Genomic DNA, 440,469 nt, shown 5'->3' on the forward strand with positions numbered 1-440,469 from the left:
TGTTCTTGGTTCTTCTCGTTAGGATTTGAAGAATTCTTCTAATTTCTTCATCACGACCAATTACAGGATCTAATTTCCCGTCACGAGCCATCTGATTTAAATTTTTGGCGTATTTGTTCAAGGAATTATAAGTTTCCTCAGCACTCTGTGAGGTAACATTTTCGCCACCTCTTAATTCTTCAATGGCGGCATTCATTCCTTTTTCGGTTACGCCTTGGTCTTTAAGACTTTGAGCGATCCCGCTTTTTGAATTCAGAATAGCCAATAGAAGATGTTCTATTGAAACATATTCATCGCCCATTTTTTTGGCGATGTTTCCAGCTTCAATTACAGTTTTATTAGTTTCCCGCGAAAGCATAATGTCGCCTCCAGAAACCTTTGGAAAGCTTTCAAGTTGTTTATCTAGAATTTGTTTTAATGTAGTAAGATTTACATTTAGTTTTTTTAGGATGAAAGGTGCTACGTTTTCATCCACCTCAAAAATTGCTTTGAGGATGTGTTCGTTTTCAATCTGCTGATGGCCATAACCCTGTGCAATTTGTTGCGCTTGTTGGATGGTCTCTTGGCTTTTTATTGTAAAATTGTTAAAGTTCATATATAAAAAAGTTTTTTGTTTATTGTCTGTGGTTGAGTAATTTCAATTAATGAGCCATAGTAAAATTAAGACATAATGTCTGTCGAAATACTTGATTTAACAGACATTATGACGGTTTTAACAGCTAGCTTTTTATCATTTCTTTTAGACAATTTCCTTCTAAGAACTTGTAGCTTTGAAAAAAAAAATCATGGGATTATTAGATATATTTAAGAACACAAAGGACTTAGCAACAGAAGAAATAGTTGAAATGCCGTGGCACGTTTTAAGTAAAATGGAACAGCTGGATGAAATAGTTGAAGAATCCAAAACGAAACCAGTAGCTATTTTTAAACATTCCACTCGTTGTGGGATTAGCCGTGGAGTTTTAAAGCTGCTTGAGAAAAATTATAATCTTAAAGACGAGCAACTGAAAATTTACTATCTCGATCTTCTTCAAAATAGAGATATTTCAAATGAAATTGCAGCACGCTTTAAAGTGAATCACGAAAGTCCGCAAATGATTGTTATTAAAAATGGGGCAGTGGTGCATCAAGATTCACATCATTCTATTGAGGCTTCGCATTTGGAGAAGTTTGTTTAACTATTTTTCTTAATTTAGCTAAAAATGATTTTATGGGAACTACTGAATTGAAAAGCAATCTTTTAGAAATGATGAACAATATTCAAGATGAACAATTGCTTCAATCTTTATATGATTTTCTTAAAAGCCATAAAATAAGTAAGACTTTACATTTGTGGGATAAACTCTCTAATCTTGAAAAGGAGCAGGTGCTTTTAGCCTATGAAGAGTCTGAAAATGAAAAAAACTTAATTCCAAATAAAGAAATATTCAAGTAATTTCGATGGAAATTTTTTTTACCAAAAGAGCTTCTAAGAACTATAAATCCATTAAAGAATATATTTCTGGGAATTTCGGAATTTTAGTAGCGGATGTCTTTGAAAATAAATTGATTGATTTTTTAGAGCTTTTAAAAGTGCTTTCCTGAAATTGGAAGTATAGAAGTTGTTGAGAAAGAAATTCGGGGGTTTCAGTTCAGTAAACAAACTCGTATCTTTTACCGGATTAAAGGAGATAACATAATCATTTTAACGCTTATTGACGTTCGACAACATCCTGACAAAAAGAAGTTATAATTGCTAGTTGAATTTATTATCCCTCAAAATCACTTTAAACCTTTCTTTTATATCTGTTCCAGCATCAAAAACCATTTGTTCGTTATTTGGAAAAGGGATGAACTGATTGTTTAAATGATTAAGATCTTCGCCATTTAACGCGCGCTTATCGCCACGATAAGTTGCAAACGAATTTTCAAAAACGAATTCCGAAGACAGCGGAAAACTGTTTAGTTGTCTTCCTTTGTTTAAGTCTTTATATACAACGGCACCGCCCACAAACACAGATTTTTGCTGATTTGTAATATAAATCGTGGCTGAAACATCAATATATTTATCAATCTTAATTGGGTTTCCTAAACTATCCTTTACAATATTTCCGCCGCGATCACGTCTATAATCGTAACCATCTTTTATTCGCTGGCTTCTTGTGTATTGTCTATCTGAAATACGTTCAGGCGAAATCTGAATGGTTTGAAAATTTAGGTCAATTCCTAAATCATAATTAATTCCATTCTCTCGTTGAGCGTGATATTCAGTCCAAAAATTGTCTAAACCATACGTGTTGAAATCTAGCAAATCCTGCTCTAACCTGAAAGGAATGAACTGTTCTGTGTGGTTATTCAAGGTTACAAAAACGAAATCCGTTCCTCGGAAATGTGCGTCATCCTTAAGCTGATTTACGTCGCGATAGTTTGGTTGCACTTCATCTAATTCACACAAAACATTAAAAGCGCTTCTATAATCCTGTTTTGAATTTCGTTGTATATAGACCGAGGCTTCTTGGTACAAAGACTTCACATAAGCATCTTTCGCAGCCAATAAATCATTGGAATAATCTGAAAAAACGAAGTTGGCTTTCCGTCCCATTTCCTTGCTATAAAGGGGAAGTAGCGGACGAATCAAGTCTTGACGCGCCTGAAGATCTAGAAAAGTATAATAGATTTCTTTCGCTCCAGCAGGATTGTTTTCTTTTTTTAGAAAAGCGATGTGCCGAGTATCATCATCTTTCGCCTTTAAAAACGCTTCTTCCAATATACGAATGTGCGCGTCGTATTCCTTGGCGTCTTTATCTTTTTGAAGTTTTTTTGTGGCAAGTTCAATTGCTAAATCATAATTCCCTTGCGAAACAAACTTTTGAGTACGTTTCACACTATTGCAAGAAATGCTGAAAAGAGTCGCGAGTAAAAGAATGTAAAAAGCCTTCATAACAAATAGATTTGGTTACGAAGGCTAAAATACAATAGTGATGCCAATTTATGTTGAAATATAATTTTGAATAATGTAGGATTAAAGTTTTGCCACGAATTCACGAATAAAAAGTATAAAAATATTTGTGAATTCGTGGCGAATACTTACATCTTATTGGCTGGAAGTAATTTTGTTCTGCACTCTCCAAATCCAAGCCGTACGTTTTCATTTTTACAAAAACCTTTTAAAATAACGGTATCGTTGTCATTTATGAATTTACGTTCAGAACCATCAGAAAGTTTAATTGGGTTTGCACCGCGCCAAGTAAGTTCTAGCATCGAGCCATAAGAATCTGGAGTTGGGCCTGAAATTGTTCCGCTTCCCATCATATCGCCGCTATTCACATTACAGCCGTTTACAGTATGGTGCGCCAATTGCTGCGCCATATTCCAGTACATATATTTAAAATTTGAAGTAGAAACCTTGCTTTCTTCTCCGTTTTCTGGTTCTATATAAACTTCCAAATTTATATCGTAGCTTTTCTTTCCTTTAGATTGAAGATAAGGTAGTTGCTCCATAATGGGTTTTGGGCCTTCCACTTTAAAAGGTTGAAGCGCGTCCAAAGTTACAATCCAAGGCGAAATTGAAGAAGCAAAATTCTTCGCCAAAAATGGCCCAAGAGGAACATATTCCCACTTCTGAATATCACGTGCACTCCAATCGTTGAAAAGCACCAAACCGAAGATGTATTCTTCTGCTTCATTAACAGGAATTGGTTCTCCCAAAGCGTTCGCGTCTGTTGTTATAAAAGCCATTTCCAACTCAAAATCTACTAATTTTGAAGGACCAAAAACCGGTTCGCTAGCGCCGTCTGGCATTGTTTGTCCCCAAGGTCTGCGAGCGTTGATTCCGCTTGGAATTATAGAAGAACTTCTTCCATGATAACCTACAGGTATGTGAAGCCAGTTTGGCATCAGCGCATTGTCTTCTCCACGGAACATGGTTCCTACATTTGTTGCGTGCTCTTTGCTTGAATAGAAATCTGTATAATCGCCAACCTGAACGGGAAGCTGCATTTCCACTTCATCTAAAGTGAAAAGAATATGTTTTCTATGATCTTTATTTTCTCGAAGTTCCGAGTTTTCTTTATCGAAAATTTCAGCAATTCGGTTTCGCACCAAACGCCACGTTTTTCTTCCATCGCTAATAAAATCGTTGAGTGTATCTTGTAAAAATATATCGTCAGTAAGTTCAATTCCTTTGAAATAACCTAACTGATGCAACGCGCCAAGATCAATGGCGTAATCGCCTATGCGGGTTCCAATGGTAATAATATCATCGCGCGTTAGGAAAACACCGAAAGGGATGTTTTGAATAGGAAAATCAGTGTCTGGAGCAGTTTCGAGCCAGGTTTTTCGTTTAGGATCGTTGGCGGTTATTGGCATTGTAAAAGTCTTTTTGTAAGTGTAAATAAAACTAAATAAAATAACTCATAAATAATGAATTAATAACTAGGATAGTTTTAGGCGCACTAGGGTTTTGTTAGTAAAATTCTTCATCAAATATATATATTTCATGATAGTTACCGAATGTAATTACTATTTTTGGATTTAATTAACTTTCAGGAGGGTTTGTGGTTTGGAGTTTATGGTTTTTAAGCTATAATTCAACAAACAAAAAACTCCGATCTATAAACTTTTTTATGAAACGCGACGAACAAATTTTTGAACTAATAGAAGACGAAAAACAACGCCAACTCAACGGACTGGAGCTGATTGCTTCAGAAAATTTTGTAAGTGAGCAAGTGATGGAAGCTGCCGGTTCGGTTTTAACGAACAAATATGCTGAAGGCTATCCCGGAAAACGCTATTACGGTGGTTGCGAAGTGGTAGATGAGGTAGAACAAATTGCTATTGATAGAGCAAAAGTACTATTTGGAGCCGAATATGCAAACGTACAACCACATAGCGGTTCCCAAGCCAACACTGCCGTTTACGCAGCTTGTTTGAACCCAGGTGATAAATATTTAGGTTTTGACCTTTCACACGGCGGACATTTAACGCACGGCTCGCCCGTAAATTTTTCAGGAAAACTTTACAATCCAGTTTTTTATGGTGTTGAAAGAGAAACAGGCTTAATTGATTACGATAAAGTTGAAGAAATAGCCATCAAAGAAAAACCAAAAATGATTATCGCGGGAGCGTCTGCATATTCCCGTGAGATGGATTACAAACGTTTCCGCGAAATTGCCGATAAAGTTGGTGCAATTTTATTTGCAGATATTGCGCATCCCGCTGGTTTGATTGCCAAAGGAATTATTGGCGATCCAATTCCACATTGCCACATTGTTACTACAACCACACACAAAACCTTACGAGGTCCACGTGGTGGAATGATTTTGATGGGTAAAGATTTTGATAACCCTTTCGGTCAAAAATTAAAAAACGGTAACCTTAAAAAAATGAGCAGTCTTTTGGACAGCGCTATTTTCCCAGGAAACCAAGGTGGTCCTTTGGAGCACATTATTGCTGCAAAAGCAATTGCCTTTGGTGAAGCCCTAACGGACGAATTCCTTCATTATATGGTGCAAGTAAAGAAAAACGCAGCTGTAATGGCACAGCATTTTGTTGAAAAAGGTTATGATATTATTTCTGGTGGAACCGATAACCATATGATGCTTATTGATCTTCGAAACAAAAATATTTCAGGAAAACTAGCTGAAGAAGCTTTAGGCAAAGCAGATATTACCGTAAATAAAAACATGGTGCCTTTTGATGATAAATCTCCTTTCGTAACTAGCGGAATTCGTATAGGAACCGCTGCTGTAACCACTCGTGGTTTGGTTGAAAAGGATATGAAAAAAATAGTGGATTTGATTGATGAAGTAATTTCAAATCACGAAAATGATGATAAATTAGAAAGTATTGCCGAAAAGGTAAATGAAATGATGTCAGGATTGCCATTGTTCAAAATGTAAAAATTAATTCATCCAAATTTTATAAAACCTTCAGTTAACCGCTGAAGGTTTTTTTGTTTTTCAACGCAACCTTTATGATTTAATAAGACTAGAGAGTAAAGACTTTTAAACTTATAATTCATTAAAACCGACCACAATGAAAAAAATATTTCTTCTTTTAGTGCTTTCCGCAGTAATGTTCAGTTGTTCAAAAGATGCAGACGATACGGATTCTGGATTGCAGGATTTTACAGTAACCATTAATGTTGATCCTGATTATCACTTCAGCAAATTTACCAAAAGCTTAACTGCTTTTCTTAGTGATCAAAACGGTACAATTGTAGCCAGCGGTGAACTACAGACAGGACAGACAGTAACATTAAAGTTTGCTGGAGCGCCATCAGCCATATACGATTTAAGTTATATGAAATACGACTTTTTGGATTTTGTGGGAGAGGATTATTTTTCGCTAACTACTTTCTCAGCCATTGAGCAGGGAAATTATACAATTTGTGCTAGACCAATTATAGAAAACTCCAATGACGAAATTTATATAAATATTGAAAATACAGGTTATCCCTGCTTAGTAACTTCAAGTACATCAAGTAGCGGAACATATGGTCCAGAAAATGGAGGGTATTATAACTTCCGAAGTAATTTACAAGATTCCCCCAAAAGTGATTTCTACGTTTCCTTCAAGAGCCCCAATGACCAATTTGATAGATATTTTTGGCAAAGGGATATTCCGGAAGGGACAACCTTCAATTTGGACTACAATACACTGCCAGAAGTTAAAAATATAGTGAGTGTTCAATCTCCTTCTAATACTATATTTAATTATGCACTTGAAGGTTTACCTACTGGGCAGACCAAAAATACATTCCAACCTATTAGGGAAGGTAATTATCCAGGTGGAATAGCTTCACTGTCAATTCCTGTGCCTACGAATATCTTTGATAGTTATTTGTTCCGTATTAGTTTCGGCAATGACAATTTTCAATACTTTAAAGATATACACTCAGCTACAATTCCTACTTTTACTCAAGAACCAAACCTAAGTTTTATGGTTAATAATGAATCTGCATCAACTTTTAATATGACGATTAATGGAGATGCTGCGATGTACAATGTAATTTTCCGCGGATCAGATGCAACCGAAACCGTTTTTATGTCACATGCCATATATGGTGAAGTTGCTTCTGAAGTAACTTTTTCAAAGGAAAATCTACGAATCAATATTCAGCAATCTTATCCAAAACTTTCAAATTTTGAAACATTACTGCTAGGCACAGTTTCATTGACTAATTATAGCACCTTAAGTTCTTATAAAGATATTTTGAAATATAGAATACAGGGGAAAGCTTACGAAATCCCTATAAATGGTTTATATGAAGGAGTGTCAAAGCAATTCGATTAAAGCAGTTTGTTTGATTTTTGATAAAAACCTTCAGTTGAAAAGCTGAAGGTTTTTTGCTTCAGAGCAATTAGCAACCTTTCTATTAATTATCTTTGGGTTGTTAAATAGTTTTGAATTATATGAATATAGAAACCGAAAGACTTCTAATAAGAAAATACACTTTAAAAGACGCGCCTTTTATTTACGAATTGATGAACAGCGAAGGTTGGCTAAAATACATTGGCGATAGAGATATCAAAAACATTGAAGATGCTGAAGCTTATCTGTTGAAAAATTATTTAAGCATTTATGAAACACAGGGTTTCGGACCTTATTTAGTATCATTGAAAGATGAAACCGCCATTGGTTCTACCGGATTTTATAAACGCCCAAACCTTGACGATCCGGATATCGGTTTTGCGTTTTTACCTGAGTTTGCCAATAAAGGATATGCTTTTGAAGCCGCTAGTGCCGTAATGAAATTTGCTTCAGAAGTATTAGGAATTCAAAAAATTGTCGGATTCACTTTGCCTAATAATGAACCGTCCATAAAACTTTTAAAAAAATTAAACCTTTCTGAAGTCGGAATATATACATACGAAGATGGAGAGGAACTTCTGCTTTTTTCAAACTAACTTTCTCTAAATTATTATATAATGAAAACACCTATTTTATTGCTGCACGGTGCTTTAGGAAGCAAAGAGCAATTTGTTTCTTTGCGAGAAAAGCTTTCTTTTGAAAGAGAAGTTTTTAGCTTAGATTTTGAAGGTCACGGAAAATCAAAAAGCGAGACCAATTTTTCAATTGAACTTTTTGCCGAAAACGCAATCAATTTTTTGAGGGAAAATAAAATTTCAAAAATTGATATTTTCGGATATAGTATGGGCGGTTATGTGGCTTTATATCTAGTATTGAAGCACCCGGATTTGGTGGGGAAAATAATTACCTTGGGAACCAAATTTGATTGGACTCCAATGTTCGCTGAATGCGAAATAAAACTGCTAAATCCCGAGATTATGGAAGTTAAAGTTCCTGCATTTGTAGAATCACTCAAGCAACTTCACGGAACTCAAAATTGGAAAAACGTAGTTTTAAAAACCGCTAAAATGATGCGCGATTTAGGAGATAATCCAACATTGAAACAAACCGATTTTTACAAAATAAATAATGAAACCCTGATTTGTCTGGGAGAATTGGATACAATGTCAACTCAAACTGAATCAAAAAATGTAGCCAAATTATTGCCGAACGGATCATTTCAAGAGATTAAAAATTTGAAACATCCCATTGAAATTGCTCCTGTGGATACAATTGTTGCAGTCGTAAATAATTTTATGAATACAAATAACTAAAATAAATTTATTGAAAATGATTACAGAAAAAGACAAACAATTTATAAAACGAGCCATTGAACTTTCTGAAAAAGGAATGAATTCCGAAGCTGGTGGACCTTTCGGGGCAGTAGTAGTAAAAAACGGAGAAATAATTGCCGAAGATTTTAATCAAGTAACCTCAAGCAACGACCCAACGGCGCATGCTGAGGTTGTAGCTATTCGCAAAGCTTGTGAAAAACTGGGTTCTTTTCAATTGGACGATTGTATTATTTACACTTCCTGCGAGCCGTGCCCGATGTGTTTAGGCGCTATTTATTGGGCACGTCCAAAGGCTGTTTATTATGCTTGCACCAAAGAAGACGCAGCGGAAATAGGCTTCGACGACCATTTTATTTATGATGAAATTGATAAAAATATTGAAGATAGAAATGTAAAATTCATCAATCTAGATAGGGAAGAAGGACGAAAAGTCTTTAAAAAGTGGGAAGCTAAAGAAGGAAGAATTGATTACTAAATTTGAAAATTTGAAGATTAAGAAAAATTTGAAAGTAATTGTTTCCGCAGGAATTTTAGCGTTGCTATTTTCCTGCCAGAACAACGAATCAAAACCTCAAAAACTTAAAGCTCTTTGGAAACTGGAGAGTATGAAAGTTCGCGACACCGCCACAAATACGTGGAGCCATTACAAAGACGGGATGGATGGTTATTTGCTTTATGACGGAAATGGCCACGTAGCGCTTCACCTTTATGAGAAAGGATATGAAAACACAGGTTTAAAGTTTCCTAACTTTAATGATACAATTTCTTTGGAAGCTTTAAAGCATATCACGAAATCGTATTATTATATGGGAAATTACAAGGTTTCAGAAAAAGATAGTATCGTTTCCCATTATAAGCTTTCACACTCCAATCCTTCAGAATTTGGATTAACAGCAGAACGAAGATTCTACTTTAACGGCGATACATTGGTAATGCAACCCGTAGAACGAAAAAACGCAAACCTAAAACTGAAATGGTTGAAGGTAGGATAACTTCCTTCAAATTTTCGCAATAAAAAACCCGTCACATTGGACGGGTTTTTCAATTTAGTTTCATTTTTTATCCTTGCGGAAATTCAATGCTTTCGTATGCTCCAGCATCAGGGTGATCCTGTTGAGAATTCCCTCTTTGCGTTCCGTTCAAATCAAAATCAGGGCCAACTCCATTTTTACCTATATTTTCGGCACCTGAAGTTCCTTTTTCAATATTAAAGTTATTCTTTTCAGTATCCTGAAATTTTGGATCAACACTTTGAACTATGCTTGTAAACAAAGCACTATTGGAAAAATCATACAACGGATTATTCGCGAATTCACCATTAGGATCTTCAAAACGTATCAGACTATTTTCGAAGTTAAAGTTGAAAGCTCTTTCATCGCTTTTGAATAATGATAATTCACGACGCTCGTTTCCGTAGATAATACAGTTTTTAAAATCTGCTTTTATTAAATCTGCTGCCAATGCATCTCCCAGCGTATTTTCTATAGAAACGGAAGGGAAGGAGCGGAAGCCTTCATTCCAATAATTCGCAAAAGTACAATGTCTAAAATCATAAATCCCACCCAATTGTATGGCTAAAGAAGATTGACCGCTGTTGTTAACCACCATATTCTCGCCAGTTACTGCGCTATTTATAGCCAATAGACCAATGTTTGAACTGTTATAAATTTGAACATTTTTCAAAGTGAGCTGGCTATTATCAGAAAGAATACCGAAAGTACTATTTTTAATGGTAGTGAAATTCATTACACTGCTAAGGCTGCCTCTTAGCCAAATTGCATACCATTGCCCTGGAGTATCTGAAAATCCAGGTTCTAGACGGTCGCCTTCAAAAATCACTTCGTTTTCCATCACTTCGAGGTCATTACTTTTTTCTCCTTTTGTTATCAATGTTCCATTTTGTTCTACAATAATTCCACTTAAGTTGTGAAAATGTACTCGGGCACCAGCTTCAATAGTGAGGGTTTTGTTGTTTGGAACTGCCGCGAAACCATAGATAACATAAGGTTTTTCATTGGTAAAAGTGAGTTCGTTATCTTCAAGAAAAAATCCTTTTACTAAAAAAGGATTTTCTTCATCTCCAAGATTTAATGTTTCAGTAGTTCCATCAGCAAATTTTTCAGGGAAAAGGAAAACTGCATCTTTAACTAGCGTTACCAATTCTACTTTTTGCTCGTTACCGCCGCCATCAAAGAGAAGTTGGTCGGTATAAAGAAATTCTTTTGGGTTTGTAGGTAGGTTATTAATATCGAAAGTATTTTCAATGAAAATGAAGATGCTGTCCTTCGCCAGAATCTGTACGTTTTCAAAGATTTTTCCAGGCATTCCATCTACGTTTAAACGATAATTGGAAGCTTCACCTTGCGCCAAACGAACGGTGGGAATATTAATGTCCTCATTGCTTCGGTTGTAAACTTTTAAATTATAGGTGCTAGAACCAATGTTTGAAAAAATTGTGTCCAGATAAACCGTATCTCTTGAAAACTCAAGGTTTCCAGTACTGGCAACGGTTTCAAAATCGTTGCGGCAAGAACTCCATAAAATAAGACAACTTAAAATTGCCAATCCATATAAATACCTCATTCAAGTAAAATTTTGGTAAAAATATAACTTTTTATGAAGGTTATTATTGTATTGTGAAGAAGTTTTCAGGAGGCAGTTGCAATAAGCGGTCTGACTAAAAATGCCTACTGCAATTGCTTATTACTTACTTTTTTCTCTTTCCCATTTCATTTTATAAAACATACGACCGTTTTCACTGGCTTGTTTCACTTTTTCACGCCAAGCTTTGTCTTTGTGAGGTTGAGATTCTTCTACGTATTCCCAAGAGATTCCTCCGACGGCTATTTCACCTAAAATAAAATCCCCGTTGTCTAAACTTACGTCAATGGTATTTGAAATATTTGAAACTGTCACTTCTCTTGTTTCAAAACCTACATAACTAAACAACAAAATATCTCCCGGTTTTGTTTTAACTTCATAATTACCGTCAAAATCGGTTTGGGTTCCAATTGTTGTTCCTTTAATAATCACATTTGCACCAGGCAGTGCTAGACCAGTATCGTCAGTTACATTTCCTTTTATGGTTGCTATAATCGAATCTTTTTCTACTTCAGTATTCGATTCAACAGCTATCATGCCAGAAGTAACAAAAGCATGCGTATCCGTTGTAACTACAACCGTACGACTGCCAATTTCTGATTCCATTAAAACATTTTCTATAGCTTTTTTTCGAAGGCGAACTTGCTGTGTTCCGTAATTTTCTTTGATGAAAGTTAGAATTTCTTTATCCAACGTATAAATTTCATACTCACCTTTTTTATTGGTCCAAGTCTGCGCTTCGGTTTCGTTGGAAATGATTTTTACGTTTTTTATCGGATCTCCATTTTCATCTCTCACAATTCCTTTAGTGATAATATACATTCTCAAATTATCAGGATTGCTGAAACGACTAATTCCTAAAGAAATCATCGGTTTTTCTGAAATAGAATCGGTTGAAGATTTTGGGTTATTTGAAAACAATGTCAACGGAAGAAGCATGGATGCAGCGAAAGGAGCAAAACTTTGTCCGCTTTTGCGTTCTAGTTTCACTTCTCGGTTTAGTTGTGATGTTATAACCCTTCCACAGACAGTTTTATTTTTTGAAAGAATTTTAACCAGCTCTTCATCAGTTTTTGTAGTAAAGTCGAAAACTTCTTTGGTGCAAACGCTGCAAAATTTTCCTTTTTCGGTAGAAGTCATTTTTGCCCAGTCTTCGTGGCAAGGCTCTGGAATACGGATGGTGATGGATTTTTTCATGATTTAATGGTTTTTGTTGATTCAAAGGAAGCAATTATCAAACCATGAAAAAACCGCTTTTGAGTAAAGCGGTCGTTTGAGTGAGGGAAAAGTATAAAGTAACAAGTGCCTAAAGTCTGTAAAGTGCCTAAAGTTGGAAATACTTGCGACAACTGAAAACCGACAATTTACAAATGATTACTTCTGAACAACTTCAATCTTAAAAAGCTTATCCCAGTTTTTTCCAGTTATATAAAGAATGTTGGGTTCGCCGTTGTAGGCAATTCCGTTAAGCACGTCTAATTTTGGATGTTGAGTAACTTTATCTTTAAGATCGGTTAAGTCAATCACGCCTTCAACTGCGCCGTTTTTTGGATCAATTATGGCGATGGAACCTTGTTGGTATACATTGGCATATATTTTTCCTTCCACCCATTCCAGTTCATTTACACTATTTATTTTACTAGTGTTGGTGAAAATTTCGATATAATCTTTTTCAGCAAGCGTATTGGAATTTAGGTTCCAAATTCTGTCCGTACCATCACTTTTATAAATGTTGTTTTCGGCATCGTGACACAAGCCCCAACCTTCTTTGCTTTGATTGTAAACAAAAGTTCCAGTTTGTTCCATGGTTTCTAAATTATAGATAAAACCAGTGTTTTCTTTCCAAGTAAGTTGATAAATTTTGTTGTTTAAAATAGTAAGTCCCTCTCCAAAATACTGATCTGCAAGTTTTACCATTTTGAAAATTTCACCAGTTTTATAATCTGTTTTTCGAAGTGTAGATTCCTTGTATTGTCCCGTGCTTTCATATAAAGTATCGTTCTCAAACTCCAAACCTTGGGTGTAGGCATTAATATCGTGAGGATATGTCTCCAAAATTTTATAGGTGTAAAGTTTCGGCTTTATTGAAGACAGAATAGTGAGTTTTTGTGAAGTCTCATATTCTTCACCTTCACTGTATATCTTGGCTTTCAGATTTTTTTCACCAAGTTTTATTCCCGAAAGAGAAATTGAATTTCCAGGAACTTCAATTCTTTCATTGTTCAAAAAGTAAAGAATAGAATCGATTTCAATACCTTTTTTATTGTTTAATGTAACCGTAAGTACATCTTCAGTGGTGTAAGTTTTCTTTGGATTTTTAATTTCCAACGAAAAAGCATTATTTTTTTCATCGGAATTATTTCCGCAGCCTCCCATAAAAAGAAGTAAAAGTGTAGGAACTAAAACGTTATAGATTTTCATAACTAACTATTAATTTATTGCAAGGTATTTATTAAAATTGAAATGTAAAAATACTTGTGAAAAGTGTAAAAACCATTATCTTTGCGGCGGCAAGTCCTACACAACCAGCTCCTGTTGAATCCTCCAGGGCGGGAACGCAGCAAAGGTAAATGGTCGTAGCGGTGTGATGTAGGTAGCTTGCCATTTTTTGTTCCCTGTTCCGAAGTCTCGGAAGCGGGAACAAAAAATGGCAAATTCCAAAAAAGCAAATCCCAAATTCCAAAACTGCAATTCTTTTTTCTATCTTCTTTTTGATTAAACTATTTGGAAAACCCACCGCAGAAATGCACCTTTGCTTTTCAACAACTATTTATGCCAAAAACAGTACTCATTACAGGTGGTTCCTCAGGGATTGGTAAAGCCATTGGCGATTATCTTAATAAAAAGGGATACCAAGTCTTCGGAACTAGCCGGAACCCTGAAAAGATAAAAGATTCCGTTTTTCCACTCCTGAAAATGGACGTTAATGAAAATGACTCCATTAAAGCTGTTATTGCTGAAATTTTAAGCAAAGTTGAAAGTATTGATGTGGTAATAAACAATGCTGGTATTGGCATTACGGGGCCAATTGAAGAAACTCCCGAAAACGAAATTAAAAAAGCCTTTCAAACCAATTTTCACGGTCCTATAAATGTAATAAAAGCTGTTTTGCCACAAATGCGAAAACAGGGTTTTGGGCATATTTTAAATATTACATCCATTGCAGGATATATGGGACTTCCATACCGCGGAATTTACTCGGCTAGTAAAGCTGCTTTGGAGATTACCATTGAAGCCTTGCGCATGGAAACCTTGCAGTTTGGTATAAAAATGACCAATATCGCGCCAGGCGATTTTGCTACAAACATTGCCGCAGGTCGTTATCACGCGCCAGAATTAGAAAACTCTCCCTATAAAAAAGACTACGGAAACACGCTAAAAACAATGAACGAGCACGTAGACAATGGCGGTAATCCATTGGAAATGGCGAAGATAGTTCACAAGATTATTGAAACTGAAAACCCGCGAATTCATTATAAAGTAGGTTCATCATTACAGAAATTTTCGATTGTGTTGAAACGTGTTTTGCCAGATAAGGTTTATGAACGGATGCTTTTGAAGCATTATGGGTTGAAGTAAAACCTATTTTAGTCTATTAAACTATATTTGAAAATATTATTGACAATTCCATATTTAGTGGGATTGGCTTATACTGTGACAAATTTTCACATAGATTTTTTTCGTTGGATAACCATCAATTTAGTTTCTTTTGAATATTAAAACATTGTAGTCAGCACAATATATTTCCCGGCTTTAGTTTATTTAATTTATAGGATTTGGAATTTTAAAAATATTGATAAAAGCACCAAAGGAAATTAGACGGTTCAACTAATTTTTGTGAGTCTAATAACAATGCCTATTTATATATTGAAAAAGGATGATGTGTTCGTAAACCAAAATAATGAAGTCAAAAGTTGAAGTTATTGGTCATTGTTAAATTTTTGTTGAAGTGATTCTTCTTTGCTAACAGATTTTTATGGAAATGTTTAAAATTTATCCCAAAGAAAAATTTCAATTAGAAACGAATTTAAATAAACGTCAAATAATTGAACGATTCGAACAGAACGTTTTAATTAATGACTCTTATATATTTCGGAAACAGTATACTCAAAAGCCAAATAATAAATATGAAGGGATAATCATCGGAAATGAATTCAAAATACAGCATAAACATATTTATGGAGAAAATGGATCGTGGCGCCCTGTTATTTTTGGAATTATTAACGATCACTCTATTGAATTAGAGTTTAGGATTCCAAGTATCAGTTTCTTTATTATTGCGTTGTTTATTTTTTTAAGTATTATCACCTCTATTGTTTCAATATATTTCATTGTAACTGAAAATAGATTTGAGTGGATAATGCTTTTACCATTTGTTTTTCTTTTAATAATTTTTCCAGCTTCTTTAAAAGGATATAAAAAAGAAAGAGTAAAGGCAAAAGCAGATTTGAAGAATTTATTTCAATAAATAATTTTAGAGGTTTTGGGCGGCTTTTTGTAAAATTACCAACTTATCAATCTTTATAAACAACCCTATTCAATCAGCCTTTTCTTCACTATTTTTGCAACTATTAATTTGAAACCACTCCTATGAAATTCTTTATCGATACCGCAAACCTAGACCAAATTCGCGAAGCTCAAGATCTTGGCGTGCTTGATGGCGTTACAACTAATCCATCATTGATGGCAAAGGAAGGCATCACTGGCCGTAACAATATTTTGAAACATTATGTAGACATTTGCAATATTGTTGATGGAGACGTTTCCGCAGAAGTAATTGCAACCGATTTTGAAGGAATGGTAAAAGAAGGTGAGGAACTTGCAGAATTGCATTCGCAAATCGTCGTAAAAATACCAATGATAAAGGAAGGAGTAAAAGCAATGAAATATTTTACAGATCACGGAATTCGGACCAACTGTACGCTTGTTTTTTCCGCAGGTCAGGCATTGTTAGCAGCAAAAGCGGGAGCAACTTATGTTTCGCCATTTATTGGTCGTCTGGACGATATTTCAACCGACGGACTGGAACTTATTGCAGATATTCGATTGATTTATGACAATTTTGGTTTCGAAACCAAAATTCTTGCCGCTTCTATTCGCCACACTATGCACATTATAAATTGTGCAAAAATAGGGGCAGATGTAATGACGGGACCGCTTTCTTCTATTGAAGGTTTACTGAAACATCCATTAACGGATAGTGGTTTAAAGCAGTTTTTGGAAGACTATAAAAAAGGAAATTAAGAAAGTTAAGTGCGAGGTTATCAAGTAAGATCGTGATTATCTATTCAAAAAACCGAGTAGTAGTTGTTCAAAATCTGAGTTGAACATATTCGTTTTTCCATCAAGAATAATTCCTTGTTTATCAACTATAATAACCTTCGTCATAGAATTTAAAACAAGTTTCTCTTCAGCTTCGTTAATGTTTTCAAGCTGAAATTCTGAGTCAGAATGGTAATTGGATTTCTTCACAATTTCAAGCCATTTTTTAAAATGAGTATCGGTATTTATGGCTAAAAAGTCATATTCAGGATACTTTGATTTTAACTCCGCCGCTCGGCTATGTAGGTTTTTGTTCTTTGCTGATGTTCCAGACCAAAAATAAATTACTGAAGGCGCTTTGATTATGTTCTGCAAATCTTTCACAACATTATCCGTATTTACAAGAGCTACATTTGGTATAGTTTGGCCTGCGGTAAGTTTTATAGTTGCGTCATAAAGCATTCCTATCTTTTCAAGATGCTTTTTATCGGTATTCATTTTTGAAAATACTTCAAAATACTGCTCCTCCTCCTTCGCATCTTTTGCATTCAGTAAATAAAAATAAGCGTTATGTTGTAGAAGACTATTTTTGAGAGAATCAAAAGTTACAACACTGTCTATAAACTTGATTTTCTTGAAATTATATTTGAAAGAATAACGATCAATGGAAGCATTTTTATCAAATTTTGTACAAACAACATTATCAAAATATCTATTCATAAAACGATAATATGGATAATAGTAAAGAAGATCATTCCTTTTGAAATTTATATTTTTTCGATAGTCAAAAAAATGTTTGTCAAATTTTTCAGGATTGCTTCTGTTGGCGGCGGCAAATAATTCTTTTTTTGAATAATAGTCGTATTCAATATTGGCTAAGGCTATTTTTTTGAATTTTTCTGATGACTCATTATTTTTATTAAACTCGTCATATTCTTTTAATTTTGAAGCTTTTAAAGAATCGATTTTCTTTTCAAAATCCTTTGATGAAAGTCCATACCATTTTTGCAAATCGCGGTTCTCTATTTCATTTTGCAAATAAAAATCCATTAACAAGTTGTTCTGTTCGCCGCCTCTGCCAGAGTAAGCAAGGGATTCATCAAAATCAACTGTATTTTGGTGAAGTAATAAACTATCACCAGGTTCAATATAAAAAACTTGACTTTCACTATGTTTTAAGTTGTAAAGTCCAGGTTTTATTTTATCGGTTCTAAAATGAAAAAAATTATTTTCATCTAGTTTTACTGTGTCTAAAACCTCATTACCTTTCGAAAAAATAATGTAGTCAAGAGTAGGGTTAATTATTTGACCGCCTATATAGGTAGTTTGCACAAGGTTTTCATCCTTGTTTTTACAAGAGAAAAGTGATACAAATAAAAAGAGAAGAAGTAATTTTTTAAACAATCGGGCTTTCATTAGGATTAGAAAACAAATGTAGCCGAGCTGTTAGCCGCATTGTGTTAAATGGTCGTTAAAAGGATTATTAAAACGTTAATATTTTCGGCTTAACGCTTAATTAGCTACTTTTGCGCAAAATTTAAAAATTTATGCTTTCAGTTTCAAATCTTTCGGTTCAGTTTGGTAAACGTGTGTTGTTCGACGAAGTGAGCACACAGTTCCACACAGGCAATATATATGGAATTATTGGTGCCAATGGCGCAGGTAAATCTACACTATTAAAAATTATTTCGGGCAAACAAGATCCTACTTCTGGCCATGTGCATTTGGAAAAAGGAAAACGTATGTCTGTCTTTGAACAAAATCACAATGAATATGATGATTTCATGGTGCTGGAAACTGTGGTGCGTGGTAATAAAGAGTTATTTGCCATAAAAAGTCAGATTGACAAGCTTTACGAAAATTATACAGATGATAACGCCGAAAAAATAGGCGAACTCCAAGTAACTTTTGAAGAAATGAACGGTTGGAACGCAGATAGCGATGCCGCCGCAATGCTTTCAAACCTTGGGATTGATGAAAGTTTGCATTTTACATTGATGAAGGATCTAGACGGAAAACAAAAGGTACGTGTGCTACTTGCACAAGCGCTTTTCGGAAATCCTGATGTGTTGATTATGGATGAGCCTACCAACGATCTGGATTATGAAACCATTAATTGGTTGGAAAACTTTTTGGCAAATTATGAAAACTGTGTGATCGTAGTTTCTCACGACCGTCACTTTTTAGATTCAGTTTGTACACATATTAGTGATATAGATTTCGGAAAAATAAACCATTATAGTGGTAACTACACTTTTTGGTATGAAAGTAGCCAATTAGCAGCTCGTCAGCGTTCACAACAAAACAAAAAAGCAGAAGAAAAGCGTAAGGAACTTCAAGAGTTCATTATGCGATTTAGCGCCAACGTTGCAAAAAGTAAGCAAGCAACTTCACGAAAAAAGATGCTTGAAAAATTGAACGTAGAAGAAATTCAACCATCAAGCCGTCGCTATCCAGCAATCATATTTGAACGTGAACGTGAAGCTGGCGACCAAATTTTGAATATTGAAAACCTTTCAGCTTCTATTGATGGTGAAGTATTATTCAAAAATGTAGCTATCAATTTAGCTAAGGGAGACAAAGTGGTTATCTACTCCAAAGATTCACGTGCGGCTACTACTTTTTATGAAATATTAAATGGTCACATAAAACCAGATACAGGCTCTTTTCAATGGGGAATCACTACAAATCAAAGTTATTTACCACTTGACAACGAAGAGTTTTTCAAAAATAATTTGTCGTTGGTAGATTGGTTGCGTCAATATGCTAAAACGGAGGAAGAACGCGAAGAAGTTTTCTTGCGTGGTTTTCTTGGGAAAATGCTTTTCAGTGGGGAAGAGGCTTTAAAGAAAAGCAATGTGCTTTCAGGAGGTGAAAAAGTGCGCTGTATGCTTAGCCGAATGATGATGCTTCGCGCAAACGTGCTAATGCTTGATGAACCTACAAACCACTTAGATTTGGAGTCCATTACAGCTTTCAACAATTCTTTGAAAAACTTTAAAGGAACTATTTTGCTAACAACCCACGATCACGAGTTTGCACAAACAGTTGCAACCCGAATAATCGAGCTAACTCCAAACGGAGCAATAGATCGTTATATGACTTTTGATGAGTATATGAGTGATAAGAAAATAAAGGAACTTCGTGATAAGATGTATGCTGTTGAGGCTTAGTGGAGTCGATGAGTTTATGACTTTAGAAGTTTAAAAGAAAGGGTTTAAAAGTTGAAATAATATTCACTTTTAAACCCTTGTTTTGTTTGGAATTTAAAATTTATTTTCTGAACACTGAACACTCATTCCCCAATTTCCACTAAAAACTCATCAATAGTACTTTTTGCTTTTTCCATTTCGTCTTTTCTTATGAAAATCATGGTTTGGTTTGCGATGCTCATTGTGAACCCCGCTTTTAAACTACTGTCGTGATCGTTTCTTTCTATTGGGCTAATGCCAATTTCATTTAAACGTGCTACAAGCCCCTTCGCAATTAAAGTAGGGCCGGTGTAAATTCTTGTTGTTTCAGACATATTATTCTTCTTCTCCTATTTCAAGCAAATAAGCGTCTACTATGGGCTGGGCAACGGCAAGTTCATCTTTGCGAACAAATATACGAACTTGATCGTCAAACTTACTTCCAGAACCAAACATAACCCCGCTTTGTTCATCATCTCGAAGTATAGGGGTAATAGCTGCTTCCTTTAATCTTCCTACAAGCGCCTCGGCCATAATATCGGATCCGGTATATATGCGAACTGTTTCTTCTGTATTTTCAGACATAATTTATAGTGTTAAATGTTTCAATCACTAAAGTACTAACTTATTTTAGACTTCGCCCTTGTAGCGGCTGTGAAAAGTTTCATAAATTTCCAATTTCACCTAAAAAAACCATCCCCGAAAGAGGATGGTTTCAAAATTAATTGTGAAATGAAAGTGAGTATCTATTTTTTGATAACTCTGAAGGTTTTATAATTTCCATCAATCGTTACTTTCATTAAATAAGTACCTGTTTGCATATTGCCCATTTCTAAAGTTGGGATTGGGCTATTGGGTTTGATACTCATAACTTCCTGCCCTAACAAGTTATAAACTGTGATGTTTTCAATATTGTTAACTGCTTTAAGCGATAACGTATTTTGAACTGGGTTTGGGTAATAACTGAAATTTTCAAAAGCAATATCTGCTACGCTTAGTGGAGTACAAGTAACATCTGCCTCCCAACCTGAATAAGGGAATCGATAGTCACTCATAAACACAAAGGTCAATGCACCGCTTGAATGGGTTGAGGTGAATGGGGCTGGAGGAGTCTGCCCGTAATACCCACCTGCTGGAAAATTAGCTGTTGGTCCATTTCCGCTATCAATCAATGGATAAGAAGCGTCTGGTCCGTCGTGAACGTATAACGCATCCCAGCCAAATTCAACATCGAAAGAAGAAAATGATACGGTAATTTTTTCGTTTGAGTTATCTGGAGCTATGATAGTTGTAATGAATTCGTCATTGCCATAATCGCCGGAAGGTCCGCCCGTATCATAATATTTATCCCCACAGGTCAAAGCGATATCTGCTGTTTTAAAAGTAGTTGGTCCTGCCAAGCTGCTTTCTTCACCAGAACCACAGTTTGATAATACATAAAAGTCAAATACTGTAAGTTCCGTTAAACCTGTAACGTTAACAACTGTTGTTCCGTTTGGAGTGGTTCCGGTAGCAACTGGAGTGTCAGTAGTTGGATCTGCACCTGCAGTAAATACAAACCATTCATAACCATTTGCCGCACTAGGAACAGCATCCCAAGAAAGTTCTACGGAATCTTGTGTCATATGGTTAGCAATTAGGTTTAGCGGCTGCATACAGGTTGGAGCTTCACCAACTAAAACATCATCCACATCTATACCTCTTCCAAAATTAGATTTTCCTTCAAAAGCAATGTAATATTCACTGCTTGGTTCAGGAAGGTCTAAGATAACTTGAGTCCAAACTATCGTTTCGGCAGTGTAGTTATCTCCAATTTGGGTCCAGGCACCTGAAGCGCTTGTTTTATAAAATATCCGCAATTCGTCGTTATCAGCAATCCATTTTGTGGTTGCAAAATAGAAAGTTAATTGTGGGTTTGTTAATGAAGTTAAATCCAGAGCTGGAGTTACCAGTTTTGTTTTGTCATCATATGATTCAGATTTTAATTGTGCCATCAACTCTCCTGTTCTGGGAGTAATGGAATTGTCTCCATTTGTAGTTACATACTTCCAATCTACCGAGTCACCAGTTACATATTCATTTGTCCAGCAATCTCTAGTTCCTGAAGTATTTTCAAAAGACTCAGAAAATGGAAAAGTGTCTATTGTGGTTCCGCAAAGCGTACTAAATCCTTTTGGACCTGCTGGAAAAGGAGTTCCTGTTCCACATAAAGGCGTAACGTAATAATCGTAATACGTTGCTGCATCTAAACCTGTAATGTTTTCACCAATAGTACCATCATTGTCAAGAATTACAGTACCGGTTCCAAGAGTGAATCCAGCTGGGCCGTATTCAAGTTCCCACTCGGTTTCAGTGCCTCCAGCGTTCCAATTAATTTTAGCGGAATTTAAAGTAATGTTTGTTGCCGATAAATTTGTAGGTTCAGGACATTCTACTTTTGTGCAAGTTCCTCCAATACTGAAAACAGCGTCAAAACTACCTGGATTTATCATCCAAGGTTCATTTTCATATTTAATCATAGCATAATTACCAATATGATTTGCACTGGTCATGTCAATACCTACAGGATTATTACCATTTGGTGTTGCACTAATTTGTATCCAATAGGTAGCTGGGGTGTTGTTAGCACCATTTGAAAAATCTACAGATGTAGGAAGGTCAAGGATTACTTCCCAAGCGTCAATGCCTTGATATGTTCCAATTAAACTTTGTGAGGTAGGAGTAATGTCTTGGATGGTAGTTCCAATTTGAGTTCCTGGTATTCCATTATTATCTTCATAGAAAACAATACTTGCAGTATTAATACCACCATCAGCCACAAGGTTTGCGGTAATTTTTTCAACCGAAAAATTTATGGTACTCGCTGAAACGATAAAATCATCTGCAATTTTATATCCAGAATCTGGATTGATCACATAAACTCCTTCAAAGTTGTTGCCAGCTTGTGTTTGTCCGCAGCCACTTGCGTCAGCGGTTCTGAATGCTACGGGGCCTGTAGGAGTACTTTCGTCACCAGCGCCACAAATTGCAGTAACATAAAGCTCATAACTTTTATTACTATCTAAGCTAGTAAGATTTTCTTCGGCTGAACCATTTACGGTTACTGTTGTTCCAGTTCCTAATGGAAATCCAGGAGCTCCGTATTCAATTTCCCATTTGGATTCAGTTCCTCCTGCTGTCCAAGCAACATCAACCGAACCGTCTCCAAGAGGTGTTGCAGTTAAATTGGTTACTGGAAGGCAAGACAAAACAACATCTTCTACGGAAAAATCATCAAAATAGATGTAATATCCATCAGTACTACTATTTGGAATGTGTACTGCTATATGTACAATTCCGCTGTATCCGCTTAAATCTATATTAACTTCGTTAGGTCCTGCAGTAGTCACAAGATTACGAGGAAGAATAACGGTTGTAAAGTCTGTCACATCATTTTCAGTGGTAGATAATAATACTTCAAATTCGTCTGGCTGGTTTGCATTTAATAATAATGTATAAAATGTCAACTGTTGGTTTCCATTCAAATTTAATGGAGGCAACATTAAATAATCATCATTGTTTCCGTTGTTAAAGTCTGTGTACATCCCAACGGCCATTGAGCCATTAATGCCAAAACTATCAGATTCAAAAGTGCGAGTATCGTTATTATTATCAACCACAGTCCAGCAATTTGGTATATCTGGATATGAAACTCCTTCAAATTTCTCTGTCCAAGGGAACGAGCTAATAGGGGTGCAAGTAGTTGTAAATTGTTTAGGTCCAGCCCATGAACTAATATCACCACTTCCGCAATCGGCATTCACATAAAAGTCATAAGTGGTATTGGCGCTTAATCCAGTAATTGCTTCACCTAAAATACCGTCTGCGTCATAAACGGATGTGCCGGTACCTTGCGTAAAACCAATAGGTCCATATTCAATGCCCCAATGGGTTGCAGAACCTGGCTCAATCCACTCTAAATAGGCTGAAGTTGCGGTAAGATTTATAGCTTTTAGATTGGTAGGCGCTAAACAAGATGGTCCAGCAGCTACAGTTACATCGTCTATGTCTACACCGCCACCGAAGTTAAATTTACCTTCAAAAGCTATATAATAGTCAGCTGATGGGTTTGGTAGGTTTAGAGTTATTTCGGTCCACGTATTGTGCTCATAGTTATAGTTTTCACCAATTTGTGTCCAAGATCCAGCAGCACTTGTTTTGTAATAAACTTTCAATTCATCTACAACACCTACTTTTATGTTAAGTAGGAAGAAATTAAGTTGTGGATTGTTCACTCCTGTTAAATCTAACTTTGGAGTTACCAACTTTGTGATTGCTCCAAAGTTGGAATGATTAAATTCAACCATTTGAGGACCCGAATGTGGAACTCCACCATAAGGGTTTCCGGTCACAATGTTCCAGTTTTCCGTTTTGTTAACGTATTCATTAGTCCAACCTGCGGGGAAAGTTGGAGAATCAAAATTTTCGCTTAATACCTGCGCATTTCCTTGCCAACTGAAACAGATAATAAACAGGGATAGAATTAGGGTAATTCTTTTCATTAGTTTTTTATGATTTATAATTAGTGAAATTTAATGTGGCAAAGTAGCAGAAAACAAACGCCTATAAAAGAAAAGGTCTCTCGGAATTCGGAATTCCTAAAGAATTTAAGTCTTAAATCGCTGATAATCATTAATTTTAGAATAGCAGAGCATTGTCCTTGTTAATGTAAGAATCTTCGCTAATTAACTAAAAAAATCATGAATTGTGGATGCGGAAAGTGGTATAAGAAAGTTTCTATAATAAATTGAATAATTGATTTTGAAATTAATAATGAAGTATTCAAAATCTATAGCTTCCAACCGACGACAGGAAAAAATGTTCAATTTTTGAAATGAACCATCGATAGATGGTTTTTACTATTGATAAATTCTCTTATCGGCCCGATTCAAAAGAAGAAGATTAGGCATTGTAATATTTACTTTTCCAAATTGCTCCGTTGAAATTTTTTCCTTTTGAAAAACCGTAAAGAATTACCATTCCTCCCATAGCTATAAAAATATAAAAGGCTAAAAATATATATTCACCAATTCCGGGATGAGGAGTGAACCAGCTCATTGGAGTAATGGACGTGAGCATTACGCTCAAAACCGCAACAATAAAAACCAAGTTATCTAGACTTTTATAAGGCCACATCAATAATTTTCGAAGTGGGTGCAAATCAGTACCCCATTTGTGAATTAAATAGAAATAGTCATTTCCCATTGGTGCGAAAAGCAGCGGATCGTCTGCATTTTCAAGTTTCATAAGTTTTGCAGGCGCGATAATTTTGAAGTTTTTCAACGTAATTTGATGTTTATTTTCGAGGTTTCGCACTTCTGAAATTGCTTCATCAGGAAAATCTCCTTTAAAATAATGTGAATCTAAAAACCGTAAACGGTAATTGATGCAAAGTTTTTCAATGTCATCAATACGAAAGATGTGCTGTGTTTCAAGCAAATCAAAATTGAAATAATTTATAATCTCGCTGGATTCTTCGGATAGACTTAAAATAATTACATCGCGCTGTTTTTCGTTTTCTGAAAATATGCGTTGCACTTCTTTCATAACAGACTGCTCACCAACACGTTTAGAACGAAATTTAAGCAGTTGTTTTTCAATATTAGTTCTGGAAAACATAGATGACCATTTTTGGGATATTAAATTTACACAGTACTTAGAAGCAAAGCAACTATTTAACACAGTTTCATGAAAAATTTCTAATAATGCTCTAGCTTTTTCGTTTGAAAGATAATGGCTTCGTATTTGTTATATTTACAATCTTAAAAATAAATTATGCGTTTAAAAAATACAATTCTACTTCTTTTTATGGCTTGTTTGGGAACTACGGTTTCTGCGCAAAAATATCTTTCAACAGGAAAAGCAGAAGTTTCCAAAGAGTGGGAAGGAAACAATTTTACTTCTACAAAAACATTTACTGAGAACATAGCTGAAGCCCCACAATTTACGGTTTTGGCTAAAATATTATTGAATGACCCGCTTCGTCAAAAACTTGAAAGCGAAGAAATGGTAACGATTTTTGCTATGACTAACGCTTCTTTTTCGGAATTACCAAAAAAGAGCAGAGATTCTATTTTAGGAAATACAGCTTTAGTGAATTCGATGGTAAAATACTTAGCAGTTCCTGGTAGAATTGATAGCAACAGTTTGCAGCAAGAAGTAACTAAAAACGGCGGAAGAACTTCAATGAAAACATTAGATGGACAAACGCTGGGCATCCGTGAAACCAATGGAAACTTGCAGTTGGTTGATTCTGAAAACAGAACTGCGACTATAATCGCTTCAGATTTTTATCATAAAAATGGTTTCTTTCATATAGTGAGTGGTTTGATTTTTCCGGCTTCGGAAGAATAGTTTTATAAAAGTTAAATAAACCTTAAAGTCTGGAAATTGCAAAACCGCAGTTTCCAGACTTTCGTTTATAGGTACATAAATATAAAACTAAAAACACATTATTATGAAATCAAAACTTATTACAGCAGCATTATTCTCAATGGCAATTTTGGCCGGAACATCGTCAATTTTTGCACAAGACAAAATGATGAAAAACGAAAAAACAGTAATGGTTGGTGGTGCAGAAATGTATCCAAGCAAAAACATTGTTGAAAACGCAGTAAACTCTAAAGATCACACAACTCTTGTTGCGGCAGTAAAAGCTGGAGATTTAGTAGAAACACTTGCAAGCGACGGGCCATTTACCGTTTTTGCACCAACAAACGCGGCTTTTGAAAAACTTCCAAAAGGAACGGTTGAAACTTTGCTAAAACCAGAGAACAAAAAAACGCTGCAAACCATTCTTACCTATCACGTACTTGCAGGAAAACACAGTGCTGCAGATATTATGAAGGATATTAAAAAAGGAAATGGAAAAGCAACTTACAAAACCGTTAGCGGTGGAACTTTGACAGCAATGATGAAAGGTAAAAAAGTTATGCTTATGGATGAAAAAGGAGGAATGGCAACTGTTACTATTGCAGATGTTAACCAATCCAACGGTGTGATTCACGTTATTGATAGCGTTGTTTTACCTAAATAATATTACCCAAATATAAAGTTTAGTAAAACGAAAACAGTGACCTAAAAGGTCGCTGTTTTTTTATGCATAAATCAGTGGTTCTATCGAAGAATTGCCCCAAAATCAGTTTCAAATTTTTGTTGCAGTTTGTTCATAATCTTATCAATCTGCTTGTCTGTCAAAGTTTTTTCTTCGTCTTGAATAGTGAAACTTAGGGCATAGCTTTTTTTGCCTTCGGGAAGGTTTTCGCCTTTGTAAACATCGAAAAGAGTAACACTTTTTAGAAACTTCCTTTCGGTATTAATTGCTGCATTTCGCAAATCTCCAAAACGTACCGAACTGTCCAGTAATAAAGCAAAATCACGTTGAGCTGCTTGAAACTTTGCAATCGGTTTTAGCTTGAAGTTTTTGGTTGAAATTTGTTTTAGAACCGTATCCCAGTTGAAATCTGCGTAAAATACTTCGGCATCAACGTCTAGTTCTTTTGTTATTTTTTTGTTTACAATTCCAAACTCAACAATGGTTACTTTGTTTCTTATAAAACTGATTCCTTCAGAAAAAATATCACTTTCAATAATATCTTCAGAATAATTATCAAGACCTAAGCGCTCCATCAAAACTGAAACCGTTCCTTTTCCGAAGAAAAAATTGCTCTTGGTGTCTGGTGTTGCCCAATTCCCTTCCGTTTTCATTCCTGTAATCAATAGAGAAAGATGTTTTGTTTCTGCTCTTCCACTAAGAAAGTTGTGATAGGTTTTTCCGAATTCAAATAATTTTAAATCATTATTTTTCCGGTTGCTGTTATATTCAATCACTTCTAAGCCAGAAAAGAGCATAGATTGACGCATTACCGAAAGATCTTGGCTCAACGGATTGAGCATTGTTACATTATAACTTTCTTTAAGGCTTTCACTCAGTTCGCTGTATTTTGGAGAGGTGAGGGAGTTATTCAACATTTCGTTAAACCCAAGACCTGTGAGTTGTAAAGCGATTTTGTTTTGAACGTCATAATCTTCACCAGGCAAAATTGGAGAAATGGAAGCGTTGAGTTTTTGAGTGAATTTAATGTTATTGTAACCGTAAACTCGGAGTATTTCCTCAATCACATCTACATCGCGTGTAACGTCGTTTCGGTAGGCAGGAATGCTCATGCCGAGACCTGTTTCGGTTACGTTGGTTATCTTCATTTCTAGCGAAGTGAGGATGTCTTTGATTGTTTCCTTCGGAATTTCTTCACCTATAAGTGCGTTTGCTTTTTCATAATTGAGAAATACTTGATGATCTTCAATTTTCTTTGGATAAATATCCACCAAGTCGCTTGTTATTTCGCCTCCTGCCACTTGAAGAATCAAAATAGAAGCATAGCGAAGCGCATAATCTGTGATGTTTGGATCAATTCCTCTTTCAAAACGGAAAGAAGCATCGGTGCTCAAACTGTGTCGTTTCGCGGTTTTGCGAATGCTCACAGGATTGAAGTATGCACTTTCTAAGAAAATACTTGTTGTAGTATCAGACACGCCACTGTTAATTCCGCCAAAAACGCCTGCAAAGCACATCGGTTTTTCGGCATCGCAAATCATTAGGTCTTCTTCGTGTAGTTCGCGCTCTACGCCATCTAGAGTTGTAAATTTTGTTCCTGAAGGAAGTGTTTTTACATTTACTGTATTTCCTGCAATTTTAGCAGCATCAAAAGCGTGAAGAGGTTGGCCGAGTTCGTGAAGTACGTAATTAGTAACATCCACAATATTATTTATCGGCGAAAGCCCAATGGATTTCAATCTATTTTGAAGCCAAGCAGGTGAGTCTCCAACTTTTATATTACTGATTGTGATGCCGCAATAACGAGGAGCAAGTTTTTGGTTTTCAACCTTCACAGGAATTTTTAAGGTCCTATTATCAACTCTAAAACTACTTGTTGATGGTGTGTTCAGTTTTGCTGAAATTTCTTTGTGAAGTAAGCCCGCTTTTAAATCGCGAGCAACGCCCCAGTGACTCATTGCGTCTGAACGGTTTGGGGTTAAACCTATTTCAAAAATTTTGTCGTTTTCAATTTTTAAAACTTCGGCTAAAGTGGTTCCTGGTTTTAGTTTTGCGTCTAGAACCATAATGCCTTCGTGCGATTTTCCGATTCCGAGTTCGTCTTCGGCGCAGATCATTCCTTCGCTTACTTCGCCTCTAATTTTTCCCTTATTTATCTGCCAAGGTTTTCCTTCTTCATCATAAAGGGTAGTGCCAACGGTGGCTACAGGAACTTTTTGACCTACGGCTACGTTTGGCGCGCCGCACACTATTTGTATTGGTTCGCCTGTGCCAACGTCAACTTTGGTTACTTTTAGTCGGTCTGCGTTTGTGTGTTGGGTGCATTCTAAAACGTGGCCTACCACGACGCCTTTTAAACCTCCTTTTACGGAAGCAAAATCTTCTATTCCTTCTACTTCAAGACCTAAGTCTGTTAATAGTTCGCCAGTTTTTTCGGCATCCCATGGAAGGTTGATGAATTGTTTTAGCCAGTTGTAGGAAATTGTCATAGGTATAGATTCTTAACAGGGGGCAAAGATAGTATTTCCTTTAAAGTTTTAGTTTGTGAATTTGTGAATTTGTGAGTCTGTTATTTTGTGGTTTTTTGACTTTGTGTGATAATTTTATTTAAAGAAGCATTTCCTAAGAAATAAATAATCACAAAAACCGTGGCGATTGCGGTGACGAAAAAAGTAACGCTTGCTCCGAAATAAAACCAAAGCAATCCCGCCACAACACTTGCAATCATTGCGACGATACTTTGGAAAGCGGTGAAAGTTCCGATTGCAGTTGCTGTGTTTTCGTCCTTCGCCAGATTGGTAATCCACGCTTTGGAAATTCCTTCTGTGGCGGCTCCGAATATTCCGTAGCCAAAGAATAGCGCGATTATTGCGTATAGATTTGTTGTCAAACCCATTCCGAAGTAAACTATACTGAAGATGATTAAGCCGAAGACAAACATTTTTTTGAGACCTATTTTATCTGCGAAGCTTCCTAAAGGATATGCTGTAAGGGCGAAGATTAAATTGTAGAAAATATAGATTCCGATTACCCAAGTGTCGTCCAAGCCAGCATCTTTCGCTTTTAAAAGTAGAAAAACATCGCTGCTGTTGAAAAGGGCGAAGAAAAGCAAGCCAATAACCACTTTTCTGTATTCTGAAGAGCTTTGCTTCCAGTATTTTATAAATGAAAAGAATCCTATTTTCTTCTTGGGCTGCTTGTTAATAACGTTTTTGGAAGCAGTTTCAACTTTTTTGTCTTTCAGAAGAAAAGAAGCTACAACCGCCAAAACGCCAGGAATAAAGGCAATGTAAAAAAGATTGATGTAATCTTTGGGATTAAAATATAGATAAAGTAGTGCAAGGGCAGGACCGAGGACGGCTCCAAGGGTATCCATAGAACGATGAAAGCCGAAAACTTTTCCTTTATTGGCCTTTGTGGTTTCTGCAGAAAGCATGGCATCGCGTGCGCCAGTTCGGATTCCTTTACCTAGACGATCAACGGTTCTAACAAAGAAAATCCATAATGGATATATAAAAAACGCCATCATTGGTTTTGAGAGGGCGCTGAAGGAATAACCAAGCTGTACAAAAGGGGCGCGTTTTGCTTTGCTGTCACTTAACTGGCCAAAGTAGCCTTTACTCAAGCCTGCAACAGCTTCTACTAAACCTTCCAAAACACCTATTAAGAGAATTGAAAAGCCAATGCTTTCCAAATAAATAGGCATTATTGGGTAAAGCATTTCGCTGGCCATGTCTGTAAATAGGCTAACGAGAGAAAGAATCCAAACGGTACGGGTGATGGTTTTCAAAGCTTTTTCTAATTTACCTTGAAAGGTACTTCAATTTATTTTTTTACAACTTTTTTGGTCTCAGTTTGTCCGTTTTCGTCTTTAATTTTCACGAAGTAGATGCCTTCGTTTAAAGTTGAAATATCAACTTGGTTTGTTTTTTCAGAAGTGAAAAGGAGTTGACCGAGGTTGTTGTGTATTGTTATTTCAGCAATTTTGGTTATGGATTTTATATTTAATAGGCCGTCTGTTGGGTTGGGGTAGAGGGTGAAAAGGTTTTTTTCGTTTTCTTCTATGCTTAAAGGGCCGCGGTTTTCGAACCAAATAATTTCATCAGCTGCATAGGCGGATGCAAGGATATCTATTTTGCCATCATTGTTAAAATCATCTGCCATTACGCTACTGGCAGATCTAAAATTGGAGACCAATGTTTGTTGAAAGTTGAAATTTCCCGTGCCGTCGTTAAGGTAATAAATTATTTCATTGCCTCTTGCAGCAGCGCAGATAATGTCTATGTCTCCATCATTGTCTAAATCTTTCGCAAATACATCTGTTGCTCCTTCGGCAGATGAGGTTATAATATGTTCGTTAACAAATGCACCTTGTCCGTCTGCATTTTCATACCAGATAATTTCGTTTGTGCCATAAGAAACAGCAATCACGTCTTTATCGCCGTCATTATCAAAATCGGCAGCATATACAGAATCTAGAACAACAATGTTTTCAGAAATTATTTTTGGAGTGCTAAAATTACCTTGGCCGTCCATATTTTCAAACCAAGCCACAGCGTCTGAATTTTCATAATAACCTGCAATTAAGTCTTTATCCCCATCATTATCAATATCTTCTGCATATAATGTTTCATTAACAAATGGCCCTTCCATAATTATATTTTTTCTGCCGAAAGTGCCTAAACCATCTATATTTTCTTGCCAAACCAATTGTGAACTTCCAACTGTAGAAAAAACATCCAAATCTCCATCGTTATCAACATCAAATAAATAAACAATTGTTGGGTTATCTTCAGAATTTATAATTTGTTCTGTGCCAAATATTGCATTGCCATTAAGATTTTTATACCATACCACCTTACCAAAAGAGGCACTGCTCAGCGTAAAAACATCAATAAAAGTATCTCCATTTATATCCCCTGCGAATATAGATAACGGGTTTTCAATTGAAGCAATTGTTATTAATTCTGAATAGGTACCCTGCCCATCAAGGTTTTCCTGCCAAGCAATTCGATCGTCATTTGTTAAAGCTGAAAGTAAATCCTTATCCCCATCTCCATCTAAATCTACAGAGATAACTTCTCTCGCTCCATTGGCCCCGTTTATTTCAGCCATAACATTTGCTGGGCCAAAGTTACCCAGTCCATTTGTGTTTTTGTACCATGCTATTCTATCTGCTCTATTTGCGGCTATAAGTATATCGAAGCTACCATTTCCATCTATATCTGAAGATAATACGGTTTGCACATCTCTAATTTCACTATCTATAATTTGTATAGTGCCAAAAACGCCCGAACCATTATTTTTGAACCACGAAAGTCCGTCATTGAAACTTCCAGTGACAATATCCAAATCTCCGTCATTATCAAAATCTGAGGTGTATAATGTTTCAGGCCGTGCGTTAGTGCCCATTAGACCTACTATATTTGGAGTGTTATTAAAATTTCCTAAGCCATTGGTGTTTTCAAACCAAATGATTCTATGTCCTTGAATTTTCCACGATGTAGCGGCAATATCCAAATCTCCATCACCATCCACATCAGCCAAAATTGCTGAACGGCAATAGTTAATATCAGTATTTAAACTTTGTTGCTCCACAAAATTTCCCTGTCCATTTGTATTTTTAAACCAAGCCACACGACTGTTATTATATCTACTTCCCGTAAGTATATCCATATCGCCATCGCCATCAATATCACCAGCAACAATATCCAATGGATAATCAAAATTTGTAGAAATTATTTGTTGTGGACCAAAATTGCCTTGACCATTTGTGTTTTCATACCAAGCAATTTTATCATCAAATGCAGATACCGAAAATACGTCCATATCGCCATCGGCGTCTGCATCTGTTGCGTACACTGAATTTGCGCCATCTGCAAGTGAAGAAATAATTTGCCTCGAACCAAAAATTCCTTGACCGTTATTTTGGAACCAGCCAATAGTATCGTCCAACGAAGAGGCGACAAGAATATCTATATCACCATCGCCATCAATATCTACTGCAAAAACCGAAGTAGCCCCTAAAACAGTTTCAGAAATTTTCTTTTGTGGACCAAAATTTCCTTGTCCATCGGTATTTTCATACCAAGCAATTTTATCGTCATTTCCGGAAGCTGAAATCATATCTAAATCTCCATCGCCATCAAGGTCGGCAACGAATACTGAGTTTGCCCCATTGGTGCCGCCTGTATCATCAACCGTTACGTGTGGCTCAAAATCTATTTGTGCATTAATTGAAAAGGAAAAAAGTAGAGTTGCTATAAAAAGAAGTTTTGCTTTCATATTAAATTTTTTTAGCTGAAAAAGTATTTTTTTAATGATATTTTTTTGTTGTTAACATTGCTTAATCACACTGTTTACTGCGACTGCGAACTTCTACTAAAACCCACGCTGCCGCTTTGCTTCAAATATAAGGATTCCGGCCGCTACGGAAACGTTTAGGCTATCTATTTCGCCCTGCATTGGGATAATGATGTTTTGGGTGCTGTTTTTTAGCCATTCCTCTGAAAGTCCTGTGGCTTCGGTCCCTACTACAATTGCGGTGTTTTCTTTAAAATCTATAGTATCATAATTTACAGACGCTTGTAATGCGGCGCAATAGCTATTTAAATTGTGTTCTTTCAAAAATGAAATAATTTCTGAAGTGCTTCCCGTGGCAATTTTATTCGTAAACAAACAACCCACGCTACTGCGGATGATGTTTGGATTGTACATATCTGTCTTCGGATTTGCAATAATTACAGCATCTATGTTTGCAGCATCTGCGGTGCGAAGTAGAGCACCGATGTTACCTGGTTTTTCTGGGGCTTCGGCAATAATAATCAAAAGGTTTTTAGCTTGTGGTTTCAGGTTCTTGATGTTCAGATCTTTTGATTGGGCAATTGCTAAAACGCCTTCTGTGGAACTTCGGTAGGCTAGTTTTTCATAGATTTCTAAATTGATTTCTATGAATTCTGCTTCGTTGTTTGTGAATTTTTTCAGCTGAAAAATTTTTTCTTCAGAAATGATTTTAGGGCAGAAAAGCATGGTTTTCAGCTTGTAACCACCTTTTAAAGCAAGTGAAATTTCGCGAAGCCCTTCAATTACAAAAAGGCTTGTTTTGCGGCGTTCGCGTGATTTTTCCTGTAATAAAACGATTTGTTTTATTAGCGGATTGTGAAAACTGGTGATGGTTTTGTTCATCCCGCAAAGATAGGTTACAGATGCTTATAAGCAGTCCCCAAACTAATACGAAGCCCAAAACTTATGTTTAGGTAGTTTACACCTTTAAAGGTATCTTCTAGTTCTGCGGGAGTATCAATATTCATAAAATCGTGGCGCAATTCTGGAGCAAAATACACGCCTAGATAATTTGTAAAACGGTAATTAATTTCTGGGTTTAGCCAAACGGCGGTAGCGGTATCTTCAAACCTATTGTTTTTATATGAAGACGCACCCACGCCAATACCGATGCTGAGATCAAATTTATCGATGTGTTTTTCGTAACCAGCTACCAATCCTAAAGTATAATTAGTTGTGTCGTAGTAGTTTCCTAGAAGCTCACGATTGGTAACGTTTCCATTAAAAAAACTGAAATAAGGACCAATGTATATTCCTTTATACGTGTCCACTTTAAAAGATAAGCGGGCGCCAAGTTTTAAATCCATTCCATCGTTCACAAAATTATTGCCAAAAGCTAGTGGAAAATAAGTGCCAATTTCTATACTACCTATATTTTTACCAGGTCCTTCTGCTTCTTGTTTTGTTTCGGCTTCAGAGTTTTTTGGCTTTTCTGTTTCTTGTGCAATTGCGGCAGTAGTAATTGCAAGTGTCAAAAAAAGGAGTCTAATATTCAAAGACATAGGTGTTTTCAAGATTTGTTAGTGGTATTGTAATGGTTTGTTCGGGTTCATCGTTCAAAATATATTTTAAGAGTACCGATGTTCCCAATTGGCTATCCAGATTAGTTTGAAAGCTAGTGGAATTAATATCTAACTGATTGTAATATTCTTCATCTATTAAGCAATCTTCAGGATTATTAACGTTAAGATCTATCGCGCAAACAGCGCTTTGGAATTCCAGTTTATAAGCGACCCGATTGTTATCACCAGGAACATTTGTAAATAAAAGATTTAAATGTGCAGCCTCATTAAGTTTTATTTGTCCTAAATTATATGTGGTAGAGGTTTTACGGTTGATAGCGTCATTAAAATATTTTTTTGCTGAATAATTGGGGTTTTCTGTCAATTCATAATTATTATACCCACCACCATAATAATTATAGCCATCAGTTTTCAAATTAACCATAATATTAAGCGGGTTATTGGTTTCAGTTTCTAAAGATGTAAATTGAAATTGACCGTTGGCGTCGCTATAGCTTTCGCCCAAAATTATATAGGAGGACTGGCAGCGCACTGAAATATTCGGCAGCGGATTATTATTGCTATCAACAAGGCTTCCTTTTATTAAAATGCGGCTGTCGTCCTTAATCTCTGGTTCGCATTGGAATGATTGTAGCGTTAAAATAAAGCTTAAAAATAAGAAGGTAAAAAAATATTTTCTTTTCATCTTTATATACTATTTGAGAAATGGGAAGATGGAATGCCCCAATATACATCTTCGGTTGGTTTGCAATTTGTTAATGGGCATTTCATAGCTACGCACTTATATGAAACAAGAATACTAAAAACCCACGTTATTATAAATTTTAAAATGCTAAATTTCGCCAAAGAGATTTAAAAGTATTTTTTTATCTTGCCAAAAAATATTATAGATGAAAAAATTTCTACTCCTCTTTATTTTAAATATATCTTCTGTTTCAGTTTTTGCACAACCTATTGATTTGACGCAACAGTTTAATGGTCAATATGATTTTACTGCTATCGGGAATACACTCAATGAATTTGAAAACCAAAATCCTACTTGTACCATTCTTTCTCAAAGCAGTGCAACGCTAAGTTTAAGTACTGGCCAAACTTTGGTCTCGGCAAAATTATATTGGTCTGGTTCTGCAGTAGGCGACTTTGATGTAAAGTTGAATGGAATTGATGTTTCTGCTGAAAGAACATTTTCACTTGTATATAGTGGAAAACCATATTTTGCAGCAAATGCGGATGTTACAGCAATAGTTGAAACCAATGGGAATGGCAATTACACTTTTTCTGATATGGATATTTCCGGAGGTCTGTTCGCTTATTGTGACGGCGGCACTAATTATGGAGGTTGGTCTATCATCGTTGTTTATGAAGATCCAGCATTATTGTGGAACCAAATTTCTCTATTTGATGGTTTGGAAGCAGTATCTGCGACCAATAATACACTAGATATACATCTTACCAACATTGATGCTAAAAGTGATATTCTAGCCAAAATTGGTTTTTTAGCTTGGGAAGGCGATCAACAAATTGCGAATGGCGAAAGTTTGTTTATTAATAATAGCTTAGTTAGTAATCTACCACTAAATCCATCTAATAACGCGTTTAATGGTACGAACAGTTATACAAACTCGAATACGCTTTACAATATGGATTTGGATTATTATGAGTTAACGGGGCTCATACAACCCGGCGATACCCAAATTGATATTAAACTCACCTCACAACAGGATTTTATAATGGTAAATAACATCATTACCTCTGTAAATTCTGAATTGCCCGATGCAACCATTGCGATTGATGGAGTTACGGTCTCACCACAACTCGACGAGATTTATGCAACATATACCGTTAGCAATGTGAACAGTACAAATGTATTGCCTGCAAATACATCTGTAAGATTTTATGCAGATAATGTGCTGCTTGCGGAAGATTTTACCAATCAAGAAATTCCAATAGGAGGAACGTTAACCAATTTGATTACCATTCCCATTCCCGTTGGCACACCTTCAAATTTTGCGCTTGTAGCCGTAATTGATGGCGATGGAATGATTCCTGAAACTAATGAAGGGAATAATGAATATGTATTTCCAATTGTACTTCAATATATAGATATTGAAGATCCCGCTGCAAATTTGATAGTTTGTGATGATGACAACGATGGTTTTCAAGCTTTTGATCTTTCGATACAGACTCCTTTAATTACGCAGGGCGATCCAAACCTGACAGTAACTTATCACAAAACTCTTACAGATGCTCAGAATGGAGATTTACCAGTAGTTAATCTGTATGTTAACGATCAAAGGTTTTATGATGCACCAATTACAGATTCCCAACTTCCAGGTTTTGGAACCGGTGGAATCTGGGCAAGAGTTAAAAATAGTAGTAATAACGAAATAAGCATCGTTCCTTTTGCTTTGGAAGTACGCGCTACGCCTGTTGGCAACACGCCTGCGCCTTTAAGGGTTTGTGATGATAACAATGATGGCTTTGCACTCTTTAACCTCTCAATAGTAGAGTCAGAGGTTCTTGGAAGTTTAAATCCAGTGGGTTTTGATCTTTATTATTATGAAGATTTTAGTCAAGCCATTGCAGCAGGAGATGTTGCAATGACAAATCCAGATTTTTCACAAGCAATTTCTAGTCCGCTGAACTTTGTGAATACTACAAATCCACAAACAATATATATTTTGTTGGTTGCTAATGCTAGCGGAACTATTCCACCAAACCCGAACAGTAGCCAAGGTTGCTATGATATTGTAGAACTGCAATTGATAGTAAATGATACGCCTCCAATAACCCAACCCATCGATCTGATTATAAACGATGGCGATGGAGATGACTTTGCAATCTTTGATCTTACAGTAAACATTCCAGTAATTTTGGGAAGTTTAAATCCAGCTAATTATGTGGTTTCTTTTTATGAAACCGAAGCAAACGCGCAGAATAATGAATTCGTCATTGCAAATCCCGCAGTATATCAAAACCTTACAAATCCACAATTAATTTATACTCGGGTTGAAAATATAAACTCGGGATGTTTTGAAATAGCTTCCTTTGAAATTGAAGCAGACAAAACTATTTCCGTAGGCTCCTTTGCTTTTGAAGACTTAAGCATTTCACCAAACCCAACTTCTAAAAGTTTTACCGTGCAATCCTCACAATTGGTTTCAGAAACAAGTATTTTAATTTATGACGTTCAAGGAAAACTATTGTTTTCAGAAAAAATGCTTCCGCAGAATGGATTGGTAACGATGAATGTCTCTTCTTTGGAAAACGGAGTTTATTTTTTGAAGATTGCTTCGGAAGGGAATACAGTTGTAAAAAAGCTTTTGAAGAATTAGCTTAAAGCTTTAAAAATCACAAACTTTTTGCGACTAAGATTAATTTGCTGGGGTTAAGCATTTTCGACTTGAATACAATTTGCCCCAACCTTGAAACTATAATTCCTTATTATTAAAGATTTCGGTCACAGGAATATCCAATCCTTGGCAAACCTCGAGCATGTAAATATATGAAGGGTTTATTTTTCCAGCTTCAAGCCGATGGATGGATTGTTGGTCTTTGTTTACTCGAACTGCCAAGTCAAATTGGGTAAGGTTTTTGGACAGCCTTATTTCTTTAACCCTTTTGCCAAGATTAATGAGTTCTATGTCTTTGTCTATCTCCATTGCAGATAACAAAGAGCAGGTTTTATTAAGATTATTTACACAACGGATATGTTGTAAACTATTTTTTATATATTGCGGGAAAAATATTACCTATGAAACTATTCTTACTTTTTTTTACTTTTTTAACTATATCCCATTCAGTGTATGCTCAAATAATTGTTAATGAAAATCCAACCCCTTTAGCGGTTTGTGATAATAATAATGATGGTTTTGAACAGTTCACTCTACATGATAAGGATGAGGAGATCCAAAACGGAAACCCAAGTGTTAGTGTAACTTATCATCGTACACTTTTAGATGCAGAGAATGCGGAAAATGAAATTGTGGATCCTTACATCAACGACATCGCCTATAATGATGTGGTTTATGTAAGAGCTGAAAATTTTGCAGTGTTCGATATGGATTTGCAAGTGCGTTCCTCTCCCATAGCAAACACTCCCGCACCATTGCGTAAATGTGATGATGCAGTTGCTGATGGTTTTACATTTTTTGATCTTACAGTTGCAGCCACAGAGGTTCTTGGAAGTTTAAATCCTTTGGGTTTTGACCTTTATTATTACGAAATTTTAGCAGATGCAACTACCGCTGGAGATTTAGCGATTACGAATCCTGATTTTTCACAGGCAGTCTCCAATCCACAATCTTACTTCAATATTCAAGCTTACGCACAGGATATTTATATTTTGCTTGTAAGTAATGCTAATGGAACCATTCCGCCAAACCCTAATAGTGCCGAAGGTTGTTACGATATTGTTTCGCTACCAATTATTGTTAATCTAACACCTCCAGATTACGGCCCTTTTGGTATGATGTTATGCGATGATGAACTAAATGGAAGCTCCCCAACTGATGGAATTAGTACGTTTGATCTTACCGTAAATAATCTAGTGATTACAGGTGGCGATCCCACACTTATTGTAACTTGGTATCAAACGCTTGCAGATGAACAAAATGAAATCCCAATTTTAAATCCAGAGTCTTATCAAAATATAGCTACTCCGCAAACAGTAATTGGTAGAGTTGAAAACGCATTTGGCTGTAAAACTCTTGTTACTCTTACATTATCTGTATTACCAAACCCAAGCCCCAACACAAATCCAACGCCACTTATAGTCTGTGATGATAACTACGATGGTATTTATGGCAGTTGGGATTTAACGCTTAGAGATACTGAAATTTTAAATGGAGAATTGGACGTATCAATTTATTATTACGTATCAGAAGCAGAAGCACAAGCTGGAGTTCCAGGAACCGAGATCACCATGCCTTACACGAATACAGTTCCATTTAATCAAGTAGTTTATGCACGGGTAACTAATAATGTGCCACCAGCTCTTTTAGGTTGTTATACGCTTGTACAACTTGAACTAATTGTAAAAGAAAGACCTCCAATAACCCAACCCAATAACCTTTTTATAGACGAAGGCGATGGTGATGGTTTTGCGATTTTTGACCTGACTGTGAATATTCCTGTTATGTTGGCGGGTTTAAATCCTTCAGATTATGAAGTTTATTTCTTTGAAAACTTAGCAGATGCCAATAATGGTATAAATCCTATTGTCAATTCTACAACCGATGCAAATACGATTAATCCACAAACAATTTATGTTCGGATAGACACTCTCAACACAGGTTGTTTTGAAATAGCGTCCTTCCTAATACTTACAGATGAAACCGCACCAGACGCAGATGGCGACGGAATAGCCAATGAAGACGAAGACATAAATGGTAATGGCAATCTAAACGACGACGATACAGACGGCGATGGCATCCCCAACTATTTAGATAATGATGACGACGGCGATACAGTACTAACCATTGATGAAACCACCGGAATCGGTGCAGGAGTCGCTCCTTCCTATATTTACATAGATACTGATGGCGACAACGTTGAAAACTATTTAGACAGCGACGATGATGGCGATGGCACTTTAACGAAAGATGAAGATTACAACAATAATGGCACTCCAATTGATGATGATACCAACGGAAATAGCATTCCCGACTTTTTGGATGACGAAGTTTTCATAGGCGTAAATTCTTTCAATTTTAAGGATTTAAGCATTTCACCAAATCCAACTTCTGAAAGCTTTACGATTCAATCCTCACAATTGATTTTAGAAACAACTATTTCGCTTTATGATATTCAAGGAAAAATATTGTTTTCTGAAAAAATGCTTCCGCAGAATGGTAAGTTAACGATAAATGTTTCTTCATTGGAAAACGGAGTTTATTTTGTTAAGATTTCTTCCGAAGGAAATGTTGCGGTTAGAAAAATTATAAAGAATTAAATTATGTTGTTCGGTCATCTGTCATCCAACACCGAGGTCTCAGCATTCAAAGAATCACAAACCTTTCTAAAAAGCTTCCCCAAACTCGGGAAGCTTTTTTACTTTTAAGCAACTAAAAACCATTCTGATGAAAAAACTGATTTTGGCACTAACAGTAATTGCAACACTTTCAGCTTGCAGAAACGACAAAAAGCAAAGTGATGATACTTCCACAGAAGATCGTCGTGTCGAAGCCTTGGAACATGACTCCATAAAAACTTCCGCTGAAGAAGTTACCCAAAAACAAATTGAAAAACCAAAAGAATTTCCTGCTCCGCTACAAGCTGTTTTCTCTGCCCACGGCGGTTTAAAGCAATGGAAAATGATGAACAACCTATGTTTTGAGATGAAAGGAAAAAACGGTGATGAAACTCACACAATTTCGCTGCCAGATCGAAAAAGCAAAATAGAATCTAAAGATTGGTCTATAGGTTATGATGGCAAAGGAGTTTGGCTACTAAAGCACGATTTGGGCTATGAGGGCAACCCAGTATTTTATCATAATTTGATGTTTTATTTCTATGCTATGCCTTTCGTGATTGCAGATCCTGGAACTAATTATACAGCCGTTGAACCAACAGAATTAGATGGAAAAATGTACAATGGTTTTAAAGTTTCTTATAACGACGGAATAGGAGATTCATCAAAAGATGAGTACATTTTGTACTTCGATCAAGAAACCAACAAAATGGCTTGGTTAGCATACACCGTAACTTTTAAGGATCAAAAGAAAAGTGATGATTGGCATTATATAAAATACGACAAATGGCAGGATGTAAACGGACTATTATTGCCAGAAAAACTAAGTTGGTACAAAGTTGAAAACGGAAAACCGAAAGGAAAAGATATGAGTATCAAATTTGATAAAATCACAGCAACAGAAACGATTCTCGATCCATCTGTTTTTGACAAACCTGCGGAAGCGCAATACGTTAAATAGTTCGTGTTGTTAGTTGATAGTTTTTAGAGGGTAGAATCGAGAAGATTTTTTTCCATAAACATCAAATTCACGGATTAACAAACTCACAACTCTTTATCCTCAAAATAATTCACAACCAACGCCACCATATAATCATAACTCATAATACCACGGCTTTGGTTATTTGCCTTCAGAAAATTGTCCCAAAACAATTTTGAAAATGTTTCAAATGGATTTTCGTATCCATCCCAAAAGTCACGCATTTCCTTGTAGCTTTTCAAAATTCCGGGATTTATGGTTTTTACAATTTCAAAATATTCGGCTTCATCATCGCGTGCCACTTCATTTATCAAATAGCGAAGCGTAAAAATATATCCTGCATATTGAATGTAAGGATCCTCGTTGTGAAGCGTTGCCAAAGTTGCAATAAAGTTAGCTTCGTTTTCGGCAGCGTAGCCTATTTGGTGGGCTTCTTCGTGACAAGCCACCACTGGAAATTTATAAGTTTTGATGAGGTTATTAACCTGAGCTTCCCCAGAAAAAGGATTCAAATAACCGCTATAACCCATATAAGTTAGTCCTAAACTCCAACCACTTTTTTTGATGCTTCGTGGAGAATAAGTAAGTTGCGGATATTCCTTTTCAAGATTTTTATAACCGTTTAATGATTTTTTGAACATTTCCTGCTGAGTGTATGGAATGTCAATTTTAATCGAATCTGCATAGCCTAATTTGCGGTGCATTTCGTTACTTTTTTCGATGAAACGCTTGGTTGTTGAGAGCAACTCCTCATAACTATAATCGCTTTTTAGCTGAAGCGATTGATGCAGCGGAAGCCGATAATAATTGAAACCCCAAAGAATATGAAACATAAAATAAATCACAGAAACTGAAGCCGTAATATCTAACAAAACCCGAATTGGCTCAAACCTAAGTCTATAGAAATTTTTATAAATCCACCGTATTGCAACCACCGCAATCAGCAAATAAAACAAATCGCCAACAGAAAACGGAACCCAGCCAAAAAGATAGCGCGATACTTTGGAAAGCGTTGGGTAAAACCCAAAACTGTAATATTTTTCTACAAATTCTGGAAAATGCTTCAGAATTTGAAGTAATATAATTTGTAGAGGAAGCAGTAACGCAATGATTAAAACGGTTCGTCTTTGCATAATTCAAACTTACAAAGTAATTCTTTCCCCACATAATTTTTATAGCGGTTGTAAAACCGTAATTTTGTGGGAATGTGCCAGGAATTCACGAATGTTTTCAAAGTATTTCGAAGAAATACAACAAACAAAAAACATATTTATTCGTGAATCTGTGGCAAATTTTTTTCACACCAAAAACATAAACTATGAACGAAGAAATAAGAAACCTAGAACCCAAAGCCCTTTGGAACAAATTTGCAGACCTAAACGCCGTGCCGCGTCCTTCAAAAAAAGAGGAACGCGTGATTGCTTTTATGAAAGACTTCGGAAAAGGTCTTGGTTTGGAAACGATGGAAGATGAAGTTGGTAACGTAATAATTCGCAAAACCGCAACCAAAGGATTGGAAGACCGAAAAGCTGTGGTTCTTCAAAGCCATTTAGATATGGTTCACCAAAAAAACAACGATACCGATTTCAATTTTGACACACAAGGAATTGAAATGGTAGTTGATGGCGATTGGGTTCGCGCAAAAGGAACCACTTTGGGAGCAGATAATGGTTTGGGCGTTGCCACGATTATGGCAATCCTTGAGAGCAATGAAATTGAACATCCCGCAATCGAAGCTCTTTTTACAATTGATGAAGAAACAGGAATGACGGGAGCCAAAGGCTTGAAAGGTGGTTTGCTGAAAGGCGATATTCTTTTAAATCTCGATACCGAAGAAGATGACGAAATAGGAGTAGGCTGCGCCGGTGGAGTAGACATTACCGCAAAAGGTACCTATAGCGAAACTGAAGCACCGAAAAACTCCAAAACGTTTACTATTAAAGTGAAAGGACTAAACGGCGGTCACAGCGGAATGGACATTATAAAAGGTTTGGGTAACGCCAACAAATTGATGAACCGTTTGCTTTACGCAACTAAGGATTCTATGCAATTGGCAAAACTTGAAGGTGGAAGTCTTCGCAATGCAATTCCGCGTGAAAGCGTTGCGCAAGTTGTAGTTTCTTACGAAGAAAAATTTCAAACTGAATTCGAAAAGATGAAGTCAGTAATTCTTGCTGAATACAAATCTTTAGAACCGAATCTTTCTATTTCTGCTGAAAAATCTGAGGAATCATTTTCAAAAGTGATGGCTAATAGCGATCAAATAATATTCTTAAACACAATGAACGCTGCGCACAACGGGGTTTACAGAATGAGTCCGGATATTGAAGATTTGGTGGAAACTTCAAACAACATTTCCAAAGTAACAGTTGACAAGGGAAATATAAAAATTGAAAATTTAACCCGAAGCTCTGTAGAGTCTTCTAAAGAAGCTTTGGCAAACGCATTAAGTTCTGCTTATGAACTTGCTGGTTACGAAGTGAAACTAGCTGGAGATTACCCAGGCTGGGCACCAAATATGGACAGTGCAATTCTGAAAGTTTTAGATAATCTTTACCAAAAAATGAATGGCGAAAAAGCTAATGTAGCCGCCTGTCACGCTGGTTTGGAATGTGGAATCTTAGGACAGAATTATCCTGAGATGGATATGATTTCCTTTGGTCCAACAATTAAAGGAGCGCACTCTCCTGATGAACGCGCAAGTATTTCTTCTGCTCAAAAGTATTGGGAATTTGTACTTGAAATTTTGAAGAACATTCCGAAGAAATAGACGCAGGAAACAGGAACGCTGCGCTATAGGATACAGGACGGATTAGGTTATGGTTGAAGTTTGGTTCGGTTAATTTTGAATCTGCTAAAAATTGAATAAAAATCTGTCCTAATTTATTTAAGTCCTGATTCTTGATTCAATAAAAAAGAGGAACCAATTTAAAAACTGGTTCCTCTTTTTGTGTTTAAAATACACTTAGAATTATTTCGCTATCTCAACAATTTCAAGGTTGAATATCAATTCAGAATCTGGAGGGATAACTCCTGGAATTCCTCTTTTGCCATAAGCTAAATGTGAAGGAATGAATATAGTTGCCTTGTCGCCAACTTTCATATTCAAAAGACCTTCACGGAATCCTGGGATAAGCTGTGCGTCTTTGCTGTAATCTGTAGGAACTGGTGTGTATTGTCCAGCAGCTTTGCGCATTTCGTCAACCATATCAAATTTTTCTGCGTTAGATAATATGTTTGAATCAAACATATGTCCGTCTGCAAGATAACCAGCGTAGTTCATTAAAATCTTGTCGCCTTCTTTTGGTTGAGGTCCTTCACCTTTTTCATTAAAATAAATCTTAATTCCTGAAGGAAGTGAATCGGCTTTAGCACGTAAAGCATTAAGTTCTGACACTTGTTCAGCGGCTACTTTATTGATGCGTTCTTCTTTTTCTTTCTTTTCTTTTTCAAGTTTGCCCATTTCTTCTGTGAAATAAGGAACTTTAACATCGCCTTTATTGATAATGTTTACCTTTTCAATAATAATTGGCTCTTTTGGTTTGTCGCCAGGTTTTTCGGTTTCAACCATTCCTAGAGAATCTACAATCTCTTGACCTTTTACGATTTCACCAAAAATTGTGTGGCGACCGTCTAACCAAGGAGTTTCTTTTAAGGTAATAAAAAACTGACTTCCGTTTGTTCCAGGACCTGAATTAGCCATTGCTAAAAGACCTTTTTTGTTGAAACGAATAGTGTCATTAATTTCATCAGGAAATGCGTAACCTGGATTTCCAGTACCGTCACCTTTAGGATCACCACCTTGAATCATAAAATCTTTGATTATGCGGTGGAAAGTAAGCCCATCATAAAAATGTTTGCCTTTGTAAAGTGAATCCACCATACCGTTGGTTCCTTCGGCAAGTGCTACGAAGTTTGAAACGGTAAGTGGTGCAGTTTCGTTTTTCAGTTTTGCAATAAATGTTCCTTTGTTAGTCACAAATTCAGCATATACACCATCTTTAAGGTCTGGATATTTTTCCTGACAAGAGGCAAATGCAAGCGTAAGAGATAAAAATAAAAATGATAGTTTTTTCATCGTTTTGTTTAATTAATTTAGTTTGATTGTTCAATTGAATGTAAAGTTACAGTGCTCTGCACCGGAATATTGGTGCCGAGTTTTTCTTCAATACCATAATAGCCATAAGCTTTATAGGAAGGAAAAAGGAAGGTTACTGTCTCGCCTTCTTTCATTAATTTTATGCCTTCGCGAACCCCAGAAATTAGTTCTTGGTTGCTTTTATCTACTTTATAATGTTGCAAACCGTTTTCTTCTTCTGAAAGAATAACGCTGCCGTCTAGATGCTTAATATCGTAAGTAAATTTTACTATATCGCCCAAATCTGGCATTTCGGTAGTGGTAGTATCTTTTGTATTATAGAAATACCAAAAACCATTTTCGGACGAGATATAATCGTGGATTGTGTCTTTGGCTATAATTTTTTGAATGAAATCTTTCTCCTCGTCATAGATTTTTTTGTTTCGGTCTGCAGATTCCGTTATAAAGCTTCCGGAGTTACTTTGCACTGGGCGTCTGGCATCAGGGCTTTTGCAAGAAACAATTAAGGACGAAAAAAGTAAAATATAAACTAGCTTATAAAGCATCGGTGAGTTCATTTTTATAACGTGGCAAGATACTAATAAATTCGTTTATGGTATTGTTAAGGTCTTGTGAACTTTTTCCGCCCGCCGCGTTTATGTGTCCGCCGCCGCTGTAATGGTTTCTCGCAAAATCGTTTACTGAAAAATCACCTTTACTCCTTAAAGAGATTTTTACAATACTTTCCTGTTTGTTTTCTATAAAAATTGCAGCAAAAACAACCCCTTTCACCGATAGTGCATAATTTACAAATCCTTCAGTATCGCCTTTTTTGAAATTGTGGTCGTCCAGTTCTTTTTGAGTCATAGTGATATATGCCGTGTGCATTTCAGGCAGAATTACCAGATTGTTTAAAGCCACGCCCAAAAGTTTCATTCTTTCGGGACTATTGGTGTCATACACTTTTTGATTTATAATAGCGCTTTCGGCTCCGGCCTCAATCAACTTTGCTGCAACCCTGTGTGTTGTTGGGCTAGAGGAGGAGAAGCGGAACGAACCTGTGTCCGTCATAATTCCTGTGTATAGGTTTATCGCTATTTCTTTTGAAAGTTTATCTGCTTCGCCTAAAGCATCCATAAAATGATAAACCATTTCGGAAGTGGAACTCATTTTTACATCGCTATAGGTGGCGACGGCATAATCTGCGGGTTGTTGATGATGGTCAATCATCACGAATTTAGCTGAAGCTGCTTTCAAAACTCCTTCAAAATCGCCAACTCTGTCCAAACTATTAAAATCTAAGGTGAAAATGATATCTGAAGCATTAACTATTTCTGTGCTTTTCTGAACTTCCTTTTCGTAGATACCGATTTCTTCGCATCTAGGCATCCATTTTAAGAAATCTGGGAAATCATTTGGCATAATAACGGTTGCATTATGACCTAAACTTTTCAGAAAAAAGGAAAGTCCTAAACATGAGCCAACTGCGTCGCCATCAGGGTTTTTATGACCTACGATTACAATTTTTTGAGGGGAAGCGAGTAGCTTTTCAACGATTTGAGTGGTTTCCTTATTCATAGGGCGCGAAGATACAACAAAGCCCATTAACCCCAAAAATATTGTAGGCGCGCGATTCATCGCGCGCCCGCGAAATAATGACGTGAAAGGATTAATTTGATTTTCATAATTAAACATTCGGTAAATCCTTGCATTTCATAATCAAATAGTTATTTTTGCCAAAATTTTAAAAAATACGATGAGAACAGACAGAACATTTACTATGTTGAAGCCAGATTCAGTTGAAAAAGGACACATAGGCGCCATTCTTGAAAAAATAAACGCTTCCGGTTTTAGAATCGTAGCGTTAAAACTTACCCACATGACTACACAAGATGCACAAGCATTTTATGCAGTTCACAGTGAGCGCCCATTTTACGGCGAATTGGTAGAATATATGACACGCGGACCAATCGTTGCTGCAATTCTTGAAAAAGAAAATGCAGTTGAAGATTTCCGTACATTAATTGGAGCTACCAACCCAGCAGATGCTGCCGAAGGTACCATCCGTAAATTATACGCAGCTTCTATTGGCGAAAACGCAGTACACGGAAGCGATAGTGATGAAAACGCAGCTATTGAAGGTGCTTTTCATTTTGCTGGTCGCGAAATGTTTTAAGCATTTACGAAATATTTTTAATAGAAAAACGCCTTCCGGATTGGAGGGCGTTTTTTATTTGTTGTAGGCACGCGATTAATCGCGCGCCTACGTTTTGATGGTGTTAATAATTTATCGCAAAACCAATTTCTTAATCAATTCCTTCCCCAATTCCTCATTAAGCAGTTTAACGATTTTATCTTTTCCATAACTCAATTCCTCGCGCAAAACGGATGACGAAAGTTGTATGTATAAAGTTTCACGATCCAATTTAATATCCGTAGTATATTTTGAAATTGCTACTCCCATAACGGCATCCCAAGCTTCTTTGGCATTCACTTTGTCCAGGCCTTTTTCCAGTCGGTTGGTGTCGATGAATTCCTTTAAAGCATCACCAATTGATATGTTTTCTGCGTGTCGTTTTGCCATTGTTCCAAAAAAGTTTAGAAGTTTATGAGTTTAAAAGTTTAGTTTGATTCGTTCCGGTCAGTCATTTGTCACTTTTCACTAAAATCAAATTTTTGAAATTTAGTATATGTATAAATCTTGTTATCTCTGTTTATTACAGTTAATGTGCTGTCTTTTGCTTTGATTACGGTTTCTTTCCATTCGTTAAAAGGTGTTTTGTAATACATCCGTAAACTGTCATTTTCAATTTTTAGCGTGAAGCTTTCCGAGACTCCGTTTGTTGTAAAAGTACCATCAAACTTTGGTGAAACCTTCGTTCGTGCGCCGCTGTCGCCATTCACCTCAATATGATCTATAATTGTATTTATATCAAATTCTTTCTTTTCACCATCAGGCATTTTTACGCTTTTTATTTCCCAATAACCGCTTAGGTTTTGTATTTGTTCTTTGGGGTTTGGTTTTTCGCAGGAAATTGCAAAAAGAAACAATAATGGAATGATTATAAACTTTAACTTCATGATTATTATGAATTGTTTTTTCTCTGTGTCCTCATGTGTCTCCGTGGTAAATTATAAACCACGGAGGCACAGAGAACACAGAGTTATGGGGTTAACGGAAACATTTTATATGTCTGATGCACTTTCTTTATCACTTTCTCAGTCCTTTCGTAATGTGTATCACTAATAAAAAGCTGTCCGAAGTTTTCATTATCAACTAAACTAATTAAATGCTCAACCCGGGTTTCGTCCAATTTATCAAAAATATCATCCAATAGCAAAATAGGATTTGTTTTTGAATGGTTTTTTATGAAATCGAACTGCGCCAATTTTAAAGCGATAAGATACGATTTTTGTTGTCCTTGAGAGCCAAATTTCTTGATTGGATGCCCGTCAATTTCAAAAACTAAATCGTCTTTATGGATTCCAAAGTTTGAGTATTGTGAAAACCGATCTTTTGAAATATTAGTTTGAAGTAGCGTCAACAAATCATTATCCTGCAACTGACTTTCATAAACCAGATTAATGCTCTCCCCGCCGCTGCTGATGGATTTGTATCTATTCAGAAAAATTGGTAGAAATTCTTCCAAAAAGGCAGTTCTTTTTCCGAATATTGAAGTGCCAAAATTGTGAAGTTGCTCATTATATATATCAATCGTGTCTTGGCTGAAGGTATTGTTCGCTACAAAATATTTCAAAAGTGAATTGCGCTGCGTCAGGACTTTGTTGTATTTGATGAGCGTATTTAGATAGTCTGAATCTCGCTGCGAAATCACGCCGTCCACAAATTTTCTACGCGTGTCGCTTCCTTCAATAATCAAATCTCTATCTGCCGGCGAAATGATTACCAATGGCAAAAAGCCAATATGCTCGCTAAATTTTTCGTAAGCCTTTCCGTTTCGTTTTATAATTTTTTTCTGTCCTTTTTTGGCGCTAACTACAATTTTTTCTGGTGTATCTTTTCTTTCATAAGAACCTTCCACAACAAAAAATTCGGCATCGTGCTTTATATTCTGGGTTGTAATTGGATTAAAATAGCTTTTTCCGAAGGAAAGATGATAGATTGCATCCAGCACATTGGTCTTTCCCACACCGTTATTTCCCACAAAACAATTTATTTTTGGGTCGAATTCGAAGGTTTCAGCTTCAAAATTTTTATAGTTGAGTAAGGATAGTTTTTGTAAAATCATAGAAAAAGAGGACATAAGACTTTTAGACTTATGACGTAAGACTAAAAATTTAAAAAATTCAATTCAAAAAGCGTTGTAAAAAGTTGTAAAAATAAGACGTTTCGAATGATTTTGTCCTACGTCTTATGTCCTTTTGTCTTAAGTGAAATACGAATTTGTTTAAACTTCTTCTAACTCTTTCAGTATTGACGGTCTATAAATGAAGAAATGTCGCTTTGCAAATTATTAAAAAATAAGAAATATTTATCCTTTCAAATTCCATTAAAAATTTTATTTTTGCGCCACTATATAATAAAACTATGGCAACGTACAATAAACGCGGAGGCAAACCAAAAAATAAAGCTGAAAAAGAATCTCAGATTGAGGACGGCAGCACAACTGCAGAAGTATTTAACACGCTAGATCAAGGCGCGTCGAGAACTGAGGCTTGGGTTGAAAAAAACCAAAAACCTATTTTAGGTTTTATTATCGTTGTGGCGGTTTGTGTTTTGGGATACTTCGCCTACACACAATATGTTAAAGGTCCAAAAGAAACTGAGGCAATGAACGAAATGTTCCAAGCACAGAACTATTGGGAGCAAGCTTTGACCGCTCCTGCAAAGGATTCACTTTACAATCTTTCACTACAAGGTGGCGAAGGAAAATACGGTTTTATTGATATTATCGATAATTACAGTGGAACAAAAGCGGCAAACCTTGCGCATTATTATGCAGGAATGGCTTACTTGAACACTAACAAATACCAAGATGCAATTGCGCAGTTGGATAAATTCAGCAGTGATGATGATATGTTAGCACCATTAGCAAAAGGCGCAATTGGCGATGCTTTTGTTCAATTGGGGCAAAATGAAGATGCTTTGAAATATTACGAAGAGGCTGCATCAATGCGAACTAACGATTTCACAACACCACGTTTTCTTTTGAAAGCTGGAATTGCAGCAATGTCTTTAAACCAAAATGACAAGGCATTGGCACATTTCAAAAAAATAGCTGACGATTATCCAAAAGCAACCGAAGCTGCAAAAGCTCAAATCTATACAGGTCGAGCGGAAGCAATGAAAAAATAAATGGCTACAGCAAATACAAATTTATCGGCTTACGATAAAAACACAATCCCAAACGCGAAGGACTTTCGGTTTGGGATTGTTGTTTCAGAATGGAATCACGACATAACCGAAGGTATGTTTCAAGGCGCTTTTGATGCTTTGAAAGATTGTGGAGCTATAAATGAAAACATAGTTCGATGGAACGTACCCGGAAGTTTTGAGCTTATTTACGGCTGCAAGCAAATGACCCAAAGCTACGATATGCTTGATGCCGTAATTGCAATAGGAAACGTTATTCAAGGCGAAACAAAACACTTCGACTATGTCTGTGAAGCTGTTGCTCAAGGCATAAAAGACCTTAATGTTCACGGAAACATTCCAGTAATTTTCTGTGTGCTTACAGACAACAACAAACAGCAATCCATAGACCGAAGCGGTGGCAAACACGGCAACAAGGGAACAGAAGCCGCGATCGCAGCAATAAAAATGGCGCAGCTTCGGAAGGATTCAAAGTTTTAGATTCAAGATTCAAGATTCAAAGTTCAAAGTTCAAAGTTCCGAATTCTGATTCACTGCGCACTGCAACTGAACACTAAACACTAAACACTGAACACTTCCTTGGTACAGTATTTGTTCAAAACCTATTCATAATTACTTTAGAAAACACACTATTTTCAGTAACTTTGAAGAACGACAATTATGGGGCTAATAGGCAAAAGAAAAAACAAAAAGTACGGTTATCAACCACGTCATTTTGAATCTGATGGTGAAAGTAGCCCGTTTGCAATGGGACATAAATTTGACCAATTCCGCACCTCTGTTGGCGACAACAAAGGTTTGAAAGGAAAATTTAAAACCGCTTGGACAGATTTAAGGGAATCTTCAGATAAAAACGCGAACCGAAGACTGATTGTTATAATTGCAGTACTTGTTCTACTTTTCTTGTTTATTATTGAATTCGATTTATCTATTTTCTACGCATAAATTTTAATGGCAGACATCATTCAGTTATTACCGGATCACGTTGCAAATCAAATTGCGGCAGGGGAGGTCGTTCAACGGCCTGCTTCGGTGGTAAAGGAATTGTTGGAAAACGCGATTGACGCAAAAGCAACTTCAATTACACTTGTAATTAAAGATGCTGGAAAAACCCTCGTTCAAGTTACTGATAATGGTTCTGGGATGAGCGTTACAGATGCGCGACTTAGTTTTGAGCGGCACGCAACTTCAAAAATAAAATCGGCTGAAGATCTTTTTAATCTTCACACAAAAGGCTTTCGTGGCGAGGCTTTGGCTTCCATCGCAGCAATTGCACACGTTGAGCTGAAAACCAAAACAGAAAATTCTGAAATTGGAACGCATTTAACGATTGAAGGCAGTAAAGTAATCTCTCAAGATCCTGCTGTTGTTCCGAAGGGAACGACAATTTCAGTAAAAAATCTTTTTTACAATATTCCCGCGAGAAGAAATTTTTTAAAAAGCAACCCCGTGGAAACCCGCCATATTATTGACGAATTTCATCGTGTGGCGTTGGCGCATCCGAGTGTAGCTTTTCAAATGCTTCACAATGGGAGTGATGTTTTTAACCTTCCATCTTCAAATTCCCGGCAACGGATTGTAAATATATTCGGAAGTAAAACCAATGAAAAACTGGTTCCCGTAAGTGAAGAAACTGAAATTCTGAAAATAGAAGGCTTCGTCCTAAAACCGGAATTTGGAAAAAAGAGCAGAGGAGAGCAGTTCTTTTTCGTTAATGACCGTTTTATAAAAAGTCCGTATTTGCATCACGCCGTGGCTTCGGCCTTTGAAGGCTTGGTGAAAAGCGATATTCATCCAGGGTATTTTTTGTTTTTGGAAGTAGATACACATTCCATAGACATCAACATTCACCCAACCAAAACTGAAATAAAGTTTGACGACGAGCATTCCATTTATGCAATGCTTCGCGCAACGGTAAAGCATAGTTTGGGACAATTCAATATAGCGCCAGTACTTGATTTTGAAAGAGACAAAGGTTTTGATACGCCTTATGAATACAGTAAAAAACAACCCACTTCGCCTTCAATAGAAGTAGATAGTGATTTTAATCCTTTTAAAGAAAAGTCGAAACAGGGCAATATTAATTTTCCCTTCAAAAGAGAAAATACTACTTCTTGGGAATCTTTATATGTAGGTTTGAAGGATGAAAACACTGTAGTTTCCAACATTGGCGATATTGAATTTGAGAGCGAAGAAGTAACGGGAAGTCTTTTTGAAAGTAATGACGTCGAAACTGGTCAAGTAACATTTCAACTTCAAAATAAATACATTATAAGTCCGTTGAAAAACGGAATGATGATAATTCATCAAAACTTGGCGCACCAACGTATTCTTTACGAAGAATTGTTGAAAAATATTACTGTGAAAGAAGCTGTGAGCCAGCAATTATTGTTTCCGCTGCGACTTCATTTTTCAAAACCAGATGTTGAAATCATTGAAAAAATTCGCGAACAGTTGGAAAACACGGGCTTTGTCTTTTCAGAATTGAAAGACGAAACTATTGAGATTAGCGGTATTCCTGTGCTGATACTAGAAAGTCATGTTGTAAATTTGCTCAGCCAATTGGTTCACGACATAAAAGAAGAAGTGCCTGATAGCGGTTTTAGTCAGAATGATATGCTTGCAAAATCAATGGCGGCTGGAATGGCAATAAGGACGGGAGTATCTTTGAATAAAGAAGAACGCGAACATTTGATAAACCAACTTTTTGCGTGTAAAGAACCAAGCGTGAGTCCAAACAATAAACTGGTCTTCACGACGATGGACTCGATTGATTTGGATAAAAAATTTATGTAAAACAAAGCCTTTATTTAGGCTGAAAAATTAGATTCCCGCCTTCGTGGGAAATTGCAATGGGAAAAATAACCGATACCGTAAAGTTTCTATTAATTCTGAATGTGCTCTTTTTTATAGGCACACAATTTACTGGCGGAATGGCGGACCGTCTTTTTGCATTATACTATTTTGAAAATCCGAATTTTCAGTTCTGGCAGCCATTGACGTCTATGTTTATGCACGCCAATTTTTTCCATATACTTTTTAATATGTATGCACTTTGGGCTTTTGGCTCACCGTTGGAAATGCGTTGGGGGCAGAAAAAGTTTCTTTTCTTTTACTTTTCCGCAGGATTGGGTTCGGCTTTGATTTATAGTTTGGTAAACTATTATTTCTTTCATGCCGGTTTTGATGCAATTGAAGCATTAGGCGGTTCTGCTACTGAGGTTTGGAATATGTTTAATAACACCTTGTCTCCTGGTTCATACAGAGAAATCCCAGGAATTGATCCCGGACTTTTAGAACGGTCATTTTCTGCTTGGAATGTACCGGCATTAGGAGCTTCTGGAGCTATTTATGGAGTGTTGGTGGCTTTTGGAATTATGTTTCCAAATGTAGAATTGATGCTAATTTTTCTGCCAATTCCAATAAAAGCGAAGTATTTTATTCCTGCAATAATATTGTTGGATTTAGTTCTTGGAATTACTGGAGCACCAACTGGAATAGCGCATTTTGCACACCTTGGCGGCGCGCTTTTCGGCTTCATTATGGCTTGGTATTGGAAGAAAAATAGTTTTGACAACCATCGCTGGAACTAACTATGGCAGCTACAAGTCTTTCATATAAATATAAAACGGCCAGCGTTTTGGTCAAGCTCATTATACTTAATGCAGCCGCGTTTTTGGTGGTTAGATTGGGTGCTTTCTTTTTAAGTATAACGCCGTTTAATTTCTCGCGTTGGTTTGTTTTAAGCGACGATTTTGACACACTTCTTTTTCGTCCGTGGACGTTAATTACTTATGGTTTTCTGCATTATGACTTCTTCCACATTTTGTTCAATATGCTTTGGTTATATTGGTTCGGGCAGTTCGTTTTGAACCTTTTTAACGGAAAACGATTGCTAACAGTTTATTTGCTTGGAGCGCTCTTTGGAGGATTGCTTTTTGTATTAGCATATAATCTTTTTCCAGTTTTTGCGGAAAGTAAGGGTTATTTGATAGGTGCTTCGGGAGCAGTTACGGCTATAATGATTTTTATTGCGACTTATACACCAAATACAGAAGTTCGCATTTTCACTTTCACTATAAAACTTTGGCATATTGCTGTGTTCCTTTTTCTTCTGGATTTAATTCGTATTCCAACTTCAGGAAATGCAGGTGGATTGATGGCGCACGTTGGTGGTGGTTTTTTCGGTTATATTTATGCTGTGCAACTTGCCAAAGGAAACGACATTGGTAAATGGTTTGAAAACTTTATGGATTGGATTGCCAATCTTTTTAAGCCACGTAACAAAAAGCCTTTCAAAAAAGTACATCGCACAACACATTCCCCGCAACAACGTTCTAAACCGAAAGACCTAAAATCTGACCATCAGAAAAAGGTGGATGTTATTTTAGACAAAATAGGTAAAAGCGGTTACGAAAGTTTGACGAAAGAGGAAAAAGACTTTTTGTTCAAGGCAGGAAAAGAAGACTAACTAATGCGGAAATCAATCAACAAATTTATTTATTGGGGCAACCTCCTTGTGGCGGTTTTATTGTTGATTTCGTTTATTTTGCCCTATTTACCGCCAAAAACTTTCCCCACACTTTCGTTGCTCAGTTTAGTGGTTTCATTGCTAATTGTCGCTAATCTTGGATTTGCTATTTATTGGGCGGTACAATTGAGACGTAGGTTTTTTATCTCGTTTACGGTTCTTTTTATATCCTATTTTTACTTCAACGTTTTTTATGAAGTTTCTTCTGATGGCGATATTACGAAATATGAAAACACGTTAGATGTGCTTTCATATAACGTTCGTCTTTTTAATGCGTATGAAAAGAATCCAGAAACCGATGCGGCTCAATTAATTTCAGAAATTCTAACCAAGGAAGACCCCGATGTTTTCTGTGTTCAAGAATATTACAAACCCAATAAAGTGGATTTCTCTAATTATCCGTATCAATATATAAACTTCAAATCTAAAAAAGCAAAGCTTGGTCACGCCATTTTTTCGAAATATCCGTTAATTAATACAGGCGGATTCAATTTTGCAGACACCTATAATAACACACTCTATGCAGATATTTTGAAGGGTAACGATACCATTCGTATTTACAGCATTCATTTGAATTCAATCGGCGTCCTTCCGCAGTTCAGCTATTTACAAAATACTGACAATTATAAGCTTAGAAGAAGAATGAGCAATGCCCTAAAAAAGCAACAAGAGCAAGTGGAAGTCATTTTGGAACACAAAAAGAAGACCAACCATCGCGTTATTGTTTGCGGCGATTTCAATAATACGCCGTTTTCATACAGTTACAGAAAACTCAAAGATGATATGAAAGACTCTTTCCGCGAACGTGGCAATGGTTTGGGAACCACTTTTAAGTTTGAAGGTTTCCCGATGCGGATAGATTATATTTTCGCTTCAAAAGGATTAGATATTATCTCTTTTGAGACCATGACGAAAACATTTTCAGACCATTATGCTGTGCGAGCTACTATGGGATGGTAGTTTTAATTAACGATTGATGTCCCGATAGCTGTCGGGAAACGATTGCTGAATTATGAAGTTAAAATTGACTGAGTTTTTTGAAAACGGAAACGATTTTGGTTTCTGAAAATTTTCATTCGTTTTCAAAAAGTACCGAAGCCTCTAAATAACTCAATGCATTAGGGCCTTCATTAAATAACAAGTCCAAAACGGAAAGATTCGGTAAAAACGGATGGTTTGCTTCGTGAACTTGGGTATAGATCTCCGCTTTGAAGTCTGACGTTCTTTTCGCATTAATCAAAAACCGTAGATCTGTTATTTCAGGATTCGTTTCATAAGAAAGGGTTTTTGAAAATTCGATTTCAATCCCAATCATTTCACATAAAGCTTCAAATATTTTTAAGTTGAATTCAATTAAATTCCCAATGGGTTCTTTGAAAAAATGTTCCAAATCGTCTTCGTAATATTCAAAAAAAGGTGAAGTGCGATAGGCGCTTTGAAGGCTTTTCCAATGATGTTCTTGCCACGGAAAATCGTTTTCAACCATCACGTTTTTTGTTTTTTTACGAATCCCCTTTTTATTGTGTTTTATGGGAATGTTCAAAAGTAATTTTCCGTTGCTATGCGCAATAAAAGTACGATTGCGATAGGTTTGCTTTTGATAATTATCTTCAACCTCAAAAACCACTTTATCAGCCTGTGCCACAGCTGCCATCTGTTCAATGGACGGAAAATAGGAGGGATGAAGAAGGATTGTTTTCATTTGAAAAATTACTAACTTCAAAAATAGAAAAGAAATTAGAGAAAAGTACAAAGAATACAGAAACAAGGATTAAATTGAAGAATTTTCAAAACCTGTAACTTGGAACCAGAAACAAGAAACTTGAAACCTTTTCCCTACCTTTGTGTAAACCAAAAAAATTATGCTCATAATTGGCATCGCCGGTGGCACCGGGAGCGGAAAAACTACAGTAGTGGCCCAAATAGTTGCGGAACTTCCTGAAGATGAAGTTTGCGTTATTTCACAGGATTCTTACTATCACGATACCAGCGATTTATCTTTTGAAGATCGCACTAAAATTAATTTTGACCATCCCAAAGCGATTGATTTTGATTTATTGGTAAGTCATTTAAAAGAACTTCGCGCTGGAAATTCCTTTGAACAACCAGTCTATTCCTTCGTGGAGCATAATAGAACAGGCGAAACAATTACAACCTTCCCTAAAAAGGTTATTATTGTAGAAGGGATTTTAATTTTGGCACATCCCGATATTCGGGAAATGTTCGATATAAAAATATTTGTTCACGCAGACAGTGACGAACGCTTAATACGAAGACTGAAGCGCGATATCGCCACTCGCGGTCGTGATTTAGAAGAGGTTCTAAATCGCTACCAAACCACTTTGAAACCGATGCACCAACAATTTATAGAACCAACCAAGGAATTTGCAGACATAATCATTCCTACGAATAGGTACAATACCGTTGCCGTGGACGTGATAAGAAGTATAATTCACCAAAAAATAAGCTATACAGAATCGTGAAATACTCAGAAATAAAAAAGAATAAATGGGTTCGGTTTATAAGCAATAAATATGTGCTTATTGTTGTCTTGTTCGTTGTTTGGATGTTTTTTTTTGATGCCAATTCCTATTTGATACATCACGAATTGGACAATGATATCAATGCTTTGGAAGACAATGCAGAATTTTATCAAATGGAAATAGACCACGATAAAAACTTTATCAAAAAAATGGAGGATAGTAGCGAGATGGAAAAATTTGCTCGGGAAAGATATTATCTGAAAAAGGAAAACGAAGACATTTATATTATTGAAAACGAAGACAGCATCAAAAAAGAAGAAAAGCGATGAGTAAATTTCTATTTGAAGATTTTGATGAAGTTTCCGCAAAACAGTGGAAGCAAAAGATACAATACGACCTAAAAGGAGCTGATTATAATGAAACTTTAGTTTGGAAAAGTCCAGAAGGCGTAAATGTAAAACCATTCTATCACGAAGATGATTTTCCGGAAGATTTCAGCCCAATTCCCGGTCAGCCACAATCTTGGAAAATAGCGCAAGAAATATTTATTGACGATGAAAAAATTGCTAATAACATTGCTATTGACGCTATAAATCGAGGCGCCGAATCAATCATTTTTTCTGCTGCGGAAGATTTTGAACCGAGAACAGTTTTTAAAGATTTTCAGTTTGAAACAGTTTCAATTTACTTCAACTTCACATTTCTTTCCGAAGCATTTTACAGCAAACTCATTAAATTCTTTTCAGATAAAAATGCAACAGTTCATTACAACATAGATTTAATAGGAAACCTCGCTCGCACTGGAAATTGGTTTCATAATCTAAAAAAGGATCACGAAATTCTGGATACTATTTTTCAGAAACATGAATCTGAAAACCTTCTTTCTGTCGATACGGGTTTATACCAAAATGCTGGCGCGAATTCTGTCCAACAATTGGCGTATGCTTTGGCACATGTAAATGAATATTTAAACCACGTATGTCAGCCTGAGCGCAGTCGAAGGCCTGCTGAAGTAATAACTTTCAATCTAGCAACAGGTCCAAACTACTTCTTCGAAATAGCAAAAATCCGTGCCCTAAGAAAATTATACGCAACCTTAGCAAGCGAATACGGAACAACAGAAACTTGCCATATAATTGCAACGCCTTCAAAACGCAACAAAACGCTTTATGATTACAACGTAAACCTATTGCGAAGCACCACAGAATGTATGAGTGCCGTTTTAGGCGGAGCGGACACCGTTTGCAACTTGCCGTATGACGCGCTTTACCACAAAAGCAATGAGTTTGGGGAACGTATTTCCCGAAATCAATTACTGATTTTAAAACACGAAAGTTATTTCGACACTGCAAGCAATCCCGCAGACGGAACTTATTATATTGAGAGCTTGACAGATGAATTAGCAGAAAAAGCACTTCAACTTTTCAAAGAAATTGAAAAAGGTGGCGGATTTCTTCATCAATTAAAGGAAGGATTAATTCAAAAGAAAATTAAAGAAAGCGCTGAAAAGGAACAGCAACTTTTTGACAGCGGCGCACTGAAATTGTTGGGAACAAATTATCACCCCAATAAAAATGATCGAATGAAAGACGATTTAGAACTTTTTCCATTCGTAAAACACAACCCAACCAAAACCCTAATTGCCCCGATTATTGAAAAAAGAATAGCTGAAATCACTGAACAAGAACGCTTAAATCAAGAATCATGAACAATCAAGTATTAGGAACCGTTGTAGGGATCATCTTTGTCGTCCTCGGCTTAGCGCTGCTCACTCGTTACAAAACATTATCAACTCACAAATATTTCCGCATCCTTATTGTGTTTGTATCAATATTGCTAATTTGTTTTGGAATATTTATGGGTTGGGAAAGCATTGAAAAAATATGGATAGGAGAAGTTTAGAACACGTTGAATTGAAAAAGACGGAAGACGGGAGACGGAAGACGGAAGGTGACCCTAACCTTGTTGAAGGGCGACCTGAAACTAGAAATCTGAAACCTGAAACTTTCTTGACTGCTGAAGAAATTTCAATAAAAAGGGAATATTCTGCAAAGGATTTAGAAAATTTAAAACATCTAAACTTCGTTGCTGGAATTGCGCCAAATCTTCGTGGGCCGTATTCTACGATGTATGTTCGGCGTCCGTGGACTATTCGGCAATACGCAGGTTTTTCTACTGCGGAAGATAGCAATGATTTTTATAGAAGAAACCTCGCCGCAGGCCAGAAAGGACTTTCGGTAGCTTTCGATCTTGCTACACACAGAGGTTACGACAGCGACCACGAAAGAGTAGAGGGCGATGTTGGTAAAGCAGGTGTAGCGATTGATAGCGTTGAGGATATGAAAATTCTTTTCGACCAGATTCCGCTCGATAAAATGAGTGTCTCGATGACGATGAACGGCGCCGTGCTTCCCATTATGGCGTTCTATATTGTTGCTGCGGAAGAGCAAGGCGTTTCCCCAAAAGATTTGGAAGGAACTATCCAAAACGATATTCTAAAGGAATTTATGGTGCGGAATACTTACATCTATCCGCCAACACCTTCAATGAAAATAATCAGCGATATTTTTGAATTCGCTTCTAAAAACATGCCTAAGTTCAACAGTATTTCTATCTCTGGCTACCATATGCAGGAAGCGGGAGCCACTGCAGATATTGAACTTGCGTACACTCTTGCCGATGGTTTGGAATACATCCGTAGCGGTATAAAAGCTGGAATGGATATAGATACTTTTGCCCCGCGACTCTCCTTCTTTTGGGGAATTGGGATGAATCACTTTATGGAAATCGCGAAGTTGCGAGCTGCCAGAATGCTTTGGGCTAAGATTGTAAAACAGTTTAACCCAAAAAACGAAAAATCACTTTCGCTACGTACGCATTGTCAAACCAGCGGTTGGAGCCTTACTGAACAAGACCCATTTAATAACGTAGCGCGAACCGTAATCGAAGCTACCGCCGCAGTTTTCGGGGGAACGCAATCTTTACACACAAATGCCTTGGATGAAGCCATAGCGCTGCCCACAGATTTCTCCGCGCGAATAGCAAGAAACACTCAGATTTTTCTTCAAACGGAAACCCAAATCACCAAAACGGTAGATCCGTGGGCGGGAAGTTATTATGTGGAAAGTCTTACCAACGAAATAGCCAACAAAGCTTGGGAACTAATTGAAGAAGTAGAAGAACTAGGCGGAATGACCAAAGCCATTGAGGCTGGAATTCCAAAACTGCGCATCGAGGAAGCTTCCGCAAGAAAGCAAGCGCGTATTGATAGCGGACAGGATATAATCGTGGGCGTAAATAAATACCGCCTCGCAAAAGAAGACCCTTTGCAAATTTTGGATGTGGACAACCAAAAAGTCCGCACCTCGCAGATTGAAAGGCTTAATCACATAAAAGCAACGCGCGACACTAAAAAGGTAGAAAAAGCCCTTGCAGATATTACCAAATGCGCAAAGACAGGTCAAGGAAATTTACTAGCTTTAGCCGTAGAAGCTGCCCGCCACAGGGCAACACTTGGCGAAATCTCTACCGCGATGGAAAAGGAATTCGGCAGGTATAAAGCACAAATTAGATCTTTTAGCGGCGTGTATAGTAAAGAAATTAAGAAAGACGAAAGTTTTGAAAAAGCAAGACAGATGGCAGACAAGTTCGCAGAACTGGAAGGCCGTCGTCCGCGTATTATGATTGCCAAAATGGGGCAAGACGGTCACGATCGTGGTGCAAAAGTAGTAGCCACAGGCTATGCCGATGTAGGTTTTGACGTAGATATTGGCCCATTGTTCCAAACGCCAGCAGAAGCCGCCAAACAAGCCGTAGAAAATGACGTGCACATTCTCGGCGTTTCTTCTTTAGCCGCAGGCCACAAAACTCTCGTTCCACAAGTAATAGAAGCCCTAAAAAAGTACGGCCGCGAAGATATTATGGTTATTGTAGGTGGCGTAATTCCACACCAAGATTATCAATATCTTTTTGATGCTGGTGCAGTTGCCGTTTATGGCCCGGGTACCCGCATTAGCGATGCTGCTATTGAGATGTTGGAGGTTTTGATTGCGGGGGTGGAGTGAAGCATCAAATTAATATACTGATATACTATGGGAAATAGCTTTGATATACTTCTTAATAATGATAATAGAGCCGAAATAAATAATATTATTGGAGCATATTTTTTAGAAGGGGAAGATTTACCGCTTTCATATATTCCTAATACTAATATCATCAATATTATAATTGGTTCCAATAATAGTGGAAAAAGTCGTTTTATGCGATATCTAATGCAATGCAAAAATCTTGTTGGAGTCAAAAGTTTAAAAAAGGTCGGCGAATCAATAACTGAGTACAATTCTATGGTAAATTCATTTAACGAAAACCATATTTCTATCCCCTTGAAAAATTTTCAAAATAGACCCCAGCGTTATTATTCCGGTGGGAAAGATCCAGAAAAAGAGAGACTGACTTTGTTAGCTTCGAACAAATTATCTGAACTTACCTCAGAATATCTAAATCTAAATTCGGAAATTATTGAGAATAGAAGAAGATATGATATATTTAATATTTATGGTGTTAAAGAGCCTTATTTTGATAATTATTCCGATATTAATGAGACTACAATAAAAAGTTTTGGAAACCCTATATGCTATTATATTCCAACCTTAAGAAGTGCACATTCCCTTTTTGAAAAAGATGGTGATTCTTTTTCAAAAATTGAAAAGGATATCTATTTAGAAACAATAAATAAATATTACAACTTTGATAGTAGTGAAGTAAATATATTTACCGGTTTACATTTATATAAAGAGATTTTAAATTCAAGAAATTCAAAACGTTCTATTAGGCAATCTTTTGAAAAATTCGAAAAGTTTATAAGTGAAAATTTTTTTGGTAATAAACAAATTGACATAGTTGCTGAATTTAATAAAGATGAAAGTCTTTCAGGAATTAATCATTCGGAAATTATCAGTGTTCATATAGAAGGAGAAAAAGAAACTAGAAAATTATATGAACTTGGAGATGGGATTCAAGCCATAATTATACTTATGTATAAAATTTTTATGGCTGAGAATGACGCGTTTATTTTTATTGATGAGCCAGAACTTAATTTGCATCCTGGAATGCAAAGATTATTTCTTGATCAAATAAGTTCAAACCAATTTCTAAAAAATAAAAATCTAGTATATTTCATTTCAACTCATTCGAATCATTTTCTTGATTTAACTCTTACTAAGGAACATACCTCAATTTATTCATTCTCTTCAAATTCTCTTGAAGATAATGATAATACATTCTCTATTCGTAATGTAAACGATGGTGATAATTCAATTTTAAAAAATTTAGGAGTAAATAACTCATCTGTTTTTTTAGCAAATTGTGGTATTTGGGTCGAAGGTATTTCAGATAGAAATTACATCAAAGCATTTCTCAAATCATATATAGCATCCTTAGGGAAAAAAATTCACGTATTAAAAGAGGATATAGATTATGCTTTTTTCGAATACGCAGGTTCAAATATTGATCATTATTTATTTGAGGAATTTTCTTCAAGCGACTCCTCCCAAGTAATTTCAGACATAAATGCTTTAGCATTGAACAATCGAATTTTTTTGTTAGCAGATTCTGACAACGCGAAAAAATCATCAAAAAAAGGGATTCGGTTAAATGAATTGGAAGAGATGAAAAGGGAGAATTTTTTCCCTTACGTAATTTGGAATGTTAGAGAAATAGAAAATCTTATGACTAAAGATATTTGGAAAAAAACCCTTATTTCAATTTGTAAAAAAGAGCTTGTAAAGAAATATGAAGAAAAAATTAATGATAAAATTGAAATTGCCATAAATGATATTAATCCTTCTAATTACCAAAAACAGTATATAGGAGAATTTTTAAATGACCTTAATCAAAGACTTGGAAAATTAGATGGTAAAAACATTTTAAATGAATCTGCTTATGAAAAGAAAGTTAAAGGTTTTGGAACCCTAATTAACAAACGTGAGTTGAGCGAATTGATTCTTGAGAAAAATTTTAAATGGGAAGTATTTCAAAAGAATCAAGAAATTGTTAAACTCACCGAAAGTATCTATGAGTTTATTATTTCCAATAAATTATAGTCTCCCCAATACCACAAACATCTGCACGTGTCTATTCCTCCAAAACCCTTTTAAAGTTTAAACCCATAATTTCAAAGACACTATCTTTTTTTCATCATTGGCTTCTCTGGAAAATTTGAGACTTCAATGGAAAGGATTATTTTTAGAAAACCAATTTCGATTTATAATTGGAGTATTTTTGCCGAGATTCGTTACAGCTCATTTGTAAAACTTAGGCTTTCATTTATTAAAATTATAAAACTTATGAAAATACATATTAAGATTACCGATTTAAAAAAGGTCAGCGAGCTGGATTTTTATTGGAAAAATGCTGATTATAAAAACCTTCTTAAAGAATTTGGCTATCCTGATGTGGAAGCTATTGCAGAAAATGAACTTCTGGACTATCTATTTTTGGCTATTTTAGATTATAATCCGGCAGAAGCTGCAGCGGTTATTTTGACCTATAAAATGAGTGATAAATTAAACGAGGGTCAGATTCGAAACTTGGCCAATGAAATGTTATTGGATAAGTTAGCGGAAGAATATCCAGACCCGGCGCTACATTTTGATATATTTAATATAAATCAATTTTTGCGAAAAGCATATAACGGTTCATTTCCAGATACAGAAGCAACCATTATTACCGCAGAAATTCATGGAATCGGTGAGGAAGATGAAATGACAAAGGAGATCCTTATCAAAGGGTTGTCTAATGGATTAAGGGAAAGCAATTTAGTGAAAAGACTTTATGGTGATCAATTAAACGGCAATTTACCATTTGAGGACGCTGGAAAGGTTATTTGGCATTTTAGGAAATTATCTGAAAATGAGGTAGAAATCATTACGTCAAATTATTTGATTGCCAGAGAAGACTTCGGTTTAATGGAGTTTGAGGCGGAGTTAAAATATTTTGAGGAAGATTAAGAAGAAACCGCCGCTAACGCGAGCGTACCGCTCGTGACTACGCAACAATCATTCACATCTCAGAATCCACGACTAATTAAATCTTCCTAAAATATTTCGTTATCTTTAATAGCAATAATTAAAGCAAGCAAAATGGAGATTAAATTCCAAACCAACGAAGAAAGCAACCGTCAGCAAGAAGAAGCCTTCTTAAAAACTCTCAAAATCTGAAAGAGTATGGCGTTTTTTTGAGTTAATGCAGAAAAGCAAAAGTCTTCTTCCTGTTAAAGAAAATCTAGCGAATTCGAAGAACTTCGTTATAAAAATTAAGCTATAAAAGCTTTGCTAATGTATATTTACAAGAGTTTGTAACTATAATACTAACAAATTTACAAACTCACAAACTCACATTAATCCTTTACAATCTTCAAAGTCTCATTCTCCAATCTTACATAATAAACCCCTTTCGCAAAATTTGAAAAATCAATCTGCTTTTCATTTGGCGTAATTTCACCAAATTTTAATAATTGCCCTAATGAAGAATATACTTTAAATGGTGTAGCATTCTGAATATTCACAGTTATAAAGTTTTGTGTTGGGTTCGGAAATACGCTTACTTTAAAGTCATTTTCAGCAATACCAATTAACTCACATTCAAAACTAGATAGAACTTTAGAAGCTGCTGGAGGGTTTACCAAGAGTTCATCAGTTAATAGCGGGCAATAGCAGTTATTTTCATCTACAAATAATTTTAGCCACGACAGTGCAATTTTTCCAACGGCACCATTACCGCCGTTTGGCGTATTGGCTACGGAATGGTTTCCGTTTTTAACTTCAAAAAGTAATTTGTCTGTTGTATTTGGAGTAGCGGCATAATGAAGGTCTGCGTGTTGCGCAGGCGGTGCTGTAGGATCAAATTCACCACTAAAAATTAATACAGGGCTGTCGTGATTTAACGAAGGATTGGGTAACCACGGGCACAAAGCAACCACACCTTTAATTGTGTTGTCTAGAACTGCCGCGCGTTGCGCACCACCGCCGCCCATAGACCAACCACTTACTGCAAATTTATCTACATCCAGCATGTTTTCTAGAGGAGAAGAGCTTCTATTGTTTTCTTGACGCATTGTTTCCAAAGCATCTATGAGCGCTACGGCTCTTTCTTCTGGAAATTCAAAAGGAGAATTAGTTCCAATAATTATGGTTACAATGCCGTGGGATGCGTAAAACGGACCCCATTCTTCAACACTTGAAGGCGCCGCTGTAAAGCCCGGAACAATGGCGATACTCATAAAAGGAGGAGAAGCATTGGTTGGATAATATACGGTAGCATCCTTGTAATTTGGACCATTTCTTAAGCCATCAGCTTCGGTAAGCGTGGCAACGTCATAAGGCCCTGGATTTGTTAAGCTTGCAACCGTTACATCGTCGCATTGCGCGAATAGCGTGTTTGGTGCTATTGAAGTCAGTAAAAAGAAAAGTGCTATTGCGTATAATTTTTTCATATAAATATTTTAAACTTCCATTTGAAGTATGGAAAAGTAAACTTTTTAAAATTCTTAACAAAACATTAAAATCCTAAATCGCTTCCAAAAAAATTGATAGAATAAAAAATTAAAGAGGTTTTAAATATGAAAGCGCAATTTCATTCAGCTTAAAGTAAATATGACTAACAGAAAATTCTCTTGAAATAAATTCTTTAATCTAAATTTTTCCAACGATTCTTTTTGGCTTTCTTAAGTTCTTTATCATCCATCTGTGCTCCAATAAACGGAATACGCGGTGCAAGAAAATAACCAGTTAAACTCGCGAAAAGTATAGGAATAAAGTATGTAAAACCAGTAAGCGTTGCTAGAAGAATGGTAGTACTCATAGGCGTTCGCGTTACGCAAGAGTTAATTGCTGCCATACAACTTACTATAGTTAATGATAAGCTGATAGATGGAAAAATACTGTGAATTAACAAACCAAGCGCAGTTCCGCAGAAAAATAACGGAATGATAAATCCGCCACGCCAGCCGGATGTCACGGTTATAGCGATGGCAATAATTTTAAAAATAAGTACTGCCGCTAAGAATTCCATGGTAAGATCGTCAGTAATTAGATTATTGATCTCAAAATGACTGAAATAGCGTGTTAGTGGAATATAAAAAGCAATAGTTCCCAAGAGCAAACCTCCAATTAGCGTGTGGACAAAAATAGGTGCTTTTAACTTTCCGAATAGATTTTTGAAGAATTTAGTACAGAAAATAAAGCCCCAACCAACAACGGTTGCAATAACTGCGAAAAACACTGCCCAGCCAAAGTCAAAAACAGTTGCCATTTCGTAAGCAGGAAGATCCCAAGCTGGTCCTAGACCTAAATGTACGATAACTGCGAAAACAACATAACTGAAACCACTTGCTACCAATGCGGGAATAATGGCTTGATAATATTCCACGGCGTGTTTGTGATGGAGAATTTCCAAAGAAAAAAGACTTCCGCCAAGCGGAGCGCCAAACAGCGCTGTAAAACCGGAAGCCATTCCTGCAATACTTAAAGACCGCAATTCTTCTCCTTTTAAACGGAAAATCTTGCCCATCCAAGTTCCAGTTGATCCAGTTACTTGCACTAAGGGAGATTCTGGCCCTAAACTTCCGCCAGAAGCAACGCAAAGCAAAGAGGAAAGTATCATGGAAGGATTGTTTTTAGGATCCAGTTTTCCTTTGTTGAAACGAATGTTGTTCACAATCAGTTGCATTTCGCCTGGATCGCCAATAAAATAGATTATCAAGCCTGCTAAGAGCCCACAAATGGCCATTACAGGAATAACGAGCCAACCTTGATATACTGCCAAAAAATCTGTTAGATACATCAACACAACCCAATAGCTACCTGAAATGAGTCCCCCAATAAGTCCAACCGCGGCCCAAAGAATAAACATTCTGCTAAAAACAAAGGGATTGAACCGAATGGGACGATCCAGAATGTCAGTATATTTAACGAGTTTTCTTCTTCTTTTCAGTTTCATTTTGAAGACTTAAAAAAATTATCCGTGAATGGATTGATGTTTACTGAGGCTTTTCATTACTTCGGCTTCAAAGGTAAGAAGTTCGTTCCACTTTTTATCCACTTCTTCTCTATCACCGTATTGGCGGGCAAAACCTAAAAACATCGTGTAATGGTTTGCTTCACTTACCATCAATTTTCTATAGAATTCGGCAAGTTCTTTGTCTTCCAGTTGCTCGCTTAAAAGTCGAAAACGTTCGCAACTTCTGGCTTCAATTAATGCTGCATAAAGCAACCTGTGAACAAGCTGTGTGGTTCTACTTCCGCCTTTTGGAAAGAATTGTATCACTTGCATCACATATTCGTCTTTTCTATCGCGGCCCAAAACCCAGCCATTTTCGAGGATTCTGTCGTGTACCATTTTAAAATGGCTTATTTCTTCTTTTACCAAAGCAATCATTTCCTGAATTAAATCTGTGTATTCCGGAAAACTCACAATCAAAGAAACCGCTGTTGAAGCAGCTTTCTGTTCGCACCAAGCGTGATCCGTAAGAATGTCTTCTATATTTTTTTCAACAATATTCACCCATCGTGGGTCTGTGGGAAGTTTTAAGCCTAACATAAAAATAGTTTGTGGTTTGTGGTTTAAAAGGTTTCAGGTTCTTCGGGAACGATTTATAATTGAGGATTTTTTGATTAACGATTAACGATTAACGATTAACGATTGCTGATTTTGATTTTTGAAATTTGTTTTTTATTTGGAATTTGGTGATTGATATTTGGAATTTTTAAAAGTTATATATCCAAATCAAACTCTTTCCGAAGTTTTTCAATCAACGGATTCATTTCTTTCATTTTTTCAAATTTTTCTCGAGTTGTATAAGCGTACTTTTTTTCAGCGGTTTCGTTTACGGTTATGTCTAAATCTATGTTGTAATTCTGAAGTTTTTCACGTAGAAAACCGAGCAATTCATACTTGGCGCGTTCCACTTCAGTTTTTATAGTATGATTTGGAAATTCAAGATGAATGATGGAACCGTCCAACTTTGGAACGCCCATTGTTAAATGTGAAAGCAGGTTGTATTTTCCGTCGCTTTCAACAGTATTGGTATATTCCGTCCAAGCGGCCTGCATTTCTTCTTCTGAAAAATCTGTAACAGGAAGGTTTTCAGTATCAGGTTGGTTTGCAACCATTTCTTGTTTTATCTCCTGCTTTTTTTGAATGCTTTTAAGCGAAAGGGCAGAAACCTTTTTTGCGTTGCGTTCCGCTAGAATTTGAGGACGCTCAATTACCTTGGTAGCTTCTCGGTTTTCGGTTTTCGTTTCTCCGCTGTCTGTTTTTGGTTGTGTGTTTTCAATGCCAAGTTCTTCGGAAGTTTCGCTTACTTTTTCTACTTCAACTTCAGCTTCAACTTTATTTAAAGATTGAGGTTTAATACTTCCAGCAGAAGTTATCTTTTCTGAAGAATTCTTTTCACTCTTAAAATAGGAGGGAGGAATTACGAAACGTTGGTTGCTATTGGAATTTTTTTTTTCGCCCTGAAAAGTTAGGGAAGCAAGCTGCAGTAAGCAAAGTTCAACTAAAAGCCGTTGGTTTTGACTGTTTTTGTATTTAAGATCGCAAGTGTTTGCAATCTCAATTCCGTCAATCAAAAACTTTGTACTGGTTTTTTGCGATTGCTCAAAATACATTGTTTTTACCTGTTCGCCAACTTCTAAAAGTTCAATTGTTTCTTGGTTTTTGGAAACCAACAGATCGCGGAAGTGGGAGGCAAGCCCCATAATAAAATGATGTCCATCAAAACCTTTTGAAAGTATATCGTTGAATGTAACCAAAACCTGCGGAATGTTATTTTCCAAAATCAAATCCGTAATTTGGAAATACCACGTATAATCCAGCACGTTTAAGTTTTCGGTAACGGCTTCTCGAGTAAGATTTTTTCCAGCGAAACTAACTACTCTATCAAAAATAGAAAGCGCATCACGCAAGGCACCATCTGCTTTTTGGGCGATTATGTGTAATGCGTCATCTTCAGCTTCTATTCCTTCGGCTTTGGCAACTTCGGCCAAATGTTCCTTAATATCACGAACGCCAATTCTTCTAAAATCAAAAATCTGGCAGCGTGAAAGTATAGTTGGAATTATTTTGTGTTTTTCGGTAGTTGCCAAGATGAAAATGGCGTGTTTTGGCGGCTCTTCCAAAGTCTTCAAAAAAGCGTTGAAAGCTGCGGAGGATAACATATGAACCTCGTCAATAATATATACTTTGTAATTTCCTACTTGCGGCGGAATCCGAACTTGGTCTATCAAATTCCGAATATCATCTACGGAATTGTTTGAAGCTGCATCTAGTTCAAAAATATTGAAAGCGAAATCTTCGTCTTCCTTTTCAGTGCCGTCTTGATTTATTTTCTTGGCAAGAATCCGTGCGCAGGTCGTTTTACCAACACCACGTGGTCCTGTAAAAAGCAACGCTTGTGCAAGATGGTTGTTTTCAATGGCGTTTTCCAAAGTATTGGTAATAGCCTGTTGCCCTACAACGTCTTTAAAAACGGCGGGACGATACTTTCGGGCAGATACGATGAAGGGTTCCATTTTTTTAGTGGTCAGTTTTCAGTGTTCAGAAATTAGTTGCTGAAACATTCAATATTGACCGGGAAGCAAATATAAAGATGTACAATGGGTTTTAAAAAAATAGCTGTTCGTATTTTCCCATATTTATTAACATTGGAGTACTTTTGCGCAGCAGGCCGCCTTATCGTCGAGATCCCCGCTTTCGCGAGGATTTAGGAGGAAAGTCCGGACACCATAGGGAAGCATAGCGGCTAACGGCCGTCGTTATTCCTGCGAAGGCAGGAATTTCAGGACAAGTGCAGCAGAAAGTATGTACAGGTAATGCTGTAGTGAAACCAGGTAAACTCTATGCGGTGAAATGCCACGTAAACCTGTGCTTGAGGGTTCCCGCCCGATGCAGGAGGGTAGGCAGATTGAGCGTTTCGGTAACGGAACGCCTAGATAAATGATAAGGATTCGTCTTTGGATGGATACAGAACCCGGCTTATAGGCCTGCTTTTTTATTTTTTTATTGCCGCGAATTCACGAATCATTTTACAGAAATATTCGTGAATCCGTGGTTTTTTATTTTGAACTGAAAAAACTAAAAACATTTCCACCATATTTTCTGGCTTCTTTGAAATTTTCTACTGCTGAAAGATTGTTCTGTTTTGAATGTTCAATAATCAACAAACCTTCTTCGGCTTCTAATAGATTCTTTTCAAAAACAGTTTTTACTATGCCTTCTAGTTGTGAAACATCAAAATCATAAGGAGGGTCGGCGAAGATTACATCAAATGTTCCGGAACATTTTTCTAAGTATTTTGAAACATCAAATTTTATGGTTTTGATGGGGAATTCAAATTCTTCAGAAACCTTGTTTATATATTGTATACAACCGTGATGCTGATCTACTGAAGTAATATTTTGAACGCCACGCGAGGCAAATTCAAAACTAATGTTTCCCGTACCGCTAAAGAGGTCCAAAACCGTAAGTTCTTCAAAATAATAACGCACTCTAAGAATGTTGAAAAGTGCTTCTTTGGCAAAATCGGTAGTTGGACGAACGGGTAAATTCTTGGGTGCTGTTAACCTTCTTCCTTTGTAAGTTCCTGAAATGATACGCATTTACAGTGTGTTTTGAATAATGTAGTGAAGATGACTTTTTTCTTCGGAATCTATCTTTATATTGGAAGCATTTGTTGCTGCAAACTCAATATTCCGAATGTAAGTGTAGGCAATTTTGTAATTATCATCGTCTTTTTCAATTTCGCCACAAAGAATAACCGGAAGATTTTCAGGATTCAGGTTTAGCTGTTCCATACAGAAAAGAGTGTAATAGATGAAATCTTCTGGGGTTTTGTAGGTATAGGTGTTGCAAAGTTGCAATTCGCCATTTTTTAAGACAATACAATCAAAAGTATTTTTCTGAAAGTGTAAATACATTTTCGGAAGTGAATATTTTTCACTTTCTAAAATGGTTTTCAGTAATATGGTTGTGGAATGGTAATAATTGAAGGAACCATATTTTTCAAAGAAAAAATTGTTTATGTTCATAAAAGGAACATAAACCACAACAATGTCTTGATTTTCCAAAACATCGTGTGCCATATAATCATTGGCCAATATTTTTGAATTGAATTTTAGGTATTCGCTGGCCTTAGTTTCATCAAAAACCGTTGCAGGAACAAGACTATAAACGGGAGTTGAATAAACAACCGATACTTCTGAAAAATTTCCGTTTAGAATATTATTCTTGAACATTATGGATTCAATATCCATCAACAATTCCTCAGGTGTGGTGCTGTGGTCCAGAATTTTTTCAATAAAAAAAATAACTTCCTGAGTCTTAGGATTTGTTACCAAAAAAGAAAGCCCGTTCAAAGAAACTTGAACGGACAGTCTGTTTTGTAATGTATTTGGTATGTTATTAATTTCTTGCAGAATCGTAAATTTTTGGCCAGTTTCCAGTAGTGTTAACATCTTCCAATGAACCTACTTTAATGTCTGGACCATTAACGCCATCTACAGATTGTACTTGCAATTCTTGCGCTAAAAGATCTTTATCAAGATCTGACAAAATTACCTTTTTAGAAACTTTCGCTTCAAAAACAGAGTAGGTTGCGTCATTTTTCACAATCTTTCCAGCTTTAAGGTCAAATTTAGCATTAACGCCATCTACTGGTACATTCATCATTGTTTTGTATCTGTCTGTACCTTTGTAAAGTGAATCTTTTACAGGAGTAAAGCCCAAAGTATCAATTAATGATTCTTCAAGAAAATAACCTTCGTTAATTCCAAAAGCCTTGTTTTTAGCGACGTCAGCATAGCTTGTGTCACGTCTTTGAGTAATTGCAAATTTTGCTGTTTCAATAAAGTTAATTAAACTATCCCAGTCACCTGTAAAACTTCCGTTAATCTCTTTGTGAGCAAGTTCTGCAGCTTGAATGTCTTTTAAATTACTAATTACTTTAACGTATCGAGCTTCTTTAACTTTGTTGAACTCTACGGGCCCCATTACTGAGTTCCATAATTTCCAACCTAAGAATACGATGACAATCCAAAGAACAATCTGAATTACTAATTTCATTATAGATATTATTTAAGTGTTGATTTTACCAAAAGGTCTATCGCAAATCTACAATTTTTTTTTGTTCACAAAAGTATATTCCGAAAAAATCATACCTATCTTTAAACCCTCATTGATAATAGATTGATAGTAGTGAATGATGAATGTATCAGAATTTTACAGTTTTTTAAAGAATGATTTCCCCCATAATACAACTCCGAAGCAGGATATTGCACTCCAATTGTTGGCGAAATTTATACTAAGCACGAACAAAAATGAAACCTTTTTACTGAAAGGATATGCCGGAACTGGAAAAACCACGATTGTGGGTTCTTTGGTTAAGAATTTAGCAAAAGTGAAAAAGCGTTCCGTGCTCTTAGCCCCAACAGGGCGGGCGGCGAAGGTAATTAGCAATTATTCAAACAAGCAGGCTTTCACAATTCACAAAAAAATATATTTTCCGAAGAGCGAAAAAGGCTCCGTTTCTTTCAAATTACAAGAAAATAAACATCGCGACACCATTTTTATTGTAGATGAAGCTTCGATGATTCCAGATATCAACCAAGATTCAAAACTTTTTGATAACGGTTCGTTGCTGGACGATTTGATGCAATACGTTTACAGCGGAAATAATTGCAAACTTCTGTTAATTGGTGATTCTGCACAGTTGCCGCCAGTTCATTTAGCTATAAGTCCCGCGCTAGATGCCAGAGTTTTGGAAAACCAATACAATCGTGAAGTGATTCTTCTTGAGTTAGATGAAGTGGTTCGTCAGCAAAAAGACAGCGGAATTCTAGAAAATGCAACAAGAATTAGGGAGGTTTTGGATAATGAATTATATGAAACCTTCAAATTTTCTGGAGATAACTTCCCAGATATCATTCGTCCCGTAGATGGACAGGAAATTATGGATGCCATTAGCGATAACTATTCCCAGTTAGGAAATGAAGACACCGTAATTATTGTACGATCCAACAAAAGAGCGAACTTATATAATCAAAGCATTCGTGAGCGTATTCTTTTTCAGGAATCTGAACTTTCCAGTGGCGATTATTTAATGGTGGTGAAGAATAATTATTTTTGGGTAGATAATACTAGCGAGGCTGGTTTTATTGCCAATGGCGATATTGTAGAGGTTTTGGAAATCTTCGCGTTTAAAGAATTATACGGTTTCCGTTTTGCTGAAGTGAAAATCAGAATGGTTGATTACCCAAATATGAAACCATTGGAAACGGTGCTTCTATTAGATACTTTAACTTCTGAAAGTCCTTCGCTCACTTACGATGAATCCAATAAACTCTATCAAGAAGTGATGAAGGATTACGCTTCGGAAAAATCGAAGTACAAGAAATTTCTTGCCGTTAAGAACAATAAATATTTTAACTCGCTTCAGGTAAAGTTCAGTTACGCCATAACTTGCCATAAAAGTCAAGGCGGACAGTGGAACACTGTTTTCGTTGAACAACCATATCTTCCTAACGGAATTGATAAAGAATACCTGCGTTGGCTATACACAGCAGTTACCCGTGCTCAGGAAAAATTATATTTAATAGGTTTTAAGGATGAATTTTTTGTAGATTAGTCTTTCAAAATTCAAATTTTATTTATAAATTTTCACAAACTCAAATTGGAAACTTTCGATATAATAATCAGCATCTTCCTCGGCATCGGCCTTGCGACAGCCGTTGGCTTTCGTGTGTTTTTACCATTATTAATTTTGAGTTTGGCGGGTTTTTATGACGTAATTCCCTTAAACGAAAGCTGGCAATGGGTTGGAAGCCTTACCGCAGTTATTACAATGGGTGTCGCCACATTAGTAGAGATTTTTGGATATTACATTCCGTGGTTTGATAATTTGCTAGATACAATCGCTTTACCATTAGCAACCTTGGCTGGAACCGCAGTAATGGTTGCGACAGTCACAGATTTAAGCCCAGCTGTTACTTGGACTTTGGCCATAATTGCAGGCGGCGGGACTGCGGCGGCGATTAAAGGAAATACTTCCGCAGCAAGGCTTACGTCCAGCACCACAACAGGAGGATTGGCAAATCCTGTTTTAACCACGGTGGAAACGGGTACCTCAATTGTTATGGCTGTGGCTGCCATTTTTATTCCCATCATCGCTTTTGTATTGGTTCTTTTCCTTTTCTTTATAATTTTTAGGTTTTATAAAAAGCTTCGGAAAAAACGATTGCCAAGAACTTAACTTTCTTATTTTTGAAATCATTTTAAAAACTTTGTCTTGAAAATAATAGCAATGATTCCAGCGCGTTATGGCGCGTCTCGTTTCCCCGGAAAATTAATGCAGGATTTGGGCGGAAAGCCCGTAATTGTGAGAACCTACGAAGCCGCAAAAGCTACAAACCTCTTTGATGAAGTGTATGTAGTTACTGACAGCGACGTGATTTTTCAGGAAATTGAAATGAATGGCGGCAAAGCCATTATGAGCATTAAAGAACACGACTGCGGCAGCGACCGTATAGCCGAAGCCGTTGAAAATATGGACGTGGATATTGTTGTAAACGTTCAAGGCGATGAACCTTTTACAAGCCGTGAAGGTTTGGAAAAAGTGCTTTCCGTTTTCAACGAACCAGATGCTGATAAAATTGATTTGGCTTCGCTAATGACCGAAATCCACGATTGGAAAGAGATAAGCGATCCCAACTGCGTTAAGGTAATTGTTAACAAAGATAATTTTGCACTTTACTTTTCACGTTCGCCAATTCCGTATCCGCGCGATAAAAACGTGGCAATGCAATACTATAAACACAAAGGAATTTACGCTTTTAGAAAACAGGCAATTATGGATTTTTACCGTTTGCCGATGCGTTCTTTGGAAGCGGTGGAAAAAATAGAATGTATCCGTTATCTTGAATACGGAAAAAACATAAAAATGGCGATTTCAAATACGCCAGGTGTAGAAATAGATACGCCAGAAGATCTTGCAAGAGCCAATAAAATATTGAAACAAAATAAGCCCGAGACTGTAAATAATAAGTTTAGAAACTTCCCTATGGTGCCGAAAGTTGTTTTCGGAGAAGGATGTTTTGACCAACTTTCCTCAATTCTTTCTTCTCAGAAAAAGGAAAAAGCGCCTTTCATATTTTTGGTTGACAATGTTTTTGAAGGAAATACTGAATTTACGGATAGAATAAATCTTCGCTTTAATGATAAATTGATTTTTGTTTCAGCAGAAGAAGAGCCAAAAACTTCACAAGTTGATGATTTGGTAAAAGATATTAAAGCAGAATTCACTTATACGCCATCAGGAATTATAGGCATTGGCGGCGGAACTGTGATGGATTTAGCAAAAGCAGTTTCCATAATGCTCATAAACCAAGGAAGTGCCGCAGAATATCAAGGTTGGGATTTGGTTAAACAAAAAGCAGTTTATCACGTTGGCGTTCCAACAATTTCTGGAACTGGCGCGGAAGTTTCACGAACTACGGTATTAACAGGACCCGTTCGTAAATTAGGGATTAACAGTGATTATACACCTTTTGACCAAGTAATTCTTGATCCTGAACTTACTAAAGGAGTTTCCAAAAACCAATGGTTTTTTACGGGTATGGATTGTTTTATTCATTGTGTAGAATCTTTAAACGGAACTTTTCTGAATGCTTTCAGCCAGAGTTATGGCGAAAAAGCATACGATTTATGTATGGAAATTTTCTTAGGAGATTCTCTTTCTGAAGAAGAATCGCGCGCCAAATTGATGATGGCTTCGTGGCACGGCGGAATGAGTATTGCCTATTCGCAAGTAGGTGTAGCGCACGCTATGAGCTACGGACTTGGTTATGTTTTAGGAACAAAGCACGGCGTGGGTAACTGTATTGTTTTTCAGTTTCTGGAAGAATTTTATCCTAAGGATGTAATTCTTTTCAAGAAAATGGTTGAAAAACACGGTGTAGAAATCCCGCAAGGAATTTGTAAAAACCTTTCCGAAGAACAGATGAATACTATGATTACCGTTGCTTTGGGAATGGTTCCGCTGTGGGAAAATGCCTTGGGAGACAATTGGGAAAAAACCATTACACCAGATAAATTACGTAGTTTATATCTAAAAATGTAACAGTATTTTATGGGGCTTGGAAAATTTGTTTTTTATAAAGTAATGGGTTGGAAAATTGTTGGAAGTTTTCATCAAGATACCATAAAAAAAAGTGTGATTATTGTTGTGCCACATACTAGTTGGCACGATTTCTACATTGGCGTCTTTATTCGCTGGACCCTTAATATTCAAATAAACTTTATTGCAAAAAAAGAACTTTTTAAATGGCCATTTGGTTGGTATTTTAAGTGGATGGGTGGCGAATCTATTGACAGAACGCCAGGCCAAAATAAAGTTGAAGCCATTGCCAAAATTTTTGAAAAGAAAAAGGAATTTAGATTATCACTATCACCAGAAGGCACTCGTAAAAAAGTTGAGAGTTTAAAAACGGGATATTATTATATTGCCAAGGCTGCAAATGTGCCAATAATTTGTTGCGCTTTTGATTGGGGTACAAAAACTGTTAGAATTGCCGAACCATATTATCCAACAAACGATTTAGAAGCAGACATTTTAAAGCTGGAGTCCTTTTTTATTGGAGTTGAAGGGAAGGAACCACACTATTCCTACGAAGGGAAAAAAATTATTTGATAAATTGAATAAAAAAAGCCCAAAACTAAAAGTTAAGGGCACTATTTTTTAGTGATTTTGCGAGATGAATTTATCATCAAAAACGAAAAGCCACAAAATTTTTATTCCCCCGAAGACTCCTCCATAGTATGATACACGTTCTGCACGTCGTCATCTTCTTCCAGTCTTTCTAATAGTTTTTCAACATCCGCAGCTTCTTCTTCATTCAATTTTTTGGTTACTTGCGGAATACGTTCAAAGCCTGAAGAAATAATTTCAATATTATTTTCTTCTAAATAAGCCTGTATTGCTCCAAAACTTTCAAATGGCGCATAGATCATTACACCCGGTTCATCTTCATCTTCGTTTCTGAAAATTTCCTCAACGCCGTGGTCTATCAATTCTAATTCCAGCTCTTCTAGATCAAAATCATTATCTTTTACTCTAAAATTGCACGTATGGTCAAACATAAATACAACGGAGCCTGAAGTACCTAAGCTACCATTGCATTTGTTAAAATTCATTCGGACGTTGGCCACGGTTCTTGTATTATTATCGGTCGCGGTTTCAATAAGGACGGCAATTCCGTGTTGAGCGTAGCCTTCAAAAAGAACTTCTTTAAAATCGCCTAAACTTTTGTCACTGGCGCGTTTTATGGCGCGTTCCACGTTTTCTTTAGGCATATTCACCGCCTTCGCGTTTTGGATTACGGCGCGCAATCTGGAGTTGGCATCCGGATCTGGACCGCCCTCTTTTACTGCCATCACAATGTCTTTGCCTATACGCGTAAAAGCTTTGGACATTGCAGACCAACGCTTCATTTTTCTTGCTTTTCTGAATTCAAAAGCTCTTCCCATACTATTATTTTCTATTGTTATTTATTATTGCTTATTCTAAAAAAAGAACGTTCAAATATAAAAAATTCCAAAGTCCGAAACCCTAATTAATTCAAAAATACGAGTCTTAGTTATTTGCTATGTTGAATGAACCAGTTAATAATCAAGTTTGCAAAACATAACAGAATTTGAACTTTTGCAATAAAAATTCATTTTTTCAAGCTTAGGAATCCGAGTATATTTGTATTACTTAGAATTCATCTGAAAAAAAGTTAACCAAACCGCAAAAATGAACGTAATTATTATTGAAGACGAAAAACCATCTGCTCGCTATTTACAGCGTATGTTGGAAAAACAAGGCGTGAACGTTAACCAAATGCTTCACAGCGTGCAGGAAGCTGTGGAATGGTTTAAAAACAACAAACATCCTGATTTGATTTTTCTTGATATTCAATTAAGCGATGGTCTTTCCTTCGAAATTTTTGATGCGGTTGAAGTAAAAAGCGCCATTATTTTTACCACTGCTTTTGATGAATATGCCCTGCAAGCCTTCAAACTAAACAGTATAGACTATCTTTTGAAACCTATTGATGAAGATGAATTGCAGGCCGCAGTAAAAAAATACCAGTCCTTAAAACCGCAAGCCCAAAACGTTCAGTTCAATTTTGAAGATATTAAAAAACTGCTCGTAAACCCTGTGGAACGTGAATACAAAAAACGTTTTACCACAAAAATTGGGCAACATATAAAAATGATTTCTGTAGACGAAATTGAATGTTTTTATTCTGAAAACAAAGGAACGTACGCACGCACCGTTGACGGTCGCGATTATCTTTTAGAAACTACGTTGGAACAACTGGAACAAGAGCTTTCGCCAGAAACATTTTTCCGCATTAGCCGAAAATTCTACATTAATATCAATTCAATAAAAGATATAATTTCTTACACCAATTCGCGTCTTCAGCTAAAATTGAACAGTTATAAAGACCAAGAAGTAATCGTTGCTCGAGAGCGGGTTAAGGATTTTAAACTTTGGTTGGAGTAGAGGGTTCAAAATTTATAATTCAAATTAAATATACAAGGTTGCTGAGTGTTTTGAAAGCCTCAAGATTATTTATTGCTTTCAATATGTATCGAAGCATTTTTCAACTTCAACTTCATTTAATTCTATTATCCTGAAACGAAGAAGGCAAAAGCTTCGGGATGAACTTCACCAACAACGGAAGAAGCACGCTTCCTCCTGGAACTAGGAAGATAGTTAACGACGGAATGGTTTTGCAAACATCCAATAATTGCTCTTTTACTTTTATTTTTTCTTCTGCTGAAAGATCGCGTATTGTGGATTGACCAAGTAGCACAACGAGTTCGCCGCTTTCTTCCAGCTCGCGGGCTAATCGGTCTTTATTACGAATAATTAAAAGTTTTACTGTACTCGCAGATTGTTTGTAAAACTGCTTCACAGGATGCGAATATTCAAAAAGAAGAATTTTTTCGGTATGACTGTTTGAAAAGGTTTCTAAACCAGAAAGACTTTCTTTTAAAACTTTTTCAGAAAAATTAAGTGTTACTACTAGCTGCTGCAAAAACTGTTGTTCAGAATCGTCCAGTTTTAAATCTTCCCAAACGGTGAGGCAACAAAGATCCAGCATATACTTTTTTTCTAAGGAATCTTCGGCTGTGTTTAAATAATTTAAGCTGTCCAAAAAAGTAGCGGCGCCGCCTTCGCTTTCATCAATAATATATTCAGAAGAGGTTTCAAAAAGTTCAAGAAGCAGTTTGTCGTATTTTGATTTTTTCTTTTTGGACTTCATCGTATAAAAACAAGCTGTGAGCACAATAGTTTCCAACTGTCTATAATATACTTTAATAGAATCCGGTTTTTTTTGCCAATACTTGTAGGCCAAAACATCTAGATAGAGTAGGGCATAGGTGAGCAGCGAGATTGTGTTTTTCTTTAAAAGTGAATTGGCGGAACTTAAACGCGCAGACAAAATATGTTCCAGCGAATTAGAAGGACTGGCAGAAAGCGTGAATTTTTGGAAGAAACCAGTTTTTCCTTTTTCTAGTTGTTTATAAAAAGAGAGGATACTATTGATGGCTTCTTCATTAGTGCCACTTTCGTTTTGCTGAAAAAACTGGAACAACAATGCGTGAAATAAATTTATTTTAGTAAGCTCTTCTTTAGTGAGTTTTAAGCTGCCTAAAGATTTTTTGGGCATAGCCGCAACAGACACTCCATAAATAAAACCAGTTTGTTTTAGAGTTTCGTAAAACTTTTGGTCACTTTCAAAGTAGGTAATAAGTTCCTTTCTTTCAAAAAGATTTAAAAATTTTAAAATCCAATCGGCTGCGGAAGGGTTCATCGAATTATTTATTATTATTTTAGTGGCCTGAAATCTCGGTATTTCTTTAGTTAACAAAAGATTAACACAATCTTGAAAACTATGCACCTACATTTAAGCGTAAGCATAATGAACGAGTAAAATTAATTAATAAAAACCAACTTAAAAGATGAAAAAATCAAAAATTTTTGCAGTAATCGGTGGACTGGGCATAGCTGCACTCTCGGTATTTTTAATATCGGCGGATCACATTGATGCACCTGCAGTTGCTGGCACAACGGCAGATATTACAGACTTTTATGCTTTTCAAGGCGAAAACACTAGCAATTTTGTGTTCGCTGCAAACATTCAAGGGCTTTTAGCTCCAGGAACGCCAACAGAACAAGCCGTTTTCGACGAAACTGTATTGATTGAATTCAACATAGATTACAACAATGACCTTAAAGAAGACTTAGTTTTTCAAGCCATTAAACGTGGAGATTCTATGTATTTTTTCGGCCCTTCCGCTCCAGCATTTAGCGGAATAGAAGGTACTAAAAGTACTATTTCTTCGGCTACGCCATATAGTGTAAAAATTTCAACAAAGGACGATATTCAAGTTGCTGAAAAAAATGGTATGAAGTTTTTTGCGGGACCTCGAGAAGATCCATTCTTCTTTGACTTTACACAGTTTAATGCTGTAATTGCTGGAACTGCGACTGGTTTCAATAATCCTGGAAAAGATACTTTTGCAGGCAAAAACGTATTGAGTGTGGTAGTTGAATTTCCAAAATCAATTATTCCTGCTGGAACCACTGGTGTAAATCCATTCGCCCCAGCCACTCCAATATATAATGTATGGGTTGAAGCCAAAAGAAAACAATAATAGCTAATTATAAAAATATAAAAGATGAAATGCCCACTTATAAACTATAAATTCAATGAAGATGCGTATAAGGGCATTCAATCTTCCTAACTATCAAAAATAATATTCAGATGAAAAATTTAAAATATATAACCCTTTTTTCCGCAGTATTCGTTTCGCTATTATTTGTGCAATGTAAAGATGAAGATGACAATGATAATGTAATAATAAATGCCACTTGTGAAGACGGAATTAAAAACGGGCTAGAAACAGATGTAGATTGTGGTGGGCCAGATTGCCTGCCTTGTGCACAAGTTTTGGATTTTAGCGGAACTTATTATCAGGAAGACCAAATGGGGCGCCCTGGAATTAATACAGTTTTTGGAACTGAAGGTTTTAAAGATGCTTTTAACGTTACTGTACCTTCTGAAATGCAAGTGGCATTTCAAACTAGGTTTGAACAAAGATTACTTGCTTTAAATCCAGGTTATACGCTAAACGCTTTGCCAGAAGGTGGTCGTACTGCTGCACAATTCACAACAGTGCTTTCTAACGATGTATTGTGGTTGGCGCAAACTGGTATAACAACTTATTTCAACGGAACTGAAATATTGACTGGTAGAAATTTGAGTGATGACGTGATAGATGTATCCTTACTATTAATCTTTGGTGGCCCTGACGGAACAGAAAATCCTCCGCTTACTAGCGATGGCGTACCAATGAATGATGCACCTTTTTTAGGTTCCTTCCCTTATATGGCTGGACCTTTTTAAACTATAAATTTTTAAGTCAAGAAAGAGAACGTTTTGTTCTCTTTTTTGGTTTAAAACATATTTTATTTGAAAACTCAACCAACTCTAAAATTTTAAAAATGAAGATGATAATAACGATATTGACTGTTACTGTTCTTTTTGGTTGTCAAGAAAAGTCGAAAACAATAACCAACAGCAAAGATTACGATCCTTATTTAATTACAAGTAACACACCTTCCAGCGATCTCTTAAACGAAGAATTTGAATTTTGGCAGAAAGAATTTAATAATGATTCAACCCAGTTGATTGCAATGAGCCGTGTTTCTGGATTACATGCAGCAAAGTTTGGCGGTACAGGTGATATTTCAGAATTGAAAACTTCTGAAAAGCTTATCAAGAAATCACATGAAATCGCAGCTCGTGGTAAAGATTCGTATTTACGCAGTTTGGCACATAATTACGTTTCGCAACACCGCTTTAAGGAAGCTCAGGTTTTGTTAGATAGCGCCTATTCCGCTACCGATAATCGAAAGGCTACGGAAATGATGCTTTTCGACGTTGCAATGGAATTGGGAGAATACGATCGAGCAGACACTCTTTTGGGAAATATAAAGGATCCTAAGGATTTCAATTACTTAATTCGTTTGGCTAAATGGAGCGATCACAACGGGAATCTTGACGCTGCTATAAAATATATGGAGCAAGCCAAACAAATAGCTGAAGAACGAAATAACAAGGGTTTAAAGTTGTGGGTATATAGTAACATCGGCGATTTTTACGGTCACGCCGGAAGACTTCAGGATTCATACAATAGTTATTTGAAGACCTTAGAACTTGAACCAGACAGTCATTACGTAAAAAAACAAATTGCTTGGCTGGTTTATTCTTCAGAAAAAAATACAAAAGAAGCAAACCGTATTCTAGACTCTGTAATGGTAAACCATAAAGCACCAGATTATTATCTTTTGAAAGGACAAATGGCGGAGTTTAATGGGAATACTTCAGAAGCAAATATAGAATATGATAAATTTATAAAAGCCACAGATAATCCTGATTACGGTGGAATGTACAATGCCTATCTGATAGAATTATACGCAAACAGAGAACCACAAAAAGCATTGAAATTGGCCGAAAAGGAAATTACAAACAGAGCTACACCTGAAACCTATCAATTGTTAGCCTTTGCCCAACTTAAATCTGGTGATAAAGCTGCAGCTTTGAAAACAATTGAAGAGCACGTTGCAGGCAAAACTTCAGAACCAAAAGCGCTTTTTCATTTGGCTTTAATTTATAAAGCGAATGGGATGGATGCTAAAGTTAAACCTTTAAAAGAGGAATTGATGGGTGCATTTTATGAGCTTGGCCCAATTAGAGCAAAAGAAATAGAAAATTTATAGACATATGAAAACCAACATGCTACTTTCTTCGTAAGTAGTGTAGAGGTTGGTTATCTATCAAGAAATTGATAGATTATTCGAAAACCGGTCTAACCGGTTTTTCAGAGTTTTTTTGTTAGTTGAAGCGTCCGTCATTTATTGACGGACGCTTTTTTTGTTGCCACGAATTCACGAATGTTTTTAAATTGAATCCGTGTATTTGTGGCTGAACTCCACAAAAAAGCCTGAACATTCGTTCAGGCTCTAATAATCTTATTCTTTGTTCTTTTCTCTTAAATAGTTATCATTCCCAAAGTATATAACTGAGAAAGGGTAGGAGTTTCGCTTCCGCCTTCAGGCTCTAAGGTAATTCCAAAAGCTTCTGGATTCGGGAAGTCTACAAACTTATAGATTCCATCGCCAGCTTCATTATTTGGATCTATCAAACCAACACTTGTTGGAGTGAGTGGTTCCATTTTAAGAGACCATACTTGATAGACCTTTCCGCGAGGCGGAGTTGGTAAACCTTTTATATCTATATACGCTATGTTTTCTTTACTATTTAAATAAACTTTTGCAAAACCTTCAGGAGCGACTGCTTGGTTTCCTGGTAACGTGTATGCTTTGTAATCTTTGGATCTTAAAATTTCAAGAGTGTTATTATTTTCAGCAAGTTGACTTTCAACCGTTGCTTTTTCTTCCTTTAAAGTTGTGTTTTCAATAGTGGTTACTTGCAAAGAATTGTTTACATCATTGTTTTGTTTTAACATCCACATAACTCCACCCATAAACAAGATAGCTGCTGCCCAACCTGTGACGGCTGGCCAATTAAGTGATCTCACTTTAGTATCACCTATATCTTTTACATTCCTGATAGAATTTAAAATGTAAGTCCAAGTCATCGCTTGAACTGGAGGAGCCACTTTTTCTGCTAAAAGTAAAAGTGATTCTTCAATAAGTTCTATTTCGCGTTTCACTTCAGCGTGGGCTGTAATCGCTTTTTCAACTTCAATCGCTTCTTCCGCCGGCAGCGCGCCACAAACGTAAAGCTCTAAATTTCCTGATGCTATGATTTCTTCTGGAGTCATAATTTTTTATTATCCTAAGACCATTACTCGCAAATCGTTAATGCAAGTTCTGTTTCTTGTTTTTAAAGTTCCTAATGGTATTTCTAAAGTTTTAGATGCTTCGGCCTGAGTAAATCCTTTAAAATATAAAAGATCAATGATCTTAATACAAGCAGGTTTTAGGGCATCAACAAACTTTTTTATACCTATACTATTTGTTTTTGTGTTTAAACTATCAGAGGATGATAATATATCTACGAAGTTTGAGGTACTTAGGTTTTTTCTAGAGTTTTTAAATGACTTAGATCGAGTTTCATCTATGGCAGTATTTCGTGCAATATTCAAAAGCCAAGTGAAAAAGCGTCCTTTATCAACAGAGTACGAAGAAGCATTATTCCAGACTTTTATAAAAACATCTTGCAGGAGTTCTTCCGCAGTGTTTTCGTCCAAAACGATACTATAAATAATACCTTGTATAGCTTCGCTGTACATTGTATATAAGCGTGAAAAAGCTTTTTCATCACCATTTTGCATGGCAATAATAAGAGTGTTGGGTTGTTCCATAGAACTTTTTTTGAAGTAAATGTAATAAAACTATTAAGTAATTTTTTTAAAAATTACGTTTATATGCTATATAATGACTTTATTTCGTGTTACCAAAGATGTTAAATTTCTACGGAATATTAAGAAAGTGTTGTGAAAAAACTAAATTTTAATAGCTTTACAAAACATAATCTACTTAAACCCAATATTAATCCAACAAACCAAAAAAAATGAAAAAAGTTACCCAAATTTTCTTTCTCACGGTCATGTGTGTTTTTTCGAGCACACTGATTGCGCAGAATTTTTCAGAACCAATCAACCAACAATTGAGTCGTTTCGTTGAACAAAATGAATTATTACCACAAGATGTTCAATGGCAAATAACAAGTGAAACCGTTAGTAAAGCTAGTGGTATTCAGCATGTTTATTTCAGACAATTACTAAACGAAATAGAAATTTATGGAACAGAATCTAGTATCCATATTATGGCGAATGGTAACGTAATTGCCAATGACAGTAAATTTATAAAAAGCACTGCCGAAAAACTTTCAGGTTCTACAAATCCTGGTCTCACTGCGGCACAAGCTGTTCAAGCTGCCGCTTTACAGTTGGGATATACCATCAATGGTTCACTATCTATTTTGAAAGGAGCCAAAGGCGTTGCCAAAGAAACGTTGCTTAGCGATGGCGGAATTTCTTTAAGCCCAATACCTGCAAGATTGATGTATGCACTTACCGAGACTAACCAACTGGTTTTATGCTGGGATCTTTCAATTGAGGGAAGAACAGATTGGTGGAGTGTAAGAGTGAATGCCACAACAGGTGAGATTGTAAACAGAGCAAACTGGATGGTTAGCTGTGCAACCAATCACGATCATAGTAATGATGTGAAAGAAATGAATTTCAACACAAATTTATATGATATTCCAAATTATAAAGAAATTGTAGCAAATACTCCTGTAGCTTGTACAGAGTGTTATGAAGTTTTTGCGTTGCCACTTGAGAGTCCTTATTATGGTGCAAGAACCATTGAAGTTAATCCAGCCAGTGCAACTGCTTCTCCTTATGGATGGCATGACACCAATGGAGTTGCGGGAGCAGAATATACAACTACTCGTGGAAACAACGTAAACGCTTATGAAGATGGAAACAACTCAGGATACCAACCAAATGCGGGTTCAAATTTAGAATTTACGGGTTATCCTTTCAGTCAGGTTTATTCCAATTCTAATCAATATGAAGATTCAGCGATTACGAATCTTTTCTATATGAATAATGTTTTTCATGACATTTTGTATCAATACGGATTTGATGAGATTAACGGTAATTTTCAACAAAACAACTACGGAAATGGTGGTTCAGGAAATGACTATGTAAATGCAGAAGCTCAAGATGGTTCAGGAACTTGCAATGCTAACTTTGGTACTCCACCAGACGGAGGCAATCCTAGAATGCAAATGTATATTTGTAATGATAAGGATGGTGATTTTGACAATCTTGTTATTCTTCACGAATATGGTCATGGTGTTTCAAACCGTTTAACGGGCGGGCCAAGTGCTTCCAGCTGTCTTCAAAATTCAGAGCAAATGGGTGAAGGATGGAGTGACTTTTTTGGAGTGATTCTTTCAATTGAACCTGGTGATGTGGGTACCGATTCCCGCGCGGTAGGAACTTATCTTTTTGGTCAAGGCCAAGGAGGTGGTGGAATTCGAGATTATCCATATAGTACAGATATATCTGTGAATCCTCAAACTTATGACTTTATTAAAACCGCTGCCGTTCCACATGGTGTAGGCTCTGTTTGGGCTGAAATGCTTTGGGAAGTAACTTGGGCATTGATAGATGAGCACGGTTTTGATACAAATCCTTACAACTTTACAGGTGACGTAAACCAAGATGCCGGTAACATTATGGCTATGGCTTTGGTTATTGAAGGATTAAAACTTCAACCTTGTAGCCCAGGTTTTGTTGATGGTCGTGATGCTATTATGGCTGCAGATCAAGCTATTTATGGCGGTGCAAACGAATGTATTCTTTGGGATGCATTTGCAAAAAGAGGACTAGGTTTCAGTGCAAATCAAGGTTCTTCAGGGAGCAGAAGTGATGGTATACAAGCTTTTGACACTCCTTCACAATTGGCATCATTATCTATACTTGAGGAAGTTTGTGCTTCATCTGACGTGTTAACAGATTTAGGTGGTGGTTCACCAAGTGGTGGAGTTTATAGCGGGCCTGGTGTTACAGACAATGGAAACGGATCTACTTTCACATTTGATCCTGCTGCTGCTGGAGTAGGAGTTCATACTGTTACCTATAATATACAGGCTGGTGCTTGTTCAATTGCTTCTTCTGATACGGATACTATTGAAGTACTTGCTGTTCCTGTTGGACCTACAACTACTGGCGCTAGCGATTTCTGTGTTGGTGATTCTGTAACAGTAACTGCAACCTTAAACGACCCAACAAATGTTATTAGATGGTTTGACGCTCAAACAGGCGGAAATTTCCTTTTTGAAGGAGAGACATATACCTTTATCCCAACAGGATCCACAAATGTTTACGCGCAGGAAAATGCTCCTGGACCGCTATCACAATTGGTTATTTCAGAAATTAATTTACAAACACCAGATAGATTCGAAATCCAAAACGTTGGGGTTGCGAAGGATTATACTGGTTATAAAGTTGCGGTTAGTGATACTCCGTACACTAATATAAACTCAGTGAATACAATTGTAAAAACCCTTGGAAATATTGGAGCCAATTCCGTTGTAGATTGGAACGATGACGGAGGTGCTGGATACTGGGGAAATAATATTTTCTGGAACAACGGTGACGCAGGATGGATTTTAATTATTGATCCTACTGGAGACGTAGTAGATTCCGTATTCTGGAATTATAGTGCTTCACAAATCTCGGCATTTAACGTTACCATTGGAGGTTTTAATGTAACGGCTGCGGACCTTGATTGGACTGGAGTTGGAGCTTCATTACTTTCAGACTGTGGTTCTAATTCTTACAGAAGAAATGATGACACAAATTCAGCTGCAGATTGGTCTGGAACTTGTTTAACTTCAGATTTTGGTACACCTAATAGCGACATTAATCTTGGAGCCTCTGGTTGTCCAGGCGAACGTACTATTGCGGTAGTTACGGCTGAAACTGTAAATCCTGATATAACTTGCCCTGCTAATGTAGTTGTGCAAGTACCTTCTGGAACACAATATACTTTACCAGATTATACAGGTGCTGCAACCGCAACAGACAACTGTAGCCCCGCTCCGGTTATTACTCAAAACCCTGTTGCAGGAACAATGGTTGGCGCTGGTGTTACTACAATGACTATGACAGCTAAAGATGCTGCAGGTAATGAAGACAGCTGTACCTTCACGGTAACGGTAGATGAAGTGATTGGCGTTGGTGAGAATGAATTTTACAATAACATTCTACTATATCCGAACCCAACATCTGGACAAATCACGCTGATGAACAAAACAACAGTGCAACTTGAAAACATTATTATCACAGACGTAAAAGGAAGAACTATTAAAACAATAGATCTTACTGGAGCTGGAGAAGAAACCAATATTTCATTGGATAACTTGGCAACAGGAATGTATTTTGTGAAAATAAATGCTGAAAACGCAAGCGTTGTAAAACGTATCGTGAAGCAATAATTAATCAAATTTTATTTTTTTAAGAACCCGCGTCAAATTATATGGCGCGGGTTTTTTTACACCTAACCTTTTCAATAACTTTGGCGGATGAAAAAAATTTTATGCTTCGCTAGTAGTAATAGCAGTAAATCCATTAATCATCAACTCGTTAGTTTTGCAGCTTCACAAATTGCGGGTCATAACGTTGAAATCATCAAACTAACCGATTATGACTTGCCAATGTTCGGTGAAGATATTGAACGTGAAAAAGGCCATCCTGTAGATCTAAAAATGCTCTATAACAAAATTAAGGAAGCCGATGCGTTAGTTATTTCTGTGAATGAACACAATGGCATGGTTTCAGCATATTTCAAAAACACGATAGATTGGCTTTCAAGAAATGATAGAAATTTCTTAGAAGGAAAAAAAATATTATTGATGAGCACTTCCAACGGAAGGCGTGGCGCAGCTTCCTCTTTGGAATATACAAAAAACGTACTTCCCAGATTTGGGGCAAATATTATTGAGAGCTTCAGCTTTCTTTCTTTTTCTGAAAACTTTTCCGCAGAAACTAAATCCATTTCAAATGAAGTTTTATTGTTGGGTTTTAACGATGTTCTTCAGAATTTTGTTCATCAAATTCAGCAATAATGCGCACTGTAAAGAAATATCCCTTTTCTTTAAATGAAGCCGCAAAAAACCGACTTCTTCTTTGGGCACAACAATTTGAAGAAGTTGTTTGGTTGGACAGTAATACCTATTTGCAAAAGCACCAAACCTTTCAGGCCATCCTTGCTGTAGATGCTTTTACAGCTTTGAAAACTGATACACAAAACGCTTTTGATAAACTGAAAGAATACCAAACCACTACCGCAGATTGGCTTTTCGGCTACCTTTCCTACGATTTAAAAAACGATGTGGAAAAGTTGAAATCTAGCAATTTTGATGGTTTAAACTTTCCCGATCTATACTTTTTTCAACCTAAAAGGTTGTTTCTTTTTTCAGAAGAAAATGTTGAAATCCAATATCTGAATATGGTTTCAGATGAATTGGAAGCAGATTGGAAAACGATTTCTGAATTGATTTTTAAACCCGATGAAGCCGAAACTACTGAAACTACTAGAATAAATGCACGAACCTCAAAGGACAGCTACATTCAAAAAGTAAACGAAACGCTTGAACACATAAAAAGAGGAGATATTTATGAAGCGAATATTTGTCAGGAATTTTATACGGAAGCTTCAGAAATCAATCCGCTAGAAACATTTCTTCAGCTTAATAAAATTTCAAAACCACCATTCTCTGTCTTTTTAAAGTTGAATGAAGTATATGCACTTTCCGCATCTCCAGAAAGATATATTAAAAGAACAGGAAACAGCTTGATTTCACAGCCCATAAAAGGAACGGCCAAACGGTTACAAAATGAAGCGGATGATTTAGAAATGGCGCAACAATTGGCCGAAGATCCTAAGGAACGCAGCGAAAACATAATGATTACAGACTTAGTGCGAAACGACCTCTCACGCATCGCCGAGAAAGGTAGTGTAACCGTTGAAGAACTCTGCGGAATCTATACTTTTGAACAAGTTCACCAAATGATTTCTACAGTTTCCTGCACAGTTCCTCAAAACACTTCAAGTGTTGAAATTTTAAGAAACACCTTCCCAATGGGCAGTATGACGGGTGCTCCAAAAATTTCAGCAATGAAGATTATTGAAGATATTGAAGACGCTAAACGCGGCTTATACAGTGGTGCCATCGGCTATTTTTCACCTTCAGGCGATTTTGATTTCAATGTTGTAATCCGAAGTATTTTGTATAATTCTAAGAAAGAATACATTAGTTTTTCTGTTGGAAGCGCGATCACGATTGATTCAATTCCTGAGAAGGAATACGAAGAATGTTTACTGAAAGCAAAAGCAATGCGCGAAGTGTTAAATTCTTCCTTATAAATTTCAAAAACACTACAATTTATTTTATTAGCGTTTAAGCTAATAAACCTCATTTATTAGTGCTTAAGCTAATAAACCATATTTATTAGTGTTTAAGCTAATAAATTTATATATTTGAATAAAGATTCAACAAATGAATTATTCAGTAATATCTGGAGATATTGTTTCCTCAACCAGTTTGCACAACGCAGACCGTAACATTGTTGAGGAAAGTCTAAAAACCCTGCTTCTAGATTTAAAAAAGCAATTTAATGTTTATGGCCGCATTATAAAAGGTGATTACTTAGAATGCGTAGTTCCCAATGCTGCAGAGGGTTTGCAAGTTGCTTTGGCTATTAAAAGTTTTGTAAAAGTAATTCCCATTGACACCAAAACATACACCAAAGACGATAACCGCATAAAACAGTTCAAAATCCACGGAATACGGCTCGCTATTGGTTATGGTGAACTAAGTCGCTACAATCCCGAAGAAGGAATAATTGATGGTGATGCCATTTATTTTTCCGGTCGCGAAATTAGTGGCGAAACCACCTATAATAAAGAACGAATCGTTATAAAAAACACCTTGTTTTTCGCTTCAAAGGATGAAAGTTTGAATCAAAACTTCTTGCCGTTACTGGCATTGCTGGATGTTTTGTTAAGCAAAGCAACCTCGCGCCAATGTGAAGTTTTATATTTAAAACTGATGAACAACCAAGAAGACGAAATAGCCAAACAACTTGGCATTGGGCAATCTGCCGTAAACCAACATTCCACAAGCGTAGGCTGGAACGCTATTGAAGAAGCGGTTAACTATTTTAAAATAATAATTTCAAAATAGAAGCTATGGATTTAAAGGAATTATTACTGCTCCAATTTATTGCACATCTCTGTTTGGATTATTTTTTCCAGACCAATAAACTTGCAAAACAGAAAAACACAATAGGCTTTAAGAGCTCTTTTTTGTATTGGCACGGCCTGGCGTGTTTTGCATTAGCCTGGATATTTTCGTTGCAGTTGGGCTTTGCTTTAGCAGCTGCAATTATTGCAATTACACATTTCTTAACAGATGGATTTAAACTTAATCTTATAAAAAGCAAATACTTTGGCCGTTATGCCTTTTTTATTGACCAAGCCATTCATCTCATTTTCTTAACAATAGTTGTTGTTTTGTTTGATAAATGGCACGGAATAAGTCCTTCCATTGGAGTTCCTATAAATTTTAAATATTTATTAGTTATCACAGGATATTTGGTATGCCTAAAACCAGCCAATATATTTATAAGAGAAGTTTTTAAAGTTACCCAAATACAAGTATCTAGCGATAACGAAATGCCCAATGCCGGAAAGGTTATTGGCGTTTTGGAACGAATTTTAACGCTTACTTTCATTATAGTTTTACAATATTCAGCAGTTGGATTTTTGATTGCTGCAAAATCAATTTTGCGATACGGAAATAACGAAACTTTAAAGACGGAATACGTATTAATTGGTACAATGCTCAGCTTCGGAATTGCCGTTATTGCTGGAATAATTATTAATTTCTTCTAAAAAACACTAAGGTTGCTCACGAGCTTTAAAAAAAATATTGAAACCAATTTTTCTTTTCTCAAAGGAAAAAAACTACTCATCGCTTGCAGCGGAGGACTGGACAGTGTGGTTTTAACGCATTTATTGAAAAGTCTCAATTTTGAAATCGCTTTAGCGCATTGCAATTTCTCGCTTCGCGGAAAGGAAAGCGACGGTGATGAAATGTTTGTGATTGGTTTGGCGAATAACTTGGAGATTTCAGTATTTGCTGAAACCTTCGACACAAAAAAGTTTGCAAAAGAACATAAAGTTTCAACCCAAATGGCTGCTCGAACACTTCGCTATAACTGGTTTGAGGAAATTTTAAACGATTTTAAGTATGATTATTTATTGACAGCCCATCATTTAGATGACGATTTAGAAACATTTTTCATCAATCTTTCCCGCGGTACAGGTTTAAATGGTTTAACAGGAATTCCGAAAGAAAACAACAAAATCATCAGACCGCTTTTAAACTTTTCAAGAGCAGAAATTTTACAATACGCCGAAAAGAATAACTTAAAATGGCGAGAAGATAGCAGCAATCAAAAAGCAGATTATCTTCGGAATAAGCTGAGGTTGCAAGTTTTGCCGCAATTCAAAGAAACCAACGAGTCGCTTTTGAATAATTTTCAAAAAACACAACGTAATTTACAATCTTCCCAAAATTTGATTGAAGATTATATGGCTTTGGTTTACAATTTAGTGGTTTCTGAAGCTTCGGATTCCTATAAAATTAATGTTCAAAAAATAAAAGAATTACCGCATACTGAAGCCTTACTTTATGAATTGCTGAATGGTTTCGGCTTTACGGAATGGGAGGACGTTTCAAATTTAATGGATGCGCAAACCGGAAAGCAAATTTTTTCAAAAACACATCAACTTCTTAAAAACCGTGATGAATTGGTGCTTACAGAAATTTCAGATGTAAATACTTCCGAAGAATTTTTAGTGTCAAAAGACGGAATTACTTCGCCAATCAACTTAAAAATTGAACCTTCAAAATACATTGGCGAAACCGAGAAGAATTTAATTTACGTGGATTCAGAAAAATTAAACTTTCCTTTAAAACTCAGAAAGTGGAGTAGTGGCGATACTTTTCAGCCTTTCGGAATGAAGGGGAAAAAGAAACTGAGCAAATTCTTCAAAGACGAAAAGATTCCTCTAAATGAAAAGGACAAAATCTGGCTACTTTTAAGTGATGAAAAAATAGTCTGGATAATCGGCCACCGAATGGACGACAGTTTCAAAGTCAACGAAAACACTGAAAAAATATTAAAAATAACTTATTCTAATTAGATCACATAAATAGTTCCAATGAAAGCATTTAAAATAGTATTGATTTTATTATTCGTCAGTTTTGTATCGTTTGCACAGGACGAAAATTTCGTAAAGGAAAACTACAATAAAACGGAAACCACAATCACAATGCGGGATGGCGTGAAACTTTTCACTGTAATTTATTCACCTAAAGACACTTCAAAAAAATATCCAATGCTCTTTCAAAGAACGCCGTATAGTTGCCAGCCTTATGGCGAAGATGAGTTTCGTTCAAAGATATCACCGAATGAATTTTTAATGAAAGAAGGAAACATTGTGGTTTATCAAGACGTTCGTGGTCGCTGGATGAGCGAAGGAGTTTACGATAATATGAGAGCTTATATTCCAAACAAAAAAGGCAAACAATTTGACGAATCCAGCGATACTTATGACAGTATTGATTGGTTAGTAAAAAACGTCCCAAACAACAACGGAAACGTTGGAGTCTGGGGAATCAGTTACCCAGGTTTTTATGCAACTTGCTCGTTGATTGACTCGCATCCAGCACTAAAAGCCGTGTCTCCACAAGCCTGCATTGCCGATTTCTTTTTTGATGATTTTCACCACAACGGCGCATATTTATTGAGTTATTGGCGTGCAACAGCGCTTTTTGGTTATGAAAAAACAGAACCTACAGACAAGCCTTGGTTCAAATTTCCAGAACTAGATTCAAAAGACCAATATCAGTTTTTCTTGGATGCCGGACCATTAAGTAACCTCGATAAATATTACAAGGAAGACAATATTTTCTGGAAGCAACTTAAGGAACATTCCAGCTATGATGAATTTTGGCAAAGCCGCGGAATTATTCAACATTTAAAAGATATAAAACCAGCTGTAATGTTTGTAGGCGGTCTATTTGATGCGGAAGATTTGTACGGTCCCTTCAACAGCTATCAAGCTGTTGAAAAGAGTAGCACCAATTATAACACTATCGTTTATGGTCCGTGGAGTCACGGCGATTGGGCACGTGCGAAGGACCGCCAAGCTATTGGAAATATATATTTTGGCGACAGTATTTCAATAAACTATCAAAAGAATATTGAAACTAAATTTTTCAATCATTTCCTAAAAGATAACGGAAAAGGTGAAAGCAGTTTGCCCGAAGCATATATGTTTGAAACAGGCAAGAATGAATGGAAGTCATACCAACAATGGCCACCAAAAAATACTGAAAACAAAACTTTTTTCCTTCAAAGCGACCAACGTCTAACTGACAAAGCACAAAAAAATATTTCTTTTGAAGAATTTATCAGCGATCCAAAAAAACCAGTTCCTTATTCCGAAGACATTAAAATGGTTTTCACTCCACGCAAATATATGACGGACGATCAGCGTTTTGCCGCTCGTCGCCCAGATGTACTGGTTTTTGAAACTCCAATCCTAACTGAAGACGTATCAATGGCAGGTCCAATTCTAGCTAAATTAAACGTTTCAACCACTGGAACAGATGCAGATTGGATAGTAAAAGTTATAGACGTTTTTCCAGCAGATGCCGAAGATTACCCAGAAACACAGGAATATTTAAAAATGAGCAATTACTTTATGATGGTTAGGAGCGAAGTGATGCGCGGGCGATTCAGAAATAGTTTTAGCAAGCCAGAACCTTTTATTCCAAATGAAAAAACAGTGGTTAACATAAAACTTCAAGATGTAAATCATACTTTTAAGAAGGGGCATAAAATTCAGATTCAAGTTCAAAGTACGTGGTTTCCTTTGATAGACTTGAACCCGCAAACTTTTGTTCCCAACATATTTGAGGCGAAAGCGGAAGATTATAAAAGGCAAACACATAGAGTTTATAATGATTCTTCCATAGAATTTACAATTCTGAAGAAATAAATAGAAATGTTTATAAAACAAGAATCCCGACCATTGGCCGGGATTCTTTAACAAACCTAACTTAGTAAACTTTAAATTGTACTAAAGAATATTTTCTATCCCCACAAAAAATATTGCTTCGTACATTATCCACTAATTCTATGATTCAAATATACGGCGAGAAATTGGTTCCTCATATACGTACTTACACGTATTTTTTTCTGACAAAAATCATTTTGTATTGTAAACAATAATGGTAACTTTCCGTTTATGAAAACACCAAAAAAAATAGCGGTTTTAACCAGCGGAGGGGATGCACCCGGTATGAATGCTGCGATACGGGCGGTTGTTCGTTCTTGCGCATATCACAATCTTGAGTGCGTTGGCGTCTATCGTGGCTTCCAAGGTTTGATTGAAGGCGATTTTAAGGAACTTAACGCACGTACGGTAAAAAATATAATTAATCGCGGAGGCACATTTCTTAAATCTGCGCGTTCCAAAGATTTTTTGACTCTTGAAGGAAGAAAAAAGGCTTTTGAAAACCTTCAAAATGAAAACATAAATGCCTTGGTCGTCATAGGCGGCGACGGTACTTTTGCGGGAGCTTCTGCTTTTGCTGAAGAATTCAACTTTCCTATTGTGGGAATTCCTGGAACTATAGATAATGACATTAATGGAACTGATTATACCATAGGTTACGACACAGCATTAAATACTGTGGTTGAGGCAATTGATAAAATCCGTGACACGGCAAATTCTCACAACCGTCTTTTTTTAGTGGAAGTGATGGGTCGTGATGCTGGCGATATAGCGTTAAATGCTGGAATTGGCGCAGGAGCGGAGGAAATTCTGATTCCAGAACAAAACATGGGGAAAGAGCGTTTGTTGGAATCTTTAAGTCGAAGTAAAAAATCTGGTAAAACTTCAAGTATTGTTGTTGTTTCAGAAGGGGACCAAATAGGAAAGAACATTTTTGAACTCGCAAAATATATTGAAGAAAACCTAAAAGAATACGAAGTTAGAGTTACCGTTCTAGGCCACATTCAACGCGGTGGCGCGCCAAGTTGTTATGATCGCGTGCTTGCAAGCCGTTTAGGGGTTGGTGCCATTGATGCGCTCTTAGGTGGCGAAACAAATGTTATGATAGGCATTGTTCACAATAAGGTAACCTCGGTTCCTTTTTCCGAAGCAATAAAAGGTAACAATGAAATTGATGAAGAATTGATTCGTGTGGCAGATATTATTTCGATTTGACGGATGTTAGATGACAGGTGCTTGATGCATAAAATTTTATAGTATTTGAAATCAAATATTTATTTTGATAATGACCACACTACAATTAATGCTTAACAAATAACGATTAACAAAAAAACATGACAAAAATAGGAATAAACGGTTTCGGTCGAATAGGGCGATTAACCTTCAGAATAGCAGCTCAAAGAAAGGATATAGAAATTGTAGCAGTAAATGATTTGCTAGAAGTAGATCACCTTGCATATTTATTGAAATACGATTCTGTTCACGGAAAATATCCAGGAACGGTCGAGGTTAAGAATGGAAATTTAATTGTTGACGGAAAAAAAATTAGGGTCACTGCTGAAAAAAATCCTGAAAACTTGAAATGGAACGAAGTTGGCGCGACCATAATTATTGACTGTACAGGAATTTTCAAAGAAATCGATACTGCTGAAGCGCACTTAAAGGCTGGCGCGAAAAAAGTAGTTATTTCTGCTCCTTCCAAAACAGCTCCAATGTTTGTGATGGGCGTAAACCACAAAGATGTAAAGGCAACGGACAATATAGTTTCCAATGCGTCTTGCACCACAAATTGCCTTGCGCCATTAGCAAAAATAATTAACGATGAATATGGAATTGTTGAAGCCTTGATGACGACGGTTCATTCTGTAACGGCTTCGCAATCCACAGTAGATCAGCCTTCAAAGAAAAATTATCGCTTAGGAAGAAGTGCTTTGAGCAATATCATTCCAACAACCACAGGCGCAGCCGTTGCTGTAACTAAAGTAATTCCAGAGTTAAAGGGAAAACTTACAGGAATGGCCTTCAGAGTGCCAACCACAGATGTTTCCGTAGTAGATTTAACCGTTCGAACTGAAAAACCAGCGACTTATGAAGAAATAAAAGCACTCTTCAAAAAAGCTTCGGAAACTAACTATAAAGGAATCGTAAACTACACCGAAGCTGAAGTCGTGTCACAAGATTTTGTTTCAGACTCCCATACTTGTACTTTTGACGCAAATGCTGGCATCGCGCTTAATGATAATTTCTTTAAGTTAGTGGCTTGGTATGATAATGAATACGGCTATTCTGCGAAATTGGTGGAACTAGCAGCTCACGTTTCAACACTTTAAAATATGATTTTAATAACCGACGGTGGTTCTACAAAATGTGATTGGGTTTTGCTAGATAATTCTGGTGGAGTCGTCTTTAAAACTGCTACTTCAGGCTTAAATCCTACAGTGGTTCCACGAGAGGATTTATTACTTCGTATTTCTTCAAATGAAGAGTTAAAAAGAGTTTTTGAAAGTGTAGCAATTCTTGATTTTTACGGAGCGGGTTGCGGCACTGTAACACCTAGAGGTATATTGAAGGAAGTTTTAGAGGAATTATTTTTCAAAGCCAAAGTAAATGTTTCCGAAGATTTGAGCGCCGCAGTTTTTGCTGTAACGAACGAGCCCGGAATTGTTTGCATTTTGGGAACGGGAAGCAACAGTTGCTATTTTGACGGAACAGAGATTCACGCGCCAATACCAGCTTTAGGCTACATTTTGATGGATGAAGCCAGCGGAAATTATTTCGGTAAAAGACTGCTTCGCGATTATTATTACCACAGAATGCCTTCAGAAATCGCTTCGGAATTTGAAAGGAAATTCAATTTAGAAGCTGATGATATAAAAGTGAATCTGTACAAGAAACCCAATCCGAATGCTTATTTGGCGTCATTTGCTCAATTCATCTTTACCCAGAAAGAAATAAACCCATACTTTTACAACCTAATTAAAGAAGGCATTTCATCATTTATTGAATGTAGAATTCTTTGTTTTGAAAAGTCGCGCGAAGTTCCAGTTCATTTTATTGGTTCTATTGCACACTTTTCAGAGGAAATAATTAAGGAATGCTTTAAAAATCACAATCTAGAACTTGGAAATATCGTTCAACAACCTATTGATGGATTAATTCAATATTATAAAAATAAAATTACTGGTTCATAAATCAAAAATCTGCAATCTGCAATCACAATGTCATTACCCTCAATAAATCCTACTAAAACCGAAACTTGGAAAGCACTTGAAGAACATTTTCAGAAAATTGAAAACCTTCAAATGCAAGACGTATTTGAAAAGGATTCTGATCGCGCAGAGCGTTTTAAGATTGAATGGCAAGATTTTTATTTAGATTATTCCAAGAACAGAATTACTGATGAAACTATTTCACTTTTATTAAAACTCGCTGAAGAAGTAGAGCTGAAAGAAGCCATAGCCCAACAATTTTCGGGAGAGAAAATTAACGAAACCGAAGACCGAGCCGTGCTTCACACTGCCTTACGTGATTTTGAAAATATGAAACCTGAAGTGAAAACCACACTTCAAAAAATGAAACTTTTTTCTGAAGAAATTATTAGCGGCAATCACAAAGGTTTTACAGGAAAGGGGATTACAGACATAGTGAACATAGGTATAGGCGGCAGTCATTTAGGACCAGAAATGGTTGTGGAAGCACTTCAGTTTTATAAAAATCATTTAAAAATACATTTCATTGCAAATATTGATGGCGATGACGTTTCAGAAAAACTTAAAACTTTAAATCCAGAAACAACACTTTTTATCATTGTTTCTAAAAGCTTCACAACTCAGGAAACTATTGTAAATGCTTCATTTGTTAGGGATTGGTTTTTGAAAAACGCTTCAAAGGCTGATATTGAAAAACATTTTGTGGCTGTTTCAACGAATGAAAAAGGCGCAAAAGATTTCGGTATTTCCGAAGAAAACATTTTTCCGATGCAAGATTGGGTAGGAGGCAGGTTTTCACTTTGGAGTTCCGTTGGGCTTTCTATTTGTTGCGCTGTAGGATTTAAGAATTTTGAAGCAATGCTAAAAGGTGCTTTTGGAATGGATACACATTTCAAAAACGAAGATTTCAGCAAAAACATTCCTATTATATTAGCCTTACTTTCAGTATGGTATAACAATTTTTTTAAAGCAGAAAGTGAAGCGGTTGTTCCATATTCGCAATACTTAAATAAACTTGTTCCTTATCTTCAGCAGGCCATAATGGAAAGCAATGGTAAAAGCATTGACCTAAATGGCGAAAAAATAAACTATCAAACAGGAACGATTGTTTGGGGCAATGTAGGCAGTAATTCGCAACACGCTTATTTTCAACTTTTACATCAAGGAACCAAATTGATTCCGACGGATTTTATTGGTTTTGCTGAACCCTTAGCTGGCAATACGAATAACCATAATGTTTTAATGGCAAACTATCTTGCACAGACAGAAGCTTTATGGGAAGGCACGCACTTTAAAACTGTAGAAAACCCGTTCAAAATTTTTGAAGGAAACAAGCCAACAAATTCACTTTTAATAAAAAGACTGACTCCTAAAAATCTTGGAAGCCTTATAGCGATGTACGAACATAAACTTTTTGTTCAAGGAATTATTTGGAATATTTTTAGCTATGACCAATGGGGAGTGGAGTTGGGGAAAACTGTTGCAAAAGGAACATTGAACGCAATTGAAAAAAATAACCCAGAAAAGATTGAAAACACTTCAACTATAAACCTTTTAAAAAAGGTTTTTGGTAATAAAAAAGATTGAGATAATTCTTTCTTGCCAAATGATAGTAGTGTTTTAACGAATCCCGAATTAACGAATCACGAATCCCATTTTTTTAGTATCTTTCAACTATAAACTCCCCCGTTTATAAAAAATAGATATGCTCACAAAAGTTTATGGAAGCGCCGTTTTTGGTGTAGAAGCAACAACAATTACTGTTGAAGTGAATGTTGATAGTGGCGTTGGCTACCATTTGGTTGGCTTGCCAGATAACGCCATTCGGGAAAGTAATTTCCGCATTGCCGCTGCACTTCAAAACAACGGTTATAAAATTCCGGGTAAGAAACTTATATTAAATATGTCTCCTGCCGATCTTCGGAAGGAAGGCTCTGCGTATGACCTTACTTTGGCAATGGGCGTTCTTGTTGCTACGGAGCAGATTGAAGAAAATAATCCACTTTCAGAATATATAATTATGGGTGAACTTTCCCTAGACGGAAATTTGCAGCCCATTCGTGGTGCATTACCAATTTCACTTAAAGCAAAAGAAGAAGGTTTTAAAGGGTTTATTCTTCCGAAGCAAAACGCAAAAGAAGCCGCGATTGTTGAAGGCATTGAAGTTTATGGAATTGAAAACATAAAAGAAGTAATAGATTTTTTCAATGAAGGTGTGCCGTTAGAGCAAACAATCGTTGATATGGAAGCTGAATTCTACGATCACCTTGAACACCCTGAATTTGACTTTGCCGATGTGAAGGGACAAGAATCCATAAAGCGCTGTATGGAAATTGCAGCAGCCGGCGGTCATAATATAATTTTAATTGGTCCTCCAGGTTCAGGAAAAACAATGCTTGCCAAAAGATTGCCAAGTATTTTACCACCGATGACTTTACAGGAAAGTTTGGAAACTACAAAAATCCATAGCGTGGCCGGACGTACTATGGAAAAGGCTGGAGTAATGACTTCGCGACCTTTTAGAAGTCCGCATCATACTATTAGCGATGTTGCCCTTGTCGGTGGCGGTCAATATCCGCAACCTGGCGAGATAAGTTTAGCGCACAACGGAGTACTATTTTTAGATGAATTGCCTGAATTTAAACGTGGCGTTTTGGAAGTAATGCGACAACCTTTGGAAGATCGCGAAGTTACAATTTCACGAGCAAAATTTACGGTAACGTATCCCTCCAGCTTTATGTTGGTTGCGAGTATGAACCCAAGTCCGAGTGGTTATTTTAACGACCCAGACGCTCCCGTAATGTCTTCGCCAGCAGAAATGCAACGTTATTTAAGTAAAGTTTCTGGACCACTTTTGGATAGAATTGACATTCATATAGAAGTTACTCCAGTTCCTTTTGAAAAATTGAGCGACGAACGAAAAGGAGAATCAAGCATTGTTGTTCGCGAAAGAGTTACAAAAGCCAGAAAATTACAATCTGAACGGTTTGCAGAATCTGATAAAGTACATTATAACGCGCAAATGGGCGTAAAGCAAATCCGCCAATATTGTAAGTTGGAACCATCTTCGCTACAACTTTTAAAAACCGCCATGGAAAAACTGAATCTTTCGGCACGAGCCTATGATAGAATCTTGAAAGTCTCGCGAACTATCGCAGATTTGGAGGCTTCTGAAGATATAACCGGCAATCATATTTCTGAGGCCATTCAGTATCGAAGTTTGGATCGGGATGGTTGGTTTGGATGAAAATATACCATCAATATTTCGAATTCAGTTTTTTAATAAAAATATCGCACTATAATCTTCTTCTAGTATCAATCCGTTAAAGCTTTTCAAGTTATTTTTAATCCTTCAACCAATGAAATTAAAAACGATTAAATACGCTCAATATGAGAAGGATCTTCCCCAAATTGGTAAGCACATAATTGGTCAGACTAACAATGAAAATATAATTGTTTATCAAGCTTTCAATCCCAATATTTCTAAATGGGCAATAGAGAATCAGAAGTTTGGCGGTCCCCACTACAAGTTCACAAGAATGTCTTGGATAAAACCCAATTTTTTATGGATGATGTATCGCGCAGGGTGGGCAATGAAAGAGCATGAACAAAACATATTGGCAATAGAAATTTCAAAAAGTAATTTTGAAATACTACTCTCAGAAGGAGTTCACTCAGCCTTCAATGAGAAAATTTACAAGACACCAGAAAATTGGAAATCGCAAATGGAAAATTCTGAAGTCAGATTACAGTGGGATCCAGACCATGCTCCAAACGGTGAAAAATTAGAACGGAGAGCGATACAAATTGGTCTTAAAGGCAAACTCCTTCAAAAGTTTGCAACTGAATGGATTATTTCAATAGAAGATATAACAGATTTTGTTCGTGAACAAAAACGTAAAATTGATTCTGGTGCTTGGGATGAATTAGAAGTAATTGCAGAGCAAAAAATTTCAATAAATAGTCATGAGTTAGTTCTTAAATTAGATTTTGAAAATTAGAAAACTATTGGTTGCATTACCTACCGCACCATATCTCACTAATGTTTTACAGGTTGGTAAAGAATAAATTTGCGGTCTATTCCACAAATCGCTTCTCAAAAACAGGGAGGATTTAAACTCAAAAAATCAGGTTATTTTCTAAGAAATTATTGTTAAATTCAAACTTTTTTCAATTTTAAAGAGCTTATCGTGTTAAAATATTGATAATACTTTTTTATATTTAAAATTGAGGCTATTCATTTATTCTCTTCTATTAATTAGAAATAAACCATCTACTAAATGAAAAAGGCCCATTTCCAACACTACTTCTCCCACATAAAATCTGAACCTTAGATTTAAAAATACCCAATAGTAGGTATTTGAGGTGTGATTTAGTCATTGTAATTTGGAATCCTTTATATATCATATCTACTCATTTAATTTCTTAATTGAAATATTATTAATAATCCTATTATAAATAACTCTGTAGAAAGAATCAGAATAATTACCAATTCGTTATGAGCGACCTTGATTTTTTAACAAAATAAAATCTAAAATCATGAAATATTCAATAACTATATATTTTTTACTAGTATCTGCCACACCAATATTCTCTCAAGTTAACAACGACGAAGTGGTTTTAGTTGAAGTAAGAGAAATAGTGGAATATAATATCGAAAGTACATATTATGATAATGGTCAATTGAAATCTGAAACAGAATTTGACAAAAATAAAAATGGATTCTTGACGCGATATGATGAAAACGGCCAGGTCTCTGAAAAGTATATTTACAAGAAAGGTCTACCATACACGATATTGGAGTATAGGGATAAAAATGGGAAGGAATTGGACTGGGGTAATTTCAAGAATGGAAATGGATACATGGCAGGGTTTGATAAAGATGGAAATTATTTAGGGACAGTCTTTTTCAAGAATGGAAAGGCGGTGGGTGGATTTTAGAAAATTTATGCCCAGGATTCTAATTTCATAAGTTTTTCAATGAGGAGCGAATTATATTCTCCGAAAGAAATTTTATGTGGTATTTAAACATGAGTTTAAAATCGAGAATAATTTTAACCATATAGGTAATTTGATATACTACCAGTTTCTAATCATGATTTAAATCTAAACAGATTATTGCTTCAACTACAATTATCATATTTATAAAAACATATTATCAAAATTTACTATTAATTATTCATACTAACAAACTAATTTATAGAACATCATGAAATATTTATCAACTATTCTCTTATTACTTTTAATGGCAACTAGCTTATACTCTCAGGTCGAAAAGGAATATTACGACAACGGCAACCTAAAAAAAGAGGGTGCTTGGGATGCTAATGGAAATGCAACAGGCAATTGGAAATTCTACTTAGAAAGTGGGCGAATTAGTTCTGAAATAAGTTATACCGATGGTAATGCTTCTGGAATTGGCAAATTTTATATTGGCGATGATGATGTTAGAGATTATTTTTTACTCAATTACGATACCAAAGAAGAAAAGTTTTATACGAATGGAAAATTAGAGAAATATGGAAAAATTAATGATAAGTACGAAAGAACTGGCGAATGGAAATTTTATAATGAAAATGGATTTCTAGAATTAATAGGAAGTTATAGTAATGATAAGAGAACGGGCGAGTGGAAAATATATGATGAAAGTATTTTTTTAAAATTCAATGGATACTTACAACAAGTTGGAAATTTTAGCAATGATGAAAAAATAGGAGAATGGATTATGTATTTAGATCAAAACAATTATACCATCTATAATCCTGTTTTGTTTACCCAAAAGTTTTATAAATACGGAAAGTTATCCTCAGAAGGAAAGATAGATAAGGATCTTAATTATACAGGTCTATGGAAACAATATCGTGATGATGGAAGTTTACGCGGAGAAGGCAACTATACAAATGGGATGAAAACAGGTGTTTGGAAAGAATATCACGAAAATGGTACACTTGAAAGTATAGGCAATTATACCGAAAGAGGTGGGAATAGAACTGGCGAGTGGAAGGAGTATCACAACAATGGTCAGCTTTGGGAAATAGGAGAATATAACGGTGCCACGGGTTTTAGGGTTGGTTTTTGGAAATATTATCACGACAACGGGCAAATAAGTCACAGTGGTAAATATAACGGTAATACAGGGAACGAAATAAGTGTATGGACATCATCTTATAAAAATGGAGAATTTCATTACCAAAAAATATACGATGATCAAGGTGAATTAAATGAAGAATATATTGTTAAAAATGAAAATGGCACGGTATACCAAAAGTTTGATTACATACACGGTAAATTACAAAATGTGTTAATATACAATGACAAGGAAGGAAATCCGCTCCCAATAGGCACTTTTTCAAATGGTAATGGTACTTTAAATGAATATATAGATGGCACCTTAATCAATAAGGCACACTATGCTGATGGCACCATTCAAGGTGAATATTGTGACATAATATATTATTGGACTGGAGAATATTCCTCGAGATTAAATAGTTGTGCATGGAAGGTGTATGAAAATGAAGATAGCAGTACTGCAGAATTAGAGTTTGCACTAAAATGGGTAGAACGTTCCATTGAACTGGATAAAAATCGTTTTAACACCGGTACTTATGCTTCATTGTTGTATAGAACTGGTAATTACACAAAAGCTTTGTCAATTGCAAAAGAATCAATTGTTTTAGGTGAAAAAGCAGAAGAAGATAATACCTCAACAGAAAATCTGATTGAAAAAATAAAGCGAAAAATGTAAGCTATTATGGATGGTTTATATTTTTCACCTCAAGATTCAGACTAATTGAAAAACTTGGAATTTGCACATAAGGGAGATTTAGCTAAAGTCTGAAACCCGGATTATCAATAACGAATAAAAGGTTTAATCTAAAAATTACTTTCAACATGAGAAATGTACTCATTTTAATATGCCTATTTATAGGTGCTGCCTCAACTTCACAAATAAGGGAGTATAATCCAGATAATATATATAAGAAAGATGGAGAAAAAAATAGTCAAGGTGTCCCCATAGGCGAATGGGAATATTATGGAGCTTTTTCGGACGATAGACCAGCCCAATATTTTAATTATGATACTAGAATATCAAGGGTGTATTTTATTCAAGACATTGCCAGCGGTAAGCCATTAATTCTACAAGAAAAGGGTAAGCTAAATGAAGATTTTGAAAAAACTGGAACTTGGACTTTTTATCATAATTCTAGAGAAGGGGAAATTATAGCTAAAAAAGGAGATTACATAAATGGTTTGGAAAATGGTGAGTGGAAGGAATTTTATCCGAACGGTACATTGCAAAGCACAAGTTATTGGATAAAGGGAACTCCGGTTGGTAAGTGGGAATCATACTTTCCAGATGGAAGCTTACGGAGTATAAAAAATTACGAAAAGGGAGTATCTGTTGGTGAGTGGCAAGAATATTACGAGGACGGAACTATTAAAGAAATCACGAACTACACTGAGGGTATCCGAAATGGAATATTTACGGAAACACAAAAATTTGATGATGTTATTTTAGTAAAGGTGGGTATGTATGTAAATGGTTTTCCAGATGGTGAAATTATTACTTACTACGTCCAAGATGGAAATAAATATGTTTATGAAAGAGTCCTTATAAGGAATAAAAAAATTACTGGCGCTATAAAAAGGTATAATGCAGAAGGGAAGGTAATAGGCTTAATTTCATACAATGATGATAATGATATTACTGAAATGAAAGAATACTTTGATGATGGAACATTAAGAAGATTTTCAACAGCGTTGCCAGATGCTGGAATAGAATCTGTTTGGGAAATATCTGAATATTACCCAAATGGTAATCTTAAAATGAAATTCATTGAAAAGGATTCAAAATACCACAATATAGTTTCTGCAAAGGATCCTAATGGAAATAGCCTAGATTATGGTACTTTAAAGGATGGTAATGGTACACTTTATCAATATTCCGATGAAGGCAAAATTAGCTCAATTACAACTTTAAAATATGGGATACCAAATGGACCATATACTGAATTCGGAACAATCACTTTTAACGATAATACATACCAATATAAAAAGACTGGAACATTTACCAAGGAAGGAAAGGTTGGGGATTTTATTACAACGGTTGAAAAAGATGGAAAAAATATCACAATTCAAACGGCTACCTATTATCAAAATATTGCGATAGACCAAAAAAACTATAACATTGATGGGATGTTGCAGGAGGAACTTCATATTGATACATCCACAGGAATAAAAGAGGAAATCGTTTATTATCCTTCAGGATCTATTAAAACTAAATTACAATTTCAATATCCAGATGTTTTATTAAATGTGCTAATATGCAAAGATCCAAACGGTAAAAATCTGGATTACGGCTCCATTAAAGATGGTTCGGGTGTTTATAAAGAGTATGATATGAGTGGTAAACTTGTAACCACTTATACCTTTAAAGAAGGTAAAGTGGTGTCTCAAAAATAATGGATGCTAAATTATTCCATACACTATTCTAGTTTTATTAGAACGCATTAAAAATGTAAAAAGCAATATATGAAAACTAAAATCTCCTTATTAATTCTGATATTCTGTAGTAGTCTGTCCAGTCCTATTTTTTGTCAAAAAGTAGACTTTATAAATGCTCCGAATAATCCTATTGCCTTTAAATTTAAGAAAGAACATTTTAATCTAAAAGGGCCTGTATTGAGATATATACACGACGTGTTTAATAAAGATGGCTTTTTAATTGAAAGTCTAAATAGAAGAACCACTTACAATTATATAGACGGTAAACTTGTCAGTGATTCTCATGGTTATAAATATAAAGTAAATAGCCTAGGTTATATAACAACTAAAATAGCCACTATGAATATAATAACAAATTATAAATACAATGATAAAGGGCTACTTATCTACGCGGGCAATAAGTATGATTATACAACATATACATACGATTCCAATGATCGATTAATACATTCGGTTGATGGAGGAACCAATATGCCAAATTTTGAAGGGAGAGACTATGGTGCGCACGATAGTTATGTGGTTAATAACGAAACTCTTGAAGTTTTTACTCATTGGACTAAAGATATGACACCGAGAAGAAAGGTATATACAAACGGGCACCTTACATTTTCTGGAATTTCTGGTAATACACATTATAAGCATAAGTTTGACTCTTACGGCAATGTAATTGAGACTATTGAAACAGGAACAGGTAAACCTTACACTCATACGTGGAAAATCGAATATTTTGAAGATTCTGATAATGATGCAACATCAAAAATCGATAAAGCCGATTTGTATGGTACATGGAGAGTGAAAAGATTAGTTTCTAACACCGCTACTATTGAAAATGTAGATAATATTATCGATAAAGAAGAGTATGAACCATTAAGAAAAGCGTTGACAAATGCAAAATTTGAAATAAACGCAAATGGTTCCATTTCGCTGTTCATAGCGCATTATTACTTACAGGATTATTTAATTGATGTGCGCTGGTCGTTTGATGAAGCGAATTCAAAAATTATCATTGTGGATAAACCAGGTGGACCCTTAGAATCTGAAGGGGAATTAGCAGATATTACAGTAGAAAAAAAGGATAATGCAATGATATTTAAAATGCTTAAGGACTTATTCCAGATGTATGTTGAAAAGGAATAGGAGAGGATTTTCAAGATTTTAAAGACAGCATTCCTATAAACTTATAAATTAGAAATTATGAAAAAAATAGCAACGATTATTCTCTTACTAACAACCTCAATAATAACAAGCCAAGAAGTTAGATTAGTAAATTTTGAAGTATCTAGTTGTGAAGAAGAAAGACATATTGAAAAGGAGATATTGTCCAGAAAGCAAGTTAATGACACCTTGGTAATAAAAATTGCTATACTAAGGAATTGCTGCGATAAGGTTTCACAATCAATAAGTTTTAAAAAAGATGCGGACGGACAAAATATTCTCAATCTAGAATATGAACATTATTCCAGTAATCCTTGTATGTGTTTGTGTTATAAGGAATACGAATATACTATAGAAGGTCTAGTTGATACTGATTATTTGGTGTATATAAATGATGAAGAAGTAGAACAATAGTAAAGAAATTTGTTTATTACTCGTTTTTAGTCACTGTATCAATAACCAGACAAACTCTAGCTGCTTTATGAGATTTTTAATCCTACTCCTAATTTTAATAATAACGCTAACAGCCAAGGCACAAAAACTCGTTTTAAACGACGGCCTTCAAGTGCAATATGTACAAGAAGCTATTTTGCCAGTTTCAAATAATGAATATGTTGTTTTAAAAGACAGCGCCGCTTATCTATATAAAACAACTGGCGTTATACCCTACAAAAAACAAAAACTCAGCGATATTTATATATTAAGTAAGGTTGAAAAGAGACTTTACAGTATAGATTTGAAGCCACAATATTTTGACCAAATAGATGAAGAATCGGATGAATTAACCACTTTGGTTACGTATCAATATGAAATAAATTACTCCTCTATAGATAATGTTAAAATTGACGTCTTTATAAACAAGCACGGCTATTTAATTCCGAGAACCACAGTTTCGAAAAGGTTCACCTTCAATGAGAATCTAAATATTGAAGATACCTACACTAAAAGCATCTATCAAGACGATCACGCAGCACTACCTTCAAGTGGTTTAATTGTAGATAAAAACAACATTTTAGCTGTATCTGCTGAAGGCAATCTAACGCTCACAGAAGTAAAAAACAATAAAGTAATTAGAGAAAAGAAATGGACAGATTTTAATGGTTCTATAAGTCTTGTTAGTAGCGTAAAAATTGAAAATTTTGTACGTGTTAATTTTCAACGCTATCAAGAAGGAAATGATTTTTCTGAATCATTTTGGAGCATTATAAACCTAAAGACACAAACTTTTGCAGCTATAAATTTAAAGGACTTCAATACCAATTTAAATAAACTGCAAGAACAAGATGCAGCGCAACTTAATAGCGTTCCATTTTTTTATAAAGCTGAAAACAATAGCAATATCCAATTTTTTGTATTGCCTGATAATAACTTTGTTTGGGTAGATGACGAATCGTACTATTATGGTTCAGATGATTTATCTAAATACGCCACTATGCAAAAAGAAGGGAAAAGTTATAGTCTTCAGGCGCACGCGTATATCTATAATTATGCTTCTCGTATTTTAAGAGCAATTGCACCACAGGAAAAAGATAAAATAAGAGCGTTAGCGGAGACTTATGTTAGAAATAAATATAAAATAGAGTCAGAACGTTGCAAAGACTAAATTAACTCGTTCAAGAAATTTAGCACATAAATATGAAGAACATAAAGGCTTTATAAATCATGCTTTACATAAAATTTGAAATACAAGATTCTTCTAAATACAAGGATTTTCAGAAATTATATAACCATATGGTTATGGTAAGACAGCCCGGTTTTAAGTTTGACGAGGAAGGCCCAAATTTTGATTGGGATACTATGACCGAAGCGGAAATCAATATCGCGATGGTTGAATTAAATACCTTTTTAGATGAACAGGTAGAACCCGAAATATATCGATGTAAAAAACTACTACCAATTTATGTAAACATATTTTTAGAAAATTATTTACGAAGTGATACTGAAAATTTAGAATCGTTTGGTAGTCACGATATATATTCCATATTTAATTATTTAGAATTTGGTTTTGAAGTGGATATGGATAGTCTTGAAAATATGAATGAGCGTTTGGGCATTGTTAAATTTTCCACAGGTAACTATCCTTTTGGTGGTCTGGCTCGATTTATAATGACTTTGGCTGCATATGATTTAAAACCAATAGAATGCTTTGATGGCTTCAACGTATGTAAGTTCAAATGGATTTCTGAGTATAAGTATGAATCAATAATTTCAACACAAACAAAAAACCCATTTCAAACTTTTCAAAAGTGGATTAACAATACTTTCTTTAAAAAATCGCTTCTTGCTCTGGTTTTGTTAATAGCAAACAATGCAATAGCACAAACTAATTCATCGTCTTGTATTTTAAATAATAGAACCAACCAAGCGGAAATTCAAAACCTATTAGTTTTAGAAAATCCAGAATTTCCATCACCAGAAAAAGAGCTTCTATTTTTCTTTTCAGAATCCTATTTCTTTGATCCGCATAATTATTATGGCAGCGTAAAAGATGTTGAAAGTGTTCATACTATTTATGACCCACAACAGAGAATTATAAGTGTCGATACGTCAAATTTTGCATCTCAAAATCATCTTCTTAAAAATGAAAAAATCAGTCGAAAGCCGATAGTAGATCATATTGGAATTGATAGCATTTCAAAAAAAGGACATAAAATCCAATTATTTCATTTTGGCGACTTCCCAGAATATGAATATCAAATATATGAGGTGGAAAAAGAGAGAATCGTCAATGTATTTGAAAGTACCAGTGTGCTTACCTATTCCAAGGATTTAACTTATGATAAGAACAATAATTTAATAAAAATAGTAACAACAGATGATTATAATGATCAGGAAATAGAATTAGCGACTTATAACAGCAATGGGTCGATTAAATCGAAAAAAAATATAACTCATGTTGATGGCACAAGAGTTATAGCTACTAATTATAGTTATAAGAATAACCTTATAATCCAAATAGAAAAACACGAAGCTATCTACTTTTTAGATTTAGAATTAGAAGATAAACATGTAGAAAACATCGATTATTCAAAATATATAAATAGTAATACTTTAATAATTCTTGACGTTGTAAATTTTACTTACAATGAAGATAATCAATTAATTAAAATAGAAGAAAATAAGAAAGATTTTTCTGAAAGTGGAGGGATTAATTATGAAAATTCACAGACTTTTTCATTGAATTATCAACCCAATAAACTTGTTATTAACGCAAGTTTCCCTGAATTAAGAAATTATGAATTCCTTTTTGATGATTTGGGTAATCCACTTCAAATTAACTCGTATGTAGTGGATGAAAATAAATCCTGGTTGCATAAAAGCACTAGATTTAAAATTTTATAAATCGAATAATTAGCTGGCTAGGGATATATTTAATAGAACGAGTAGTTACTAAAACAAGGGTTCGGGTGTATTTGGAAGACACTAAATTAAAAATTTTGATTTGTATTTATCCGAAACGAAAGTGCGTATTTTCTGTACGACCTTTTATTCACAAAATAGTCATCATCCTATGAAGGTATTAGTTGAAAATATAGAAATTCTGCCCCAAATTGTCCAAGTTCCAGTAATGAATTTTGGACAAATGCAAAGGTGGCAAGATTTTGTTGAGCTAAATTATTCGATTGAACTTACAACAGAATTATTTATCGAAAAGATTAGTACTTTTTTTGCTGAATTTAGAGATGCTGAAATAAAAGATGATGATCCATTTGATTTTCCAGAACTTATATCATTTAAAGATGTAGAATGGTCTGACTTGAATGTCCTCATAAAAAAATAAAAAAGATTTAAAAGATTTGATTATTTTTAAAAACTATGAAATCTAAACCGTTAATTATGCGCTATTTAATTTTTCTACTATTCTTCCCTTCAATAGTAATTTCTCAAAGCACCAAGGAATATACCAAAGAAATAAAAGGTTCTGGTTATGCAAATGACGGTTTTTATAATTATGAAGCGAAAATAAAATATCAATTATGGAATCAAGGAATGGGTGATATTGTCTTGAAAATAGGAATAATGGATTATAAAATTACTCGCTTTCGAGAAAAAGATATGGTAGAGATAAACACTTATGACAGTCCTGTAGCAAATCAATTCCCTCTTGTTTTAAAAAATCATCAAGGTGACGTTCGTTTTGATTTATTTATAAAATGGAATGGTGGAAATGGAACGACTGTTGTCAGGTTCACTAATTTAAAAGAAGAAGCAGTAAGACAAGGCGCTTTAGATTTATATTATTTTGACAAAGAGCAAGTCAAAGAAATGGTGGAAAAATTTGAATTAAAAAAGAATAGAGATAACATCGAAGATTTAGATGTTGAAATGAATAGTATTTATATTGATAACAACTATTTTGGAGATTTATCATCAATAACCAATCAATATTATAAATCCAAAAAAAATGAAAATTCTGAAGATAAACTAGAGAATAAAAAAACATACAACAATCATGTAGACAATGAAAGAAAAATTGTTGAAGCATCGTTGAAAGGAGCTGAAGCTAGATATAAAAGAGAACAAGAATTTGCAAGAATAGATGAGGCTAGAAAAGCTAGAGAATTAAAACCGTCAGACATGTATTGGGTGGATAGCCCCGAAAAAAGAACTGCACTGGCAAAAGAGCAAAATGCGGCAGGCATTCAAAACGTTCAAAACTCTGTTCAAAATTTAGCCAATACAATGGAGGCCGCTTTTAAAGAAAATGGCAAAAGAAGAGCCGCTAAAAAACAAGCAGAACGTGAAAACCAATGGAAAATTGAATACGAAGAAGGTATGGCAAATGCTCATCAAGTTGCTCTTGATAAAGTAGCTGCCGATGAAAAAAAAGAATTGGATGAAAGCATTAAAATTGGTGTCGCTAAAGAATTGGACAAAATAATGATCATTCTAACAGAGAAGTATGAAAAGCAAAAAGGAAATAGCTGCACTGATAATAAAGAGATTATTCCAGTATCATTAACAGATGATGATTTCAATAGTAGTTTTGATGAAATTAAAAACATGTTTAAAAATAAATATGGGTTTATAAATTCAGAGCACAAAATAAAAATTCCTTTTATCTATGATTATGCCGACTGTTTTAAAAATGGGTTAGCGTATGTAAGAAGAAACGATTTAGTTGGTTATATAAATTCTTCAGGCCAAGAAGTAATACCTATAAAATACTTGGTGGCAAGTAGTTTAGGTAAAGATGGCTATTGGGTAAGATCTAAGTCTGAAGGTAATTTTCATTTAGGTTTAGATGGTAAAATCATTAGAAAACTAAAAGATGTAATCTATTCTGGTGAGGAATTTTATATTGATAAAAAACTTATTAAATTCCGTAAGGATGAAATAGATTATTACGGCGTGATGGATATTAAAGGCAATGTAATTTTACCCTCAGAATATGAAGAAATTGAATTTGTGGGTGAAGACTATAAAGATGTAAAATTTATCTCTACAACTATAAACAATAAAACTGGTTTGTGTAATTTACAAGGACAACTTATAATACCACATGAATATGATGAATTAGTAGAAATAAGGTCTGAATATATAAGATTTAAAAAAGGAGAAGAACTTATAGATTTCGACCATAATGGAAAAATAAAAACTATTGCTTATGATTGGGTCGAAGAAAATACTGAAAAAAAAATAAAAAAAAACTATCTGCTTTCTTTTGAAAAGGATAATCTTTTTGGTTTAATGCGTGCTAAAGATAGCGTAGAAATAGTTTCGCCAATCTATAGCCAAATAGACCCAATATATACAAATTCAAATAAATATTATAGGGTTCTTTTAAGAAAAAAAATACCTAATAGTGAATGGCTATCAAGAGACTACGGTTTGATAGATAATAATGGAAAACTGGTTTTACCATGTGAATATGGAGACATTAATGGAGGTGATCATAATTCTGCAATTTTTAGAGTTTTAGAAAATGGTAAACTTGGAATTTTAAACAACAATTTTGATGTCATTATTCCATCAGAGTATGAGCAAATAAGGGAATGTTTAAAAAAAACCAGTAAAAATACTTATAAACCAACTGGTTACATTGGGAGAAATGGTGATAATTACACAATTCTAAACCTATCTGGAGAAAAATTAATAGATAGAAGTTTTTTACATGTTTCTGGCTTTTATGATTATGATATGCGCTACCATATTTTTAACGATACTAGCGGTAATTATGGAATACTAGATGAAGATTTTAATTTCTATTTAGATAATATAAAAACAGAATTAGGCTCATATTTTTATGGCTATTACTCTTTTAAATCAAATAATGGAAAATGGGGAACTAAATCTATTTTAGATCACTCAATAATTATACAGCCAACATATGATGAATTTTGGGGTATGACGGACTATATTATTGAGGCAGTAAAGGACGGCAAATTTGGACTTTTGGATAGAAACGGAAAAACTTTACTTCCTTTTAAATACAATAAGCGATTTAAAGCAGTTGAAGAATATCATTCTCAAAATCGCTTTGAAAAAGATTTCCCTAATGCACCATTACCCTATGATAGTAGATTTTAGCCCATTTATTTATGATGCGATTGTAAGATTTTGAATTTAGTTTAAGGCATTTTTGTTTGTTTTGCGATTTAAATTATTCAAAAAACCGCTAACTTCAAATATAAACTATCGTTTGATATAAAACATTTAAACGATTTCATATCAATAAACATTTTAGCTACAAGTGATCCGAAAAATTGCGAAAAGCAATTTCCAATATTTACGTTGAAATAAAAATTCTCTGGATTTTTTACTGTTGCGGATAATAGACTATTAAATCAATTGGAAATTCAATATGGAGGAACAAGCAATCAAAACGTAATATAAAATCCTTCTGATTTCCTACTGTTATGGATAGAGAAATGGTTCGGTGGTAAGTGCTTCAAAAGTGATTATATAGAACGCACATATAACTATGAACTCCCTCGAAGCGATACATTATTAAAGAGCAAAGTTTAGTAATACCTAATTAATCTTGAAACCCAGTTTACCCAAACCTTTAATCTTTATTGGGAAATTTTATTTTTTGAAAAAAAGCAAAGAAATAATATTGTAAGTAGCTCTATCAATTATATAAAACTTCAAACAAAGAAATAAAAGATAGAATGTTAATGGTGTTTATACAGTTAACATATCTGGCAATTGAAAAAAAACATCAAAATTAAAACCACAGTAAGCATTATTGCTTGCTTTATTCTTTTATTCATTAACGTTTAAATCATCCACTACATATAATACAGCAACAGATGTTGCCCTTGTCGGTGGCGGTCAATATCCGCAACCTGGCGAGATAAGTTTAGCGCACAACGGAGTACTATTTTTAGATGAATTGCCTGAATTTAAACGTGGCGTTTTGGAAGTAATGCGACAACCTTTGGAAGATCGCGAAGTTACAATTTCACGAGCAAAATTTACGGTAACGTATCCCTCCAGCTTTATGTTGGTTGCGAGTATGAACCCAAGTCCGGGTGGTTATTTTAACGACCCAGACGCTCCCATAATGTCTTCGCCAGCAGAAATGCAACGTTATTTAAGTAAAGTTTCTGGACCACTTTTGGATAGAATTGACATTCATATAGAAGTTACTCCAGTTCCTTTTGAAAAATTGAGCGACGAACGAAAAGGAGAATCAAGCATTGTTGTTCGCGAAAGAGTTACAAAAGCCAGAAAATTACAATCTGAACGGTTTGCAGAATCTGATAAAGTACATTATAACGCGCAAATGGGCGTAAAGCAAATCCGCCAATATTGTAAGTTGGAACCATCTTCGCTACAACTTTTAAAAACCGCCATGGAAAAATTGAATCTTTCTGCACGAGCTTATGATAGAATTTTAAAGGTATCTAGAACTATTGCAGATTTGGAGGCAGCTCCAGACATTACTGGCAATCATATTTCTGAGGCTATTCAGTATAGGAGTTTGGATCGGGATGGGTGGTTTGGATGAAGAGAGTATTAAAATTATCACCTTGATTTTTTATAAAAAATAAAGCCCTAATAGGTTGGCAGAACCTATTAGGGCTTCAGTAATATATAATTCTAGTCTATTTTAATATGGGTTTAATAGTTAATTTAATTTTGCCAATTAAACTTTTATCAAAATCAGAATCCTTTTTACTGTCTGAATTTGCAATTTTTACTAAAATAACATCTCCTTCTGTTTTAGTACTTCTTATTGCGCTACTTTTTTTTACAGAATCTAAATTCACCATCGAAGGCTTTTGAACTTTCAATTTACTTAAATCTGTATTAAACGGAATATCAATCGAAGTTTTTGCTATGTATTTATTGTCAAGTTTATCATTCTTTAAAGTTGTGGTTATCTTCTTAGAATCAAAAATTAAAGGAATCTCTACTTCAGCAGTTTCAATGGCTAGCTGAATTTTTGTAGTTTCGTTTTCTTGAATATTATCCTGCATAATAGAAGCAAAATCAAAGCTCTTTAAAATCTCGTACTGTATCATTGATATAAAGTTTGATAGTTCCATATCTTATTGGTTTGAGTCGATTGATGGGAACGAACCACTTCTAAAATTAATGGTTACACTTCCTATTATATCTGTTTTCATATTAACTGCGGAAGATGACTTTTCATTAACAACTCGCACTTTTACAGCACTAGAATTATAGTTACCACTTACATTTGCTCTTCCCCATCCCCATCTAGCAGAGGCAGATCCTGAAACACCCCAGTTACTAGCTTTTGATTCAACATCTCGGATATCTGATGATTTTTGATCTGTAGAATCGACATGAAAAACAAGTTTCGTGTGAATCTGACCATCAACAACCTCAACTTTCTGCATTCCCAACTTTAAAATAGTGACTAACATTGAATAACTTTCTTTAGTTGTTTCAGCTAGTTTTTGATATACAAATTTTTGCAAATCAACTTTAGCTATTTTTTCACTATCGATTGACTCTTTCATATCTTTAAATGTTTCGCCGTCTTTGATTTTGACGCCAGTAAATTGTTCATTCAATACATTTATTTGTGTGTCATCAAGTGGAACTTCTGCCGAATCTGTACTTAAACCCAAAACTTCATTAATATAATTGTTAAGTTGCGTATCATTATTGCCAGCAGTTAACATTTCACTATCATTAAAAGTAATACCCGTAACTTCTTTTTGATACTCAATTAATGGTTTTGAAACGGTTTGTACTAACTCTCCGTATGCTTTTAATTGGTCTAATGTAGAATCTGTTATAACTTTATATACATTTCTCACTAAATCTGAAGTGAATTCCACAAAGCCTAAATTTTGAACATCGCCTGCTCTTTTCATTGCTTCTTCTGAACTTGTCATAATTTCTAATATTTAAAATAATGCCTACTCTATTTAATACAGGATTTTCGGCTTCCTCCTTTACAAAAAATTAATCTTTACAAATTGTAAAAGAGAAACATGCCTCAGTTTCTTCCATCTTAGTAATACCGAAGCAAACACCTCTAAGCTTTATTTGATACTTGCCTTCTTTTGCACCTTCATTTATAATAACAAACTCTCTGGAAACACAAGAACAAGGTTCAATGTCACCAAAACAGTACACTCCAATAGGGTGGATTTTCACAGATGGAGTGCCATTAGGTAGCGTAGGCACTGCATTGCCATCTGTGTCTAAAACTTCAATCATAGAGATTTTAAAGTTTGAGAATTTTAAGTTTGTGAAGCAGTTACAAACCGTAATTGTCATTACTTCATAATCTGAAGATTCAATACAATCACAATCACTATCTCCCCATTTTATTGAGATGCAAGGTTCTATTTTAGATAAGTCAGCTTCTTTGCATCTGTCCACACCACAAGCATTACAGATTACTTCTGTTAAAAGTTTAATATATTCTTCCATATTTGGAGTACTGCTGAAATATACTTCTCCGCCAGTATCGTGGCACAAATCCTTATAGTTTTCTAAAATATTTACGTGTAGATTTTGATACGTTAAATGATGTGCAAAAACGGTAACATTATTTGCATTCGCAGATGCAATTGCGGCATTGGTTTCTGCTGTTTCTTGTGCAAAATCGTTTCTCGGACTACTTCCGTCCAGTTCTTCATCACTTATATAAAAAATTGCTCTGCATGCGTCTTTTCTCCACTTAGCGTATTTTGACAAATCTTCAATAGCATTTGCTCCTAATTCGGTACTATAACCAGAAGGAGGTCTATCTCCAGCCAATGGTACAGTTCCGTGTAGTCCTACAATATAATCGCGATGGCTTTGTGTGAAAACAGTTCCAGGCCAAATGCCATCAACCCCTAAAAAAGTGATTTCTAAATCCGGATTGCATGAATTCTTTGCTTCTTCAATTGCAACTGAAACTGCATCGGATATTGCGTTAGCCGATGTACCCATTGAACCACTCGTATCAATCAAAACAATTAAATCTGTTTTGGCTCCACTAGATGTTGAACCTCCATGACCACCACATCCACAACCTTTTTCATCATCATCGCAATGAGATAAAGAGTTTACTTTAGCTGCTGCTAATTCTTCAAGTAGTGCATTGGTTTTTTCTGTCCATTCCTTACAACTTCCTTTATCAAGATCTTTTTTAACCTTAAGTGCTTTTGGAAGCGCAGTTGCTTTTTTACTTTCAACCTTTTTTGCTTGTTTTTTCATAATTCCTAATATTTAAGTTTACCTACTCTATAATACAGTTTTCGGTTACCCTGTTTTGCTTTACAAATATCATAAAGCATTGAGGTTCAATCGATGAGTGATTAACTTAAATAAGCAAGTATATTCAACGGAAATTAAAAGGGTTGTTTAACCCTATCGATTTGAGTTTTTCAACGGGGTAGAAAACTTAGCCCTGTTGCTACATTTGGCAAGAATATAAAGTAACTTTAATAATTAAAACCAAATATTATGAATTCAACAAGAACATTAAAAAGTATAATTGTAGCACTGCTACTGACACTAGGTTATTCACTCTATTATATAAATGGCCTAGAAATAGGCGAAGAAGAAGGGTTATGCCTAGATTATAGCAATCAGCCAATGAGTGAATTAGCAGTGGCACTCGTGCACAAAATGTCAAATAATTATAAAAGCAATCAGCTTAGCGTTATTAATAATGACACTTCTAATAGATTTACAACTACGGCGGGAAAAGGAGATACCAGAGCTATTTGGTTTGATTTAGAAACGTTAAAGGCTTTTTTATATCATTTAGAAATAGAAACCAAGAAGAAAGATGCTTCAATTTCTGGGACAGATTTAGGTGTTCGTATTTATTATGCCAGTTATCCGGATACAACTTCTTGGGGATTGTTTCCAGATTTGGTAGGGCTTTCCGGAAGTGATTATGAAGATCACCATACATTGGTTATGATTCCCACAATACGCAATAAGAACAATGTGGATGTAGATTTTAACCCTCTTGAACAAAGAACTTTTAGTGATGGTTTAGGAGTAATATTAGATTATGAAAACTCGGAAGCATCTAATCCTCAAAAAACGTTTGCTCTGGCTGGTATAAAAAAGTCATCTAGCTCTAATCAAAATACATCACAAAGAACAGGCGCTCAAAATCATGGTAATTTATATCCACCTCTTGGAGAAATAGGTCTTGGATTCTAAATAATAATCATGGAAGAACTTTGGCACACAATAAAACAAATCCTGTTAGTATTTCAATTATTATCGGCACTAACAGGATGTTTTTATTTTTTCAGATTGAAAAATAGTTATTGGAAATGGTTTGCTGTTTATCTGGTAATTATTTCTATTCAAGAGCATGTTTTGACTTATATTCTTCCTGTTCCTGTTAATGTAAACCAATTTTATAATTTATTTTTTGGACTCCCTCTTGAGTTTATATTTCTTTATTGGCTTTATGCAAGTAAATCACTTCGAAAGAAACAACTATTTATTACTTGTTCTATTGTGTATATCGCAACTATTTTAATTACATATTTTTTTCAAGAAACCAACGATGCAATAAGTTTTAGCCTAAATGTTGGTACTTTAATACTTTCTGTTTTAGTAGTTCTTGAGTATAGAAAGCAGATACGGGATGACAGTATTCTTGAATTTCGAAAGAATAAAATGTTCTATATAAATTTTGGAGTAATATTATTTTATTTAGGCTCTCTTCCTTTTCATGTTTTTCAAAAATACTTATATGCTGATTATAAGGTTGTTGTTGAATATTATTATGTATATTTTCTTGCAGCGAATTGTATTATGTATTTACTATTTATAGCTTCGTTTATATGGGGGAAAGAACAATCATAACTATATCATTTATTATTTTCAATATCGTGCTTATTGTTTTTATAAGCGGAATAATCATTTTTGTAAAACAATATAGAGCTAAAAAGAAAGCACATATGTCTGAGATTCTTAATATTGACGAAAGTCACAAAAAACAACTTCTGGAAACAGAAATGGAGATTCAATCTCAAACCATGAAGCACATAGGTAGAGAAATTCACGATAATGTGGGACAAAAATTAACTCTAGCAAGCCTTTATGCACAACAATTGGCTTTTGAAAATAAAGCCCCTCATATAAATCAAAATATTTCAAATATTAGTGATATCATCAACCAGTCCTTATCTGACCTTCGTGAATTGTCGAAATCTTTAACTTCCAATACCATAGATACAGATTCACTTCCTACACTAATAAAAAGGGAATGCGATAGGATAAACGGTTTAAATATAGCTAAAGTTAGCTTTACAAATAAAGACGAAGTAAAAGTAGATAACTACACAATAAAAAGTGTATTATTTAGAATAACACAGGAGTTTATTCAGAATAGCATTAAGCACGCAGCCTGTAAAAATATAAAGGTATCTTTATACAAAGAACAAACAAATCTGTTTTTAAAATTAGAAGATGACGGAATAGGTTTTGACGTTACCAATGTAAAATCAAATGGTATAGGTCTTAAAAACATTGAAAAACGAACAGAATTAATTGGAGGAGTTTTCAAATTAGAAAGTCAACAAAACCAAGGAACAACACTAACTATCCAAATTTTGATAGCATCATGAAACACACCATAGTTATTATTGACGATCACGTTTTAATTGCCAATGCGTTGAGTGGAATTATTTCAAATTTTAACCAATTTGAAGTGATATATACCTGTGAAAACGGACTCGATTTTCAGGAAAAACTAAAGTTGAAAAACGTGCCAGACATAGTATTATTAGATATTAGTATGCCTATTATGGATGGTTTTGAAACTGCGGAATGGATAAAAATAAACCACCCAGATATTTTGGTAATGGTTCTAAGTATGCAAGAGGATGAGCAAAGTCTAATTAAAATGATTAAAAACGGAGCAAAGGGTTATATGCTCAAAAATATCCATCCCACCGACCTAGAAAAAGCATTAAACGGAATAGTTGATAATGGTCATTTTTTTCCAGAATGGGCTAGAAGTACAGTTTTTACAAGCATTAGTGATGATACAATTAATACACAATCAAAAATAAACCTATCGGAACGTGAAGAAGAATTTCTAAGATTCACCGTTACTGAAATGAACTACCGGGAAATTTCTGAAAAAATGTTTTGCAGCCCCAGAACCGTTGAAAATTATAGAGACAGTCTTTTTGAAAAACTAGAGCTTAAATCACGCGTGGGTTTAGCAGTTTATGCGCTTAAGAACGGATATTCTGAATGATAGGTTTTAGAAGACTCGTTTTAACGTATTTTTAAGACCAAAAAACACTTCACATAGTATCTTTAAAACTTCCTAAAAAAAATCAACCCCCTTATGTTTAGAAACACCCTTAAAATGAGCTTGGTATCTTTAGCTGCCGTTGCTCTTTTCGCTATTTCATGCAAAAATGAAAAAACAGTAATTGCAGATGAAAACGCAAAACTCTCCGTTCCATTCGAAAAATATGAACTCGCAAACGGACTAGATGTTATTCTGCATCAAGATAAAAGTGATCCTATTGTTTCCCTTGCCATTCAGTATGGCGTGGGTTCGAACCGTGAAAAAACGGGTCGTACCGGTTTTGCGCACTTGTTTGAGCATATGCTTTTTCAGGAATCTGAAAACGTACCGCAGGATCAATTTTTCAAAACAATTCAAGATGCTGGAGGAACGCTCAATGGAGGAACCTGGAAAGATGGAACTGTATATTATGAAATAGTGCCCAAAAACGCTATGGAAACCGTTATGTGGCTAGAAAGTGACCGAATGGGCTACTTAATAAACACCGTAACCGAAGCTGCTTTTGAAAACCAACAAGAAGTAGTACAAAACGAAAAACGCCAACGTGTAGATAACAATCCTTACGGGCACACAGGCTGGGTGATTGACAAAAATTTATATCCGGAAGGTCACCCTTACAATTGGCAAGTAATTGGCGAATTGGAAGATCTTCAAAGCGCAACGGTGGAAGATGTGAAGGAGTTTTACAATCGTTTTTACGGACCAAACAACGCAACTTTAGTTTTAGCGGGCGATTTTGATACTTCCGAAGCAAAAAAAATGATTGAAAAATATTTCGGTGAAATTAAACGTCGTCAAGAAGTGGAGCCTATGAAACCACAACCCGTAACACTTTCAGAAACAAAAAGACTTTATCACGAAGATAATTTTGCAACCGCACCACAACTAAATATGGTTTGGCCAACGGTTGAACAATATACCGATGATGCCTATGCCTTGGACTTTTTAGGTGAAATTCTGTCACAAGGAAAAAAGGCCGCGTTGTATAAAGTTTTGGTGAAAGAAAAAGATCTTACCGCCAAAACAACCGCCTACAATAGTTCAAATGAATTGGCTGGTGATTTTCAAATTTCAATAACCGCTAATAATGGTGTGGATTTAGATTCAGTTGAAAGTGGAATTAATGAAGCTTTCGCACTTTTCGAAAAAGAAGGCGTTACCGATCGCGATGTTGAACGCATTAAAGCAGGTCTTGAAACTCAATTTTACAATGGCATAAGTAGTGTTTTAGGAAAATCATTTCAACTGGCGAGTTATAATGTTTTTGCAGGGGACCCTGGATTTATAACCCAGGACATAGAAAACATTAAAAAGGTAACAAAGGAAGATGTAATGCGGGTTTATAACAAATACATTAAAGGGAAACCTTATATAATGACGAGCTTCGTTCCAAAAGGTCAACTAAATTTAATTACTGAAAATTCTGAAAAAGCTAAAGTAGTTGAAGAAGAAATTAAAGAAAACGTAACTAAGAAAGTTGAAGAAGCAACTACAGAAATTGTAAAAACACCGTCAAACTTTGATCGTTCAAAACCACCCGTTCAAGGCGTTTCACCAGAATTGTCTGTTCCTAAGGTATGGAATTCAAATCTCGAAAATGGTTTAAAAGTTTCAGGAATTGAGCAAGATGAAATTCCAACGGTAAACTTCAGCCTAGTAATTGAAGGAGGCCATTTATTGGACAGTATGGAAAAGAATGGAGTAGCTAACTTAATGAGCGACATTTTAATGGAAGGTACTGCCACTAAAACGCCAGAAGAGTTAGAAGAAGCCATCGATCTTTTAGGTGCAAGTATCAATATGTACACTACAAACGAATCTATCGTAATCCGTGGAAATACATTAACTAGAAATTTTGACAAGACAATGGATTTGGTAACCGAAATTCTATTACAACCACGGTGGGATGAAGAAGAATTGGGAAGAATAAAAACCAAAACCATCAATGAAATTGAACGTTCAGACGCCAATCCAAACGTAGTTGCAAACCGAGTTTACAACAAAATTCTTTATGGCGCAGAGCATATATTCAGTTATCCAACTTCGGGAACTGTGGAATCTGTGAAAGCCATCACGATGAACGATTTAAAAGAATATTACACCAAGAATTTTTCACCTTCAATAAGCACTTTTCAAGTAGTTGGAAAAATAGACCAAAGCGCAGTGTTGAAAGATTTGAAAGGCTTGGAAAACGGTTGGGCTGCAAAAGAAGTAACCATTCCACAATATCCAATCGCAAACAATCGCGACAAGGCTTCGCTGTATTTTGTAGATATTCCAAACGCCAAACAATCCGTTATTGATATAGGATATATCGCAATGCCAAGAACCGACAAGGATTTCTATCCAGCAGAGGTAATGAATTATAAACTGGGTGGTTCATTTTCGGGAAATGTAAACTTGATTCTTCGTGAGGAAAAAGGATATACTTACGGCGCTCGAACCAATTTCAGCGGAAGCAAAATTCCAGGAACTTTTACGGCTTCTTCAAGTGTTAGAACCAATACAACTGGCGAATCTGTTCAGATTTTTAGAGATGAAATTTCAAAATACAAAGAAGGTATTTCACCTGAAGATCTAGAGTTTACAAAGAATGCACTTATAAAATCGAACGCAAGACGTTTTGAAACTCAAGGTTCACTTTTAGGAATGTTGCAAGAAATAAACCAATATAATCTTCCAGCAGATTATATTGAAAAAGAAGAAGCGACAATCAAAAACATGACTTTGGAGCAGCACAAAGCATTGGCAAACAAATATTTGGACGCGTCAACAATGGCTTATTTAGTGGTTGGTGATGCAGCAACGCAGTATGAACAATTCAAAAAAATGGGTTTTGATGAAGTGAAGCTTTTAGATAAAAATGGCGAAGAAGTAAAGCTTGAAGATGTGAAACTTTAAATAAATCGCTCAAAATCATATAAGTCACTAATTCACGAATAGTTTACAGAAGATTCGTGGATTAGTGGCTTTTTATTTTAACTATCTTTAGCAATATCCTTAGTATTATGCAAAAACTCTCTATTATCATATTAACCGTTTTCTTCGTAATTAGCTGTAAAAACTCGCGAAAAGAAAATTCAGAAATTTCTCAGAAAGAAGAAATTGTTATCCAAACATTTCCACGACCAACTTTTACTTTAGCAGAAGCAGATAAACTAATAGAGCTTCCTTTACATTGCGTGGGTACAGAGTATCCGTACAAACCTGGAGAAACTTTGGAAAGCGAAAACGATTTGGTAGAACCTATTGCCGTGCATCCTATTTTTTACGGCTGCTTTGATTGGCACAGCGCTGTTCATGGCTATTGGTCTATGCTAACTTTACTGAAACAGTTTCCCGAAATGGATAAAGCTGAAGAAGTAAGAAAAATTCTAAAAGATAAAATTACTTCTGAAAACGTGAAGATTGAAGTTGCTTATTTTGAAAAACAAATCAACAAATCTTTTGAACGGACGTATGGTTGGGCTTGGCTTTTAAAACTTTCTGAAGAACTTCATAATTGGGATGATCCGTTGGCTAAAGAACTAGAGCAAAACCTAAAGCCTCTAGCTGATATTATAGTGCTCCGCTACAAAGAATTTCTCCCAAAACTAAACTATCCAATCAGAGTTGGCGAGCACGCAAACACTGCTTTTGGACTCACGTTTGCTTATGATTATGCAAATTCGATCGGCGATTCGGAACTAAAACAATTAATTGAAAAACGTGCCAGAGATTTTTATACGAATGACGAAAACTGCCCAATAACATGGGAACCCAGCGGTTTTGATTTTCTTTCCCCTTGTTTGGAAGAAGTTGATATTATGCGCCGCGTGCTTTCTTCGGAAGAATTTTCAACGTGGATTGCTGCTTTTTTACCACAACTTGCATACGGAAATTATCATTTAAAAGTAGGAGAGGTAAGCGACCGCACCGATGGAAAACTAGTGCATTTGGATGGATTAAATTTTAGCAGGGCTTGGGTTTTTTATGGCTTAGCGAAGCAATATCCAAAATATAAGCATTTGAAAAATCTTGCCAACGAGCATGTGGCATATTCATATCCAAACTTGGTGGGCGATAGTTACGAAGGCGGGCACTGGTTAGGTAGTTTCGCAATTTATACATTAAACACCTTGCACGGAAAATAGGTTACTCAGCATTTAATGGAAGTAACCCTTTTTATTCTAAGTATTTTCCCTGATTCTATGCCTTCTGAAATACTTATTTTAAATGTTTTTGGTACTTTCGTCATTAATTAACCAAAAAATTATTTCAATTATGTCAAAACCAAATAACTGCATCACTGTAGCCGAAGCTAAACAACTACAAGATAATTGGGTAGAAACCCGTGCTGTGGATATTGAAAGCGCGATGGGTGTTCCAGACACTCGCGAATTTTTATTCAGTGTTGCAGAACTGCAGCAATTCTTAGATTATATAAAAGCGGGTTCAGGTATTGGGGCACAACCAGGAGTTCGCGTTTATTTTGCGGCTTATGATAGTAATGTTTCAACCAAAGCAACAGTGTTTTTGGCACCGACAATTGGGGTTACAGTAGGTTCAGAGAATAATTATAATCTTCAACCCTTGAATAGATCTATTAGTGGATGGCCACCCAAAAACTATTAAAATTTGGAACTATCAGATTTTCTGTTTTTTATACTTCCAATATTTATATTGGAAGTATCTGCAGCTTTGGCAGGTTCCCATTATTTAAAAAAAACGATACCGAGGTCGAGAAGCACTAGGCATTTTGTGTATTTCCTTTGGTTTACAGTTTTTGTAGAATTCATAGGGTCTTATGCACCAATAGCCTATTTTTCTGATTATAGGTACTTTACATTTATAAAAGGAACTCCTTTCGAAAATAATTTTTGGTGGTATCAAATATATATACTCGTAAGCTTTTCATTTTTAGTGCTTTATTTTATTTCATTTTTGAAGAATACACTATTGAAACGGCTTTTTGCATTATTGGTAGTAGGATTTATAATTTCTTCAGTAATAATATATATTTATACAGATGGTTTTTTTAAATCTACTTCACAATATGCCTCCATAACAGGGACTTTGCTGCTTTTTTTTAGTGTGATATTGTTTTATTTTGAACTTCTTAAGAGTAATTTATTACTTCAACTTAAAAGATTCCTTCCTTTTTATCTTTCAGTTGGAGTTCTTGCTTTTAATCTATGTGTAACCCCTGTGGAAATTTTTTCAGAATACTTTAATCTTGAGGGAGGGAATAATTTATTTGTTAAATTGCGCGTGAATGTTTTATTGTACGCAAATATATTTATGTATGCCATCTTTATAGTTGGCTTTTTAATATGCTCAAGAAAGAAGAAGTCCTCTTACTAGTTTATTTTATTACCATAATCTTCCTATTGGTAATTTTTGTTATTGTATTTTTCATAGCTTTCCAACGCCGAAAAAATAAATTTCTCAAAGAGCGTTATGAGGCAGAAAGGCGTTATCAAATGGAACTTGCCGATTCGCGTATAGAAATTCAGGAACAAACCCTTAAAAATATTGCTTGGGAATTGCACGATAATGTGGGGCAGCTGCTTTCGGTCGTCAATATACAGTTGAATGTTTTGATGAACGCTGTGCCAGAAAAATTTAATTCGCAAATTTCAGAAACCAAAGGTTTAGTGCAAGATACGGTTCAGGAAATACGCTCCCTTTCTAAAGTATTAAATAATGACGTGGTTCTTAAAAATGGTCTGTTGGAATCCTTGCAAGTGGAACTAGATAGATTTATCCGTTTAAAATACCTTAAAGCTTCATTAAAAATAACTGGCGATATTGTTCCTTTAAATAGCGCCAATGAAATCATCATCTTTAGAATAATTCAGGAATTCCTTTCCAACGTTATCAAACATGCCAAAGCAACAAAATTATGCGTACATTTAGATTATAATGAAAAAACACTGAAAGTAACGATAGAAGATGATGGAGTTGGTTTTGACATTTCGGAAAAAACCGCTAATTCTGGTATGTTAACTATGAGTAAACGCGCAGAACTTTTAAAAGCTGAATTTTCAATAACTTCTAAGATTGGAAAAGGCACCCAATTATTTCTAAAATACCCATATAAAGGCACATAATGAGCATAGAAAAAAGACATACTGTCGCTATTGTTGATGATCATGCGCTTTTTGCAGGTTCGTTGGAAAAGCTTATCAATACTTTTTCAGATTTCAATGTGTTATTTCTTGCAAGGAACGGTAAAGAATTAAAAGAGCGCATTAAGGTTGGAGAAGCTGTGCCCGATATTATTTTGCTGGATATCAATATGCCCATAATGAACGGTTTTGAAACAGCTGATTGGCTATCTAAAAACTATCCGAAAATAAAAATTCTGGCTCTTTCTATGGAAGATGACGAGCATACCGTCTTAAAAATAGTAAGAAAGGGTGCTAAAGGATATCTTCTAAAAGACATTCACCCAGAAATCTTGAATACAGCTTTAAAAGAAGTGGTAGACAAAGGATATTATCATTCTGAAAAAGTTTCTGAAGTCCTGTTGCACGCAATGGGTCCTGATGAAGAGCGAGAACTTTTACAATTCAAGGATAACGAAATGACCTTTATAGAATTGGCTTGTTCTGAAATGACTTATAAAGAAATCGCGGATATTATGCATTTAAGTCCCAAAACTATTGATGGTTACCGTCAGGATTTGTTTAAACGTCTCAAAATTAAAAATAGGGTAGGACTGGTAATTTTCGCTTTAAAAAAAAATTTGATAAAGCTTTAATTGCAAGCATTCCAAACCGCCTCATCTGGTGTGGGAGCCTCAATGGTAATTTCCTCCTTTTGAACCGGATGGATTAATGTTAACTTTTTAGCGTGAAGATGAATGCTGCCATCTGGGTTGCTTCGGTCAAAACCATATTTTAAATCTCCTTTTATGGAGCAGCCAATGGATGAAAGCTGGGAACGAATTTGATGATGTCTTCCGGTTTCAAGAACCACTTCCAATAAAAAATAATTATCTAGTTTTTTCAGAAGTTTATAATGTAGAACAGCGTTTTTGCTGTCAGGAACCTCTTTGATGTGAGCGTAAGACTTGTTTTGTTTTGGGTTTCTTTTTAAAAAATGCGTCAATGTATCTTCTGTTTTGGGAGGCATGTTTTTTACGACTGCCCAATATATTTTTTCGGTTTCCCTTTCAGCAAACATTTTGTTTAAGCGCGCCAATGCTTTTGAAGTTCTTGCAAAAACCACAATTCCGCTAGTAGGACGATCCAAACGATGTACAACACCAAGATAAACTGCTCCGGGTTTATTGTATTTTTCAGCAATATATTCCTTAACAACTTCAGAAAGCGGAGCATCGCCCGTTTTGTCGCCTTGCACAATATCGCCAGGACGTTTGTTTACAACGATTAGATGATTGTCTTCAAACAAAACCTGAAGGTTGTCTTTGGTGCTATGTGTTTTTGGGTTGATGAGTAATTGAGTTTAGGAGTTGATGAGTTGAAAAGTTTATGAGTTTAAGGGTTTAGAAAAAAAGAAGTTAATATTTTTGAATATTGATTTTTCATTTGGAGTTTGATGCTTGTAATTTGAAAATTCCCTTTTTAATACTGCTCGCTATCATTCGGAAAATCGCCACTTTTCACGTCTGCGCTATATTGGCTGAAAGCATTTTTCATTTCCGTATATAAATCTAAATATCTTCGAAGAAAACGTGGGTTGAATTCGTGGGTCATTCCAATCATATCGTGTGTTACCAACACTTGTCCGTCAACACCATTTCCTGCGCCAATTCCTATTACTGGAATACTTATTTTTTCTGCAACTTCTTTTGCAAGTTTAGCAGGAACTTTTTCCAGAACTATAGCGAAACAGCCTGTTTTTTCTAGCAGGATAGCGTCTTCGATTAATTTATCCGCTTCTTCTTCTTCTTTAGCACGAACGGTATAAGTTCCAAATTTATAAATGGATTGTGGCGTTAATCCCAAATGGCCCATCACAGGAATTCCTGCGTTTAGAATTCGTTTTATGGATTCTTTAATTTCGGAGCCGCCTTCCATTTTTACAGCGTGTCCACCACTTTCCTTCATAATTCTGATTGCTGAGCGAAGTGCTTCTTTAGGATCGCTTTGATAGCTTCCGAATGGCAAATCTACCACAACCAAACTTCTTTCAATGGCGCGAACTACTGAAGCTGCATGATAAATCATTTGGTCAAGGGTTATTGGCAAAGTGGTTTCGTGACCGGCCATTACGTTACTGGCAGAGTCTCCTACCAAAATAACATCTATACCGGCGCTGTCCACAATTTTGGCCATTGTAAAATCGTATGCGGTGAGCATAGAGATTTTTTCGCCTTTCTTTTTCATATCAACCAACGTTTTGGTGGTGATACGCTTGTATTCTTTTTTGGCTGTTGACATATTTCTGAAAAATCAATATATTAAAGTGTAAAAGTACTATTTTTGAGTAGTAACCAATTAACTTTTTTAATTATGAAATATACATTGTTGTTTTTTTCAATGTTTATTAGCACTTTAAGCATCTCTCAAGAATCATTGTCTACCGCCAACGGAAAAATAATAGTAGGTATTTTTATGAATGGTTATCAAGCTGGTGATACTTTAAAGATGAAATCTGTAATGCACCCAAATATGACTATGCAGCGTGCGTATTTGAGTGAAGAGCAGGAAAACCTTTTGTTGTATATTAAATCTTCAGATTTGCTTAACTATGCTGCCAATGCAGGAAAAAAACTAGTTTGGGAAGAAAAACTTACGGATTATATTGTTAACAGCGATGGCAATATTGCTCATATCTGGGTTTCCTATGAATATTATAAGGATGGAAAATTCAACCATTGTGGTGCAAATTCTTTTACATTAGTTTATACAGACGAAAGTTGGAAAATTTTAAACATTATAGATTCCATACGTATAGGAAGCTGTAATAAAGAATAAAATTATTTAACAGTCGCTAATATTCACCTGAACCGCTAATCCACCCTCACTGGTCTCTTTATATTTTGAAGTCATATCTTTTGCAGTTTCCCACATAGTTGCAATCACCTTATCGAGCGGAACCTTTGCTTTGCTCGGATCGCTGTCCAAAGCCATTTCACAAGCGTTGATAGCTTTTATTGCACCCATTGCGTTACGTTCAATACATGGAATCTGCACCAAACCGGCAATTGGATCGCAGGTAAGTCCAAGGTGATGCTCCATTGCTATTTCGCTGGCCATAAGGCATTGTTCAGGTGTTCCACCCATCAATTCACAAAGTGCGCCAGCAGCCATTGCAGAAGAAACGCCAATCTCTGCTTGGCAACCACCCATAGCTGCAGAAATAGTGGCTCCTTTTTTGAAAATGCTTCCAATCTCGCCGGATGTTAGTAGGAATTTACGAACATCATCAAAATTGGCATCATGATTTTCTATTACCATATAATACATCATTACGGCTGGAATTACGCCTGCGCTGCCATTGGTGGGCGCGGTTACAACTCTTCCTAACGAAGCATTCACTTCATTCACGGCAAGTGCAAAACACGAAACCCATTTTAAAATTTGACGGAATTTAACTTCGGTATTTCTAATTCCTGCTATCCATTCTTCAGCATTTGCGTATTTACTATCGCCAATGAGATTTTTATTCATCTCATAAGCACGTCGAGTTACGTTTAGTCCGCCAGGCAATATGCCTTCTGTATGTGCGCCAACGTACATGGAATCTAGCATTACATCCCAGATTTTCTTTAATCCGTCGTTTATTTCGGCCTCGCTTCTAAGTGATTTTTCATTTTCGAGGACTATTTCCCAAATGTTTTTTCCTTCGGCTTTGCAATAGGCTAAAAGTTCCGTTCCTTTTTCAATAGGGAAGGGGAATTTTGAAAATTTTTCAAGCTTAACCTTTTTGTTCTTCCGTTCTTCTTTTACAGTGAATCCACCGCCAATAGAGTAAAATGATGATGATTTTTTGGAACCATTGGTTAACGTGGCATGAAAAGTCATTCCATTGGGATGAAATTCTAAAAATTTCCGATTGAAGATGATGTTTTCCTTCGGAATAAAAGGAATTTCACGTTCGTTGTTTAGCTTAATTTTATTTTCAGAAGTAATAAAACCGATTTCCTTTTCTATATCTTCAATAGGAAATGTTACGGGGTCAAACCCCATTAAACCTAACATTATCGCAATATCTGTGGCATGACCTTTTCCTGTGAGCGATAATGAACCATATAGATCTACTGAAATTCCTGCTACTTCATTAAATTGATTTTTCTCTTTCAGTTCCTCAATCCATCGCAAAGCGGCACGCCAAGGTCCTAAAGTGTGCGAACTTGATGGCCCAACGCCAATCGATAACATGTCAAAAACACTGATGCTTTCCATATATATTTCTTTTAAAACAAATATAGCATCTTATTTAATTATGAATGAAGAAATCAGAATTATGAATTTTATTTTTGAACTTTAGAAACAAGAAACAAGAAACAAGAAACAAGCGGATACTATCTTCTCCTATTCGGCAACAACGGCGGCGGAGCTCCGGTAAATGGATTCCAACGACCAATGCTCTTGGCTTCCATCCCTGCGGCACGCATTACTGCTCGGTCGCCATAACGGTCCCGCATCTTGTCCATAGCGTGATATAGGTTTATTATTTTTTCATTATCGTCAAAAAGGTCTATTTGAAATCCGCCTTCCACCAAATGACTGAACCGTACGCCCACCATTCGCACTAAAAGTCTTCGTTGGTACAGTTTTTTGAAAAGTTCCATCACTACAGGAATAATTTTATGATCTGCCGAACTATATGGTATTTTTTGCTGCATAGTATATGTCTGGAAATCTGAATATCTTATTTTGAATGTTACGCAAGCGGTGAGTTTATTGCCACGGCGCAATTGAAAAATCAAGTTTTCTGCCATTGCAATGATAATTCCCTCCAACTTTTTCACATCGGTTGTATCACGATCAAAACTGCGTTCTGTGGAAATGGATTTGCGCTCGGTATATTGCTGAACTGGTGTATTGTCAATACCGTTCGCCTTCTGCCAAATGGTCTGTCCATTTTTTCCAAAAACTTTTGCCATCATTTCCATTGGCATTTCTTGTATAGTTTTTATTTGTTTTATACCGAGATCGCAGAAAGCACGGTAAGTAACTTCGCCCACCATCGGTATTTTATTGACGGGTAAAGGCGAAAGAAACGGTTTTTCAGTTCCTTTTAAAATGTGGATTTGATTGTTGGGTTTCGCTTCGCCCGTTGCTATTTTTGAAACGGTTTTATTAACGGAAAGTCCAAAGGAAATAGGTAATCCGGTTTCTCTAATAATGCGTTGCCGTAATTCTGAAACTAATTTTTCGCAACCGAAAAACTTATCCATTCCCGTTAAGTCGATGTAAAATTCATCTACGGAAGCTTTTTCATAAAGCGGCACACTTTCTTTGATAACATCGGTAACATTATCTGAAAACTTGCTATAAATACCCGCATTTCCGCGAACTACGATTGCTTCGGGACATAATTGTCTGGCCAACTTCATCGGCATTGCAGAGTGGATTCCAAAAGTGCGCGCTTCATAACTGCACGAAGCCACAACCCCGCGATCGCTCGTGCCGCCAATAAGCACAGGTTTTCCAATCAGCTTACTATCTAGCAAGCGTTCGCAAGACACAAAAAATGTATCCAAATCCATGTGTACTATGTTTCTTTTGTCGTTCATTTATTTTTTAAAATTGACTTAGGACGAATAGACATAAGACAAAAAAATGAAATATCCCGAAGGGATTATATATTTATAGCAAAAGATTATTCAAGACGTTTGTGCGACCCCGACGGGGTCGAAACCTTGATTACCTCTTGTTTTCTATAAACATTTGAACCCTTCAGGTTCTATGATTGCTTTTAGTCTTTAGTCTTACGTCCTATAGCGCAGCGGTCTTACGTCTATTTTCAACCGCATATCTCGGATCTTGAATAATCGCCAATCGTTCCATTTTAATAACTTCAATACTTATACAATCAAATTCTTCCATTACTTTTCCGGTAATACTGTAAACTCCTTTTCCTCGGAAGCGATATTGATTGGCCACTGGCGGAAAATGTACTGTATCCACAAAATGACCATCACGATCCACAAAATTTCCGAAATACATATAATCGCCTCTGGAAGTTCTGGTCCTTTTGGTTGTTATCAAATACGCTTCAATCGTTACAATTTTTCCTATAACCTGTGGAAGATGTACCGCGCGCCATTTGTTTTCTGAAGGATTTGTGAGTAAATCGAAAGGACTGCACAGCGGAAAACCCAAGAGTTCCATTTCGTCAAAAGCGTCTTCCAGCGCAGTGTGCGGTAAGGAAGGAGTTTTGTAATCAATCTTTTTAGGTTTAAAAAGTGTGTATACATTTTCTTCAAAACTCACTTTGTTTATTTTCATATAGGCTTCCCAAAGGAGTTCGCGTTTATTTCTTCCAGTGAAGCGAAAAGCATTTATTTTTATAAGAATTGTAACCTGCTCCATCCCAATAGAAATGCGTTCTAAAAAGTCGTCTAAGCTTTCAAAAACACCTTTTTTATTGCGTTCAATAATTATTTTCTGAATAAGTTTTGATTCCAACGATTGCAAAAACCCGAAGCCAATATAAATATCCTTTCCATCGATTATAGTATTTCCAAAACTGCGGTTAATGCAGGGCTGCAAAATATTTCCACCGTGCATTTGCGCTTCGTGAACGTAGAGTTCTACACTATAAAACCCACCGCCATTATTAAGCGTGGCCACCATATATTCCAACGGAAAATAGGCTTTTAGAAAAAGACTTTGGTAACTTTCAACTGCGTAAGAAGCGGAATGACCCTTAGCAAAAGCATAGCCGGCAAAACTTTCAATTTGTCGCCAAACATCTGCGGTGAATGCTTCAGGTTTCCCAGAATTTTTACAATTGCTGAAAAATTGGTCTTTCACCTTTTGAAACTCTTCCCGCGAACGGAACTTGCCGCTCATTCCTCTTCGCAACATATCGGCCTCGCTCAAATCGAGCCCGCCAAAATGGTGCGCCACTTTTATAACATCTTCCTGATACACCATTACACCATAAGTTTCTGGCATAATATCCAGCAAGACGGGATGTGCTTCTTTTCGTTTTTCGGGAAAACGGTAGCGCAAAATGTACTCGCGCATCATTCCACTTTTTGCAACGCCGGGACGGATTACCGAACTGGCGGCCACCAAACCCAAATAATCATCTACTTGCAATTTTCGGAGCAACATTCGCATGGCGGGTGATTCTACATAAAAACAACCAATAGCTTGTGCGTTTCGCAATAAGGTTTTTATTTTTTCATCTTTTTTAAAACGTTTTATATCGTGAATGTCCAAAGGCGGAATTTCGGGATGGTTGTATTTAACGATTTCCACGGCATCCTTTATTTTTCCCAGTCCACGCTGACTTAGAATATCGAATTTATAAAGCCCAATATCTTCAGCAATTACCATATCAAACTGTGTGGTAGCGTAGCCTTTGGGCGGCATAAAAGTGGCAATGTAATGGTGGATTGGTTTTTCTGAAATTAAAATTCCGCCAGCGTGAATGCCCAAATAGTTTGGAAAACCTTGAATGTATTGACTGTAAACAATCACTAATTGCGACAGTTTGTCCAATGTTTCAAAGCTGCAATCTTGGGTAGAAAGTTTGTCAATTTCTTCTTTTGGCAACCCGAAAACTTTTCCCAATTCACGAACGGATGCTTTAAATTTAAAAGTGTTGTAAACAGCGATGAGTGCCGTGTTCTTAAAAGTTTTAAAGATGAAATCGGTAATATCATCACGATCTTGCCACGAAAAATCAATATCAAAATCGGGCGGATTTTTTCGGTATAAATTTATAAAACGTTCAAAATAAAGGTCGAGTTCTACTGGATCTACGTCTGTAATTCGCAGCAAATAAGCAATGATACTGTTTGCACCGCTGCCGCGACCTACGTAGAAATAATTTTTACTGCGAGCGTATTTCAGGATTTTCCAATTGATTAGAAAATAAGAAACAAAGCCTTTTTCTTTTATAATTCCCAATTCCTTTTCCATTCGCACCATTACACGTTCGCCAGGACGTTTGTAACGATAGTTGATTCCGCCGTAAGCTAATTTTTTCAACAATCGAAAATCCAAATCTTCATTGGTAGTATATGATTTTTGGTTGCAAGTGGTTTCTTTTGAAAAGTTGAAAGAAATATTGCAGCGTTTCAAAAGTGCTTCTGTGTTTTTAATGAGTTGTGGAAATTCTTCAAAAGATTTCTTAAGCTTTTCTTCAGAAATAAATATATCGACTTCACTGCTCTGTTCGGAAATCGGCAATTTGCTAAGCAATGTATTATTGTCAATGGCACGAAGCAATCGATGTGTGTTAAAACCTTTTTTATTCTGAAAAGTTACCGTTTGTAGCATGACTAATTTCTCTTGCCTATTTTTCCACGGTGAAAATTTTAATCGGTTGATATCTTCAATTTTTACACCGATGAATTCATTTTCCAAAAGCGTTTCACTTTCAAAAGAAGCAAATGGATAAATCACAAATGTGTTGAGAAGTTGTTTTGCTTTAGAAGGAATTTCAACATTCTCAGTGCTGTTCCGCTGATGAAGAAATTCTGATAGATATTCATTTATATTCTGAAACCCTCCATTGTTTTCTGCCAACAATATGAACTGCTGTTTGGCGCCGTTTCTAAAATCTACTCCTAAGATTGGTTTTACGTTGTAATCGGAAGAAATTCGAACAAATTCCAAGCAAGCAGAGGTAGAATTAATGTCTGTAAGTGCCATGGAAATAGCTCCCTTTTGTTGTCCTAAATTCAGCAAATCACTGATTTTCAAGGTTCCGTAACGAAGACTATAATATGTGTGACAGTTTATAAACACGGCAATGGATTTATTCCAAAATTATGGAATATTTCCAATAAATAAAATTATTGAGAAGTATTTTTAAAGAATTTAATTTGAAAATAGCTGAGGGTTATGAGTAGGAGCGAAGTAGTTAAAAATTAACCTTGTTAAATACAAAAGTTCCGTCTCCATTAATTACTTTATAAACTCCAAATGGTGCGTCTTCATTAACAATTAAAAAACTATCATTTTGTTCAAGATGGTCCAAATAGCTAGTGTTTTCAGTAAGATAAGAAAATAGAACTCTAAACAAATTAACGTTTGTCTTTAAATTAGTATCAAATTTAGGAATTTCATTATTGGGCCATTTTATGGCAAGCGTGGCAGAAAAAATTGAATTAACGAGCGATGTATCTGTGATTTTTTTGGACTGTTCACCTGTATAATCTAGACCCACATAGCCACCGTGATCTGCAACAATCACGACCAACGCATCAGGATCTTTTTTGGTTATCAGACTAATCATTTCGCGTAGCCAAAGATTTGCCTTTTCAAAATCTTTAATATAAAATTTTCTTTCTTCATCCTTACCTTTGGAATGTTGTTCTGTAACAGATATATGGCCAGGCAATATTTTTTCAATAAAGTAAAAATTGGCTTGGTTTCTACTTTCTTCTATAGCCTTTTCCATTTCATCCTGAAGGTCCACCACCATATCAAAACCCCGCGATAAAAAAGAGAGTTCCTTGTAGGAAATGGAGCAGTAATCATAACCCAATTCTGGCCTGTTTACAATAATATATGGCGACTCGATGATTAATGAAGTTTGGTAGTCGTTTCTGTTAAAGATAGAGACAACGGCATTATTGCTGGCAATACTTTTTCGCAAACCGTAAGGTTCTTTTGCGTTGGGTTTGGGGTTTTTGTAATAGTGGTGCTTCATTGCAAACAATGAGCTGTTGGAAGTAATTGTGTTGGAATAATTGCTTCTAAAGTTGGGGTAAATTTTGAAATCATTTTCAGCTAAATAGCTTTCAAATTCACTATTGTCAATATTATAAGGTTCCTTTTTTAAGCTGCTTGAATTGGCATAACCATCCGGTTGAATAATATAAACATTCGGTTTTTTCTTGAATGAAGCTTCTGCAATAGTATCGGGAAGTTGTTTCCATTCCGTAGAAAAATTTATGTGTTTTCCAACATACATAATCAATTGTATTGCAACAATAAATGCTAGTAAATACTCCAGTACAACAGCTTTTTTTAAATGGTTTTTCAGCAAAAAAGCAAACCCGATGTTGAGAATTATAACCAAAAGAATCATTTTCTTCTGCGGTCCCAGAATACTGTATGTCAACAAAGCAGCGAATCCTACTAAATTTGAAAGCGTTAATAGTAGTTTATAGTTTCGCGAAACAAAAGCTATTTTTTTTGAGACAATTTTCAATAAAATATTGATCGCTATTGGAATCAACAGGAAAAAGACGATAAAAAAGAATAACTGACCTTGAGAATCTACTAAAGTGAAATTTGAATAATAATTATAAAGGAAAGGATAAAGACCAGTTGCCAGACCAACTAATATTGGATTTGTTATGAAGGATTCTTTTTTCAAAAAAATAAATTGATTAAACACGAATAACGTTACAATATAACTTTTCTATTCAACATTGCCACAAGTCAGAATTTTCTGCTGACAAATCAATTACTTATTTACTCGGGATATAAATAGAAAGTGAAGCTTATAAATACTAAATAGTAGTTTATTTTGTATATTTATTTGGAATTTTAAAGCTTTGAAAATGAAAAAGATAACCTTATTCGTTCTACTTTTTGCCAATTTCGCTTTGTTTGCGCAAAAATACCAAATTCAGCTTAGACTAGTTGATGGCAATATAGGTTATCCCACTGGAAATTCAAATGCACCTTCCAATGATCCTAGCTTGAATGCTATTTTTGGCACTTATGGAATCACTGGTTATCTTGGAGGAACCAATCCCGTTCCAGATTGGGAGTTTCGCACCCACTTCGTTCTTTGTACTGGATGTGACATAAACGCTCTAAAACAAGCACTTGATAATTATTCAACTGTAGTAGAAAACACCGTTCAAAATGAACCGGGATATATTGCCAATGCTTTATATGTGAAGTTGATAGATCTTGATAATGGTTACAATACAGGAGATGTTACACCTGAAGGAATTGTAATTACGAATAACAGCGTTTTGAATACAATTTTTGTGGATCATACTGTGCTATATTTTGAACCAGCGTTTCCAGGAATACAAAACCCGGAATTGAAAAAAGTATTCCAACTAGGTTGTGATTGTATGGCTGTAGACTTAGGTCCCGTTTTAGAAGCTGAACCGGAAATTATTGAAGATACAGAACGACAAGGCTACGCAGTTTTAGCAGTAGCAGATTCTGAAAAATTGGATTTTCAATTTTATCCAAACCCAGTAGAAAATGCTATAATAATTGATTCTTCAGAGCGTATTACTTCGTTTGAAATTATAAATCCACTTGGGCAATCTATTTTCAAGGGAAATTCAAACGCAAACATCAATAGTTTCTTACCTTCTCTTTCCATAGGAAATTATTTACTGAAAGTTGCAACAGTTTCTGGTAAAATACAAATTGTTCGTTTTATGAAGAAGTAGTTTTTTGAATAAAAAAGGATATTTAAAGCAATAAATTTCAAGAAACCCCAAAATATAAATTCCAAATTCCAAAAATGGCAGATTAGCTATTTGGAATTTGGAATTTTAAAATTTGGCGCTTAACTACTGCCAGCAATATTTTCAATATTAAGTTTCTGACATCATGGCAGTAGTTTCCCGCTGGCACAATCATTGTCTTAAACACTTCGTAAATAAAAAATTCAAAAATAAATAATAACAATAAACAATATATTATGAGTAAAATAATTGGAATCGACTTAGGTACAACCAACTCCTGCGTTGCCGTAATGGAAGGTAGCGAACCAGTAGTTATTCCTAATGCAGAAGGTAAAAGAACAACTCCTTCCGTAATTGCATTTGTGGAAGGCGGCGAAATTAAAGTAGGTGATCCTGCAAAACGTCAGGCTGTAACAAACCCTACTAAAACCATTAGCTCTATAAAGAGATTTATGGGGAACAAATATTCTGAATCTAAAAAAGAAGCAGATTATTCAGCATACAAAGTAGTAAAAGGTGATAACGACACCGCCCGTGTTGATATTGACGGACGTTTGTACACACCACAGGAATTGAGCGCAATGATTCTTCAGAAAATGAAGAAAACTGCTGAAGACTATTTAGGACAAGATGTTACCCGTGCGGTAATTACAGTTCCTGCATATTTTAATGACAGTCAGCGTCACGCAACGAAAGAAGCTGGTGAAATTGCTGGTCTTAAAGTTGAAAGAATTATAAACGAACCAACTGCAGCAGCACTTGCTTACGGTCTTGACAAAAAAGGTACAGACCAAAAAGTAGTGGTTTTTGACTTTGGTGGTGGTACACATGATGTTAGTATCCTTGAATTAGGCGATGGCGTTTTTGAAGTACTTGCTACAGACGGTGATACTCACTTAGGTGGTGATGACGTTGACCAAAAAATAATCAACTGGTTGGCAGACGAATTTAAAGCTGAAGAAGATTTTGATCTTAGAAAAGATCCGATGGCACTTCAACGTTTGAAAGAAGCAGCTGAAAAAGCAAAAATTGAACTTTCTTCTGCAGCACAAACTGAAATTAACCTACCTTATGTTACTGCTACCGCTAGCGGACCAAAACACTTGGTAAAAACGTTAACTCGTGCAAAGTTTGAGCAATTAATTGACGATTTAGTAAAAAGAACAATGAAGCCTTGTGAAACAGCAATGAAAGCTGCTGGTTTGAACAAAAGCGATATAGACGAAGTAATTCTTGTAGGAGGATCAACTCGTATTCCTGCAGTTCAGGAAGCTGTTGAGAAATTCTTCGGAAAAAAACCACACAAAGGTGTAAATCCAGATGAAGTAGTTGCCGTAGGTGCTGCAATTCAGGGAGGTGTATTAACTGGAGATGTGAAAGATGTACTTCTTTTAGATGTAACGCCACTTTCTTTAGGTATTGAAACAATGGGCGGTGTTTTGACCAAATTAATTGAGGCAAACACAACCATTCCTACTAAGAAAAGTCAGGTGTTTTCTACAGCATCAGATAATCAACCAAGTGTTGAAATCCACGTATTGCAAGGAGAACGCCCAATGGCAACAGATAACAAGACAATTGGTCGTTTCCACCTAGATGGAATTCCACCAGCACAGCGAGGTACGCCACAAATTGAAGTAACGTTTGATATTGATGCCAACGGTATCATTAAAGTAAGCGCTACAGATAAGGCTACCAATAAATCGCAAGACATCCGTATTGAAGCTTCTTCTGGATTGACAGATGAAGAAATCAAAAAGATGAAAGCAGATGCAGAAGCAAATGCTGATAGCGACAAAGCAGCGAAAGAAAAAGTAGATAAATTGAACGAAGCTGATGGAATGATCTTCCAAACTGAAAAGCAACTAAAAGAATTTGGCGAAAAATTATCTGATGATAAAAAGAAACCAATTGAAGATGCTTTGGAAGAACTGAAAAAAGCCTATGAAACTAAAGAAGTTGAAACCATTCAACCAGCTTTAGATAAAATTAACGAAGCTTGGAAAGTAGCTTCTGAAGAAATGTACAAAGCCCAAGCCGATGGTCAAGGTGCTCCAACAGGAGAAGCCGAAGCAGGAGCAGAGCAAGGAAGCCAAGACAACGCTGAAAACAGCGATGTTGAGGATGTAGATTTTGAAGAGGTGAAATAAGCTTCTAGATATAGCTAAATGCAAAACCGCAACCTGAGAGGGTTGCGGTTTTTTTGTGGTGCATTTCAAAATAGAAAGACAAATCAAATTGATTATCTTTCGTCAAAATAATAAGATTGTATGGATAATATCTCTACCCTCATCCTCGCTGGAGCACTTATCGTTATTATGCTGGGTATGGGGCTTACCTTGCAAACGGCAGATTTTAAAAGAATATTTCTTTATCCAAAAGCTATTTTTATAGGGTTGACTAATCAAATAATACTATTGCCACTTATTGGTTTGTGTATTACATGGGTTTTCCCAATGCAGCCCGAAATAGCAATAGGGGTTATGGTTTTGGCAGCGTGTCCTGGAGGGCCAACTTCAAATTTAATCTCACATTTGGCAAAGGCAGACTTGGCACTTTCGGTCACACTTACCGCTTTAAGCAGCCTCATCACGATTCTAACAATTCCGTTTATCATTAATTTTGCTTTGGAATATTTTTTAGGTGTTGGACAAGTTGTTGAACTCAATATACTTTCAACAATAGTTCAAATTTTTATAATTGTAGTTATACCTATTTTTATTGGTATGCTAGTACGCAAGTATCGCCCGCATTTTGCGGATGCCATGGCGAAACCAGTACGTATTGCTTCAGGTGCAGTGCTGGGTTTAATTATTGTGGGATTGGTTATTAAGGAAAGAGCAAATTTTATTTCATATTTTGAGCAAGCAGGAATAGCAGCTATAGTACTGAACGTTGTAACCATGATGCTAGGCTATTTTTCGGCAAAACTGTTTGGAATACGAAAAGAGGGCGCACGCTCCATTGCTATTGAATCTGGAATTCAAAATGGCACCTTGGCAATTACAATTGCAGTGGTTTTGCTACATAATGCTGCCTTTGCAATTGTACCAGCAGTTTATAGTTTATTGATGTTTGTTACAGGTGGTTTAGTAATTTATTGGTTTAATAGGGGAGGAAAGTGAGTTTTTAAAATCGCAAAATTAATCCATTAAAGTTACTAAACTCATTTAATTATTCTCTGTATACCTTTTAAAATTATCCAAAATAGCTTGCCAACCTGCACGTTGCATTTCTATTGGATTAGAATTTTCTGCATCAAAAACTGTGGTAACTTTAGTTTTCTCACCGAGATTCTCAAAAGTGGTGGTTACATTTCTGCCATCAGTAATTTTATAACTAATCTTTTTTTGCGGCACTATTTCATCATAAATACCTTCAAAATTAAACCCAAAACTACCGTCTGTGGCTTCCATTCGGGTAAATAACTTTCCGCCAACTTGCAGATCGTTGCTAGCTTTTGGGCAGCACCAATCATAATTTGCGAAATTCCAATTAGTAATATGTTCAGGTTGGTTCCAGTAATCCCAAACTTTTTTGGAGTCTGCGTTTATGGTTTTTTCGACTGTAATTTTGGTGGTGTTCATAATTGTGCTTTTTAAAGGAAAGTGAATTAAATCAAAAATAATAAATATTTCAAAATTGAAAGTTTCAAACGCAATCATTTCAGTTTTAACAAAAAAAGAGCGACCCTAAAAGGGCCGCTCAGTTTAAAAGCTTATTAATTAACCAAATATTAAAGCTTTAGGGTCTTCGGAGTGGGTGGGGACCACTTTGTTCCTTGAACCTGACGGCAATCTAGTAATACTTTCCAAAACTGCAATGCACTTTAACTAATAAATATGTTCTTTGTCGGCTTTTATTTAAAAATTAACATTATCCATTATATTAATAACGCATAACCCTTTTTTTAATCACTATCTACGTGAGGAAAAATTAGAATTTTGGTAATTATGTGGAAACGCTAAAATTTTAAAGCGAAAGAGAAAATTATTTGGAAATTTTCAAAAGAAATTCTCGGTTTACTTCGTGTATGCCCTCAAAAATTTCAATTTTTAAACGTTTTTGGAAGAGATCGCTGCCTTTTAATTCTTCTTCAGTTTTTCTGGCTTCTGTTACGTATTGATCCTTATCTCCGTAAATATAGATGACTTCAGTGGTAGGCTTTAGAAACTCAAAATCTTTTGGTTGTAGTTCTTTCGGAATTCCTCCAGAATGCATAATCAATTTATCACATTGAATTTTTCGGCTGGCAACCCATCTTGCAGCTATGGATACGCCTTGCGAATATCCTAAAACAAAGAGATTCGGAACGGTCGCTGAAATTTCCTTTTCATAAACGGCGTCCACGTAGTTTAATATATTTTTAGTCTCAGCTTCAGTATTTTCACGAGTAAGCCAAGATGCGCCTACGTGTTTAAAAGCTCTATCTTGATAGTATTTTGAAGGTGCTTGTGGGGCGATAATGTAGTTTTCTTCAGTATTTAATTCTGAAAAATACTTTATAAAATATTTGCTTAAATAAGCCATTCCGTGGAAAACTATCCAAACGTTTTTTGTTTTTTCGGTAAAAGTATTAAAGGTAGAATAGGTGTTTGTTGAAGTATAGGAAGCTTCTTTTTCAGTACTCATTTCAGGGACAATTTTGTATTTTTACAAATGTAAACCAATTATAATGAAGTACACAAAAGATGAAATATTGGCGGGTTGTAATAAAATGTGCCAGAATACGCTAATGGAAACGCTTAAGATTGAATTCACAGATGTGGGCGATGATTTTATTGTTGCGCGTATGCCCGTAACTTCTCGGGTACATCAACCAGATGGCGTTCTTCACGGCGGGGCTTCAGTGGCTTTAGCAGAAAGTGTAGGTAGTGCTGGGGCTTTTGTTTTTCTTAATTCAGAAGAAATTATTATCCGCGGACTTGAAATTGCAGCCAACCACGTAAAAAGTGTTCGCGATGGTTATGTGTATGCACACGCCAGTATTATTCATAAAGGCAGAACCACACAGCTTTGGCAGATAAAAATCACCAATGAAGAAGGAGCGCTCGTGTCACTAGTAAAACTCACAACCCTTACTTTACCAATAAAGAATTGATGGACCTTAATTTAATGATCGAAAAAATATCGAACCATTATAACGAAAAATTGCCGTTTGTAGTTTATTCGTTGCCCCAAAGCGGAAGTATTTCAGTGCTTTTGCAAAAAAACGACTCACTTAATACAATTGAAAACCTGGGCGGTAATGGCTTCGTTTTCGCACCTTTTGAGTATAAAGGATTTTCTTACTTTATTGATGAGAACGATTCTGAAAAACATCAATTCGACTTTAAAAGTGAAGCTATTGAATCGATTTCCGTTGCTGTTTCAGAAGATATTTCGGAGCAAAACACTTACATCAAGTTGCTAAGTAAAACAATTGAAACCATAAAAGGAAGTAGAGCAAACAAAATAGTTATTTCCCGTTTTCAGAATTTTCAGCTGAAAGATTTTTCCATCGAAAAACTTATAATTCAGTTGTTTTCGAAAAATCCTACTGCTTTTAGGTATATATGGTATCATCCTAAAACTGGTCTATGGTGCGGGGCTACGCCAGAAACATTGGTGCAGATTGAAAACAAATCTTTCAAAACTATGGCGTTAGCAGGAACGCAGCCATTCACAAATCAAGAGCCAGTTATTTGGGGAGTCAAGGAAGAATATGAACAACAACTGGTTACTGATGCAATAATAAATAGTTTGCAAAGGGTTACTTCCGTTTTAAAGGTTTCAAAAACTTATACACATCGTGCAGGATCTTTATTGCATCTCCGAACAGACATTTCGGGGGTTTTAAGAACAGGAGAAGCTACTTTGGCAAAAATTGCAAAAGCACTTCATCCAACTCCTGCCGTTTGTGGTAGTCCGCAGCAATTTGCTCAGCAATTTATAATCGAAAATGAAGGCTACGACCGTGAATTTTACACTGGGTTTTTGGGTCCAATCCTCGATGATGGAAATACAGCTTCATTAATGGTAAACCTGCGCTGTATGAAGATTGACGATAATCAAGCACGTATTTTTGTGGGCGGCGGTATTACACTAGCCAGTCAGCCTCAGGAAGAATACGAGGAAACAAAGAATAAATTGCAAACAATGCTACAAGTATTACAGCCGATGTTGTAATAATTTTTAAGGGTCTTTGTACCTTTGCGTATCATGAAATTCTCCAATAAAATTCTCGCACAAACGCTTGTTCAACTATGTTTAGACAAGGGTATTGACCACATAGTTATTTCTCCAGGTTCCCGAAATGCGCCACTCACAATTGATTTTGGCGAACACCCAGATTTTAAGTGTTTTAGCATTGTAGATGAGCGTTGTGCTGCTTTTTTTGCAATGGGAATGGCGCAGCAATTAAAAAAACCTGTAGCTGTAGTTTGCACTTCTGGCTCGGCTTTGCTTAATTATTATCCTGCCGTAGCTGAAGCGTTTTATAGCGATATTCCGTTAGTCGTTATTTCAGCAGATAGACCCTTAAATTATATTGATATTGGCGATGGTCAAACCATTCGGCAACAAAACGTTTTTGAAAACCACATTCTTTATGCAGCCAATTGTATTGAAGGAGAAGATTTTCAGATTAAAAATGAAACTGAATTGAATGTTGCATTAAATACTGCAATAGAGCTGAATGGACCTGTTCATATAAACATTCCTTTTTCAGAACCTCTTTATCAAACTACCGAAACACAGCTGGTTTGGCCGCAAAATGTTGCTCCCAGAAAGGCGGACGAAGAATTAGTTGAAGATTTAGCTCCATTCATAAAGTTATGGAATAGTTGTAAAAGAAAGTTGGTTCTTGTAGGAGTTTTAGCACCTAATAGTATACAACAACGCTTTATAGATCAACTTTCCAAAGACGAAAGTGTTTTGGTTTTAACAGAAACTACATCAAACCTTCATGGCGAAAATTTTATTTCAGCAATAGATCAACTAATCAGTCCATTGAACGAGGAGGATTTTAAAAAGCTACAACCTGATATTTTGTTGACGCTTGGCGGAATGGTGGTTTCCAAAAGAATAAAAGCATTTCTTCGGAATTTTCCGCCGAAAGAACATTGGCACGTTGATGCTAAAACAGCGAACGATACTTATTTTGTTCTGAAGCATCATTTCAAAACGCAAGCAAATACTTTTTTTGCTGAATTTCTTCCGAAAACAATAGCTGTAAAAAGCGATTACCAAGATTATTGGCTAGCCATAAATCACAAAAGATTGCAACTTCATCAAGCTTATGAAAGTGAAATTCCATATTCAGACTTTATGGTTTTTTCTGAAGTTTTTAAAAGACTTCCGAAGAATATTCAGCTACAATTAAGCAACAGCGCAACTATTAGATACGCTCAACTTTTTGACATTTCTACTTGTGCTGAAGTATTTTGCAACAGAGGAACTAGCGGTATTGATGGAAGTACAAGTACAGCTATTGGCGCGGCCTACGCTTCAAAACTCCCCACAATTTTTATAACTGGAGACATAAGTTTCTTTTATGACAGTAATGCGCTTTGGAATAATCACATTCCTAAAAACTTCAAAATAATTGTTGTAAATAACGGTGGAGGCGGTATCTTTAGAATACTTCCTGGTGAAAAAGATACAACTCTTTTTGACACTTATTTTGAAACGAAGCATCATTTAACGGCGAAACAGCTTTCAGAAATGTACGGTTTCAAATATCAAACTATTGATGGGGAAGTAGGATTATCAGAAAAATTAGAAGATTTTTTCAGTAATGAAGATAGACCAAGTTTGTTGGAGATATTTACACCTTCAACTGTAAATGATAAAGTGCTTTTAGATTATTTCAAATTTATATTATAAGTAAGTTTTTGACCAATTAATTGCATCAGGAACATTTTGAAATGTTTTAAAAGGTTTTTTGCAGAATTTAGATTCTAGCTCAGAATTCATTTCTGCGAGTTTAGAATAATTGACTACGGCAACTGCCTTTAGAGTGGGAATGTTGTTCAAATATTTGAAATCGACTGGTTCTATAGAATATGAGTTTAAACGATTGGGAATAAGAATCCAAGGATTAGACTTCAAAATTTTTAACCCTTTTAAAAGAATTGAAAAACCCGATTTATAGGAAAGCACAATGCCTTCATTACCTTCAAAAATTACTATGTTTCCATAAAAATAGAGGTTTCCAATATCTGTTTCTAAAATCGTATCTAGCTTAAAATCAGCAGAAAACTTATGTATAGATTTTTCTTCCATATAGATGTGAATGTACGAATTATCTTGCATTCGCAAATAGGTGTTCAGTTTTTTTTTAATAAGAATACAGTACCTTTGCACTTATGATAAAATTGGGCGAATATAATATTTTAGAGATTCTTCGGGAAACTGAACCTGGTCTATATTTGGGAGAGGACGAAGAAAATGTGGTACTTTTGCCACATAGATATAAACCAGAAGAATATGAAATAGGCGATGAGATTTCAGTTTTTATCTACCTAGATAACGAAGAAAGACCGATTGCCACAACGCTCGATCCTTTTCTTCAATTAAATACCTTTGGGTATTTACATTGCAGCGACGTTACGGAATACGGAGCTTTTATGGATTGGGGCTTGGAAAAGCAACTTTTTGTTCCTTTTAAAGAGCAAGCGCGTCCAATGAAAAAGGGCAATTGGTACATCGTCTATCTCTATATTGATGAAAAAACCACGCGTTTGGTGGGTTCTAGTAAAACGAACCACTTTCTTCAAAATGATACCTTGACGGTTGAAGCTTTTCAGGAAGTTGATATTTTGGTTACACATTTAACCGAAAAAGGAGCAAACGTTATAATAAACGGTGTTCACAAAGGACTAATTTATATTGAAGATATTTTTGAAGACATTCGCACAGGCGATAGAATGAAAGCTTTTGTAAAAAATATTCGTCCCGATAATAAAATTGATTTAGTGCTTCAAAAGGTTGGCTACAAAAGCATTGAACCGAACGCTACCTTTATCCGTCAGGAGTTAGAAGCAGCTGGTGGCTTTTTACCGCTTCACGATAAATCTGATCCAGACTCGATTAAAAACTTATTGGGAATGAGCAAAAAAAGCTTCAAAAAAGCAATTGGGACGCTATATAAAGACAAGCAGATTATAATTAAAGAAGACGGGATAGAACTACTGTGAAGGAGTTCCATAAACCCCATAACCAACATAGAAACCGCTGCGTCGAGGACGTTGGTAAAAACCGTAGGAGTAGGGCATAAGTTCTGGTCTTAAATAGCTTCGGGATTCTTTATAGGAAATATTTTTAACAGCCGTAGAACCATCAGCGCTATAACTGCTATTGCCGCCATAAACACCATATTCTTTAGGGTCTAAAGAAATTTTAAGATCAGATTTAACGTAGCCTTCGTGCGTAGCCATCACATCAAGCATACTTACAGCTTCTCTGTAATTTTCTTTGCTTAATTTGAAAGAAGGAAGTTTTTTTGAATATTTCGCAGAAAAATCTGAATTCGAATTTATAGGAGTACTCATCAAACTTTCAATCTCAGGTAGCTTCACGAAATCCAATTTATATTTATTGGTTTCAAAATCCAGCTGAGCCGAAGCGATTAGCGGAAAAATTAGAAGAAGAAATAACAACTTTTTCATCGGGGCAAAGGTAGCAAAATTTGAGCCATAAATAAAAGTGGGAGGTAGGTAATTGGTAATAGGTAAAACTGATCCTTTTCAAGGTTGTAAACGTTGAAAGGATTGTGATATAAAAGCTTTTCTTATTATAAATTCAATTTTTTAGAAGTATCTTTTGGCAACGCATCTTTATGAACAGTAATACTGATGGCTTTTAAACGCATATAAGCTTCACTAAAATATACATAACCGCCATTGGCAACGCGGGTTTCGTCCGTGCCCCAACTGTTTTTTACTTTGTAATATTTTGTGCCATTTTGGTCGCGAAGTAATCCTGTGATATGCATTAAATGATCGTCAGTTGTGTCATAATTTTCAAATTCTTCTTGACGATATGCTTGCGTGATTTTTTTTTCGGGATAGATGCCTTGAAGCGCTTTTACATTATTCTCAGCATATTCAGGGATTATAGCGACACCATCTTTGGATGAAAAAGTACGTTCGCTAACATCGCAATCCAATTCTACAGTGAAACCTTTTTCTAAGGCGTTGTCAAGGGTTGCCATCATTTCGTCTAGCGGTACGTTGTAAAAACTTCCATTGCTCCAGTTATCCGGAATGTTTAGGATAAATTTTGAATAGAAGGGAGCTTGCGTAAAACTGCTAAGCGCTACATAATCTTTTGGCTGAATTTTCGTCATAGCCAAAAAAGATTGTGGCGTATATTGTTTCCCTTCAAAAGTGAAATTTGAAACATTCTTACCTATATATACATCCAAAACTCTTTCAATTGCAGGTTTCCATTTTGGGCTTAATTTTCTTCCAGGATTTTCAATGTATGCTTTCAGCATTGATTCCAAAACTGCAACCATTTCGGCGTGATTGTAGGTGGTTTCACCTGAAAATAATCCGCTAAAAGCTTCTTCGGGAACTAGACCATTTTTTTCGACAGAATTCATCACATCGTGCGCCAAGCCACCTTCGCTGAACTGCGCTTTTCCTTGTCGCATAACGAAGTTTTCAGCTTTAAGAGGATATGTATTTCGCACTTGGTACATTTCACTTAAATCAATTTTCTTTCCTGTTAGTCGAATAATTTCACTTTCTAGAAACGAAGTACTGCTAAAACTCCAGCAAGTTCCTGTAACGCCTTGGCTAATAACTGGTGTTGCTTCAAGGTCTGTAACGGTTGTGAATTTGTATGCTTCTTGAGCGGTTAGGTTTAGAGTGAGAAGAATTCCGAAGGAAAGAAGAAAATGTTTCATTATTGTTTGCAGTTTATGGTTTATGGTTTTCTACGGTTAAACTACAAACCATAAACCATAAACAATTTATATCTTTGAAAACAAAAGTAACAAATATGAATTCACCCAACTGGAAAACAGCTAAAGAATATACAGATATAACCTATAAAAAAGCCGATGGCGTTGCTCGAATTGCTTTCAACCGGCCTGATGTTCGCAATGCTTTTCGCCCAAAAACCACTGCAGAATTGCTGGATGCCTTTCACGATGCGCAGGAAGATATTACGATTGGAGTGGTTTTGCTTTCGGCGGAAGGACCTTCTTCAAAAGATGGCGTTTATAGCTTTTGTAGTGGCGGCGACCAAAAGGCGCGTGGCCACCAAGGTTATGTAGGTGAGGATGGCTATCATAGACTTAATATTCTTGACGTTCAAAGATTAATTCGTTTTATGCCAAAAGCAGTTATCTGCGTCGTTCCAGGCTGGGCAGTTGGTGGTGGACACAGCTTACACGTAGTTTGCGACCTTACATTAGCGAGCAAAGAACACGCAATTTTCAAGCAAACGGATGCAGATGTTACCAGTTTTGACGGTGGCTACGGAAGTGCTTATCTAGCCAAAATGGTAGGGCAGAAGCGCGCTCGTGAAATCTTTTTCCTTGGAAGAAATTACTCTGCACAAGAAGCTTTTGAGATGGGAATGGTAAACGCCGTAATCTCTCACGAGGAACTTGAAAATACTGCATACGAATGGGCGCAGGAAATTCTTGCAAAAAGCCCAACTTCAATAAAAATGCTGAAATTCGCAATGAACCTAACCGATGACGGAATGGTGGGCCAACAAGTTTTTGCTGGTGAAGCTACGCGTCTTGCGTATATGACAGATGAAGCGAAAGAAGGACGTGATGCATTTCTCGAAAAACGAAAACCTAATTTTGATAAGAAGTGGCTGCCTTAAAAAAGTATTCAGTGTTCAGTTGCTGGATGCCTTAAAAAGTGTTCAGTGTTCAGTCGCAGTTTTCAGTTGCTGGATGCCTTAAAAAGTGTTCAGTGTTCAGTCGCAGTTTTCAGTTAAGAATTAAATAAAACAACCAATCAATTATAATGAGTAAAATTTTCAACTTACGCGGTATTTGGTATTCGCTTTCTTCTAATCAGCGTTTTTTTATTAGACGATTATATTATTTTCCTAAAGATACTATGGACGGTATTACGGGAAAACGTCACAAATACGTTCCGCCGCGGGGTTATATTTACACGGGTTCGCCTGCAAGTGCTGAGGATTATTTGAAACAAGGGCAACACCAAGTTCAAATGCTGATGAAATATGCTAATCTTCAACCCGATCATCAAGTTTTGGATATTGGAAGCGGAATAGGCAGAACTGCAATTGCATTGACTGATTTTTTGAAAGAAAACGGAAGCTACGAAGGTTTTGATGTTGTAGAAAGAGGCGTGCAATGGTGCAATACTCGTATTAATAAAGAGCACGCTAACTTCAATTTTAAGTATGTGCCTTTGTTCAATGATCTTTACAATACTGCGACACTTAAAGCTACAGAATTCACTTTTCCTTATGCCGAAAATTCCATAGATGTGGCTTTTTCCTTTTCAGTTTTCACCCATATGCTGATTGAGGAAATTCAGCATTACTTCAATCAAATTTATCGAGTGTTGAAACCTGGTGGCGTTTGTTTTTCTACATTTTTCTTGTATGACGAGACTTCGGAAGCATATATTTCAACTAAAAAGGATTTCAGTTTTCCTGTGAAAAAGGACGGATTTAGATTGATGAACGAAAATGTGAAATCTGGAAATATCGCAATTGATAAAAAGAAACTTTCCAAAATGCTTACTTCTGAAAATTTTGAATTGGTTTCTATTATCGATGGTTTTTGGAAAGACGAAGTGCGAGACACTGCAAAAGCAGAGTATTAGGATATGGTTGTGTTTAGAAAGGTTTAGATTATAAGGTTTTGGAAAATAGTTTTAAATAATATTGCTTAGAAATGAAAAGTTATAAGAAATGGGCTTTCAGAATTTTAATATTTGTAGTGTTATTAAATATTCTCGTCTTTTATTTAATTACCGACTTTACTGGAAATATGTCTGATGAAGGACCTTCTATAACGTTACTGACAATTTTAGGTTTTGTTGTAAATCTATTTTTTATTGGTGGAATAGTGTTAACAATTTTAAGTATCGTAAAAAAGGAGGAAAAGGATTATGAATTTATTTTAAGTGTTGCGGGCTATTCCTTGCTTATTTTGATACCGATAGCTTTATTTTTTATTCCTTAAAAATATTCATTCAAACTAGAATTCCTTTTTTAAAAGGCTCCTGAGTATTATTCTTTGCTGCATTTTTTCAATAATTCCGTATAAGTGGAAATAGTATAATTGAGCAATTCTGTTGAATTTGGCACAACTTTTAGGATGCCTCTCTGTAATGTTTAAAGCTACATGCTTTTTTCAATACAACTATCCGGAATAATTCACAAAATTGCAACACCAACATAACAAGCAATGGCCAACCAAACATTTACAAACGATAGTGCAATGCCCAGGGTGTATAAAAATGGTGAAATCTTTCCTTTTCTATCACTACCTATCGCTTTTTTTAATGCGAATTGATCATCATGGGATTTAATAATTATTGTTTGAAGAATAGTGTACGCAATAGCGCTACATAACAGAACGACTCCATAAGCTGCAACGGGTAAACTAGCTTCGTGATTATCTCCAATCCAAGAAGTTGTAAATGGAATTAACGAAAGTCAAAAAAGCAGATGAAGATTGGCCCAAAGCACTTTACCATTCACTTTTTGGGTAATTTGAAAAAGATGATGGTGGTTGTTCCAATAAACGCCAACATAGATAAAACTTGCTATATAACTTAAAAAAACGGGCGTTTTTGCTAATAGAGAATTAAAGTCAGTTTCTTCAGGAGCTTTAAGTCTAAGACCATTACAGTAATTATAATTGCCAAAATGCCATCACTAAATGCTTCTAACCTACCTGTTTTCATATTAATTTTAAACTAAGTTTTAGTTGTATTTAATAATTCTAATCGAAATTTAATCATTTTAATGATTAGTTCTTTAGGCAAAGGCTTATCCAACGGAAACTGTACCGTACCTTTTCCTGTTTTATTGCCATTTAACTCTGTTTTGAATTTTTCAATCGTTGTTGAATTAGGATAGAAACCAACGTGGTTTTCGTAACCTGCAATCATTATTTGCTGTTCTCTTTTTCCTTCTTCAACCAATGTATATGCGGGAATATTATAGTTGAATAACTCAGTGGTATTTGGTATAACTTCTAGATTACATTCTTTCAATTTGAGCAATGCCTGTTTAGTTTTCTCTGGTTGAGCGTTGAAATATGCTTCAAGAGATTCACATTGGTTAGTTTCGCTCATATTGAAGTGTTTTTTTTATCATTTTGAATTACTTTATGCGCCCATCCCATCGCTTCACTGAGTGTAGGGAATATGGCAAACTCCTTTTTATAAAAAATACTTTCCAGTTCAGCATTACTTTTTTTAATATCGTCATGAGCCACTATGACTATCGCCAGCAGATTGTGAATTTTTGAAGTTCCTAGATAGGTCAATGGATCTACGCCGTATGAAAAATATCTATTGGAAATATAAACCACATTTTTATTAGAAAAATGTAGGTCTATTATATCCCGAAGATCCTGGTTGTGTTCTGGCCTAATTGTAACTCCTTCCCTAATTTGAGTGACTAAGAATTCGTCAAAAATAAAGGCTTCACAATGAGGAAAATTATAATAATGGAACATACTCATAACTTCGGAGGTCTGGTTAGTGCCTTAAAGATATAGAATTTAATTTATTTTAAGCTTCCTTGATTTATTCCTTGCTGGGTTGTGTATTAGCCTTCGGTCAAACACTATGATTTCATCTGTGGCAACAAGACTAAGTTTACTTTCCGAAATAGCATTTGTAGTGACCTTAACTGAATCTGGACCAAAACCTATTTATAAGTGCTTACGATTGATTTTTAAACATAAAACCTTCATTATATTGGCTAGAGGCTCTATCCCAAACGTATATGAACAACATTTAATATACAGAGCTACAGCATGTATATAAAAATACCCAATTTGGAAATTTAATAGATAGATTAACTGCCGAACGTCTTTTTCTTTTAAAGTCAAAACGAGAGCAATCATTATTAATGAAACTGCTGAAGAGCGTAACTTAAAACTCTTTCAGAATCGCAGAGATTTTTATTAATGATATTCCACTAAAATATCTCAATTTCTATATTGAGTTACTCAACTAGCATTAAGCCAAATTTGATGACGTATTATTTGATTTAGTTCATTGTTTGGCTCGGCTATTGCAAGTACCTTTGCAAAAAAAAAACAGCTAATGACAATTTTAATATTTATAGTGATACTTTGGTATGGAGGTTTGTTCTTTCAGACTTTTTTCTTGCATCGCTATGCCGCACACCAATCCTTTACAATGTCCAAAATAACTGAAAAAATCACCTTTGTACTAACGTGGTTTTTTCAAGGATCAAACTATTTAAGCGCCTATGGTTATGGGGTTATGCACAGAATGCACCATGCCTATGCCGATACAGAAGACGATCCGCATTCTCCAAAATATGACGCTAGCGTTTTTTCAATGATGTGGCGAACCAAAAATATTTATGCAGATATAAACCAGAAACGCATTGAAGTAGATGAAAAATTCACTAAAAACGTACCGCAATGGCAGCGTTTTGATAATTTTGCCAGTTCTTCTTTTTCAAGAATTAGTTGGGGTCTTTTGTACTTTGCCTTTTTCCTTTATTTCGCAACGGCTTGGTGGCAATGGTTATTTTTTCCAGTTGCATTATTTATGGCACCAATCCACGGAGTAATCATAAATTGGTACGCTCATATTTATGGATATGTAAATTTTAAGTCCAAAGACACTTCAAAAAACTTATTGCCTTTTGATTTTTTAATGATGGGCGAGGGATATCATAACAATCACCATAAACACGCAAGCCGAGCTAACTTTGGTGGTGTTCGTTGGCACGAGTTGGATATTACTTATAAAATAATGCAGGTATTGCACGCATTCAGAATAATTAAATTAAAGCCCATTACACAAGTTGTGCGTAGGGATGTTTAAAAGCATTTGAGATAATACTAAAATCCGCATTCTGAATTTAAGATTGCGCGTTTTTTTTATCCTGTGTTTAAGTAGAAAGTTTTATAACTGGAAAATCTTTGATTGTAGGTTTTAATCTTTACAATAATTATTTAGCTCAGTTAAATCATTTTCATATTGTGGATATTTGTCTAAAATGTTTAAGCTTAAAGCCTTATCTCTATCCGCACAAGCTTCTTCTTTTAAATCTTTAGCTTTATAGATTAAAGCTCTGGTCTTATAATTTAAAGCTCCATCTGGTTTCAATTCAATTGCAGTATTGGCATCTGCAATTGCATTGTCATAATCTTTCAAAAGAAAATAAACCTGACTTCTATGTTCGTATGAATATGGGTTTGGATTTATAACCATTTCAGCTGTGAAGTCTTTAATTGCTTCTTCATATCTGCCTAATTTTCGATAGGCAAAACCTCGATTTGTTCGTGCTAAATCCATTCCTGGTTTTAAAGAAATTGCTCTTGTAAAATCAAGAATACATACTTCATATTTTAAATCCATTTCACGAACATAACCTCTTTTAAAGTATAATTCTGCATTATCGGGATATAGATTGATTAGAGTGGTGAACTTTTCTTCGGCTTCTTCCCATTGTTCATTTTTGACTAACGCTACAGCCTCATCGAAAATATCATTTGGATCTGTTTGTTTTTGCGCAACGCAAGTGATTGTTATTAAAGAAATTGTGAGGAGTAAGAGGTTTTTCATTTTTTTGATTTTTCTTAGCTTATCAATATTTTAAAATAAACTGATTGTGTCTCAATAAGTTTGTGGAAACGAGCAAGACGCTCACACTAGCGAGGCAATTAAATTATTCTCAAACGCAAATATAACTTTCTTTAATTTGAAGGTGATAACAAAGGTTTCATTTTAAAAAACCAAAAAAGCATCCAAGATAAAAACCAAGATGCTTTTTTAAATGACTAATGAACAATTATTAAATATTCATTAAACATTATTCATTCGAGTACGCATCCGTATGCACATTCTTCACAGCCCGTCCACTAGGATCATTCATATTCTTAAAACTCTCATCCCAATCTAAAGCTACTTGACTACTGCAAGCTACGCTTGGCACACTTGGCACTGTTAAAGCCGCTGCATCACTTGGGAAATGGTCTTCAAAAATAGTTCTATAATAAAACTCTTCTTTGCTGGTAGGGGTTTGTATTGGAAAACGGTATTTTGCGTTCGCAATTTGGTCGTCCGTTACTTTTTTGTTTACCATTTCTTTTAAGGAATCAATCCAGCTGTAGCCCACGCCATCGCTAAATTGTTCTTTTTGTCGCCACGCTACTTCTGCTGGCAGCATATCTCCAAAAGCTTCGCGAAGCACCCATTTTTCCATTGCTTGTTTGTCTTGTGGCGCTTTTTGTCCGGCTAGAATCATTTTATCTTTTGGGTTAAGACGCATGGCTACATCCATAAATTCTTTATCTAAGAAAGGAACACGGCCTTCAATCCCCCAAGAAGCTAAGGACTTGTTGGCGCGAAGACAATCGTACATATGTAGTTTGTCTAATTTACGTACGTTTTCTTCGTGAAAATCTTTTGCTGAAGGTGCTTTATGGAAATATAAATAACCGCCAAAAATTTCGTCGGCTCCTTCGCCTGAAAGCACCATTTTTATACCCATTGCCTTAATGGCACGCGCCAATAAAAACATTGGGGTAGAAGCGCGAATGGTAGTAATATCATAAGTTTCAACGTGATAAATAACATCCTGTAGCGCATCCAATCCTTCTTGAACTGTAAAATTAACTTCGTGGTGCACCGTTCCCAAATGATCTGCAACTTTTCGAGCTGCCGCCAAATCTGGCGAGCCGTCCAAACCTACAGCAAACGAATGTAATCGTGGATACCAAGCGCCTTCGGTATCACCAGATTCTACACGTTTATCCACATATTTTTTGGCTAGGGCAGAGGTGATGGAAGAATCCAATCCACCTGAAAGTAGTACGCCATAAGGTACATCGCTCATTAATTGTCTTTTTACCGCGGCGTCTAATGCTTCGCGTAAATCTTCAATGCTGGTTTCATTTTCTTTAACGGCATCAAATTCCATCCAGTCGCGGGTCCACCATATTTTTAGTTTGCCGTCGCTGCTGTGTAAATAATGTCCAGGAGGAAAAAGTTCAATTTTGGTACAGTATCCTTCCAAAGCCTTTAATTCGCTGGCAACATAAAACGTTCCGTCTTTATCCCAACCCATATAAAGTGGAATAATCCCCATATGGTCGCGGGCGATTAGGTATTCGTTTTTTTCGGCGTCGTATAATGCAAATCCGAAGATTCCGTTAAGCTCGTCCAAAAACGAGGCTCCTTTTTCTTTGTAAAGAGCTAAAATAACTTCGCAATCGCTTTTTGTTTGAAAGTTATATTTCCCTTCAAATTGCTTCCGAAGTTCCATATGATTGTAGATTTCGCCATTGGCAGCCAAAACCAGCTTTTTATCTTCAGAAAACAAAGGTTGTTTCCCAGAAGTAGGATCAACAATTGCGAGACGTTCGTGCGCCATAATAGCCTTCTTATTGCTGAAGATACCACTCCAATCTGGGCCGCGGTGTCTTAGGCATTTTGCCATGGTTAATAATTGTGGCCTTAGTTCTTCTGAGGGCCTTTTAAGATCGAATGCACATACAATTCCACACATAGTTTTGGTTATTTGGGTAGGGGTGACTCGCGAGTCACCCGTACAGCGTTAATTTTTATGTCAATTATTCTTGCTAAGGGGATAAATAAAAAAGCCCGTCAGGCAAAAAACCTGACGGGCGTTATATCGCGACAAGTTTCTGTTACGGCAGCTGGTTATTATTATTATTTAAACCGATGAAAGACATAAACTTGTTTTTTTCTTATTTGAATTGCTAATGTAGTATAAATATCATTTTAAATCCAAATATTCTTTGTGTTTTATTCAAAATTAGGGGGAAATGCCCCTTTGAACCTAACAGAATTATTTCGAGGTATGAAGCAATCTAAGCTGTTAAGTTTAAGCTTTATCTAAACTTTTATAGTCACTTGAATTTCTAAAAATTTTAAAGTGCTTCTGTAATAAATTAGCATCATGACTGTTCTTTTCAGATTTATACCTTTCCACCAAAACTCTACCTATCTTTGCCGAAAATAATTTTATGCCCAATACCTTTTCCGCTTTAGGAATCAATTCTCAGTTACAACAAAGTTTAGCCGAACTAAACATTACTGTACCCACAGACATTCAACAAAAAACAATTCCGATCATCCTTACGCAAACCAAGGATGTTGTGGCTTTGGCAAAAACAGGAAGCGGAAAAACGGCTGCTTTTGGATTGCCACTGGTACAACTTATAGATCCAAAGAACACCAATATAAAGGCGATTATCTTGGCGCCAACGCGGGAATTGGGACAACAAATACACGTAAATCTAGTTTCTTTTACTTCCAATAGCCCTGAAATTTGTATCGCTTCACTTTGCGGCGGGATTCCTATAAAACCGCAGATAGAACGTTTAAAAAACACCACTCATATTGTAGTGGCAACTCCAGGGCGTTTGGTGGATTTAATAAATCGCAACGCCATAGACCTTAAAAATGTTGCCTATTTAATTCTAGACGAAGCAGATGAAATGGTAACCGCTCTTAAAACCGATTTAGACAGTATTATTGCTGAAATTCCAAAAGGAAGAAGAACACTTTTATTTACGGCTACTATGCCAGGAACCATAAAACAATTGGTTCAAAACTATATGAGCAAGCACGTGCTGCACATAGAAGCCGATATGGAAACGATGGGTCATCAAGGCATAGATCATCAATTTATGGTGGTTGAACCTATTGAAAAGTTGGAGGTATTGCTTCACTTTTTAAGTTCTAAGGAAGGAGAACGGGGAATTATTTTCTGTAAAACAAAAGCTGCCGTTAATAAATTAGCAAAGAATCTGGCTATAAATAAATTTTCTTCTGGTGCCATTCACGGAAGTCTTACGCAGCCCATTCGCGACCGAGTGATGGGACAGTTTAGAGATGGACATATTGATATATTAGTCGCCACAGACCTTGCGGCGCGTGGTTTGGACGTAAAAGAGATCAGTTATGTAATTAATTATCACTTGCCAGACACTTATGAAACCTATGTTCACCGAAGCGGTAGAACGGCTAGGGCAGGAGCGGCTGGGCTTTCGGTAACTATACTTCAACAAGAAGAAGTTTTTGAAATTCCTGAGTTTGAAGAAGAATTGGGAATCGTTTTTACTGAAACGAAAAAACCATCTGCTCAAAGTACAGAGGAAAACAATACTTTATTGTGGGCGAAGAAAATCTTTAAAACCAAGCCCAATCGTACCATTTCAGAAGAATTTAAGGACAAGATAAGTACGGTATTCCATCATTTAACCAAAGAAGAGTTGGTAGACAAAATACTCGCACATCAATTGGCACAAACTGCTGTTGCTGCGCCAAAAGCTGAAACAGAGTCAAAACCAACTAAGAAAAAGAAGAAAAAATAATGGCAAACGAAATAAAAGGACAACAGGATATTTTGTCGAAACTTAATATTTCCGCATTAAACCCAATGCAAGTTGAAGCCATTGCTGTGATTGAAAAGACAGCGAATACTATTCTACTTTCACCAACGGGAACAGGTAAGACTTTGGCTTTTCTATTACCTATTCTTAAAAATTTAGATGCTGAAAATCCAGAAGTACAAGCTTTGATAGTAGTTCCCACAAGGGAGCTCGCCATTCAGATTGAACAAGTGGTTCGCGATATGGGTTCTGGTTTTAAAGTGAACGCCGTATATGGGGGAAGAGCCAAAAGCAAGGATAAAATAGAACTGAAGCACACACCGGCTATTTTGATAGGAACGCCAGGAAGGATTTTAGATCATTTTGATGATGATCGATTTTCAAAAACGAGCATCCACACTTTAGTTTTAGATGAATATGACAAGTCTTTAGAGATAGGTTTTGAAGGTGAAATGAGTGAAATATTTAATGCATTGCCTACTGTAAGTAAGCGTATATTAACATCTGCCACACAAGGAGTTGAGATTCCTAGGTTTGTAAAATTGGACAAGCCGAAAGTTCTGGATTATTTATCAGATACTATAGATCCAAAACTCGCTATCAAAACGATAATTTCTCCTGATAAAAATAAGCTTTCAACTTTACTGAAACTTCTTCAATATCTAGGAAACCAGCCTGGAATTATCTTTTGTAACTTTAGAGATAGTATTGAAATGGTGAGCGATTTCTTATATGATAAAAATATGAGTCATACTTGTTTTTCAGGCGGAATGGAGCAGAAAGACAGGGAACGAGCACTTATAAAGTTCAGAAATGGAACTAGCCAGATATTGGTTTCCACAGATCTTGCGGCTAGGGGAATAGATATTCCTGAATTAAAGTTCATTATTCATTATGAACTGCCACATACTTCTGTAGAGTTTACCCACAGAAATGGAAGAACGGCGCGGGTTAACGAAAAAGGAACTGCTTATGTGCTGAAATGGCAAAATCAACTTTTACCAGAGTTTATTGAAAAAACAGAGCCTTTTGAAGTTCCAAAAGCTGCAACCCAAGTTGGAGAATTATGGGAAACACTGTTTATTTCAGGTGGAAGAAAAGATAAAATCTCCAAAGGTGATATTGCAGGACTGTTTATAAAGCAAGGAAATATTACGAATGAACAATTGGGCGCCATTGAATTGAAACAAGATTGCGCGTTTGTTGCTGTGCCGTTAGCGCTTGCAGATCAATTGGTGAGCAAGCTCAACAACAGTCGTCTTAAAAAGAAGAAGGTGCGGATTTATATTCTTTAATGTAGGTTATTTTTCAATAATAAAACGTACTTTCGCGACCGCAAAAATAGCACCCGTATGAAACGCATTACTGAATACAAAAAACTTTTTGGAGTTGAAAAAGAAATAGAATTAAAAGCCTTAAAAACCAGTTACCGCAATTTGGTAAAGGAATGGCATCCAGACAAGTTTCAGGATGGAGATGCGTTACAAGAGGAAGCCGAAGTGAACAGCCGAAGAATTATTGACGGCTACCATTTTCTAGTAAGCATTGCGCCAGAAACCAAAGCTGCAAACCTAGAAGAATACACAGAAACCATAACAAACTCTGGTATTGCCGATTTTCAACATAAAGGAATGCTTTTGGAAATCACCTATTTAGATGGCTTTACTTACGAGTACTTTGGAGTTACAAGGCAAATATATATTAAAATGGTAAATAGCGATAAACTAAACCGTTTTGCAAAACGCAGCATCTATCCAAACTATCTTTACAGAAAATCTAAGCGCACATTAGAATACGCTGAATAGAGTATTTTTCTTTCTTAACATCATGTAAACTGGGCATTTTTATAGTTATTCTATAAATTGCTCAGTTTTTTTATTGATCAAATCTTCTTTAGAATAGATTATCAACAACGGCTTTCTTTTTTCTTCACTGGCTAACTCTGAACTCATCTTGACTTTTTATTTTACCTACGAATTTTACATAGTGCATCCTAATTTTGTCTTTTTTGACTTCTGTAGCTATGGCTATGCAACTAAAAAAAGCCTTCATTAGGGCACAAAAGCCGAAATTCTCGGTTCCAAACAAAAAGTCAAGATGAGTTCACTTATATTTACTTTTCAAAAAAGTAAACTATGAATCCTACTATTCCCAAACCTGCTTTCGATTTCCTTTTAAAACTTAAGAAGAACAACAACCGAGAGTGGATGCAGGAGCATAAAAAAGAGTATTTGGCAAATGAAAAGGCTTTAAAAGAGTTTTACGCAGCTGTTGAAAAAGACTTGAATGTAACCGACGAAATAGCTAAAACCAAAATATTTAGAATAAACCGAGACATTCGTTTCAGCAATGACAAAACGCCGTATAATGTTCATAGAAGCTCTAGTTTCAGTAGAGCAGGAGCGAACCGACGGGGCGGTTACTACTTGCGTTTGGAATCTGGAAACAGCTATATGGCTGGAGGTTTTTTTGATCCAAACCCAGTAGATTTGCTTCGTATTCGTAAGGAGTTTGAAATGGACAGCTCTGAAATTCGTGAGATATTAGCTCAGAAAGATTTCAAAAAAGCCTTCGGGAATTTTAATCAAGAGCGCTCATTAAAAACGGCTCCTAAAGGTTTCAGCAAAGAGGCAGAAAACATAGACTTAATCAGACTGAAAAGCTATTTTGTGAATCATCATTTTACGGACAAGGAAGTCTTCGCTAATGATTTTAAGGACAACTTGATTCATCATTATAAACTGCTTCGTCCATTCTATAACTATATGAGTGATGTTTTGACCACAGATTTGAATGGTGTATTCCTTCTAGAATAGGTGCTTCAAAAATATTGAAAAAAAAAGAGCTTTCCGTTTGGAAAGCTCTTTTGGTTTATTGTTTATGCTATAAACTTTCTATTGCAACTTGAAAGTTACTCTACGTACCAACTGTCTTGCTGGAGAAGAAGATTTGTCTACGCTAGTGTCTTCGCCACCACCTTTAAACGTTAATCTGCTTTCAGATACACCTGAAGCTACTAAAATATCATACACTTGTTTTGCTCTTTTTTCAGAAAGCGTTTGGTTGTATGCAGGATTTCCAAGTTCGTCAGCATAACCAATTAAGTCAGCTTTGGCAGAAGGATTCTGATTCATATACTTTATTAAGTAATTGATAGCTTCCAATGAATACGTTTCCGGCTTAACGCTATTAAACTGAAAATAAACATTTACATAGCCCTCATTCAATAATTCTTTAACTAAAGTTCCTCCACCTTCAACATTAATATTGTCACCAACTTTCATATAACGTTTGTCAAGAGATGATTCAATTTCATCAGGAATACCATTTTTGTTTGTGTCAACAGCAATACCTTTAGTATTTACAGCTACACCAGACATAGTATTTGGTTCTCTGTCTAGATAGTCAGGAACTCCGTCTTGATCAGTATCAATAAGATCAGTTTCGATTTTTGAAACGCGTTCTTCAAGTTCAGACACATCATCATTGTTTTTCTTAGAATACCAATCAGCGTGTTTTTCAGCACCTCCTAAATAAATGCTAATACCAATAGATCCATTTACCATAAATCCATCAACACCTCTTTGAGGATTGTATTGTGTTCCATCCCAAGATTTACTTTGTCTAACATGCCCAATAGCTGAAACGTCTGCAAAAAGAGCTACACTATTAGTTAATTTCACTTGTGGTGTAATACCTCCCATAATATGAACCATATCATCATTATCGGTCAAAGCATTGGGAGAATCAAACTTCATATAAGAATATCCTGCACCACCATGAACTAATAACCCAAGGCTATTCGTCCAATCGCTAAAATCAAGTATGCTTGTTAAGTTTAAAACACCTTCAAGACTACCCCTGTAGTAACTTGTTTTAAAATCAAGACTTGCGTCGTCGCTTTCAATATTATTGTAGCCCAATCCAAGACGAACACCAAATTTTTCATTGAACATGTAACGAACACCTAGTGCTCCTTGTCCAAAACTTGGAGTGTTTACGTAATAACCAGGAGCAAATACTCTTGTAGGTTTATGAACACCTCCAGAAAGTTCAATAGACCAATGGTCATATTCAGTACTGTTATCAGTTTCTGGGGAAGTAGTTGTCTCCTGAGCTAAGAGTATTCCACCGGCAAGCATAAAAATTGAAAATATTAATTTCGTCATAGTTTATTTGTTTTTAATCGATAAAATCGGCTGCAAATATCACCAGACTAATGTTACTGTACAAACTTATAATGTAATTAACAAAACTTTTATAAAGCGTAATTTTTAATGGGTTGCTAACGAGCAACTAACAAATTAGCATTTTCAAAATATAATAAATTATCCTTAATTCTTTCCTTCACAATGTCCATCATTCGCTTGTTTAAGGCCGAAGAATTCTTAATATAGAGCTCAAATTCGTCCAAAGTAAACTGCCCAATGATAATTCCTTTTAATGAATTTCGAAATTTCATATCCTTGTGCACGGCGTTTTCAATATAATCCAATTTCTTTTCGGTATTTAAGTCGTAAAACACATCTTTATGTTTCGAAATATAGTTTTTGAAAACTGCTAACAATAAATTATGCTGAAGCTTCACCACAGGACGCAATGTTTTGTTTTGAAAGTATTCATCTGAAGACATACTGTCGGTGATTTTTGCGGAAGGTATTTCAGGTCTCAATCTAAGCAATACATTATCTCGAATATCCATAATTTCGTTTTTTTTAAAATTATATAATAATTGAAGGTTTATTTAAACCCTTGCAATTAGTTATAAACGTTCTTTTCAACAATGAGAAAGAATGTTGTTATCTTTGGAAAAACTCTTTGCTCTGTGTGGCTTTGTGGGTATTAAAACTACAGAGACACTGAGGGTACAGCGAAAAATAAAGCTATCCTATGAAAATATTTTCTTCAGAACAACTTTACGAAGCAGACAAAATAACCACTGAAAAACAGCAAATCACTTCGGAAGAATTGATGGAACGTGCCGGAACCCAAATATTCCAGTGGCTTCACCAACGCTTGCAAGGCGCTCCAGTGCCCATTCATATTTTTTGCGGTATTGGCGATAATGGCGGTGATGGTTTGGTGGTTGGAAGACTGCTAATTGAGCAAGGCTACAATGTGATTGTTTATGTGGTAAATTGTAGCGATAAGCGTTCTGAAAATTTTCTACACAATTATGATAAGATTAAAAACGTAACCAAGAAGTGGCCAATCTTAATGACGAGTGAAGACGATTTTCCTGAAATAAACCCAGAAGAAATTATAGTAGATGCTATTTTCGGAATTGGTCTAAACCGCTGCCCAGATGGTTGGGTGAAAGAATTAATACAATATATTAATAAACGTAAAGCCTTTAAATTAGCGATTGATATTCCCAGCGGTTTGTATTCAAATTCCCCTTTGGAAGACAAGGAAGCTGTTTTGAGTGCAAACCACACCTTGACCTTTCAAGCTCCTAAACTTTCCTTCTTTTTACCAGAAACAGCTCCATTTGTTTCAAATTTTGATGTTTTGGATATTGGCTTAGATCTAGAATTTCTTCATAAATCGGAACCATTAGCGCATTTAATTTCTAAACCTGAAGCACAACGATTTTACCAGCCTCGTGAAAAATTTGGACATAAAGGAACCTATGGACACGCATTACTAGTTGCCGGAAGTTATGGAAAAATTGGAGCAGCCGTGCTTTCAACCAAAGCTGCTTTTAGAATTGGAGCTGGTCTTGTTACTGCCTTTGTTCCAAAATGTGGCTACCCTATTTTACAGACTGCCATTCCCGAAGCAATGGTAATTACTGATAAAAATGAAGAATATATTTCGTCTATTGAAGTTGATTTTGAACCATCAGCCATTGGAGTTGGTATGGGCCTGGGAAAAAATAAGGCTACGGTAGAAGCTTTGAAAAAACTTTTCACCAACACCGAATCGCCTTTTGTAATTGATGCAGATGCCTTAAACAATATCTCAAAAAATAAGGAATTGTTGAAACTTCTCCCAAAAAATTCAGTTTTAACGCCACATCCTGGGGAACTTAAAGGCTTGATAGGCATATGGAAAAATGATTACGACAAAATTGAAAAGGTAAAGAAATTTTCAAGTAAACACGAAGTTGTTGTAATTATTAAAGGAGCTTACACATTGACGGTTTATGGAGATAAACTATATTTAAACTCTTCCGGAAATCCAGGAATGGCGACTGCGGGCAGTGGTGATGCGCTGACTGGCGTTATTACGGGCCTACTTTCCCAAGGGTACGATCCGTTGTTGGCCTCGGTGTTTGGAGTCTATATACACGGACGAGCTGGCGATATTGCAGCCGGACAAATGGGTTATGAAGCCCTTATGGCGGGAGATATAATCGAATTTTTAGCAGATGCATATATTGATTTGTTTAATAATACTAAGAATGATGAACCTTATGAGAAGTAATTTATCTTTAAAATTTCAATAATAGAAACAACTAATCATTAGTAGTTCATTTCTTTTTTAGGAATAGCCTTCAAAACTGTTTTAATATGTATTTTTGCGAACTGAAATTATCGCGCTGAATCGCTTAAAATGAATTCGGAATCAAGCTAATTTCATATAAAATGTTTGCTGAATGAAAAAAGTATATTTTGATAGTGCGGCTACCACAAGGTTAAGAGATGAAGTGACGGATCGCATTACAGAAGTTTTAAAAACGGAATATGGAAATCCTTCATCCACACATTCTTACGGAAGGTCATCCAAATCAATACTTGAAAACTCCAGAAAAGAAATAGCAAAGCATTTAAACGTCTCAGCAAGTGAGATTATCTTCACTTCGGGTGGTACAGAAGCCGATAATTTAGCACTTACGAGCGCCGTTCGCGATCTTGGCGTTAATAGAATTATATCGAGTCGCATTGAACATCACGCTGTGCTGCATACATTACAATGGCTTCAAAAAGAATACAACATTAAGTTAGATTTTGTGAATTTAAAGGAATGTGGCCAAATAGACATTGGGCATTTGGACCATCTTTTAGCCACATCTTCAGAAAAAACATTAGTGAGCCTAATGCACGTAAACAATGAAGTTGGCAACGTCTTGGATTTAAAGCGAGTTGCACTTCTTTGTAAATTTCACAAAGCACTCTTCCATAGTGATACCGTACAATCCGTTGGACATTTTGAATTGGATTTTAAAGAAATTCCAATAGATTTTGCCGCTGTTTCAGCTCATAAATTTCATGGGCCAAAAGGAACCGGCTTTGCTTTTATTCGAAAAAATTCTGGACTTCGGTCTTTAATTCACGGTGGCGAGCAAGAGCGCGGCATGCGTGCTGGTACGGAATCTGTTTATGCAATCGCTGGAATGGCTGAAGCACTAAATGTTTCCTATAAAAATCTTGAAAAGGAACGAAAATATATTACTGATCTGAAAGGTTATTTTAAAACACAACTTGCAGCAAGTTTTCCAGAGGTTAAATTTAACGGCAGCTGCGGTGATGACGACAATAGTACTTACACACTTTTAAATATTTGTCTGCCTATTTCTTCAGATAAAGCAATGTTGCTTTTGTTTCAGTTGGATTTAAAAGGAATAGCTTGTTCCAAAGGAAGCGCTTGCCAGAGTGGGAGCGTAGGCGGTTCGCACGTTTTGAATGAAATTCTTTCCGACGAAGATTTAAGCAAACCTTCCATTCGTTTTTCTTTTTCCAGTTTCAATACAAAAGAAGAAGTTGATTATGTGGTGGATGTTTTGAAGGAGTTTGTTGGTACCGGGATTGGGTAATTTGTGATTCGGTGCTGAACTGACATTATTTAACCACAAAGCTCTTCAAGTAATTCACACAAAGAACACAAAGTTTTCTCTGTGCGCTTTGTGCCTTCTTTGCGCCCTCTGTGGTTAATATTACAGGATGGTCGCTCTTAATTAAGCTCTAAACTTTTTTTAAAACTTCGCAGTAAGCCTAACGTTAAAAACTCGTGGCGTAAGGTAGTTCGGAATTGAATATTGAACTTTCGTATAAACATCTCTCACAAAAGTATTCGTGATTGAGTTCTGAACATCAAAAATGTTGAATATCTCCGCGCCAATTGAAAGCTCTTTAAAACGCTTCAACCAGCCGCTTTCTCTTAGTTTGGTGTCATCTACAATTACATAGCTTACCCCAAGATCTGCACGTTTATAATCATTCAAACGACTTTGGTATTTGTAAGGATCGGCATAACTCGGAGAACCGCCAGGAAGTCCAGTATTGTAAGTTAAATTAAGATACATTTTAAGAGAAGGAATCACTTTTACATAATCTTGAAAAAGCATTCCAAACTTTAAACGTTGGTCCGTAGGGCGGAAAATGTAGCCACGATCGTCAATATTTTCTTCAGTTTTTAGATATCCAAAACTCAACCAACTTTCGGTTCCGGGAACAAACTCTCCTGCCAATCGCAAATCAAGTCCGTAGGCGTAAGCAACGGCGTTGTTTGTTGCGCGATAACGGATGCGAACGTTTTCTAAGGTATAAGGATTTACATCTGTTAAATGTTTGTAGTACAATTCAGAATTTAACCGAAACTTTCTATCCCACATTTTGAAACTATAATCGTTTCCAAAAACGATATGAATTGATTTCTGAGCTTTAACATCTGGACGAACTGTTCCAGAAGAATCGCGCAATTCCCTATAAAAAGGCGGCTGATGATAAACCCCACCAGAAAGACGGAAAAGCATATCCATTTCCCAGTCTGGTTTTAAAGCAACTTGCGCACGAGGACTGAAAACAGTTTGGGTTGTACTTGTAATATTTTGTCCGCTCACGGTCCAATTGTGTGCTCGAACACCAGCATTTAGCCATAGTTCGCCGCTTCCCAGATTTGTTTTTCTGCTCCATTGTGCATAGCCCGAAATACGGTCAATCTGTACGTCATTAAATGCGCGAACATTAGTGTAAGGCACAATTGGCGAAGTATCTGGATTGTAAGGCTGGTTATTAGGTGGAAATATCGGCGGACGGATTGAAAACCCAGCCGAGTCAATAATTTCATATTCCTGAACGCGATCCCGAATATCCTCGCGAGTATATTTAATGCCGTATTCTATATTATTTTCTTCGATGGAAAGATTTCCTTTATGTTCTACGTTTAAAATTAACGCATCCAAATCGTTACGTGCGTGGGTAAGTTGGCCGCCAATGCCGCGAGTATATTCAACTTCACCTACCTGATCTCCTCCAATTTCAGTATTTACTTCTCCCAAACGATATTCCGCAAGAATATCATAATATTCCTGTTCGGTAGTTTGGTAAAGGGAAGCAATAAATTTTGCAGTATAATTATCAGAAACTACCCAAGTAGATTTCAACGCTCCAAAATAGGTGTTGTACCGATCTTCTTCACGACCTTCATAAAACACAAGAAGGGCGATAGGATCAGTAATTGTTCCGAAGTTGGTTTGTCTCGTTAATGGTCTGTAATTGTATTCGTTTAAGGAAACATTTCCTAAAAAGCTAACTTCAAATTTATTTGTAAACTTATACGTTAAATAGGTTTGAGCATCCGCAAACTTTGGACGATAGTTGGTTTCAGTTTCTTTCGCATTAACGAGTAAGCTGTTGTCGCGGTATCGAATTCCGAGAATTCCAGAAAGACGTCCGTTTTTTGAAATACCTCCCACAGAACCGCTGGCTCCTAATAGACTTGCATCTATAGATGCACCAAATTCCACGGGTTTACGGTAGGTAATATCCAAAACAGAGGAAAGTTTATCGCCATATTTTGCCTGAAAACCTCCTGCCGAAAATTCCACATTACTTGTTAGATCGCTGTTTACAAAACTTAAACCTTCTTGTTGACCGCTTCTTATAAGAAATGGACGATACACTTCAATTTCGTTTACGTAAACTAGGTTTTCATCATAGTTTCCTCCACGAACGGCGTATTGAGTACTTAATTCATCATTTCCATTAACACCTGGAAGGGATTTTAGTAGGTTTTCAACACCAGCGTTTGCACCAACCATTTTACGAATTATTTCTGGTGTAATGGTCGTTACACCTTCCACTCGTTTGTTTTCTCGCCCTGAAATAATTACCTCACTAATTTGCTCAATACTGGTGTTCATAACCGGATTTAGCTCATAATCTTCATTAGGCGAAAGGTTTACGGTAATCTGAATTTTTTTATGGCTAACGTGTGAAAACGAAATAACAACATCTTCATTTGAAGGAATTTCCAGCAAATAGAAGCCGTTAAAATCTGAAATAGTTCCAGAGTCTTTATAAGTTACGTTAGTTCCAGAGACTGGCACGTTGTTTTCGTCGAGAATAATTCCTTTTATAACAGCTTTTTGAGCAAACATAACGGTTGCGAAGCATAAAAAAAGAATTGTGAGCGGTAGTTTTATTGTTTTCAAAAGCAAGGGTTAGGGATGTTTTCTGAAAAATTTTGCTTCAAATGTAGCACTATTTCCCACATTATCTATTACTATAAGTTTGAAATTGTTCTCGGATTCCAAATTTACATTATCATTGAAATTATAGGTTAGAACGTTTTTTTTGTAATCATATTCCATCAAAATGAATTTTCCGTTGATGGTTCCTCTGTAAGAACTGATTCCGCTCAAATCATCAGTTATTTTTACTTGAAGGAAATTTTGATTGCTAATCCATTTTCCATCGGCAAAATTTACAGATTTTATAGTTGGAGCAGTAGTATCTGAAGCAACGGTATAGCTTCCAAAAGTTCTGGTTTTCGCAGTTAATTTATCGCCACTGCGTGAGGTAGAATTATAATAGGGTAGTCCTTTATAGTTTAATCTTCCAATATAAAGCTTGTCTTTATCTTCTTCTTTATAGTTGGAAATATCTGCAGTGATGGATATGTTGCTATGTATTGGTATTACATCTTTGTGAAATTTCAAAACGTCGCCTTCATCTTTTATATCAAGGTAAGTGTCTTCGTATAAACTATTGGCAGGAATATAAATGCTGAATTTGCCTTTGGTTATTGAAGTGGCGTGGTCTGCGTATATATAGTCTTCTGTTTTCTCCACTTTTTTAGGATCCAAAATTCCCATCTTTTTACCGTCCATATTAACGGTAACCAATATTAAATTTCCTTTGAAATCTTCAACTTCAATAGTATAAATTGAAGTGAGACTATCCTTTACGGTTACATACCCATAATCATCTTCCTTTGTAATTATACTCAACGGGTTATTTTCTTCACGGAAAAGTTTTTGAACCATACTCTTATTGGTTTCGTAATAGTTGTAATCCGTATAACGATTTAAATAACGCGTTTCCGAAAAGGAGAATTTATTGAAAAGTACTTCAAATTTTTCGGTGCCATTAAAGTTGGTGTTTATTTTATAAGATCCATTTTTGTTTGAAGCTCCATCCTGCTGATCGTATGTAGTAATACCAAAACCTATCTTGCCATAAGCAGTTAGGCTTTCTGTTTTGTAGGTGCCGTCCTTTAATTTTATCAAACGTATTTTAGTTCGGTTTTGACTTTGATTTATGTGTGCATCTTCGCCAATGGGATAGGCAAAAACAGCGCTTATTATCGGAGCTTTAGAATCTGGTATCTCAATTCCGAAAAGAAGCGGATTCATAGGTCTTTGTGAACCATCTCGAATTTCAAAATGTAAGTGTGGTCCGCCGCTACCGCCAGTATTTCCAGAGTATGCGATTAAATCACCTTTTTTAACTGGTAAAAGTGTTTTGTCTGGAAAAAGTTCAATTTCAAAAGTTTCTTTTGCATATTGGTTTTCTTTTACATACTTTTCAATATCACCAGCATAACTTCGTAGATGGCCATAAACAGTAGTATATCCGTTTGGATGAAGAATATATAAGGCTTTTCCATAACCATAATGCTGTTCCTCTATTCTGCTCACATAGCCATCAGCAGGTGCATAAACGGGAAGGCCCTCGCGTTGCTCTGTTTTAATGTCGAGACCACTGTGAAAATGGTTGGCGCGCATTTCGCCAAAATTGCCCGCAAGCACTAAATTAATATCCAATGGATTAGAAAAATAATCTGTTGGAATGTCGCTCTGTCCGTACGTAAACCCGCTAAAAAGCAGAAGTGCTAATACTAATTTCTTCATAGTGCAAAAATAACAATACGCTAAACAAAAAGGGGGAAGGGAATGATTAAATGTAATGATTTCTCAATATTACAAAAAATAATAGAAAACCGCTTGCTTATTAGGGATGGTATGCTAACTTTGTGAAAGAAGTATTGAACACAGATTTTAATGAGTAATCTTTCAGAAATAGTTGATTCTCTTGAAAATAGGATTGGCAAACTGCTCCAGAGGCACGAAAAGTTGAAAAGCGCTAACGCGGAATTAGAAGAAGAACTCACCATTTTGAAGTCGAAACAGCAACAATTCGAAAATGAAATTGAGGCATGGACCGAAAAATGCAAGTCATTAAAACTGGCAAATTCAATGCTTGGCAGCGAACAGCATAAACGAGAAACAAAACTCAAGATAAACGCTCTAGTTCGGGAAATTGACCAATGCATTACCCAACTTTCCGAATAATAATATAATAATGTCCGAACCATTAAAAATAAAACTATCAATTGCAGACAGAGTTTACCCTCTGAATATCGACCCTTCGCAGGAGGAAGGCTTGAGATTGGCAACGAAAAAGATAGAAGTTATGATTAAAAAGTTCGAGCAAAGTTATGCCGTCCGCGACAAACAGGATGTTTTGGCCATGTGTGCCCTCCAGTTTGCCGCCCAGGTAGAGCAAAAACAAATTGATACATCTAGCGACACGCAGGAAACTGAAGCAAAGCTAAAAGCTTTAAACCAGTTACTGCAGGAGCAGCTATCATAACGTTCTTTAAATTAAATAAGGTTACTGCCTACATTAATACTAATTTTTGGTAAACTCAACACGAATTCTTTAAAAAGGGTGAGTTAAAGTTGTAAAAGCGTGCCGTCTTTGAGCGGATACTTGACCAGCTTGTTAGCCCTAAACATTCATTTTAAGGAGTTTATTCAAAATAAATATATTGATGTAGGCTTTTTTTATATATATAACTCAACTAAAAATGGAAATAATAATAACTGTAATAGGTCTAATCGTTGGTATTGTGATTGGATTTTTTATCGCTAAAATACTGGAGCGCAAGAACGCATCCCAGCTTATTTTAAGAGCTAAAAAAAGCGCATCATCAATGTTAAAAGAAGCAAAATCTGAAGCCGAAACGCTGAAAAAGGATAAAATACTGCAAGCCAAAGAGAAATTTTTAGAGCTAAAAGCAGAACACGAAAAAGTAATCTTAAATCGTGACAAGAAGATTTCAGAAGCTGAAAAACGAACGCGAGACAAGGAATCGCAGGTTTCTAGTGAAATTGCAAAATCCAAGAAACTAAATGATGAATTGGAAGCCAAACAAACCGATTACAAAGAAAGGATTTCAATATTTGAAAAAAAGCAAAGTGAAGTAGATAAACTTCACCGTAGCCAAATTGAACAACTTGAAGTAATAAGCAGTCTTTCCGCAGAAGATGCGAAATCTCAGTTAATGGAAAGCCTAAAGGACGAAGCCAAAACGCAAGCGATGGCATACATTCAGCATTCTGTGGAAGAAGCAAAAATGACCGCCCAACAAGAAGCCAAAAAGATAATTATTAATACCATACAACGTATTGGGACTGAAGAAGCAGTGGAAAACTGTATCTCTGTTTTCAACCTTGAAAGTGATGACGTTAAAGGTAGAATCATTGGGAGGGAAGGACGTAACATTCGCGCTATTGAAGCTGCAACGGGCGTTGAGATAATTGTTGATGATACTCCAGAAGCGATTATTCTTTCTTGTTTTGATTCCGTTAGAAGAGAAATTGCACGTTTGTCATTACACAAATTAGTAACCGATGGCCGTATTCATCCAGCGCGTATTGAAGAAGTGGTTCAAAAGACTACCAAACAAATAGAAGAAGAAATTATTGAAGTTGGTAAAAGAACCGTTATTGATTTAGGTATTCACGGATTACATCCTGAGCTTATTAAAGCCGTTGGACGTATGAAATATCGATCTTCTTACGGTCAAAACTTGTTACATCACTCACGTGAAGTTGCAAGACTTTGTGGCGTAATGGCTGCAGAACTTGGTTTAAACGCCAAACTAGCGAAACGAGCTGGATTACTTCACGATATTGGGAAAGTGCCAGAAACCGAAACCGAACTACCACACGCACTCTTAGGAATGCAATGGGCTGAAAAATATGGCGAAAAACCAGAGGTATGCAATGCCATTGGTGCTCACCACGACGAGATTGAGATGACAGGTTTACTTTCTCCAATAGTTCAGGTTTGTGATGCTATTAGCGGTGCAAGACCAGGAGCAAGACGTCAAGTTTTAGACAGCTACATTCAACGTTTGAAAGATTTGGAGGATATTGCCTTCGGTTTTGGCGGCGTTAATAAAGCATACGCAATTCAAGCCGGACGTGAACTTCGTGTGATGGTTGAAAGTGATAAAGTAAGCGACGAAAAAGCTGCACAACTTTCCTTCGAAATTTCACAAAAAATTCAAACGGATATGACCTATCCAGGACAAGTGAAAGTTACTGTTATTCGTGAAACGAGAGCGGTTAACATTGCGAAGTAATTTAAATTAAAATATTTATTCATAAGAAAGTCGCAAAATTTTTTGCGACTTTTTTATTTTTACTGAACACTGAACACTGAACACTGAAAACTGAAAACAGATTATCTATTCATCATATAGATTCTCGTAACCTTTAGATGGTTCTTCAAAAAACTTGCCGCTTATATACCTATAATTACGATCAAGCTTCGCTATTTTTTTCATATCGCTTTCGGTTAAAGAAACATCTGCCGCCGTAAAATTAGCGATTATATGCTCTTTAGTTGTAGATTTAGGAATAGCTGCGCAACCTCTGTGATTGTGCCATGCAATTAATACTTGAGGCACAATTGCACTGCGGTCTCTGGCAATTTCTTTTAATACATCTATATCCATCATATTAGGCTCGTCCTCGGCTTTCATTGATTTTGAACGGTCACCAGAACCCAGCGGTGAATACGCTGTAACCAAAATATTCTCACTATTGCAGTAATCTAATAAATCTTCTTGCTGAAGTAATGGATGCAATTCTATTTGATTCATTTCGGGTTTGATATTAGCTTCAGATATTAGCTTTTTAAGCTTTTTCTCACTGAAATTGGAAACCCCAATATGTTTTGCATGACCATCATTTTTGGCATTTTCCATTTGCTTCCAAGTTTCAATAATTGGAGCCTCGTCAGGAGTTAAATAATCATCTGGTTTTTTAGGGAAATCCACGCCATTTCTAAATGCTACAGGCCAATGGATTAAATATAGATCCAAATAATCAAGTTTCAATTTTTTAAGGGATTCTTCCAAAGCCGGAATTACCTGTCCTTCCGCGTGGGAATCGTTCCATAATTTCGATGTGATAAAAACGTCTTCTCTAAATATTTTACCTTCCGCAAAAACTTCTGCAAGTGCTTCGCCTATATATTCTTCATTTCCATAAGTTGCGGCGGTGTCAATGTGACGATAACCGGCATATAGAGCATCTTTAATTGCTTTCTTTAGTTCATCGCCAGTTGCTTTCCAAGTTCCTAAACCGATAGTGTGCATCGTATCGCCATTACTAAATTTTAATGTTTTCATAGTTTTTTTATTAGTTTCAATTTGTTCTGAAAATACGAAAGTATGTTTGTTTCCTAAAGTAAAATTGCTGGTTTAGCGTTTATTTAACCTGTTAAAACAAAGTAGATGAATTGATGTATAGATTTAGATTTCAAAAAAAGCAGATTGAATCACAACTCATTGACTTTTAAATTTCTAAAAAAAATACTGCTACTGAAAGCTGCCAACTTATTTCCTTGGGTGGAACCTATTGATTACTTCTGCCAAATGTTTTCTATCAATATGTGTGTAGATTTCAGTGGTCGTGATGCTTTCGTGTCCTAACATTTGCTGAATAGCACGAAGATCTGCTCCATTTTCCAAAAGATGGGTGGCGAAGGAATGACGAAAAGTGTGCGGACTAATAGTTTTTCGGATTCCAGCTTTTTCGGCTAAACGTTTTACGATTGTAAAAATCATTGCTCGCGTTAGTGGTTTCCCTCGCCGGTTCAAGAAAACGGTATCTTTTGCTAATTGGGCTATTTCTTGATGAACGCGGATTTCCTTCCTATAAATATTAATGTATTTTTCGGTGGTTGGGCCAATGGGAACCAAGCGTTGTTTATCGCCTTTACCAGTTACTTTTATAAAACCTTCATCAAAGTAGAGATCAGAAATTTTAAGATTTGTAAGTTCTGAAACTCGGAGGCCACAACCATACAGCGTTTCAAGAATAGCGCGATTGCGTTCGCCTTGTTTTGAGCCCAAATCTATGGCGCTAATTAGTGCGTCTATTTCTTCAACAGCTAAGGTATCCGGTAATTTTCTTCCAAGTTTAGGAGATTCTATTAATTCTAGCGGATTTGTTTTTCGGTAATCTTCAAAAATTAGGTAGTTGAAAAAACCTTTCAACCCAGAAATAACACGGCTTTGCGAACGTGGATTTACTTTTTTTGCAATTTCATAAATGAATTGTTGCAGCGTTTCTTCAGCAATAGAAATGGGAGAAATGTCCATTTCATTATCTTCTAGCCAACGCATCAATTTCTTCACGTCTAAAGAATAGTTTATAATAGAATTCTCTGAAAGTCCGCGTTCCAACCGAAGGTAGTTTTGGTAATCCTTTAAAATTTGAAGCCACTTCATTCTGCTATATTACCAATAAAAACAATAGTTAACAAAAATCTAAAACTATTTTAAGATATAACATTAAAGGTATATTTGCGTTTTAATTAAAACCTCTAAATTTATAATTATGAATAAATTGATTGTAGCAGTTATTGCGTTATTTATTGGAACCACCGCGTTTTCGCAAGAAATTGATCTAGGAATTAAAGGTGGTGTTAACTTTTCAAATATTTCAGATGTTAAGGATCTATCAAGTAAAACAGGCTTTCAAGCTGGTGTCTTTGCTGGTATTAAGTTTACCGATAAGGTCGGTATTCAAGCTGATGTCTTGTATTCTCAACAAGGAGCAGAGTTTGAATATGGTAAATTTGACTTGAACTATATTAACATTCCAGTTGTTTTGAAATATTATGTATTTCAGGGCTTGAATATTCAAGTTGGGCCACAGTTTGGTTTTATCTTGGATGACGATATTTACGTAGATGCTTTTGGAGTCCATTCTTTAGAGCAGAATGCTGAAAAAAGTGATGTTTCTGGAATTGTGGGAGCTGGATATGATTTTCCATTTGGAATTCGACTTGACGCCCGGTATAATATTGGTTTTACTGACGTCTTGAAAGAGGATAAAAGTAAAAACAACGTATTTTCTGTAGCTTTAGGATATTCTTTCCTATAAAAACCTTAATATATTGATTATGAAAGCCGTCTAATTTAGATGGCTTTTTTGTTGCCGAAATTTCTGCAAATATGACTTTTCTCTTAGGAAGAAGTCCTTAATTATTCTTTATTTGCAAAACCTAAACTATATTTTTTGATTATGAATAAATTATTTCTTTTTGTTGCGCTTGCGACGCTGACTTTCACAACAACAACTGCTCAAAGTGAATTTCGAATTGGCTTTAAAGGCGGTGTTAACATCAGTTCTATAGCTGGAGATGATTATTATGGAGCTTTAAATCCACTTGCTGGTTTTCATCTAGGAGGTTTGGTAGAAATTCCATTGGCTGGAAAATTTTCAGTTCAACCTGAACTTTTATACTCTTCTCAAGGATCTAAATACGATACTTTTTTCGGAATTCAGTTGTGGAATAATAAGGAAAAAGTAGTGCTAGATTATATAAACTTACCAATTATGGGAAAATATTACATAATAAAAGGCTTGAGCGTTGAACTTGGCCCGCAAATAGGGATTCTAGTTTCCGCACATAATAAAGGTAGCGATGAAGAAGGTTCTTTCAATATTGATTCAAAGGATAAATATACCGACCTAGATGTAGCAATTGGCGTTAGTGCAAGTTATCGTTTAAACAATGGTATTTTCTTCAGTTTAAGGTATAATAAAGGTCTTATGGATATTTCTGATTATGACTATAAGCCTATTCCTTATGGTGGCGATGGCAGTGGTGATGGCTATCCTAGTTATTCATACAAGAACCAAAATAATGTTTTTCAAATTTCGACAGGATATTCTTTCTAAATAAATTTTAGATACATCACTAAGCAGGGAAAATCTCCCTGCTTTTCTATTGCTTTCAAACTGCTTTTTTATCTTTCCTTTTGAAGACATACTGCAATTTATCTTCATATTTCACATTTTGAATTCTAGCTATTTCAAAGAAATATGTAAAGTCATATTGTATAGCTAAATTCTAACCCAAAGCTGCTAAATACTAATTGCTTATTGTTTTAATCCACTATGAAACATAGGTTTGTAGGATATTAGTCAAGAAAAATTATATTCTTAACTCGCTCTAAAATTATACTTCGGTTACATATGTAATAGTTTCTGTTACATACCTTATAAAAGTGTAGGAGCGGTTCTAGGTATTTTTGAACTGACAATAATGTCGTAACATTTTAAAAACTTAATTAATATGAAAAATCTTTTACTTTTTACAGCAGTATTATTATTTGCGTTTACAACCGCACAATCTCAAGAATTTCGACTGGGTGCCAAAATTGGATTGAACGTTGCATCATTGGGGGGTGATAGCGGCTATTATGGAGGAGGAATTAGTGGAGTGAGTAGTTTTGGCTCCAGACGAAGTTTTCACATTGGAGGTCTTGCAGAAATTCCATTGATGGGAAAATTTGCACTTCAACCAGAAATTCTCTATTCATCTGAAGGCTCAGATTGGAGCTTTGGTACTGGAGATACCGCTTTAAAACTGGACTATATTAGAGTTCCTGTGTTGGCAAAGTATTATATACTTGAAGGTTTAAGCGCTGAAGCTGGACCTGTATTTGGAGTGCTAGTTTCTGTAAACGAAGATAAATATGTAAAAAAAGACAACTATAAATCATTTGACGCTGCTTTTGGAATAGGCGCTTCTTACCGCTTAAATATGGGCGTTTTCTTTAGTTTACGTTACAATAAAGGATTGCTAAACGTAAATGAAGAATATATTGATGATGGAGTTACTTATTCCAATAAAAACCAAAGTAACGTTTTTCAAGTTTCAGCTGGATATACTTTTTAATGAAACAGAAACATCAAGAATTATTAAAGCCGTACAGCAATGTGCGGCTTTTCTTATTATAATTTTTCAGAAAACGGATATACTATCATTGTAAAGTTGAGTAGTGTTTCGTTTATTTGTAATCTTAACATTAAAGTTGAAACAATTGAGAAAACTACTATTTTTTGCCGCTTTTGCATGTATCGTTCAAAATTTCTATGGTCAGGAAGCCGACACAATTCCTAAGAGTACAGGTGGTTTTATAATCAGCGTTGGTCCTTCTTTTCCAATGTCAGATTTTGGTGCTGATAGCGTTGATTATGATTATAACTATCCTTTGGACAATAAAGCTCTTGCCGCAGGAACTGGAATTGCAGTCAATTTCGATTACATTTTACCTTTGTTGAAAAATGGAATAGGAGTATTTATTGGTGCAGGAATCAACTATAACGGGACAAAAGCGGATTACAAAGAAAATTTTGAAAAGGATCATCTGGCTAAATATGAAATTGAAAAGGAGTATATAACTTATCAAAAATACTTCAGTATTCCTGTGTCCACAGGATTAAACTATACCCATAATTTCAATGAAAAGATTGGATTGTTTGGGAATTTTGGTATTGTAGCAAACATTTTGAAAATAACAGATCAAGAAGTAACTTTTAAAGTTGGGGAACAAACCAAGACTTATGATGCTAGGACTACACTCGGCTTGCGTATTGGTGGAGGAATACTTCTTAATAATAAATTCATTTTATCTTTAAATTACATAGATACTGGTAATGCAAAAATAAAATACGAAAGAGATTTTGTTTCTGACAATCCAATCCTTGAAACGCACCATAAATATTCAATCAAATCCAAAATCAGTTATTTAAACTTGACAATTGGGATTAAATTATAACATATACGCATTAAATTTTATTAAGAAAAGGAAAATCTCTGTGGTTTTTCTTTTAAGGTTAATTTGTCCCATTGGGAAGTTTTACCTATTTTTAAAACACTAATCTTAAAAACTCTTTATTATGAAAAAATTTTTACTTTTTACTGCAGTCGCATTATTTGCATTTACAACTGCGCAATCTCAAGAATTTAGAATTGGTTTTAAAGGAGGTGTTAACATTGCTTCCATTGGGGGTGATTATGTTGATGGCTTGGATCCACTTGTTGGTTTTCATTTAGGTGGTTTAGTGGAAATCCCACTAATGGGAAAATTTGCTATTCAACCTGAACTTCTGTATTCTTCACAAGGTGCTAAATACGGAAATTACTTGGGAATTGATTTAGGAGATTATGAAGAAAAATTATTATTGAGTTATATAAATGTTCCTATTATGGCGAAATATTACATTATTGAAGGTTTGAGCGTGGAACTAGGCCCTCAGATTGGTGTTCTTGTTAGCTCAAAATACAAAGGTAAAGATGAAGATGGTGATTTTGAGGTGGATAATAAAGATGCATTTAATTCACTCGACGTTGCAATAGGGATAGGCGCAAGTTATCGTTTGAATAATGGATTATTCTTCAGTTTGAGATTTAATAAAGGAATCACAAAGATAAATCAGGATAGTGAATTTGAATTGTATGATGGTGAAGATCCAATTCCTGGATTCGATTACTCTTATAAACAGCATAACAACGTTTTTCAAGTTTCAGCAGGATATTCCTTCTAAAATCATTGAAAATTATTTTTAAAAGCAGGAGCAATGTTCCTGCTTTTTTTATTTTCTATATTTGCAATCTTCAAAAAAATACAATGAAAACGAAACTACTTTATTTTTTACTTTTTTTATTTTCAACTGTATCAATAGCCCAAACAAAAAAATTTGAAGTTAGCCCTGTGATTGCTGTTGAGTTTCCTTTTGCAAACACTGCAAAGGACAGTGACATAAAATATGACTACACTTTAAGACCTTCTGTAGGTGCGGCATTCAAAATTTCTTTTTCTGAAAAGTTTGCATTACAACCAGAAGCAACTTTGCAGCTTAGGGAGGTTAGAACTATTAGAAAAGAAAATAATGACGCACTTTTTAGAAATTCTGTGGTATATATAGTGATTCCTGTTTACGCGAATTATGCAATTACAGATAATCTTAGCATTCTTGCAGGTCCAAGATTGGGTTTAGATCTTTCTTTTAGTGCATCATACAGCACGGGAACCAACGGATCATCAAGCAGTACCACAGGCGAAAGTCCTGAATTTGCTGGAGTTGTTGGTTTTCAATATACTACACCAATCAAGATTTTTGTAAGTCTAAAAGGAATGTATGCTTTTACAACGCCAGACTATGCAGAAAACGTAAATGAAAGTGCGCTGATGATTGGTGCAGGTTGGTTTTTTTAAATGAAATAATACTTTCAATTTAAAATAATATATTTGAATTATGAAAATAATAATCATCAACGGACCAAACTTAAATCTACTTGGCAGACGGGAAAATAATATCTACGGCAACGAAACATTTAACGACTTTTTTGAAAAGTTGCAGAAGAAATATGCAAACCAAGAAGTTTCCTATTTTCAATCCAACATTGAAGGCGAATTGATAGATAAAATTCAAGAAGTAGGTTATAAATATGATGGTATAATCCTAAACGCCGCCGCATACACACATACTTCCATAGGCATTGCAGACGCTGTTAAAGCTATAGAAACTCCCGTTGTAGAAGTACATATTTCCAACACTTTTTCAAGAGAAACTTTTAGACATAAAAGCTACATTTCTCCAAATGCAAAAGGAGTGATCGTTGGTTTTGGCTTGCAGAGTTATGAATTGGCTTTGCAGAGTTTTTTGACGTAGTTGGTAGTCTTTAGTCGGTAGTTGGTAAAAAGCATGGACATAAAAAAACCGCGACAATTAAGTGCGGTTTTTTCAATTTTATCTCAAATCTCAACTAAAGTCTACCGTCTACCAACTACCGACTAAAGGTGAATAACTTCCCCGTAAGCATCCGCAACGGCTTCCATAACGGCTTCACTCATTGTAGGGTGCGGGTGGATTGTTTTTAGCACTTCGTGACCTGTGGTTTCAAGTTTTCTTCCTAAAACAGCTTCAGCAATCATATCTGTTACGCCAGCACCAATCATATGGCAACCTAACCATTCGCCGTATTTAGCATCGAAAATTACTTTTACAAAGCCATCTTTTTCGCCTGAAGCACTTGCTTTTCCGCTAGCAGAAAAGGGGAACTTTCCAACTTTTAGTTCATAACCAGCTTCTTTGGCTTGCTTTTCAGTCATACCAACGCTTGCAATTTCAGGTGAAGCGTATGTACAACCCGGAATGTTTCCGTAGTCAATTGGTTCAACGTGAACGCCTGCAATTTTTTCAACACAGGTAATTCCTTCGGCGGAAGCAACGTGGGCTAGGGCAGGACCAGGTGTAATATCGCCAATGGCGTAGTAGCCGGGAATATTAGTTTGGTACCAATCGTTTACCATAACTTTGCCTTTATCGGTTACAATACCAACATCTTCAAGGCCAATATTTTCAATGTTTGTGATGATTCCAACTGCGGAAAGAACAACTTCAGCTTCTAAGGTTTCTTCGCCTTTTGCAGTTTTTACGGTAGCTTTCACGAGTTTTCCGGAAGTGTCTAATTTTTCTACGGAAGAATTCGTCATAACTTTAATCCCAGCTTTTTTGAAAGAGCGCTCAAATTGTTTTGAAACATCTTCGTCTTCCAAAGGAACAAGATTTGGTAAAAATTCAACAATAGTAACTTCAGTTCCCATAGAATTGTAGAAATGTGCAAACTCAACGCCAATAGCGCCGCTACCTACAACAATCATACTTTTTGGTTGGGTTTTTAGGCTCATTGCTTCGCGGTAGCCAATCACTTTTTTACCGTCTTGTTTTAGGTTTGGCAATTCGCGAGAACGCGCGCCAGTTGCAATGATTATATGGTCTGCGGAATATTCCTTTCCACCAACATCAACTTTTTTTCCAGGTTTAATTTTTCCGAAGCCATTGATTACGTCAATTTTATTTTTCTTCAACAAAAACTGAACGCCTTTGCTCATTCCTTCAGCAACGCCACGGCTGCGTTCCACAACTTTTCCAAAGTCTTTATCAAAATCTTTTACGATAAGGCCGTAACTATCTGCGTGTTTTAGGTAATCAAAAACCTGTGCGCTCTTTAAAAGTGCTTTTGTGGGAATACATCCCCAGTTTAGACAAACGCCTCCAAGGCTTTCTTTTTCAACAATGGCGGTCTTTAAACCTAATTGTGAAGCCCTTATGGCAGTTACATATCCTCCTGGACCACTTCCTAAAACTATTACGTCGTATTTGCTCATTATTTGTGTTTAAGTTCGATTTTTTTGGAAGTACGAAATTACGAAATACAAAGGGAAAAATTCCAAATAACAAACTCCAAATTCCAAATAAAGTCCAAAAATGAAAATATAAAGCACCAAATAACAAATTCCAAAACCCAAAAAAATTCCAAAAAAAAATAAAAAAAATTCCAAAGGACTACCCTTTGGAATTTGATTTTTGAGATTTGTTATTTATTTGGAATTTGGTGCTTGAAATTTGGAATTTATTGTTTTTGAAAATCCAACGAAAGCGAGTTGATACAAAAACGTTGTCCCGTTTCCGTTGGTCCGTCATTAAAAACGTGACCCAAGTGGCTTCCGCAGTTGGAGCAGAGTATTTCTGTTCGCATCATTCCGTGGGTTGTGTCCTTTATATATTCAACGGCACCTTCAATGGCATCGTCAAAAGAAGGCCAGCCACAGCTGCTTTCAAATTTGCTGTTACTTTCAAAAAGCGGAGTGTGGCAAGCGCCGCAAGCATAAGTTCCATCTTCAAAAGTGAGATTGTATTCTCCTGTTCGGGGAAATTCAGTTCCTTTTTCACGAAGAATATGGTAGCGTTTTTCGCCTAATTCCTCTCGCCATTCGGCTTCAGGTTTGTTTATTGGATATTTATTTTTATTTTCCATTTTCTGGTTTAAAGTTTAGTGCAACTCCATTAATACAGTGTCTTTTTCCTGTGGTTTCTGGTCCGTCGTTAAAAACGTGTCCCAAATGCCCGCCACAAGTTGCGCAATGTTCTTCGGTGCGAGTATAACCCAATTTTCTGTCTGTTGAAAAGGAAACGTTTCCTTCCACAGCTCGGTCAAAACTTGGCCAGCCCGTGCCGCTATCAAACTTGTGTTTACTTTCAAACACAGGAGTGCCACAGCCTGCACAAACGTATGTTCCAGCTTTGTGATTATCATTCAACTCGCTCGTAAAAGCACGTTCGGTGCCTTCGTGACGAAGTACACTGTATGCTTCAGAGGAAAGTTGTGCTTTCCATTCCGCATCGGTTTTAGTTATCTTAAATGTTTCTTGATTTGTGGCTTTACTTTTCTGCGCAGGAGAATTGCAACTGAAAAACAAAGCACTTAAAACAATAATTGAGCTTAAAATTTTCATATTAAAGTTCTATTTTTTCAATTTGAGAGCTGTCTACTTGCATCATTTCAAGCACTTGCTTCATTGAAGGATTGGTTTTTGCAAATTCTGCTGGAACCACTGCAACTCTAAATATTTGATTGTTTGTAACAGTAGGATCGTTCAAAGTAGAAAGATCAAAGTTACCTTCAATTAGCATTTGCACATCTACGAACGTGTTCGTGAAAATGTATTGAAGTATATCTCCGTTGTTGTAAAATATATTCTGTGGTAATGGGCTCCAAACATCTGCAGTTTGTCCTCCACCTATATCTGCCTGACCTTCATAACGATACATTAAAACTACATCACTTTCGTAAACTGTGAAAGGGAAAGCTATATAGGAGCTAGAGAAATTATTTGTATCAGAATTGTATTGAAAATTAACAGTTGTTTCAAAAACCTGCCCCAACAAAGCTGATCCGTCAAGTCCCGGAGGCCCTGGATCACCTTCACAAGAAGTAAATAAAACTGTTGTTGACAGCGCTAAAAAGAGAAGTATGTTTTTCATAATTATAAGTGTTTTAAGGATTAAATTTAATGTGAAGTTTACAAAAGTCGTTCCAAATTTTTTATAGGCTATAAAATTAAAGGCTTCAAACGCATATCGCTATTAAAGAAACATTAAAGTTTGAAGTTTGTGGAACAATTTTTGAAAAACTCAATTTTAGAATAATTTTAATAGTATTCTAAATTATATATATCTAATTTTAACATTTAAACAAAACCATACTTATGAAATTTAAAAAATCATTATCAATATTATTATTAGGAGCAATGGTAGTTGCTTGTAGTACTAACCCTTTTACAGGGAAACAGACGTTGGCGTTAGTTCCAAATTCGCAGATTTTACCTATGGCTTTTCAGCAATATAATCAGTTTTTATCTGAAAATAAAGTTGTAAAAGGAACTGCAGATGCCAATATGGTTAAAAATGTAGGCCAAAAAATTGCAGCAGCTGCAGAAAGATATTTAACAGCCAATGGTTATGCAGGCTACTTAACGGACTATCGTTGGGAGTACAATCTAGTAGATAGCAAAGATGTGAACGCTTGGTGTATGCCCGGAGGAAAAATTGTAGTTTATACAGGTATTTTGCCAATCACCAAAGACGAAGCAGGTTTGGCAGCCGTTATGGGGCACGAGGTTGCTCACGCTCTTGCAAACCACGGACAACAGCGTATGAGTGCTGGACAACTACAGCAGCTTGGCGCAGTTGGAGTTGGAATTGCGACTGCAAATTCAGAAAATGCTCAAATTTTTAATACTGCTTACGGTTTAGGATCGAATTTGGGTGTAATGTTACCTTTCAGTAGAAGTCACGAAACAGAAGCAGACCATATTGGTTTAATTTTAATGGCTATTGCTGGATATGAACCTGCTGTTTCAGCAGAATTATGGGAGCGTATGCAAGCCCAAGAAAACGGTAATGCACCACCAGAAATTTTAAGCACACACCCTTCTAGCGCTACAAGAATTCAAAATATTAGAGCTTGGGCACCAGAAGCAAAAGCAGAAGCTAGAAAATTTGGAGTTACTACTTTTAAGAGATAAAAGAAAATACATAAATTTTCAAAATCCCGCTTCGTGCGGGATTTTTTATTAGATTAGTGGCTTCAAAAACTAAAAGCCTAATATGCCCAACTTACCTAAAGGAAGTAAAAAACTGCTAAATGCGTGGGCTTTTTATGATTGGGCGAATTCTGTTTATAGTTTGGTGATTGCTTCTGCAATCTTTCCTATATATTATCAAGCGCTTTTTAAATCTGCAGATATTACTACAGTTTCCATCTTAGGTGGAAATATTCGTAGCACTCCTTTAATAAGCTATACAACAGCAGCTGCTTTTTTATTAGTTGCAATTATTTCGCCATTGCTTTCTGGTATTGCAGATTATGTGGGCAATAAGAAGAATTTTATGAAATTTTTCTGCTATTTGGGCGCGCTGTCTTGTATGGGACTTTATTTTTTCAGCATTGAGAATATACATATCAGTCTTCTTTTTTACTTTTTTGGACTGATAGGTTTTTGGGGAAGTCTTGTTTTCTATAATTCATATTTGCCAGACGTTGCTTTCCCAAAACAGCAAGACAGATTGAGCGCTAAAGGCTATTCTTTGGGATATATTGGAAGTGTTGTTTTGTTATTATTCAATTTGGGAATGATAATGTTTCCTCAATATTTTGGTTTTGGCGAAGAAGAAGGAGCCAGTATGCAAGCAATGCGATGGTCTTTTGTCTCCGTGGGTGTTTGGTGGATTCTCTTTAGTCAGTATTCTTTTTATTTTCTACCGAAGGGAAACAAAAGCGACAAAAAAGTAAGTGCAAAAATACTATTGAACGGTTTTCGAGAATTGAAAAAAGTTTACAATTCACTTTCAGAAAATATTCAACTTAAAAGATACTTGGGAGCTTTCTTCGTTTATAGTATGGCTGTGCAAACCGTGATGTTAGTTGCAACCTACTTTGCCGAAGAGGAAATTGCTTGGGGCGAGGGTAGTGCGAAATTATTCGGACTTATTGGTAGCATCTTGATTATTCAAATAGTTGCGGTTTTGGGCGCTATTTTAACCTCTCGCGCTTCAGAAAAGTTTGGAAACATTCCTGTTCTAATTGTTATAAATATAATTTGGGTGATAATTTGCGTAGTCGCGTTTTTTATAGAATCGCCAATTCAGTTTTATATAACCGCCGGATTTGTAGGCTTGGTTATGGGTGGTATACAGTCGCTTTCGCGTTCAACCTATTCAAAATTTTTACCTGAGACGAAAGACACCACATCCTATTTCAGCTTCTATGACGTTGCCGAAAAGATTGGGATTGTTATAGGAATGTTGATTTATGGATTTATCGATCAAATAACAGGAAGTATGCGTAACTCTATATTGTTTCTCGTTTTGTTTTTTATTTCGGGCGTATTTTTGTTGTTAAGAGTACCAAGAAATAAAATTCATTAAACAATTTTTGTTTAAGTTTGCGTTTATTACCTATCAAACTACTTTTTTTATGAAGAAAATGTATCTTTTGAAAGGAATGCTTTTAGCATTTATAGCCTTTCAATTTTTTTCCTGTAGCAACGAACCGCTAACGGGAGAATTTCCACAAGAAGAAGATCAGAACAATGCCGAAGAAGGACAATTTATAGCCCAAATTGATGGCCAAGAATTTATAGCAAATTCTGTTGAGGCTACCTTATTTGGCGATGAGAAATTGGTGATTTCAGGCATAAAACCCGGAGGCGAGATTGTAACCCTAGAAGTTTTGGATCCAGGAGTTGGTTCTTTCAACTTAACTCGTGGTTTAACCAATAAAAATGGAGGTCTCTATTTTGATGGTTCAACAAATGAGCTTCCTTATGTTTCAGCAGATGCTTTAGGAGGATTTGGATTAATGAACATTTCAGCTTTAGACGCCACGGCAAAAACGGTGACAGGAACTTTTAGTTTTGTTGGTTTTCGCAACAAACTTGATAGCGATGGAAACCCAATTCTTGACGGAAACGGCAAACCAGTTACTGAAAAAATACAAATTTCAAGTGGCGCATTTAACTCAATACCATATACACTAGAAGATACCGGCGGCGGCGGTGGCGGTGATGACCCTGAAAACGAATTTTTCGCCAAAGTGGACGGCGTAGATTTTATTGCGGATAATATTATAGTTACAGAACCTATGGTAGGTGATGTGCATATGATAAAAATTGAAGCCAAAACTTTAGAAGGACAGCTTATGCGTATTGACGTGCCACGTTCTTTAGGTGTAGGTGCTTTTGATATGGTTCGTATTTCTGATGGAACAAAACTGATTGCGGTTTACAATGCAGGAGCAGGAGCTGAAAATCTTACCTCAGATCCAGGAACAATAACTATTACTGAATTTGATCTTGAAGCAGGAGTCCTTAAAGCTACTTTCAAGTTTACAGGAACAGACCCAATAAATCAATTGCCGGACGTTGTAGAAGTTACAGCTGGAAAATTAACAGCCTATTTTGAAGGCGTTCCTGGAGCAAACAATTCATTTACTGCCAGTGTTGATGGAGCGACATATACTCCAAACGAAATTGTTGTGGAAACTTCTGTTGTAAACCAATTCCCAAGACTTACAATTACTACAACAAAAGGTAAAAAGAGTATGGTTCTTTCATTCCCATTAACGGTTACTGAGGGCACTTATGCTATGGGAACTGAAGTTGTTGATGGCGATGAAGTTGTTGCGACCTACACTCCAGTTGTTGGCACTTCTATCACTTATATTTCAAATCCTGGAAGCTTGGTAATCACTAATTATGACCTTCAGGCTGGTTTAATTGAAGGAACTTTCACCTTTACTGGTAAAGATGGTTCAGGCCAAGATCCAACCATTTATCAAATTACGGCTGGGGAGTTTTTAATTGTGCTTCCGTAATAAATAATATAAAATACAAAAAAGCCGTCTTTGAATTTAACAAAGACGGCTTTTTTGTTTGCAATAAGTCAGTAATTACATTGGTTTTACCTGCCCTGAACCTCTTACGCTAACTTGGTTTGAAGAAGGATTACCGCCATAAAGAATACTTCCCGAACCTTGAATCTCACCGCTCAAACTGTTGTTTACTTGAATGGATGTATCTCCAGAACCTTTGATAGCGATTTGAGCTTTATCTGAAATTAATTCCGCTCCTTCAAAATCGCCACTTCCTCTGGTGCTTACTTCAACAGCGGTTGCTTTTCCTTTTAATTCAATATCGCCAGACCCTCTTATTTCGGCGCTTAGAGTGCCAGTTTCAATAGAAAGTTCAATATCTCCTGAACCTTGTATACTTAAGGCTAAAGACTTAGTTTCAATTTTGTCTTTTCCTTTAATATCTCCAGAACCTCTTAAAACAATTGCTGAAAGTTCTTTAAAGGGAACCGTAATTTTTATCTTTTTTGTATTCTGAAGTGATGTATTATTTTTCATCGTAATAGTCAACGTTTCACCATTAGATTCCACAACTATTCTTTCTTGCACATTGTCTTCGGCAGTTACTGAAATAGTTCCTTCAGTTCCTTTTTCCAGATATACATCCATGGAGCCAGACACGTTAATCTTTTTGTATGGTTGAGTTGTTACCGTTTTTGTTATTACATTTCCGCTTCCAACAATGGAAACGCTTTTATTGTCTTGTGCATTCATTTGAAGACTCACAACAAAGAAAAGTGCCGTTGTTAACGAAATTTGAGCTAGTATTTTCATGTTTTTTTTATTTTAGTTAAAGATACTTATTTCTTTTAAAGACTGAATTTCAATCGCTATGTTACACTTTCCAAAGAAAAAAATAATGGAAAATGGCACAACTCTTGAATTATACTAGAAAAGAGACTGTAAAACGTTTGATGTTCAGCGCTCTTTCATAAATAGATTAAAAACATTTTAAAAATTAGACAATGTGCACTAAATACTAGTGACACAATGTCCTAAAACAATATATGGCCAATTCAAAATTTACTTCAATAGACAAGTTGTCATTTCAGGATATAAACGAAGATGCAGAATTCATACCACTTATGTCTGCTGAAGACGAAGATGCAATGCACAATGAAGAACTTCCAGAAATTCTTCCAATTTTACCGCTTAGAAACACGGTTCTTTTTCCTGGAGTTGTAATCCCGATTACAGCAGGTCGCGACAAATCAATAAAGCTTATAAACGAAACCAATAAAGGCAATAAGGTTATTGGCGTAGTTTCGCAAAAGGACGAAAATGAAGAGGAGCCAGGCATTGGAGATATAAATACCATTGGAACCGTTGCCAAAATTCTCCGTGTTTTAAAAATGCCCGATGGAAATACTACGGTAATCATTCAAGGAAAAAAGCGTTTTGAGGTTGCGGAAGTTTTAACGACCAATCCATACATGACCGCGACTATCCGCGAAGTAGCCGAAGCCCGTCCAGAAAAGGAAAGCGACGAGTTTAAGGCTATAATAGATTCTATTAAGGAAATGGCGCTGCAGATAATTAAACAAAGCCCAAATATTCCTTCGGAAGCGGCTTTTGCCATCAAGAATATTGAAAGTCCTAGCTTTCTTATAAATTTTGTCTCTTCAAACTTAAATATCGAAGTGGAACAAAAACAAGTGCTTCTTGAAATAAATAATTTGAAGGATCGCGCACTGGAAACCCTTAAATATATGAATATGGAAATCCAAAAGCTTTCGCTTCGGAATGATATTCAGAGTAAGGTTCAGAGCGATATCAACCAGCAACAACGCGAGTATTTTCTTCAACAGCAAATGAAAACCATTCAGGAAGAGCTGGGCGGATCTTCTATGGAGGAAGAAATTGAAGAAATGCACGAACGTTCCAAGAAGAAAAAATGGAGCAAGGAAGTTGACAAACATTTTCAGAAGGAACTTTCTAAAATGAAGCGTATGAACCCGCAAGTTGCGGAGTTTAGCATACAAAGAAACTATCTAGAACTCATTTTAGATTTACCATGGGATAAATACAGTAAAGATAAATTCGACTTAAAACGCGCTAGAAAAGTTTTGGATCGCGACCATTATGGACTTGATGACGTTAAAAAACGAATCATAGAATATTTGGCTGTTTTGAAGCTTCGAAACGATATGAAGTCGCCAATACTTTGTCTTTACGGACCTCCAGGAGTTGGAAAAACTTCTTTGGGAAAATCGGTCGCAGAAGCTTTAGGCAGAAAATATGTTCGTATGAGCTTAGGTGGTCTTCGTGATGAAGCCGAAATTCGAGGACACAGAAAAACATATATTGGCGCAATGCCTGGACGAATTGTTCAAAGCATTAAAAAAGCTGGAACCAGCAATCCAGTTTTTGTTTTGGATGAAATTGATAAAATTTCAGCAAGTAATCAAGGCGATCCTTCTTCAGCAATGCTTGAAGTATTGGATCCAGAGCAGAATAATTCATTTTACGACAACTTCTTGGAACTTGGTTATGACCTTTCCAAAGTGATGTTTATTGCTACTTCAAACAGTTTGAGCACCATTCAACCAGCATTGCGCGATAGGATGGAAATCATACACGTAACAGGTTACACCATCGAAGAAAAAGTGGAAATTGCCAAACGTCATTTACTTCCAAAACAGTTGAAAGAACACGGAATGGACAAGGACGCGTTGAAAATTGCCAAACCACAACTAGAAAAAATTGTGGAAGGATATACCCGTGAAAGCGGCGTTCGTGGACTAGAAAAACAGATTGCAAAAATGGTTCGTTATGCAGCCATGAAAATTGCAATGGAAGAAGAATACGAGATAAAGGTAATCAATGAAATTGTTGTTGAAGTTTTGGGCGCTCCAAAAATGGAACGTGATAAATATGAAAATAATGATGTAGCTGGAGTTGTAACAGGTTTAGCGTGGACAAGGGTTGGCGGCGATATTCTTTTTATAGAATCTACACTTTCCAAAGGAAAAGGAACATTAAACATGACCGGAAACCTTGGAAAGGTTATGAAGGAATCTGCCACAATTGCTTTAGAATACATAAAATCCAATGCCGATAAACTTGGGATCAATCCAGACATTTTTGAAAACTATAACGTACATATTCACGTGCCAGAAGGTGCAACTCCAAAAGATGGACCAAGTGCTGGGATAACGATGCTAACTTCGTTGGTTTCGCTTTTCACACAAAGAAAAGTGAAGAAATCCATCGCAATGACTGGAGAAATTACACTTCGTGGAAAAGTATTGCCAGTAGGAGGAATTAAGGAAAAAATACTAGCGGCAAAACGTGCCCGCATCAAGGAAATTTTACTTTGTGAAGACAATAGATCAGATATTCAAGAAATAAAACCTGAGTATTTAAAAGGGTTGACGTTTCATTATGTGAAAGATATGAGCGATGTTCTCGACTTAGCGTTAACTAAGGAAAAGGTGAAAAATGCAAAGAAGCTATAAACCGTAGCTACTTAAAATGATTAATATATAATTGATTAAAACAATTATATATTAATCATTTCTTTCCCTTGCAAAAATAAATTATACTTGCATTCGTTTAGTTTTTAGTTACGGTAACTCGCGTCTATGACCCAAAAGGTTTTTTTAGTTGTTTCACTCCTTTTATCTCAGCTTTTGCTAGCGCAGATAGGAGGCAGGACAACCTATCAATTCCTCAACTTGGTAAACAGTCCAAGAATGGCAGCTTTGGGTGGAAAAGTGGTTACAAACTATGATTATGACCCAACTCAAGGGCTATTCAATCCAGCAAGTATAAATCCAGAAATGGATAACCAACTTTCACTAAACTACACAAACTATATCGGTGACGTAAACTATGGAACCGCAGCATACGCCTATCTTTGGGACCGAAGAACCCAAGTTTTACACATGGGTGCAACCTACGTTAATTACGGAAAATTTGACGGTTATGATGAATTGGGAAACCCAACCAGTAGCTTCAGTGGGGGTGAAGTAGCCATATCATTCGGTCATGCCAGAAATATTGCATTTACGAACTTTCACGTAGGTGTTAATGTGAAACTAATTTCTTCAACATTAGAGAATTATTCTTCCTTTGGAGGTGCTTTGGATATTGGGCTTATGTATGTTTACGAAGATTGGGATCTTCAAATAACAGGTGTTGCAAGAAATATTGGAACGCAATTCACTCCTTATCACGAAGAATACGAACCGCTGCCTTTTGAAATGATTTTCGGAATTTCACAAACGCTTGAAAACATTCCAATTCGTTGGCATTTCACCTTAGAAAATATGCAGCAATGGAACATAGCATTCGCAAACCCCGCTCGTGCTGATACTAATTTAGAAGGAGAAACCACGCAAGAGAAAATAACATTCGTAGATCAAACCTTTAGGCATATGATTGCTGGTATTGAGCTTTTCCCTGAGAGCGGCTTCAATATCCGTTTGGGATATAATTTTAGAAGAGGCGAGGAATTGCGCATTGTTGATAGACGCACATTTGCGGGAATAAGCGCAGGTTTTGCTATTAAATTGAATAAATTGAGGTTGAGCTATTCCTATTCAAAATATAGTTCTGCTGCCACATCCAGCTTTTTTGGACTAAATATTGACTTACAGTAATGCGAAAAATTACAATTGCCATTGACGGATATTCCTCTACAGGAAAAAGTACTGTAGCAAAACAACTCGCTGATTATTTGGGTTATGTTTATGTGGATAGCGGCGCAATGTATCGCGCTGTAACGCTTTATTCAATGCAGAATGGCATCATTTCAAAAGAAAATTTTGATGTCGAAAAATTAAAAGAATCACTTCCTTCAATTCATTTGAAATTTATAAAAGAAGAAGCTTGGAACAAAGCCCACATCTTTTTAAACGGAAAAGATGTGGAAAATGAAATCCGCAATCTTGACGTTTCTGAATTTGTGAGTCCCATTGCAACTATTCACGAAGTACGTGTAAAATTGGTAGCGCAGCAGCAACAATTGGGCTTGGAAAAAGGTGTGGTGATGGATGGCCGCGACATTGGCACCGTAGTTTTCCCGAACGCTGAACTAAAAATCTTTATGAATGCTTCCGCTCCAGAACGCGCTCAAAGACGTTATAAGGAGCTTGTGGAACGTGGCGAAACAGTAAGTTTTAATGATGTTCTCAAAAATATTGAAGATAGAGACCATATTGACACTACAAGAGAAGATTCGCCATTACGAAAAGCCGATGGCGCCATTGAAATTGATAACTCTGATATGAATCTTGACGACCAATTTCATACCGTTCTACAATTGGCAAAAGACCGCATTGCAAGGCGAATTTAAAAAACTCCTTTATCCACACTTCTTTTTCTCTCAAATCTTTTCTATACTTGAACTTTCAAATAAATTTTTAAAAAATGAGCTTTTTTCAAGAGTTTAAAAATTTCGCCATAAAAGGAAACATGATCGATATGGCGGTGGGTATTGTTATTGGTACCGCTTTCAATAATGTTATCAGTACACTGGTCAAAAAAATTGTAATGCCCCCGCTTTCGTTACTTACCGACGGTGTAAACCTTTCAAACAAAAAATATATTCTTCGAACTGCCACAGATTCTGCGGATGAAGTTGCGGTTGGTTATGGTGAATTAATGGAAGTTTTGATTGATTTCTTCATAATCGCTTTCACCATTTTTATGGTAATAAAATTCATTAACAGATTTAAGAAAAAGTCTGAAGACCCTCACGATAAAACAGTAGAAACGCCAAAGAACATTCAGTTGCTCTCCAATATAGAAAAATTGATGGAAGAACAAAATGCGCTTATGAAGAGTAAAAAAAGTTAGGGTTTAACCTTTTTGGCCGTTGCTTTGCTGGTTTTGACCTTTCCTACTTGACTAAACTCGAAAGTATAAGTATCATTTTTAGTTGTAAGAATCTTAATGAGAATAGCATTTTTTTCAGCCTGATTTTTTGGGTTTAATTTTTCCAAAACATATTCGCAATCATTAATCCATCGTATTGAAGAAGTATCGCTTTTGCCATCAAAGTAGTCAACTTCGATAGAATCGTTGCGTATAATGGTCGTTTTGAAGACTTCTGTGCCCGAAAGAGCCTCAAATTCAAAGGTTCCGGTTCTAAAATCGGCGCAATTACGCTCGCTTTCATAACAACTGCTCAAAACAAGAAGGCTCAATAAAAGTAAATAAAAACGCATTTTAAATTTTTATGCGAATTTCCGAAAAATAACCGAAACCGTTCAATTTTGGTAAACATTAAAGCTGCTGTCTTGGTAAAAAATGACAATCTTTTCAATTTCTTTTCCGTTTTTATTCATTTGAATAACTTTCTCCTGCTCAGAATTATTTTTCTGTCTTTCGGAATTTGTAGTTTCTGAAAAAAGATCAGGTGAATTTACTTCACTATTAGGAAATTCTTGCTTCGTTGGAACTTCAACAGGTTTCGATTCCGAAATAATAGGGAAGGAGCCCTTTCCAAAAAGCAGCCAATTTAATTCTACTTCAGGAAATTTCTGAAGCAATTTCAACACAAATTCTAAGCTTGGTTTATTTCTTCCGGATAATAAATGTGAAATAGTTGATCTGTTAAAATCTATTTTTTCGGCAAAAGCAGTAGCCGTAATACCGTAGTAATCTAATATTTTTTCAAGCCTCTTTACAAAATCCGCACTGTTTACCATTGTAACTTTATTAGTTATTGTATAACGGTTACAAATGTAAATTATTTTAGATTATCATAGATGAAATACAATATTTATTTGATTTTTAATTGCTTTATAGCTTTATGTAAAACTATTTATATATCTAATTATTAATTATTTAATATGTGATTATCTAAATTGATAACATTTGTTAATATCGCAGGGATCAAAACTTTCAATTCTGTTTACCATTGTAATCAACTTAATGAGATTTCGGTGTTTACAATTGTAAACTAAGCATTGTTTAACTTTGTAAACTTCAAATTTAAATATGAAAATAGACAGTTGGTATCAAGACCATTTTGAATTTAGATTGAGTGGTAGATACATCACCATGCAGCACATTTATCCATTGTTAGATATGTATAAATTGAATTATGAAATTTCCGTTCCTGGTCTTTCAGAAAATGGTTTAGACATTCCATTAATTAAAATTGGCAGCGGTTCTGAAATCATTCTGGGTTGGTCCCAAATGCACGGAAATGAATCTACAACTACCAAAGCGCTTTTTGATTTTTTAAAGTTTGTTAGTCAGAAGCAACATTTTCAGAAAGAAATTGACCGATTTCTTAATAAATACACCTTTTATGTGTTTCCGATTCTTAATCCAGATGGCGCAAAGCTTTATACACGCGAAAATGCAAACGAGATAGATTTGAATCGCGATGCGAAAAATTTATCTCAAAAGGAAAGCCAATGCCTTCGGAATGCTTTTGAAACACTTAAACCTTCACTCTGCCTCAATCTGCACGACCAACGCTCTATTTACGGTTTTAAGGACGGTAAGCCGGCAACTGTTTCTTTTCTGGCACCAGCGGCGGATAAAGAACGGACTGTGACAGATTCCCGAAAGATTGCAATGAAACACATTGTGAAAATGAATGCTACTCTTCAAAAGTTTATTCCAGAAGAGGTGGGAAGATATGATGATAGTTTCAATGATGCCTGTGTTGGCGATACTTTTCAGAAATCTGGTGTTTCAACTATATTGTTTGAAGCGGGTCATTTTAAGCAAGATTATCAACGCGAAAAAACCCGCGAGTTTATTTTCTATTCCTTACTTTCTTTGTTTGATATTATTGATGAAAATGAGGCCTCAATTAATTATGAGGAGTATTTCGATATTCCCGAAAACCTGAAGAATTACAATGATTTTATCCTTAGAAATGTAAAATTACAGAATCATGAAAAATTGGTTTCTATTGCAATTCAATATGAAGAAGTTTTGAAAAATGATAGAATTGATTTTGAAGCCATAATACAAGAAATTGGAGATTTAAAAGATAGCTTCGGACACTTAGAGAAAAATATTAAGGGAACTGAAATTTTAACAAATTCGCAAGATAATTTAACAGTTGGCGCAAATATTTCAGAAATTATTGATAAATCGAACAATTCGATACTATATTTTCAATAATTTAGTTCTTTAATAAATTAGAACTTTATAAATTTGCAAAAAAAAGATAATTATGCCGAAATTTAAATTAGACGACACAGATCATAAAATTCTCGATTTATTAATCGACAACACACGAATTCCATTTACTGATATTGCGAAACAGTTGGAGATTTCTGCGGGTACAGTTCACGTTCGCGTTAAAAAGATGGAAGAGGCCGGTATCATTACTGGTTCTTCACTTCAAGTTGATTATAAAAAATTGGGATATTCCTTTATCGCTTATGTGGGGATTTTCATTTTTAAAACTTCACAGACCCAATTTGTTTTGGAACGTTTAAGCCACATTCCTTTTGTGACCGTTGCACACGTAACCACTGGAAAGTTCAATATTTTTTGTAAAATTAGAGCAAGCGATACTGCTCACGCGAAGGATATTATTTATCAAATTGATGACATTGAAGGTGTTAGTCGCACCGAGACTATGATTTCTATGGAAGAAAGCATCAATGATAAAAAACGATTATTGCACTCTATTTTTAAAGAAATATAATATTTCACACAACTTTATACTAAAGCCTTTGCCTTCCAGCAAAGGTTTTTTTTATCTTTCGTAAAAAATAATATGAAATCATCAGATCTTGCACCTCTAGAGTACAACCCTTTTTACAAACGGTACATTGACTTGGTAGATAACATTGATTTGTTAGACGCTTTTAAAAATGGAATGTCAAGTACTCAATCTTTTTTTGAAAATATTCCAGAGGATAAATGGAACTTTCAATATGCTCCAAATAAGTGGACTCCTAAAGATATTTTGATGCACATCTCAGATACAGAAAGAGTTTTCGGATATAGAGCATTATATTTTGCGCGTAGCAACAACGCCGAGTTAAAGGGTTTTGATGAAAATATATTTGCTGAAAATGCCTTCGCTAATAACAAAACAGTGGATGAGCTTCTTCAAAATTATTTAGCAGTGCGAAATGCGACTTTGAGTCTTTTCAAAAATTTTAATACAAACCAATTAATGCAAATTGGTCAAGCAAACGGCAGCAATATGTCCACGCGAGCTGCAGGATTTATTATTTGTGGTCATGAAAAACATCATTGTAATATTATAACGGAACGCTATTTATGATGAAATTTTTAAAACTTTTAAAGGAAACCTATTTAAGTTGGGATAAAAACGATCCTTGGGCTAAAAGTGCCATAATTGCATATTACGCACTTTTTTCTTTGCCATCATTACTTATAATTATTGTGCATTTTGCTGGTGTATTTTTTGGAAGAGAAGCCGTACAAGGTAGAATAACTGGCGAAATAAGCGGATTGATTGGCGAAGGAAGCGCAGATTTGATTCAAGCTATGATAATCAATTCGGCGCTCTCTGAGAGCTCCGTATTATTTGTAATATTTGGTGTTGGTATTCTGATTTTCGGTGCTACAGGAGTGTTCTTTCAGCTTCAAAGGGCATTAAATAATATATGGAGCGTGCGTTCAAAGAAAAATAACATAATAGATACTTTAAAACGAAGAGCGGTTTCTTTCGGAATGGTTTTGATTATTGGACTTTTAATGCTCATCTCGCTTGTACTTAGCAGTGCAATTAATGCTTTGAGTGAGTTTTTAGGAAATTATTACAGCGAACTTTCTTCCAATTTAATTGAAGTATTCAATTTTATAATTTCTCAAATTTTTATCACGGCACTGTTTGCAGCTATTTTTACACTGCTTCCAGATGTGAAGATAAAGTGGAAAACCAACCTTATAGGAGCTTTTATGACTTCCTTGCTTTTTTTGGGAGGTAAATATTTAATTGGATTTTACTTTGCCAAATCAGATCCAGCTTCTGTTTACGGAGCGGCTGGAAGTGTAGTTTTAGTTTTGCTGTGGGTTTATTATACCTGTCTTATTTTATTCTTCGGAGCCGAATTTACTGTGAATTGGGCGCTACATAGAAATATAAAAATTGAACCAACTGACAATGCTACACTTTCCTACGAGCTTGAAATGGAAAAGCTTCGCGAATTCAAACGAAAAATTGAAGAGGATAAAAAAAAAGCTCAGACCTTAGAGAATAATTAAAATCCTTATGATTTATTAACAAAGATTAGTAAAAGATTAATATCCTAAGATTGATTAACCAGTTAACGCTTCTTATCTTTAATAAAAATAATTGTTTAATTAAAAATGAAAAAGATTATGGATATGAATAAGAGAATTGCAATTTTAGCTACAGACGGATTTGAAGAATCTGAATTAAAATCGCCTAAAGAAGCGATGGAAAAGGAAGGCTTTACCGTTGACATTATAAGTGAAAAAGAAGGAAAGATTAAGGCTTGGGCTGATGGAAATTGGGGAAAGGAATATTCTGTAACCAATACCATTGAAAACGCAAAGGTCGCAGATTATAATGCTTTGGTTTTGCCAGGAGGAGTTATAAACCCTGATAAATTGAGACGTAATAAACATGCTTTAAAGTTTGTTCAAGATTTTTTCGAACAAAAGAAACCAGTTGCGGCTATTTGCCACGGACCACAAACCCTTATTTCTGCTGGTGTTGTTAAAGGAAGAAAAATGACTTCGTTTAGTTCTATCAAAGATGATTTGATTAATGCTGGAGCAAACTGGGTAGATGAAGAGGTTGTTGTGGACGAAGGTTTTGTAACCAGTAGAAACCCCAACGATTTGCCTGCTTTCAATTCAAAATTGATTGAGGAAATTAAAGAAGGTAAGCACGATCTTCAACACGCGTAAAAGCAATCAGAAATTTTGATAATAAAAAAGAGGCCATAGGCCTCTTTTTTATTTGAAAGGAATTTTTATTCCTCTTCGTCCATTTTCTTTTTTTCTGGAATTTCGCTGATTGGCTCATTAAAGTCTGCTTCCTCATAGTCATCTTCATCAAAGTTGGCCATAGATATTTCTAAACGTGAACTCACTTTTACTAGATAAATAGTGTCGTCTGTTCTTACTTCAACCGCTTCAACGGTTTCATTTTTAGCGTTTTTGAAGGTGATAACATGGTCGTCATCATATCCATCAGGATATTTTTCAACTAATAGGGATAGTATTTCTGGGGTCAACTTTCGGTAATCTACAATAATGCGCTTCATTTAATATTCAATCTTTTGGTTTGTGGTTATAAAACTATTCAAAAATAAAATACTTAAAAATTATTTGATGAAAATTTTCAGAAATTTTTATAATACTCAAAAGCTCTGAATATCAATTTGTTACTCACTACGCAATCAGTTTTATGACGTCCAATGTCTTCCAAAAGGACAAAAAGTACCTTACCATTCCTGTTTTTTTTGTCGAATATCAGCAAGTTTATGATAGCTTCAATATCTTTTTTGCTGAAAGTCTGCTTCGGAAAATGCTTAAACATGCTTTCAGAAATGTCCTGAAGTTTGTTTTCGGGGAATCCATATAAATCCTTTGAAATATAAGTTGCCAAAATAATTCCAGCAGCAACTGATTCTCCGTGAAGAAGGGTTTTTTTATTCGGATTTTCAAGAAAATACGATTCTATAGCGTGGCCTAAAGTATGCCCGTAATTCAACGTTTTCCGCAGATTTTTTTCAAATGGGTCTTTAGCTACAATCGCTTTCTTTATTTCAATGGAATCCCAAATCAAAGTATTGAGTTCAACTTTGTTTTCACGATTAATATTTTTAATGCGTTTCCAATATGCTTCGCTCTGAATAATACCATGTTTCAGCATTTCTGCTAGGCCTGAAGTAATATGTTCTGAAGGTAAAGTTTCTAAAAAAGCGGTATCCAAAATCACCATTTCGGGAAGATTTATCACTCCAATTTGGTTTTTTATATGTCCTAAGTCTACGCCGTTTTTTCCACCAACTGAAGCATCAACCATAGCAAGTAGGGAAGTGGGAACGTTTATAAAACGCAGGCCGCGCTTAAAAGTAGAAGCAACAAATCCTCCTAAGTCAGTAACCACACCGCCGCCAAGATTTATTATCAAACTCGTTCTATCTGCTCCTTTATCTGAAAGTATTTCCCAAACTTTTAAGCAAGTGGAAATATTTTTTTCTATTTCGCCAGCAGGAATAGTGATTATTTCAGGTGATTTTTCAAAATTTATCTTCTTCAAAAAATAGGGCAGGCAGTGCTTATTGGTGTTTTCATCGGCTATAACAAATACTTTTGAAGGTGTTATTTCCGTTATTAAATTCGAAAAAAGTTCCCAAGCTTCCTCGTTGCGATAAATCTGACCTTTTTCAATTAATGCTTTTCCCATGAAATTCTTGATTTTTCTCATATATTCGAAGTTCAAATCTAACTATATTTGTACACTTTATTTTACTTTTTTATGACATCAAATTCTCTTTTCGACAATACTGAAGCTGCTTTTCAATTAAAGAGTGATTCAGAACTTGAACGCGCATACTTTCTTTTCAAAATGATTTCTATGGAACCATTGGTAAAAATTGGTTCGGCAGTAACAAAATTTGCTTTGAATATCAACCTTCCTGTAGAAGGGTTAATTCGTTCCACGGTCTTTGACCATTTTTGCGGCGGCGTGAACGAAAGTGATTGTATGACAACAGTAGATAGGCTTTTTGATGTTGGTGTTTATTCAATTTTGGATTATTCGGTTGAAGGAAAAGAGGAAGATGCACAGTTTAATGCTACTGTAAATAAGGTAATAGAACTTACCGAATTTGCCAGAAATAAGGAAGCGATGCACTTTTCCGTGTTTAAACCCACTGGTTTTGGACGGTTTAAGGTTTGGCAAAAAATTACTGAAAAGGAGCCATTATCTGATGAAGAGAAGGTGTTTTGGCAGAATATAGAAGCTCGTTATGAAAGAGTTTCAAAAACAGCCTACGACAGTGGAATAAGCCTACTTATTGACGGCGAAGAATCCTGGATGCAAGATGCTGCCGATGATTTGTGTGAAAAAATGATGGAGAAATACAACACCGAGCGCGCCATTGTTTTCAACACATTGCAGTGTTATCGTTGGGATAGACTCGATTACTTAAAAAATTTACATCAAAGGGCTAAAGCAAAGGGTTACAAACTTGGTTTTAAAATTGTTCGTGGCGCTTATATGGAAAAAGAAAATGAGCGCGCTTTAGAAAAAGGATATAAAACGCCAATTTGTGAGAGCAAGAAAGCTACAGATGACAATTTTAATGAGATAATGAAATACATCTTGGACAACCTCAATGATATTGAATTATTTATAGGAACTCATAATGAGTCTAGTACATATTTGGCGATGGATTTGATGAAGGAAAAAGGAATTGTAGAAAGTGATAGCCGCGTTTGGTTTGGGCAACTTTATGGCATGAGTGATCACATTACATTCAATCTTGGTTCAGAAGGCTATAATGTTGCAAAGTATATTCCCTTTGGACCAGTCAAAGATGTGATGCCCTATTTAATACGCCGGGCAGAAGAAAATACTTCTGTAGCTGGACAAACTAGCCGAGAACTTACTTTATTGAAAAAAGAGAAAGAGCGGAGGAAACTTTAACTAGGTTTGAGTAAAGAGTGGATGTCTTTATTACAAAATAATTAGTCAGCGATTTTTTTCTTAACTAACAGGAATTTTTATTCTGCTTTTACTTCAGCCGTGGTTACTGTAGCGGTTTCATTACAATTTACAACTCTAATCTTTAGGTTTTTCTCTAAGATTTTCCCTTCAATTACATATTGATTGCAAGAATCCATCTTTATATTACTTTCAGAGAACAATACATTTCCATCCTTTAATAAAATTGCAACAACTGATGTATCCATTTGGTTTTCGCGAAGTACCCTCATAGTTTCTTCAGAAAAAACACGTTCTTTTTTACTTATATTTTTAAGCGTTCTAGATTCTGGACCGTAGGAACAAGAAGTGTTTTTTCCGCTTAAAATAAAAAACAATAATGCTATTCCAAGTAAAAACCCACCAGAAAAATATACAAAACGGTATGCTAACTTCATTATTTGGGATTGGGTATTAGGGATTTGTTTATGAAAATAATTTAGTTTCTCCCCTTTAGGGGTCGGGGTTCAGCACAACGGTTTTCTAAAAAATCAATAAATTAATATCGCTATAAGGCATATCAAACCAGTCTGCAACTGCTTTATTGGTTAAAATTCCGCGGTAAAAATACAAACCATTTTTTAAACCGTTGTCAAAACGTATGGCATTTTCGAGTCCGCCGCTTTCCGCAATTTCTAAAACATAGGGTGTGAAGATATTACTTATTGAAATTGAGGCAGTTTTAGGATAGCGCGCGGGAATATTAGGAACTCCATAATGAATTACATCGTGTTTTATAATTGTTGGATTGTCGTGGCTAGTCATTTCGGTAGTTTCAAAACAGCCGCCCATATCTACGCACACATCTATTATTACAGCGCCTTTTTTCATATTTCGCACCATTTCTTCGGTTACTATAATTGGCGCTCTGTTTTGTCCGCGAACAGCGCCAATTGCCACATCGCAACGCAGCAATGCTTTCATCAAATTTTTAGGTTGTATCGTTGAAGTATATAGAATCCGATTCACATTGGTTTGAATGGTTCGTAACTTCGTAATAGAACTATCAAAAACTTTTACGTTTGCACCCAAACCCAGGGCAGACCGAACGGCAAATTCCCCGACGGTTCCTGCGCCAATAACGACAACTTCGATAGGAGGGACGCCACTTATGTTTCCGAAAAGAAGACCGTTTCCTTTTTTTGCATTGACCATTAATTCAGCAGCGATTAATACTGAGGCGGTTCCGGCTATTTCGCTTAAAGCTTTAACGGCGGGATAACTGTGGTCTTCGTCTTTTATAAATTCGAAAGCGAGGGCTGTAATTTTCTTTTTTGCGAGTTTATCAAAATATGATTTCTGGCGCGTTTTCAGCTGTAAAGCCGAAATGAGAACCGTTTTTGGTTTAATCATATCCAACTCTTCTAAAGTAGGAGGTTCCACTTTTAACACCATTGGACAACCAAATACTTTTTTCGTATCCTCGGTTAACTCAGCTCCAGCTTCGGAATAATCTTTGTCTGAAAACCCAGCTTCATTGCCAGCTCCCTTTTCAATTAAAACCCTGTGGCCGTTGCTCACAATAGCATTAACCGCATCTGGAGTAAGGCAAATTCGTTTCTCTTGAAAATAGGCTTCTTTAGGAATACCGATATGTAATTCGCCTTTTTGTCTGGCTATTTCAAGGGTTTCTTCTTGCGGAAGTAATTGTGCTAAAGTAAATGGGGATTTTGGTTTTGGCATATTGTAAACTTAACCGTTTCAATTTACGGAATAATTTTGATTTTCTTTCAGCAAATTTAGAATGCCAGAATTCTTATATCAATGTGAATTATTTTGTAGATGGGAATGTTTTAGATTAATTGGTGAGTTGTAATATTCTGCTTCCGTCTTTATTTTTTTTAAGTATCAATTTGGTGGTACTTTCTGGCAATAGTGCTTCAATTCTTTCAGGCCATTCTATAAAAACGTAATTTCCGCTATAAAAATAATCTTCTACACCTATGTCATAGGCTTCTTCAATGTGGTTTATTCTATAAAAATCGAAGTGAAATATAGATCCGTCAGTTCCTTCGTATTCATTTACAATAGAAAACGATGGACTTCCAGAAATTTCTTGAATTCCTAGAAGACGAACGAGTTCTGTAATGAGCGTTGTTTTGCCTACACCCATTTCTCCGTAAAGAAGAAAAATGTTTGTAGTTGCAGCCTTTAAAACTTGTTCGGCAACTTTGGAAATTTCGTTTTGGGTATAAGTTAGTTCCATGATAAAAACGGACGAATATAAATAAATTATCAATTCATCCGAAATTATCAGGCAATTCTCTTAAGCTATAAGCGAGTTATTTTGGAGTAAAAACCGAAAAAGGAATAATCATTTCTTCCAAAGAAACCCCGCCGTGCTGGTAGGTATTGCGGAAATAACTCACGTAATGATTATAATTGTTAGGATAAGCAAAGAAGTAATCATCTTTAGCAAAAATGAAGGAACTGCTCATATTTATGGTTGGCAAACCAAGTGTTTTTGGGTTCTTAGCCGCCAAAACTTCCTTGTCTTCATAAGTTAAACTCTTTCCCGTTTTATAGCGAAGATTTAGACTTGTGTTTTTATCGCCAATTACTTTTGAAGGATTTTTCACATTTATAGTTCCGTGATCCGTTGTGATAATTAATTTGAAGCCCAATCTCGCAGCTTGTTGAATAATTTCTAATAAAGGCGAATTTTTAAACCAACTCTGCGTTAAAGAACGATATGATTTATCGTTTGAAGCCAATTCCTTAATAACCTCCATTTCAGTTTTGGAGTGCGAAAGCATATCAACAAAATTATAAACAACCACCGTTAGGTCTTCATCCTTGTGGCTTCTGAAGTTTTCAACAAGTTTTTTTCCCTGCTTTAAACTTGTAATTTTATGATAGCTCCAGTTTAGTTTTAAACCTAATCTTTTCAGTTGAGCCTGAAGAAACTCTTCCTCTTTCATATTTTTTCCACCATCCTCAGTATCATTTAACCAAAGATCTGGATGTAATTTTTCCATGTCGCTTGGCATAAGTCCAGAGAAAATAGCATTTCTCGCGTATTGAGTCGCCGTTGGGAGGATACTACAGAAAAGTTCTTCGGAAGTTTTTTTATAAATATTTGCCACAGTTGGCTCAAAGGCTTTCCACTGGTCAAAACGAAGATTATCAACAACAACAAGCAGAGTAGGAGTGCCTTGCTCTATTTGAGGTTGAATTTTTTCTTTAAAAAGTGTGTGAGACATTGTGGGGGCTTCATTAGGATCTTCAAACCAATCTGCGTAATTTTTATCTATAAACTTACAGAACTGACTGTTAGCCTCTGTTTTTTGCGATTCTAGAATTTCAAACATTCCGGAATCTTCGATGTTTTCTAGCTCCAATTCCCAATAGACCAATTTTGAATAAAGGTCTTTCCATTCCTCAAAACTATTCACCATAGAAAGATCCATTGCAATCTTTCTAAATTCTTGCTGATAATTTGAAGTGGTTTTTTCTGAAACCAATCTACTGTGATCTAGATTTTTCTTTAAACTAAGTAGAATTTGGTGCGGATTTACAGGTTTTATAAGGTAATCTGCAATTTTGGAACCTATGGCTTCTTCCATAATATATTCTTCTTCGCTTTTTGTAATCATCACGACGGGAATTGCGGCTTGTAGTTCCTTAATTTCTGCAAGAGTTTCAAGCCCTGTAAGGCCTGGCATATTTTCATCTAGAAAAACAATGTCGAAATTTTCTTTCTTTATTTCTTCTAATGCTTCAGTCCCACTTTGAGCGGTGGTAACTTTGTAATTTTTCTTTTCAAGAAATATAATGTGTGGTTTTAATAAATCTATTTCATCATCTACCCATAGTACTTTTATGTCGCTCATATATGTATATTTGTCTTTAAACTCCGAAGCTTTTGCGTTGGAGTATCGTTAATTTCAATTTGTGAATAATTCTTGGTGCTTTGAAGAATTTCCTTCAAAAATAGTCTCGAATTGCCTCAAAAGACTACCGAATCTATTAATTTAAAGTTAAAGTTTGAAAACCCTTCCAAAGCTTAAAATCATTAACGATCCCATCTATGGTTTTATTACCATACCCGGCAAACTGGTTTTTGAATTGATGGAGCATAAATACTTCCAAAGGCTGCGTCGCATTTCGCAAATGGGTTTTTCATATATCGTTTATCCGGGTGCGCATCACACGCGTTTTCATCATGCTTTGGGAGCAATGTTTTTAATGCAAAAAGCGGTGCAAGTGCTTCAATCTAAAGGAGTCCAGATTTCTGATAAGGAAGAAGAAGCGCTCTATATTGCCATTCTTTTACACGATATTGGTCACGGACCATTTTCGCACGCGATGGAAAATAGCATTGTTGAAGGTGTAAGCCATGAGCAGATTTCATTGCTTTTCATGGAAGCTCTTAACCGAAAGTTTAACAAGCAATTAACGCTGGCCATAGAAATATTTAAAGCCGAACATCCAAGAAAGTTTTTACATCAGTTGGTTTCTGGACAATTAGATATGGATCGTCTAGATTACTTAAAACGTGACAGTTTTTATACGGGCGTGCCAGAGGGAACTGTAAATTCACAACGATTAATAGCAATGTTGAATGTGAAAAACGACGCATTGGTTGTAGAGGAAAAAGGAATTTATTCTGTTGAAAGCTTCATCGTTGCTCGTAGATTAATGTATTGGCAAGTTTATCTTCACAAAACAGGAATTGTTGCAGAACAGCTTTTAGTTCGTGTTTTGAAGCGCGCAAAACAGTTATCTGCCCAAGGAATTGAACTTCCAGCAAGTAATGGATTACAATTTTTCTTGAAAAATAACATTGGTTTGGATGAATTTTCTGAAGAAGTTCTCAATACTTTTTCCAAACTGGATGATTATGATATTATTTCAGCAATGAAAATGTGGGTGAGTAACGATGATTTTGTGCTGAAGAATCTTTCAAAAATGCTTTTAAATAGAGATTTATTAAAAATAAAGGTGAAATCGGAACCTTTTCCACTTCAAAAGATAAAAGATAAAAGAGTAATTTTAAAGGAAGAATATAATCTTTCTGATGAAGAGGTAGCCTACTTTATTTTCACAGGAAAGATGGAGAACCAAGCGTACAGTATGGAAAAAGACACCATCAACCTTCTCAAGAAAAACGGAAAGATTGTAGATGTTGCCAAGGCAAGTGACCAGCTAAACTTGGAAGCACTTTCAAAATCTGTAGTAAAATACTATATGTGTTATCCAAAAAACAATACGAACAGTTATAGGGGCTAAGTGCTTTTTTTCTATTTTTGCAAGAATGAAAAACATCCACCGCAATTTTGTTCATTTAAAAATCACTAATTTGCGATTGCTTTTTTTATTTAATACGGTTAAAGAAATTCAATTCACCTAATGAAGTTTACAGCAGCGCAAATAGCAGGAATACTGAACGGTACCGTAGAAGGCGACGAAAGCGTAGAAGTTTCGCAACTCGCAAAAATTGAAGAAGGCAATAAAGGAAGTCTAACTTTCTTGGCTAATCCTAAATACACTCATTATATTTACGCGACTCAAGCATCAATAACCATTGTAAACAATGACTTTGTAGCAACAGATAAGTTGTCCACAACCCTTATTCGTGTTGAAAATGCTTACAAAGCTTTTTCGCAACTCTTAGAATATTACAACCAAGTAAAAATGAATAAAACTGGCATTGAAAACCCAGTTTTTATCTCAGAAACCGCCAAATACGGTGAAAATCTTTACTTAGGAGCTTTTTCATATATAGGTGAAAATGTAAAAATTGGGGATAATGTTAAGATTTATCCGAATGTATATATAGGTGATAATGTTACGGTTGGAAACAATTCAATTCTTTTTACAGGTGCCAAAATCTATTCAGAAACTGTAATAGGTGAATCCTGCGTTATAAACAGTAATGTAGTTCTTGGTGCAGATGGTTTTGGATTTACGCCAAACGAAAAAGGCGAGTACCATAAAGTGCCACAAACTGGCAATGTGATTCTAGAGGATAATGTAGACGTTGGCCCAGGAACCACGATTGACCGCGCAACATTAGGCTCTACTTTAATAAAAAAAGGGGTTAAGCTCGATAATCAAATTCAAATAGCCCACAATGTTACCATCGGGGAAAATACAGTAATTGCAGCTCAAACCGGAGTAGCAGGTTCAACCAAAATAGGAAAAAACTGCATCATTGGTGGCCAAGTTGGAATTGCCGGACATATTATTATTGGCGATAACGTAAAAATACAAGCCCAAAGCGGAATAGGCAGAAATTTGAAGGATAATGAAACTTTGCAAGGTTCGCCGGCTTTCGGTTATGGAGATTTTAATAAAAGTTATGTATATTTTAAAAACCTTCCCAAAATAATGGAAAGGTTCAACACTGTTGAAAAAAAGCTCGATCATGAATAAAAGTGTGGTAAAACAACGCACCATTGGGAAAGACATTTCCCTTACAGGAGTAGGATTGCATACCGGCAAGGAAGTAACTTTAACTTTCAAACCTGCGCCCGAAAACCATGGATATACTTTCGTGAGAATTGACCTTGAAGGTCATCCCGTAATTGAAGCAGACGCCCATTATGTTGTAAACACCCAACGAGGCACAAACCTCGAAAAAAACGGTGTTAAAATTCAAACCTCAGAGCACGTTCTAGCAGCTTTAGTCGGTCTTGAAATTGACAATTGTATTATGGAACTCAACGCTTCCGAACCACCAATAATGGACGGTTCCTCAAAGTTTTTTGTGGAAGCTGTTGAAAAAGCTGGGGTAGTGGAGCAAGAGGCTCCAAGAGCAGAATATATCGTGAATGAAGTTATTTCCTTCCTTGATGAAGAAACGGGCAGCGAAATAATTATTATGCCTTCAGAGGAATACCAAGTAACTACTATGGTCGATTTTGGCACAAAAGTACTTGGCACTCAGAATGCTTCACTTAAACATATTTCAGATTTTAAAGATGAAATTGCAAACGCCAGAACTTTCAGCTTTCTTCACGAAATAGAAATGTTGTTGGAACACGGCCTAATTAAAGGTGGCGACCTAAACAATGCCATCGTTTATGTGGACAAACCACTTTCGCCTAGCACTATGGACAAGCTCCGTACTGCTTTCGGAAAAGATACAATTTCAGTAAAACCTAACGGTATATTAGATAACCTAACACTTCACTATCCAAACGAAGCAGCCAGACATAAGCTTTTGGACGTTATTGGCGATTTGGCTTTGGTTGGTACGCGCATTCGCGGAAAAGTGATTGCTAATAAGCCGGGTCATTTTGTAAATACCCAGTTTGCCAAAAAACTTTCAAAAATTATTAAACTTGAAGCTAGAAATAACATTCCAAAATTTGATATAAACCAACCACCTGTAAAGGATGTAAACCAAATTATGGCGATGCTTCCACACAGACCGCCATTTTTGTTGGTTGATAAGATTATGGAAATGACGGAAACTAGCGTTGTCGGGTTGAAAAACGTGACAATGAACGAGCCGTTTTTTGTAGGTCACTTTCCTGGAGCACCGGTAATGCCTGGAGTTTTGATTGTTGAAGCAATGGCGCAAACAGGTGGAATTTTAGCATTAAGTACCGTTCCAGATCCTGAAAACTATCTTACATTTTTTATGAAAATAAACAATGTGAAATTTAAGCAACAAGTAAATCCAGGGGACACATTAATTTTTGTGTTAGAATTGATATCGCCAATACGCCGCGGTATAGTTCATATGCAAGGAAATGCGTATGCTAACGGAAAACTTGTAACAGAAGCCGAACTAATGGCCCAAATGGTAAAAACAAAAAATTTATAACTGAAACTTGTGTTTGTGAAAAATCTGCTTTAAAGAGATACATCAAGCATATACATTTCAGCTATAAAATATAACAAACTATAGAAATGAACCAACCACTTGCATACGTCCATCCGGGCGCAAAAATAGCCAAAAACGTTGTTATTGAGCCTTTTACGACCATTCACAACAATGTTGTTATAGGCGAAGGAACTTGGATAGGTAGCAATGTAACTATAATGGAAGGAGCGCGCATCGGTAAAAATTGCAACATTTTTCCTGGAGCTGTGATTTCTGGAATTCCACAAGATTTAAAATTTAAAGATGAAGACACCACCGTTGAAATTGGCGATGGCACAACAATTCGTGAATACGTTACCATAAACCGTGGGACCGTTGACCGAGGAAAAACTGTAGTGGGTAAAAACTGTTGGATTATGGCATATTGCCACATTGCGCACGATTGTATTGTGGGCGACAACTGTATTTTTTCAAACAACAGCACGCTCGCTGGCCACGTAACAGTTGGCGACCACGTAGTTTTGGCGGGTATGACAGCTGTACATCAGTTTTGTATGATTGGCAATCACGCATTTGTAACGGGTGGATCATTAGTGAGAAAAGACGTTCCGCCGTTTGTAAAAGCTGCCAGAGAGCCACTTAGTTATGTAGGTATCAATTCTATTGGACTGAGAAGAAGAGGTTTCAATCCTCAAAAAATCACTGAAATACAGAATATATACAGACTTCTTTATCAAAAAAATTACAACACTTCCCAAGCTTCAGAAATTATAGAAGCTGAAATGGAAGCTACGCCTGAACGCGACGAAATACTCCAATTCATAAAAAATTCCAAACGTGGAATTATGAAAGGCTATTTCAATTCTAATTAAGGATAGGGTTTATGAGTTTTAAAGTTTAAAAGCTTTCTCATAATAGATAAACAGTAGCATTATTTAAAATTTCACCAATCAACAAATAACGATTAACGATTACCATACAATAATTAATAAATAACAGATAACCACAACAATGGCAACATCATCAGATATTAGAAAAGGACTTTGCATACGTTACAATAATGATATTTATAAAATCATTGAATTCCTTCACGTAAAACCTGGAAAAGGACCAGCGTTTGTTCGCACAAAAATGAAAAGCGTTACCAGTGGAAAAATTTTAGACAACACTTTTTCCGCAGGGCATAAAATTGACGATGTACGCGTTGAAACCCATAAATTTCAGTACTTGTACAGCGAAGGCGATATGTATCATTTTATGAATACGGAAGATTATTCGCAAATTCGTTTAATGAGAGAAATTTTGGACACACCAGAATTAATGAAAGAAGGCGAAGTTGTTACTGTGCTAATTAACACAGAAGATGGTTCTCCACTTTCTGTAGATATGCCAGCACACGTAGTTTTAGAAGTAACATCAACCGAACCTGGCGTAAAAGGGAACACAGCAACAAACGCAACAAAACCAGCGATTGTTGAAACAGGAGCTGAAATAAATGTTCCACTTTTCATAAATGAAGGTGACAAAATTAGGATTGATACCGAAAAAGGTCAGTATCAGGAAAGGATGAAGGAATAAAATTCCAAATAACAAATTCCAAATCCCAAATAAAACAACAAACAATAAACTCCAAACAACAAACAATAATTCGTGAAATTCCCAACTCCCCAAACGCTTGAAAATATTGCTGTCCTAATCGGTTCCGATTACGTTGGCGAAGCTAGTTTTCCTGTTTTTGGGATGAATGAAATTCATGTGGTTCAGTCGGGAGATATTGTTTTTGTTGACCATCCAAAATATTATGATAAAGCATTACAATCGCCAGCGACTGTAATCTTAATCAACAAGGAAGTAGAATGTCCTATTGGGAAGGCGCTGCTGATTTCCGAAGATCCGTTTCGTGATTTCAATAAACTAACTCATTATTTTAAGCCTTTTCAAAGTTCTAACGATTCAATTTCAGAATCTGCTCAAATAGGAGAGGGAACGATTATTCAACCTAACGTTTTTGTTGGAAATAATGTAAAAATAGGTCGCGATTGTTTGATCCATTCCAACGTTTGTATTTATGATAATACAGTTATTGGCAATAATGTAACAATTCACGCCGGAACTGTTTTGGGCAGCGATGCATTCTACTATAAAAACCGTCCTGAAAAATTCGATAAGCTTTTAAGTGGAGGGAATGTAGTGATTGAAGACAATGTAGATCTTGGCGCGCTATGTACTATAGATAAAGGCGTAACCGCTTCAACAACTATTGGCGAAGGCTCTAAGTTGGATAATCAAGTTCAGGTTGGTCACGATACTATTATTGGCAAGCGTTGCTTGATTGCTTCGCAAGTTGGGATTGCTGGTTGCGTTATTATCGAAGATTTCGTAACCATTTGGGGACAAGTAGGTATTACCAGCGGCATCAAAATTGGTGAAAAAGCTGTTATTTCCGCCCAAAGTGGCGTTAGTAAATCGTTGCCAGGTCACAAATCATATTTTGGAACACCTGCGGACGAATTCAGAAAAAAATACAAGGAACTAGCTGCTATTAGGCTCATTCCAGACATTATAGAAAAATTGGACAAAATGCCATGAGTAACAAAGCAAAAGAATTAATTAGAGATTTTTACAGATCAGATATATTAAAGGATGAAACGGTTATGGAACGCTTCTTCCATCCAGATTTGGTATTAATATGGAATAGCCCAATTGGCTTATCTATTATGCACCATGATGAAGTTATAAGCTTCTTTAGTGAAATTAGAAGATCGTATTACGATCTGCGAGTGGAAGTAAGTCATTTACTAGCAGACGGTCCTCACGTAACCATTCGTTACAAATATTATGTCCGCACTATTGAAAATCCTGATGAGGAATTGGGAATAGCCCATTTCATTGCTATTTGGGAAGTGAAAGATGATAAAATCTTTCGTGGATATCAAGTGAGCCAGCCCGTTACTGATAAAGACGACACAACCGAAAGCTATCATAGAGTTAAGGTATAATATCTTTTAAAACCCTTGCCAAAAGCCGTATCTTTGCAAAAATTCTAAAGAAGAAATCACACCATTTCTTTTGAATAATAAATATAAATAAACAACAGAAAATAATTAAAAATGAGCGTTTTAGTAAATAAAAATTCAAAAATAATAGTTCAAGGATTTACTGGAAGTGAAGGAACTTTTCACGCCGAACAAATGATTGAATACGGAACCAATGTAGTAGGAGGGGTTACTCCAGGAAAAGGAGGTCAGAAACATTTGGACAAACCTGTTTTCAATACAGTTTCAGAAGCTGTTGAAAAAACGGGCGCCGATACATCTATTATTTTCGTTCCACCAGCATTTGCTGCAGACGCTATTATGGAAGCCGCAGATGCGGGTATCAAAGTAATTATTACTATTACTGAAGGAATTCCAGTGAAAGATATGATTACCGCTTCAAACTATATAAAAGACAGAGATTGTCGTCTTATTGGCCCAAACTGTCCAGGTGTAATTACTCCAGGAGAAGCGAAAGTTGGTATTATGCCAGGTTTCGTTTTCAAAAAAGGAAAAGTAGGCATCGTTTCAAAATCTGGAACCCTTACCTATGAAGCTGCAGATCAAGTTGTAAAACAAGGTCTTGGCATTACTACAGCTATTGGAATTGGTGGAGATCCAATTATTGGAACTACAACCAAGGAAGCTTTAGAAATGCTTATTATGGATCCAGAAAGTGAAGCCGTTGTAATGATTGGTGAAATTGGAGGTCAGCTAGAAATCGATGCAGCCAAATGGTACAAAAATAGCGGTATCAAAAAACCAGTAATCGGTTTTATAGCTGGTGAAACAGCCCCTGCAGGACGTACAATGGGTCACGCTGGTGCAATTGTTGGCGGAAGTGATGACACTGCGCAAGCAAAGAAAAAAGTAATGCGCGAATGCGGAATCCACGTTGTGGAATCTCCAGCAGAAATCGGAAAGAAAGTTAAAGAAGTTTTAGGTTAAAACTTCAAAATTATACAAATGAAGCTCTGTGAAATTCACAGGGCTTTTTTTATGGAGAACCCGCAAGCTTTTGTTATATTTGACCTATAAGACAAACCTACAGTGTTTTCTATACCTTGTAGGTGTTTATCAACCACCAAACACTAGTTTAACTTATGAAATTACTCGAAGGAAAAACAGCAATAATCACTGGCGGTAGCCGAGGAATTGGAAAAGGAATCGTAGAGATTTTCGCCCAACACGGTGCCAACGTAGCTTTCACATATAGCTCTTCAGCAGAAGCGGCAAATGCCTTGGCGGACGAAGTTTCAAAAACTGGCGTAAAAGCCAAAGCATACCAAAGCGATGCGGCCAATTATGAAGAATCTCAAAAACTCATCGAAGAGGTTTTGAAAGATTTCGGAAGTATTGATATTCTCGTGAATAATGCTGGAATTACAAAAGATAACCTCTTAATGCGTATTTCCGAAGCAGATTTTGATAAAGTAATAGAAGTAAATCTAAAGTCAGTTTTTAATATGACCAAAGCGGTGCAGCGCGCTATGCTAAAGCAACGCAAAGGTTCAATCATCAATATGAGTTCCGTTGTGGGCGTTAAAGGAAACGCTGGCCAAACCAATTATGCAGCCTCAAAAGCTGGTATTATTGGTTTCACAAAATCTGTTGCGTTGGAACTTGGTTCTCGCGATATTCGCTGCAACGCCATCGCTCCCGGCTTCATCGAAACCGAAATGACTGGAAAGTTGGACGAAGCTACCGTTAAAGGTTGGCGAGAGGCTATTCCACTAAAACGTGGCGGAACTCCGGAAGATATCGCAAACGCTTGCGTTTTCTTGGCTAGCGATCTTTCTGCTTATGTTACCGGCCAAGTCTTGAATGTTGATGGGGGAATGCTTACTTAAAAAAGTTTTCAGTATTCAGTTGCAGTGCGCAGTGACTTGAAACCAGAAACTATAAACCAGAAACCACTTTAGTGTCCACAGAAACCATATTTTACATTATCATCGCCGGAGTAATTTCTATCGCTCTGGCGGTTTTTATGTATGGCTATAAGTCAAAACAGAAAGGTTCTTTGCGCTGGGTTTTTGGAATCCTTCGTTTTATAACACTGTTTTCAATTTTACTTTTGATAATTAATCCGAAGTTTAAAAGCGAAACTTATACTATAGAAAAGCCGAAGTTGCCCGTGATTATTGATAATTCAGCTTCAATAGGGGAGTTGGGGCAGAAAGAAAATGTTTCACAACTTCTTCAAAAGCTGAAAGACAACGATAAATTAAATGACAAGTTTGACGTTTCCTATTATTCCTTCGGAAGTGATTTCAAAGAAAATGACTCCTTGTCTTTTGAAGAAAAAAATACGAATATTTCCAAAGCACTTTCATCAGTAAATGAACTTTTCAAAAACCAAACGGCGCCGACAATTCTAATTACTGACGGAAACCAAACCTTGGGGAATGATTACGAATTTTCTTCAGCCACCTTTAAAAATCAAATCTATCCAGTAATTCTGGGTGATTCCATAAAATACACCGACCTAAAAATTGAGCAATTAAACACAAATCGGTACGCTTTCCTAAAAAACCAATTTCCTGTTGAAGTTATTTTGAATTATAGCGGTACAAATCCTGTAAATTCTGAGTTTGTGGTTTCCCAAGGCGCTTCAATAGCTTATCGCGCAAACGTTTCGTTTTCTGAAAATGAATCTTCAAAAACATTAAACTTTACGCTTCCTGCAAATTCTGTTGGACTTCAAAAATACACCGCACAAATACTTCCACTTTTGGATGAAAAGAACAAAACCAACAACAGCAAGCAGTTTGCGGTGGAAGTGATAGATCAAGCCACCAACGTTTTGGTAGTTAGCAAAATTACGCATCCAGATTTGGGAGCTCTCAAAAAAGCAATTACAACCAACGAGCAGCGTACTGTTTCATTCAAAAAACCTTCGGAAGCAGTAACAACGTTGAATGATTACCAACTTGTAATCCTTTATCAGCCCGATAGAAGCTTTGCTTCAGTTTTCACTGAAATTGAAAAGCTGAACAAAAACACTTGGATAATTTCGGGTTTGCAAACGGATTGGTATTTTCTGAATGCTTCACAAGATAATTTCATTAAAGAAGCTTCCAATCAAAGTGAGGATATTCAGGCGGAATTAAATAGCAATTACGGCACTTTTGCTGTGGAAGATATTGGTTTTAATAATTTTCCACCACTTTATACAGAGTTTGGTTCATTGACCATTAGCGTGCCAAACGAGGTAATGCTTGAGCAAACCGTAAATGGTATTGCCAACGGAAATCCGCTACTAGCCACGATGGAAATTAACGGCAAGCGCGATGCAATTTGGGATGGCGAAGGTTTTTGGCGTTGGCGTGCACGCAGCTTTGTGGAAACGGAAAGCTTCCAAGGTTTTGATGATTTCATAGGAAACCTTGTTCAGTATTTGGCTTCAAACAAACGGAGAAGTAGGCTAGAGGTGTCTTCAGAAACGTTTTACTATAATAACAGTCCAATCAAGATTTCGGCGCAGTATTTCGATAAAAATTATGTTTTCGACAATCGCGCATCGCTAAATATCACAGTAAAAAATAGTGAAACTGAAAAGCAAACCGTTTTCCCAATGCTTTTGCGGAACAACTATTATGAGGTAGATTTAAACAGCCTTCCTGCGGGCGAATACAACTTCACGGTTTCCGCAGCAAAAGAGGCGGTTTCTAGCAGTGGAAATTTCACAATTTTAGATTTCAATGTGGAGCAACAATTCCTAAATGCCGATGTGGCAAAACTTCGCCGCGTTGCTCAAAAAACGAATGGAAATGCTTATTTTGCAACACAATCCGAATCTTTAATTAAATCGCTAATTGAAAATACTAACTTCCAAAACATTGAAAGAAGCGAACAAAAAGTAGTACCTTTGATCGATTGGAAATATCTTCTCGCCCTTATCATTCTTGCCCTCGCTGCGGAATGGTTTATCAGAAAATATAACGGACTTATCTAAAATTTAACCCCTAGAAAAATATACAATGGAAAAATTACCCAAACTCACAATACCCGTAATCGTAGGAATCGTTTTGCTTATCATTTTAGTTTCAAAATCTTCTGTAACGATCAATTCCGGACACGCTGGTGTGCTTTATGAAACCTTTGGAAATGGTGTGGTTACAGACGAACCGCCTTTGGGTGAAGGTTTTCATATTATCGCGCCTTGGAACAAAGTTTTTGTTTATGAAATACGGCAACAAGAGCTTAGCGAAAAAATGCAGGTGCTTTCGTCCAATGGACTTGAAATTAAACTAGATGCCTCTGCGTGGTACCAACCAATCCGGAAGGATGTTGCAAAGCTTCATCAAGAAAAAGGCGAAGACTACTTGCAACGTGTTATCCAACCAGCTATAAGAAGTGCAGCAAGGAGTGTTGTGGGACGTTATACACCAGAACAATTATACTCTACAAAGCGTGATGCCATACAAGAGGAAATTTTTGAGGAAACGAAGAAAATCTTGGACGAACAGCATATTCAATTAAACCAAATTTTGGTTCGCGATGTAACCCTTCCGGCAACCATAAAAGATGCAATTGAGCGCAAGCTAAAACAAGAACAGGAATCTTTGGAATATGAATTTAGACTCGTAACCGCAGATAAAGAAGCTCAAAAAGTGCGAATTGAAGCACAAGGAAAAGCAGATGCAAACGCTATTTTAAGCGCGTCACTAACAGATAAAGTTCTTCAGGACAAAGGGATTGATGCTACTTTAGAACTTGCCAAATCACCAAACGCCAAAGTGGTTATAGTTGGTTCTGGCGATAGTGGTTTGCCTTTGATTTTAGGGAATAACTAGTATTCCTTAAGCTTTATGTTCAATGAAACCTTCCTTTTTGGGAGGTTTTTTTGTTTGAAGGAAATCTTTTGGTCTTGATTTATTTTGTTAAATTTGAAGAGGTAAACAGTCTAACTTTTCATATATGTTTGAGATATACGATATTGTTATGTCGTTTGTGTATATGCTTTTAGAAAATAATATAAAATAAAAACTATGAAAACTCCAAAAATAGTCCTACTGTTATTCTTAACAACACTCTTCACAACATCCTGCTCAAAAGACAGTACTCTTACTGAAATAGAACAGGTAGAACAAAGTCAGCATTTTAACTATACCATAGGCGAAGGACCATTCGTGTATTTTGATGATATCGTTTTCAAAGAACTACTATTGAACAATTTTGATATCAATACAAATAAAGACAATGAAATTAGTTTTGAAGAAGCTACATCCTTTAATGGAGCTATAGATGTTTCGTTTAAGAACATTGAAAGCTTAAAGGGAATCGAAAAATTTGTAAATATAACCGCACTGAATTGTGCAAACAATAATATAGACAAACTTAATTTTGCTGCTAATACTAATCTAGAATTCCTAAGCTGTGGCAACAATCCTTTTTCTGAAATAAATTTGAAGCCAAATATCAAATTGAAAAATCTAGATATTAGAACCACTAGTATTTCAACATTAGACCTTTCGGAAAACATAAACCTTATGTCAATTAGAGGAATGTGCAACTATAATTTAAAAACAGTTAACCTAAAAAATAATAATAACACTAAAATTGCAGTATTCTTTTTTGGACATAGTAACTTTAGTTTGGAGTGTGTTCAGGTGGATAATATTAGTTATTCAAATTCGGCTACAAATTGGATAATACCAACAACTGCAGCATATTCATTGAATTGTTTTGATGAAATGCCAGGATAAAACTTAAACCTTCAGCAAAAAAAATTAGCCAACGAGCTTTAGATTTTTCTAAAACTTGCATTTCGGTCTACTGAAACTATTTTCACAACCGTAAACTGCAAAACACCATTTTAGCAGATGTTTCGGTGCAACAAAACACGTCAACACTTTTCAAAATAAACCTTATTAATGTATCTTGCGAGCCCATTAAAAGTGAAAATCATGCAAGACAATAGAATGCTGAATTATATTAAAGATGTATTAGAAAATATGCCAACTGGCTGGCTGAATCTAACAACCCACAAACTTGATATTTATGATGAAGAGTTAGCCAAAACGCAGTTCTTAAATCAGTTTGAAAGCTTATTTAATGATAATAATTCTAAAACATCTTCACTTAATATAATACCTACGGCTTACGATTATATTCGGCTAGGTCATCCATTATCTTGCGTACTGGAATGGGCAATTGCGAACTTAAATAATCTAGAGCCAGAAAATGTAATCAGTTTTTCATCGAAGACGACTCCCGTTTTGGCAATTCTCAGAAAAAATCTTTTAGAAAATAAAAACACCCAAATCCTTTATTCAGGAGACTTACCAGCTTCTTTTGATGCTGAAGTTTTGAAAAAGGTTTACAATTATAATTTCGAATTAAAACAAGTTGAAAAAGGCACAGCAGTTTCTAAGTTCCACGGAAGTACTGTTTACATTTTACACCAAGATGAAATTTCTAAAATTGAACTTAACTCAAACATTGATTTTCATATAAATACTTATGGTCACCTCGGAAGTATTTTAATAGTAAATGGTGAAGAGAATGAAAGCTATGTTTCAGATATTCAACACGTAAGACGAAGAGAAACCATCGCAATGACGCCATCCAATTGTCTTGTTGCCTTAAAGTCGCTAACAGAAAAAACTTCTTTTGATGCGAAGAACGGCAATACAGAGACGAACAAAACCCTTGTTTTAGATTCAATTACGGCCATTACTGGTACACCTACAAAGCCACTCGTTGGCTCCAGCGGACTATCTGTTCAATATGCGATTATGATGGGGCTTATTAACGATGCTCTAGAAAATCACAAAGGAAAACCTATAAAATTTATTGTTCCTCCAAATTGTTACGGAGGCACAAACGATCAAGCAAGACGCGTTGCCGCTTGCATTGATAATGTAGAAGTCGTGGATTTGCCAGTAGATGGAGATAACGAAATGGTTCAAAGTATTGATAGAATTTTAAATGAAATTGCTTCTGAAGATGCCATTCCATATATAATTGCTGAAATCCCAACGAACCCTAGAGTTGAAGTTCCTAACCTTATAGATTTAAAAAATGCTTTAGGTAAAGTACGCAAGACAAGTAAAGGCGAAACTGCTATCGATCCAGTTTTTATTTTAGATCAAACTTTTTGTCCAAACGTCCACTTCTTAGGAGAAGGTGAAATACTTTCAACGGTTAGGACTATTTCGTATGCTAGTGGATCTAAATTTCCAAGTGGTGGGCAGTGTACAGCTGGCTACGTTGTTGGCAATCAGAAAACAGAAAGCTTGATGCAGAAAATTGAAAAGCATTTATTGCTTTGTGATAATGAGGCTACAAGTCTTCAATATGAAATATTAGCAAAACAGATGCCTTCAATGACTCAAAGAATTAAGGATGCTTATAAAAATACACGTGAATTTGTAAATTTCATCCACGAGACTTTACCAAGCGCGAAAATCAATTTTGTTTCAGAAGAATTGGCTGCACAAGGATTCACACCTTCTGTGTTTTCGTTAGATCTTCCCACAAAAGGAAATACAAATGAAGAAAAAGAAACTTATAAAAGAGCCTTGAATTTGAAGTTAATAAATTTAATGATTACTGAAATTCCTAATGAAAGTAAGTTCTGCGTGAGTTACGGTCAGTTAAAAGGCTGTTATTGGACCATTCCTGCAACATCTACACAAGGAACTACCAAAGAAGGCGATAAGGATTATATTGTACGCGCTTCACTTTCACCAAACCTTGATCTTGAACTTCATAAAAAAGTCTTTTTAGATTTTGTTGAGAATATTTAGATGTTTTATTAAACCAATAATATCTGTCTTCTGAAAAGATTTTACAGTCACTAAATCTCAAACTAAGGCTCTAGGGGATAAATCAAATCTCTTAAATAATTCACGTTTTTCGGAACTTTAGACCAAAATTTTGATCAAATTTAATTGCGACATAAACTCTATTTTGATAACTCTTTTAAGTTTTATAAATAATAATTAACAAGCTAAGCGTTTCGATAATAAGTGATTAAAGATGTTGTGGTGAAATAATATATTTATATCTTTACTGGTAACAGCGTATGGTTTTCTCAAACTTATGCTAAACCAGAAAAATTAATTAAATTTTATAGAGCCAATAAAATTTAACAGTTGATGATTCAACAGATTCTTTTTTGATAAATATTTACAATAAAATAGAAATAGCAAATTTCGTATCCCAAATAGCTATATAATAGTTTTGACATTAGTTTAGTATTCTTAATAAGGTTTTTGGAATTCAGGTATTGAGTTCCAAAAATGATTAAAAAACTTGCGTATGAAAAAAGTAATATTAATAGTATCTTCTTTCTTCCTTTTGTGCGTGCAAGCTTTCTATGCTCAATCAGTTTCTCCAGTTGGTGAATGGGTTTCCATAGGCCCCGATCATATTAACCGGGGGCTAGGCTCTAATGGTCGTATCACTTCATTGGCTATTGACCAAACCGATTCTAAAATTATTTATGGTGGAGCAAGAGGTACAGGGCTTTGGAAAACTATTGACGGAGGCGATAATTGGGGCCCATTAACAGACAATTTACCTTCTTTAAATATAGAATGTATAGTCATAGCCAAAACCAATCACAATTTAATTTACATTGTTACTCCGGTAGGCTTATATCAATCAATGAACGCAGGTGCTAGCTGGGTCAGAAAATATACAGGAAACTTAAATGCCGTTAATAATACACTAATTGTCCATCCTTCAGACCCAAATATATTATATATAGCTGCAGAAATTGAAGGGAATTTAGCTAGGCCAGGAGTTTATTATTCAAATGATGCTGGCAACAGTTGGAGTCTGATATTAGATCGTGGTGCAATAAAAAGTTTACTTATTGATCCTTTAAATTCCTCAAAGTTCTACGCTAGTGTTACCAAAAGTAATGATGTAACACAATCCGGTGTTTATGAAGGATTTAAAGACCGAGCTGGTAATCACAACTGGCGAAAACTTTTTGGCTGTTCCAATGGTCGTCTTCCAGTTATTACCGATCCTGCAACAACTATTCAATTGGCAATTTCGGGAGGCCGTAAATATGCAGCTTTTAAAACCAGTACAGACTGGACGATTTACCGCACGGCTGAATTCTCGTGTTCCATTGGCGGCATAATGGAGCAGGAGTGGAAGAAAGGATGGAAAGCAGAAGGTGATATTAATGGAGATCTTGTTTTCAGACGGCTTTGGAATACTATTTATACGGATCCCAATAACCGTGATATTGTTTTTGCATCGGGAACTGATTTATGGGTATCTACCAATGGAGGCGATGACTTTACAAGAATACCTGAAGGGACATCTAAGACGCCGCACGCGGATTATCATGCATATTATTCTGATCCAACAAATTCTAAAATAGTCTATTTCGGAACGGATGGCGGTATTTACCGCTCTAAAAACAGTGGATTGGACGATTGGAAATTTATTGGCAAAGGTATGGCCATCACAGAATTCTATAATATGTCCACTGCTTCAGAACAACCGAATACTATAATTGCTGGTACACAAGATAATGGTATGAGTAAATATACAGGATCCAAGAACTGGAAATTTTTAGTTGGAGGTGACTCTGAATATTCAGAGATTTCTCCAAAGGATAATAATGTTTATTATGAGGGTGGCCAACGTATAAATCAATTAAAAAAGTCCACAAACGCTGGAAGTGACTGGTCAGACGCTGGTTTACAGCTCGGTGATTGCGATATAGCCAATGAGTTCGGTGTAACGAAATATCAGGTGCTTGCCCATCCTGATGATGCATCCATTGTCTATGCAACCTGCAATGGACTGTGGAAAGGAATGCCTTGGCGACAGATATTTAACCCTTCTGGGCAGGATGTTGCGCATATAGCCATTGATAAAAAAACACATACGTTATTTGCAGGCACCTTAACTGGACGGATATATAAATCTACAAACGAGCAGGATTTTGAGGTTCTGTTTAACCACCCCTCTATACGTCCCTCTATTGATATTCAACCTGATCCGCACAATGAGAACAGATTATACTTGGCTTTCAATAGTATTAATGCGGGAAGAGTATACATTGGAAATAAAAGGAACGGACAATATGTGTTTACCGACATTAGTTCTAATTTACCGGATAACATAAGGGTAAATACGATTGCTGTTGATTTAATGCGTGACCGCACAATATTTGCTGGCACGTTAATAGACGGTATCTATAAAGGGGTGATATCCGTGGATGGCACCAGTTGCAATTGGTCCCGATATATAAATGGTCTGCCCAATGGTATTACTGTTACCGATCTAGAAGTGCAGCCAATAACTGGTGTATTGCGGGCAGTTACTTTTGGCAGAGGAGCATATGAAGTCAATACAGATAATCCTATTGGCAGTACGCTTTCCGCGGAAGGTAAAATCAATTTTTTACGATTGCATAATGTTGGTGGCGGATATGGAAGCGGATACGATATGTTAGATGCCGAAGTAATTGTAAAAATAGACTCACAGACTGAAATGAGTTTTGGTATGCAACTCAGAAAAAATGAAAATGAAAAATCAGCCTTAAATATGTATAGAATGCTTCAGAAAGCCTTTCAACAGAATGAAAACATAATGTTGGAGTATGTTAGAAAGAGCATTCACAGCGGTATTATTAAAAGAATAATTAACTAAAATATAAAATTATGAAAAATATAGTTTATGTTTTTGTACTGGTATTAGCGTGTAATAGTACGTTATTTGCCCAACAGGTAGAAGCAACAATAGGTAAAGTAATCCTTCTTCGTTTGAGTGATGTGGGTGACAAATATGGACCGTCTGGAGATAAGATTGATGCGGAAGTAATTATGAAGATTGACTCCAAGCCCGATAATGCGTTTGGTTTTCAGTTGCGAAAAGATTCTAACGAACTAACGCATACCGCCATGTTCGAAATGTTACAATACGCATACGCTAACAATGTAAACGTAAGAATTGAATACACCAGGCTGGCTGGAAAAAAGAACTTTATATTGTTTAGGGTCATATTGCAGAGGTAGATCAGATATTCATTGACTTCCATATAAATATTGAGTATTTTCAATATGTTACTAAAACTTGCCGAAAATCAAGTTTTATTTAGCTAGAAAATCTATAATATCTACAAATCAGTCTTCTGAAAAGACTTAATAATCACCAACCCACAAACAACAGCTACTGCCGATAAGCTGAAAGCCAAAACGTTATTGCTATAAATAAAGTTTCCGATGGCAAATAGCGTACAGTAAACGCCTACAACACCTGCAAAAAACCCAAGAATCTTCATTCCAAAACCTTTGAATTTAGATTCATTTCCAAAGATTAAGCTGTTAAAACTGTTCAGTGTTTCGGCGTCGGAAGGTTTCGTTAAATAGGTTACAGCCACCCAGCCAATTGTAGTTACTACAACACCAATAACTAGTTGCCAATGCCCAGCAATATCAACCATCGGTGTGTCCATTTTTCCATTTATAAAGAAGAAAGCAGCGATAACGAAAGAAATTAGCATTGCAGCAATCTCGCTGTAAGGGTTAATTCTGCTCCAAAACCAACGTAAAATAAACAGTAAACCTGTTCCAGCGCCAATAGATAGCAATAAGTTGAAACCGTCTCGTGCTTCTTCCAAAACGAGTGCCAACAAACCTGCAAAAACCATCATTACAACTGTGGAAATTCTTCCAACGGCAACTTGTTCTTTGTCAGTAGCTTCTTTCCGAAGAAAACGTACATAAAAGTCATTTACTACATAAGAACTTCCCCAGTTTAAGTGTGTAGAAATCGTACTCATAAACGCTGCAATAAGTGATGTAATAACGATTCCTAATAGACCAGCAGGCAAAAATGTAAGCATCGCAGGATAAGACAAATCATTTTTCACAAAAGCTGGATTTAAATCAGGAAAAGCGGCTTGTAAGCTTTCAAGATTTGGAAAAACAATTATTGAAGCCAACCCAATAATAATCCACGGCCAAGGGCGAAGGGCATAATGCGCAATATTGAAAAATAGCGTTGCATAAGTAGCATTTTTTTCATCTTTTGCTGCCAACATTCTTTGTGCAATATAACCACCGCCACCAGGTTCTGCACCAGGATACCAAACGCTCCACCATTGAACAGCCAGCGGAATTATAAGTAGTGGAATTAACAATTCAGGTTTTGAAAAATCTGGGAGCATTGCTGTTTTTGCTGCAACGGCGGGAGTGGAGAGTAGTTTGTCTATTCCGCCGATTTCTGGCATATTTACAATGTAAATAGTTGCCCAAATGCTTCCGATCATCGCAATAATAAATTGCACAAAATCTGTCAATAAAACCCCTTTCAATCCTCCAAAAGCAGAATAAATAACAACAACAGGCGAAGCAATTAATAAAACGTGTACCGCAGATAACCCAAACATTACGTGACCAATTTTAATTGTCGCCAAGCAAACATTTGCCATAATTACGATGTTGAAGAAAATGCCAAGATAGATGGCTCGAAATCCTCTTAAAAATGCTGCGCTTTTTCCGCTGTATCGCAATTCATAAAACTCTAAATCTGTAGTTATTCCGCTTCTTCGCCAAAGTTTCGCGTAAAAAAATACAGTTAGCATTCCCGTTAACAGAAAACTCCACCAAATCCAGTTTCCGAACACGCCGTCTTCACGTATTACGCCTGCAACAAAGTTAGGTGTATCGGCAGCAAACGTAGTAGCTACCATACTTACGCCGAGCAACCACCAAGGCATATTTCTATCAGATAGGAAAAAGGATTTTGAGTCTTTCCCAGATTGTTTTGCGACAACAAGACCTATTACGATGAAAACTATAAAAAATGAAATTATAATTATCCAATCAAGAATTTCTAAATGCATAAGAAATATAGGTTTAATGGTTGTTTACGTTTTCGTTTGTGAAAGTAAAGAAATTGCTTTGAAAATTAATAAAGCGTTAAAGTTTTATATTCACAGTTTTTTGAACATATTTTTTGTTTAGATTTGTCCACAGAATTATGAACAACTTATTTTTACATCATCATCATATTATTTTCCACGCTCCTGCGAGGTAATATGGCTGTTGTATAAATTTCACAATATTCCAAAAACCCGTTTGAGCAATCAAGCGGGTTTTTTTATTCCCTAAACTGAACTAAAACAAATATTTTCAAAATGCAAAAACTAAAAATAGCTATACAAAAATCAGGTCGACTCCACGATGAATCGCTTGCTCTACTTAAGGATTGCGGTATTTATATAGATAATGGCCGCGACCAATTAAAGGCTTCAGCCACTAATTTTCCTTTGGAAATATATTATTTGCGCAATGGCGATATTCCTCAATATCTGAAAGATGGCGTAATAGATTGCGCGATTATTGGTGAAAATCTTTTAGTTGAAAAGGGAGAAGAAATCAATATTGTTGGGCGTTTGGGCTTTTCTAAATGTCGCGTTTCTTTGGCCGTTTCGAAGTTTATGAAGTATAATTCCATCAAAGACCTAAACGGAAAACGCATCGCCACCAGTTACCCTAAAACCACGCAAGATTATTTAGATAAAAACGGAATAAATGCAGAACTCCACATCATTAACGGCAGCGTAGAAATCGCACCAAACATAGGCCTTGCAGACGCTATTTGCGATATTGTGAGCAGCGGAAGTACGCTGTTTAAAAACAATTTGAAGGAAGTAGAAGTTATTATGAAAAGTGAAGCAGTGCTCGCAGTATCTCCAAATATTTCAGATATCGAGAACAACATACTCGAAAAACTTCAATTTAGAATTAAATCTGTTTTGCAAGGTCGCGATTCGCGTTATGTACTTTTGAATGCTCCTAATGACAAAATTGACGACATCATTAAAATTCTTCCGGGAATGAAAAGTCCAACGCTGCTTCCTCTAGCAGAAGAAGGCTGGAGCAGTATTCATTCCGTAGTAAATCGAGATACTTTTTGGGAGGTAATTGAAGAATTGAAAGCAGCTGGAGCAGAAGGAATTCTAGTTTGTCCTATTGAAAAAATGATAGTTTGAGGCTTGAGAAAAGTAAATAAATAGTAAATCTGTCACCCTGAGCGCAGTCGAAGGATTGATTATTAAATTTTGAATTTTAAAAGATGAATAAAATATACAACCCCAAACTCGGGACTTGGTCTGAAATCTTAAAACGGCCAACGCAAACTATAACTGATATAGAAGCGACTGTAAACGAAATATTTTTAGAAATTAAAACCAAAGGAGATACAGCTGTTCAAAAGTACACCCAACTTTTCGATGGAATTACAATTGATAAGTTGTTAGTTTCAAAGGAAGAAATTACTACCGCCGAAAGTGATGTTTCCGGAGAATTAAAGGCAGCTATTCACCAAGCAAAGACAAATATTGAAAAATTCCACGGTGCACAAAAAACTGAAAAATTAACGGTTAAGACTACAGAAGGCGTGCTTTGCTGGCAAGAAAAACGACCCATTCAAAAAGTTGGTTTATACATTCCCGGAGGTTCTGCACCGTTATTTTCAACGGTTTTAATGTTGGCTATTCCAGCAAACATTGCGGGTTGTAAAGAAATTATACTTTGTACACCGCCCGATAAAAACGGTAAGATCAATCCCGCTATACTCTATACGGCAAACTTATGCGGCGTAACAAAAATCTTTAAAATTGGCGGAATACAAGCTATTGCCGCAATGACTTTTGGGACGCAAACAGTACCTTCTGTCTATAAAATTTTTGGTCCGGGAAACCAATTTGTAACTGTTGCAAAGCAAATTGCTACAAAGCACGGCGTGGCAATCGATATGCCTGCCGGTCCATCGGAACTACTTGTTTTTGCAGATGATACGGCAAATGCATCTTTCGTGGCTTCAGATCTTTTATCGCAGGCCGAACACGGCGCAGATAGTCAGGTAATTCTGGTTACAACTTCAGAAAAAATATTGAATGCCGTAGCAATTGAAGTTGAAAAACAACTTGAAGTGTTGCCGCGTAAAACTATTGCCTCCGAAGCGATTAATCATTCAAAATTAATTTTAGTTGAAAGTAATTCTGAAGCTATAAATTTAATTAATGAATATGCTCCCGAACATTTCATAGTTGTTTCCGAAAATGAAGATTTCTTTCTTGAAAATATTGAAAATGCAGGCTCGGTTTTTATAGGAAATTATACTCCCGAAAGCGCTGCCGACTACGCTTCGGGGACGAACCACACCTTACCCACAAACGGATATGCGAAGCAGTATAGCGGAGTGAACTTGGACAGTTTTCTGAAAAGTATGACGTTTCAGAAAATATCTAAAGAAGGAATTCTAAACATCGGAAAAGCAATAGAAATAATGGCTGAAGCTGAAGGATTGCAAGCTCATAAAAACGCTGTTACTTTGAGGTTGAACAGTTTAAAAAGCAAAAGTGATGGATAAAACTAATTTTAACATAAATACTCTCATTCGTCCAAATGTGGCCAAAATGAAGCCATATAGTTCTGCTCGCGATGAATTCAAGGATTTTGACAGTGAAATGATTTTTCTCGATGCCAATGAAAATCCTTTTGAAACTGATGTAAACCGTTATCCCGATCCGCAGCAACGAACATTGAAAAACATAATTTCAATACAGAAAAGCATTCCAGAGAATCAAATTCTCTTAGGAAACGGAAGCGATGAAGTGCTCGACCTAATTTTTAGGGCGTTTTGTGAACCGGCAAGAGATAACGTAATTACACTTCCGCCAACCTATGGAATGTACAGTGTTTTAGCCAATTTGAACAATATTGAAAATAGGGAAGTTCTTCTCGATTTAGATTTTCAACCTGATCTAGATGAAATTTCAAGAACTGAGGATTCGCGCACAAAGCTTCTATTCATCTGCTCTCCAAACAATCCAACGGGAAATTTATTTATTTCCCAACATATTTTATATCTGTTGAAAAACTTTAATGGTTTGGTTGTAATTGATGAAGCCTATACTGATTTCGCTTCAAAGAAAAGCTGGATAGAAAAGTTGAATGATTTTCCGAATTTAATAATTACGCAAACCCTTTCAAAAGCCTATGGAATGGCTGGAATTCGTTTGGGAATTTGTTACGCTTCCGCAGAAATAATTGCAGTTTTAAATAAAATTAAACCGCCGTATAATGTTAATGAGTTAACACAGAAACGAGCAATAGAAAAACTTCAGGATATTGAAAACATTCAAAGTGAAATCACTTCATTAAAAGAAGAAAGAAAGACATTAATTAAAGCTTTAAAGAGGCTTAAATTTATAGAAAAAACATATCCAACGGATTCCAATTTTATCCTATTGAAAGTTGATGATGCCGATAAACGTTACAAGCAATTGCTGGAAAAAGGGATTGTGGTTCGCAACAGAAGTTCACAACCGCTTTGTGAAAATACGCTGCGAATAACCGTCGGCACAGCTTCAGAAAATAAAAAATTAATATCCATTTTAAAAGAATTACAAAAATGAAAAAGCGCGTATTATTTATAGACCGTGACGGCACGATTATAAAAGAAACCGTGGACGAGCAAATTGATGGGTTTGAGAAAATGATTTTTTACCCAAAAGTGTTCACTTATCTCGGAAAAATCGCCAAGGAACTCGATTTTGAATTGGTAATGATTACCAACCAAGATGGTTTGGGGACAGCGTCTTTTCCCGAAGAAACCTTTTGGCCCGTTCACAATTTTATAATGAAAGCTTTTGAAAATGAAGGCGTTATTTTCAAAGAAGTACTTATAGACCGAACATTTCCTCACGAAAAAGCTGAAACCCGCAAACCTGGCACTGCTTTGCTTCAAAAATACTTTTCAGATGAATACGATCTTAAAAATTCGTTCGTAATTGGCGATAGGTTGACGGACATTGAATTAGCCAAAAACCTTGGTTCAAAAGGTATTTTTATAAATGATGAAACATTTTTGGGCACTAATGAAATTTCTTTGAAAGAGGAAGAACTTCAACAATACATTGCTTTGGAGACCAATGATTGGCAAAAAATTTATGAGTTTTTAAAACTGAAACAACGCGTTTCAGAAATTCATAGAAAAACGAATGAAACGGATATTTCCATAAAGTTGAATTTGGATGGAACTGGAAAATCTACCATAAATACTGGCATTGCATTTTTTGATCATATGTTAGATCAATTGGCGCGTCACGGACAAATGGATTTAGAAATTACAGTAAAAGGCGATTTGGAAGTAGACGAGCACCACACTATTGAGGATACCGCAATTGCTTTGGGCGAAGTTTTTAATAATGCGCTTGGCGATAAATTAGGGATGGAACGATATGGTTTCTGTTTGCCTATGGACGACTGTTTGGCGCAGGTTGCCATTGATTTTGGTGGAAGAAATTGGTTGGTTTGGGATACAGATTTTAAACGTGAAATGATTGGAAAAATGCCAACAGAAATGTTTTACCACTTTTTCAAAAGCTTTACCGATGGCGCAAAAGCAAACCTCAACATAAAAGCTGAAGGAACCAACGAGCACCACAAGATTGAAGCTATTTTCAAAGCGTTCGCAAAAGCAATAAAAATGGCTGTAAAGCGCGATGCCGATAAAATGATTTTACCCTCAACTAAAGGCCTACTTTAATGAAGGTAGTAATAATTAATTACGGTGCGGGTAATATTCAAAGTATAAAATTTGCTTTGAAAAGATTGGGCGTAGAAGCTATTTTAAGCGACGATGAAACTGAAATTATGAATGCAGACAAAGTTATTTTTCCAGGTGTAGGCGAAGCGAGCAGTGCAATGCAAAAGCTAAAAGGCTCTGGCTTAGACAAAGTTATCCCAACGCTTAAACAACCAGTTTTAGGAATCTGTTTGGGAATGCAACTACTTTGTAATTCTTCCGAAGAAGGAAAAACAGAGGGTTTGGGAATTTTTGATGTTGATGTTCTGAAATTTTCAACCTCAGTAAAAGTACCTCAAATAGGTTGGAATCAAATTCAAAACTTAAAATCGGAGCTGTTTAAAGATATTTCAGAAAATGAGTTTATGTATTTGGTGCATAGTTTTTACGCGCCATTATGTGAAGAAACAATTGGGACCACTGAATACGGAATTCAGTATTCATCGGCATTACAAAAGGATAATTTCTACGGAGTGCAATTTCACCCAGAAAAAAGCAGTAAAGCTGGTGAACAAGTTTTACAGAATTTTTTAAATCTATAATCTATGAGAATAATTCCAGCAATAGACATTATCGACGGAAAATGCGTTCGTCTTTCCAAAGGTGATTATAGTACAAAAAAGATTTATAATGAAAGTCCGCTGGAAGTTGCAAAACAATTTGAAGCGCACGGAATTCAATATTTGCACTTGGTGGATTTGGATGGCGCAAAGAGCAAACACATTGTAAATCATAAAATTTTGGAGGAAATTGCTTCACAAACCAAATTAAAAATTGATTTTGGAGGCGGTTTAAAAACTGATGAAGATCTAAAAATCGCTTTTGAATGTGGTGCAAACCAAATAACTGGCGGCAGTATAGCCGTTAAAAATCCTGAAACTTTTAAAAGTTGGCTCAAAAAATTCGGAAGTGAAAAAATAATTTTGGGCGCCGATGCCAAAAATGAAATGGTTGCAATAAGCGGTTGGACTGAGAATTCCAATGAGGAATTAATTCCGTTTATACTAAAGTATTTAGAGGAAGGTATTCGTTCTGTAATTTGTACAGACATTAGTAAAGATGGGATGTTGCAAGGGCCTTCTTTTGCTTTATACAAAAAAATAATTACAGAATGTCAGTCTAAGCGCAGTCCAGAATCCACTGAAAATGCAATAAAACTAATAGCTTCCGGTGGAATTTCAACTTTTGAAGAACTCCCAAAACTTGCAAAAATAGGCTGTGAGGGAACAATAATAGGGAAAGCGATTTATGAAAACAGAATTACATTAAAACAACTTGAAAATTATATTATAAATGCTAAGTAAACGAATAATTCCGTGTTTGGATATTAAAAACGGGCGAACCGTAAAAGGAATTAATTTCCTAGACTTACGAGATGCCGGCGATCCTGTGGAACTGGCCAAATTCTATTCTGAAAATGGCGCGGATGAATTGGTTTTTCTTGATATTTCAGCCACCGCGGAGCGCAGAAAAACTTTGGCAGCTTTGGTTTTGAAAGTTGCTGAAACCATCAATATTCCGTTTACAGTTGGGGGTGGAATTTCTTCGGTGGTAGACGTTGAAATACTTCTTAATAACGGAGCCGACAAGGTATCTATAAATTCTGCCGCAGTAAAAAACCCGCAGTTGATTAATGAACTTGCTTCAAAATTTGGCTCTCAGTGTATCGTTGTAGCAATTGATGCAAAACTAATTAAGGGCAAATGGATAGTGCATTTGGTAGGAGGGAAGGTGCCTACAGATTTAGATTTATTTGATTGGGCAAAAGAAGTGGAACAACGAGGTGCAGGTGAAATTCTTTTCACTTCAATGGATCACGACGGGACCAAAAATGGTTTTGCAAATGAAGCCTTAGCAAAACTGTCAACAGGTTTAAATATTCCAATTATCGCTTCGGGTGGCGCAGGAACTATTCAGCATTTTACGGATACTTTTAAAGTTGGAAAAGCAGATGCTGCATTGGCTGCCAGTGTTTTTCACTTTAAGGAAATTACCATTTCAGAATTAAAAAATGAATTACAAACACAGGGAATTCCTGTTAGAATTTAAAATTATGAATATAGATTTTAAAAAATACGAAGACGGATTGGTTCCCGCGATAATTCAAGATTCTATAACAAACAAAGTTTTAATGCTTGGGTATATGGATGAAGAAGCTTTTCTGAAAACGAATGAATCAAAAAAAGTTACTTTTTTCAGCAGAAGCAAACAACGCCTGTGGACAAAAGGTGAGGAAAGCGGTAATTTTTTAAACCTTGTTTCAATAGCGGTAGATTGTGATAGCGATGCACTTTTAATAAAGGTGAATCCCGTTGGTCCTGTTTGCCACAAAGGAACAGACACTTGCTGGAGAGAAAATAATGTTTCAGACTTTGGTTTTCTTTCCTCATTAGAAAATACAATTCAAAATAGAAAGAAGGATATTGAGAATGAAGATTCTTATGTTTCGTCACTTTTTAGAAAAGGAATGAATAAGATTGCGCAAAAAGTAGGAGAGGAGGCTGTAGAAGTTGTGATTGAAGCGAAAGATAACAACGATGCCCTCTTTCTAAATGAAAGCGCCGATTTGTTATTTCATTATTTAATTTTGTTGCAAGCCAAAGGTTTTACGTTGAATGATGTTGAAAAAATTCTTCTGCAACGCCATAATGCAGAATAATCTTTATACCTTTTCCTACCTTTAAGAAATTAAACATCATCCTATGGCTGCTAGAAGAAAAAACAATCAGACCACAAAAATTCAACCCAAAAGAGCTAGGAATCTTTCGCCAGGAACGGTTACCTATACTGGAAAAAAGACTACGACGGTTACAAAACTGGACATAATAGATTATTCCAAGGAACATTACCACCGTTTTGAAACCAATGACATACACGAAGCCTTTAATTATGAGGATTCAACCAATATTACTTGGATAAACGTAAACGGACTGAGCAATACCAATGATATTATTACCCTCGGAAACCATTTTGAACTTCATCCGTTAATTCAGGAAGATATTGTAAGCACCTATCAACGCCCAAAAATTGATGAGTATGAGGAATATCTTTTTATCGTTTTTAAAATGTTGCATTATGATGACGAAAAACTCACAAACGAGCATATAAGCTTGGTGATGGGAAAAGATTACGTTTTAACATTTCAAGAAGCTGAAGGCGATGTTTTTGAAGATTTACGTGAACGATTAGAGCACGGCAAAGGCCGTATTCGTGGGGCGGGAGCAGATTATTTAATGTTTGCCATTCTTGATGCCGTGGTTGATAATTACTTTAGCGTCGTTGAATTTTTAAGTAACAAAGTGGAATTGTTGGAGGATAAACTCTTTGATGATAAAGAAGATACTAACATCACTCAAGAAATTCAAGATCTTAAAAAAGAAATATTAAAAATCCGAAAAGCAGTAATGCCATTGCGTGAGGTTATAAATCGATTAGAAAAAATCGAAAACCCGCTTATAGAGGAACGCACCAACAAATACATTCGCGATCTGTATGATAATATTATCCAAGTAAACGAAAGTGTTGAAATATACCGAGAAATGATTTGGGGTTTGATGGATATGTATATGACGACCATTAGCAACAAGATGAATGAAGTGATGAAAGTCTTGACTATTATGGCTTCCATCTTTATTCCATTAACTTTTCTAGCAGGAATCTACGGGATGAATTTTGACAATATACCGGAACTTCACTATAAAAATAGTTATTTCTATCTGTTGGGCGTAATGGCTTTGGTTTTCTTAGGAATGATTTGGTATTTTAAGAGGAAGAAGTGGCTTTAGGCTTTCTCCCTTCAACACTAATTTATGTTCTATACAGCGCTAAACAATCGATTTAAAGTAAACTGAAATATGAAATTAATGACTGTAGGTGGCGGATGTTTTTGGTGTATTGAAGCTATATTAAACGAAGTTAAAGGTGTAGAAAAAGTAGTTTCTGGATACAGTGGAGGCACGGTGCCGGGAAAACCAACCTATCGTGAAGTATGTTCAGGGTTAACGGGTTGTGCCGAAGTTGTTCAAGTAACTTATGATTCCGATATAATATCTTACGAAGATTTATTGGTCATTTTTATGACCAGCCACGACCCAACATCACTAAACCGACAAGGTGGCGATGCGGGCACCCAATACCGTTCGGTAATTTATTACCACAACGAAACCCAAAATGAAATAGCAGAAACCGTGGCTAAAGAAATGGCGCCGTATTACGAAAATCCTATTGTAACCGAAATCAGTCCGTTACAAATATTTTATGAAGCCGAGAATGATCATCAAGATTATTACGCCAATAATCCGGATGCTGGTTATTGCAGTGCGGTTATTACTCCAAAATTGACAAAACTTCGGAAGATGCATGCCGATAAGCTTAAAAGCATTTCTGCTTAAAAAGGTATTGGGATATTTTAAAAAAATATTCTACACGTGGGTTTCTGAATGGCAAACGCAAGTATGGTATACCGAAGGAGAAAGACAAGTTAACTAGTTCTTAGGCCAGTATGGAATCTACATAATTTAAAAAAATAACGTACATTACATTCAAAACTAAGTAGATGCCATTATTTATGGACTTTCACGACCTTCCTGAGGGTCTCACAGCAAAGCACGTTGCAGAAATGCATCAAGCCGACTTAGATATTGAGCATAAATATAATTGTCGCGGATTGACCTACTGGTGTGACGAGAAAAGACAAACGGCTTTTTGTTTAATAGATGCGCCGGATAAACAGGCAGTTATAGATTTACATCAAAACTCACATGGCGCTATTCCACAACGTATTATTGAAGTGAATGATACCATTGTGGAATCTTTTTTGGGACGTATAGAAGATCCAGAAAAATCAAAAAACACGAGCCTCAATATTATTAACGATCCTGCTTTTAGAACCATCATGGTTGTTAAAATAAAAAACAAAACTTTAAGAGAATCCCAAACAAACACTCTAAAGGCAGCTATTAGAGGCTATACGACTTCTATTAATACCTTGACTTCTCAATATAACGGACGTGTAGTTAAACAAGAAGCGAAAACCTTTTTGATGTCTTTTAAATCTATTACCGATGCTATGAATTGTGGAATAAAAATTCAAGAATCACACAATTGTGTTATTACTCCAGATTTAGCCTTTAAAATAGGAATTAGCGCAGGAATTCCGGTTACTGAAAAGGAAGGTATTTTTGAGGATACCATAAAAACCTCCGATTATTTATGCGACATAGCCAAAGCAGATATTACTATAACAACTGCTGTTAAAGATCTATACGAAGGAGAAAACCAAAATAAGCCATTAGCTGAAAGTAAAATCATTCGTGTTTTGAGTAGTACGGAGGAAGAATTTATAACTCAACTGATGGATTATACCGAAAAAATATGGTCGAATCCAGAAACAGGCGTCAATAATTTTGAAGCGAATTTAGGTTATAGCAAATCTAAATTATACCGGACCATGATGAATTTGGTCAGTAAATCTCCGAATACGTTTCTAAGAGAATATCGTTTAAACAAAGCATTAGAAATATTGGAAAAACAGAATTCTAATATTTCTGAAATTGCTTATCAAGCAGGCTTTAGCAGCCCTGCCTACTTTTCGAAATGTTTCTATAAAAAATATGGAATTCTACCTTCAAATTTTCATAGCTAATAAATAAATTACTGTACTACAAATACTTAGACCTGTAATTCTTCTTGGTCTAAAATTACTTTTATTTGGTCTAAACGTAGAATTATCGAAAATCATTCTATTCTACTTTTGATAATAATAAATATATAACCAAATAAATATAGATGAAAATTTCAGCCAAAGACATCGCTCCTAACATAATCCAAGTCTTTAAATCACAATTAAAGGGGAAACTTATTTTACCGTCAGATACAAATTATAACGAAACCCGTGAAGTGTATAATGCAATGATTGACAAACGTCCAGGGGTAATTGCCACTTGTGAAAATGTGGACGATGTGATAGCTGCTGTAAACTTTGGGAGAGACAACAACCTGTTGGTGGCAATAAGAGGAGGAGGCCATAATGGTGCAGGTTTGGGTTTGTGTAATGACGGTTTGGTAATTGACCTTTCTGGTATAAAGTATGTAGAAGTGGATAAATTGAATAATAACGTTAAAGTTGGAGGCGGTAATATTTGGAATGAAGTAGATAAAGCCACACATGAATTTGGTTTAGCAATACCTTCAGGAATGATTTCTACGACAGGCGTAGGCGGATTAACACTTGGTGGTGGCGTTGGTTATTTAACACGCAAATACGGCCTTACGATAGATAATTTATTAGAAGCAGAAATGGTTTTGGCCGATGGTAGTTTTGTTACCGTAAACGCTACCAAAAACACCGACTTATTTTGGGCAATTCGTGGTGGAGGCGGGAATTTTGGCGTAGTTACTTCTTTTACATTTCAAGCGCATCCTGTAAAAATGCTATTGGGCGGACCTACTTTATGGCCAATTGAAAGAGTAGAAGAAATAATGGCTTGGTATGATAAATTTATCAACGAGGCTCCAGAAGATTTAAACGGGTTTATAACGACCATGGTCATTCCCGAATCCCCATTTCCAGAGCATTTACACAACAAAAAGTTTTGTGGTATTGTTTGGTGCTATCTTGGAGATCCCGAAAAATTTGAAGCGATCTTTAAACCTGTATTAAATCTCAACCCTGTTTTTGCTCATGTTGGCGAAATGCCTTACACAGCCCTACAAACCATGTTTGATGGATTCTTCCCAAAAGGTTTGCAATGGTATTGGAGAGCTGATTTTTTTAACGAGTTAGGCCCAGAAGTAAGGGCTCAGCATTTAAAATTTGGTTCAGCAATACCTACGGCACTTTCCCAAATGCATTTATATCCTATTTCTGGAGCGGCGAGTAGAGTAGGAGCCGAAGAAACACCTTGGGCATATAGAGATGCTAAATATGCAGGAGTGTATTTAGGCGTAGATCCAGATCCTAAAAATGCGATTAAAATTACCGAATGGTGTAAGTCTTATTATGAGGCCTTGCATCCATATTCAGCAGGTGGCGCGTATTCAAATTTTATGATGGAAGAGGGCCAAGATCGAATTAAAGCCAGTTATAAGCATAACTACGAAAGATTGGTCAAGATTAAAAAAACGTATGATCCTGAAAATTTGTTTAGCGTGAATCAGAATATAATACCAGAATAATTCTAATCTTTAAAACTAAAAGCTATGTTCAATAAAGAAATATATTTTATAATAGGAGTCTTAAGCCTTTTAATTCTCTCTTCAGTTTGTAACATTGTATTTGCACAAGTTTTTAGTAATACAGCAGTCTATATACAAAACGTGGAGACGGGGCTAGTGCTCGATGTTCAGGGAAATGTTAAAGAAAATGGAACCAAGGTATGGCCGTTTTCAATAAATTATGGGTTAGCGCAGGTTTTTCAAGTAAGTGCCGCCGATATTCCGGATAGATTTGGCTCAGATGTTTGGCGCATAATGCCTTATGACAAAGGCAATTCTGAATCTGATTTGTATATTTCAGTTAAAGCACCTGCTCCTGTAGTTTTAGCAACACCCACAAATACAACTAATGCCCCAATTCCAGCCCCTCCAGAATTAATAGCTCCTTCAGAAGTTATGAGTTCAGATATACCATCATCTACTAAGAAAACATTAAAAAACCTGGTTTTTACACTCGAAGAAAAACGAGAATTTGAGAATTCAACTTCCCCGTTATTCAATACTACTGAGTTTATTTTAGCACCGTCCTTAAAACAACTATGGAAAATAGTACCTGTAGAAAATGAGCAAAATATATATTTTATTGAAAGCGTACATTTTTCAGAAAAAATGGTAATTGAGCCGCTAGACAGAAGTTCAGGTGGGACGCTGGTGTTGAGTTCATTCACCGGATCGAATCTTCAAAAATGGAAAATTACAAGAACTAAACCAACTACACGTGGTGATCTTAAACTTACTAATTTTAAATGGGAAAGAACCCTTTCCCAAGAACCATGGTATAAGCCTTGGAAATGGCACTACGTCTATAAAATTAAAGGAAAACTGACGTGGAGTATTGACAACTCCTTAAACGTTACAAAACAAACTATTAGAATGACAAATAGTACTCCTATTGATATAGCCCCTAATAGAAGTATTTATGAATTTGATGTGAAAAGCGAAGAATCTTTCAAAACGGATGTTCATTGTTTCGTAGTTGCTGCTGATAGTAAATGGACAACTGACAATAGGTCCTTAAGTGATCCAGCATGCGGTGTGCCGGCGTATTCAGATCCATCAACGACAAGACCACCGGTAGCTGGAGTAGGTAAATTACTTATTCGTAATTGTCATAACGATAAAAAATCTGTCCGTCTTTGGACTTATGATCTTACAGTCAATTCAGGACAATGGAAAGATAATGGAACTTTGGACAGCCAATGGCAAGGCTCGAATTGCGGAAGTGCAGCACCAAAAGAAATTACAATTAAAGATAACCACATCTATTTAATAGCGGCAACAGACTGCGGAAATTCACAACCACCTCTAACCCAATCATCTTGTGATAAACTAGCGCCATATCAATTTCAAGGGAAAGAAAATGGAACATCCCTTACATTTCAAATAGATTGAACTTATTTCAAAGAGATTTGTGAAAATCAAAGCCACATAAAATTTTTTTCGAGTGAATAAGAATATAATATCTAAATAATTAAAATCATGGAAAAGAATAAAAATCACAACGACAAATTTGAAAAGTTAGATAATAAAACTGAACTACTTTGGAAAAAGACTTCGGATGAAGTAACAATCAATAGAAGTGCAGGATCTGGTTCTACATTCAATAAAATATTAGTAGCAGAATCGAAAAGGGAAAAAGAAAGTCCGTTAGTTCCTGCTTTCCAATTATGGTCTGCTGATAGTTTTGCAATTGATGGAAATTATAAACAAGCGATAAAGTTTTACGATAAATCAATTAAAAGCAGTCAATTAAATAGAACTTTTTTGGCTAATCAAGACTTGATCTCAGGTTCATTAATGCATAAGGCTTTTGCACAGAAAATTCTAGGTAATAATTCTGATGCCATCACAACATTTAATACGCTCTTTGATTATAATTCTTCTAAAAAAGAAGCTATGTTGCAAGCTGGAATGCTGGCAGAAAGCACAAATAAACTTGATTTGGCGGTTGACTATTATTCAAAAGTTTCTAATAAAAGAATCTCGTCAAAAACAGATGACCCTGGAGAATTGGCACGGAGGGCTGTGGAAAGACTAAAATTACCAAATTTAAAATATGCGAAATCTGCTATTGAACTAGCTGATATGTTATTCACATTAATAGAAAAAAGAGAGATTGAAACATTGAAAAGTCTTATTAGTAAAACTCATTTTTCGATTGGGACCATTGGCGGTCATACAGTATATGAGGATTTGTCACTTTTGGATACTTTATTTGATGAATTTACACTAAGTAATGTAAAGGTTAAAAAAACAATACTTGGAACAGGAGGTAAGAGATATATACCAACCTCTAACTGGGAAGGCAAATTGTTTAGAGGTGAAGTAACCCTAATGATAACTCAAGCGCCACAGGGGTGGCAATGGACTGGTATTGCACTTCATAATCCTAATGAGTATTGGATTGATAGATGGAAGCCAACAGAAAAACAAACCAATGATCCATTGCCTTTTGAATTGCAAGCTCCATGGCCAAAAGATCAATGTTTTACTGCTGGAGGATTGTGGGAATATGTAATCCAACAAGCATTAGTAGCAGGCGGAGGCTTGATTGGTGGATTTCTTATTGCTGAAGGTCTTTCAGCGAGCAGTTGTTGTGGTTGGGGACCGAGAGGCTATTATTATAATTCCGGTCCAACTCATGACAAACAAGATGCTTTTGCTATTGACTTTACAAGATACAGACGTTTTGTACCATATGATAATGAAAGTGGAGGAACACCCGTATTAGCAGTTAGAGAAGGGGTGGTAAAAGAGGTTTGTGCTGGGGTTAATTCAGGAGATTCATCAACGGCTAACATAGTTAAAATTGAACATTTGGATCCAGATAACCCAGGAGATACCAATAGGTTTACCTCTAAGTATTTACACTTAGAAGGACCGTTTAAAATTCCGGTTTCAGAAGGCATGTCCATAAGAGTAGGAACGCGACTTGGTTTAATGGACGACACAGGAAACTCGGTACTTGACCATCTTCATTTTTCAATTCACGATAGACAGTTGACGTATCCAGGTGTTCCAGAAGGCAGAAGTGTACGACCAACACCTATGAGTGGTCATAACTTAGGAGATTCTGACTCTAATAAATGCGTAAAATCTGATAATATTGAATATAATGGTTCAAACAAAATAATCTATCCATCAAGTTTTGTGGGACAAAATTGGTTGCTAACTCCCGTTGCACTAGCCGCTAATGAAGCACCTTTGAGGTCAATAGAAGAGCAAAAGTGGATGTTAGTACTGTCAGGTGTTGCCAATATTGATATAAAAGGCAATGGATCAAGATGGTTAAGGGAAACAATAAGGTTGGCACCAGACTTAATAGCCGCTATTGACTATGCAATTAATAAATTCAACATTCCAACGCCTGCAGGAAGTTATACCAAAAAATTTCAGGTAGAACAATTGGTTCCTCACGCTACAATGAGTTCAATATACAATAAAAACCATTCTGTGAATTCTGGTTTCGCAGTTGATGAATGGCGACCGCATCCATTCACTAGTGATACCGATGTTTTAACAAATAATCCTATAAATAATATCTTTAGTGGTATTCAAGTAGATGTTGCCGTTTCAGATTCTGATGCCTATTTTTACCGAATTAGTTATCATATAACATTGATAGGAAAGATTCGGTTCGGCCAGCCATTTATTATTGACTGATGAGATTGGAATAAAAGTTTTGTTATAATTCTGCGAAACACTTTATTATGATATATGAACTACAATAAAAGAGATGTTCGAGGAAATTAACCCTCATCTCTCTTATTATTACAATATATCATATTCAAACGAAAAACTTCAATAACAGATGATCAATAAAAGATTAGAGAAGCTGCGTCAAATAATGACTAAATACAATTTTGATGCAATTATTATCCCATCAACAGATCCTCATCAATCTGAATATGTTGCAAAGCATTGGAAAGTAAGGGAATATTTTTCAGGATTTACTGGTTCCGCTGGGGTATTAGTTGTAATGAAAGATGAAACGGCACTTTGGACAGATTCGCGTTATTTTTTACAATTTGAAGATGAATGCAAGGACTATGATGTCAACTTACACAAACAATCCATTCCTCATGCGCCCGAACACGTTCAGTGGTTATGCGATACTTTAGCCGAAAATGCAGTTATAGGACTGGATTTTTTACAGTTTTCCAAAGCTCAAATGGATTATATCAAGGAAGTTTCAGCATCTAAAAATATTCAACTTAAAAACACACCTAATTTAGTAAACGAAATTTGGGCTGATAGACCTGCTTTACCCGCTTTTCCAGTAGATATCCATCCATTAGAATACAGTGGTGAAACAACGGCTTCTAAAATAAAGAAGGTTCAAAATAAGATTTCAACTGCAAAAGCCGACTATTATTTATTTTCGAGCTTAGATGAAATTGCGTGGTTGTTTAACATCCGTTCAAAAGATGTCGATTTTACACCTTTAGTTACCGCTTATGCGCTGGTAGGACTTGAAAACACTGTATTGTTTTGTGATAGCAATAGATTTTCGGCTACGGCTATTGAGACCTTTTCAAAATTAAATATTGAAATTATCGATTATGAATTAGCAATTGCTGAATTGCAGAAACTAGACATCGATAAAAAGATAATCACAGATATTTCTTCTTTAAACTATGCCGTTTATAACGCGGTGCAGAGTAAGTTTTTATTTCAGAATTCAATCGCAAAGGAGTTGAAATCTATTAAAAATGAAACAGAGATTAGCGGTGCCAAAAACTGTATGCTAAAGGATGGGGTTGCGCTTACAAAGTTTTTTATTTGGTTGGAAAACGAACTTCCAACGCGAGAAATTTCAGAATATGAAATTGGTAAAAAGCTAGAAAGCTTTCGAAAGCAACAGGATTTATACGTTGGCGAATCATTTGCAGCAATTGTAGGCTATAAAGGCAATGGCGCTATCATACACTATACGGCTTCAGAAGAACGTGCTGCACTGGTTAAAAATGAAAATATTCTATTGGTAGATAGTGGCGCGCAGTATAAAGATGGTACAACAGATATTACTCGAACTGTTTGGTTGGGCGGAACCCCAACAGCTGAGCTAAAAACAGCCTATACTTCAGTTTTAAAAGGATATATAGCACTGGAGCAATTGCAATTCCCAAAAGGCACTGTGGGGATGCAAATAGATGCTTTTGCGCGGTTTCATTTATGGCAACACGGTTTAAATTATCCGCACGGTACAGGTCACGGTATCGGAAGTTTTGGAATGGTTCACGAGTCACCACAAGGCTTTACCACTAATCCAGCAACTAGTAGTGGAAGAACATCCCATTTGCCAAATCAGTTAACAACTATTGAACCTGGCTGTTATAAAAAAGGTGTTTATGGCATTCGTATTGAAAACATCGTCCTTTCCATAGCTAAACAAGAAACTGAGTTTGGAAATTTTCTAGGTTTCACGCCAATAACGCTATGTGCAATAGATAGACAGCTTATTGATAAATCATTACTGACGGATTCAGAAATAGCGTGGTTTAACTCCTATCATAAAATGGTTTATGACAAACTATCTCCAATGTTGAATTCTGATGAAAAGAAATGGCTACAAAGAATGTGTGAAGAGCTATAAGCCTCAACAAAATTTAACCAAAACTTAACATATAACGCCCCTTTTCGATTTCGTTTTCAATTTCGGTTTCGATTTCAAGCGCCAGCGCCTAATATCTATTTAAGCCAACTGTCAATAATACTATAAATCTCTTTCTGCTCCTTAGCATCAAAGCTTTTTATCCGTGTTTTATGATTTCCTTTCGGTTTTACGAATTTATATAGTTCACGTTTACTTGCATTTTCAGTTAACTCAACAGCTGTCGCACTCCAAGCGTCGTATTCGCCATAGATAAAGAGCATTTTTTCGGCTTTTAAATCTAAGAATGATTTAATACGTTGCATTGGTTTTAAATCGTATGTTTTCGTTATTCCTTCTGGGAAAGCCCAATCAAAAGTATATATTTTATCAGTATGCAGGTATTTTTCAAACGGCATGGTTTCATAGCCATAAATACCTTGTTGTGTTAAGGCTGCCCAGAAATATGGTTGTAGATTTTCTACCGAACTCTCTTCAAAAAAACTATAACCCACAACATCAAATAAATGCTTGTAAATAACTTCAGGTGAGGCTGATGCTTTAGGAATTTCATTTGCATCGGTACCCCATTGCCAGTACGCAAAGGGATATTCTAGTATTGAATACTCCAGCGCTTTCTCTATGCCAAACTCCCAAGTCATTGCTTTTTCTTTGGCCTTAGTTTTTAATATTTCTAGTAAGGCTGCTTTGTTTTCAAAACATAAATCTTGAAAACTTCTAATTTTTGCTCTTTCCTTGGCAGTACCTACATTCTTTAAAAACTCAAAAATTCGTTCATCTTCTCTTGCAAAGTTTAGCGGACCAACGTAACAAACGCAGGCGTCAACATTTTCTGGGAAATAGAGCCGATGCGCCATAACTGTTTGGCAGCCTTTAGATATTCCTGTAGAAATAAATTTTGAATTTGGATATAATGCATTTCTAATGGCAGTGATAATTGTAGCTTGATCTTTAGCCGCATTTTCTACCGTAAGTGTATTCCAATCTATATCCTCTGGACGAGAATTATTAAAATATCGATGCTCTATTGATAGCTGATTTGCATTGTAATGAGTGGCTAATTCGCCAGCTTTTTCAGAACCAATCCCATAACCGCTAAGTTCTACAATTACAGGTTGTTTAGGGTTTTCAAAACCTAAAAATACGCGTTGTTTAAATGTGCCTTTTGTTGAATCGTTATAATCAATAGGCTGTTCAAACCACAGCTCATAGTTTTCATCAAAATGGCTGACAATAGCTCTTTTTTCAATGCTAACAATGTTTTCAATAGCTGCTAGTTTTTCAAAGTTTGAAACTTCTGTGTTAGGGATTACAGCAACTGACGCACTTTTACAACCTACAATTAGGAGTAGGGAAAGTAAAAAATAATAGTAACGAATTGATTTCATAATATATTAGATTTTTGAGAGCTTATTAAAACTAGAAAACTGTTTGCCGCAATTATTTATTCTAATTCTGCACGATTATAAAAGTACACTTGCTTGATTGAACGATAAAGCATTATCTGAAATTAAATCATATTTCTTCATAATGTGTGAAAATTTAAAATTAAAAAAATAAATAGCGAAGACCGCCCCCGCTATTTATTGTATTGAAAGATTTTATAAGGTAATCCTTAATTAATTTTGACAAAAGTTATTAGTCACATTTATGTATGTTAAATTGGATGTAATTAATGTATTAGGATCATTAGGGAATTTATATTGATGAATTGCACAGCGTTGAATATCTTTAAAAGTTACATCGTGTACATTTAAAACAGTATTGTACCACGTTTCAATTGCTCCCTCTTGATCTGGATTACTTGCATATTCTATGGTTGCAAAGCCTATCTCGTTTAAAGCAGAAGGCGTATCAAAATAAATACCTTGCCAGGCACCGAGTACCGCATCTATTCCTGTAAACAAAATTGGGCTTTGAGCGGTGCCAACGGCAACTAAACTAGGTTTTGACCCTGATGCTCCTTCATCAACAACCAAACTTGCGTTCAATCCAAATTTCATTACAACCCCAGGGTTAATTGTTAACTTACCTCCACCTGCAGAGACAACTAAACGTGATAGAATATGATATGGCACACCAAAATCCTTAAAGGTTGCATCTATATTAAGAAACCCATCATTTAAATAAATTGCATTCGTTCCATTACCTTTATAATTTCCGCCAACCATACCGTTCACATAATTAGGCCTTATAATCATAGGTACATTACAATTGGTAATTGTATTGTTTTCTAGGACAAGTTCATCTCCACCATATATCGCATTAAAACCATACGTTTCAGAATTTGAAATGACGCTATTGCGCATAGTAAGATGTGAATTTGACCAAACAATTACAGCTCCTTTATCTCCATTACTATTAAATGCTTTCCCTCCCGCATATTCTATATTTGTAAATTCCATCTTGTTTTTGATGTCGTTAGTCTCAATATAAATTCCGCGCCATGAGCCTGGATTTCTATCTTCTCCCGTAAATAAAACGGGCTCACCTACGATGCCTAAAGCTTGTATTGATCCTGTATTTAGAATTGCTAATCCCGCATCTGTACCAAACTGAATAGTAACTCCTGGTTTTATAATGAGATCTCCATTTATGCCATAAACACAATTAATTATGTAATCTATACCATCATTTCTGTTTTCTAAGGTCAGCGTTTCTCCTGCTGCTACATTTGTTGAGCAATCTATTGTTTCAGTAAGCAATTCTGGTGGGGCCCCGGTATCATCATCGCTACTACAAGATGTAACAAACATAAGTGAGCTTAAAGCTCCTATTAATAAAAATTTATTTTTCATAATTCAATCGTTTTATTGCACCTACTCCGGTTTTAAGTCTTTTTTCGGCTTGTTCAGACTTTTTTTTGAATATTTTATTCAATGATGGCTACTATATTTATTGCCATACCACCCTCCCACAATTGCACAGCTGTCATATTCTCTCCTAATGCATAAAGAAAAATACACTCTTTATATACCCATATTAATTCAGATATTTTTTCTCTTCATTATGATTGAATTAGGGTGCTATTAAAAATAAATGTTTTGATGAATATGTTGAAACAAAATTATGGAAGATATAATCCTATAAATATCACATATGTTTCAAATGGTATAACAGATGTAACATTATAATCATCAAGATTGCTACATAACAAGTTAGCAGAACTAAAAAAAAAATTTAGGAAGCCAGATGAATCCTCATTTTATATTCAATTCTTTAAATGCTATTAAGCTCTATATCATTGATAATAAAGAAGAAAATGTAGTTGACTATTTAAATAAGTTCTCAAAACTGATCGGCAAAATATTAGCATCCACACAAGAGAAACAAATAACACTAACAGAAGAAATAGAAACCATAAAGTTATATATTGGTATTGAAGACATAATTTTTAACAACGAGATAGAAGCCACATTTACAATAGATGAAATGCTGCCTTTAGATACCATAAAAATCCCGTCATTAATTTTACAACCCTTTGCAGAAAATGCTATTTGGCACGGGTTATCATTAAAGAATGATCAAAAAAAACTTCATAGTGCTATTTGTAAAAAGGAAAGCATCTATATAGAAATAAGGATAGAAGACAACGGAATAGGAAGGGAAAAGTCTTCATTAATTAAACAGAGAAAGCTGTACAAAAAAGAATCTATCGGTGTTAATTTAACAAAAGAACGTTTAAGTAACTTTGAGAAAGACTATAAAAACAATTACAGCCTAAAGTTTGAAGATTTATACGATGAAGATAAAAAAGCATCTGGAACTACAGTTGTTTTAGAGATACCATTGCAATAAGGCATGCAATACTGCTATTGATGAAATGTCAGTTTTTTATTCAATAATTTCGTAGTCAATATCTAGTTTTCTCAATGCTCTTAAAGCAGATGCAGTGTCTTTGTCTTCTATTTCAATTTCTACAGCGTCTCCTTCAAGGAGAATACCGGTAAGTTCATTCGACAAGGATTCACTAATATTTGATGAAATAGCTACAATACAGTTGGCTATCGCTCTTCTATCTGGCCGCTGAGCATCACATGACAATAAGTTTAATTTCATAATATCAATTTATTCATGCAAGATACTAAAGTTGAATTTAGTAGAATGTGTGAAATTATAGCTTTCAAAATTATATAAAGTGAGTTTAATTCAGGTTAATACCTGTTTTGTTCATTTTTAAAATAATAAATGAAATTATTAGAGGTAATTAAATTAAATGGCACCATCTTTGCGGACCATTAAATATTAATAAATTAAATTACATTACAATGAGTAAAGGAACAGTAAAATTTTTCAACGACACTAAAGGTTTTGGATTCATCACTGAAGAAGGAGTTGAAAAAGATCACTTTGTACACATTTCTGGATTAATCGATGAGATTAGAGAAGGTGATGAAGTTACATTTGACCTTCAAGAAGGAAACAAAGGATTAAACGCAGTAAACGTAAAAGTTAACTAATTATATATTCTTATATTTCAAACAAAGCCCATCTTAATCGATGGGCTTTTTGTTTGCGGTATATTTAATAGTTTACCCACTCAAGCTCGTGTGCGCCGAAGCTTCAGCGAAGGTGTATAGCGAAGGAGGAATTATTCAAAACTATACCGTTGCTCTACAGTAGAAGATGCATTCAGTAATTGATTGAATATTTTTATGTTATTAAAATCACGTGTTATATCGTCAGATACAGCGATTCCAGAAATTCCTGTTTCTAAAATGGCGGTTATGTCTGCTGTGGTAATTCCGCCATAGCCTATAATTGGCGTACCTGTTTTTAGTACGTCTGTAATAGCAGTATAGCCCATTAAACCTAAAGCTGAAGACGTATTCTCCTTAGTTGCTGATTCCCTAAAAGGTCCTAAACTAATATAGTTTACTTGTTTATCAAGTAAGGCTTCGCATTCATCCATGGTATTTGCTATTCCTCCAATAAACTGCCAACTATATAAACGTTTTCTAGCTTCAGTAGGGAAGGCGTCGTTTTTTCCAAAATGCACCCCATCTGCTTTCACTTCTCTTGCTATTTTATAATTGTCGTTTATAATCAGCCTAGTTTGAAAATGGGAGGTCATTTCTCTAGCCTCACTGGCGAATTTTAAAAGCTTTTTTTCTGAAATCCCTTTTAACCGCAACTGCACTAATTCCGCCCCTGAAGTACAAGCCTTCTGAATATTTTCCAAATGCTCTTTTGGAGAATTGCCTTGAGATATGTAATGTAGTTTAGGTATCATTGTATTTTAAATATTTTCAATATTTCAAAAAATCTGTCATCCACTTTCTGACTTCCGTCTTTTTCTAATCCCTAATCCCTAATCCCAATTACCCAATAGAAACCTTCTTCGAATACTCCATAAAATACCCTTCAAACCTTTTCAATATAGGATGCATTTTTTCTGAATAAAGTACATACTGGCATTTTTGAATACTTTGAGTTATAGACATTATAGCCTTATAGGATGATTGTTGCACTAAAAACTCCGCATCGTCAATACTGAATATCTTTAAATCAGCGATACTTACTCCATTGGTTAAAAAGAGTTTATTCATAGATTTTGGGGTTGATATAAGGATGTCAACACCCATAGCGATTTCAGATTTTTGGACATCGTTGTGCAATTCTTCATAACCAACGTAAACACGCAAGGAATTGTTTTTGGTATAGGCGAGAAAAGTATCGTATAGTTCCATAGCTATTTCCTTATTTTCTACAAGAACTAAGGCTCTTGGAGCGTTGCCAATGGCTCTGTATTTCAATTTTTGTAGCGTTGTAAGGATAAGCGTAGTTGTTTTTCCACTGTCTTTTGGAGCCGTGCAATATACATTGACACCACTTTTTATTATAGGAATACTCTTGCTTTGGAAAGGAGTAGGAGTTGTTATTTCAAACTGCGCTAGTTTTTCTTGTATTTCGGGATGTAGTTTATTGAAGGGCATATTAAATTTTACAGATGAAGTCTTGGTCTATTTTGTGCTAATTAGCACAAAGATACTGCCTACAAACGACATAGGATGGGATGTTGGTTTTTTTTGAAGTCGGTGACTTTCTAGACGAGTTAATTCTCTATCCTAAGTTAATCAACTATTGTAATGATTCAGTTTTCTTTTGCCCAGTGAATAAGTTTTACCATAAAAGTTTATAAAACTGATTTTTGTCACATTCCTGCCCAAGTCCATATTGTATATTTACTATAATTTAAATGAAATCACGAAATGTCAGAATTAGCAGATGATTATTTGGACAATCACTACATCCACCGTAGCAATTGGTTGAGAGCAGCCGTCCTTGGAGCAAATGACGGAATTCTGTCAATTGCGAGTATTGCCATAGGGGTAAGTGCTGCAAGTACTTTAAGGGAGCCCATTATCTTGGCAACAGTAGCTGGATTAGTTGCTGGAGCGTTATCTATGGCTGCGGGAGAATATGTTTCGGTGAGTTCTCAAACGGATGTTGAAAATGCCGACATTGAAAGGGAAAAACTTGAACTGGAGGAGATGCCTGAAATTGAATTGCAACGACTCGCAGAAATTTATGAAAAACGAGGCTTAAAAAAACAAACCGCATTAACCGTAGCCAAGGAACTAACAGAAAAAGATGCCTTGGCCGCGCACGTTCGGGATGAGTTGGGTATAAATGAAATGAGCAAAGCGAACCCCATACAAGCCGCCCTTGCATCAGGAGCAGCCTTTACGGTTGGTGGTGTACTTCCTTTATTGGCAGTATTATTTCTACCATTAAATAACCTAGAATATTATCTATACGGTTCTGCTCTTTTATTCCTAATAATTTTAGGAGGGCTAGCCGCCAAAACTGGAGGTTCCAGTATTAAAAAGGCTGTTATTAGAATCACCTTCTGGGGCACTGTCGCCATGGGATTGACAGCCTTGGTGGGGTATTTGTTCAATGTGAATGTGTAATAAAGGCGACTGAGTTTTGAACAATTATGGAGCTTCAGAAGAGCCCTTTCAGGTCCTGGTGGAGAATATAATTTTTGATCTTATATAGCTGAATTATATTTTTTGAAGAGGCGAGAGTTCATTAAGTTTCACCGGATGCCTATCTGGAGCGCTCAACTTTAAAGTTGATTCATATTCTTTATCAGTTAGTTGAAATTCCAAATAATCAACCCTTTGTCAAAAATTCCGATGAATATTATTGAAGAGTTTTTGAGCTAGTCTTATACATAAAATATCTTGGCTTAGTTTAAAATTATGCTGTTTATGAGACAAATTAGTATTAAATTTTTTATATTTATTACTTATATCACTTAATTGTCTTAATTTTAAATAAGATAAATGTACATAAGACGTATGACTTTATCAATTCTCATGAAATTAAGCATTTCAGTATTATTTTGTTTTAAGTCTATTAGAGGCTTCTGAACCAATAAGCATATTTTTAAATGTCTAATCCCTTAAAAACAGAAAGATGAAAAAAGCCTTAAAAGTAATTTTAGTAATTGTAATTATTGCCTTCATTGCGATTCAGTTTATAAGACCTGTAATAAATTCAGGCGAAGAAAATGTAGCGCACCAAATTACAGCGAACTATCAAGTGCCACAAGAAGTGCAGCAGCTCTTAAAGGTTTCTTGCTATGACTGTCATAGTAACACAACCCAATATCCTTGGTATTCCAAAATCCAACCAGTAGCTTGGATACTTGAAGATCATATATTGGAAGGTAAGGATGAATTGAATTTTTCTACGTTTATGAATTATCCAGTCTGGAGACAATACAAAAAATTTAAGGAAATAGAGAAAGAAGTAAAGGATGGCGAGATGCCACTAACTTCATACACTATTCTTCACCGGGAAGCAATATTGAGTGAAGAACAAAAAATATTGATACAAAATTGGGCAGCCAATACAATGAAAGAAATGGAATCTGAAAATCCGGCAGAGAGTTTGGTAAAACCGAAATAAACTTGTTTTCTATATAATTAATGACTCTTACGTCTTTCATCAAGCTAAATTAAAAACTCTTAACCTCTGCCTTCTTTGCGACTTGGCGGTGAAAAAATAACCGCGGAGGCGCAGAGATCACAAATTAAAAAAGCGTTTTAATCAAGGAAAGTCAGATTGTTCAACGAAAACTGGCTTGGCATTATGATTTCGGCAAGTTCAGGGGGTTAGATCTGATAATTATTGGATACCCTCACCCTCACGTTTTTACACTTACGCTTCCTCTTTAATAACTCCCGAAAGCACCTCCCAAACAGTCTTAGCCAAAATTTTATGCCCTTCAGCAGTAGGGTGAATTCCATCATTCTGGTTTAATTTCTTAACTCCACCAACATCCTTCAGAATAAAAGGAATAAATGCCAAATCATTTTTAGAAGCCAAATCAGAGAAAACCTCCTTGAATTGTGTGGTGTAGTCGGCTCCCATATTTGGGGGCAATTGCATTCCCGCCAAAACAATTTTTGTATTGGGACTTTTTGCTTTTACTGCATCTATGATTGCTTGTAAGTTAGCTTTGGTTTCAGTGATAGCAACACCTCGAAGTCCGTCGTTGGCGCCGAGTTCTAAAATGAAGATGTCGATATCTTGGTTTAAAATCCAATCGATTCTACTTTTGCCACCTGCGGAAGTTTCCCCACTCACTCCAGAGTTTACAACTTGATAATTCAACCCCAATGAATCGATCTTAGTCTGAATAATTCCCGGAAAAGCATCGTTAGTATCATCTAAGCCATAGCCAGCAGTAATACTATCGCCAAAAAATAGAATGGTTTTGCTAGAAGCCTTTTCAGAAGATTCAGTTTCTGTAGTTGCGTTTTCAGTTGCATTTAAAGTAGCTTTTGACTTTGTATCATTTCCGCAGGAAATCAAAACAAAAACGGTCAAGAAATAACAAAACTTTAAGAGGTTTCGATACGTCGAAACAGTTGGATTTAAAAGGCTTTGCGTAATTTTGGGATTCGGCATATTGTCGGAAATTATTATAAAATTTAAATGACAAAGATATTAAAGATTAACGGACTAGAGCGCACTTACAATAGTGGTAACAAGCAATTAACAGTCCTTCACAATGTTTCCTTCGAAGTTGTTAAGGGACAAACATTCTCCATCGTCGGACCATCAGGAAGTGGAAAGACTACCTTATTAGGCTTAGCTGCAGGCTTAGACACTCCCAATGCAGGCTCGGTGGAGCTATGCGGTCACGATCTAAGCACCCTCAACGAAGACGAACGCGCACAACTTCGAAATGAACAAGTAGGTTTCATCTTCCAAGATTTTCAATTACTACCCACTTTAACTGCGCTGGAAAATGTAAGTGTGCCTTTAGAGCTTCAAGGCTCCAAAAATGCAGTTAGCAAAGCAAAAGAATTATTAGAAAAAGTTGGTTTAGGAGACCGTATTCATCATTATCCCTCCCAATTATCAGGTGGCGAGCAGCAACGAGTGGCAGTGGCAAGAGCTTTTTCAAATAATCCTTCTATTTTATTTGCCGATGAACCTACTGGGAATCTAGATGAAGAAACTGGCCAGAAAGTAATACAGTTGCTCTTCAACCTCAATGAGGAAGCTGGAACTACATTGGTAATTATCACCCACGATTTAGATTTGGCTGCAAGAACGCAACAAATTCTAAGACTAAAAGGCGGACAGATTTTAACCAATGAAACAACAGCCGTAGTTTGAACAAGTCACCGTTAAAATCAAAATACAACACCGCTTGGCTTTTCAAAATGGCTTGGCGCGATGCAAAAGCGAGTAGAATGCGATTGATGCTCTTTATGGCTTCCATTATCTTAGGAATTGCCGCAGTAGTTTCCATACAGTTGTTTAGCCAAAACCTTACAGACAATATTCAACGCCATTCAAAATCCTTGATGGGTGCTGATTTTACTATTGACAGTGACGAGCTTCCCAATCCGCGTGCACAAGCAATTATTGACTCTTTGAAGCCCGACGCCTCCGAAATAAACTTTGTTTCCATGGTGGCTTTTCCTAAAAATGATGGCACTAAATTAGTGCGTGTTCGTGGTTTGCAAGGCGAATTTCCTTTTTACGGAAAACTTGATACAGAGCCTGTTGCAGCTGCTATTTCCTATCAAGCTTTAGGTGGTGCTTTGGTGGATGCCACTTTAATGTTGCAATACAATTTGCAAGCTGGTGATTCAATTAAAATAGGTGAAATTACTTTGCCCTTAGCTGGCGCATTAAAGGCTATTCCGGGCAATTCAGCAGTTGCTACTTCGGTGGCACCTTTAGTAATTATCCCTTTTAGGTTTATAGAAGCTACTGAATTATTACAGTTTGGAAGCCGAAAAGAATATCGGTTTTTCTTTAAACAACCCAATACAGATTTGTTGAGGTTGGAAGAAAAGCTCCAACCGATGCTAGAAGCAGAAAATGCAGATTTCGACACCCACACCAGAACTAGTAGCAGATTAGGCAAGCGTTACGATAATGTAGGCTCCTTCTTAAACCTAACCGCTTTTATTGCATTATTGCTTGGATGTGTAGGAATTGCCAGCTCGGTAAACATCTATATCAAAGAAAAAATAAAGGCGATTGCCATCCTAAAATGTCTGGGTGCCTCTAGAAAACAAAGCTTTCTGATTTTCTTAATCCAAATTGCAGGAATAGGAATTTTAGGCGGAATTATTGGGACTGCGATAGGAGTAGGGCTGCAAGAACTTTTCCCTATTGTATTAAAGGAATTTCTACCCTTCGAATTAACAATTAGTATTACCTCACAACCCTTAATTATAGGCGTTTTTCTAGGCTTAGTAATGTCCGTTTTATTTGCTTTACTGCCGTTATTGCGCACTTGGTACGTTTCACCATTGGATGTGCTTCGGGTTAGCGGCGACACCTCAAAACAGTCAAGAAAGGCGAGTTATGTAGCCATTGCCGTGATTGTTTTGTTTTTATATGCCTTTTCCTTTTGGTTGCTAAAAGATTGGTTGTTTGCATTAGCCTTTATAGTCGCAATTATGCTAACCTTCGGGATTCTTTCAGGGATTGCAATTGCTACTATGAAATTGGTTAAGGCCTATTTTCCGAAGGGAGCCGGATTTACTACAAGACAGAGTTTGCTGAATTTATTTCGCCCCAACAATCAAACTATCGTACTTTTGATTGCTATTGGCTTGGGTACATTTTTAATAAGCACCCTATATTTTACTAAGGATATTTTACTGGATAAAGCCGAAATTGGCCAAACCTCCAAAAGTGTAAACCTTATAACTTTAGACGTACAACCAGACCAAGTAGATGAGGTTGCAAACACCTTTAAAGCAAATGACTTGCCGGTTTTAGACAATATTCCGCTGGTTACTATGCGAATGCACAGCATAAAAAATGTGTTGGTAAATACCTTGCGAACCGATACTACCGCCCAAGTAAAATCGTGGCTTTTAAATCACGAATTTAGAACCACCTACCGCGCGAACCTCATAGATTCTGAAGAAATTATAGCAGGCGAGTGGGTGCCTAATCAAAAGACAGACGAGATCATCCAAGTCTCCATCTCAGACAATCTTGCCGAAGATGCCAATGTAAGCCTTGGCGACTCTATTGTTTTTAATGTGCAAGGCGTACTGATGGAAACCGTCATTAAAAGCATCCGAAAAGTAGATTGGGCAAACCTACAACCTAATTTTACAGTCCTTTTCCCCAGTGGCGTCTTGGAAAACGCGCCACAGTTTTATGTGCTAACCACTAATGCCCCAACTGAAGCCAGTTCAGCTAAATTGCAACGGGACTTGGTGAGTAAGTTCCCCAATGTTTCCGTTATAGATTTAAGGCAGATGTTTACGGTAGTAGAAGACATCCTCAACAAGGTATCTTGGATTATTAATTTTATGGCATTTTTCAGCATCCTTACAGGGATTATTGTTTTAATTGGCTCGGTGCGCACCAGTAAATACCAGCGAATAAAAGAAAGTGTTCTCCTGCGAACCTTGGGCGCAAAAAACAAACAGATACTCACCATTACCGCCCTAGAATATCTATTTCTAGGAATTTTAGGCAGTCTTTTGGGAATCCTTTTGGCACTAGTTAGCAGCTTGCTTTTGGCAATATTCGTATTTGAACAACCCTTTACACCTTCTCTAATCCCGTTCTTGGTTTTTCTACCTGGAATCTCTCTTTTGGTTTTGGGAATTGGGTTGAGTAATATTCGGGAGGTTTTGAGGAGTTCGCCTTTGGAGGTTTTGAGGAAGAGTGGGTAGATTGTCATTTGAATTTTAATGACGTATTGAATGTAGGATGCGAGCGAGACGCTTGCGCCAGCAGGGAATGAATATCAGTTGTGGAGTAATAAAGTTATTTGGGAGAAGATCAGTTATGTTCACAATAATCCTGTAGCCGCAGGTTTGGCATATAGAGCTCAAAACTATGTTTATTGCAGTGCTTCGGATTATGCAGATGAAAAGGGTTTATTGGACGATATTGTAGTATTCTGCTATTTTGGAACCTGACTTAACAAAAAAAGGTTGCCCGTTAAGGCAACCTTTTCATCATAATAACAAAACCTTTATTTTAAACTTTTAAACAGTTTTTCAGCAACCAACTTAGATGAAGCTGGGTTTTGACCTGTTATTAGGTTTCCGTCTTGTAGTGCATAAACTGCCCAATCGTCTCCGCTAGAATAAGTAGCTCCGTTTGCTTTTAGCATATCTTCCAGTAATAAAGGCACAACTTCTGTAAGGCCAACAGCTTCTTCTTCAGAATTTGAGAATCCGGTTACTTTTTTACCTTTTACCAAACTTTTACCGTCTGTGTTTTTAACGTCTCTTAAAACCGCCGGGGCGTGGCATACAAAAGCAATTGGTTTTTCTTGAGCATTAAATTTTTCAATCAATGCGATTGAATTGGCATCGTTTACCAAATCCCATAAAGGACCGTGACCCCCTGGATAAAAAACAGCGTCAAAATCGTCTGGATTCATATCTGCCAATACTTTTGTGTTTGCAATTATATGTTGTGCTTCGGTATCTTTATTAAAACGGTCTGTGTCCTCAGTCGCTGCATCAGGGCCGTCGCTACTTGGGTCTATGGGTGCTGCACCACCTTTTGGGGTTGCAACAGTAATTTTAACGCCTTGATCTAATAGACTGTAATATGGGCTTGCAAATTCCTCCACCCAAAAGCCTGTCTTTTTTCCTGTATCTCCTAATTTATCGTGAGATGTTAATACAAATAATACGTTCATTTCTTTTTCTTTTTTTAATGTTGATTTTTCTTCTGAAGCTTTTTCAGAAGAATTTTCCTTAGCGCCCTCATTACAACTAAATGCTGTAATAAGGGTTAGTACTAAGGCTATTGATTTTAATGAGTTCATAGGTTTTATTAATAAGCCATTTTCACAATCTTCTCAACCTTGTCTGGCGATAAGGATTTGTGTTCTCCAATTCCCAACCAGCCACGATCTGTAAAGCGTTGCTTTATGGTTTCGGCGGTGCCTTCGTAATCGTCGGTATAATTGGATAACTTGGTTTCAATACCTAATTCGTGGAAAAAGGCTTCTGTTTTTTCAATAGCGGCGTATGCTTTATCGTCTTTGCTACCTTCGGTTATTTTCCAAACACGCTCTGCGTATTGGGCTAATTTCTCTTTTTTAGCCTCAAAGTTATATTTGTAATGGCTAGGTGTCATAATTGCTAGCGTACGCGCGTGGTCTATGCCGAATAGAGCGGTAAGCTCATGGCCCATCATATGAATAGCCCAATCTCCTGGAACTCCTTGTTGAATCAACCCGTTTAAAGCCATAGTACAACTCCACATAAAATTGGAAGCCGCTTCATAGTCCGTAGGATCTTTGATCACTTTTGGCGCTACTTCGATTAGGGTTTGTAAAATGCTTTCTGCGAAACGGTCTTGTAATAATCCGCCAACTGGATACGTCATATACTGTTCTAAAACGTGGGTAAAAGCATCGGTTATACCGTTTGCCAATTGGCGCTCTGGAATGGAAGTAATTACCTGAGGATCTAAAATAGAAAACTGTGGAAACAATCCTGGACCGCCCATCGCTAGTTTCTCTTTGGTTTCGGCACGAGTAATTACCGCTCCGGAATTCATTTCGGATGCCGTTGCAGGAAGGGTTAATACCGTTCCAAAAGGCAAGCCTTCTTCTATTTTTATATTATCGGTTAAAATATTCCAGGGCGATGCGCCTCCGTACATTGCAGCAGCCGATAAAAACTTGGTGCCGTCAATCACAGAACCGCCACCAACAGCTAATAGAAAGGTGATACTTTCAGTTTTAATAACCTCTAAAGCCTCCATCAACACTGAATATTCTGGGTTTGCAGGGATTCCACCAAACTCGATAACCGTGGCGTCTGCCAAAGCCGTTTTTACTTGGTCGTAAATTCCGTTTTCCATAATACTTCCGCCACCATAAAGGAGGAGGATTTTAGCGTTTTCAGGAATTTCATTTGCTAATTTTTCGATACTGTCCTTTCCAAAAATTATCTTGGTCGGGTTTTTAAATTCAAAATTGTTCATCTTTTATTTACTTATATGTTTTATTAAAGTTTTAATTTCTTTTTCAATAGTTTCGTTACTCTTAAAATGGCTTCAATCAATTATTTACTTTTAAATGATTGGTTAAATATTTATAATTTATAACATTAGGTTTCGACTGCGCTCAACCTGACATCGCTATAACTATTATTTAAATATTGTCGATTAAGTCTTTCAGCGAAGCGGTCTTAAGTCTTTTTTATCGCGTCCCAAGCCGCCTTATAAGCAACTTCAATATGTTCTTCATCCAATTGAAACCCATCTCTTTTATCTGCCATCATCAAAAAAGATAGTGGACTTATAGTATAGGCATACAATATGTAGTTTGAAATTGGTTTTATAATTCCTTCGTTTTTACCGCGCTCCCATAAGTCGAGTAGGGGTTGAAGGTGTTTTATTCCTTCTTGTCTGCTAGGTTCATCAATCATTGGAGTATTATCACATTGCGCTAAAAACATTGCGTTTTCAGAATCTTTAAACTTAAATTCTGCAATGCGTTTCCAGATGGTTTCAAATCCTTTTTCAATAGGCATTTCTTCATTATATGTGGCAAAAGCATATTCAGTATATATTGCCTTAACCTCTATATAGGCTTTGTTTGCCAAGTCTTGTTTATTTTCAAAATAGAGATAGATAGTAGCAGGGGAAACGTTAGCCATTTTGGCAATCTTACTCATTGGCGCAGCGTGGAAACCGTTATTGTTCACTAATTGAATAGTCGCTTTTATTAAGGAGTTCCGCTTATCTATGCTTTTTTGAAGTTTAGCCATATTATTTAATTCTGGCACAAAGATACACAAAAGTGAATGTTCATTCTTTTTTTTTAACAGGGATTTATGGTTAGAAAGGAAATTTGAAACTAAATATTGTCACCGAGGCTAGCCTTAAATACTATAGATATAGGGATGAAGAAGTTTAATAATATAAATTATAATCTATTCGATGAAGTAATTTTAGAATTAATAAATTACTTCAAGCTTATAAATCTATATATTCATCTGAGTTTACTTCGTGCTTAATTTTGGTGTACTTGAAGAGAATCTTATATTTAGCTAACCATTTAATAAAAGTCCAAATACGCTAAGTTCAAATACATTTTATAAAACTTCAAAAACTATAGAATCAAAACAGTTCATTCATCGCGTATTTGAAAATAATCCTTACTAATTCCCAAATATCGATATTATACCCAATCTATGTGCCAATTTGTATAAGCATCTGATAACGCCAAAAAACTAAGATAATAGCCAATAATGAACAATTCATAAGTATATATAATTGTTCTATAATTTATATTATGTAAAATAGAATTTGTCCAGCATTACTAATCTTCACTTTATTATAGATTTCATAAATACAGTTACTCAGTAGCGATTATCGCATACCACAGTATAGGCTCTTCTCCTTCTGTGGTGGACATATAGATTCCGTTGCGGTATAGATCTATATACAAATTTATATCACGACTATCATCAGATAAATAAACAAACCATTCGTCGCGTTTGGTTTCTATAAATCTATATTTTGCATCGTTTTCAACAGATCGTTCCATCCAAACATTGTCGCCTACATTTTCAAAATAGCCGGCAGGTTTCTCGCCATCCTTTGTGTACACTACTTTTTTTAAATTCAACCCATTTATCTCGTTTTGGGAATCACTATTTTTCGTTTGTTGTTGCACAACGGTTTCATTGGAATTGTTTATTTGATCAGTACTACTATCATCAGTAAAATTTAATATCAAGATTATAAAAAGAACAATCGTTATTAAACCTCCAATTAAATAAGGGACTATTTTTTTTGATTTCTTTTGAGGAACTGAATTAATATTTGCTATCGGTGGCTTAAAACTTCCCTTGGGAACCGACTTATTTTCTTCTGCCAATTTTAAGGTCTGCTTCAAATCATTTACCAAGCGTTCAAAACCAGCTTCGTGACCCATAGCCGTAAAATCTACAAACTGCTTCCGTGCCAGTCGCATCGGTACGTCGCATTCCTCTATTTTTATAGGGTTTACGGGTTTGTCTAAGCCTATAGCATACGAAATTTCGTCTTTCACATTTTCCGAAGCAACAGAAGTTTGCGAAAGGATTAATACGATTGCATCTGCTTTTTTAAGTTCAGATTCTATGGTGTCGTCCCAATCTGTTCCTGTGCGTATGTTTTTATCGAACCACACTTCGAATCCTTGTTTTCGTAATGCTTCTACTAATGATGAAACATATTCAGTATCGCGTCTTGAATAACTGATGAAAATCTTCTTTGCTGCCATTGTATTCTTTATTAATAAATTAGTATGATTTTGTTAGTACTTTAATCCATAATATCATAACTTCTTTTAAAGATTGCATCATCACACACATATTTCTCGCCATCAATACCTATCATTAACCAGTCTCCTGCTTTTCCGCTCATCACTCCTTCCATAGTTTCTACTTCGAAGGGTTCATAGATTTGCACACATTTTATAGGAATGGGCTTCTTTACAGCTTTTTTGAAACTCAGCTTAGGAGTTTTGTCTTGAAAGAATTTCTTCATCACTTAAAAATTTATATTGAAATTACGATAAAAAATTAATTTTTAGGAACTTTATGTATTCATCTTCTGGATTGTCTGTTTGCATCAAACTCACATAAGCATTATAGGCATTGGCGTGGATTGAAACCTTTTCGCGCAAATCAGCCATTGCTGCCGCTTTTCCATAATTTTCTTTTGAATTTTCAAAATCGCCTTTATAAAGAAAAATTTCTCCCATCGTAGCTAATTTCCATAGACCTGGAAATGGATCTTTTTCGGTTGCTTGGAAAGCTTTATCCGCAAACGCTGTCATATCTCCTCTTTCTCTTTTCATCAAACTTAGAAAAGCCAGATTGATGGCGTGGTAATATATTTGTGAATAATCTCCTTTGTCTTCTGAAATCTTTAAGGCATCACTGTAATGTTTAAAAGCCATTTTTAAATCTTCCGCTAAAGAGGTCAATAAATATTGACGTTTGTAGCGTCCGCCCATTATTCCCAATAAATTTGAATTGTTTTTTGCAGCTGGGGTCTCATTCAAAATTTGAATAGCCTCCTCTTCCCTACCGGCTGCTTCTAAAGCGTATATTAAACGCTCTAAACCTTTGTTATCAAGTTCTTTAAGCTTGGGAAGAAGTGAATTTATAACTTCATTATATTCCCCCATTGCAATATTAATTTCCTCTATATTAGAAGATTTATTTAAAAAACTTTTGTTGGTTAGCGTATTTAAAAGTAGTTGGTAACTATCGTCATTTTCATTCGTAATCTGTACTATTGAAAAATGGTCACCCTCTATAATTTCGTGATATTTTTTTGGAAAAGGTTCCAAACTTGAACTAATAGGCACATATTCATCTTTAGTAGCCGCAATTGTTTTAAAAGTGAAAGGATAATCAGCTGGAAAAGCTTCATCCCAGCGATTTCGTAAGTTTCGCATATATTGGCTTCCTTCTTTCAGGTCTTTTTCATCATTGCCATAAGTAAAAAAGTTTTGCAGTTCTATTTCAGGAAGGCCATAACTTGGGGTAGCATAGAACATCACGTGACTTATTCTGCCCAAATCATATTCATTCAATTCTAGTAAGGCTTGTTGCACTACAATTCCACCCAAATCGTGCGCTACAACTGCGATACGTTTATATTTTGAAAATTTATTGTTGATTGAAGTAAGCAAAAAACCTGAATTTCTTTCAATATCAGTTGAGCACGCCCAAACACTCTTACCCATTTCTGGCATTACATTACTACTATAACCCAACGGAAACATATCCCAACCGTCTAACCCACCTTTATTGTTAATGAGCAACTTTGGCGCTTGCGAAAAAGTATTTTCAGCATCGCCAGAAAAACCGTGTACAAAGAGAATTACACTATTGGCATTTTCGCTTTCTCTAAATTTTGTAACTAATTCTTTTCTAGATGCTTTTGTGGCCTCTACTAAAGCTTCAATTTCTGCTTCATCTGCGTTTTCATCCATCAATTTTGAAGCAAAACTCAACACAAAATTCTCGGATATCTGAATGTTTGCATACGGGTTTTGTTTTGGGTAAATCTTTTTTACTTTTCTGAATATATAATCTACCGTTTCAAGAATGTAGACAAAAGCGTCTTCACCTTCGTGCTTGTCATCTCCTCTTAAAACTTCAATCATACATTGTGAAAAAAGGCTATTTTCTCCTCCTTCCAAAATAACACTCAATTCTTCTGCACGACAAGCGGAAATTATGATCATACCGCGACCATCATCTAATTTTTGGGCAAGACCATCTGCGTTGGTGTGTTTGGGTTGCAGTCCTGCAACACCTGCCGTCATTCCTGCAGCGTGGCAACAGTCCAAGAAAAAAATTAATCTTTTTGATTTTAATTGTGAGATTTTATATTTTATTTCTTCGGCTTTAATCCAAGTGGTTTTGTATTTTTTTGGTTTATAATCAGACGGGCAGAGATGAAAATACTTTTGATTTTCTGCTTCGGGTTTCTTTTTTGTTTCGTCTTTTATAAAGGTATTGTCGCTATACATTCCACCGTGACCTGAATAAAAGAGTAATACAGAAGAATCTTCATCTGTTCTTTCCAATAAATCATCAAACGCCTTTAGAATGCCTTTGCGGCTTGCTTTTTTGCCTGTAAGAATTTTTACATTCGATTTATAATAACTACCTGTTTCCTTATTGGCTAGGATTTCATTTATTGCTTTCGCATCGTTTATTGTTTCTGGGATATCCTTACCACCTACTCCAATTAACAGCGCATGAGCGTTTTTTAGCTTTGCCATAATTTTTGATTTTGAAAAGAATTTATAGCCTTTGAAAAAAGATCAATTAATTAATAATTTGCCTTAAGACGAAAGGACATAAGACGTATGACTAATTGGGTTTTTTATCAACGTAATATTTAAAATCACATTTTTACGTCTTATGTCTTAAAGTCCTATGTCTGTTTTCAGCATCAATTCATTTTGGAAGGTTCATTCCAATTATTTCCAAAAGTTCATGACTTCTTCAAATTCTTTTGAGTTAATATATTTAGTAAAGTGAGGATCGTTTTTAAAGTATTTCCAATGATACAAATGGCCACTGGCTACGGCTTTTAATAAGTGTTTATAAAGCTCAGGTTTGTTATTTGCTGCGGCATAATATTGGCCCAGCGCGTAATCTACTTCTCCAAACTGATAGGCGGCTCGTAGATTTTCTAAAATATTTAAATTCTTTTTTGCTTCTGAAAGGTTTCCAATTTTAAAATTACTGATAGCCAATTTCGCCAATACATCAATATCCTTAGGCTTTTTAGTATGAACTTCCTTTAAAACTTTTTCTGCTTTTGCAAATTGCTCTTTATAATATAAAGCGTCGGCAAGCATCTTGGAATCAACTATGCCAGATTCAGCATTAGTAATTTTGTTAAAGTATTCTTCGGCTTTTGGAATATCATTTTTTAATAGATATTCTTTTCCTGCTTGTAAGTATAATTCTTGTGTTTCTGCCGGAGTTGCGATTATATTTATTTTTCGAAGGAATTGACTTAAGGCGTCTTCTTTTCCCGAACGTACATAAGCAATAACCAAAGGTCTATTAAGAATTTTTACTTCAGTTTCATTTTGGGCATTTTCAATAATTGAAATTGCTTCTCTGTATTTGCCCAACTCAATATCTGCATATGCCTTTACATAAATACGTGTGGTACAATCTGAACAGTTTTGAAGATTCATGCTGTCCATAGCAACCGTTTTGTATATTGCTTCCACATCTTCTGGGCGGTTTACGTATTGTAACGCCACAACCAATGCTGTTCTATTTGTTTTTAAGTCGAAGGGAGCAATTTCATATTCTTTTAAAATTGATTTGTAAACAGTATGGTTATCGCCTTTCAAAAGCGCTTCATACATATTCAGAAGGTTTAATTGCCGTTTGTTTGTATAGGAATCTGGTTTTATCAATTTAAGAAGAGAATCAGATTTTTTAAATTCCTTTTGATTGTAAAAATGGGCTACACGTAATACTTTCGGCTCAAAATAAGTTGAATCGGCAGTTATGGCCTTGTTTAAAAGGTTGATATATTCCTGATTGTCGTTACTGTATTTAGCCTCGAGCAGAAATTTGTAAGCTTCATATTTTGGAGGCGTTTCCTGAAGCATAAGTCCCTTTTTATCTTCTGTTATAAAATAGCCAGTAATAGATTCATTAAGCTCCTCTATACATTGCAAAGGGTTGCTGGCAGGACATTCTGTGGGTTTGAAAGATATATTGGTTTTATTTGTTTTTCCGTCAATGAGCATTCCCTGAAAAAGAAGGTTTCCATTTTTAAGATAAAAATTACCCGAAATAATTTTGCTGGGTTTTAGGTACTCTTTTACTATTGTGGTCTCATCTTCATCAATTTTTTTTCCTTTTAAAATGGTTTTGTATTCATCTACCAAATCCTGGGTTATCACTTGCGCTACTTGATTTTCGGTAATTCCATGAATAATCCAATCTGAAGCCATTTTACTCACAATGTCATATTTTGGATCGCCAGTATTATTGCCAAATTTTAAGACCGCAATTTTGTCACTCTTTACTATTACGGGAAGTAAATCACTTTTATCTCGCGAAAAGTTCTTATTTACAATTAAAAAAACGGTAATCACGCAAAGCGAGGTGATTATACCTAGTGAGGAAAAGTACATTTTTTTAAAACCGACCTTTTTCTTTTCTTCCTTTTCGTCTAGCTCCTCACCGGGTGTATTTATGGGCGCTAGGCGAAATTTCCAAAGAAAAAAAATGTAGAGTGGAAAACAGAGTAGTAATATTATTATCAGAAAAGTAACTGATTTTTGAGGAAGGCCCAAAGGTTGCCATGTAATTGATAATACCTGCAAAATAACCCACGCAGATACTACATAAATAGACAACATTTTAAAGACTTCCTTTTCGTGGCATTGCTTAAAAAAGGAGTTAAGCTTCATAATACTTGGTAATTGTCGCTAATTTACAGAAAATCATTGAGCCTTAATTTATTTAACTAAGATTAAATAAGATGTTTTTTTAAATTTCACTATCTTTAGTTATTATTAACCAAAAATCTTTCAATTATGCCAACATCAGATGAGGACAAACCAAAAAAGAAACCCGCAACAACTGCGAAACCAAAGCAAAAACCGAAAGCAAAAGTAAAAACGAAACCAAAAGTAAAAACGAAACCAGGAGCAGATATTCAACCAGGTTAATTTGTTTAAACTTGCTAACTAAGAAATTTAAAAATCCCTTATACCAATTGGCATAAGGGATTTTATATTACTTCAATTAAAACAATTTTTTACTTTTTAATTACTTTGAAAGTCCTAACACCTTTTTCGCCAATCACATTTACAAAGTACAAACCAGATGAAAATTCAGACAGATTTATAAGTTTGTTTTCAGTAACTTCAGGATATTGCTTCAAAAGTTTACCTTGGGTGTTATAGATGGCAACACTTTTTGCACCTATAATTCCAGAAATAGTTATGCTACCGCTAGTTGGGTTTGGCGATATTGCGATTTGAGAATCACTGTTTCCATCGATACTTGCAGTAAAGCCAGACATTCTATACATTTTTTCGTTTTGAAGATTAAAAACAAAAATGCTGGTGCCGGACTCGTTTCTCCCTAAAATGGTGAAAACTGCGCTGCTAATGTTGAAAAGACCTGAAGACCAAGTTACACCTTTATCTTGGCTTAACTTTATTCTATAGTCGCTTCCGCACGTCCCTCCTACGGTTGCAAAAGTATATCCTGCAACACTTACAATATCATAAACTTCACAATTTCCATAAAAGGGATTAGGGCTTGGAGTTTGCCAAGTCTGTCCTGTGTCTATACTACTTTGAAGCCCACCCATATTGCTGCCAGTAAATAGCGTATCATCTTCTAAGGCCAAAGGTTTGAAATAAACCCCATTGTTAGGAAGTCCCGACCCGGCCTGACTAAAAGTTAGTCCATTGTCAATGCTCTTAAAAACTTTGTCTTTTGCGGTTAGAAACATTGTATTGTTATATAACTTAAAATTATTTACGCGAATCTGCGGTATTGACGATGACTGCTTAGTAACAAGACCATCTGAGGAATAGTACACTCCATTACTAGATGCACTGAGATAAGAACTTAAAATATTAGGACCTACTTTGTCAATATCAAATACATAAACACTAGTAATTGCAGTTTGAGTCCACGAATTACCGTTATCCGTACTTTTAAAAACTCCTTGTCCGCTAGTGCCAATATACATGTTACCGTCAGCAGCATCCACATAAACACATTGTATTTCAAGGCCCTGCGTAACCCCACTTAACCATGTAAGGTTGGTTAAGGTTGATCCGTTATCAGAAGATTTGAACAGACCTTTGTCTGTACATAGATAGATGTCGTTTCCAAAACCCTCTATTTTAAGCATCCTTTGAACGACTTCCCCATTTACTTGGAGATTGCCTAAATCTTGCCATTCCTGTGCTATTACCGTCGGGATAAAAGAGAACAGGAAAATTGCTAAGCTAATTACTGTAATGTAGTTTTTTGTTTTCATTGTTTGCATCATTTATAAATTGATGTAACAAACTTCAACCATTTACAAAGCAATTTCAATGGGGCATATGCCCTATTATACTGAAAACAAGTTTATTAAAAAAGAGGAGTAATTTAAGTAATTGATAGCGCTATTTTAATTAAGTATATTTCTTGAAGTAATTTCCGCTGCAACGAGTGTTACTTATCCCTTCACATCATAAACAAATGCGCGATATTTCAAAAGAGCTACAAACACAGCCCCACCAAACGCATTTCCGAAAAGTGCGAGGCCTATAAATATAAGATAGCCTGAAATGGTTATTGCTGGAGAACTTATTAGCCCTGCAAATACTTCCACATTACCAACAATACTATGATGAAGCCCTGTAAAAGCCAATACTGCAGTAATCATAAAAATGATGACAATTCTACTCAGTGTGCTTTTTGAAGCTGCAATAAGCCAAGAAAGCAACCCCATTAACCAGCCTGCTAAAACGGCACTTGCAAAAATGATCATCTTGTCGTAATCGGTTACGTGCACTGCTATTTTTTCTATAGTTGAAAGATCAAAAATCTGTAAACGCGGCCCGATCCAAACCAAGAAGAATGCTATGATATAACCGCCAATTAAATTCCCAAAAATTACCAGACCCCAGAGTTTAAGAAGACTTTTTAAGGATCTCTTTTTGTTAAGAACTGGAAGTGTTAATAGCGAAGTTTGTTCGGTAAATAATATAGATTGCCCTAAAATTACCATTATAAAACCCACCGGATATAAAAAGGACATTAATTTAATAATAGTGTCCTCTTCAACTTTATCTTGGAGAAAATAATACAAGGTGCAGATTAATAAATAACTAAACCCAATTTCCAAACCAGCTGTTAAGGAACTCAGCAAAATACTTACAGGATTTTTATCGTATGTTTCCTGACCTTCAACTATTTGTTGTTTCAGTATTTCACCGTGGGATTTTGCCGTGGTCAGTTCAGAAGCTTCAGAATTTTTAAGCTCTTTATCAATGTTTTGTTGCTCTTTAGATTTAGCTTCTTCGTTTTCTAACATCTTTGGATTTTGAGTAAATTTAAAATAAATTATAATCTAAACTCTACTCCTCTTCTGAATTGATTGTTTTTAAAGTTTCGGCAATTTTCTTCTCTTCGGATTTAGATTTCATTGCTTCGTCTTTCTCCATTTTGAGCTCTCCGTCACCTTTTATATTCAGGTTTTCTTTTTCTTCAGCTTTGCCAAAATTGGAGGATTTTCTGTATTCATCTTGAAAATCGGCGTGTTTCTTTTTCTCGGTCATAGTTATATTATTTTTTTGTTTGAAAATTTCCATTAAAGGCGAATTCGTGCTGTTCCTTACGTTCGCGCATTTTTTTGAGTTCTTGCTTTTTTAAATCTTCTGGTAAATCGTCCGGATTACCGCCATAATAACCGAAAGCAACGGCAGTTGTAACGTGATAATCATCAGGAAATTTAAATTCATCTTGAGCTTTTTTAAATTTGACTCCAGCCATTTGGTGGGTTGCAATTCCCATACTATTTGCCTGGTGAATTACATTTCCCATAAAAAGACCTAAATCATGCAATGCGTGAAAGTTTTCCTTGTCATTCTTCTCCATCGTTTTTTTGAAAGCATTAATCCACAACAATTCAGCGTTAGCAGCCCAAATTTGGTTGAAATCGTCCAAGCAATCAAAAATACGGTCGTACATTTTGGTGCCTTTAATTCCCCAAATAACTCGCCATGGCTGAATATTGGAGGCACTCGGAGCCCACCTACCCGCTTCTAATAATATTTTCACTTTCTCTTCAGTAATTGGGGTTTTAGCGAATGCTCTAGGACTCCATCTATTTTTAATGCTTTCTAAAACGGGATGCTCCAAAGGGGTTATTTTATTGACTGTAACAATACTTTCCATAGGGTTCTTTTTATTTTTCTTTTAAATATACTACGTTTGGTTTGCGTTGAAAAGGTTTTTTAAAAGATTTAACGCTAGCTTTCATTATTAACAGTTCTGAATATTATTTTAGCGAAAATTGCACTTATTTTTGTTCAAAATCTTATACAATGCTAGTCTGGGGAATTTTTATTGCGTTTATTATTTTATTTCTTGCTTTAGATTTGGGTGTTTTTAATAGGCAAGCCCACGAAATAAAAGCTAAGGAAGCTGGAATCTGGACTGCTATTTGGGTTACAGTCGCTTTGGGGTTTTCTGGAATTATCTACTGGCTTTTTAACGACGGTCTCATAGCAAATCCCACAGATTTAACGCCAAAGCTTGCTGTAATAAAATATATAACTGGATATTTAATAGAGCTATCTTTAAGCATTGACAATGTCTTTGTGATTGCTGTAATCTTTTCCACCTATGCTATTCCGAAGAAATATCAGCACGAAGTTTTGTTCTGGGGAATTCTGGGAGCCATTATTTTTAGGGCGCTTATGATATTTTTTGGAGTTGCGCTTATTAATAAGTTTGATTGGATAATCTACGTCTTTGGAGCTTTTCTATTATTTACAGCTTTCAAAATGCTTGTTAGTAATGAGGAGGAAATAGATCCAAAGAAATCGCCGGTATATAAATTTCTTAAAAAGTTATTTCCAATATCCTACAAAATGGATGGGGATAAATTTTTTATAAAACGAATGGGCGTTCGTGCCGCCACTCCCCTTTTTGTAGCGCTTATAATTATAGAATTTACCGACATTCTTTTCGCTTTGGATAGTATTCCGGCAGTATTATCTATAACATCAGATCCTTTTATTGTTTTTAGTTCTAATATATTGGCAATTTTAGGATTGAGATCAATGTACTTTTTAATCTCCCGAATGTTGACTAAGTTTCGATTCATCAACTATAGTTTGGTTGTGATTCTTGCTTTTGTAGGTGTAAAGATGATTCTTTCTCACCACGTTGATATTCCCGAATGGCTTTCCCTTGGCATTATTGTAGTTTCCCTGACATCTGGCGTTTTAGCATCCGTCTATATTAAGGAGAGCCCATCAGAAACTACAAATGCCGATTAATATCACAAAATCCTATTAAAAAGTTTGGAATGGATTTTTGCCTATCGTATCTTTAAAATTCATAATCAAAACAACCGAAATATGAATATCAATTTTGAGTACCACGACATCGCTGCGAGCCCCAGATTAGAAGCTTTCGCGGCTGAAAAATTAAACAAACTTGAAAATAAATATGATTTTATAATAAGTGCAGATGTTTATTTTAAAAAGGAAAATTCTAGCAATCCTGAAACTGGAAAGATATGCAACGTGAGGTTGAGCTTACCAGGACCATCTATTTTTGCAGAAACATCTACCGCGTCTCTAGAAGCTTCAGTTGCAAAGGTTGCTGACGAATTGGCGTCGCAATTGCAAAAAAGAAAAGCAAAAATGAAAACTCATTAATAATGAATGAAATGGGCGTAATAGCACGAAACGAGAAACAATTAACTCTTATTTATAGCAGTAACACACGAGTAGGCAGACATACATTGAGCTACCTAGCTGGTACTGATGAAAAATACTTAGCCATAGACTTGGCAAAAACAAAAGTTTCCGACACGCAATGGGCTGAAATTGCAGAGGCTCTTGGAGTGAAAATTGGCGATTTGGTGGATAAACGAGAGTTGGACATCAGTTCTGATAGTACTGCTGAATTCAGCTCTAATGACTGGTTAAAAATTATCCAAAATGATGATACTGTTATCTCAAGACCAATTGTCATAAATGGAAAACGCACCAAACAGATAGATAACCCGCCCGAAATACTGGAATTTTTTCAAGTAGATTCCGCAGGTTTGGAGCAAAGTCCTTCTAACGGCGTAGCTCCCGATATTGAAAGAACTACAGAAAAAGAAAATTTTATAGAGAAAGACGAATAACTAATCGTCTTTCTTTGCTTTTTCCTTCACTATTTCTAGAGGTTGGATTTCTGGTTTCACTTGTTTGTAAACCTGTAATTGTTGATGTGTAAGAATATCTTGCATATCTGCCGTTTCCTCTTGCTGATTTTTGTATAGCTGATCTAGTTTTAATTTACCTGTAAAACCTGCGGCTTCTATTTCTTGTCTTCGAATTAAAAATTCCTCAACTTTTTGTTGAAACAATAGTATTTGATCCCCTGACAAAGCAAGTTCTCGATTATATCGATCTGTGAGTTTTATAGCTTCTTTTTTCGCCTCTAGATTAGATTTCTGAAGAAACGGATCTTGAGAAAAGGCAGTAATACTTATAAATAGCGTTAAAATTGTAAACAGTTTTTTCATGGCTTCTGTGATTAAAGATTCTATTAAAATTATTAAATATAATTCTTGGAATCAACCGTTTTAACTCACTTTAACTGATAAACTCTTTGAAATTAACGGAATGCTAAGAAATCATTTCACAGACTAGTTTTTAACAGTTCACTATGCCGAAGTCTTTTCCTTAATAAGTGAAATTGCATCGTTTACGTTACGTAATTTCTCTAAATCGTCATTTTTGAATTCAACATCAAAAGCGTCTTCAATATCCAAAACGATATCCACAAGATGGGCCGAGTTTATGTTTAGTTCTCGCGTTAAATCACTATCGCGGCTAATTTTGGAGGAGGCTACATCTTCAGGTAAATAACTTTTGATAATTGGCTCTAGTTTTATGTAAATTTCTTCTGAATTCATAAGTTTAATATTTTTTAAAAATAACGCAAGCGTTCACATCTCCAAATCCAAAACTGGCTTTAGCGATTGTATTAATTGGTTTATAAATGGTTTTAGTGGGAATTTTTTCTTCTGAAATTGTATTTAAAATATCTGGATGAATTGGATTGCAATTAATATTTGGAAAAATAAAACCCTGTTGCAATTGAAGCAAAGAAGCTACAATCTCAATACTTCCACTTGCGGCTATACAATGACCAATCATTCCTTTTAAAGAGTTAATGTATGGGAAATCACTTCCGCTTCGTTTTAGAGCCTTGCTCCAGTTTGCTATTTCGTCTGGATCTTTTATGGTGGAAGTAAGGTGACCATTAATATAGTCAATTTCCGAAGCGCTAACGTTAGAGTCTTCAACTGCCATCTCGATACATTTCTGGACAGCTATATTGTTTGGTGCAGTCATGCTTCCATCGCCACGTTGGCCCCCATTATTCAAAGCACCTCCTAAAACTTCTGCATATATTATTGCGCCTCTTTTCTGGGCACTTTCTAGAGACTCTAGTAAATAGGCTCCTCCTCCACTCCCCGGAACAAAGCCACTCGTTACTGCACTCATTGGTCCGGCTACATTTTCTGGAGCATCGTTATATTTATGGGTGGTTACTCTTATGGCGTCAAAACCTCCCCAAATGTATGGTCCGTGATCACTACAACTTCCGCAAAGCATTTGTTTGGCTTGTCCATTTTTGATGCGCTCATAGCCCATTAAAAGAGCTTCGGTGCCAGTAGAGCAAGCAGAAGAATTTGATGTTACCACATTTCCTGCACCAATAAAACCTGAAAGATAGGCACTTACTCCACTAACCATAATTTGGGGAATAGTGTTGCTACTTAGTCTACGAACATTTTTAGAGTGGATTTTCATTAGGCTCTCGTGCATCTTTTCTACGCTGCTAACGCCTGTGCCAAAAATAATTCCTAAATCCCAAAGAGGGTCTTCATCATTTTTTGCTAGTTCTAATTTAGCATCTTTAAAAGCATCCATACCAGCTATAATACCGTATAAAATTCCGCTGCTCATAAAATTCCGAAGTTGTAATTCTGTTAGATATTCACGCTTTTTTTCTTCGGAAATCTGTGGAATGGCCCCCAATTGGCAAGAGAATTTAAGTTCTTCCAAATCAGGACGAAACCGAATACCAGACTCCCCGTTCTTTAATGCTTGGGTGAATTCTGGTATGGTAACTCCAATTGGAGAGCATACACCTAAACCAGTTATAACTACTCTATTTTTCATTTATCAGCTTCTGAAAAAGCGTTCTTTTATATTATTTTTCACTAGTTTTCAATCCCAGCATGCCACTTATAGTTCCTTTGGCAACTAACTCGTTTTTGCTATTTACCATTTTCACTTTACATTTTAATTTATTGAATCTGAAATATTCCTTTTCTGAAATCACTTTCACTTTTTCGCCAGGAAATACGGGAATATAAAAATCTATAACGGAACTGCTCAATGCAATGGCAGGTTTTTCAGAAGAATTTTCTATTTGTAAGAGAAAAATACCCAAACACACTAGCCCAATTTGCGCCATACATTCTGTTAATATGACTCCAGGTGTAACGGGATTGCTTTTGAAATGACCTTGGTAAAAATATTCGTCTTTTTTAAAAATATAATAACCTTCTACTCCTTCTTGTGAAACGGATACTAGCTCGTCTACAAACAAAAATGGAACTTCATAAGGAAGCAAATCAAGAATGTCGTTATATTTCAAAATTGTAAATTATCTAAGGCTCTCTCCACCGTCTGCTTTTATAATGTTTCCATTAATCCAATCTGCTTCTGGACGACAGAGTAAATAAACCACATCGGCAACATATTCCGGTTGCGTAAGACGGTGGAAAGGGTTTCGTTTTTTACTCATTGCAGCAAGTTCTTCACTTCCTGGAATCATAGCAAATGATGCAGTTTTAGTAGTTCCAGCTTGAATGCAATTTGTGGTTATATTTATTGGAGCCAATTCAACAGCCATACTTCTCATCAAAGATTCTAACGTAGATTTCGCCGCAGAAACTGCTGCGTATCCTGGCCACACTTTGGAACTGCCTTCACTTGTAAAAGCAATATTTTTCGCCTTTTTTGAAAACTTTTCACTTTGAACCAAAGCCTGCGTCCATTCATACCAACTGGTTGCCATGGCGTGAAGCGTTATATCCAAATCTTGCTTTTGAAGCACAGCTTCATCTGCACTATGCATAGGCTTTAAACTACCTTTAGCGATACTATGAAGCAATAATTTTATACTGTTTTTGGGTAATTCTGAAATTATCTCGTTTCTAATTTCAGAGTTTAAGGCATCTTGGTTAAACGTTTTTACTGAAACGTCTAAGTTTTTAAGTTGCTCAACTTCTTTTTCGAACTCAGGAATATTACTTCTTCGGTCTCTATGAACAATGCAAATATTCATCCCTTCGGAAGCAAGTTTTTTTGCACTTGCTAAGCCGAGGCCGCTACTGCCGCCTAGGATTAATGCCCATTGCTGTTGAAACTCTATCATAATTTTACCTTTCTAAAAGGAAAGCGCAAAGTTACTCTAAAATTTCAATAACACACGCTGGGCTGAGAACCCTGGACCAAAACTAAGCATCAGACCGTAGCTTCCATTTTTAGGTTTTTTATCCATAAAACGTTCCAGAACAAAAAGGACTGTTGCGCTACTCATATTGCCATACAGTCTGAGCACTTCTTTTGTGTCTGTTATATCTTTGCCCAAACTGCCAAAAAGCTCCTCCACAGTTTCTACAATTTTTCTGCCTCCTGGATGAAAAATAAGATGATCAACGTCTTCGATGGTTAAGTTATTTTTCTCTAAAAAGGGATGAATAATTGCCGGAAAATGTTCTGCAATTTTATCAGGAACCTCTTTATCGAGTATCATCTGAAGTCCAGTGTCTACCAGCTTGAAACCCATCATTCCTGTTGCATCATAAAAATGAAACATTTCCTCGTCAATAATTTCGGGACCTTCATCTTCTTCTCTTGAAGAAAGTAACACGCAAGCCGCGCCATCTCCAAAAATAGCAGTACTTACAATATTTGCCATCGAAAAATCGTCTATTTGAAAAGTGGCGGACGGAGCTTCTATAGCAACTAAAGCTGCACGTTTTCCAGGATTAGCTTTTAAAAAATTGTGGGCATAGATAATTCCTGAAACTCCTGCGGCACAGCCCATTTCAGTTACTGGCAACCGCATCACGTCTTGCCTCATTTTAAGTTCGTTGATTAAATAGGCGTCAACTGAAGGAATCATAATTCCAGTGCAGCTTACGGTTATAATATAATCAAGATCAGTTGGCTTCCATCCAGCTTTATTGAGTGCTTTTTCCAAACACTGCTTCCCCATTTTTTTTATTTCACGGGCGTAAATATCGTTTCTGGAACCAAAACTTGGATTGATAAAAACTTCAATAGGATCCATAATGGAACCCCTTTTGTCTACTCCCGCTCCTTCCATGATTTTTACGACCTTTCGTTTATATCTTTCATCTTGGTCACGCATCCAATTTTTAACGAGATCAATAATCTGAGCAGTATCTCGCATAAATTCTGGTAATTGTGTAGTAACTGTATTTATTTTTACCATTAGTTTGTGTTTTTAGAAATCCATTGATAGCGATACGCCCAACGCCAATGGATTGTGCTTTTTTGATTACTTATTGTTGTTGAAATAGCTTCAAGTTCATTTTTTTTGAACCCTCTAGCTATTGAAACTAAACCGTCGTGTCGCGCAGTTTTAGTCTTCAAAAACAATTTACTAACTATTTTGAATAGGAAAAAGGCTTGTTTGCTTCTTTGTAAATCATTGACTATTAAACCGATTTCGGTCTTTTTTAAAATTGTTTTCAATAAATTTTCAATCTGTTCATTACTGAAATGATGCAAGAACAGTGTACATAATGCAATATCGCAATTTGGTATTAATTCTTCTTCTAAAAAAACGTCAACTTTTTTAAAAGTTAGATTTGGATAATTACTGCTTCTATTTTCGGCGATTTCTAAAATATTTTGGTTAAAATCTATACCAATACATTTGAAGTTGAAATTGTTTTTCTTTCCAAAATCGGTACACTTTCGAAGCAATTCACCATCGCCACAACCAATATCTAAAATGGTCAAAATTTTGTCGTTTGGATGATTTTTCAATAACTCTTTTAATCCATCTATCGTAATACTATTTCCTCCCAACCACTTATTTACGTTTTTTAGATCATCCAAAAGATGTTTCATTTCTTCGCCTTGAAAGTCCAAATCGTCCATTATCTCTGCTTGAATGGATCTATGTTTGTTACTAAATGCTATCATTTTATTGGACTTCCGTGTGTTTTTTCAATTAGTTTTGGTATTAATGAAGGTATTGATTTGGCCATTGAAAACCCTAATTTTGAACTAAGAGGATTCATTAAAATACGTTGAATGAATCTTCCAGTTTTTAATCTACTTCCAAATTCTTTTTGCCAGTGATTTGAATATTCTTTTTCCAAATTATTTCTATCAAAATCACTTTTCTGAAATGCTTTAAGAAACAATTCTGAAAATAGTTGCGCGCTCCTAATAGCCATAGCCATTCCATTGCCACATAGTGGATGTATGAGTCCTGCGCTATCACCAATCATAAAAATATGATTTTCTACAGGTTCTTTTTTCTGAAACGAAATCTGGCTAATAGTCAATGGTTTTTTGAAAACGGGTTTAGCCTTTTTGAAAAATTCATCTAAAAAAGGATTCTTTGAAAGTTCCTTCTTCTGAAAAGTATCAATATCGCCATATTTCTTGAATGATTTAAAAGTGGTTAAATAACAGGCGTTTACGGTGTTGGTTTCGGTTTTACTTAGACCGCAATAACCTCCATTAAAATTGTGTAAGGCAACCGTGTCTTCGTCAAAATCAAAATCATAATGTGTTTTTACAGCTAACCAAGGCGAGGGTTGTTTCATAAACCTTCGATTTAAAAAAAAGTCTATATTAGATCTTTTTCCGAAGGCTCCAATAACAAAATCTGCGTATAAAACATCTTTTCTTTGAGTTGTGACTGTAAATATATTTTCTTTGAAAATTACTTTTTCAACTGTATCAAAAATGATTTCAACTTTATCTTTTATAGCTTCAAATAGTAAATTATCAAAAGCATAACGGCTGATTCCAAATCCGCCGAGCGGTAAATCTGCTTTAAGTGGAAATCCTTTTGAATCGGTTATTTCAAATTTTGATATTCTTTTGGCTCCAATTGAGAATGGATCGATTCCCAATGAGCTTAAATAGGGCAACACTTCATTGCTAATATATTCCCCACAAACTTTATGGTGTGGATATTCATTTTTTTCAATTAAACATATTTTGAGGTTATGATTGGAAAGATGTAACGCCGCCGTAAGCCCCGCCAATCCTCCTCCGATAATTATAACTTCTCTTTTATTATTGTATGCCATTCTTGGTTTAAAGCTAAAAAAAAATCCCGACCAATGAAGAGGTTCGGGATTTTTAAATAATATTTGTTTCTAATTATTCGCCAGCTTGCTGCTTTGCTTCTGTCTTCATTTTTTCATTCGGAACAATAGCAAGATTTACACGTCTGTTTTTAGCACGACCTTCGGCAGTAGTATTATCTGCAACTGGAGCAGTTTCACCGTACCAATTGGTTGTAAAACGTCCAGCGCCCAAACCTTTTGTCTGCACAAAATAGTTTGTAACCGACTGAGCTCTGTTTTTGGAAAGCCTCATATTCATATCATCCGCACCAACACTATCAGTATGACCAACTACAAGTACATCTGTGTCTGGATATTCAACTAACACATTTGAAAGCTTGTCTAAAATAGACTGGGAAGCCGCATTTACGTTGTATTTTGCAGTGTCAAAATATACACCACTGTTTTCGTCAAAAGTAACAACGATTCCGTCATCTACTCTTTCTACTTGAGCTCCGGGGATTTCTTGCTCAATTTTTTGGGCTTGCTTGTCCATTTTGTTTCCAATAAGAACACCAGCGCCACCACCAACAACACCACCGATTACGGCTCCAAGTTCTCCGTTACCACCTTTTCCAACGTTGTTTCCAATAATTGCTCCAAGAATGGCGCCGCCTGTAGCTCCAATTACGGCTCCTTTTTGTTTGTTATTAGCATTTCTAGTTGCTTCGCAGCTTCCTAAACTGATAACAAGTGTTAATGCAAATGCTACTAATGCGGTCTGTTTAAAAAATGTCTTCATAATTATTGTTCGTTTATTTTAGAAAAGTTCATATTTATTTTAAATGGTTTGCCATCTAAACTTACTGTTTGTTCCCAACGCATTGAGGATTCATTTAATTGAGATAGATGTACCCTGAAACCTGTGTTATCTTCAGATTTACCTTTAGCATTTGTAGGTTTAATTATGAAATCATACAAGCCAGAAGCTGGATCTATTTCTACTATTGTAAAAATAAAATTTCGTTCACCTGTTGGGCAATCGGGATTGTCAATATTATAATTAGCGGTATTATTATTAGGGATAAAACGCCAAGTACTTCCTTCAAAACACTCCGCAGAGGTATCATTAAAAAGCTGAACATTAAATTTACCTGAGGAACCATAGCTTACATTGTCTAAAGTCCAATACCCTTTAATAACTTTTCGTGATTCTTGAACGGTTTTGGGTGTTCCGCAAGCGAATGCTGTGACCGCTACTAGGGCCAAAATGAGGATTTTTTTCATAAAAATGATAGTTTGTGTTTAATAAAAAGGTTAGTGATTTTTTTATCTTTTAAATAATCTTGAAAGTAAGGAGATTACTAAAAGAACTATAAAAATGTAAAAAATTATTTTTGCGATATCAGCTGCACCATCTGCGATACCTCCAAATCCAAAAATTGCCGCAACTATTGCGATTACTAGAAAAATAACGATCCAACGTAACATAATATTTATTTTTAATGATTAGTATGGCACTAAATTAAACAACCATTTTAACATTCGGATTGTCTTTATCTAAAGTTTAACAACGAATGTTAAATTATTAGTAAGACAATAAATTTAATAGGATTTCTTTGAATTTTTCTTTAGGAAGATAAGCAGATTCCAAATTTGCTGCAAAAGGTATTGGTGTTTCTAAACTTGCTACTCGTTTAACGGGAGCGTCTAAATGTTCAAAACAATTCTCCATTATCAAAGCTGAAATATCTGAAGCTATTCCGCCGAACAAAGAATCTTCTTGAAGTATAATTACCTTTCCTGTTTTCTTAACTGATTTATATATTGCTTCAATATCCAAAGGAACTAAAGTCCGTAAATCAATTAAATCAGCACTTACTTCAGGATTTTGTTCTAAAGTTTCTAAAGCCCAATGCACTCCTGCTCCATAAGTTATAACGCTAACATCTGTTCCTTCCTTTAGAATGGAAGCTTTCCCTAAAGGTAAAGTGTAATAATCTGTTGGCACATCTTGGCGAATACTTCTATATAAAGCCTTATGCTCAAAGAACATTACTGGGTTTGAATCTTCAATACTTGTTGCCAATAAGCCTTTAGCATCATATGGAAACGCTGGATAAACAACTTTTAAACCTGGAGTATGCGTAAACCAAGCCTCATTAGTTTGACTGTGGAATGGTCCGGCTCCTACTCCTGCACCGCAAGGCATTCGCACCACAACGTCTGCATTTTCACTCCAACGGTAATGACTTTTTGCGAGATAGTTGATGATTGGATTGAAACCAGAAGTAACAAAATCTGCAAATTGCATCTCTACAACAGCTTTATATCCATTGATGGAAAGTCCCATTGCTGCTGAAACAATTGCAGATTCACATATAGGTGTATTGCGAACTCGGTCTTTGCCGAATTGTTCCACAAAGCCTTCGGTTATTTTGAAAACACCGCCGTATTCCGCAACGTCTTGACCCATGATTATAAGGTTGTCATGACGCTCCATGGATTGTTTTAAACCTTGTGAAATAGCATCAATTAAACGAATATTTTCGTTTTCTGAATTTTCTTTAACTTCTTGATATTGAAATTCTTTATAAACATCACTTAACTCATTAGCTACAGTAGATTGTATTTTAGGTTCTGCAAAAGCAATCTCTAAATTATCATCAATTTCATGTTTGAACTCATCTTTAAACTCTTGAATTTTTTCTACTGAAAGAATTCCTTCGGCTAATAAAAAGTCTTCATAATTTAGAAGTGGGTCACGCAAACCCCATTCATCAATCAAATCTGTAGGAACGTATTTTGTTCCGCTCGCTTCTTCGTGACCGCGCATTCTAAAGGTTTTGAACTCCAAAAGAACCGGGCGTGGATTTATACGCATATCTTCCACCAAATCCTTCAACTTAGTATAAACTTCCAAAATATCGTTTCCTTCAATAATGTGAGATTCCATGCCGTAACCTTTGCCTCGATCTGCAATATTTTCGCAATTATACTGCTCGTTTGTTGGCGTTGAAAGCCCATAACCATTGTTCTCAACACAAAAAAGAACAGGAAGCTGCCAGACTGAAGCTACGTTAAGTGCTTCGTGAATATCACCTTCGCTAGTTCCGCCTTCACCTGTAAAAACGGCGCAGACTTTATTATTTTTCTTCAATTTGTTTGCCAGTGCAATTCCATCAGCAACACCAAATTGAGGCCCCAGATGTGAAATCATCCCAACTATATTGAATTCCTGCGTTCCAAAGTGAAAACTTCTATCGCGACCTTTGGTAAAACCGTTCGCTTTACCTTGCCATTGCGAAAACAAACGGTAAAGTGGAATTTCACGCATTGTAAAAACAGCGAGGTTTCGGTGCATCGGAAGGATGTATTCATCTTTGTCCAAAACCGCTGTTATTCCTACGGAAATGGCTTCTTGCCCTATTCCGCTAAACCATTTTGAAACCTTTCCTTGACGTAGAAGAATTAGCATTTTCTCTTCTATCATCCTCGGTTTCAGCATTCCGCGGTATAGTTTCAATAAAGTAGCATCATCAACGTCTTTTCGGTTATAATCGTAGAAAATATGTGGCTTGGTTTCAGGTTTCATCATAAATAATTAGAACAACCAAAATTAGAAAAAAACCGTTATCCGCAAGGATTATTAAAGGAAATTTTATCTAAGGAATAACTTTTGCAATTTGGTATATTTGTAATTACATAATTGACTTAGAACGGTAAGACCTAGGAAATAAGATGTTAAATTCCATAACCATAGATGAATCAAACCCGAAGAACTCTTGAAGAACAAAGAAATGAATTTACAAATGGAAAATTTCTTGCTACACCTTTAGCGGGTTTAATTGCTTGGTTAATTGTCGGAATAGCGGGACTTATCCTACCAATTCAGGCGACCGTTTGGGTATTGTTTATTGCAACAGGCAGCATTGTTTACTTGGGAATATTTATTTCGAAATTTACTGGCGAGAATTTTTTGGACAAGAATAAACCTAAAAATGAATTTGACAAATTGTTCTTTTTTACAGTTGGACAGGCAATTTTAGTATATTCTATTGCTATTCCGTTTTTTTTAATTGACTATACCTCTTTACCATTGACAGTTGGTATATTAACAGGATTAATGTGGTTGCCCTTTTCGTGGATAATTAACCATTGGGTAGGAATTTTCCATTCGCTTGCTAGAACGGTTTTGGTACTTTTACTTTGGTATATGCTTCCTGAATACAGGTTCGTGGCCATACCTTTTGCAATAGTATTGATTTATATAATTACAATTTTTATATTGAAAAGTAGAAAGAAAACAAAATAAAAATTAGATTTGAAAAGATTGATAAACAAGCAGCAGCAGTTGTTATTATCAAACGTTTTTTTAACCTTATATCACAAGTTTTTTGGTCTTAGGTCCAAAATAAGTAATTTAGTTTTTTTGAACAGATAAATTAAAAATCATGAATAATATCCCTAGCGTAGATTTGGCCGATTTCCTTTCGGAAAACCCTAAAAGGAAGCAAAAATTTGTAAATGAAATTGGTTCAGCTTTTGAAGATATAGGCTTCGTTTCGCTTAAAAATCATTTTTTAAGTGATGATTTGGTTGATGAACTTTATAAAGAAGTGAAAAGCTTTTTTGGACTTCCACTTGAAGAGAAGGAAAAGTATGAAATTGAAGGTCTTGGAGGGCAGCGCGGTTATATTTCCTTCGGAAAAGAGCACGCCAAAGGCAAAAAAGAAGGCGATTTAAAGGAGTTTTGGCACTTTGGGCAAGAACCTTCCGCAGATGCAAAACTGACTGAAGAATATCCTAAAAACGTACAAGTAAAAGAGCTTCCGGATTTTAACCACACAGGAATGGAAGCCTACAGAATGCTTGAAAAAACAGGAATTTATGTGCTTCGTGCTTTGGCATTATATATAGGTGTGGATGAATTTTATTTTGACCATTGGGCAAATAACGGGAATAGTATTTTGCGACCAATCCACTACCCTCCTATTACCGAAGAACGAAAAGGCGCAGTACGTGCGGGAGCTCACGGAGATATAAATCTTATAACCTTATTAATGGGTGCTTCTGCTGGAGGCTTACAAGTTTTACGCAAGGACGGCGTTTGGATGGATGCAATTCCGAATGAAGATGAATTAGTTATAAACGTAGGCGATATGTTGGAACGCCACACCAACGATAAACTTCGCTCCACAATTCACAGAGTTGTAAACCCGCCGAAAGAAGAATGGGGCAGTCCACGATATTCAATTCCTTTCTTTATGCACCCTCGCAGTGATATGAAATTGAACTGTATGCCAGAGTGTATAACCAACGAACATCCAAAAGCGTATGAAGATATCACGGCTGGCGAGTTTTTACATCAACGTTTGGTTGAGATTGGACTTATAAAAAAGTAGGGAGTATTCAGTGGCAGTGAGCAGTAAATAATATTTACCACCTCACCCTACGCGCAGTCGAAGGATTGAATTTTAAACATTGAAACATTGAAACATTGAAATCTCTAGAAGACCAATTAAAAAACCTATTTCCCGATCACGAACCAAAAGATATTCCTGAAACTGAGGAAGAAACCACTCTTTGGATGCAGGACGATCCTTTGATTTGTAAATACGAAAAGCGAAAAGGAAAACCAATTACTATTATCGAAGGCTACACTGGCGCCGATTCAGATTTTAAGATTCTTGCTAAAGAAATAAAACAATTGTTAAGCGTTGGCGGGAGCTTTAAGAATGAACAAATCATCATTCAAGGCGATTATCGCGATAAGATTATGTCATTTTTGAAGAGTAAAGGATTTAAAGTTAAGCGAGTTGGAGGGTAAAAATTTTTTTAATGATCAAAATATTCTTTATTGTTATTCTCGTTTTGTCTCAAAATTTATTTGCACAAGATAATTTACTAGTGCCTGTTTATAATGAGTCAAATCAAATAGGCGTTGATAAATTTTGGGCCGAAATATATTCAAACCATCTAATTTCTTTCAAAGAAAACAATCTACAGGATTATAAATGTAATTGCGAAGTGTATCGGTTTTTATGGTTGAGATCTTTCCATAATCCTGTTGCAATAACAATTACTAAAAATAATAAAAAAATAAGTTTGAATTGGAAACGAACCGATGTTGATGGGGACTATGAGACTGGAAGATTAGTTGAAGATAAAACGATAAGTTTAAGTTCAGAAAATTGGGACAAATTTAAAGAATTATTAAAAGCATCAAATTATTGGGAAACCCCATCGATATTAATAGAAGATAATAAAATAGAGGTACTTGACGGAGCTTCTTGGGTTATAGAAGGATTATCTAAAAATAAATACCATATAAGCGAGGTTAATGTAGAAAATATTGGTCGATTTTTAATAAAAAATACAGAAATGAATATTCCTGAAAACGAAATTTATTAATCAAAACCAGAAACCAAGAATCTCAAGCTCCCATTTAGAGGATCGGAGTAAAAACTAGAAACAAGAAACTTGAAACAAGAAACAATAAAACCCAGCGAATTAATCCTAACCCCCGAAGGCAAAATCTATCATTTAGACCTTTCTCCTTCTCAGTTGGCCACAACTATCATAACAGTTGGCGATCCGGGGCGTGTGGCAGAAGTTTCAAAGTATTTTGAGACTATAGAAACGACGGCTGAACACCGTGAATTCAAAACACATACAGGAACCTATAAAGGAAAGCGGATAAGCGTGATTTCAACAGGAATTGGGCCTGATAATATTGACATTGTTTTCAGTGAACTTGACGCTTTGGTAAATTTAGATTTTGAGAAACGACAAGTCAAGAAAAAACTTACGTCATTAGAAATTATTAGAATTGGAACCTCCGGAGGTTTAACAGCCGAAATAGTAGTTGATAGTTTTTTAATAAGTACTATGGGCATTGGTTTAGACAATGTGATGCACTATTATGACAAGACGGATAAATTTTTCAATCGTGATTTTGCTCAATCATTTATTGACCATATGCAATGGAATCCAGATAATTCAGTCCCTTACGCAGTTGAAGCTGATAAAAATTTGCTTAAAAAAATGACTTCAGATAAGACAACTCAAGGCATTACGATAACGAATGTTGGTTTTTACGGACCACAGGGACGTGTTCTTCGCGCAAAGCTGAAGGATGAAAATCTGAATGAAAATTTGATCACTTTCAAATATAAAAAGAAACAAATCACAAACTTAGAGATGGAAACCGCAACGATGTATGCAATGGCGAAATTACTGGGTCATCACGCTATTTCAATGAATGCGATTATCGCTAACCGAGCTACGGGAACGTTTAGTAAAGACGCATCAAAAACCATAGATTCTTTAATTCAATATACTTTGGAAAAAATTGTAGCATGAAAAAATTTATGATTGGCGGTGTGCCAGAACACTTCAACTTGCCTTGGTATATAGCCCTTCGCGATAAAAAATTCAATGAACAAGGCATAGAACTTCGTTGGAAGGATTATCCAGGAGGTACCGGTCAAATGGCGCGTTCATTGCGCAACAAGGAAATTGATATGGCCGTAATTCTTACCGAAGGAATAGTCCGCGATATCATTCAAGGAAACGATAGTAAGATTGTTCAAGTCTTTGTGAAATCGCCTTTATTATGGGGAATTCACGTTGCAACAGCTTCAGATTATAAAGAAGTTAGTGATTTAAAAGGAACAAAAGCTGCCATTAGTCGTTACGGCTCTGGATCACATTTAATGGCTTTTGTAAATGCTGAAAACCTCGCGTGGAATTTAAAAGAGGACTTAGATTTTCACGTAATAAAAGATTTAGATGGCGCTCTGGAAGGACTTCCAATAGGAAATGGCGATTATTTTATGTGGGAAAAATTTATGACAAAACCCCACGTAGATAACGGCACCTTCCGTTTAATTGGTGAATCCCCTACTCCGTGGCCAAGTTTTGTAATTGCGGTTAGAAATGATGTTTTGGAGAATGATCCAGAAAGCATTCAATCAATTCTAAAGGTGATAAATGGTATAACTGAAGACTTCAAAAACTTACTAAATATTGATGAAATAATCTCCAAACGTTACGGTCAAAAAATTGAAGATGTTCGCGAATGGCTGTCATTAACCGAATGGAGCGACCGACAATTAACTTCAAAAGAGCTTGAAAACATTCAGCAAAAACTGTTAGAACTAGATTTAATTGAATCTAAAACGCAAGAAGACAGAATCTTACATAAAATCCAAAAAAAATCTTAAAATTTACGCAACCCGAAAGTAGATCTTGCATCTTGTTTATATAAAAACAATCATCATGACTACATTTTTAATCGTTTTGGGCGCGTTGTTAGTTACCAACTTCTTGTTATTGCAGTTTAGCTGTAATGATGCAACCGAGCCAGACGTACCAGAAGAAGAATAGAAACCACTCCCCGTTTCTATTTTTTATTTAAAATTTTTTATTGAAGTTATAACCTCTTTGATTATAGCAAAATTGCTAAGTCTTTTAGCACTACCAAATTATTTTTTCCTTTCCTTTCGTTATTAAATAGTCATTCGCTGCACTAAATTGTTTTATTCCAAACCAACCTTCTTTATTTTTATTTACACTTAATGGCGACGGATGTATTGTTTCTATAACTTCGTGTTTTGAGCGATCAATTTTTTTCCCCATCTTTTTGGCATAATTTCCCCAAAGCATAAAAACGATTCCTTCTCTTTCATCTGAAAGCTTTTCAATTACAGCATCTGTAAATTTTTCCCAACCTTTGCTTTTATGGCTTCCAGCTTGATGTGCACGAACTGTTAAGGTAGCATTTAATAATAAAACACCTTGGTCTGCCCAACGTTTCAAATTTCCACCTTCTGGAACGGGCGAACCAACATCGGTCCGTATTCCTTCGTAAATATTTTTAAGCGAAGGAGGAATTTTAACACCTTCATTTACAGAAAAACACAGTCCGTGCGCCTGACCAAAATCATGATACGGGTCTTGCCCTATTATCACAACCTTCACTTCATCAAAAGGTGTATGATTAAAAGCTGAAAAAATCTGCTCTTGCGGCGGAAAACAATCTGTTGAATTATATTCTGAACTAACAAATTCCATCAAATTTTTGAAATAAGGTTTTTCAAATTCTTCTGCTAAAATCGCCTTCCATACTGGCTCAATTGTTACCTTCATTATTCTTACTTTTGTGAAAGCAAAAATAAGGGAAGATTTCCACGAATTCACGAATAAAACTACATTCGTGCATTCGTGGCAAAAAACCGAAAGCTCCATTTATGCCAAAAATAGACACAAAAACATTAGAAGACCTTGAATTTCCAAGCGTGCTACGCCAAGTTTCCGAAAACTGCGTTACAGAACCAGGAAGAGAAACGGTGCTTGTAATAATTCCATATCAGGATTTTGATGAAATTGAGCCAGAGCTTCAACGAGTAAAAGAATTTAAAGCTTCATTTGATGGCGATAACCATATTCCGAATCACGGTTTCGATCCTATTTTTAGGGAACTTCGCTTGCTGGAAATTGAAAACAGTACTTTGGAAATCTCTGGTTTTAGAAAAATTCTTTCTATTTCTGAAACGACTCGAATTCTATTAAAATTCTTTAAAAAATTTGAAGAGTTCTATATTCATCTGAATTCTTTTTCGGAAGAAGTGAGTTACACTTCAATCATTTCGGAAGAAATAAACAAACGAGTTGACAAATACGGCGAGATAAAAGATGATGCTTCTACACAACTCGGAACCATTCGCAGACGACTGAATGTTGTTAAAGGAAAAATTAATTCATCATTTACAAAAGCACTTTCGCAATATTCGGCAAGCGATTATTTAGATGAAATTCGTGAATCTGTAGTTGAAAACAGAAGAGTTTTGGCTGTAAAAGCAATGCACCGCAAAAAAGTGAAAGGCGCGGTTTTAGGAAGTTCAAAAACAGGAAGTATCGTTTACATTGAACCACAGGAAACGCTGGAATACGCTAATGAATTGAGCAATTTAATTTACGAAGAAGACGAAGAAATAAAGCGAATTCTAAAAGCAATGACTGAGTTTGTGCGGCCACACACCGAAATTCTTGCGAGTTATCAGGAATATTTAATAGCGATGGACGTGCTTTATGCAAAAGCAAAATATGCGTTGAAAATAAACGGAGTTTTGCCAATTATTTCAAAGGATAAAAAGATTTCTCTTCAAAAGGCATTTCATCCATTGTTGTTGGTTTCAAATAATAAAAGGAAAGATAAAACATTTCCGCAAAGCATAGAATTGGTTCCCGATAAGCGAATAATCGTAATCTCGGGACCAAACGCTGGAGGAAAGAGTATTACACTCAAAACTGTTGGATTACTGCAAGTTATGCTTCAAAGTGGATTATTGATTTCTGCTGAATCTCAAAGCGAAATGTGCTTTTTCAAAAGGATAATGACAGATATTGGCGACAATCAATCTATTGAAAACCACCTCAGCACTTATAGTTATCGCTTAAAAAAGATGAATTATTTTCTAAAAAAGTGCGACAAAAAAACACTTTTTTTGATTGATGAATTTGGAACGGGAAGCGACCCTGAACTAGGTGGTGCTCTGGCTGAAACCTTTTTAGAAGTTTTCTACGAACGTGAAGCTTTCGGTATAATTACAACACATTACACCAATCTAAAATTATTGGCTAATGAATTGCCGCACGCAATCAATGCGAATATGCAGTTCGATAATAAATCACTTGAACCTTTATATCACCTACATTTAGGTGAAGCAGGAAGTAGTTATACTTTTGAAGTTGCCCAGAAAAACGGAATTCCGTACAGTTTAATAAATCGTTCAAAGAAAAAAATTGAACGCGGAAAAGTTCGTTTTGATAAAACTATTGCTAACCTTCAAAAAGAACGAAGCAATCTTCGGAAGACTTCGGAATCCTTAAAAACTGAGGAACAAAAGGCACGAGTTGAAGGAAAACAGTTAGAAGAAGTAAACGCTCGCGCCCAGGAAAAGCTAGAAAGCTACCAAGAATTGTTTGACGCCAACCAAAAGCTAATTAGCTTAGGTAAAAAATTTGATACGCTTTCTGAGAAATTTTTCAACAACAAGCAGAAGAAGCAACTTTTGGATGAGTTAATGCGGCTTGTAATGATTGAAAATAGCAAACGCAAAAAAGTTGCTCCTAAAGTGAAGAAAGCTGTAAAAGTTAAAGAGCAGGAGATTATTAAGGAGGTCGAGCAAAAAGTTGAAGTAATCCGTGAGCGCAAAAAAGAGGAAAAAGAAAAAGCCAAAAAACTACCGCCACCAAAACCGAAAGTAACACTAAAACTTGGCGACAGAGTGCGTATGATAGACGGCAGAGCCATCGGCACAATTGATACCATCGAAAAAAACAAGGCAATCGTGAATTATGGAATTTTCACGACGAACGTTAGTTTGGAGGAATTGGAGAAAGTATAGGAATGAAAATTCGAAAACAAAAAACAAAAAACAAATTCCAAATAATACTCAAATCCCAAAAATTTAAAAAAATCAATGGGTTAATGCTTTATCAATCTTTTAAATTTTGAGATCTGATTTTTGTTTTTTTTATTTGGAATTTGGAATTTGACATTTGGTGCTGCATTAAGATTTCGGAATTTATTTTTTGGTGCTTTTTAGAATGATTTATGTTAGATAATTATAAAATAGTCCTCTTCGACGGCGTTTGCAATCTCTGCAACGGCGCGATTAATTATATTATAAAGCGCGATAAGAATAATGTCTTCAAGTTTGCGGCGCTTCAAAGTGAAATTGGTAAAGAGCTCATTACAAAATTCAACATTGATACTTCAAAAATTGATTCTATCATTCTTATAGATGGCGAAAAACATTACATAAAATCATCTGCTGCGCTTCATATTTCTAAAGCTCTTTCGGGTGCTTACCCCCTACTTTTTGGACTTATGATTGTTCCAAAGTTTATTAGAAATGCAGTTTACGATTACATTGCCCGAAACCGTTACAAATGGTTTGGCAAGAAAGAAAGCTGTATGATCCCCACTGCGGAATTGAAAAGCAAGTTTTTATAAATTTTTACGTCCCAAAATAATTGATACAGTGTTTTCCCTTGCCCAAAAGGGCAAATGGCTCATTCTCGTTATTTTAAAAACGCAGATTATAATAGTTTTGGTTTCAGAATCAATTAAAAACCATCACCATGAAAAATCTTGTACTACTCTTCGTTCTTTTTCCTTTCGTATTGTTCGCAAATGCTGAAAAACCTTCACAATCTAAAATTGAAAAAGTAACTGTTTATTTGGAAGGTGCTTCCATTGAGCGAACTTCTTCAATTAATCTTCTTAAAGGCGAAAATACCTTCGTCTTCAACAATCTTTCGCCAGATATTGATGAAAATAGCATCCAGATTTCAGGATTGGGCGATGCTTCGGTGTTATCAATCGTTTTCAATATAGATTTTTTGGAGAAAAAGGAAGCTTCACAGGAATATCAATCAATAGAAAATCTGTTGAAAACTTTTCAACAGCAAAAAAACCAAATTGAAAATGAAATTGCGGGTTATAATGAAGAGTTGCAATTGCTTCAAAAAAACCAACGCATCAACAGCGACGCTACGAATCTTTCTGTGGAAATGATAAAAGAAATGTCCGCTTACTACCGAAACCGTGTAACCGAAATAAAAAACGCAATCTACAAACAGCAATTATTGTTGGCAGAATTGCACAAGACAATTGCAGACCACCAAAACGAACTTTTAAAATTGGACGATTCCAAAAAGGAACAACGAGGTGAAATAACGTTGAAACTGAATTCCCCAAAACCAGCAAATCTTGTGTTAAAATTTACCTATAACATTAAAAATGCGGGTTGGTTTCCATTGTATGACATTCGCGCTACAAACACCTCCTCGCCTATTAAGTTTTCGTATAAAGCCAATGTTTATCAACAAAGCGGCACAGATTGGGAAAATGTAAACGTCGTACTTTCCACAGGCGACCCGAATACAAATAATATTAAACCAACCTTGTTTCCAAAGTATCTTAATTTCAACAATAAAAGTTATGCCAGCACAACGCCAGTGCGCAGTAAAGGCTATAAATACAACCCAACAATTCGTAAAGTGAGCGGAACAATATATGACAATTCTGGCTTACCATTGCCAGGGGTAAACGTAATTGTTGCAGGAACTTCAAAAGGAACGCAAACTGATTTTGATGGAAATTATACTTTAGACGTTCAAGGCTCTCGCGAACTGACATTTAGTTATGTAGGTTTTGAAGTTGAAACATTGCCAGTTTATGCGAGTGTGATGAATGTTACGTTACAAGTGAATTCTTCAACTTTAGATGAAATTGTGGTAACTGGTTACGGAAGTATAGACAGAGAACTTTCAGGAAAGGCTGCGGGTGTTCAAGTAACTAACGGTAAACCTGGTCAAAGTACTTTTGTTAGAATAAGAGGAATGGGCAGTTTAACAGCATCAAATCAATTGTATATTGTGGATGGCGTTCCTGTAGATGAAAGTGATCTTTCAAGTATTATAAAAGATGTGCGGGTGTTAAAGAATTCTGAAGCAACAAGTCAATATGGTTCTAGAGGTAGAAACGGCGTTGTAGTAATTACAATGAAAAGTGGTGCAGAAATGAATGTTTCAGCAAAAGAAGAAGGTTTAACCACAACCCGTTTCGAAATAAGAGAAAAATACACCATAAAATCCAACGCCGAAATAACCGTGATTGAAGTTGATAATTTTGAATTGCCAGCTATCTTTCAGCATTACGCAGCACCTGAGCTTAACGAAAATGTATTTCTTACCGCAACCATTAAAGACTGGGAAAAGTATGATTTCCTTACTGGCGAAGCAAATATTTATTTTGAAGGAAATTACGCCGGAAAATCATACATAGATCCACAAGCAACCGCAGACAGCCTAAACCTTTCTCTTGGAATGGATCCAAATATTATTGTAAAGCGTGAAAAGCTAGAAAACTTCAAGAGCAAATCCTTTTTGGGCGGAACTCGAATTGTAGATAAAGGCTATAAAATTGAAGTAAAAAACAATAAGAAAACCACAATAAATCTTGTACTTGAAGATAGAATCCCAATTTCAGAAAACAAGGAAATTAAAGTGGAAGACCTAAAAACCGGTACTGCAGAATACAACGACAAAACTGGGATATTACGATGGAAACTTCACCTGCAACCCAATGCTACGGATAAAAAAGATTTTACTTATACTGTGAAGTATCCTAAGTTTAAGAAAGTTTCTTTGTAGGTTTTAATTTTTAAAAGTGAAGCAATTGCTTCACTTTTAAAAATTTAATTAATTATCTGGCCTGCATTGAGAGATCCTTGGGAGCTTACAGCTGGAGGATTCCACATAAAATCTCCATAAGAATTTCCTGTTCCTGTTAGTTGAAGTGAATTACCAATTGGCGTTGTTGTATCAGATTCTTCAACTCCTATATCTATAGATGTCATTCCATTGGCCGTATTATTGGTTGCCATAAAAATTCCTTCATAACTGATAAATTGTATTACTTGACTGTTTGATATTTTTATCAATGCAATCCCATCTGCCGAAGTGGAAGTACCTTCAATACCATTTTGAATATTTGATCGAGTAAAAGAAAGCGCTCCAAATGAATTTGACTCAAAATCTATAATTCCTGAAAGAAGAAAAGAATCATAGGTTTTGCCATCAGTGCCATTATAAAGCAAAATTCTATATTTACTTAAATCTAAACCTGATGGTCCTGCTATTTCAATAAACTCACTTTCGTCAGCACCAACATTATCATAGTGAAATTCATTTATCCAAGGCTCTGTTGGTATTGTATTTAAACAATAAATACTCTCCCAAGCGCTTCCATTCCATATTTGTAAACATCCTAAGCTTTCAACAAAAACTAAAAGACCTACATCTATCGAGGTAGCATTAATAGATTGTCTTGCAGCAAAATTAGGCACTCGTGGAGGCATAAATCCACGATAGGCTCCAGTTGCGTTTGTTTGACTGCTAACCTCCAGCATAGCCACAGAGGAAGGTGTTGTAGTTCCAATTCCAACTTGGCAATAAGAATTTGTTGTAAAAAGTGTAAACGCGATGAAGATGAAGAATAATTTTTTCATAACTATGATGTTTATATAGTTAAGAAAGGCAAGGATTCAGAAATATAGCCTATGCCTATCTTTCTGGGGAGATAATAAATTTAATTAAATTATTAATTTCCACAAAATTTCCTCATCATTTTTTTTCGGGCTAAAAAATTCAGTTAAAATTGCGGAATCGATTTAGAGAAAATTTAGAATAACAGTTATTGAAATTTTTAAGATTCCAAATCAAAAGTCTCAGAAGGGTTTTCCTGTGGTTTATAATTCAGCATTCCTTCTCCTTTAGCTATTATAGTACAAACTGTGGCATCTCCAGTTACATTTACTACGGTTCTAAACATATCCAAAATTCTATCTACTGGAAAGATAATAGCAATCCAAGCAGGATTAAGACCAACGGATTCTAAAACGATAATTAGCATTACCAAACCTGCGCTTGGCACTGCCGCAGAGCCTATAGATGCTAAAGTGGCTGTTAAAACAATCGTTAATTGTTGTCCCATTGTGAGATCGATCATATGTAACTGCGCAAGAAAAACAACTGCTACGGCTTGGTAGAGACAGGTTCCATCCATATTTACGGTTGCTCCAATTGGCAAAACGAAACTGGTTATTTTTTTGTTTACTCCTAGGTTTTCTTCCACGCACTCCATTGTTACTGGTAATGTTGCGGCGCTACTAGAAGTGGAAAACGCAAGCGTTTGTGCGGGAGCCATTGCTTTAAAAAATCCTTTGTAGGGTATTATTTTTACAAATAATTTCATCAATAAAGGATAGATCACAAAAATCATTAACATTAGGCCTAAAAACACTGTTAATGAATACCAACTTAAACCTTTAAAAATTTCATATACTTTACCTATATTATCTCCTGCCATTTTACTTACAACGCCTGCCAACAATGCAAACACGAAAAATGGTGCGGCTTGCATTACCAAATCTACCATCTTCAAAAATACTTCCATGGCGCTATCCATGAAGTCTGTAACAGGTTTTGATTTTTCATTTGGAATCAACAGTAAGCACACTCCAAAAAAGATTCCGAAGAAAATGATTTGAAGCATCAATCCATTGTTTGACAGTGAATTGAAGAAGTTTTCCGGAACAATATCTACCAAAGGCTGTAAAGGTGAAGTTTCTTTGGTTTTTTCTGCAGTCTCCATCTTTTCTGCTACCGAAGCGTCTTTAAGATCTCCTTTTGAAAGATCTGTAATTTTTTGCGCTCGCTCAAAAAATGCAGGGTCCTGCAGATAGTTAATACCATCTTTTGGTGGATGCCCTTCTGACGAGGCCCAAATTTCATAACTTATACGATTATCAATCCTACTCTGTTCATCAATCAGTTTTCCTGGTTTTATAGTGTTTACCATTAAAAGTCCAAGCCCTACTGCAAATAGCGTGGTTAAGAGATAGGCTAAAAGCGTCTTCCCTCCCATTCTTCCTAAACTGGATGGATCGCCAATATTGGCTACTCCAGTAATTATGGAAACCAAAACTAATGGCACTGCAATTAATTTTAAAAGATTAATGAAAATTGTACCGAAAGGGGCAATCCAATCAATGGTAAACTCACTCCATCCTAATTTACTCGAAAGTAGAGCCCAAATAATTCCTAAAACCAATCCTATGATAATTTTCCAGTGTAGTGCGAGTTTTTTCATTTATAGTTTTTAGACGTTAGTGGGTAGACGTTAGTAGTGTGTTTCGTTAATTTTACAATCCTACAATTTAGAAGTTTTATTTAACAACCAAAAATCGGCAATTACTAAAGCGGCCATTGCTTCAACAATTGGTACTGCTCGTGGCACCACACAAGGGTCGTGACGGCCTTTGCCTTCGGCTATTGCTTTGTTTCCGTCACTGTCTATGGTTTCTTGTTTTTGCATGATTGTAGCTACAGGTTTGAAAGCCACTTTAAAATAGATGTCTTCGCCATTGCTTATTCCACCTTGAATTCCGCCGCTATGATTGGTTTTTGTACCTCCGTTTTCATTAAAAGCATCGTTGTGCTCGCTGCCTTTCATTGTAGTTCCAGCAAAACCGCTTCCGTATTCAAAACCTTTTACGGCGTTTATGGAAAGCATAGCTTTGCCAAGTTCTGCGTGAAGTTTGTCGAAAACAGGTTCACCCAGACTAACTGGTACGTTTTGAATAACGCAAGTAACGGTTCCGCCAACAGTATCGCCTTCTTTTCTGATGGATTTTATGAAATCTTCCATTTTTGAAGCCATTTTGGCATCTGGGCAACGGACTGGATTTTTTTCGATTTCTGAAAAATCTACTTCGGAATAATTTTTTTTGAGTTCCATTTCGCCTACGGAAGAAACATAGGCGGTAATTTTAATACTGTTTAGCAATTGTTTTGCAATCGCTCCAGCCACTACTCTACAAGCCGTTTCGCGAGCAGAAGAGCGTCCACCGCCACGATAATCGCGGATTCCGTATTTTTTATCGTAGGTATAATCAGCGTGAGATGGGCGGTAAATATCTTTTATATGACTGTAGTCTTGGCTTTTTTGATTTGTATTTTCAATGATGAAGCCAATAGATGTACCAGTTGTTTTTCCTTCAAATATTCCTGAAAGAAATTTTACTTCGTCTTCTTCTTTTCGTTGTGTAACGATTTCAGACTGACCGGGTTTACGGCGTTGCATTTCAGTTTGTATCGCTTCAAAATTTAAGGAAAGTCCTGCTGGACATCCATCTATAATTCCGCCAATAGCCTCGCCGTGCGATTCGCCAAAGGTGGTTAGTTTAAAGATTTTTCCGAAGGAATTGCCCGCCATAGGTTGGTTTTCAACAAATGTAAACTTTCGGGTTTAATTATTCAAGATTCAAGGTTTAAAATTCAATCCCGATAGCTATCGGGACAAGATTTCGGGATTAAAATTTTAGGGATTTTGATTGAAAAGAACTAGGACTTAAGGGAAACAGAAGTCAAGACTGAAATGAAACAAGACATAAGAGAACCATGATCCAAGGCTTTACCACTCCTAACCAACGTTTTAAATCTAACCCTTCCAGCGGTTTAAACGCTGAAAGGGTTTAGTCCGAATAAATTCATAATTAATAAACCTGCATATCTTCTTGAAGAGGTTTTGTGGAATTTGCCAATGATTTATTTTTAAAACCATTTAACTTCTTATCTATTTCTAATCCTTTTTTCTCTAGTTTATTTATTCTTTTTTCGGTTTTTTGAATCCATTTTATCACTTGAGCCCCGCCGAATAAATGGCTGGTTGGTAAGGGTTCTCCAGTTTCTTTTAGGATCAGACCCACAGGACATTCAACTTTATCTTGAAGTTTTACGAAGCGAGTCAATAAATCTGCGTAAGGCGCAATCAAGGAGCCTACACCTCCTCTAGGTTGCATCCAGCCTACTAAATAAAGTCCTTTGTAGGTGTCGTACATACTGAAACCATACACTTTTACGTGTGCTTTTTCAACCCTGCAAAGTTCTTTAGGTAGAAAAGGGAAATCGGTTTTAAAACCAGTTGCGTAAACAATTGTATCTACATCTTCAATACTTCCATCTTGGAATTCTACTTGCTTTCCTAAAAACTTTTTTACGGCGCCTTTGATGATGGTTCTGCCGTGTTTAACGTGCATTAAGGTTTCAGTATTTACTGTTGGATGGCGGTCAAAAACTTTGGATTCAGGTTTCGGTAAGCCGTATTCTTTGTGACTTCCAATGGTAAGTTTTAACATCACTTTAATTAATCGCTCGCGAACCCAATCTGGTATTGGCGGTACAGTTAATGAAGCCAAAGGTTTTCCCATAAAGGTTTTTGGGAAGATCCAAATACCGCGGCGAACGCTTAAAAATTTTTTTGAACTTACTCGCGCAGATTCTGAAGCAATATCGAACGCAGAATTTCCTGCGCCAATTACTAAAACTCTTTTGTCTTTTAGCTGATCTGATGATTTGTAATCTTTGGAATGAAAAGAATCACCAGTAAATTCACCTTCATATTTTGGAAAATTTTTGCTCCAATGATGACCATTACAAACGATTACTCCTTTGAAAGTTTTGGTTGTATTATCTGAAAAAATTACTTCCCATAAATTATCTTCTATAGGATTAACGTGAATTACTTTTGTATTGAATTGAATAGCTTCCGTTAAATCATAATGAGCTGCGTAGCTTCTATAATATGCCAGCATTTGCCCACTACTTGGAAAATCGGGATAATCTTCAGGCATTTTAAAATCTGGATATTCCATCACTCTTCTAGCAGAAAGTATATGTGCAGATTTGTAAGTGCCGTGATACCAATTGCCACCCACATCATCATCAGCATCTACTTGTTGATAGGGAATTCTTGCTTCTTTGAAAGCTTTTGCAACTGCTAAACCAACAGGTCCTGCGCCAATTATTAAATAATGATTATCGAAACTCTCACTTTTCATATTTTTATACTCTCTGTTATGGGTTTGTTTGATTTTTATCAAGACTCAATATAAAAATCTGAAAAAAATATGTCTTCAGTTTCTTTCGTCCCTTTTCCTGAAAAGTTTGGTAATCTACAAATTTTATTGAGGGGTTATTCAGCTTTATCAAAAAACTTCCATATAAAAATCGCAAATATAGCTCCCAATGTAGGCCCAACAATGTAAATCCAAAGTGAAGTTAAATTTCCAGATAACAAAGCTGGGGCAAAACTTCTTGCTGGATTAAATGAACCTCCTGAAATTGGACCGGCAACCAAAATTATTCCTGTTACAACCAAACCAATCTTTAAGCCAACCATAGACGAAAAATCCTTTTGTGAAGTTATTCCTAAAATAGTAAGCATTAAAAAGAAAGTTAAAATAGTTTCAAGAATAAAGGATTGCATAACTCCGCCAGACGGCAGTGTTGCTCCTAAAGTTAAGTTTTCAGGAAACATGAATTTTAGAAGTGCGCTTGCTACAATTGCACCTAAAACTTGAGCAATTATATAAAAAGAAGCGTCTTTTATTTTAATTACTTTTCCCAATAATAAAGCTATTGTAACCGAAGGATTAATGTGCGATCCAGAAATGCTTCCGAAAATATAAATCATTGCACTAACTATAATTCCAAAAGCAAATGAAATTCCCACTAAACCCAAGCTACCTCCAGATTCTTGATTTACAATTATGGCTCCTGTTCCGCAGAAAACTAAAGCGAAAGTGCCAATGAATTCGGCTGTATATTTTTTTAGGTCGTGATTATTACCCATTGGTTTGCTGACTTTTTTATATGAAAAAGAGGATAACCAAAAACGATTATCCTCTTAGGAAATAAAATACTATGTATTAAAGTGCTGATGCGCCAGCTCCTGCAACTGCGTGGTCATTTTCTACTGAACTACCGCTTACGCCGATTGCTCCAATAATTTCACCGTCTGCATTTTTAACTGGAATTCCTCCTGGGAAAGTAATTAAACCTCCGTTAGAGTGCTCAATGTTGTATAAAGAACCTCCTGGTTGTGATAATTCACCTACAATTCCTGTGTTCATATCAAAGAAACGAGCTGTTTTTGCTTTCTTAATAGAAATGTCAAGAGATCCCAACCAAGCTCCGTCCATACGAACAAATGCTACTAGATTTGCCCCTGCGTCTACAACTGCGATATTCATTTTGGTATCTATAGCTGTCGCTTTTTCTTTTGCTGCGGCTACTAATTTTTCTGCTTGTGCTAATGTAATATTCATGATTTTCTGTTTTAGTTTTGTTTTTAATTATGATGCAAATATACAACCCAGGTTAAGGTTTCCATTTATCAAAACAGGTCAGTGATTTATGAAAAAAGGTCAATTGCTGGAATTGGTTCAAATTTCACCTAAAAAACTATGAAGAAGTCTCGCTCGGACTGAAACCGAATTTGTTTTTGAAGGCAATACTAAAGTTGGAAAGGTTGTTATACCCAAAATCCAAATAGATTTCTGAAGGTTTTAAATGGCCCTGCTCAAGGGTTTCCTTTGCCTTTTGAAGTCGCTTGTCCTGCAACCATTTTCCTGGAGAGGTTTTATATTCTTTGATGAAATTGCGTTTAAAAGTTGATAAACTCATATTACACAGGAAAGCAATTTCCTCCAATTTTAAGTTGGAATGTATTTTACTTTCCACTGTTTTTTTAAAAGCTGAACTTTCATTAATTATTAAGGAGTATAGGTATAGTTCAAAACTTTTGCCGTATTTCTGGATTAAATAAAGCATCAATTCTTCAAATTTTACAGAAAGTAGATTTTCCATAAAAATTGCTGGCGCGTTGCTAATTGTAGACAAAGAGTTTAAATAGGAAGTAATATAATTATCATTTCCTATTATGAAATATGGCACTTCATCCTTCACAACGGTTTTGTTTTCAGTGTGTTTCTCTAAAAATTCTTTTAGCCTTTTTTCTGAAAAGAAGAAGAGTTTGCAGTAGTAATTGGTTTCGGTATCCAATAATTCCGTCCAAAGCCAATTTCCTTTTTTCAACAACAATGATTGGTCTTTATTAACAGCGACGGCTGTTCCTGCGAAGTGAACTTGCTTTTTTCCAACCTGCAAAAAGCTAAACATATTCATCCCCAAATTCACCTTGCTTTTTACTACATCTTGCTTCATTATGAAGTCATAGACGAATAAATCTGGCATTTCCTTAGTATCGTCAAGGTAAATTTGGGGGATGTTTTCTATGGGCATAAGTAGTTTTTTTAAAATCTTGTTTTGGAAAAACAATAGCTAGATATAAACCTCGTTTTTATGAAACTGCTATGAAAATTTCCACTTCTGAATTTTCACCTAGTTGTGATTTTTCATCATAAACTTCGAAATCTGCTGTATAGCTACGGTTTAAGGTTTCATCTTTTGCCCAAATCTCTTGCCAAGTATCTTGAACTGCTTTGGGCATTTCTCCTTTAGCTATGAATTTCAAGTATTCTCCACCCTTAAATTCTCGACCAACGAGGTCTTCTGGAATATCTGTCAATGAATCTACTTTTAGTCCAATCACACAAGTGTATTTTCCTTTATAATTGGATTCATAATCTGTGTAAATTGAATAGATTTCATCGCTCTTTTTATTTGGAATTTTGCCAATTATGTTTTCCGTAAAAAACTTTTCCCAGAGTTTACCTAGATCTTGTGCTGCTTTGCCGCTATCATTGGTTGTTTCTGTTGCAATTTCTATTATTTTAAAAGGTTCAATGTTTTTCATTTAGTTTTTTTTTAAATGGTTTTAAATTTTTTAAGAGCGCATTTCTAAGAATAGTAACCGGATGCAACGCTTTCCGCTTCGTTCCATCTAAAATTTGATGCCTGCAACTCGTACCATTTGCAGCGATAATGATGTCTTCGGAAGATTTACGGATTGCCGGAAAAAGCTTTAACTCCCCTATTTTCATACTTACCTCATAATGCTCCTTTTCATACCCAAAACTCCCGGCCATTCCGCAACAACCCGACGTAATGATGGTTGGTTTGTAGTTTTGGGGAAGATTCAGAATATCAAAAGTCACTTTTTGATTGCTCAAAGATTTTTGATGGCAGTGGGAATGAATCTTAATATGTTTTTCTTCGGAAGTAAACTGCGCTGCGGTAATGTTTCCTTCTTCAATTTCAGCAGCCAAAAATTCTTCAATTAAAAAAGTGTGCTTTGAAATGTTTTCTGCGGAAGATTTATCGTCTGCCAATCGAATATATTCGTCTCGAAATGAAAGAATTGCTGAAGGTTCAATACCAACAAGCGGAGTGTTTGCTGAAACCATTTCCTTTAAGAAAGTAATGTTTTTGTTGGCTTCCGCTTTCGCTTCTTCTAAAAATCCTTTTGAGATTAATGCGCGACCGCTATCCAAAGTATCAATTACAGTCACTTTGTAACCTAATCCTGTTAAAAGTTGAAATGAATCTACCAGAATTTCAGCATCTAAATAATTACTGAATTCATCGACGAATAATAATACATTTTTACTAATTTTCTTATCAGTTGAAATATTTTTATTTAATTGATTTTCATCACTTTGAATAACTTTACTAAAACTCTTAATCGAAATCCTTGGCAACGTTCGATTCGGATGAACGCCACCAATATTCTTAATAATATTTGCGGTGAAACCATTGGAAAAAAACCAATTTGAAAGCTTCGGAAAATTTGAAGCCATTTTATTCAATTTCGTGCTTTTTCCGAAGAGTTTATTTGAGAATGAAACTCCATTAGCTCTATTATATTGATATAAAAATTCCGCTTTGGCAGTGCTAATATCAACATTGCTGGGACATTCACTAGAACATGCTTTGCAGCTTATACAGAGATCAAAAACTTCCTTTAATTCCTTAGAATTGAACTTATTTACATCTTCATTATTCGTTAAAACCTCTCGCAATGCGTTTGCTCTAGCTCGAGTTGTGTCTTTTTCGTTTTTTGTAGCGTGATAGCTAGGACACATAGCGCCGGCAGAATCGGCTGTTTTACGGCAATCGCCGCTACCGTTGCAGCTTTCAGCCAAGCGTAGAATACCTTGATAATCACTGAAATCCATTAGTGTTTCCACTTTGGGTTCCTTTCTATCAACCTCATATCGAAGCGATTCATCCATTTTAAAAGCATCTACAATTTTTCCTGGATTGAAGATGTTTTGAGGATCGAAGGCAGCTTTGATTCGCTTTAAAAGCTCGTAGTTTTTTTCTCCAATCATCAATGGAATAAACTCAGCACGAACTATTCCATCACCGTGTTCGCCTGAGAATGAGCCATTGTATTTTTTACAAAGTATAGCAACATCTGTCGTTATTTTTCTAAAATATTCAACGCCTTCATTTTCCTTCAAGTTAAGTATTGGCCGCAAATGCAACTCACCTGCTCCTGCGTGTGCGTAATAAACCGCTTGTTGGTCATACTTTTTCATTAATGCGGAAAAATCGGAAATATAAGCTGGTAAATCTTCCAAAGCTACGGCTGTGTCTTCAATGCAGGCGACGGCTTTGCGGTCGCCAACCATATTTCCTAAAAGACCCAAACCTGCTTTTCGGAGCTCCAATGCCATTTCAATTTCTTCTCCTTTTAAAACTGGGTTGTGGTAGGAATGCTTTGAAATTTTTAAGGATTCTAATAAAGCTAAAGTTTGTTTTTCTAAATCTTCTTCAGAATTACTCTTTAACTCTAACAATAGCACCGCTTTCGGATTTCCTTTTACGAAAAAACGGTATGGTTCGTAAGTTTTGCTCTTTTTCGTGCAATCCAAAATCGTATCGTCCATCATTTCGCAAGTGTGCAAATTGTGCTGCATTGCGATAACTACATCATTCAAGCAAGCTTCTAACGTTTCGTAATGCGTTGCAACCATCGCAGTATGTTTCGGCGGTAAAGGATCTAATTGAAGGGTAATTTCCGTAGTAAAAGCAAGGGTTCCTTCGCTTCCACAGAGCAGTTTGCATAAATTGATTTCCTCATTAAAATCACTGAAGGTTGAAGTGTTAAGCAAGCTGTCCACAGCATAGCCAGTGTTTCTTCTATGAATTTCAGGTTTGGGAAATTCATTCCAGATCTCTTGTTGGGTTTCTTTAGAAATCAACTCATTATATAGGGTTTTGTATATTTTTCCTTCCAAAGAATCCATTTGAGATTTATATAAAACTGTTTCTCTTGAAAGATTTTCAAAAATGGCTTCACTTCCGTCAGAAAGTATTGTTTTCAGCTTTAAAACTTTATCTCGCGTAACTCCATATTGAATAGAAGTCGTACCGCTACTATTGTTACCAACCATCCCGCCAATCATGCACCGATTGCTGGTGGAAGTATTTGGACCGAAGAAAAGTCCGAATGGTTTTAAATGTGCGTTCAATTCGTCTCTAATAACGCCTGGTTGGACGGTGACTGTCCTATTTACAGTATCTAAAGAGAGTATTTTTGTAAAATGTTTTGAAACATCAACCACAATTCCATCGCCAACACATTGTCCTGCTAATGAAGTTCCTGCCGTTCTGGGTATTAAGGAGCTATTGCTGGTTTCAGCAAATATTACCAATTGCTTAATTCCACGTTCATTTTTAGGATAAGCCACTGCTAGGGGAACTTTTCGGTACACTGAAGCATCAGTTGCATATAACGACGTATTAAGGGAATCTGTGAAAAATTCGCCATTAAATATTTTTTGAAAATCTTGAAGTTGTTTTTTCATAGCCAGTATGTAAATGTAAAAAACTTCCTTAATAAAACTTTGTAAAATCCGGCATTAGCATTGGCATCATCTTAACTAATCCAATTACTTTTTAAACCTAATTTTACACCAAATAACTAAAAGAAAAATTATGAAAAAATCAGTTTTTTTAATCTTGACTATTATTGGCCTTGGATTACAAGCGAACGCTCAAGAAATAGCTAAAAATGCTATTGGAATTCGGCTTAGTGAAAGTGATGGCTTTGGACCTGAAGTAAATTATCAACGCGCATTGGGGGATTCAAACCGATTAGAACTCGGACTGGCTTTTCACAGCAAGCGTAATTGGGATGCCGTAAAACTAACAGGAATCTACCAATGGGTATGGAATATTGATGGAGGTTTCAATTGGTATGCTGGTCCTGGAGTGGGAGCTGGTATTGTGAACTATGATCGTAAATATAAAGATTATCCTAATGACGACCGATATAAGGATTCCGAAGCCTTTGCGTTTTTAACTGGAGATGTTGGGATAGAGTACAGTTTTGATTTTCCACTACTCATTTCCTTTGATTTTAGACCTCAAGCGAATTTAAACTATAGAGATGACGTAACTTTTGACGTTGGTTTAAGTGCTCGCTATCAGTTTTAGAAAATAAAAAATATAAAATTATTATAAGGAATGCCTCTTCTAAAAGGGGCATTTCCCTTTTAAAAAACAGGAAAAATCCTGTTTTCTATCTCCGTAATTTATCGCATTTTTAAAACTTCTTTAAAAATGTATTATTATGGAAAAGAATTATGTAGATATACATTGCCATCCCTCACTGAAACCTTTCAGTAAGAGTTTTAAATACAAGCCTATTAAACAAAACGAGATAGACGCTAATCGGAAAAATTCAATTTGGCATTACAGTCCGCCAAATTTTCTTGAGAAGTTCGTCAACAGGCTAATAACACTCACAAAATTTACGCAAACAGACCTCACAGCCTTAGCGAAAGCCAAAACGAGCGTAGTTGTAGTTGCACTTTATCCTTTTGAAAAGCATTTTTTTGGAAAAGAAGTAATTGGCGTAAAAGGAGTGACGGATGTTTTGGTAAACCTTGCGGCAAGCATCAGCCAATCGCGGATGGATTATATACGCGTCACCACAGATTACTTTGTGGATTTGATGGATGAATATAAGTATTATCAACAACTTCACAATAAAGTTGAAAATATTGATGGAAAGATATACACCTATCGCTTGGTTCGAAGTTTTCAGGATATTGAAAATAATTTAGCACAAGAAACTGATTCCAAAAAAATTATAAATATCATTCTCACCATTGAAGGCGGCCATAGTTTCAATACTGGTATAGATATGAATAAGAACATGGCGAGTCGTACTGAGGTCTTAGATAATATTTTAGAAATTAAATATTGGGACCATCGGCCTATTTTTCTTACGTTAGCGCACCATTTTTACAATGAACTTTGCGGACACGCGCGAAGCATAACCATAGGTGCTATTGAAAAAAACCAAAATAGAGGTTTAAATTCAGGCATTACCGAACTAGGTTATGAAGCCATTGAACTATTACTTAATAATACGGATGGAAAACGAATTCCGATAGATATAAAACACTTAAGTCCCACTTCACGAAAGGAATATTATAATCTTCTTGACACAAAATATGTTACAGAAAAAATTCCGATTGTAGCTAGTCATGCGGCTTGCAATGGAAAGCAATCCATAGTTCAGTGGGATCAAAGTGGTATTAGAGAACATAGTGAATGGTTTTGCGATATTGATATCAATTTTTACGATAGTGAATTGATTCGGATTGCTAAAAGCAATGGAATCTTCGGAATACAGCTGGATGAACGTAGAATTGGTAGTAAAAAAGCCATTTCAGAAAGCAAACAATTTTTGCCGAATAAACGGAAACAACTGCATAAAAAAGCGCTCTTGGTTTGGCATCAAGTGGTTCATATTGCCGAAGTTCTTGACAAAGAAGGACTTTTCTGTTGGGGAATACAAACTATTGGTAGCGATTTTGACGGAATCGTAAACCCAATAAACGGTCTTTGGACTGCTGAAAACATGAAAGATTTGGCAGAAGAAATGTTAAACCACGCCAATGAATATCTTTCAAAAAACCTTATACACTTAAATGATTTCAACAGAATTAATGCACAAACCATTGTGGACCGGGTGATGCATGGGAATGCTATGGAGTTTATTAAAAGGAATTATTAAGAATTAGCACAGCTTTTTCTCAAGTATAGCCTCTTCATATAATTTCTCATACATAGGCACAATTTTCTTCGTATCATAAACCATTGCAGCTTCTATTGCTTGTTTTTTGAATTTAGCCAAAGTTTCATCTGAAGCTAGAATTTTCAAAGCGTTTTCAGCCATTTCATCTACATTGCCTACATCACTTAAGAAACCACTAACATCATGAATGTTAACTTCGGGTAAACCACCTGTATTACTAGAAATTACAGGAACTCCGCAAGCCATTGCTTCCAAAGCTGCGAGACCAAAACTTTCCTTTTCAGAAGGAAGAATGAACAAATCTGAAAAACAAAGAATTTTATCAACCTCGTTGCTATTTCCTAAAAATAAAACCTTGTCTTCAATTCCTTTTGTTACACATAAACGTTCACAATCTTCGCGTTCAGGACCTTCACCAACAATAATTAGTTTTGCTTTAATTTTTTTCTGAATTCGGTCAAAGACTTCAATAACATCCTTTACGCGTTTTACGCTTCGAAGGTTACTAACGTGGGTAATGATGCGTTCATCTTTTTCGGCCATCAAGTCGCGCTGACAATCGGTAAATGGATTTATTTTTTTCGGAATATCGATAAAGTTTGGAACTACGTGGATTTCCTTTCTAATATCAAAAAGATGAAGTGTATCTTCCTTTAAACTTTTTGAAACGGAAGTCACAACATCGCTATTATTAATGCTGAAAGTAACTGCAGGCTTGTAAAAAGGATGATTTCCTACTAAAGTAATATCTGTTCCGTGAAGTGTTGTTACCATTGGAATGAAGATATTTTCTTCCGCTAGCATTTTCTTCGCCATATAACCTGCGTATGCGTGTGGAATTGCGTAATGCACGTGCAATACTTCAATTTTATGAAGCTTCACCATATCTACCAACTTACTAGAAAGCGCAAGTTCATAAGGTTGAAAGTGAAACAACGGATATTCCGGAACTGAAACTTCGTGAAAGTGAATGTTTTTTGAAAGTAATTCCAGTCTAACAGGTTGTTTATAGGTGATGAAATGTACTTCGTGACCGTTCTCGGCAAGAGACAAACCTAACTCGGTTGCCACTACTCCACTTCCGCCGAAGGTTGGGTAACATACTATTGCTATTTTCATATTTTTTTTATTTGATGCAGGACACAGGACTTAAGGGAAACAGGACAGATTGTTATTTAATCTCTATATTTTTAATTTTATCAAAATCCGTCTAGTTTCCTGTAGCGAAGCGGTCTTGTTTCCCTTCAGCCCCTTTTTAATAATCAATCGCCTCATAGATGGCTTCCTGAATTTTGCTTCGTAAATCGCTTTTTATCAACTTTCGGTTTTCTGGATCGGGAAATGTTCGGTTGGATAAAAATACATAAACAACTTCTTCTTCTGGATCTGCCCATCCAAAAGTTCCTGTGAATCCACTATGTCCAAAACTCGTCATAGAAACACAACCGCAGGTTGGTCCTGATGTTCCGAGTTGTGGTTTGTCAAAACCAACACCTCTTCTTACGTTTTTGTCACAATAAAAGCAAGTGTTAAAAAGATCCAAAATCTCTGGATTAAAGTAGCGTTTACCGCCATAAAAACCTTTCCATAAATACATTTGCATTATTTTGGCAACGTCATTGGAATTACTGAACAATCCCGCATGACCACTCACTCCGCCAAGCATCGCTGCCCCTTGGTCGTTCACATATCCTTGAACTTTCTGTTTTCTAAAAACATCGTCTTGTTCTGTAGGTGGAATGTTGTCTATTGAAAATTTATTTAAAGGATGATACAAAGTATAATTGGCGCCCAGGGATTCGTAAAGATTTTCCTGAACTATGATTTCTAGAGGTTTCCCGAATTTCTGTTCTAAATATTTCTTAAGAATATAATAGGGTAAATCGCTGTATTTATACTCTAACCTTGAATTCAAATCACTTTCACGAATGTCTTTGTATATGGTATCTATATAATCGCGACGCATATATAGATTTTTTGCCACTTCAACGTTAAAATCCTTTCCTGGAATATCTGAATAATATTTAGAAGAAACGCCGGTCTTTGCTTCGTTATAAGTATGTCTGTAAAAAGGAATCCACGCTTTAAACCGCGCATAATGCGAAAGCATTTGCTTTAACGTTACGTCTGCTTTATTGGAGTTTTTATACTCTGGAAGCATTTCAGAAAGTTTTGTGTTTAGACTTAATTCTTTCTTGTCCACCAACTGCATGACTAATGGCAACGCAGCTAAAATTTTGGTCATAGATGCTAGATCATAAATTGTAGTATCTGTGATTGCTATTTTTTTATCATATTCGTTGTAACCAAAATTTTTCTGATAAATAATCTTTCCTTTTCGTGCAACCAATACTTGTGCTCCAGGAAACATACCTTCACGAAGTCCACGATTTACGAGGGAATCAATTTTATTCAGTTTATAGCTGTTAACGCCTACACTTTCGGGAGTTCCGTATTGTAGTCTGCGTAAGGATTTTGTTTGTAAAAAAGTGTTTAGCGGGAAATCTTCACCTAAAGAAACTGGCAGTTTTCCTTTTGCCTCACGTGCTCCAAAAATTAATTGTGCCGAGAGTTGTTGCGAAATTTTACTGTTTTGATAAGACATAATGATGCCTTCAAAATTGGCAGTCGTTTTCAAATCTAGCATTGCATACGGTCTTGCAAAAACATCAAGAATTACAGTATTTGTTCGAGCAATTTCATAAAGCCAAACAAGTTCATTTTGAGAGAATTCAAATTTTTTCCAAGGATTTTCATTGCTCTTATGAAAACCGATAATTACATAGTTGTATTCCTTTAGCTTTTGAATGTAATCATCTAAACTGTTTGCTTTTACCCACTCTACGTTGCCGTATTTCTTCAGTTCATTCAAAAAATCTTCCCCAGAATCATCACCAAAGTTAACATAAGCTATCTTTTTCTTTTGAAGATCTTTTATAGGAAGAATGGCACGGTTGTTTTTTAAAACTGTTAGCGCGTTGTCTATTGCTTCTTCATAAAGTGCATCGTCGTTTACGGAGTTTAAATCCTCAAATAAGTATGGAATTTTTACGGGTTGGTAGTGATTTAAACCAACTTTATATTTTGCATAAAGAATTTTCTTTACAGAATAAGCCAAGCGTTTTTCGGTAATTACTTTTTCATTGTATGAATTTATAAGAAATTCCATCGCCTTTGGAACATCCTCAGAAATCAAAAGCACGTCATTCCCAGCTAAGAAAGCGGCAAGTTCTATTTCTCCTGGTTTTTTGAAGTTTGAAGCGCCTTTCATATTAAGGGCGTCCGTAAAAATTAGGCCGTTAAAGCCCATTTCCTTTTTCAAAAGATCAGTTACTATTTTAGTTGAAAGTGATGACGGATAATTCAATTGCGGTTCCAAAGCGGGAACATTTAGATGCGCAACCATCACACTATTTAAGCCTTGAGATATCAGTTTTTTATAAGGGTATAATTCTAAAGTATCTAACCGCTCTCTTGAAAAATCGACTGTGGGCAAGGTTTTATGGCTATCCGTTTCCGTATCGCCATGCCCGGGAAAATGTTTGGCACTGCCCATAATTCCTGCGCTTTGCATTCCTTTCATAAATGCGAGCGCTTTTTCGGTTACGTTGTCGCGGTCTTCTCCGAAGGAACGGTTTCCGATTATTGGGTTTCTTGGATTCGTATTAATGTCTACAACTGGAGCGAAATTTATATGAACTCCCAAGCGTTTGGATTGTTCACCAATGCGTTTACCTATTTTTTCAACTATTTTATTATCTGTGATTGCTCCTAAAGTCATGTTCCACGGAAAAGCGTATGTGGAATCTAGCCGCATCGCCAATCCCCATTCCGCGTCCATCCCAATCATCAACGGAATTTTTGCAAGCGACTGAAACTCGTTGTTTAGCTTGGCTTGTCGCACTGGTCCACCTTTGGAAAAGATAACTCCGCCAAGGTGATAATTCGTAATTAGGTCTTTTATTTTATCGGTATTAGCCTTTGGGTCGCTTGAAAATATATCGGCCATAAAAAGTTGGCCCATTTTCTCTTCCAAAGTCATATTCTCATAGATGCTATCTACCCATTTCCGTTGGTTTTGAAAATCCTTTTTAAGAATCAAAGGGTTATTTTCCTGTGCAAGCGCCGGGAAGTATATAGATATGAGTATACATGCAAGCAAAAAATTCTTCATAGCAACGGAAAAATAATTAGGATAAAAAACGATTGTGCCAGCTTTCTGTGGCGGGAACTTCCCAATTTTCAAGATATTCAGCTTTCGTATTCACGAGATTGTTAAAGACTACCGTATTTTTTGAAACGGACTTTTCCTTCGCCATTTTTCTAAAATCGGCTAAAGGTTTGTAAGCAATATATTCGCCTGAATAGAACGTAACGTTCATTTTATCAAGCAAATCCACATCAAATTTTTCTTGAAGTGATTGAATAAAATGTACGGAAGCATCAATACTACAGCCAGATGCCGAAGCATTTGCTTGATTGAGCCCGATAACGATAAAGCGGTTGTATTTAATTTCTAACCCAGCTTCAAGTTCGGCACCGTGAGCGGTCCACTTTGTTAAGAAATCGTTTGTGAGTTCAGTAATTTCAGCAACTTCGTCGTCGCTTAACTTTCTATTGGCCTGATATACCCATACTCTAGAGTCATCGGGTAAGTTTTCAAAATCTATCAACATTATCTATAAATCTTCTGCATTTGCAATCATTTCTGCAACGTCCATCACTTGCACGTTGTCTTCTGCGTTTTTAGCTTTTACGCCATCGGTCATCATCACCATACAGAACGGACAACCTGTGGCAATTATTTTAGCCGAAGTTTCCATAGCTTGTTCAGTTCGTAATACATTAATATCTTTATCGCCCGCTTCTGGCTCCTTAAACATCTGTGCTCCACCAGCGCCACAACACATTCCGTGTTTTTTGCTGCGTTTCATTTCAACCAATTCCACTTCAAGTTTTTCAAGAAGATTCCTTGGAGCTTCATATTCGCCGTTTGCTCTTCCTAAATAACAAGGATCGTGGAAAGTGATTTTTTTTCCTTTGAATTTTCCGCCCTCCACTTTCAGTTTCCCTTCATCTAATAAAGATTTTAGGAATTGAGTGTGGTGCATTATTTCATATTTACCTCCAAGTTCAGGATATTCGTTTCCTATTGTATTAAAGCAATGTGGACAAGCGGTTACAATTTTCTTTATTCCGTAACCATTTAGCACTTCAATATTGGTCATAGCCTGCATTTGGAAGAGGAATTCATTTCCTGCTCGTTTTGCGGGATCGCCAGTACAGCTTTCTTCAGTTCCTAAAACTGCGAAATCTATGTTTGCTTTGTGAAGTAATTTTACAAAGGCTTTGGTTATTTTTTTTGCACGGTCGTCAAAACTTCCAGCACAGCCTACCCAAAAGAGAACTTCGGGTTGTTTGCCTTGGGCCATATATTCGGCCATTGTTGGGACTTTTAGTGGTTCATTCATGTTTTTAGTTTCTTGTTCCAAGTTTAAAGTTTCAAGTTCGCGATCTTGGAATTTGGGACTTTAAATTTGGAATTTTATATTTAATCTTCAAATACTTCAATTGTCACTTCTTTTTCTACCAAATCGGTGAATTTTCCTTTGTAGCGGGTTGCTTTCACTAAGTGATTGTCTACCCAATGATAATTGCCGCCACGTGGTTTACCCATCAACATGCTGTGGTATTTAAAGCCATGTTCATCGAGCCAAGCTTCTGTTACTTCGCGATGAGCTTCTGTTCGTGATGTGAAAAAGCAAATGATGTGACCTTCGTCATACCATTTGTTCAATGTTTTCAAAGCATCAGGGAATGGCGCGCAAGTTGCCATTCTTTCAGGTTCTTCGTTGGGGATATCTTCAGTAATGGTTCCGTCAATATCTATTAAGTAGTTTTTTATCCCTTCAGAAAGAATTGGACTCACGTGTTCGCCCTTTTCTACTTTATCGTGCAGCATTTTTTCTACTTCTTGTTTTTTCATGTTTTATTTTTTTGCCACGAATTCACGAATTCCTTCGGAATCGTTACATTTCAATTAATTTTCATCTTTCCAATTCAAACGATCCATTTGATTGTAAGGCCAAGGCGCGCCATTATTTTCAATATTTGTCATTGCAACGTTCAATTCTGTTGGAGCGGCCGACTGTTCCATTACTAAATATTGACGCATATCCATAATAATACTCAATGGGTCAATACTTACGGGACAGGCTTCTACACAAGCGTTGCAAGTGGTGCAAGCCCAAAGCTCTTCGCGTGTTATATAATCATCGAGCAACTGTTTTCCGTCTGGTTTGAATTCGCCATGTTTGTCAATGTTCTTGCCTATTTCCTCAAGACGATCGCGAGTATCCATCATTATCTTTCTTGGCGAGAGTTTTTTACCTGTATTATTTGCTGGACATTCGTCCGTACAACGCCCGCATTCTGTACACGTATATGCGTTTAGAAGTTGAATTCTACTTAGATCCATCACATCACTTGCTCCAAATTTTGCCGGAGCTTCGATTGCTCCTTCTGCAGATGCTGCAAAAGGATCTACGTTCGGATCCATCATCATTTTCACTTCTTTGGTAACAGATTCTAGGTTTTTGAATTTTCCTTTAGGCGTAACTTTTCCGAAGTAAACATTTGGGAACGCCAACATAATATGAAGGTGTTTTGAAAAATATAGGTAGTTAAGAAATATTAATATTCCTGTAATATGAAGCCACCAAGCGGTTCGTTCTATTGTATGAACGGTCCCTTCCGAAGCACCGCTAAACCAACCAGCGATATATTGAGAAATTACATTACCGTTATTCATTTCTTGAAAGTGAATATCAGTTGCATTCATTAATAGAAAAAGCGCCATTAAAACCATTTCAAAGTATAGAATGAAATTTCCATCATTTTTGGGCCAACCTTTCATTTCGGGTTTCCAGAAACGTTGCAGTTTTATAATATTTCTTCGCAACCAAAAAATAGTTACTGAAACAAATACCAAAAGCGCTAGTATTTCAAAGGAACCTATCAGGAATCCATAAAGACTTCCTATTGAAGAAAAGATGCGATGTGTGCCAAAAATACCGTCAATGATAATTTCTAGAACTTCTATATTTATAATTATAAATCCTAAATAAACAATTATATGAAGAATACCAGCAACAGGTCTAACAACCATTTTTGATTGCCCAAGAGCTATGCGAAAAACGTTGCCCCATCTTTCACTTGTGTGATTTGAAGCATCTACTTTTTGTCCCAACTTAATGTTGCGAATTACTTTACGGATGTTAAAGGTAAAATAGCCTACACCCGCCAAAAGGACGATGCTGAAGAGTATGTTAGGAAGGTACTGCATGGTTTGGTTTATTCTTCTGGATTGTCTGGCGTTTCGTAATCTTTATTCTTTTTTCCGAAAACCGAAATATGAACGTAACGTTTTGGATTGAGTTTTACGTCTTGTAGAAGTTGTTCCAATTGTCTTGAAGCGCCTTCTAAATTTTCGTAAAGTTTATCGTCTTTTAAAAGTTTTCCGATAGAACCATCTCCATTATCTACGCCAGATACAATTTTATCCATTTTATCCACCACACTTTGAAGATCTGTTACCAGTTTTCCTGTTTCCAGTTGCGCTAAAGAATCTGTTAGCTTGGAAAGATTGTTTGCGGTTTTATCCAGATTGCTAAAAGTATTGTCCAACTTTCCTGTGTTGTTAGAAAGTATATAATTCAAATTTTCAGAAACTCCTGAGAAAGAATTTAATGTATTATTCAGGTTTTCGATAGCTTCTTTTAGGTTTTTTCTTGTTTTTTCATCCACAATGGCATTTACATTTAATAATAGCGTATCTACCGTAGCTAAAGTATTGTTCACTTTTTTCTCTAAGGGGCCAAGTGCTTTAGAAACGGCAGTTAACATTCCGTCTTCCACGTCACCACGAAGGGTGTCGCCGCTTTTGGCTATATTATTTGCATCGTATTCTGGGAAGATTCCTAAATTTTTTCCACCAAGTAGTCCTGAGCTATAAATTCTAACAATACTGTTTTTTGAAAAGTCGAAGTCTTTTTCAACAGTAAACTTCACAACCAATCCACCTTTTGAATTGGCGAAAGAAATATTCTGCACCTTCCCCACTGTTAGACCGTTGATAGTAACTGGAGCTGCTTGCGCCAGACCTTCAACGTTGTCATATTTTACAAAAAATTCACGATTTTTATCGAGTAGATTAGTGCCTTTTAAAAAACTATAGCCAAATATTAATAATAATATGGCGCCAATGGCAAGAATTCCGGTTTTTACTTCTCTGGATAGCCTCAAGTGTGTGATTTTAGATTTTGAACAAATTTAAGTGATAAATATAAAGAAAGCACACTAATTTGCTTTCGACTTTAACACTTCTGGAACATTTACTTTTTTACCTTTTTTAAATGCCACAATGTATGCAGACTGATATCCTTTTTGTTGCACAAAGGTTTTCATTAACTGAATTTTGTTATAGTCAGAGGTTTCGCCATAGTAATATTTGAAAAGTCCATCTTCCTTATCGCGGCTTACGTCTTTGATTCCCTTGAAGTTACTTGGTTTTGGGTCTAGCTTTCTGCTACTGGCGGCCAATTGGACTTTGAAGGTTATTCCTTCATAAATATTTTCCACTGTATTTTCTATGGCCTTTTCTACTTTTTCATTAGTAATAACTGGGTTTTTGAAGTCTTCAGTAGCCAAAGTAATCTGCTTTTTATATAAAAGAATTCCATTTGTAATTTCTTTGGCCAATTCGCTCCTCCCACCAGAAGAATTAACATAGGGTCCTTCAGTATTGTTTGTTAAAAACCCTAACTCCACCAACACACTAGGCATATAGGAACTATGTAATACCCAAAAAGGAGCCGATCGAACACTTCGGTCCTTCCTTTTAAGATTATTAACTATGTTATTTTGAATAAGCCCCGCCAACATAATACTCTGGTCTAAATATTCTTCTTGCATTAATGAAAAACCTATAAATGATTGTGGTGAATTTGGATCAAAACCTGCATATTTTTCGTGGTAATTATCTTCTAGATAGATTACTTCATTCTCTTTCTTTGCAGTTTCAAAATTCTTTCCAGATTTGTCAACTCCCATCACAAAAGTCCCAATTCCCTGTGCTTGTGAGTTGTGCGAATCGCAATGTATAGACACAAATATGTCTGCATCTACTTCATTTGCAATTGGTCCTCTTCTGTATAAATCTATAAAAACGTCAGTTTTACGAGTGTAAACAACTTTTACGTTGTCTTGTGCTTCTAAAAGTTTCCCAACTTGCAAAGTAACATCAAGAACAATGTCTTTTTCATAAAAGCCGTTACCTCTATTGCCTGAATCCTTGCCACCGTGACCAGCATCAAGAACAACAATGAATGGTTTATTGTTTTTTTGCGCTGTAGAAGTATTAAAAGAGAATAAAAAAATACTTAGTATTAATACGAAAGAAGAAATTATTTTCGTTTTCATAAACATTTTAACGATTGATTTTATTGATTATTATTTTTAAAAATGACGGTTTGAATCACGACCGCTTCGCTGCACGACTCACGACAGATTGGTCTTAGTATTAAATTTATAGTTAGAAAAATGAACTATTTTTTTTGTCATGGGTCATTTAAGTTGTGGTTCGTGTTTCATTTTTAATCGTGGTTCGTGTTCCTAGTCAGTGAAAACTTCTTTTTTCCAAAAAGTTCATATAAAAAAACGTACCCGAAAAAATATGTTTATTTTTGAACGTTTCAAATACTGAGCCAAAACTACAAAATAATAGCATCAGCACATTGCGAACCAATAGGCATTACTTAACAATCTTCTTAACATTCCTGCTTTTTTGCAGCGCAGTTTCGCATTCTCAAGACATTCCGCCAAAGAATGAAGCTAACATTCCCAAAACCAGCAAAGAAGACACTCTTACGGTAAACTTAAAACCTATTGTTGATGAAATGAACGAGCAGGCTCAAGATACCGTGAAGACCGATTCCATAAAGCCTCCAAAGGAAACTTTGACTGATGTTGTAGATTATTATGGCGAAGATTATGTGCTTTTAAATAGAAAGGAGAACAGAGTATATATGTACAACAAAGCCTACATTATCTACGGAGATATGCGGATTGATGCAGGTTTGATAATTCTGGACTATAACAAAAACGAAGTTTACGCCAAAGGAATAGACAGCGGAGGCGTTTACAGCCAACGACCAATTTTTGTGCAAGGAGCTAATAGAGTTGAACCGGACTCCATTAGATATAATTTTAATTCTGAAAAAGCACTCGTTTATAACAGCAGAACGGAACAAAACGGCTTTAACGTAATTGCAGAAGTAACCAAAAAAGTGAACGATTCCGTAGTTTATCTTCGGAATGTGAAGTTCACCACTTCAAAAAACATTGACGATCCTGAATATTATTTCTACACCCGAAAGGCGAAGTTTGTTCCGAAGAAAAAAATTGTTACAGGACTTACCAATATGTATATAGCCGATGTGCCAACGCCCATAGGTCTGCCGTTTGCGTATTTTCCCTTGACGGAAGACCGTACTTCTGGTTTCATAATTCCTTCTTTTGGGGAAAATAATAGTCGTGGTTTTTTCTTTCAAAACGGTGGGTATTACTTCGCGATTAATGATTATCTGGATTTTAGTTTGCTGGGCGATTATTACACCAACGGAAGCTATGCACTACGCGGCGAGTCTTCCTATAAATTGAAATATAAATACACTGGAAGTGTAAGCGCCCGTTATGAAAAACTCGTACAAGAAGAACGTGGTTTCCCTGGTTTTGACGAAAGAGCCAATTATAACATCCGCTGGTCGCACAATCAGGATGCCAAAAGCAATCCGAGTTCGCGTTTTTCAGCTTCGGTGAATTTGGGCAGTAGTCAATATTTTAGGGAATCTATCAACCAAGTCAATAATGCCAGTGCTTTGGTTAATAATTTAAGTTCCAATATTTCGTATGCAAAAAGTTTTGAAGGCGATCCACAGGTAAATTTCACACTTGCGGCCACACAAACTTTAAACACGCAAACGCAGGAAATTTCTATGTCGCTACCAAATTTGAACGCTAGTGTTTCGAGGATATATCCCTTTGCTCCTAAGGACGGTGCCAAGAAAGGGATTATTCAAAATATAAATTTTCAGTATGACCTTTCTGCAGAAAATAGAATTAACACTGCCGATTCGCTTTTCTTCAAAAAAGAAATGTTTAACACTGCTCAAATCGGTGCGCAACACAGCATCCCACTTACCACAAACTTTAAAATTTTTAAATTTTTAAGTGCTTCTGCAGGAACCACATATAGAGAAACTTGGCTTTTGAAAACAACCCGCCAACGTTATGACAAAAATGCTTTTGACGGCGAGGGAGGAATTGTAAGAGATACCGTTTCAGGTTTTGAGAGTTACCGAACTTATAACTTCCAAACTAGTTTGGGAACTACGCTTTATGGACTTTTTAACTTCGGAAAAGATAAAAAAATTCAAGCCATTCGTCACGTTGCCAGACCTTCCATCAGTTATAACATAAATCCATCTTTTGATAGGTATTATGACGAATTTATTGTGCCCAGAACCGCGGAGGAGACTGCGGACAGAACCGTGCAATATTCAAGATTTGAAAATACACTCTACGGACCTCCTGGCAAAACATACTCCAGCAACATTGGTCTGTCGCTAAGCAATACGTTTGAAGCTAAAGTGCGTGATCGTGATACCCTTGCCAAAGAACCAAAAAAGGTGATTTTGTTGAATAACCTAAACTTTTCAACTGCATATAATCTTGCTGGAGATTCTTTACAATGGAGTCCATTGCGTTTCACAGGGAGCATTCCTATTGTGAAGAGACTAGATTTCAACTTTAGTGGAACTATGGATCCGTATGCTTTGGACAACAACAATAATAAGATAGATGTTTTCAATATTAATAACGGTGGAAGTCTTTTTAGGCTTACCAATGCCAATGTGAGCGTTAATTATTCCTTTAGCAGCAAAGATTTTGAAGGAGGAAAAAAAGATGTAGACAAGATAGAAAACGAAACCTTTAGAAATGGCGGGCGACCTGATGATCTTTTTGGGGAAGCTACCAATATTTATGACGGTCAGATTTATAATAATGATAGCGCGGAAGAGGACGAGGACAAAACCAATGTGGAATGGTACAATTATAAAATTCCGTGGGATGTTCGTTTTGCATATACCGTGACTTATGGAAATATGCGGCGAGAAAACGAAATTTCCAGTCAATCCTTCATGGTAAGCACCAATATGGAACTGGCACCACGTTGGACGGTTGGTGTTTCATCAGGTTACGATTTTAAGAATAATGGAGTTACTTTAACGCAGTTCCGTTTCCAGCGTGATTTGGAAAGCTGGCAGATGAGTTTTAACTGGACGCCAATTGGCAGTATCAACACGGCTTGGTATTTCTTTATAGGAATAAAATCTTCTATGCTTAGTGATATTAAATATGATAAGCGTCGAGAGAATGATAAGAGGTTGTAGTATAAATTCCAAAAATCAAGCTCCAAATTTCAAATAAATTCCAAAATTTCAAAAACAAAAACTTTAACTCCTAAACTAATCAACTTCTCAACTTCTCAACTCATAAACTTTAAAAAATGAAAACAATAATCACCACTCCAAACGCCCCCGCTCCTATTGGACCATACAATCAGGCTATTCTTAATGGAAATATGCTTTACACTTCTGGGCAAATAGCCATTGACCCTAAAACAGGCAACTTGGTTTTGGATGATATTAAAACCGAAACCAAGCTAGTTATGGAAAACCTTAAATCAATCCTTACCGAGGCTGGAATGACGTTTGAAAATGTTTTGAAAACTAGCATCTTCATTAGCGATATGCACAACTTTGCAGCAATAAATGAAGTGTATGCAACTTACTTTAATGAAGCCACTGCCCCAGCTCGCGAGACTGTAGAAGTTGCAAATCTGCCTAAGTTCGTGAATGTGGAGATCTCTGTAATAGCTTCGCTTTAGCAAGTATTACACGTTTTTCTAGTATTCATAAAAAATACTTCAACCATAAATATTTCACTTTATGGGTTAAATTACTTTTGAATAATTCTAAAATGATTGCATTAAGAAACGTTTAATTAATAGCATAGCTTCCGTATTCCAATAAAAACAAAAACCATTACGGTATAACCTAAAATGAAAGGCAGAATAAGTGCTTTAAGACCTGAAACTAGCATAATAGCAATCAAGAGTAGTTGGAAACCCAAACCAAAGGTAGAAACACTTGTCATTAACCAATTTGGCAACGTTTTTCCTTTAGCCGCATTACTATCCAAAGTGTAAATTATTTTATCGAAAGCACCGTAAAGAAGCTTATACAACCCAAAAAGAATAGTTACATGCTTTTGCTTTTCACCTTCCATGGCTTTCGGAGTTTTGTTTTCAAACACGCGGCTCGTTGTGTCGCCATCAAATTTGTTCCTTAGAATAACATAGTAGTAATTGTAAAGCGTGCCCTGTAACTGCATACCTAGAAATGCGAAAAGACATAGCCAAATACTAATGTCGCCACCATACCATATTGCTATAAATATGAGTGCGTTTAATAAAATGTCTGCCACAGAATCCAAATAACGCCCGGTGAAGGATGGTGTTTTTTTTACGCGCGCTAATTCACCATCTGCGGCATCCAAAATAGATTTTAAAATTAAAAAGAAAGCGGCTAGCCAATACTGTTCTTGAACAATACAATAAATAGCTATGAGACCAGCAATTATGAAACCAATCGTTACATGAATTGGTGTGGCTTTAGTATTCTTTAAAGCGTTTGCGATGATTCTGGCTATTGGTCTTCCATAGTCTGAAAGATCTAAAAATTTATGCGCTTTTGGTAGTTTGGACATGCAATATCATAGCAAGGTTGTTTTGGAATATACCTAAGAAAGCCGCAAAGATATAACTAATGGATATTTTAGGAATTGGTTTGTGGAAGTAATTAATTTAACCATCGCTGATGTGTCGTTTAATATATATTTTGAGATATATCCTTTATGGAAATAAGTGCAGAGATTGGGTTAAATTCAAAAGAAACCGAAAATTCAAAACAGATACCCTATTTTTACAAATGACTCAAGCACCAAAAACAATATGCAGATTAAGAAATATAGACATTGGATTATTATTTACGCAGTATTGGCTGTATTGCTAATCTCCATACATTATTTGTTGGACTTAAATATATTCGACTCTTGGGATGAATATATTCCTTTAATGAAAAAGTTGAGCCTAAGCCTATTTTTGATTGCATTAATCTTTCTGGTAAGCACTATAGTTGGTAGGATTGTAAATTCGCAAAATCAGATTGAGGGAGAAAAGTATAACCTATTACGAATTATCAGATTTTTGGCTATGGTTTGTAGCCTCATTGTGGTTATTTCTTTTTTGTTTCAAAGTTTATATGGCGCGGCTTTAAGTTTTGGATTAATTTCCTTGGTTGTGGGTTTTGCGCTGCAGGCTCCAATTACTTCTTTTATCGCTTGGGTGTATTTAGTTTTTCGAAGATCGTATCTTGTTGGTGATCGTATTCAAATAAAAGGATTTCGAGGTGATGTTGTAGAAATAAGTTATCTAGACACTTCCATTTGGGAATGTAGCGGTGATTATCTAGGCAATGACAGAAGAAGTGGCAGAATAATAAGATTTCCCAATAGCTTGATTTTAAGAGAAGAAGTTATTAATTATTCTGGCCCTGAAGTACCCTTTATATGGAATGAAACGCAGATTCAAGTTGCATATACCAGCGATTTACAATTTGTAGAAGAATGTTTGTTAGAAGCAGCCGTTAGGGACTTTAAGGAACAGCATGCAAATCTTGCAGACCAAGAGCTAGAGGAATGGGAACCAGCTGTTTATTTTAGAATAAACACTTTTGCCTGGATGGAAGCCGTAGTTTCTTATCCTGTTGAACCAAAAGATACTACGGGTCGCAGAAACCGAATCTTAAGATATGCTTTGCCTTTGCTAAACGCAGCGCCAGAAAAGGTTAAATTCCCGGAAGGTTCAATGCGTTAAATTTTTATTGTTTTGTAACGCTCAGTGATCCCACACATTGAAATTTTGAATATTCTTGACTGAAAATTCTACGGTGCTCGTTTATAAAACCTGATGTTTTGAAAAAAACAAAGCAGCTATAAAGCTGCTTTGTAATATAGAGGAGTTAAAAAAGAGAAGTCTTTTTAATAAGCATCAATTTTAATGGGTTTTATTTTAGCTTAACCATTCTACGTTTCCGTTTTCTACATTATAAACTGCTCCTACTATTTTTATTTCGTCGTTATCTTCCATTTCTTTAAGGATAGGGCTGTTTTTTCTGATATCGTTAATAGTATTATGCACATTCCTTTCGCAAACCATAGCCACAAAGTCACTGTTCACGGAAGTCTTTTCACCGTCATAATCTACCAGTGCAACTGCTGGTTTTATTTTTTGAAGCATCGCTGTTATATTACCAAGTTTAACATCATCTACAGCAGCCCTGATGCCGCCACAACTTTGATGACCCAGTACCACAACAACTTTTGCACCAGAAACTTTACAGGCAAATTCCATACTTCCAAGAATATCTACATTAGAAAAATTACAAGCAACCCGGGCTACAAACAGATCACCTATACCTCTATCGAATACTTTTTCTACCGGAACTCTACTGTCAAGGCAAGATAGGATTACAGCCTCAGGATACTGTCCTCCAGCAGTATTTATTACTTGCTTTGATTTGTTTCTTGGCGTTAACTCATTGTTCACAAATCTTGTGTTTCCTTCTTTAAGAGACTGTAATACTCCATCTGGCGTTAGTTCGTCTTGCATTTCTTTAGTCATAACCTCTCCTCCGGTTACTTCGGTTGTTTCTTGGGCCATAACTTCTAGTTCTGCCACATCTTGGTTCTTGTCTGATTTTTGCTCATTCTTGCAGCTGCTAAAGGCAACAAGGGCAATTGCAATTGCTGAAATTTTAATTATTTTGTACATAATTGGTTGATTTTAAAGGTTTAATTTATCGTTTTAGTTTTGATTTTTATTATTTGCTTCTCTTTGAAACTGTGCGTATTGTTTATTTTTGATATTCCCTTATTGCAATATGGCAGGCATCTCTAATACCAAAACCTAGTTCAAAAACACTTTCGTTGCCTGTGGCTGAATCAACTCTAATGAAATTTGATGACATGAGAATGGCTATATCATTGTCTGGATTATATCTTAAAGATGATATATAGCTTAAATGTGCTCCATTATGGCCATAGCCCAAGCCTTCATCAAACACCAAGCCCAAACCATAAACACCATGGCCTCCATCTGCAGGCAACATTTCCTTCATTAACGCTACATTTGAGGCATTGACACCAGCATTTCCTGTTAATAATAACCGCATCCAATTTGTAATATCTTTTGGGGTGGAAACTATATTTCCTTCGGTTACATTTATAGTCATATTATCTTCAGAAGTATCTATTTTATCCTTTCCTCTAATGTATAGATAGGAGTCTATATAAGGAGTTCTCATTTCAACATCGCTACCCTTCCATACGCTATACGTACCCGCTAACCCTAAAGGAATAATAAATCTTTGGTCTATAAATTCACTGTAAGTTTTCCCAGAAATTTCTTCGATTATTTTTCCCAAGATTTTATAACCTGTGTTTGAGTAATAAAAGCCATCACCAGGAACAGTAGTACTTAATTGATGTTCGGCGTTTAGACCAACCAATTCATCAAAAGTAAAAGTGTGTAAATTGTCTTGATCCCGAAATTAGTCTTCATATTTTACTCCTGCGTAGGGAGCGTTTATATTATTTGGCTATCATTGTTTGATATTTCAAAAACACCTGCTCTGTGTTGCAACGGTTGCTTAATGGTTATTTGGTTTCGGTAAGGAATGTTATAGGCCAGTATATTGGGTATATATTCACTTATTAAATCATTTATGTCTAACTCACCATCTTGTTGGAGTAGCATAATTGCGGCGGCAGTAAAAGTTTTAGTTATGCTTGCTATTCTAAAGTGTGAGTCTGGAGTGGGGGCTTAAGCGAAATGTTACTCGAAGCCTGATAAGTGCCCGCTGGGCCAGAAATATAAAGATGAATTCCTCCTTTCTCTATGTCCCATTCGTCATTAAATACAGTATAGACACTATCTGCTACATGTTGAAGTGAAACTTGGAGATCTCTAGAACTATCTCCATCATCATTTTTATTACACGAAATAAAAATGATGCTGACACTAAATGTTAGTAATAATAATATTTTTTTAAAGTTCATAATGTTCAATTCTGATTGTTTTGTATGAATATGATCTAAAGATTTAAAGTGGGTTATAATTAATTAGTGAGTCTCTTTCTATGTTTTAAAAACAACAACATTTAAAAATAGTTTCTCTCTTTTTTTTTAATTTTATCTCACTTTCATTTTTATTGATAATTCAAATACATTAATAAAAATTATTAATTTGATGCATAATTATCAATAATATGCTCAAATAATTTCATATTATTGAAAAATTATCTATTTTTTTGATAAAACAATACGTAGGTCTACGTATTTCTTGATTTATATTTTTTTCGGATGGGTTTAGTGATAGTTTTAGTCTAGCTGGTGTGGACAAATCAAGCAGAAGCCCTTTATGATAAGGTGATTACGTAAATTTTATTATTGAAGTGGAAAAAATATGACTGGAGTTTTCGCATTTTATTCCATGAGTAGATTTTATTTGACAATTTTTTTCAAAAAAGTCAAACTTTAACGATTTTAGAGATGTTAAATTGGTAATTCTAAATTAAAGCAAGCCGTGTTCTGAAGCAAATTTGTAGAGCGCAATGGTATTTCCATCTATTTTGAGTTTTCTAAATATATTGCGACGATGGGTTTGCACGGTAAAACTAGAGAGGAAAAGTTTGCCAGCAATCTCATTAGAGCTATATCCTTTACATACCATTTGTATTACTTCTGCTTCACGTTTGGTAAGGTTGTATTTTTTTAAGAAGTCGTCCATAAAACTAAAATCGTTTAGGTCTTCTTCGGCTTTTACGAAAAAATCAGGGAAAACCTCTTGACCATTTAGCACATCCAAAATACTATTAGCTAAGGTATCCAGATTGTCCGATTTCAAAATGTATCCATTCGCCCCTGCGGTTTTGCATTGTTCCGCAAGTTCCTTTGAAAAGTATGACGTAAGCACCAAAATCTGTAGTTTTAGATTCATGGCACTTATGCCTTCCAATACCTGCAACCCATCTTTACCTGGCATATTTAAGTCTAACAATAACACATCAGCATCTGGCAGAACAGTGGACTGCATTAAAGAGTTGCCGTTCTGATGGGTTTCCATAATGATAAAACAATTGTTTTTTTCTAGCAACTCGGTAATCCCGTTAATGATAAGCGGATGGTCGTCTGCAATTATTACCTTTATTTGAGCTTTGGGGGAAGTGGGGCCTTCGTATGTCAAAATATTTGTTTTTATATAGTTATCGCTAAAATAGTCTGCGCTTAATTGGTTTAATTATCATTATCCTTCTTTTCAATGGGAAGTTCTGCCAAAATAAAAGTGCCTTTGTTGGCGTTGCCGTTAATTTCGATGGTACCATTCAAATATTCAACATTTCTTTTCAGCATTTTTAAACCAATACCGTCTTTTTTTGCATTCGTATCCATTCCTCTTCCATTGTCTTCAATATAAATAGTTACGGATTCTTCCAATTCTACAATCTGCAAAAGTACATGGGTTGCCTGTGCGTGTTTAATAATGTTGTTTATTGCTTCCTGCACAATTCGATAAACGGTCAAGCAAAATTCCTCGCCCCAACTATCTGTATCATCAAGGCCTTCAAATATTTCTTCAACTTTTAGTTTTTGTGAAGTATTTACGGCATTTGCCAAATCGTGAATAGCCGCTTTTAATCCATATTTTTCAAGAGCTACGGGCATTAGGCTATGGCTAATAAGACGAACGCTGTCGCTAATATCCACCAATAGCTTTTGCGTGGTTTCCAGTTTCTGTCCTGCATTGCTTCCCTCATTAAAGACATCTCCCTGAACTTGTTTTAAATTCAATATTGCGATGGAAAGCATAGATCCCGCTTCGTCGTGCAGCTTATTTGCAATTTTCTTACGTTCTTGTTGTTCTGAATCCTTTAAAGACTTTGTTAGATTTAAACGGTGCTGTTGACCCAAATTAGTGATATGGGCCTGATGACGCTCTTTCAACTGCCTTCTGCGCAACCAAAGTGAGAGTGAGATTAATAAGAGTATAAGTACAACGCTTCCACCACCCAAGAGAAGGCGTTGTCTAGCAAGTTGCTCCTCTTCCTTTTGAATTACCATTTCCAAATCCCGCTTTTCCAGGTCATAGGCAGTTTCTGCTTTTAGGGCATTTACCTTTTCGTTTTCAGTAAAAATTGTTTTTTCAAGTTCCAGCTCTTGGGTTTGATAATTGAGTGCTTTTTCAAAGTTTCCTTTCTCTATATATAATTCTTTTAAATAGCCGTAAAGTTCCTTCAAATTTCTGTTGTCTCGACTTTTGCCCTTATATATAGGTTCGGCGGTTAACAGATATTCTTCGGCTTCCTTCCACTTTTCTTGATCCATAGCAGATTTCCCCAAAACGGAGAGCGAATTTGCCGCAGCCAACTCTGCTCCTATCTGTTTCCGCAAATTGTATGCAACTTGCAAGCGTTTGTCAGCTTCTGCATAATTTTTTGTGAGTAAAAGAAAGTTACCATAATTATGGTTTGCAAAGGCAATTCCGCCAGTATCCGAGGCTATTTCAAAATACTGAATCCCTTGTGTGTAAAGAGTATCCACAGCGTCCAATTGTTCTTTTTTAACGTAAACAGTAGCTAGATTAACAAGACTTAATCCTAATGATTTGTAGCTATTGGTCGTCTTGGCCAGCGCAATACTTTTCTTGTAATAAGTAATTGCTTTGTCAGACTCACCACCACTTCGAAATGCAATGCCCAAATTGTTATATACACGCAAAAGCCCCAAAGTATCCTTCATCTTTTCGCAAAGCCTCATAACCTTAAAGTGCACTTCAACTGCCTCATCAAATTTTGAAAGCCGGGAAAGTGTAATTGCATAATTAGTGTACAAAAGCGATAACTGTTTGTCGTCTTTTGCTGTTTCTGAAAATTCAATTGCCTTTTCTATAAGTTCCAAACTTTTCAAATAGTTTCCCTGAGAACCTTCTATAATATTATATCTACTATACAACTCCGCTAAACGATTTGCATCTTGGGGATTGAATTTTTCTTCCAACGAGATTGCCTGCTGTATAAGTTTTTCAGCTTTGTTGAAATTTCCGAAAGTTATAAATTCTCTTCCCAAATTCCCAATCGCTACTGCCCTACCTTTTTTATATGAAATCTTTTCAGCTAATTTTATTGCTATGGAATCATAATGGGAGGCCCGCTTGGGGTCTCCATACATAAAATAAAGGTTTCCATAGGCTATATAACTGTCTGTTTCACCTTTGTTATCTTTGTTTTGGGTGAAAAAAGATAGTGCAGACTCAAGATCTTTAAAACCTTTTTCTCCTTGGTTTTTGCTAAGCAATACCCCGCGTTTTAATTGAAGCTGTGCTTTTTCGGACGGAGATTTTTCATTTTCAATCAGTTGGGAAAGGCTATCAATTTTAGATTGTCCCATACCAACCGTCAATACAGAGCATGCGATTGGTAAAACTAATTTTTTTAGAAGATTGGATAAAAGATCAGAATTTCGAATTGAGGAGTTAATTTGGGTAAAAATCACAGTTAATTTTAGTTCTTTAAATAAATTATTGAGGAATAATAGTTTTTTTAAGAAGATAAATATAGCGAAACCATCATAACACCAAAAACTTAATACTTAAGCGGCAACATAAGTGCTTTGCAAAACTAACCTAAACTACTCTTTGTGAATACAATAGATTTTACAAAAAAAACATAAAATAAATTTTAAAATCTATACTTATAGGTATCTCTGATCCTTTCAATTTCTATAAAGTTGAACGCTATCAATATATGAGTTCATATAAAAAATCCGTTTTGTTAGAGTATAGACTATGTAGTTGAGATAATCCTAAATTAAGTTTACAAGATGCAATCTCTAGTTGTTTCAAGTTGAAGGGAAATCTATATATAGGAGATGATGGTTCAAACTCTTTAAGCCTTTTGAGTTATTATTATAGTGATATGTGTTAAACAGGAATTCTAAGAAATACTACCTTCACAGAACTAACAATTAAAACTAAACAAAATGGGAGACATTTTATGGATTATTGTAGTCTTGCTCGTATTGGGCTGGCTATTCGGTTTTTTTCTATTTCCTGCAATAGGCGGGATTATTCATATTTTACTGGTAATTGCAGTAATAATGATTATTTATAAATTATTGACCGGAAGAAAGGTTTAATCCTTAACCGCTTGATTTTTAAAAAGACTTCTAAATTTATTTTTGGAGGTCTTTTTTATTTTGAAGAGTTTTTTTAGGTGTTTTACCTTCCACTTTCCCCGAAAATCTAGGAAGCGTTATGGAAGTTCGAGTAGTATTTATAAAATAAACACCGGTTAGCAACACTGCTGCTGCGATGATGGATTGGCCAGTAATCTGTTCATTTAAAAAATACCATCCTAAAAATAAAGCGATTATTGGGTTTACGTAAGTTGAAGTTGCAACCTTATCTGGCGAAACGGTTTTTAGTAAAAAATTGAAAGATGTGAAGGCAACAATACTTCCGAAGATTATAAGCAAAACCATACTAAGCTGCACAGGTTGCCCCCAATTAGTTGGCGCAACCCAGTTTTCTCCAAAAAGTAAGCTAGCGACTGCAAGGGTTATACCAGCGGTAAACATTTGGTAACCTGTATTTACGAAGAAATTCTTTGGAAGATCTGCCTTGCCTACAAACAGGCTTCCGTATGCCCAACTGAGCATACAAGCAAAAATCATTATCATTCCTATTAATGTATCATCATTAGTAATAATTTGCTTCTGACCAACAAGTAGAAAAATTCCAACTACCCCTAGTCCTACTCCTACCAATGACATTGGTTTTATTTTTTTCCCCTGTAAAAGCCACATTAAAAACAAAACTACCAACGGTTGTGCCGAAATCTCCAGAGCCGCAAAACCACTATCCACAAATTTAAGCGCCCAAACAATAACGCCATTTCCGAAGGAAAGAAACAGTACTCCAACTATAAAAGCATTTATAAACTGTTTGCGAGTAATGGCAAGACTCTTGCCCATCGCTTTGGAAATAATAAATATCAAAAGTCCAGCGCTGGTAAAACGAATAGAGGCAAGAAAAAACGGTGGCAATTCTGCTACTGCTACTTTGTTGAGCATATAGGTAGAACCCCAAATAACGTAGATGGAGAAAAAAGCGAGAATTATCAATGTAGTGTTCTGAGCTATTTTCATTCAGATAGGTTCGTGATTTTTGAAGCCGTGAAGATAAGTATTTTGACTAGTGCAAATTATTACTGAGTTCGAAAAACCTTTATTATTTCAATTTTAAATAAGTTAGGATTCGTTTAACTTTTTACCACTCTATAGAAATAAAATGGGTTTGCGCTTTTGTTTTTGTTGAAAATTAGGTAGTTAACTAAAATAATATATTGTAAATTAGTAAAAGTTTTTCTCTATCCTCACAATACTTTTAGTCTATTTATTATTGGTTTCTAATAAAATTGATACACTATGGCATTAATCCCGGGATATGAATATGACATTTTCATCAGCTACGTTCATGCTGACAATGAATCTGAAACGTTTGAAGAAGATGGTTGGATAGATCAATTTTATAAGTATCTAGACACCAAACTAAACAAGCACTCTAGAAATATTAAAATTTGGTGGGATTCAAATAACCTTGATCGAAGCGAGGTTTTTGACAATTCCATAGCAGAAGCGATAGACAAATCTGCTATAATGATCTGCCTCTACTCCAGACTCTATCCACAATCTGACTACTGCAAAAAAGAATTAGACCATTTCTACGAAAAAGTTTCCAAGGAAAAAGTTGGAATGACCGTGGGAAACCGCTCCCGGATTATTCCTGTTTTCATGTCCAACATTCCACACACTGATTGGCTAGACAAATTGAGTGGTACCAGTGGTTTCCCTTTCCACGATAATGATGACTACGGTGACCCGCTTAAAAATACCAGCCCCGAATTTGGAGATCAAATGATTCAATTACGAAATGCCTTAGTTCGCATTTTTGATGATTTTTCAAAGGAAACTGCTTCTCTAGTAGAGTTAGCACCTCTTCCTTTAGCTGAAGAAGAGGATAAAAAATTCACAATATTTATGTCCGAAGTGACTGATGCTTTCTTGGATAGACGAGATGGAATTATAGCCGATTTAACTGGTAAAGGATATAAAATTATCAATGGAGACTCTTCTATCAGCGATGCTGAAGTTCATTATAAGCAAACAAAAGATGCTATGGTAAAGGCACAATTTGCAGTTCATATTTTAGGAAAATTTCCTGGAAGAAAAATTCCAGGTGAAACCGACGCTCGTTACATACAAAAACAGACCGAAATAGCTTTGGAATCCGAAATCCCGCAACTGGTTTGGGTTTCAAGAGATCTTGATTTCAATACTATTGAAAATAAGGAATATCAAGATTTTTTAAAAAGCTTGGAAGATGCTACCCTAACTTCAAAAAAATATGAATTCGTCCGTGGTAATGAAGGCGAATTGGCCAAACTCATAGACGACTACTCCACCCAGATACAGGAATTGCAATCACAAAAAAACGCAGAGCACCAAACTATTAAAGGCGCACCCATAAAAGTATTATTGGACACACATACAGATGATTTTAAGCAAGCATTTAACCTTAAAAAAATATTGAATGATTATAATGTAGATTTAATTTTCAATCCAGAAGATGGTGATCCACAGGAAAATATTAAATCATTGTATGCAAACATAGGTGAAGCCAAAAAATTTATCTTCTTATACGGTAATGAAACTCATAAAGATTGGGTAGATATCCGGGTTAAGAACACACTGAAAAAACTAATGGATTTTGATCGTTACGGGCAGGATATTTTCATTTATGCTGCACCGCCAGAAAAGGCATTGGATTCCATTAAAGTAGCTCAAAACCCAATGGTAAAAATTGTGGACAACAGTCATAGTGCCGATCTAAATGGCGAATTGTTAGAAGCTTTTCTTAAAGACCTAAAAGCCGATAAGTTATGAGCGAAAATTCTTTTAATCCCTATGTTGGACTACGCCCTTTTCGAGATGATGAAAATCTTCTGTTTTTTGGAAGAGATGAGCAAACCTTAGAATTATTGCAACGTTTGCACACAAACCGTTTTGTGGCCGTGGTTGGTAGTTCTGGAAGCGGAAAATCTTCCTTGATACGAGCGGGTCTAATCCCTTCACTAAAAGGAGGTTATTTAGTAGAAAATAGTAGTCAATGGCTAATTGCCATTATGAAACCTGGGCAAAACCCGGTTTATAATTTAGCAGAAACCCTTTTACATCAAATAGATCCAAAAATAGAATCTTCCGAAATTCAAGCCTTTGTTAAGCGAATTAAAAAAGAAGGAGTTTCTGCTATTTTGGATATAATAGAACCACTTCGGAAAAACAAAAATTCCAATTTCTTTTTACTTGTAGATCAATTTGAGGAATTATTTCGCTTTTCTTTAAAACAAAAGGATGTTTCCTATCAAACTGAAGCTATTGATTTCGTAAACATAATTTTAAAGCTTTCAGAACAAAAACAAATTCCGTTTTACGTTGTGTTAACAATGCGTTCCGATTTTATAGGAGATTGTGCCCAATTTTTCGGACTTCCTGAAGCTTTAAATAAAAGTCAATACTTAGTGCCCAGATTAAACCGGTTGGAACTCAAAAAAGTGATTGAAGGTCCCGCAAAATTATATGGCGGTGTTTTTGATACCGGTCTTACTTCTCGCGTTATTAATGATTTAGGCCAAGTTAAGGACGAACTTCCTTTGGTTCAACACGCTTTAATGCGCATCTGGGAATATGAAAACACTATAAATAAAAGCGGTAAGCTCGATCTAGAAGACTACAAACAAATTGGAGGTATTGAAAAAGCACTATCAAAACACGCAGACGAGGCAATGAGGGAATTAAAACCTGATGAAGTGCCATTGGCAAAAGCGCTCTTTCAAGCCTTAACAACTATTGATGAAAACGCTAGAAAAATACGAAGACCAGCAAGGTTGAGCGAATTAAAAGAATTGACCCAAGCAAGAGAAGAAAGGCTTTTAGGCGTAATAAATAACTTCATTAAGGACAACCGTTCTTTTTTAGTAATTGACAATATAGGCGATTCTGGTGATAAACTCATAGATATATCGCACGAGAGCTTAATTAGGCATTGGAAGTCCTTAAACAGTTGGGTGGATGAGGAAAGTGAAGCTGCACTACAATACATTCGTCTTTGTGATGCTTATGTGGCAAATAAAGAAAATCGAAAAGATTTATTGTCTGGTAGAGAGTTTGAAATTGCACAGGAATGGTATGAGAAATTTAAACCCAACAAACTCTGGGCATCCCGCTACAACTATAGTTTTGATGAAGGGATGAAATACCTTTCAGACAGCGCCAAGGTTTATAATATCAAGAAACGAAATGCAAGAAGAATAAAACGCATAAAAAAAGGAACCATATATACGTGTATTGCTGGAGCGTTTATTGGCCTTTTCAGCTATTTTCTTTTGAAGCCTAGTATCGAGCAACTAGACTGGAACACAGCCAAATCAGAACAAAGTGTAGCAAGTTTTACGAATTATTTGGAATCCCACCCTAAAGGTAAATATTCAGAAATTGCACAAAATTTTCTTGATTCCGTTGGTATTCAGGAAGTTTGGGATCTCGCGAAAAATGATAACACCGTGAAAGGATATCAAAAATATTTGAATTTTGCAGCTATAGAAAAAGATTCTTTGAACAATATTCTACAGTATTCAAAATATGCAAATGACACATTAACGGCTATTAAAAGAATTGATTCTCTTAAAGATCAAATAGCAACCTCAAATCTAGATCATGAAGCTTGGGTATCGGCAACTGAAAAGAATAGTTTAGGTTCCTATTTAAGATATATTAAAAATGATTCAATTTTGGGCACTCACAACGATGATGCCTATAAAAAAATTCAGGAAATTGGTAAAAATGGATTCCTTTATTGTGGAAGAGTAGTTAATAATAAAATTTCAGATCCAATTTTTAGTATAGTTTATAGAAAAGAAGGTGAGTTTAAAACAAACGGGATACCGCAAGCTAATGATATGGTTTTGGCCAAAAAAAATCGTTATATCTATAAAGATTTAAACGTAAATTACAAATCTGGAAACAGTATTGAAGTTAATAAAATTTATCTTGTTAAAAGTGTCAGTTTGCAAGCCAATGCTGTATTCTTAGAGATTATTTACGAACCCTAAACATACCAATCTTATTGACTTTCTTGAAATTATGGCTCAATGAAATTATAGTAGTACCAAAATCTTAATGAACTGGAAACTGAAGAATGATTATTAAACAGAATGTATTCTAAAACCCCAAATCCCTTTCTATTTCTTCCATCTCAATAATATCTCCAGCTTCTTGAAGTGTTGGTACTACTATCATTTCAAAAGGAACTTCATCAACATCTATTGAATCGTTTACTATAACAAAAGATTGTTTTGCTTTTCGATGAAGGGTTGATGTTTTTAGAAACTGCAATAGATGTGGCAATTCTAAGGAATCGTATTGCAATAGGTTTAAAACCACGTTTTGACCTTTGTATTTTGAAGGAACTTGCCTTTCTATAAATGAGGCAAAGTCTATTATGTCGTCCTTTTCATCTTCAAGGACCACAAAATCTGGGTGATTCTCAATCTTCATGATGTTTTATTTTTGAAGCTAATAAATAGATTACTGCCATCCGGATGGCAACTCCGTTTTGTACTTGTTCTAAAATGATCGATTGTTTGCTGTCTGCTACATCACTAGTAATTTCCACACCACGGTTTATTGGGCCTGGGTGCATTACTACAATTTCTTTATTTAGCGAATCCAGCAACTTTTTGTTTAGGCCGAATTGCTGCGTATATTCTCTAGTTGTTGGAAAATAACTAATGTCCATCCGTTCGTTTTGAACACGAAGCATATTTGCAACATCACACCATTCTAAAGCTTTTACGAGGTTTGGTTCAAATTGAACATTTAATTTTTCTATATATTTTGGAATAAGCGTTTTAGGACCGCACACCTTAACCGTCGCTCCTAGCTTTTGAAGTGCAAAAATGTTTGATAAAGCAACTCGTGAATGAAGAATATCACCAACAATAACAACTTTTTTTCCAGCTACATCTCCAAGTTTTTCACGAATTGAATACGTGTCGAGCAATGCTTGGGTTGGATGTTCGTGCGCACCGTCTCCAGCGTTTATTATACTTGCGTCAACGTGTTTTGAAAGAAATACTCCAGCTCCTGGATTTGGGTGGCGCATCACCACCATATCAACCTTCATTGATAATATGTTGTTTACAGTATCAATAAGCGTTTCGCCTTTGGTTACTGAAGAACTTGAAGATGCAAAATTAATAACGTCTGCTGAAAGACGCTTTTCAGCAAGTTCAAAAGAAAGTTTTGTTCTGGTACTGTTTTCAAAGAAAAGATTGGCAATCGTAATATCGCGAAGCGAAGGAACTTTTTTAATGGGCCGGTTAATAACTTCCTTGAAATGATCTGCCGTTTCGAAGATGAGTTGAATATCGGCTTCGGTGATATATTTTATTCCTAGTAAGTGGTTTACACTCAGTTCCATTTTCGGTTATTGGTTTTCTGTTATTAGTTATCCGCTATCTATTGTCAGTTATTATATAATTAATTCGGTACTTCATAGTTAACATATAACAATTAACTTTTAACGAGATAAACAGCGTCTTCTCCATCATTTTCTTTCCAGCACACTTTTACTTTTTCGCCATTTATAGCATCTACTTGTCTTCCTCTGTAATCTGGCTGGATTGGTAGATGGCGGCTGAAACGTCTGTCTATCAATGTTAGCAATTCAATTTCCAAAGGTCTTCCAAAGGATTGTACAGCTGTTAATGCCGAACGAATACTTCTTCCTGTGAAAAGTACATCATCAATAAAGACAACGTTTTTATCTTCGACTATAAAATTTATATCGGTTTTGTTGGCTTCTAACGGTTTTTCTCCTCTTCGAAAATCGTCACGAAAAAATGTGATGTCCAAATAGCCAAGCTTTATGTTCTTGATTTTGTACTCGGTTTCAAGCAAAGATTTCATTCTTTCCGCTAGAAAGATGCCTCGTGGTTGAATTCCGATCAGTACTGTTTTGGAAAAATCGTCGTGTTTTTCGATTAATTGGCAAGCCAAACGGTTAAGCGCAATGTTTATCTCGGTTGCGTTCAGTAACACTTTTTGGCTCATAGGAAAGTCTGAATTAGATTCAGAAAGCAAAAATACAATTTTTTTAGGATTGAAAAGTGATGATTTTGAAATTGATTGAAAACCGTAATTAAGGAATGTTTCTTAAAACTTAGGAAACTAAATTACAAAAGCCTGTCTCATATAATTAAGACAGGCTTTATTTTTCAATTTATCAATTTCAGATTATTTTGCGTAGGGATTTAGAATAACGTTAATACGTTCTCGTAAATCCATTAGATGAATTTTGCTCATTTTATCAGAAGTTCTACCAGTTGCATTGCTTATATTATTATCTAAAGTTTTAAGCTCAGCCCGCGCGACGGAACGGATGTCACTTTGATTTACATCTACTTTGGTTCGGTTGCGGCCTTCTTGTTCCTTCGTCATTAAATACGCCAATCTTTCAACATAAGCACGTTGCAGGTTTCTTCTATAGGTATCAATAGTTTCACCTGTTTTAAGTTCGCTGAAAATTCCATGGCGAAGATCTTCCATCATTTCCAAAAGAGAATAACTATCTTTTCCGTTAATTGATTCATTTTCAATAATACGCGCCATTCTTCCAAAATCTAAAATATTGTCCAAAGTACGTGCCTGCATTTTGCGGATATTTTCAACATTCCCGTCAAACTGGATTTTATTGAAAATATTTTCATCAATCAACCATTCCGGAGTTTTGAAAAGTTGCTGTTGCAGAAACTCCATACTTTCCTCCTGCTTTGCTTTTGGAACATGCTTATAAACAGCGCCTTCCTGATCATAGGTTTTATAAATCTCATAAACCCCACCAATATTTGCGGTTACGTGACCCATATATCTATTGAATTGTCCCACAACCTGATCGTACATTTTTGAAAGGTCCTCATAATCCTTCCCGTCTTCACGAGTATATTCTATAAGTTTTGGGATTGTCAATTTCAAGTTTGAAATACCATACATACTCGCTTTCACGGCATCATCACCCAAATCCTCCGTTTGGCTGCTAGGATCTATCACACCTCCAGATTGCTGTCTTCCGAAACGATACATTGGATCTCCCCCGTGTTCAAGAATCCAAGAATCTAGCGTTTTCTTTTCAGCTTCAGCAGATAAATTTGGCAAAGGTTTGTAACCCCAAGCAATTGCATATTTATCATAAATGCCAATATTCGGCATTAATGCTACATCACCATCTCCTGGCTGGGCGATATAATTGAAACGTGCATAATCCATTATAGAAGGCGCTGTGCTGTATTTTTTAGTGAAATCTACAGAGCGCAAAGAATCCACTGGATATGCAACGCTGCTGCCCATATTGTGTGGTAAACCTAAAGTGTGACCCACTTCGTGAGAAGAAACAAAACGAATTAATCTTCCCATAATTTCATCTTTAAAAGCTACACCTCTAGCTTCTGGGTTTATGGCGGCGGTCTGCACGAAATACCAGTTGCGCAAAAGCGTCATAACGTTGTGGTACCAATTGATATCACTTTCTAAAATCTCACCGCTTCGTGGATCGCTTACGTGTGGGCCGTTGGCGTTAGCTATAGGGGAAGCCAAATATCGAACCACAGAATAACGAACATCTTCGGGCGACCAATCTGGGTCTTCCTCCTTTGTTGGCGGATCTTTAGCGATGATAGCTTCTTTGAAACCAGCAGCTTCAAAAGCCACTTGCCAATCTTCTATACCTTGTTTTATATAATTTCTCCATTTTACGGGAGTTGCTCTATCTATATAATAAACGATTTGTTTTTTAGGAACTACAAGTTCACCTCTTTCAAAGGCTGCTTTATCTTCATCACGAACTTCAAGACGCCATCTGTCTAAATATTTTATGGTTTTACTTTCTTGATTATCCAACCCATAATCCGTTTGCCCGCGAGCAAACCAGCCAACTCGCTCATCAAAATAGCGACGTTTCATTGGAATTTTTGGCAAAAGCACCATTGAGTTATTCATTTCAACAGAAATAGAACCCAAGTCCGAATTACTTGGCGGTTCTTTCGCAACATAGGTTTTTACGTGACGCGATTCTATATTTAAAGGATAGGATTTTAAAGATTCAATATAAGAACGATCTTTTTCCATTGTCGTGATTTTGTATTTTTCACGATAGTCATTGGGCATTCCCAAAGGTTTTACATCAGTTTCAAAAAGTTTATTTACTTGAACGACGGTTGAAATGCTGTCCTTACCAAAAGCTCTAATATCAAAAGAAAAAAGAACGGGTTCAAAATTTGAATTCATTACAGCTTCGTGAATGGGCAACGAATCTGCCGCAAAAATTTGATGAGAAACCACACGTAGTAATACTTTGGTAGGTTTCTTTTCCCAACGAAGCACCTGCGTATTTGTTTTTCCGCCACCAAAGCCAATGTTTGTGGCAGTTTTCGCTATTCGCGTAACCATTAGCATTTCTCTTCCAAAGAGTGAATCTGGGATTTCATAGAAGAAATCTTCTTTTATGATGTGAACTTTAAAAAGCCCATCGTCCGTTTTGGCTTCCTTGGTTATTACCTTGTCATAAGGTTTGATTTCAACTTTATCTTTATCAGATTTTTTTTCAGCGGTGTCAGATTTACCTTTTAATGCTTTTTGAGGAGTGGCACAAGAGAACGCCAGTAAAAGCAAAAAAGGGGCAATTATTCTTAATTTCATAATATCGTTTTGAGATTTTGAAATTAAGCAATTTAGCATTGACTAAAAACACTTTGCTCAAGTTCTGGACGAATTATTTTTAATAATTTAAAATTCAGTTTAATTCAAAAAAAAAGCCCTCCAAAAGGAAGGCTTTTCATTATTTATAAAATGATACGATTATTTCTTACCGTCCATTTTGTCTTTAAGAGCTTGTAGTGCAGAGTTAGCATCACCTAATGTGGTTTTTGCTTCTTCTTGTGAAGCTGCTTGTTTTTTCACAGCTTCTTTTACAATTTTCGCTTCTTCTTCTTTGTGAAGTATCATATGTGAGGCAACCACTTTCTTGAATTCTTTGTTGAACTCAATAATTTGGAATTCTGCTTCATCACCTTTCTTCAACATAGAACCATCTTCTTTTTCAAGGTGACGGCCTGGTACGAAGGCTACGATATCATCGTTGAAATCTATTGTTGCTCCTTTGTCCACTACTTCAGCAATTGTTGCAGTGTGCTTGGTTCCAACAGCAAATTCATCTTCGTATTTATCCCAAGGGTTTTCTTCAGTTTGTTTGTGACCTAAACTAAGTTTACGGCCTTCAACATCCAATTCCAATACAACCACTTCTAGTGTGTCACCAATGTTGGTAAACTCGCTTGGGTGCTTGATTTTCTTGGTCCAAGAAAGATCGCTAATGTAAATAAGACCATCGATACCTTCTTCTAACTCAACAAAAACGCCGAAGTTAGTGAAGTTGCGAACAATACCTTTGTGGCGTGAACCAACTGGGTATTTTGTAGTAATATCAGTCCATGGATCTGGCGTCATTTGTTTGATACCAAGGCTCATTTTGCGTTCTTCTTTATCCATTGTAAGGATAACTGCTTCAATCTCGTCACCAACATTTACGAAATCCTGAGCGCTACGTAAGTGTGTAGACCAAGACATTTCGCTAACGTGGATAAGACCTTCAACACCTTCAGCAACTTCAATAAATGCACCGTAGTCTGCAATAACAACTACTTTACCTTTTACTTTATCACCAACTTTCAACTCTTCACCAAGAGCTTCCCATGGGTGAGGATTCAATTGCTTAAGACCTAATTGGATACGTGTTTTATCTTCATCGAAATCAAGAATAACAACGTTTAATTTCTGATCAAGTTCAACGATCTCATTTGGATGGTTGATACGTGACCAAGAAAGGTCTGTAATGTGAACAAGTCCATCAACACCACCAAGATCAACAAATACTCCGTATGAAGTGATGTTTTTAACAACACCTTCAAGTACTTGACCTTTTTCAAGTTGGCCGATGATTTCTTTTTTCTGCTCTTCAATATCCGCTTCAATAAGTGCTTTGTGAGAAACAACAACGTTTTTAAATTCGTGGTTGATCTTAACAACTTTGAACTCCATTGTTTTTCCAACGTAAACGTCGTAATCACGGATTGGTTTAACATCTATTTGCGAACCTGGTAAGAATGCTTCGATACCGAAAACATCTACGATCATACCACCTTTTGTGCGGCATTTTACGTAACCGTTTACGATTGTAGCTTCGTCGTGAGCCGCATTTACGCGATCCCAAGCCTTAATGGTTCTAGCTTTACGGTGGCTAAGGATAAGTTGACCTGTACTGTCCTCACGAACGTCGATCAATACTTCTACTTTGTCACCAACTTTTAAATCTGGATTGTAACGGAATTCGTTTAAAGAAACAACACCTTCACTTTTCGCGTTAATGTCAATGATTGCATCACGGTCTGTAATGAAAACCACTTTTCCTTCAACAACTTCGTCATCTAGTGTATCAACGAAATTCGCTGCTACCAGTTTTTCGAATTCTTCTAACTTACCATCGTCGATAGGATCAATTCCTTCTTCGTAGTTGTGCCAGTTGAAATCTGCAAGAAATTTTTCAGGATTACTTTCTTTTAAAGAAACTTCAGCCTTTGGCTTACCGTTTTCTTTTGCATTAGAATCCTCAGTGTTGGTTTCTTCAGTTTGCATTTCTGCAACTGCAGTTTCCTCTTGTTGTTTCGCAGCTTTTTCTTCAGCTACTTCTTTGTTTGCTTTATCAGCCATTTGTTTGTAGAATTGATTTTCTTAAGCTCCGAAGTTTCGGGAATACCTTTAAAAATCAATGTTTTGTATTCTGCGTTGTTACAAGATTTTAATGCGACTATCCCACAGAAGGGTTTGTTTTGTTTGTTTTAATTCCTCTTATTTCTTGTCTCGTCGCTAAGAGGGGTGCAAAAATAGTATTTTCCTTTTGATTTTCAAAACTTTAAATAGCTGTTCTTTAAAGTTTTCATAAATATTTATAGGTTGAATAACACGTTTTTATATTTGCCGAAAACAAACCTTAAAAAACAACCTATGAAATTTATATTAGCATGCTTCATTGCTGCAATTGCACTAAATACTTGTGAAAATGATTCCACAGATAAAACTGCTGAAACAATTCTTTTTGTAAACAGCGCAAAAGTAGATTGTACAGGTGTTGGCGAGATGAAATGCCTACAAACGCAAGAATCTGAAATGTTAAGTCCGAACGATTGGAAAAATTTCTACGGAAACATTGAAGGTTTTGAATATGAGCCAGGTTATATCTATAAAATTTCTGTAAAAAAAGAAAAGCTGGATCCCGCAACAGTTCCTGCCGATGCTTCATCTATAAAATATTCTTTAGTTGAAGTGCTCGAAAAAAACATTGACGAAAAAATGCGTCTGAACGATATTTGGGCATTGAAAGCTATTGACGGCGAAATGATTGATGCTACCGAGCTTTCAGGAATGCAAAAACAACCCGTTCTTGAAATTAATATAATCGAAATGAAAATCTTCGGAAACGACGGTTGCAACAGTATGTTTGGAAATCTTGAAAGTTTGGATGACAAAAACATAGCTTTTGGCCCTATGGGCGGAACCAAAATGGCTTGCCCAAACATGGAGTTTTCTTCAAAATATACTACCGCGCTATCTAAAACGAAAACGTATAAACTTGATGGTTTACAGCTTTTCTTTTGTGATGACGAAGGAAATGAAGTGTTGAAATATCAAAAAGCGGAATAAATTGTAAACACAAAAGATTCAAATATTTTTAGATAAAATTAATGCGTGAAGTTCAAACTGCCACGGTGGATTGAACTTCACGCATTTTTTTTAATTGCTATCAATATTCTATCAATTCAGGATTAAACCATCAAAACTGAGGAAAAATATTTTTCTAGAACAATAATCCTTGCCCGTCTTCGTCCGTTATTGAATCGTCTTTATTATCTGTGTCAGTTTCATTCCTAGAATTTTTATCTTCAGATTCTAAATCCTCCTCCTCTATTACTTCAATTTCTTCGGGTTCAACTGGCTCTGGGGCTTCGTAAAGCAGCGGTTCCATAGTGTTTATCTCCAGAATTTTTTCTTTGGTTAACTGATTTCCCATTGCGTTGATTCCTTTTATTGAAATGAATTCCTCTAAATTCAACTCTAAATTTTCTTCCCGCTCCTGCCCTCTTTTTTTGGCGAAAATTATTTCTGCCATTGGTCGGTGATCTGTAAATATTTTTTCTAAATATGAATTTGGATGCTCAGTGATTATGGCATCTTCCTTGTCTGGATGTTCAATAAGGAAACGTTTCACATAAAAGAGTTCCTTTTCGCCTTCCCAGTAAATAGCGCTCAGCGGTTTTTTGGGATTCCACTTTTCAAGGATTATCATATCATCATCAAAACGAAGCTGAAGATCTGGAACAACCGTTTTTACTATTCCTTTTTGATTTACGATGAGCAATCTATCTTCTTTTCTGAATTCACCTAATAGCTCGCCGCGTTCGTCAACATTTAAACGTTGTACGGAATCGTCGAACCATATTTTACGTGGCTTCAGCGTGGAAAGACCTTTTTCTTTTAATTCAATTTTCTTTATTGAATATTTGGTAACAATATTTCCTTTGGAATTTCTACCTTTTACTAATTGGTCTGCAAAATCGAGATCGAATTTCAGTTTTTTGATGCTTCCGCTTTGGCGTAGATAAATTGTTACAACCTCAGCTTCACCATTTGGATTGGCAGTAAAATAAAGCACTTTGGAGCCTTTGGAGTCGTTACCCATATCGTATTCCTTGTCCCTCGTCATAGAAGTTACGGCAAAACGCTTCACGTAATTTGCACCTCTCGCTCCATCACGATAAACCATATTATAAATGGTACGTTTGTCTTTTTTCTTGAAAACGGCGACGTGGATAATCCCTTTACCAATAAATGTTTTGGCATCTACCTTGGACACCATCATAGTTCCGTCTTCCGTAAACACGATAATATCATCAATATCGCTACAGTCTGTAACGTATTCGTCCTTCTTAAGACTTGTTCCCACAAAACCTTCTTCGCGGTTTACGTAGAGTTTTGTGTTTCGAATTACAACTTTCGTTGCTTCAATATCATCAAAAGTTCTGATTTCGGTTTTTCGTTCTTTTCCTGCTCCGTATTCTTTCTTTAACCTTTTGAAATAATCAATTGCATACTCAATAAGGTTTGCTAAGTGATGCTTTACTTGACTGATGCTATCTTCCAACGCATCAATCTTTTGTTGTGCTTTATCAATGTCGAATTTTGAAATTCTTTTAATTCGAATTTCAGTTAAACGCACAATGTCTTCTTCAGTTACAGCGCGCTTTAAATGCATAATATGTGGCTGTAAACCTTTGTCAATTGCAGAAATTACGCCTTCCCAAGTTTCCTCTTCTTCAATATCGCGATAGATTCTGTTTTCAATAAAAATACGTTCCAAGGAAGCGAAATGCCATTGCTCTTCAAATTCTTCTAATTGGATTTCCAATTCACTTTTCAGCAATTGAACCGTTCGGTCTGTACTTACGCGAAGCATTTCAGAAACGCCTACAAACAAAGGTCTGTTATCTTCAATTACACAGCCCAAAGGTGAAATGGAAGATTCGCAAGCCGTGAAAGCATAGAGCGCGTCAATGGTTTTATCTGGCGAAATTCCGCTTGGTAAATGGATTTGAATTTCCACTTCAGCCGCAGTATTATCTTCTATTTTCTTGATTTTTATTTTCCCTTTCTCATTTGCTTTTAGAATAGTATCAATAAGCGATGAAGTATTAGTTCCAAAAGGAATTTCAGTAATTACAAGTGTGTTTTTATCAAGTTGGTTGATTCGCGCACGACTTCGAATTTTTCCACCACGCAAACCATCGTTATAATTTGCAACATCCATAATTCCACCCGTTGGGAAATCTGGAAAAATCTGAAATTTTTTGCCTTGCAAATGCTTTATGGAAGCATCAATAAGTTCAAGAAAATTATGTGGAAGAATTTTAGTTGAAAGACCAACGGCAATACCTTCTCCACCTTGATTTAAAAGCAAAGGAAACTTAACTGGAAGGTTGATTGGTTCCTTTCTACGTCCGTCATAAGAAGCTTGCCACTTTGTTACTTTTGGATTGAAAACCACGTCCAAACCAAATTTTGAAATTCGCGCTTCAATATATCGCGAAGCCGCAGCACTATCGCCTGTTAGAATGTTTCCCCAGTTTCCTTGGGTGTCTATCAATAAATCTTTTTGACCAATCTGAACCATTGCATCTGCAATACTGGCATCTCCGTGCGGGTGATATTGCATAGTATGTCCAACGATGTTCGCAACTTTGTTGTAACGCCCATCATCCAAATCTTTCATAGACTGCATAATACGGCGTTGAACTGGTTTAAATCCGTCCTCAATTGCTGGGACGGCACGTTCTAGGATTACGTAACTGGCGTAATCCAAAAACCAGTCGCGAAACATTCCTGGTACTTTTTTTATAGTATCGCTGGAAGTATCGTCGTTTACGCCCAAATAGTCTGGGCCTGCGATTTCTTGTTCTTCGTTATTGTCGAGTTCGTCACTCATCTATTTATTCTCTATTCTTTATTTTTATTCTTTGCGCTCTCTGCGTCTTTGCGGTAATAACTCCACCGCAGAGGCGCAAAGGACGCAGAGTTATTTCACTTTCGAATGTAATGTTAAATCGCGAGCCTACTGCCAACTGCTACTGAACACTGAACACTACTCTTCCACCCTATCCAACTCCACCTTTAAATTCTCAATAATAAATTCCTGTCTATCGGGCGTATTTTTTCCCATATAAAAAGAAAGCAATTCCTCAATACTCATAGACTTATCAAGCATTACAGGATCTAAACGAATGTCGTTCCCAATAAAATGCACAAACTCATCCGGCGAAATTTCACCCAAACCTTTAAAGCGGGTGATTTCGGGTTTTGGTTTTAATTCTTCCAAAGCATCCCTTCGTTCCTCTTCCGTATAACAATAGATTGTTTTTTTCTTATTACGAACGCGAAACAATGGTGTTTGCAAAATATATAAATGCCCTTCCTTTATCAATTCAGGAAAAAACTGAAGGAAAAATGTAATTAGCAATAAGCGAATGTGCATTCCATCAACATCAGCATCTGTAGCGATTACAATGTTGTTGTACCGCAAGTCTTCCATTGAATCTTCAATGTTTAATGCGGCTTGCAATAGATTGAATTCCTCGTTTTCGTAAACGATTTTTTTGGTCATTCCGTAAGTATTCAACGGCTTTCCACGTAATGAAAACACAGCTTGGGTATTTACGTCACGACTCTTTGTAATGCTTCCACTTGCAGAATCTCCCTCTGTTATGAAAAGGGTGGATTCTAGGTTTCGTTCGTTTTTAACGTCTGCCAAGTGTACTCGGCAATCACGCAGTTTTTTATTGTGAAGGTTTGATTTTTTAGCGCGGTCTTTTGCAAGTTTCCTAATGCCGCTTAATTCCTTACGCTCACGTTCAGCTTGAACTATTTTTCGCTGAATTCCGTCAGCAGCCTCATGATTTTTATGAAGGTAATTATCAAGCTGTGTTTTTAAGAAATCGTTTATAAACGTTCGCACCGTCGGCAAATCTCCGCCCATGTCTGTAGAACCGAGCTTTGTTTTTGTCTGACTTTCAAAAACAGGTTCCATCACTTTGATGCTCACTGCTGAAACGATGGATTTTCGTACATCGCTAGCGTCGTAGTTTTTACCGTAAAACTCACGGATGGTTTTTACCAAAGCTTCACGAAAAGCAGCTAAATGCGTTCCACCTTGCGTGGTGTTCTGCCCGTTTACAAAACTGTGGTATTCTTCACTATACTGGGTTTTGCTGTGTGTTATGGCAACTTCAATATCTTCACCTCGAAGATGAATTATTGGATACGCCATATCTTCTTCAGAAATGGTTTCCATCAAAAGATCTTTCAATCCATTTTCAGAATAAAACTTCTGACCGTTGAAATCTATGGTCAATCCAGGATTGAGATAGACGTAGTTTTTCAACATTTTTTCTACATACTCGTTTCGGTATTTAAAGTTTTTAAAGATCGCTTCGTCTGGAATAAAAATAACTTTTGTTCCTTTTCGTTTGGAGCTTTCTTCAATCGCCACATCATTCGTTAATTCGCCTAGAGAAAATTCTGCAGCTTTCAATTGGTTGTCACGAATGGATTCAACTTTAAAAAATGATGAAAGTGCGTTTACGGCTTTTGTTCCAACGCCATTCAGACCAACAGATTTCTTAAAAGCACGGCTATCATACTTCCCGCCCGTGTTCATTTTTGAAACAACGTCAATCACTTTCCCAAGCGGAATACCACGACCAAAGTCACGCACTTTAACTTCTTTTTCCTTTATGCGAACTTCAATGGTTTTTCCGGCGCCCATTACAAATTCATCTATACAGTTGTCAATCACCTCTTTTAGAAGAATATAAATACCATCATCAGGTGAAGAACCGTCACCGAGCTTCCCAATATACATACCAGGACGCATGCGGATGTGTTCCTTCCAGTCCAGCGAGCGTATGTTGTCTTCGGTATATTGTGTTTCGGCCATGGGTTTTAGTGTAGGGTTGCTAATATAAATATAGCTTGGCACTTGTGAAACCAATACTTGGGAAAGTAATTAACAATAAAATGAGAGGTATTGTTAGTAAAAAAAGCTAGAAGGTAGAGGACGGAAGACGGAAGTAAAACTAAGTGCTAAACTTTTGTGAAGAATATCCCTTCTCGTTGAATTGTTCCAATACTTTTCATAATTTCATACCACAAACGAAAAACCTTAATGGAATTTATAGATTACTACAAAGTTTTAGGCCTCGATAAAAGCGCTTCGGCAGCAGATATAAAGAAGGCTTACCGAAAACTTGCAAGAAAATTGCATCCTGATTTAAACCCAAATGACAAAACTGCTCAGGAAAAATTTCAGAAAGTAAACGAAGCCAACGAAGTTTTGAGCGATCCTGAAAAACGCAAAAAATATGATCAATACGGAAAAGATTGGCAACACGCAGATGCATTTGAAAGCGCAAAAAAACAACAAGGTTCACAAGGTTTTGGTGGCGGTTATGGCGGCCAAAGAACGTATACTGGTGGCGGGCAGGGTTTTGACGAAAGTCAATTTTCAGACTTTTTTGAATCTATGTTTGGAGGTGGTGGCGGTTTTAGCGGCGGCGGAAACAGAAGACAACCTTCACAATTTAAAGGTCAGGATTTGAGCGCGACACTTCGATTGAATTTAACGGATATTCTGGAAAGCCAAAAACAAACCATCAGTATTGGTGAGAAAAAGATTCGATTAACAATTCCGGCAGGTGTTGAAGATGGCCAAACCTTAAAAATTAAAGGTTACGGTGGCGAAGGAAGAAACGGCGGCCCAAAAGGAGATTTGCTTATTACTTTTGAAATTTTCAACAATACACGCTTCAAAAGGTTGCAAAGTGATATTTATTCAACCGAAGAAATTTCAATCTATACAGCGCTTTTAGGAGGTGAAATAACTGTTGAAACACTTACGGGAAAAGTGAAGCTGAATGTAAAACCAGAAACCCAAAACGATACAAAAGTAAAACTGAAAGGCAAAGGTTTACCCAAATACAAAAAGGAAGATCAACACGGCGATTTGTATATTACCTATAAAATTGAACTTCCGAAAAGCCTTTCAGAAAAAGAAAAAGAACTGTTTATTGAACTTTCAAAACTGAGATAATGGCACGAGAAAAATATATATTGGTAAGTCACTATTGTGAACAGACGCATATTGAAAATTCATTTGTAAAAAATCTTCACGAATATGGTTTGGTGACTTTTGAAGAAAAGCAAAACGACGTTTTTATCGACGAAAAAGATATTTCTGAGATTGAGAAAATGTTTCGTTTGCATCATGAATTAGGTATTAATTTTGAGGGATTGGACGCTTTAAAACAAATGCTGAAGCGTTTGGAAAAAATGCAAAAGCAGATGGAATTGCTTCAAAAAAAACTCGGATTATATGAGTAGCTATTTTAAAATTGAATTATAATTTAATTTTAATGAAATGTTAAATGGAATTTTCGTTATTGATCAATCCTATATCTTTATCCGTCTATGAAAAAAACACTCCTACTTCTCGCATTAATGGTTTGTGTAACCACTTTCGCACAGCAAAAATTTCAAAATTCAATAAACTCTAATCATGTTGATGATTCTGTTTCATTTACATCTGAATTGAATATCACGACTGATTTTATTTCTGAAAATCGAAATATTCAAGAAACATTATCATCCATAAATTTTGAATCAAAAGATAAAACTGTTTTAGAAACCCAGAAAAGCGATTCTCCGTATGAATGGAAGTGGTTGCGCGACGGTATTTGGACCGGTGTTGCGCTTGGTGCGAGCGCTGGTGGATTGATGTTAATACAAAAGAAAGATGATCTTCCAATGAATGAGAGTGCTAAGTTTTTAACCGAAGAAAGCCTTCAAAAAGAAATTGACAAGCTTTCATTTCTCGATAGATGGGTTGCGGGAAATCATTCCGAAAGTGCTAGTAAAATTAGTGATATTCCTTTTGCGGTTTCGTTTGTAGCGCCTTTCGCACTTCTTTTTGATGATGAAATCAACGATCATACAGGTCAATATCTCGGACTATATATTGAAAGCCTGGCTACCACTGCGGCACTTTACACTATAACCGCTGGATTAGTAGATAGAAGCAGACCTTACGTTTATGATAGTAGTGGTGACACATCTAATGATAGACGATTTAAAAATAACGGACAACGTTCGTTTTATTCTGGTCACGTGGCAGCAACTGCTACCGCAACTTTTTTTGCAGCAAAAGCGTATAGCGATTTTAATCCTGATTCAAACGGAAAAATATACGTTTGGGCTGGAGCCGCTGTTCTACCTGCAGCCGTTGGAGTTTTTAGAATGGAAGCTGGACAGCATTTTTTGACTGATGTACTTTTAGGCTATGTTTTAGGTGCTGGTACAGGAATTTTAGTTCCTGAGTTACATAAAAGAAAAATGGAAAATGTTGATATTTATCCAAGTTCTGGTAGAAGCTATAATGGTGATAGTTATAATGGAATGGCTTTTAGATATACCTTTTAGATTTCTTGATGTTTATAAAAATACTTTTAAATAAAAAATCCCGCTGAATGCGGGAATTTTTATTGTTTATACGTTAAAGCGGAAGTGCATCACATCGCCGTCTTTCACGATATATTCCTTCCCTTCTACTCCCATTTTTCCGGCTTCTTTTACTTTTGCTTCACTTCCGAAGGTTACGTAATCTTCATATTTAATTACTTCTGCACGGATAAAACCTTTTTCAAAATCTGAATGAATTACGCCAGCAGCTTGTGGCGCTGTAGCTCCAACAGGAATAGTCCAGGCGCGAACTTCTTTCACACCAGCGGTAAAATAAGTTTGAAGATTTAATAATTTATATGCGCTTCTAATCAATTTTGCTGAACCTGCTTCATCAAGGCCCAAATCCTCTAAGAACATTTGGCGTTCATCAAAGGTTTCTAATTCTGTTATATCTGCTTCTGTTCCTACTGCTAAAACTAACACTTCAGCATTTTCTCCAGCAACGGCTGCTTTTACTTTTTCAACATAAGCGTTTCCAGTTACGGCAGATTCTTCATCTACGTTACAAACATACATTACAGGTTTATCTGTAATGAATTGAGCGTTCACGATAAATTCTTCTCTTTCGCTTTCCGATAAATCAATAGCACGAACTGAAATTCCAGCTTCTAAACCAGATTTTACTTTCAATAAAGCAGTCTCTTCCTTTTGAGCTTCTTTATTTCCGGTACGAGCTGCGCGTTTTACTTTTTCAAGTTTTTTATCAACCGTTTCAAGATCTTTCAATTGAAGTTCAATATCAATGGTTTCCTTATCGCGAATTGGGTTTACGTTACCATCAACGTGAATAATGTTATCATTATCAAAACAACGAAGTACGTGCAGAATTGCGTCGGTTTCGCGGATGTTGCTCAAAAACTGATTTCCTAAACCTTCGCCTTTACTCGCTCCTTTTACCAAGCCAGCAATATCAACAATCTCAACGGTTGCAGGGAGTACTCTTTCGGGATTTACCAATTCTTCCAATTTCAATAAACGTTGATCGGGTACGTTAACCACACCAATGTTTGGTTCAATAGTACAAAAAGGGAAGTTTGCACTCTGCGCTTTTGCGTTGCTTAAACAATTAAAAAGAGTAGATTTCCCTACGTTTGGCAATCCTACGATACCTGCTTTCATATTTACGAATTATAATCTTTGTGAAACACATAATGACTTAAGACATTAAGATATAAGACGTAGGACAAATTTCATTACAAAAGTTCGTTTCCATTTTAGTCTTATGTTCTAGGTCCTATCGTCCTACGTCCTATATTTTCTCATCTTCTTTTCTGATGATATTTTTAAAAGTTGCAAATATACGTCTTCAAATCCGACTTTCAATAGTTGGTTTAAAATGCTTTTCAGAAAAAGTTTAGGTTTTATTTCACTAATTTTTTTTAAAAAATTAACAACTATATCTCTATGTTTACATTTCAAACCTTAAATAACCTATAATTATGAAAAAGTTAATGATGAGTCTTGCTGTTGCACTTGTAACAATCGCAGGAATTCAAGCCCAAGAAAACAAGACTATTAAAGAGGAATCTACTACAAAACGTGTAATTACTAAAGAAGGTAGCGATGTAAAGGTAAAGGAAGTTAGAACAACCGATACCCAATCTGGTGCTGTAATAGTAAAAGACAACAATAAAACAAACCAAGAGTTCAGCGAAATAAGTAAAAAAAACACGGACGAAAAAGTTTTGGTGAATGATGTGAATACAGATGCACAAAACGAAGCAATGATTGCTGAACAAAAAGCAAAACTACAGTCTCAGCTTGAAGCTTCTAAAAGAGAACAGGCTGAAATAGCAGCACAAAAGAAAATGCAATACGAACAAAAGCAAGCACAGATGCAAAAAGAACTTGCTGAAAGAAGAGCACAGTTAGAGTCTAGACCAAAAGGAATGTCTAAACTAAGAAAGGACTAAACTTTAAATAAAATAATCTATGAAAATCCATTGATGGTCTATCCTCAATGGATTTTTTGTTTTTATAATATTGAATCTAACGTACTTTTATAAAGTTTATAATTAACTAAATCATGATGATTTCCATTGGGAAACGTTATAAAAGTAAGATTCCCTTTTGTCCTGATTTTTGAAAGCTTTTCGCTGTTTTTATAATTTACTACATTATCATTTGTGCCATGTAAAATTAGGATAGGACAAGATACTTCCTTTAAATATTTATAGGTTGGGAAATGATATTTCAAAACCCAACTTACAGGATAGATTGGAAAACGCTCGCTCGCCACTTCATCTAAACTATAAAAAGGCGCTTCAAGAATTAATTGTTTTGGATGGTTATTTGCTGCAACATAAGTTGCAAAAGTGGTTCCTAACGATCTACCATAGACCACTATTTCATTTTCCGAATAATTTTTCTGAAGTAAATTATAAAATAACTGAGCATCATTATATAATGCTTTCTGGCTTAACGCTCCAGTACTTTTTCCATAGCCTCTAAAATCCATCACCAAAACGTCATAATCCATTTCAACAAATTTTTGGACTACGATTCCCCAGCGTGAGAGTTCGCCGGCATTTCCGTGGAAATACAAAATAACTCCTTTTGGATTTTCAACTTTAAAATGTAGCGCATTCAACACTGCTCCATCTACGGTTTTTAGATTAATTTCTTCAAAATCTCCTGAAAATGAATAGCTATAATCCTGCGGCAGTGGTTCTGGCATAAAAATCATTTTCGTCTGCAAAAAATAGAGCGCAACGCCAATTAGAACGTACAATGAAACAATTACAATTATAATTTTTTTTAATCTTCTATTCATCTTTTCGCTGAATGTTTTACGCCAATACTGGTTGTGGAAAAATCTATTTTCTTTTCTTTGGATTTGAGGATCTCCGTCAAAACCCTATGATAGGATTCAAAGTTATTCAAGTTTTTATGACCTCCTTCAATAATTGGGTGTAATCTTGTGAGTTTTGCATTTATCTGTGAAAGTTTTACACTACTGCTAAAAGGTATCAACTTGTCTTTTGTTCCGTGAATAATATGAATTGGGCATTTCACATATTTAATCCATTTGTAAGTTGGCATTGGATATTTTAGAATGATGGAAAGCGGCATAAATGGCATATAACGCCCCGTTACTTTGGTTAAGCTATAATAAGGAGCATCGAGAATTAGCATCTTTGGACTGTTCATTGAAGCCAATTTTGTTGCAAAGCCCGAGCCCATAGAACGTCCATAAATAATGATGTATTTTTCGTTAACCTTCTCGCGGATTTTGTTGTAGATAAATTGCAAGTCATGTTTTATTGCTTTTTGCGAACGCTTGCCCGTACTTTTTCCGAAGCCACGATAATCTACCATAATTACGTCGTAATTGTTTCTAGTAAAATCGACCGCAAATTTGCCCCAACCTTTTATGCTTTTGGAGTTTCCTTTCAAATAAAGCACAACGCCCAATGGTTTTTCAACACTAAAATGAAGTCCATTAATAATGGCCCCATCTCGTGTTTCAAGATTGTATTCTGAAACTTGCTGGTTTTCATAATAAAAGCTGAAATCTTTCGGAAGTTTTTCAGGTTTGAATAAAAAGTAATCTTGTAGATAATAGAGTAGCACGCTAACAACAACGTAAGCCGCGAGAACAATTAGCGCGATGTATAGCCAAAGAGGCATAAATATCTTTTCAACTAAATTACAAAAAATTAATCTTGAAGCTCATCTATTTATCAAATCTAAGGCGGAATGTTTATGAAATGATTACCAGCTATTTAAGTATTTTTAACATATTACATCTGTATTTTTGTATTTAACAAACAAATAAAAATTCAACCATTATGAAAAAGATATTAATGATTATGGCTCTTGCAGCGTTTACAACTTCAACTGCATTTGCTCAGACAAACAAAAATAAAACCGAAGAAACGGTTACAACGAAAACCGCTGTAAAAAGTGAGTTAGGAACAGATGTTTCAACTAAAAATGTTACAATATCTAAAAAGCAAGAAATTGGCCTTGCTGATGAAGACGCCAATAAAACCAACCAGACGATTGTGATGCAACCGTCAAAAATTAATACGTCGGTAGATTATGGTTACGAAGGCAACCGCTTTAAGTTCATCAACCAAGAAGATAAGGATGGTTACAGAATGATGACGGTTAAGGATAATGCAACCCAAGAAGAGTATGCTATTATTAAACCTTCTTCACAAAACGGATACTATATAATGTCTCAAGATGGTAAATCTTCTTTCGGCTATTTTAATGCCGATGGCAACTTTGTTGTAGAGCGTTATGACGCCAAGTTGGATGCAGTTGTTTCTGATGTATATAAATTGGACATGAAACAAGATTCTATGAAAAAGAATAAAATGTAATTTATTAATTACCCCCACAATATAAATCGCCCTTCACACTTTAAGTTTGAAGGGCGATTTTTTTTATGACTTCTTAAAATATTTCCGATGATACCATGAATAACAAAATGGAATGAAACTTATATATAATTCAAAATATTCATTAAATTAGCTGTAACTAACTGATTGTTAATTAAACCAAAAAAACATGAAAAAAATCTTTACTTTTATTTTACTGCTTTTTATAACATTGACTGTTTTTTCACAGGATTGTAATATTGGCAATGAAACTACGAACCCTGATTTTACTGCTGGTAATTTTACAGAAAATTATCTATTAGGTGTAAATTTTACACTTCCACAAGTAGGAGTTGTACACTCTTTAAACATAATTGGAAATGGAACTGGCGCCAATTTTCAAATGGCTCTTTATGACGATAATGGAGGAATTCCCAATAATTTGGTTACTTCTACTGGAATTGGGACAGTAGGCTCTGGCGTAATATCTTTACCGGTTTCCCCAGAACAAATACCTGCTGGTGATTACTGGATTATGGCAATTTATGATGACAATGGTTCTAGTACTAATCAGAGTAATGTTGATCTTACTGCCACAACTAGCATAGTATATTATACTAGTTTGGTTTTTGGAAGCCCTATTCCTGCCAATGCTTCGAGTTTCGCAACATATGCCGGACAAGATTTTCTCTATTTTGCAGTAATTAGTTGTGGACCATTATCTGTTCCAAGTTTCGAAGAAAATAGTTTTTCCATTTCACCAAATCCCGCTTCAGAATATATCGTAGTAGCAAATTTAAAAGAAATTAGTAAGTTCGAAATCTATGATTTAACTGGTAAAAAATTAATCGAAAAAGAATTGAGTACATCAAATAACCAAATCGACATTAGCCGTCTTGCTAAGGGAACTTATTTATTAAAATATGGTGCAAACTCAATATCTAAATTCGTGAAAAACTAAAAATTTTTAAACTTATCAAAAAAAAGCAACCCGATTAAGGTTGCTTTTTTTTATAAAATAAAATTAGGTGATTACTTTTTGTGCATAAACGCCTGCTTGCCTAATAATTCTTCCTCCGTTTCTACATGATCCTCATCTGGAACGCAGCAGTCCACGGGACATACAGCAGCACATTGTGGCTCATCGTGAAAGCCTTTACATTCGGTACATTTATCTGCGACTATAAAATATATTTCGTCGCTAACGGGTTCTTGTGTTTCATTGGCATCTACTTCTTTTCCGTTTGGAAGTACTACTTTGCCGTCAAGGTCAGTTCCATCAGCATAACGCCAATCGTCCGCTCCTTCATATATGGCGGTGTTGGGACACTCAGGCTCACAAGCACCGCAGTTTATACATTCGTCTGTTATTATAATTGCCATGGGATATTCTTTTTCTAACTTTGTGCAAATTTAATGCCTATTAAGGGCAACTCCAAACTTAAGTATGCAAATAAAAGACAGAATTAACGCTTTTGTGAAATTAGGGAAATTCCTGAGGGAAATTAAAGTTGAAGATGAAATTGAAGATGAAATCGAAATGATTTTGAGAAAAGCTGAAGCCGAAAACGGTTGGTTTACACAGGAAAACATAAAATTCACTTTAAAAAGTTGGGGCGAAGCGCTTTCTAAAGAAAATCTTCAGCAATGGGTTTCTAATTATGATATTGAAGAAACTGAACCGAAACAAGTTGCAATCATAATGGCGGGAAACATTCCACTTGTTGGTTTTCACGATTTTCTTTCAGTTTTAATTACTGGAAATAAGGTGTTGGCAAAACTTTCTTCAAACGATAAAACGCTTCTTCCTTTTCTTGCTAAACAGTTAATTTCCATTGAACCCGAATTCAAAAATTATATTGAGCTTACTGAAGGAAGATTGAAAGATTTTGATGCAGTAATAGCCACAGGAAGCAACAATACAGCGCGCTATTTTGATTATTACTTCGGAAAATACCCAAATATAATCCGTAAAAACAGAAATTCCGTCGCAGTTTTAACAGGAAACGAAACCAAAGAAGATTTAAAGAATCTAGCAGATGATATATTTACATATTTCGGTCTAGGTTGCCGCAATGTTTCAAAAATATACATTCCTGAAGATTATGATTTTGAGCCATTTTTTAAAGGAATGTTCAGTTGGAAAGAAATTATCCACAACCACAAATACATTAATAATTATGACTATAATAAAGCGGTTTATTTGATGGACAGCTTCCCATTGCTGGACAATGAATTTATGTTGCTTAAAGAAGATTCTGGCTTCTCCTCTCCTATTTCAGTAGTTTTCTTCGAAAGATACACTTCAAAATATGCTGTAAAAAAGATGTTGGAAGCTCAATCCGAAAACATTCAATGTTTGGTTACAAAAGCAGGTTTACCCAATGAAATTCCCTTCGGAAAAGCACAAAATCCAGAATTGTGGGATTATGCCGATGGCGTGGACACGGTTGATTTCCTGTTGAAAATTCATTGATAAAAAATCTATTATTACCATAATTTTACTAGCATAATTCACATCTTTGCGCTATAAATTTTCATCAATATGAAAAAACATAATTTTAGTGCAGGACCCTGCATTTTGCCACAATCTGTATTGCAGAAATCTGCTGAAGCAGTTTTAAATTTCAACAATTCAAATCTTTCATTAATAGAAATTTCTCACAGAAGTAAAGATTTTGTGGAAGTCATGGATACCGCTCGAAGTCTCGCCCTGGAGCATTTAGGACTTCAAAATAAAGGGTATCAAGCACTTTTTCTTCAAGGAGGAGCAAGTTTTCAGTTTTTGATGGCTGCCTACAATCTATTAGAAAAAAAAGCAGCTTACTTAAACACCGGAACTTGGTCCAGCAACGCAATAAAAGAAGCTAAATTTTTAGGCGAAGTGGTTGAAGTAGCAACTTCAAAAAGTGATAATTTCAACTTTATTCCTAAAAATTACAATATCCCAAAAGATGCAGATTATTTTCACTGCACCAGTAACAATACGATATTCGGAACTCAAATTCAAAGTTTCCCAGAAACTGAAATTCCGATGGTGTGCGATATGAGTAGCGATATTTTTTCGCGTCAGCTAGACTTTTCAAAATTCAGTTTAATCTATGCCGGAGCTCAGAAAAACATGGGTCCAGCGGGAACAACTTTGGTTGTGATTAAAGAAGATATTCTTGGCAAAGTTACTCGTGCTATTCCTTCAATGCTCAATTATAAAGTACAAATTGACAAGGAAAGTATGTTTAACACGCCTGCCGTTTTCCCTGTATATGTTTCAATGTTGACGCTTCAATGGTTGAAGGATTTGGGCGGCATTTCAGCAATTGAAAAAGTAAACAATCAAAAAGCCGACCTTCTTTATAACGAAATAGACCGAAACCCTCTATTTGAAGGCTATGTTGCCAAAAAAGAGGACCGTTCAAAAATGAATGCTACCTTCAATTTAAGAAATGAAGAATTAAAAGCAACCTTTGACGATCATCTAAAACAAGCCGGAATCAACGGATTGAACGGTCACCGAAGCGTTGGTGGCTATCGTGCCTCAATGTACAATGCCTTACCGCTGGAAAGCGTTCAAGTTTTAGTAGATGTGATGCAAGCGGTTGAAAAAGGAGCTTAAAAATAGATAAGCTCCCCTGCCCCCTAAAGGGGAAATAAAACTGAATTAATAGAAACTCAAATATAAAATAATTTACCTGCGTTAAAAGTCCCCTTTAGGGGATTTAGGGGTAAAACATAACCAATTAAATGAAAGTATTAGCAAACGACGGAATTTCAAAAAGTGGAATAGATGCCCTGAACAATGCAGGCTTTGAAGTGTTAACGGTGCAAGTAGCCCAGGAACAACTTCAAAATTACATCAACGAACATAAAATTTCAGTGTTACTGGTTCGTAGCGCTACAAAGGTTCGGAAAGATATTATTGACAATTGCCCTTCTTTAAAAATCATCGGTCGCGGTGGTGTTGGGATGGATAATATTGATGTGGATTACGCTCTTGAAAACGGTATTAACGTAATCAATACTCCAGCCGCATCTTCAGAATCTGTTGCTGAACTGGTTTTTGCACATTTGTTCGGCGGCGTTCGTTTTCTGCACGATTCCAACCGGAATATGCCTTTAGATGGCGATTCTAAATTTAATCACCTAAAGAAGAATTATGGAGGCGGTCGTGAACTTCGCGGAAAAACCTTAGGAATTATTGGCTTTGGAAAAATAGGTCGTCAAGTTGCAAAAATAGCATTAGGCTGCGGAATGAAGGTAATTGCCAGCGATCACGAAGTAGGTGAAGCAGATATTACCCTAACTTTTTATGACGGGCAAGAAGTAACACTAAAAATAAAAACCGCACCGATAGACGACTTGATTAAAAAAAGTGATTTCATAAGTCTTCACGTACCGTCACAATCAGGATATTTAATAGGTAAAGAAGAAATTTCAAAAATGAAGGACGGAGTAGGTCTCGTTAACGCAGCTCGTGGTGGGATTCTTAATGAAAAAGCATTACTGGAAGCACTTGAGGATGGTAAAGTATCATTCGCAGCATTGGATGTTTTTGAAAACGAACCAACTCCTTCCATAAAAGTACTTATGAATGAAAGAATTTCTCTTACACCACATATTGGTGCTGCAACAAACGAAGCACAAGACAGAATTGGAACCGAATTGGCTAGTCAGATTATTTCAATTTTAGGTAATTAGGAAACTCATTTTTTTATTTTTTCAATTCATTTATAGTTCATAATTAGTAACTTACGATCTTAATTTTAATCATTAAACAAATGTCAGGAATATTAGATTTACTAAACAGCGACCTTGGAAAACAAATTATTGGCGGAATTAGCCAAGAAACTGACCAACCAGCAGATAAAACTGCTTCGGTAGTAGCAATGGCTATGCCTATTCTTATGGGTGCTATGAAACGTAACGCAAGTACTGAAAGCGGTGCAGCTAATTTAATGAACGCATTAAATAGTAAACATGACGGGAGTATTCTCGATAATTTAAGCGGTCTTTTTGGGGGTGGTGTAAATGAAGATGTAAAACAAGATGGCAGTGCTATTTTAGGCCATGTTTTGGGAGGTTCACAAAGCAATGCGATAAATGCACTTTCGCAGAAATCTGGATTAGATTCTGGTTCAGTTATGAAGATTTTGCAAGTTGCAGCACCTATTCTTTTAGGGTACTTAGGAAAACAAAAACAACAAAATAACGTAAACTCAGAATCTGGAATTGGCGATTTATTAGGTAGTCTTATGGGTGGCGGCAATAAACAACAACCAAAACAACAATCTATGATTGAATCTTTACTTGACGGTAACAATGACGGTAGCGTTATTGACGATATTGCTGGAATGGTACTAGGTGGTGGTCAGAAAAAAGGCGGTCTTGGCGGTCTTTTGGGTGGTTTATTCGGAAAATAGACAAATAAAAAACTACTTATAGAAATGCCCTTTTTTAAAAAAGAAAGGTGTTTTTTTAAATGAAAGTTAAATTCCCTAGCCTTCGGCCCACATTGCTTAAATTTGCAAAAACAAAACCTATGAAAAATCTTTTACTCACCTTAGCACTTTCAGCAGCTATTTACGGTTGTGGAACTGGAAATAGCGCAGTGAATAGTTCTTCTTCCGAAACAATCAAAAACGATACAATCCGTATTGCAAATGATAGCCTAGAATACGAAATAATGATTATTGAATCTGGTTTTGACTCTTGGCTCGTTTCACAAAAACCTCGTGGGTTTTATGGTCAGTCTCTTTTAGAATCCAAAAATCGTTCATTTGTTTCGGAATATAACTCGCGTGTGCTGAATCCCTCGCGCTTTTCCAGCAATTTATACGGCGAACAAATAAACTATGATCCTACTGTAGATTATGGTTATGAAGTAAACTACCTACTCTACAATTACTTTATATATTTTCAGGAAAAGTACAATCAAAAATTTATAGGCGGAAGAAATTGAAAAAGCTCAAAGAACGTTGGAATATCAAGACCAACGGACAACTTTTTATCATACTTCTTGTCTTTGCAATAACTGGAAGTTCAGCAGCAAAGCTGGCAGGACCAATAACAGATTTTTTCGAAATAAAAAAGGAAATGGGCTGGTACATCTATTGGCCATTCCGCATTTTAATAATCTTTCCCATTTACCAAGTATTATTAGTTTTTTTTGGCTGGGTGTTTGGAGAGTACAGATTTTTTTGGAACTTTGAAAAAAAAATGCTCGCAAAAATGGGCTTAGGTTTTTTATTTATTAAATGAAGTTTTTTAAGAAGGAAATAATACAGATTTCTATATCCACGATTTTTTCGTTAGTGCTCTTATTTCCCACTGCCGTAAAACTTGCACATACCTTTGAAGGCCACGAACATCAGGCCTGTACAGATTTTTCAGTACACATTCACAAAAAGCAATTAGATTGCTCTATATGTGATTTTCACTTTTCAAATTTCAATTTTACACCTCAGGAACTTCCTGAATTCGCTGTTTTAAATGGTTTTCACATAACTGAGACCATTTATTTACTTCCTAAATTCAATAAAAATACTTCATATTACTTTCTAAGAGGTCCTCCTCTACTTTCTTGATTTTCAACTAATATCCTTTAATCCAAAATTAATTTTTAATTCAAGAAAGCATGAAAAATATTCTATGCTTGCTTGCGGTGTTTCTATTATACACTGCGGCGAGCGCCCAAAATTCCTTAACTGGAAGCATAACTTCAAAAATCAAAAAAGAACCTGTCTCGGCAACCGTTTACATTCAGCAACTCGAAAAAGGAACGGCAGCCGATTTTGATGGAAATTATATGTTGAAAAATATTCCCGATGGAAATTACAACGTGGTTTTTTCATCATTAGGATATGCAACTATTTCAAAAAAAATAAACTTTTCGAACAGTCAAAATGTCACTGAAAACCTTCAACTAGAAGAAAGCGCAGTGGAAATGGAGGAGGTTATAGTTTCCACACCTTTCCACAAACTGCAGAGTGACAATGTGATGAAAGTGGAACGCATTTCTACTCAAGATTTAAACGCTTCAGGAGCCATAACGCTTGCCGATGGAATTAAAAACATTGCCGGTGTTAATATCATTTCTACAGGAACTGGAATCGGCAAACCTGTAATTCGTGGCCTGAGTTCCAACCGAGTTTTGACCTATACACAAGGTGTTCGTCTAGAAAATCAACAATTTGGTGACGAACACGGACTTGGAATTAACGATTCTGGCGTAGAAAGCGTGGAGGTTATTAAAGGTCCAGCTTCCCTACTATATGGGAGTGATGCACTTGGCGGAGTACTGTATTTGAATCCTGAAAAGTTTGCCATTTCTGGTGAAACCCACGGCGATTTAAGTAGTACTTATTTTTCAAATACTTTGGCAACTTCAACAAATCTTGGAGTGAAAACTTCTGGTGAAAAATTGAAATTTTTGGCGCGTGGTTCCTATTCTTCTTTTAGTGATTATAAATCTGGTGGAGACTACCGTGTAACCAATTCACGCTTCAATGAAAAAGATTTTAAAACAGGTGTGCAATATTTGGGAGGAAAGTTTAAGTCAACATTGAGATATAATTACAACCGCTCAAACATTGGTATTGCCGAAGAAATCGGAGAACAATCACATTCAAAAGATTTGGAACTTCCTTTTCAAGAAATTGACAATCACATTTTGAGTTTTGACAATACCGTGTTTTTCAATAATTCAAGTTTAGACGTGAAAGCTGGTTATTTGTTTAATGATCGTCGTGAATTTGAAGATGATAAAGCCACGGCTGCGCTTCGACTCAAATTAAAAACTTTTAATTATGATGTGAAATACAATCTTCCGGAATTGGGCAACTTTGAAACCATCGTCGGTTTGCAGGGAATGTTTCAAAATAATAAAAACGAAGGCGAAGAAATCCTGATTCCAGATGCTAACACTACAGATATTGGGCTTTTGGCAACATCTCACTATCATTTGGAAAAAATAGACTTCCAAGCTGGAATTCGTTTTGATTCTAGAAAAATTGAAAGTGAAGCTGCGAGAAATCCATTAGAAGAAGACTTCATTTCCGCATTGGACAAAACATTTACCAGTTTTACAGCGGCTTTGGGAGCTAAGTTAGATTTAGTTAAAAATCTTTCAGCACGCATAAACCTGGCAAGTGGTTTTCGTGCTCCTAATTTGGCAGAACTTACTTCAAACGGGATTCACGAAGGCACCAATAGATATGAAAGAGGAAATCAAAACTTGACAAACGAGCAGAATTTTCAAACAGATATTGCCTTAGAATACAGAAACGAACACGTGGAATTATTCGCTAACGGATTTTATAATGCCGTGAGTGACTATATTTTCATTTCACCAACCAATGAAATGATGGATGATACACCAGTTTATGATTATCTTCAGAACAATGCTAATCTTTACGGTGGTGAATTTGGCTTCCATTTACATCCGCATCCTTTAGATTGGCTTCACTTTGAAAGTAGTTTTGAAACCGTTACCGGTAAGTTAGATAACGACGATTACTTACCCTTAATCCCAGCAAATTCCCTTCGGAATACCTTTCGTGTTGAGTTAAATGATGGAAAAACTCGAAAATCAAGTTCAGCCTTTGTAACGCTTGAAAATACTTTCAGCCAAAAAAATATTAGTAAATTTGAAACGAGAACAGGTGGCTATTCTCTTCTAAGCGCAGGAATTGAAAGCAGTTTTCAACTTCAAAAAGTATTACTCAAGTTAGGAATAAACGGAACTAACCTAACAGATAAAGCATACGTTTCGCACCTATCGCGATTTAAACCAGACGGCATCTTCAATATTGGACGAAGTATTAATGTAAATTTAAAAGTAGAAATCTAAAAAAAAAGCCCCGAAAGGGGCTTTCATTATTCGTTTATGCGAACTTCGATTGTTTGTAGTTTAGGTTGTTTTTTCCAAACAAAGGTGTAAAGCCACATTAAAGTAAATGTTGGAAATACGTCTGTAAATGGCAATATTTCTTCAAGGAATACAAAAACGGAAGCTACTTTTCCTTCAGTTCCTTTATACATATCGCTCATTTTCTTTGCAGCGAATGGAGCCCAAAGTATATCTAATACTGGCCCAACAACTGGAATTGCCATTGTAGCCATACCAAGTAAATCAAAAATGATTCCTAGACGTAATAATTTATATTTTTCGTTTTTCATGTTTTGCTGTGTTTGAATTTTAATGTTTAAATCAAAAAACATTCCAAAAATAATTACGACAAATCGTTGCTAATCAATTTTAAAAATTCATTTCGGGTTTCAATGGCCTCAAATTGTCCGCGAAATCCTGAAGTTGTAGTAACGCTGTTTTGTTTTTGCACTCCACGCATCATCATACACATATGCGCAGCCTCAATAACCACGGCAACTCCTTTGGGTTTCAATGTATTGTTTATACATTCTAGAATATCGTGCGTTAGTCTTTCCTGAACTTGCAACCTTCTAGCAAAAACATCTACAACACGTGGAATTTTGCTTAATCCAACAATATGACCGTTGGGAATATAAGCAATATGTGCCTTTCCAAAGAAAGGAAGAATGTGATGCTCACACAAAGAATATAATTCAATATCCTTAATGATTACCATATCGTGATAAGCCTCAGCAAACATAGCACTTCGCAATATTTGTGCAGGATCTTGACAATTTCCCGATGTTAAAAACTGCATAGCTTTTGCAGCTCTTTCTGGAGTTTTTAAAATTCCTTCACGATTAACGTCTTCGCCTATGGTGCTTAGAATTTTACTGTAATTATCAATTAAACTGTCTGTTACTGGTTGGGAGTATTCTTCAAAATATTTGTATGATGCCATGTGGTTTGTTTAAAGTTTCGTCTGTAAAAATAAACGGATATCTTGGATTAAAAACAATATAACCCATCAGATTGTATTATAGCACTATAAATAGTACTTTCACGGTTTAAATTTTTGCAATGATCAAAGCCCAAAACATTCACAAATATTACGACAATCTCCACGTTCTAAAAGGTGTTGACCTTCATATTAAAAAAAGTGAAATCGTTTCAATTGTAGGTGCTTCGGGTGCGGGAAAAACTACATTATTACAAATATTGGGAACTTTGGACTCTCTACACGATAGCAAAAGTAAATTGCAAATAAACGGTGTAAATGTGGGTTCTCTTTCGGGAAAAAAATTGGCGCAATTCAGAAATGAAAATTTGGGTTTTATATTTCAATTTCATCAATTACTCCCAGAATTTACTGCTCTTGAAAACGTTTGCATCCCTGCATTTATTAAAAATACATCAAAAGATGAAGCTATAAAAAGAGCAAAAGAACTGCTTTCTTTCTTGGGAATTTCAAGTCGTGAAGACCATAAACCCAATGAACTTTCTGGCGGCGAACAACAGCGCGTTGCAGTAGCTCGAGCTTTAGTAAACAATCCTTCAATAATTCTAGCAGATGAACCAAGTGGAAACTTGGACACCGAAAGTGCTGAAAATCTACACAATTTATTTTTTAAACTTCGCGATGAATTTGGACAAACCTTTGTTATTGTTACCCATAATGAAGAACTTGCGAATATGGCTGACCGAAAACTTGTGATGCAAAACGGATTGATAATAAATCAGTAGGTTCGCGATTAATCGCGTGCCCTTCTATAAAAAGCTTCAATTTCTAAAAATTCATTTTTAAAATGAAAAAGTATCAATTAAAGGAATTCCTCGATGAAAAAGTCATCCTCTACAACAATCCAAATTTTATAGAAAGTGACCCAATTCAAATTCCTCATCTTTTCACTTTAAAGGAAGATATTGAAATTGCCGGCTTTCTCGTTGCAACTATTGCTTGGGGAAACCGCAAAAGCATTATAAACAACGGTCACAAGTTGATGAAAATTATGGGCAATTCGCCTTATGATTTTGTGATGAATTATTCGGAAGATGATTCAAGTTCACTTGAAAACTTTGTTCATCGTACCTTTAATAGTGACGATCTTAGTTACTTTATAAAATCGCTTCAAAATATTTATAAAAACCACAATGGCTTAGAAAATGTGTTTTCTAAGTATTCTGAAAAAGATTCAATGCAACCTGCGATTCATAATTTCAAAAAAACGTTTTTTGAACTTCCTCATCTCTCCAGAACCCAAAAACACGTTAGTGATCCCTTAAAAAATTCAGCAGCAAAAAGAATAAACATGTTTTTACGCTGGATGGTTCGTGATGACAATACCGGTGTAGATTTCGGGATTTGGAAAAGCATGACTCCTTCCCTACTTTCCTGTCCGTTGGACGTTCACAGTGGCAATGTAGCTAGAAAGCTAAAATTGTTGGTCCGAAAACAAAATGATGCTAAAGCCTTATCAGAGTTAGATAAATCTCTTCGTAAATTAGACCCGAAAGATCCTGTAAAATATGATTTTGCCCTTTTCGGATTAGGCGTTTTTGAACGCTTTTGATTCAAAATTTAATCCATTTCACATTATTTTTTGGGTTTTAACATTTCATTATAAATTGTTGTACATTTACGGTTGATACTTAAACACCGACCTCTTCGGGAATAAGATAAAATTAGAGACTAAGCTTTGATAACACCAAAATTCCCTGTTGATGAAAAGCAACGTATAGCCGCAGTTCGGTCCTACAATTTGTTGGACACATTGCCAGAAAAGGATTTTGACAATATAACGGCTTTAACAGCTAATATTTGCGACGTTCCCATCTCGTTGGTTACACTTCTAGACGCAGATCGTAATTTTTTAAAGTCGCATTACGGCATACCTTTTAACGAGTCGCCTAGAAACATTTCTTTCTGTGGACACGCGATTTTAGAAGAATCCGACATTTTTATTGTTGAAGACGCCAGAAAAGATACACGTTTTAAGAACAATCCGCTTGTAAAGGATTTGCAAGCCATTTTTTATGCAGGCGTACGATTGATAAATTCTGAAGGATATCCGTTAGGAACCCTTTGCGTTTTTGACACAAAAGCCAGAACACTTTCTAAATCACAGAAAAAAGCCCTAATTGCCATGGCTTACCAAGTTGTAAATCTATTTGAGGCACGAAAACGAAATAGAACTTTATTAGCAGTACAGCAAGAATTAAAGGATAAAAACGAGCAACTTAAAAATTTTGCCGGAGTTGTTTCACACGATATGAAAATGCCTTTGGCAAATATGATTATCACTTCAGATATGCTTCGCACAAAATACGGTCATCTTTTAGACAGTCAGGGCAAGGAGTATTTGAACTACATAAAGCAATCGTCTTTTACTCTAAGCGAATATATTACAGGACTTTTGGAGCATTATGAAAGTGATAAAACGGCATCGTTAACGGACGAGGTTTTTGATAGTCAAGAAGTTTTGGAAGAAATAATAGAACTATTAAATATCAATATTGACTGCGAAATAAACCTTCCAGAAGAAAATATTGAAATACACGCCAACAAGGTAGCTTTAGAACAAATTATTCTCAACTTAGTTGCTAATAGCCTAAAATACAACGATAAAGAAAGGATAAAAATCGATATCGATTGCTTTGAAAAAAACGGTTGCTATCACTTTAAAATTACTGATAACGGCATTGGAATTCCCAAAAACAAATTGGAGCATATTTTTGAACTTTTTGCAACTACCGATGTGTTAGATAGAAACGGGAAAAAAGGAAACGGAATTGGTCTTTCTACGGTTAAAAAACTTGTTGAAAAATTGGGCGGTGAAATAAAAGTAACTTCGAAATTAGGGGAAGGAACCACTTTTCTTTTTGGCATTAAAAAAACGTAATAGCAATCAATAAAACACTTCGAATCTCATTATTCGGTTTTACCTACTTAAAAACTGCTATAATTACATTCCATTTTTTATCTTTGGGCAATATTTATAGGAATGCAGTTTAAACACCCCGAAATTCTTTACGCCCTTTTCCTGCTACTCATTCCGATATTTATTCACCTATTTCAACTTCGGCGTTTTCAAAAAGTAGATTTTACCAATGTTGCTTTTCTTAAAAAAGTAACAATCCAAACCCGCAAAAGTTCACAACTAAAAAAATGGCTCACTTTATTGATGCGTTTGTTAGCGATGGCAGCCATAATTATGACTTTTGCACAACCTTTCACGGCTTCAAAAACTGCTTTAAGCTCTAAAAAAGAAACCGTTATTTATATTGACAATTCATTAAGTATGCAAGCAAAGGGCGCAAAAGGGCCAATTTTAGAAAGAGCTTTGCAAGATTTATTTGAAAAAACCAGCGGTTCAAAAAAAATAAGTTGGTTCACAAACAATTCAGAACGTAAAAATACTGCGCCTCAAGATTTTAAAAGCGAAATACTTTCAGTTGAATATTCCCAGAATCAATTAACGCCCAGCCAAGTTTTATTAAAGGCGAACCAACTCTTTTCCAACGAAAAAGATGTTTTGAAACGTCTTGTCTATCTTTCAGATTTTCAGCAGAAAGAAGCTTTTCCAGAAATCCCTGAAGATTTAATAGTTGATGCCGTACAATTAAAACCTGTGAAAACATCCAATATTGCCATTGATAGTGTTTATGTTGCTTCAAAAAACGCTTCCACGACGCAATTAAAAGTGAAGGTCTCAAAAACAGCAAATGAAACTTCTGATGCTCCGATTTCTCTATTCAACAAAGAAAAATTGATAGCTAAAACTGCAACGGATCTTTCAGGAAACTCAGGCGGTACGATTACTTTCGACATAGATAATTCTGAAGAATTTATAGGAAAACTGGAAGTCAACGAGCCCAATTTACCTTTTGATAATACTTTGTTTTTCAGCATAAACAAACTTGGGAAAATAAAAGTTTTAACCATTAATGAAGCCGATGGTAAGTTTCTACAACGTCTTTTTGAAAAGGAAGAATTTCAGTTTACTCAGCAAACCTTCAAAACACTGAATTATAACGAGATTCCCGACCAAAATTTCATTGTGCTTAATGAGTTGAAAGAAGTTCCAGCTTCTTTAGCAACCGCTTTAAAAGCGTTCAGCGACGATGGTGGCAGTGTTTTGATCATTCCAGCTGCTGAAGTGGATTACAACAGTTACAACAACTATATTTTAACGATGGCCTTGGGAACGATTTCCGAAGCAAAACCTCAGGAAAAAAAGATTACAAAAATTGTTTTTTCGCATCCTCTTTTTAAAGATGTTTTCGAAAAAGAAGTTGCAAATTTTCAATATCCGAAAGTAAATTCATTTTATAATATTTCAACAAACGCAACGCCAGCAATCAGCTTCGAAGACAATCAACCTTTTTTACTTCAAAAGAGTAAAACCTATTTATTTACGGCGGCTATCAACAAAGAGAACTCAAATTTTCAGAATTCGCCTTTAGTTGTGCCCACAATTTACAATATGGCTTTGCAGAGTTTGCCTTTGCCTCGCTTGTATTATACTATCGGTGAACAAAATTCCATCGCGATTCCTGTAAAATTAGGTCCTGATGAGATCCTTAACATTAAAGATAGTACAGCGCAGTTTATTCCGCTTCAACAAACAAAAGCCAATTTCGTTTTAATGACAACAACGGACGAGCCCAACAAAGCCGGCAACTATCAAATTGTGAAGGAAAATGAGTTTTTGGAAAATATAAGTTATAATTACGCCAGAAGCGAAAGCGAATTGCAATATCTAAATCCCGAAGATTGGAAAGGTGCTGAAGTCTATAATACCGTGGATGACCTTTTTGATTCTATAAGTGAAGCCAATTCTATTAACAGTTTTTGGAAATGGTTTGCTATTTTTGCATTGCTCTTTTTGACTATTGAAATGCTTATTTTGAAGTTTTTCAAGTAGAATAGAGAAAATAGAACAAAGAGTAAAGAATAAAGATGAGAATCTATGTCACCCTAAGCGAAATCGAAGGGTTGAATTTTAAACCTTGAATATGAAATTACTTCTGAAATCTGCCACCATTGTTGATGCTTCCAGTAAGCACCATTTAAAGAAACAGGATGTTTTAATAGAAAATGGTAAAATCTCTAAGATTGCTTCAAACATTCCTTCTTCTGAAAAAGTAAAAGAAGTGACTTTGAAGAATCTTCACATTTCACAAGGTTGGTTTGATAGTAGCGTTTCTTTTGGCGAGCCAGGTTTTGAAGAAAGAGAAACTATTGAAAACGGATTGAAAACTGCTGCTCTCAGCGGATTCACAAGCGTTGCAGTAAACGCCAACAGTTTTCCAGTAACAGACAGTAAAGGTCACATAAAATTCTTAAAAAGTAAAGCTGAAGGAAACGCTTTAAACCTCTACCCCGTCGGCGCATTAACGGTTGGCAGCAAAGGAACAGATTTGGCAGAATTGTATGATATGAAGAATGAAGGCGCAGTTTCCTTCTACGATTATAAAATCCCAATTGCGAACCCAAATCTTCTAAAAATAGCACTTCAATACACCCAAAATTTTGATGGTTTGGTTCAGTCCTTTCCTTTTGAAAAATCTGTTGCTCGCAATGGAATAGTAAATGAAGAAGTGAACAGCACACGTTTGGGTTTGAAAGGAATTCCAGCACTTTCGGAGGAACTTCAAATAATTCGTGATTTGTATATTTTGGAATATACTGGCGGAAAACTTCACATACCAACCATTTCGACCAAAAAATCGGTTGAATTGATTAAGGATGCAAAGAAAAAAGGACTAAATGTAACGTGTAGCGTTGCAATCTTCAATCTGATATTGACAGATGATGTCTTGGAAGGCTTTGATACAATCTACAAATTGCTTCCACCGCTTCGTACAAAAGAAGATATCAAAGCTTTGCTAAAAGGCTTAAAAGAAGGAACTATTGATGGCGTTACCAGCGATCATAACCCAATAGATGTGGAACATAAAAAAACAGAATTTGAGCATGCTCTTTTCGGAAGCATAGGTTTGGAAAGTTGTTTTGGAGCTTTAAATCTTCTTTTGGGAGTTGAAGAATCCGTCAAAGCATTAACAGGTTTAAAAGAAGTTTTCAATATTACTTCAGAAAAAATTGAGGAAGGAAACCTAGCCGAACTTACGCTTTTCAATCCCTATGAAAGCTGGGAGTTTTCTGAAAAGGATATTGTTTCCACTTCAAAAAACGCTGCACTTCTTGGAGTTAATCTTAAAGGAAAACCTTACGGAATCATTGCAAATAATCAATTGGAATTAAATAAATAATGAAAACCGTTTCTCCAGGAAAAACTACAGCTTTGATTGCTTATGCTCCGTTCGTAGGCTTTATAATTGCTTTTTTTATAAATAAAGAAGAAAACAATGATTTTGCAACTTGGCATATTAAAAATATGTTCGGATTATTCCTGCTATTTATGGTTTCGCTCATAGTTCAATCTCAGGTTGATTTGCGTACAGGTGATATTATTTGGTTTATTTGCTTTTTACTTTGGATCTATTGTTGGATAATGGCATATTTTTATAAAGAAAAAGGGATTCCATTTTTAAGTGAAAAGTTTCAACAATGGTTTACGTTTTTAAATTAAAGTATTGGCTATCTTTATCTTATAAATTTCACTAACCTAATTTTTTAAAAAAATGGAAACAACAACAGACAACGGAAAAACCGTGGCCATAATCGCCTACATGACGCTTATTGGATGGATAATCGCTCTTATAATGAACAATGGTAATAAAACACTTTTGGGCTCTTTCCACGTGCGCCAATCTTTGGGAATTATTTGTGTAGGCGTACTTTTGAATATATTAGCAAGTATTATTAGCATTCCAATTATTAGTTATATCGTTTGGGCGGGCGTGGTAGTATTATGGATTCTTGGACTGTTGAGCGCTGTTCAAGGCGAAATGAAACCAGTTCCGGTTCTGGGAGAAAAATTTCAGGAATGGTTTAAAGGACTTTAATTAAAAAACAATATTTAACAAGACCTTTTAAGCTGAAAGACCTTCAGTTTAAAAGGTCTTGCCTATTTTTGCAAACTATGGAAAAACAGACTTTACTTTTAGATCATAACTACAGAGCAGCAAAAAATGCTGCTGAAAATCCACCGGCAATAATAATGCTTCACGGTTTTGGAAGTGATGAAAATGATTTGTTTTCATTCGCCAGTGAATTGCCGGAAAAATATGCAATCATTTCTCTAAAAGCACCAATAAAAATGCAACCCTACGGAAATGCTTGGTACAATATTTATTTTGATGATTCTCAAGGGAAATTTAGTGATGACGATCAAGCAATTGCTTCACGGGAACTAGTTTCAAAATGTATTGATGAAATTGTAGATAAATATAAGGTTGACGAAAATAATATTACACTTCTCGGTTTCAGCCAAGGCACGATTTTGAGTTTTTCCGTTGCCTTAAGTTATCCTGAAAAAGTAAAAAACGTAATCGGTTTAAGCGGTTACGTTAATGAAGCTATTTTGAAAGAAGGCTATCCTAAAAATGATTTCAGCAACTTAAAAATCTACACCTCTCACGGAAGCGTGGATCAAGTAATACCAGTACAATGGGCAAGAAAAACGGAGCCTTTTCTTAATAAACTAAATATTGAATGTACTTATTCCGAATTTCCAGTTGGTCATGGAGTTGCGCCGCAGAATTTTCAGGAATTAAAGGATTGGTTGGGAAAGCAGTAGTCAATGTTCAGTAATCAGTATTCAGCTTTCAATAATAAAAATACTTAATTCGGATAAAGAAATGAAGCAATTGGTGTTAGTTCAATCTCCTTCTTTTCATTGAAAACATATTCCAAAATCATTTCGCCCCAATAGGTTCCATCATTAAAATCTGCTTGAATCCATTTGTGGTTTAGGAATTTCAGCTTGTTGATTTTCATATTTCCGTTCATTCCTTCAAAAGGTATAAGCGGATTGTTTCCCTTCGTCAAGTTGAAATCATAAATTTGGTCTGAAACCATCGCTTCAACATCTGCGGCTTCATACCCCATTTTTTCCAAATAGTTCATCGCGTTATCGTTCCCTTGAAGCGTAAAATAATTCAAATTACGAATTTGGTCATTTAAGCTTCCAATGGAATCTTTGTCCTTTTCAACATGCGCTTCCAGTTTTTCTATCCGATTATCCTGTGATTCAAAAATAGTCTTCTCGTTCATATATTGTAAAATAATGAACAGTAAAGCGAAGAGAAACAGATAAATAAAGATTTTATTCCTCATAATTATATTTTTATTGTAAGTGTATCATAAGCCAAATGTACATTCTTCGGAAGTCTTTTTTCCACTTCTTTGTGAAAGCCCATAACGTGGCTAATATGTGTGAAATATGTTTTTTTAGGTTTTACTTTTTCAACAAAATCGAGTGCTTCTGAAATATTGAAATGTGAATAGTGTGGTTCTTCACGAAGGGCATTGATTACCAAAATTTTTGTTCCTTTTACTTTTTCAATCTCTTCTTCTGAGATAGTTTTTACATCAGTCAGATAAGTAAAATCTTCAACTCGAAACCCTAAAACAGGAAGCTTATCGTGAAATGCTTCAATAGGAATCACTTTCTTTCCACCTATAACAAACAGAGTGTTTTTATCAATTTCAATTTGTTCAATACTTGGTGCGCCTGGATATTTATTTTCGGTTGCAAAAATATAGGCAAACCGATCGCGTAACGATTCAAAAACACGTTTGTGTGAATAGAAAGGCATATTGCCCTGCTTAAAATTAAACGGACGAATATCGTCCAATCCCGCAGTATGGTCACTATGTTCGTGAGTTAACAAAATTGCATCCACTTTTGAAACATTTTCGCGTAACATTTGCTGTCGAAAATCGGGACCACAGTCAATTACAAAAGTATAATCGTCCCAACGCAATAAAACTGATACCCGCAAGCGTTTATCTTTAGGGTCTGTACTTTTACAAACTGGATGATCGCTACCAATTACTGGTATTCCTTGTGAAGTTCCGGTGCCGAGAAATGTAACGGTGAAGGTTGAATTCATTTCCGCAAAAATACTGGTATTTTTTTTGTTAACCTATTGTATTTGCTACCTTTGTTATGAAGAAAAATAGAACGTTGCTATGCCGGAAACCATATTAGGAGACAAGGAATTTGAAAATATTCCATCCATAAAAAGTAAGGCTTTACGAATAAATCTGAACGAAAATATTTACGGCACCTTTGCCGAAATTGGAGCCGGGCAAGAAACAGTGCGTAATTTTTTCAGAGCTGGCGGTGCATCTGGAACCGTTGCCAAAACAATGTCTGCTTACGACAAGGATTTTAGCGACGCCATCTACGGAATTGAAGAAGACGGCAGATATGTAACAGAATCCAGACTTCAGAAAATGTTAGTTCACGAGTTTGACTTAATTGAAGAACGCATAAACCGTGATAAACATCCCAATAGACTTTTCTTTTCATTCGCAAATACCGTTGCAACCATTGATTTTGCCAAAAAATACAAAGGTCACGGTTGGTTAGGGATTCGATATCAAATTGATCCTAAAGAACCTTTTAACGAAATAACGCTTCATATTCGTTTTCACGAGAATGATGCACAATTACAGCAAGTTACATTAGGAACTTTGGGTGTAAACTTAATTTATGGTGCGTATTATAAATATGACCAACCCAATAAACTGCTGCGTTATCTATACGATCATATAGATAAAGACAAAATTGAAATTGATACCATAAATTTTTCAGGGCCACGTTTTGCAGATATTGACAACCGTTTAATAAGCCTTCAGTTAATCAAAAATGGGATGACAGATGCGGTAATGTTTGATCCTGAAGGACATAACATATTACCTGCAAGAATTCTTTACAAGAAAAATATTTTGGCACTTCGTGGTAGCTTTAGACCTGTTACCAAGGTTAATATCGACATGTTTAAACGTTCTTATGAAATGTTCCTCAATGAAAACCGAGTAGAAAAAGACAGAACCGAAGTTATTTTTGAAATCACCCTTTCAAATCTTCGTGCTGAAGGTGAAATTGACGAAGAAGATTTTATGGACCGCGCCAGATTACTTTGTTCTTTGGGGCATACGGTGATGATCTCCAACTTTCAGGAATATTATAAATTAGTTGAATACTTTTCTCGCTACACCAAAATGCGAATGGGTTTGGCTATGGGTGTTAACAATTTGGTTGATGTTTTTGATGAAAAATACTATCGCCATTTAAGTGGTGGAATTCTAGAAGCTTTTGGAAAATTGTTCTTTAAAGACCTTAAGGTTTATCTATACCCAATGAAAGATCCAGAAACTGGAGAATATGTAAACAGCGAAAACTTGAAGGTGCATCCGCGAATGAAGGAGTTGTATAAATTCTTCAAATACAACGGAAAAGTTGTTGATATCACAGATTACGATCCTGAAATTATGAATATCTTTTCTCGTGAAGTGCTTTCTTTAATTGAAAGCGGTAAGGATGGTTGGGAAAAGATGTTGCCTTCTGGAGTTTCAGAAATCATCAAAGAAAAGCATCTTTTCAATTATAATGCGCTACCTGAAAAAGTGGATAACTAATCCAGTATTTGAGCGGCGTGATCTTTGGTTTTTACCTTTTCAATCACTCTTTCAATAATTCCTTTTTTATCAATTATAAAGGTTTTTCTATGGATGCCGTCAAAGGTTCTTCCCATAAATTTTTTTGGTCCCCAAACCCCGAAAGCATTGATTACCTCTTTGTTTTCGTCAGCTAAAAGTGGAAATGGGAAATTGTATTTCTCTTTAAAATTCTTTTGACGTTTTTCACTATCAGCGCTCACGCCTAAAAGTTCATAACCTTGCTTTTGAAGTTCTTTATAATGATCACGTAGATTGCAAGCTTCAACCGTACAACCTGGCGTACTGGCTTTTGGATAGAAGAAAACGACCCACTTTTTTCCTTCATAATCTATTGAAGAAATACTATTTCCATCTTGATCGTTTATTTTAAAATTTGGAGCCTTGTCTCCGGCTTGTAACGTTTGCATTATCCTTATTTTTGTATAAAAGTACTTAAAATGACTAAGCAAGAAAAGGCAAATTTCGTTATAGATACGTTAAATGAAATTTATCCACAAGTTCCAATTCCATTAGAACATAAAGATCCTTATACTTTATTGATTGCTGTATTGCTTTCCGCTCAAAGCACGGATGTTCGGGTGAACCAAATAACACCAATTTTATTCGAAATAGCCGACAATCCGTACGATATGGTAAAATTGACCGTTGAAGAAATTAGGGATATCATAAGACCAGTAGGGCTTTCCCCAATGAAATCGAAAGGCATACACGGACTTTCAAAAATTTTGATTGAAAAATACAATGGAATAGTACCCGCAGATTTTGAAGCTTTAGAATCCTTTCCAGCCGTTGGCCACAAAACAGCAAGTGTGGTGATGAGCCAAGCTTTTAATATTCCTGCATTTCCAGTAGATACGCACATTCACCGATTAATGTACCGTTGGGGATTTACAAATGGTAAAAATGTGGTTCAAACCGAAAGAGATGCAAAACGTTTGTTCCCAGAAGATTTGTGGAACATCCTTCACCTTCAGATTATTTGGTATGGAAGACAATATTCTCCTGCCAGAGGATGGGATTTGGAAAAAGATATAATTACCAGAACTGTTGGTAGAAAGACGGTTATCAACAATTATTTAAAGAAAAAGTCGATGAGTCGATGAGTTTGGATATTTAGATGTTTAGATGTTTAGATGTTTAGATGTTTAGATCAAAATCTAGAAATTTTTTTAAGCTCCTCAACATTTAACCACTTAAACTTTTTTTCAACTCTTAAACTCATAAAAAAAACCCCGAAAAGCTAATTCCAGGGTTTTTCCAAAGTTTAGTTTAGAAGTGCTTCAAACTTCATTTTATGGTAATCTATAACACTTAAAGCCATCGAGTAATCCAGAAGAAATTTAATGGTTTCTTCTTTTGGAACGAGATTATTATTCACGTCGTCCACACGTGATGTTTCAGAGTAAAATTTTTGCATACTATATTGTTATTTTGAGGTTTATTTTCAAATAACGTAGCAAAAATTACTTTATTGTGTTAATTGGTCAATATAATATTGTGTTTATCAATCACTTTGCGCAAATTTATAAGGGCATAACGCATTCTTCCCAATGCGGTGTTGATGCTAACGCCCGTTTGCTCGCTTATTTCCTTAAAACTCATATCCTTATAAATACGCATCATCAATACTTCCTTTTGGTCATCTGGAAGTTCTTCAATCAATCGTCTAACGTCATCTTCAACTTGACCTTTGATGATTTGCTTTTCAATATTTAAAGCATTATCGCTTAAAACCGAAAAAATGTTGAAATCTGTATTGTTTTCAAATTTCGGCATACGATTGTTTTTTCTGAAATGATCTATCACCAAATTATGCGCAATACGCATAACCCAAGGAAGAAACTTACCTTCTTCATTATAGGCACCTTTCTTTAAAGTCTTAATGACTTTAATAAAAGTATCCTGAAAAATGTCTTCCGTGATATCTCTATCAAAAACTTTCGAATAAATAAAACTGTAGATTCTTTGCTTGTGTCGAGTTACTAACTCGCTGAGTGCAGATTCATTACCGTTCATATAAGCGCTCACTAGGAACGCATCAGAGTTTGTACTTTGCTTCATATCAATACTTCTTTAAAAAATAAACAACTATGGATTTTGTTGCTTAGTTACAATGTTTATTTGTTAAAAGTAATGATCTGCTATAGGCAATAATTTTTTTATATGACGTTAAGAGCCGTAAATATAACAACAAAGAATTCACAAATGCAAAAAAAAGGTTAAATTTTTCACTAAATAATAATACTAACTTCAAATGTGCATTGCTGAAATCGATATAGTATCTTTGCAAAAGCTAAAAAAAAAGGAAAAATAAATTGAGTACAGAAACCTTAGATATTAAAAAAAACATCCTAATTCAGGGTGCGAAACTTCACAATCTTAAGAACATTTCGGTAGCCATTCCGCGTAACAAATTGGTTGTTATTACTGGTCTTTCTGGTAGCGGAAAATCCAGTCTGGCCTTTGATACGCTATATGCAGAAGGCCAACGCCGCTATGTGGAAAGTCTTTCCAGCTATGCACGACAATTCTTAGGAAGATTAGACAAACCAAAAGTAGATTCCATAAAAGGAATTTCGCCTGCAATTGCTATTGAGCAAAAAGTGAATTCTACCAATCCGCGATCAACCGTTGGGACTTCTACTGAAATTTATGATTATTTAAAATTGCTTTACACCCGAATTGGAAAAACAATTTCTCCAATTTCTGGGAAAGAAGTTAAAAAAGACACAACTTCAGATGTCATTAAATTCATTAAGAATTTTCCTGAAGGTGAAAAACTGCTCCTCCTCGCTCCTATTCATTTGGAAGAAGGACGAACTATGGAAAACAAAATCCAGGCTTTAGCACAACAAGGTTATTCAAGAATTAAAGTTAAAGACGAAGTTTTACGGATTGATGAATTAAAAGGAAAATCATTTCCGAAGAAAATAGATTTGGTTGTTGACCGAATCATTACAAAAGATGAAGAAGATTTTTACAACCGCCTTGCAGATGCTATAGAAATAGCTTTTTTTGAAGGAAAAGGCGAATTATATATCGAAGAACTTAATTCGAAAAAAACTACAGAGTTCAACAATCGTTTTGAAGCAGATGGCGTGGTTTTTATGGAGCCGAACGTACATCTTTTCAGTTTTAATAATCCCTATGGAGCTTGTCCAACTTGTGAAGGTTACGGCGATGTTATTGGTATTGACGAAGATTTAGTAATCCCAAATACAGCTTTATCTATTTTTGAAAACGCTATATTTCCTTGGCGCGGCGAGAGTATGAGTTGGTATCGTGACCAATTGGTAAACGCTGCTTATAAATTCGACTTTCCTATTCACAAACCTTGGTTTCAGCTTACGGATGAACAAAAACAACTGGTTTGGGATGGTAATCAATCTTTTGAAGGATTAAATTCATTTTTTTCCTATTTAGAATTAAAAAGCTACAAAATTCAAAACCGTGTGATGCTTTCCCGCTACCGTGGAAAAACAAAATGTTCGACCTGTAAAGGAAAACGTCTGCGTCCGGAAGCAGGTTATGTGAAAATAAACGGCACTTCAATTCAAGAATTAGTAGCGCTTCCTTTAGATAAAACTGCGGAATATTTCAAAAACTTGAAACTTTCAGAATTTGATGAAAAAGTTGCGAAGCGTTTATTGCTTGAAATCAACAATCGACTTCGTTTTTTACAAGATGTAGGTTTAGGTTATTTAATGTTGAATAGAAAATCAAATACACTTTCTGGCGGGGAATCACAACGAATTAACCTGGCAACATCTTTGGGAAGCAGTCTTGTGGGCTCAATGTATATTTTAGATGAACCCAGTATTGGCCTTCATCCAAAGGACACAGAACGACTTATTGTAGTTCTAAAAGCCTTACGAGATTTGGGAAATACTGTGATTGTGGTAGAGCACGATGAAGATATAATGAAAGCCGCAGATGAAATCATAGACATTGGCCCCGAAGCTGGAACTTTTGGTGGCGAAGTGGTTGCGCAAGGAAATTATGCTGAAATTTTAAAATCAGATTCACTCACAGCGAAGTATCTAAATGGCGAAATGGAGATTGAAGTTCCTAAGAAAAGACGTACTTCAAAAAACAAAGTTTCAATTACTGGCGCACGTCAAAACAATTTAAAAAATATTGACGTTACGTTTCCATTAAACGTTTTTACAGCCGTAACAGGCGTTTCAGGAAGTGGAAAAAGTACGTTGGTAAAGAAGATTCTATATCCTGCTCTAATGCGGCAAATTGGAGGTTATGGCGAAAAACCCGGGCAGTTTTCAGAAATAAAAGGAGATTTCGGAACTATTAAAAGTATTGAATTCATTGACCAAAACCCAATTGGTCGCTCCAGTAGAAGTAATCCTGTAACTTATATAAAGGCGTATGACGATATTCGGAATTTATACGCTTCGCAAAAACTTTCAGATATACGTGGTTATAAAGCGAAACATTTCAGTTTTAATGTAGATGGTGGTCGTTGCGAAACTTGTAAAGGTGAAGGCGAAGTAACTATAGAAATGCAGTTTATGGCCGATGTACATTTATTGTGCGACACCTGCAATGGCAAGCGTTTCAAGAAGGAAGTTCTCGAAGTAACTTTTCAAAATAAAAACATTGACGACATTCTCACAATGACAGTAGATGATGCCGTAGCTTTCTTTGGAGAACACATACAAGATAAAATTGCGGCAAAATTGCAACCATTGCAAGATGTTGGTTTGGGTTATGTTCAATTGGGTCAAAGTTCCTCTACTCTTTCTGGAGGTGAGGCGCAACGGATAAAACTCGCTTCATTTTTGGTAAAAGGAACTTCAAAAGAAAAAACCGTATTTATTTTCGATGAACCTACCACGGGACTTCACTTTCACGATATTAAAAAATTACTCGCTTCGTTCTATGCTCTGCTTGATAGAGGACATACCGTGATTGTAGTTGAACATAATCTAGATTTGATAAAATGCGCAGACTATATTATTGATCTTGGTCCTGAAGGCGGAGAAAACGGTGGACAAGTTGTAGCTGAAGGTACTCCTGAGGAAGTTGCGAAAAGCAAAGAATCATTTACAGCTTCTTATTTAAAAGAGAAACTTTGAGAGCTTTGCTATTTTTGGCACACTAATTGAAATCATAAAAACCATAAGACTTTTTAGTTTTTGGTTGGTTAGTTTTTAAAATCCGTTGAATGTGGTAAAACACTTCAGCGGATTTTTTATTTATGCACTTCTATAAATCAATCTAACTCAATTTGAAATTTAATTATTTTGAATTTTTGGTATTTGAGCTTTATTTGGAATTTGGGTTTTGGAATTTGATGTTTCATTTTTATTATTGAAAATCAGACGTTTAAAATTGTGGCACGGTCGTTGGTTATTCATAATCGTACAAGGCTAACCAAAGAAAAACAAGCAAGTACGAACCTTTAAATTTTAAAATCATGAAAAACCTAGCACTTATTTTTAGCATCCTTTTTATGGGATTTTCAGCAAACGCAACTTCCCTCGAAAGTGAAAATAACTTCAGAAGAGGTTATGACGGTAAAGCCTACATCTTCGTTGAAGGCGATGTGGAATTCTCCGTTTTTCCAGACGGCCAATTCGACTTTGTTTATGTTGGACCTCAAACTGGTTCACAAGTAACCATTAGTTCTCCAAACGTAAATGTAAGTTTTAATTCGGGTTATGATTATGAAACCTACGTTCAGTATGATGATTATGGCGCGGTTATTCAAGTGGAAAGTGTTCCAATTTATTATGATAACTACGGTCGTATTGTTCAAGCTGGAAATGTTGACATTCAATATAACAACAGACGCTTAGTTCGCGTAGGTGGATTGCATGTATTTTACAATAACTATGGTTATTTTTCGCACTATTCTGGCGTGATTAATAGGTACAACCCATATTATGTGTATCGTCCTTGGCACGCGTATTATGCGCCACCAATTTATAGCCATTGCATAGTTTATGATATGCCTTACAGAAGATATTATGCTCCTGTTAGATATAACTATCACGACCACGTAGTGTATTACAAAAACAGAAATCAAGTGGCTTATCAAAATGGCCGTAGAGATTTTTACAATCCAGGAAGCCGGGTTTACGATAAAAGAGGGAGAAGTTCCATAAACAAGGATTACAATCCGAATAGAAATAACACTATGGTCGCTTCAAATACTGGGCGTGCCAATACTACAACTCGAAACAATAGTTCAATTCGTAGCAATAGTACTCGAAATAGTACCACAACAAGAAGTAGCAGCACCAACAGTAAAGGAGCCGCAACCGTAGATAGAAATACGCGAAGCACTCGAAGTAATTTAAATAGTGTTCCGACAAGAACTACTAATAATTCAAAAGACGTAAACAACGAACGCGTAAGCAATAGTAACACAAGAAATACTGTGAAAAATACTAGAAGTGAAAATACAGTTCGTTCAAACAATACAAGAACTGCTTCTACTGAAAGAAACGTTCAGAAGCCACAAACACGAAGCGCATCTTCAAACAATAGAAGTAATTCGGTAACAAGAAAGACAACGGCTCCTAAAAGAGAAACGGCAAGCCGTAGTACAGTAAATAAATCTAGTGCTCCTTCACGAAGTAGTTCTAATGTGAACAATTCACGAGGAAATTCTTCAAAAAGTAACTCCTCAAGTGGAGTTAGACCCAGAGGAAGAGGATAAAGATAGTTTTTTGGTTGGTTGAAAACCTTCGTGAATCTGTTTGATAACAGAGGATCGGAGGTTTTTTTAATTCTGAATTCTAAATTCAGAATTTAGAATTAGAGAAGCCATTCGTTTTGTCACTTCCCTCCTGCTGTATTTTTCAATTCCTTCGGAAGCGATTGCTAAATTTCCACTTTTGAATTGTTCGTATAATTTAAGAATTTCAACTTTTAATTCATCATCATTCCAATAACTAAAGAATATTCCAGATTTCGTTTCAGAAATAATTACTTCAATATCACTTTCCTTCGGTCCCAAAGCAATTATTGGACGTTTAGCTGCCAGATATTCAAATAGTTTTCCTGGAATAATTGCACGAGTTGCTGTGCTATTTATTTCAACTAAAAGCAACACTTGACTTTGATGTTGAAGTTGCAATGCTCTAGAATGCGAAACGTAGCCTAAAAATTTACAATTTGAAATAAGTTCTGCATTCTCAAGACTTTTCTTTACCTCTTCGCTTACGGCTCCAGCAAATTTCAATTCTAAATCATTTTTGAAATCTGAGTTTTCCTTGCAGATTTCAGCTAGAACCTTCCACAAAACTTCAGGATTTCGCTCGCTTAGAAGGGAGCCAATATGTGAAATTGAAAAATTGGAATCCATTTGAAAGTCTATTTCTTCCGAAATATCAAAGCCATTTGTAATTACCTCAATTGGTGTTTCGGTAATCATCTCAAACTCTTTCTTCGTTGTTGGGCTTGTTACAGTAATTACATCAGCAGATTTTAAAACTGAAACCTCTAGCGCTTTATGTTTTCGTGCTGAAGATTTATTCAATCGTAGCGATTTGTGGTAATGAATCGTCGTCCACGGATCGCGGAAATCTGCAATCCACTTTATGTTCAACTCTTTTTGAAGTTGCATTCCTATTAAGTGAAGACTATGCGGCGGCCCGGTTGTTATAACCACCTCCACATCATTTTCAGTAATATATTTTGAAAGAAATACAACTGAAGGTTTTACCCAACCCACACGCGCATCTGGTATAAAAAAGTTTCCACGAAGATAAAGCATCAGCTTTTCCATTGCTGAAATTTCTTTTTTTGAAATGATACCGCTACTAATCTGCTTCGTTTTCTTTTTTGATAAAAGCTTCGCAAAACGGTACGGTTCGCTGATTGGTTGCTTTAAGATTTCAATATTTGAGGGAATTTCCGAAGAAAAGTTTTCGTCAATCAGAGGGTAATTTGGGTTTTCGGGTGCGTAAACAATTGGTTCCACTCCAAATTCCCTAAAATATTTCACAAACTTTAACCATCGCTGTACGCCGGGACCGCCTGCTGGAGGCCAATAGTATGTAATGATTAGAGCGCGTTTCATTTATTCTTTCATTTCTTTTTTCCGAAAAACAAAATACAAACCACTCAATAAAATCAAAAGAAAAACGATAGTGCTTGCCAATGAAATTGTTCTTCCTGTTTGTATTACTTTCGGCTCAAATTTGAATTCTATTTTATTATTTCCTGGCGGAATTACCATAGCCCTCAACAAATAATCTGCCCTAAAATATTCCGCAGGTTTTCCGTTGATGTATGCGTTCCAACCTTTTGGATAATATACTTCTGAAAAAATAGCGAGTTGCGAGGATTTAGTTGAAGCTTCATAAACCAATTTATTCGGTTGATGACTGAAAAGTTCAATGGTTGCTGTACTATCACGTTTCATATTTTGATTTGGAATTTTAGAAAGAAATTCCTTATTGATAACTGCAGTTTTCTTGGTGTCTAAACTATCCAAAAGCTGAATTTCTTCATTTGCATTATTCGCAGGCTGCACATTTTCCACAAACCACGCATCGCCATTTGCATACGGATTGCGCTGTGCCACTGGACCACCGTTTTTTGCTTGTGTAATAATATAACGGACATTCATCATATTTAGAATCCCGATGTTTCCTTGGCTGATATAAAATTCAAATAAATCCTGCATTCTGCCAGGTTTTGCAGCGTGATAGCCGCCTAAAGCATTATGATAATAACTCGCTTTTCCGCTGTTGAAGGCGTTCGTAGTTGCATCGTAAACACGATAATGACCTTCATCCTTTAAAATTTGTTCATCAGCGCCATTCATTTGAAAAGGCTCATTAACCATTTTGGCTTGAACAAAAGCATCTTCGTTTACATATCTTCGGTCAACACCAACCAAATCAACCAAAACCAAAACGCATAGAGCGGCTATGGCAAATCCTTTTTTAAGCGTTCCTTTCATAAAGAACCAAAGAACGGCAGCTGTTAAAACCACAAAAATCAAGGAACGAATAGCATCGGAAGTGAAAAGTGACATTCTATCTTCGCGTATGGCTTCTAAAAACGGAAGGCCCATTTCATCTCTAAAATAGCTGTCATAAGGACTTGCAAAATCGAACAGCGCTGATTTAAAAAGAATAAACAATAAGGTAAGACCACCAACAATTCCTGTTGACCAAAGCAAAGCCTTCTTTTTCTCTTCTTCTCTTTCAAAATTGCTGAAATATTGATGTAAACCAACTATCGCAAGTATTGGAAGAATCAATTCAATAATAACTTGTATTGAAGAAACCGCACGGAATTTATCGTACATCGGAACATAATCAATAAAAAACTCTGTTAGGCCGCTGAAGTTTTTTCCCCAAGAAAGTAATAATGTCAACCCAAAACCCGAAACAACCCACCATTTCAATCTTCCACGTATTAAAAATAGAGCAAGAACAGATAGAAAAATAACGATGGCGCCAATATACGCAGGTGCTCCCACGAAAGTTTGGTTACCCCAATACATTGGAATTTGGCGTAAAGCTTGATTCGCTTCCTGAGAAGAAGCGCCCATTCGCATCAAACTTTCAACAGTTTTTGAATCTTTTGGAAATTCTTCGGTGGAACTTCCACCCATAAAATTAGGAATAAACAGATTGAAACTTTCCAGCATTCCGTAACTGTATTCGGTTATATAATCAAAATCGAGGCCTGTTTTGTTGTCTTTTGGTGTGCCGTCTGCATTTATTGTAAGTTCCGTTTTGCCACGAGTTGAAGTATCTGCGTACTCTTTGGTCGCGAGAATATTTGTAGCGTTTAAACCAACAGCAATCAAAACGCCAATAACCATTATTCCGACTGCTTTAAAATAATGCGGCAACAATTTCTTTTTGAAAGCATCAATCAAATAAACAATACCGATGATTACTACCAAAAGCATCAAATAATACGTCATTTGGAAGTGGTTTGCAACCAATTCCAAGCCCATTGAAACTGTGAGCAATAAAAATCCCCAGAGATATTTTCCTCGGAAAGTGAGAAAGATTCCGCTTAAAACAAAGGGCATATAAGCTATTGCGTGTGCTTTTGCATTATGACCAACGCCTAAAATAATTATTAAATAAGTTGAAAAACCAAAGGCCAAAGCGCCGAGAAAAGCTAGTTTGTAATCTACTTTTAGCACCAAAAAGAGGATATACATTCCTATGAAATATAGGAAGAGATAATCTGCCGGACGTGGTAGAAAACGTATGGCAAGATCTAGCTGTTTTATGTAATTGTTTGGATATTTGGCACCCAATTGATAGGTCGGCATTCCGCCGAAAGCCGCGTCAGTCCAATAAGTTTCTTCGCCAGTTGCTTTTCTAAAATCGTTTTGCTGCTTTGCCATTCCAGTGTATTGCACAATATCACTTTGGAATATTTTTTTACCCTGCAAAACAGGATTGAAATATGCCAGTGAAGCAACAATGAATAAAACAAAAACAACTAAATGGGGAAGAAATTTTTTATAGTTGGACTGCATAATTTGACGGATGAGTTTGAAGCGGGGAAATTAGCGAAAATATGTGGAAAATGATGGGTGCTGGATGACAGATGACGGGTGCGGTCATCAGTCATCCAACAGCCTTATTCAATCCACTTCCTCAAACTCCACATATTCCCCAACTTTTTTGCTGGAGCGTGCGTTTTGAGCTGGATTTTTATCAATCGTAATACTTCCCTCCTTTTCTTGAGAGTTTGCGTTTGGACTATTTCCGAAGAATTGCTCGAATTGTTGCCCAGCTTTTTTAGAAATATAGCGCATCAAGTAAGGCGTAGCAAGCTTTATGAGAAACTTAAGCCCAAAATATACGAGAAGAACGATTAATATCGTTTTTAAGAATGTCATCATAATTGTCAAATTCTTTTCAAAAATAAGGATTGATGCAGAAAAAGAAGAATGCTGACTATTAAATTATTGGTAAAATCTTATATCTTTGAACTAAACCCACCGTTTCATGAACCTCAAACTTCCCTTATTATTTCTCTTCAGTTTTATAACCTTTACAAATGTTTCGGCACAATATACTGAAATGATAAATACCAACCGTCCTGGTGGCTCGCAGGGTGCATTTGCTGTTGGCACAAAAGTGCTGCAAATTGAATCTGGAGTTAGTTATGGAAAGGAAAAGCACAAACTTTTACAAACAAATACTAATGGTTTATCGATAGATTATGCTGTTCGATACGGTATATGGAAAGAGCGTTTGGAGTTTAGCGCTATGGGCGAATTTCAATATAACCAAGTTACAGACAATCGTTCTTCATTAGCAAGAGAGTACAATCTTTCAAATTTCAAAAGCAACACCCTGGGAGTGAAATATTTGGTGTATGACCCTTATAGAAAACGTGAATTAAAAGGCCCTAACCTTTACAGTTGGAAGGCCAACAATAAAACACAATGGTCAGATTTAATTCCTGCAATTTCACTTTACGCAGGGATGAATATTGATTTTGCTGACAATCCGTTCACTCCTGAAACAAAAAGTGCAATAAGTCCAAAGTTTTTGCTTTCAACCCAAAATAATTTTATTGGAGGTTGGGTTTTTGTAACTAATATAATCGTAGATCGAGTTACTTCAGACTTCCCTACTTACGGCTATATTGTTACGCTAACACATGCTACCAACCGCTTGTTTTCTATTTTTGTTGAGAATCAAGGTTTTAAAAGCGATTTTTATTCAGATCAACTACTTCGTGGTGGTGCGGCAACTTTGGTTAATCAAAATTTTCAAGTTGATCTTTCGGTAACCTACAGTTTAAAAGATACACCTTCAAAGTTTTACGGTCGTGTGGGCGTAGCTTATCGTATTGATAGACACGATAAAGATGAATTCTTAGAAGACAAAGCCATCAAAGAGGATAAGAAAAAAGAAAAGAAAAAAGATAAAAAAGAAGAACGCCAAGACGAACTAAATTTAGACGAAAACGGCGAACAATAATATTATATATGATTACAGTAAAACAAATCTCCTCAAAAAGTGATATTAAAACATTTATCACTTTTCCCTTTAAGCTCTATAAAGACTGTGAATATTGGGTTCCATCACTTATTAAAGATGAATTGGAAACCTTAGATGCTAAAAAAAATCCTGTATTTAAAAATGCCGATGCTTGGTATTATTTAGCTTACAAAAATGATGAAATCGTTGGTCGTATTGCGGTTATTCTGAATCATTTAGAAGTAAACGAACAAGGAAAGAAAAAAATTCGTTTCGGTTGGCTAGATATGGTTGATGATATTGAAGTTACCAAAGCATTGCTAGAAAAGGCTTACGAAAAAGGGCGCGAACACAACCTAGAATACGCCGAAGGTCCCGTAGGTTTCAGCAATATGGAAAAAGCTGGAATACTGACTATGGGTTTTGATGAAATGAATACTATGATTACTTGGTATCATTACCCCTATTATGCAAAACATCTAGAAAAGCTAGGCTATGAAAAACAAGCAACTTGGGTAGAATACAGACTTCAAATACCAAATACTATTTTTGAAAAGGTTGCAAAGTTTTCCAAGATTATTCGGGAACGTTATAAACTTTCCGTAATTCGTTTTAAAGATAAAAAGGAGATTTTACCTTATGTGGATGAAATGTTTGGTCTATTAAACAAGACTTATAATACACTTCAAACCTTTGTGCCTATTCAGCAATATCAAATAGATTATTATAAAGAGAAGTATTTTAGCTTTATTCATCCAGATTACATCTGCTGTATAAAAGACGAAACAGGAAAACTGATTGCTTTTTCAATTGTGATGCCTTCTTTTTCAAAAGCATTGAAAAAGGCAAATGGAAAACTTTTCCCTTTTGGTTGGAGCCATATTCTAAAAGCACAGAAAAAGAACGATACCGCCGCTTTTTATTTAATAGGAATTGACCCAGAATACCAAGGAAAAGGCGTAACCGCAATTATTTTCGAGGAGATGCAATACCTTTTTAACTCGAAAGGAATTCATACTGTGGAAACCAATCCAGAGTTAAAAGAAAACACGGCCGTACAATTACTTTGGAAGGATTATAATCCTGTGCAGCATAAGGAGAGGAGTACTTTTAGGAGGGATATTTAATAAGTTTTTAATTATTTAATCCCAAAACAGAGATAACTGTGCCATAAAATAAAGGTATAGCAATAGAAAACTAAAAACCCAATTAAAAAAAGAAAATATCAATTGTTTTTTACTGTACCACTTACTGAATATTGACACGAAAATAGTATTAAGAAGTAAAAAAGGACACCAAAATGCGAGTATATAAATAGGTAATTGAAGTCCGAAATATTTAAATTTTGCTAACCCTTCATTATAACCGAATGCCGACCTTGTATTTTCATATTGTGGATTTAATTCAGGTTTTAAAATATATTCAAAATTCAAATATGTAAAAACACTCGCGCTTATTAACAAATAGCAAATAATAAAAATTGAAATAATTTTGATGGTCTTATAGTAAGTAGTCATCTAGTTTTGGAATATCTATAATTTACTAATGTTTTAAATTTCAAAACAGTATTAAAAAATCCACCAAAAAGGTGGATTTTTCAATATATAATATTCAGTTTATTTAATCTACTCTCCCATCGCCTCTATAAGAGCTGCAGAAAGACGTCTATATGTCCCATTCTCCAAACGTTCACGGATGGATAAAAATGCTTCCAAAGTTTCATCTATATCTTGCATGGTATGCATAGCTGTTGGAATCATTCGTAAAAGAATCAATCCTTTGGGAATAACGGGATATATAACAATTGAACAGAAAACTCCATGGTTTTCACGAAGGTCTTTTACCAATGCCATTGCTTCGGGAACACTTCCTTTTAAATAAACTGGTGTTACACAACTTTGTGTGGTTCCTATATCAAAACCTCTCTTTTTAAGTCCGCCTTGTAATGCGTTTACATTTTCCCAAAGCTTTTCTTTAAGTTCAGGCATTGTACGCAACATATCCAAACGTTTCAACGCACCTTCAACCAAAACCATTTGTAATGATTTTGCAAACATTTGCGAACGTAGATTGTATTTTAGGTAATCCATTATTTCTTCATCGCCTGCAATAAAAGCTCCAGTACTTGCCATAGATTTTGCAAATGTAGCAAAATACACATCAATTCCATCTTGTACGCCTTGCTCCTCGCCTGCTCCGGCTCCTGTTTTACCAAGTGTTCCGAAACCGTGGGCATCATCTACGAAAAAGCGGAAGTTATATTTTTTCTTAAGCTCAATAATTTCTCTTAATCTTCCTTGCTCGCCGCGCATTCCGAAAACACCTTCAGAAATAAGAAGAATTCCTCCTCCCGTTTTTTCAGCCATTTTAGTAGCGCGTTGCAGGTTTTTTTCGATACTTTCCATATCGTTATGTCTGTATGTAAAGCGTTGTCCCAAGTGAAGACGAACGCCGTCTATAATACAAGCGTGAGCATCTACATCATAAACAATCACATCGTCTTTTGAAACTAAAGCATCAATGGTTGAAACCATTCCTTGGTAGCCAAAATTCAATAAGTAAGCAGCTTCTTTGTTTACAAATGCTGCAAGTTCTCTTTGTAATTGCTCGTGAAGATCTGTGTGACCACTCATCATTCTAGCTCCCATTGGGTAGGCAGAGCCCCACTTTGCAGCGGCTTCGGCATCTACTTTGCGCACTTCTGGATGATTGGCAAGACCTAAGTAATCATTTATACTCCAAGTGATTACGTCTTTGCCTTTAAATTTCATTCGGTTGGAAATGGGGCCTTCCAGTTTTGGGAATACAAAATAGCCTTCTGCTTGTTCAGCCCATTTTCCTAACGGACCTTTATCTTTATATATTTTTGCGAATAAATCTTTCATTAAAACATTGGTTAAAATTGTGGGACAAAATTAATTAAATTATTGTTAGATTTTAGATTTTGGACGTTAGATTTTAGATTTCGTAGGCGTGCACTTAATCGCGGGCCAAAAAATGTGATTAATTGAAAATTCAATGATGAAGGATTCATATTAACAAAAAACCGATTGAAAAATTTTCAATCGGTTCCTAAAATCGTATTTCGAAAATCGTTTATCTAAAATTACTTTATATATTCAATCTTATGAATTTCAGCAGTTTCAGAATCGAAGAAGCCTTGCTGGCTCATCCATTCATCATTGTAAATCTTGCTCATATATCTTGAACCGTGATCTGGAAAGATAACTACAATATTGCTGTTTTCATCAAATTCGCCTTCTTCTTCAAGTTGTCTTAGACCTTGCATTGCCGCACCACTAGTGTATCCTACAAAAAGTCCTTCTGTTTTAGCAAGTTCACGCGCTGTGTGTGCGCTGCTTTCGTCTGTAACCTTTTCAAATTTGTCAATTATATTGAAATCTGTAGCCGATGGAATCAAATTTTTACCCAAACCTTCTATTCGGTATGGATAAATTTCATTTGCATCAAACTCTTTAGTTTCGTGATATTTCTGAAGAACTGAGCCGTAAGCGTCAATTCCTATAACTCTAATGTTTGTCCCGATTTTTCGGGATTGTTCTTTTAAGAAACGTGCAGTTCCTGAAATTGTTCCTCCAGTTCCACTGCAAGCTACCAAATGGGTTATTTTTCCCGCAGTTTGTTCCCAAATTTCGGGACCTGTGGTTTTGTAATGTGCATCAATGTTCAATTCGTTGAAATATTGATTGATGTAAACCGAACCTTTAACTTCGCTATGAAGTCTTTTTGCAACTTCGTAATAAGAACGTGGATCATCCGCGCTAACGTGAGCTGGACATACATAAACTTTGGCACCCATCGTTTTCAGCATATCAATTTTATCTGCAGAAGATTTTGAGCTAACCGCCAAAATGCAATCATAACCTTTAATGATGCTAACCATTGCCAAGCTAAAACCCGTGTTTCCACTAGTTGTTTCAATGATTGTATCGCCTGGTTTAAGGATTCCTTTTTTCTCGGCTTCTTCTATAATATATAGTGCAATACGGTCTTTGGTAGAATGACCAGGATTGAAAGCTTCAACCTTTGCGAAATAATTACCCTTCATGTTTTGGGTAATTTTATTAAGCTTTATTAACGGTGTGTTGCCTATTAATTCCAACACATTATTGTGGGCTTTTATTTCTTCTTTCATAAAGAGGGAGTTCGTTTTAAAATACCTTCAGTTTAAAACTGAAAATTTTAACTTGGCAAAGGTAAGGAATTATTTTTATTACTCCTTAATTCCTTCCAAATCCAACAAAAAGGCATAATCCATTGCAACTTCCTTCAGAGCTTCAAAACGCCCAGAAGCCCCGCCGTGACCAGCATCCATATTAGTTTGCAATAAAAGAATATTTTTGTCTGTTTTTAAATCTCTCAGCTTTGCAACCCATTTTGCTGGCTCATAATATTGTACTTGACTGTCGTGAAGCCCCGTTGTTACAAGCATATTTGGGTATGATTTTGCTTCAACATTATCGTATGGTGAATAACTTTTCATATAATTATAGGATTCAGCTTCGTTTGGATTTCCCCATTCGTCATATTCTCCTGTTGTTAGAGGGATTGAATCATCAAGCATTGTAGTAACAACATCTACAAAAGGAACCGAGGCGATAATACCGTTATAAAGTTCTGGAGCCATATTGGCAACGGCACCCATTAAAAGTCCGCCAGCAGAGCCTCCTGACGCGTAAAGATGCTCAGGAGAAGTGTATCCTTCGGCAATTAAATATTTTGAAGCATCAATAAAATCTGTAAACGTATTTTTCTTTTTCAGCAATTTTCCATCCTCATACCATTGTCTCCCCATATATTCACCACCGCGAATGTGTGCAATTACATATATGAAACCACGATCCAAAAGACTTAGTCGCACTGTTGAAAAGTATGGGTCAATGGTAGCTCCGTAAGAACCATAGCCATAAATTAACGTTGGATTTTTACCGTCTTTTTTTATTCCTTTTCTATAAATAACGGACATTGGAATTTTTGTTCCATCAGCTGCAGTTGCCCATAAACGCTCCGTTTCATAATTATCTTTATCAAATTTTCCACCTAAAACTTCGGTTTCCTTTAAAACTGTTTTCTCCTTAGTTTCCATATTAAAATCTAAAATGGAAGCTGGCGTATTCAATGAATTATAGCCATATCGAAGAATCTTAGTATCAAATTCTGGGTTTTGAGTTGTAAAAGCTGTGTAGGTTTCATTATTGAAAGGAAGGTAATAATCTTCGTTACCTTTCCACTTTTTGATTCGAATTTGTGTGAGACCATTACTTCGTTCACTTAAAACTAAATAGTCTTTAAAAATATCAATGTCTTCCAACAAAACATCAGTTCTATATGGAATCATATCCACCCAATTTTCTTTGGAAGTTTTTTCTTCCGAAGTTTTCATCAGTTTGAAATTGAGCGCTTTGTCCTTATTCGTCAGCACATACCAATTATTTCCATAATGCGAAATACTGTATTCCAATCCTCTTTCTCGTGGTTGAAAAATTTTGAATTCGCCCGTTGGATTATCGGCGTCTAAAAATCTATATTCTGAAGTGAGCGTGCTGTAGGAACCGATTACGATAAATTTTTTCGACTTCGTTTTGTAAACATAGGTGCCGAAAGTATCGTCTTCTTCAGTAAATATCAGCTCGTCTGTAATCGGGTCTGTACCTAAAGTATGACGGAAAATTCTATCTGCGCGAAGCGTGTTTTCATCTTTTCTTGTGTAAAAAAGCGTTTTATTGTCGCTACCCCAAGTTGCGCTGCCTGTTGTTAGTGGAATCCGTTCTGGATAAATTTCGCCTGTTTCCATATTTTTTATGAAGATGTCGTATTTTCTTCGGCTTAAAGTATCTACGCCGAAAGAAACTAATTTGTTGTCTTCGGAAACATTAAGGCCGGAAAGATTGTAATACGAATGATCTTTTGCCATTTCATTTACATCAAAAAGGATTTCTTCCGCAGCGTCCAATGAAACTTTTTTGCGAGTGTAAATTGGGTAATCCTTTCCTGTTTCGAAGCGAGTTATGTAAAAGTAACCGTTCAATTTATAAGGAACAGATTCATCATCTTCCTTTATTCGCGCCTTCATTTCTTCAAAAAGATCTTCTCTGAATTTTTTTGTATGAGCCGTAATTGTTTCGTAATACTTATTTTCTTCATTCAAATAATCAATTACTTTTTGGTCTTCTGGATTGTTGAGCCAGTAGTAATTATCAATTCGAACATCACCATTGGCTTTTAATTCTTTAGTGATTTTCTCGGCTTTCGGGGGAGTAATATTCATAATATCTGTTGAAGTTTCCTGCGCATTTATTGAAGCGGCAAAAATAAGGGAAGCAATTGAAAGGAACGCGAATTTTTTCATCATTGTATTATTTTTAAATAGTGATACAAAGTAGTAAATTTGCAGCAAAATAAAATTATAAAAATATGTTTGGAGATTTAATGGGAATGATGGGCAAACTTAAGGAAACCCAAGAAAAAGTAGAAGCTACAAAAAAACGATTGGATACAGTGCTTATTGATGAAGCCAGCAGCGACGGACTTCTAAAAATAACGCTTACCGCAAACCGAAAAATTAAAACCATCGAGATTGATGATAGTCTTTTGGAAGATAAAGAACAATTGGAAGATTATTTGATCTTGACGCTGAATAAAGCCATCGAAAAAGCAACCAATGTTCACGAAACTGAAGTTGCAGCTGTTGCTAAAGAAGGAATGCCAGACATTCCTGGAATGGATATGTTTAAATAAGAGAATGCTAAAATTATTATAAAAGCATCCAATTATTTTCAGAAAGTATTGTTTTTCACGATATTGGCGATAAATTTTTAAATAAACCTTAAACACCTAATTATTATGTTTGAACTTAAAAAAAGCGGTGATAAATTTCACTTTGTATTAAAAGCAAGCAATGGTCAAGTAATTCTTTCTAGCCAAATGTATGCGACCAAAGCTTCAGCAATGAACGGCATTGAATCAGTTCAGAAAAACTGCGGTAAAGACGATAGTTTTGAAATGAAAACTGCAAAAAATGGTAAAACTCACTTCAACATTAAAGCTACAAACGGTCAGATTATTGGCAGTAGCCAAATGTATGCTGCGGAAAGCGGTGCTAAAAACGGAATAGAGTCTGTGCGTAAAAATGCGCCAGGAGCTTCTGTTCAAGAAGTAGAATAAAGAAATTTATCTTTCAATAGAATCCTCGGTTCGCTGGGGATTTTTTTTGGATTATTTTTACTTCAAATAGAAAGGGATTGAACCCCTGTCCCCTAAAGGGGAGAAGCCAATTTATAATATCAGAATTCACGAATCACGAGTTAACAAATCCCGAATCACAAGAATGCAATTACTAAACAACTGGAGAATAATTATCCTTCTCTGTCTAACCCTCGGCCTAGCTCCTTTTCTCCCAGAACCACACATTTGGGGAAAACTGAAATGGATTGTCGGAGGTGCCGAAGGTATGCAAGCAGCAGACTGGTTTGATGTTTTGCTTCACGGTTTTCCTTTCATACTTTTGCTTAGATTGTTGATAGTGAAACTATTTCCTTCGAAAAAAAATTAACTAACGAAATTATTCACTTCATAAATTGGGCTGTGTATAACTAAGCGTTGCGAAACACGCCTGATTTCGCTATTTTTGTAAATATAAAACCTATTGTAATGCAGACAGACCCAAAGACAAACGGCGAGATTTCTTTTAACGATTTTAAAGAATCTGTGCTGAACGATTATAAAATAGCCGTAACCAGCCGCGAGTGTAGTCTATTGGGGCGTCGCGAAGTGCTTACAGGAAAAGCAAAGTTCGGAATTTTCGGCGACGGAAAAGAAGTGCCACAACTAGCTTGGGCCAAAGCATTCCAAAACGGCGACTGGCGCAGTGGTTACTACCGCGACCAGACCTTTATGATGGCAATTGGAAAGTTGACCATTGAACAATTTTTCGCAGGTCTTTACGGACATACAGATATAAAAGCAGATCCAATGAGCGCTGGAAGACAAATGGGCGGCCACTTTGCCACTCATAGTTTGAATGAAGATGGAAGTTGGAAAAACCTAACGCAACAAAAAAATAGTAGTGCAGATATTTCGCCTACAGCTGGTCAAATGCCACGTTTGTTGGGCTTAGCACAGGCTTCAAAAATATTTAGAAACGTAAAAGGAATTGAAGATAAAACCAATTTCTCCATCAATGGAAACGAGGTTGCTTGGGGAACCATTGGAAATGCTAGTACTAGTGAAGGACTTTTTTGGGAAACCATAAACGCTGCGGGAGTACTGCAAGTGCCGATGGTTATAAGTGTTTGGGATGATGAATATGGAATTTCCGTTCACGCAAAATACCAAACTACCAAAGAAAATATCTCTGAAGTATTAAAAGGTTTTCAACGCACTGAAGACGAAAACGGTTATGAAATTATTCGTGTAAACGGTTGGGATTACCCTGAACTTATTGACGTTTACAGCCGAGCATCAAAAATAGCTAGAGAAGAACACGTTCCGGTTTTGATTCACGTTCAAGAGTTAACTCAACCACAAGGCCATAGTACTAGCGGTTCTCACGAACGTTATAAAAGCAAAGAGCGTTTGGAGTGGGAAGTAGCAAACGACTGCAACGTAAAAATGCGCGAGTGGATGATTTCTAGTGAAATTGCTACTGAAGAAACCCTTTCAGAAATTGAAAAAGAAATAAAGAAAAAAGTACGCGATGGAAAAAAAGCTGCGTGGGAAGCTTTCGTTACACCTCAAAAAAAGGAACAAGAAGAAGCTGTTTTATTACTTGGAAACTTATCCGAAAACAGTGCCAACAAAAATTTCATTGAAAAACTAAAAAACGAACTTGCTGCTGAAAAAGAGCCGCTACGTAGAAATATAGTTGCTTCAGCCAGAAAAGCCTTAAGATATGTTGTTTGCGAAGATTCTTCTGAAAAGAAACAACTTCAGGATTGGATTACGAATTACTTCGAAACAATTCAACCTAAATACAGTGCGCATCTCTATTCCGAAGAGAAAGAGAACGCCAAAACCATTAAAGAAGTGCTTCCTTCCTACGCTAACGACGCCGAAGATGTTGATGGGCGTGTAATTATTCGCGATAATTTTGATGCTATTTTCACTAAACACCCTGAAGCTTTAATTTTTGGAGAAGATGCTGGCGAAATTGGCGACGTAAACCAAGGTTTGGAAGGAATGCAGGAAAAATACGGTAAACTAAGAGTTGCTGATGCAGGAATTCGCGAAGCTACCATTCTTGGTCAAGGAATTGGGATGGCCTTACGCGGACTGCGACCAATTGCTGAAATTCAGTATCTAGATTATATATTGTATTGCTTACAAATTATGAGCGATGATCTGGTAACCACGCGTTACCGAACCAACGGTACTCAAAAAGCACCATTGATTGTTAGAACTCGTGGACATCGTCTAGAAGGTATTTGGCATAGTGGTTCGCAAATGGGTGGTTTAATTCACCTTCTTCGTGGAATGTATATTCTTGTACCGCGAAATATGACTAAAGCAGCAGGTTTCTACAACACTTTGCTTGAAACAGACGAACCCGCCTTGGTTATTGAATGTCTTAACGGGTATCGTTTAAAAGAAAAAATGCCAAACAATCTTGGCGAAATTAAAACGCCAATAGGCGTAGTTGAAACCGTAAAAGAAGGAACAGACATCACTTTGGTTTCCTATGGAAGTACTTTAAGAATTGTAGAAGAAGCCGCAAAAGAGCTACAACAAGCTGGCATTGATGCTGAAGTTATTGACGTTCAATCGCTGCTTCCTTTGGATCTTAATCACGATATGGTGAAAAGTGTTGCAAAAACCAACAGACTTCTGGTTATAGATGAAGATGTTCCTGGCGGTGCTTCAGCATACATTTTGAACCAGATTATGGAAATTCAAGGTGGCTATAAATATATGGACAGTAAGCCACAGACGCTTGCAGCAAAGGCACATCGCCCACCTTATGGTACTGATGGCGATTATTTCAGCAAACCTTCTTCAGAAGATATTTACGAGAAAGTTTATGAAATTATGCACGAAGCAAATCCGTCGGAATTTCCGAAGCTTCGCTAGTTAAAATTTCAAAATTAAAAAAACGCATTGTTTAGAGATATATTCACAGTTCGTTTTTTTGATGTATATAAGTCAGTAAAAACTACTCACCTTCCTCTTCCGTTTTTGTTCCTTGCGGCTTAAAATCTACTGGATAGGTATTGTCATCAGGAACGACGGGAAGTTCAGATTCTAAAGTCATTTTCTTGTTGAAAAGCTTTTGATATAGTTCCCGAAACGTATTGAAATCTACGGAGTATGAAATTCCGGTTCCTTGTTCAAAAATCTGGTCCTCGCCAATAAACTGTAGATCTGCCTGTCGGTTAAAGAATTTCATACGAAGGCTTCCATCTTCATTTATTAGCCATTGCACCTCAATATCGCCCGCTACAGCAGTTTCATTTGCACCTCCAACGGGAACACCCACTTTTCCATTAATTAGAATACGCTCGTTAATTTGAGTGGAAAGCGTAAGCCCAACGCGATCTGCGGTTTCCTGATTTGGAGTTCTATTACCAACGGAATAGTCCAAACCAATCTTGAATTTACCATCCTGATCTGCAAATAAATTATTTACCAGTCCTGAAACCCTATCGGCCACCGTTCCTGCAAAAGCGTTGGAACCACCGTAGTTGTCATTCACAAAAGATCCAGTTGCCAATAGGAATATGGCTTGTTGCTGCTTCTGCTCTTCATTTTGGAGTTTGTATTGTAACTCACTTTTCAAAGTAGAACTTACTCTTGGAAAATCAATATCAAATTTAAGTTCGGGTTGCGCAAGTTCGCCATTTAATCCAACAAAAACTTCAACTGGAATTTTTGTGTTTATGGAAGGATTATCCAGCAGTATCGAAGGATTAGCCTCCGTTTTATAAACAGCACTAAGATTTAGGTTTGCCTTTTCTGGAGCGCCGTCCCACGTTATATTTCCGCCGGGAACTACGCCAATATTCTTTTGAATTACACCTCCATATCTAAAATCAAATTCTCCTTCAAACACCTGAAAATCACCATACATTTGGAACTTTCCGTTTGTATTTATTTCAATAAGAAGAATTCCCGCCCCGCGACCTTTTAAAGTGGAATTGTTCACTTTATCCACTACCACTTCCACTTCCGCGTTTTTGTTGATGTCTAAGTCAAAATTGAGAGATAATCCTTTTGAATCGTTTGGATCGATAATTTCGCCATTTATACGAGCTTCTTTTTCTTTTGGCGAAAGGAAATGCACGAAAGAATCATCACTAATAGATTCTGTATCGCTAATAGGAATTTTAAAAGTTGTTCCTTTTTCAGTGGTCGCATCCACATTTATAACCAATTCATCAATTGGGCCTTCAATATCTGCTTGTCCGCTTATAAAAGCTGTTCCGTAATATAAAGCGTCCTCGTCTGGTGGCGTGTCTAACACTAAGAGTCTGTCCGGCGCTTCTATATGTAGGTTCAATTCCCAGCTTCCGAAATTATTGTGCGTCGCATTTCCGTAGAAAATACCAGTGGTTTCATATTTCGTATCTGTAATATCGGTGCGGCTGATTTCCAGTTTATTTTTGGTCACAATAACCTGAGCATTGTTTTCAATATCGAAATCAGTGTTTAAATAAGGAACTTTCAATCCACTATTTTCAAGTGAAAAACGTCCCAAAATATCTGGGGATTTGTAATTACCAGAAACTTTTGCATTTCCTGTTATAAGTCCACGAATATCGGTTATTACGTCACCACCAAACAGACTGAAGGCTTGCATGTTGAATTGATTAAGATCCACATTAAGCTGTATTTGCGGGTTTTTTGCGGAAACATCTATCTCACCAACAGCGTTTATTGACTTCACATTATTGTTCGTGAGTGAAGTATTTATTCTGTATTTGGTGAGATCTTCATTACCGTCAATTTTCAAATCTAAATTACCAAACGGAATTTCGTTGATATTTACATCATCAATGGTAACGGAACTGTTGGGATAATATGCTCCGTTTTTCTGAATAAAATCAAACCTTCCGTTCATATTTCCCTTTAGACGAAGGCTGTCAATATCTGGCGTAACGTCGCCAATATTTACATCTTTAAAACGTACTTTTAAATCTTTGTAGGTAGAATCACGAAGCACTCCCGCCATTTGAATCAATTGTTCATTGTGGCTTAGCACCAAGGAATCTATTCGGACTTCGTTAAAATTATCATCGAAAACTACTTTGTTTAGACGATTGTTCTTTTCATTTAGATACCAAACGTTGCCTTTATAGGTTATGTCTGATCGTTTTACACCAATAACAGATTTCCCTTTTGGATTAATTGTGTGATACAATGAAAGATTGAAAAGGTCTTCTTTCTTCGTTCCTCCTTTAAATTCTGAACGTATATACATAGTATCGTTCAAGGTTTTATTAATGATGTTCAAATCCTTCAAATTATAAAAACCTGTATAAACTGAATCTGCCGATATATATGTGTTATACAGTGGATTATCATTATCAACCTGAACGTTAAGTTTGCTTATGTAATTATCCAAAATAATTACTTCTGGCGAACGGAAATTGAGTTCAAACTTCGATTCATCTGACGAAACAGAACCCTTTATACGCGTGTTGTCCCCGAGCTTTAATTGTGGTACAAACACATCTACAATTTTATTGTAAACTACAAATTCATAATCAATGTACTGATTGGTGGTCACTTCCTGAGGAATGTAATTGGCGTAAATACTCGCAATTCCGTTTTGAAAAAGATTGGGAATATCTTCAATTAAAAATTCTCCTGAAATCTTCCCGTTTATAATGTCTGGTGAATTTATTTCGATAGTTCGTTTAGGACCGTCAAAAGTGGAAGTTACTGTGAAATCATCAAAATAGAAGTTATCGCGTTCGTTTTGGTAAAAAGTTTGGCTGAAATTGATAGTTCCCACAACATCATCAATAGTTTTACCGTCCATATCAACAACCACTTTTCCTGTGAAAACGGAGATACTATCTCGCTTTATAAGATTTAATTGGTTTAATTCAGCAAATTCAACATCCGCCTCAAAATCTAGATGATTTGTTTCAGCCGAAGCATCAATCAACCCTTTAAACTGAAGTTTTAAATTAGGATCATCAATAGAAAGTTCTCCATTGAATAATGGATTTTTCAAATTCCCCGAAACAACGATGTTTTGGTAATTATAACCTTCAAAATCAAAAGAAGAAACCGTTCCAGAAACCTCAGTATTCACGGTGTTTTTATCAAAACCACGACCATCAAAATCAAGATTTGCCGTCATTCTTCCAAGGGAAGTTGTTCTGGCTATTTTTCCAAGATTAAAATCTTTTAAGACTACATTACCTTTGTAATAAGCATTATCAATATTGTTGATGTTACCCATCTTCAAATCTACTATAGCTTGGCCAATTCCGCTGTGCAAATTGCTTTTTGTATTTAACTCATTACCAATTATAGTAGTGTTTCCGGATAGATTGAAACTTCCTAGCTCCTTCAATTCAACAGGAACCACATTGCCTAAAACTCGTGGCATAAACCTTCTTAAGTCATAATAGTTTGTTGATATGTTGTGGTTTTTGGCAGTTATAGCATACTCTTTATCTGTGTCCAAAATATTCTGAAAAGCGTAATCTCCACGGATATCTGTATCGCCAGTTTGAAGTCTTAAATTGTTTGCCGTAAAATTATTTAAAGTTCCTTGAAGCTCCGTATCCAACAAAATCAGCTGATCTGGGCCAAATTCGTTGTAAAAAGCATTTAGATCGTTTGTTGCTACATTTGAATCTTTCAAATTGGCGGTAATTACCACATCATTTATAAAATCAACAAATCCACTTTTTGAATAATCCAAATCCACATCACCAATAATATGCGATTCTGTGGTTTCCAGATTCATATCTTTCAAGGTAATATTCGTTTCAGTATATGAAAAATCTGTTTTTAAATTCTTAATAGTAATGCCTCGTGCCGCTACTAAAGAAAGTTCTTTAATGTTGGCGTACACATTTACGTCATCAATTTTAAAATTATCTGCAACAAGATTCACATCATTCAATATGAAAACATTGGGGTTTTCAAGATTGTCGTTCGTAATTTTAACAATACTATTCGTTAATTGAACATCATTACTAAAAAGTGAAAAAGGAGCTGTTTTTGGTTTGCCTGTATCAAACTTTTTGGAGAAAATGGAAAGGTTGTCAGATTCTTCGCCTTTGTAGGTTCTAACGTAGAGTTTGGCCTGATCTAGCGTAATATCTCCAAAACCTAGCTCTCCTTTTATCAAATTCTGAAAGCTGATGATATTCGTTTGAACTTCCTTGCTATAAATCAAAGTATCTTGATGATGATCTGCAATATAAACTTCGCGGATGTCAACTTCGCCTTTCCAATTGAGGCCTAGACGTTTAATATTGATGTCAGTTCCGTAAGTTTCGTTGAGATTGGTGGTCACCTTTTTTGCAGCCCAAGTCTGGACGGAAGGAATAGAAAAAATAATTATTATAAGTACGAGCAGCAATACAATGATTACGAAGGTGCGAACTATTATTTTCCGAAGTTTTTTGATACGCTTTTAAAGTTTTAATTTTACACCCAATAAATATACCTCTTTTGCTTTGACACAAAAAAACTGCTACATTCTCGGTATTGAATCTTCCTGCGACGACACTGCTGCAGCCGTAATCAACAACGGCGAAATCCTTAGCAATGTTGTTGCCACACAGGCAATTCACGAACAATATGGCGGGGTGGTTCCCGAGCTTGCTTCGCGTGCACATCAACAAAATATTGTTCCCGTTGTGCACCAAGCGTTGCGCACGGCAAATATCGACAAAAATCAGTTATCTGCTATTGCTTTTACGCGCGGACCTGGCTTAATGGGTTCGCTCCTTGTAGGCACCTCATTTTCAAAATCTTTGGCGATGGGTTTGGGCATTCCGTTGATAGATGTAAACCATATGCAGGCACATATTTTGGCACATTTTATTAAAGCCGAAGAACAGACCGCGCCAAACTTCCCTTTTTTGGCGATGACCATTAGCGGTGGTCATACACAGATTGTAAAAGTGACCGATTATTTTGAAATGGAAATAATAGGCCAAACCATAGATGATGCCGTTGGCGAAGCATTTGATAAAAGTGCAAAAATACTCGGACTCCCCTATCCTGGTGGTCCTTTGGTGGATAAGTACGCCCAACAAGGAAACCCAAAAGCTTTCAAATTTCCAAAACCAAAAGTGAATCCGTTGGATTTTAGTTTTAGTGGGTTGAAGACTTCGGTGCTTTATTTTGTTGAAAAGGAAGTAGCCAAAAACTCAGATTTTATTGCTGAAAACATAGAAGATATTTGTGCAAGCCTTCAGTTTACAATCGTCGATTATTTAATGGACAAGCTGAAAAACGCAGTAAAGAAAACAGGTATAAAAGAAATAGCTATTGGCGGCGGAGTTTCAGCAAACAGTGGTATTCGCACCGCTTTAAAAGAAGCTGAAACTAAATACGGCTGGACAACTCACATCCCAAAATTTGAGTTTTGTACAGATAATGCGGCAATGATCGCCATTGTGGGTGAGTTGAAATTTAAAGATGGAAGTTTTGCCGAGAGTGATGTTGTGGCTTCTGCGCGGATGAAGTTTTGAGCGAGTTTTCAATATAAAAATATAACTGAAGTAAATGCAACTTTTCTACAATCCAAACATTTCAAATAATTCAAAAGAAGTAACTTTTGATAAAGAAGAAAGCCGCCATATCGTAAAAGTTTTACGAATGAAGGATGGCGATGATTTCAAAATAACAAATGGCAAAGGTTCTTTTTTTAATGCTGAAATTACAAATGCAAACCCAAAAGGATGTTTGGTGAAAATTATTTCTGAAGAAATTCAGCCACCAATGTCCTATCAGCTTCACTTGGCGGTTGCACCAACTAAGTTAAATGATCGCTACGAATGGTTTTTGGAGAAAGCCACAGAGATTGGTATTTCAGAAATCACACCAATTATTTGCGCCCACAGCGAACGAAAAACTATAAAACCAGATCGCTACGAGAAAATCTTGCAAAGTGCCATGAAGCAATCGCTTAAAGCCTATTTGCCAGTTTTGAATGAAGCAGTTTCATTTAAGGATTTTATAAATTCAGAAAAGAGTTCCGAAGGTTTAAAGTGTATCGCACATTGCGAAGAAACCGATAAAAAATCCTTGAAATCAGTTATAAATAAAAATCAGAAAATTACAATTCTTATCGGCCCCGAAGGCGATTTTTCTTCTGAAGAAATTGAACTTGCAAAAATGTCGGGGTATATTCCAGTAACTCTAGGCGAGAGCCGCTTGCGAACGGAAACCGCGGCGATAGTAGCTTGCCATAGCGTGGCTTTTAAAAATGAATAAAACCTAACAGATTTCAATTTTTTAGCCTAAGCCTCAAAATTGGAGGATAAACCTGTTAGGCCTTACTTATATTTTTTGCTGTGTAGCAGCGGTAATGTCAAAGTTTTTGGATTGGGTAAAACCAATTAAAGTAAGTGGATCTCCATTTTCTACCAAACCTGGAATTATGATGCTTCCTCTTCCTTCGGTTTCGGTCAATGGAATTTCCAACTGTTCTACCACAATATTTACACTGGAAAGCTTTCTCCCACTATTTTCACCGCGTTTCACATTAGTTTCTTTTTTTTCGATAGCAAGGGCAACTTTTAAATCTTTTCCGGAAATAGTACCTTCTATTTTATAGTTAAAGGTAATTTGGTCCCCGTTCTGTTTTACGTTAGAAAGAAGGATTGTATTTTCAGCATTCAATTTTAGAAACTTTGAGAGATAACCATTCATTTTTGCTTCACTTGAACCCACAAAATGAACATCGCCATTTACCACTGCTTGAGGCGTATAAACATTTGAACCGCCAAATTTTCCACTGTAACTGTACTGCATATCTGAAAAATCCTTTTTGCTGAAAACGTCTTTCCAACCCAAACGGTTCCAATAATCAACGTGATAGGAAAGCACAAAAACGTTTTTACCTTCATATTCCTTCTCTACTTTTTCCAGAAGCACATCGGCGCTGGGACAACTGCTGCAACCTTGTGAAGTGAAAAGCTGAACAATGGCAAAAGGTTTATTTCCTGAAATTTTCGTGTTTTTTTCTACCGTTCCCAAGGATTTATCGGATTCATTATTGAAAAAACACATTCCAAAAAGAAGAGGAAAAATGAGCAGTTGTGCTAGACTTTTCATATAAATGATTTGGCAAGTTTGTCTGCTAGTTTTCTAAAAACTTACAAATCTATATTTTTCGAAAATTGTTTATCATATTTATTCTTTCTGAATTTGTACTTTTGAAAATCTATGCGGAAAACACTTTTTACTATCCTATGTTTTGCTTTCATCGGTAGCATTTCAGCCCAAGAAATCGCCCTATTGCAATATGGCGGCGGTGGCGATTGGTATGCAAATCCTACTTCGCTACCCAATTTGACGAAATTCTGTAATGAACATATAAACACCGCAATAAAAGCCAAACCAGCAACAGTAACACCTGGAAGCGTGGATATTTTCGATTATCCCTTTGTATATATGACGGGCCACGGAAACGTTTTCTTTTCTTCCGAAGAAGCTGAAAACCTTAGAAATTACTTGATGAGCGGCGGTTTTCTTCATATAGACGACAACTACGGAATGGACGAATATATCCGGAAAGAAATCGTAAAAATATTTCCGAATAAAGAATTGAAAGAGCTTCCAGCCAATTATCCAATGTTTAGTTATTTCTACAAATTTCCACAGGGAATGCCCAAAATTCACGAACACGATGGCGGACCGCCACTGTCGTTTGGAATATTTGTGGATGACAGATTGGTTCTGCTCTACACTTTTGAAACAGATTTAGGCGATGGTTGGGAAAACCCAGAAGTTCATAACGATCCGCAGGAAGTTAGGCTTAAAGCTTTGCAAATGGGTGCAAATATTGTTAAGTACGTTTTTGAAAATTAAGTTATGAGATTGAGTTATTACTGTAAATCCTGCAATAAAAAGAACTATCTAAAAACGAAGGCTACCAATAGATTTAAACTTCAAACGGAGGTTGGTGATGAAATTAACAACCGTTGCTCACACTGTGGAACGCTTGAGAAAAAACACATCAATCGTTTATTTGCTCAACCCTCTATATTTATAGGCTTATTTTCACTCGCATTAGGTATGTTGCTAACTGGCACAATCTTTATGTTCGGTTTTATTGCCATACTTTCTATTACAATTCCAATCTGGATTTATTTTGACTCCTTTAAAAAGGCTAGTAATTTTAACAAAGTGATGATTTCACGGAAATAAATTCCTTCTGTCAACTGTCATCCAACATCAAGCACAGTTAACAAAATTTTCATTTTTCGCAACTCGAAATATAGTATATTTACGTCGTGAAGATCACCGCAAAAGCAATAACCCTCGGTATTTTAAGAGCACTAGCAGTAATGCTGGGCATTTTCGTTTTAGTTTGGTTTTTGTATAAAATCCAGGCGCTCATACTCTACATAGGCTTAGCTCTTGTTCTTTCTTTAATTGGGCTTCCGGTTGTACTTTTTTTAAGAAGAAGATTTAAATTCGGGAATACACTGTCTTCAGTTGTAACGCTTCTCTTGATCATTTTCACTTTCAGTTTAGTTCTCAAAATCTTTGTACCCATTGTTATTGAACAAGGCAAACACATTTCCCAAATAGATTTTGAACAGGTAAAACGTGATTTGAACGAGCTAAACGTTCAAGCCAGCGATTATTTGGGTGTGGATCATTTTCAGTTGGTTGAAGCAATAAAACGCTCTTCTTACGTCCAAAATGCAAATGTGGAAATCATTCCAAGTTTTATTGATATTTTCTTCAGTAATATTGGAAGCACTGTTGTTGGAATCTTTTCGGTTTTATTTATTTCCTTCTTTCTTTTGAAAGACGAATACTTGTTAGCTCGTGCTGTTTTATCTTTTGCGAAAAATGAGAATGAACAAAAATTTAAACGCATATTGATTAAAATCAAGGAATTACTTTCTAGATATTTCATTGGTTTGTTGCTTCAAATTTTCATTCTGGCTCTTTTTTATTCAGTATTGCTACTTTATTTAGATGTCACAGATGCTGTAGCAGTTGCCTTAATTTGTGCTTTCCTGAATATCGTACCTTATCTTGGACCGCTAATCGGCTGGGGACTTATGTTGCTCGTAATTGTCTCCAATAACCTTGGTGCAGATTTTTCCTCAGGACTTTTACCACTATTGATAATTGCTTCTATAGGCTATGCAATTGCACAGCTATTTGATAATTTTATATCACAACCTGTTATTTTTGGACATAGTGTTCGCTCCCATCCTCTTGAAATTTTTCTATCCATTTTAGTTGGAGGCTATCTTTTTGGGATTCCAGGTATGATACTTGCTGTTCCTACTTATACTGCCTTAAAGGTAATTGCTCAAGAATTTCTTTCTGAATATAAGGTAGTGAAACGTCTTACAAAAAATTTGTAAAGTTGTTTAATAAAGCTCTCTTAAATTCGGAAGTACAAGGTTTTATCAGAAATTTTGAAGGTGAATTATCTAAACTTGCTTTCGCAGGAAGTCCTTTTGAAGAAATTTCGGTTCAAGAGTTAATGCAACAAATTGAAAGCCGAAAAAAGACTGAAAAGAAGTTGCCAACGTGGTTTAAAACACCAAATATTTTATATCCTCCAAAACTAAATCTAGAACAAACTTCTTCCGAAATAACCGCGAAATACAAGGCTTCGTTAGTAAAAGGTAAATCGTTTGCAGATATAACTGGTGGATTTGGGGTTGACAGTTTTTTCTTTGCTGAAAAATTTTCGAGCGTTCATCATTTCGAAACAAACGAAACGCTTTCAGAAATCGCAAAGCACAATTTTGAAGTCTTTAAAAGGCAAGTAACTTGTTCCTCAGAAGATGGCTTAAAAGCTGTTTTAAAGACAAATTGCGATGTGATTTACGCAGATCCTTCACGTCGCCACGACAGTAAAGGGAAAGTTTTCTTTTTAAAAGATTGTCAGCCCAATATACCCGAGAATATTTCTGAACTATTAAACCAATGCAATCAATTTCTTCTGAAAACTTCACCTATGCTGGATATTTCAATAGGGTTGAATGAGTTGAAACACGTTTCAGAGATTCACATTGTTGCGGTTGAAAATGAAGTGAAAGAACTACTGTGGTTGCTACAAAAAGATGCTTCGAATTCGCCAAAAATCAAGACAATCAATTTCACAAAAACTGAGAATGAGACCTTTGATTTCAATTTAAATGAAACCACTGCAGCAAATTACAGCTTGCCACAAAAATATTTATTTGAACCTAATGCCGCCATTTTAAAAAGTGGCGCTTTTGATTTAGTTTCAGAAAAATTAAAAGTGAATAAACTTCATAAAAACACACATTTATACACAAAGGACACTTTGATAGATTTCCCCGGAAGACGTTTTAGGATTGAAGAAACAGTTCCTTACACTAAATCTGAAACGCGTTCAGCCATCAAATTAAAAAAGGCAAATGTTGCCACCCGAAACTTTCCTGAATCCGTGGAAGCACTTCGCAAAAAATGGAAACTTTCTGATGGCGGGAATGTTTATTTATTTTTTGTGACCAATTTGGAGGATAAGAAGGTAATGTTGGTGTGTTCTAAGATTTAAAACGATTTTTTCTGAATTATTTTACATGGCATTTACTTGATTTTAATGACTTTAAAATTTATCTAAAAAAAAGACTATTTTTTGTTTGCGTTATTACAATTGAAAACTTACATTTGCAACCGCATTTTAGGGTGTTAAGTTCATACAAAAACTGGAGAGGTGCCGGAGTGGTAACGGAGCAGATTGCTAATCTGTCGACGGGTAACCGTCGCCAGGGTTCGAGTCCCTGTCTCTCCGCATTATAGAGTTTATAAAAACTCCAAAATTACAGTGAATAATATTTATTGCTGTTCACGGGGTGTAGCGTAGCCCGGTTATCGCGCCTGCTTTGGGAGCAGGAGGTCGCAGGTTCGAATCCTGCCACCCCGACAAAAAGCCGGACAATTTAAATTGTTCGGCTTTTTTATTTTTAATAGTCGTATAGCTATCGGGAGGATAGAGCACTACAATTAACAATTGAAAGGTTCTATGATAATTAAGAATAAAATTATAGCAATAATGGTCGCATAGCTCAGCTGGATAGAGCACCTGCCTTCTAAGCAGGCGGTCGAAGGTTCGAATCCTTCTGCGATCACAGATAATCCCCTACCAAGGGGATTTTTTGTTTTTAGTAATTCTATTGATTAATCTTAATTAATATGGTGCTATTAATTTCAATCATACAATTGTCTTTTTTCGCATTTTGAATTAGTTTTGAAACTATCTCTTTTGAAACCTTGAGTTCTTCCAAGCGTGTCTTATACTTTTCGGGGTTTCCTATATTGCGCACTTCAAGACTAAAAATCTGACGATTATTAAAGCGAATCTTATCTCCAATAATTGAAAATAATATTTCTGTAGCCTCGTCTGGGGTAAATTCTCCTTTTATTAAATCTACTATTGCCTCTTTATTCATCAATTTATTTTTTATTTCTTCTTACAAATATGAAGATGTTTTGTCATATATTTTTATTTATATTTACTATGCAATCAATAAAATTATTTTATGAATTATACACTGAATCAGCTCAATATATTTTTGAAAATAACAGAATTTAAAAGTATTACCAAAGCCGCTGAAGCCCTTTACTTAACTCAGCCTGCGGTATCTATTCAACTTAAAAATTTCCAGGATCAGTTTGAAATTCCTTTAACAGAAGTGATTGGAAGGCAACTTTATGTGACTAATTTTGGTGAAGAAATTGCAGAAGCTGCCAAACGTATTTTAGCAGAAGTGGAAACAATGAAGCACAAAGGCCCTGCTTTCAAAGGCCAACTTACTGGAAGATTGACAATTGCCGTTGTTTCTACGGGAAAATATGTGATGCCCTTTTTTCTCTCTTCATTTTTAAAGCAGCATAATGGAGTAGATCTTGTAATGGACGTTACAAATCGCTATCAAGTTTTGGAGTCTCTTGAAAAAAACGAAGTAGATTTTGCGTTGGTTTCGGTTTTACCAGACAACTTAAAAGTTGAGAAAATAACCCTTATGGAAAATAAATTATTTCTCGTGGCAAACCCAGAATTAGCCAAACCAATTTTAAAAGATAAAAGAAAAACGTTCGAAAATTTACCGTGGATTTATCGGGAGGAAGGCTCTGCAACACGCCAATCTATGGAAAGATTTATTGCCAATAAACAGATTAAAATTTATAAAAAAACACAACTCACCTCCAACGAAGCCGTTAAGCAAGCAGTTTTAGCTGGTCTGGGATTTAGCATTATGCCTTTAATTGGCTTAAAAAATGAATTGAATAAAAACGAAATAGAAATTGTTCCTGTAAAAGGTCTTCCCATAAAAACTGCTTGGAATTTAATATGGTTAAAAGGGAAGAAATTTTCTCCCGCTGCCCTAGCCTACTTAGACTTTTTAACAAATAATATTGACGAGGTTATAAATACTAATTATAAGTGGCTGGAAGACTACTAATTAAAATAATATTAAGGGTTACAATAATCGCAAAACGTGGGATCCTGAAAATGTGTGCCAAGCTTGTTTCGCTCACAACTAAAATTACATTTTTGGCATGAATAAACATATGTCTTCACTCCTTTGGTAGGCAAATTGCATAACTGACAGCGTAAGCCGCGCAATGCTTGGATTATGGAAAAGCCTGGAGCATTACACTCTGGACAAAGAGAATTTATAGTATCTAACAAGTTTTTCGTAGCCAAACCTATTGCAAGCATTCGGGTTGAGTTATTCATTGCCCGCATATCGGTTTCTGCGTTAATCGTCTTGCCCTTATCCAATAATTCCAAAACCTTTTTTTTTAATAAAATGAAATCCTTAAAATCCTTATAAATATTTTCTGAATTATCTTTATCTACTTCCTTTAAAATAATTCCATGTTCAGGGAAACCGATATGTTCCGTAAACTCTGCTAAATCATTTAAATTTTCAACTTTTTGATGATTGAAATTGGTCTTCTCAGTAAAATGGCGCCCTATAATTTCGAAGTTATTTTCTAAATCTATAAAAACTACCAACTCCTCGTTTCCAGTAATAAATGGACTCTCTGGATGTGGCCCGAAAGAACCTTCACTCGCTATCGCCAACGTTTCTTTGCAGTCTAAAAGTGCCGCGAAAGCTTTTGCGCGAGCGGTTTCCAAGGGGCTTTTAACGCGTTTAATTTCGCCACTAAAAGTGCCAAATTGATCCGTGTTAAATCCCTTCGGTACTATACATTTCATTGTGAATTCAGCTTCTAGCAAGGGTGCAATTACTTTTTCCTTAGAATGCATAGTGGCTATTACCACTCGCCTATTTTTAAAAATTTGAAAACCCCTATATTTTTTCATTCAAAAAATGATTATTTTAAACCGCAGTCGCAACTTCAACTTTATTTAAAACCTCGTCCTTTTTAGTGTTCACGTCAAAAGATAGTACAGGATTCCATATCATTCCTTTTGAATATCTTTTGATACGGTTACAATCCTTTGGATCCATTACCATTAAATAAATCCATTCATTGTTCATTAAACTTTTCAAATTTTCATTCTTATTTAAAATATTTTCAATATTCTCAATCGGCGCTTGTATAATCACTGATAATCGCAATGGTTGATGGTACATTTCAGTATCGCTTTGTTTTACGGATTCTAACGGAAGACCTGTTTTTAAATCACCACCGTTACCTTGAACCACTCCATATTTCCCGGTTATATTATGCGTTATTTTTGAACCACCCCCAAAAGTTTCATTATCAACAGTTGAAAAGTAATAGTGACTGTTAATCCATTGAGTAACCACCATCGGGCCTTGCATTATTGCTTCCAGCGCGGCGCCTTCTAAATCTTGCTCCCAATTATAGGAATGTAAAAAATAACGACCATCGAGGTTTAGATTTTTCGTCAATGAACGTGGTGCGATAAGAAAACTTGAATTTTTGGCAAGTCCCCATTCTGGTCTGGTTTCAGACCAATTATTTGCGTTGCGCTGTGCCTGCGATATACTTTTTTTGGTGTTATTAAGACGTTCTGCTGTAGCATTTTCTTGTGCTTTGGCGAGGTTAGCCTTTATCTTTTGCAATGCTTTATTCTGAATGTTTGGAATGTCGGCATCAAAGATTACAATTTCATCCGTTGTTGTGTTGTGCTCGGCTCCAATAAAAACGGTGTCCGGTGGAATTTCAATTGCATATTTCTCCATTAAGGTTTTACGCACATCTTCCAAATTGGCCAATTTGGCAAACATTCTCGCATTGTGTCTTCCTGGACTCGCGGCACACGCGCCACAATCTAAACTGGAACCAAAAGGATTGTTTGCAGTATGGCTTCCGTGGCCTACAAAAAGTACTACCGGTGCAAAGGTTTTCCATCCTGTAAGGTCAAACGCTCCTTTTACTATTGCAACTTTTTCATCCAATGGAATATCAAGATGTTCGTGGTTTTCTTCGGAACACTTGTTTATTTTTGGTTGGTATATTCCTTCGTAATCGGTTGCTTTCAAATTAATTTTTCGGTAATTATAGCCTGAAAATAATGTTCTACCAACTAACGAAAAACCGTAAAAAATACCAGAACCTTCCACATAACCAAAAGCTGATGGAAGCATATTCTTTAGCCTTCGAAAGAAATATTCGTTAAAATTTTTCATTTGAATTTTTTTGGCAAATTTTTCAGCTTGTTCAGTTTTGCTTTTCTGTGGAATTTCTGAAACAATATAAGCCGATCCTAAAATTGGCGGACACGATTTGCGAACAAGACCGTCATTTTCGTTTTTATAATCCATCGCAATTCCGAAGAAACCTGCATAACCGAAGGTTTCGTAGTTACCCACGTTTTCAATATGCCTTCTCATCGATTCCGAACGGGTGTCGATGCAAAGTGCGAATTGTGCATCGGGAATTTGTTTGTTGGAAATTTTAGATTTTAATTTAATGTTGTTTTTTTCTAACGTATTCGCCATTTGTTTCTGCCAACTAGCTTCCCAAGCTTTTAACCAAAGAAGACGAAGCGCTACGGTTTTTAATTGTTCTCTAGAAGAAGTATTATTCGGAAGAAACGCTACCCCTAATTGTTTCGCAATAAAAAGTCTTACGGCCAAGTAGTCCAGCAAGGTTATTGGATATTCTTTATGCCAAGCCGTATGGTTTTCATTTCTGTGCTTTATATAGCCCGTCCAACCCGGAAGTGCTGCCAAATGATGTTTGAATATTGCTAGATTTTCCTCTTGTGAACAATCTTTCAGCAAACTTTCAAGTGCTTCAGCCGCTGTTGACGGTATTTCGTTAGTATTTCGAACTTTTATTTCAGAATCATATTTTGCCAATTTTCTCCAGGAATTATAGAATCCATCGCTTTTATTCGGCATTTCCCACTCCGCCAATCCTTCGTCCATGAAGGCAGCGAGCCATTTTGAAACAATTCGATCGAGATTTGAATCGTGGTTTCTTTTAGCAGTAACTGTTTCAATCTCCATTTGCTTTAAGGATTCCGAAGGCGTAATTTCAAATCCGTTTTCTTTCAGCAAATTGGCTACCTCGCTTTCTTGAATTTCATTGTTTTGCAAAGCTTGACGATACAAAGAAACTTCTGGAAAAGATCTTGCTCCAAAAAGAGTTTCTGCTTGGTTTACTGCTTCAGAAAAATGATTCTTTTCAAACCCAACCAACGGATTGGAAGTTACAAAAGAATAAAGTGGCCATGTGATTCCTACAATTTCTGAAGCTTCATTAAGACTTTGCTGCAATTTTGAATTAATCATAAAGATTTTTTATTTGAAGTTAAAATAGATTTTTTATAAGGTTGTGAGTCATTCAACAGTTTTGCATAAAGCCAAGGCCATCTTCTGTAAATACCCAGTTTCATTATGAAGAAACCGATTAGAAAAATGATTCCAAATATTATATGTGTGGCAGAAATTGGCAAAGCTGCATCGACCATCGGCATAGTTCCCATTAAAAATGTCACCGCATTGTAGAGTAATGCATAGAGAATTATACCCACTGTAAAAAGTAATATTGGATAAATTATTTTTTGAAAAGAATTGAAAATTTCCTGTTTCACAATATTATAGGTTACTTGTCCAACGGTTATTGCAACAATGAGGGTTAAGATAATTCCACTGTCCATAGAAGTGCTTTTTCCCGTGAGATAAGAAAAAAGCACCGCACCAATAGCTCCAAAGATTAGAACTACCAAGGCCTGTACTGGTGTGATTACTATTTTATATGGCTTAACGGGATTGGTGTTTTTAATTTCCTCTCCCGCTGAAAGAAATAAATATGCTTTATAAAACCCGTGTAAAATAAGGTGTGCAACGGCTGCATTAAAGAAACCTAAGCCACACTGCATTATCATAAATCCCATCTGGGCAATTGTGGAACAAGCTAATTTTTGCTTCACATTTACTTGCAACAGTTTTGTAAACTGTGCGGTTACAGCAGTAATTCCTCCAATTATAAAAAGAAGCGTAAAGGTATGTGATTCAAAAAATAAGGTAGAAAAAAATGCAAGTAGAATTCCTGCACCATTTACAAATCCAGCGTGCATAAGTGCAGAAGCAGGTGTAGGAGAAGTCATTGCCGATAGCAACCAGCGCTGAAATGGATACATAGCTGATTGTATTATCGCTGCCATAATTATAAAGATGGCTGCCATTACAGTTATATAGGTTGGAAGTGAACTAAGGTTTTGAATTATGCCATCTATATAATACATATTTGTTTGTGTTGCCAATAGCAGCAATCCTGCTCCAAGAAAAAAAGTACCCAGTAAAAAGAATTTTTGGGCATATCTGGCTGCTTCCCTAGCTTCAGCCCAAGATTTGTTTATCCCGATTAGTTTGGCCATAAAGATTCCCATAAACAACCAAGAACTTACAAAGAGAAGTATGTGGTTGGACATTAGTAAAAGCATTACGGAGAATAAAAAACCTAAACTGTTTATTGTAAAACTTAGATGATACGTAAAACCATTTAAATAATTCCGTGCATAAGTACTTACAATGGCGCTAAAAAATGTTACGGTTGTCCAGATTAAAATGGTAAAACCATTTATTTTAAAAATATCGTTCCATTGCCACAAAATAGTATTAGGTAAGTAATATAGAATTGTGAAGAGATTTGTGAAAAACAGAACCCAGAGAAAGATGGGAACGATTGTGTAAATTTTAGAAAGATGAAATGATTTTTGTTTTGGAAGCGTTTGTTTTAAATTTGATTGATTCAGGATGGCCTGCATAATTTTCAAAGTTTTTAAAAATTCAAATTTTCACGCTGATAACTATTTATCAACGGGACAAATGTCCAAAAACCTTTTCATTAATTTTTATTTATATTTTATATCATATACATAAAATATTTTAATGCATTAAAACTAATGCATTGTGTGAAGGGTTCATTTAGCTAAATGAGATATTTTAAAGTCAGATATAATAATTTGAAGGAGAATAACTTAATTATAAGCTTATTCAGGATATTCTACTCGTAGATGATAGATATTATTAAGTTTCTTTTTTAGCACTTTTTTGATGGTCTCAATTTCTTTGAAGGTAATATTGGCATTCAGAAACTGCCCTTGCGCCATTTGATTGTTGATTATCTTTTCAACAAATTCATCTATAATTGAAGATGAAGGTTCCTTTAAACTCTTACTAGCAGCCTCCACGCTGTCTGCCATCATCAAAATCGCTGTTTCTTTGGAAAAAGGTATCGGACCAGGATAAATAAAATCTTCCTTGTTTGCCGCTCCTTGCTGATCCCGCTCCTTTTTATAGAAATAGTAAACCAAACTAGTTCCGTGATGGGTTCTTATAAAATCAATAACTCGGTCTGGAAGATTGTTTTTTCGAGCAATTTCAATTCCCTTTATTACGTGATCTATAATTATTTTGGCACTTTCTTTTGGATCAAGTTCGTTGTGAGTGTTGATGGAATTCGCCTGATTTTCAGTAAACATAGTTGGATTCAGCATTTTACCAACATCGTGATAAAGCGCTCCTACCCTAACCAGCATACTGTTGGCGCCAATTTCGTTTGCTGCGGCTTCGGCTAGATTAGCTACGTTTAGGGAATGGTGAAAAGTTCCTGGAGCTTTGTTTGAAAGTTCTTTCAGCAATTTTGAATTGGTATCACTCAATTCCAACAAGGAAACATCTGAAACCAAACCGAAGATTTTTTCATAAAAATAAATCAGCGGATGTGCAAACAAGGTCGCCAAACCACAAAGAATGAAGTATTGAAAATTCTGCCATTCCATTGTTTGTATGTTTCCTTCCTGAATTACAAAGAAGGCGAAATAACCAAGAATGTATATTAACGTTATTTGTCCTACTGAGATAAAAAGGTTCGCTCTTTTGTACAATTCTGAAACGGTAAGAATAGTAACAATCCCAGCTATAAACTGCAGGAACATATATTCAAAACTATTAGGAACAATGAATCCAAGAAGTAAAATCGTTAAAACGTGTACAAATAGCCCAACTCGCGGGTCGAAAAATGCTTTCAGAATTAGAGGTAAAATACAAATGGGCACTACATATACATAATCCGCATGCACTCTAAGCACCACAGTTGTAAGGAAAACCATCAAAAAGATGTTAAAAAATATAAAAGTAACTTTGGTATTATTGTTATAAATTTCTGGTCTGTAATTTCTTAGAAAAAGAAAAAGCATCAAAAACACTAGCGAAACCAACATCGAATAGCCCACTAAAAGCCACAAATAATTGTTTTTGCTCCAAATCTGACTATCAAATTCTGCTTTCAAGGATTCTAATATTTGAAACTTATCGCCTTCTACAACTTCTCCTTTCGCGATAATACGCCCGCCTTTTTCAATGACGCCACGGTTAGGGTTAAGTGCTTTTATCTCAGCATCTATCCCCGATTCTGTTAACTTTGAATTCAACTTTACGTTAGATTCAAACACTTCATTTAATATACTATACAGAAGCACTTGAACGTCTTCAACTTTATTCTTTTCAACTAATTCGCGTACCTTTTTATTTAAGTTTTCCTTTTTGAAGAGTTGTGAATAGTTACGTTCTGCTATTTCGTTTCCATTTTTTAAATAGATGAGTTTATCACCATCATAGGAATGAATTTCGTCAGTAACACCGTTTTTATAGGTTTCAGCAATAAAGGAGACTCCCAATCTTTCAACAGTTCTTTCTGGAGTTTTGTAGAGACTGTCTATGTATTTCATTTCAAGATTGCTTCGGAAATTTTCAGAAACAATTCCCTCCACATCACTGTCATATTCAAAATAAGGTATCGCATTGGCGCGTATTTCTTCGCGCTCCTTTTTCAGTGTATCTTCGTTTTTCTTAATAGTGAAACTGAAAGGCGCATACAAATTTTCATACTGCCAAGGCTTTCCTTTCTGAAAATTATACTTAAACTGCCCACCCTTCGGTAGGAGATAAATAACTAAAAGTGTGGAAATTATGAAAAGAAAAACCTTATAAATAAGAGATTGGTTTTTTGCGAACAATGATAAAAGGTTCTTCATAAAATGATTACTTGGAGTAAAGGTATAAATAAGGAACGAGTTATCCCAAAACCAATACCTACAAAGATTGATTTTTAAGATGGAAATCCGTAATTTCGCAGTCCTTATTTCAAATTAAAAAACAGTAGCATGAGTAATAAAGTAGTTATAGTATCTGCAGTAAGAACACCTATAGGAAGTTTTATGGGAAGCCTTTCATCACTTACCGCAACCCAATTGGGCTCTGCAGCGATTAAAGGAGCTTTAGCAAAAATAAACCTTGATCCTTCTTTGGTTCAGGAAGTTTTTATGGGCAATGTGGTTCAGGCTGGCGTGGGCCAAGCTCCTGCAAGACAAGCCGCTCTTGGCGCTGGGTTATCAGACTCCGTTCCTGCTACAACTATTAATAAAGTGTGCGCTTCTGGTATGAAAGCCGTTATGCAAGCCGCGCAAACAATTGCCCTTGGCGATGCAGATATCGTAGTTGCTGGCGGAATGGAAAGTATGAGTAACATTCCACACTATGTGCATATGCGCAACGGAACAAAATTTGGTCCAGCTACTTTAATTGATGGTATGCAAAAAGATGGTTTGGTAGATGCTTACGACCATAATGCGATGGGAACCTGCGCAGATCTTTGTGCTACAGAATATAATTTTTCTCGTGAAGACCAAGATGCTTACGCAGTAAAGTCTTACGAACGCTCTGCAAAAGCTTGGGCTGATGGAAAGTTTGACGAAGAAGTAATTTCAGTTGAAGTTCCACAACGTCGTGGCGAACCTGTTATAGTTTCCGAAGATGAAGAATATAAAAACGTAAAAATGGACAAGATTTCTTCTTTACGTCCTGCTTTCACAAAAGATGGAACCGTAACTGCTGCCAACGCTTCCACAATTAATGATGGTGCTGGTGCAATGATTTTAATGAGTGAAGCGAAAGCGAAAGAATTAGGACTAACTCCATTGGCATATATTAAAGGTTATGCAGATGCTGCACAGGAACCAAAATGGTTTACTACAGCTCCAGCTAAAGCACTTCCAAAGGCAATTGCGAAAGCTGGGATTGATATAAAAGATGTTGATTATTTTGAATTTAACGAAGCTTTTTCAGTAGTTGGTCTTGCCAACATGAAAATTTTGGGATTGAATGACAGTAACGTTAACGTAAATGGTGGAGCCGTTTCTTTAGGCCATCCACTTGGTTGCAGCGGCGTTCGAATTTTGATTACACTTCTAAATGTATTGAAACAAAACGATGCTAAAATTGGTGCCGCAGCAATCTGTAATGGCGGTGGTGGTGCTTCTGCAATGGTAATTGAAAGAATCTAAACCGTATATTCTCAAATTTTTCTGAATGGATTACGGTATTTGCAATTTAAGTATTGTCCCAATTCGAGCCGAGGCTTCCGATGCGAGCGAAATGGTGACGCAGCTACTTTATGGCGAACATTTCAAAATACTGGAAACCCGCAAAAAATGGAGCCGTATCCGTTTGGCTTTTGATAAATATGAAGGTTGGATAGATAATAAACAATTTGTATCTATTTCTGAAGAAGACTATTCAGATTTTGATGAAGCGAAACTTAAACTTTCGTCGGACTTGGTTGATTTTGTTATTTCTTCTGAAAGTCAGCTTTTCTCTATTTGCTTAGGAAGTACTATTTCAGCCACGGAATATTTAAAACAAAAATTTGAAGGAAAATTTGTTTCTGAAATTCTTCCGAAGAAAAATTTAATTGAAACTTCCCTACTCTACTTAAACACGCCCTACTTATGGGGTGGTAAATCTCCTTTTGGGATTGATTGCAGCGGTTTCACACAAATGGTGTACAAACTTAACGGTTATAAACTACTTCGCGACGCCAGCCAACAAGCAACACAAGGCGAAGCACTAAGTTTTATTGAAGAAAGCGAGCCAGGAGATTTAGCCTTTTTCGACAATGAAGAAGGAAAAATAACTCACGTTGGCATTATAATGGAAGACAACTACATAATCCACGCTCACGGAAAAGTACGCATTGATAGATTGGACCACAGCGGAATTTTTAATTATGAATTGCGTAACCACACTCACAAACTTCGAGTAATAAAGAGAATTGTTTAAGCTAAAGTTTATATACAAGACCTAAGACAAAAAGACATAGGTAGTAGGATAATCTCGGAAGAACTGGAAATTTTTAGGAAGTTGAACTTCCTTGATTAGAGTTGGCCGATTTAGCCTTATGTCCTAAGTTTTATAGTCCTAAGTCATTACTATTAACAACAAAACCCCTGAAATTTCAGAGGTTTTGATTAATAGATATTGTAAACTTTTTGTTATCCTTTCTTTTCTATAGCATCAAGTTTCGCTTTCATTGCTTTGTAATTAGCATCATCAGAAAGTTGGCTATAAATGTTCATTAAGGTTCTTATTACCTCTGAGTTATTAGGGCTTAATTTTAAAGCTCTTTCTAAATATGGCTTTGTTTCGCTATAAAGATCATTTCTTTCTTGTTTTAGCGCGTCATACTTCTTGTTGTCTGCTGAAGAATTTCCTAAGCCGTTCATTTGTTCAACCAAAACACTTTCACCAGAAAGCATCAAAACAGCAATATTGATAAGTGCGCCTTCATAATCAGGTTTTAACTCTAATGCTTTATTGTAATATCCAATTGCTTTTTCTTTGTTGCCTATTTCAGCACTACCAACACCAAGATTGAAATAAATTTCTGGATTTTCTGGGTCTGACGCTACGATTTTGTTCATTAGCTCATTATATCTTTCAACATCACCCATTTTATAGCTCATATCTGCATCTGCGCGCATTAAATATACATCGTTTGGGCTTTCCGCACGAGCAACTTTCATAAGCTCTACTGCCTTTTCATTATTTCCCAACTCAATATATATAAGGGTCATGTTTCGAAGAATTTCCCCTTTTTTAGATTCAGAAACACGTTTTTCTGGTTTGATGAATTCGCCAGATTTAACGGCTATGTTTCGCACATTTTCGTTATCAAAAGCTTCCACTTCTCCAGTTTCTTTACGCGTTGCAACAAATTCCTCTGTTACACCAGTGTAACCAGAATCCAAAATCATTTGATAATATTTTATGGCTGTGTCATAATCCTTGCCATTCACAGCATTTCCAGCCGCATAGTATAAATCAGACGCATCATTGCTCACCATATAGCTAGTGTAAAGTTTGTCCGTCGCCAATTTATAGTTCTCAGCATTCTGGTCTGTTATTGCACCATTAATTAAAGCAGCTCTAAGATTTTGCAAAGGAGCAGCTAACTGATCTTTCATTTTTGGATTCAATTCCAAAGCTTTGCTAAATGCTTCAGCAGAACCTTTTAATTTTTTGTAATCTGATCCCCCAGATCCCAATAAGGCTTCTCCTCTTGCAGCGTAAAATTGTGCTCTAATATCATTATCTGCGGCACCAAGCATTGGTTCTGCTTCGCTTAAATAGGTTAGCGCTTCACTATATTCATTTGATTTTATCGCTTTTTCAGCTTTTTTTATTTCCTTTTTTTGTCCAAATGAAATAGCAGATACAAACGCTAGTCCTGTTATTAAAATTCGTGTTTTCATGTTTTAAAGTTTATTCGTTATTATCGGTTTGAGATTCGTTATTGTCAAGAGTTGTGCCATTATTGTTTTCATCAGTGCTCTCGCCGTTTTCTTCAACTTCATTTTCAACTTCAACTTCGTCCTCATCATCGTCTTTCATTGCTTTTGCAACTGCTGCAATGGCATCATCTTCCCTAACTTTGATAAGTCGAACACCTTGAGTGGCGCGGCCCATAACGCGAAGATCTGCAACGCCCATTCTAATGGCGATCCCAGATTTGTTGATAATCATTAAATCATCATCATCGGTTACGTTTTTCATGGCGACTAATTTACCAGTTTTTTCGGTAATATTAATAGTTTTCACTCCTTTTCCTCCTCTGTTAGTGATTCGGTAATCATCAATAGATGACCTTTTTCCGTATCCATTTTCGGAAACAACTAATATGTCTGAATCATTTTCGTTTACGGCAATCATACCAATAACTTCGTCTTTTTCATTACCAAGTCTAATTCCACGAACACCGGAAGCGTTACGTCCCATAGATCTGGTTTTTTCCTCTTCAAAACGAATGGCTTTTCCAGAGCGAACGGCTAGCATAACTTGGCTGTTACCTGTAGTTAGTTTTGCTTCAAGCAATTCATCGCCTTCACGAATGGTAATAGCATTTATACCATTGGTTCTTGGTCTAGAATATTGCTCTAAAGGCGTTTTCTTAACTTGTCCTTTCTTGGTAGCCATAATTACATAATGACTGTTTACGTATTCTTCATCTTTTAAATCTTGGGTACAGATAAAAGCCATTACTTTATCATCTGGTTCAATATTTATTAGGTTTTGAATTGCTCTACCTTTAGAAGTACGCGATCCTTCTGGAATTTCAAAAACACGCATCCAGAAACATTTTCCTTTTTGGGTGAAGAACAACATATATTGGTGATTGGTACCCACGAAAAGATGTTCTAAGAAATCTTCATTTCGCGTAGCCGAAGCTTTTTGGCCAACACCACCTCTATGCTGAGTTTTATATTCTGAAAGTGAAGTACGTTTAATATAACCAGCGTGCGAAATGGTTAAAACCACCTGCTCATCTGCAATTAAATCTGTAATACTAACATCGCCACCTGCATATTCAATAACAGAACGACGCTCATCACCATATTTTGCTCGAATTTCTTCAAGTTCTTCAGTAATAATTTTCATTCTAAGCTCTTTGCTTGCAAGAATATCTTTATAACCTTGAATTGTTTTCATCAATTCTTCGTACTCAGTGCGAAGTTTGTCTTGTTCTAGACCAGTTAACTGGCGAAGACGCATTTCAACAATCGCTTTGGCTTGTATTTCTGAAAGTTTGAACGCTTCAATCAATCGCTCTCTGGCTTCATCGGCATTTGAAGATGCGCGAATCAATCTAATGACTTCATCTATATTATCTGAAGCAATAATTAATCCTTCTAAAATATGTGCTCGTTCTTCTGCTTTTCGAAGTAAATATTCGGTTCTACGAACAACAACTTCATGACGATGCTCTACGAAATAGTGAATAAGTTCCTTCAAATTCAGCATTTGTGGTCTTCCTTTTACCAACGCGATATTGTTCACGCTGAAACTGGATTGCAATGCCGTGTATTTATATAAGGTATTAAGAACGATGTTTGGAATAGCGTCGCGCTTCAAAATGTAAACGATACGCATTCCATTTCTATCACTTTCATCTCGGATATTTGATATGCCTTCGATTTTCTTATCGTTCACCATATCAGCGGTTTTCTTAATCATATCCGCTTTATTCACTTGATATGGAATTTCAGTAACGATAATACATTCTCGTCCTTGAACTTCTTCAAAAGTTGCTTTAGCTCGCATTACTACACGGCCACGACCTGTGTGGAATGCTTCGCGAACACCTTCATAACCATAGATAGTTCCACCTGTTGGAAAATCTGGAGCCTTAATGTGCTGCATCAATCCATCGATGTCTATATCGTTGTCTTCAATGTATGCAATAGTCCCGTTAATCACTTCAGTTAAGTTGTGTGGCGGCATATTTGTTGCCATACCTACAGCAATTCCACTTGCTCCATTAATCAAAAGTCCCGGAACACGGGTTGGAAGAACAGTTGGTTCTTTTAAAGTATCATCAAAATTTAACTGATGGTCAACAGTATCTTTATCAATATCCGCAAGCATGTCTTCAGAAATTTTCTGCATTCTTGCTTCTGTATATCGCATTGCCGCTGGGCTATCACCATCTACCGATCCGAAGTTACCTTGTCCGTCAACTAGCATATAGCGAAGGCTCCATTCTTGAGCCATTCGCACCATTGCGTCATAAACAGAAGTATCACCGTGTGGATGATATTTACCAAGAACTTCCCCAACAATTCTGGCGGATTTTTTATGTGCGCCCGTAGCTCTAATACCCAGTTCGTGCATTCCGAACAAAACCCTTCTGTGTACAGGTTTCATTCCATCGCGAACATCTGGCAGCGCACGTGACACTATGACCGACATCGAATAATCGATGTAGGCAGATTTCATTTCATCTTCAATGTTAATAGGGATTATTTTATCACCTTCAGCCATAAAAAATAGGATTATTTATTGTTAATAAACTAATGGAGCAAGATACACTTTTTCGTAGGCTTAACAGGGGTTTTTGCCATTCGTTATTCAAGTATTTATTAACAAATTTGGGGGTTAAAATCGTTAATAAGTATCGGTGTTTATTCTTTGGATTCTACTATATATTTTGTCCTTTTACTAAAATCAATCATTTAGGAACAGTATTTGCCCTATTTTGGTTAATTTAGTAGTTATAAAGAAGATTGAATATATAAAATATGGATGATAATTTTTCCCCCAGAGTAAAAGATGTAATTGCATACAGCAAAGAAGAAGCCTTGCGTTTAGGCCACGATTTTATTGGTACGGAGCACCTAATGCTCGGACTTTTAAGAGATGGAAACGGCAAAGCATTAACTATTCTGAATGCACTTGCTATAGACTTAAGTCATTTACGCAGAAAAGTAGAAATACTAAGTCCAGCAAACCCTGGAGTGATTGCAAATACGAACGATAAAAAGAATCTACACTTAACCCGTCAAGCAGAAAGAGCGCTGAAGACAACATTTTTGGAAGCAAAGTTGTTTCAAAGCAACTCCATAAATACTGCACATTTGCTATTGTGTATTCTTCGGAATGAAAATGACCCAACAACCAAGTTGTTAAATAAAATGAAGGTGGACTATGATGTAGTTAAAGACCAATTTAAACTTATGATAACAAACGACGACGATTATATAGACCCTACTCCAAGTGCTGAAGCGTTTCCAAATGACGACGACACTTCTGCAGAAGATGCTGGCAAGGAAAATTTATTTGCTGGAACTACTGCAAAAACGAACAAGAAATCTAAAACACCTGTTTTGGATAACTTCGGAAGAGATCTTACTGCAATGGCAGAAGAAGGAAAACTAGACCCTGTTGTAGGTCGTGAAAACGAAATACAACGTGTTTCACAAATCTTAAGTAGAAGAAAAAAGAACAATCCATTGTTGATTGGAGAACCAGGTGTTGGTAAATCCGCCATTGCCGAAGGTTTAGCACTTCGTATAATTCAACGAAAAGTTTCACGTATTCTTTATGACAAAAGAGTGGTAACTTTAGATCTAGCAAGCCTTGTGGCTGGAACCAAATATCGTGGCCAGTTTGAAGAACGTATGAAAGCCGTAATGAACGAACTTGAAAAGAATGATGATATTATTCTTTTTATTGATGAAATCCATACTATCGTTGGCGCTGGTGGCGCTACAGGTTCTTTGGATGCTTCAAATATGTTCAAACCAGCATTGGCTAGAGGCGAAATACAATGTATAGGTGCAACCACTCTTGATGAATACAGACAGTATATTGAAAAAGATGGTGCCTTAGAAAGACGTTTTCAAAAAGTATTGGTTGAACCAACTACCGTTGACGAAACAATCGAAATTCTTAAAAATATTAAGGACAAGTATGAAGCGCACCACAATGTAATCTATACAGATGATGCCATTGATGCCTGCGTAAAGCTTACCAATAGATATATGACTGAGCGTTTTCTTCCAGACAAAGCGATTGATGCTTTAGATGAAGCTGGTTCTCGTGTCCACATTACCAATATTAATGTTCCAGAAAAAATTCTTCAAATTGAAAAACAATTGGAAGAAGTGCGTGAACTTAAAAACACTGTTGTAAAAAAGCAGAAATACGAAGAAGCCGCAAAACTTCGCGATGACGAGAAAAATCTTGAAAAAGAACTAGCCGTTCAACAAGAACAGTGGGAAGCAGATTCAAAACTTCACAAAGAGACCGTTTCTGAAGAAGATGTGGCAGAAGTAGTTTCAATGATGACGGGCGTGCCCGTAAACAGAATTGCACAAACGGAAAGTAAAAAACTTGCCGCACTACCCGACCGAATCAAAGGAAAAGTAATCGGTCAGGATGAAGCTGTTGCCAAAGTTGTGAAAGCAATTCAACGTAACCGTGCAGGATTGAAAGATCCTAATAAACCGATTGGTTCCTTTATATTCTTAGGACAAACCGGAGTTGGTAAAACACAACTTGCAAAAGTACTTGCCAAAGAATTGTTTGATTCCGACACTGCGCTGGTTCGTATTGATATGAGTGAATATATGGAGAAATTCGCCATTTCACGTTTGGTTGGTGCACCTCCAGGATATGTGGGTTATGAAGAAGGTGGTCAATTAACTGAAAAGATAAGAAGAAAGCCTTATGCAGTTTTACTTTTAGATGAAATTGAAAAAGCACATCCAGATGTTTTCAATATGTTGCTTCAAGTTTTGGACGATGGGTATTTAACTGATAGTCTCGGAAGAAAAATTGACTTCAGAAATACAATTATAATTATGACTTCCAACATTGGAGCTCGTCAGATTAAGGACTTTGGACAGGGTGTTGGTTTTGGAACTTCAGCAAAAAAAGATCAAGAATCATCACACACCAAAAGTGTCATTGAAAATGCTTTAAAGAAAACGTTTGCACCAGAATTCTTAAACAGAATTGATGATGTAATGGTTTTCAACGCTTTAGAAAGAGAGGATATTCACAAAATTATAGATATCGAGTTGGATAAATTGTTCCTTCGTATTTCAGATTTAGGATATGAACTTAAACTTACTGAAAAGGCGAAAGACTATATTGCAGACAAAGGTTTTGATAAGCAATACGGTGCAAGACCTTTAAATAGGGCTATTCAGAAATATATTGAAGATGCTTTGGCAGAAGAAATCATAAACAGCAGTTTGCAAGAAGGTGATGCCATAACGATGGATCTTGACGAAACTACAAATGAGCTAACAATAAAAATTAAAAAACAGAAAAAAACAACAGAATCTTAATTTCAATTGTCATATCTTTAATCATCCTCAACTAACACTTGGGGATTTTTTTTATTTTAAAGTCTTGAAAATGTTTAAATTGCATCTCCAATAAATTTATTTCTTATGATTGATGCTGTATATTTTGAATTTGGATTGGTTGAAATCTACAAATATTTTGTGATAGTAGTCATGAAAGAAGGCATTACTGTAAAACCAGAATATAATGCCGATTTAGAAAGTTTGGCAGAGAAATATTTTAAAGACAAAAAGTTTGGATACATTACAAATCGCAAAAATAGTTATGCGGTCAATCCGATGATTTATCTAAAAACTTCGGAAATTCAAAACCTTGTAGCCTTTGCAGTAGTATCACCTGATGGAATGAAAGCTACCAATTTGGAAGTTGAAAAACTTTTCCTAAAAAAACCATTAAAACATTTTACAAATATAGAAGACGCGAAAATCTGGATAGTTGAAATGATTGAAAATCCTTATTCTAGATAGAAATCTTAAGCAGGTTATTTCACTATTTTAAAAGACTTTTTAGTGTCACCATATCCAGTTGCTAAAAGAATATACAAACCATTCTGATACTTTGACAAATCAATGGTAATGGCGTTTTTTCTATTATTGATTACCTTATCAAGCATTTTTCCATTAAGGTCGAAAATGGTTACGTTTTTTACTTCCTCAGTATTACTCAAAATACAGTTATTACTAGTAATTTTCTTTGAAGCAATTACCTTTTCCAAGTTATTCGTTTTAGTATTTAAGAAAACTGGAATGCAATCGTCAATAGAATCTAAGTTGGCATAAAACACTTCCGTATTTTTAAAAAAACAACTCAAAGCACCTGCGGCATTGATATTAGGATGACCGCCAGGCGCATTTATTAATGATTGTGACCCAACTCCTTCTACCCAAACTGCATTCTCCGTACTTGTTGTATTGTCTGGAGTTGGCGAAAAATAAAAATGATCGTATTCATTGCCATCTACCAAAGGTCTTTTGATGATTGAATCCAGAACAAAAGGCCCTCCATCCTGCGGAAACGGACTTATAGGGTTTTGCATATTGAAAGTATCACCTACATTCAGCGAGAAATCATACAACAAAAATTCATCAGGAAATCCTTGGCCTACTATGTTTAGATAGACCTTTTTGTTCGGCACATCTTCACGAATTAAAAATGTACGAGAAATAAAATGATACCCGTCTAAAATCTTATAACTCTTTCCATCAACAATAGTGTCTCCAGTTGTGTAATATTTGTCTGTCAAACACCCAAAATAGCAAGTGGTAACATGCCATTCATTAATATTATCTAGAAGTGGTTTATAACTTTGTGAAAAAGCTGAAATACTAAAAAAGAATAAACTCGCAATTAATATCAAATTTTTCATAGCTATAAATTTCGTGTTAATATTTAAATTATGCAAACAAGACTTCGGCATCAACGTCTAACGATTGAATAAAAGCAACACTCGCATGAATATCATCTGCCATCAATCTATCATCTTCAATAAAAGAAACTATAGAGCGGTAAGGCTTTAAGAATGATTCCACAAAAGGTGAAGATTTTTTCGGCTCTCTGAATTTTAGGGCTTGTGAAGCATTCATCAACTCAATAGCAAGTATCGTTTCAATGTTTTCAATAACGCGTAAACATTTTGTGGCGCCGTTTGCACCCATACTTACGTGGTCTTCTTGTCCGTTTGAAGAAACAATAGAATCTACCGAAGCTGGCGTGGCAAGTTGTTTATTCTGGCTCACTATGCTTGCAGCCGTGTATTGAGGTATCATAAACCCGCTGTTAAGTCCTGGATTATTGACCAAAAAAGCTGGTAATTCCCGCAAACCAGAAACCAATTGATAGGTTCTTCTTTCTGAAATATTCCCCAACTCAGCCATTGCAATTGCCAAATAATCAAGCGCTAAAGCCAAAGGTTGCCCGTGAAAATTTCCACCGGAAATAATTAAATCCTCCTTAACAAAAATATTAGGATTGTCTGTTACAGAATTGATTTCCGTCTTAAACGTTTTATGCACAAAATGCAAAGTATCCTTTGTAGCGCCGTGAACCTGCGGAATACAACGGAAAGAATATGGATCCTGCACATTCTTCTTTTCAGAAAGACCCAATTCACTTCCTTCCAAAAATTCTAAAATCTGTTCAGCGGTTTTTACTTGTCCGCGGTGTGGACGCACTAAATGAACCAATGCATTATACGGACTCATATTACAATCAAAAGCATCTACGGAAATAGCGCCAATCAAGTCTGCCATATAGCTAAGTTTATAGCTTTTCAAAAGACAATAAACGCCGTAGGCACTCATAAACTGAGTTCCATTAAGCAATGCCAAACCTTCTTTTGCTTGCATCGTGATAGGTTCCCAATTAAACTTCTTCATCATTTTTTCAGAAGAAATCCTATCACCCCCATAATACACTTCGCCTTTACCGAGCAATGGAAGCGAAAGATGCGCCAATGGAGCTAAATCTCCCGAAGCGCCTAAGCTTCCTTGGTTGTAAATAACTGGTAAAATATCATTGTTATAAAAATCTATTAACCTTTCAACGGTTTCAATTTGCACGCCACTATAACCATAACTCAATGATTGTATTTTCAACAAAAGCATTAATTTTATGATTGGTTTCGGCACAAATTCACCAGTACCGCAAGCGTGAGACATTACAAGGTTTTCTTGTAGTTTCGAAAGATTTTCAGATGAAATTTTTACATTACACAGAGAACCAAAACCAGTGTTTATACCATAAACAGGCGTTTCATTGTCCTTCATTTTATCAATAAGATACTCTCTGGATTTCCGAATATTGAGCTGTGCTTCTTCAGAAAGCGCTAGCGTTTTATGGTTTTCAATAATATCCTTAACCGAAGCCAAATCTAGAATTTCTGAACTTATGTAATGTGTTTCTTGCATTGGGAATGTATTCTTTTCGCAAAAATACCATTTTTAAATTGCTGTACCATATTTCTTTGTTTCAAAAGCTAGCTGTTCTCAACAATTATTGCTCAAAGCTTTATCAAAAATTAACTATACGTAGGGGATAAAAAAACCTATTGAATATGTAATTTTACGTTCCAATTTAAATTTATAAAAATGAAAAGACTAAGTTTATTTGCTTTAGTGCTCTTTGTAATTTCTTGCAAACAAGAAGAAAAACCAGAATATTTCGTAATTAACGGAACTGTCGCAAACAATACAGCAGAAACCGCAATGGTGCGTGGTAATGATTTTGAGGCAAAAATTCCCATCGACGCGAACGGTGTTTTTGCAGATACCCTTCACCTAAAGAACGATGGTTTTTATGAATTATATGTGGGTCGCGAACGCACAGAAGTTTATCTTGAAAAGGGAAAAAGTCTTTCCGTAAACCTAAATGCAGACGAATTTGATGAAAGTGTAAAATACACTGGCGATTTGGCGAGTGTAAATAATTTCTTAGCCGCCAAATATCTTTGGGGTGAACAAAAAATGGACAGTAAAGAAGTGTTTTTATTGGACGAAAACAACTTTAAACAGCGGTTGTCTCAAAACCAAAAAAGCCTTGACAGTTTATACGCCGCAAATAAAATTGACAATGAAAATTTCAAGAAAAAACTTGACGAGGAAGCAAAATATTCTCACGCACTTATGTTAGAAAACTATAAAGATGCGCACCGTTACTATTCAGGTGATGAGACTTATAGAGTTTCTGACGATTTTTATGACGAGCTTAAAAACATAAATTATAAGGATACACTGGCATATCGTAATTCTGCGGGGTATCAAAATTTGTTGGATGCGCATTTCAATAGATTAGTAAACGAAGAAACTTTTGAAAGCGGCGATAATAACCAAACCGTTATGTACCTTAAAAAGGTAAATGAAACTTTACCAAACGGATACGCAAAGGATAAAATAATGAGTTCTTATTTGAATTTTGGGCTTAAACCTGACGAAAGTTTAGATGAAGTTTTTACTATTTATAAAAACAGCAATCCAAATCCAGAAAACTTGGCGAAACTTACTGAGCGATATAATCTTCTAAAAACGATAACCGCTGGAAATCCCTCACCTACTTTTAACTATGAAAACCATAAAGGTGGCACTACAGATTTGGCATCTTTGAAAGGTAAGTTTGTTTATATAGACGTTTGGGCTACTTGGTGCGGACCTTGCATTCGCGAGATTCCTTCGCTGAAAGCAGTAGAAAAAGATTATCACAACAAAAATGTTAAATTTGTAAGCATTTCCATAGACGAAGCGAAAGATTACGACAAATGGAAAGCAATGGTTTCTGAAAAAGACTTAAGTGGAATTCAACTAATGGCAGATAATAACTGGAAATCGAAATTTGTGCAAGACTACGCAATTTTGGGAATTCCTAGATTCATTTTGATTGATCCCCAAGGAAATATAGTGTCTGCAGATGCGCCACGACCTTCAGACCCAATGCTAAGAAAAACCTTGGACGGATTGCTGTAAAACTTAAAGATGAAAATGTTCTAGATTGATATAGGTTGTGAAAATAATTGTTAATTTCTTTGTGAAACTTTGTGGCTCTTAGTGTAACTCTGTGCTACAGCTTTTTAGGAAATACAATGAAAAGAATATCAGGTTCATAAAGGCTAGGAAAACAAAAAAGAAAACAATTAGCCCTATTCCTTTAATATTACTCCATAACTATTGATTTCTTAATTTTGCGCGCAAACATTATTTTCTCATAATAATTGCTAATTTCACACAACACATAAACACGAATATATTTATCTTGCGAACCCGATGGATTAATGTCCTCCAAACAATTAAATAGTACTTATGAGTCGTTCTCTTGCCATTCTTTTCTTTCTATCGTTTCTGTTTCAAAGTTGTAATGACGGAGATATTATTATAACCACCTTTAATTTTGATGATGCAGAATTAAAAACCTGCGGTAGTGCGGGAAACTATGTTTTCTACAAAGTAAATCCAGACGCTCAAGAAAGTCTTTCTTTAAAATTGAACTTGGGACAAAGTATTTATAATGAGCCTGGAGAAGTTATTCACAACTTAAATGGTTCAAATATTTTAGTAAACTATAGAACTTATGACGGGCTTTTAGGCAACAACTATTTCTGTAGTAACATTCCGCCCACTTCGCCAAACGTAACGGTAGATTATATTGCAACTTCTGGTACAGCCGTGGTTACTGTGAGTTTTAGGATTGAAGATAATGACGGCGTTCCACAAGAATTTGAATTTGAAGGCGATACTGATGGTGATGGTCTTCCAGATATATATGATTTTGATGATGATGGTGATAATGTACCCACCGCCCGCGAGCTAAATCTAGAAGATACAACGGACGACGACCCCAAGACAAACCCAAAAGACACTGATCTTGATGGAATACCAGATTTTTTAGACAAAAACGATGATGGCGATCTTGTTATCACCCGTTTTGAAGACGAAAACATGAATATGGATCCCACAGACGATAAAACGGATCCAATGGTAGGCCCAGATTATCTAAATCCTGCAGTAGAAAATACGTATGAAGTCAAAACCAGTCTTTTGCACAAGTTCCAGATTTATAAAACTGTACAGATAACTTTAAAAAATTTGGTACTAGTTCGTGGTGATGAACAAATAATCATAGAAACCTTAAATATGGGAACCATACAAGACGTGGAAATCCAAAACAAAGAATTTACTCCAGCATCTTTGTAGATTGAAGTGCTTGTTAATTTGGGATTCGGGATTTGTTAATTCGAGCTAAATGAACTACTCACTCCTACTACCTACTACCTACTTATTCAAAAAGATATAAACCTCAGTAGCTCCGCGCCCATATTTCTGATAATCAGCGTCATAAAATTTCAGGTTATCGTAGCGGTTAAAGAGAAATTCAAGTTCTGAACGCAACACGCCCTCGCCCACTCCGTGAATAAAAACAACCTTTTGAATTCTTTTTGAAATGGCAAAATCCAGTTGCCTTTTTGCTGTATCCATTTGAATGGTTAACATTTCATAATTGTCCAACCCGCGTGTTTTTGGTACTAGTTGATTGATGTGAAGATCAACCTCCATCGTTGGTAAATTGCGCTCCTTTGGTTTCGTACGAACTGTTTTTCCAGGCTTTTGGTTTTGTTTTTCTGAAATTATAGAGGAAACATCCATCTGCGATAATTCTCTTTTTGAAATAGAACCGTCCATAACAATAAGTTCTTGTTTTGAAAAATCCAACTCAAAACCATCCGTGGTCATAACAGTAACTTCATTACCCTTAATAGCAGTAACCACGCCCGAAATAGCATCATCCAACACTGAAACTTTATCGCCTATTTTCATAAATATGATTCTTTCAATTTTAATTTATTACAAATATTTAAAAACATCATTTAAGCAAGTTAATAAGCTCACAACGAAATTTTTATGTATTTTGTAATAATCTATATCTTTTATGGATTATTATTTTTAAATTTAACCCTTTAAAAACCTGTCTTTATAGCCTCTTAAAAAGGTTTTAAAAACCGTAAAAATATGAAAAACCTATTACTTTTTTCCACAATACTTTTAACAACTGCTGGTGCGTTTGCACAGTTGACTGTCAAGCCTGCGGGTTTAGGAGCTTCCGCCACCGACTCTTATATTTATGTGAAAGACCAGATACTCTATGTTAAGGGAGATGTAAATTTAACCAAAAATAATCCTCTTGGTGATCAAGTAGCAAGCATCTATCTACGAAATAATGGACAGCTAATTCAAGGAGGAACTGGTTCTAATAATAGTGGAAATGGTTATTTATCGGTACAACAAAACACAAAACCTACAAATGCTTTTGCTTACTACTACTGGTGTTCTCCTGTTGGAAATACCACTGTGGGAGGAGTTGGAAATACCAATTTTGGATTGGGAAGTATTTACCAAGATACAAATGCCCGAATAGGTGAAGGTACAAAAGCACAGTTAAGTGTAAACATATCTGGTAAAGAAGGTTTTAACGATCCGCTTACTATTTCAAAACGGTGGATGTATATTCATCCAACTCCTGGGACTGAAGCAGAAGGAAACTATACTCGAATTAACGCTTCGAACGGAGCAAAAGCTGGTGACGGCTTTACTATGAAAGGTGTAAATACCGGTGATTTAGGAAACAATACCGCTACTACAACCCTCGATCAACTATATGAATTTAGAGGAAGACCAAATAACGGAGATTTTCTAATTCCTGTTTCAGGACCTGTCCCTACTGGTAATGGCACTGATGCTATGATGACACTTACTGGCAATCCATACCCTTCTGCTCTTGATTTAACTCAAGTTTTTAATGAATCTGGAAATACCTCCTTAAACTCAATATTTTATTATGATGAGGATAGAACGAAAATGACACATAATTATAGCGGAAAACCTTTTGGGTATGGTGTTTGGATTCCCGGAGTTAGTGGCAATGGTGAGTTTACAAATGCTACATTTTATATATGGAACGCATCTGGAGGTAGTTCTGGAGGCACTCCTTCCACAAGAACAGATTTTCCTACAAGATATGCGCCTATAGGGCAAGGATTTATGTTTGTTGGAAACAGCCTTGGGACTGTAACAATTAAAAATTCTCATAGAGTGTTTGAAAAAGAAGGCAGCGGATCTGTTTTCTTTAGGCCCACTTTCGATGACACAAATTATGAGGAAACGATAACTCAAGATGACCTTAGTTCAATTTCTACTTCCTCTGAAGAATTAGACACACGTACACCACAAATGCGTTTATATGTAGTCTTTGACGACGCATTAACGAGAGATATATTATTGGTTTTTTCAGACCAAGCGAGTGATGGATACGATCGCGGTATGGATGGATTGAGTCCAGGAGGAATGAAGTCTGATGCGTACTTTCCTGTAGGTCCAGATAATGACCGCCTTCCATATGTCATCAACTCCGTTAATTACGATGAAAGCAAACAAATACCAATCGCTTTCAAAATAAAAAACACTTCAAAAATACGTTTAGTAGTAGCCGAAGAAGTTAAAAAACCATACCAAAGAGCGTACTTATTTGACCGTCAAGAAAACACTTACAAACAATTGACAAACGCAAGTATAGCTGGAGTTAACCTAACCCTACCTCCTGGAAATTATGACAACAGATTCTTTATAGTTTTCCATAATCCAGATGCAAAACGTGATACGCCACAGTCAGAGATTGATGCAAAAGAAGCTATCGTTGCAAGTGTAGATTTTTTCCAAAACAACCCAGCACATCAGTTGGAGGTAAGAAATCCAAAAGGTTATACCATTAAGTCTGCTGCTATTTATGATATGAGTGGTAAATTGGTGATCCAGGAGAAAAACTTGGGAGCTAACAATAAATATAGCTTCAACACTGGGAATCTTAGTGATGGTGTTTATTTAGTAAAACTTACCACTTCAGAAGATATTACGATAGACTATAGAGCTATTGTTCACAATAAATAAGAAATAGTCCACCTATAGGATTATGTTAGTTTACCCATGAACCAGAAACGGCCCTGAAAATATCAGGGCCGTTTTGATTTTAAAGTCATTGTGAGGCACGAAGCAATCTCATAATGTTTAACGTGTCACACTGAGCGCATTCGAAGTGTTATTTCTCAAACTCCTTCAAGGTTTTAATAATTATTGAAACACAATCCATAAGTTGCTTTTCGTTCATAACCAATGGCGGCGCAAAACGAATAATATTTCCGTGTGTAGGTTTTGCAAGCAAACCGTTATCGCGAAGTTTAAGGCAAATGTTCCAAGCAGTATCGCTGTCCTCAGAATCATTAATCACAATTGCATTCAACAATCCTTTTCCACGAACAAGTTTTGTGATATTGCTGGTTTCTATAAATTTATTCAGTTCACTTCGGAAAAGTTTTCCAAGCTTTTCAGCATTTTCAGCAAGCTTTTCATCTTTAACCACACTCAATGCCGCAATAGCTACCGCAGCAGCTACAGGGTTTCCACCAAAAGTAGAACCGTGGTTTCCTGGTTGTATAACACTCATAATATCGTCATTCGCTAAAACAGCCGAAACTGGATAAGCGCCACCACTCATCGCTTTTCCAAGAATCAAAAGATCTGGCTTTACATCGGGTGTACCGCTACAGTTTTTTTCCGGACAATCGCAATCGCCACAAGTTGCCAGCAGACGGCCCGTACGGGCAATGCCTGTTTGTACTTCATCTGCAATAAAGAGTACGTTGTGCTTTTCGCAAAGTGCTTTGGCCTTTTTCAAATACCCTTCAGAAGGAACATAAACTCCTGCTTCTCCTTGAATAGGTTCCACCAAGAATCCAGCAATGTTTTTATTGCTTTCCAAATGTTGCTGAAGTTGCTCCAGATTGTTGTATTCTATTTTTATAAAACCTTTTGTGTAAGGTCCAAAATGCTTTCGCGCCACAGGATCATTGCTGAAAGAAATAATTGTAGTAGTACGCCCGTGGAAATTGTTTTCACAAACCACGATTTCGGCTTCGTTTTCTTCAATTCCTTTCTTTTCATAAGCCCATTTACGGCAGATTTTTAAAGCGGTTTCCACAGCTTCGGCACCCGTATTCATAGGAAGCAATTTGTCGAAATTGAAAAACTCACAAGCAAATTTTTCATACTTCCCAAGAATATCATTATGAAAGGCACGCGAAGTTAACGCAAGTGTTTTTGCTTGTTGGGTCATTGCGTCCACAATTTTTGGATGGCAATGTCCTTGGTTTACTGCAGAATAGGCCGAAAGAAAATCGTAGTATTTCTTGCCTTCCACATCCCAAACATAAACGCCCTCTCCCCTATTCAAAACCACAGGAAGCGGATGATAGTTGTGGGCTCCGTATTTGTTTTCTAAATCGATTGCTTTTTGTGAAGCTGTTTGCTCTAAAACTGACATAATGTTGTAATATTTTGAAGTAAAAAAGTTGTGATTCCTACTTAATGGAGAGAAATCATCCTTGGGCTGCAAATTACTAAAATTATCCCACATTTTTTGAAGCCTTAACAGGATTTAAACCTAACAATTATGCTATTTTTGCGGGTATGGCAAGAAAAAATAATAGACTGATTTTAGAAAACCTTGAAGTGATTGATGCTGGCGCAAAAGGCAAAGCCATTGCCAAAGCTGCAGACGGACGTGTGGTTTTTATTGACAACGCCGTTCCTGGCGATGTGGTTACCGTACAAACTTTTAAAAAGAAAAAGGCTTTTTATGAAGCTTCTGTAATTTCAGTTTCAAAATATTCTGAAAAAAGAGTGGAACCTGTTTGTCCGCACTTCGGAACTTGTGGTGGCTGCAAATGGCAGAATATGGGTTATGAGCATCAGCTTTTCTTTAAGCAAAAAGAAATTCAACAAAATCTACAACGTATCGGTAAAATTGAATTGCCGGACTTTCAACCTATTTTAGGTTCTGAAAAGCAATATTTCTACCGCAATAAGATGGAATTTTCCTTTAGCGACAACAAATGGTTGACGTTGGACCAAATTAAAAGCGGTAAAGTTATTGAAAACCGAAATGCCTTAGGTTTCCATATTCCAGGAATGTGGGACAAGATTTTGGATTTAGATATTTGCTATTTACAGGCAGATCCAAGCAACGCAATCCGTGATTTTATAAAAGCAAAAGCGGAAGAATTAAATCTAACTTTTTTCAACACTAGAAATCAGGAAGGTTTTTTACGAACCTTGATGATTCGTACTTCTTCAACTGGAGAAATGATGGTTTTGGTTCAGTTTTTTCACGAAGATAAAGAAAACAGAAAACTATTGTTGGAGGCCATTGCTGAAGAGTTTCCGCAGATTACTTCACTATTATATGTAATCAATTCCAAAGGAAACGATACATTATACGATCAAGAAATTGAGCTTTTCTACGGAAGAGATCATATTTTTGAGGAAATGGAAGGTTTAAAGTTTAAGATAAACGCTAAATCTTTCTACCAAACCAACAGCGAACAAGCTTATGAACTTTACAAAATAACCCGCGATTTCGCTGGTTTAAGCGGTAATGAACTGGTTTACGATTTATATACTGGAACAGGAACCATTGCACAATTCGTCGCTAAAAACGCAAAGAAAGTAATTGGTGTAGAATCAGTTCCCGATGCTATTGAAGCGGCAAAAGCAAATGCACAATTAAACAATATTGAAAATGTTGAATTCTACGTGGGCGATATGAAAAAGGTTTTCAATGAAGAATTTATAAATACTCACGGAAAACCAGATATTGTAATTACAGATCCGCCACGAGATGGAATGCACGGCGATGTTGTTGCGCAACTATTAAATCTTGCAGCCGAAAAAATCGTCTATGTAAGTTGCAACAGCGCAACCCAAGCTCGGGATTTGGCGCTTTTAGATTCAAAATATAAAGTAACAAGAGTGCAACCAGTTGATATGTTTCCGCAAACGCATCACGTAGAAAATGTTGTACTTTTGGAGAAACAATAAATTTTTCTGAAAAATTATTTTCAAACTATGTTTAAAAGAATAATTGTCCTCATTCTCATAATTTTCGCCTTTAAAGGCTGTACTAAGGATGATATTTGTCCAGAAGATACTGCTACAACTCCAAATTTGATTATTGTCTTTAATGATATTGCTAATCCAGCAAATCGAAAAAAAGTAGAAGTTTTGACCGTAACAACTGATGATGAAAATGCTTATGAAGTTCTAAAATTGGTCAGTACAGATACAATTGTTATTCCACTAAATACGAATTCAGACACCACAAAATATGTTTTTAGAAAAAGTATTATTGTTAATACTGACACTACAAAAATTGATGATAATGTGATGTTTATCTATGACCGAAAAAACGGTTATGTGAGCCGTGCTTGTGGTTTTAAGACCGAATTTGACAATCTAAGAGAAGAAGTAACCAATAACTGGATTGAAGATGTTATGGTAAACAGAAATACAGTAAATGATGAAAATAGCGCCCACGTTACTATGCTGCATTAGTCTTTTTTGCGGCACGCAAGCAATGGTGGCGCAAAAAAAGAGTGAAACAACTAACGATACCGTTCCAAAAATTGAAAAATATGGAATTCGTGTAGGTGTAGATTTATCTAAACCTCTAAGAACACTAATTGAAGACGGCTATTCAGGTTTTGAGGTTATGGGTGATTTCCGGGTGACCAAAAAGTTCTATGCCGCTGTGGAATTAGGAAACGAAAAGAAAGATTGGAATGAACCATATATTTCCTCCAAAACCAGCGGAAGCTATGCCAAAATTGGTTTTGATTACAACGCTTATGAAAACTGGCTTGGAATGGAAAACGCCATTACACTCGGACTTCGTTACGGATTTTCAACATTTAGTCAGGAGCTTTTAAGCTATAGAATCTATACGGATAACCCTGCTTTCCCTACCCAAACAATTTATGAATCTCAAGATTACACTGGTTTAACAGCGCATTGGGCCGAATTGATTATTGGTGTAAAAACGGAAATACTAAATAACCTTTATCTTTCAGTAAATCTTCAATTAAAAAGAAAAATCACCGAAGACGAACTAGAAAATTTCGCAAATCTCTATATTCCTGGTTTCAACAGAACTTATGATTATAGTAAGTTTGGCGTAGGTTACGGATATTCAATTTCGTATTTGATTCCTATTTTTAAAAAGACGGAGGTTAAAGAAGAAATCCCCAACCCCTAAAGGGGAGAAATAAAATTCTGCAATATTTTCTGGCTCCCTTTAGGGCCGGGATAATACAAAATAATACCTATAAATTATAAAGTGAAAAAAGCTTAGGCTTAATTACTAATTCCTGCACTGAAAACTAAATACTGAAAACTGAATACTAAAACCTATTGCTTACTAGCCTTCCTACTTCCCTCATACATTTCATAACGCACAAGTTTAGCCTCCAATTTTCCATTGAAAAGTTTAATCTTTTTTGAAGGATGAAGGCCAACGGATTTTAGAGCTTCCATATTTGAAGTAATCATCCACGCCTGTGTTCCTGGGTAACCGCGTTTCAACGTATTACCAATGGAGCTGTAAAAGTTTTCCACATCACTTATAGCAATGCGTTCATCATAAGGCGGATTGAAAACAATATATAAAGGTTTATCGTGTTCCTTTTCACTTTGGAAGAAATCTTGCTGTTTCACTTCAATAAAATCTTGAAGATTGGCGCTTTTAATGTTTTCCTTCGCTTTTTTTATGGCTACAGGATCTGTATCAAAACCATAAATTTTATGAGGAAAATCGCGAACTTTTTTAAGAGCTGCTTCCTCAATTTTTTCATAAAGATCGACGTCAAAATCTGGCCAAGTTTCAAAACCAAATTCTTCACGATTCAAGTTTGGCGGAATATTGCAGGCTATCATCGCAGCTTCCGTTAAGATTGTTCCTCCACCACACATTGGGTCCAGAAAATTGCATTGGCCTTGCCAGCCTGAAAGCATAAGCATTCCCGCAGCTAGAACTTCATTTATTGGAGCTAAAGTGCTTTCCACTTTATAACCACGTTTATGCAAGGATTCCCCAGAACTATCCAACGAAATTGTACAAATATTTCTATCAATATGAACATTTATTCGAAGCGTGGGATGATCCAAATCTACATCTGGTCGCGTTCCTTGCCTATCTCGAAAACGATCAACAATAGCATCTTTCGTTTTAAGCGATATATATTGTGAATGCGTGAAAACATCAGAAAAAACGGTTGCATTTACTGCCAACGTGCCCTTTACATCCATATAATCCTCCCACGGCATCTCGTAAACTCGCTTATATAAATCTTCTTCCGTAAAAATATTGAACGCGGTAATTGGTTTTAAAATTTTAATAGCAGTTCTACAGCATAGATTTGCCTTATACATAAAGCCTTTATCGCCTTCAAAAGAAACGTTTCGCGTTCCAAGTTCAATAGACGAAGCACCTAACTGACGAAGTTCATTTGCTAAAAGTTCTTCCATCCCAAAAAGAGTTTTGGCCACCATTTTAAAATTCTTTACCATAATATATAAACAGATTTCCTGCAAAAATACAGTATTTTTGCAGGGCGAAACGATAAGTATGAAAAAAGAAAAGGACAATTGGTACGCTTCGTGGTTCAACACGCCCTACTATCATCTGCTTTATAAAGACAGAGGCCACAGAGAGGCGGCGTTATTTATGAATACACTTACTAATCATTTAAATCTTCAAAAAAATGACTCTATTTTAGATCTTGCTTGCGGCAGAGGACGGCATTCAAAATATTTGTATAAGCAAGGTTTTGACGTTACTGGTGTAGATCTTTCTAGTGAAAGCATTGAATACGCCAAACAATACGAAAAACCAAAGCTTCATTTTGACATACACGATATGTGTCTGCCCTACCCAAAAAAGTTTGATGCAGTTTTCAATCTTTTCACGAGTTTTGGATATTTTGAAAACGAAATAGACAATTTAAGAACCATTAAAGCCATAAAAGAAGAGCTAAAACCAAACAGTTACGGCGTGATTGATTTTTTAAATGCTGAATTAGCAATTAAAAATTTAGTCCCTTCAGAGACAAAGAAGATGGGAAATATTGTTTTTCACATTGAGAAATACGTGGAAGATGGTTACATTTTAAAGCACATACGTTTTAATGATAATGCAGCCGATTTTCACTATGTTGAACGAGTAAAAGCGCTCACTTTGGAAGATTTTGAACTATACTTTAAAGAAGCAGATGTAAATTTGAAATCAGCTTACGGTGACTATAAACTTAATGATTTTGATAGAAATACTTCCGAAAGGTTAATCCTAATTTTTAATTGATGAATTACTTACTACTATTTCTAGCCGTGGCTGTGGGCTATTTTGTTGCGGTATTCTTAAAGCAAAAGGAGTTGCGCAATATGGAAGTTTTTCTTGCTTTTAGCGGGGCTTTTCTACTCTCAATTACCGTTTTTGAACTTATTCCGCATGTTTTTGAAACGCCTTCAAAAAGTATTGGCGTCTATATAATGCTTGGAATTTTATTGCAAATATTCCTAGAGTTTTTCTCAAAAGGTGCAGAACACGGTCACGTTCATCTACATTCTGAAGCAAAACATTTTCCTTGGATATTGTTTGTCAGCCTTAGTATTCACGCTTTTATGGAAGGTTTCCCGATTTCGGAGGAAAATAATTTATTGCTTGCCATTATTATTCACAAAATTCCAGTAGCGATAATCCTTTCCTTCTTTTTTATTACGGCTGGCTACAAAAAATCCACCACACTATTCTTCTTATTCTTTTTTGCCTTAATGACGCCTTTAGGAAGTTTTATTGCAAATAATTACAATTTTGTTCATCAATATGAAACGCAGATAACCGCAGTAGTTATTGGTATCTTTCTACACGTTTCAACCACAATACTTTTTGAAAGTTCAAAGAATCATAAATTTAATCTGTCAAAAATGACGGCAGTTATCTTAGCCGTAGTGATTGCTTATTTTATTTAAAATCTTCGGAAAGAAACAATTTGAATTATTTATTGTTGGAAAATTGAATAGCATGGGAAACCATTCTTAAGTCATTATAGGAAAACTTTTCGTCAATTTTATTCTTTAAATCTCCGAAACCATCAAACGGCACAGTTTCCATAATTTTCTTGAGTGCCAAGAATTTTTCCTCTGGCATTAAATCTGTAATTTTTATTTCGCCCGTTTCTAAAAATGTACATAGATGACCTTCAATAGTTCCAGTGGTTAAATCACGCTCTTTCGCTATTTCAAGAATACTCTTCCCAGCTTTGAAATGCTCATAAGAAACTTGTTGAGTTCCGCTTTTATTAGGAATAATCGCGGCTTCTGCTTTTGGATCAATATCATTTTCATCAAGATAATCGTTTATTATTTCAAGAATCTCTAAACCGTATTTTTCCAATCGAACTTTCCCTATATAAGCTATTTTTTTCAACTGTTTTGAGCTGTTAGGCAAAACTTCACACATTTCATACAATGCTTTTTGAGTGAAAACTTGATAAGGCGGAATATCTTCATCCGTTGAAAATTTAGTCCGAAGCTCACGAAGCCTTTCAAATAAAACAGGATGTTCCGTTGAAGCAATGACTTCCTTTTTTGTCCGTTTCGGCTTTTCTTCCTTGTGAAGTACAGCCTTGGCGCGTAATGATAAGTATTCCGAAGTTTTAAAACCATTTTTCAAGCCTTTAAAGCAAAAGAATTTAATGGTCACCAAATTTTCCAAAGTCTCCAAATGATTTTCAATATCTTGTTTTAGAGCCTTATTATCTGTGGTATAGTTGATTTCATTCAAAGGTTTTCTAATAGTATCATCCGTATATTTTTCAAAATAAGAAATTGCTTTCTTGAAGCGTTCTTGCAATTTGGAATTGTTTTCTGGCGAGGCAGTTTCACTCAATTTAATGAGTTCAGACTTAAAAGCAGCGCTAATTTTCAAAAGTTCCTTAACACCGTTGTCCTTGATAAAAGTTGACTGTTCTAATATGTTTCCTTCAATACTTCCTCTATTCTTGTAATAAACATCAATTATTCTATCTACAGGATGCAAAAAAGAATAGTAGTTGAAAATTTCATCAATTAGGTTTAGTTGATATGTTTTTTCTGAAGAAGCTAAAATTGAAGAATCAGGCTGATTTTCCTCCGCATTTTTACTGAACGATGCAACTTCGTGATTATTGATAATACTTCTCTGACTCAACGGACCAGTCAGAACAATACCTTCCAATGTTTTGCAGCGACTCAACGCTACATAAGTTTGGCCGTGAGCAAAGGCTTCACCTGCATCGATGATTACTTTTTCAAAAGTAAGTCCTTGGCTTTTATGAATCGTGATAGCCCAAGCCAATCGCAAGGGTATCTGGGTAAAAGAGCCTATTTCATCCTCAACAATTTCCTTAGTATCCTGTTGAATAGAATAATTGATATTTTTCCAAATTTCAACAGTTGTAACGATTGGAAACTCGTCATCTGGACACTTTACTAATACTTCATCCTCATCCACACTGACAACAGTTCCAATTTTTCCGTTGAAATAGCGTTTTTCAGGAGAGCTGTCATTTTTAATGAACATTACCTGTGCGCCTATTTTCAATTCTAACTTTGAATGTGTGGGATAAGTATATTCGGGAAATTGGCCTTCTGTTTCCGCTTCAAAAAGAAAACTTTTCTTCTTCAGCTTGTCTAATTCAACAGAATTTATTCGGTCTGCGCGGTTATTGTGCGTTGTTAGTGTAATGTAACCATCATCTGTATTTGGAGAAAAATTTGGCAAATACCGTGCATTCAAAACTTCAGAGGATGCAAGACTCAGTCTATTATTTCGTATTTCATTCAATATTTTTATGAAATCTTCGCTCTCCTGTCTATAAATGTGCTTCAATTCAATCGAAATTGCACTTGATGTTTGAAACGCAGTACTTCCAAAGAAGAATCCAGTGTTGTAATGTTGTTTTAATAGTTGCCATTCATCATCTTTTATTACCGGCGAAAGCTGCTGAAGATCGCCAATCATCAAAAGTTGAACGCCTCCAAATGGTTTATTTCTATCCCTAAACCGCCGTAAAACTTGGTCGATACCGTCCAATAAATCAGAACGAACCATACTTATCTCGTCGATAATCAATAAGTCCAGAGATTTAATGATGTTGATTTTATTTCTACTGAATTTTTTTGAAAAGGAATTATTTTGAAGATTACCTGTTTCTGGCAATATGGGACCAAAAGGCAATTGAAAAAAGGAATGAATGGTTACACCTCCAGCATTGATAGCAGCGACCCCAGTGGGGGCAACTACCACCAACCTTTTCAAAGATTGATTCTTTAACTTATGAAGAAAAGTAGTCTTACCTGTACCTGCCTTCCCTGTTAAAAAGATATTTCTGTCTGTATTATTGACGAAGTCCCAGGCAAGATCTATTTCTGGATTTTTGAGCATTCTTAAAAGTAGTGTTAGACTAATTTATCTGAATAAAAATACTAAAAATCAAGATGAAATGAAATCTAGTTTCGATTGAAATCCATTTTAGAACAATATTCGATAAATAATGATGAGGACTTTAAAGAAAAATGTCTAATGTAGTAAGAACGGCAGGGGCGGCAATGAAGATGCTGTTAACAGAAACATACCGTTCCACCGCCCCAACCACCATGACGTGGATGAGTAGTTTTCAGTTTTTTTCATAAAAAAAGTCCCAATCAATTAAATGATTGGGACTTTAAAGGAAGGCGGCGACCTACTCTTCCACATAACTGCAGTACCATCGGCGCAAACGGGCTTAACTTCTCTGTTCGGAAAGGTAAGAGGTGAGCCCCGTCGCTATAACCACCTTAGTGTTTAGTTAGGAGTTATGAGTTAAGAGTTATGAAAGTCATAACTCAGCACTCTGAACTCTTAACTTCTAGCCATAGGCTAGAGAATATCTTGACATATAGAAACAAAGTATAGGGGAAAAGTGAATTTACTTACTTAAAAGAGTTGCTTCCCTCCACCGAAATGGAGGGATGCGTCGTACATAAGCTTACGGGCTATTAGTACCACTCGGCTGGGACATTACTGCCCTTACACCTATGGCCTATCAACGTGGTAGTCTCCCAC

390 protein-coding genes, 3 tRNA genes, 2 rRNA genes, 3 other RNA genes and 6 pseudogenes (2 of these 404 running past the window's edge) are annotated in these 440,469 nt (G+C 35.9%); 233 read left to right on the forward strand and 171 right to left on the reverse strand.

Features of this window, described 5'->3' with window-relative positions; genetic code table 11:
- On the reverse strand, nucleotides 1-595 hold the start of the coding sequence (gene clpB, locus AEQSU_RS12135; protein WP_014783159.1) for an ATP-dependent chaperone ClpB. Its footprint begins 2,006 nt before the window's first position; the window shows 595 of its 2,601 coding nt (coding positions 1-595); the start codon lies at nucleotides 593-595; the stop codon falls past the left edge of the window.
- A 190-nt stretch (nucleotides 596-785) separates the two neighbouring features.
- Here clpB and ytxJ point away from each other — a divergent pair, with 190 nt between their 5' ends.
- Genes ytxJ through AEQSU_RS16665 form a run of 3 tightly spaced genes read left to right on the forward strand, consistent with a single transcriptional unit; the run spans nucleotide 786 to nucleotide 1,584 of the window.
- On the forward strand, nucleotides 786-1,178 hold the full coding sequence (gene ytxJ / locus AEQSU_RS12140) for a bacillithiol system redox-active protein YtxJ (protein WP_014783161.1): 393 nt from the start codon (nucleotides 786-788) through the stop codon (nucleotides 1,176-1,178).
- Between the two features lie 32 nt (nucleotides 1,179-1,210).
- Nucleotides 1,211-1,435 carry a hypothetical protein gene (locus AEQSU_RS12145; RefSeq protein WP_014783162.1) on the forward strand — a complete coding sequence of 75 codons (225 nt, stop codon included), beginning with the start codon at nucleotides 1,211-1,213 and terminating at the stop codon, nucleotides 1,433-1,435.
- Nucleotides 1,436-1,440: 5 nt separating this feature from the next.
- Nucleotides 1,441-1,584 (forward strand): type II toxin-antitoxin system RelE/ParE family toxin, encoded by a 144-nt coding sequence (locus tag AEQSU_RS16665; protein WP_014783163.1) that lies wholly within the window; start codon nucleotides 1,441-1,443, stop codon nucleotides 1,582-1,584.
- 151 nt (nucleotides 1,585-1,735) lie between these two features.
- Here AEQSU_RS16665 and AEQSU_RS12150 read toward each other — a convergent pair whose 3' ends face one another.
- Nucleotides 1,736-2,920 (reverse strand): hypothetical protein, encoded by a 1,185-nt coding sequence (locus AEQSU_RS12150; protein WP_014783164.1) that lies wholly within the window; start codon nucleotides 2,918-2,920, stop codon nucleotides 1,736-1,738.
- Between the two features lie 146 nt (nucleotides 2,921-3,066).
- On the reverse strand, nucleotides 3,067-4,347 hold the full coding sequence (gene fahA / locus AEQSU_RS12155) for a fumarylacetoacetase (RefSeq protein ID WP_014783165.1): 1,281 nt from the start codon (nucleotides 4,345-4,347) through the stop codon (nucleotides 3,067-3,069).
- Nucleotides 4,348-4,604: 257 nt separating this feature from the next.
- Between fahA and glyA the strand changes: the two genes are divergently transcribed.
- The 6 genes from glyA to AEQSU_RS12185 all read left to right on the forward strand — a co-directional run bounded on the left by glyA (nucleotide 4,605) and on the right by AEQSU_RS12185 (nucleotide 9,619).
- Complete coding sequence (gene glyA, locus AEQSU_RS12160; RefSeq protein WP_014783166.1) at nucleotides 4,605-5,879, forward strand: serine hydroxymethyltransferase; 1,275 nt, start codon at nucleotides 4,605-4,607, stop codon at nucleotides 5,877-5,879.
- A 136-nt stretch (nucleotides 5,880-6,015) separates the two neighbouring features.
- On the forward strand, nucleotides 6,016-7,275 hold the full coding sequence (locus AEQSU_RS12165) for a hypothetical protein (RefSeq protein ID WP_014783167.1): 1,260 nt from the start codon (nucleotides 6,016-6,018) through the stop codon (nucleotides 7,273-7,275).
- 119 nt (nucleotides 7,276-7,394) lie between these two features.
- A complete protein-coding gene (locus AEQSU_RS12170) occupies nucleotides 7,395-7,889 on the forward strand; it encodes a GNAT family N-acetyltransferase (RefSeq protein WP_014783168.1) in 495 nt (164 codons plus the stop codon).
- A gap of 21 nt (nucleotides 7,890-7,910) precedes the next feature.
- On the forward strand, nucleotides 7,911-8,606 hold the full coding sequence (locus tag AEQSU_RS12175; protein WP_014783169.1) for an alpha/beta fold hydrolase: 696 nt from the start codon (nucleotides 7,911-7,913) through the stop codon (nucleotides 8,604-8,606).
- Between the two features lie 16 nt (nucleotides 8,607-8,622).
- Complete coding sequence (locus tag AEQSU_RS12180; RefSeq protein WP_014783170.1) at nucleotides 8,623-9,102, forward strand: nucleoside deaminase; 480 nt, start codon at nucleotides 8,623-8,625, stop codon at nucleotides 9,100-9,102.
- Nucleotides 9,103-9,112: 10 nt separating this feature from the next.
- Entirely contained in the window at nucleotides 9,113-9,619 is a 507-nt protein-coding gene (locus tag AEQSU_RS12185) for a lipocalin-like domain-containing protein (RefSeq protein ID WP_157429281.1), read from the forward strand.
- A 67-nt stretch (nucleotides 9,620-9,686) separates the two neighbouring features.
- Here the strand turns inward: AEQSU_RS12185 and AEQSU_RS12190 are convergent, their stop codons facing one another.
- From AEQSU_RS12190 to AEQSU_RS12200, 3 genes are all read right to left on the reverse strand, one after another.
- Nucleotides 9,687-11,210, reverse strand: a complete 1,524-nt coding sequence (locus AEQSU_RS12190; RefSeq protein ID WP_014783172.1) for a hypothetical protein — start codon at nucleotides 11,208-11,210, stop codon at nucleotides 9,687-9,689.
- A 120-nt stretch (nucleotides 11,211-11,330) separates the two neighbouring features.
- Complete coding sequence (locus AEQSU_RS16920) at nucleotides 11,331-12,425, reverse strand: carboxypeptidase-like regulatory domain-containing protein (RefSeq protein WP_014783173.1); 1,095 nt, start codon at nucleotides 12,423-12,425, stop codon at nucleotides 11,331-11,333.
- 177 nt (nucleotides 12,426-12,602) lie between these two features.
- Nucleotides 12,603-13,649 carry a glutaminyl-peptide cyclotransferase gene (locus AEQSU_RS12200; protein WP_014783174.1) on the reverse strand — a complete coding sequence of 349 codons (1,047 nt, stop codon included), beginning with the start codon at nucleotides 13,647-13,649 and terminating at the stop codon, nucleotides 12,603-12,605.
- 87 nt (nucleotides 13,650-13,736) lie between these two features.
- On the opposite strand from AEQSU_RS12200, the gene ffs reads away from it, so the two are divergent.
- From ffs to fsa, 4 genes are all read left to right on the forward strand, one after another.
- An RNA gene (ffs, locus tag AEQSU_RS16320) (signal recognition particle sRNA small type) lies at nucleotides 13,737-13,835 on the forward strand.
- A 165-nt stretch (nucleotides 13,836-14,000) separates the two neighbouring features.
- Nucleotides 14,001-14,807: an SDR family oxidoreductase gene (locus tag AEQSU_RS12210; protein ID WP_042491999.1), complete on the forward strand. Its 807-nt coding sequence runs from the start codon at nucleotides 14,001-14,003 to the stop codon at nucleotides 14,805-14,807.
- Nucleotides 14,808-15,204: 397 nt separating this feature from the next.
- Nucleotides 15,205-15,696 (forward strand): hypothetical protein, encoded by a 492-nt coding sequence (locus tag AEQSU_RS12215; RefSeq protein WP_014783176.1) that lies wholly within the window; start codon nucleotides 15,205-15,207, stop codon nucleotides 15,694-15,696.
- Nucleotides 15,697-15,818: 122 nt separating this feature from the next.
- A complete protein-coding gene (fsa, locus tag AEQSU_RS12220) occupies nucleotides 15,819-16,472 on the forward strand; it encodes a fructose-6-phosphate aldolase (RefSeq protein ID WP_014783177.1) in 654 nt (217 codons plus the stop codon).
- A 36-nt stretch (nucleotides 16,473-16,508) separates the two neighbouring features.
- Here fsa and AEQSU_RS12225 read toward each other — a convergent pair whose 3' ends face one another.
- Nucleotides 16,509-17,906 carry a thioredoxin-like domain-containing protein gene (locus tag AEQSU_RS12225; protein ID WP_014783178.1) on the reverse strand — a complete coding sequence of 466 codons (1,398 nt, stop codon included), beginning with the start codon at nucleotides 17,904-17,906 and terminating at the stop codon, nucleotides 16,509-16,511.
- Between the two features lie 131 nt (nucleotides 17,907-18,037).
- Between AEQSU_RS12225 and AEQSU_RS12230 the strand changes: the two genes are divergently transcribed.
- Nucleotides 18,038-19,663, forward strand: a complete 1,626-nt coding sequence (locus AEQSU_RS12230) for an ABC-F family ATP-binding cassette domain-containing protein (RefSeq protein ID WP_014783179.1) — start codon at nucleotides 18,038-18,040, stop codon at nucleotides 19,661-19,663.
- Between the two features lie 122 nt (nucleotides 19,664-19,785).
- On the opposite strand, the gene AEQSU_RS12235 is transcribed toward AEQSU_RS12230, so the two are convergent.
- The 4 genes from AEQSU_RS12235 to AEQSU_RS12250 form a co-directional block, all read right to left on the reverse strand.
- Nucleotides 19,786-20,016 carry a hypothetical protein gene (locus AEQSU_RS12235; protein WP_014783180.1) on the reverse strand — a complete coding sequence of 77 codons (231 nt, stop codon included), beginning with the start codon at nucleotides 20,014-20,016 and terminating at the stop codon, nucleotides 19,786-19,788.
- 1 nt (nucleotide 20,017) lies between these two features.
- On the reverse strand, nucleotides 20,018-20,266 hold the full coding sequence (locus tag AEQSU_RS12240; protein WP_014783181.1) for a putative signal transducing protein: 249 nt from the start codon (nucleotides 20,264-20,266) through the stop codon (nucleotides 20,018-20,020).
- Nucleotides 20,267-20,427: 161 nt separating this feature from the next.
- Nucleotides 20,428-24,222: a T9SS-dependent choice-of-anchor J family protein gene (locus AEQSU_RS12245; protein WP_014783182.1), complete on the reverse strand. Its 3,795-nt coding sequence runs from the start codon at nucleotides 24,220-24,222 to the stop codon at nucleotides 20,428-20,430.
- A gap of 400 nt (nucleotides 24,223-24,622) precedes the next feature.
- Nucleotides 24,623-25,339 (reverse strand): hypothetical protein, encoded by a 717-nt coding sequence (locus AEQSU_RS12250; protein ID WP_014783183.1) that lies wholly within the window; start codon nucleotides 25,337-25,339, stop codon nucleotides 24,623-24,625.
- Nucleotides 25,340-25,495: 156 nt separating this feature from the next.
- Here AEQSU_RS12250 and AEQSU_RS12255 point away from each other — a divergent pair, with 156 nt between their 5' ends.
- Together AEQSU_RS12255 and AEQSU_RS12260 are read left to right on the forward strand one after the other, a co-directional pair.
- Nucleotides 25,496-26,074, forward strand: coding sequence for a fasciclin domain-containing protein (locus tag AEQSU_RS12255; RefSeq protein WP_014783184.1), 579 nt, complete (start codon nucleotides 25,496-25,498; stop codon nucleotides 26,072-26,074).
- 139 nt (nucleotides 26,075-26,213) lie between these two features.
- On the forward strand, nucleotides 26,214-26,756 hold the full coding sequence (locus AEQSU_RS12260) for a fasciclin domain-containing protein (protein ID WP_425358418.1): 543 nt from the start codon (nucleotides 26,214-26,216) through the stop codon (nucleotides 26,754-26,756).
- An 80-nt stretch (nucleotides 26,757-26,836) separates the two neighbouring features.
- On the opposite strand, the gene pheT is transcribed toward AEQSU_RS12260, so the two are convergent.
- The 6 genes from pheT to AEQSU_RS12290 all read right to left on the reverse strand — a co-directional run bounded on the left by pheT (nucleotide 26,837) and on the right by AEQSU_RS12290 (nucleotide 35,324).
- Nucleotides 26,837-29,263 (reverse strand): phenylalanine--tRNA ligase subunit beta, encoded by a 2,427-nt coding sequence (pheT, locus tag AEQSU_RS12265; RefSeq protein WP_014783186.1) that lies wholly within the window; start codon nucleotides 29,261-29,263, stop codon nucleotides 26,837-26,839.
- Between the two features lie 80 nt (nucleotides 29,264-29,343).
- The gene (locus AEQSU_RS12270) at nucleotides 29,344-30,564 is read right to left on the reverse strand and encodes an MFS transporter (protein ID WP_014783187.1); all 1,221 of its coding nucleotides are present in this window, start codon (nucleotides 30,562-30,564) and stop codon (nucleotides 29,344-29,346) included.
- A 35-nt stretch (nucleotides 30,565-30,599) separates the two neighbouring features.
- Nucleotides 30,600-33,059 carry a T9SS type A sorting domain-containing protein gene (locus tag AEQSU_RS12275; RefSeq protein WP_014783188.1) on the reverse strand — a complete coding sequence of 820 codons (2,460 nt, stop codon included), beginning with the start codon at nucleotides 33,057-33,059 and terminating at the stop codon, nucleotides 30,600-30,602.
- A 96-nt stretch (nucleotides 33,060-33,155) separates the two neighbouring features.
- Nucleotides 33,156-33,959, reverse strand: coding sequence for a TrmH family RNA methyltransferase (locus AEQSU_RS12280; RefSeq protein WP_014783189.1), 804 nt, complete (start codon nucleotides 33,957-33,959; stop codon nucleotides 33,156-33,158).
- A gap of 14 nt (nucleotides 33,960-33,973) precedes the next feature.
- Nucleotides 33,974-34,591, reverse strand: a complete 618-nt coding sequence (locus AEQSU_RS12285; protein ID WP_211206518.1) for a hypothetical protein — start codon at nucleotides 34,589-34,591, stop codon at nucleotides 33,974-33,976.
- 10 nt (nucleotides 34,592-34,601) lie between these two features.
- Nucleotides 34,602-35,324: a carboxypeptidase-like regulatory domain-containing protein gene (locus AEQSU_RS12290; protein WP_014783191.1), complete on the reverse strand. Its 723-nt coding sequence runs from the start codon at nucleotides 35,322-35,324 to the stop codon at nucleotides 34,602-34,604.
- A 205-nt stretch (nucleotides 35,325-35,529) separates the two neighbouring features.
- On the opposite strand from AEQSU_RS12290, the gene AEQSU_RS16220 reads away from it, so the two are divergent.
- Complete coding sequence (locus AEQSU_RS16220) at nucleotides 35,530-37,974, forward strand: T9SS type A sorting domain-containing protein (protein WP_014783192.1); 2,445 nt, start codon at nucleotides 35,530-35,532, stop codon at nucleotides 37,972-37,974.
- Between the two features lie 96 nt (nucleotides 37,975-38,070).
- On the opposite strand, the gene AEQSU_RS12300 is transcribed toward AEQSU_RS16220, so the two are convergent.
- On the reverse strand, nucleotides 38,071-38,313 hold the full coding sequence (locus tag AEQSU_RS12300) for a helix-turn-helix transcriptional regulator (protein ID WP_014783193.1): 243 nt from the start codon (nucleotides 38,311-38,313) through the stop codon (nucleotides 38,071-38,073).
- Between the two features lie 80 nt (nucleotides 38,314-38,393).
- Between AEQSU_RS12300 and AEQSU_RS12305 the strand changes: the two genes are divergently transcribed.
- Both AEQSU_RS12305 and AEQSU_RS12310 read left to right on the forward strand, forming a co-directional pair.
- Entirely contained in the window at nucleotides 38,394-40,592 is a 2,199-nt protein-coding gene (locus AEQSU_RS12305) for a T9SS type A sorting domain-containing protein (RefSeq protein ID WP_014783194.1), read from the forward strand.
- A 127-nt stretch (nucleotides 40,593-40,719) separates the two neighbouring features.
- Nucleotides 40,720-41,571, forward strand: a complete 852-nt coding sequence (locus AEQSU_RS12310; protein ID WP_014783195.1) for a DUF6503 family protein — start codon at nucleotides 40,720-40,722, stop codon at nucleotides 41,569-41,571.
- 83 nt (nucleotides 41,572-41,654) lie between these two features.
- On the opposite strand, the gene AEQSU_RS12315 is transcribed toward AEQSU_RS12310, so the two are convergent.
- Nucleotides 41,655-42,722, reverse strand: a complete 1,068-nt coding sequence (locus tag AEQSU_RS12315; RefSeq protein WP_014783196.1) for a DUF3810 domain-containing protein — start codon at nucleotides 42,720-42,722, stop codon at nucleotides 41,655-41,657.
- A gap of 185 nt (nucleotides 42,723-42,907) precedes the next feature.
- Here AEQSU_RS12315 and AEQSU_RS12320 point away from each other — a divergent pair, with 185 nt between their 5' ends.
- On the forward strand, nucleotides 42,908-44,359 hold the full coding sequence (locus tag AEQSU_RS12320; RefSeq protein WP_014783197.1) for an aminoacyl-histidine dipeptidase: 1,452 nt from the start codon (nucleotides 42,908-42,910) through the stop codon (nucleotides 44,357-44,359).
- A 201-nt stretch (nucleotides 44,360-44,560) separates the two neighbouring features.
- Here the strand turns inward: AEQSU_RS12320 and AEQSU_RS12325 are convergent, their stop codons facing one another.
- From AEQSU_RS12325 to AEQSU_RS12335, 3 genes are read right to left on the reverse strand one after another with little or no spacing between them, the layout of a single operon-like run.
- Nucleotides 44,561-45,667 (reverse strand): peptidylprolyl isomerase, encoded by a 1,107-nt coding sequence (locus AEQSU_RS12325; protein WP_014783198.1) that lies wholly within the window; start codon nucleotides 45,665-45,667, stop codon nucleotides 44,561-44,563.
- Between the two features lie 17 nt (nucleotides 45,668-45,684).
- Nucleotides 45,685-46,233, reverse strand: a complete 549-nt coding sequence (gene gldI, locus AEQSU_RS12330) for a gliding motility-associated peptidyl-prolyl isomerase GldI (RefSeq protein WP_014783199.1) — start codon at nucleotides 46,231-46,233, stop codon at nucleotides 45,685-45,687.
- Nucleotides 46,223-47,245, reverse strand: coding sequence for a DHH family phosphoesterase (locus AEQSU_RS12335; protein ID WP_042492472.1), 1,023 nt, complete (start codon nucleotides 47,243-47,245; stop codon nucleotides 46,223-46,225). The genes gldI and AEQSU_RS12335 overlap by 11 nt, the downstream gene beginning before the upstream one ends.
- A 178-nt stretch (nucleotides 47,246-47,423) precedes the next feature.
- On the opposite strand from AEQSU_RS12335, the gene AEQSU_RS12340 reads away from it, so the two are divergent.
- Complete coding sequence (locus AEQSU_RS12340; RefSeq protein WP_014783201.1) at nucleotides 47,424-47,843, forward strand: nucleoside-diphosphate kinase; 420 nt, start codon at nucleotides 47,424-47,426, stop codon at nucleotides 47,841-47,843.
- A gap of 111 nt (nucleotides 47,844-47,954) precedes the next feature.
- Here AEQSU_RS12340 and AEQSU_RS12345 read toward each other — a convergent pair whose 3' ends face one another.
- From AEQSU_RS12345 to recF, 3 genes are all read right to left on the reverse strand, one after another.
- Nucleotides 47,955-48,251, reverse strand: coding sequence for a DciA family protein (locus AEQSU_RS12345; RefSeq protein WP_014783202.1), 297 nt, complete (start codon nucleotides 48,249-48,251; stop codon nucleotides 47,955-47,957).
- A gap of 68 nt (nucleotides 48,252-48,319) precedes the next feature.
- A complete protein-coding gene (locus tag AEQSU_RS12350) occupies nucleotides 48,320-48,748 on the reverse strand; it encodes a lipocalin-like domain-containing protein (protein WP_014783203.1) in 429 nt (142 codons plus the stop codon).
- An 83-nt stretch (nucleotides 48,749-48,831) separates the two neighbouring features.
- Nucleotides 48,832-49,917 (reverse strand): DNA replication/repair protein RecF, encoded by a 1,086-nt coding sequence (gene recF / locus AEQSU_RS12355; RefSeq protein WP_042492473.1) that lies wholly within the window; start codon nucleotides 49,915-49,917, stop codon nucleotides 48,832-48,834.
- 299 nt (nucleotides 49,918-50,216) lie between these two features.
- Between recF and AEQSU_RS12360 the strand changes: the two genes are divergently transcribed.
- The 7 genes from AEQSU_RS12360 to AEQSU_RS12390 all read left to right on the forward strand — a co-directional run bounded on the left by AEQSU_RS12360 (nucleotide 50,217) and on the right by AEQSU_RS12390 (nucleotide 56,493).
- Complete coding sequence (locus AEQSU_RS12360; protein ID WP_014783205.1) at nucleotides 50,217-50,984, forward strand: tetratricopeptide repeat protein; 768 nt, start codon at nucleotides 50,217-50,219, stop codon at nucleotides 50,982-50,984.
- Nucleotides 50,985-51,482, forward strand: a complete 498-nt coding sequence (gene ribH, locus AEQSU_RS12365) for a 6,7-dimethyl-8-ribityllumazine synthase (RefSeq protein WP_014783206.1) — start codon at nucleotides 50,985-50,987, stop codon at nucleotides 51,480-51,482.
- Between the two features lie 180 nt (nucleotides 51,483-51,662).
- Nucleotides 51,663-51,947, forward strand: a complete 285-nt coding sequence (locus tag AEQSU_RS12370; protein WP_014783207.1) for a hypothetical protein — start codon at nucleotides 51,663-51,665, stop codon at nucleotides 51,945-51,947.
- Between the two features lie 6 nt (nucleotides 51,948-51,953).
- Nucleotides 51,954-53,798, forward strand: coding sequence for a DNA mismatch repair endonuclease MutL (mutL, locus tag AEQSU_RS12375; RefSeq protein ID WP_014783208.1), 1,845 nt, complete (start codon nucleotides 51,954-51,956; stop codon nucleotides 53,796-53,798).
- 56 nt (nucleotides 53,799-53,854) lie between these two features.
- Nucleotides 53,855-54,595: a rhomboid family intramembrane serine protease gene (locus tag AEQSU_RS12380; RefSeq protein WP_014783209.1), complete on the forward strand. Its 741-nt coding sequence runs from the start codon at nucleotides 53,855-53,857 to the stop codon at nucleotides 54,593-54,595.
- Between the two features lie 2 nt (nucleotides 54,596-54,597).
- On the forward strand, nucleotides 54,598-55,473 hold the full coding sequence (locus AEQSU_RS12385; RefSeq protein ID WP_014783210.1) for a rhomboid family intramembrane serine protease: 876 nt from the start codon (nucleotides 54,598-54,600) through the stop codon (nucleotides 55,471-55,473).
- 3 nt (nucleotides 55,474-55,476) lie between these two features.
- Nucleotides 55,477-56,493 (forward strand): endonuclease/exonuclease/phosphatase family protein, encoded by a 1,017-nt coding sequence (locus tag AEQSU_RS12390; RefSeq protein ID WP_014783211.1) that lies wholly within the window; start codon nucleotides 55,477-55,479, stop codon nucleotides 56,491-56,493.
- 112 nt (nucleotides 56,494-56,605) lie between these two features.
- On the opposite strand, the gene AEQSU_RS12395 is transcribed toward AEQSU_RS12390, so the two are convergent.
- Nucleotides 56,606-57,235: a WbqC family protein gene (locus AEQSU_RS12395; protein WP_014783212.1), complete on the reverse strand. Its 630-nt coding sequence runs from the start codon at nucleotides 57,233-57,235 to the stop codon at nucleotides 56,606-56,608.
- A gap of 160 nt (nucleotides 57,236-57,395) precedes the next feature.
- Between AEQSU_RS12395 and udk the strand changes: the two genes are divergently transcribed.
- The 7 genes from udk (at nucleotide 57,396) to AEQSU_RS12430 (ending at nucleotide 65,023) form a co-directional block, all read left to right on the forward strand.
- Complete coding sequence (gene udk / locus AEQSU_RS12400) at nucleotides 57,396-58,016, forward strand: uridine kinase (RefSeq protein WP_014783213.1); 621 nt, start codon at nucleotides 57,396-57,398, stop codon at nucleotides 58,014-58,016.
- Entirely contained in the window at nucleotides 58,013-58,345 is a 333-nt protein-coding gene (locus tag AEQSU_RS12405) for an FtsB family cell division protein (RefSeq protein ID WP_014783214.1), read from the forward strand. The genes udk and AEQSU_RS12405 overlap by 4 nt, the downstream gene beginning before the upstream one ends.
- Nucleotides 58,342-59,724, forward strand: a complete 1,383-nt coding sequence (locus AEQSU_RS12410) for a methylmalonyl-CoA mutase subunit beta (RefSeq protein ID WP_014783215.1) — start codon at nucleotides 58,342-58,344, stop codon at nucleotides 59,722-59,724. The genes AEQSU_RS12405 and AEQSU_RS12410 overlap by 4 nt, the downstream gene beginning before the upstream one ends.
- On the forward strand, nucleotides 59,721-59,918 hold the full coding sequence (locus tag AEQSU_RS12415; protein WP_014783216.1) for a hypothetical protein: 198 nt from the start codon (nucleotides 59,721-59,723) through the stop codon (nucleotides 59,916-59,918). The genes AEQSU_RS12410 and AEQSU_RS12415 overlap by 4 nt, the downstream gene beginning before the upstream one ends.
- Nucleotides 59,900-62,080 (forward strand): methylmalonyl-CoA mutase, encoded by a 2,181-nt coding sequence (gene scpA / locus AEQSU_RS12420; protein WP_014783217.1) that lies wholly within the window; start codon nucleotides 59,900-59,902, stop codon nucleotides 62,078-62,080. The genes AEQSU_RS12415 and scpA overlap by 19 nt, the downstream gene beginning before the upstream one ends.
- 27 nt (nucleotides 62,081-62,107) lie before the next feature.
- The gene (locus AEQSU_RS12425) at nucleotides 62,108-64,117 is read left to right on the forward strand and encodes an ATP-dependent nuclease (RefSeq protein WP_014783218.1); all 2,010 of its coding nucleotides are present in this window, start codon (nucleotides 62,108-62,110) and stop codon (nucleotides 64,115-64,117) included.
- Nucleotides 64,118-64,360: 243 nt separating this feature from the next.
- Complete coding sequence (locus tag AEQSU_RS12430; protein WP_042492477.1) at nucleotides 64,361-65,023, forward strand: hypothetical protein; 663 nt, start codon at nucleotides 64,361-64,363, stop codon at nucleotides 65,021-65,023.
- A gap of 389 nt (nucleotides 65,024-65,412) precedes the next feature.
- Here the strand turns inward: AEQSU_RS12430 and AEQSU_RS12435 are convergent, their stop codons facing one another.
- From AEQSU_RS12435 to AEQSU_RS12450, 4 genes are all read right to left on the reverse strand, one after another.
- A complete protein-coding gene (locus tag AEQSU_RS12435; RefSeq protein ID WP_014783220.1) occupies nucleotides 65,413-66,507 on the reverse strand; it encodes a T9SS type A sorting domain-containing protein in 1,095 nt (364 codons plus the stop codon).
- A 194-nt stretch (nucleotides 66,508-66,701) separates the two neighbouring features.
- Nucleotides 66,702-68,012 (reverse strand): chloride channel protein, encoded by a 1,311-nt coding sequence (locus AEQSU_RS12440; RefSeq protein ID WP_014783221.1) that lies wholly within the window; start codon nucleotides 68,010-68,012, stop codon nucleotides 66,702-66,704.
- A gap of 18 nt (nucleotides 68,013-68,030) precedes the next feature.
- On the reverse strand, nucleotides 68,031-68,612 hold the full coding sequence (locus AEQSU_RS12445; protein WP_014783222.1) for a MiaE family protein: 582 nt from the start codon (nucleotides 68,610-68,612) through the stop codon (nucleotides 68,031-68,033).
- A gap of 173 nt (nucleotides 68,613-68,785) precedes the next feature.
- Nucleotides 68,786-70,585, reverse strand: coding sequence for a DNA polymerase III subunit gamma/tau (locus AEQSU_RS12450; RefSeq protein WP_014783223.1), 1,800 nt, complete (start codon nucleotides 70,583-70,585; stop codon nucleotides 68,786-68,788).
- 147 nt (nucleotides 70,586-70,732) lie between these two features.
- Here AEQSU_RS12450 and rnpB point away from each other — a divergent pair.
- An RNA gene (rnpB, locus tag AEQSU_RS16325) (RNase P RNA component class A) lies at nucleotides 70,733-71,067 on the forward strand.
- A gap of 61 nt (nucleotides 71,068-71,128) precedes the next feature.
- On the opposite strand, the gene AEQSU_RS12455 is transcribed toward rnpB, so the two are convergent.
- The 3 genes from AEQSU_RS12455 to AEQSU_RS12465 are packed head-to-tail and all read right to left on the reverse strand — an operon-like array spanning nucleotide 71,129 to nucleotide 73,133.
- Nucleotides 71,129-71,671: an RsmD family RNA methyltransferase gene (locus tag AEQSU_RS12455; protein WP_014783224.1), complete on the reverse strand. Its 543-nt coding sequence runs from the start codon at nucleotides 71,669-71,671 to the stop codon at nucleotides 71,129-71,131.
- Nucleotides 71,672-72,526 carry a DUF3822 family protein gene (locus tag AEQSU_RS12460; RefSeq protein ID WP_014783225.1) on the reverse strand — a complete coding sequence of 285 codons (855 nt, stop codon included), beginning with the start codon at nucleotides 72,524-72,526 and terminating at the stop codon, nucleotides 71,672-71,674.
- On the reverse strand, nucleotides 72,474-73,133 hold the full coding sequence (locus AEQSU_RS12465) for a hypothetical protein (protein WP_014783226.1): 660 nt from the start codon (nucleotides 73,131-73,133) through the stop codon (nucleotides 72,474-72,476). The genes AEQSU_RS12460 and AEQSU_RS12465 overlap by 53 nt, the downstream gene beginning before the upstream one ends.
- 139 nt (nucleotides 73,134-73,272) lie before the next feature.
- Between AEQSU_RS12465 and AEQSU_RS12470 the strand changes: the two genes are divergently transcribed.
- The 5 genes and pseudogenes from AEQSU_RS12470 to AEQSU_RS12485 all read left to right on the forward strand — a co-directional run bounded on the left by AEQSU_RS12470 (nucleotide 73,273) and on the right by AEQSU_RS12485 (nucleotide 77,754).
- Nucleotides 73,273-74,694, forward strand: a complete 1,422-nt coding sequence (locus tag AEQSU_RS12470; RefSeq protein ID WP_014783227.1) for an ATP-dependent DNA helicase — start codon at nucleotides 73,273-73,275, stop codon at nucleotides 74,692-74,694.
- 45 nt (nucleotides 74,695-74,739) lie between these two features.
- Complete coding sequence (locus AEQSU_RS12475; protein ID WP_014783228.1) at nucleotides 74,740-75,318, forward strand: DUF4126 domain-containing protein; 579 nt, start codon at nucleotides 74,740-74,742, stop codon at nucleotides 75,316-75,318.
- Between the two features lie 51 nt (nucleotides 75,319-75,369).
- Nucleotides 75,370-76,080, forward strand: a pseudogene (gene kdsB, locus AEQSU_RS16925) (3-deoxy-manno-octulosonate cytidylyltransferase); the annotation flags it as partial.
- A gap of 45 nt (nucleotides 76,081-76,125) precedes the next feature.
- Entirely contained in the window at nucleotides 76,126-77,184 is a 1,059-nt protein-coding gene (locus tag AEQSU_RS16930) for an iron-containing alcohol dehydrogenase family protein (protein WP_042492481.1), read from the forward strand.
- Between the two features lie 9 nt (nucleotides 77,185-77,193).
- Nucleotides 77,194-77,754, forward strand: a complete 561-nt coding sequence (locus AEQSU_RS12485) for a 1-acyl-sn-glycerol-3-phosphate acyltransferase (RefSeq protein ID WP_014783230.1) — start codon at nucleotides 77,194-77,196, stop codon at nucleotides 77,752-77,754.
- A 101-nt stretch (nucleotides 77,755-77,855) separates the two neighbouring features.
- On the opposite strand, the gene AEQSU_RS12490 is transcribed toward AEQSU_RS12485, so the two are convergent.
- The gene (locus tag AEQSU_RS12490; RefSeq protein WP_014783231.1) at nucleotides 77,856-78,590 is read right to left on the reverse strand and encodes a YebC/PmpR family DNA-binding transcriptional regulator; all 735 of its coding nucleotides are present in this window, start codon (nucleotides 78,588-78,590) and stop codon (nucleotides 77,856-77,858) included.
- A gap of 268 nt (nucleotides 78,591-78,858) precedes the next feature.
- On the opposite strand from AEQSU_RS12490, the gene AEQSU_RS12495 reads away from it, so the two are divergent.
- On the forward strand, nucleotides 78,859-79,614 hold the full coding sequence (locus AEQSU_RS12495; RefSeq protein WP_014783232.1) for a LytR/AlgR family response regulator transcription factor: 756 nt from the start codon (nucleotides 78,859-78,861) through the stop codon (nucleotides 79,612-79,614).
- 112 nt (nucleotides 79,615-79,726) lie between these two features.
- Here the strand turns inward: AEQSU_RS12495 and AEQSU_RS12500 are convergent, their stop codons facing one another.
- A complete protein-coding gene (locus AEQSU_RS12500) occupies nucleotides 79,727-80,932 on the reverse strand; it encodes an LETM1-related biofilm-associated protein (protein WP_014783233.1) in 1,206 nt (401 codons plus the stop codon).
- A 148-nt stretch (nucleotides 80,933-81,080) separates the two neighbouring features.
- Between AEQSU_RS12500 and AEQSU_RS12505 the strand changes: the two genes are divergently transcribed.
- The 3 genes from AEQSU_RS12505 (at nucleotide 81,081) to AEQSU_RS12515 (ending at nucleotide 83,904) form a co-directional block, all read left to right on the forward strand.
- Entirely contained in the window at nucleotides 81,081-81,776 is a 696-nt protein-coding gene (locus AEQSU_RS12505) for a DUF4331 family protein (RefSeq protein WP_014783234.1), read from the forward strand.
- A 110-nt stretch (nucleotides 81,777-81,886) separates the two neighbouring features.
- On the forward strand, nucleotides 81,887-82,528 hold the full coding sequence (locus tag AEQSU_RS12510; RefSeq protein ID WP_014783235.1) for a DUF4331 family protein: 642 nt from the start codon (nucleotides 81,887-81,889) through the stop codon (nucleotides 82,526-82,528).
- A 98-nt stretch (nucleotides 82,529-82,626) separates the two neighbouring features.
- A complete protein-coding gene (locus tag AEQSU_RS12515) occupies nucleotides 82,627-83,904 on the forward strand; it encodes a tetratricopeptide repeat protein (RefSeq protein ID WP_042492008.1) in 1,278 nt (425 codons plus the stop codon).
- A 272-nt stretch (nucleotides 83,905-84,176) separates the two neighbouring features.
- Here the strand turns inward: AEQSU_RS12515 and AEQSU_RS12520 are convergent, their stop codons facing one another.
- Both AEQSU_RS12520 and AEQSU_RS12525 read right to left on the reverse strand, forming a co-directional pair.
- The gene (locus AEQSU_RS12520) at nucleotides 84,177-84,971 is read right to left on the reverse strand and encodes an anti-sigma factor (protein ID WP_014783237.1); all 795 of its coding nucleotides are present in this window, start codon (nucleotides 84,969-84,971) and stop codon (nucleotides 84,177-84,179) included.
- A 9-nt stretch (nucleotides 84,972-84,980) separates the two neighbouring features.
- Nucleotides 84,981-85,514, reverse strand: coding sequence for an RNA polymerase sigma factor (locus tag AEQSU_RS12525; RefSeq protein ID WP_014783238.1), 534 nt, complete (start codon nucleotides 85,512-85,514; stop codon nucleotides 84,981-84,983).
- Nucleotides 85,515-85,723: 209 nt separating this feature from the next.
- On the opposite strand from AEQSU_RS12525, the gene AEQSU_RS16225 reads away from it, so the two are divergent.
- The 23 genes and pseudogenes from AEQSU_RS16225 to AEQSU_RS12640 all read left to right on the forward strand — a co-directional run.
- Entirely contained in the window at nucleotides 85,724-89,167 is a 3,444-nt protein-coding gene (locus AEQSU_RS16225; protein WP_014783239.1) for a M36 family metallopeptidase, read from the forward strand.
- A gap of 87 nt (nucleotides 89,168-89,254) precedes the next feature.
- Complete coding sequence (locus AEQSU_RS12535) at nucleotides 89,255-89,797, forward strand: NADPH-dependent FMN reductase (protein WP_014783240.1); 543 nt, start codon at nucleotides 89,255-89,257, stop codon at nucleotides 89,795-89,797.
- A complete protein-coding gene (gene pabB / locus AEQSU_RS12540) occupies nucleotides 89,797-91,098 on the forward strand; it encodes an aminodeoxychorismate synthase component I (RefSeq protein ID WP_014783241.1) in 1,302 nt (433 codons plus the stop codon). Before AEQSU_RS12535 ends, pabB begins: the two co-directional genes overlap by 1 nt.
- A 133-nt stretch (nucleotides 91,099-91,231) precedes the next feature.
- Nucleotides 91,232-91,918 (forward strand): hypothetical protein, encoded by a 687-nt coding sequence (locus tag AEQSU_RS12545; RefSeq protein ID WP_014783242.1) that lies wholly within the window; start codon nucleotides 91,232-91,234, stop codon nucleotides 91,916-91,918.
- Between the two features lie 5 nt (nucleotides 91,919-91,923).
- Entirely contained in the window at nucleotides 91,924-92,628 is a 705-nt protein-coding gene (locus AEQSU_RS12550) for a DUF3307 domain-containing protein (RefSeq protein ID WP_014783243.1), read from the forward strand.
- Nucleotides 92,629-92,640: 12 nt separating this feature from the next.
- Nucleotides 92,641-93,945: a tRNA lysidine(34) synthetase TilS gene (gene tilS, locus AEQSU_RS12555; RefSeq protein WP_014783244.1), complete on the forward strand. Its 1,305-nt coding sequence runs from the start codon at nucleotides 92,641-92,643 to the stop codon at nucleotides 93,943-93,945.
- 18 nt (nucleotides 93,946-93,963) lie between these two features.
- Nucleotides 93,964-95,808, forward strand: a complete 1,845-nt coding sequence (locus AEQSU_RS12560; protein WP_014783245.1) for a CocE/NonD family hydrolase — start codon at nucleotides 93,964-93,966, stop codon at nucleotides 95,806-95,808.
- 249 nt (nucleotides 95,809-96,057) lie between these two features.
- A complete protein-coding gene (gene pfkA / locus AEQSU_RS12565) occupies nucleotides 96,058-97,041 on the forward strand; it encodes a 6-phosphofructokinase (protein WP_014783246.1) in 984 nt (327 codons plus the stop codon).
- A 119-nt stretch (nucleotides 97,042-97,160) separates the two neighbouring features.
- The gene (gene gap / locus AEQSU_RS12570) at nucleotides 97,161-98,156 is read left to right on the forward strand and encodes a type I glyceraldehyde-3-phosphate dehydrogenase (protein ID WP_014783247.1); all 996 of its coding nucleotides are present in this window, start codon (nucleotides 97,161-97,163) and stop codon (nucleotides 98,154-98,156) included.
- Nucleotides 98,157-98,159: 3 nt separating this feature from the next.
- Nucleotides 98,160-99,017 (forward strand): N-acetylglucosamine kinase, encoded by an 858-nt coding sequence (locus AEQSU_RS12575; RefSeq protein ID WP_014783248.1) that lies wholly within the window; start codon nucleotides 98,160-98,162, stop codon nucleotides 99,015-99,017.
- A gap of 27 nt (nucleotides 99,018-99,044) precedes the next feature.
- A complete protein-coding gene (pgi, locus tag AEQSU_RS12580; RefSeq protein WP_014783249.1) occupies nucleotides 99,045-100,622 on the forward strand; it encodes a glucose-6-phosphate isomerase in 1,578 nt (525 codons plus the stop codon).
- Nucleotides 100,623-100,740: 118 nt separating this feature from the next.
- Nucleotides 100,741-102,282 carry a YifB family Mg chelatase-like AAA ATPase gene (locus tag AEQSU_RS12585; RefSeq protein ID WP_014783250.1) on the forward strand — a complete coding sequence of 514 codons (1,542 nt, stop codon included), beginning with the start codon at nucleotides 100,741-100,743 and terminating at the stop codon, nucleotides 102,280-102,282.
- Nucleotides 102,283-102,394: 112 nt separating this feature from the next.
- Nucleotides 102,395-103,036 (forward strand): DUF4291 domain-containing protein, encoded by a 642-nt coding sequence (locus AEQSU_RS12590; protein WP_014783251.1) that lies wholly within the window; start codon nucleotides 102,395-102,397, stop codon nucleotides 103,034-103,036.
- 538 nt (nucleotides 103,037-103,574) lie between these two features.
- On the forward strand, nucleotides 103,575-103,976 hold the full coding sequence (locus AEQSU_RS12595) for a toxin-antitoxin system YwqK family antitoxin (protein WP_014783252.1): 402 nt from the start codon (nucleotides 103,575-103,577) through the stop codon (nucleotides 103,974-103,976).
- Nucleotides 103,977-104,244: 268 nt separating this feature from the next.
- Complete coding sequence (locus AEQSU_RS12600; protein WP_014783253.1) at nucleotides 104,245-105,780, forward strand: toxin-antitoxin system YwqK family antitoxin; 1,536 nt, start codon at nucleotides 104,245-104,247, stop codon at nucleotides 105,778-105,780.
- Between the two features lie 146 nt (nucleotides 105,781-105,926).
- Nucleotides 105,927-107,498 carry a toxin-antitoxin system YwqK family antitoxin gene (locus AEQSU_RS12605; RefSeq protein ID WP_014783254.1) on the forward strand — a complete coding sequence of 524 codons (1,572 nt, stop codon included), beginning with the start codon at nucleotides 105,927-105,929 and terminating at the stop codon, nucleotides 107,496-107,498.
- A gap of 69 nt (nucleotides 107,499-107,567) precedes the next feature.
- On the forward strand, nucleotides 107,568-108,677 hold the full coding sequence (locus tag AEQSU_RS12610; protein ID WP_014783255.1) for a hypothetical protein: 1,110 nt from the start codon (nucleotides 107,568-107,570) through the stop codon (nucleotides 108,675-108,677).
- 57 nt (nucleotides 108,678-108,734) lie between these two features.
- Nucleotides 108,735-109,109: a hypothetical protein gene (locus AEQSU_RS12615; protein WP_014783256.1), complete on the forward strand. Its 375-nt coding sequence runs from the start codon at nucleotides 108,735-108,737 to the stop codon at nucleotides 109,107-109,109.
- Nucleotides 109,110-109,176: 67 nt separating this feature from the next.
- The gene (locus AEQSU_RS12620; protein WP_014783257.1) at nucleotides 109,177-110,298 is read left to right on the forward strand and encodes a hypothetical protein; all 1,122 of its coding nucleotides are present in this window, start codon (nucleotides 109,177-109,179) and stop codon (nucleotides 110,296-110,298) included.
- A gap of 59 nt (nucleotides 110,299-110,357) precedes the next feature.
- Entirely contained in the window at nucleotides 110,358-112,037 is a 1,680-nt protein-coding gene (locus AEQSU_RS12625) for a hypothetical protein (RefSeq protein WP_014783258.1), read from the forward strand.
- Nucleotides 112,038-112,206: 169 nt separating this feature from the next.
- The gene (locus AEQSU_RS12630; RefSeq protein ID WP_042492014.1) at nucleotides 112,207-112,476 is read left to right on the forward strand and encodes a hypothetical protein; all 270 of its coding nucleotides are present in this window, start codon (nucleotides 112,207-112,209) and stop codon (nucleotides 112,474-112,476) included.
- Between the two features lie 35 nt (nucleotides 112,477-112,511).
- A complete protein-coding gene (locus tag AEQSU_RS12635; protein ID WP_083834450.1) occupies nucleotides 112,512-115,226 on the forward strand; it encodes a WG repeat-containing protein in 2,715 nt (904 codons plus the stop codon).
- Between the two features lie 709 nt (nucleotides 115,227-115,935).
- Nucleotides 115,936-116,652 (forward strand): annotated as a pseudogene (locus tag AEQSU_RS12640) (YifB family Mg chelatase-like AAA ATPase); the annotation flags it as partial.
- A gap of 97 nt (nucleotides 116,653-116,749) precedes the next feature.
- Here AEQSU_RS12640 and AEQSU_RS12645 read toward each other — a convergent pair.
- From AEQSU_RS12645 to AEQSU_RS16230, 3 genes are all read right to left on the reverse strand, one after another.
- Nucleotides 116,750-117,169: a hypothetical protein gene (locus AEQSU_RS12645; RefSeq protein ID WP_042492017.1), complete on the reverse strand. Its 420-nt coding sequence runs from the start codon at nucleotides 117,167-117,169 to the stop codon at nucleotides 116,750-116,752.
- 27 nt (nucleotides 117,170-117,196) lie between these two features.
- Nucleotides 117,197-118,015, reverse strand: a complete 819-nt coding sequence (locus AEQSU_RS12650; RefSeq protein WP_014783262.1) for a hypothetical protein — start codon at nucleotides 118,013-118,015, stop codon at nucleotides 117,197-117,199.
- 70 nt (nucleotides 118,016-118,085) lie between these two features.
- Nucleotides 118,086-119,333, reverse strand: coding sequence for a hypothetical protein (locus AEQSU_RS16230; protein ID WP_014783263.1), 1,248 nt, complete (start codon nucleotides 119,331-119,333; stop codon nucleotides 118,086-118,088).
- A 249-nt stretch (nucleotides 119,334-119,582) separates the two neighbouring features.
- On the opposite strand from AEQSU_RS16230, the gene AEQSU_RS12665 reads away from it, so the two are divergent.
- The 9 genes from AEQSU_RS12665 (at nucleotide 119,583) to AEQSU_RS12710 (ending at nucleotide 129,160) form a co-directional block, all read left to right on the forward strand.
- Nucleotides 119,583-120,296, forward strand: a complete 714-nt coding sequence (locus AEQSU_RS12665; RefSeq protein ID WP_014783264.1) for a hypothetical protein — start codon at nucleotides 119,583-119,585, stop codon at nucleotides 120,294-120,296.
- Between the two features lie 9 nt (nucleotides 120,297-120,305).
- Nucleotides 120,306-120,953, forward strand: coding sequence for a hypothetical protein (locus AEQSU_RS12670; RefSeq protein ID WP_014783265.1), 648 nt, complete (start codon nucleotides 120,306-120,308; stop codon nucleotides 120,951-120,953).
- Nucleotides 120,954-121,048: 95 nt separating this feature from the next.
- Nucleotides 121,049-121,717, forward strand: coding sequence for a sensor histidine kinase (locus tag AEQSU_RS12675; protein ID WP_169313462.1), 669 nt, complete (start codon nucleotides 121,049-121,051; stop codon nucleotides 121,715-121,717).
- The gene (locus tag AEQSU_RS12680) at nucleotides 121,714-122,355 is read left to right on the forward strand and encodes a response regulator transcription factor (RefSeq protein WP_014783267.1); all 642 of its coding nucleotides are present in this window, start codon (nucleotides 121,714-121,716) and stop codon (nucleotides 122,353-122,355) included. The genes AEQSU_RS12675 and AEQSU_RS12680 overlap by 4 nt, the downstream gene beginning before the upstream one ends.
- A 93-nt stretch (nucleotides 122,356-122,448) precedes the next feature.
- Complete coding sequence (locus AEQSU_RS12685; RefSeq protein WP_014783268.1) at nucleotides 122,449-125,316, forward strand: M16 family metallopeptidase; 2,868 nt, start codon at nucleotides 122,449-122,451, stop codon at nucleotides 125,314-125,316.
- Nucleotides 125,317-125,423: 107 nt separating this feature from the next.
- On the forward strand, nucleotides 125,424-126,548 hold the full coding sequence (locus AEQSU_RS12690) for a DUF2891 domain-containing protein (protein WP_014783269.1): 1,125 nt from the start codon (nucleotides 125,424-125,426) through the stop codon (nucleotides 126,546-126,548).
- Between the two features lie 130 nt (nucleotides 126,549-126,678).
- On the forward strand, nucleotides 126,679-127,029 hold the full coding sequence (locus AEQSU_RS12695; RefSeq protein WP_014783270.1) for a hypothetical protein: 351 nt from the start codon (nucleotides 126,679-126,681) through the stop codon (nucleotides 127,027-127,029).
- A gap of 698 nt (nucleotides 127,030-127,727) precedes the next feature.
- Nucleotides 127,728-128,507 carry a sensor histidine kinase gene (locus tag AEQSU_RS12705; RefSeq protein ID WP_014783272.1) on the forward strand — a complete coding sequence of 260 codons (780 nt, stop codon included), beginning with the start codon at nucleotides 127,728-127,730 and terminating at the stop codon, nucleotides 128,505-128,507.
- Complete coding sequence (locus tag AEQSU_RS12710; protein WP_014783273.1) at nucleotides 128,507-129,160, forward strand: response regulator transcription factor; 654 nt, start codon at nucleotides 128,507-128,509, stop codon at nucleotides 129,158-129,160. Before AEQSU_RS12705 ends, AEQSU_RS12710 begins: the two co-directional genes overlap by 1 nt.
- On the opposite strand, the gene AEQSU_RS12715 is transcribed toward AEQSU_RS12710, so the two are convergent.
- Together AEQSU_RS12715 and panB are read right to left on the reverse strand one after the other, a co-directional pair.
- Entirely contained in the window at nucleotides 129,157-129,855 is a 699-nt protein-coding gene (locus AEQSU_RS12715) for an RluA family pseudouridine synthase (protein ID WP_014783274.1), read from the reverse strand. The two genes, AEQSU_RS12710 and AEQSU_RS12715, sit on opposite strands and share 4 nt — an antisense overlap.
- A 131-nt stretch (nucleotides 129,856-129,986) precedes the next feature.
- Entirely contained in the window at nucleotides 129,987-130,805 is an 819-nt protein-coding gene (gene panB / locus AEQSU_RS12720; RefSeq protein ID WP_014783275.1) for a 3-methyl-2-oxobutanoate hydroxymethyltransferase, read from the reverse strand.
- A gap of 72 nt (nucleotides 130,806-130,877) precedes the next feature.
- Between panB and AEQSU_RS16235 the strand changes: the two genes are divergently transcribed.
- Nucleotides 130,878-131,342, forward strand: coding sequence for a hypothetical protein (locus tag AEQSU_RS16235; RefSeq protein WP_014783276.1), 465 nt, complete (start codon nucleotides 130,878-130,880; stop codon nucleotides 131,340-131,342).
- 6 nt (nucleotides 131,343-131,348) lie between these two features.
- Here AEQSU_RS16235 and AEQSU_RS12730 read toward each other — a convergent pair whose 3' ends face one another.
- The 4 genes from AEQSU_RS12730 to AEQSU_RS12745 all read right to left on the reverse strand — a co-directional run bounded on the left by AEQSU_RS12730 (nucleotide 131,349) and on the right by AEQSU_RS12745 (nucleotide 138,882).
- The gene (locus tag AEQSU_RS12730) at nucleotides 131,349-132,773 is read right to left on the reverse strand and encodes an L-serine ammonia-lyase (RefSeq protein ID WP_014783277.1); all 1,425 of its coding nucleotides are present in this window, start codon (nucleotides 132,771-132,773) and stop codon (nucleotides 131,349-131,351) included.
- A gap of 119 nt (nucleotides 132,774-132,892) precedes the next feature.
- Nucleotides 132,893-134,110, reverse strand: coding sequence for a DNA polymerase IV (dinB, locus tag AEQSU_RS12735; protein WP_014783278.1), 1,218 nt, complete (start codon nucleotides 134,108-134,110; stop codon nucleotides 132,893-132,895).
- 202 nt (nucleotides 134,111-134,312) lie between these two features.
- Nucleotides 134,313-137,303, reverse strand: coding sequence for a DNA polymerase III subunit alpha (locus tag AEQSU_RS12740; protein WP_014783279.1), 2,991 nt, complete (start codon nucleotides 137,301-137,303; stop codon nucleotides 134,313-134,315).
- Nucleotides 137,304-137,418: 115 nt separating this feature from the next.
- Nucleotides 137,419-138,882: a hypothetical protein gene (locus AEQSU_RS12745; RefSeq protein WP_014783280.1), complete on the reverse strand. Its 1,464-nt coding sequence runs from the start codon at nucleotides 138,880-138,882 to the stop codon at nucleotides 137,419-137,421.
- 187 nt (nucleotides 138,883-139,069) lie between these two features.
- On the opposite strand from AEQSU_RS12745, the gene AEQSU_RS12750 reads away from it, so the two are divergent.
- The 3 genes from AEQSU_RS12750 (at nucleotide 139,070) to AEQSU_RS12760 (ending at nucleotide 143,070) form a co-directional block, all read left to right on the forward strand.
- Nucleotides 139,070-139,927 carry a T9SS type A sorting domain-containing protein gene (locus AEQSU_RS12750; RefSeq protein WP_014783281.1) on the forward strand — a complete coding sequence of 286 codons (858 nt, stop codon included), beginning with the start codon at nucleotides 139,070-139,072 and terminating at the stop codon, nucleotides 139,925-139,927.
- A gap of 254 nt (nucleotides 139,928-140,181) precedes the next feature.
- Nucleotides 140,182-142,095, forward strand: coding sequence for a molecular chaperone DnaK (dnaK, locus tag AEQSU_RS12755; RefSeq protein ID WP_014783282.1), 1,914 nt, complete (start codon nucleotides 140,182-140,184; stop codon nucleotides 142,093-142,095).
- 120 nt (nucleotides 142,096-142,215) lie between these two features.
- Nucleotides 142,216-143,070 (forward strand): bile acid:sodium symporter family protein, encoded by an 855-nt coding sequence (locus AEQSU_RS12760; protein WP_014783283.1) that lies wholly within the window; start codon nucleotides 142,216-142,218, stop codon nucleotides 143,068-143,070.
- Between the two features lie 45 nt (nucleotides 143,071-143,115).
- Here the strand turns inward: AEQSU_RS12760 and AEQSU_RS12765 are convergent, their stop codons facing one another.
- Together AEQSU_RS12765 and AEQSU_RS12770 are read right to left on the reverse strand one after the other, a co-directional pair.
- Nucleotides 143,116-143,532, reverse strand: coding sequence for an SRPBCC family protein (locus AEQSU_RS12765; RefSeq protein WP_042492494.1), 417 nt, complete (start codon nucleotides 143,530-143,532; stop codon nucleotides 143,116-143,118).
- 403 nt (nucleotides 143,533-143,935) lie between these two features.
- Nucleotides 143,936-144,577 carry an alpha/beta hydrolase gene (locus AEQSU_RS12770; protein ID WP_014783285.1) on the reverse strand — a complete coding sequence of 214 codons (642 nt, stop codon included), beginning with the start codon at nucleotides 144,575-144,577 and terminating at the stop codon, nucleotides 143,936-143,938.
- Nucleotides 144,578-144,620: 43 nt separating this feature from the next.
- Between AEQSU_RS12770 and AEQSU_RS12775 the strand changes: the two genes are divergently transcribed.
- From AEQSU_RS12775 to menD, 3 genes are read left to right on the forward strand one after another with little or no spacing between them, the layout of a single operon-like run.
- Complete coding sequence (locus AEQSU_RS12775; protein WP_014783286.1) at nucleotides 144,621-145,046, forward strand: PaaI family thioesterase; 426 nt, start codon at nucleotides 144,621-144,623, stop codon at nucleotides 145,044-145,046.
- Nucleotides 145,046-146,113: an isochorismate synthase gene (locus AEQSU_RS12780; protein ID WP_014783287.1), complete on the forward strand. Its 1,068-nt coding sequence runs from the start codon at nucleotides 145,046-145,048 to the stop codon at nucleotides 146,111-146,113. The genes AEQSU_RS12775 and AEQSU_RS12780 overlap by 1 nt, the downstream gene beginning before the upstream one ends.
- 33 nt (nucleotides 146,114-146,146) lie before the next feature.
- Complete coding sequence (gene menD / locus AEQSU_RS12785) at nucleotides 146,147-147,811, forward strand: 2-succinyl-5-enolpyruvyl-6-hydroxy-3-cyclohexene-1-carboxylic-acid synthase (RefSeq protein ID WP_014783288.1); 1,665 nt, start codon at nucleotides 146,147-146,149, stop codon at nucleotides 147,809-147,811.
- Here menD and AEQSU_RS16240 read toward each other — a convergent pair.
- Nucleotides 147,806-148,210 (reverse strand): hypothetical protein, encoded by a 405-nt coding sequence (locus AEQSU_RS16240; protein ID WP_052309041.1) that lies wholly within the window; start codon nucleotides 148,208-148,210, stop codon nucleotides 147,806-147,808. The two genes, menD and AEQSU_RS16240, sit on opposite strands and share 6 nt — an antisense overlap.
- An 83-nt stretch (nucleotides 148,211-148,293) precedes the next feature.
- Here AEQSU_RS16240 and AEQSU_RS12795 point away from each other — a divergent pair, with 83 nt between their 5' ends.
- Entirely contained in the window at nucleotides 148,294-149,124 is an 831-nt protein-coding gene (locus AEQSU_RS12795; protein ID WP_014783290.1) for a CvfB family protein, read from the forward strand.
- On the opposite strand, the gene AEQSU_RS12800 is transcribed toward AEQSU_RS12795, so the two are convergent.
- Both AEQSU_RS12800 and AEQSU_RS12805 read right to left on the reverse strand, forming a co-directional pair.
- Nucleotides 149,116-149,595, reverse strand: a complete 480-nt coding sequence (locus tag AEQSU_RS12800; RefSeq protein ID WP_014783291.1) for a hypothetical protein — start codon at nucleotides 149,593-149,595, stop codon at nucleotides 149,116-149,118. The two genes, AEQSU_RS12795 and AEQSU_RS12800, sit on opposite strands and share 9 nt — an antisense overlap.
- A 125-nt stretch (nucleotides 149,596-149,720) precedes the next feature.
- Nucleotides 149,721-150,839, reverse strand: coding sequence for a C1 family peptidase (locus tag AEQSU_RS12805; RefSeq protein WP_014783292.1), 1,119 nt, complete (start codon nucleotides 150,837-150,839; stop codon nucleotides 149,721-149,723).
- A 95-nt stretch (nucleotides 150,840-150,934) separates the two neighbouring features.
- Between AEQSU_RS12805 and AEQSU_RS12810 the strand changes: the two genes are divergently transcribed.
- The 3 genes from AEQSU_RS12810 to AEQSU_RS12820 all read left to right on the forward strand — a co-directional run bounded on the left by AEQSU_RS12810 (nucleotide 150,935) and on the right by AEQSU_RS12820 (nucleotide 153,116).
- Nucleotides 150,935-151,774, forward strand: a complete 840-nt coding sequence (locus AEQSU_RS12810; protein WP_014783293.1) for a 1,4-dihydroxy-2-naphthoyl-CoA synthase — start codon at nucleotides 150,935-150,937, stop codon at nucleotides 151,772-151,774.
- Between the two features lie 146 nt (nucleotides 151,775-151,920).
- Nucleotides 151,921-152,754, forward strand: a complete 834-nt coding sequence (locus tag AEQSU_RS12815; protein WP_042492028.1) for a class I SAM-dependent methyltransferase — start codon at nucleotides 151,921-151,923, stop codon at nucleotides 152,752-152,754.
- Between the two features lie 71 nt (nucleotides 152,755-152,825).
- Nucleotides 152,826-153,116 carry a YIP1 family protein gene (locus AEQSU_RS12820; protein WP_014783295.1) on the forward strand — a complete coding sequence of 97 codons (291 nt, stop codon included), beginning with the start codon at nucleotides 152,826-152,828 and terminating at the stop codon, nucleotides 153,114-153,116.
- A 476-nt stretch (nucleotides 153,117-153,592) separates the two neighbouring features.
- Here the strand turns inward: AEQSU_RS12820 and AEQSU_RS17090 are convergent.
- From AEQSU_RS17090 to AEQSU_RS12830, 3 genes and pseudogenes are all read right to left on the reverse strand, one after another.
- A pseudogene (locus tag AEQSU_RS17090) lies at nucleotides 153,593-153,843 on the reverse strand (TMEM175 family protein).
- 12 nt (nucleotides 153,844-153,855) lie between these two features.
- Nucleotides 153,856-154,236: an iron chaperone gene (locus tag AEQSU_RS12825; RefSeq protein WP_014783296.1), complete on the reverse strand. Its 381-nt coding sequence runs from the start codon at nucleotides 154,234-154,236 to the stop codon at nucleotides 153,856-153,858.
- Nucleotides 154,233-154,628, reverse strand: coding sequence for a hypothetical protein (locus AEQSU_RS12830; RefSeq protein ID WP_014783297.1), 396 nt, complete (start codon nucleotides 154,626-154,628; stop codon nucleotides 154,233-154,235). Before AEQSU_RS12830 ends, AEQSU_RS12825 begins: the two co-directional genes overlap by 4 nt.
- 182 nt (nucleotides 154,629-154,810) lie before the next feature.
- On the opposite strand from AEQSU_RS12830, the pseudogene AEQSU_RS17095 reads away from it, so the two are divergent.
- Nucleotides 154,811-155,145, forward strand: a pseudogene (locus AEQSU_RS17095) (Crp/Fnr family transcriptional regulator); the annotation flags it as partial.
- A 72-nt stretch (nucleotides 155,146-155,217) separates the two neighbouring features.
- The gene (locus AEQSU_RS12835) at nucleotides 155,218-155,973 is read left to right on the forward strand and encodes an acyl-CoA desaturase (RefSeq protein ID WP_014783298.1); all 756 of its coding nucleotides are present in this window, start codon (nucleotides 155,218-155,220) and stop codon (nucleotides 155,971-155,973) included.
- A 111-nt stretch (nucleotides 155,974-156,084) separates the two neighbouring features.
- Here the strand turns inward: AEQSU_RS12835 and AEQSU_RS12840 are convergent, their stop codons facing one another.
- Both AEQSU_RS12840 and asnB read right to left on the reverse strand, forming a co-directional pair.
- A complete protein-coding gene (locus AEQSU_RS12840) occupies nucleotides 156,085-156,717 on the reverse strand; it encodes a tetratricopeptide repeat protein (RefSeq protein ID WP_014783299.1) in 633 nt (210 codons plus the stop codon).
- A 247-nt stretch (nucleotides 156,718-156,964) separates the two neighbouring features.
- Nucleotides 156,965-158,662 carry an asparagine synthase B gene (asnB, locus tag AEQSU_RS12845; protein ID WP_014783300.1) on the reverse strand — a complete coding sequence of 566 codons (1,698 nt, stop codon included), beginning with the start codon at nucleotides 158,660-158,662 and terminating at the stop codon, nucleotides 156,965-156,967.
- Nucleotides 158,663-159,143: 481 nt separating this feature from the next.
- Between asnB and AEQSU_RS12850 the strand changes: the two genes are divergently transcribed.
- The 4 genes from AEQSU_RS12850 (at nucleotide 159,144) to AEQSU_RS12865 (ending at nucleotide 163,330) form a co-directional block, all read left to right on the forward strand.
- The gene (locus AEQSU_RS12850) at nucleotides 159,144-160,496 is read left to right on the forward strand and encodes a DEAD/DEAH box helicase (RefSeq protein WP_014783301.1); all 1,353 of its coding nucleotides are present in this window, start codon (nucleotides 159,144-159,146) and stop codon (nucleotides 160,494-160,496) included.
- The gene (locus tag AEQSU_RS12855; RefSeq protein ID WP_014783302.1) at nucleotides 160,496-161,809 is read left to right on the forward strand and encodes a DEAD/DEAH box helicase; all 1,314 of its coding nucleotides are present in this window, start codon (nucleotides 160,496-160,498) and stop codon (nucleotides 161,807-161,809) included. Before AEQSU_RS12850 ends, AEQSU_RS12855 begins: the two co-directional genes overlap by 1 nt.
- A 57-nt stretch (nucleotides 161,810-161,866) precedes the next feature.
- Nucleotides 161,867-162,319, forward strand: a complete 453-nt coding sequence (locus AEQSU_RS12860; protein ID WP_014783303.1) for a KTSC domain-containing protein — start codon at nucleotides 161,867-161,869, stop codon at nucleotides 162,317-162,319.
- A 330-nt stretch (nucleotides 162,320-162,649) separates the two neighbouring features.
- Entirely contained in the window at nucleotides 162,650-163,330 is a 681-nt protein-coding gene (locus tag AEQSU_RS12865) for a DUF2461 domain-containing protein (protein ID WP_014783304.1), read from the forward strand.
- Between the two features lie 78 nt (nucleotides 163,331-163,408).
- Here the strand turns inward: AEQSU_RS12865 and AEQSU_RS12870 are convergent, their stop codons facing one another.
- Together AEQSU_RS12870 and AEQSU_RS12875 are read right to left on the reverse strand one after the other, a co-directional pair.
- Nucleotides 163,409-164,683: an OmpA family protein gene (locus AEQSU_RS12870; protein ID WP_014783305.1), complete on the reverse strand. Its 1,275-nt coding sequence runs from the start codon at nucleotides 164,681-164,683 to the stop codon at nucleotides 163,409-163,411.
- Between the two features lie 116 nt (nucleotides 164,684-164,799).
- Complete coding sequence (locus tag AEQSU_RS12875; protein WP_014783306.1) at nucleotides 164,800-165,216, reverse strand: hypothetical protein; 417 nt, start codon at nucleotides 165,214-165,216, stop codon at nucleotides 164,800-164,802.
- 188 nt (nucleotides 165,217-165,404) lie between these two features.
- Here AEQSU_RS12875 and AEQSU_RS12880 point away from each other — a divergent pair, with 188 nt between their 5' ends.
- Nucleotides 165,405-166,943 carry a bifunctional ADP-dependent NAD(P)H-hydrate dehydratase/NAD(P)H-hydrate epimerase gene (locus AEQSU_RS12880; protein WP_014783307.1) on the forward strand — a complete coding sequence of 513 codons (1,539 nt, stop codon included), beginning with the start codon at nucleotides 165,405-165,407 and terminating at the stop codon, nucleotides 166,941-166,943.
- Nucleotides 166,944-167,115: 172 nt separating this feature from the next.
- Nucleotides 167,116-168,273 carry a cysteine desulfurase family protein gene (locus AEQSU_RS12885; RefSeq protein WP_014783308.1) on the forward strand — a complete coding sequence of 386 codons (1,158 nt, stop codon included), beginning with the start codon at nucleotides 167,116-167,118 and terminating at the stop codon, nucleotides 168,271-168,273.
- 159 nt (nucleotides 168,274-168,432) lie between these two features.
- Here the strand turns inward: AEQSU_RS12885 and AEQSU_RS12890 are convergent, their stop codons facing one another.
- Together AEQSU_RS12890 and AEQSU_RS12895 are read right to left on the reverse strand one after the other, a co-directional pair.
- Entirely contained in the window at nucleotides 168,433-170,892 is a 2,460-nt protein-coding gene (locus AEQSU_RS12890) for a TonB-dependent receptor (protein WP_014783309.1), read from the reverse strand.
- 9 nt (nucleotides 170,893-170,901) lie between these two features.
- Nucleotides 170,902-172,593, reverse strand: coding sequence for a M23 family metallopeptidase (locus AEQSU_RS12895; RefSeq protein ID WP_014783310.1), 1,692 nt, complete (start codon nucleotides 172,591-172,593; stop codon nucleotides 170,902-170,904).
- A 150-nt stretch (nucleotides 172,594-172,743) separates the two neighbouring features.
- Between AEQSU_RS12895 and AEQSU_RS12900 the strand changes: the two genes are divergently transcribed.
- The 4 genes from AEQSU_RS12900 (at nucleotide 172,744) to rny (ending at nucleotide 175,115) form a co-directional block, all read left to right on the forward strand.
- Nucleotides 172,744-173,034 (forward strand): Mis12-Mtw1 protein family, encoded by a 291-nt coding sequence (locus AEQSU_RS12900; protein WP_014783311.1) that lies wholly within the window; start codon nucleotides 172,744-172,746, stop codon nucleotides 173,032-173,034.
- Nucleotides 173,035-173,044: 10 nt separating this feature from the next.
- On the forward strand, nucleotides 173,045-173,335 hold the full coding sequence (locus AEQSU_RS12905) for a cell division protein ZapA (protein ID WP_014783312.1): 291 nt from the start codon (nucleotides 173,045-173,047) through the stop codon (nucleotides 173,333-173,335).
- A 53-nt stretch (nucleotides 173,336-173,388) separates the two neighbouring features.
- A non-coding RNA gene (gene ssrS, locus AEQSU_RS16510) (6S RNA) lies at nucleotides 173,389-173,497 on the forward strand.
- Nucleotides 173,498-173,552: 55 nt separating this feature from the next.
- Complete coding sequence (gene rny, locus AEQSU_RS12910; protein ID WP_014783313.1) at nucleotides 173,553-175,115, forward strand: ribonuclease Y; 1,563 nt, start codon at nucleotides 173,553-173,555, stop codon at nucleotides 175,113-175,115.
- A gap of 105 nt (nucleotides 175,116-175,220) precedes the next feature.
- Here rny and AEQSU_RS12915 read toward each other — a convergent pair whose 3' ends face one another.
- Together AEQSU_RS12915 and xerD are read right to left on the reverse strand one after the other, a co-directional pair.
- Nucleotides 175,221-176,168, reverse strand: coding sequence for an aldo/keto reductase (locus tag AEQSU_RS12915; protein ID WP_014783314.1), 948 nt, complete (start codon nucleotides 176,166-176,168; stop codon nucleotides 175,221-175,223).
- Nucleotides 176,169-176,375: 207 nt separating this feature from the next.
- On the reverse strand, nucleotides 176,376-177,272 hold the full coding sequence (gene xerD / locus AEQSU_RS12920) for a site-specific tyrosine recombinase XerD (protein ID WP_014783315.1): 897 nt from the start codon (nucleotides 177,270-177,272) through the stop codon (nucleotides 176,376-176,378).
- A gap of 109 nt (nucleotides 177,273-177,381) precedes the next feature.
- Here xerD and AEQSU_RS12925 point away from each other — a divergent pair, with 109 nt between their 5' ends.
- The 7 genes from AEQSU_RS12925 to aroQ all read left to right on the forward strand — a co-directional run bounded on the left by AEQSU_RS12925 (nucleotide 177,382) and on the right by aroQ (nucleotide 182,514).
- A complete protein-coding gene (locus AEQSU_RS12925) occupies nucleotides 177,382-177,930 on the forward strand; it encodes a porin family protein (protein ID WP_014783316.1) in 549 nt (182 codons plus the stop codon).
- Nucleotides 177,931-178,071: 141 nt separating this feature from the next.
- Nucleotides 178,072-178,731, forward strand: a complete 660-nt coding sequence (locus AEQSU_RS12930; RefSeq protein WP_014783317.1) for a porin family protein — start codon at nucleotides 178,072-178,074, stop codon at nucleotides 178,729-178,731.
- Between the two features lie 397 nt (nucleotides 178,732-179,128).
- Nucleotides 179,129-179,734, forward strand: a complete 606-nt coding sequence (locus AEQSU_RS12935; RefSeq protein WP_014783318.1) for a porin family protein — start codon at nucleotides 179,129-179,131, stop codon at nucleotides 179,732-179,734.
- 145 nt (nucleotides 179,735-179,879) lie between these two features.
- Nucleotides 179,880-180,617: a hypothetical protein gene (locus AEQSU_RS12940; RefSeq protein ID WP_014783319.1), complete on the forward strand. Its 738-nt coding sequence runs from the start codon at nucleotides 179,880-179,882 to the stop codon at nucleotides 180,615-180,617.
- A 121-nt stretch (nucleotides 180,618-180,738) separates the two neighbouring features.
- The gene (locus AEQSU_RS12945) at nucleotides 180,739-181,386 is read left to right on the forward strand and encodes a porin family protein (RefSeq protein ID WP_014783320.1); all 648 of its coding nucleotides are present in this window, start codon (nucleotides 180,739-180,741) and stop codon (nucleotides 181,384-181,386) included.
- An 83-nt stretch (nucleotides 181,387-181,469) separates the two neighbouring features.
- A complete protein-coding gene (locus tag AEQSU_RS12950) occupies nucleotides 181,470-182,057 on the forward strand; it encodes an outer membrane beta-barrel protein (protein ID WP_014783321.1) in 588 nt (195 codons plus the stop codon).
- A gap of 40 nt (nucleotides 182,058-182,097) precedes the next feature.
- On the forward strand, nucleotides 182,098-182,514 hold the full coding sequence (aroQ, locus tag AEQSU_RS12955) for a type II 3-dehydroquinate dehydratase (RefSeq protein WP_014783322.1): 417 nt from the start codon (nucleotides 182,098-182,100) through the stop codon (nucleotides 182,512-182,514).
- Nucleotides 182,515-182,636: 122 nt separating this feature from the next.
- Here the strand turns inward: aroQ and lpdA are convergent, their stop codons facing one another.
- The 4 genes from lpdA to AEQSU_RS12975 form a co-directional block, all read right to left on the reverse strand.
- Nucleotides 182,637-184,013 carry a dihydrolipoyl dehydrogenase gene (lpdA, locus tag AEQSU_RS12960; RefSeq protein ID WP_014783323.1) on the reverse strand — a complete coding sequence of 459 codons (1,377 nt, stop codon included), beginning with the start codon at nucleotides 184,011-184,013 and terminating at the stop codon, nucleotides 182,637-182,639.
- Nucleotides 184,014-184,258: 245 nt separating this feature from the next.
- Entirely contained in the window at nucleotides 184,259-184,663 is a 405-nt protein-coding gene (gene msrB, locus AEQSU_RS12965) for a peptide-methionine (R)-S-oxide reductase MsrB (protein ID WP_014783324.1), read from the reverse strand.
- Nucleotides 184,653-185,141 carry a peptide-methionine (R)-S-oxide reductase MsrB gene (gene msrB / locus AEQSU_RS12970; protein WP_014783325.1) on the reverse strand — a complete coding sequence of 163 codons (489 nt, stop codon included), beginning with the start codon at nucleotides 185,139-185,141 and terminating at the stop codon, nucleotides 184,653-184,655. Before msrB (AEQSU_RS12970) ends, msrB (AEQSU_RS12965) begins: the two co-directional genes overlap by 11 nt.
- Nucleotide 185,142: 1 nt before the next feature.
- Entirely contained in the window at nucleotides 185,143-185,670 is a 528-nt protein-coding gene (locus AEQSU_RS12975) for a hypothetical protein (RefSeq protein WP_014783326.1), read from the reverse strand.
- 224 nt (nucleotides 185,671-185,894) lie between these two features.
- On the opposite strand from AEQSU_RS12975, the gene AEQSU_RS12980 reads away from it, so the two are divergent.
- From AEQSU_RS12980 to AEQSU_RS12990, 3 genes are all read left to right on the forward strand, one after another.
- Complete coding sequence (locus AEQSU_RS12980; RefSeq protein ID WP_014783327.1) at nucleotides 185,895-186,713, forward strand: M48 family metallopeptidase; 819 nt, start codon at nucleotides 185,895-185,897, stop codon at nucleotides 186,711-186,713.
- Between the two features lie 82 nt (nucleotides 186,714-186,795).
- Nucleotides 186,796-188,115, forward strand: a complete 1,320-nt coding sequence (locus AEQSU_RS12985; protein WP_014783328.1) for an MFS transporter — start codon at nucleotides 186,796-186,798, stop codon at nucleotides 188,113-188,115.
- Nucleotides 188,116-188,164: 49 nt separating this feature from the next.
- Nucleotides 188,165-189,562: a DUF6252 domain-containing protein gene (locus tag AEQSU_RS12990; RefSeq protein ID WP_042492039.1), complete on the forward strand. Its 1,398-nt coding sequence runs from the start codon at nucleotides 188,165-188,167 to the stop codon at nucleotides 189,560-189,562.
- A gap of 75 nt (nucleotides 189,563-189,637) precedes the next feature.
- Here AEQSU_RS12990 and AEQSU_RS12995 read toward each other — a convergent pair whose 3' ends face one another.
- On the reverse strand, nucleotides 189,638-190,372 hold the full coding sequence (locus AEQSU_RS12995; RefSeq protein WP_014783330.1) for a head GIN domain-containing protein: 735 nt from the start codon (nucleotides 190,370-190,372) through the stop codon (nucleotides 189,638-189,640).
- Between the two features lie 233 nt (nucleotides 190,373-190,605).
- Between AEQSU_RS12995 and lon the strand changes: the two genes are divergently transcribed.
- From lon to mscL, 4 genes are all read left to right on the forward strand, one after another.
- A complete protein-coding gene (gene lon / locus AEQSU_RS13000) occupies nucleotides 190,606-193,056 on the forward strand; it encodes an endopeptidase La (protein ID WP_014783331.1) in 2,451 nt (816 codons plus the stop codon).
- A 126-nt stretch (nucleotides 193,057-193,182) separates the two neighbouring features.
- A complete protein-coding gene (gene porQ, locus AEQSU_RS13005) occupies nucleotides 193,183-194,202 on the forward strand; it encodes a type IX secretion system protein PorQ (RefSeq protein WP_014783332.1) in 1,020 nt (339 codons plus the stop codon).
- A complete protein-coding gene (cmk, locus tag AEQSU_RS13010; RefSeq protein WP_014783333.1) occupies nucleotides 194,202-194,897 on the forward strand; it encodes a (d)CMP kinase in 696 nt (231 codons plus the stop codon). Before porQ ends, cmk begins: the two co-directional genes overlap by 1 nt.
- A gap of 74 nt (nucleotides 194,898-194,971) precedes the next feature.
- A complete protein-coding gene (gene mscL, locus AEQSU_RS13015) occupies nucleotides 194,972-195,400 on the forward strand; it encodes a large-conductance mechanosensitive channel protein MscL (RefSeq protein ID WP_014783334.1) in 429 nt (142 codons plus the stop codon).
- Here mscL and AEQSU_RS13020 read toward each other — a convergent pair.
- Together AEQSU_RS13020 and AEQSU_RS13025 are read right to left on the reverse strand one after the other, a co-directional pair.
- A complete protein-coding gene (locus tag AEQSU_RS13020) occupies nucleotides 195,397-195,771 on the reverse strand; it encodes a hypothetical protein (protein WP_014783335.1) in 375 nt (124 codons plus the stop codon). The two genes, mscL and AEQSU_RS13020, sit on opposite strands and share 4 nt — an antisense overlap.
- A gap of 42 nt (nucleotides 195,772-195,813) precedes the next feature.
- A complete protein-coding gene (locus tag AEQSU_RS13025; protein WP_014783336.1) occupies nucleotides 195,814-196,254 on the reverse strand; it encodes a helix-turn-helix domain-containing protein in 441 nt (146 codons plus the stop codon).
- A gap of 292 nt (nucleotides 196,255-196,546) precedes the next feature.
- Between AEQSU_RS13025 and AEQSU_RS13030 the strand changes: the two genes are divergently transcribed.
- From AEQSU_RS13030 to AEQSU_RS13050, 5 genes are all read left to right on the forward strand, one after another.
- The gene (locus AEQSU_RS13030) at nucleotides 196,547-197,692 is read left to right on the forward strand and encodes a M14 family zinc carboxypeptidase (protein WP_014783337.1); all 1,146 of its coding nucleotides are present in this window, start codon (nucleotides 196,547-196,549) and stop codon (nucleotides 197,690-197,692) included.
- 52 nt (nucleotides 197,693-197,744) lie between these two features.
- Nucleotides 197,745-198,224 (forward strand): Lrp/AsnC family transcriptional regulator, encoded by a 480-nt coding sequence (locus tag AEQSU_RS13035; protein WP_014783338.1) that lies wholly within the window; start codon nucleotides 197,745-197,747, stop codon nucleotides 198,222-198,224.
- A gap of 72 nt (nucleotides 198,225-198,296) precedes the next feature.
- On the forward strand, nucleotides 198,297-198,812 hold the full coding sequence (locus AEQSU_RS13040; RefSeq protein ID WP_014783339.1) for a DinB family protein: 516 nt from the start codon (nucleotides 198,297-198,299) through the stop codon (nucleotides 198,810-198,812).
- A complete protein-coding gene (locus tag AEQSU_RS13045) occupies nucleotides 198,809-199,759 on the forward strand; it encodes a YihY/virulence factor BrkB family protein (RefSeq protein ID WP_014783340.1) in 951 nt (316 codons plus the stop codon). Before AEQSU_RS13040 ends, AEQSU_RS13045 begins: the two co-directional genes overlap by 4 nt.
- Before the next feature lie 123 nt (nucleotides 199,760-199,882).
- Nucleotides 199,883-200,431, forward strand: a complete 549-nt coding sequence (locus AEQSU_RS13050; protein WP_014783341.1) for a type 1 glutamine amidotransferase domain-containing protein — start codon at nucleotides 199,883-199,885, stop codon at nucleotides 200,429-200,431.
- Between the two features lie 65 nt (nucleotides 200,432-200,496).
- Here AEQSU_RS13050 and AEQSU_RS13055 read toward each other — a convergent pair whose 3' ends face one another.
- On the reverse strand, nucleotides 200,497-200,790 hold the full coding sequence (locus tag AEQSU_RS13055) for a hypothetical protein (RefSeq protein WP_014783342.1): 294 nt from the start codon (nucleotides 200,788-200,790) through the stop codon (nucleotides 200,497-200,499).
- Between the two features lie 77 nt (nucleotides 200,791-200,867).
- On the reverse strand, nucleotides 200,868-201,938 hold the full coding sequence (aroB, locus tag AEQSU_RS13060) for a 3-dehydroquinate synthase (protein ID WP_014783343.1): 1,071 nt from the start codon (nucleotides 201,936-201,938) through the stop codon (nucleotides 200,868-200,870).
- A gap of 72 nt (nucleotides 201,939-202,010) precedes the next feature.
- Between aroB and AEQSU_RS13065 the strand changes: the two genes are divergently transcribed.
- Nucleotides 202,011-203,183, forward strand: a complete 1,173-nt coding sequence (locus tag AEQSU_RS13065) for a proline dehydrogenase family protein (protein ID WP_014783344.1) — start codon at nucleotides 202,011-202,013, stop codon at nucleotides 203,181-203,183.
- 77 nt (nucleotides 203,184-203,260) lie between these two features.
- Here the strand turns inward: AEQSU_RS13065 and AEQSU_RS13070 are convergent, their stop codons facing one another.
- The 4 genes from AEQSU_RS13070 to porX form a co-directional block, all read right to left on the reverse strand.
- Nucleotides 203,261-203,638 carry a hypothetical protein gene (locus AEQSU_RS13070; RefSeq protein WP_014783345.1) on the reverse strand — a complete coding sequence of 126 codons (378 nt, stop codon included), beginning with the start codon at nucleotides 203,636-203,638 and terminating at the stop codon, nucleotides 203,261-203,263.
- 85 nt (nucleotides 203,639-203,723) lie between these two features.
- Nucleotides 203,724-204,923: an alanine dehydrogenase gene (locus tag AEQSU_RS13075; RefSeq protein WP_014783346.1), complete on the reverse strand. Its 1,200-nt coding sequence runs from the start codon at nucleotides 204,921-204,923 to the stop codon at nucleotides 203,724-203,726.
- 115 nt (nucleotides 204,924-205,038) lie between these two features.
- A complete protein-coding gene (tsaE, locus tag AEQSU_RS13080; protein WP_014783347.1) occupies nucleotides 205,039-205,446 on the reverse strand; it encodes a tRNA (adenosine(37)-N6)-threonylcarbamoyltransferase complex ATPase subunit type 1 TsaE in 408 nt (135 codons plus the stop codon).
- Nucleotides 205,447-205,522: 76 nt separating this feature from the next.
- On the reverse strand, nucleotides 205,523-207,073 hold the full coding sequence (porX, locus tag AEQSU_RS13085) for a T9SS response regulator signal transducer PorX (protein ID WP_014783348.1): 1,551 nt from the start codon (nucleotides 207,071-207,073) through the stop codon (nucleotides 205,523-205,525).
- Nucleotides 207,074-207,227: 154 nt separating this feature from the next.
- Between porX and AEQSU_RS13090 the strand changes: the two genes are divergently transcribed.
- From AEQSU_RS13090 to AEQSU_RS13160, 15 genes are all read left to right on the forward strand, one after another.
- Complete coding sequence (locus AEQSU_RS13090; protein ID WP_014783349.1) at nucleotides 207,228-208,472, forward strand: HD domain-containing protein; 1,245 nt, start codon at nucleotides 207,228-207,230, stop codon at nucleotides 208,470-208,472.
- Nucleotides 208,473-208,592: 120 nt separating this feature from the next.
- Nucleotides 208,593-209,618 carry a UDP-3-O-(3-hydroxymyristoyl)glucosamine N-acyltransferase gene (lpxD, locus tag AEQSU_RS13095; RefSeq protein ID WP_014783350.1) on the forward strand — a complete coding sequence of 342 codons (1,026 nt, stop codon included), beginning with the start codon at nucleotides 208,593-208,595 and terminating at the stop codon, nucleotides 209,616-209,618.
- Complete coding sequence (locus AEQSU_RS13100) at nucleotides 209,611-211,017, forward strand: bifunctional UDP-3-O-[3-hydroxymyristoyl] N-acetylglucosamine deacetylase/3-hydroxyacyl-ACP dehydratase (protein WP_014783351.1); 1,407 nt, start codon at nucleotides 209,611-209,613, stop codon at nucleotides 211,015-211,017. The genes lpxD and AEQSU_RS13100 overlap by 8 nt, the downstream gene beginning before the upstream one ends.
- Nucleotides 211,018-211,103: 86 nt before the next feature.
- On the forward strand, nucleotides 211,104-211,889 hold the full coding sequence (gene lpxA / locus AEQSU_RS13105) for an acyl-ACP--UDP-N-acetylglucosamine O-acyltransferase (protein WP_014783352.1): 786 nt from the start codon (nucleotides 211,104-211,106) through the stop codon (nucleotides 211,887-211,889).
- A gap of 139 nt (nucleotides 211,890-212,028) precedes the next feature.
- The gene (efp, locus tag AEQSU_RS13110) at nucleotides 212,029-212,595 is read left to right on the forward strand and encodes an elongation factor P (protein ID WP_014783353.1); all 567 of its coding nucleotides are present in this window, start codon (nucleotides 212,029-212,031) and stop codon (nucleotides 212,593-212,595) included.
- Nucleotides 212,596-212,667: 72 nt separating this feature from the next.
- Entirely contained in the window at nucleotides 212,668-213,606 is a 939-nt protein-coding gene (locus tag AEQSU_RS13115) for a UDP-3-O-(3-hydroxymyristoyl)glucosamine N-acyltransferase (protein ID WP_014783354.1), read from the forward strand.
- Entirely contained in the window at nucleotides 213,603-214,016 is a 414-nt protein-coding gene (locus tag AEQSU_RS13120; RefSeq protein WP_014783355.1) for a nuclear transport factor 2 family protein, read from the forward strand. The genes AEQSU_RS13115 and AEQSU_RS13120 overlap by 4 nt, the downstream gene beginning before the upstream one ends.
- Before the next feature lie 111 nt (nucleotides 214,017-214,127).
- The gene (sucD, locus tag AEQSU_RS13125; protein ID WP_014783356.1) at nucleotides 214,128-215,000 is read left to right on the forward strand and encodes a succinate--CoA ligase subunit alpha; all 873 of its coding nucleotides are present in this window, start codon (nucleotides 214,128-214,130) and stop codon (nucleotides 214,998-215,000) included.
- A 155-nt stretch (nucleotides 215,001-215,155) separates the two neighbouring features.
- Nucleotides 215,156-215,902, forward strand: coding sequence for a 3-oxoacyl-[acyl-carrier-protein] reductase (fabG, locus tag AEQSU_RS13130; RefSeq protein WP_014783357.1), 747 nt, complete (start codon nucleotides 215,156-215,158; stop codon nucleotides 215,900-215,902).
- Between the two features lie 71 nt (nucleotides 215,903-215,973).
- Nucleotides 215,974-218,007 (forward strand): vWA domain-containing protein, encoded by a 2,034-nt coding sequence (locus AEQSU_RS13135; protein ID WP_014783358.1) that lies wholly within the window; start codon nucleotides 215,974-215,976, stop codon nucleotides 218,005-218,007.
- Between the two features lie 25 nt (nucleotides 218,008-218,032).
- Nucleotides 218,033-218,848 (forward strand): prohibitin family protein, encoded by an 816-nt coding sequence (locus AEQSU_RS13140; protein ID WP_014783359.1) that lies wholly within the window; start codon nucleotides 218,033-218,035, stop codon nucleotides 218,846-218,848.
- 195 nt (nucleotides 218,849-219,043) lie between these two features.
- Nucleotides 219,044-219,760: a leucine-rich repeat domain-containing protein gene (locus AEQSU_RS13145; RefSeq protein WP_014783360.1), complete on the forward strand. Its 717-nt coding sequence runs from the start codon at nucleotides 219,044-219,046 to the stop codon at nucleotides 219,758-219,760.
- A gap of 201 nt (nucleotides 219,761-219,961) precedes the next feature.
- A complete protein-coding gene (locus tag AEQSU_RS13150) occupies nucleotides 219,962-221,806 on the forward strand; it encodes a PLP-dependent aminotransferase family protein (protein ID WP_042492505.1) in 1,845 nt (614 codons plus the stop codon).
- Nucleotides 221,807-222,320: 514 nt separating this feature from the next.
- Nucleotides 222,321-224,681: a WD40/YVTN/BNR-like repeat-containing protein gene (locus AEQSU_RS13155; RefSeq protein ID WP_014783362.1), complete on the forward strand. Its 2,361-nt coding sequence runs from the start codon at nucleotides 222,321-222,323 to the stop codon at nucleotides 224,679-224,681.
- An 11-nt stretch (nucleotides 224,682-224,692) separates the two neighbouring features.
- Complete coding sequence (locus AEQSU_RS13160; RefSeq protein ID WP_014783363.1) at nucleotides 224,693-225,046, forward strand: hypothetical protein; 354 nt, start codon at nucleotides 224,693-224,695, stop codon at nucleotides 225,044-225,046.
- A 101-nt stretch (nucleotides 225,047-225,147) separates the two neighbouring features.
- Here AEQSU_RS13160 and AEQSU_RS13165 read toward each other — a convergent pair whose 3' ends face one another.
- Nucleotides 225,148-226,878, reverse strand: coding sequence for a sodium:solute symporter family protein (locus AEQSU_RS13165; protein ID WP_014783364.1), 1,731 nt, complete (start codon nucleotides 226,876-226,878; stop codon nucleotides 225,148-225,150).
- 294 nt (nucleotides 226,879-227,172) lie between these two features.
- Between AEQSU_RS13165 and hisG the strand changes: the two genes are divergently transcribed.
- The 15 genes from hisG to AEQSU_RS13240 all read left to right on the forward strand — a co-directional run bounded on the left by hisG (nucleotide 227,173) and on the right by AEQSU_RS13240 (nucleotide 244,443).
- Complete coding sequence (gene hisG / locus AEQSU_RS13170; protein ID WP_014783365.1) at nucleotides 227,173-228,030, forward strand: ATP phosphoribosyltransferase; 858 nt, start codon at nucleotides 227,173-227,175, stop codon at nucleotides 228,028-228,030.
- An 83-nt stretch (nucleotides 228,031-228,113) separates the two neighbouring features.
- Nucleotides 228,114-229,412 (forward strand): histidinol dehydrogenase, encoded by a 1,299-nt coding sequence (gene hisD / locus AEQSU_RS13175; protein WP_014783366.1) that lies wholly within the window; start codon nucleotides 228,114-228,116, stop codon nucleotides 229,410-229,412.
- Nucleotides 229,405-230,460 (forward strand): histidinol-phosphate transaminase, encoded by a 1,056-nt coding sequence (gene hisC, locus AEQSU_RS13180; RefSeq protein ID WP_014783367.1) that lies wholly within the window; start codon nucleotides 229,405-229,407, stop codon nucleotides 230,458-230,460. Before hisD ends, hisC begins: the two co-directional genes overlap by 8 nt.
- The gene (gene hisB, locus AEQSU_RS13185) at nucleotides 230,457-231,593 is read left to right on the forward strand and encodes a bifunctional histidinol-phosphatase/imidazoleglycerol-phosphate dehydratase HisB (protein ID WP_014783368.1); all 1,137 of its coding nucleotides are present in this window, start codon (nucleotides 230,457-230,459) and stop codon (nucleotides 231,591-231,593) included. Before hisC ends, hisB begins: the two co-directional genes overlap by 4 nt.
- Nucleotides 231,593-232,174 carry an imidazole glycerol phosphate synthase subunit HisH gene (gene hisH, locus AEQSU_RS13190; protein WP_014783369.1) on the forward strand — a complete coding sequence of 194 codons (582 nt, stop codon included), beginning with the start codon at nucleotides 231,593-231,595 and terminating at the stop codon, nucleotides 232,172-232,174. The genes hisB and hisH overlap by 1 nt, the downstream gene beginning before the upstream one ends.
- Nucleotides 232,175-232,177: 3 nt before the next feature.
- Nucleotides 232,178-232,936, forward strand: a complete 759-nt coding sequence (gene hisA / locus AEQSU_RS13195; protein ID WP_014783370.1) for a 1-(5-phosphoribosyl)-5-[(5-phosphoribosylamino)methylideneamino]imidazole-4-carboxamide isomerase — start codon at nucleotides 232,178-232,180, stop codon at nucleotides 232,934-232,936.
- Nucleotides 232,926-233,681, forward strand: coding sequence for an imidazole glycerol phosphate synthase subunit HisF (gene hisF / locus AEQSU_RS13200; RefSeq protein WP_014783371.1), 756 nt, complete (start codon nucleotides 232,926-232,928; stop codon nucleotides 233,679-233,681). Before hisA ends, hisF begins: the two co-directional genes overlap by 11 nt.
- A gap of 4 nt (nucleotides 233,682-233,685) precedes the next feature.
- Nucleotides 233,686-234,291: a bifunctional phosphoribosyl-AMP cyclohydrolase/phosphoribosyl-ATP diphosphatase HisIE gene (gene hisIE / locus AEQSU_RS13205; protein ID WP_042492507.1), complete on the forward strand. Its 606-nt coding sequence runs from the start codon at nucleotides 233,686-233,688 to the stop codon at nucleotides 234,289-234,291.
- A 43-nt stretch (nucleotides 234,292-234,334) separates the two neighbouring features.
- On the forward strand, nucleotides 234,335-235,417 hold the full coding sequence (gene corA / locus AEQSU_RS13210) for a magnesium/cobalt transporter CorA (protein WP_014783373.1): 1,083 nt from the start codon (nucleotides 234,335-234,337) through the stop codon (nucleotides 235,415-235,417).
- A 69-nt stretch (nucleotides 235,418-235,486) separates the two neighbouring features.
- Nucleotides 235,487-236,023: a peptide-methionine (S)-S-oxide reductase MsrA gene (gene msrA / locus AEQSU_RS13215; protein WP_014783374.1), complete on the forward strand. Its 537-nt coding sequence runs from the start codon at nucleotides 235,487-235,489 to the stop codon at nucleotides 236,021-236,023.
- Between the two features lie 164 nt (nucleotides 236,024-236,187).
- Entirely contained in the window at nucleotides 236,188-237,276 is a 1,089-nt protein-coding gene (locus AEQSU_RS13220) for a nickel-binding protein (RefSeq protein ID WP_014783375.1), read from the forward strand.
- A 143-nt stretch (nucleotides 237,277-237,419) separates the two neighbouring features.
- Nucleotides 237,420-238,808: an FAD-binding oxidoreductase gene (locus AEQSU_RS13225; protein WP_014783376.1), complete on the forward strand. Its 1,389-nt coding sequence runs from the start codon at nucleotides 237,420-237,422 to the stop codon at nucleotides 238,806-238,808.
- Nucleotides 238,809-238,949: 141 nt separating this feature from the next.
- Nucleotides 238,950-240,239: an RICIN domain-containing protein gene (locus AEQSU_RS13230; RefSeq protein WP_157429285.1), complete on the forward strand. Its 1,290-nt coding sequence runs from the start codon at nucleotides 238,950-238,952 to the stop codon at nucleotides 240,237-240,239.
- Nucleotides 240,240-240,326: 87 nt separating this feature from the next.
- Nucleotides 240,327-242,510, forward strand: a complete 2,184-nt coding sequence (locus tag AEQSU_RS13235; protein ID WP_014783378.1) for a M23 family metallopeptidase — start codon at nucleotides 240,327-240,329, stop codon at nucleotides 242,508-242,510.
- 148 nt (nucleotides 242,511-242,658) lie between these two features.
- The gene (locus AEQSU_RS13240) at nucleotides 242,659-244,443 is read left to right on the forward strand and encodes an aminopeptidase P family protein (RefSeq protein WP_014783379.1); all 1,785 of its coding nucleotides are present in this window, start codon (nucleotides 242,659-242,661) and stop codon (nucleotides 244,441-244,443) included.
- 95 nt (nucleotides 244,444-244,538) lie between these two features.
- Here the strand turns inward: AEQSU_RS13240 and AEQSU_RS13245 are convergent, their stop codons facing one another.
- Both AEQSU_RS13245 and AEQSU_RS13250 read right to left on the reverse strand, forming a co-directional pair.
- Entirely contained in the window at nucleotides 244,539-245,849 is a 1,311-nt protein-coding gene (locus tag AEQSU_RS13245) for a S28 family serine protease (protein WP_014783380.1), read from the reverse strand.
- A gap of 231 nt (nucleotides 245,850-246,080) precedes the next feature.
- A complete protein-coding gene (locus AEQSU_RS13250) occupies nucleotides 246,081-247,259 on the reverse strand; it encodes a right-handed parallel beta-helix repeat-containing protein (RefSeq protein ID WP_014783381.1) in 1,179 nt (392 codons plus the stop codon).
- A gap of 388 nt (nucleotides 247,260-247,647) precedes the next feature.
- On the opposite strand from AEQSU_RS13250, the pseudogene AEQSU_RS13255 reads away from it, so the two are divergent.
- A pseudogene (locus AEQSU_RS13255) lies at nucleotides 247,648-248,259 on the forward strand (sensor histidine kinase); the annotation flags it as partial.
- 36 nt (nucleotides 248,260-248,295) lie between these two features.
- On the opposite strand, the gene AEQSU_RS13260 reads toward AEQSU_RS13255, so the two are convergent.
- Nucleotides 248,296-248,520: a hypothetical protein gene (locus AEQSU_RS13260; protein WP_014783382.1), complete on the reverse strand. Its 225-nt coding sequence runs from the start codon at nucleotides 248,518-248,520 to the stop codon at nucleotides 248,296-248,298.
- A 209-nt stretch (nucleotides 248,521-248,729) separates the two neighbouring features.
- Between AEQSU_RS13260 and AEQSU_RS13265 the strand changes: the two genes are divergently transcribed.
- Nucleotides 248,730-248,921, forward strand: a complete 192-nt coding sequence (locus AEQSU_RS13265; RefSeq protein ID WP_014783383.1) for a cold-shock protein — start codon at nucleotides 248,730-248,732, stop codon at nucleotides 248,919-248,921.
- A 131-nt stretch (nucleotides 248,922-249,052) separates the two neighbouring features.
- Here the strand turns inward: AEQSU_RS13265 and AEQSU_RS13270 are convergent, their stop codons facing one another.
- A complete protein-coding gene (locus AEQSU_RS13270) occupies nucleotides 249,053-249,694 on the reverse strand; it encodes a thiamine phosphate synthase (protein ID WP_014783385.1) in 642 nt (213 codons plus the stop codon).
- An 88-nt stretch (nucleotides 249,695-249,782) separates the two neighbouring features.
- On the reverse strand, nucleotides 249,783-250,397 hold the full coding sequence (locus AEQSU_RS13275) for a DEAD/DEAH box helicase (protein ID WP_014783386.1): 615 nt from the start codon (nucleotides 250,395-250,397) through the stop codon (nucleotides 249,783-249,785).
- Nucleotides 250,398-250,673: 276 nt separating this feature from the next.
- Between AEQSU_RS13275 and AEQSU_RS13280 the strand changes: the two genes are divergently transcribed.
- Both AEQSU_RS13280 and AEQSU_RS13285 read left to right on the forward strand, forming a co-directional pair.
- Complete coding sequence (locus tag AEQSU_RS13280; RefSeq protein ID WP_014783387.1) at nucleotides 250,674-251,378, forward strand: VIT1/CCC1 transporter family protein; 705 nt, start codon at nucleotides 250,674-250,676, stop codon at nucleotides 251,376-251,378.
- A 511-nt stretch (nucleotides 251,379-251,889) separates the two neighbouring features.
- Entirely contained in the window at nucleotides 251,890-252,384 is a 495-nt protein-coding gene (locus AEQSU_RS13285) for a heme-binding domain-containing protein (RefSeq protein ID WP_014783388.1), read from the forward strand.
- A gap of 252 nt (nucleotides 252,385-252,636) precedes the next feature.
- On the opposite strand, the gene AEQSU_RS13290 is transcribed toward AEQSU_RS13285, so the two are convergent.
- On the reverse strand, nucleotides 252,637-253,389 hold the full coding sequence (locus tag AEQSU_RS13290) for an arylesterase (RefSeq protein WP_014783389.1): 753 nt from the start codon (nucleotides 253,387-253,389) through the stop codon (nucleotides 252,637-252,639).
- Between the two features lie 27 nt (nucleotides 253,390-253,416).
- On the opposite strand from AEQSU_RS13290, the gene AEQSU_RS13295 reads away from it, so the two are divergent.
- From AEQSU_RS13295 to AEQSU_RS16670, 3 genes are all read left to right on the forward strand, one after another.
- Entirely contained in the window at nucleotides 253,417-254,106 is a 690-nt protein-coding gene (locus AEQSU_RS13295; protein ID WP_014783390.1) for an ABC transporter ATP-binding protein, read from the forward strand.
- Nucleotides 254,107-254,153: 47 nt separating this feature from the next.
- Nucleotides 254,154-256,646, forward strand: coding sequence for an ABC transporter permease (locus tag AEQSU_RS13300; protein WP_014783391.1), 2,493 nt, complete (start codon nucleotides 254,154-254,156; stop codon nucleotides 256,644-256,646).
- A 78-nt stretch (nucleotides 256,647-256,724) separates the two neighbouring features.
- Nucleotides 256,725-256,895 carry a hypothetical protein gene (locus AEQSU_RS16670; protein WP_157429286.1) on the forward strand — a complete coding sequence of 57 codons (171 nt, stop codon included), beginning with the start codon at nucleotides 256,725-256,727 and terminating at the stop codon, nucleotides 256,893-256,895.
- Between the two features lie 56 nt (nucleotides 256,896-256,951).
- On the opposite strand, the gene AEQSU_RS13305 is transcribed toward AEQSU_RS16670, so the two are convergent.
- The 7 genes from AEQSU_RS13305 to AEQSU_RS13335 form a co-directional block, all read right to left on the reverse strand.
- Nucleotides 256,952-257,758: a type 1 glutamine amidotransferase domain-containing protein gene (locus AEQSU_RS13305; protein ID WP_014783392.1), complete on the reverse strand. Its 807-nt coding sequence runs from the start codon at nucleotides 257,756-257,758 to the stop codon at nucleotides 256,952-256,954.
- Between the two features lie 8 nt (nucleotides 257,759-257,766).
- A complete protein-coding gene (locus tag AEQSU_RS13310) occupies nucleotides 257,767-258,927 on the reverse strand; it encodes an iron-containing alcohol dehydrogenase (protein ID WP_014783393.1) in 1,161 nt (386 codons plus the stop codon).
- A 206-nt stretch (nucleotides 258,928-259,133) separates the two neighbouring features.
- A complete protein-coding gene (locus AEQSU_RS13315; protein WP_014783394.1) occupies nucleotides 259,134-259,715 on the reverse strand; it encodes a TetR/AcrR family transcriptional regulator in 582 nt (193 codons plus the stop codon).
- Between the two features lie 590 nt (nucleotides 259,716-260,305).
- Complete coding sequence (locus AEQSU_RS13320) at nucleotides 260,306-261,217, reverse strand: toll/interleukin-1 receptor domain-containing protein (RefSeq protein ID WP_014783395.1); 912 nt, start codon at nucleotides 261,215-261,217, stop codon at nucleotides 260,306-260,308.
- 41 nt (nucleotides 261,218-261,258) lie between these two features.
- The gene (locus AEQSU_RS13325; protein ID WP_014783396.1) at nucleotides 261,259-261,483 is read right to left on the reverse strand and encodes a hypothetical protein; all 225 of its coding nucleotides are present in this window, start codon (nucleotides 261,481-261,483) and stop codon (nucleotides 261,259-261,261) included.
- Between the two features lie 22 nt (nucleotides 261,484-261,505).
- Nucleotides 261,506-263,740, reverse strand: coding sequence for a caspase family protein (locus tag AEQSU_RS13330; protein ID WP_014783397.1), 2,235 nt, complete (start codon nucleotides 263,738-263,740; stop codon nucleotides 261,506-261,508).
- 201 nt (nucleotides 263,741-263,941) lie between these two features.
- Nucleotides 263,942-265,630 carry a tetratricopeptide repeat protein gene (locus tag AEQSU_RS13335; RefSeq protein ID WP_157429287.1) on the reverse strand — a complete coding sequence of 563 codons (1,689 nt, stop codon included), beginning with the start codon at nucleotides 265,628-265,630 and terminating at the stop codon, nucleotides 263,942-263,944.
- A 405-nt stretch (nucleotides 265,631-266,035) separates the two neighbouring features.
- Between AEQSU_RS13335 and AEQSU_RS17010 the strand changes: the two genes are divergently transcribed.
- Nucleotides 266,036-266,170, forward strand: coding sequence for a hypothetical protein (locus AEQSU_RS17010; RefSeq protein ID WP_014783399.1), 135 nt, complete (start codon nucleotides 266,036-266,038; stop codon nucleotides 266,168-266,170).
- Nucleotides 266,171-266,259: 89 nt separating this feature from the next.
- Here the strand turns inward: AEQSU_RS17010 and AEQSU_RS13340 are convergent, their stop codons facing one another.
- The 4 genes from AEQSU_RS13340 to AEQSU_RS13355 all read right to left on the reverse strand — a co-directional run bounded on the left by AEQSU_RS13340 (nucleotide 266,260) and on the right by AEQSU_RS13355 (nucleotide 269,408).
- On the reverse strand, nucleotides 266,260-267,501 hold the full coding sequence (locus AEQSU_RS13340; protein WP_014783400.1) for a T9SS type A sorting domain-containing protein: 1,242 nt from the start codon (nucleotides 267,499-267,501) through the stop codon (nucleotides 266,260-266,262).
- Nucleotides 267,502-267,684: 183 nt separating this feature from the next.
- Nucleotides 267,685-268,545 carry a formate/nitrite transporter family protein gene (locus tag AEQSU_RS13345; RefSeq protein WP_014783401.1) on the reverse strand — a complete coding sequence of 287 codons (861 nt, stop codon included), beginning with the start codon at nucleotides 268,543-268,545 and terminating at the stop codon, nucleotides 267,685-267,687.
- A gap of 43 nt (nucleotides 268,546-268,588) precedes the next feature.
- Nucleotides 268,589-268,789 (reverse strand): hypothetical protein, encoded by a 201-nt coding sequence (locus tag AEQSU_RS13350; protein WP_014783402.1) that lies wholly within the window; start codon nucleotides 268,787-268,789, stop codon nucleotides 268,589-268,591.
- A gap of 7 nt (nucleotides 268,790-268,796) precedes the next feature.
- Nucleotides 268,797-269,408, reverse strand: a complete 612-nt coding sequence (locus tag AEQSU_RS13355) for a nitroreductase family protein (RefSeq protein WP_014783403.1) — start codon at nucleotides 269,406-269,408, stop codon at nucleotides 268,797-268,799.
- Nucleotides 269,409-269,557: 149 nt separating this feature from the next.
- On the opposite strand from AEQSU_RS13355, the gene AEQSU_RS13360 reads away from it, so the two are divergent.
- The 3 genes from AEQSU_RS13360 (at nucleotide 269,558) to AEQSU_RS13370 (ending at nucleotide 271,377) form a co-directional block, all read left to right on the forward strand.
- The gene (locus AEQSU_RS13360) at nucleotides 269,558-270,517 is read left to right on the forward strand and encodes a TerC family protein (protein WP_014783404.1); all 960 of its coding nucleotides are present in this window, start codon (nucleotides 269,558-269,560) and stop codon (nucleotides 270,515-270,517) included.
- A gap of 81 nt (nucleotides 270,518-270,598) precedes the next feature.
- Nucleotides 270,599-270,901, forward strand: a complete 303-nt coding sequence (gene hpf, locus AEQSU_RS13365) for a ribosome hibernation-promoting factor, HPF/YfiA family (protein ID WP_014783405.1) — start codon at nucleotides 270,599-270,601, stop codon at nucleotides 270,899-270,901.
- An 11-nt stretch (nucleotides 270,902-270,912) separates the two neighbouring features.
- Nucleotides 270,913-271,377: an arsenate reductase family protein gene (locus tag AEQSU_RS13370; RefSeq protein WP_014783406.1), complete on the forward strand. Its 465-nt coding sequence runs from the start codon at nucleotides 270,913-270,915 to the stop codon at nucleotides 271,375-271,377.
- Here the strand turns inward: AEQSU_RS13370 and AEQSU_RS13375 are convergent, their stop codons facing one another.
- The 12 genes from AEQSU_RS13375 to AEQSU_RS13430 form a co-directional block, all read right to left on the reverse strand.
- Nucleotides 271,378-271,761 carry a hypothetical protein gene (locus tag AEQSU_RS13375; RefSeq protein ID WP_014783407.1) on the reverse strand — a complete coding sequence of 128 codons (384 nt, stop codon included), beginning with the start codon at nucleotides 271,759-271,761 and terminating at the stop codon, nucleotides 271,378-271,380.
- Nucleotides 271,762-271,902: 141 nt separating this feature from the next.
- Nucleotides 271,903-272,154 carry an acyl carrier protein gene (locus AEQSU_RS13380; protein ID WP_014783408.1) on the reverse strand — a complete coding sequence of 84 codons (252 nt, stop codon included), beginning with the start codon at nucleotides 272,152-272,154 and terminating at the stop codon, nucleotides 271,903-271,905.
- Between the two features lie 4 nt (nucleotides 272,155-272,158).
- A complete protein-coding gene (locus tag AEQSU_RS13385) occupies nucleotides 272,159-273,430 on the reverse strand; it encodes a beta-ketoacyl-[acyl-carrier-protein] synthase family protein (RefSeq protein ID WP_014783409.1) in 1,272 nt (423 codons plus the stop codon).
- A gap of 31 nt (nucleotides 273,431-273,461) precedes the next feature.
- Nucleotides 273,462-273,911, reverse strand: coding sequence for a 3-hydroxyacyl-ACP dehydratase FabZ family protein (locus AEQSU_RS16675; protein ID WP_014783410.1), 450 nt, complete (start codon nucleotides 273,909-273,911; stop codon nucleotides 273,462-273,464).
- A 9-nt stretch (nucleotides 273,912-273,920) separates the two neighbouring features.
- Nucleotides 273,921-274,694, reverse strand: coding sequence for an SDR family NAD(P)-dependent oxidoreductase (locus tag AEQSU_RS16680; protein WP_014783411.1), 774 nt, complete (start codon nucleotides 274,692-274,694; stop codon nucleotides 273,921-273,923).
- A gap of 36 nt (nucleotides 274,695-274,730) precedes the next feature.
- Entirely contained in the window at nucleotides 274,731-275,780 is a 1,050-nt protein-coding gene (locus AEQSU_RS13400; RefSeq protein WP_014783412.1) for a type III polyketide synthase, read from the reverse strand.
- Nucleotides 275,780-276,499, reverse strand: a complete 720-nt coding sequence (locus tag AEQSU_RS13405; protein ID WP_014783413.1) for a methyltransferase domain-containing protein — start codon at nucleotides 276,497-276,499, stop codon at nucleotides 275,780-275,782. The genes AEQSU_RS13400 and AEQSU_RS13405 overlap by 1 nt, the downstream gene beginning before the upstream one ends.
- On the reverse strand, nucleotides 276,496-277,623 hold the full coding sequence (locus AEQSU_RS13410) for an NAD(P)/FAD-dependent oxidoreductase (RefSeq protein WP_014783414.1): 1,128 nt from the start codon (nucleotides 277,621-277,623) through the stop codon (nucleotides 276,496-276,498). The genes AEQSU_RS13405 and AEQSU_RS13410 overlap by 4 nt, the downstream gene beginning before the upstream one ends.
- A 73-nt stretch (nucleotides 277,624-277,696) precedes the next feature.
- The gene (locus AEQSU_RS13415; protein ID WP_014783415.1) at nucleotides 277,697-278,404 is read right to left on the reverse strand and encodes a YiaD family glycine zipper/OmpA-like lipoprotein; all 708 of its coding nucleotides are present in this window, start codon (nucleotides 278,402-278,404) and stop codon (nucleotides 277,697-277,699) included.
- A gap of 2 nt (nucleotides 278,405-278,406) precedes the next feature.
- Entirely contained in the window at nucleotides 278,407-278,889 is a 483-nt protein-coding gene (locus tag AEQSU_RS13420) for a lipocalin family protein (RefSeq protein ID WP_014783416.1), read from the reverse strand.
- Between the two features lie 42 nt (nucleotides 278,890-278,931).
- Nucleotides 278,932-279,093 (reverse strand): DUF1328 domain-containing protein, encoded by a 162-nt coding sequence (locus AEQSU_RS16520; RefSeq protein ID WP_014783417.1) that lies wholly within the window; start codon nucleotides 279,091-279,093, stop codon nucleotides 278,932-278,934.
- A gap of 97 nt (nucleotides 279,094-279,190) precedes the next feature.
- Entirely contained in the window at nucleotides 279,191-281,200 is a 2,010-nt protein-coding gene (locus AEQSU_RS13430; RefSeq protein WP_014783418.1) for an alpha-ketoacid dehydrogenase subunit alpha/beta, read from the reverse strand.
- 165 nt (nucleotides 281,201-281,365) lie between these two features.
- Between AEQSU_RS13430 and AEQSU_RS13435 the strand changes: the two genes are divergently transcribed.
- The 6 genes from AEQSU_RS13435 (at nucleotide 281,366) to AEQSU_RS13460 (ending at nucleotide 285,830) form a co-directional block, all read left to right on the forward strand.
- Entirely contained in the window at nucleotides 281,366-281,917 is a 552-nt protein-coding gene (locus AEQSU_RS13435; protein ID WP_014783419.1) for a DUF7010 family protein, read from the forward strand.
- A gap of 139 nt (nucleotides 281,918-282,056) precedes the next feature.
- Nucleotides 282,057-283,007, forward strand: a complete 951-nt coding sequence (locus AEQSU_RS13440; protein ID WP_014783420.1) for an isopenicillin N synthase family dioxygenase — start codon at nucleotides 282,057-282,059, stop codon at nucleotides 283,005-283,007.
- 95 nt (nucleotides 283,008-283,102) lie between these two features.
- Nucleotides 283,103-283,432 (forward strand): translation initiation factor, encoded by a 330-nt coding sequence (locus AEQSU_RS13445; protein ID WP_014783421.1) that lies wholly within the window; start codon nucleotides 283,103-283,105, stop codon nucleotides 283,430-283,432.
- Nucleotides 283,433-283,443: 11 nt separating this feature from the next.
- Nucleotides 283,444-284,016 carry a hypothetical protein gene (locus AEQSU_RS13450; RefSeq protein ID WP_014783422.1) on the forward strand — a complete coding sequence of 191 codons (573 nt, stop codon included), beginning with the start codon at nucleotides 283,444-283,446 and terminating at the stop codon, nucleotides 284,014-284,016.
- Between the two features lie 69 nt (nucleotides 284,017-284,085).
- Nucleotides 284,086-284,967 carry a nucleoside phosphorylase gene (locus tag AEQSU_RS13455; RefSeq protein WP_014783423.1) on the forward strand — a complete coding sequence of 294 codons (882 nt, stop codon included), beginning with the start codon at nucleotides 284,086-284,088 and terminating at the stop codon, nucleotides 284,965-284,967.
- Nucleotides 284,964-285,830: a substrate-binding domain-containing protein gene (locus tag AEQSU_RS13460; RefSeq protein ID WP_014783424.1), complete on the forward strand. Its 867-nt coding sequence runs from the start codon at nucleotides 284,964-284,966 to the stop codon at nucleotides 285,828-285,830. The genes AEQSU_RS13455 and AEQSU_RS13460 overlap by 4 nt, the downstream gene beginning before the upstream one ends.
- 253 nt (nucleotides 285,831-286,083) lie before the next feature.
- On the opposite strand, the gene ung is transcribed toward AEQSU_RS13460, so the two are convergent.
- Nucleotides 286,084-286,755 (reverse strand): uracil-DNA glycosylase, encoded by a 672-nt coding sequence (gene ung / locus AEQSU_RS13465; RefSeq protein ID WP_014783426.1) that lies wholly within the window; start codon nucleotides 286,753-286,755, stop codon nucleotides 286,084-286,086.
- 101 nt (nucleotides 286,756-286,856) lie between these two features.
- On the opposite strand from ung, the gene AEQSU_RS13470 reads away from it, so the two are divergent.
- The 3 genes from AEQSU_RS13470 to AEQSU_RS13480 all read left to right on the forward strand — a co-directional run bounded on the left by AEQSU_RS13470 (nucleotide 286,857) and on the right by AEQSU_RS13480 (nucleotide 291,831).
- Nucleotides 286,857-289,016, forward strand: coding sequence for an endonuclease MutS2 (locus AEQSU_RS13470; RefSeq protein ID WP_014783427.1), 2,160 nt, complete (start codon nucleotides 286,857-286,859; stop codon nucleotides 289,014-289,016).
- A 209-nt stretch (nucleotides 289,017-289,225) separates the two neighbouring features.
- Nucleotides 289,226-289,627, forward strand: coding sequence for a thiol-disulfide oxidoreductase DCC family protein (locus AEQSU_RS13475; RefSeq protein WP_014783428.1), 402 nt, complete (start codon nucleotides 289,226-289,228; stop codon nucleotides 289,625-289,627).
- A gap of 128 nt (nucleotides 289,628-289,755) precedes the next feature.
- Nucleotides 289,756-291,831: a mucoidy inhibitor MuiA family protein gene (locus AEQSU_RS13480; protein WP_014783429.1), complete on the forward strand. Its 2,076-nt coding sequence runs from the start codon at nucleotides 289,756-289,758 to the stop codon at nucleotides 291,829-291,831.
- A 44-nt stretch (nucleotides 291,832-291,875) separates the two neighbouring features.
- Here AEQSU_RS13480 and AEQSU_RS16245 read toward each other — a convergent pair whose 3' ends face one another.
- From AEQSU_RS16245 to AEQSU_RS13525, 9 genes are all read right to left on the reverse strand, one after another.
- On the reverse strand, nucleotides 291,876-292,688 hold the full coding sequence (locus AEQSU_RS16245; RefSeq protein ID WP_014783430.1) for a hypothetical protein: 813 nt from the start codon (nucleotides 292,686-292,688) through the stop codon (nucleotides 291,876-291,878).
- A gap of 197 nt (nucleotides 292,689-292,885) precedes the next feature.
- Entirely contained in the window at nucleotides 292,886-294,331 is a 1,446-nt protein-coding gene (locus AEQSU_RS13490; RefSeq protein ID WP_014783431.1) for a dicarboxylate/amino acid:cation symporter, read from the reverse strand.
- 60 nt (nucleotides 294,332-294,391) lie between these two features.
- Complete coding sequence (gene aroC, locus AEQSU_RS13495; protein ID WP_014783432.1) at nucleotides 294,392-295,456, reverse strand: chorismate synthase; 1,065 nt, start codon at nucleotides 295,454-295,456, stop codon at nucleotides 294,392-294,394.
- 280 nt (nucleotides 295,457-295,736) lie between these two features.
- On the reverse strand, nucleotides 295,737-297,080 hold the full coding sequence (locus AEQSU_RS13500) for a flavin-containing monooxygenase (RefSeq protein ID WP_014783433.1): 1,344 nt from the start codon (nucleotides 297,078-297,080) through the stop codon (nucleotides 295,737-295,739).
- 134 nt (nucleotides 297,081-297,214) lie between these two features.
- The gene (locus AEQSU_RS13505) at nucleotides 297,215-297,874 is read right to left on the reverse strand and encodes an MIP/aquaporin family protein (protein ID WP_014783434.1); all 660 of its coding nucleotides are present in this window, start codon (nucleotides 297,872-297,874) and stop codon (nucleotides 297,215-297,217) included.
- Nucleotides 297,875-297,950: 76 nt separating this feature from the next.
- Nucleotides 297,951-298,349 (reverse strand): GlcG/HbpS family heme-binding protein, encoded by a 399-nt coding sequence (locus AEQSU_RS13510; protein ID WP_014783435.1) that lies wholly within the window; start codon nucleotides 298,347-298,349, stop codon nucleotides 297,951-297,953.
- A gap of 136 nt (nucleotides 298,350-298,485) precedes the next feature.
- Nucleotides 298,486-299,325: a helix-turn-helix domain-containing protein gene (locus AEQSU_RS13515; RefSeq protein ID WP_014783436.1), complete on the reverse strand. Its 840-nt coding sequence runs from the start codon at nucleotides 299,323-299,325 to the stop codon at nucleotides 298,486-298,488.
- 58 nt (nucleotides 299,326-299,383) lie between these two features.
- The gene (locus AEQSU_RS13520; protein WP_014783437.1) at nucleotides 299,384-299,839 is read right to left on the reverse strand and encodes a GyrI-like domain-containing protein; all 456 of its coding nucleotides are present in this window, start codon (nucleotides 299,837-299,839) and stop codon (nucleotides 299,384-299,386) included.
- Nucleotides 299,826-302,798 (reverse strand): FAD-binding and (Fe-S)-binding domain-containing protein, encoded by a 2,973-nt coding sequence (locus tag AEQSU_RS13525; RefSeq protein ID WP_014783438.1) that lies wholly within the window; start codon nucleotides 302,796-302,798, stop codon nucleotides 299,826-299,828. Before AEQSU_RS13525 ends, AEQSU_RS13520 begins: the two co-directional genes overlap by 14 nt.
- Before the next feature lie 130 nt (nucleotides 302,799-302,928).
- On the opposite strand from AEQSU_RS13525, the gene AEQSU_RS13530 reads away from it, so the two are divergent.
- On the forward strand, nucleotides 302,929-303,429 hold the full coding sequence (locus AEQSU_RS13530; protein ID WP_014783439.1) for a hypothetical protein: 501 nt from the start codon (nucleotides 302,929-302,931) through the stop codon (nucleotides 303,427-303,429).
- Between the two features lie 136 nt (nucleotides 303,430-303,565).
- Nucleotides 303,566-305,020, forward strand: a complete 1,455-nt coding sequence (locus tag AEQSU_RS13535; RefSeq protein ID WP_014783440.1) for an amidohydrolase family protein — start codon at nucleotides 303,566-303,568, stop codon at nucleotides 305,018-305,020.
- A 3-nt stretch (nucleotides 305,021-305,023) separates the two neighbouring features.
- Here the strand turns inward: AEQSU_RS13535 and bshA are convergent, their stop codons facing one another.
- The 8 genes from bshA to AEQSU_RS13575 all read right to left on the reverse strand — a co-directional run bounded on the left by bshA (nucleotide 305,024) and on the right by AEQSU_RS13575 (nucleotide 314,521).
- Complete coding sequence (gene bshA / locus AEQSU_RS13540) at nucleotides 305,024-306,160, reverse strand: N-acetyl-alpha-D-glucosaminyl L-malate synthase BshA (protein WP_014783441.1); 1,137 nt, start codon at nucleotides 306,158-306,160, stop codon at nucleotides 305,024-305,026.
- A gap of 136 nt (nucleotides 306,161-306,296) precedes the next feature.
- Nucleotides 306,297-309,215 (reverse strand): serine hydrolase domain-containing protein, encoded by a 2,919-nt coding sequence (locus AEQSU_RS13545; RefSeq protein WP_014783442.1) that lies wholly within the window; start codon nucleotides 309,213-309,215, stop codon nucleotides 306,297-306,299.
- Nucleotides 309,216-309,231: 16 nt separating this feature from the next.
- Complete coding sequence (locus tag AEQSU_RS13550) at nucleotides 309,232-309,717, reverse strand: hypothetical protein (protein ID WP_014783443.1); 486 nt, start codon at nucleotides 309,715-309,717, stop codon at nucleotides 309,232-309,234.
- 3 nt (nucleotides 309,718-309,720) lie between these two features.
- Complete coding sequence (locus AEQSU_RS13555; RefSeq protein ID WP_014783444.1) at nucleotides 309,721-310,512, reverse strand: (Fe-S)-binding protein; 792 nt, start codon at nucleotides 310,510-310,512, stop codon at nucleotides 309,721-309,723.
- 80 nt (nucleotides 310,513-310,592) lie between these two features.
- Nucleotides 310,593-311,027 (reverse strand): LNS2 domain-containing protein, encoded by a 435-nt coding sequence (locus AEQSU_RS13560; RefSeq protein ID WP_014783445.1) that lies wholly within the window; start codon nucleotides 311,025-311,027, stop codon nucleotides 310,593-310,595.
- Between the two features lie 54 nt (nucleotides 311,028-311,081).
- Complete coding sequence (locus AEQSU_RS13565) at nucleotides 311,082-312,386, reverse strand: 4Fe-4S dicluster domain-containing protein (protein WP_014783446.1); 1,305 nt, start codon at nucleotides 312,384-312,386, stop codon at nucleotides 311,082-311,084.
- 8 nt (nucleotides 312,387-312,394) lie between these two features.
- Nucleotides 312,395-313,345, reverse strand: a complete 951-nt coding sequence (locus tag AEQSU_RS13570) for an MlaD family protein (protein WP_014783447.1) — start codon at nucleotides 313,343-313,345, stop codon at nucleotides 312,395-312,397.
- Nucleotides 313,346-313,399: 54 nt separating this feature from the next.
- Entirely contained in the window at nucleotides 313,400-314,521 is a 1,122-nt protein-coding gene (locus tag AEQSU_RS13575; protein WP_014783448.1) for an N-acetylmuramoyl-L-alanine amidase family protein, read from the reverse strand.
- 263 nt (nucleotides 314,522-314,784) lie between these two features.
- Here AEQSU_RS13575 and AEQSU_RS13580 point away from each other — a divergent pair, with 263 nt between their 5' ends.
- Both AEQSU_RS13580 and AEQSU_RS13585 read left to right on the forward strand, forming a co-directional pair.
- Nucleotides 314,785-317,553, forward strand: coding sequence for a putative LPS assembly protein LptD (locus AEQSU_RS13580; RefSeq protein ID WP_014783449.1), 2,769 nt, complete (start codon nucleotides 314,785-314,787; stop codon nucleotides 317,551-317,553).
- A 116-nt stretch (nucleotides 317,554-317,669) separates the two neighbouring features.
- Nucleotides 317,670-318,050, forward strand: a complete 381-nt coding sequence (locus AEQSU_RS13585) for a Rid family detoxifying hydrolase (RefSeq protein WP_014783450.1) — start codon at nucleotides 317,670-317,672, stop codon at nucleotides 318,048-318,050.
- A 116-nt stretch (nucleotides 318,051-318,166) separates the two neighbouring features.
- Here AEQSU_RS13585 and AEQSU_RS13590 read toward each other — a convergent pair whose 3' ends face one another.
- A complete protein-coding gene (locus AEQSU_RS13590; protein ID WP_014783451.1) occupies nucleotides 318,167-318,931 on the reverse strand; it encodes a CDP-alcohol phosphatidyltransferase family protein in 765 nt (254 codons plus the stop codon).
- A gap of 244 nt (nucleotides 318,932-319,175) precedes the next feature.
- Between AEQSU_RS13590 and AEQSU_RS13595 the strand changes: the two genes are divergently transcribed.
- Nucleotides 319,176-320,099, forward strand: coding sequence for a mechanosensitive ion channel family protein (locus AEQSU_RS13595; RefSeq protein WP_014783452.1), 924 nt, complete (start codon nucleotides 319,176-319,178; stop codon nucleotides 320,097-320,099).
- 195 nt (nucleotides 320,100-320,294) lie between these two features.
- On the opposite strand, the gene AEQSU_RS13600 is transcribed toward AEQSU_RS13595, so the two are convergent.
- The 5 genes and pseudogenes from AEQSU_RS13600 to AEQSU_RS13620 all read right to left on the reverse strand — a co-directional run bounded on the left by AEQSU_RS13600 (nucleotide 320,295) and on the right by AEQSU_RS13620 (nucleotide 325,729).
- Nucleotides 320,295-321,056: a carbonic anhydrase family protein gene (locus AEQSU_RS13600; RefSeq protein WP_014783453.1), complete on the reverse strand. Its 762-nt coding sequence runs from the start codon at nucleotides 321,054-321,056 to the stop codon at nucleotides 320,295-320,297.
- 82 nt (nucleotides 321,057-321,138) lie between these two features.
- Nucleotides 321,139-321,792 carry a serine hydrolase domain-containing protein gene (locus AEQSU_RS13605; RefSeq protein WP_042492061.1) on the reverse strand — a complete coding sequence of 218 codons (654 nt, stop codon included), beginning with the start codon at nucleotides 321,790-321,792 and terminating at the stop codon, nucleotides 321,139-321,141.
- A gap of 77 nt (nucleotides 321,793-321,869) precedes the next feature.
- Nucleotides 321,870-322,088, reverse strand: a pseudogene (locus AEQSU_RS17015) (serine hydrolase); the annotation flags it as partial.
- Nucleotides 322,089-322,856: 768 nt separating this feature from the next.
- A complete protein-coding gene (locus tag AEQSU_RS13615) occupies nucleotides 322,857-323,528 on the reverse strand; it encodes a response regulator transcription factor (protein WP_014783455.1) in 672 nt (223 codons plus the stop codon).
- Between the two features lie 50 nt (nucleotides 323,529-323,578).
- Nucleotides 323,579-325,729, reverse strand: a complete 2,151-nt coding sequence (locus tag AEQSU_RS13620) for an ATP-binding protein (RefSeq protein ID WP_042492062.1) — start codon at nucleotides 325,727-325,729, stop codon at nucleotides 323,579-323,581.
- Between the two features lie 591 nt (nucleotides 325,730-326,320).
- On the opposite strand from AEQSU_RS13620, the gene AEQSU_RS16685 reads away from it, so the two are divergent.
- Nucleotides 326,321-326,476: a lmo0937 family membrane protein gene (locus AEQSU_RS16685; RefSeq protein ID WP_014783457.1), complete on the forward strand. Its 156-nt coding sequence runs from the start codon at nucleotides 326,321-326,323 to the stop codon at nucleotides 326,474-326,476.
- A gap of 36 nt (nucleotides 326,477-326,512) precedes the next feature.
- Here the strand turns inward: AEQSU_RS16685 and AEQSU_RS13630 are convergent, their stop codons facing one another.
- A complete protein-coding gene (locus AEQSU_RS13630) occupies nucleotides 326,513-327,487 on the reverse strand; it encodes an EamA family transporter (RefSeq protein ID WP_014783458.1) in 975 nt (324 codons plus the stop codon).
- 279 nt (nucleotides 327,488-327,766) lie between these two features.
- On the opposite strand from AEQSU_RS13630, the gene AEQSU_RS13635 reads away from it, so the two are divergent.
- Both AEQSU_RS13635 and AEQSU_RS16250 read left to right on the forward strand, forming a co-directional pair.
- Complete coding sequence (locus AEQSU_RS13635) at nucleotides 327,767-329,284, forward strand: toll/interleukin-1 receptor domain-containing protein (protein ID WP_014783459.1); 1,518 nt, start codon at nucleotides 327,767-327,769, stop codon at nucleotides 329,282-329,284.
- Complete coding sequence (locus AEQSU_RS16250; RefSeq protein ID WP_014783460.1) at nucleotides 329,281-331,509, forward strand: nSTAND1 domain-containing NTPase; 2,229 nt, start codon at nucleotides 329,281-329,283, stop codon at nucleotides 331,507-331,509. Before AEQSU_RS13635 ends, AEQSU_RS16250 begins: the two co-directional genes overlap by 4 nt.
- Nucleotides 331,510-331,618: 109 nt before the next feature.
- Here AEQSU_RS16250 and AEQSU_RS13645 read toward each other — a convergent pair whose 3' ends face one another.
- The 5 genes from AEQSU_RS13645 to rpsA all read right to left on the reverse strand — a co-directional run bounded on the left by AEQSU_RS13645 (nucleotide 331,619) and on the right by rpsA (nucleotide 338,218).
- Nucleotides 331,619-331,954, reverse strand: coding sequence for a hypothetical protein (locus AEQSU_RS13645; protein WP_014783461.1), 336 nt, complete (start codon nucleotides 331,952-331,954; stop codon nucleotides 331,619-331,621).
- A complete protein-coding gene (locus tag AEQSU_RS13650; RefSeq protein WP_014783462.1) occupies nucleotides 331,944-332,879 on the reverse strand; it encodes an aspartate carbamoyltransferase catalytic subunit in 936 nt (311 codons plus the stop codon). The genes AEQSU_RS13645 and AEQSU_RS13650 overlap by 11 nt, the downstream gene beginning before the upstream one ends.
- 92 nt (nucleotides 332,880-332,971) lie before the next feature.
- Nucleotides 332,972-333,511 (reverse strand): bifunctional pyr operon transcriptional regulator/uracil phosphoribosyltransferase PyrR, encoded by a 540-nt coding sequence (gene pyrR / locus AEQSU_RS13655; protein ID WP_042492064.1) that lies wholly within the window; start codon nucleotides 333,509-333,511, stop codon nucleotides 332,972-332,974.
- 183 nt (nucleotides 333,512-333,694) lie between these two features.
- The gene (locus AEQSU_RS13660) at nucleotides 333,695-336,151 is read right to left on the reverse strand and encodes a zinc-dependent metalloprotease (protein ID WP_014783464.1); all 2,457 of its coding nucleotides are present in this window, start codon (nucleotides 336,149-336,151) and stop codon (nucleotides 333,695-333,697) included.
- A gap of 159 nt (nucleotides 336,152-336,310) precedes the next feature.
- Nucleotides 336,311-338,218, reverse strand: coding sequence for a 30S ribosomal protein S1 (rpsA, locus tag AEQSU_RS13665; protein WP_014783465.1), 1,908 nt, complete (start codon nucleotides 338,216-338,218; stop codon nucleotides 336,311-336,313).
- A 294-nt stretch (nucleotides 338,219-338,512) separates the two neighbouring features.
- Here rpsA and AEQSU_RS16255 point away from each other — a divergent pair, with 294 nt between their 5' ends.
- Complete coding sequence (locus AEQSU_RS16255) at nucleotides 338,513-339,208, forward strand: DUF4377 domain-containing protein (RefSeq protein ID WP_014783466.1); 696 nt, start codon at nucleotides 338,513-338,515, stop codon at nucleotides 339,206-339,208.
- A gap of 154 nt (nucleotides 339,209-339,362) precedes the next feature.
- Here the strand turns inward: AEQSU_RS16255 and AEQSU_RS13675 are convergent, their stop codons facing one another.
- Together AEQSU_RS13675 and AEQSU_RS13680 are read right to left on the reverse strand one after the other, a co-directional pair.
- Nucleotides 339,363-342,044, reverse strand: coding sequence for a DNA gyrase/topoisomerase IV subunit A (locus AEQSU_RS13675; RefSeq protein WP_014783467.1), 2,682 nt, complete (start codon nucleotides 342,042-342,044; stop codon nucleotides 339,363-339,365).
- 156 nt (nucleotides 342,045-342,200) lie between these two features.
- Nucleotides 342,201-344,051 (reverse strand): DNA topoisomerase IV subunit B, encoded by a 1,851-nt coding sequence (locus AEQSU_RS13680; RefSeq protein ID WP_014783468.1) that lies wholly within the window; start codon nucleotides 344,049-344,051, stop codon nucleotides 342,201-342,203.
- Between the two features lie 228 nt (nucleotides 344,052-344,279).
- Here AEQSU_RS13680 and AEQSU_RS13685 point away from each other — a divergent pair, with 228 nt between their 5' ends.
- The 3 genes from AEQSU_RS13685 (at nucleotide 344,280) to AEQSU_RS13695 (ending at nucleotide 346,588) form a co-directional block, all read left to right on the forward strand.
- Nucleotides 344,280-345,203, forward strand: coding sequence for a DnaJ C-terminal domain-containing protein (locus tag AEQSU_RS13685; protein ID WP_014783469.1), 924 nt, complete (start codon nucleotides 344,280-344,282; stop codon nucleotides 345,201-345,203).
- Complete coding sequence (locus AEQSU_RS13690) at nucleotides 345,203-345,493, forward strand: chaperone modulator CbpM (RefSeq protein ID WP_014783470.1); 291 nt, start codon at nucleotides 345,203-345,205, stop codon at nucleotides 345,491-345,493. The genes AEQSU_RS13685 and AEQSU_RS13690 overlap by 1 nt, the downstream gene beginning before the upstream one ends.
- Nucleotides 345,494-345,580: 87 nt before the next feature.
- Nucleotides 345,581-346,588 (forward strand): phosphatase PAP2 family protein, encoded by a 1,008-nt coding sequence (locus AEQSU_RS13695; RefSeq protein WP_014783471.1) that lies wholly within the window; start codon nucleotides 345,581-345,583, stop codon nucleotides 346,586-346,588.
- Between the two features lie 66 nt (nucleotides 346,589-346,654).
- Here the strand turns inward: AEQSU_RS13695 and ychF are convergent, their stop codons facing one another.
- Nucleotides 346,655-347,749: a redox-regulated ATPase YchF gene (gene ychF, locus AEQSU_RS13700; protein WP_014783472.1), complete on the reverse strand. Its 1,095-nt coding sequence runs from the start codon at nucleotides 347,747-347,749 to the stop codon at nucleotides 346,655-346,657.
- A 320-nt stretch (nucleotides 347,750-348,069) separates the two neighbouring features.
- Here ychF and AEQSU_RS13705 point away from each other — a divergent pair, with 320 nt between their 5' ends.
- Complete coding sequence (locus tag AEQSU_RS13705; RefSeq protein WP_014783473.1) at nucleotides 348,070-348,543, forward strand: hypothetical protein; 474 nt, start codon at nucleotides 348,070-348,072, stop codon at nucleotides 348,541-348,543.
- Nucleotides 348,544-348,605: 62 nt separating this feature from the next.
- Here the strand turns inward: AEQSU_RS13705 and AEQSU_RS13710 are convergent, their stop codons facing one another.
- Both AEQSU_RS13710 and AEQSU_RS13715 read right to left on the reverse strand, forming a co-directional pair.
- Nucleotides 348,606-349,403: an alpha/beta hydrolase gene (locus tag AEQSU_RS13710; RefSeq protein WP_014783474.1), complete on the reverse strand. Its 798-nt coding sequence runs from the start codon at nucleotides 349,401-349,403 to the stop codon at nucleotides 348,606-348,608.
- Nucleotides 349,400-350,260 (reverse strand): alpha/beta hydrolase, encoded by an 861-nt coding sequence (locus tag AEQSU_RS13715; RefSeq protein WP_014783475.1) that lies wholly within the window; start codon nucleotides 350,258-350,260, stop codon nucleotides 349,400-349,402. Before AEQSU_RS13715 ends, AEQSU_RS13710 begins: the two co-directional genes overlap by 4 nt.
- A gap of 161 nt (nucleotides 350,261-350,421) precedes the next feature.
- Here AEQSU_RS13715 and AEQSU_RS13720 point away from each other — a divergent pair, with 161 nt between their 5' ends.
- Nucleotides 350,422-350,961 (forward strand): hypothetical protein, encoded by a 540-nt coding sequence (locus tag AEQSU_RS13720; protein ID WP_014783476.1) that lies wholly within the window; start codon nucleotides 350,422-350,424, stop codon nucleotides 350,959-350,961.
- 187 nt (nucleotides 350,962-351,148) lie between these two features.
- A complete protein-coding gene (locus AEQSU_RS13725; protein WP_014783477.1) occupies nucleotides 351,149-351,919 on the forward strand; it encodes a T9SS type A sorting domain-containing protein in 771 nt (256 codons plus the stop codon).
- A gap of 71 nt (nucleotides 351,920-351,990) precedes the next feature.
- On the opposite strand, the gene AEQSU_RS13730 is transcribed toward AEQSU_RS13725, so the two are convergent.
- On the reverse strand, nucleotides 351,991-352,341 hold the full coding sequence (locus AEQSU_RS13730) for a 4Fe-4S binding protein (protein ID WP_014783478.1): 351 nt from the start codon (nucleotides 352,339-352,341) through the stop codon (nucleotides 351,991-351,993).
- Nucleotides 352,342-352,405: 64 nt separating this feature from the next.
- On the opposite strand from AEQSU_RS13730, the gene AEQSU_RS13735 reads away from it, so the two are divergent.
- The 8 genes from AEQSU_RS13735 to AEQSU_RS13770 all read left to right on the forward strand — a co-directional run bounded on the left by AEQSU_RS13735 (nucleotide 352,406) and on the right by AEQSU_RS13770 (nucleotide 359,803).
- Nucleotides 352,406-353,434, forward strand: coding sequence for an acyl-CoA reductase (locus tag AEQSU_RS13735; protein WP_014783479.1), 1,029 nt, complete (start codon nucleotides 352,406-352,408; stop codon nucleotides 353,432-353,434).
- A gap of 69 nt (nucleotides 353,435-353,503) precedes the next feature.
- Nucleotides 353,504-354,571 carry a 3-phosphoserine/phosphohydroxythreonine transaminase gene (serC, locus tag AEQSU_RS13740; RefSeq protein ID WP_014783480.1) on the forward strand — a complete coding sequence of 356 codons (1,068 nt, stop codon included), beginning with the start codon at nucleotides 353,504-353,506 and terminating at the stop codon, nucleotides 354,569-354,571.
- A gap of 128 nt (nucleotides 354,572-354,699) precedes the next feature.
- Nucleotides 354,700-355,653: a D-2-hydroxyacid dehydrogenase gene (locus tag AEQSU_RS13745; RefSeq protein WP_014783481.1), complete on the forward strand. Its 954-nt coding sequence runs from the start codon at nucleotides 354,700-354,702 to the stop codon at nucleotides 355,651-355,653.
- Nucleotides 355,654-355,733: 80 nt separating this feature from the next.
- Nucleotides 355,734-356,375, forward strand: a complete 642-nt coding sequence (locus AEQSU_RS13750) for a DUF937 domain-containing protein (protein ID WP_014783482.1) — start codon at nucleotides 355,734-355,736, stop codon at nucleotides 356,373-356,375.
- Between the two features lie 119 nt (nucleotides 356,376-356,494).
- Nucleotides 356,495-356,914 (forward strand): DUF6146 family protein, encoded by a 420-nt coding sequence (locus tag AEQSU_RS13755; protein ID WP_042492526.1) that lies wholly within the window; start codon nucleotides 356,495-356,497, stop codon nucleotides 356,912-356,914.
- Entirely contained in the window at nucleotides 356,911-357,213 is a 303-nt protein-coding gene (locus tag AEQSU_RS13760; protein ID WP_014783484.1) for a DUF6787 family protein, read from the forward strand. The genes AEQSU_RS13755 and AEQSU_RS13760 overlap by 4 nt, the downstream gene beginning before the upstream one ends.
- Nucleotides 357,210-357,539, forward strand: coding sequence for a hypothetical protein (locus AEQSU_RS13765; protein WP_014783485.1), 330 nt, complete (start codon nucleotides 357,210-357,212; stop codon nucleotides 357,537-357,539). The genes AEQSU_RS13760 and AEQSU_RS13765 overlap by 4 nt, the downstream gene beginning before the upstream one ends.
- 50 nt (nucleotides 357,540-357,589) lie before the next feature.
- Nucleotides 357,590-359,803, forward strand: a complete 2,214-nt coding sequence (locus tag AEQSU_RS13770) for a TonB-dependent receptor (protein ID WP_014783486.1) — start codon at nucleotides 357,590-357,592, stop codon at nucleotides 359,801-359,803.
- Between the two features lie 26 nt (nucleotides 359,804-359,829).
- Here AEQSU_RS13770 and AEQSU_RS13775 read toward each other — a convergent pair whose 3' ends face one another.
- Nucleotides 359,830-360,132, reverse strand: coding sequence for a hypothetical protein (locus tag AEQSU_RS13775; protein ID WP_042492529.1), 303 nt, complete (start codon nucleotides 360,130-360,132; stop codon nucleotides 359,830-359,832).
- 53 nt (nucleotides 360,133-360,185) lie between these two features.
- Entirely contained in the window at nucleotides 360,186-360,785 is a 600-nt protein-coding gene (gene folE / locus AEQSU_RS13780; protein WP_014783488.1) for a GTP cyclohydrolase I FolE, read from the reverse strand.
- A 119-nt stretch (nucleotides 360,786-360,904) separates the two neighbouring features.
- On the opposite strand from folE, the gene AEQSU_RS13785 reads away from it, so the two are divergent.
- The 8 genes from AEQSU_RS13785 to AEQSU_RS13820 all read left to right on the forward strand — a co-directional run bounded on the left by AEQSU_RS13785 (nucleotide 360,905) and on the right by AEQSU_RS13820 (nucleotide 368,526).
- The gene (locus tag AEQSU_RS13785; RefSeq protein WP_014783489.1) at nucleotides 360,905-361,567 is read left to right on the forward strand and encodes an ABC transporter ATP-binding protein; all 663 of its coding nucleotides are present in this window, start codon (nucleotides 360,905-360,907) and stop codon (nucleotides 361,565-361,567) included.
- Nucleotides 361,568-361,629: 62 nt separating this feature from the next.
- Nucleotides 361,630-362,394 carry a TIGR02757 family protein gene (locus tag AEQSU_RS13790; RefSeq protein WP_014783490.1) on the forward strand — a complete coding sequence of 255 codons (765 nt, stop codon included), beginning with the start codon at nucleotides 361,630-361,632 and terminating at the stop codon, nucleotides 362,392-362,394.
- Nucleotides 362,395-362,520: 126 nt separating this feature from the next.
- A complete protein-coding gene (locus AEQSU_RS13795) occupies nucleotides 362,521-363,723 on the forward strand; it encodes a GAF domain-containing sensor histidine kinase (RefSeq protein WP_014783491.1) in 1,203 nt (400 codons plus the stop codon).
- 102 nt (nucleotides 363,724-363,825) lie between these two features.
- Nucleotides 363,826-365,748 carry a BatA domain-containing protein gene (locus tag AEQSU_RS13800; RefSeq protein WP_014783492.1) on the forward strand — a complete coding sequence of 641 codons (1,923 nt, stop codon included), beginning with the start codon at nucleotides 363,826-363,828 and terminating at the stop codon, nucleotides 365,746-365,748.
- A gap of 91 nt (nucleotides 365,749-365,839) precedes the next feature.
- On the forward strand, nucleotides 365,840-367,096 hold the full coding sequence (locus tag AEQSU_RS13805) for a dihydroorotase (protein ID WP_014783493.1): 1,257 nt from the start codon (nucleotides 365,840-365,842) through the stop codon (nucleotides 367,094-367,096).
- Nucleotides 367,096-367,416, forward strand: coding sequence for a hypothetical protein (locus tag AEQSU_RS13810; RefSeq protein ID WP_014783494.1), 321 nt, complete (start codon nucleotides 367,096-367,098; stop codon nucleotides 367,414-367,416). Before AEQSU_RS13805 ends, AEQSU_RS13810 begins: the two co-directional genes overlap by 1 nt.
- A gap of 52 nt (nucleotides 367,417-367,468) precedes the next feature.
- Nucleotides 367,469-367,792: a membrane protein gene (locus tag AEQSU_RS13815; RefSeq protein ID WP_014783495.1), complete on the forward strand. Its 324-nt coding sequence runs from the start codon at nucleotides 367,469-367,471 to the stop codon at nucleotides 367,790-367,792.
- 77 nt (nucleotides 367,793-367,869) lie between these two features.
- Nucleotides 367,870-368,526, forward strand: a complete 657-nt coding sequence (locus AEQSU_RS13820) for an alpha/beta hydrolase (RefSeq protein ID WP_014783496.1) — start codon at nucleotides 367,870-367,872, stop codon at nucleotides 368,524-368,526.
- 44 nt (nucleotides 368,527-368,570) lie between these two features.
- Here the strand turns inward: AEQSU_RS13820 and AEQSU_RS13825 are convergent, their stop codons facing one another.
- Together AEQSU_RS13825 and AEQSU_RS13830 are read right to left on the reverse strand one after the other, a co-directional pair.
- The gene (locus AEQSU_RS13825; RefSeq protein WP_014783497.1) at nucleotides 368,571-369,065 is read right to left on the reverse strand and encodes a hypothetical protein; all 495 of its coding nucleotides are present in this window, start codon (nucleotides 369,063-369,065) and stop codon (nucleotides 368,571-368,573) included.
- Nucleotides 369,066-369,067: 2 nt separating this feature from the next.
- A complete protein-coding gene (locus AEQSU_RS13830; RefSeq protein ID WP_014783498.1) occupies nucleotides 369,068-369,844 on the reverse strand; it encodes an MBL fold metallo-hydrolase in 777 nt (258 codons plus the stop codon).
- Between the two features lie 79 nt (nucleotides 369,845-369,923).
- Between AEQSU_RS13830 and AEQSU_RS13835 the strand changes: the two genes are divergently transcribed.
- Nucleotides 369,924-371,378: a hypothetical protein gene (locus tag AEQSU_RS13835; RefSeq protein ID WP_014783499.1), complete on the forward strand. Its 1,455-nt coding sequence runs from the start codon at nucleotides 369,924-369,926 to the stop codon at nucleotides 371,376-371,378.
- Here the strand turns inward: AEQSU_RS13835 and bcp are convergent.
- Complete coding sequence (gene bcp / locus AEQSU_RS13840; protein ID WP_014783500.1) at nucleotides 371,375-371,827, reverse strand: thioredoxin-dependent thiol peroxidase; 453 nt, start codon at nucleotides 371,825-371,827, stop codon at nucleotides 371,375-371,377. The genes AEQSU_RS13835 and bcp overlap by 4 nt on opposite strands.
- A gap of 30 nt (nucleotides 371,828-371,857) precedes the next feature.
- Between bcp and AEQSU_RS13845 the strand changes: the two genes are divergently transcribed.
- Nucleotides 371,858-372,523, forward strand: a complete 666-nt coding sequence (locus AEQSU_RS13845) for an endonuclease III domain-containing protein (protein ID WP_014783501.1) — start codon at nucleotides 371,858-371,860, stop codon at nucleotides 372,521-372,523.
- Between the two features lie 161 nt (nucleotides 372,524-372,684).
- Here AEQSU_RS13845 and AEQSU_RS16795 read toward each other — a convergent pair whose 3' ends face one another.
- Nucleotides 372,685-372,837: a hypothetical protein gene (locus tag AEQSU_RS16795; RefSeq protein WP_014783502.1), complete on the reverse strand. Its 153-nt coding sequence runs from the start codon at nucleotides 372,835-372,837 to the stop codon at nucleotides 372,685-372,687.
- Between the two features lie 59 nt (nucleotides 372,838-372,896).
- Entirely contained in the window at nucleotides 372,897-373,481 is a 585-nt protein-coding gene (locus tag AEQSU_RS13850) for an RNA polymerase sigma factor (protein ID WP_014783503.1), read from the reverse strand.
- Nucleotides 373,482-373,735: 254 nt separating this feature from the next.
- Here AEQSU_RS13850 and uvrA point away from each other — a divergent pair, with 254 nt between their 5' ends.
- Both uvrA and AEQSU_RS13860 read left to right on the forward strand, forming a co-directional pair.
- Nucleotides 373,736-376,513 carry an excinuclease ABC subunit UvrA gene (uvrA, locus tag AEQSU_RS13855; RefSeq protein ID WP_014783504.1) on the forward strand — a complete coding sequence of 926 codons (2,778 nt, stop codon included), beginning with the start codon at nucleotides 373,736-373,738 and terminating at the stop codon, nucleotides 376,511-376,513.
- Between the two features lie 341 nt (nucleotides 376,514-376,854).
- Nucleotides 376,855-378,102 (forward strand): hypothetical protein, encoded by a 1,248-nt coding sequence (locus tag AEQSU_RS13860; protein ID WP_014783505.1) that lies wholly within the window; start codon nucleotides 376,855-376,857, stop codon nucleotides 378,100-378,102.
- A gap of 66 nt (nucleotides 378,103-378,168) precedes the next feature.
- Here AEQSU_RS13860 and AEQSU_RS16690 read toward each other — a convergent pair whose 3' ends face one another.
- The 3 genes from AEQSU_RS16690 to AEQSU_RS13875 form a co-directional block, all read right to left on the reverse strand.
- The gene (locus AEQSU_RS16690) at nucleotides 378,169-379,467 is read right to left on the reverse strand and encodes a glycosyltransferase family 4 protein (protein ID WP_014783506.1); all 1,299 of its coding nucleotides are present in this window, start codon (nucleotides 379,465-379,467) and stop codon (nucleotides 378,169-378,171) included.
- A complete protein-coding gene (locus AEQSU_RS13870) occupies nucleotides 379,468-381,903 on the reverse strand; it encodes a YfhO family protein (protein WP_014783507.1) in 2,436 nt (811 codons plus the stop codon). It abuts the gene before it with no gap.
- Nucleotides 381,904-382,011: 108 nt separating this feature from the next.
- Nucleotides 382,012-382,272: a DUF4834 family protein gene (locus tag AEQSU_RS13875; RefSeq protein WP_342626243.1), complete on the reverse strand. Its 261-nt coding sequence runs from the start codon at nucleotides 382,270-382,272 to the stop codon at nucleotides 382,012-382,014.
- 106 nt (nucleotides 382,273-382,378) lie between these two features.
- On the opposite strand from AEQSU_RS13875, the gene AEQSU_RS13880 reads away from it, so the two are divergent.
- On the forward strand, nucleotides 382,379-383,362 hold the full coding sequence (locus AEQSU_RS13880; RefSeq protein WP_014783509.1) for a transporter: 984 nt from the start codon (nucleotides 382,379-382,381) through the stop codon (nucleotides 383,360-383,362).
- Nucleotides 383,363-383,370: 8 nt separating this feature from the next.
- Complete coding sequence (locus AEQSU_RS13885) at nucleotides 383,371-384,489, forward strand: GNAT family N-acetyltransferase (protein ID WP_014783510.1); 1,119 nt, start codon at nucleotides 383,371-383,373, stop codon at nucleotides 384,487-384,489.
- Nucleotides 384,490-384,987: 498 nt separating this feature from the next.
- Here AEQSU_RS13885 and capB read toward each other — a convergent pair whose 3' ends face one another.
- From capB to AEQSU_RS13905, 3 genes are all read right to left on the reverse strand, one after another.
- The gene (capB, locus tag AEQSU_RS13895) at nucleotides 384,988-386,247 is read right to left on the reverse strand and encodes a cysteate-C-fatty acyltransferase (RefSeq protein WP_014783512.1); all 1,260 of its coding nucleotides are present in this window, start codon (nucleotides 386,245-386,247) and stop codon (nucleotides 384,988-384,990) included.
- Between the two features lie 221 nt (nucleotides 386,248-386,468).
- A complete protein-coding gene (gene capA / locus AEQSU_RS13900) occupies nucleotides 386,469-387,518 on the reverse strand; it encodes a cysteate synthase (protein ID WP_014783513.1) in 1,050 nt (349 codons plus the stop codon).
- Nucleotides 387,519-387,596: 78 nt separating this feature from the next.
- Nucleotides 387,597-389,732 carry a S9 family peptidase gene (locus AEQSU_RS13905; RefSeq protein ID WP_042492071.1) on the reverse strand — a complete coding sequence of 712 codons (2,136 nt, stop codon included), beginning with the start codon at nucleotides 389,730-389,732 and terminating at the stop codon, nucleotides 387,597-387,599.
- 65 nt (nucleotides 389,733-389,797) lie between these two features.
- Between AEQSU_RS13905 and AEQSU_RS13910 the strand changes: the two genes are divergently transcribed.
- From AEQSU_RS13910 to AEQSU_RS13925, 4 genes are all read left to right on the forward strand, one after another.
- On the forward strand, nucleotides 389,798-390,121 hold the full coding sequence (locus tag AEQSU_RS13910; protein WP_014783515.1) for a YbaB/EbfC family nucleoid-associated protein: 324 nt from the start codon (nucleotides 389,798-389,800) through the stop codon (nucleotides 390,119-390,121).
- Nucleotides 390,122-390,226: 105 nt separating this feature from the next.
- Nucleotides 390,227-390,547 carry a YegP family protein gene (locus AEQSU_RS13915; RefSeq protein WP_014783516.1) on the forward strand — a complete coding sequence of 107 codons (321 nt, stop codon included), beginning with the start codon at nucleotides 390,227-390,229 and terminating at the stop codon, nucleotides 390,545-390,547.
- A gap of 163 nt (nucleotides 390,548-390,710) precedes the next feature.
- The gene (locus AEQSU_RS13920; RefSeq protein WP_014783517.1) at nucleotides 390,711-390,935 is read left to right on the forward strand and encodes a hypothetical protein; all 225 of its coding nucleotides are present in this window, start codon (nucleotides 390,711-390,713) and stop codon (nucleotides 390,933-390,935) included.
- A 98-nt stretch (nucleotides 390,936-391,033) separates the two neighbouring features.
- Nucleotides 391,034-393,448, forward strand: coding sequence for an alpha-ketoacid dehydrogenase subunit alpha/beta (locus AEQSU_RS13925; RefSeq protein WP_014783518.1), 2,415 nt, complete (start codon nucleotides 391,034-391,036; stop codon nucleotides 393,446-393,448).
- Nucleotides 393,449-393,530: 82 nt separating this feature from the next.
- Here AEQSU_RS13925 and AEQSU_RS13930 read toward each other — a convergent pair whose 3' ends face one another.
- Nucleotides 393,531-397,856: a translocation/assembly module TamB domain-containing protein gene (locus tag AEQSU_RS13930; protein ID WP_157429288.1), complete on the reverse strand. Its 4,326-nt coding sequence runs from the start codon at nucleotides 397,854-397,856 to the stop codon at nucleotides 393,531-393,533.
- Nucleotides 397,857-398,019: 163 nt separating this feature from the next.
- On the opposite strand from AEQSU_RS13930, the gene tsaD reads away from it, so the two are divergent.
- On the forward strand, nucleotides 398,020-399,042 hold the full coding sequence (tsaD, locus tag AEQSU_RS13935; protein WP_014783520.1) for a tRNA (adenosine(37)-N6)-threonylcarbamoyltransferase complex transferase subunit TsaD: 1,023 nt from the start codon (nucleotides 398,020-398,022) through the stop codon (nucleotides 399,040-399,042).
- A gap of 34 nt (nucleotides 399,043-399,076) precedes the next feature.
- Nucleotides 399,077-399,787, forward strand: a complete 711-nt coding sequence (locus AEQSU_RS13940; protein ID WP_014783521.1) for a 16S rRNA (uracil(1498)-N(3))-methyltransferase — start codon at nucleotides 399,077-399,079, stop codon at nucleotides 399,785-399,787.
- Between the two features lie 66 nt (nucleotides 399,788-399,853).
- On the opposite strand, the gene AEQSU_RS13945 is transcribed toward AEQSU_RS13940, so the two are convergent.
- The gene (locus tag AEQSU_RS13945) at nucleotides 399,854-400,630 is read right to left on the reverse strand and encodes a DUF1223 domain-containing protein (protein WP_014783522.1); all 777 of its coding nucleotides are present in this window, start codon (nucleotides 400,628-400,630) and stop codon (nucleotides 399,854-399,856) included.
- Nucleotides 400,631-400,741: 111 nt separating this feature from the next.
- On the opposite strand from AEQSU_RS13945, the gene AEQSU_RS13950 reads away from it, so the two are divergent.
- From AEQSU_RS13950 to AEQSU_RS13980, 7 genes are all read left to right on the forward strand, one after another.
- Nucleotides 400,742-401,386: a DUF4159 domain-containing protein gene (locus tag AEQSU_RS13950; protein ID WP_014783523.1), complete on the forward strand. Its 645-nt coding sequence runs from the start codon at nucleotides 400,742-400,744 to the stop codon at nucleotides 401,384-401,386.
- Nucleotides 401,387-401,389: 3 nt separating this feature from the next.
- Complete coding sequence (locus AEQSU_RS13955) at nucleotides 401,390-401,725, forward strand: hypothetical protein (RefSeq protein WP_014783524.1); 336 nt, start codon at nucleotides 401,390-401,392, stop codon at nucleotides 401,723-401,725.
- Nucleotides 401,726-401,811: 86 nt separating this feature from the next.
- Nucleotides 401,812-402,906, forward strand: coding sequence for an AI-2E family transporter (locus AEQSU_RS13960; RefSeq protein WP_342626244.1), 1,095 nt, complete (start codon nucleotides 401,812-401,814; stop codon nucleotides 402,904-402,906).
- A 2-nt stretch (nucleotides 402,907-402,908) separates the two neighbouring features.
- Entirely contained in the window at nucleotides 402,909-404,075 is a 1,167-nt protein-coding gene (locus tag AEQSU_RS13965; RefSeq protein WP_014783526.1) for a THUMP-like domain-containing protein, read from the forward strand.
- Between the two features lie 153 nt (nucleotides 404,076-404,228).
- A tRNA-Ser gene (locus AEQSU_RS13970) sits at nucleotides 404,229-404,312 on the forward strand.
- Nucleotides 404,313-404,369: 57 nt separating this feature from the next.
- Nucleotides 404,370-404,444: transfer RNA gene (locus AEQSU_RS13975), tRNA-Pro, on the forward strand.
- Nucleotides 404,445-404,575: 131 nt separating this feature from the next.
- Nucleotides 404,576-404,649: transfer RNA gene (locus AEQSU_RS13980), tRNA-Arg, on the forward strand.
- A gap of 42 nt (nucleotides 404,650-404,691) precedes the next feature.
- Here AEQSU_RS13980 and AEQSU_RS13985 read toward each other — a convergent pair.
- The gene (locus AEQSU_RS13985; protein ID WP_014783527.1) at nucleotides 404,692-404,970 is read right to left on the reverse strand and encodes a hypothetical protein; all 279 of its coding nucleotides are present in this window, start codon (nucleotides 404,968-404,970) and stop codon (nucleotides 404,692-404,694) included.
- A 90-nt stretch (nucleotides 404,971-405,060) separates the two neighbouring features.
- Between AEQSU_RS13985 and AEQSU_RS13990 the strand changes: the two genes are divergently transcribed.
- Complete coding sequence (locus AEQSU_RS13990) at nucleotides 405,061-405,984, forward strand: LysR substrate-binding domain-containing protein (protein ID WP_014783528.1); 924 nt, start codon at nucleotides 405,061-405,063, stop codon at nucleotides 405,982-405,984.
- A gap of 11 nt (nucleotides 405,985-405,995) precedes the next feature.
- Here the strand turns inward: AEQSU_RS13990 and AEQSU_RS13995 are convergent, their stop codons facing one another.
- From AEQSU_RS13995 to AEQSU_RS14010, 4 genes are all read right to left on the reverse strand, one after another.
- A complete protein-coding gene (locus tag AEQSU_RS13995) occupies nucleotides 405,996-406,856 on the reverse strand; it encodes a DUF6671 family protein (RefSeq protein ID WP_014783529.1) in 861 nt (286 codons plus the stop codon).
- A 16-nt stretch (nucleotides 406,857-406,872) separates the two neighbouring features.
- Nucleotides 406,873-409,263 carry a DUF2309 domain-containing protein gene (locus tag AEQSU_RS14000; RefSeq protein ID WP_014783530.1) on the reverse strand — a complete coding sequence of 797 codons (2,391 nt, stop codon included), beginning with the start codon at nucleotides 409,261-409,263 and terminating at the stop codon, nucleotides 406,873-406,875.
- Nucleotides 409,260-410,741: a proton-conducting transporter transmembrane domain-containing protein gene (locus tag AEQSU_RS14005; RefSeq protein ID WP_014783531.1), complete on the reverse strand. Its 1,482-nt coding sequence runs from the start codon at nucleotides 410,739-410,741 to the stop codon at nucleotides 409,260-409,262. The genes AEQSU_RS14000 and AEQSU_RS14005 overlap by 4 nt, the downstream gene beginning before the upstream one ends.
- 225 nt (nucleotides 410,742-410,966) lie before the next feature.
- A complete protein-coding gene (locus AEQSU_RS14010) occupies nucleotides 410,967-413,012 on the reverse strand; it encodes an HD family phosphohydrolase (protein WP_014783532.1) in 2,046 nt (681 codons plus the stop codon).
- A 129-nt stretch (nucleotides 413,013-413,141) separates the two neighbouring features.
- Here AEQSU_RS14010 and AEQSU_RS14015 point away from each other — a divergent pair, with 129 nt between their 5' ends.
- The gene (locus AEQSU_RS14015; protein WP_014783533.1) at nucleotides 413,142-414,320 is read left to right on the forward strand and encodes an acetyl-CoA C-acyltransferase; all 1,179 of its coding nucleotides are present in this window, start codon (nucleotides 413,142-413,144) and stop codon (nucleotides 414,318-414,320) included.
- Nucleotides 414,321-414,345: 25 nt separating this feature from the next.
- Nucleotides 414,346-415,095 (forward strand): C40 family peptidase, encoded by a 750-nt coding sequence (locus AEQSU_RS14020; RefSeq protein WP_014783534.1) that lies wholly within the window; start codon nucleotides 414,346-414,348, stop codon nucleotides 415,093-415,095.
- Between the two features lie 212 nt (nucleotides 415,096-415,307).
- Here AEQSU_RS14020 and AEQSU_RS14025 read toward each other — a convergent pair whose 3' ends face one another.
- Together AEQSU_RS14025 and gyrA are read right to left on the reverse strand one after the other, a co-directional pair.
- Nucleotides 415,308-416,567 (reverse strand): tetratricopeptide repeat protein, encoded by a 1,260-nt coding sequence (locus AEQSU_RS14025; protein ID WP_014783535.1) that lies wholly within the window; start codon nucleotides 416,565-416,567, stop codon nucleotides 415,308-415,310.
- Nucleotides 416,568-416,577: 10 nt separating this feature from the next.
- On the reverse strand, nucleotides 416,578-419,133 hold the full coding sequence (gene gyrA / locus AEQSU_RS14030; protein ID WP_014783536.1) for a DNA gyrase subunit A: 2,556 nt from the start codon (nucleotides 419,131-419,133) through the stop codon (nucleotides 416,578-416,580).
- A 257-nt stretch (nucleotides 419,134-419,390) separates the two neighbouring features.
- On the opposite strand from gyrA, the gene AEQSU_RS14035 reads away from it, so the two are divergent.
- Nucleotides 419,391-421,946 (forward strand): ATP-dependent Clp protease ATP-binding subunit, encoded by a 2,556-nt coding sequence (locus tag AEQSU_RS14035; RefSeq protein WP_014783537.1) that lies wholly within the window; start codon nucleotides 419,391-419,393, stop codon nucleotides 421,944-421,946.
- A 105-nt stretch (nucleotides 421,947-422,051) separates the two neighbouring features.
- Nucleotides 422,052-422,432, forward strand: coding sequence for a hypothetical protein (locus tag AEQSU_RS14040; RefSeq protein WP_014783538.1), 381 nt, complete (start codon nucleotides 422,052-422,054; stop codon nucleotides 422,430-422,432).
- A gap of 14 nt (nucleotides 422,433-422,446) precedes the next feature.
- Here AEQSU_RS14040 and AEQSU_RS14045 read toward each other — a convergent pair whose 3' ends face one another.
- On the reverse strand, nucleotides 422,447-423,331 hold the full coding sequence (locus tag AEQSU_RS14045) for a T9SS type A sorting domain-containing protein (protein WP_014783539.1): 885 nt from the start codon (nucleotides 423,329-423,331) through the stop codon (nucleotides 422,447-422,449).
- A gap of 28 nt (nucleotides 423,332-423,359) precedes the next feature.
- Nucleotides 423,360-424,871 carry a histidine ammonia-lyase gene (hutH, locus tag AEQSU_RS14050; RefSeq protein WP_014783540.1) on the reverse strand — a complete coding sequence of 504 codons (1,512 nt, stop codon included), beginning with the start codon at nucleotides 424,869-424,871 and terminating at the stop codon, nucleotides 423,360-423,362.
- A gap of 180 nt (nucleotides 424,872-425,051) precedes the next feature.
- Here hutH and AEQSU_RS14055 point away from each other — a divergent pair, with 180 nt between their 5' ends.
- Nucleotides 425,052-426,419: a TlpA family protein disulfide reductase gene (locus AEQSU_RS14055; protein ID WP_014783541.1), complete on the forward strand. Its 1,368-nt coding sequence runs from the start codon at nucleotides 425,052-425,054 to the stop codon at nucleotides 426,417-426,419.
- Nucleotides 426,420-426,752: 333 nt separating this feature from the next.
- Nucleotides 426,753-427,643, forward strand: a complete 891-nt coding sequence (locus tag AEQSU_RS14060; RefSeq protein WP_014783542.1) for a hypothetical protein — start codon at nucleotides 426,753-426,755, stop codon at nucleotides 427,641-427,643.
- 78 nt (nucleotides 427,644-427,721) lie between these two features.
- Here AEQSU_RS14060 and AEQSU_RS14065 read toward each other — a convergent pair whose 3' ends face one another.
- On the reverse strand, nucleotides 427,722-428,264 hold the full coding sequence (locus tag AEQSU_RS14065) for a Smr/MutS family protein (RefSeq protein ID WP_014783543.1): 543 nt from the start codon (nucleotides 428,262-428,264) through the stop codon (nucleotides 427,722-427,724).
- Nucleotides 428,265-428,456: 192 nt separating this feature from the next.
- On the opposite strand from AEQSU_RS14065, the gene AEQSU_RS14070 reads away from it, so the two are divergent.
- Nucleotides 428,457-430,388 (forward strand): T9SS type A sorting domain-containing protein, encoded by a 1,932-nt coding sequence (locus AEQSU_RS14070; RefSeq protein ID WP_014783544.1) that lies wholly within the window; start codon nucleotides 428,457-428,459, stop codon nucleotides 430,386-430,388.
- Nucleotides 430,389-430,536: 148 nt separating this feature from the next.
- On the opposite strand, the gene rocD is transcribed toward AEQSU_RS14070, so the two are convergent.
- A complete protein-coding gene (rocD, locus tag AEQSU_RS14075; protein WP_042492075.1) occupies nucleotides 430,537-431,817 on the reverse strand; it encodes an ornithine--oxo-acid transaminase in 1,281 nt (426 codons plus the stop codon).
- A 146-nt stretch (nucleotides 431,818-431,963) separates the two neighbouring features.
- Here rocD and rlmD point away from each other — a divergent pair, with 146 nt between their 5' ends.
- From rlmD to AEQSU_RS14090, 3 genes are read left to right on the forward strand one after another with little or no spacing between them, the layout of a single operon-like run.
- A complete protein-coding gene (gene rlmD / locus AEQSU_RS14080; RefSeq protein WP_014783546.1) occupies nucleotides 431,964-433,373 on the forward strand; it encodes a 23S rRNA (uracil(1939)-C(5))-methyltransferase RlmD in 1,410 nt (469 codons plus the stop codon).
- Nucleotides 433,374-433,400: 27 nt separating this feature from the next.
- Nucleotides 433,401-433,886, forward strand: coding sequence for a DUF6452 family protein (locus AEQSU_RS14085; protein WP_014783547.1), 486 nt, complete (start codon nucleotides 433,401-433,403; stop codon nucleotides 433,884-433,886).
- Nucleotides 433,849-434,586 carry a DUF6048 family protein gene (locus AEQSU_RS14090; RefSeq protein ID WP_245529076.1) on the forward strand — a complete coding sequence of 246 codons (738 nt, stop codon included), beginning with the start codon at nucleotides 433,849-433,851 and terminating at the stop codon, nucleotides 434,584-434,586. Before AEQSU_RS14085 ends, AEQSU_RS14090 begins: the two co-directional genes overlap by 38 nt.
- A gap of 152 nt (nucleotides 434,587-434,738) precedes the next feature.
- Here the strand turns inward: AEQSU_RS14090 and AEQSU_RS14095 are convergent, their stop codons facing one another.
- Nucleotides 434,739-435,896, reverse strand: coding sequence for a THUMP domain-containing class I SAM-dependent RNA methyltransferase (locus AEQSU_RS14095; RefSeq protein ID WP_014783549.1), 1,158 nt, complete (start codon nucleotides 435,894-435,896; stop codon nucleotides 434,739-434,741).
- 58 nt (nucleotides 435,897-435,954) lie between these two features.
- Between AEQSU_RS14095 and AEQSU_RS14100 the strand changes: the two genes are divergently transcribed.
- Nucleotides 435,955-436,686: a class I SAM-dependent methyltransferase gene (locus AEQSU_RS14100; RefSeq protein ID WP_042492077.1), complete on the forward strand. Its 732-nt coding sequence runs from the start codon at nucleotides 435,955-435,957 to the stop codon at nucleotides 436,684-436,686.
- The gene (locus AEQSU_RS14105; RefSeq protein WP_014783551.1) at nucleotides 436,686-437,354 is read left to right on the forward strand and encodes a ZIP family metal transporter; all 669 of its coding nucleotides are present in this window, start codon (nucleotides 436,686-436,688) and stop codon (nucleotides 437,352-437,354) included. The genes AEQSU_RS14100 and AEQSU_RS14105 overlap by 1 nt, the downstream gene beginning before the upstream one ends.
- Before the next feature lie 25 nt (nucleotides 437,355-437,379).
- Here the strand turns inward: AEQSU_RS14105 and AEQSU_RS14110 are convergent, their stop codons facing one another.
- The 3 genes from AEQSU_RS14110 to AEQSU_RS14120 form a co-directional block, all read right to left on the reverse strand.
- Nucleotides 437,380-439,809, reverse strand: a complete 2,430-nt coding sequence (locus tag AEQSU_RS14110) for a helix-turn-helix domain-containing protein (protein ID WP_014783552.1) — start codon at nucleotides 439,807-439,809, stop codon at nucleotides 437,380-437,382.
- 285 nt (nucleotides 439,810-440,094) lie between these two features.
- A 5S ribosomal RNA gene (gene rrf / locus AEQSU_RS14115) occupies nucleotides 440,095-440,204 on the reverse strand.
- Between the two features lie 178 nt (nucleotides 440,205-440,382).
- Nucleotides 440,383-440,469, reverse strand: a 23S ribosomal RNA gene (locus AEQSU_RS14120) (it continues 2,748 nt past the right edge of the window).

The organism is Aequorivita sublithincola DSM 14238 (genome assembly GCF_000265385.1).
Lineage (GTDB): Bacteria > Bacteroidota > Bacteroidia > Flavobacteriales > Flavobacteriaceae > Aequorivita > Aequorivita sublithincola.

Excerpts from the sequence above, each read along its gene's own strand:
- AEQSU_RS12685 (WP_014783268.1), top strand. The coding sequence starts at position 122,449 with ATGTTTAGAAACACCCTTAAAATGAGCTTGGTATCTTTAGCTGCCGTT.
- capA (WP_014783513.1), bottom strand. The coding sequence starts at position 387,518 with ATGAAAGAAGAAATAAAAGCCCACAATAATGTGTTGGAATTAATAGGC.
- AEQSU_RS16225 (WP_014783239.1), top strand. The coding sequence starts at position 85,724 with ATGAAAAAAGTTACCCAAATTTTCTTTCTCACGGTCATGTGTGTTTTT.
- asnB (WP_014783300.1), bottom strand. The coding sequence starts at position 158,662 with ATGTGTGGAATTGTATGTGCATTCGATCTTAAAAGGCCCTCAGAAGAA.
- AEQSU_RS12505 (WP_014783234.1), top strand. The coding sequence starts at position 81,081 with ATGAAAAAATCAAAAATTTTTGCAGTAATCGGTGGACTGGGCATAGCT.
- AEQSU_RS13660 (WP_014783464.1), bottom strand. The coding sequence starts at position 336,151 with ATGAAATTAAGAATAATTGCCCCTTTTTTGCTTTTACTGGCGTTCTCT.
- AEQSU_RS13715 (WP_014783475.1), bottom strand. The coding sequence starts at position 350,260 with ATGCCTCTTTGGCTATACATCGCGCTAATTGTTCTCGCGGCTTACGTT.
- AEQSU_RS12985 (WP_014783328.1), top strand. The coding sequence starts at position 186,796 with ATGCCCAACTTACCTAAAGGAAGTAAAAAACTGCTAAATGCGTGGGCT.
- AEQSU_RS12240 (WP_014783181.1), bottom strand. The coding sequence starts at position 20,266 with ATGTCTGAAAATACAGAAGAAACAGTTCGCATATATACCGGATCCGAT.
- AEQSU_RS13560 (WP_014783445.1), bottom strand. The coding sequence starts at position 311,027 with ATGAAAAAACAAGAAGTAGAAAAAATGCTGCACGATAAAGTAGAAAAG.
- AEQSU_RS12470 (WP_014783227.1), top strand. The coding sequence starts at position 73,273 with ATGAATGTATCAGAATTTTACAGTTTTTTAAAGAATGATTTCCCCCAT.
- bcp (WP_014783500.1), bottom strand. The coding sequence starts at position 371,827 with ATGCAAACGTTACAAGCCGGAGACAAGGCTCCAAATTTTAAAATAAAC.
- AEQSU_RS13335 (WP_157429287.1), bottom strand. The coding sequence starts at position 265,630 with ATGTACTTTTCCTCACTAGGTATAATCACCTCGCTTTGCGTGATTACC.
- AEQSU_RS12335 (WP_042492472.1), bottom strand. The coding sequence starts at position 47,245 with ATGAATAAGGAAACCACTCAAATCGTTGAAAAGCTACTCGCTTCCCCT.
- AEQSU_RS14025 (WP_014783535.1), bottom strand. The coding sequence starts at position 416,567 with ATGAAAACACGAATTTTAATAACAGGACTAGCGTTTGTATCTGCTATT.
- AEQSU_RS13385 (WP_014783409.1), bottom strand. The coding sequence starts at position 273,430 with ATGAAAAATAGAGTAGTTATAACTGGTTTAGGTGTATGCTCTCCAATT.
- AEQSU_RS13775 (WP_042492529.1), bottom strand. The coding sequence starts at position 360,132 with ATGAAAAACGAAAAATATAAATTATTACGTCTAGGAATCATTTTTGAT.
- pyrR (WP_042492064.1), bottom strand. The coding sequence starts at position 333,511 with ATGAGCCAAAAAGTGTTACTGAACGCAACCGAGATAAACATTGCGCTT.
- AEQSU_RS12465 (WP_014783226.1), bottom strand. The coding sequence starts at position 73,133 with ATGAAATTAGTAATTCAGATTGTTCTTTGGATTGTCATCGTATTCTTA.
- AEQSU_RS12150 (WP_014783164.1), bottom strand. The coding sequence starts at position 2,920 with ATGAAGGCTTTTTACATTCTTTTACTCGCGACTCTTTTCAGCATTTCT.
- AEQSU_RS13805 (WP_014783493.1), top strand. The coding sequence starts at position 365,840 with ATGAAATTACTTCTGAAATCTGCCACCATTGTTGATGCTTCCAGTAAG.
- ribH (WP_014783206.1), top strand. The coding sequence starts at position 50,985 with ATGGCTACAGCAAATACAAATTTATCGGCTTACGATAAAAACACAATC.
- AEQSU_RS13165 (WP_014783364.1), bottom strand. The coding sequence starts at position 226,878 with ATGCATTTAGAAATTCTTGATTGGATAATTATAATTTCATTTTTTATA.
- AEQSU_RS13340 (WP_014783400.1), bottom strand. The coding sequence starts at position 267,501 with ATGAAAACAAAAAACTACATTACAGTAATTAGCTTAGCAATTTTCCTG.
- glyA (WP_014783166.1), top strand. The coding sequence starts at position 4,605 with ATGAAACGCGACGAACAAATTTTTGAACTAATAGAAGACGAAAAACAA.
- AEQSU_RS12485 (WP_014783230.1), top strand. The coding sequence starts at position 77,194 with ATGGGGCTTGGAAAATTTGTTTTTTATAAAGTAATGGGTTGGAAAATT.
- AEQSU_RS12935 (WP_014783318.1), top strand. The coding sequence starts at position 179,129 with ATGAAAAATCTTTTACTTTTTACAGCAGTATTATTATTTGCGTTTACA.
- hisA (WP_014783370.1), top strand. The coding sequence starts at position 232,178 with ATGAGAATAATTCCAGCAATAGACATTATCGACGGAAAATGCGTTCGT.
- AEQSU_RS12410 (WP_014783215.1), top strand. The coding sequence starts at position 58,342 with ATGAGTAAATTTCTATTTGAAGATTTTGATGAAGTTTCCGCAAAACAG.
- AEQSU_RS13030 (WP_014783337.1), top strand. The coding sequence starts at position 196,547 with ATGAAAATAGACAGTTGGTATCAAGACCATTTTGAATTTAGATTGAGT.
- AEQSU_RS13435 (WP_014783419.1), top strand. The coding sequence starts at position 281,366 with ATGAATCAAACCCGAAGAACTCTTGAAGAACAAAGAAATGAATTTACA.
- AEQSU_RS13500 (WP_014783433.1), bottom strand. The coding sequence starts at position 297,080 with ATGAAAAGTGAGAGTTTCGATAATCATTATTTAATAATTGGCGCAGGA.
- dinB (WP_014783278.1), bottom strand. The coding sequence starts at position 134,110 with ATGAACGACAAAAGAAACATAGTACACATGGATTTGGATACATTTTTT.
- recF (WP_042492473.1), bottom strand. The coding sequence starts at position 49,917 with ATGATTTTACAAAAACTATCCTTACTCAACTATAAAAATTTTGAAGCT.
- AEQSU_RS12730 (WP_014783277.1), bottom strand. The coding sequence starts at position 132,773 with ATGGAAAGCATCAGTGTTTTTGACATGTTATCGATTGGCGTTGGGCCA.
- AEQSU_RS13055 (WP_014783342.1), bottom strand. The coding sequence starts at position 200,790 with ATGAAGCGCATTATTGTAGATTACCGAAAGTTGACCCCAGAAATACTA.
- efp (WP_014783353.1), top strand. The coding sequence starts at position 212,029 with ATGGCAACATCATCAGATATTAGAAAAGGACTTTGCATACGTTACAAT.
- AEQSU_RS12925 (WP_014783316.1), top strand. The coding sequence starts at position 177,382 with ATGAATAAATTGATTGTAGCAGTTATTGCGTTATTTATTGGAACCACC.
- AEQSU_RS13995 (WP_014783529.1), bottom strand. The coding sequence starts at position 406,856 with ATGAAAAAATATAGGGGTTTTCAAATTTTTAAAAATAGGCGAGTGGTA.
- AEQSU_RS13490 (WP_014783431.1), bottom strand. The coding sequence starts at position 294,331 with ATGAAAAAACTCGCACTACACTGGAAAATTATCATAGGATTGGTTTTA.
- AEQSU_RS12820 (WP_014783295.1), top strand. The coding sequence starts at position 152,826 with ATGAAAAGTTATAAGAAATGGGCTTTCAGAATTTTAATATTTGTAGTG.
- mscL (WP_014783334.1), top strand. The coding sequence starts at position 194,972 with ATGAGCTTTTTTCAAGAGTTTAAAAATTTCGCCATAAAAGGAAACATG.
- AEQSU_RS13410 (WP_014783414.1), bottom strand. The coding sequence starts at position 277,623 with ATGGCATACAATAATAAAAGAGAAGTTATAATTATCGGAGGAGGATTG.
- AEQSU_RS13835 (WP_014783499.1), top strand. The coding sequence starts at position 369,924 with ATGCCGGAAACCATATTAGGAGACAAGGAATTTGAAAATATTCCATCC.
- AEQSU_RS12670 (WP_014783265.1), top strand. The coding sequence starts at position 120,306 with ATGGAAGAACTTTGGCACACAATAAAACAAATCCTGTTAGTATTTCAA.
- AEQSU_RS12780 (WP_014783287.1), top strand. The coding sequence starts at position 145,046 with ATGGACCTTAATTTAATGATCGAAAAAATATCGAACCATTATAACGAA.
- AEQSU_RS12625 (WP_014783258.1), top strand. The coding sequence starts at position 110,358 with ATGCTTTACATAAAATTTGAAATACAAGATTCTTCTAAATACAAGGAT.
- AEQSU_RS13850 (WP_014783503.1), bottom strand. The coding sequence starts at position 373,481 with ATGAAGCAAAGTACAAACTCTGATGCGTTCCTAGTGAGCGCTTATATG.
- AEQSU_RS16690 (WP_014783506.1), bottom strand. The coding sequence starts at position 379,467 with ATGAAACGCGCTCTAATCATTACATACTATTGGCCTCCAGCAGGCGGT.
- AEQSU_RS12275 (WP_014783188.1), bottom strand. The coding sequence starts at position 33,059 with ATGAAAGCAAAACTTCTTTTTATAGCAACTCTACTTTTTTCCTTTTCA.
- AEQSU_RS13330 (WP_014783397.1), bottom strand. The coding sequence starts at position 263,740 with ATGGCAAAGCTAAAAAACGCTCATGCGCTGTTAATTGGAGTAGGTGGT.
- AEQSU_RS12635 (WP_083834450.1), top strand. The coding sequence starts at position 112,512 with ATGAAATCTAAACCGTTAATTATGCGCTATTTAATTTTTCTACTATTC.
- AEQSU_RS13245 (WP_014783380.1), bottom strand. The coding sequence starts at position 245,849 with ATGAAATCAATTCGTTACTATTATTTTTTACTTTCCCTACTCCTAATT.
- AEQSU_RS12815 (WP_042492028.1), top strand. The coding sequence starts at position 151,921 with ATGAGTAAAATTTTCAACTTACGCGGTATTTGGTATTCGCTTTCTTCT.
- cmk (WP_014783333.1), top strand. The coding sequence starts at position 194,202 with ATGCGAAAAATTACAATTGCCATTGACGGATATTCCTCTACAGGAAAA.
- AEQSU_RS16665 (WP_014783163.1), top strand. The coding sequence starts at position 1,441 with ATGGAAATTTTTTTTACCAAAAGAGCTTCTAAGAACTATAAATCCATT.
- AEQSU_RS13555 (WP_014783444.1), bottom strand. The coding sequence starts at position 310,512 with ATGAATGAACCACTAAAAGTCCCAACAATGGCCGAATATATGGCCCAA.
- AEQSU_RS13400 (WP_014783412.1), bottom strand. The coding sequence starts at position 275,780 with ATGGTAAAAATAAATACAGTTACTACACAATTACCAGAATTTATGCGA.
- AEQSU_RS13985 (WP_014783527.1), bottom strand. The coding sequence starts at position 404,970 with ATGAATAAAGAGGCAATAGTAGATTTAATAAAAGGAGAATTTACCCCA.
- AEQSU_RS12610 (WP_014783255.1), top strand. The coding sequence starts at position 107,568 with ATGAAAACTAAAATCTCCTTATTAATTCTGATATTCTGTAGTAGTCTG.
- AEQSU_RS13295 (WP_014783390.1), top strand. The coding sequence starts at position 253,417 with ATGACAAAGATATTAAAGATTAACGGACTAGAGCGCACTTACAATAGT.
- hisIE (WP_042492507.1), top strand. The coding sequence starts at position 233,686 with ATGAATATAGATTTTAAAAAATACGAAGACGGATTGGTTCCCGCGATA.
- AEQSU_RS17010 (WP_014783399.1), top strand. The coding sequence starts at position 266,036 with ATGCCAACATCAGATGAGGACAAACCAAAAAAGAAACCCGCAACAACT.
- AEQSU_RS12435 (WP_014783220.1), bottom strand. The coding sequence starts at position 66,507 with ATGAAAAAATTATACGCAATAGCACTTTTCTTTTTACTGACTTCAATA.
- AEQSU_RS13910 (WP_014783515.1), top strand. The coding sequence starts at position 389,798 with ATGTTTGGAGATTTAATGGGAATGATGGGCAAACTTAAGGAAACCCAA.
- mutL (WP_014783208.1), top strand. The coding sequence starts at position 51,954 with ATGGCAGACATCATTCAGTTATTACCGGATCACGTTGCAAATCAAATT.
- AEQSU_RS13460 (WP_014783424.1), top strand. The coding sequence starts at position 284,964 with ATGAAAAAATTTATGATTGGCGGTGTGCCAGAACACTTCAACTTGCCT.
- AEQSU_RS13140 (WP_014783359.1), top strand. The coding sequence starts at position 218,033 with ATGGAAAAATTACCCAAACTCACAATACCCGTAATCGTAGGAATCGTT.
- AEQSU_RS12290 (WP_014783191.1), bottom strand. The coding sequence starts at position 35,324 with ATGAAAAGAAAATATTTTTTTACCTTCTTATTTTTAAGCTTTATTTTA.
- AEQSU_RS12615 (WP_014783256.1), top strand. The coding sequence starts at position 108,735 with ATGAAAAAAATAGCAACGATTATTCTCTTACTAACAACCTCAATAATA.
- AEQSU_RS13950 (WP_014783523.1), top strand. The coding sequence starts at position 400,742 with ATGCGGAAAACACTTTTTACTATCCTATGTTTTGCTTTCATCGGTAGC.
- AEQSU_RS13575 (WP_014783448.1), bottom strand. The coding sequence starts at position 314,521 with ATGAAAACGAAAATAATTTCTTCTTTCGTATTAATACTAAGTATTTTT.
- AEQSU_RS13510 (WP_014783435.1), bottom strand. The coding sequence starts at position 298,349 with ATGAATATTACATTAGCACAAGCAGAAAAATTAGTAGCCGCAGCAAAA.
- AEQSU_RS13275 (WP_014783386.1), bottom strand. The coding sequence starts at position 250,397 with ATGCCCTTCAATAAACTACATCCCGAAATACAAGAAAAACTAGCGCAG.
- AEQSU_RS13620 (WP_042492062.1), bottom strand. The coding sequence starts at position 325,729 with ATGGGACAATCTAAAATTGATAGCCTTTCCCAACTGATTGAAAATGAA.
- AEQSU_RS14095 (WP_014783549.1), bottom strand. The coding sequence starts at position 435,896 with ATGGTAAAGAATTTTAAAATGGTGGCCAAAACTCTTTTTGGGATGGAA.
- AEQSU_RS12905 (WP_014783312.1), top strand. The coding sequence starts at position 173,045 with ATGTCCGAACCATTAAAAATAAAACTATCAATTGCAGACAGAGTTTAC.
- aroQ (WP_014783322.1), top strand. The coding sequence starts at position 182,098 with ATGAAAATAATAATCATCAACGGACCAAACTTAAATCTACTTGGCAGA.
- AEQSU_RS12695 (WP_014783270.1), top strand. The coding sequence starts at position 126,679 with ATGTCAAAACCAAATAACTGCATCACTGTAGCCGAAGCTAAACAACTA.
- AEQSU_RS12380 (WP_014783209.1), top strand. The coding sequence starts at position 53,855 with ATGGGAAAAATAACCGATACCGTAAAGTTTCTATTAATTCTGAATGTG.
- AEQSU_RS12260 (WP_425358418.1), top strand. The coding sequence starts at position 26,214 with ATGGCAATTTTGGCCGGAACATCGTCAATTTTTGCACAAGACAAAATG.
- AEQSU_RS14045 (WP_014783539.1), bottom strand. The coding sequence starts at position 423,331 with ATGAAAAATTTGATATTAATTGCGAGTTTATTCTTTTTTAGTATTTCA.
- AEQSU_RS13650 (WP_014783462.1), bottom strand. The coding sequence starts at position 332,879 with ATGGAACTGAGTGTAAACCACTTACTAGGAATAAAATATATCACCGAA.
- AEQSU_RS13810 (WP_014783494.1), top strand. The coding sequence starts at position 367,096 with ATGAAAACCGTTTCTCCAGGAAAAACTACAGCTTTGATTGCTTATGCT.
- AEQSU_RS14105 (WP_014783551.1), top strand. The coding sequence starts at position 436,686 with ATGAATTACTTACTACTATTTCTAGCCGTGGCTGTGGGCTATTTTGTT.
- hisB (WP_014783368.1), top strand. The coding sequence starts at position 230,457 with ATGAAAAAGCGCGTATTATTTATAGACCGTGACGGCACGATTATAAAA.
- AEQSU_RS12705 (WP_014783272.1), top strand. The coding sequence starts at position 127,728 with ATGCTCAAGAAAGAAGAAGTCCTCTTACTAGTTTATTTTATTACCATA.
- AEQSU_RS12865 (WP_014783304.1), top strand. The coding sequence starts at position 162,650 with ATGAATCCTACTATTCCCAAACCTGCTTTCGATTTCCTTTTAAAACTT.
- AEQSU_RS16685 (WP_014783457.1), top strand. The coding sequence starts at position 326,321 with ATGGGAGACATTTTATGGATTATTGTAGTCTTGCTCGTATTGGGCTGG.
- AEQSU_RS13380 (WP_014783408.1), bottom strand. The coding sequence starts at position 272,154 with ATGAATTCAGAAGAAATTTACATAAAACTAGAGCCAATTATCAAAAGT.
- AEQSU_RS16680 (WP_014783411.1), bottom strand. The coding sequence starts at position 274,694 with ATGATAGAGTTTCAACAGCAATGGGCATTAATCCTAGGCGGCAGTAGC.
- pabB (WP_014783241.1), top strand. The coding sequence starts at position 89,797 with ATGCGCACTGTAAAGAAATATCCCTTTTCTTTAAATGAAGCCGCAAAA.
- AEQSU_RS12280 (WP_014783189.1), bottom strand. The coding sequence starts at position 33,959 with ATGAACAAAACCATCACCAGTTTTCACAATCCGCTAATAAAACAAATC.
- AEQSU_RS13260 (WP_014783382.1), bottom strand. The coding sequence starts at position 248,520 with ATGAAATTAAACTTATTGTCATGTGATGCTCAGCGGCCAGATAGAAGA.
- AEQSU_RS13035 (WP_014783338.1), top strand. The coding sequence starts at position 197,745 with ATGCCGAAATTTAAATTAGACGACACAGATCATAAAATTCTCGATTTA.
- AEQSU_RS13710 (WP_014783474.1), bottom strand. The coding sequence starts at position 349,403 with ATGAATAGAAGATTAAAAAAAATTATAATTGTAATTGTTTCATTGTAC.
- AEQSU_RS12430 (WP_042492477.1), top strand. The coding sequence starts at position 64,361 with ATGAAAATACATATTAAGATTACCGATTTAAAAAAGGTCAGCGAGCTG.
- AEQSU_RS16250 (WP_014783460.1), top strand. The coding sequence starts at position 329,281 with ATGAGCGAAAATTCTTTTAATCCCTATGTTGGACTACGCCCTTTTCGA.
- AEQSU_RS14000 (WP_014783530.1), bottom strand. The coding sequence starts at position 409,263 with ATGATTAATTCAAAATTGCAGCAAAGTCTTAATGAAGCTTCAGAAATT.
- AEQSU_RS13790 (WP_014783490.1), top strand. The coding sequence starts at position 361,630 with ATGAAAAAGTATCAATTAAAGGAATTCCTCGATGAAAAAGTCATCCTC.
- hisC (WP_014783367.1), top strand. The coding sequence starts at position 229,405 with ATGGATAAAACTAATTTTAACATAAATACTCTCATTCGTCCAAATGTG.
- lpxA (WP_014783352.1), top strand. The coding sequence starts at position 211,104 with ATGAACCAACCACTTGCATACGTCCATCCGGGCGCAAAAATAGCCAAA.
- hisD (WP_014783366.1), top strand. The coding sequence starts at position 228,114 with ATGAATAAAATATACAACCCCAAACTCGGGACTTGGTCTGAAATCTTA.
- serC (WP_014783480.1), top strand. The coding sequence starts at position 353,504 with ATGAAAAAACATAATTTTAGTGCAGGACCCTGCATTTTGCCACAATCT.
- AEQSU_RS12165 (WP_014783167.1), top strand. The coding sequence starts at position 6,016 with ATGAAAAAAATATTTCTTCTTTTAGTGCTTTCCGCAGTAATGTTCAGT.
- AEQSU_RS13440 (WP_014783420.1), top strand. The coding sequence starts at position 282,057 with ATGAATAATATCCCTAGCGTAGATTTGGCCGATTTCCTTTCGGAAAAC.
- AEQSU_RS12535 (WP_014783240.1), top strand. The coding sequence starts at position 89,255 with ATGAAAAAAATTTTATGCTTCGCTAGTAGTAATAGCAGTAAATCCATT.
- AEQSU_RS12875 (WP_014783306.1), bottom strand. The coding sequence starts at position 165,216 with ATGGATATTCGAGATAATGTATTGCTTAGATTGAGACCTGAAATACCT.
- AEQSU_RS13860 (WP_014783505.1), top strand. The coding sequence starts at position 376,855 with ATGAAAAACCTAGCACTTATTTTTAGCATCCTTTTTATGGGATTTTCA.
- AEQSU_RS12320 (WP_014783197.1), top strand. The coding sequence starts at position 42,908 with ATGAACGAAGAAATAAGAAACCTAGAACCCAAAGCCCTTTGGAACAAA.
- AEQSU_RS13430 (WP_014783418.1), bottom strand. The coding sequence starts at position 281,200 with ATGATGAAACCTGAAACCAAGCCACATATTTTCTACGATTATAACCGA.
- AEQSU_RS16920 (WP_014783173.1), bottom strand. The coding sequence starts at position 12,425 with ATGAAAAAATCCATCACCATCCGTATTCCAGAGCCTTGCCACGAAGAC.
- AEQSU_RS14010 (WP_014783532.1), bottom strand. The coding sequence starts at position 413,012 with ATGAAGAACCTTTTATCATTGTTCGCAAAAAACCAATCTCTTATTTAT.
- fabG (WP_014783357.1), top strand. The coding sequence starts at position 215,156 with ATGAAATTACTCGAAGGAAAAACAGCAATAATCACTGGCGGTAGCCGA.
- fahA (WP_014783165.1), bottom strand. The coding sequence starts at position 4,347 with ATGCCAATAACCGCCAACGATCCTAAACGAAAAACCTGGCTCGAAACT.
- AEQSU_RS12585 (WP_014783250.1), top strand. The coding sequence starts at position 100,741 with ATGCTCACAAAAGTTTATGGAAGCGCCGTTTTTGGTGTAGAAGCAACA.
- AEQSU_RS13880 (WP_014783509.1), top strand. The coding sequence starts at position 382,379 with ATGAACCTCAAACTTCCCTTATTATTTCTCTTCAGTTTTATAACCTTT.
- rocD (WP_042492075.1), bottom strand. The coding sequence starts at position 431,817 with ATGTCAGTTTTAGAGCAAACAGCTTCACAAAAAGCAATCGATTTAGAA.
- lon (WP_014783331.1), top strand. The coding sequence starts at position 190,606 with ATGGCCAATTCAAAATTTACTTCAATAGACAAGTTGTCATTTCAGGAT.
- AEQSU_RS12305 (WP_014783194.1), top strand. The coding sequence starts at position 38,394 with ATGAAACTATTCTTACTTTTTTTTACTTTTTTAACTATATCCCATTCA.
- AEQSU_RS12190 (WP_014783172.1), bottom strand. The coding sequence starts at position 11,210 with ATGAGGTATTTATATGGATTGGCAATTTTAAGTTGTCTTATTTTATGG.
- AEQSU_RS12860 (WP_014783303.1), top strand. The coding sequence starts at position 161,867 with ATGAAACGCATTACTGAATACAAAAAACTTTTTGGAGTTGAAAAAGAA.
- AEQSU_RS14040 (WP_014783538.1), top strand. The coding sequence starts at position 422,052 with ATGATTGATGCTGTATATTTTGAATTTGGATTGGTTGAAATCTACAAA.
- AEQSU_RS13720 (WP_014783476.1), top strand. The coding sequence starts at position 350,422 with ATGAAAAAGATATTAATGATTATGGCTCTTGCAGCGTTTACAACTTCA.
- AEQSU_RS12680 (WP_014783267.1), top strand. The coding sequence starts at position 121,714 with ATGAAACACACCATAGTTATTATTGACGATCACGTTTTAATTGCCAAT.
- hutH (WP_014783540.1), bottom strand. The coding sequence starts at position 424,871 with ATGCAAGAAACACATTACATAAGTTCAGAAATTCTAGATTTGGCTTCG.
- hisH (WP_014783369.1), top strand. The coding sequence starts at position 231,593 with ATGAAGGTAGTAATAATTAATTACGGTGCGGGTAATATTCAAAGTATA.
- AEQSU_RS13550 (WP_014783443.1), bottom strand. The coding sequence starts at position 309,717 with ATGTTGATAGATTTTGAAAACTTACCCGATGACTCTAGAGTATGGGTA.
- AEQSU_RS13145 (WP_014783360.1), top strand. The coding sequence starts at position 219,044 with ATGAAAACTCCAAAAATAGTCCTACTGTTATTCTTAACAACACTCTTC.
- AEQSU_RS12145 (WP_014783162.1), top strand. The coding sequence starts at position 1,211 with ATGGGAACTACTGAATTGAAAAGCAATCTTTTAGAAATGATGAACAAT.
- lpxD (WP_014783350.1), top strand. The coding sequence starts at position 208,593 with ATGAAGTTTACAGCAGCGCAAATAGCAGGAATACTGAACGGTACCGTA.
- AEQSU_RS13750 (WP_014783482.1), top strand. The coding sequence starts at position 355,734 with ATGTCAGGAATATTAGATTTACTAAACAGCGACCTTGGAAAACAAATT.
- AEQSU_RS14005 (WP_014783531.1), bottom strand. The coding sequence starts at position 410,741 with ATGCAGGCCATCCTGAATCAATCAAATTTAAAACAAACGCTTCCAAAA.
- AEQSU_RS12175 (WP_014783169.1), top strand. The coding sequence starts at position 7,911 with ATGAAAACACCTATTTTATTGCTGCACGGTGCTTTAGGAAGCAAAGAG.
- AEQSU_RS14020 (WP_014783534.1), top strand. The coding sequence starts at position 414,346 with ATGGATTACGGTATTTGCAATTTAAGTATTGTCCCAATTCGAGCCGAG.
- lpdA (WP_014783323.1), bottom strand. The coding sequence starts at position 184,013 with ATGAGCAAATACGACGTAATAGTTTTAGGAAGTGGTCCAGGAGGATAT.
- AEQSU_RS13360 (WP_014783404.1), top strand. The coding sequence starts at position 269,558 with ATGCTAGTCTGGGGAATTTTTATTGCGTTTATTATTTTATTTCTTGCT.
- ychF (WP_014783472.1), bottom strand. The coding sequence starts at position 347,749 with ATGAAAGCAGGTATCGTAGGATTGCCAAACGTAGGGAAATCTACTCTT.
- AEQSU_RS13475 (WP_014783428.1), top strand. The coding sequence starts at position 289,226 with ATGTTAGATAATTATAAAATAGTCCTCTTCGACGGCGTTTGCAATCTC.
- AEQSU_RS13630 (WP_014783458.1), bottom strand. The coding sequence starts at position 327,487 with ATGAAAATAGCTCAGAACACTACATTGATAATTCTCGCTTTTTTCTCC.
- AEQSU_RS13735 (WP_014783479.1), top strand. The coding sequence starts at position 352,406 with ATGCAAATAAAAGACAGAATTAACGCTTTTGTGAAATTAGGGAAATTC.
- AEQSU_RS12450 (WP_014783223.1), bottom strand. The coding sequence starts at position 70,585 with ATGGAACCCTTCATCGTATCTGCCCGAAAGTATCGTCCCGCCGTTTTT.
- AEQSU_RS12800 (WP_014783291.1), bottom strand. The coding sequence starts at position 149,595 with ATGAAAAAGTTGTTATTTCTTCTTCTAATTTTTCCGCTAATCGCTTCG.
- AEQSU_RS12840 (WP_014783299.1), bottom strand. The coding sequence starts at position 156,717 with ATGAAAAACCTCTTACTCCTCACAATTTCTTTAATAACAATCACTTGC.
- AEQSU_RS13220 (WP_014783375.1), top strand. The coding sequence starts at position 236,188 with ATGCCATTATTTATGGACTTTCACGACCTTCCTGAGGGTCTCACAGCA.
- AEQSU_RS12795 (WP_014783290.1), top strand. The coding sequence starts at position 148,294 with ATGATAAAATTGGGCGAATATAATATTTTAGAGATTCTTCGGGAAACT.
- AEQSU_RS12445 (WP_014783222.1), bottom strand. The coding sequence starts at position 68,612 with ATGTTAGGCTTAAAACTTCCCACAGACCCACGATGGGTGAATATTGTT.
- corA (WP_014783373.1), top strand. The coding sequence starts at position 234,335 with ATGGCTGCTAGAAGAAAAAACAATCAGACCACAAAAATTCAACCCAAA.
- AEQSU_RS12390 (WP_014783211.1), top strand. The coding sequence starts at position 55,477 with ATGCGGAAATCAATCAACAAATTTATTTATTGGGGCAACCTCCTTGTG.
- AEQSU_RS16235 (WP_014783276.1), top strand. The coding sequence starts at position 130,878 with ATGAAATATACATTGTTGTTTTTTTCAATGTTTATTAGCACTTTAAGC.
- AEQSU_RS12605 (WP_014783254.1), top strand. The coding sequence starts at position 105,927 with ATGAGAAATGTACTCATTTTAATATGCCTATTTATAGGTGCTGCCTCA.
- AEQSU_RS13040 (WP_014783339.1), top strand. The coding sequence starts at position 198,297 with ATGAAATCATCAGATCTTGCACCTCTAGAGTACAACCCTTTTTACAAA.
- AEQSU_RS12255 (WP_014783184.1), top strand. The coding sequence starts at position 25,496 with ATGCGTTTAAAAAATACAATTCTACTTCTTTTTATGGCTTGTTTGGGA.
- AEQSU_RS14090 (WP_245529076.1), top strand. The coding sequence starts at position 433,849 with ATGATGAAAATAGCGCCCACGTTACTATGCTGCATTAGTCTTTTTTGC.
- porX (WP_014783348.1), bottom strand. The coding sequence starts at position 207,073 with ATGAGCGACATAAAAGTACTATGGGTAGATGATGAAATAGATTTATTA.
- AEQSU_RS14110 (WP_014783552.1), bottom strand. The coding sequence starts at position 439,809 with ATGCTCAAAAATCCAGAAATAGATCTTGCCTGGGACTTCGTCAATAAT.
- AEQSU_RS12645 (WP_042492017.1), bottom strand. The coding sequence starts at position 117,169 with ATGATACAGTACGAGATTTTAAAGAGCTTTGATTTTGCTTCTATTATG.
- AEQSU_RS13050 (WP_014783341.1), top strand. The coding sequence starts at position 199,883 with ATGAATAAGAGAATTGCAATTTTAGCTACAGACGGATTTGAAGAATCT.
- AEQSU_RS12370 (WP_014783207.1), top strand. The coding sequence starts at position 51,663 with ATGGGGCTAATAGGCAAAAGAAAAAACAAAAAGTACGGTTATCAACCA.
- AEQSU_RS13160 (WP_014783363.1), top strand. The coding sequence starts at position 224,693 with ATGAAAAATATAGTTTATGTTTTTGTACTGGTATTAGCGTGTAATAGT.
- AEQSU_RS12620 (WP_014783257.1), top strand. The coding sequence starts at position 109,177 with ATGAGATTTTTAATCCTACTCCTAATTTTAATAATAACGCTAACAGCC.
- hisG (WP_014783365.1), top strand. The coding sequence starts at position 227,173 with ATGCAAAAACTAAAAATAGCTATACAAAAATCAGGTCGACTCCACGAT.
- AEQSU_RS12490 (WP_014783231.1), bottom strand. The coding sequence starts at position 78,590 with ATGGGAAGAGCTTTTGAATTCAGAAAAGCAAGAAAAATGAAGCGTTGG.
- AEQSU_RS13920 (WP_014783517.1), top strand. The coding sequence starts at position 390,711 with ATGCAATTACTAAACAACTGGAGAATAATTATCCTTCTCTGTCTAACC.
- msrB (WP_014783324.1), bottom strand. The coding sequence starts at position 184,663 with ATGGAAAATAAAAATAAATATCCAATAAACAAACCTGAAGCCGAATGG.
- aroC (WP_014783432.1), bottom strand. The coding sequence starts at position 295,456 with ATGGCGGGCAATTCCTTCGGAAAAATCTTTAAACTAACCACCTTTGGC.
- rny (WP_014783313.1), top strand. The coding sequence starts at position 173,553 with ATGGAAATAATAATAACTGTAATAGGTCTAATCGTTGGTATTGTGATT.
- AEQSU_RS12250 (WP_014783183.1), bottom strand. The coding sequence starts at position 25,339 with ATGTTTTCCAGAACTAATATTGAAAAACAACTGCTTAAATTTCGTTCT.
- ytxJ (WP_014783161.1), top strand. The coding sequence starts at position 786 with ATGGGATTATTAGATATATTTAAGAACACAAAGGACTTAGCAACAGAA.
- AEQSU_RS12180 (WP_014783170.1), top strand. The coding sequence starts at position 8,623 with ATGATTACAGAAAAAGACAAACAATTTATAAAACGAGCCATTGAACTT.
- AEQSU_RS12340 (WP_014783201.1), top strand. The coding sequence starts at position 47,424 with ATGAGAACAGACAGAACATTTACTATGTTGAAGCCAGATTCAGTTGAA.
- AEQSU_RS13265 (WP_014783383.1), top strand. The coding sequence starts at position 248,730 with ATGAGTAAAGGAACAGTAAAATTTTTCAACGACACTAAAGGTTTTGGA.
- AEQSU_RS12650 (WP_014783262.1), bottom strand. The coding sequence starts at position 118,015 with ATGACAAGTTCAGAAGAAGCAATGAAAAGAGCAGGCGATGTTCAAAAT.
- AEQSU_RS13320 (WP_014783395.1), bottom strand. The coding sequence starts at position 261,217 with ATGGCAGCAAAGAAGATTTTCATCAGTTATTCAAGACGCGATACTGAA.
- AEQSU_RS13420 (WP_014783416.1), bottom strand. The coding sequence starts at position 278,889 with ATGAAAAAAATCCTCATTTTGGCCCTAGTAGCGGTCACAGCATTCGCT.
- AEQSU_RS12750 (WP_014783281.1), top strand. The coding sequence starts at position 139,070 with ATGAAAAAGATAACCTTATTCGTTCTACTTTTTGCCAATTTCGCTTTG.
- fsa (WP_014783177.1), top strand. The coding sequence starts at position 15,819 with ATGAAATTCTTTATCGATACCGCAAACCTAGACCAAATTCGCGAAGCT.
- AEQSU_RS12600 (WP_014783253.1), top strand. The coding sequence starts at position 104,245 with ATGAAATATTTATCAACTATTCTCTTATTACTTTTAATGGCAACTAGC.
- AEQSU_RS12950 (WP_014783321.1), top strand. The coding sequence starts at position 181,470 with ATGAAAACGAAACTACTTTATTTTTTACTTTTTTTATTTTCAACTGTA.
- AEQSU_RS12525 (WP_014783238.1), bottom strand. The coding sequence starts at position 85,514 with ATGGAACAACCCAACACTCTTATTATTGCCATGCAAAATGGTGATGAA.
- AEQSU_RS13450 (WP_014783422.1), top strand. The coding sequence starts at position 283,444 with ATGATCAAAATATTCTTTATTGTTATTCTCGTTTTGTCTCAAAATTTA.
- AEQSU_RS12315 (WP_014783196.1), bottom strand. The coding sequence starts at position 42,722 with ATGCAAAGACGAACCGTTTTAATCATTGCGTTACTGCTTCCTCTACAA.
- gldI (WP_014783199.1), bottom strand. The coding sequence starts at position 46,233 with ATGCTTTATAAGCTAGTTTATATTTTACTTTTTTCGTCCTTAATTGTT.
- AEQSU_RS13545 (WP_014783442.1), bottom strand. The coding sequence starts at position 309,215 with ATGAAGAATTTTTTGCTTGCATGTATACTCATATCTATATACTTCCCG.
- AEQSU_RS12440 (WP_014783221.1), bottom strand. The coding sequence starts at position 68,012 with ATGAAACTGAAAAGAAGAAGAAAACTCGTTAAATATACTGACATTCTG.
- AEQSU_RS13315 (WP_014783394.1), bottom strand. The coding sequence starts at position 259,715 with ATGGCTAAACTTCAAAAAAGCATAGATAAGCGGAACTCCTTAATAAAA.
- AEQSU_RS13690 (WP_014783470.1), top strand. The coding sequence starts at position 345,203 with ATGGCACGAGAAAAATATATATTGGTAAGTCACTATTGTGAACAGACG.
- AEQSU_RS13235 (WP_014783378.1), top strand. The coding sequence starts at position 240,327 with ATGGAAAAGAATAAAAATCACAACGACAAATTTGAAAAGTTAGATAAT.
- AEQSU_RS12760 (WP_014783283.1), top strand. The coding sequence starts at position 142,216 with ATGGATAATATCTCTACCCTCATCCTCGCTGGAGCACTTATCGTTATT.
- AEQSU_RS13225 (WP_014783376.1), top strand. The coding sequence starts at position 237,420 with ATGAAAATTTCAGCCAAAGACATCGCTCCTAACATAATCCAAGTCTTT.
- gyrA (WP_014783536.1), bottom strand. The coding sequence starts at position 419,133 with ATGGCTGAAGGTGATAAAATAATCCCTATTAACATTGAAGATGAAATG.
- AEQSU_RS13075 (WP_014783346.1), bottom strand. The coding sequence starts at position 204,923 with ATGCCAAAACCAAAATCCCCATTTACTTTAGCACAATTACTTCCGCAA.
- tsaE (WP_014783347.1), bottom strand. The coding sequence starts at position 205,446 with ATGGAACTAACTTATACCCAAAACGAAATTTCCAAAGTTGCCGAACAA.
- AEQSU_RS13675 (WP_014783467.1), bottom strand. The coding sequence starts at position 342,044 with ATGAGTGACGAACTCGACAATAACGAAGAACAAGAAATCGCAGGCCCA.
- pfkA (WP_014783246.1), top strand. The coding sequence starts at position 96,058 with ATGAAAACACCAAAAAAAATAGCGGTTTTAACCAGCGGAGGGGATGCA.
- AEQSU_RS13765 (WP_014783485.1), top strand. The coding sequence starts at position 357,210 with ATGAAGTTTTTTAAGAAGGAAATAATACAGATTTCTATATCCACGATT.
- AEQSU_RS13290 (WP_014783389.1), bottom strand. The coding sequence starts at position 253,389 with ATGCCGAATCCCAAAATTACGCAAAGCCTTTTAAATCCAACTGTTTCG.
- AEQSU_RS14070 (WP_014783544.1), top strand. The coding sequence starts at position 428,457 with ATGAAAAACCTATTACTTTTTTCCACAATACTTTTAACAACTGCTGGT.
- AEQSU_RS13990 (WP_014783528.1), top strand. The coding sequence starts at position 405,061 with ATGAATTATACACTGAATCAGCTCAATATATTTTTGAAAATAACAGAA.
- panB (WP_014783275.1), bottom strand. The coding sequence starts at position 130,805 with ATGTCAACAGCCAAAAAAGAATACAAGCGTATCACCACCAAAACGTTG.
- AEQSU_RS16230 (WP_014783263.1), bottom strand. The coding sequence starts at position 119,333 with ATGAAAAAACAAGCAAAAAAGGTTGAAAGTAAAAAAGCAACTGCGCTT.
- AEQSU_RS13150 (WP_042492505.1), top strand. The coding sequence starts at position 219,962 with ATGCAAGACAATAGAATGCTGAATTATATTAAAGATGTATTAGAAAAT.
- AEQSU_RS14100 (WP_042492077.1), top strand. The coding sequence starts at position 435,955 with ATGAAAAAAGAAAAGGACAATTGGTACGCTTCGTGGTTCAACACGCCC.
- AEQSU_RS14085 (WP_014783547.1), top strand. The coding sequence starts at position 433,401 with ATGTTTAAAAGAATAATTGTCCTCATTCTCATAATTTTCGCCTTTAAA.
- AEQSU_RS12495 (WP_014783232.1), top strand. The coding sequence starts at position 78,859 with ATGAACGTAATTATTATTGAAGACGAAAAACCATCTGCTCGCTATTTA.
- AEQSU_RS12990 (WP_042492039.1), top strand. The coding sequence starts at position 188,165 with ATGAAGAAAATGTATCTTTTGAAAGGAATGCTTTTAGCATTTATAGCC.
- AEQSU_RS13695 (WP_014783471.1), top strand. The coding sequence starts at position 345,581 with ATGAAAAAAACACTCCTACTTCTCGCATTAATGGTTTGTGTAACCACT.
- AEQSU_RS13370 (WP_014783406.1), top strand. The coding sequence starts at position 270,913 with ATGGGCGTAATAGCACGAAACGAGAAACAATTAACTCTTATTTATAGC.
- AEQSU_RS16930 (WP_042492481.1), top strand. The coding sequence starts at position 76,126 with ATGGTGCCGAAAGTTGTTTTCGGAGAAGGATGTTTTGACCAACTTTCC.
- AEQSU_RS13945 (WP_014783522.1), bottom strand. The coding sequence starts at position 400,630 with ATGAAAAGTCTAGCACAACTGCTCATTTTTCCTCTTCTTTTTGGAATG.
- AEQSU_RS13925 (WP_014783518.1), top strand. The coding sequence starts at position 391,034 with ATGCAGACAGACCCAAAGACAAACGGCGAGATTTCTTTTAACGATTTT.
- scpA (WP_014783217.1), top strand. The coding sequence starts at position 59,900 with ATGGATAGGAGAAGTTTAGAACACGTTGAATTGAAAAAGACGGAAGAC.
- AEQSU_RS12770 (WP_014783285.1), bottom strand. The coding sequence starts at position 144,577 with ATGAGTACTGAAAAAGAAGCTTCCTATACTTCAACAAACACCTATTCT.
- AEQSU_RS13345 (WP_014783401.1), bottom strand. The coding sequence starts at position 268,545 with ATGTTAGAAAACGAAGAAGCTAAATCTAAAGAGCAACAAAACATTGAT.
- AEQSU_RS12515 (WP_042492008.1), top strand. The coding sequence starts at position 82,627 with ATGAAGATGATAATAACGATATTGACTGTTACTGTTCTTTTTGGTTGT.
- AEQSU_RS13815 (WP_014783495.1), top strand. The coding sequence starts at position 367,469 with ATGGAAACAACAACAGACAACGGAAAAACCGTGGCCATAATCGCCTAC.
- AEQSU_RS12885 (WP_014783308.1), top strand. The coding sequence starts at position 167,116 with ATGAAAAAAGTATATTTTGATAGTGCGGCTACCACAAGGTTAAGAGAT.
- AEQSU_RS13685 (WP_014783469.1), top strand. The coding sequence starts at position 344,280 with ATGGAATTTATAGATTACTACAAAGTTTTAGGCCTCGATAAAAGCGCT.
- AEQSU_RS13520 (WP_014783437.1), bottom strand. The coding sequence starts at position 299,839 with ATGAAAAACATTGAACCTTTTAAAATAATAGAAATTGCAACAGAAACA.
- AEQSU_RS13645 (WP_014783461.1), bottom strand. The coding sequence starts at position 331,954 with ATGAAGATTGAGAATCACCCAGATTTTGTGGTCCTTGAAGATGAAAAG.
- AEQSU_RS12560 (WP_014783245.1), top strand. The coding sequence starts at position 93,964 with ATGAAAGCATTTAAAATAGTATTGATTTTATTATTCGTCAGTTTTGTA.
- AEQSU_RS12310 (WP_014783195.1), top strand. The coding sequence starts at position 40,720 with ATGAAAAAACTGATTTTGGCACTAACAGTAATTGCAACACTTTCAGCT.
- menD (WP_014783288.1), top strand. The coding sequence starts at position 146,147 with ATGAAATTCTCCAATAAAATTCTCGCACAAACGCTTGTTCAACTATGT.
- AEQSU_RS13280 (WP_014783387.1), top strand. The coding sequence starts at position 250,674 with ATGTCAGAATTAGCAGATGATTATTTGGACAATCACTACATCCACCGT.
- AEQSU_RS12665 (WP_014783264.1), top strand. The coding sequence starts at position 119,583 with ATGAATTCAACAAGAACATTAAAAAGTATAATTGTAGCACTGCTACTG.
- AEQSU_RS13565 (WP_014783446.1), bottom strand. The coding sequence starts at position 312,386 with ATGCAGTACCTTCCTAACATACTCTTCAGCATCGTCCTTTTGGCGGGT.
- AEQSU_RS13300 (WP_014783391.1), top strand. The coding sequence starts at position 254,154 with ATGGCTTGGCGCGATGCAAAAGCGAGTAGAATGCGATTGATGCTCTTT.
- gap (WP_014783247.1), top strand. The coding sequence starts at position 97,161 with ATGACAAAAATAGGAATAAACGGTTTCGGTCGAATAGGGCGATTAACC.
- AEQSU_RS12345 (WP_014783202.1), bottom strand. The coding sequence starts at position 48,251 with ATGGCAAAACGACACGCAGAAAACATATCAATTGGTGATGCTTTAAAG.
- AEQSU_RS12460 (WP_014783225.1), bottom strand. The coding sequence starts at position 72,526 with ATGTTAACACTACTGGAAACTGGCCAAAAATTTACGATTCTGCAAGAA.
- AEQSU_RS13270 (WP_014783385.1), bottom strand. The coding sequence starts at position 249,694 with ATGATACCTAAACTACATTACATATCTCAAGGCAATTCTCCAAAAGAG.
- AEQSU_RS13250 (WP_014783381.1), bottom strand. The coding sequence starts at position 247,259 with ATGAAAAATAAATTTTTATTAATAGGAGCTTTAAGCTCACTTATGTTT.
- AEQSU_RS12325 (WP_014783198.1), bottom strand. The coding sequence starts at position 45,667 with ATGAAAAAACTATCATTTTTATTTTTATCTCTTACGCTTGCATTTGCC.
- AEQSU_RS12210 (WP_042491999.1), top strand. The coding sequence starts at position 14,001 with ATGCCAAAAACAGTACTCATTACAGGTGGTTCCTCAGGGATTGGTAAA.
- AEQSU_RS12850 (WP_014783301.1), top strand. The coding sequence starts at position 159,144 with ATGCCCAATACCTTTTCCGCTTTAGGAATCAATTCTCAGTTACAACAA.
- AEQSU_RS13885 (WP_014783510.1), top strand. The coding sequence starts at position 383,371 with ATGATTACAGTAAAACAAATCTCCTCAAAAAGTGATATTAAAACATTT.
- AEQSU_RS12945 (WP_014783320.1), top strand. The coding sequence starts at position 180,739 with ATGAAAAAATTTTTACTTTTTACTGCAGTCGCATTATTTGCATTTACA.
- AEQSU_RS12235 (WP_014783180.1), bottom strand. The coding sequence starts at position 20,016 with ATGTCTGAAACAACAAGAATTTACACCGGCCCTACTTTAATTGCGAAG.
- AEQSU_RS12830 (WP_014783297.1), bottom strand. The coding sequence starts at position 154,628 with ATGAGTATGTTCCATTATTATAATTTTCCTCATTGTGAAGCCTTTATT.
- AEQSU_RS13535 (WP_014783440.1), top strand. The coding sequence starts at position 303,566 with ATGGAAAAGAATTATGTAGATATACATTGCCATCCCTCACTGAAACCT.
- AEQSU_RS13590 (WP_014783451.1), bottom strand. The coding sequence starts at position 318,931 with ATGTCCAAACTACCAAAAGCGCATAAATTTTTAGATCTTTCAGACTAT.
- AEQSU_RS13725 (WP_014783477.1), top strand. The coding sequence starts at position 351,149 with ATGAAAAAAATCTTTACTTTTATTTTACTGCTTTTTATAACATTGACT.
- AEQSU_RS13940 (WP_014783521.1), top strand. The coding sequence starts at position 399,077 with ATGCAACTTTTCTACAATCCAAACATTTCAAATAATTCAAAAGAAGTA.
- AEQSU_RS13100 (WP_014783351.1), top strand. The coding sequence starts at position 209,611 with ATGAATAAAAGTGTGGTAAAACAACGCACCATTGGGAAAGACATTTCC.
- AEQSU_RS13635 (WP_014783459.1), top strand. The coding sequence starts at position 327,767 with ATGGCATTAATCCCGGGATATGAATATGACATTTTCATCAGCTACGTT.
- AEQSU_RS13905 (WP_042492071.1), bottom strand. The coding sequence starts at position 389,732 with ATGAAAAAATTCGCGTTCCTTTCAATTGCTTCCCTTATTTTTGCCGCT.
- AEQSU_RS13325 (WP_014783396.1), bottom strand. The coding sequence starts at position 261,483 with ATGAAGAAATTCTTTCAAGACAAAACTCCTAAGCTGAGTTTCAAAAAA.
- AEQSU_RS13600 (WP_014783453.1), bottom strand. The coding sequence starts at position 321,056 with ATGTACAAAATAATTAAAATTTCAGCAATTGCAATTGCCCTTGTTGCC.
- AEQSU_RS13415 (WP_014783415.1), bottom strand. The coding sequence starts at position 278,404 with ATGAAGACATTTTTTAAACAGACCGCATTAGTAGCATTTGCATTAACA.
- hisF (WP_014783371.1), top strand. The coding sequence starts at position 232,926 with ATGCTAAGTAAACGAATAATTCCGTGTTTGGATATTAAAAACGGGCGA.
- AEQSU_RS12500 (WP_014783233.1), bottom strand. The coding sequence starts at position 80,932 with ATGAACCCTTCCGCAGCCGATTGGATTTTAAAATTTTTAAATCTTTTT.
- AEQSU_RS13155 (WP_014783362.1), top strand. The coding sequence starts at position 222,321 with ATGAAAAAAGTAATATTAATAGTATCTTCTTTCTTCCTTTTGTGCGTG.
- AEQSU_RS12455 (WP_014783224.1), bottom strand. The coding sequence starts at position 71,671 with ATGCGTATCATTTCAGGAACTTACAAAGGAAGAAGGTTAACAGCACCC.
- AEQSU_RS13305 (WP_014783392.1), bottom strand. The coding sequence starts at position 257,758 with ATGAACTCATTAAAATCAATAGCCTTAGTACTAACCCTTATTACAGCA.
- AEQSU_RS13020 (WP_014783335.1), bottom strand. The coding sequence starts at position 195,771 with ATGCGTTTTTATTTACTTTTATTGAGCCTTCTTGTTTTGAGCAGTTGT.
- AEQSU_RS12675 (WP_169313462.1), top strand. The coding sequence starts at position 121,049 with ATGTCTGAGATTCTTAATATTGACGAAAGTCACAAAAAACAACTTCTG.
- pheT (WP_014783186.1), bottom strand. The coding sequence starts at position 29,263 with ATGACAATTTCCTACAACTGGCTAAAACAATTCATCAACCTTCCATGG.
- ung (WP_014783426.1), bottom strand. The coding sequence starts at position 286,755 with ATGAAGGTAACAATTGAGCCAGTATGGAAGGCGATTTTAGCAGAAGAA.
- AEQSU_RS12200 (WP_014783174.1), bottom strand. The coding sequence starts at position 13,649 with ATGAAAATCTATAACGTTTTAGTTCCTACACTTTTACTTCTTTTTATG.
- AEQSU_RS13730 (WP_014783478.1), bottom strand. The coding sequence starts at position 352,341 with ATGGCAATTATAATAACAGACGAATGTATAAACTGCGGTGCTTGTGAG.
- AEQSU_RS16520 (WP_014783417.1), bottom strand. The coding sequence starts at position 279,093 with ATGTTACGTTGGATCGTTATTTTTCTAGTAATCGCAATAGTTGCGGCA.
- AEQSU_RS12545 (WP_014783242.1), top strand. The coding sequence starts at position 91,232 with ATGAATTATTCAGTAATATCTGGAGATATTGTTTCCTCAACCAGTTTG.
- AEQSU_RS12930 (WP_014783317.1), top strand. The coding sequence starts at position 178,072 with ATGAATAAATTATTTCTTTTTGTTGCGCTTGCGACGCTGACTTTCACA.
- AEQSU_RS13830 (WP_014783498.1), bottom strand. The coding sequence starts at position 369,844 with ATGAATTCAACCTTCACCGTTACATTTCTCGGCACCGGAACTTCACAA.
- msrB (WP_014783325.1), bottom strand. The coding sequence starts at position 185,141 with ATGAAAATTTTAAGCTCAATTATTGTTTTAAGTGCTTTGTTTTTCAGT.
- AEQSU_RS16240 (WP_052309041.1), bottom strand. The coding sequence starts at position 148,210 with ATGGAAGAAAAATCTATACATAAGTTTTCTGCTGATTTTAAGCTAGAT.
- AEQSU_RS13915 (WP_014783516.1), top strand. The coding sequence starts at position 390,227 with ATGTTTGAACTTAAAAAAAGCGGTGATAAATTTCACTTTGTATTAAAA.
- AEQSU_RS13845 (WP_014783501.1), top strand. The coding sequence starts at position 371,858 with ATGACTAAGCAAGAAAAGGCAAATTTCGTTATAGATACGTTAAATGAA.
- AEQSU_RS13120 (WP_014783355.1), top strand. The coding sequence starts at position 213,603 with ATGAGTAACAAAGCAAAAGAATTAATTAGAGATTTTTACAGATCAGAT.
- AEQSU_RS13285 (WP_014783388.1), top strand. The coding sequence starts at position 251,890 with ATGAAAAAAGCCTTAAAAGTAATTTTAGTAATTGTAATTATTGCCTTC.
- AEQSU_RS12835 (WP_014783298.1), top strand. The coding sequence starts at position 155,218 with ATGACAATTTTAATATTTATAGTGATACTTTGGTATGGAGGTTTGTTC.
- AEQSU_RS13025 (WP_014783336.1), bottom strand. The coding sequence starts at position 196,254 with ATGGTAAACAGTGCGGATTTTGTAAAGAGGCTTGAAAAAATATTAGAT.
- AEQSU_RS12170 (WP_014783168.1), top strand. The coding sequence starts at position 7,395 with ATGAATATAGAAACCGAAAGACTTCTAATAAGAAAATACACTTTAAAA.
- AEQSU_RS13530 (WP_014783439.1), top strand. The coding sequence starts at position 302,929 with ATGAAAAAATCAGTTTTTTTAATCTTGACTATTATTGGCCTTGGATTA.
- AEQSU_RS13800 (WP_014783492.1), top strand. The coding sequence starts at position 363,826 with ATGCAGTTTAAACACCCCGAAATTCTTTACGCCCTTTTCCTGCTACTC.
- AEQSU_RS13480 (WP_014783429.1), top strand. The coding sequence starts at position 289,756 with ATGAAAAATCTTGTACTACTCTTCGTTCTTTTTCCTTTCGTATTGTTC.
- AEQSU_RS12225 (WP_014783178.1), bottom strand. The coding sequence starts at position 17,906 with ATGAAAGCCCGATTGTTTAAAAAATTACTTCTTCTCTTTTTATTTGTA.
- folE (WP_014783488.1), bottom strand. The coding sequence starts at position 360,785 with ATGGCATCATACAAATATTTTGAAGAATACTCCCAACCAGTAACAGAC.
- AEQSU_RS13070 (WP_014783345.1), bottom strand. The coding sequence starts at position 203,638 with ATGAAGTTAGCATACCGTTTTGTATATTTTTCTGGTGGGTTTTTACTT.
- AEQSU_RS12520 (WP_014783237.1), bottom strand. The coding sequence starts at position 84,971 with ATGACTCCAGAAGAAATCATAGCATCAGGAAATTTAGAGCTTTACGTT.
- AEQSU_RS13585 (WP_014783450.1), top strand. The coding sequence starts at position 317,670 with ATGAAAACAATAATCACCACTCCAAACGCCCCCGCTCCTATTGGACCA.
- AEQSU_RS12550 (WP_014783243.1), top strand. The coding sequence starts at position 91,924 with ATGGATTTAAAGGAATTATTACTGCTCCAATTTATTGCACATCTCTGT.
- AEQSU_RS12230 (WP_014783179.1), top strand. The coding sequence starts at position 18,038 with ATGCTTTCAGTTTCAAATCTTTCGGTTCAGTTTGGTAAACGTGTGTTG.
- AEQSU_RS12805 (WP_014783292.1), bottom strand. The coding sequence starts at position 150,839 with ATGAAACATTTTCTTCTTTCCTTCGGAATTCTTCTCACTCTAAACCTA.
- AEQSU_RS12595 (WP_014783252.1), top strand. The coding sequence starts at position 103,575 with ATGAAATATTCAATAACTATATATTTTTTACTAGTATCTGCCACACCA.
- AEQSU_RS12915 (WP_014783314.1), bottom strand. The coding sequence starts at position 176,168 with ATGAAAACATTAAAATTTAGTAATGGCGATACGATGCACACTATCGGT.
- AEQSU_RS13405 (WP_014783413.1), bottom strand. The coding sequence starts at position 276,499 with ATGATAGCATTTAGTAACAAACATAGATCCATTCAAGCAGAGATAATG.
- AEQSU_RS13310 (WP_014783393.1), bottom strand. The coding sequence starts at position 258,927 with ATGAACAATTTTGAATTTAAAAACCCGACCAAGATAATTTTTGGAAAG.
- AEQSU_RS16245 (WP_014783430.1), bottom strand. The coding sequence starts at position 292,688 with ATGAAAAAATTATTCTTCATCTTCATCGCGTTTACACTTTTTACAACA.
- AEQSU_RS13595 (WP_014783452.1), top strand. The coding sequence starts at position 319,176 with ATGCAGATTAAGAAATATAGACATTGGATTATTATTTACGCAGTATTG.
- AEQSU_RS12360 (WP_014783205.1), top strand. The coding sequence starts at position 50,217 with ATGGCAACGTACAATAAACGCGGAGGCAAACCAAAAAATAAAGCTGAA.
- AEQSU_RS13755 (WP_042492526.1), top strand. The coding sequence starts at position 356,495 with ATGAAAAATCTTTTACTCACCTTAGCACTTTCAGCAGCTATTTACGGT.
- AEQSU_RS12810 (WP_014783293.1), top strand. The coding sequence starts at position 150,935 with ATGAATTCACCCAACTGGAAAACAGCTAAAGAATATACAGATATAACC.
- AEQSU_RS13680 (WP_014783468.1), bottom strand. The coding sequence starts at position 344,051 with ATGGCCGAAACACAATATACCGAAGACAACATACGCTCGCTGGACTGG.
- AEQSU_RS12630 (WP_042492014.1), top strand. The coding sequence starts at position 112,207 with ATGAAGGTATTAGTTGAAAATATAGAAATTCTGCCCCAAATTGTCCAA.
- AEQSU_RS12855 (WP_014783302.1), top strand. The coding sequence starts at position 160,496 with ATGGCAAACGAAATAAAAGGACAACAGGATATTTTGTCGAAACTTAAT.
- AEQSU_RS12980 (WP_014783327.1), top strand. The coding sequence starts at position 185,895 with ATGAAATTTAAAAAATCATTATCAATATTATTATTAGGAGCAATGGTA.
- AEQSU_RS13770 (WP_014783486.1), top strand. The coding sequence starts at position 357,590 with ATGAAAAATATTCTATGCTTGCTTGCGGTGTTTCTATTATACACTGCG.
- AEQSU_RS12395 (WP_014783212.1), bottom strand. The coding sequence starts at position 57,235 with ATGAAAACAATCCTTCTTCATCCCTCCTATTTTCCGTCCATTGAACAG.
- AEQSU_RS13375 (WP_014783407.1), bottom strand. The coding sequence starts at position 271,761 with ATGAAAAAACTGTTTACAATTTTAACGCTATTTATAAGTATTACTGCC.
- AEQSU_RS13355 (WP_014783403.1), bottom strand. The coding sequence starts at position 269,408 with ATGGAAAGTATTGTTACAGTCAATAAAATAACCCCTTTGGAGCATCCC.
- AEQSU_RS12900 (WP_014783311.1), top strand. The coding sequence starts at position 172,744 with ATGAGTAATCTTTCAGAAATAGTTGATTCTCTTGAAAATAGGATTGGC.
- rpsA (WP_014783465.1), bottom strand. The coding sequence starts at position 338,218 with ATGGCTGATAAAGCAAACAAAGAAGTAGCTGAAGAAAAAGCTGCGAAA.
- AEQSU_RS12690 (WP_014783269.1), top strand. The coding sequence starts at position 125,424 with ATGCAAAAACTCTCTATTATCATATTAACCGTTTTCTTCGTAATTAGC.
- AEQSU_RS12425 (WP_014783218.1), top strand. The coding sequence starts at position 62,108 with ATGGGAAATAGCTTTGATATACTTCTTAATAATGATAATAGAGCCGAA.
- AEQSU_RS12895 (WP_014783310.1), bottom strand. The coding sequence starts at position 172,593 with ATGAAGAAATTAGTATTAGCACTTCTGCTTTTTAGCGGGTTTACGTAC.
- AEQSU_RS13705 (WP_014783473.1), top strand. The coding sequence starts at position 348,070 with ATGAAAAAGTTAATGATGAGTCTTGCTGTTGCACTTGTAACAATCGCA.
- AEQSU_RS14055 (WP_014783541.1), top strand. The coding sequence starts at position 425,052 with ATGAAAAGACTAAGTTTATTTGCTTTAGTGCTCTTTGTAATTTCTTGC.
- rlmD (WP_014783546.1), top strand. The coding sequence starts at position 431,964 with ATGGCAAGAAAAAATAATAGACTGATTTTAGAAAACCTTGAAGTGATT.
- AEQSU_RS12415 (WP_014783216.1), top strand. The coding sequence starts at position 59,721 with ATGAACAATCAAGTATTAGGAACCGTTGTAGGGATCATCTTTGTCGTC.
- AEQSU_RS12350 (WP_014783203.1), bottom strand. The coding sequence starts at position 48,748 with ATGAAGTTAAAGTTTATAATCATTCCATTATTGTTTCTTTTTGCAATT.
- AEQSU_RS12710 (WP_014783273.1), top strand. The coding sequence starts at position 128,507 with ATGAGCATAGAAAAAAGACATACTGTCGCTATTGTTGATGATCATGCG.
- AEQSU_RS13350 (WP_014783402.1), bottom strand. The coding sequence starts at position 268,789 with ATGACCGAGAAAAAGAAACACGCCGATTTTCAAGATGAATACAGAAAA.
- AEQSU_RS12880 (WP_014783307.1), top strand. The coding sequence starts at position 165,405 with ATGAAAATATTTTCTTCAGAACAACTTTACGAAGCAGACAAAATAACC.
- AEQSU_RS14065 (WP_014783543.1), bottom strand. The coding sequence starts at position 428,264 with ATGAAAATAGGCGATAAAGTTTCAGTGTTGGATGATGCTATTTCGGGC.
- AEQSU_RS12870 (WP_014783305.1), bottom strand. The coding sequence starts at position 164,683 with ATGACGAAATTAATATTTTCAATTTTTATGCTTGCCGGTGGAATACTC.
- capB (WP_014783512.1), bottom strand. The coding sequence starts at position 386,247 with ATGAAAGATTTATTCGCAAAAATATATAAAGATAAAGGTCCGTTAGGA.
- AEQSU_RS13785 (WP_014783489.1), top strand. The coding sequence starts at position 360,905 with ATGATCAAAGCCCAAAACATTCACAAATATTACGACAATCTCCACGTT.
- AEQSU_RS13505 (WP_014783434.1), bottom strand. The coding sequence starts at position 297,874 with ATGGGTAATAATCACGACCTAAAAAAATATACAGCCGAATTCATTGGC.
- AEQSU_RS12510 (WP_014783235.1), top strand. The coding sequence starts at position 81,887 with ATGAAAAATTTAAAATATATAACCCTTTTTTCCGCAGTATTCGTTTCG.
- AEQSU_RS12245 (WP_014783182.1), bottom strand. The coding sequence starts at position 24,222 with ATGAAAAGAATTACCCTAATTCTATCCCTGTTTATTATCTGTTTCAGT.
- AEQSU_RS12995 (WP_014783330.1), bottom strand. The coding sequence starts at position 190,372 with ATGAAAATACTAGCTCAAATTTCGTTAACAACGGCACTTTTCTTTGTT.
- AEQSU_RS12575 (WP_014783248.1), top strand. The coding sequence starts at position 98,160 with ATGATTTTAATAACCGACGGTGGTTCTACAAAATGTGATTGGGTTTTG.
- hpf (WP_014783405.1), top strand. The coding sequence starts at position 270,599 with ATGAATATCAATTTTGAGTACCACGACATCGCTGCGAGCCCCAGATTA.
- AEQSU_RS13515 (WP_014783436.1), bottom strand. The coding sequence starts at position 299,325 with ATGCCCATAGAAAACATCCCCCAAATTTACCTTGACGATACTAAGGAA.
- AEQSU_RS13470 (WP_014783427.1), top strand. The coding sequence starts at position 286,857 with ATGCCAAAAATAGACACAAAAACATTAGAAGACCTTGAATTTCCAAGC.
- AEQSU_RS12590 (WP_014783251.1), top strand. The coding sequence starts at position 102,395 with ATGAAATTAAAAACGATTAAATACGCTCAATATGAGAAGGATCTTCCC.
- AEQSU_RS16255 (WP_014783466.1), top strand. The coding sequence starts at position 338,513 with ATGAAATTTATATTAGCATGCTTCATTGCTGCAATTGCACTAAATACT.
- AEQSU_RS14015 (WP_014783533.1), top strand. The coding sequence starts at position 413,142 with ATGAGTAATAAAGTAGTTATAGTATCTGCAGTAAGAACACCTATAGGA.
- xerD (WP_014783315.1), bottom strand. The coding sequence starts at position 177,272 with ATGAAGTGGCTTCAAATTTTAAAGGATTACCAAAACTACCTTCGGTTG.
- AEQSU_RS16795 (WP_014783502.1), bottom strand. The coding sequence starts at position 372,837 with ATGCAAAAATTTTACTCTGAAACATCACGTGTGGACGACGTGAATAAT.
- AEQSU_RS14035 (WP_014783537.1), top strand. The coding sequence starts at position 419,391 with ATGGATGATAATTTTTCCCCCAGAGTAAAAGATGTAATTGCATACAGC.
- sucD (WP_014783356.1), top strand. The coding sequence starts at position 214,128 with ATGAGCGTTTTAGTAAATAAAAATTCAAAAATAATAGTTCAAGGATTT.
- porQ (WP_014783332.1), top strand. The coding sequence starts at position 193,183 with ATGACCCAAAAGGTTTTTTTAGTTGTTTCACTCCTTTTATCTCAGCTT.
- AEQSU_RS14060 (WP_014783542.1), top strand. The coding sequence starts at position 426,753 with ATGAGTCGTTCTCTTGCCATTCTTTTCTTTCTATCGTTTCTGTTTCAA.
- AEQSU_RS12825 (WP_014783296.1), bottom strand. The coding sequence starts at position 154,236 with ATGAGCGAAACTAACCAATGTGAATCTCTTGAAGCATATTTCAACGCT.
- pgi (WP_014783249.1), top strand. The coding sequence starts at position 99,045 with ATGTCATTACCCTCAATAAATCCTACTAAAACCGAAACTTGGAAAGCA.
- udk (WP_014783213.1), top strand. The coding sequence starts at position 57,396 with ATGCTCATAATTGGCATCGCCGGTGGCACCGGGAGCGGAAAAACTACA.
- AEQSU_RS13045 (WP_014783340.1), top strand. The coding sequence starts at position 198,809 with ATGATGAAATTTTTAAAACTTTTAAAGGAAACCTATTTAAGTTGGGAT.
- AEQSU_RS13745 (WP_014783481.1), top strand. The coding sequence starts at position 354,700 with ATGAAAGTATTAGCAAACGACGGAATTTCAAAAAGTGGAATAGATGCC.
- AEQSU_RS13820 (WP_014783496.1), top strand. The coding sequence starts at position 367,870 with ATGGAAAAACAGACTTTACTTTTAGATCATAACTACAGAGCAGCAAAA.
- AEQSU_RS16220 (WP_014783192.1), top strand. The coding sequence starts at position 35,530 with ATGAAAAAATTTCTACTCCTCTTTATTTTAAATATATCTTCTGTTTCA.
- bshA (WP_014783441.1), bottom strand. The coding sequence starts at position 306,160 with ATGAAAATAGCAATAGTATGTTACCCAACCTTCGGCGGAAGTGGAGTA.
- AEQSU_RS13875 (WP_342626243.1), bottom strand. The coding sequence starts at position 382,272 with ATGATGACATTCTTAAAAACGATATTAATCGTTCTTCTCGTATATTTT.
- AEQSU_RS12215 (WP_014783176.1), top strand. The coding sequence starts at position 15,205 with ATGGAAATGTTTAAAATTTATCCCAAAGAAAAATTTCAATTAGAAACG.
- dnaK (WP_014783282.1), top strand. The coding sequence starts at position 140,182 with ATGAGTAAAATAATTGGAATCGACTTAGGTACAACCAACTCCTGCGTT.
- AEQSU_RS13955 (WP_014783524.1), top strand. The coding sequence starts at position 401,390 with ATGAGATTGAGTTATTACTGTAAATCCTGCAATAAAAAGAACTATCTA.
- AEQSU_RS13870 (WP_014783507.1), bottom strand. The coding sequence starts at position 381,903 with ATGCAGTCCAACTATAAAAAATTTCTTCCCCATTTAGTTGTTTTTGTT.
- AEQSU_RS12775 (WP_014783286.1), top strand. The coding sequence starts at position 144,621 with ATGAAGTACACAAAAGATGAAATATTGGCGGGTTGTAATAAAATGTGC.
- AEQSU_RS13525 (WP_014783438.1), bottom strand. The coding sequence starts at position 302,798 with ATGAAAAAACAACTTCAAGATTTTCAAAAAATATTTAATGGCGAATTT.
- aroB (WP_014783343.1), bottom strand. The coding sequence starts at position 201,938 with ATGGGAAAAGCATTAATTGAAAAAGGTCAGATTTATCGCAACGAGGAA.
- AEQSU_RS13825 (WP_014783497.1), bottom strand. The coding sequence starts at position 369,065 with ATGAGGAATAAAATCTTTATTTATCTGTTTCTCTTCGCTTTACTGTTC.
- msrA (WP_014783374.1), top strand. The coding sequence starts at position 235,487 with ATGAAATTAATGACTGTAGGTGGCGGATGTTTTTGGTGTATTGAAGCT.
- AEQSU_RS12385 (WP_014783210.1), top strand. The coding sequence starts at position 54,598 with ATGGCAGCTACAAGTCTTTCATATAAATATAAAACGGCCAGCGTTTTG.
- AEQSU_RS13240 (WP_014783379.1), top strand. The coding sequence starts at position 242,659 with ATGATCAATAAAAGATTAGAGAAGCTGCGTCAAATAATGACTAAATAC.
- AEQSU_RS13065 (WP_014783344.1), top strand. The coding sequence starts at position 202,011 with ATGACATCAAATTCTCTTTTCGACAATACTGAAGCTGCTTTTCAATTA.
- AEQSU_RS12975 (WP_014783326.1), bottom strand. The coding sequence starts at position 185,670 with ATGAAAAACATACTTCTCTTTTTAGCGCTGTCAACAACAGTTTTATTT.
- AEQSU_RS12765 (WP_042492494.1), bottom strand. The coding sequence starts at position 143,532 with ATGAACACCACCAAAATTACAGTCGAAAAAACCATAAACGCAGACTCC.